The organism is Fibrivirga algicola (genome assembly GCF_011742925.1).
GTDB classification, from domain to species: Bacteria; Bacteroidota; Bacteroidia; order Cytophagales; family Spirosomataceae; genus Fibrella; species Fibrella algicola.
In genome coordinates this window covers 461,373-822,941 of sequence record NZ_WAEL01000002.1, presented here as the reverse complement: position 1 = coordinate 822,941, position 361,569 = coordinate 461,373, and the positions used below count along the sequence as shown (strand labels likewise).

Here is a 361,569-nt window from a genome sequence, read left to right as displayed (position 1 = left end):
AGTAGCCCCAGCATGTTTTATGATATTACTGACCACCCCTTTCACGAAAAAATATAGATCGCGTTGCTGGGCTGTAGGCACCTGGGTCAACACGCTCTCATCGGGCATATTGATCTGGTAGGCGATGCCCGCGGTCTCGAACAAATTGGCTGCGTAGCGGTAGATGCGTGCGCCCAGGTAGGCGCTTTGCTCATCGCGGGGGCTCACGCTCCAAACCACATCGTCCAAGGCATTACTTACCTGTCGCGTCTCTTCAACCAGCTGATTCAGCAGACATGCAGATTTGTGCGGATCAGACAATCCATTTCGGGCCAGGGCCCCCAGCAGACCGATGCTGCTCAGCGAAGAACCAATCTCATCGTGGAGGTCGGCCGCAATCTGATTACGGATGTCATCCATCTGTTTTTTGCTAGAACGGTGGTGTATATACGTCGACGAGATAAGTAGGCCAAACAGGGCGATTACCGACAGTTCGGCCCAACGACCCGTGTGCAGGAGTGACGTCAGCAACGGCTGCTCGGGTAGCCAGTCAACCGAAGGTCTGTGACGTACCCAGTCAGTAGCAGACCCAACAAGCCCTGACAAAGCAGAGGCCAGTTGAGACGCTTTGCTGATGGCCAGCCAATCCGCAGGTAGAGTCAGTTGTAGACTCAAGCCAAGTAGTATGATCAGTTCGATACACAACAATACGTACAGACGCGGTTTGGCCATGTTGAGCGGCCACAAGTCTGTCGAAAGGGCAGTTGGGTTGTACTTCATGAGGCTGTAGAATCAAGACGTTAACTGTAAGCGGTTGAAACGGCCTAATCGCGGGCGGCTACCGTGTCGAAACGGAGTTCGCCGTCGTCACCGATCAAGAGCGTCAATACGCTGCCTTTGCCAATCTCGCCGGATACGATCAGGCGGGAGAGGGGACGGCGTAGGCGGTTACGGATCACGCCCCGCAGTGGCCGGGCTCCGTATTTAGGGGTGTAACCTTCCAGCGCCAGTTTCCGCCGGGCCTCATCATCGATCATAACGGTGATTCCCTGCTTGTCGAGTGTTTTGAGTAACGACGCCAACTGAATGTTGAAAATCTGGACGATCGCCCCTTCCGAAATAGGCTGGAACGGCACGATCTCGGTGAGTCGGCCCAGAAATTCGGGGCGGAAGAAACGGCCCATGATCTCCAGCAGTTCGTTCGAGGCGGCTATTTCGCCTTTCGCGGCTTTTTCCACCACAAAGTCAGAGCCAATGTTGGAGGTGAACAGGATAATCGCGTTGGAGAAATCACCCTCCCGACCAAGCCGGTCATGGAGCAGCCCTTCGTCCAGAATTTGCAGAAAGATGTCGAACACGGACGGGTGCGCTTTCTCGATCTCATCGAAGAGCACCACCGAGAACGGCTGCTGCCGGATCTTAGTCACCAGCAATCCGCCTTCTTCGTAACCAACGTACCCCGGAGGGGCTCCGTAAAGTAGGGCCGCCGAGTGTTCTTCCTTAAACTCCGACATATCGAAGCGGATCAGGGCCCGCTCGTCGTTGAACAGAAAATCGGCCATTGCCTTGGCCAGTTCCGTTTTGCCGGTGCCGGTAGGGCCTGAGAAGAAAAACGAGCCAATTGGCTGACCGGGGCGGCTCAGGCCCGAGCGGTTTTCCAGAATAGCATCGGCAATGATGTTCACGGCATGGTTCTGCCCCACTACGCGCTGCTTCAGGTGCTCGTCCAGCGCCAGCAGTTTGTCGCGCTCTTTCGACTGTATTTTCCCGAGCGGAATGCCCGTCCGGTTCGCTACCACGGCGGCTACTTCGGCCGGTTCAACCTTGTCACGTACCTGCTGCCCCAACACCTCCAGTTTGGTCAATACCATGTCCAGATGGTCGATCAAGGCCTCGGGCAGATCAAAGGCATCCGTCTCTAAGTCGGTTTCCAACTGGCCCAGCAATACCGGGCTCAGGCAATTCTTCACCTGCCTCTCAAACCGGCGAACGTCAGGCATGAGAGTCAATGAATCAGCATCCGTAGCTTTCTCCCGTAACGCAGCCAGCAGTAGCCGGAGACGTTCTATCTCGGGCTGGGTGGTTTCGGCGGCCATTTTCATCGCGGCCATTGTGCGGTCAATCAGGTCAATGGCCGCGTCGGGCAGTCGGCGGCCTTTCAGGTAGCGTTTGGCCAAGCGGACGGTTTCGGCAACGGTGGTATCGCCCACCCCAATCTGGTGGTGTTTCTCAAACAGGGGCAACAGCGTCTGCACCATCCAGGTAGCCGTAAGTTCATCGGGTTCCTCAACGGCCAGCACCTCGAACCGGCGAGCAAAGGCTTCGTCTTTTTCCAGGTACTTGCGGTATTCGTCGTTGGTGGTTGCGCCAATCAGTGTCAGCTCGCCCCGCGCCAGTTCAGGTTTGAGCAGGTTCACCAGCCCCGTAGCGCCACCTTGCGGGTCAAGCAGCATGTGAATCTCGTCGATAAACAGCAGCGCCCGGTCAACCTGCTTCAGGTCGGTCAGAATGCCTTTCATGCGGTCTTCGATCTCGCCCTTGTAGGAAGCGCCCGCAATCAGCGAGCCCATGTCTAACTGAAACAACTGAGCGTTCTTCAGGTGCGGCGGCACGTACCCGGCCACAATCTGCTGGGCCAGCCCCTCGACCAGTGCCGTTTTGCCAACCCCCGGTTCGCCGGTGATGATCACGTTTGGTTTCAGCCGCCGGCCCAGGATCTCGATCATCTGGCGGGTTTCGCGCTCGCGGCCTACAATGGGGTCAAGCTTCCCCTCCCGGGCCGATGCCGTACGGTCGGTACAGAATTTATAAAGTGTTTTGCCCGTTGCCGCCGCGCCCGCCCCATCAGAAGCCGCTTGCCCATTCAAGCTTTTCCCGTTAGTAGCAGAACCACCCGTTTGTCCGTTGATAGCCTGCTGAAAGCCGGTATCCATCAGTGCCTTTTCGAGCAGTTGCTGCTCGGTCAGCGGAAATGATTTAAGTTGGTCACGGTTGAAGGCCACGTCGGGTTTACACATTGCCGTTAGTACCGCCACCGGCGTTAGTTCCGATTCACCCAGTTTCATCCTGACCACGTCCGATACTTCCATCAGCGCCCGCACCTGCTTGTCGCCGGTAGGTTCTTCGGTGCTTCGGGCCGATTTAGGATAGCTCTCCACCCGAATATCGGCCCAATCACGCAGGTATGGCACATCGACTTCCCAAACCGCCAGTTGTGAGGCGAGCCCAACATCATTGTGGAGGAGGCCCTGGAGTAGATGTCCCGGCGAAAACGTCAGGTGCTGGTGCTCCCTGGCAATAGCCTGAGCAATAGCAACCGCCCGGCGAAGTTCTTCGGTGTAGGATAGGGTAATCATGGGGATAGGGTATAAGCGCCGACAGGGCGATGGCTTACTTTTTCATGAAATAGATCTCATCCACCAGCGAGCTTGACTCCCAGGGCTGCTGACGACCATTGCTTTGCCGCATTACTTCTGAACGTACCTGTTTGAACGCCTTTTCGATCGGCATGTTGGGCACTTTCAGGGTTTTGAGCAGGGCTGATGTGTACAGACCGTTACGGCCAACACCGTCGGCTGCCGTTTTACCGGGTGATGTAGCATAGGCGATGATTGTTCCGGCGGGGGCTTTCATTTGGGTTAACCCTCCGTCTCCACCGCCCCGGCTCATGCTTCGTTCAAAGGGGTTGTTTCGGCAGGCATCGAGGACAATGATATTTGTGGTGCGGGCATCTTCCATCTTGCTGACGATCCGGTCGGCTGGTTCGCAGTCAAATTCAATATCACTCGCCGATTGGGGTGAGGCGTCGATCGGCACGAGGTAGTTTTGTCCGTTAAGGGCAATGCCATGGCCGGCGTAAAAGAATAGCCCAACCTGGTAGCCTTTCAGGCGAAAGCCAAAATCTTCAATGGCTTTACGAAGCTTCCGTTTGTCGAGGTCAGTGAATAGCATCACGTCAAATCCCATGTCAGTTAGCGTGGCCGCCATGTCTTTGGCGTCATTAACCGGATTCTCCAGTTTGCTTGTAGTTGGGTAGGCTGAATTGCCAATGACCAGGGCCAGCCGCTTCTCGCTAGCAGCTATTGGCGACTTGGCATACGTAACAACCAGTTGAGCCGTTAGCTCTCCGCCCCCTGTCAGATAGGCAACCAACCGCAACTTGTTTTCGCCTTCAGCCAGCTCGACAGACTGACTAAACGGGTTGGGGCAAACCGGGTCACGTTCAACTCTCAGATCGCGGGTTGTTGGTAGTTGCTTTTCATTCAGAAACAGGACAAAGCGGTCAACGGGTTTGGCCGCCGTTACACAGGCTTTAGCCAGGAAGATCGGCGAACCAACTGTCTTATCTGCCGGTAGGGTGCTGGTCCAGTCAATTCGTGAACCGACACCGGGTGCGTTCGAGGCAGCTACAAATCCGGTGGTGTTCAGGCGGGTAGGCTCGCTTTTGAAGGTTGAGCCAGATGCCATTGGTTGAGCCAAGGCCGAAACAGCTACTAAAGAGCTTCCTATAACCAGTAAAAGAGCGTTCATGTGGAGGGAGAGTTTAGAAACGGCGACTTAAACCAATGCTCATTGATTGGCTGCCCGGAAGCGGGGCGGCAGACTGTAACATCACTAGTGATGTTCTGCCCGGCGCTTTTTTGCGGATGATCGTGTAAACGACATTGGCTACGACCACGGCCGCAGCCGTAGCGGCTACTATCGTGAATGTCGCTTTCTTGGAGTCGATGCTTTTTTTCTGGTTCTGATATTGTAGCAGATCTGCCCCGTCGGAGGCATACGGTTTACTGTTGTACGTATCAACGTCTTTATTAAGACCCAGTGCCAGCACAGTAGCAAATCCTGTAAGGCCCGCCGCCGCCACCCAGCCAATAACGGGTACCGGTGATTTTTTGAGAATTACTTCTCTTGGGCTCTTTTCCTGAGCAACAACTGCCTGACTGGTTCCCTGGCCCGCCCGATCTACCCGTAATAGTACCGTTACACGCTCATCGATGCGGACATTGTCCTGAACCACATCCCAGGCTATCAACTTTTTGGTTCCTGCCTTAATGGCCTTACCTACATCGCCCTTTACGGCTAAGGGACGTAGAAGTTGCCCTGAAGCCGTTTCCAGTTCGAGATAGATGGAATCGCCTGATGAAATCTGTGGTAGGTTATACTCGACGATTACTTTCCGGGCGATAGAGTCTGTCCGTAACCGAACGTTAGTGGCCAGTGTCTGCGCTGTACTGGTCTGACCAGCTAAGACACTGATTATCGCCCAAAAACTGAGTTGGTATAGATTTCGGTTCATAAATAATAGCTTGTTATGTACTTGGCTTCGGAAAAGTGAGGGCGTAGATGAATGGAGGCTCGATCGTCGACAGTGCTTTTGAAGGAGAACTCAATGACCATCCGGCGCGAGTTCGAGGCAAACGCAATAGATAGGTTTTATATGTCGTGGATCGACTCTTGTGAGTCATGCTTGCCCGTTGTCCAAATAGTGATTGGGCAAACGGGCATAAGAAAATGATAGACCAGAGCGTCAGTCTTGCAGATCGTAATACGCCTTGACTGCTTCGTAATTATTATGATCAACGGCCGCTTTTCGCCCATTGACTAGGTTAGCTGCCGGAATAACTAAAACTCTTACTTTAGTAACAGTCTTAAAGTACGCGCCTTTAACACGGTAGATAGCAACATATTGAATAGTGGGAGTTCCTGCATAAATGGTATATGCAAATTCATCTCCAACTGCAGGTATAATGCCAGGTATTTGATATACTAACGTCTTGAACGGGTCATCACCAAACTCCAAATACACCATTACAATGCTTTTATCAACGACCACTTTTGAAATATAGCTTGGCAAACCAAAAAGATAAAACTTACCACCATCGTCGGCAAGTGTAAAGGAAGTAGCATAAGTAACCTGAGTTACACTAGAGGTTCCACTAACGCCAGCCACACCCGAAGCACCAGCTGGCCCCGTTGCACCCGCAGGGCCAGTTGCGCCCGTGGCTCCGGTTGTGCCAACACCAGGAGCGCCGGTGTCGCCTTTAGGGCCTACTTCCCCTTTACAGGCGGCAACTAGTATGGCCATCGTTAGAGCCATACAAATAGAATAGAAAAAAGAGCGGATTGTAGCTGTGGTCATCATGATTGAACTGGGTGTATGTATGGAGTGAATGTGCCCGTTTGGGTACGCCAAAGTTGACCCGCTATTTTCCGTTGTACTATCCTATTGGGGACATATACTGTCGAATTGGGGGCATTTTGTAGGCGCTTCTAAATTGCTTTGGCGTTTGGCCATATTGTTCTTTAAAAACGGCGGTAAAATGGGAGGGTGTATTAAAGCCTACACTATAGGCCGTTTCAGCTATAGTGTATCCTTCATAGATAAGGCTGGCAGCTTTGCTCAGGTAATAGTGGCGCAGCATTTCGGCTGGCGATAGCTGGGTTAGGCGCATCACGTTTCGGTAGAGCGTTTTGCGGTTCACCGCCAGTTTGCTGGCCAGCCAGTCTACGTTGACCATTACCCCCGGTGGCTGCCTGTCTAGCAAGTCATAAACTCGCTGGAGAAGAGGGGGTACGGCTGGCTGCGCATAGCTGGCTGGCGACGTGTTGATTGGCCGGAGCAGATCGCCTGTCTGCTGTTGATGTAAGGTCAGGTGAAAACGTATCATAGGTAGGATACCAAGGGGTTACCGTAGTAGATAGCGCAAAGGTGAGGTGTTGCTTTCCGGCAGGCGTTTGGGTTCAGGACAATCTTGTTGGTTTATCGGCCATTTCGGTTACGAGCCAGTTACCGTGGTGGTATTTACGAATTGGGTGGGCGTTTGACCATACTGCTTTTTAAATACTGTGGTGAAGTGCGAGGCGGTGCTAAACCCTACAGCCTCGGCGGTCTCGATCACGGAATGGCCAGCCTGTAGTAGGTTAATCGCTTGTTGGAGCCGGTACTGCCGAATCAGGATAGTGGGCGTGTAACCGGTGAGGCGAAGCACCTGGCGATAGAGCGTTTTACGATTGATCCCCAGTTGCATAGCCAGCCAATCGACATTGATGCTTGGGTCATCCAGATGCTTATCCAGTAAGCCATAGAGTTGCCGAAGAAAGGGGTGCTGTTTAGGAATAGTAGTAGCGTCAAGGCGGCGAAAAGCAGACCGAGCTAGCTCGGTCTGCTTTTTTGGGTACGTCATTATGGTATGGATTTAGTGCGGAAAGCGGTTATCCAACCGGATATTCAGCGGGGAGCAGAATTACCCGGTTGGATGAGTCAAAAGTCCTCCGGTCCTTACCGATAGCCTGTCTGATTGGGGACATTTTTTGTCCATTTGGGGACATTATTCGTCCAAAACCACAAAAAAGGCCTCGGCACGACTACCGGGGCCTTTTCACGAGAAATGAACTAGTGTCAACTAGGCCTTCTTTGGCTGACCGCCTGTAAATTCGGAAGGGGTTTGCTGATAGAACTCTTTGAAGGCAAAACTGAAATGCGATGGCGTGCTGAACCCTGCTAGATCTGCTGTTTCGGTTACTGTGTGACCTGAACGGAGTAGGTCGGCGGCCTTGCGTAGCCGGTACTGCCGGATCAGGTCGCCGGGCGGAAGCTGGATCAGGGCGTTTACCTTCCGATAGAGCGTCTTGCGCCCCATTGCCAATTGGTCCGCGAGCCACTCGACACTGATCGAGGGGTCATCTAAATGACTATCTAACAGGCTATAAATCCGTAGCAGAAAGGGGTCAGGTAAAACAGTGTCGGGGGCCGCTGGCTGAGGGAGTGCCAATTGTTGCCGGTAATGTTCGCCCAGCTTCTGTTGCCGGGTAACCAGGTTGCGCAGACGGAGGTGTAGCTCATCGATATTGAAGGGCTTGGCCAGGTACTCATCTGCCCCTTGTTGAAGCCCATCGAGGCGGCTTTGCTGAGCTGCCTTAGCTGTCAGAATCACAACGGCGATGTGGTCCGTATCAGGGGCCGTTTTGGTAAGCCTGGTTAGTTCGATACCATCCATACCGGGCATCATCAAGTCGGTCAGCACAATGTCGGGCAGTTCGGCCTGCACGATGGCCCAGCCAGCCGCGCCATCTGCTGCCTGTAAGACCTGATACGTACCTGATAACTCGGCCACCAGAAACTCGCGTAGCTCGTCATTATCCTCCACCACCAACACACGTGGCAGGTCTTGGGCGTTATCTTCCTGGTTTTTCTGCTGAGTCATGGTTGTCGAGTTGGGTGCCAGCCAGTTCAGACTGGACGCGTCCGCTTCAATAGGCTCCAGTCTGGGGACGTTGGCAGTAGCCGTGGCCCGTCTGGCAGGTAGCGTTAGGACGAACGACGTACCTGTACCCAGTTCACTCGAGACCGTGATGGTGCCCTCTAGTAGCTCCACCAATTCCTTTACCAGCGCCAGCCCAATGCCCGTGCCTTCATAGGCGCGGGTGCTTGACGTATCGGCCTGATAGAACCGATCGAATATGTGCCCCAACTTGTCGGGTGCAATGCCGATGCCCGAATCATTGACCTGTACTTGCACGCCCGCCAGGCCGTCGGCCATCCAGACCGACGTACCTGTTACCGTTACGGTTCCGCCTGCCTTCGTAAATTTTAGCGCATTCGACAGCAGGTTCGTCAGGATCTTTTCCCACTTGTCGGCATCGAACACATAGTCGTGCGTGGGTATGCCGGTCGTATCACAGTTCAGCGCAATCGCTTTGTGGGCTGCTGACCGCCCGAATGTGGCTACCAGTTGCTCAACGAAGGTGGGTACGTTGCCTTGTACAAGTGCTACGGCCATGTAGTTACCTTCCAGCTTCGACAGGTCGAGTAACTGGTTGATGAGTCTCGACAGTTGCCCTGCATTGCGTTGTACGGTTAGCAGCGTGGAGCGGTCGAAGCGGCCTTCCTGAAGGAGTTTGTCTACTGGGGCAATGATCAACGAGAGGGGCGTCCGAAACTCGTGGGTAATGTTGGAGAAAAAACGCGTTTTGAGTTCATCTACCGCCCTCAGCTGCTCGGCCTGTTGCCGGTTCAGTAGCAACTCCTGCCGCTGTTTGATTCGGTTGGTGTAGAACCTAATGTAGCCCCAGATAGCCCCGCCTGCCAGCAGTGCGTATAGCACATAGGCCCACCAGGTAGCCCACCAGGGCGGGGCGATAATGACCCGGACTGAGGCCATGTTCGGTGTCCAGAACCCGTTGCTGTTGGCTGCTTTTACCCGGAACGTATACGTGCCCGGTAACAAACTGTTGTAATTGACTGAGTGGCGGTTGCCATTTTCCACCCAGCCCGGATTGACCCCTGTCAACTGATACGCGTACTGGTTCTGCTCAGGATGGTCATAGGCGAGTGCGGCAAAACTAAACGATACCATGTTTTCGTCGTAGTTCAGGCGAATCACACTATCGATGATAGTACGGGGCTTATCCAGCACAGTTAGTCCGTTGATATAGACCGGAAATGGACGCATATCATCCTCTATTCGGTTCGGCTTAAAGCGGACAAGTCCATCCTGACTACCGAAAAAGAGTTGATCCGGTCGCCGGAAAACGGCATTCTGAATGAACTCGTTGCTGGGCAGGCCGTCACTCATTTCGTAATTGTGACTGGCTTTTGTGGCCGGGTCATAGCGGCAGAGTCCCTTATCGGTGCTCAGCCAAAGCCGTCCCGACTCGTCGCCCGTGATACCAAGAATAGTGCTGCCCGGCAGGCCATCCTTCGGCCTGACAACCGAGAAAAGCCCCGTTTCGCGATCCCGTCTGTTAAGCCCCCCCCGATGCGTTCCCACCCAGAGAGTACCGGCTTTGTCTTCGTATATAGACTCCACTTCGTTGGTGCTGAGCTGTCCTTTCTGGCCAGCCATGTGTCGCGTGAACTGACCTGTTTTAGGGTCCAGCCGGCAAAGCCCCATGCGTTTGATCAACACCCATACGGTCCAGTCCTCGCTGGCCAGTAATCCGTTGATATAGTTGTCGGTGAGGCCGTTGGCCGCTCCTGGTTTGTAAGGGTAATAGCTGTATTTATGGGTGTACCGATTGAACGAGGCGATACCACCAATTCCACCAACCCAGAGTTCGGCGGTGGGTACGTTGTCCGTGTATTTGACGGATAGGTACTGGATTGGAAATGGAGCGGGGTAGTTTGTGTACGTATCCTTCCCCTGGTCGTAGTGAAACAGGCCATCATTGGTGCCAAACCAGACGCCGTCTTCTCCGTCGGGCGTAATGGTATTTACGTTGTTTTTGTGTTGGGTTGATGAACCTAGGCGCTCCGGCGGGATCAGGTCGGGTTTGGTTTGGCCAGTTGACTGGCGGTATACCGACTCCATGTTGGTAGTCCAAAGCTGATTTCGCCGATCTACGGCTAATGCCGTTACTCTGTTTTCGGGTCTGTTGGTCTGTCGCTCATTGGGCGTGATCCGGGTGATCGTAAAAGGTTTGGTGTTCGCTGCCTGCCGGTCGATCCCGTTGTCAGTACCAACCCATAGTGTACCCGCCCGGTCGTGAAAAACGGCTTGGGCGTTGCTGCTGGCCAGCCCCTTGGCCAGATCCGGGTTGGTTTGGTAGGTAACCACCCGATCGCTTAGTGGGTCAATGGCATGCAGGCCGTTGGTGGTACCCACCCATACCAGACCTGAAGCATCCTGGTGAATGGTATTGCGCCAGATGTAAGGGTTTAGCTGGCCACCGGGGTTATACGGAGCCAGTTGCCAGGGCTGCTGCCGAAGGTCGAGTTTATAGAGGCTCTTGCCTTCGTTGGAGGTGCCCATCCAGAGCACATCTTTCGCGTCCAGATAGAAGGACAAGAATGAAGGTTGCGGCCTGGCTGGTCCCGGAGCAGGTACCAGTGTAAACCGTCCGGTAGTCAGATCGAAGAGGTATAAGCCCTCGTGAGAAGCAACCCAGAACCGCTGTTGGCGATCGACTAACATGCTTTTAAGGGGCATGTCAGCCATGGGGGCCGGGTAGAGTGTGAACTGATGTTTGTTTGGCTCGTACTTCACCAGGCCCGCAAACGTAGTAATCCAAAGTAGATGCTGACTGTCCTGATAAATCGAGATCTGGTTATTCCAGCGGTTAGCATTGGCAGCCTTAATGAGGTGCGGTGTGACAACTCCCGTGCGACTATCGATCTCATGTAACCCCGCTTCCGTAATGGCCCATATCTGATCACCCTCGCCCTCACACAGGCCGGTTATACTACCATTTTGAAAACCACGGGTAGGCTGTTTTGGATCGGGCTTAAAGACGGTAAACGTGGCGCCGTCATATCGGTTTACGCCTTCATGCGTGCCAAACCACATGTAGCCTTTCCGGTCTTGTATAATAGCTGACACCGAGTTATTAGACAGTCCGTCAGCTACAGCTAAATGCTCGAACTGGTTGGCGATAGGATATTGGTGGGACTTTCTGTCTGGGTTACCTAGTGACGGATAAACGTACGATTGCCCAAAACCTGATGCAGATAGCAACAGGAGAATAATCAGCGAGTACTGGTAGGCCATGAGGCAACTGGTTTAAGGGGGAATAAGCAATTCACCGGCAACCGCTTCTATCGATCAACCTGTCTGGGTATGCGTGCTGCAACAGTTACTGCGCATCTCCACGCCTAAATCAAATGCAGTAAGAGGAGCACACTAACTTTTAGCAATGTAAGAAGCTGTATACACGTTGTAACTCAATGTAGATTAGAAAATATAGTTGTACCAGCCACACATATGTCATATGGGAACAGGTGCTGAAGCAAGCCAAGGCGCTAGGCAACAGCAGGAGAAAGTAAGGCTGGAACAGAAGACGGGGTTAACTAACGGTTTCGTATTTGTGTCAATAAATACGGACAAACAAAAAGCGCTAACCCGTTAAGAGTTAGCGCTTTTTGTTTATTTCACTACTTATGAAAATGTGCTCCCGAAGGGACTTGAATTTGTGCTGATAATCAACTAGTTGTGATTTGCTTTTGGAGTACGGGACGGATATCTCTTCGTCTCATAAGCATGGTAGAAGAGTGCAGTTCAGGATCATTGTGGCGTAGCATGTTTCTCGTAGGCTAACAATGATTTGTTCAACGCGTCACTGTGTAGAAAAATATCGTTGATAGTCGTCAGCTCATGCCGTTGCTCAACTCGATTCTCATCAAAAATCGTAATAGCTTTTTTTGCACCATTGAGGTGTAGTCGACAAATGGGCTTCCGGTTATTGTTGTCCAGAAGAATAGCGAAATACGACTGAGCATCACGATGCACGATCCTGTTGGCGTCGATCGTGTTTCGAAGAATAGCTCTTACGATATAAAAGCCTTCTAATTCTTCCTGCGTCGTAACGATAGTAGGCTCTTTCTTTTCGTCTACAGCCGGGGAGGCCGGTAAGTCAACCGGGGCAGATGCTGGTGTAGCTATCTCCTCCTGGCCCAGCGCCGTTTTCAATCGATCGGTAATCTGATCTGAGAATGTATGCTGAAATGATTTACGAACCAGCGCCGTGAAATACTCCATCATCTTGGCCGTCAATGTTCCACCGTATACCTGACGGGCGAAATGCCGCACCAGCGTGTCTGATGGACTGGTCATCTCCTGCTGAATTAGTGCCTTTAGCTCCCCTGTGTACTTCAGTTCACTGGCCGTTGAGATAATCGTATCGACGTCAAAGTACGACTTGTGAAACTTCTTCAATTCCTCGACCTGATTATCGCGCAAATCAAGCATGTTGATTTCCAGGAATGGTTTTTCGTCCATCTTGTTCGGCTCCTGTAGATCCGTGTAGAAGCGATAAATAACTCCATTTGTCAATACGCCGAACCGGGCTTTGGTTACGTGGAAATAACGCAGCAACTGGTTATCATGGAGCGTCAGTGCCTGCTTCCAGTGCTTGCATTCGATCAGCATACAGGGCTCAGCCGGTTCGCCATTTGCCCCTTCCTTCATTACGGCATAGTCGACCTTTTCGCCTTTCTTGGTCCCGATATCGCTGATAAACTCGGGAACAATTTCAAAAGGGTCGAACACGTCGTAGCCAAGGGTTTGAAGAAAGGGTAGGATGAGGGCTGTTTTGGTAGCTTCTTCCGTTTGGATAGAATCTTTGAGGCGCGCTACCCGCTCGCCAAGTTGTTTGATTTGGTCCTTGAAATCCATATTGGTGAAAAGTTTTAATAACGTTAGTCGTAATAGTTAGTTAACTGGCTCTAGATGAGGCGCTCCTTCGCAGTTCATTATGTATGTCAATCCGTTCATTTTGACGGTTTTCCCACATGGGCAACAGTTTGTCGAGTTTCTTTCTCTCACTTCATGAATAAAGCCATTATTGTCAGTAGCACTATAATATCGAGTACATACATCACAGCCTTCGCTTCCTTTTATTATGTTCAATACGCCATTGGGTTTTGACTTATTTACTGTGCCACCTTTTTTTCTGCCTTCTTTTGGGCCCGTTCTTGGACCTTTAGGCTCCTCTGTCTTTATAGGAGGATCTTTGATAATAACAGGATCTTTAATAACAGGAGGATTAATTAAAAGAGTGAAGTTTGCCTTGGTATCCTCACAAAGTATTGAAAGGATTTTATTCCGCAGGCTTTCAATAGAGCTAAAAACCCTATATTTAGTTTTGTTAACTATATATATGTCCTTCGATTCGTCTGTACTAAAAACCAATATTGAATCTTTACTAGCTTTTGAATTAACGTAGGATTCGATAAGGTCAGTGCTTACGACTGTTTGGGTCGCTTTTGAGAACTCTTTCGGGATTTCCAATTGGTCAAAGTTTTTATTGATTAACTTACCAATGACTTTGGGGTTATTTACATTTTTTGCGCCACCTTTTTCTATCGTTGTTTTAAGGGAAAACTCTTTTTGAAGGTCTAGTCGTAAAATGGTAGGGTCGAGAATATAGGTTCGACTACAATTTTTAGCGTCTGGTATTAGTACAGCACAAAGTTCTCTTAAATCTTCTGTGAGATAGTATGTGCCATCTTTTTCCTCCAAAACAAGAGAATCGACTAAGGCTATTTTTAATGTGCTTCTGTCTACTGGCACTTCTGAGCCATTATCTATTCCACAACTAGAAACAAGGAGAGTAAATAAACCAATTGTAAAATATCCGAGTATTGAAAGTTTCATGTTATTAAACTAGTTTGTTTGTAAAATTTCAATTTGACGACTTAAGCCTCTTCTTGCAATCAGGCCCTGAACATCATATGGCTGTCTTACAATTAGATTTGCTAGTTCGTTATCAGTTAATACCCCATAAGTTTCGAGGTAGAAAAGTCCATCATTCGCCTGGAAAATTTTATTATTACCTGCTGATGTTGATTCGACTTTAAAAGTGTTACCTGTAGAAAATAAAGGCTGAGGTACTTTTCCCGTTGTGTCTTTGTAAGAAACACCCCCAGTTCCTACGTATTTACTGTACTCGGATTGAATTTTGAAGTTAAATCGAGACGTATAAAGGAAATATCCAGTGTATGCTATGTGTAAAATTGAACCTAACAAGTAACATACTAAAACGGCACCAGCAATAGCATCTGGTGTCATATATGCATCGAAAAAGAAGTAGAATTTTAAGATTCCAGATGCTACAATAAGTGCGTAAAGGCTATAAGTGTAGAATGTATAACGATCAATTTTTCGCTTTAAGTCCTCTTTTACTACACCTCTGTCAGCATTGACTAATTCATTTCTATGAAGACATATTTTGTCATGCCATATATGGGAGACAATTGCAAGAAAAATATCAATAAAGATTGCCGCTGCAATGGCTTGCCACAGTACTCCTTCGCCTATTCCATAAACGGTTGGCACTATCTCTAAAATAAGTATAGCAAAAAAACCAACCATTTGTGTTGGATATCCAACTGTTTCAAAAAGACCAGGAAGTGCAACGCCACCAAAAGTGCGCTTACTTTTTTTGGTGTATAGCCAAAAGTTCTTTGTTTCTTTTGAAGGTACAAAGTCTTGATCTGGAGGGAAACTGAATTGTTTAAAGCTTAGCATGAGAAAAAAATTAAGGTGGATTGAGGTTTATTACTAATTAAGTTAATACTTCAGAATAGACTTGGCTTGTGTGCCATTCTTCTCTGTGGTGATTTGTAGAAAATAGATGCCGGCCGGTTGTGTACCTAGTTGAAAAAGTTCTGACTGCATTGTGCTGCCTGCCTGTCGCTTCACCTCTTTTACTACGGAGCCAGCCGCATTGATAATCTTTATGGTAACAGGCTGCTCAGCTTGTGAACTCCAGCTTACCGTTACATCACCTGATGTAGGATTAGGGTAGGCTTTGAGCAGTAGCGATTCCGAGATAGGAAGAACACTTAGCACAGGTCTGACAATGAGCGTATAAGCATTTCCGTTATTGCCAATGCCGCAGGCACTTTGCAGATTGGTAATGGCGTAGCTCCGTGTAGCTAGTGGCTTTACCCAGCCCACATACAACGAGTCGCCTGTTGTGATAAATCGGTTATCCCACCTTGTGAAGGTCCAGGGACCGTCACCTGAAAGACGAACCCGAATAGCTGTGCTATCGCCGGGATATACGTCGCCATCTCCTGACAATCGTGCCGTAGCTCTCGCCGATACCCGTACTTCGACCGTAGTGTGGGGACTCTCACAGTTATTGACGTCGGTCTGGATCACGTAGTAAGTTGCTACATTGACCTGGTCGGTCGCTGGGAGGATACTGGCAAATGCAGGCCCGCTGTGATTGGCGTTCGTATACCAGGTTAACCGACCGGCTGCGTTGGCTGTCAAAAGGGTGCCTGTCTGCCCTGTGCAAAAATTAACAGGGGAGGCCGCAATTGGCCGGTCGGGTGTTTTGTTTACTGTGAAAACAATGCGACCCGCAGGACTGGTACAACTGCCTATTTTCTGCGTAACAAGGTAGGTGAATGAGCCTGGTTGAGCCGTTGAGGGTATTGGAGCGATATCTGTACTACCGCTAACACTGACCTGTTGCCAGGTTAGCCCTGTGTTTGGTGTTGCCGACAGCGCGCCAACTACCGCAGACTGACAGACTGCCAGGTTAGGGGTTACTGTTGGTGCAACTGGCGTGGCGGCGACCGTTACAGATACGGGTTGCCGAAGACTCTCACAATTGTTGTTATCTGTCTGAGAGACATAGAAGGTGAGTACATCGGGGAGTTGTGTAGAGATGGTGGGCGGGGAGGGTGACGCAATACCACCTGTAGCTGCCGTATACCACTTTAGTAACGTACCTGACACAGAAAAGCTACTCGGGGTATCACCAACGCAGTACCGTACTGAATTTGCAGAAGGAGTGGTAGGAGCCGCTAAAACAATAACACTGAGCGCCGTGCGTGCGCTTTCGCAGTTATTAGCCGCCTGACTAACCGAATACGATTGCGAGCCTGATTGTAGCGTACCAGGAATTGGTGCTCCTGCTAGTTTCCCGGACTGGGCATACCAGGTCAGGTTTGTTCCTGTTGCGGTTAAGGAATTGGCTATACTGTATTGGCAGAGGACGGTTGCTGGCTGTACAAGGGGAGCGGCTGGAATAGGATACACAGTTGCCTTAACAGGTGTTCGCGGGCTTTCGCACCCGGTTATGGTCTGCGAGGCATAAACGGTTATGTCTCCGGCCAGTTGCGTGTTTATAGCGGGCGGCTGCGACGTACCTACACCACCGGTCAACGAGTTGTACCAAAGTACATTGGCACTGGCGGCAAATTGTCCTTGCGACCCTTGGCAAAGCGAAACGGTGCTAATGATTGGCGCTTGTGGAGCAGCTCTGGGTATAGAGTTGATTGTAGCTAAAGGGCTTTCGCACCCATTAACTGTTTGACTAACATAATAGGTACTGGCTTGACTGGAAGAAGGAATTGGTGCGGCGGCAAGGGGTTGTGTAATGCCTGCCACATACCACTTTAAACCTATTCCTGAGGCGCTGAGCGGGCTGGTTACTGTTGTGCCAAAGCAGAACGAAAAATCGGTAACCTTGGGCGCCTCAGGCCGACTAATGGTAATTGAACTGGCAACAGAAATAATTGACCCGGTATAATCAAGGTTCGGATTGGTGGGCTTCTGAAGAATAACACGTAGCCTGTAGCCAGTTCCGCCAACAAGTGATGAAGGAAGTGTGGCATTGATTGGGTTCGTAGTACTAATCGAACTAACGATTTGGCCGTTTGCAAAATCCCCATTGGCGTCTGACAACTGCACCTGCGGAATTGCATTTGAGGATAAAGATCCGCTCATTATGTACGAAACAGCTATTGTGTTACCTGGACAGTAACTCCCGGATAAACTACCCGTTGTAATGGTTACAGGTTTGATCGATACTACTGCTGAGCCACTGATTAAATTGCTAACACCACAGGTATTGTCCTGGAAACTTTTTATGAACCGTTTGTCATATATTGTTGGCACAAAAAAGGTAGGAGCAACCAGTACTGTGTTCGAACTGACAGTTGTTATTTGTGAATACCCTGGTGCATAAGCAGCGTTATAATCCGTGTAGATAACGGTCCATGGGGGCGTCCCTGTGAAGCTCAATCGAACGGCCGCCCGCTCGCCGATACCAATCTCAGAGTCATTCGCGATGGTCATGGTGGGAATCTGAGAGATTCCCACTATAGCTGTATTACTCGTAATACCAGTTGGGATGCTAACAATGCGAAACCGATAGCTGCCTCCACTCAGTGAGGTTGGAATTGTAGCTCTGACTGGTGAGGCTATACTTGTGCCCGACAGATCCTGTATGATTGTCCCGTTAGCTTCGACAAGCTGGACCTTGAATGAGCTACCCGTTTGAGACGTACCTGACGTGGAAAAGGGGAAAGCAACCTCCGCCCCAACACAGTAGGTACCTGCGATCGGGTTGGCCGTAATGACCAGGGCATCGTTTCTGATAGTAAATAAGCTACTGGGCGTACCAATTACATTTACTGAGAGCCCGGTTGTTGCCACACGGACCCTATATGATCCTGAAGCTACTGTGCTCGGAATGGTGCCTTTTATTGACCGTACGCCCCCAACGCTCGCATTCTGCTGCTCACGGCCAATGTACTGGTCCTCCCAGTCGAGGAGATCAGTTATAAAATTTCCACTGGCATCAAGAAGCTGCGCCTTAAAGCCGTTCGAAATAACATTCAATGGAAAAATGCCCGATCCTGTACTGTAAGAGATAGTGATTCGAGAGCCTGTGGCAACCGTTGTTGATACGTTCGCGCTGATTGTTGAAATGGTAAGGGGCTTTACGGCAATGCCTATTGCCCCCGTAATTGGACCCGTAAAGTTTTTAATCAGCGAACCGTCGACCAGCATATTACCTGTTGGGCGAATAGTAAAGAAGCCATCACCGGTAACCGTGACCGTTTTATTCTCACCCGGTGAGTCGATCTGAAAAAAGCGGGTACCTACACCTGTAAACTTGGCATAAATAGGGGCATCACCAATTTGCCCACCAGCCTGGAACACATTTCCATCAAAAGCAAGAGTTGGACTGGCGAGTGGGTCGCCACCACTCAATGAAAGGGTCAACTGAGCCTGTGCAGTTGAAACGTGAAGTAATACTAGCAGCAGTAGCCCGAAATGCTTACTGGTTATGGTCATGTTGAGTATGTCTAAAGTCGAACAGGGCTTGATTATTTCTTGGTAGGAATTTTAATTCTACCTGCTTTCAGTAAGCATCGGATACCATTAACAAGTAGCGTGCTTCCCACTACAGTACCACCATATACCCCATAGATTCCTGGCTTTGCATACTCATTAAATGCCATCAGAGGGCTGGGAGTGCTTCCTGACTGTTGTGACAAGGAAGACCACATCGCATATTCCGCGTTTACGGTTGTGAGCCTGTCACTATAGTCGTTGTAGCTGGTCTGTAAGGAAGAGTAACCGGTATAACTGGCCCCCAAGGCAATGACGCCAGTAAGGGTCTGTGCCCAGCCCCACCTTTTCAGCTTACGCTTTCTCTTTACCAATTCTTCTACCGACTCTACACGAATAATTTTATTGAAATCAGTAGACGTACCATCGATTCGCCTGAACGTTAGACGTCGATTATTGTCTCTTAGCATAATACTCACGTTACTCTGGTTCTGGCCACTTTTAGCACTACGCTGATAAAAGCCCATAGGAATAGAAAGAGTCGACGAGTTAATGACATGTAACCATTTACTGTCAAATTTCGTCACTAGTGAATCGGGCCTGTTTTCGCTGCTCAGGTAAAAGGTTTCCTGTCCTTTTATCGATTTTTTAGGCTTCACCTCATCATGAATCATTGGTGCTGTAAGCTCAGATAGATTATCTGTGGGTCGTTGAAATCCTAGCCGCGTTATGAACGTATGAATTTTACCATCTACACTATCTGCTCTGATCTCAGCAACTCGAAGCCCTGATGTGTAAGGTGTCTTAAGCTCGTTATGCTTGCTTTTGAAAAGAGATTTGAAGAATATTTTTATATAAGGGTAGTCTCTGCCTTCATAAACTCTGGATGTGACTTTTTGAGAAAAGTCTATTGATGCGCTATCTGTTTTTGCGTAGTATAATTCCAGGTTTGTCAAATACCTTTCTACGGACATTTCTACCGTACTATCGATTGACGTATGGGTTGGATCAATATCATCCTCAATGACTACTGCATCATTGTAGAAAAGCTGATTCGGGTTGGGCAAAAAGCTATTCTTAATGAGTGACTTTCGTTCTAATTCTGATAATGTAATAGAAGAAGTTAACATATTTAACAATTCTACTAAATCGTTTAGCTTTTCTTTGGCCTGTCGCGTAATCTCATCATCTCTACGCTTATTAGCTGCTGACGGGCTAGTTCTGACTTTAGCGGCATAGATTGGGCCGTCACTTTTTTGTGCTACCGATACACCGATGCTCAGTAGAAAACAAAGTATTGATAGAGTAAAAAGTTGTTTCATAGACAGTTGGAGTAAGTATTTCGTTGTTGTGCTCCATCGCTTCTACCATAGCCGAGGGAATAGCCACCCTTAGTGTAAATATGGTTGAAGGTTAGCTTTCTTTTCTGCGTAACCCTCCCATTTTGAATTACTTGCAGGTCATCAACAAGTAGGTTGTGTAGTAAAGAAGCGCCGCCGAAATCAATAACTGGAAAGCCACGAAGTCGGAGTTGTGTTTTGCCCCAATATTGTGCTGTATCGTAGTCGTAGAGATGGATAGTCTGTTCAGAAGCAGATGTAGTGGTTTCATTTATCAACTGTCCCTGGTTGTCGAACTGATAATTAATAGTGGTACCGTTATTACCTACTTTCTTTGTGATTTTACCATTATTAACCTCTGTAATTATAAACAAGCTGGGTTCTTCATACTTAACTAGTTTAGCATCGCTTGTAAACATGTATCGTCTTAAGAGCAATTGCGTTCCGTTTAATTCTGTGACGGTTTTTACTACATCGTTTTCGTATTGATATTGCTGTACTAAAATCGTTACGCCCGTCACATTATTTCTAATAACAACTTTGTTGATTTTGCCATCAATATAGTCGTATACGTAACCCTTATCGTCCTGCGTCTGTCCTCCGGTAGCTAAAAAATTTGTTGTCTGCTCAATCTGAGTTAGCAGGAAGTGGTCATACGAATAGGTGAAGCTTTTTTTTGTCCTTGTCGCCAGCTTTGCGTTTACCCATTTTCTATAAGAGCTCTCCAGGACGTGGCCAAAATCATTGTAGAGGTATGTGGTTGTATCTCGTATACCCTCATTGATAGTGGTAAGCTGATACAACTGGCAGGTTAATGGAATAGCGGTGACAGGTACCAGGGGGGTCTGATGACAACCAACTAATCCAGAGAGAATGAGAACTGTTAGAATCCGATATAGTATAAGGTAGCGTTTCATCATTGAGCAGGAATTAACGTTAGGGCAACTCGGCGGTTGAGTGCTTTATTCGTTTCGGTATCGTTGGGTACCAACGGGTATTTGCCACCCAATCCATTCTGAATAAGTCGAGAATCCTGTATGCCTTGCCCGTTTAAAAAGGTGGATGTCACTTTAGCCCGATCCTGCGATAGATTCAGATTTAGTCGTTCATCGCCTACGTTGTCGGTATGGCCAGTAATGCGAAGTGTGTACGACGGGTGTTTTTTAAGGTAAGCTGCTACCTGTCTCAGTACCTCCTGCGAATCTACACGCAACTGGTAGCTACCCTGTTGAAAATAGATCATGGGAATAGAGTCGGGTAAGAGCAAGGTTGGCCGGGAAATGGTGCGTGTGGTAATGCTCTGGATTGTACCGGCTGATTTACGGGCAGTGGAAACGGATGTTATGGATTTGATCTCTTCTGTATTCAAGCCCTGCTGAAGCTGAATGAACCGGCGAATCGTAGTTGTCTTTGTCGTAACAAGTAGCTCGTAACGACCCGGAGTTAACGCATAGGCGACGAATTGCCCGACCCGGTCGGGTATTGGGAGTAAAGGAACCTGTTTATTTCCCATTCGAATAGCACACTGGCTCGCATCATCAGCCTTGACAGTCAGAAGAGTAAGCTCACGCTGTAGTTGTATTTCATGGCGGCGGCCTTCGAGCTGATCAACAATCAAGTTGCCAGCATAGGGCTGATACCCGGCAGAGATTACCTCCAGCGCTATGATGTCGTGGTGGTCCAGATTAACCTGGGCAAGCCCGTGGTTGTCCGCGGTTACACATTTTTTCTCACCCGTTTTTGTGAAAAACAGACAGATAGTGGCCATCAACGGCTTTTTCTCCAATGCGTCGACTACAGAAAACGTTGTAGGCTGTTGCGGTGCGACTAACTGTTCAGCGGAAATGGTCTGTTGAACGTAATTGGTCTGCTCTGTTTGGTGGTAGGGCCTGTTACTACCCTGTTTTTCTGTAACCAGCAATGGAATAATAACCGAAACTGACTTTCTGGAATCGGCTTCGGGGCGAAGAAGAGCGAGTGTTTGGGACTGGTAGGCTGTTCGTTCAATGAGGAGGGATACCGTTTCGCAAGGGACAACTGCGGTAAACTTTCCAGCCTCATCAGATATCCCAATTTTTAACCGACCCCATGCTGTCCTGGCAAATATCAGCCCTTTATCCAGTGGCTGATGGGTAGTTTGGTCAATAAGCAGTCCGTTTAGTCGAAGACACGAGGACGTGTCTGCTACTTGAGCTACACCCCAAATTGGAGCTAATAATGCCCAAAGCAAACATATACCGATCGCTTTCATGATTGATTACTGGGCAGATATACCAATGGAGCCAAGGAGCAGATTCCAGCTTGTATTCTCTATGCCATCAATGACTACAGGTAACCGTTCCAGCTTGACACGGACGTTTTTGGAGGTGACGTCACTATAATAAGCATTGCTGCCAGAACCTATAAATGTTTGCTGCCCGGTGATCGTCCCATAGTAGTTGCCATCAGCTGCCTGCGACAATTCTTTAAGAAATTGCACTTCAGTCCACTCGATCTTGGTAGACGTGTAAGGAAGCAACTTTAATCGATTTAGGTATTCTTTAATCGGATATCGCCGGGACCCCGCCCGATTGGATGATGCCACTTCCATGGTAGCGGCGGGCATGAATAGTTTTGATGCCTGGGTAATTGCCTGGTTCCTGGCTTCAAGAGAGATACTTTTGTTCGTGATTATATTCAAGTATTGGGCGAATTCTTCGACTGTCTGAATCGACTTTTTACGGTAATACTGGTATTGAGCTTCGCTAAGGGAGAGGCTTTTGCCAGACGTAACTTTCTCCGCCTGCTGAACGGTATCCTGAGTCGATGGAGAAGTTACGGGTGTAGTGGGTTGGGCAACTGGGGTTGCTTCGATGGCTTTCGGAGCCTTGTTCGTTGGTTGCTGAACGGTTGTTGCTGGCGGAGGAACAGTTGCAGAGGCGCTCTTAAAATAAGCGCTGATATCAGGTAAGAGGGCAGCTACATCTGCAGGTTCTCTTATGAGGTTATGTTTACCTGTACGATAAATGATTGCCACGAGCTCACCTTTAGAAATAGAGGCAGGCTTACCATCTTCTGTTACGTAGTTTACGATAGCGTCGTTTTCATACTGAATGGTCGCCGGCAGTACTTTAAAGGGCACGGCTCTGATGAGGTAATCTTTGTTGCCAGGATGGAGGGGAGCCGATAAAAAAGTCCGTAATTGCTCTTTAGCCTGATCTAGATCAGCACTTAAGCTGCTGATTAGCAAAAAATTACCCGTGTTACTGAAGGCGAACAGGATGTTCTGACGCGAAAGTGATTTTTCATCTTTATTAATGATGAAATACACACGGTCATCAGTCAGGTTAGTTAGCCTGACGTCAGAAATTCGGTTTCCATTTGCTGTATAAATAGCATCCTGAGCCTGTAGCACAGATGAAAAACCGAGAAGTAAAAGCAATAGAGGTAGAAGTTGTTTCATAGATAGACTAGAGTCAGGTTAACGCATTGAGCTTATCAATTGCCTGGTCGCATCGGTGATAAACGTTTCGAGTTCATCCTGATCAAAAGTCTGGTACCCTCTCCTTGCGTTCCTCTGTAGTTCAGCTTGCTCGCTGGGTCTTAGCCAGCCCTTAGCGCTGAAAATACCACCAGCACCTGTCTTTTTATAAAAGCCCCGACATCCGGTAAGGCAAGGGGTGTAGTAAAGTTTGTACGTGCCAACAATTTCATTTGTCTTGACATGTACCAACTTGAATTCAACAGAAGCGCCTTGCTCTGTGCGATATTCATTAATTAATCGCTTTTCGTTATCTGGCTCAACAAAGCAGACGTTTGTGGAGTAGCCAACAGGAAAATCAAGCCGTACTAGTTCTAAAATGAGATCTGTATCGGTCAGGGCGTTTATTTTTGAATAATTCGCATTCTGAGCTCCATCAAGTACCTCATTGAATAGACCTCTATCCCGAACACTGAAGCCTTCTTTAAAAAGCTGTTTCTCGATGGCGTTGTATAAAGAGGTCTCATCATACCATGCGTCGCTGTAGGCTGCTCTGAGTGGCAAGCGGGTGTTGCTGGCTAATCTGACCGGGGGGCTAGCCACCTCTGACCTTGAGCTTACGGTTCCTTGCGTGTTAGTTACTCCTTTGCGGGTATTCGGAACACGAAGTACAATCCGAGGTGATTTGTTCACCAGCATGATCTCTGTTAGCGCATCTGCGGATATCAGTTCAGGGGGCTTCTGGGTAAAATGAATCGTAGCACGTTGGCTACAGCCTAGCTGAATTACAACGGCAATTAATAAACCTAGATGGTACTTGTGTTTCATTCAGCTTTCGTATAAACGAACTAATAAGTTAAGATTGGCCTCTTCCTGATTTGCTAAGCCAATCGAGTTTATATGAAAAGCCAGATAGCCAAATTAGTCTAAAAGTTGTTGAAAGAGGCCATTAGTTTTCATTGAGTGACTAATAAGTACAAACCATTTATCCAGCGGTAGGCTAATCTTGTTGTACTGAAGATTACCTCATCCTTGCAAGCTAAACCGTCTTAAAGTAAGGGAGTAGTCTGTCCAGTCGAGTACTTGAATCGACTATTGTCAAACCGATAGACGAGATAAACCAGGGTCGGCCCGGTGGCGCGGGCATCTTTCAGTAAAAACTTAACGTCCTCCGTTGAGATGGCTTTCATTATTCTTTCTGGTCGGTGTCCCGATTGTATTGGTCAATACCAAATTACAGAAAGAAGCAAGGCAGGGGACGGAATTAGTTTACGGAACTGTATCTTCTTAAATAAAGCCTGATAACAAAAAACGCTAACTCGTTGAAAGTTAGCGTTTGTGTGTTCCGTTGATGCGGAAAATGTGCTCCCGAAGGGATTCGAACCCCTATCGTCGGTACCGGAAACCGAAATTCTATCCATTGAACTACGGAAGCAGATACATGCCCAAGGGCAAGATTAGCCGCTTTGGGAGTGCAAATATAGGGTTTGCGACGGGTTTTGTGCAACTGGAATTTGCAAAAAGGTGTAACACGGGCTTTAGCCCGTATGGGCTGAAGCCCGTGTTACAGTAGTTTCATAGTCTCGTAGTCCCCTACTTTCTGGAGATACAGGAAGTGAATCAGCAGGCCGTTTACATTATTAACCAATTTATGGGCTTCGGGGATGGTTGCCACAACCGACGTAATGCGCTCTAGCTCAGACTCGCTGTCCATCTTCTTCAGGTGAAACCGCATGATCTCGTCCCGCGACATGGTCTTTTCCACAAAATAGTAGTGCATGGCTTCGTCGCTGGTGCCGGTGCTTGGGTACCATAGCCTCGGATTTAGCTTCGTCAGCTCGTCGGGGGTGATGCTAAGGCCAATTTCCTCACCAACCTCACGGGCGGCTGTGTCGGTTGGGTCGTCGTCTACATCGACCATGCCCGCGGGGTGCTCGTAGGTCTGTGAGCCGTCGGAGATTCGACGCTGTCGAACGAGGACCACAAATTTTTCGCTGGTCTTATCATCGATCAGGCACACCAGTACCGAAGCCGCATGGCCTTTCAGAAAACAGATGGGCGGTATCTTGTCACCTTCGGGGGTATCGGCATCAACCATGAGCAGGGCGAAGAGAACTTCACCATTATGACGTCGGCGGATGAAATGATCGCTAATTTTGTGGACCCTCAAGCCGTTGAGTTCGAGCTGCTTTTTCCAGAATTTGAATTTGGGGGCGTCTTGTAGCTGTTCCATACTATTGATTCAACAGACGCCGTTGCCTGCGCCTTTCTATACATTATGCTCTCAAAGATACTCATTGGCCTGTTGGTCGTTCTGGTTGTAGTTGTTCTGGTTGCGCTGCTTATAGGTTATCTTATTTCTGCGCCCCGTTACGCCGGTCCTGTTTCCGACCACTTCAACGGAAAAACGTTTTTTACGCCCGGTGCCGCCCAGCCACAGGGCCTGTCGGGCGTTATCAGGTGGCAGCTCAATCACGAACGGACAGAACCCTGGCCCGTATACCATAACGATCCCGTTGGCAACGTACCTGACGCCCGCGTACTGGCCAATGCAGACACCACACAGCCTTCGCAGGTTCGGGTAACGTATGTGAACCACTCAACAATGTTGCTGCAATTTGATGGGTTGAATGTGCTGACTGACCCGATTTACGAAAAGCGCGTTAGTCCCTTTTCGTTTGTTGGCCCCGCCCGGAATTGTCCGCCCGGTATCCGGTTTGATGACCTGCCCAAAATAGATGTGTTGTTGTTGAGCCATAACCACTGGGATCACCTTGAAATCGGGACGGTAAAAAAGCTGGCCGCCCGCGACCATCCGCGCATTATCTGCCCCCTCGGCGTAAAGGCGTTTCTGAAACAGGAAGGCCTGACCAATGTGACAGAGATGGACTGGCAGCAGGCTATACCAGTAAATGAGCACACTACCGTACACTGCGTGCCGGCGCAACATTTCTCGGGCCGGGGTATGTTCGACCGTGATGCGACGCTCTGGGCCGGGTACGTTATTGACAATAAAGCCGTTGGGAAACTGTATTTTGCGGGCGATTCAGGCTATGGTCCCCATTTTAAGGCCATTGGCAAGCAGTTCGGCCCGCTTCGGCTGGCCTTGATCCCTATCGGTGCTTATAAACCCAATTGGTTCATGTCGCCGGTACACGTTAATCCCGCTGAGGCGGTACTGATTCATCAGGACGTGCTGTCGCAGCAAAGTGTGGCCATTCACTTTGGTACGTTCCCGCTGGCCGACGACGGCGAAGGTGAGCCTGTTACGGATTTGAAAAATGCGCTGAAAGCCCAGCAAGTCGATCCGGCGCGCTTCCGAGCCTTGAAAAATGGGGAAAGCGTAAATTTTTAAGGCTTGTTCCAACGTTCTATAAGAAATTCGGGTACTAGTATATAGTCAACATAGGATGCTAACCTGTAGGCATCACCTCACAACCAATGCGTAAACTTAGTCTGGCGTTCATCGCCGCCGCTCTAGCGATTTCATTCACAGCCTGTAAAGACACGTATGTCGATCCGGTACAGGATAACTTTGTAAAAGATACTACGGCGATCAGCGCCTACGCCAAGGCGCAGGGCCTGGCCGTGATGGACGCCCTATATGGCGTAAAATACGTGATCACCCAGGCTAACCCAACAGGGAAACTACCTGTGCAGGCCGACGAACTGGAATTCAACTACACGATTTCCAAACTCGACGGTACAGTGATTGATGTGGCCGCCCGTGATACGTCGATTTTCTTTCCGTTTGGTCTGAACGCCATGCTGCCTGGTCTGGAAGCGGGCTTCTCGAAAGTGCGTGAAGGAGAAAAAGCTATTTTCCTTATCCCATCCTACGCCGCTTTTGGTACCGAAGAAGCGGTTGGCGGAAAACTGCCAGCCAATACACCTGTTCGCTTTGACGTAACGCTCAAACGGGCACGTTCCGAAGATCAGCAGATCGAGAACTTCATTGAGCGGAACAAGTATACGGTGGCAGAAAAACAAACGACCGGGTTGCGTATCATTAAGACAACGTCAGTGCCAACCGGTGCCGTGTTAATTGACGGTCAGACTGTTTCTGTAAAGTATTCGGGCCGTTTGCTACGCGGTACCAAACCGTTCGACACCGGTGGTACGATCGATGTACCCTTAGGACGTGGTAGTTACGTACCTGGCTTCGAAACGGGTCTGAAATCCATGAAAGTAGGCGAAAAGGGTGTGTTGGTATTCCCATCAACGCTGGGGTACGGTAGCACTATTCGGTACGATGCTGTGGGTAATGTGGCCATTCCACCATACTCGCCATTAGCGTTCGATGTAGAGATCGTTTCGGCTAAATAGAAATCGGACTTGGTAGATGAAAGCCCGTTCAGCATTGCTGGGCGGGCTTTCATCGTTTTAAGACGTTGGGCGTCTTCATTCCTGCACGTAATGCTGTTAGGCCGGGCAATGGGGTTTTCTAACTATTTACCGGGCTATAAGTTGGGTAAACATGTTTTCAACCCGATGGGCACGTACCTGACCTTTCTCTATAAACAGGATGAATGACAGTTCTTTTGAGCAATTCGATGCCTTGATTATTGGCGCTGGGCAAGCCGGCAAGCCGCTCGTGCTGGCGCTAGCTAAAAAAGGCTGGCGCACCGCTATAGTCGAGCGCAGTTACGTGGGTGGTACCTGCATCAACTACGGTTGTACACCAACTAAGACGTTGATTGCTTCGGCGCAAATGGCCTCCGATGCCCGCCGAGCCGTTGATTACGGCATCGAAACCGGTGACGTACAGGTAGTGTTCAAAGCGATTATTGATCGGAAAAATCGCATTGTCGAGCAGTTTCGGGAAGGAATTGAAAAACAGTTTGCCGATACCGAAAACCTAACGTTCATCGGTGGTGAAGCCCGGTTCGTAGGCACGAAACAACTGGCCGTATCTCTGAACGATGGAGGAGAACGCAAACTGACGGCCGAGCATATTTTCATCGACTGCGGCACACACCCAACAAAACCCGACTTGCCGGGCCTGGATACAGTGCCCTGGTTTACCTCTACCACGCTGATGGACGTACCTGAGTTGCCTAAACACCTGCTGATTCTAGGCGGCGGCTATATCGGTGTTGAGTTCAGTCAGCTATTCCGGCGATTTGGAAGTGAGGTGACCATTATCGAACGGGGTAATCAACTGCTATCGCGCGAAGACGAGGACATTGCTGAGGCACTGACGAAAGTGCTGGCGGGCGAAGGTGTTCAGGTGCTGACCAATACAAGCGTTGACAAGGTGAGCAAAGACGCAGATGGCGGTGTGCGCTTATCGTTGGAAACGGTAGATGGCCCCATTCAGCTAACCGGCTCGCATTTACTGGTGGTGACCGGCACAACACCCAATACGGCCACGCTCAATCTGGACGCTACCGGTGTAACGACAAACGAACACGGCTTTATAGAAGTGAACGACCAGTTGGAAACCAGCCAGCCCGGTATTTACGGTTTGGGCGATATCAAAGGTGGTCCCGCCTTTACCCATATTTCGTACGACGATTACCGGGTAATCAACCAGAACTTGCTGGAAGGCGGCAATGCTACAATTAAGGGCAGATCTGTCCCGTATACGATCTTCACCGACCCGCAACTTGGCCGGATTGGGCTGAGCGAACAGGAAGCCCGACAGGAGGGACGGTCGATCAAGATCGCGACGATTCCCATGACCAGCGTAGCCCGCGCAATCGAAACGGAACGTACCCAGGGTCTGATGAAGGTGCTTATCGACGCCGAGAATGATCAGATTATCGGCGCAGCCATTCTGGGCGTGGAAGGCGGCGAGATCATGTCGATGCTCCAGATCGCCATGATGGGTAACCTGCCCTACACACGTCTCCGCGACGCCATCTTCGCACACCCCACGCTGGCCGAATCGCTAAACAACTTGTTCAGCAAGGTGTCGTAGCTAGTTGATGTCTATACAGTGGACTTTTGCTCTAGTCGAAGCGTCTAGAGCAAAAAGTCCATTGTAAATTTCATTATCCCAGTCGGCGCTCGCGCCAGCGGCTTTTAGAGGGCGAAGCGGTATGCTGTGCAGCGGTGGCTTTCGGTTTCTGTGTGTCCAGCAGGTACGCGGCCAATACGGCTGCTAGGTCTGTTTCCTGTGGATCGGCCTCGGTTTTCAACACATCGGGCGTGAAATAATTAGCGACGAAACCGGTGTCGAACTTGCCGGAGCGGAACGCGTCATGCTCCATCACGAATTTACAGAAGGGCAGCGTGGTCTGAACACCCGTAATCTGATACTCGTCGATGGCCCGGATCATCTTCTGAATGGCGGCCTCGCGGTCGTTACCGTAGGTGATCAGCTTGGCAATCATCGGGTCGTAGTAAATAGGAATGTCCATACCCTGCTCAAACCCGTCATCTACACGCACGCCGTTGCCTTGCGGACGAACGTAGGTTTCCAACGTGCCTACATCGGGCAGAAAGTTGTTGGCAGGATCTTCGGCATACACACGTACTTCCACGGCATGGCCCTTGATTTTCAGGTCTTCCTGCTTAATCGTCAGCGCTTTGCCTTCGGCGATGTAGATCATCTGCTCGACCAGGTCAACGCCCGTAATCAGTTCAGAAACGGGGTGTTCGACCTGGAGACGCGTGTTCATCTCGAGGAAGTAGAAGTTCAGGTCGGCATCCACGATGAACTCGACGGTACCAGCTCCGTAGTAGCCACACGCCCGCGCTACATCGACCGCCGCCTGACCCATCGCTTCCCGGATTTCAGGCGTCAGAACAGCCGAGGGGGCTTCTTCCACCACTTTCTGGTGCCGCCGCTGTACCGAACATTCGCGCTCAAAGAGGTGAATGATATTGCCATGCTGATCGCCCAGCACCTGAATCTCAACGTGGCGTGGCGAGGTAACGTACTTCTCGATAAACACCGATCCATCGCCGAACGAGGAAATGGCTTCACTCACGGCACGGTCCATCTGTTCGTCGAAATCGGCGTCTTTTTCCACAACCCGCATGCCTTTTCCGCCGCCGCCTGCGCTGGCTTTGATTAGAATGGGGTAGCCAATCTTGGCGGAAATGACCTTGGCTTCTTCGCGGTCAGTGATAGCGTCAGGTGTGCCGGGCACCATCGGAATGTTGTAACCCGAAACGGCCGCTTTCGCCGCTAGCTTGCTGCCCATCACTTCAATGCTTTCGGGTGAAGGGCCAATGAAAATCAACCCTGCTTCACGTACCTGACGGGCGAAATTGGCGTTTTCAGATAAAAACCCGTAGCCCGGATGAATGGCATCCACGCCCAGTTTGCGACAAACGTCAATAATGGCATCGCCCCGCAGGTACGATTGAGCTGAGGGGGCCGGTCCCACGCACACGGCTTCATCGGCATAGCGCACGTGCAGCGCATTTCGATCCGCTTCCGAGTAAATAGCCACGGTTTTGATACCCATTTCACGGGCAGTACGCATGACACGAAGGGCAATTTCGCCGCGATTGGCAACGAGCAGTTTGTTGATTTTCATGAAGGGTAAAGGTCGTTTTTGGTAGCGTATTGCTTCGCGTTGAGCCTGTCGAAGGCCTTGGAGCGAAAAGCAACCGCCAAAACCATTTAAGGGTCAGCGCCCGGGTTTTCACTGCAACTTTAACCATTAAACGATTACGATTGGCTTCTCTGAGAAGTAACTTTAAGAAAGTAATTTTGCTCCATGTCCATTAACAAACACATACTCTGGCTTTTTCTAGCCGCGGCAACGCCAATGGCCGCGCCAACTGTAGCGCAAACGACTAAACCGCGCTATGCTGATCTGCAACAGGCCTTACGCTCGGGCGGGCAACTGGCGGGCGCGAATGGTCCACGTTCGGTGAACTGGATCGACGGCGGCACGCGCTTCTCGTTCCTCGACCGATCGGGGGCGATCAAGGTATTTTCGCCCGCTGATAAGAGCGAAACGGTGCTCTTCGACGGTAAGACGATGAAATTTCCGGGCACCGAGAAAGCGTTCGATTTCGATTCGTTCCAATGGTCGAAAGACTCGAAGAACCTGTTTTTCCAGACCAACTTCCGGCCTGTGTACCGCCGGTCGGGCATTTCGGATTATTACGTTTACAGCCTTGCCGACAAGGTGCTGAAGCTGGTAGCCAAAGACGCGCAAACCGCCGAACTCTCGCCCGATGGCAAGCAGGTGGGCTACGAACGCGGCGGCAACCTGTTCGTGTTCGATTTTGCCACGCAGAAAGAAACCCAGCTGACTAACGACGCGAAACCGGCGTTCTATAACGGTCGGTTCGGTTGGGCCTACGAAGAAGAGTTCGGCCTGGCACAAGCCTGGGCGTGGTCGCCCGACAGTAAGTTCATCGCTTTCTGGCAGTCTGACGAGCAGAACGTACCCATCTACCGCCTCACGAATTACCAGGGCTTCCGAGAAACCTACGATTCGTTACCCTACCCCCGCGTGGGCGACCGGAACCCGAGCGTTCGGATCGGTGCCATCGAGATTGCCAATGGCAAAACGGCGTTCATAAACGTGGAGGGCCAGCAAGGGTACATTCCCCGTATTTACTGGACGTCGCAGGAAGGGCAACTGGCGCTGGTGCACCTGAACCGGAAGCAGAACGAACTGAACCTGTACATGGCCAACGCCCGCACCGGCGACGCGAAAGTGATCATGACCGAAACCTCGAAAACCTGGGTCGACGTGTTCGATTTCTTTGCGGGCGTAAATCACCTGTTCGAGTTTCCGAAGGGCGTAAACGAGTTCTACTGGGTATCGGAACGCGACGGCTGGGCACATCTGTACCGTTACGATTACACCGGTAAGCTGCTGAATCAGGTCACGAAGGGCAACTTCGAGGTGTCGACGATTCAGCACATTGATACGAAAGGCAAGAAGGTCTACTTCACCTCAACCGAAGCCTCGCCGCTGGAACGGCAGCTTTACGTGATCGATGCGGATGGCAAAAACAAGAAACGCCTGACCACGCCTGCCGGCCGTCACACGGTCAACATGTCGGACAATGGGCAGTATTTCATTGATCGCTACTCGAACGTGCAGACGCCTACGCAGGTTGAACTGCGCGACGTGAAGGGCGCGCTCGTCAAATCGCTGGAAGACAATGCTCGCGTGAAAGACTACGTCAGCATGAACACGTATTCGCCCAAAGAACTAAGCTCGTTTACGACGAAAGACGGTCAGAAAATAGACATTTCGATTATCAAGCCAACCGACTTCCAGCCGACAAAACGCTATCCGGTGGTTGTTGATATCTACGGAGGACCGGGTTCGCAGTCGGTGTATAATGACTGGCAGGCGCAGCCCTGGCATCAATATCTGGCACAGCAAGGCTATGTGGTGGTTGGTGTGAACAACCGGGGCAGCGGCGGCTATGGCAGCGCGTTCGAGAAGATGGTCTACGAAAAGCTGGGCTATTACGAAAGCCTCGATTTCGCCGAAACGGCCCAATACCTCGCCACGCTTCCGTGGGTCGACGGCGCGCGGATGGCCATTCGTGGCCACAGCTACGGCGGCTACATGAGCAGCTACACCATGTTGACCCACCCCGGCGTATTCAAAGTATCGCTGGTCGGCGCACCCGTCACCGACTGGCGCCTGTACGACAGCATCTACACGGAGCGCTATATGGGCCTTGTACCTGAGAACGACGCGGCTTATCAGAAAAGCGCGGTGACGACTTACGCTAAAAATCTGGCCGGTAAGATGTTTATCGCCCACTCAACGATGGACGAAAACGTACACGTGCGCAACACGTTCCAGTTGATGAACGCGCTGGAAGACGCCGGAAAAGATGCCGATCTGCGCATTTATCCCCCCGGTGCGCATGGCGTAGCTTATAGCCAAACCACCTACCAGTTGCTCTACCAGCAATACGTCGATTACCTGAATGAGCATTTGAAAGGTGATAGCGTGTTGCGGTAATTAGAGAAACAGAGCTATAACCTGGAGTTATACAGAGGTGCCATAGAGTTGCAAGGAGATTTCTTCAGCTATAAAGAGAAGACCTCTATGTGGCTCTGTCGTACCTCTGTATAACTCCAGGTTATAGCTCTTTTTTCTTCAAACAAGCGTGTGATTGAGCGGGTTTTAGAGAGAAATCGCTCAATCACCGTTTATGGAAAACACAAAAATCAGCCGCATCGCTACGGCCGCAGTGGTCATTGGCAGCATTGTGGGTACGTATTTCTTTGCTGGGCCACGGAATAAAAAACGACGTACCGATGTGGTGCCCGAGTACCAGGACGAGCTGGAGACGAACCTCATCACCCCGGTAGGTGGTACATTCGCCGCTGTTTGGCCGGTCATTTACACAGGTACGTTAGGTCTGGCCGTACATCAGGCATTACCCTCGCAGGTCAACAATCCACGGTACGAGAAAGCGGCCCCCTGGCTGGTCGCCAACTACCTGCTAAACGGGCTGTTCGGGGTTTTCTTCTCGCGAGGTGAAAAAGAGGCGCGCGTGGCTGCCAACGCCATCACCGTAGCCACACTACCAACTGTACTTGCGCTGCACGAAGCGCTGGGCGTAGGACAAACTGCCGACCTGACCCAACCAGAAAAGACGTTCCACCGAGCCACGGGTATCTATGCGGGCTGGATCACGGTAGCGACGGGTGTAGCAACCACGAATCTGCTTATCGAAGCCGGGTATCGGGTTAGCCGCGAGCGGGCCGTACCATTTGCCGTTGGTTTGCTCGGCGTGCTGGGTGCCATCGGCGTTACAGTGTCGAAGAAGCTCAACGACCCGTATTACCTGTTGCCCTTCGTGGCTGGCTTTACCGGCGTTGCGGCCAAACAGGCTGGCCGTAATGAGGCCATAGCGGCGGTGGCAGGTACGTTGGCGCTGATGAGTGCCGGTGTGTTTGTGCAACGGGTGCAGGCGCAACAGCCTCAACCAGCCCTTTCGGAACCAGAGCAGGCTCAGTTCGAAGCCGCCGAAGAAGCCCGCGAGGAAATGGACCACGAGCCGTATTATATCGATCTGGACTAAAGGGTTTGTGGTTTGTAGTTGCGCTGCAATTTTGTCTTTCTGTATGAATGGAAACTTGTAGGTAGCTTTGCCTCAGCAGCGCAACTACAAACGACAAACCTCAAACGACAAACCCACTTTGCTTTATACTCTCTCCGTTGCCGAGCCGGGCAGTCATTACATCAACGTTACCTGTCGCATCGACGAGGTGACGGGCGATACGCTCGAGTTACAGTTACCTGCCTGGCGACCTGGTCGGTATGAATTGCAGCATTTTGCGAAGAACATCCGGTCGTTTGCCGTTTTTGATCAGGACGATCAGCCGTTGACGTACCGGAAAGTGACGAAAGATCGCTGGCAGGTGCAAACCAAGGGCGCTACGTCGGTACAGGTACGTTATGATTATTTCGGGCTGGTGGCGGGTGATCATAAGCTCGATGCCGGGAGCAGCTATGCCGATTCGTCGCACTTCTGGTACATTAACCCGGTCAATCTCTGCCTGTATGCCGAGGGCCGACTGCACGAAGCCTGTACACTTGCTCTCGATATTCCCGACGGCTGGCAGATTGCCTGTGGTCTTCCTCAACAGAATACTAAAACGTTGATTGCCAGTGATTACTACGCACTGGTCGACAGCCCGTTGATTGCTTCAGGTACGTTGCAGGCCGTTCGCTACACCGTGCAGGACGTGGCCGTGACGGTCTGGGTACAGGGCTGGAATTACCTGATGCCGCCTGCGTTTGATCCAGCTCAGATTACCGCTGATTTTACCCGGTTCACCGAAGCGCAAATCAAGCTCTTTGGTGATTTTCCTGAAGCCGATTACCATTTCTTAACTCTTGTTTTACCCGTGCCGTATTACCACGGCGTTGAGCACCGAAACAGCACCGTACTAGTGCTAGGACCTGAACTGGAAGGCCTGGCTGCCGACGGGGAAACTATCGAAGGGGCGGGCCTGTATACCGATCTGCTGGGCGTGGCGTCGCACGAGTTGTTTCACGCCTGGAACATTTGCCGAATCCGCCCCGCCGAGTTGACGCCCTACGATTTTACCCGCGAAAACTACTTCACCACTTGTTTCGTGGCCGAAGGCATCACCACTTATTACGGCGATCTGATGCTTCGTCGGTCGAGCGTGTTCGATGATGCGGCTTACCTGAAAGAGTTGCTGGTGATCCTGAAACGCCATTTCGAGCAGGCAGGTCGCGCGTCGTTGTCACTGACCGAATCGTCGTGGGATTTGTGGCTCGATGGGTACGTTCGGGGCGTTCCTGATCGGAAAGTTTCGGTTTACCATAAAGGCGCCATCGCCTCGCTGATTCTCGACCTGCACCTGCGCCGGAAATTCGACCACGAACGCTCCCTCGACGATGTGATGCGGCTACTCTGGCAACGCTTCGGCGCTACGGAAAACGGCCAACCCGTACGCGGCTACACCTACGCCGATTACCGCGCCATCGTTGCCGAAGTAGCCGACGAACCCCTCGACTGGTACTTCGACACCTGCATCACCGGCAACGTACCTATCGACGAGCTTTTGAACGATTACCTGTCATTCATCGGTCTACGCATGGGTTACGACGATGCCGGCCTTGTGGTACTGGAATGGATCGGCCGGGCGCAGGAGCGGATGGAGTGGGAGCGGTGGTTTGCCTAGGCGCTGTTCAACGAGCGAAAATTGCTTCGCGTGCGGTCCCTTCGACAAGCTCAGGGTGACAACTCACAACGGAATGTGTATGACGAACTTGAGTAGGATTGTCACCCTGAGCTTGTCGAAGGGACCGCACGCGAAGCAACTTTTGATGGTAAAAAACGCTACATTTTTATGAAAAAACCTTACTTGCTGCAACACTATTATTGTGCACTTGTGCTCATTTGTTTTTTAAACAAAGCCGCTGCCCAAGTGCCGAGTGTCACTAGCAAAGACAGAACCAGTAAAACATTAAACACCATTTTTATTTGTGTGGCCAAACTTGCCAGCGAAACAGCTAAAGGAGTTGGAGTAGGATAATTTGAAAAAGACATGGCAATAAAAATATTCTCTATGTAATCTAAAATTCCGGTAAGTAACGGGATCAAAAAAAGCCACTTTAGCCACTTTTTCTTGTCACGGAAAACTAAGAAAATAAGTGACGAAAATGTTAAAGCGTAAATAAAAGGAAAGAAGATATCGCAAAGCATGAAATTTCTGTAAATGTCCCTGCCTTCGATGCCTAATCCGTTCAGGTCATGGGTAAAATTGTCAACAGTATACCCTTTCGCCTGTAAATCAAAAGGGATAAACGTAGGTGAAATTTCCTGCATAGATGGTGTACTTGTTGGTAAACCAGGAACATTCATTAGAACATTGAACACCATCAATGACCCTATTAAAACAAAAATATAAGGCTTTTTACACGTTATGCTTAGTAGCTTATACAGCGCGTTCATATTATTCCTTTGATTGCAGTTGCTTAAGTAATCCTAATGCATCCCATGAGCCTTTGCCCATGCCGTCTGCAACTATTGCGTTTTTGAAAGTCCAAAACCATGAGCCTTTCCACGATACTTTTTTATTCGTGGGGCTTATACCAAGAAATGCACCTTTATGTGTACCGCTGGCTATCCACCTTGCGGCAACCATATCATTCTCGGCAACTGTGATATCTACTGTGATTTTCAGGTCAGGAAATGCCGTACGAATTTGTTGAGTGAATGCTTTTTCTTCTTTAGCAAATTCAGGCACAAAATATCTGTCGGCATAGGTAGTATCGCCTTTATTAAACAGGTTATTCACAATAGTTAACATCAGTTTTTTATTTGCGGAATCATTTCCTCGTACTCCTTTGGTCTGAGCAAAAGTTGCCATACTGATGATTGACAAAATAGTAACCAAAGAAAAAAATTTGTATTTCGTTGTCCTTAGCATAAGGTAAAGATAGATAGTTACGTCCTTGTGCCGCATTGAGCTCACTACAAACTACTTACCACATGGTAACCACTAAAAAAAGAAATTCGGGAAATCCATATAATTGCCCACTTACGGCAGCGATAGATAAAATTGGTGGTCGCTGGAAGCCAATTATTTTATTCTACTTGTCGAATGGCAGTAAAAGGTTTGGCAAGTTGGCGGCCATTGTGCCTATGATTTCTAAAAAAGTTTTGTCTCAACAATTAAAAGAGTTAGCCGACGACGGACTTATTGTTCGCAAGCAATTTGATGAAGTTCCGTTGAGGGTTGAATATTCGCTAACTGACTTTGGGAAGTCTGTGCTACCAATACTGGATAAGTTTTGCGAATGGGGTAAGCAGTTTGTCGATAGTAATCTGTCGGTGCAGGATGCCGTTTAGTATGTGTCAGAAAATCCCTGTCCCGTATATACATTCAGCATGAATTGCAGGATTACCATAAGCACAAATGAGACCTTAGAGCTGGCATGTACTTACTTATGGTGAGCGATAACGAGTAGGTGTCAGCTTGACTCATAGAAACTGTTTTCTGTCACCCCAGCCCCATATACGATGGCAGAAAGGTTAAACTACTGGTCACACAGGCGTTGTTCATGCGCTGTTCAGGCAGTAGTTTTAGGTTTTCGCCAAACTAAAGTCACCTCATGAACAAAGGAATAGGGCTGCTGACGGCATTGACGCTCTCGGCAGGCGTTGTGCTGGCGCAGAATAAGCCCAAAGCAGAAGACGTACAGACGTTCACGCTCAAGAACGGGATGAAATTTATGGTCCTCGAAGACCATTCGATTCCCAATGCGAATTTTTATTCGTTTTGGAAAGTCGGCTCCCGCAACGAAGTACACGGCATCACGGGCCTGTCGCACTTCTTTGAACACATGATGTTCAACGGGGCCAAGAAATACGGCCCCAAGCAGTTCGACCGGGTCATGGAAGCCAACGGTGGGTCGAACAACGCGTACACGACCGAAAACACAACCGTATATACCGACTGGTTTCAGAGCGGTGCCCTTGAAACGATTTTCGACCTCGAAGCCGACCGGATTCGCGACCTGGCGATTGACCCGAAAATGGTGGAAAGCGAGCGCGGCGTAGTCTTGTCGGAGCGCAGTACCGGGCTGGAAAACAGCAACTATCGTGTCCTGAGCGAACTTGTACAGTCCGTGGCGTTCGTTGAGCACCCGTACATGTTCCCGGTCATCGGTTTTGAGTCGGACATCAAGAAATGGACGCAGGCGGATCTGGAAAAATATTTCAAAACGTATTACTCGCCCAATAATGCCGTGGCGGTGGTGGTTGGCGACGTAACGGCTGCGCAGGTGAAGAAAATGGCCGAGCAATATATCGAGCCGATTCCCGCACAGAAACTACCCGATAGCCTGCGTACGGTTGAGCCTCCGCAGAACGGCGAACGACGGGCCACGACGTACAAAGACATTGCGACACCCAACATTCTGCTGGCGTATCACACCCCCGCTTCCCGCCACCCGGATTATTATGCCATTGATCTGCTCAGCGGCGTGTTGAGTTCGGGCAACTCATCGCGGTTGGTGAAGTCGCTGGTGCTCGACTCAACCATTGCGTCGCGTGTGTTTGCCAACGCTGATATGTCGTTCGATCCAAGCCTGTTTTCTATCTACGCCGTAGCCGCCAGCGGTGTTACTGCCCCGCAACTGGAGCAAGCTGTATTGCGGCAGATCGACAAGGTGATTACTGAAGGAATCACGGATGTGGAATTGCAAAAGCTGAAGAATCAGAAGCTGATGGAATTTTACCGGACTATGGAATCCATCAATGGGAAGGCCAATTCGCTGGGTACGTATGAGTTGTACTTCGGTGATTACAAGAAGCTTTACGAAGCGCCTGCGCTTTATGAAAAGGTGACCAAAGAAGACGTGCAGCGTGTAGCCCGGACGTACCTGACCGAGCGTAACCGCACGGTTGGTTATCTGCTGCCAGAGCCCAAGCCGAACCCGGCGAAAACTAACTAATCATCAACCCATAAATCAAACCCAGCTAGTCTCAGGATGGCACGGGTTTACGATATGAGATACGTATTCACGTTTATTATCGCCCTGGTTGCGACGGGCGCGTCGTTGGCGCAGACATTCAAGGTGCCGCCTTACCAGAAGTTCAAGCTCAAGAATGGGCTGACGGTTTACCTGATGGAACAGCATGAAGTACCGCTGATTAATGTTTCAGCGGTGTTCGATGCGGGTGCCGTGCAGGACAATAGTCGCTACGGACTGGCCAATATGACGGCTCAGGCGCTGTTGTTTGGCAGTTCGAAATACACGAAATCGCAGCTCGAAGAGAAGATCGAGTATGTGGGAGCCAGCGTCGAAACCTTTGCGGGTAAGGAAGTGGCTAAAATGACCGCATCGTTTGCCGTGAAAGATCAGGATCTGCTGTTCGATATTATGCAGGATGTGCTCACTAAGCCGACCTTCGACCAGACTGAGTTCGACAAGTACAAACAGCGTCAACTATTGCAGTTAACCCAGCAGAAAGAAACACCACGCGGTGTGATCGGGTCGTATTTCAACACGTTTGTGTACGGTACGCATCCCTACGCCAATCCGCTGTCGGGAACGCCCACCTCTGTTTCGGCCATTTCGGCGGCTGATGCGCGGCAGTTTTACCAGAAGAACTTTACCACCGACCGGGCGGCCATTGCGATTGTTGGCGATTTTAACACGGCGGCGATGAAAAAGCGCATTACCGATTTGCTTGGTAGCTGGAAAACGGCAGCGGCTACGTCGCCCGTTTTAGCAGAGCCGACGGTTGCGTTTGATAAAAGCCGGGTGCTGCTGGTAAACAAAGACGATGCCCGCGAAACCACGTTTTTGATCGGCGGCAAAGGCATCACCCAGAGTAATCCCGATTTTATACCGGTTACGGTGGTCAACACGATTCTGGGGGGGCGGTTTACATCGTGGCTTAATGATGCCCTACGTGTGAACTCCGGCCTGACCTACGGCGCCAACAGCCGCTTCGGTACGTTCCGGAAAAGCGGCACCTTTGCCATTTCGACCTTCACGAAAAATAGCACCACTACCCAGGCTATCGATATGGCGCTACAGGTGCTTGATAGTCTTCATCGGACGGGCATCGACGAGAAAACGCTGACATCAGCCAAGAACTACGTGAAAGCTGATTTTCCACCGCGTTACGAATCAGCCAGTAGTCTGGCAAATCTGCTGACAGACATGTTCAGCCTGGGCTTCGATGAATCGTTTATTAATAATTTCCAGAAGAACGTCGATGGCCTGACCGTAGCTAAAACCCGGCAGATCATCGACCAGTATTTTCCGAAAGACAAACTACAGTTTGTGCTCGTGGGCAAAGCAGAGGCCATTCGGGATAAGGTGAAGAAATACGGCACTATCACCGAGAAAGAGATCAAGGCAGAAGGATTTTAGGTTTTGGTTGATTAGGTAATTGAGCGATTAGGTAATCGAGTAGTCAGTCACTCGATTACCTAATCACCAGTCTACACTGGCCGCTCCATCTTTCGTGTCTCCGCTGATGGGACACCAAAATTAGGTGAGCCGTCGCGGTGCCAGCGAACACGTTGAAGTCGTGGAGTACGTTCGTTTTCACAACCTTTGCCAGGACCGGGGTTTGCATGGTACAGAAACCAGGTTTGACCGTTTTCGGTCTGGAAAAAGCAGCCATGCCCTGGTCCGTATACGCGGTTCCGAACAGACGTTTTGAAAACCGGTTCCTGGGCTTTCGTCCAGGATGAAGGCTGCATCAAATCGCTGTCGACTCGGGCGGTCAGTAGGCCCAGCGTGTACTCGTCGGTCCAGCAGCCGCTGGCAGAATAGGCAATGAATAAGTGATCATTGTGACGTAGAAAAGCAGGGGCTTCATTGACGAAGACGTGATTGTGCGGACTATCGGGGGCTGGGTCATGATTATGGCGTTCCCAGGGTAAGGTTGGCTCAGACAGCAGGAGCCGTTCACCGATGCACGTCCAGGGGTTTCTCATGCGGCAGAGGTAGATATTTTGCTGCCCATTTTCGTCGGCCTCCCAACCCGACCAGGACAGGTAGAGCTGTCCGTTGAGGTCAATGATAGTGCCGTCGATTCCCCATTTGTTAGCAGATGTGGTCAACTCGCCCTTTATCTGCCATTCCCCGCCCAATGGGTCGCAGTCTTCATTTTCCAGCACCCAAATTCGCTGGTCACCCGCATCCCGATCTTCGCCTGCGCTGAGGTACGCATACCAACACATTTGGCCTGTTCCATCAGCTAAGTAATGCAGTTCGGGCGCCCACATGTTTTTTGAGAAGGGCCCGTCGTCAGGTACGTTCCAGACCACTTTTTGCTCAGCATTGGCCAAATCGGTGATGTCGCGCGTTCTCCAGATGGTCAGATTGGTGCGTGTCGAATGCGTGTAGTAGTAAAATCCGTCATGGCAGGCTGCCCAGGGGTCGGGGCCATACGGCAGCAACGAATTGTTGAATCCTTTTTTTGTAGACATATCGATCAGGCTAAAGGCCGTATTAAAACAACTTGCCTGATCTAGTTAGAGTTGATGAACGGTTAGGCAAGGGGCAACGTACCTGAGCGCGTTCACCTCGAATAACTTCTTTCCGAAACGACCTTGCCTGTTGACTGGTTTATTCGTAAATTGGTGGATTACGCCAACTCGTAGCAACAACGCTGATGAACTTTGAAATAACATCTGAATTTCAACCCACCGGTGACCAGCCTAAAGCCATTGCTGAACTGGTTAAAGGAATCAATAATAATGAACCGGCGCAGGTGTTGCTGGGTGTTACCGGCTCTGGTAAGACCTTTACGATTGCCAACCTGATTGCTGAAACAAACCGGCCTACGCTTGTTCTGAGCCATAACAAAACCCTGGCGGCGCAGCTCTACGGTGAGTTCAAGCAATTCTTTCCGAACAACGCTGTCGAGTATTTCATCTCTTACTACGACTATTACCAGCCTGAGGCGTACATCGCCACCACCGGTACGTATATCGAGAAGGACCTGGCCATCAATGAAGAAATTGATAAGCTACGGCTAGCGGCAACGTCGGCGCTGATGAGCGGTCGGCGCGATGTGATCGTGATCGCGTCGGTGTCGTGTATCTACGGCATGGGTAACCCCGAAGAGTTTAAAAACAGCATCATTCGTATTGCTGCTGGTGAACGGATGAGCCGCAACCAATTGCTACACAAGCTCGTCAGTATTCTTTATAGCCGAACAGAGGGTGATTTTGAGCGGGGTAACTTCCGGGTGAAAGGTGATACGGTCGATCTGTTCGTGTCGTACGCTGACTTTGCCTATCGATTTATTTTCTTCGGTGACGAAATCGAATCCATTCAACGGATCGACCCGGCTTCAGGCAAGAAACTGTCGAACGAGAGATCGGTGACGATCTTTCCGGCAACGCTCTTCGTTACGGGTCGCGAAACGTTGAACGGTGCCATTCACCAAATTCAGGATGATCTGGTATCACAGATCAAATTTTTCGAAAGCGAATACCGCGAGCAGGAAGCTGAACGTATCAAGGAGCGCACCGAGTTTGACCTGGAGATGATGCGCGAACTGGGTTATTGTTCCGGTATTGAGAACTACTCGCGTTACTTCGACAACCGGCAGCCCGGTCAGCGCCCGTTCTGTCTGCTCGATTACTTCCCCGATGATTTCCTGATGGTAGTCGACGAAAGCCACGTGACCATTCCGCAGATCCGCGCTATGTGGGGGGGAGACCGGTCGCGTAAGGTGGCACTGGTCGACTATGGTTTCCGGCTACCCTCGGCGATGGATAACCGCCCGCTGACGTTCCAGGAATTTGAAGACCTGACGCCACAGACCATCTACGTATCGGCTACACCATCTGACTATGAACTGCGTAAGAGCGAAGGTGTGGTGGTGGAACAGCTCATTCGCCCAACGGGTCTGCTCGACCCCGAGATTGAGGTACGTCCAAGCCTGAACCAGATCGATGACTTGCTGGAAGAAGTCGATGCCCGCATTAAGCGGAATGAACGAGTGCTGATTACCACGCTGACCAAGCGCATGGCCGAGGAATTGAGTAAGTACTTGGAGCGGGTGGGCATCAAAACACGCTACATCCACTCGGAAGTAAAAACCCTCGACCGCGTTGAAATCCTGCGTGATTTGCGGCTTGGTAATTTCGATGTGCTGGTCGGCGTAAACCTACTCCGCGAAGGTCTTGACTTGCCCGAAGTATCGCTGGTGGCCATCATGGATGCGGATAAAGAGGGCTTCCTGCGCGATATCCGGTCGTTGATTCAAACCATTGGTCGGGCGGCCCGGAACGTGAACGGACGGGTGCTGATGTACGCCGACCGCATTACGGGTTCGATGGCAAAAGCGATTGATGAGACTAACCGCCGCCGCGCTATTCAACTGGAGTATAACATCGCGAACGGCATTACACCTAAAACGGTGCTTAAATCACGCGAGTCGATTATGGGTCAAACCAAAGTGGCCGATTCGAAGCCAAAGCAGTTCTATGTCGAGCCCGATGAGATTCGTATTGCTGCTGATCCGGTTGTGCAGTACATGGGTAAAAATGACCTTCAGCAATTGGTGAAAGAAACCCAGGCCCGCATGGAACGTGCCGCTAAAGACCTCGACTTTATGGAAGCGGCCCGCCTCCGCGACGAGTTGTTCCAACTCCGCGACAAGTTGAAGGAAGAAAAGGTCTGATAGAACCGTCATTAGGTGATCATTACGCGTTGTTATCATTAATGGTTATCGATTAAGTTCGCAACAGGCGACAGCAACGCGTAATGATCATTTAACGACGGTTTCTATGTTCACCGACGAGTACTTTATGGAAATGGCCCTTGCGCTGGCTGAAGAAGCAGCCGAGGATGGCGAAATTCCCGTAGGAGCACTGGTTGTGTGTCAGAACCGCATTATCGGAAAAGGGCGTAACCAGACTGAGCAACTCAACGATGTAACGGCGCACGCCGAGATGATCGCTATTACGGCTGCCACGCAGGCACTGGGCGGCAAATACCTGACGAATTGCACACTGTATGTTACGCTCGAACCCTGCGTAATGTGTGCAGGCGCTATTTTCTGGGCTCAACTGAGTCGCTTGGTCATTGGGGCCGATGATCCTAAACGGGGGTATTCACGCCTTACACCGTCGCCGCTGCACCCGAAAACACGGGTAGAAACGGGGGTTCTAGCTGATGAGAGCCGGGCGTTAATGGCGAACTTTTTCGGACGGCTAAGAACATAAAGCAAAAGCGCGGTGTTAGACCGGATGAATTAAACCTTAAACACAGATATGGCTTTCGTACTAGATCCGCTGCCTTATTCGAGCGACGCGCTTGAACCAAACATAGACAAGCAGACCATGGAAATCCACCATGGCAAACACCATAACGCCTACGTAACTAACCTGAACAACGCCGTGACAGGCACTGAAATGGAGAACCTGTCGATCGATGAGCTGGTGGCTAATGTAAGCAAGTACCCGGTAGCGGTTCGTAACAACGGTGGTGGCCATTTTAACCACACGTTCTTCTGGAATATTCTGTCGGCCAATGGTGGTGGTCAGCCTTCGGGTGACCTGGCTACGGCGATTGACCAGAAGTTTGGTTCGTTCGATGCCTTCAAAGAAGAATTTACGAAAGCAGCAACAACCCGTTTTGGTTCAGGATGGGCCTGGCTAATCGTTACGGCTGATGGCGAACTGGCTGTTACATCGACGCCAAACCAGGATAACCCACTCATGGACGTCACCGAACAGAAAGGTACCCCCATCATTGGGCTTGATGTTTGGGAACATGCTTACTACCTGAAATACCAGAACCGTCGGCCCGATTATATCGCTGCTTTCTGGAATGTAGTGGATTGGAGTGCCGCTGATGCCCGCTACCAGCAAGCTAAAGCAGCGTAAGTAATTGTTAATTAAGAGTTAAGACATAAGAATTAATTTTAGAGAAAAAAAACTCGCACTTTTTGTGTCTTAACTCTTAATTCCTTCTTACTTTTGCATTCTCAAATTACATGGTGCGCGTAGCTCAGTTGGTTAGAGCGCTGGTTTGTGGTGCCGGAGGTCGTGGGTTCGAGACCCATCGTGCACCCCTCATTTGAAGTCCTGACATACGTGTCAGGACTTTTTTTTTAGCCTGAACAGTCAGTCTTATTTGCTAGTAACTTGCTACCAACAGCATTCAATCTGTATGGCCGATAGTAGTGCACCCCGTTACGATAAACCAATCCGTATTATTTTGATCCTAGCGTATATCGCCGGGTTGATTGGTTTGCAAATTCCGGCTGTTGCTCCCCTTTTCAGGCAGCTCACGCCATTGAATTTGCTGGGTACGTTGGCAGCGCTGTTCTGGTATCACACCGACTGGCGGCCCGGGTTCACGTTTTATATTGGTCTGGCAGTGCTGACAGGCTATCTGGTAGAACTGTTGGGCGTGCGGACCGGGTACGTGTTTGGCGGCCCGTACGCGTATGGCGAAGGACTAGGACCTACCCTCTTTGGCATCCCACCTATCATTGGGGCCAACTGGTTGTTATTAACGTACTGCTTCGGCTCGTTTTTTGATCGCTTCTCCTGGCCAGTTTATCTCAAAACAGCTGTGGCTGCAACGGGTATGGTAGCGCTGGATGTACTGGTTGAACCAGTGGCTATTCGCCTCGATTTCTGGACCTGGTTTGGGCATCCTGTCCCCATCCAAAATTACTTAGGTTGGTGGCTGGTTGCTGCCGTGTTACTAAGCATTTGGTACGGCTTGCCGTTTAAAAAAGAAAATCGGATAGCCCTACTGATTATCAGCCTGCAAGTCCTGTTTTTTGCCGGTCATCAACTCATCTACAAGTTGGTGAACGGTTAAACAATTGGGTGGAATAGAGGGTTATTTACTAGTATTTTCAATTGTGTTATTGCATTTTCCACCGAAAAGTTGCAAAGCGGTAAATAGGTGCTTAGTTTAGACGTTGCGTTTGATTGCGCAGGGTTAAAATGGGTTCATTTGGCTTGCTTTCCCAGCGTCTATTATTAGCACCAACTTTGTAATCTGATCATCCCATGAGTAACTACTCGATTAAAGATTTAGAGCAACTTTCCGGCATAAAAGCCCATACGTTGCGAATCTGGGAGCATCGCTATAATATCATTCAGCCCAAGCGGACAGATACGAACATCCGTACCTACGATGATCAGGATCTGAAACTGGTACTGAATATATCGCTACTGAAAGACCACGGTTATAAGATCTCTGAAATCTCCAAACTCTCGGTTGAAGAGATGTATCAGGAGGTCATCAAGATATCAGACCGGCAACTCAATTACCCTGATCAGATTCATGCACTGACAATCTCGATGATTGATCTCGATGAAGATCGATTTGAAAAGATTATCAGCACCAACATTCTGCAGTTCGGTTTCGAGAACACGATGATTCATATCATCTACCCGTTTCTGAGTCGAATAGGCACGCTGTGGGTGACGGGATCGATCGGTCCGGCACAGGAACACTTCATCACCAATTTAATTCGTCAGAAGCTAATTGTGGCTATCGACGGGCAGGTTAGCAAGCAGCGCCCGAATGGAAAGAAGTATATGTTGTACCTTCCGGAAGGGGAGATGCACGAAATCAGTCTGCTATTCGCTAATTATATCATTCGGGCACGCTACAACAAAGTGGTGTACCTGGGCCAAAGTCTGCCATTCAACGAATTGGTATTTGCCTATAATGTCCATAAGCCGGATTATATCTTCTCAGCGATCACGTCGGTACCATCCAACAGTGAGGCACAAGCCTACGTCAATAAACTTGGCGCTCAGTTTCCGGAATCGCACTTGTTGCTGACCGGTTATCAAATGGTTGGGCAAGATATTCAAATGCCTGAAAATGGTACAATCATCAATAACATCGACGACCTGATTCGGGTAGCGAGCACGTAAAAGGTTGGTTGGACGTTTGATGTCGCGCTGGACGGTAATCAAGCCGCGAAACGTTAAACCTCGAATGTCAGACACAAAAAAGGCCCCTGCTGTTTAGCAGGGGCCTTTTTTGTAATCTGGAAACTTAAACTTTGATTTCTACATCGACACCGCTAGGTAGTTCGAGTTTCATCAGGGCGTCAACCGTTTTAGAGCTAGTCGAGTAAATGTCGACCAACCGCTTGTAGGTGCAAAGCTGGAATTGCTCACGCGCCTTTTTGTTCACGTGGGGTGAACGCAGGACTGTATAAATCTCTTTGTCGGTAGGCAGTGGAATTGGACCACTTACCATGGCGCCCGTCGATTTAACGGCCTTTACAATCTTTTCAGCCGATTTGTCAACCAACATGTGGTCGAACGACTTCAGTTTAATGCGAATCTTCTGATTCATAAAAAGCGGTTCGTTTAGTTAAATAGACCCCGGCCGAAAGAACCATTTACTCCGGGAGGGGAAGTTTTAAAAAGTTTGACGTTTGTCATGCGAGGTTAGTGTTACGCTGCTACCTGGCGGAGCAACATCAAACCTCGAACGACAAACGTCAAGCCTATTTTTCTAGCTTAGGCCGCCTTTCTCTTTCTTCACTACACCATCGGCGATGTTATTCGGCACGATTTCGTAGTGAGAGAAGGTAAGGTTGGCAGTTGCACGACCCGATGACATCGTACGGAGTTCGGTAATGTAACCGAACAGTTCCGACAGAGGCACGTCGGCTTTGATCACCTGCGAACCAGCGCGTGTGTCCATGCCCTTCATGATACCCCGGCGACGGTTCAGGTCACCCGTGATCGGACCAGTGTATTCCTCAGGCGTCAATACTTCAACGGCCATGATTGGTTCGAGGAGTTTCGGACCAGCCTGACGAGCTGATTCACGGAAGCCCATCCGAGCGGCTAATTCAAACGACAGTGAGTCTGAGTCAACGTCGTGGAATGAACCGTGGAACAGCCGAACTTTCATCGAGTCGAGCGGGTAACCAGCCAACGGACCTGTTGACATGGCTTCAGCGAAACCTTTCTGAATAGCAGGAATGAATTCACGAGGAATAACACCACCCACAATGGCGTTGTCGAACTGAAGACCTGGCTTGATCGAACCATCTTCTTCCGGGTCACGTGGCATCAGTTCAAACACGATGTCAGCGAATTTACCGCGACCACCCGTTTGCTTCTTGTATACCTCGCGGTGTTCAACTTTCTTGGTGATCGTCTCTTTATAGGCTACCTGAGGAGCACCCTGGTTCACCTCAACCTTGAACTCACGACGCATCCGGTCGATGATGATTTCCAAGTGAAGTTCACCCATACCACGGATAATGGTCTGGCCAGTCTCTTCGTTTGACTCAACTTTAAGGGTTGGGTCTTCTTCGATCAGTTTACCAATGGCTTTCGAGAAGTTGTCCTGGTCGGCTGTCTTCTTAGGCTCAATGGCGTAACCAATAACGGGATCAGGGAACACCATCGACTCCAGAACGATTGGATTCTTTTCGTCTGACAGGGTATCACCTGTTTTGATGTCCTTAAAACCAACTACGGCACCGATATCACCCGCCTCGAGGCGGTCGATCTGGTTTTGCTTGTTGGCGTGCATCTGGAAGATACGTGAGATACGCTCTTTGTTGCCCGACCGGTTGTTCAGGATGTATGAACCTGACTCCAGCACGCCCGAGTACGAACGGATGAAGCAAAGACGGCCAACGTAAGGGTCAGTCGCAATTTTGAACGCCAGGGCCGAGAATGGCTCAGACGTCGATGGCTTGCGTGACACTTCAACACCTGTGTCAGGGTTAGTACCCGTGATGCTCTCTTTGTCCATTGGTGAAGGCAGCAGAGCCATCACATAGTCGAGCATCGTTTGTACACCCTTGTTTTTGAAGGATGAACCGCAAAGCATCGGCACGATCTTCATGCTGATGGTGGCTTTACGCAGCGCCGCCAGAATTTCGTCTTCTGAGATCGACGTAGGATCTTCGAAGTATTTCTCCATCAGCGAGTCGTCGAATTCGGCAACAGCTTCCAGGAGTTTTTCCCGCCACTCGGTTGCTTCGTCCAGCATATCGGCTGGGATCGGCACCTCACGGAAGGTCATTCCTTTGTCATCTTCGTTCCACTCAATGCCCCGGAAGTTAACCAGGTCAACCACACCACGGAATGTGTCTTCTTCGCCGATCGGCAACTGAAGAGGCACCGCGTAGCTACCCAGCATTTCCTTCACCTGCTTGCACACGTTCAGGAAGTCGGCGCCAGAGCGGTCCATTTTGTTTACGAAGCCAAGACGGGCAACGTTGTAGTTGTTGGCCAGACGCCAGTTCGTTTCCGACTGAGGCTCAACACCATCAACGGCACTGAAAAGGAACACCAGACCATCCAGTACGCGCAGTGACCGGTTTACTTCAACCGTGAAGTCAACGTGGCCAGGCGTGTCAATGATGTTGATGTGGTACTTCTGGTCGCGGTAGGTCCAGTCAACGGTAGTGGCGGCCGAAGTGATCGTGATACCACGCTCCTGCTCCTGCTCCATCCAGTCCATTGTGGCAGCTCCATCGTGAACCTCACCGATCTTGTGACTTACCCCGGCGTAATAGAGAATACGTTCGGTAGTTGTCGTTTTGCCTGCGTCGATGTGGGCAGCGATACCGATGTTTCTCGTCAATAATAAATCGCGAGCCATTAGCTTGTTATACAGAAAGTTATGTAATTCTAAAACGGTGGAAAGAAAACAGCACAGAAAAACTGGCTGGTCTTTCATGAATCAGGTCGCAAAATTACTGACTTCCAGTGGTAAAGTCAAGCTATATGATAAAGGATTGATTGCTACGACAGTAAACCAGCTGTACTGGGCAGTAAAGGCGATTGTTTGTCGCGATAAATAGCCTGATAGCGCATCGGGGTAGTGCCCGTTTGCTGCTTAAACTGCCGGTGGAAATGCGAAATATTGTTGAAACCACATTCGAACCCAACCTGACTGACGCTCAGGTCGGCCTGGGTCAACAGTTTTCGTGCGTGGCTGATACGCAGTTCATTCAGGTACTCAACAAACGATTTACCAGTACGTTTTCGGAAATAGCGGCAAAATGCAGCGGGAGCCATGCCCGCTACAGAAGCAATCTGCTCAATCCGTATTTCTTTCCGGAAATGCTTGAGCACAAATTCCAGCACGCGTTTCATGCGTTCCGTTTCCGCTTCGCTGGCTGTTAGTTGGTAGCTGTCAGAAGCCAGCAGGATAGCTTCCCGGTCGGCAGACAGCTCATTCAGGATGCTGAGCAGTTCAAGTACCTGCGCCATGCCCTGGAGATGGGGTAACTGAATGAGCCGAGGGGCCAGCCGGTTCACGGTGGTGGGGCTGAAGCAGAGGCCATAGCGTGACCGGTGCAGTAATTGCCGGATAGCACCCGACTCGGGCAGCACTGCCAGCAGGTTTTCGTCGAGTGCAGCCGGGAACTGCACTACGATAGCTTCGGCGGGTAGTTCGTCGTATCGATCGTCATCGTTTCGCCAAAAATGAGGCAGATTGGGCCCGATCAATACCAGATCACCTACGTCGAAGTTGGTAACGTGGTCCCCGACAAAACGCTTGCCATTACTCTCCAGTATGTAGGTGAGTTCATACTCGGGGTGGTAATGCCAGAGCGCGCCAAAAGCCGTAAGACGAATATGTTTTACGAGCAACGAGTGTTCCTGGTCGATATTTACCTTTTCGTAAAGCGCTTTCACGGACTGTTACATTTTAACTGCTGGGTGCCTAAATTTCAGTAAAAATAGTCAGGATTTTACACAAATAATGTTTTTCTATTCGTACGGAAACGGGTTGGGCCTATTTTTGACAGGATGAATAAGATTACAGGATTATACGTTCATGTCTGACTATAAAACCCCGTCATTCTGACCATTCTGATAAAACGTAAACTGTACTGATCGCTTCTGTATCCCGCTTTTCAGACTCATGCTGAGACGGGACCATTTTTCGTTTAAAACGCGTTACCCCGCTAACCTATTAGTTGTACCTACACGATATGAGCCGGTTTATTGCCCCATTGGGCCTGTTGCTTTGCCTGTTTACCGCCGTTACGACCACTTTCGGCCAGTTTGGCCAGAATAACATCACTAAGCCTACCACCTTTGCCTACAGCGTCTCCCCTACAAAAGCGAAAGTTGGCGATGTGATTGAGATTCGTATCACGGCCCGGTCGAAGGAAGGCTGGCATATGTATGCGGCCAAAACCAATCCTAAGCTGGAAATGGGACCCCAGGCAACTACGGTAGCTCTGGAGAAAAACAAAACGTTTCAGCCGGTGGGGGAACTGGTATCAGTAGGATACGAAACCAAATTTGATGATGTCTGGGAGGGTGATACGTACATTATGCCTAACCCGGCCATTTTTACCCAAAAAGTAAAGCTGCTGACTGATAAACCGGTCATCAAGGGCACGCTGGAAGGACAGACCTGCTCGACCGTTTGTGTACAGGTGAGCGATGAGTTCGACGTGTCGTCGATGTTGACCGTTGCCGCTGCGGCCCCTGAAAGTTTAACTACCGCTACGGCTACTGCCCCCGCCAGCACTACGGTTGTGTCGGCTACGAACGTACCTGAGACCGACTCAGCTACGGCCAAAGTGAGTACTGCCGATACTATAGCAGCGGCGGCTACGTCGGTTGCGCCAGTGGCTGGTGAGGTCGATCCGCTGGCAACATCGGGTGAGCAGGGCGATTCAACTTCACTATGGGGTTTTGCACTGGCTGCTTTTCTATCGGGGCTGGCGGCTTTGCTGACGCCCTGCGTTTTCCCGATTATCCCGATGACAGTGAGCTTTTTCACGCATCAGAAAGGGGGCTGGTGGAAGGCGTTGCTTTATGGGGCGTCGATTATCGCCATCTATGTGCTGATTGGTACGTTGGTGTCGCGTATCAACGGCCCGGCCTTCGCCAATTTCCTGAGTACACACTGGATTCCGAACCTGCTGTTCTTTGCCGTGTTCTTCATTTTTGGCCTGTCTTTTCTAGGCCTGTTCGAAATAACGCTGCCCAGCTCGATCGTGAACAAAGCCGACGCGGCCTCGGAACGGGGCGGACTGGCCGGTATTTTCTTCATGGCCTTTACACTGGTGCTGGTTTCGTTTTCGTGCACCGGCCCCATCGTGGGTAGCCTGCTGGTAGCCTCGGCGGGGGGCGCGGTGATTAAGCCGATTATCGGCATGGCGGCGTTCTCATCGGCGTTTGCTATTCCGTTTACGCTCTTTGCGCTGTTTCCGCAGTGGCTCCAGAAACTTCCCAAATCAGGCGGCTGGCTGAACTCGGTAAAAGTGGTACTTGGCTTCCTGGAACTGGCGCTAGCCCTGAAATTCCTGAGCATCGCCGATCAGGTGTACCACTGGAATTTGCTCGACCGCGAGGTGTATCTATCGTTTTGGATTGTCATCTTTAGCCTGATTGGTTTCTACCTGCTGGGCAAAATCCGATTGCCGCACGATAGCGACGAAATGATTTCGATTGATAACGCTGCTACGGGCACGATGCGCCTTCCGGTAGCAAATGCCAAAGTTAGCGTGTTCCGTATGCTGCTGGCAATCATCACGTTTACGTTTGTCGTTTACATGGTACCGGGACTATGGGGCGCTCCGCTGAAAGCGCTGGCGGGTTATCTGCCTCCAGAAACAACCCAGGATTTTAACCTCCAGCGGGCGGGTGGTCCTGGTCAGGGCGTACCTGCCAACCAACGCACGGTTCGGCATGGTGAGCTGTTTAAAATGCCGCACGGTATTCCTGGCTTCTTCGATTATAAAGAGGCACTGGCGTACAGCAAGACGGTAAACAGACCCGTATTCATCGACTTCACCGGACACGGTTGTGTAAACTGCCGTGAGATGGAGCAACGCGTCTGGAGCGATCCGGCCATACTGTCCCGGTTGCAGAATGATTATGTAGTGGTGGCCCTGTACGTCGACGACAAAACTGAACTGCCGGAAGGCGAGTGGTACACGTCGAACTACGATCAGAAGACGAAGAAAACGATTGGTGCCCAGAACGGTGATTTGCAGATTACGCGCTACGGAAACAACGCCCAGCCGCACTACTGCCTCGTCGATGGCGAGGGCAAACTGCTGGTGACACCGATCAACTACGACCTGAATATCGAGAAGTTCGGCAAGTTCCTAGACTCGGGTAAGGCGGCTTTTGCCAGCAGGTGAGACTTGCTTTTTACGCGCTTTCTGGCGCCGGTCCCACCAGATCAGGGAGCCGGTGACGGGCAGGCTGGCGGCTACAAGGCCAACCAGAAAGACGAGCACCTTCCCAAACAGGCCCAGGATACGGCCCGTATGCAGTTCGTAGTCTGATTTCCAGAAGCGTTCGCTAAACGATTGCTGCGTGTGTAGTTTCGCATCGAGGCGTTGGGCTGTGGCGGGGTCGAACGTGAACGTGCTCTCTTTCCGCAGGCCCGAGGTGGGGTACGCGATGACAACGCGCAAGGGGTTCAGGCTGTCTTTGGGCAGGTTGATCCGCACGGTTTCAAAAGCGTCGGTCCCCAGCGCGGCCGTCAGAGCCTGATCAGCAATGAAATCGCTGGCGAAAGCACCATAGACGGTGGGTTTCTCCTTCTTTTTCTCTCCGTGTGATGCCATATCGATGCCGGTTGCTACGATCAGCAGCAGAAACGGAATAGCGTAAAAGCCCAATACCGAGTGCAGGTCGTAGGTACGTTTCGCCCGCTTGGCCTGCCACTTCACCGTTAATGAGGCACGCAGTTGCTTCAGCCGGGCGGGGAGCCAGAGCACAAAGCCCGTCAGGAGCATGATCGCAAAAATCCAGGCGTTCCAGTAAATGATTTTCTTCCCTACTTCACCCAGAAGCAGCGTGCGGTGGAGCTTTAAGTTGATCAGCAGCCAGTCGCTTTCCTGATCGTGGTTGGCCAGCAATTGGCCCGAATAGGGGTTTACGGTTAGCAGGTGCTTGTCTTTCGTAAATACCTGCACTGCTTTTTCGGGGTTGCCAAACAGCCGGATCTGATTGACCCGAATGGTTGGGTCGGCGCGGCGAACGGTCTGCAACACCTGACTAACTGGCACGCGTGGCGTCGATTGGGGCGTAACGAACAACTGCTCATGCTGGGTAACATATCTGATCTCTTCTTCGAATGCCCAGACGCAGCCGGTAAGCGCAACGATCACTACGATTGCTCCTGAACCCAGCCCCAGAAGCAAATGAATTTTGTGCAGCAGCGTTTTCATACGAGTTGAGAAAATCAGCGGAGGAATGGGTTAGAATTGTGTTAGTTGACCGTTGGGCTTCGGGCTATAGGCAACGCAGTAACGTACCTACCACCGATAGGTAAGCGTCAGCATGCCACGTCGGCCCGTGCCTTTGATATAGTCGGCGGCGCGGGCGGCCCATTGCGAAATAGCCGGGTAATAATCTGTATTGAGCAGGTTTTCGACGCCCAGACTGATGCCTGCTTTGGCTGTTAGCTGGTACGAGCCGCTGAAGTTGACCAGAGTGTAGTTGGTTACCGGGCCCTGCGCGTAGGCGTAGGTGCCGTTGGCGGCCGGGTTGAAGCGATTGCGATTGCCTGACCAGAGTGCGTTTACGTTCAGACTCAATTGCTTGTTAGGCTGTACCCGAACATAGGCCGTTGTTTTCGGGGCCATGATGCGGTCGCTGCCCAAGTACGTGGCGTAGGAGCCGTCATTGGTGTTGTCTGATTTGCCTTCCAGATAATTGTAGGAGCCGCCCACTGCCAGCCACCGGACAGGCGTTACGTCGAGGGCTACTTCATAACCACGAATACGTTCGGGAGCCCGTACAATCTCGAATACGCCACTCGGCAGTGTGCGGTACGACGCGCCCAATTCCGAACGGCTTTCGTACACGGCCACGTCATAATGTACATACCGGCCAACCTGCCCCGATACCCCCGCTTCGTAATTATCGACGATGATCGGCTTGGTTTCCAACTGCGACACGATCGATCGTTGCGACGTGCGGAGAATTCGACCCAATTCATTGATCGAAAAGGCCTGCGAAAAGCTGACGAAGGGTTGAAATGCCTGCCAGCCTGAGTAACGCAGCCCCACATTGCCGACAAAGGCGTTGTAGTTGAGCGTACCGCCCTGCACGGCAACGCCGCCGTCGTACCGCGTTGTGGTGGCGTTGTAGGTTTTCAGCGTCGTGAAGTCCGATACGACCACGCCGATGTTTTCATAGCGTGCTCCGGCTTTCAGCGTCAGGTTATTCCAGATGTCGAGCTTCAACTGGGCAAAGGGTGCCGCGTTGGTCATGTTCATATCGGGGGTCCAGAAGCGGCCATCCTGTAGCTTTTGCGCCGTCTGGTCGTTTAGCAGATCAACTCCGTAAATCCATTCGCCGGCCAGGGCTGATCCCAGTGTAAAGGGCGTATTCAGGTTCAGGCGAATCCCTTTCTTGTCCGACACCACGTTTGACTGACCCCCATTTTCGAAGAACTGCGCCTCGTAGCCGTAGACTGTCCGAAACCTTTGCAGGTACCCGATCAATTCCAGGCTCGTACCGCCCACGAGCCGATCGTGGGTGTAGCGCAGGGTTGCGTTGTGGTTGTAGGGTGTTCCCTGGGGCGTGCCGGGAATCTCGCCGGCCGAGGGAACGCCGATGGTCGGTGTTTTGCCGTAAACGCCCAGTTTTTCAACATACTGCAGGTCAGAACGTGAGGCGTAATAATTATACATGGCCTCTACCCGCTGCTTGTCTGAAAACGTGTAGCCTACTTTTGCCAGCACGTTTGTAGAGAACATCTCGCCCGAATTGTAGAACGGCGATAAGGGCTGACCGGTCGCATCGCGTTGCAGGCCTGTCCGTTCAAAGGTGCCGTTCAGCACGTAGTCGATGCGATGGGTACGTCCCGAAAACTGCTGACTGAGTCGATACCCCGCCGTTTGTGCCGAATTGCCAATCTGGCTGGTTAGCCCCGCCCAGGTTTGCGCCTGAAAGGGCCGGTTGGCTGTAGCACGCTTGGTGATGTAGTTGATAATACCTCCGTCGGCCCCGTTTCCGTAGATCGACGTAGCGCCTTTGATAACTTCGATCCGCTCGATAGCCGAGGGGTCGATGATTCGAATGTCGCGGCCACCGTTGCGTAAGGGCGTCGATTGCGGCACCCCGTCGATCAGGACGAGTACTTGCCGACCACGTAAGGTTTGGCCCGTGTTGGAGGTACGGCCCGTACTGAGCGCAAGGCCCGGCACCGTGTATTGCAGAATGTTGCTGATGTCGGGGTTGATGGCCGCCTGTTCCTGAATTTGCCGCAGCCCCACAATGGTCATGGCCGAGGGGACTTCCTTCACGTTTTCGGGCTTCCGGCTGGCTGTAACAACCACCTCCTCCAGATAGGCTGCGCTGGTGGACAGATCAACGTTGATCGTTGCCGAATCCCCCGGCTGTAGGGTAACGGGCTGAATCGATTCGGTATAGCCAACGGCGCTGATGCGGAGCCGGTAGGAACCGCCGGGTACGTTGGTGAGCTTGAATTCACCCGATTCGCTGGCCTGTGTGCCCAGCCGAGTTTTAAGGAGCGAGATGGTGGCGTAAGGAACCGTTTTGCCCGAAATCTGCCCCGTTTGGGCGAAGACTGAGGTGCTACAAAAAAGAAGGAAAATGAGATAACGTTGATGCATTGCTACTAACCAGCAGGCAGTTATTGACTGATTGATGGTGCAAAGCTAGAGTCTGTTTAGACTGAGTCCAAACAAATGGTGTGTTTATTTTGAAATTGTCTAAATAATAGATTGGCAAGGAAATTCGTCGTTGTACTAAACCTGACCCACATAAAGCATAAAAGCTCCCCAGCAAACCATACGGCTTACTGGGGAGCTTTTATGGGCAAAAGAACTGCCTTAGCCAGGTAACGTTGAGGGGCTATTCAGCTTTTCGATAGCCAGCAATTGCTTCATGGTTTTCTCCATACCGTCGGTTGAGCCGTCGAGGAAGATGACGTTGCCTTTGCTGTTTTCGGCGAAATGCTTCACGGCTTCTGTCCAGATCGAGAACAGGATCAGCGAGGCGTCGAGGTCTGCTTCACTCATCACCTTGGCCGATTCGGCCATACCCTTGGCTACCTCTTCCCGAAACAGGGCTACACCCTGACCACGAAGTTGCGCCGCCGTTTTCTCCGCCTCGGCCGAGATCTTGATGGCGTTACCTTCTGCTTCGGCCGCTTTAGTTTTGGTAATCAGTAAAGCCTGCCCTTCGTTCTCAGCCGCTGCTTTCAGGTTCGACGAGGCCACTACCTGCGCCATCGACCGCATGATCACCTCATCAAAAGCGATGTCGTTCAGTTGTAGGTCGGTGAGGTGATACCCCCAGCTTTCGAGCAGCGTATCGATCTGGTATTTAACGTGTTCGATGATCTCGGACCGTAACCCCAGAATTTCAGATTGCCGTTTGGTGGCCACAAAGCTACGGATCGAGCCTTCGATGGTGCGGATGAGCGCTTGCATGAATGAGGCTTCGTCGATGAACTTGAACGCTACATTCTTGATCGTTTCTTCGTCCTGATTCAACACCGAATACACCAGCATCGCCTTGAAATTGACGTTGGCCTGATCGGCAGTAATGGCCTGGAACGCCAGCTCGACCGACCGGTTCTGGATCGAGATCCGGCGGTAGATCATTTCAATAAACGGAATCTTGAAATTCAGACCCGGTGTCAGGACCCGGTTGTATTTCCCGAAAACAGTGACGACGGCTACGGTTCCCTGCTGCACAATAACGATAGACAGAAAAGCAATGAACGCGATCAGGAATAATAGAATGGGCGTAAAGAGCATGTCGGTAAGATTGGTCTAGGTGGTGAAAGGCCGAAACTAGCTATTTCGGGTTGACAATCAACAGACAATCCGGATAAACGGACCTGCCACTATAGGGATGCTCACCAGTCTTGACAAACGTACCTGACCAACCTGCTTACCGTACCACGACCAGCCACGCGAAGGCTCGGGCTATAGGGTTTAGCCAATGGCTTCAACCGGTACATTCAAATCCACCACATCAGCCTCAGCGCCCTGCTGACGCATGTATACCACGCCCGCCAGCAGTAACCCCACAAATGCCATAACGGCACCAACCCACTGGGGCGATGCGTAGCCAAGGCCAGCGGCAATGGGTAATCCTCCAAAAAAAGCGCCCAGGGCATTGCCAATATTGAATCCCGCCTGTGTAACCGACGAGGCCAGCATTTCGGAGCCGTTGGCCGCGCGGATCATAAGAATCTGGATGGGAGCGCCCAGCGAGAACGAGATAGCCCCTGTGATGAACGTCATGGCCAGCAACGGTATTTTGAACGGCGACACGTAGTACACTACAATAAGGCTGACCACCATCAGGCCGAGAAACAGCATCGTGGCTTTGATAGGTGAGACCCGGTCGGCAACAAGTCCGGAAAGGAGGTTACCCACGGCCATACCCACACCCGCCAGCACCAGAATCCAGGTAATCTGGCTTGCTTCGAAATGAGCTTCTTCGGTCAACAAGGGGGCAATGTAGCTGAACCACGCAAACAGGCCGCCCGTACCGATGGCCGTAACACCCAGAATAAGCCAGGGCTCGGCATAGGTAAACAGTTTCAGGTCTTTGCGCAGGTTCGACTCGCCCACAACCGGCATGTCGGGCAATAGTTTATAGATGCCCAGAAGCGTAATCAGCCCTACTACGCCAATCAGTATAAACGTAATGCGCCAGCTAATTTCGTGGCCGATATACGTACCCAGCGGCACACCAATGATGTTGGCAACGGTGAGCCCGGCAAACATCATCGAAATTGCCCGCGCCTCTTTGCCTGGTCCGGCTAGTCGGCTCGCCACCACAGCCCCAACGCCAAAAAAAGCACCATGCGGCAGGCCCGACAACAGGCGGGTTACCAGCATGACCTCGTAGGTAGGGGCGAAGGCCGAGAGGATGTTGAACACCGTGAACAGGGCCATCAGCCCCAGCAGGATTTTCTTGGGTGGATAGTTGCCCGCCATAGCCACCAGCAGCGGTGCACCCAGCACAACGCCCAGTGCATAGGCCGAAATCAGGTGACCAGCTACCGGAATAGAGATGTGTAACGTTCGGGCCAGGTCGGGTAAAATTCCCATCATCACAAATTCGGTCATCCCGATGCCAAAACCGCCCATGGTCAACGGCAATAAATTCCTGTTCATACGTATAGAAGCTGCCCGAAAGCAGTACAATTCGAGATAGTTGGATACGCCCCGTAAAGGGTGCTTTCTAGGAAAAATACAAATCGTTGAAATTCGTTTCACCACCTGCGAATGTTCTTATTCCTTAGTCGCTGAATGCAATAGACTACCAGAATCGACATTTTTTTGGGCCCATTGCCGAACTGCCTGACGTAAATGCGTAGTTTCGGCCATACCCCCATCAACTGATCTGTATGAACCGATTCTACTGCCTTTTGCTGAGCTGCCTGCTGGCTGGTACTGTACAGGCCCAGAGCGAACTGACGCTGAAAACACGTACCTACCGCCAGCAGCATGAAAGGCAACTGCTCGACGAATTCATGGGTTTGCTGGCCCTGCCCAACGTCGTGTATGATACGGCAGGCATCCAGAAAACAGCCGATTACCTAGCGGGAATGCTGAAACGTCGGGGCATCGAACCACAGCGGCTTGGGGGGAAAACAAAAGGCGTTCCACCAGCTATTTATGGTGAGGTTATGGTGCCGGGTGCTACCAAAACCGTTGTCTTTTACGCACACTACGACGGGCAGCCCGTAAACCCTAACCAATGGGCCGACGGTCTGAAGCCTTTTGAGCCAACACTATACAGCGCCTCACTCGACGCGGGGGGACAGCCCATTACCCTGCCGAAAACGGGCGAGGCAATCAACCCAAACTGGCGCATCTACGGCCGGAGTACATCTGATGATAAAGCGGGCGTATTTGCTATCCTGGCGGCCTACGAAGCCCTGGTGCAGATGAATGTGAAACCGTCTGTGAACCTCAAATTCTTTTTTGAGGGTGAGGAAGAAGCCGGTTCTACGCACCTGAACGAAATTCTGGAACGCCACAAAGACAAGCTGAAAAGCGACCTCTGGATCATCTGCGACGGCCCGGTACACCAGACTGGCCGCAAGCAGGTGCTGTTCGGTGTTCGGGGCGATATCAACCTGGAGTTGAAAGTGTTCGCTTCGAAACGTCCGTTGCATAGCGGTCACTACGGTAACTGGGCGCCCAACCCCGCCATGATGCTGGCGCGTCTGCTGACCTCCATGAAAGACGAGGACGGGAACGTGCTGATCAAAGGCTTTTACGACGACGTAACGCCGCTGACTGATCTGGAGAAACAGGCGCTGGCCAAAATTCCACCGGTCGATGAGCAGTTAAAAAAGGAGTTGGGCTTTACCGTAGCTGAAGGTGGCGGTAAACCACTGGCCGATCTACTGATGCGCCCGTCATTAAACATCAACGGATTTGCCAGCGCAAATGTGGGTAAACTGGCGGCCAACGTCATTCCGACCTCAGCTACGGCGGCGCTCGACCTCCGGTTGGTATTGGGGAATGATGCCCAGCGGCAGGTACAAAAAGTGATCGATCACGTGGTGGCGGAGGGCTACTACGTAACCCAGCAGGAGAGCATTACCGACGACGAACGGGCCAAATACCCGCGCATTGCTCGAATTGTGGCCAAATCGGGCTACAATGCGCAACGTACCCGGATGGACCTGCCTATCGCTCAAACGGTGGTGAAAGCGGTGCAATCAACAGTAAAGGGCGACATCGTATTACAGCCTAGCCTCGGCGGCAGCCTGCCGCTCTATCTGTTCGACCAAATCCTGAAGACGCCCACGATCACCGTACCGATCGCCAACCATGATAACAACCAACACGCTGAAAACGAAAATCTGCGTCTGCAAAACCTCTGGGACGGTCTGGAAACCTACGTGGCCCTGATGCGGTTGTAAACGGCACTGGTTACGCTTAATTCGTTGTTATTGAGCCTTACTTAGCATAGTATTCGTATTTTTGTACTTTCCTAAGAAAGCAAGCCGAACTAAACAGGGTACGCCTGCTGTCTATTTACGGAAACCAGAACATCGAAATCAACTAAACGACGTCGTTCAATCGATATGCAAACGTCAACTTACGTCCCCTACAAGGTTAAGGACATCGCCCTCGCTGAGTGGGGCCGGAAAGAAATTCGCCTGGCCGAAGCCGAAATGCCGGGCCTGATGGGCCTGCGTGAAGAGTTTGGTCCAAGCCAGCCCCTGAAAGGTGCCCGCATTGCCGGTTGCCTGCACATGACGATCCAGACTGCCGTACTGATCGAGACACTCGTTGCCCTTGGTGCCGACGTGACCTGGTCATCGTGCAACATCTTCTCAACGCAGGATCACGCCGCTGCAGCCATCGCCGCTGCCGGTATTCCCGTGTACGCCTGGAAAGGCATGAACGAAGAAGAATTCAACTGGTGCATCGAGCAAACGCTGTTCTTCGGCGAAGATCGTCAGCCCCTCAACATGATTCTCGACGACGGCGGTGATCTGACGAACATGGTGTTCGACGTGTATCCTGAACTGATCGCGGGTATCAAAGGCCTGTCTGAAGAAACTACTACCGGTGTTCACCGCCTCTATGAGCGCATGAAGAACGGCACGCTCCACCTGCCTGCTATCAACGTAAACGACTCGGTAACGAAGTCGAAGTTCGATAACAAGTACGGCTGCCGCGAGTCGCTGGTCGACGCCATCCGTCGCGCCACTGACCTGATGCTGGCCGGTAAAGTAGCCGTTGTAGCTGGGTACGGTGACGTAGGTAAAGGCTCGGCTGAGTCGCTGCGTGGCGCAGGCTGCCGTGTACTGGTCACTGAAATCGACCCAATCTGCGCCCTGCAGGCGGCCATGGACGGTTATGAAGTGATTCCGATGGATGAGGCCGTAACCCGCGCCAACATCTTCGTGACCGCTACGGGCAACATCGGCATCATCAAGGATCGTCACTTCAGAGCTATGCGCGACAAGTCGGTCGTTTGCAACATCGGCCACTTCGACAACGAGATCGACATGGCGTGGTTGAACGAAAACTACGGCCACACCAAGAGCCAGATCAAGCCACAGGTTGACATGTACGAGATCGACGGCAAAGAGATCATCGTCCTGGCCGAAGGTCGTCTGGTGAACCTGGGCTGCGCCATGGGTCACCCATCGTTCGTGATGTCGTGTTCGTTTGCCAACCAGACGCTGGCGCAACTCGAACTGTGGGAGAACCCCGACAAGTACGAAAACAAAGTATACGTGCTACCTAAGAAACTCGACGAGAAAGTAGCCGCCATGCACCTCGCCCACGTAGGGGCTCGCTTGGAGCCCCTGGCCCAGGATCAGGCTGACTACATCGGCGTACAAGTATCAGGTCCGTTCAAATCGGAACTGTATCGGTACTAGGAATTAAGGATTAAGCATAAAAAAAGCTCTGTCGAGGCACCAATCGGTACTTCAACAGAGCTTTTTTTATGCTTAATCCTTAATCCAACTCAATTACGGTCTTGCCAATGACGTTGCCTTTTTCGGCGTATTGGTAAGCCGCCACGACATCAGTTAGCGAAAAGGTCTTTGTCACATCAATCTGAAGGCCTTTATCGATGGCGGCAAGCAGGTAATTCGCGCTCGTTGCGTTGGGTGTCGACAGCAGCATTTTGTCTTTCTTGCCTGTCACCAGATTCGTAAACGTCGTGGTAATAATATCGACTGGTTGGGGTACTGGATTAATAAACACGGCGTGCTCTTTCATCAGGGGTTTAGCCTCACTGAAAGGCAGTTTAGCCGACAGATCGAAAATAATATCGAACTGACTGGGCAAGTTCCGAACATCCTGTTTCGTGTAATCGATTACCTGGTCGGCACCCCATTTCTGTACATACGGTAGGCCACTGGGACCAGCCACGGCTGTAACCACGGCCCCTGCCTGTTTCGCCAGTTGAATAGCCACCATGCCCATACCGCCAGCGGCACCGTTGAGAAGCACTTCCGAACCGGCTGTGATATGGCCCAACTCGACCAACGCCTTGTAGGCACCGGCACCAACTACCGTAATCGACGCAGCTTGGGCAAAATTGATTGACGACGGTTTGTGCCAGACGGTTTTCGCGGCAACTGCAATGTATTCAGCCAACGCGCCGCCTTTCATGCCGTCGACCGCCCCGAACACGTTGTCGCCTACCGAAAAATCCGTCACTGATTCGCCTACGGCCGTGATCACACCGGCAAAATCGATCCCTGCCCCTTTAGGAAATTTGGTACCTGACATCAGCTTCATGTCGCCCCGACGGATTTTCCAGTCCAGTGGGTTGATTGAAACGGCTTTGACCTTTACCAGTACATCATGCGCACCGGGTGTGGGCATGGGTTTTTCGATGATCTGCAGCACCTCTGTGCCGCCAAAGTGTTGATAGACTACCGCTTTCATTGTATTGTCTGTTAAAATGTTTTAGCGCTATGGCGGTAGCAAAAGTCGGCGGCGGCCGATCACAAAACTTGTATCAGATCACTGTTTTGCTTTAGGGCTCGTGGCGAAACCCCCAGCATTTCGTACATGTATTTGTTGAGTTGGGCCTGGTCATAAAAACCGGTTTCGTAGGCAATCTCAGTCAGATGCCGGGTGCGGTCGGTGAGTGTACGGACAATAGCCTGGCGAAGGCGCGTCCAAAGCAGGTATTTGGAAACGCTGCTGCCGGTTTCCTTTTTAAACAGCGCGGCCATGCGCGACGGGGATAAAAACACCTGGTCGGCCAGCACTTTGGGCGTTAGGGTATTAGTACCGGAATGGGTTTCGATCTGACGAATAATGGTCTGTACACGCTGGTCTATCTGATCGTTTGGCCGAGTGGTCGTCAGGAAATGAGCAATGTCGAGGGGCCACTCTAATGAGTTAGGGTGTAGAAACGGCGCAAAATAGCGGTGCACATCAGCCGGTGTCGGCAGTACAATGATGTCTTGGTCTGGCTCGAACAATGACATCAATTGCAAACTAGCCCGCGAGTAGGGCTCTACATTGATAAGGATCAACGGCGTTTGCTCAAACACGGTACACAGATGGGCTACCTGTGGCTTGATGATGAATCCTGTAATGCTGTTGTGGACGGTGCCATCGATGACGGATGTAAACGGTGCACCAAGTGAAACCGCAATCTGGTAAGCCGCATGCTGGTGAATCTGCACAGTCTGACCACGCACCATCAAGGCTAAAATGAAGGGATTCATAGACAATCGATAGCCGTTTTTAAAAGCCTATTGGTCGCTGCCAAATTAGGCATGACAGTGAAGAATGCGCAATGAACAGCGGCTCCCCCAGAATACCAACAGTTAACTCAGCAAAGCCATTGGGCGTTTTTAGATTCTCAACGTATCGTTCCTGTACCTCCCCGGAGACGTACCCAGTTTGACCAGGAAGAGACGATTCAGCGTACTGATATTATCAAAACCGGCCTGAAGGGCAATCTGGCTGATGGGCCAATCAGTTGATGTCAGCAACTGGCAGACGTGCGTCAGACGTACCTTGTTCACGTAGTCGATAAACGTTAAACCCATGTTTTTTTTGAACCATCGGCAGAAGGCGTTTGGCGAAAAATGACATTTACCGGAAATTTCCTGTAGCGAAATGGGGCGTTGGTAATGCGCATTAATGTAGTCGATGGCCGTGCGGAGGCGAGTCGATGCGTCGGCCAGAGCAGCCTGCCGTTCATAGCCTGGTTGTAAGATAGGAAGCCGCTCCGGTTCGACTCTTAATAGCTCCAGCAGTTCAAGCAACCTAACCAGGGCTAACGTACCTGTAGCCATCACCGCTTCCCGAATTTTCTCAATAACAAGGTCGCTGGGTTTGGGGAAGGCAAGGCCCCGTTTGGCTTCCTGGAATAGGGCCTGTACTGGTCTGCACTCCGCAAACGAGTCGAACAGACCCTTCGGAAATTGAATACAAAATGCCTCGACCAGGGGTGTGGTTTCTTCGCCGTAGCTCACAAATGTGTGTGGCAGACTTTCGCCAATCAGAAAGAGATCGCCTTCGCTATACAATGAAATATCATCACCGATAAACCGCACGCCCTTCCCCTTTGCGAAATACACCAGTTCGAGTTCAGGATGGTAATGCCAGTGTGACTCAAACGCAGGCTGATACAGCCGAAACCCTTTAAACGATGCATTCGGCAGGTTCGTGATACCAAGTTCAAGTTCAGGGCGCATATGGAGTGAACGAGCAAAAGGGTTAACGTGGGAGAATACCTGCTGGTTGTTCCGCAAGCCTGTTGCTTTGCTGAGTACGTTGCTTCGTGAGCTGGGTCAGCTTCGCGAGTCGAACGGCCTACAGCACGAAGTATTTATCCTATGAAAGCAACACGACAACCAGCCAATGTAGCTTATTTCTGCCTGCATATTACCACTTCACGGCCCAAACATAGTCGATACTGGTAATATTCGAATAATTGCAGCATAAATATGTAAAACGGCAGGCGCTAAGTTTTAATCAATTTTGTGGAGCTGTCAGGTACATTACCCGGCAACGTAATTCCTGTCAAACCTGTCGATCCATGAACCTACTCGATACGCCGTACGAACTCAGTCCCGAACAGATTAATTTCTACCAGACCAACCGGTTCATCAAGCTGAAAAACGTATTCGATGCCGAAACGCTGGCTCGTTACAATGATGTCATCAGCGAGCAGGTGGCCAAGATGAACACCGTGACCACTGCACTTGACGAGCGTGACACCTACGGAAAAGCGTTCCTGCAACTCTTCAACCTCTGGCGCGAAAACGACGCCGTAAGAGCATTTGTGTTCAGCAAGCGACTCGCCAAAATCGCTGCCGACCTGATGCAGGTAGACGGCGTGCGGATGTACCACGATCAGGCGCTCTTCAAGGAGGGGGGCGGCGGCATTACACCCTGGCATGCTGATCAATATTACTGGCCGCTTAGTAGCGACAAAACTATTACGGCCTGGATTCCGCTTCAGCCCGTTCCGCTGGAGATGGGTCCACTCGAATTTAGCGCCGGTAGCCACCAGATCGTGGAAGGCCGAGAACTGAGCATCGGCGACGATAGCGAAAAACTCATTGCGGCCAAGCTGCGCGTCACCGATTTCAAGCATGTTATTGAGCCGTTCGACTTGGGCGAAGTGAGTTTCCACTCGGGCTGGGTCTTTCACCGCGCTGGTGCCAACGTAACTGACCAGATGCGCAAAGTAATGACCGTCATTTATATGGATCGTGACATGGTGCTGCAACAGCCCATCAATAAAAACCAGGAAAACGACTGGCATACCTGGTGCCCCGGTGCCCGGATTGGTCAGGTAATCGACACTGCGCTCAACCCAGTGCTGTATTGATTGGCCGACAGTGAGTAATTTTAAGGTTTGCAAACTCCGCCATGACTATATACCGGCTGCTACTAGTCTCTTCTTTAGTACTGATTACTCGTTTTGCCCTTGTTGCTCAGCGGGTTGAACCTGCCTTCTGGTGGGTGGGCATGAAAGACACCCGCCTGCAATTGTTGATTCATGCGCCAGCCATTGCTGAAACACAGCCGAAGTTGGCTTTTACGGGGGTGAAACTGATGAAGGTGACGAAGGTGAAAAGCCCGAACTACCTGTTCATCGACCTGGTGGTTAGCCCAACAGCAAAGCCAGGTACGTTCCCGATCCAGTTTCTGAAAAACGGGCAAGCGGTATTTACGTATCAGTATGAACTGAAGGCGCGCTCAACAGGCTCGGCCCAACGGCAGGGCTACACGCCAGCCGACGTCATGTACCTGATTACGCCCGACCGTTTTGCCAACGGGGATCCAGCCAATGATAACGTACCCGGCATGCCCGACCCAGCCAGCAGAACAGGACGGGATACTCGGCATGGTGGTGATATTCAGGGGATAATCGATAATCTGGATTACATCAACGACATGGGCTTTACGGCTTTGTGGATTAACCCGCTGATCGAAAACAAGATGCCGCAGGCGTCGTACCACGGTTACGCCAGCACCGATTTCTACAAAGTTGATCCGCGCTTTGGGACCAACGAAGATTACCGTACCCTATCGAAAGCGGCGCAGAAAAAGGGCATCAAGCTGGTGATCGACATGATCATGAATCATTGCGGTTCGGGCCACTGGTGGATGGCCGACCTGCCCACCGACGACTGGCTCAACTACCAGGACAAGCCCCAGATAACGAATCATTCCCGCGAGACAAACCAGGACCCTCACGCTTCGGAATACGATAAAAAACTATTTGCCGATGGCTGGTTTGTTCCGTCTATGCCTGATATGAACCAGCGCAATCCCTTGCTGGCTCAATACCTGATTCAGAATACGATTTGGTGGATCGAATACGCTGATCTGCACGGGATCCGTATGGATACGTACCCGTACCCCGACAAAGCGTTCATGGCCGAATGGTCGCGACGGGTGATGCAGGAATACCCGAATTTTTCGATGGTAGGTGAGGAGTGGTCGATGAACCCGGCAATCATCGCATTTTGGCAGAAGGGCAAACAGAACCGAAACGGCTACGTATCATACATGCCGAATATGTTCGATTTTCCGCAGCAAAATGCCCTGGTCAGTGCCCTCAACGAAGATGATAAGGTCTACAACCAGGGGCTGATGAAGCTCTATCAGACCCTGGCGCTCGACTTCCTGTACGAAAATCCAACTAACCTGGTTGTCTTCCCGGATAATCACGACATGAGCCGGTTTTACACCCAGATCAACGAGAAGTTCGACCGATGGAAAATGGGGATGATTCAGCTACTGACCACACGCGGTATTCCGCAGTTTTTCTACGGTACCGAAATTCTGATGACCAATCCAAAGAGCGACCGTCACGACGAAATCAGGGGTGAGATGCCCGGCGGCTGGCCTGATCATACCGCCAGTGCGTTTACTGGTAAAGGTCTGACCGATCGGCAGTTGGAAGCGCAACAGTTTCTAAAGCAGTTACTGCAGTGGCGGCGACGTACGCCCGTTCTGCACACGGGAAAACTCACTCATTTTGCTGCCAGCAACGGCGTCTACGTGTATTTCCGCCACAATGCGTTGCAAAAGATTATGGTCGTTATGAATAAAAATAGCGAGTCGAAGACGCTAAATACAGCCCATTACGCCGAACTGCTGAGCGGCCATAAAACTGCCCGTAACATACAGACCGACCAAACGCAACCGTTAACGCAGCCGCTGGTAATACCCGCCATGAGTGCAGTGATTTTGGACGTAAAGTAACGTTGGGATTAATGTGATGGCTACTTAGGGTTGCATCTGCAACCCCCCGTCTTCCACATACCAATACCTAACTGGACTACCCGCTGGGGTGTCCCAGGTTTTCAGGTTGAACGTACCTGAACCCTGCACCTCTACGATGCGGATGGCTTTGCCTTTGGCGGACCAAGCGAGGCGCTTTCCGGCGACGCATTGTTCAGGTTTGCCGGAACCAGACGGCGTAGCGAAATAAGCCACACTTGAGCCGAAGACCGTCGCTACGCCCGTTGGTTCAATGGCCACCGCCGTCTTTTCGCTGATACCAATGCCCCGCCCGGTGATGTGCCAATCGGTTTGCATACGGGCCAAAAAGGCCACCAGACGTCCCTGGCGGTTGCGTTGGGCGAAGTGTGTATCGGTGATGGTGTTGGCCAGGAACGGCGCATTCACAAAGTTGTTTTTACCCAGCATCAGGTTCGTGTGGTAAGGATCAGAAAGGGCTTCGGCAGAGGCCAGGCTTTCATTGAAAACAGGGTAATAGATAGCGCCGAGGATGGCACAACCTGCGTTGGTGCCGCCTACGGGTACTTTCTTCGTATTGATGAGGTAGTTGATCGCGTCTTCTACCTTCGAGTCTTTCCAGAAGCTGACGTATTTCCCCTGGTCGCCACCGGCAATGAACAAGGCCTCGGCATTTCGGATTGTCTGCACCACACGCTCATCGTTTACCCACGCAGCTGAGTTGAGTAAGATGGTTTCGACTGAGTTTACCGTTTCGCCTAGTGTCGAATACAGGTACGTGTTGTAGCCGTCGGCCCCGCTGGCCCGCAGAACAACCACATCGCCCCCACCCGATTTTCTGAGAAACCAACGCATGGCATCGTCGACATCAGTACTGCCCCCAGCCAGCAGAATACCGGGCGATGTGGTTGTCGTTACATCAGTCATGTCGCCAGTGAACCAGATGGTGGGGCCAGTGGCGGTAGTGGATAGAGGAGTTGGGGTACTCTGGCCGTATGCAACCCGCCCGGACAAGGCAAGCAATAAACAAAACCGGGTTAGTATAAGAAGGTGGCCTGGCGTAGATGACATAAGCAGCTGTGGCGTGTTGTGTAATGAAGTAAGATAGCCACAAAAAAAGCCAGGTACAGCAACGTACCTGGCTTTCAAGATAAACAAGATTACTTAGTCGCGGCTGCGGCCGTTCAGGATGCTCACGTAGTAGAGCAATGTAGCCAGCGAGCTTAGCGCGGCAACGACGTAGGTCATAGCTGCCCACTTCAGGCCGTCTTTCGCCACGCCATACTCGCGTGGCGATACCACGCCGCGGCTTTCAATCCAGGCTAGTGCGCGCTTGCTGGCATCGAACTCGACGGGCAGCGTGATGAAGCTGAACAGAGTTGTCACCGCAAACAGGCCTACCCCAATGGTCAGGGGAATCAGCGTGCTGTTGATCATAAGAATACCGGCCAGCAGAATCCATTGCATATACTGCGATGAGATGCTGACAAAGGGTACGATGGCTGATCGAAACTGCAACGGACCGTAGGCTACTTTGTGCTGTACCGCGTGTCCACATTCGTGTGCCGCTACGGCCGCCGCCATCACACTCCGTCCGTGATAGACATCAGGCGAGAGGTTCACGGTTTTGTCCTGCGGGTTGTAGTGGTCGGTAAGCTGACCGTCTACAGAGAGTACCCGCACGTCAGTTACGCCGTTTTCGTACAGCATTTTCTGCGCTACTTCGGCACCCGTAAGGCCGCTGCTCAGCGCGATCTGCGAATATTCAGTGAATTTGCTCTTGAGACGCCATTGAACAAACAGGCCTACAAGGAACAGGATAATCATTAAGATGTATGCACCAGGCATGGTCTTCAAGTTAGTTTAGTGGATGGTAATCTAGGTCAACTCCTGATTCGATTACCTACAAATAGAACAGAAGGCAGCCGGAAAATGTGCCAATCAGCCAACCACTCATCCAGTCCGGGCGCCGATAATCAACCGTAGGCTTCGACGATTTTCTGGATCAGGGAGCTAGTAGAATAACCCGGAACCAGCGCGATGGTTTCAACGCGGCCGCCGTTGCCCAGCACAAAATCAGCCCCCACGATGGTGGCTACGGTGTAATCGTCACCTTTCACTAACACGTCGGGCCGGAGCGTCTCGATCAACTCCAGTGGGGTAGGTTCGCCAAAAAGCGTAACCAGATCAACAAACTGTAGAGCGGCCATCAGGCGTGCGCGGGCCTGCTCATTCACCACCGGGCGTAGCGGGCCTTTGATGCAGCTAACCGACGCGTCCGTGTTCAGACCGAGCACGAGTTTGTCGCCTAACGCACGGGCTTTCTCAAGGTAATCGATATGACCCAGATGAACGATGTCGAAGCAGCCATTGGTAAACACCACACGTTGTCCCTCAGCATGCCAGGTACGTACCTGTGCCGCCGCGGCATCGCGCGAAACAATTTTTTGAGAAGTCATACCAGGACGTTGAACGGAAATACTACTCGGCACTAACCGGCGACGTACCTACTTCGGCACCTGCTTTTTTAGCCTTGCTCAAGACGATCAGAAACGACAGACCGCCAAACACGATCACAACAGCCCACTGCGAGAGCAGCATCAGTGTAGCCAGCGTTTGGCCATCCTGCTGCGTCAGGCCGTAAATCACCAGTGCCGAACCTACCATGATGTTGAACGCACCCAGGCCGCCCTGCGTGGGCGCAGCCATCCCAATAGTACCCATCATCAGGATCGTCAGCGCCGCCAGCGGGCCGAGGTTGGCTGTTTGGGGCATGGCAAAGAACAGCACGTACATCGACAGGTAGTACATCACCCAGATCAGAAGCGTATGAAACACAAACAGTCCAGGCTGGCGAAGCTTGCGGACGCTCAACAGGCCGTCGATGAGGCCAAGCACAAACGTTTCTACTTTTACAAACAGCGCATTTCGCCGGAGTACCTCCTTGTATTTATTGTACAGAAACCAGGCTACAACGGCCCCGCCAATACCAACGGCCAGCAGCAGGTAAAGCCCTGTGCGACTACCGTTGCCACCTTTACCGGCGAAAAGACCGAAGACCAGATCGCTGAGGCGGCTAAATTCCAGCACGAGCGTGAGGCCAATAACCGCAACGAGCATGATAACGTCGAAAATACGCTCGGCCACAACGGTACCAAAGCTGACGTTGACCGGTACGCCTTCGAGCCGGTTCATGGTGCCGCAGCGCGTTACCTCGCCCATCCGGGGAATGAGCAGGTTGGCGAAATAGCCAGTCATAACCGCCAGCGTTGAATCAAATTGCGATGGACGATGGCCTGTAACAGGTTCGAGCAACAGACTCCAGCGTACGCCCCGGCTCCAATGGGCTATCATGGCAATGACGGCGTATACGCCTACCCAGAACAGATTAGCCTGACCAAGGGCCGCGAACATGGCGTTCAGGTCGATGTCTTTGAAGACAAACCAGAGAAGCCCCCCGGCCACAGCGAGGGAAATGGCGTACGTAAGAATGTTTTTCATAGACTGATGGTTGCGCTTTGTGGTTTGACGTCTTCGGGTACGCTGCTAGGGCACAACTAGTTGATTTAGCAGCGCGACATCAAACCACAAATCTTAAACCACAAACTTAAAGTTTACCCTCTTGCTGCCTGTCCGCCGGTTACTAATCGGTTGTTTTCGTCGGGAAAGACTACCAGCGGCTTATGCGTTTTGGCTTCTTCGTCCGTGAGCATGCAGTATGAAATAATGATGATAATGTCGCCGGGTTGAGCACGGCGGGCGGCGGCTCCGTTCAGGCAAATAATACCCGTACCGCGCTCACCCTTAATGACATAGGTGATGAGTCGTTCGCCATTATTGTTGTTTACAATATGTACCTGCTCGTTTTCCAGCAGGCCCACTGCGTCCATCAGGTCTTCGTCGATGGTAATGCTGCCCACGTAGTTCAACTCAGCCTGAGTGACCTTTACGCGGTGCAACTTTGATTTCATTAAAGTCAGAAACATGGTCTGTTTTTGAAAAGCGTCTTCATAAAGAAGGCGTCCGCAAAGGTAGCGGACGCCTTCTGGTCAGCAAAACAAGCGCATGTTGGGTAACGTTCATGATAGCTTGCTAGGCCCGGACGTAGTCAATAGGGGCAGTATAAAGCACTGGAAGACATCATCAGTGAGAACTCCCAACTACTACTAAAACGGTACCACTACTTTCAAACTCATATTCCGGCCCAGATTGAATACGCCGATACGACCGGTGGCGTTGTTGGGATCGAGGTATTTCAGGCGACTTTGGTGAGCTTGGTAGATGACATCGAACAGATTGGTGGTTGAGAAATAGACCGAAAACAACGTCTGTTTCCGGTTGCCCGTTACGTCGCCACCGGCACCAATGTGCACCAGTGTATAACCTGGTGTGGCCGTTTCGGTATTCGACGCCGCCAGAAAACGGTCCTGTCGCTGCGTAATTTCTACGTCCATGGTCGCGTACAGATTACGGAAGCGGTTGCTGATCCGGTCACGGGTGAGGCGCAGTTGCGTTACCCAGCGTGGGGCCGGCATAAACGGCAAATACTGAGCATCAGCTGTGGTGGCAGATAGGTTACGCCCGAACACCGACGAGTACGTTTGCGTAAGGCTGAACCACCGCGCCGAGGCCGGATTGTAGGTCACCATACCTTCGAGACCCTGTAGGCGGGCGTCTCCCTGCGCGTAGCGGAACACGGGAATATTGCTTTGAAACAGCGAATCGGTACCCGCTCGGTTTAGTACCCGTTCCGAATAGATGTAATTCTGGATGCTGTTCTGGAACAAACTCAGATCGACGTACCAGCTTTTGCTCTCGTAGGTAAGACCCAGATCGCCCTGATACGCCACCTCCGGCACCGCGTCGAGCTTTCCGATCTCGTACCGAAATGTACCTGCGTGAACCCCGTTCGACGATAATTCCGGCACCGTTGGCGCCCGAAATCCGCGCGAGACGTTGGCCCGGACGTTCAGCTTTTCAGTCACCGAATACACGCCGCCAAGGCTCGCCGATATGTTTCGGTACGTTTTGTCAGCCCCGGCAAAACGCTGACTCGTTGGCCCCTGCGAACGTACCTGAAACGCGCCGTTTTCATCAATAAACAATGAGCCAATTGTTAGTAAGCGAACATCAAAACGCGCACCGCCGCTGAGCTTCAGCTTGCCAATGTTCTTCTTTAGAAACACAAACTCGCCGTTATCAAACAGGGTATAATTGGGGTACAATGCCTGGTACCCCTGGTTATCGAGCGACTGCTGCATGCCGTTGCTGCCAACGGTTAGTTCGAGGTTGTTTTTTGTCGGGAAATTGTAGCGAACGTCGTAGTAATTGGTGTACAGAAACAGACCCAGTTGTGCCTGATTGGGGCGAAGCACGTCGGCGAACTCATCGCGACGGTTGCGGGCGTAGCTTAAGTTGACGGTCAGTGAGCCGCCATTTTGGAACTGGAACAGGTTGTTTAACGAGATTTTGGCGTTTACCAGTCGCTGTGAGTTGAACGGCAGGAACTCCCGACTCGTCAGCTCCTCATCAGAAACGGGGCGGTCGGCCACCTGACCACCAGGCAGGATCGACGCAGTGGTGAAGCGGCCCGTTTTAGGATCACGGGTACCGTTGATGATGTTGAACTTCTGCTCAGTTCGGAGGAAATACAGGCGCGAATACCCCCAACGTTTGTTCAAACCAACATACCCACTAAGATCCAGAAGATCGGCGTAGTTAGAGCCGTACACGTTACCATCAGCCCGGTTCTGGTAATTCCCCGCCGATTTGGTCGAGGCCGTTCCCAGCCAGACAAAGCCGTTCTGATTCCCCGCCGCCTGCACCGAGGCACCCAGCAGCCCATGATTGCTCTGGTAACTGGTCAGCACCCGCCCCCGAATTTTACCTTCTTCGACCGGACGTGGCGATAGGGCCGTAACAACCCCACCCAGGCCATCAGAGCCGTACATCAGACTACCCGCACCCCGAATCACTTCGTAGCGGTCAATCGAATATTCGTCGAGCTGGATACTGTGTTCTTCGCCCCACTGGTTGTCTTCCTGCCTGATTCCGTCGTGCATGGTAATTACCCGGTTGAAGCCCAGACCACGAATGATGGGCTTACTCAGGCCCGCGCCCGTTGTCACCTGCGACATCCCCGGCAGCTTCGACACGGCATCGATCAGGTTTGTAGAGCTTTGCTGCATCAGCCGCAGTTGCGACATGGCGGCAATCGGCACCGGACTCTCGCGAATGATCGTTTTGGTTGACGCTCCCGACACGATGACTTCTTCGAGCATCTGTGAAGCATTTTCCATGACGAAATCCTGCGTGGTGGTGGCGTTTACCGTCACGCTTTTGATTAGCGTTTTATGCGAAATGTAGCTGACCTGCACGGTGAACGTACCTGTGGGCAGGTTGGTGAGCCGATAAGCCCCGTCAACATCGGTGGTGGCCCCGAGTCGTAGGTCGGGAAGGTAGATGGCCGCCCCAATGACGGCCTCGCCTGATTCACCGTGCGTAACACGACCGGCCAGGCTGTTTTGGGCAATACAAACAGAAACAGGCAGCCCGAGACAGGCCACCATGAGGAGTAAAATCTTCATAGAGAAACTACGTTGGTTGAAAAATCAGCAAGCGGAAGCTTACCCCAACGGTGGTCCTCGATGTGAAAAACAGGTGAATTCAGCCCAACGTACCTGTGCATGAACGGCGGACGTAGGGGCGGGTAGACAAGGTTGCTCTGGTGCCTGGAACGCGAAAAACGTGGGTTCCGTAAACGGATAGGCCACGTCGGTCATGGCATCGAGCCAGATCAGTTGCTGCTTGCTGTGGTTATTTGGCTGAATCGGGTCTGACCCCGCACCTCCCAGCGCCTTCGGCAGGAACGGATGCGCGTGAACGACAATCGTACCGTCGGGCAGCCGGTGGGCATGCCGGAACACTACGGCATTGGTCAGCATGAAGAGCTGAACCAGCAGTAGGAACCGGGCAACAGTAATACGATACGTAGCGGTTTGGCGCATACCTAATTAAACACCACCTTCGGCTTTTCGTTTTAAGCCTTATGCAACTTCTTCTCGACAAATTAACTCAGCAAACCGCACGAACCCAACTCGGCGGTGGCCAAAAAAAACTGGACGATCAACACAAAAAGGGAAAACTGACCGCACGCGAGCGGATCACGTACTTGATCGACCCTGGCAGCGAATTTCTGGAAATCGGCTTGTTCGCAGGGGATGGCATGTATACCGAACACGGTGGCTGTCCCTCAGGTGGCGTGGTCACGGGCCTTGGGTATGTATCCGGACGACTTTGCGTAATCGTTGCGAATGATGCCACGGTGAAAGCCGGGGCCTGGTTTCCGATTACGGCCAAAAAGAATCTCCGGGCGCAGGAAATAGCCATGGAGAACCGCCTGCCCATTATTTACCTGGTCGACAGCGCTGGTGTATACCTGCCGTTGCAGGATGAAGTCTTTGCCGATAAAGACCATTTCGGCCGGATGTTTCGTAACAACGCACACCTCTCGGCCATGGGCGTGTTGCAGGTTGCGGCCGTAATGGGTAGCTGTGTGGCAGGGGGCGCGTATTTGCCCATCATGTCAGACGAAGCCCTGATTGTGGAAGGAACCGGCTCTATTTTTCTGGCTGGACCGTATCTCGTAAAATCGTCAATTGGCGAAGACGTTGGTGCTGAAACGCTGGGTGGAGCAGCCATGCACACGGAAATTTCGGGTGTAATTGATAATAAATACCCCGACGATCAAAGCTGCCTCGACGCCATAAAACGCATTCTCGATAAAACGGGTAGTCAGCCATTAGCCGGTTTCAGCCGCGCAACGCCAGCACTACCCGCCCTCGACCCCGCGGAAATCTATACGCTGCTGCCACAAGACCGGGTGAAGCCGTACGACATGCAAGCGATCATCGATCGGCTCATCGACAGCTCCGAATTTGACCCATACAAACCTGACTACGGCCAGTCGCTACTCTGTGGTTACGCCCGCATTAACGGTTGGGCAGTAGGCATCGTGGCCAATCAACGAAAGGTGGTAAAGGCAAAAGTTCGCGCCGCTTTGGGAGGAAGTACGCCCGGTGCAGCAGCGACCGAGATGCAGATGGGAGGCGTGATCTACGGCGACGCAGCCGATAAAGCAGCCCGGTTTATTATGAACTGCAACCAGAAGAAGATTCCACTGGTGTTCATGCAGGACGTGACGGGCTTCATGGTGGGCAGTCGTGCCGAGCAGGGGGGCATCATTAAAGACGGTGCCAAACTTGTCAGTGCCATGGCGAACTCCGTAGTGCCCAAGTTCACGATTGTGGTCGGTAACAGCTACGGCGCCGGTAACTACGCCCTCTGTGGACGAGCTTATGACCCCCGCCTGATGATTGCCTGGCCAACAGCGCAGATGGCCGTGATGAGTGGTGCCTCAGCGGCGAAAACGCTGTTGCAGATTCAGGTGGCGTCGTTGAAGGCCAAAGGTGAAACCATTACGCCTGAAGATGAACAGGCACTGCTGCAAAAGATCACTGATCAGTACAACGCCCAACTGTCACCTTATTATGCCGCCGCCCGCCTCTGGGTTGATGCCGTAATTGATCCGTTGGCGACGCGCCGCTACATTTCTACCGGCATTGAAGCTGCTAATCACGCGCCCATTACAAAGGCATTTAACGTGGGGAATATTCAAACGTAGTTTGCTGGTTGTCGTATGATGTTTGACGTTGCCCCGCTAACTAACAAGTTCTTTAGATCGGCAACGCAACGTCAAACATCATACGACAACCAGCAAACTAGAAACTACTTTGCCGCGCACGCTCCCGTGGTGTAGGTGTTGATTCCAACTGCCTGAGCTTCGCAGCTATTGCTATAGGTACGTCCATCGCACCCACAAACGGGATCATACAGGGCAAGGCAAACCACGTTTTGGCGGGCGGTTGGTACACAGCTGGCCGTAGGTTCTACTGCAGATTTGGCGCAACCCATCAGGCAGGCCAGGCTAAGGATGGCAACGATCGATTTCATAACAGGCGTTGAAAAGTGGTACAATAGTGTACCCGTAAGACCCGAATAGCGCTAAAACCGTTGGAAGAGGTTGATTTGTCGTTTACTGTTTGTGGGTACTCCGCTACTCTACAGAAGTGGCTAACTAGCGGAACAACCACAAACATCAAACTAAATTTACCCTTCTTTCCCCTGTACCCAGTCCATGCGTCCGGGGATGTCCTGCTCAATAGCCTTCCTGACTTTCTCCACAATTTCCTCTACACTCTCGCTGGGACCAATAACCAGCGGCGCTTTGAAACGGATTGAAAGCTGTGTGTTACGCTTCTTAAAGCGCAATCCCTTCTTGTCGAATGCTCGCCGAAATCCGTTGATCACAACCGGAATCACAATCGGATCATTGGCCATAATCAGGTGAGCGGTGCCCTTCCGGATTGGGGCGAAAGGCTTTGTCGTTCCTTGCGGAAAACTAACGACCCAGCCGTGTTTGAGTGCCACCTGAATCTTATCTACTGCCGAGGTATCAACACTGCGCTGGACTTCGCGCCCGTCGGCCCGCCATGAGCGTTCGATGGTGAGTGCGCCGCCCAGGGCAAAAATCTTGGCCAAAATGCCTTTCTGCATGGTTTCGCTGGCTGCTACATAATACTGCCGGGCGCGGGGGGCCAACAGGTACATCGGGGGCAAGATGGTGTCTTTAAAGCCCCACTTCACCGCACAGAAGACGTGGAAGAAGGCAATCACATCGGCAAAATACGTCTGGTGATTCGAGAGGAACAGGACGTTGTTAATCGGCAAATTCTCCAGATGTTCCGTGCCTTCTATTTTGATTCGGTTAACCGTTGTGTACCGGAAATACGTAAACCACCCTACCGCTGCTATGATAATACGCCTGAACAACAGCCAGTTGCCAAACGGGTCACACTCGAATAGACCGATGAAATCGAGCCGGTCGAGCGGTTTAGGCAGGTAACTGAAGCGAGTTGGTTTAACGTAACGCATAGGAACAGGGGCAATACACTAATCCCGGAATTGATGACAATGTTTTCAAGGAAAAGTACAATATAAAATCAAGAGAACGCGCAAAGAAACTTGAAATGGCTTTCTGAAAAAATTTTTAGTCAGCCATTAATCCTTCAGGTACGTTGGGCTATCCAAGCTACAAATAACCACAAAACACGCTTCTACTTTCCGACTTACCGTTGAACAGCCTGTCGGAATGCACATAGTTTAACCACCCTATTGATCATGAAAACTCAGTTTGTAAACACTCTCCTTGGCTCTGCCTTCACGGTTGCTTCTCTTTTTGTTAGTTCGTCTGCCGTTGCCCAGGTTCAGGTCGGGTTTCGGGGCGGTGTGAACTGGGCCACAGTTTCAGAACCATCATTGCTGAAGAACTTACCAGTGCAGCCCGAACTGTCTCCCGGCCCTACGGGTGCCATTTTCCTTGATATTCCCCTAAGCAACCGAGTGTCATTCCGACCAGAAGTGGGGTATGTTCAAAAAGGATTTGTTCTCCGGGAAGGAACGAGTCTCGATCTGGGTATCATCGATATTCCTATTGGAGCGCGGGTAGCGTACCAGACCCAATCGATCCAAACGGCTTTTCTGCTGAAAGCAAACTTAACGGATGGCCCTGTTCAGCCTTATGTATTTGGCGGCCCTACTGTTGGCTATGCGGTTAACGGTCGGGTACGTACCCGGGCAACGGCGCTCTTTACCAGCCAGAACATGGATGTCGATCTTGATTTCGGTAACACGCTCAATCCCTGGGATGTCAGCGCGGTGGGTGGTCTAGGAATCTCAGCTGAAACCGGCCCCGGTAAATTCTTCGTCGAAGCCCGCTACGATTACGGCCTGACCCGCCAGTTGAAAGTGCCACTGGTTAACCTGCCTGTTCGCAACCGCAGTGTAGGTGTCTCACTCGGCTACGCATTTACGCTGTAAACGGTCTGAACGCTTTATATTTTGTTGATTACGAATCAATCGATAGACGTATCTGCTGCTAGCGGATACGTCTTTTTTTAGGTCAATAATAAGATGACGGTTATCCGAAGTACGCACCATCAACCGTAAACGTTGACATTGGTCTAATTAACTGCATCTTAAAATGATACCTATTCATGTATACAAATCACAAATACACGTTGAGGTGCACTCAATTCTGTTTATTTTTGTCAGTCCGTAACAGAACAAAACAACATAGTCGGCTTTACCGACTTTGATTTCAGCAAACAGAACATGGCAACACTCGTTAACGACTTTACCTATTCAACCAAGTCAGAGCCTCACCGTATCAGAACGCGGCAAATTATGAAAGCCCATCCGGAGGTGAAGAAACTGATCGGGCAAAAAAATCCTACAACGTTTTGGGTGGCTCTTGGCTGTGTAGCCATGCTTATCACAATGGCGTGGTTCCTGCGTGATCAACCTTGGTGGATGGTCATAGCGGCTGCCTGGTTCATTGGCGCATTTCCGGCCCATACGCTGTTTATCTGCATTCACGAAGCAGCCCACAACTTAATCTTCCGTAAGCCCGCCGCCAACGTCTGGACGGGTATCATGGCCAACCTGCCAACGGTATTTCCAACGGCTATCTCGTTCAAGAATTTTCACATCAAGCACCACGCCTTCCAGGGTGTTCACGAGCTTGATGCCGATCTGCCCGATTGGTACGAAGCAAAGCTGATCAATAATTACGCGATCGGTAAGGCGTTGTGGCTGTTGTTATTCCCAATTTTCCAGGGCATTCGCACCCTGCGTTGCATCGAGCTGGCCGTGATTGACAAGTGGGTCGTCGCCAACGTGGTTGTTCAACTCGTATTTGACGTACTGATCGTTGTTTTCTTTGGCTGGAAAGCGCTGGCATTTATGGTGATGTGCCTGTTTTTCTCGGTTGGCTTGCACCCACTGGGTGCCCGCTGGATCCAGGAGCACTACCTCACCCTCGACCCTGAGCAGGAAACGTACAGCTATTATGGTCAGTTGAATGGTGTGAACCTGAACGTAGGCTACCACAATGAACACCACGATTTTCCGTCAGTACCCTGGAATAAGCTGCCACAGCTAAAGCAATCGGCTCCTGAGTTTTATGATACCCTCAAATACCACACGTCATACGTAAAGTTGCTGTTCATGTTCCTCTTCAGTCAGGAGGTGTCGTTGTATTCGCGGATCGTTCGTAAAGAGCGTGGTCGCGTTACGCTCGACGATCAGTCGAAGCCTGACGTTGAACTGGTTCAGGCGCAGCCTCAGCCTCAGCCAGCTACGGTCTAACGTACCCTGCTTTTAATGAAATGCCCGCTTCTAATCAGTGGCGGGCATTTTTTGTGGCCTTAATTCGCAACGGCGTAAACCCCTAACCCCTAAAGGGGCTAAAGCTCCGCGACTTAGTAGGCAACGCTTTGGCCCCCTTCAGAGGGTTGGGGGTTACGCCGTTGCGAATCAGGGTAAGAGCCGCTACAGATTTGGACAAACCTTGTTTTTGTCCAAAAAATACAAATCAGCCGTTTTTACGCAGAAAGGGCTAAAAACCTTTTGCACAATTGGTTTAGGCCTGTGGTTGTGCCGCTTACCTATTGAATGAACTTTGCGATTACGCGGTTTTATTCCTACTTTTGCGGGCTGAAATAGGTTCTTACTTTTCATATTTATCATATACCAATGATTACGGAAACGGCAGTCAATACGGGTAAGATCACACAGGTGATTGGCCCGGTTGTAGACGTGAGTTTCGAGGCAGAAGGCTCTCGGATTCCGGCTATTCTCGATGCCCTTAAGGTAACGCGGCCCGATGGCCAGGTCGTTATCATGGAGTGCCAGCAGCACCTTGGCGAAGATCGTGTTCGCGCCATTGCGATGGATTCGACCGAAGGTTTGCAGCGCGGCATGGACGTGGTTGACTTAGGTAGCCCCATCACAATGCCCATCGGCGAAGCCATCAAAGGCCGTCTGTTCAACGTCGTAGGCGAGCCTATCGACGGTTTGGGCGCACTGCCTAACGCTCGTCGGTCATCGATTCACCGGGCTGCTCCCCGGTTTGAAGACCTGGCCACGTCGACCGAAGTACTGTATACGGGTATCAAGGTAATTGACCTGCTGGCTCCCTACGTAAAAGGTGGTAAAATTGGTCTCTTCGGTGGTGCCGGTGTAGGTAAAACCGTATTGATCCAGGAACTGATCAACAACATTGCCAAGGCCTACGAAGGTCTGTCGGTGTTTGCTGGTGTAGGTGAGCGTACCCGCGAAGGAAATGACCTGATGCGCGAAATGATCGAAGCCGGTATCATCAAATACGGTGACGCGTTCAAGCACAGCATGGAAGAAGGCGGTTGGGATCTGACTAAAGTTGATTACGAAGAGCTGAAGCAATCGCAGGCTACGTTCGTATTCGGTCAGATGAACGAACCACCCGGAGCCCGTGCCCGTGTGGCCCTGTCTGGTCTGACGATCGCCGAGTATTACCGTGATGGTGAAGGCGAAGGTGAAGGCCGCGACATCCTGTTCTTTATCGATAACATCTTCCGCTTCACGCAAGCTGGTTCAGAAGTATCCGCCCTGCTGGGCCGGATGCCATCAGCCGTAGGTTACCAGCCTACGCTGGCTACTGAAATGGGTGCCATGCAGGAGCGTATCACGTCGACCAAGCGTGGTTCAATCACATCCGTACAGGCCGTATACGTACCTGCCGATGACTTGACTGACCCCGCCCCTGCAACCACGTTTGCTCACCTTGACGCCACGACGGTATTGAGCCGGAAAGTAGCCGAACTTGGTATCTACCCTGCCGTTGACCCGCTCGACTCTACGTCACGGATTCTGTCGGCTGAAGTACTGGGCGAGAAGCACTACGGTACGGCACAGCGTGTGAAAGAGATTCTGCAGCGCTACAAAGAATTGCAGGATATCATCGCCATTCTTGGTCTGGAAGAATTGTCGGAAGAAGATAAGCTGGTCGTAAGCCGGGCCCGCCGGGTTCAGCGCTTCCTGTCGCAGCCGTTCTTCGTGGCCGAGCAGTTCACCGGTCTGAAAGGTGTGTTGGTGCCTATCGAAGAAACCATCAAAGGCTTCAACGAGATCATCGACGGCAAATATGACCATTTGCCCGAGTCGGCGTTCAACCTGGTTGGTAACATCGAAGACGCCGTTGCCAAAGGTGAGCGTCTGATCAAGGAAGCAGGACAATAAACTAATTAAGAGTTAAGAGTTGCTTGGCTAACTCCTTTCGTAAGCGAAGCAACTCTTCGCTCTTAACTCTCATAAGATGCAACTCGATATCATAACCCCAGACCGGAAGGTATTTTCAGGCGAGGCTTCGTCGGTAACATTTCCGGGATCGGAAGGTCAGTTTCAGGTGCTGAACGATCACGCGCCGCTAGTGAGCACACTGGCTCGTGGACCTGTGACCATTGCCACATCGGGCGGGGTGAAAACCTTTACCGTCGATGGTGGAGTGGTAGAAGTATTGCGTAATCGCGTTCTGGTTCTTGCCGAAGCCGTTCTGGCCGCGTAAGCAGTACCGAACGTACTTACATAGAGAGCAGACTCAGCAATGGGTCTGCTTTTTTTGTGGCCAATGATACGTCGCTTCTGTTGCGCTTGCTGAGCGCGTTTCGTTTAAAGAGCAGCGGGTTTTGCCACCCTTGCCTGCCGGATTTTCTCGACGGGTATCGATACAAATCGGTTGAGTAGATACGACGCTGCTATGGTAATAAGGACAATAATCCACCCCTGATTAAGCCAGGGCAGGTGCACCTTATGAATGACCAGAATAATCAGTATATGAGTAATGTAGATTGGAAAGGATAGTTCGCCAATATGACTGTCGGCAGCATATCGGTTCGACAGCATGAAGAGGTAAGGAATCGTGCCGATCAGCAGGGCGAAATAAGCAACCTCTCTAATTGAAAAAGGAAAGGACTCAAATCGGCCAGCGGGAATGAAGGCATATAGGCTGGTTAGGGTAATAACGATAAGGTACAGCCCAAGCTGCCTGTTTTTCTGAACGGGCCTATTACGTAGTTCAACAAACAGCTTATAGGACAGCGTACCGAGCAGGAAGAACATAATCTCATTTGGGAAAAAGCGATACGTCCAGGGGTCATTTGTCAGGCCTAACTGGGTATACAGAAGTAGCCGTATAGCAAGTGACCCGGCAACGAATAGAAGAATCGATTTATAGCCACGGCGCACCAAAAACGGAGCCATCGCGTAAAACATGAGTTCTAATGCTAATGTCCAGGCCTGCGGCACCAGCAGAAACGAGTGCAGAGGCGGCTTGGTACCCCAGAAATTAGCAGTCAGGAAGAAATGTCCGTCTTCAGGGTTAATTCCCATAAACATGATGAGATCCTGCCCAATAATGAAAATGTTGCTTAAGATGAGCGCGACCAAGGAAAAGGGGTTGAACTGTACAGTGGAGTAAACGGCTAATGCAGGATTGTCGTGACTATGAGAGACGATCGAAAACGTAATTGAAAACAGAAAGGTAGCCAGTAAAACAGCCCAGTACAGCGGAAACAAACGGAGAAGTCTGTTACTAATGAACAGCCAGTACGCGTTAGGCTGATGTACGTATTTTTCGTTCAGTATTAATGATATGTAGAAACCCGAAATAATATAGAAGGACTGCACCGCAATCTGGCCGTTCATAAATTTTATACCTAATCCTGAATCGCAATGACCGGCTACTACTGCCAACGCCAGCAAAAAACGTAAGAGTCCCATCAAAAAGAATTAACGGTGTATATGGTCTTGATAACTATGTTATAAACAGGTGTATACAAAGATGCATAGATGCATAGTCTGTTACAACAGTATATCAACAAGAGGGGAGATAATTATACTTATGGTAGAAGATAGCAACGTTGGCGTAGCAGGTGCGCTCGTCCTACAAGTCAGGCGTGCTGGAGCAGAATCGCGTTTTGGCGGAAACTAAACGGTCAGCGAAAGGGCCACCATCTCCTGGCTTTCGCGACGAGTAGGTAGGCGATTGTCCCTAACGCCGTAACGGTCATACCAGAAAGCATGTACGTGGTTCCGGTCGAATAGAAGATATACCCCCAAACGGCAATGACCAGAATAACGGGTAATGGATAAAGCGGCATTCGGAACGGAAAATGGACGGCTGGCTGGCCATCGGCGGTGCGTTTTCGATGAAGTAAAAGTAAACCCACCGCCTGACCAATAAACTGAACAACAACCCGCATAGCCAGGATTGCGGTAATAACGTTAGCCAGTTTGAACAGCAGGCTAAAGATGAATGCTAGGCCGCCTAGGAAAATAAGCGAGATGTACGGGAATTCGCGGGTAGGATGGAGCTTCGCAAACATGCTGAAAAACTGCCCGTCGGCCGCCGCCGCATAGGGGACGCGCGAATAGCCGAGAAGTACGGCAAAGAGCGACGAAAAGGCTACAACCAGCACTAACAGGGTCGCAAACCGTGCTGCCCCACTGCCATACAGAGCTTCGACCATCGTACTGACAATAAACGGACTGTTGGCCGCTTTTTCGAACGGCAACACGCTGGCAACGCTCAGGTTCAGCAATCCATACAATATGGCAATGCCAATCACCGACAGAAACATGCTTAGCGGAATATTTCGCTCTGGTTTCTGAATTTCGCCGCCGAGGTGACAGATGTTGTAATAGCCCAGGTAACAGTAGATTGTCTTCACCGACGCCACACCAATAGAAGCCGCCAGCACGGTGGGCGAAACGGTTTCAGCCGACGTCCAGGCATCGCTGAGCAACGTACCTACCGAACGGGTTCCGTAGTACAAACCACCTACGATGAGCCAGCCCATTGTGCCCAGGACGCACAGCCAGAGTAGTACACTGATGCGGCCAATGCCATCGATGCGGCGGTAGAGCAGCGCAATGACGAGTAAGACCACTGTTCCGGAAACGATCCGTCGCGTGACTTCGTCGAGCGGGTAGAGGTAAGAGGCATATTGAGCAAAACCGATGGCACCCGATGCCACCACAAGCGGGGCCTGAATGAGCGTTTGCCAGACATAAAGAAACGAAAGCAACTTGCCCCATTTCTGGTCTCCGTACGAAATCTTCAGAAACTGGTAGCTGCCCCCAGCCTGTGGAAAGGCCGCTCCTAACTCTGACCAGACCAGCGCGTCGATAATGGAAATCAGCGCCCCCAGCGCCCAGGCCAGCAGGAAATGCGGTCCACCAATGGATTTCATCACTAGTGGCAGCACAACAAATGGCCCGATCCCGACCATGTCGATCATGTTCAGGGCCGTTCCCTGTATTAAACTAAGCCGACGAGGTAATCCTGCGGGGGGCGTTGACTCCGGTACGTTAGAAGGTGTAGACGTGTTCAAATCAAGCAGTTCCTCACTGAAGGTTGTATCCGTCTGTTGAATCCGCACCGGGTGCGTAAAGTTCCACCGGCCGTACGCTGTATAGTCTGTCCTGAACTCCCTAACTGTTCATTTTGCAACACGCTGACGTGAAGAAAGACCAGTAGAGAAAGTTATGAATGGTCATCTGCGTCAAAACTCTACAGGGGTGATGTGTTACTAGAAGGCAGTTTCCAGCAACATATCACCCCTGCGGGGTTTCAAAGTGGAGAAACGGCCATCACTTTTGTTAGCAGCACGTTTACAACCACCTTTCTATCACCGCCCTGTCTCGGTTATTTCGAGTACAACGCTGGTGCGGCGGTCGTTTACGGCGGGGTTTAGGCCCACTGTCATCAGGAAATCGCCGGAATAGCTGATGGTGCTATCGATAGGCGATTTGGTGCCGGGCATCAGGTTTATTTCCTGTACGGTATAGCGTTTGTCGGGTTGCAGGCCACGTAGTCGGATAGGTGGCAGCTCACTTCCCGCTTTAAAACGGTTGCTCATCAGGTACGAAAAGAGTACGGCTTTGTCCTGCTTTTCGCTGACGTATAACATCGAGGATACGTCGTTGGCGTAGGGGGCCTGAAGCCGGTACAAGTCGCCGTGATAGATGGCGGGTTTCAGTCGTTCGTAGTTTTTGAGTGCCTGCTGGCTGAAGGTCAATTCGTCGGGTTTCATATGACCCACTACCAGGTCGTATCCCATTTTGCCCATCATCGCTACGTCGGTGCGGAACTTGATGGGTACGTTGCTCCAGTTGGTGATGTGGTTGCAGGTGGCAATGGCGGGGAAAAACATCGAATAATTGTACTGGATGAAAATCCGCTCGCTGGGGCTGGTGTTATCGCTGGGCCAGAACTCGGTGAAATACTTCAGCGCCCCATAATCGACCCGCGCGCCGCCGCCCGAGCAGAGCATCATCGGTACGGTTGGGTACTTGGCCCGGAGCCGGTCCAGCACGGTATACAGCCCCCGCACGTAATCGACATACAGATGATGCGCCGGATTGACCGATGAGTAGGCATTGTAGATTACCGCATTGCAATCCCACTTAATGTACGCCAGTTTTGGGTTGTTGGTGAACAGCCCGTCTACCACGCCATAAACAAACTCCTGAACAGCCGGATTCGATAAATCGAGCACCTGCTGATTGCGAAAAACAGCATTCTCGCGGTTAGGTAGTTTAATGACCCAGTCAGGATGTTTCGTGTACAGGTCGCTTTTGGGGTTTACCATTTCTGGTTCAATCCAAATACCGAATTTGACGCCGGCTGCTTCGGCTTCTTTCACGAGGTAGCCAATTCCGTGGGGAAGTTTAGCCCTGTTCTCCTGCCAGTCGCCCAGGCCCGCCCGGTCATTGTTGCGTGGGAAAGTATTGCCAAACCAGCCATCGTCGAGCAGAAACAGATCGACGCCAAGCTTCTTGCCATCTTTGAAGAGGTCGACCAGTTTTGGCTCGTCGAAATCGAATTGGGTGGCCTCCCAGTTGTTGAGCAGGGTGAGCCGGTCGCCGTTTCCTTGCGGAATACGGTGATTGCGGGCCCACCGGTGCAGGCTACGGCTAGCCCCGCCGGTGCCTTGCGTCGAGAAGGTGTACACCAGCGCCGGTGTCACAAAGTCGCGGCCGGGTTCGAGGGTGTATTCTGAGGCATAGGGGTTGATACCCGCCAGCACCCGAACGTTGTGATATGGGTCTAGTTCAAACGCGAACTGAAAATTACCCGACCACGCCAACGTACCTGCCAGCACCTCACCCTGCTCTTCCTGCGCGGGCTGGTTCAGCGCAAGCATAAACATAGGGGCCTGCAACATCTGCGCGCGGGTACCCAGTTTACTGTCAAGCACCTTCATGCCGGCCGTTAGCTGCGTTTCTTCGGGACGTACCTCGCTGGCCCAGTTGCCGTGGTAATGCGTCAGGTAGTACTGCTGCGCCGACAGATACAGGTTGGCCGAAGCATACTTCTGCAACCGGACGGCCTTCTTTTCGGTATGCCGAATCGTCGACCAGCTTTCCAGCACGTCTTCGTTCTGATAGGCCCGGAAGTTTAGCGTGACCTCGAATGGATACTGCGGGTCTTTCAGCAGAACTGTAGTCAGCGTCTGCCCCTGGCCGGCGGGTTTTGTTTCGTGCCGCACATACACCAGATCGAGCGAGGGGTTCCCGTCGGCGTGGGTTGCCTGAATGGCTGGTTCGAGCAAATTACGTGAGCCAGCGGGCGTGTAAGCGGCGTTGTAAAACTCCGAGTAGCCTTCGTTCAGGTAGGTGATGCCCCGTAATCGGCTGTATTCGCTGGCCTGCTGTAGCCGTTTGCCATGATGGATAATCACCAAGTGGCCCTCGTTGTCAACGCGTAGCACAAGGGCCGTTCGGTTGGTTTCGATTGGGATTTCGATGATGGCAGCAACTGCCGTCTGGACAGAGATCAGTATGAAGAAAAGGACACTTAGTGTAATCAGGAAGCGCATAAGAAAAAGAGAGCAGTTAGCTAGAGTTGGCGTATGTGTTGAGGTGTGGGAAGCGATCTCCCAAAGATACCCCTTCGTGGCGACGGGGTAGAGGAGAATTGCCTGTTCGGGCTTCACAATGTCAGATCGCCACAGTTTTTCCTACTCAAAGCGGAACCAGCGGCCATGACTACCGTTCTCCGGGCATTAATTGCTTAGATCAGTACACAAAAAACCCGTTGGGCAACACTTGCTCAACGGGTTTCCGGTACTAGCCAGTTTTACAATCTACCAGCCTGGATTTTGTACTAAAGTGGGGGTACGTTGCAGTTCGCTTTGCATGATCGGAAACAAGTAGTGGCGTGGGGCCAGAAACACGCGGTTTTCGAGGTAGAACCGCTGCATCCGGTATTTCTTGCCATTCACCACAATCTTACCATTGGGGTCTTCCACCGGTTTCATGCCATTGGCCATGCGCTGCGTTTTTGGGTAGGGCCAAAATTTTTGCGAACGTTCATCATTGGACGTACCGGCTGCCTGCCAGGCCTGCTCTTTGGCCAGTTCGGGGGCTGCGCTGGGTTCCATGTAAAGCCGCGTGGTCCAGACGCGGTTGTTTTCGTAGAATAATTCGACCCGGCGTTCGCGCTGAATGTATTCGTTCATCAAGGCTTTACTACTGGCAGCCTCGGTCGGAATGGGGGCCATAAACGAGCGGGCACGTACCTGATTGATCAGCGCGGCAATCTCGGCGTTGGGGCCCGTGGTTTCATTCACGCCCTCGGCGTAGATGTAGATAAACTCCGGCAACCGCCAGATTGGTGGGCCGTTGATGGCGAAGCTTTTATCGCGGTTCCATGATTCGCGCAGAATCTTCCGGAGGAAATAGCCTGTTGTAGACGAGTTGGTGGCACCAACCCGGTCAGACCCTTCAGCGGTATTGATGACCTTGCCCTTGAACGTTGAGCCATGATACACAACGTCGCGGTAAAAACGCGGGTCGCGTTTTACGCTCTCGTAGGGGTTGCCATCGTCATAGCCATCACCGGTGGCGCGGGCGTGGTAAACCGGATAGCCAAAGCCGTTTGGCGCGATGTACTCGTACTCGTCAACCTGCTCCTGAATAGGAACCTGCCGCGCACTGCCGCCCCAACTTGGGGGATACATGTCTCCCTGCCAGTTGTTGTCTTTATCTCTGGTGACGAAAAACACGCTTTCCTGCAGATAAGCATCCATGCTGTGGTACAAATCCCAGAGGCGGGCCGGTACTTTCGAGTTGTTATTGTTGGTGCCGGCGTCATCTTTGAAATCGGTGGCGTCATGGCCTGTGTAAAGGCGGTAGCGAGGCTGCGCTCCGTCTACCTTGAAATCGAGTACCGCTTTCGCTGCATCGCGGGCCGCTGCCCAACGCGCCTGACTGTAGGTATACTCACCGGCAAACACGCGCGTATCTCCAGCCAGTTGACCTCCGTTCCAGAGTGGAGTGGCCTCCATCCAGCGGGCTATCGCTTTCATGCCTAGGCAGGCTCCTTTGTCAATCCGGCCAAAATCGGCTCCGCTCCAGGAGGCAGGTACGCGGGCAAATGCCGAATCGCAGTCTTTGGCAATCTTGTTCATTGAGGTATGAAACGACTCTTTTCTGAACCCCAACTCATCACCAGCCTGCACAACCCGGTCGAGGTAAACAATCTCGCCGTGCATGCGGGCGGCCAGGTAATGCAGGTACGCCCGCATAAAATAAACCTCGCCAATTCGGCGCGACAAATCACCTTCCTGAAGTGGATTGTCGGGGGTGTTGTATTTCCGGACGCCCTCCAGAAACACGTTCGTCTGCCTGATTTTGGCATACAGGTCGGCCCAGTACTGGCCGGTGCTGCTGCGGTCGGGGAGGGCAGCAGGACCCCAGTCGCCGGAATTGAATTTATTGGTGATACCGCCTTCTACGTTCGAACCCTCTGCTTCATCGGCCATGGAAGCCGACGAGAAGTGGTTGAAGAATACTAAGGGACGGTTGGCGCTTTTGATCTGCGCATACAGATCGGTTACCAACTGGTTGGTCTTTACATAGCGGGTAAAGGTCTGCTCTGAATCGATCTGATCGTCAGGACGCCTATCCAGAAATTTATCGTCGCACGAAATCAGTAGAAGGCAGAGAGCCACTACAGACAGGGTAGACAGCAGGGTATTGCGTTTCATAGTTTGTGAGCAGTTAAAAAGTTACGTCGATGCCGAAGTTGTACACCTTCTGTACGGGGTACCAGTCGCCGTTGCCCTCCCGGATTTCGGGGTCGAGGTCAGCGTCTTTCAGCTTGTCCCAGGTAAGCATATTCAGGCCCTGTGCGTAAATACGGAAGCTCTGAAGGCCGGCAAAACGGATCAGGTTTTTAGGTAGGTTATATCCTACCTCAATTGTTTTCAGGCGGAGGTACTGCGAATCGTAGAGGAACAGGCTGCTGTTGGGGTTTTTGTTGTTGGTATACTCGCCGAAGTGCAGGGCCGGGTACGTTGCTGTAGCGGCGGTGGCGGGTGTCCAGCGGTTGAGGTGCATGGGCTTCACCTTGCCGTATTTATCCTGCGAGAATAGGGGGAAGTCATATACGGCGGCCCCACTCAACTGAACCGACGCCAGCGTAGCTCCCTGAAATAGCATACTGAAATCGATGCCTTTGAAGCGGAAACCCATCGGAATACCAAACATCAATTCGGGGTTACGGGGGTTGCCAATGGCGGTCCGGTCGCCCAGATCGTTGATGACACCATCGCCGTTGAGATCCCGATACACCACATCGCCGGGAATAAGCCGTCCCCAGGGTTGAAATCCTGCCCCGTTGTTACGGGCGTTCAACTCCGCCGCTTCCGTTGCATCCCGTACGAAGTGATCGACGATATAATCGAAATGCTCGCCAATCCGACGACCCGTCTGTGCCCGTCCGGGAGTGGCGTAGGGGATTTCGTTCTGGAACAGAATTTTGTTGCGGGCAAAGGTCAGGTTGGGCTTCAGGTAATAGCTGAAATCACGGCCTAATTTGCCTGACCAGCCAATTTCCAAGTCTATCCCCCGGTTATCAACGATGCCTGAGTTGATGAGGGGGGCCGCTTTACCCACAATGTTGGGGAAGCCCAGCTTATCGCCACCGGCCAGATCAGTGATGATGTCGTAGCGGTGCTCGTTGAACACATCGACGGTCAGGGTCAAGTTCTTGAATAAGGTAGCGTCGATACCGATGTTGGTTTTGCGGGCTTTCTCCCAGGTCAGGTCCTGATTGGCCAGTGCACCTTCGCGCAGACCGCCACCGGCGCCGGAGCCAAAGTTGTCGGTGCCAAACTGATAATCGCTACCCCCGGAGAAATATTGCAGGTACACAAAACGCCGGTCGCCTGGAATTCGGTCGCTGCCCACCAGCCCGTGCGATGCTCTGATCTTCAGGGAGTTTACCCAGGGCGCATTCGACATGAATGGCTCACGCGAGATTACCCAACCCGCCGACACGGCCGGGAAGAAACCGTACCGCTGCCCTTTGGCGAAGTTCTCCGAGCCGTTGTAAGCCGCATTGAGCTCAAACAGGTACCGGTCGTCGTAGCCATAGGTTACGCGGCTGGTTAGCCCTTCATACGTAAAAGGAACCTGGTTATCGATTTCGCGTTTCGAGCGGTTGCCCAATACCAGTCCGGTTACGCTATGGTTGCCGAAGTTGCGTTGATACTCGAGTTTAACCTGCGTATATGAGCGGGTGTCGCTAGGGTTACGGGTTGCGTTGTTGCCAACTGTCTGGTCAATGTCATACTTGTTGCCCCGCTTGTATTTGCCCGTATAAATGCCCGGCGTGCGGTATACGTCGATGCCATTTTCAGGTTGCAGGGTGGCATAGCCCGGATATTCGCGATAGCCCTCGGCGTAGGTACCTACAATGCGGTTTACCCAAATGCCCTGCGATGCGTCGTAACCAAACAGACCCTCTATTTTCAGGCCAGGCGTGATAAAGTCAAGCTGGTGGCCCAGGATGAACGACCCGTTCAGGTACGTGTTCTTTTCGTTGAGAAAGCCGGTACGGCTCAGTTCGCCCAGAATATTGAACCGGTAAATCTGGTCGCCAAACAGCATTCCAAGTGGGTTGTTAACCACCGATTGCCGGTTGGCTACGTTATCATTGGCGGGCAATACGATCGGTAAATACGAAGGCTGCGTATTGGCCGTTTCGATGATCCGGGCCGCCGTGGTGCCGGGTGCGTTCCGGTCGGTGATGCGGGCACCCAGGTCGAGGCGGGCGTAGAAATTCTTGGTGATATCGATGTCGATATTCGAGCGGAAGTTGTAGCGTTTAAAAACGGCCTGCGTGTTGTAAGCACCCAGATCGGTGTACTTATAGTTGCCATCCTGATTGAAGTAATTGGCCAGTACAAAGTAGCGGGCCTGCGGTGTTCCGCCGCTGATGCTCAGGCTATGATCCTGCTGGGCACCCGGTTTAAACGCGAAATCGAAGTAATCCCAGTTATAGCCCAGTCCATCCGAGTTATCCCCTTTTGCCCGGCGAAAGCTGTCGATGGCCTGATCTGAAAACAGGTTCAAAGTGGATGGATTCACGCCCGGGTTGTTGTTCAGGATGGCTTCGTTGTAAAGCTGCGCATAGTCGGCCGACCCCAGGTACGTTGGGAATTTGATGGGGCTGTTGACGCCATACGACGATTTGAAATTTACCTGGGCTTTGTCCTGGGCTTTGCCGCGTTTGGTTGTGATCAGGATAACGCCGTTGGCACCACGCACACCGAAAGGAGCCGTTGAGGAGGCATCTTTCAGGATCGTAAATGTTTCAATTTCAGAGGGAGCGAGGTAGTCCATGCTCCGTTCCAGCCCGTCGATGATCACAATGGGGGCCTGGTTGCCATACGTACCTGTACCCCGGATCAGGATATTACTGCGGTCGACACCCGGTTCGCCACCGGCAAACTGATTGGCAAACAGACCCGGTAATCGCCCTGCCAGTGCATTGGTGAGGTTCGCGGTGGGGCTTTGCTGAAGGTCGCGGGTTGTAATAGTGGCCAGCGAACCAGTCAGCGTAGCCCGGCGCTGTGTACTAAAACCCACCACTACCACTTCATTCAGGGTCTGGTCGTCGGGGGCCAGATTAATGGTCAGGTTCGACTGGTTGCCAACGGTGATTTCCTGCTTTACGTAACCCAGAAAGCTAAACACCAGAATGCTGCTGGCGCTGGGAGCGTCGATGCGGAACTGGCCGTTGGCGTCGGTGTTTGCGCCCCGGTTCGTGCCTTTCACCACTACGCTTACCCCCGGCAGACCCACGCCTTTTTCGTCGAGCACCCGGCCCGTCACCGGCACATCCGCGGCGGCTGGGGCTGTGGTATTGTCGCTGGTTTGTTTAGGCACGGCCAACGGAAGTGGCTGAGGGCCTGGACGGGAGAAAATAATCTGCCTGCCCGCTACTTCAAACTGAATATTGCGAGGCTTTAGCAGTCGGATCAGAACGTCTTCAAGGCGTTCATTACGGGCAACGAGCGATGTTTTTTCGTCGGCGGGGATCAACTTGGAGTTGAACACAAATTTCACATCGGCTACCTGACTGAGTTCTGTCAGCACGCGTTTCAAAGGTGCGTGTTCGAGGCTGATATTGACGCGCCGTTCCAGAAGTTCCTGAGCCACCCCGGGGGCGGCATACCCGGTGATCGCGAAGAGGAAGAACACAAAAAACTGCGTAACAGTGATTCGTGAATACGTAAAACCGTGTTTCATACGAGGAGAGAAGTTAGGAGAAGAAATAAGGAAAGTCAGTTGCTGGCCAGGCCGATGCTTACCGGCAACCAGTTGATTGAATGATGATTGTACCGTCTACGATTTGGTAGCGGCCTTCGATGCCTTTGCAGATGAGCGTCAGTTTCTGATTCAAATTTTCGTTGCCCAACGAGGCCGTGAGCGCGCAGTCGCGGAGCAGGTTGGCATCGTACTTAATCTGGATACCATACGTTTCTTCGAGTCGCCGAAACACGTCGTTGATGGGCGTTTCATCGAAAACAAAGGCATCGGCGGCCGGTACGTTGTTGACCGGCACCGGGTGGATGGTCAAGGTTTTATGAAGTACATGAGACTTCCGGCTGTATTCGGCTACCTGGTTAGGCGTAAGCGAGAGTACAGTGCGTTTGAGCGGGTTTTCGCTTTCTGCCCGGGCGTATACAGCTACTTTACCGGTGCGTACCGTCACAGTTGACCGGCGATCTTCGGGATAGGCGCTGACGCGGAAACTGGTGCCGAGTACCTGCGTAACAAGCTCATCGGTGAAGACCCGGAATGGCACCTTTTCGTTACGGGTTACACTGAAGAACGCCTGTCCGGTCAACGTCACATCGCGGGTTTTCTGGCCAAAAGCCGCTGTATACCGCAGGGTCGACCTGGCCGACAGGGTAACGATGCTGCCATCGGGGAGGGTGACCGGGAGGGGACCGTCGGCTTCGTTTTGATAAACAGGTTCACCATTGATGGTCTGTAATTCGATCGACGTGGGTCGAATGAGGTTTGTTTTCTGGGTCACGAACCAGCCAACTCCCAGTGCCAGCACAACCGAAGCCGCCGCCACCCAGTAGCGGTACCCCAGCGAGCGGGTGACCTGGAATGGCGGGCTACTTTGCCGACGTACCCGTTCCAGCAGCCGGGCAATGTCGTGATCTATCTGCTGCTGGGGAATCGGTGGGTACGTTGCGTGCAGGTTTAGCACCACCTGCCGGGCCAGCCCAATATTGGCTGCCTGATCGGGATGGGCCTGTACCCAGTCGTGCCAAAAGGCGTTGGTGTCCGACGTAGGCGTATTAACCCAGGTCTGAAAGGCTGGGTCGGATGCGAAGTCTTCGGCGGAGAAAGTAGAATAATCAGGCATAGCAGCAAGGTTCATTCTCCGTTAGGGAAAAAGCCGCTGCTGATACTGGGTATTTATGAAAAAAAGATGAAAAAAAATTGCTTAACCCTGTTTTAAGCCAAAAACAGCGGAAGCAGTACCATCCAGAACTGCTCGGTACTTGTTTGCTGACGCAATAACCGGAAGGCCTCCTGCAACAGATTTGACACCGACTGCTCGGAGATACCCATGATTTGGGCTACTGCCTGCCGATCCAGGTTGTCGAAGAAGCGCAGGTGAATGGCCTCTTTGGCCCGTTGCGGCAACCGGCTAACCAACTGTCGGATCCGGTCGGCATTGCTCGTGTTCATCTCGGCGCTGATGAGCTGATCTTCGGGTGAAAAGGAAGCGGACAATGGCAACGCATCATCGTCAACGCTGAGAAAGCTGAACCGGCTTTGATTCAGGTATTGTTCATGAAGCAACCGGCGCAGGACGGTCATCAGGTAGGTTTTTACCTGGCCCGCGCCAAGCGAACGCAGGGTATCGCGGCGATTCCACAATTCAACAAACACATCCTGCATGCAGTCGCGAATACAGTCCGTGTCGCGCGTAAAACGCGTTCCGTAGCGTAGCAGGGTCGCGTAATGGTTGGCCATTAATTCACCAAGCGCGTCGCTGTCGCCTGCTTGGAAGCGGTGCCACAACATAGATTCGTCATGATCCTGACCTGTCTGCATGAACGGAGAAACGAGAAGTGAATCAAGCAAATATAGCCAACCCGCTGAATCGCCACCAAAAGGGCAGTTAGTTATGCGTTGACGACGCGGATCTGACTGACAGTGGCTTCCAGTTCAATCTCAGAATCCACGTACTAGCTCTATAACTAGAAGTAAGCCTTTATGGCGGCGGGATACTGCGGAATGACTCGTTCCGGGTCCTCGATTTCGGGATGCCAAAGTTTCTCCCATTCAAAACTGTAATAGCCATCGTAGCTACCGGCTTTCAGGGCGTCGATGGCAGCGCGAAGTGGAGCCTCGCCCTGACCGATCTGCACGTATTGATGCTTACCCGCAACGATACGGACATCCTTCACGTGAACATGCCGAATGTAGGGCTTTAGCTTCTGATACACAGCTGCGGGTGCTTCCGACGCATCGGCCCACATATTTACGATATCCCAGATAAGACCCACGTTCGGATGTTTAGCCGCCTGCATGATCTGAACCAGCATGTTGCTGCGAGTCAGCTCGCCATGCGATTCGAGCAGCACTGTTACTGAACTGCCTTTGGCATACGTACCTAGTTCCAGCAACCCGTCGCTGATAAGGCGTAGCGTGTCGTCGCGGTTCTGATCGGTCGGGAGCGAATCGGGGAATACCCGCACAAATGGGCAGTCGAGTTGGTGAGCCAGCTCGATAAACCGGCGGGCATCATCCAGGTTTTTGCGGCGCTTTGCGGCGTCGGCATGATGCAATTGAGCCGATGAGCCCAGGTTACAAATGTGGAGCCCGCGATCGGCAAACTGGGTATGTGTCTCCTTTGCGCGGCTCGCTGTATTGAATGCTGGGCTTTTGGGTAAATCCAATTCACCCTGCAACCCCCGAAACTCAACCGCCTGGTACCCCGACTTCGCTGCCACGTCCAGAATGGTTGCCAAATCCCAGGTCGGACAACCCAGCGTGGAGAACGAAAGCTGTGGTTTTTTAGCGGCAAAAGCGGACAACGTACCCAGCGTTGCCAGTCCGCCAATAAGCGCAGTTTTGATGGCCTCACGGCGTGTTGGTTGGTTCATGGTTGAGGAAAATGAGTTATGATCGGCAGCACAGTACTGGTTCGTTTGCCAAACAGCAGGCCTGGGTAGGTTACCAGCAAGGATAAGCACAGCAGATTACGGATCATATGCGTCTGGCTAATGCCTTTATTAATGACGTTGGGAAGGTAAATTACTACTTTGCCAGATGCAATTTTATTCGTCATGTTACCAGAGCGAATGGTTAACAAGCTCATAATGACTCCAAAGCGATTGTTTCTTGTCGATGGCCTCGGGGCTTTGTTGACTAGTATTTCGTTGCTCGCTGTATTGCGGCCGCTTAAATACCTGTTTGGAATGCCGGAGCAGACGCTGGTGATGCTTTCCATACCGGCAGTATTGTTCGCGATCTATTCAGGCTGCTGTTTTCTGTTTGTTGGCATTGGCTGGAGGTCATTTCTGCGCGTTATTGCGGTGGCCAACCTGCTCTATTGCTGCGTCACTGCCGGCCTGATCGTTACCCACTACGCTCAACTGACTCCGCTGGGCGTTGCGTATTTTGTGGTCGAGATCGTAGTGGTCAGCGTTCTCGCAGTAATTGAATATCGGGCATCCCTAACTTGACGTCATGAACGCCCTTGACAATTTTTATGCAACCCTGCCTGAGGCAACACGAAGCTGTTTGCTGGCGCTTCGCGATCTGATTCTTGCCCAAAGTGAATACCTGACTACGTCCTGGAAATGGAATACTCCTTTTTTTGATTACAAAGGGCGCTACCTCTTCTATCTGTCGGCTACGCATAAAAAGTACAATAAGCCTTACATCGGCGTTGTCAATGGTAACAAACTGGCGCATCCGGCCCTGGAGCAGGGTAACCGTACACAGATTAAAGTTTTGTTCATCGACCCTGAACAGGATTTTCCCATTGAGCAGCTTGTGGAGGTGCTGCAACTAGCTATGGCACAGCGTGACCAGCCTGACAGGTAGATGTCAAGTAGGCGCATACTGCAATTACGTGGCGCAATAACTCATTACCGTCTGTTCGGATATGACGGTTTGTGAACCGGTCGACTGTTAAATTGAAAAAGAGGAATGGAAATCGCCCCTAAAAGTAGCCACCACGTGGTGGGTCTGGCACTGATAGCTATTGGTGTCATGGTTGCCTTCTAGCTACTTGGCTCTGCGATAAAACCAAATCAACGTGTGTCATATCAAGGGCAACGTGCTACTTCAGGTTTGTCCATGCGCTGCAATCCATATTGGAAAGGATAGTGCACCCCTGGAACGTACCCGGAATGCACAAATAGTGCTGTGAGGGTATCTTTAATTGCCTCGAGGCGCTCGTCAGTTTGTTTATTTGTGGGGGTAGCTAAGTGCTATATACTGCTTCTCGTTTGTGGCCCTTCGCTCAGGCGTTCCCGACAGGCTCAGGGCCACAAACGAGAAGCCACGCGAAAGTAGAATAAGCAGTACGTCAGCAACCTACACCGAGAAACAACGCTGCTCTGCCAACTATAAATCCCCCCGTTTCAACTGCCTCACGGCGTAGTTGGCGGCGCGGGCGGTTAGGGCCATGTAGGTAAGCGACGGGTTTTGGGTTGAGGTCGACGCCATGCAGGCACCGTCAGTCACAAACACGTTTTTGCAGGCGTGTAGCTGATTCCACTTATTCAGCAGCGACGTTTTCGGGTCTCGGCCCATGCGTACGCCGCCCATCTCGTGGTTTTCGCTGCCCGGTAGTCGGCCGGTGTCGTGCGTTTTGATGTTTGTGAACCCAGCCTGATCATACATCTCGGATAATTGTTCCCAAAAATCGTGGAGCATTTTTTCGTCGTTATCATCGTACGCCACCGACACTCGCAACAGCGGTACGCCCCAGTGGTCGGTTAAGGTTGGGTCTAGCCGGACGGTGCTGACTTCTTTCGGAATTGTCTCGCCCATCATGCCCGACGATACCTGCCACGGGCCGGGCGTGTAACTGGTCATGCGTTCTTTCAGGTCGGCCCCGAACCCGCTGCGATCGACTTGCGCAGGACGCGACGCATTGAACGTTGACGCATAGCCCCGCAAAAACCGGGACGCCGGACCGCTCGTTTCCTGCTTATGCACGTTTCGGAAACGAGGAATGTAACTGCTGTTTGGCCGACGGCCCCAGGTGGTTGAGTCTGGAAACCCGTCGTACTGAGCAGTAACCCGCCCCCGGTAGCTGTGAAACGCCATGAACTTACCCATTAGCCCATTATCGTTGCCCAGCCCGGCGGGGAAGCGGCTGGAGGTAGAGTTGAGCAGCAGTTTATTGGTGTTTAGGGCCGACGCGTTGAGAAACAGCACACGGGCGTAGTACTCGGTCATCTGCCCGGTATGCGCATCGACCACCCGAACGCCCGTGGCCCGGTTCTTCTTCTCATCGTATATGACCGAATGCACCACCGAATCGGGCCGGAGGGTCAGCTTGCCGGTGTTCATGGCCCACGGAATGGTCGACGAATTGCTGCTGTAGTAGCCACCAAACGGGCAGCCCCGCTCGCATAGAGTTCGGTGCTGGCACTGTGCCCGGCCCTGTTTGGTATGAATCGGGTTCGGCTTTGTCAGGTGCGCCACCCGGCCAATTACAACGGGACGATCGGGGAATTTCTGGCTCATCTGCTGCGTGAAATACGTTTCAACGCAGCTCATCTGGTGGGGCGGCAAAAACTCACCGTCGGGAAGGGTCGCCAGCCCATCTCGGTTTCCCGAAATACCGGCAAACTTCTCTACGTAGCTGTACCACGGTGCCAGATCGGCGTAGCGGATGGGCCAGTCGACGGCGAAACCGTCCCGCGCGGGGCCTGTAAAATCGAAGTCACTCCAGCGCTGGGTTTGCCTCCCCCATAGCAATGAGCGCCCGCCCACCTGATTGCCCTGAATCCAGTCGTAGGGCTTGTCCTGAATGTAGGGGTTCTCGCTGTCTTTGGCGTAAAAGTGCGCGCTTCCTTCATAGAAGGCGTAATTCCGGCTGGCTACCGAATAGGCCTGCTTGGTTTCCAGCGTAACCTGCCCCCGATGCGGAAACTCCCAGGGATTCAGGTTGGCGGTAGGGTAATCGGTGACGTGCATTACGTTTCGCCCCCGTTCGAGAAGCAGCGTGCGCAGTCCGCTTCCGGTTAGTTCCTTGGCGGCCCAGCCACCACTCATGCCCGACCCAACCACAATAGCGTCGAACTGATTAAGATTTGCCATGCACTTTATTGGGTTGTGGGCCATGTACCCGCCTTCAGCCTGGAGTCAGGTACGTGGCGCTGCCACTTGGCGGCGAATGTAGCCTGATAAGACACGGAGTAAGGCATTCTAATTATACCGAACCGACCGGGCCTCAAACAGCCGCTATCGCCTCTGATGGCCCCGTGGCTAACACTTCCTAACCTTTTACCGGACACGCAGCTTATTTAACTAAAAAATGGGTATGAACGAGAACGAATTGGTAGGAAAAGTAGCCCTGATTACGGGCGCCGGGTCGGGCATTGGCAAGGCAGCGGCTGTGTTGATGGCAAAGGCAGGGGCCAATATAGTGGCCATTAGCCGCACCCAGGACGAAGTGGACGAAACCATTCGGGAGGTTGAAAAAGCTGGTAGCCAGGGCTTGGCCCTAACCGCCGACATTTCCAGCGAAGAGGATATGAAGCGGGTGTATGAGCAGCTTGAGAAGCGATTCGGTCGGCTCGATATCATCTTTGCCAACGCCGGTATCAATGGCGTGTGGGCACCCATCGACGAACTAACGCCGGAGGAATGGCGCAAAACGATCGACATCAACCTGACCGGAACCTATATGACGGTGCATTTCGGCGTACCACTACTAAAACGGCAGGGTGGGGCCATCATCATTACAGCCTCCGTCAATGGCACGCGCATATTCACCAACACCGGCTCAACGGCTTATTCGAGTACCAAAGCGGCGCAGGTGGCTTTCACACAACTCATCGCGCTCGAATTGGCAAAGCACAAGATTCGGGTGAACGTAGTTTGCCCTGGTGCGATCGATACGGAGATTGACGACAATACGCAACACCGGAATCTGGAAGCCATTACAGAACCCGCCGAGTTTCCGGAAGGAGAGATCCCACTCACTGATGGTAAGCCAGGTACGTCTGAGCAAGTAGCTGATCTGGTCCTTTTCCTCGCTTCTGATCGGGCCAGCCATATCACTGGTACACCCGTCTGGATCGATGGGGGAGAGTCGCTCCTGCTGGGTTAAACATACTAGTAAGTCTATGGGTTAATTGACTATCGCTTTATAAGACTTAACGATATGAAAAAGCAATGGATAGCCAGTATCGCGCTGGCCGTTTGCCTCGCTACAACTGGCTTTGCCCAAACCCAGTCACGAACGCCAACCAACGGAAACGCAACGCCATCTACGCAGCGGAACACCTCTTCGCGTGAGGGGCTCGACCGAAAGGGAGGCACAGATGTTGGTACGCGGGGCAGTGAAAAAATGAAGGATGGCGTTTCGCGGTCAGGTAATTCGAACCTGTCACCTACATCACCCAGCAATCCGCCACCAGCTGGTGGCGATAAGCCAGGGTCATCGGGTGCAACTGGCGGTGGGACCACCACTTCTGCGGGAACAATGGCCCCCGAAGCAGGAACAGCTTCGGCTCGTACAAAACCAAAAGGAACCGGCACGCGTAATGGTAATACCGGATCGGCCGGAACAAAGCCCGTTCAAACCCAAGGGAGTACATCTGAGGGGACGGCTAGTGCCCCATCGGCTGGTGGTGCACCAGGTACGGGTGTAAAAACGGTACGGTCAGTTCAACCCAAAAGTCGTGCTGCGGTGTTAGAGCAGGATGCTAAACAGAATCAGGCGTCGGCTGCCGGGCAGGCGGGTAGCGCCAGCAAAACGGGCACTAATGGACAGACGTCGCCCGGTGCGCGAAACGTATCGGTAACTGAGCGGGGTCAGAAAGAAGGATCGTATAGTGATGCCGCAAAGCGGAACAAAACGGCTGAGGGCCCTAGCAAAGATCCGCTGAAAACAGGACCTAACGGTCAGCAAACGAAGCCCAAACAGTAGAAACGAGTTTGAGGTTTATTGTTCAGGGGTTAACGTTGCGCTGCTGGCATTGAAACGATGACGATGCGGGGCAATCATAACTGGTAAACGAGCTATGGTACGTCAGAAACAATGTGATGAGCTAACCACACTTGTAGAGATAAAACCGACCCGGACCTACGTGTGTGAGGAGTGTGTAAAAACCGGCGATTCATGGGTACACCTTCGTACCTGCCAGGTTTGCGGGCAAACGCACTGTTGCGATTCATCGCCCAACAAGCACGCAACAAAGCATTTTCTGGCAACCAATCACCCGGTGATATCTTCGGCCGAACCCGGTGAAAATTGGGTTTGGTGCTACATCCATGAGCAACTAAAACTAGTTTGAGGTCTGTCGTTTGATGGTCGCACTACTAAATCACCTTTTGGATGACCAGTAGCGCGACCATCAAACGACAGACCTCAAACTAGTTTTAGCAGGTTGTCAGCCAATAGCCGTATTCTGACTTGGTAGCGCAATGGCTACCTCCCGTAACCCGTATTCTCGCTGTTGGTTGCCATCAGCGGGTACTGGTCAAATATGGAGCGGACAATGCCCTTGAAGTAATTGTTCTTGAAGTTGGCATTTCGCATCATCTTCGAGGCGTAGCCTTTCCAGATCACCTGGTACGTTTCGGCGTCAATGAGTGAGATCATCAGCGTGCCTTCATCTAGGTTGTAGTCAACGCGTTTGTATGTAGCGTCGTCATCTTCGCGAACGACCCAATCTTTGATAACGGGTTGCTGATAGCCGCGAAACCGTAGGTCGCTGCGGAAAATGTTGTATGAAACGAGCAGATTCGGAGTGCGGTTGCTAACCCGGTATCCCCGGGCCTCCATCTGGTGCCGAATGGCATCCTGAATATCGGAGCAGAGCAAGGTTGAGTCAATGAACTCGCACTCCAGGAAGTTGAATGATTTGTAGTCTTTGAAGTGGCCTTCATAGCTGTAATCATGTTCAACAAACAGCTGGTTGCCTCCCGGCGAACAGCATACCATGCTAAAACCGGCCAGAGCCAGCGCAACGAACAAGCCGAAAAATCTGCTCATAATTATACGTGTAAATGTTGTTAGTTCAGATTATTATTAAGTTCAAGTGAAGAAAATGATGTACGCTTTCAACAGCAATCTACCAACTATTGTTTGGCGTTCCAAGCAATAACGTGGTGAATTGATAATTTATTAACCCCGATAGTAATCAAGCGCTTGGCGCATGAATAGTTTACTGACCGGAATATCATAGGTGCATTGCCCCGGTCCATTAATCAGCGCCATACGTACCTGGCCGGCCCGATTTTTTTTGTCCTGAAGCGTATGGGCAATAATCGGCTCCATATCCTCATTGTTAAGCGTGACACGACCATATACGGCAAAAAGATATTCCTCGATTTGCTCTAGCAAGGATTCGTCAATCATACCCAGCTGAAAACTCAGGTACGCCTCCATGACCATGCCCGCAGCAATGGCTTCACCGTGCAACAGGCGACCTTTTGGGCGGTCGAGGAAATGCGTTTCAACGGCGTGCCCCAGCGTGTGCCCGAAGTTTAAAATCTTTCGAAGTCCTTTTTCGGTCGGATCCTCAGCCACTACCCGTTCTTTGATCGCTACCGAATGCGCTACGGTTCGGCTCCAGTCAAGGTCTTCGAGGTCGTAGCGACGAATACGGGCCCACTCGTCGGCATCGGCGATGAGGCAGTGCTTGATCACTTCGGCAAAACCCGACCGCAATTCCCGCTCGGGCAGCGTACCCAGAAATGCTGTGTCGATCAATACCGCGTTGGGTAGCTGGAAAACGCCGATGTGGTTTTTCAACCCCTGAAAATCGATCCCAAGCTTGCCACCTACGCTGGCGTCAACTTGCGAAAGCAAGGTTGTGGGTAATTGAGCAAAGGCGATACCGCGTTTGTACGTAGCCGCGCAAAACCCGCCCATGTCCCCAATGACGCCACCACCCAGGTTGAGCACCAGGCCGTGGCGGTCGAAGCTGGCCTTGGTCAAGGCACCCCAGATGGTTTCGCAGGTAGCCAGGTGCTTATGCCCTTCGCCCGCCGGAATCCGGATCAGGGTATGTTTAGGTAGTAGCGGTTTCACCAGCGGATAACAGTGTTTGGCCGTGTGGTTATCGACGATCACCGCCAGCGATGACGGATTTTGTTGCTCAATGAACTGGGGTAAACTGTCGGAAAGAGGCGCTATTGTTACAGACATGGCTGATATGAATTGGATACTAATTGAGACCGCATCTGTGCCGATGCAGGTACGTTAATTATTGGTAAGAGGTTGCCTGGGTACGTTCCTAGGGCAGACTAATTTGGTTACCTGGCGCGTGCGGCCAGATCGGTAAGCGGAATATCGAGCTGACGCCCAATGGGTTTACCTTCGCGGTAGGCCGCAACGCGCAGCCGATCGGCTCCCTTAGGAAAGACAAACGGCTGTACGTACCGTGGCGACATGGTATCGGGAATGGTATTATCGGTGGTGTAGTACAGGTCGATACCCATTAATTCATGGCTGATCAGGATTTCGAGGATGCCCGTGGCCTGCCGTTGCACGGTGACAAATGGATTCAGGTAACTGCGGCTGTAATTAATTCCCGCCGCATCGAACCGCGTAAAATGGCTCTCAACCCGGCGAATAAAATCGGGCCAGTTGCGCGTGCCTTTCGGCGACCATAATACCTCGGCAATAGCAAACGCGCGGGGCCACACCATATATTCGGCATGGCGCGTGGTGGGTACCGACTCCGTCCAGAGGTTGGCTTGTCCGCCTAGGATCAACTCGGCCCGCACGCTGTCGGGCACCGGTTCAAAGGCGTATGAACTGCTAAGCAGACATAACCCATACGTACTGGGTTCGGCCGACTGGTCACCCTGATACAAATCGACGTAGCAGTTCTGGTAGGGGGTCATAATCACCGGGCGCCCCTGTTTGGCGGCGGCGATACCGCCTTTCATCCCCCGCCAGCTCATTACGGTTGCGTTAGGCGCCAGGCCGCCTTCCAGAATCTCGTCCCAGCCGATCAGCCGTTTGCCTTTGCTCTGCACAATCTTCTCGACCCGCCGGATGAAATAGCTTTGTAGCTCCTCAACGTTCTTCAGGTTGTTGGCCGCCATTAGTGGCTTGCAGGCGGCGCATTGTTCCCAGAACCCTTTGTAAGCTTCGTCGCCACCGACGTGGATATACGGGCCGGGAAACAACTGGGCTATTTCGGTCAACACCTTATCGACAAACAGGTACGTGCTGTCGCTACAGGGGTTCAGGTTGTTATCTTCTAACTTATAGAATTTACCGTTGGGGTAGATCGGTACCACCTTACCGCTACATGTCAGGTTGGGGTAGGCCGCAATAGCCGCCAGCATATGGCCCGGCATGTCGATCTCGGGCACGATCATGATCTGCCGCGCGGCTGCGTACTGCACCACCTCGCGAATCTCGTCCTGTGTGTAGAAACCGCCATAACTTTGCGCTTCGCCCGGAACAGGGTTTTCGCGATTGGTCCAGCGGCCGGTACGGGGGGCACGCCAGGCGCCAACCTGCGTCAGGCGAGGCAGCGACTTAATCTCGACCCGCCAGCCTTGATCATCGGTCAGGTGCCAGTGAAACACATTGTATTTGTACCGCGCCATCAGATCGATGAACCGCTTAACGTATTCTTTCGTAAAAAACGAGCGGCTCACGTCGAGCATCATACCGCGCCAGCCAAACCGGGGTTGGTCGCGAATGGTAACAGCCGGGATGGAATTGCCTTTCGCCGTAGCAGCAGACGTACCTGTAAAACGAAAATCAGGCCGTTCGCGGTCGGCGGGTAGCAGTTGCCGGAGGGTTTGCAGCCCATAAAAAAGGCCTGCCGCTTCGGGTGCCGTAAGCCGGATACCCGTTGCTGAGACTACCAGTTCGTACCCTTCACGGCCGATGTTGGCTACGGGTGCCAGCCGAACGGTGATGTTATTGGTGGGTTTGGCCAGGTCGTTGATCCGGAGACCAGGCAAACTTGTTTGCACCAGTTGGCGAACTTCTGCAACGGGCGTCAATACGGCCAGTTGCGTTTGCGGCGTGATCGTGAACCGGCCAATACCAACCTGAACAGACTGGGGTTGAGGAATAAGGGCGGGAAGCGGAAGCTGAGCAAAAGTGGGTAGAGACAGCGTAAGCAGCCCCCAAAGAATGGCTTTCATGAACGAATGGAATTATCGCCACGAAGGTAGGCAAAGCCAGAGTTTCCTACCGATAAGCAACGTACTGATTCTGTACCGTACCGTCGTCGTATAGATCGACCAGGGCATAGCCGGCGGCCGTGTGCTGATAGGTTCCAAACCACCAGGCACCGCTTACCGCTCCGTTGCAGTAGTAACTAACGCCATTGTAATCAACGCGGTCGGTAAGGTGAATATGGCCGCTCAGGCACGCTTTCACGTTAGGGTGTGTATCAAACAGGTCAACCAATCGCCGTGCGTCGGCATGCATCCAGCGGCCAGGTACGTTCCAGGTTTGGCCTTCGTAGCGTTTTCCATCGAAAAAGACGCAGGCGGCCAGAATTGGGATGTGGGTCACCACGAGCACAGGCACATGGGCGGGTGTTGCGCGCAAATCGGCGGCGAGCCAGTCGTACTGGGCTTCATCAAGGTGAGCGGTGTACCAGCTTCCGTCAGCGTTGGCCTGCACGCTGTCGAGAATGATGAGATGCCAGCCGTTGCGGTCGAGGCTGTAATACGGCCGGGAGAGCGCCAACTCATCCATCGCCCATTTGCGGCCGTCGGCCAGGCCGATGGCAGTTTCTTCGCGGCACCAGATATCATGATTACCCACGCAACTCAAGATGGGTAAGCTGTTGTCCTGTTTCAGGACATCCCTATAGAGTGCCCACTGCCGTTCGACGCTGTTGCGGCTTCGCCCGTGCCCTTCCATGATAGCATCGCCTCCGTTGATGAGCAAGTCTGGAGGTGAGGTCAGATTTTGAGCGTGGTGCAGGCAGCGGGCAAAGCCCTTGGCGGCCCCTACGACCGACTGCATATGTATGTCGGTAAGGTGGGCGATGCGCAGTGAACGGTTGGGCGGGTGAGCTTGTAAAGGAGACGTTCCGGCCGATACGCATTGATCGGTGCAAAGGGAGGTAGCGTGTGCGGCGAGCGTTGGCGTGGCCAAAGTGGCCATACCGGCACTCACCTGCTTAATCAGGTTCCGGCGATTCATAGTCGGTTGTCTTGCCACAAAAGTCGTTTGCCTTTATGACGTACATATTGATCAGCGATTATGAATCTGTTAGGGTTCAACCAGATAAGTCCATTTTCGTAACGGTACCATAACAATTGATCGCGTTGTCACCTTGCAGCGCCGCCGTAAAAACGTGTACTTTAAGCCACTAAAACCTGGATCAACTTTATGCCCCGGCTACTTTATATTCATGGATACGTCGAAAATCCGACCATCTTTGACAAGCTGGCTCCGCTGTTGCCTGCTGAGTCGGTAGTGAAGCTGAATTTACAGGATGATTTTGCCCGTTGGAATCCGGTCGACAGTACCGTTAATGTATCGACGCTGGCTGCTTACCTGGCCCACACATACCAGATTGGGGCTGATGATATTGTTATCGGGCACTCGATGGGGGGCTGGATTGCGGCAAACCTAAAGGCGCAAACCGGCAGTAAAGCGGTGCTCATCTCATCGTATACAGACGTGAAGAAAGTAGTTGCGTTTAGCCGGAACGTCAAGCTGTTGAGGCTACTCGTCTATGCAGGCCTGGTGCAGAGCCGGTGGCTGTCCAACTACGCGTTAAAGCGTTACCCGTTCGACGAGTCACGATTGCTCCACAAAATGCTTGTCGGTAACATGGTAAGTCTGCCCCGGCGCTACATCTACCAGCAGTTACGGGTACTACTGGCCCCACACGCCATTCTGCCGGCAACCCCTGATCTGCGCATTCATACCCGACCTGACAACATTCTGCGCGTACCTACAGAATCTTACATCGAAACGCCCGGTGACCATTTCAATCTGGTATTTCATCCAGAAACGGTAGCCGCTCCCATTTTGGCATGGCTTCAGGACGTAGCACTTGGAACCAGGGAGTAATAAAAACGGTCTACACTCCTGACTTCATCCCGTTTATGCCGCGCACGACCACGTAAAGTAACATGCCAAGTGGACCGAGCATAAAGCAAAACAATAGACAGGGAATCAGCCAGCCGTGAGCAATACTGTGTTGGTGCGCGTCGCGGAGAATCCAGCAGCCGGCTACGAGGTCAAAGGCGAGGTAGTGAATCCAGCCTGCGAGCATCACCTGCTCTCCACCTTGCTGAAACAGGGTCATCACGCCTTTCAGTGTAGCAAACGACATAAAATTGAGTGAACCACCGGTGCTGGTGAAGAGGTAATACCCATACAGCACAGCCAGCAGGGCCGGAACGAGCAACGTGCGGGTGAGCCACCGGGTAACCGACCAGTTAGGGGCCGCCAGCATGAGCAGCCACTGGGGAAATACCAGCGCATTGGCGAGGGAGAAAGCAATTTCATTCGACATAATTCGGGCAGATAGACCTAAAGTAATGCTTCAGTTTAATGGGGTAAAATAAAGTAATCCACAATTAATTACGTTATCCACACTCCGTTGCCCCCAAAGTGTGGATAACTCTTGTCTATTCTCGATTATACGGCCCAATCAGGCGCAACAAAAGGATCGTTTTACAGTTGCGCTGCCACTCGCCGAACCAGCGAGGTATGGCCTGTTTGAAGTACCGTTAGTTCGCAGGTCGGCAGGGCTGCTAACAAGGGGCGTGTATGTGCGCGCGGCAGCACCGTATCAAACTGACCAAGGAACAACTGTACCCGAATAGTATGGGCGGTCATTGTGTTGGCAAACGCAGGTACGTTCGATTGTAGTGTTCGAAAGCCCGTCCAGGCGCGGTAAATCTGGTCGCGCTGTTCGGGCGTCTGCATGGTTGCCTCCACGAATCGAAGTAGGGCGGCATTCAGTAGCTTGAGACGCACCAGTCCGTGACCCAATGCCAACAAAATGGTGGTATGCCGGAGAAAAAAACGGAGAACAGCCCTGCCCGGTTTTGTCGACGTACCTAGCCGGAACCAGGGGTCCTGTGTGATGCCATCCGGGGCCAGTAAAAGTACTTCGTCGATTCGGGCGGCAAAGGCCTGGGCCGTCACCAGCGCAAACCGCCCGCCCATACTGAAGCCGACCACCGAAAAACGATCGATGTTGTGGGTGGCTGTGAATTTCGCGACTAAACTTTGCCAGTACGTGCTGGTTATAATCGAGGGCCAATTGACGAACCGGCTTTGTCCGTGAAAAGGAAGATCAATGCTGTAGATGGTGTGCGTCTGCGCCAGTTTTTCGGCGAACGGCTCGAAGCAGCGGCTGTCCTGACCAATTCCATGAAATGCCAGCCAGACAAGTGGCCCAGAACCATATTTGATAAATGTGAACACATTATGGATGTTGGATGCTAGACACCAACGTCTAATTCCTATGCAAACATTCCCAAACCTCGATGCCCTCACGGCCCATGCCGGTCAGGAGCTGGGCACCACCGACTGGATCACCATTTCGCAGGAGCAGATTCAGCAATTTGCCGAGGCTACCGGCGACCACCAGTGGATTCACCTCGATGCTGACCGGGCCAGCCGTGAATCGCCCTACAAGACAACCATTGCCCACGGTTTTCTGACGCTTTCACTGGCACCGCGCCTGCTGGCCCAGATTTACAAAGTGGAATCGGTGAAAATGGCGATCAATTATGGAGCCAACAAAATTCGGTTTACCAACGCCGTTCCCAGTGGTAGTCAGGTACGTATGAAAGCGTGGCTGCATCACGTTGAGCCACAAAACGCCAACGAAGGGGCCAGCGGTGTGCGGGCCATCATTGAGTGCGTATTTGAGGTGGAAGGGCAAAGTAAACCCGCCTGCATCGCCGAATTGATTATGTTGCTGTTTGACTAAATGGTTTGATGTTTGTCGTTTGATGTTTGTTGTTGCGCTGCTAACCCGCGATCATGTTGGTTAGCAGCGCAACAACAAACATCAAACGACAAACATCAAACCATTTAGGTAAGCTAAACCCCTATGCGTTTACAAAACAAAGTTGCCATCATCACTGGCGGAGCACGCGGCATTGGCCGGTCTGCCGCCGAAATTTTTACCCGCGAAGGGGCCACCGTCATTATTTGGGATATGCTCGACGAAGGCGAAACAACAGCCCAATCCCTTCGTGATCAGGGCCATAAGGCCACCTTTATGCGGGTAAGCGTGACCGACGTACCCGGCGTAGAAGAGGCCGTACGGACGGTGCTCGACCAGCATGGGCAGATCGACATTCTGGTCAACAATGCCGGCATTACCCGTGACCGTACCCTCTTAAAAATGAGTCATTTGGAGTGGCAGCAGGTAATTGACGTTAATTTAACAGGCGTATTCAACTGCACTAAAGCAGTGGTACCACATATGGTCGAGCGCGGTTATGGCCGTATTATCTGTACATCGTCGGTGGTGGGTGTACACGGTAATTTCGGACAAACAAATTACGCGGCTACCAAGGCGGGCGTGGTGGCGATGTGTCGCACGTGGGCCAAAGAACTGGGTTCGAAAGGTATTACAGCCAATGCCGTTGCTCCCGGCTTTATCCGCACCGATATGACCGATGCCATGCCCGAAGAAGCCCGTCAGGCTACCATTAAGCTGATTCCAGCCCGGCGAATGGGCGAACCCGAAGATATCGCCAATGCGTACCTCTATCTTGCCTCCGACGAAGCCTCGTTCGTGAACGGGCAAGTGCTCGGCGTAAACGGCGGGCAGGCGTCGTAAGGTGTTTGACGTTCACCGTTTGAGGTTTGTGGTTGCGTTGCTAATCAACGTGACCGCGGGTTAGCAGCGCAACAGCAAACCTCAAACGGTAAACTAAATATTGTTATGCATGCATACTACTTTCGTTGTATTTTTACTTCATCAATCGATAACACTATATGACTACGGCACCGCATGACCTGCAGGGTCTGAATTTTAACTTATCTGAAGAACATCTGGCTGTTCAGGAAGCGGCCCGTGATTTTGCCCAGACAGAATTGTTGCCGGGCATTGTTGAACGCGACAATGCTCAGCAGTTTCCCACCGAGCAGGTACGTAAGATGGGTGAACTGGGTTTTTTGGGCATGATGGTCTCGCCGGAATATGGCGGCGGCGGTATGGATACCGTTTCCTACGTCCTGGCCATTGAAGAAATCTCGAAAATCGATCCGTCGGCATCCGTGATTATGTCGGTGAATAACTCACTGGTTTGTTACGGCCTGGAAGCGTTCGGTACAGAAGAGCAAAAACAGAAATACCTGATTCCACTAGCGAGTGGGCAGATGATTGGCGCATTTTGCCTGTCTGAACCCGAAGCGGGGTCTGACGCCACCTCGCAAAGCACAACTGCCGAGGACCGTGGCGACCATTACCTCGTCAATGGCACAAAGAACTGGATCACCAACGGCGGCACGTCGGGTGTAGCGCTGGTAATTGCCCAGACTGACCGGGAGAAAAAGCACCGGGGTATCAACTGCCTGATTGTTGAGAAAGGCACACCGGGTTTTGTGGTTGGCAAAAAAGAAGATAAGCTGGGCATCCGGGCGTCAGATACGCACTCGCTGCTTTTTACCGACGTAAAAGTGCCGAAAGAAAACCGAATCGGCGACGACGGCTTTGGCTTTAAATTCGCTATGTCGACCCTGAACGGTGGCCGAATCGGTATTGCTGCTCAGGCACTTGGTATCGCTGCTGGCGCGTATGAACTGGCCCTGAAATACAGCCAGGAGCGGAAAGCATTTGGCAAAGCGATCTTCGAGCACCAGGCTATTCAGTTCAAACTGGCCGAGATGGCTACCCGCATTGAGGCCGCCCGGTTGCTGGTATACAAGGCGGCTCGCCTGAAAGATGAGCATAAAGATTATGTGCAGGCGGCGGCTATGGCCAAGCTGTTTGCGTCTGATATTGCCATGTGGGCCACTACCGAGGCTGTACAGATTCATGGGGGCTATGGCTTCGTGAAAGAGTTTCACGTAGAACGCCTGATGCGCGATGCCAAGATCACCCAGATCTATGAGGGTACCTCAGAAATACAAAAATTAGTGATTGCTCGCGAACTTGTTCGATAGGTGGTTTCTTAAAAAAACTATATTTTTATAGGTACATGGCCCTATTTCCAGTGAATAGGGCCATTTTTTTTTATGGAATGGAAACTTTTGTGGTTGTATTAGTTTTGTACAATTTATTAGTTTTGTGCAATATTGCAGCGCAACACGGCTAATGCAATCCGTTTCCTACTATGGAAGACTACAATAAGATTATCGAATCGCTGGGGGTGAAGTTTATCAAGGCACGGAATATCCGCATCCTGCAGCCTATTGTGATTAAGAATTTCTACGACGTAGAGAATACGTTGTTGATCCTATATAACGGTGAGGTGTCGTACGGTGAAGAGCATCAGAAAGTCGAGATCGGCGATATGCTGTTTATTCCGGGTGGCAAACACGTAACGGTGACGTATGGTGAACCGTCGAACCCAAAGCCGGTTACGAACGAAGAGTTCATGACCCACCGGGAGCATTACTTCGAGGCCAACCGTGACCCAACGCGGATCAGCACCATGCCCAACTCGTTTGGGTACGTGTCGTTCGAGGCCAAGGTCTTCGACTCGGTGAACTTCTTCAACTCGCTCGACGTGCCGCCGTTCATCATTAAGCATGATGAAACGCTGGCGCAGGCCATTCGGCAGATCCTGATCGAGGACATGACCGATGTGGCCGGCAAAGGACGGGTGATCAAGATCAAGACTGAAGAGATCGTGATCGAGGTGATTCGTTACATCCTGAAGCAGCGTCTGTTCGTTGAGCAACTGGTGACCAACAGCACCTACTTTAAAGACCCCCGCCTGATCGACATCTTTGCCTATATAAAAGACAATATCGGCGGCGACCTCTCGAACAAGGTGCTGGCCAACGTAGCCAACGTATCGGAAGATTACGTTGGGCAGTATTTCAAGATGCTGACGGGTATCAATCCGCAGGATTATATTGAATACCAGCGCATGGAAGCCGCTGTAGGGCTGCTGCGGACCAGCAAGAAAAGCATTCGGGCTATTGGGGCCGAGGTTGGTTATAAAGACACGGCTTATTTCTGCCGTCGCTTTAAAATGATGTTTGGTATTCCCGCCGGCAAAATGCGCCGTCGCGAATCACTCATGAACGTCTAGTAAACGAAGAGAATATCCCCCATTAAACTGTACGCGATAAAAAGCCCGGTCCGGATTCGTCTGGCTGGGCTTTTTGTGTGAACAGAAGTACCCAACGACAACCCGGCAGGTATTGGGTACATTTAATAGATGAACGGGCAAGGCAGCTTTGTTGCCTGTATGGTGGTCTTATTGGGCTGATTTGCAACAAAAAGCTTGATTCAAACGTCCTATACAACGTCAGTAATGTTGTATCTTGACACTTATGCAAGCTGAATTAACCCTTACCCGGACACCCCGGCATTTCCTGCCCGACGCGTATGAACTTCACGCTTGGGCCGATGTACAACCGTTCTATGATGACTTACTGAACCGGGTCATTACTGATGCCGATTCCCTGCGGCGCTGGTTCAGTGACCGGAGCGAACTGGAGTCGTACCTGTCCGAAAATTTTGCCTGGCGTTACATCCGCATGACCTGCGATACGGCCAATGCAGAACTGGTTGAGCGGCTGAATTTTTTCATTGAGACCATTCAGCCCATGATGAGCACGCTGGGGAATGACCTTGACAAAAAAGCGCTTAGTAGCGCCTGGCTGGCCGAGATGACCACTACCGCCGAACTGGTGATGGTGCGAAGTATGCAACTGGCCAGTGCCATTTTCCGGGAAGAGAACGTACCCCTGCAAACCGAAATGCAAACCGAAGAGCGGCAGTATGGCGCTATTGTCGGTGCCATGACGGTCATGGTCGAATCGGACGGTATTCGGGAAGAAGTGACGCTACAGAAGGCGTCTGATCTGTTACAATCAACTGACCGGGCTGTGCGTGAAAACGCCTGGTTTTTGATTCAGGATCGCCGCTTCAAAGACCATGAAACGCTAGATGCGCTGTTTGATAAGCTAATTGGACTGCGGCAGCAAATTGCCCAGAATGCTGGCTTTGCCAATTTCCGCGATTACATGTTTGCTGCCCTCGGCCGGTTCGATTACACGCCTGAAGACTGCTTTACCTTCCACGAGTCGGTGGCCGAGGCGGTGGTGCCGTTGCTGAATGAACAAGCTGCCGATCGCCTCGCCAACTTGCAGCGAACCGACGAAACGGTCCATACCCTACGGCCCTGGGATACGAAAGTAGATCCGGATGGGCACCCGCCGCTGGTGCCGTTTGCCACCGCTGCCGACCTGGTCGACAAAACGATTCGTTGCTTTGACCACCTCGACGCCACTGGTGAACTAGGTGGTTACCTGCGCATTATGCGGAAGATGGGACACCTCGACCTCGATTCGCGCAAGGGCAAAGCACCGGGGGGCTACAATTATCCGCTCGAGGAAATAGGCGTTCCATTCATCTTTATGAACGCCACGTCGAGCCTGCGCGATCTGGTAACGATGGTACACGAAGGTGGGCATGCTGTTCATTCTTTTCTGACCCGCGAGCTACCCCTGAAAGCCTACCGTAACCCACCGATGGAGGTAGCCGAACTGGCATCAATGTCGATGGAGCTCATGTCGATGGACCACTGGAACGTGTTTTTCGAGGATCCCGAGGAACTGCGCCGGGCCAAACTGGCGCATCTGGAATCGATCATCGAAACGTTGCCCTGGGTAGCCACCGTCGATCAGTTTCAGCACTGGCTCTACGGCACGCCGCCTGAGTCGGGTTCGATCCACAACCATGCCGAGCGCCGGGCTGCCTGGGTACGTACCTACGACCGCTTTGCCGATGACAGGACCGACTGGAGCGGGCTGGATCACTATAAGGAATACGTGTGGCAAAAGCAGCTGCATCTCTACGAAGTGCCCTTCTATTACATCGAGTATGGCATTGCCCAACTGGGGGCTATCGGGGTATGGCGAAACTACCGGCAAAACGCCGAACAGGGTTTGCAGGGCTACAAAGATGCCCTGAAGCTAGGCTACCAGGCCCCCATTCGGGATATCTATGCCGCCGCCCGCGTACCGTTCGACTTTTCGAAGCAGCATATCGGTGAATTGATGGCTTTTGTACAACAGGAAATCAGCGCCTTAAAAAAGCAGTGACCAACCTCCGTCGGCTAAGCAGTTTGTGATTACCTTTGCCGAACTTTCGATTCACAATCAAGCAGCTATGAAACGCGTCGTTTATATGGGAATGTTCGTGCTGGCCGGTCTTTCGCTGGCTTCGTGCGATTACCAGAAGAATAATACCATCCGTCAGGAAGATTTCCGCAAGAATGATTTCCGTTCGGGCTACAAAGCCGGAGACGCTGAAGTATATGGCACCGGTCCGGATTCGGCCGCGGTACAGTCGACCTACAAATACAAGCCAAATCCAGAGTTGGAACAGCGGACCCAAAAGATTCGTGAGAAGCTATTTGGTGCAGGTACTGTTGGCGAAGGCGCGTAAACAAGTCCCTTTCCTGGATTCTTTGTTAAACGAAGAGGCGATACCCAGCGGCATCGCCTCTTCGTTTGTTAGGGAGTGGTTACTAAGAATATAACTTTTTTGCGTTACTTTGCCGCACTACTAAACCCAAGTAATTAGGATTTTTTAGTTAGTGTAGGCTGATAAACAAGGCTTTTCAGGTATGAATGTTGCATTAGTTACAGGTTCGGCAGGACTCATCGGCAGCGAATCAGTTGCCTTTTTTTCAGATAAGTTTGATCTCGTAGTTGGGATCGACAACAACATGCGTCAGTACTTCTTTGGCGCAGAAGGTTCAACGGAGTGGAACCGTAACCGGCTCAGCGATGCGTACCGCAACTACACGCACCGCCCCGCCGATATCCGTGAAGTATCGCAGCTGGAGCCGATCTTCAAAGAGTTTGGTGCTGACATTAAACTGATCGTTCACGCGGCCGCTCAACCTAGCCACGACTGGGCCGCCCGCGAACCATTCACTGATTTTACGGTCAATGCAAACGGTACGCTGAACCTGCTAGAAATGACCCGGCAGCATGCCCCGGAAGCGGTGTTTATCTTCACCTCGACCAATAAAGTATACGGTGATAACCCGAACTACCTGCCCCTGATTGAAACGGAAACGCGTTGGGAAATCGACGAGAACCATCCGTATTTCAAAGATGGCATCGATGAGTTCATGAGCATCGACCACACCAAGCACTCGCTGTTTGGCGCGTCGAAAGTAGCGGCCGACATCCTGGTGCAGGAATATGGCCGGTATTTTGGCATGAAAACCGCCGTGTTCCGCGGTGGCTGCCTCACCGGGCCAAACCACTCGGGTGCACAGCTGCACGGCTTTCTGAGCTACCTCATGAAGTGCGCCATTACCGGCACGCAATACACCATTTTCGGTTATAAAGGCAAGCAGGTACGTGACAACATTCACAGCTACGACCTGGTAAACATGTTCTGGCATTTCTACCAAAACCCCCGCGCTGGCGAAGTATACAACGCCGGTGGTGGCCGTCACGCCAACTGCTCGATGCTGGAAGCCATTAAGGTGTGCGAGGAAATCTCAGGCAACACCATGAACTATACTTATTCGGACACTAACCGTATCGGTGACCATATCTGGTATATTTCGAATCTCAATAAATTTAAAGAGCATTACCCAGGCTGGAACTGGAGCTACGATCTACATCAGACTTTGGTGCAGATTCACGATAGCATGGTAGCTCGGTTGGGGCAAACGGCCTGATCGAGATCGTGACCGTCGGCACCCACCTGCTGACGGTCACCCCTGACTAACACATGAAACCATCCCCCCAATTAGTAGTCACTGGATGCGCGGGCTTTATCGGCAGTCACCTCACGGATAGACTCCTCGCCAGTGGATACCGGGTCATTGGCATTGATAATTTTGATTCGTTTTACGATCGTTCTGTTAAAGAGCGAAACGTAGCCGGTGCATTGAGCCACCCGAATTTCACCTTTATCGAAGCCGACATTCGGGATTCCGAGTGGTTGAACAAGCTTGATGCCGATGTAGAGGCCGTGATTCATATTGCGGCAAAGGCAGGTGTACGCCCATCTATTGAGCAGCCGCACGAGTACATCAGTACCAACATTGCTGGTACCAACAACCTGCTGGCCTGGATGCAGCAGCGGGGTATAAAAAAGATGGTGTTTGCGTCGTCGTCGTCAGTCTATGGCAACAACGAGAAGATACCGTTCAGCGAAACCGACAGCGTTGAGCAGCCCATATCGCCATATGCGTTCACGAAGCGATCGTGCGAACTGCTGACCCATAATTACCATCACCTCTACGGGATGGGCATTATCAACCTGCGTTTCTTCACGGTATACGGAGAGCGGCAGCGTCCCGACCTGGCCATTCATAAGTTTGTGCGAATGATGGCCGCCGACGAAGCGATTCCGATGTTTGGCAACGGAGATACTTCGCGAGATTACACCTACGTCAGCGACACGGTGGATGGCATAGTGGCGGCGTTGACGTACCTGGACGAGCACCCCTCGACCTATGAAATTATTAACCTGGGTAACCACAGCCCCGTTACGCTGCAAACGCTGGTGACTACCCTGTACCGCCTCATGGACAAGTCGCCTAATATTCAGCGCCTGCCTATGCAACCCGGCGACGTTGATCGTACCTACGCCGATGTGTCACGGGCGGCAGCCCTGTTGGGCTATAAGCCCAAAGTGTCGCTGGAGGAAGGGCTAAGCCGGTTTGTCGACTGGTATAAAGCGACGTACCTATGAGGAAACCACTGTTGCTGAAACCCGCCACTAGCTGGTTCCACTGGATCGTGTTGGCGCTGGTGGTGAAAGGCCTGTTCTTTGGCTGGTTTCTGACCCGGACCTACTACCATGATATCGATGGGTTCTGGGGTCAAAGCAACGGTGACATGATGACGTACATCCAGCCTGTAGAGAGCCTGCTGGCCCATCAGGGATTTAAAACGGATGTGCGTATGCCTGCCTATCCGGCTCTGTATCTGGCGTTTCGGTTGTTGTTTAGTGTACCGGTAGCCTGCAACCTAGTTATTCTATGTCAACTGTTGGTTTCGGCCCTATCAGTTTATGTGCTGGGGTTATGCGCTCAGCGTCTGTTTCAGCACGAACGAGCCTTTTATTGGGGCTACTTTATCTACCTGTTTAGTACGTTTGTCAGTGTATTCGACGCCTATTTCCTGACCGAAAGCCTGGCTGCTTCGGCGTCCGTTTTCCTGCTGTATGCGTTGCTCCGGTTCGAAGAAAAACCCAGCCGTTGGCCAATGCTGCTGGTGGCGGGCTGCTGGATGACCTGGTCTATCTTTCTTAAACCCGCTCATATGCCCCTGTTGGGCATTCCGGTGGCAATCTGGGCACTGCGGTGGTTGCGGGGAAAGCTGTCGGCGAAGCAGTTGCTTCGCTATAGCTTCCTTTTCCTGCTCCCATTTATGCTGGTTGATGGTGCCTGGATGGTGCGAAATTACCGAACCTATAAGGAGGTGATTCCACTCTTGAAAAGTCCATGGTATCCCGAAAGCTTCTGGCCCGCCAATTACTTCGATCTGATGGCCTTTTGTCAGAGCTACGGCGAAGATTTCTCGTTCTGGTTTCCAAATGCCGGCATCCGCTGGATTCAGGGCTGGGGCAATAATAATTTTTTACCACCAGTACGCTGGTACGTGAAGGAAGAGCTTGGGCCGCCGCCCAGCTACGTATATACCGATAAGTTTAATCTGGATTCGATTACGTCGGTCCGGAATTTGTGCTACAGTCTGGGAAATGGTCCCGTGCTGGATTCCCTGCAACGGAGTGCCGTATCAGCGCAGATAAAAGAGAAGATGAATCGCTACACCCGGTCGGTCCGCGAAGACAATCCGCTGGTGTACTATGTGTGGGCGCCGGTCCGTTATACGCTTACTTTTTTACACGGTACGTGGGGGTATACTTTTCTGGATGATATGGTGAAAGCACAATGGCCCCGATTTTTGCTCCGGCTGTATCATTATCTGTTTGTGTTGATTCCGGGATTATTCGGCCTGATTCGTTTATTTAAGACCGGATTTCGACGTGACGAGCGATTACTGTTTATACCGTTGGCGTTTGCCTACTGTATCGCCGTTTATGTAGTGGTGCTCCGGCATCCGGAGACCCGTTATCTGGCTCCTTTTTATCCATTTTTAGTACTCAGTGCTGTTGGCACATTCCTGTCAGTCAGACGTAAAAACCGATCAATACATGGCCTACCTCTCCGTTATAGTGCCGATTTATAATGAATCGAAGAGTATACCCATTCTGTTTGACTCACTTGAGAGTGCCATTAGTCAGTATGATTACGAAATCATTGCGGTTAATGACGGCTCTAAAGATGATTCACTGGAGCAACTACGCGTTGTGTGTGCCCGTAACAAGCGTGTAAAGGCCGTTAACTTCAAGCGTAACTTTGGTCAGACGGCGGCTATCAACGCCGGTATTCAGCATGCGTCGGGCGAGGTGCTTGTGCTGATCGACAGTGACCTGGAAAATGATCCTCACGATATTTCAAAGCTGGTCAACAAGCTCGATGACGGCTACGATGTGGTAAGCGGCTGGCGGCAGAATCGTTGGAAAGGCGAGTTCCTGACGCGCAAACTCCCCTCGATGACGGCCAACAAACTGATCAGTAGCATATCGGGCGTGCCACTGCACGACTATGGCTGTACCCTGAAAGCTTACCGGCGCGACGTAATTAAAGACGTAACCCTCTACGGGCAGATGCACCGCTTTATACCGGTCTACTGTGCCTGGCAGGGTGGTAAAGTGACCGAAATGCCCGTGAACTACCAGCCACGGCAGTTCGGGAAAAGCAACTATGGCATTTTCCGTACATACAAGGTGCTGCTCGACCTGGTGCTGATCAAGTTTCTGGAAAAATACATGCAACGGCCTATTCACTTCTTCGGAGGGGCGGGTATCCTGGCGTTCATTGTAACGTTCGTGGCAACCCTTATGGCGGCTTATTTCAAGCTAACTGGCCAGAAAGACCTTGTTGAAACGCCATTGCCAACTATTGCCTCCATGTTTTTTGTGGTAGGTATTCAGCTGGTGCTCATGGGTGTAATTGCCGAAATCCTGATGCGGACCTATTACGAGTCGCAGAACAAAATGCCGTATACGGTGAAGGAATTAATCAATTTCGACGTACCAGGCAACACGGTCGATGCGCGCGCCGACCGGATGCGAATGAGTTAATTGAACCAATAACATTATGTGTGGATTAGCAGGGTTTACAGGACGCGGCAGCGAAGACGATCTGTTGCGGATGATTCGGCAACTGAAACACAGGGGACCCGACTTTCAGGGTGGCGACCTGAAACCCAGCTCCTCGTTCAATACGCAGGCTATTGGTGGGGTGGGGCTTGGCCACGCCCGTCTCAGTATCATCGATCTCAGTTCGGGGGCCAACCAGCCGTTCTACACCGAAGACCAGCAAATTGGCATGGTCTTCAACGGAGAAATTTACAATTACCTGGAATTGAAAGCCGAATTGCAGGCGCTCAACAAATATTACTTCCGAACCACATCGGATACAGAAGTGCTGCTGTACCTGTATCAGGAGTATGGCGAAAAGCTGTTCGAGAAGATCAACGGGATGTTTGCTTTTGCCATCTACGATTTCCGTACCGGCAAAACAATGCTGGCTCGTGACCGCATGGGCAAGAAGCCGCTGCATTACAGCGTTATCGGCGACACACTCATTTATGGCTCCGAACCGAAAGCGTTGTTGCAGCATCCGCTGGTGAGCAAAACCATCAGCCCCGACGCACTCAACGCCTACCTCACGTTTGAATACGTACCCACGCCCTACAGCATCTATCGCGATATTCAGAAGCTGGAACCGGGCCACTACCTGCTGTTCGAAAACGGCAGGATTACCGCCAATAAACCATTCTGGACAGTACAGTTCAAGCACCAAACCATTTCCTTCGACGAGGCCCTGAGCCAGTTCGACGAGTTGCTGAACGATGCGACGGCCTCCCGGCTGGTGGCCGACGTGCCGCTGGGCGTCTTTCTGAGTGGTGGTCTCGACAGTTCGGCGGTGGCGTATTATGCCCAGAAGAACAGCACGTCCAGGATCAAAACGTTTTCGATCGGCTTTCAGGAGAAATCATACGACGAGACCGATTATGCACGGTCGGTAGCGAAGCATCTGGGTACCGATCATTATGAAAAGGTACTGACTGCCCAGGATTCGCTCGACCTGCTGCCCGGCATTACGGCTCAGCTCGACGAACCCTTCGCCGATGCGTCCATCATTCCTACGTACCTGCTGTCGCAGTTTACCCGCGAACGAGTAACCGTGGCGCTGGGCGGTGATGGGAGCGACGAGTTGCTGGCGGGTTACCCCACCTTCACCTCCGACTATGTGCGGGGCGTGTTTGGCGCCATGCCGCGTCCAATAAAGGCACTGGCCAATCAGGTGGCTGACCTACTACCGGTTAGCGATGCCAACATCAGCCTGGATTTTAAGGTAAAGCAATTTCTGAAAGGCTTTCAGGAAAAGCCGGCCTACACGCATACGCTGTGGCTGGGCAGCTTTTCGCCCGCGCAGAAACGCCAGTTGCTCAGCGCCGACGTGCAGGCGCAGCTAACCGACAAAACGGGACTGGGTTTGATTGATAAGCACCTGGCCGATCTGCCCGCTGGTACCAACGCCTTCGACCAAACGTCGTACATCTACTACATGACGTACCTGCTCGACGATATACTGGTGAAAGTAGACCGGGCCAGTATGTATAATTCGCTGGAAGTTCGGGCGCCGTTTCTCGATTACCGCATTGTCGATTTTGCTAACAGCCTACCCGAATCGTTCAAGCGGAAGGGGCTCACGGGCAAATACATTCTGAAGACACTGATGCGGAACAAGATTCCGGACGACATCATCGATCGGCCTAAAAAAGGCTTTGGCATCCCGCTGTCGCAGTGGCTGCGGAACGAGCTAAAACCCCTGTGCAATGACCTGCTCTCCGACGAATCGTTGAGCCAGCACGGCTTATTCAACACCGCGTACGTTCGGCAATTGCAGCGGGAACATTATTCCGGCAAACAAAATCACCGCAAACTGCTCTGGACGCTTATGGTGTTCCAGCAGTGGTACAGACATTATCATTGACGTATGAATTGGCAGAAAAAAGGAGTTGTATACAAGCCTACGGGCGAGTTTGAATTTAGCCAGACCCACGCGCAGGTGCCGTTCGGGTTTCCGATGGACGACCGCTTGCGGGTCTATTTCTCGACCCGGGATAAAGACATTCAGTCAGCTACTTCGTTTGTCGAACTCGATTCCAACGACCTCTCGAAGGTGCTCTATGTACACGACAAGCCCTGCCTGACCAAAGGCGAGGTAGGTACGTTCGATGAGAGCGGCGCGATGCCGTCGTGGTTTGTGCCCGTCGACGACGAAATCTGGCTGTACTATACCGGCTGGAACAAGAGCGAAACCGCTTCGTACCGGTTGGGTATTGGGCTGGCCGTAAGCCGCGATGGCGGCCTAACGTTCGAGCGGAAGTTTACGGGGCCTATTCTGGACCGGTACATCTTCGACCAGGTGTGGGTGGCGCAGCCCTGCGTCATTCGGGAGCGCCCCGACCTGTGGCGTATGTGGTACCTGTCGTGCACGAAAATCGAAGTGATCGACGGCCACCCGGAGCCTTTCTACGACGTGAAATACGCCGAATCGACCGATGGCATTCACTGGAACCGCACGGGGCAGGTATGCGTAGGTTACGACGCCTTCACCGATGCCATTGGCCGCCCAACGGTGTTCCGCGATGGGAATCTGTACCGCATGTATTTCTCGTACCGCAGCGCCACCAACTACCGCACCGACGTGCGCCGTAGCTACCGGATTGGCTGTGCCGAGTCGACAGATGGTATAAACTGGACGCGGACTGATGACCAGGCTGGTATTGAGCGGTCTGACGAAGGCTGGGACTCGATGATGATGGATTACTGCCACATCTTCTCGCATCAGAACAAGTGGGTGATGCTTTACAACGGAAACGGGTTCGGTGCTTCAGGTTTTGGGTATGCCTTAAATCAGCCTGAACCCTGACTCTCGTCAGTCTGTTCGGATGAGTGAACGCCCTAAGTTTGTGGGTCTCCACTCGCTAACAAACCGGCTTATCATTGGTTTTAAGAGGAGTAGACAACTAACTTGTCTCACAACATCATAATACACTATGCAGGAGGTAGCTAAGTATATCATCAAAGTTAACGCCGAGGTAAAAGACGGCCGGATTGTACCGGAGATCCCCTACGAAGAAGTAATGCGGTTGGTCAACGAACCGAACATCGTCATTATCAAAACGGGGTTTGCTCCCGAAACACTGCGCAAGGTGATTGACGGAACCCGTGCCTGGGCCGCCAAAACGCCCCTGTCTGAAGCGCCCGACACGTTCGACAATAACCAGCATAAGCAGCGGCTGCACATCGCCAAAATTCAACAGGCACCGCAGCTATTTCATGACCATACATTCGATGCCATTCTTGATCTCGACGACGAATTCCGGCAGACGTTACTGACCGTTTTTGATCCTGTTCGTGAGTTCTGGAACAGTATGACGGGCAATAATGAGCAGTATGGCATCCGCAAAGGGCAGCCTTATTTTCACCCCCAGGTAACCCATTACCCGCTGGGTGGTAGCTTCTTTGGCCGGCACTGGCACCCCCTTAACCCACAGAAAGTTGGTATGATTCTGGCCTTGAATCAGTATGGCCAGGATTATCATTCAGGGGGTACCGGGTACGTGATCAACAATCACGTTGTAGAAACGGAAGGGTATCAGGACATGGGCGATATGATCCTGTTCCGCTACGACCTGCCTCACTGGGTTAGCCCATCAAGTTTTGCCGATCGCTTCAGCTGGGATAACCCGGCCGGGCGTTGGGTATCCATTCTGCCATTTTATGACCCCTGGGCCAAACCTGCTGACAACGAAGAGCCGCAGGGCTGGAGTAAGCAAATTGTGCAGGCGAAAGAAGTAGCCGCTTAATGAAAGTAAAAGTTAGCGTACTGATTATCACGTATAATCAGCAGCGATTTATTCGCAAGGCCATTGACAGCGCCCTTGCGCAGCAAACATCGTTTCCCATCGAAATTTTGGTGGGAGACGATTTTTCCAGCGATGGAACGCGGGAAATCATTCAGGACTACGAACGCCTGCACCCGGGTTTGGTCAGGGGGGTACTGCACCCACGCAACATGGGTAAAAATGGTGGTATCAACTTCCTGGAGACATTGAAGCTGGCTCAGGGCGAATACTATGCCCTGATGGATGGTGATGACTACTGGACCAATCCACTGAAGCTTCAGAAGCAGGCCGATTTTCTGGATGCACACCCTGATTACTCAACCGTTTTTCACAACGCGGTTATAACCTACGAAGACGGTACACCCGAGCACCTGTTGAACGGTCCGGATACGAAATCGTCGTTTACAATCGATGACCTGATCGGCGAAAAGGAGATCTGGTTCATGGCTACCTCGAGCACCATGTACCGCAATAGCATCAAGGAATATCCCGCTTGGTTCATGGAATCGGTAAGTGGTGATATTCCCCGGCTGATTCTGAAAGCAAAGCAAGGTAAAATTGGGTATCTGCCCGATGTCATGTCGGTATACCGGAAGAACCACGGTGGCACCAGTTTTACGGATAAATACGATGATGCCAACTTCCTGCGCAACCGGATTGCGATGTACGAAGCCATTGGCCGGGAGCTGGACGGCAAATACGACAACGTGTTGAACCGGAACATTGCCCGGTATTACCGTTGGATGCTTGATAGCCACCAATACCGAGATCATTATTATCCCCGCAACCTGCTAGCTATCAAATACCTGCGTTTGGCTAAGCCTTCCGATGAGGAATGGAAGGAGATTGTACAGGAATACATTATCCCTGCTCCGCTGATGCGACTATACAGTTCATTGGCTATTGGGCTGGGTAAGTTACTTCGGCCCCACTAGGCCGGTCATCGCAGACGAAGCAGACACGTACCCAATAAAAAATCCCCGACCTGTTTAGGCCGGGGATTTTTTATTGGGTTGGGCAAGGGCTCGCTTATTTGCCGCTCGACAGCAGGTTGAAGAACTGGTCGAGTTTTGGCGTCAGAATGATCTCAGTACGACGGTTTACTTTGCGACCTTCTGGGGTAGCGTTGTCGTCTTTAGGCGAATACTCACCACGACCACCAGCTGTCAGGCGGGTTGGCGCAACACCGAATTTGGTTTGCAGCACACGCGATACGGCCGTAGCGCGCAGTACGCTCAGATCCCAGTTGTCGCGCAGAACGCCCGATACAAACGGAACAGCGTCAGTATGACCTTCAACCAGGATGTCGAGTTCGTTGTGATCGTTTACCACTTTGGCCACTTTACCCAGTACTACTTCAGCTTGTGGGTTCACGTCGAACTTGCCTGAGTTGAACAGCAGTTTGTCAGAAATAGAGACGTAAACTACGCCTTTCTTCACTTCAACCTGCACGTCCTGATCGTTGATATCAGACAATGACCGCTTCAGGTTCATCACCAGCGCGAGGTTCAGCGAGTCTTTGCTGCGGATCGAGTTGTTAATGTTATTAACGTACTTGGTTTGTTCGTTCAGCGTTTCCAACGACTTCTTGATGCTTTCAGCACCCTGCTTGCTCACTACTGACAAGTCAGACATGCGATCGAGCAGGTTGTTGTTGGTCTTTTTCATGTAGTCGAGCTGATTTTGCAGATCGGCTAGCTGACTAACTTTATTGGCCAGGTCAGCATCTTTAGTTTTGAGGTTAGCCTGTAAATCAGCCGTACGCTTATCGCAGTTGCTCAGATCGGCCAGTGTCTTTTCGTGGGCCGATTGCAGGTTTGCCAATTCTGCTTTCGTTTTTTTGCTGGCAGCGCATGAAGACAACAGAGTCAAACCGGCGCAGATAATCAATACGTTTTTCATGAAGAATTTAATTATTAAACAGTTATCGGTCAAACGCCGATGATCTCAGGATTAGTACCAGGCACTTCTCTTTTTGTGAAACATTAAAGTGCCTTAATGCTACTTGCGTCAGCCCGCAAAATTACGATTTTTCCAATAAGTGTGGTCGTCTTCATTTTGGATAAATGAGCTAACGACCTGATTCGAGTTTGTTGGCCGTTGCCTGCACTCATTTTTTTTGTACCTTCCTAATCAGTATGCTCGGACTATTCAGACGCAAAAAGAAGGAAGAGGCTCCCGTCTCACAGTTCCCCTTACCAGCCCACATGGCTGACTGGCTCTCCGTTGATGATTATAACCACATTTTACGCCTTACCGTTGAGCAACTTAGCCTGAAAGGCTCAATTGAACTCATTTCCGACGAGGGGACCATTGAGGTTTTATTTGAAGGGCAAAAAGGGGCCACTCGTTTTTACATGGATAACCTGCTGCGGAAGTGTATAGCTGCAGAATCTACGGAATGGGAGGCAATGGTCGCCAGCCACGTAAAAATCCTGCCCATCAATAGCGCCGCGATTACCTATATCTACAAAGATTTCGAGTTTGCCGCTCCTCTGTTGAAAGTGCAGGTAAAGCCAGTTGGTTTTGCCCAGGATATTATCCAGGATTGCGTCTATCGGCAGGACTTCCCCCAAACTCATACCTTTCTGGTGATCGATTTCGACGATGCGCTGCATTACGTCCGTCGTAGCGAGATGGCCGAATGGGAGATGACCGATGCGTACCTGTTTGATGTGGCACTAGATAACGTGGCCCGTGAAAAGCCGGATCTGGCCGGGCATGCTCTGGCCGACGAACTGCCATTATACACCCTGTTCCATAACGATTTTGCGGTGGCCTGTGCCATTGAATTATCGCGGAATGCCGATGAAGCAGTTGGACCCTATGGCGCGGTGGTAAACATTCCGGCCAAAGGATCAGTGTTCATTCACCCGCTCGAAGCTGATACTGTACTCGACTACATTGCTGCTTCGCACGAAATGGTGCAGGGTTTTTATACGGATGAAGTGTACACGGTCAATGCCGAATACTATTGGTATTACCAGGGTCGGTATAGTCTGTTTCCGATGCGTGTAGAAGGCAATCAGGCCTACCTGTCATACCCCGATCGGTTGCGCCAATTGTTGCAAAACGGGTAAGGCCGGCAGCTACTCAGGCGTGGCTTCACGCGCTTAGGTAACCGGCTAAAATAGACTTCCCTGTACCACTTGAGGCTGTAAAACCGGTTCGCGCAGGTTTAGGCCGCAGTGTTCGTTAAGCTGACGTATCCAGTACCGGATAAGCTCTGGTGCCGTATCATTATCACCACCGCCATGCACAAACAGGTAGGCGGTTTGCAATCCTTTATCAAACCAACTTTTCAGGCGTTGAATCCACTCGTCGGTACGTGAATAATCCGTTGGATGCCCTTCGTTGGCAATGAAACGGAGGGTTAGCACAGGGCTACTCAACCCCATGTGCAGCACGTCGCGCCGACCAGCAACATCGGTGATGACGGTATGGCGGTGCAGCCCATGCAGACGCTCGAGCGTATGTCCCCAGATAGCGGCCGTTTTGAACCAGTCGGGATGACGAAACTCAACGGCTACGTCGAGATCGTCGGGTAGATCGCTGAGGTACCGTTCCAGTATTGGCCATTTGTCCGGACCAAATAGGGGTGGCAATTGCAGAAACGACATGCCCAGAAACTCTTCAAGCCCGAAGATAGCGTTGACAAATTCGGCGGTCAGGTTTTCTGCTCCCTGCAACAGCCGTTCGTGACTGATCGCCTGCGGAAACTTCGGGCAATACAAAAAGGGCGTACCCACGTTTCTTCGCTCGGCAACGACACCGGCTGCCTCCGTTTTCCAGCGCTCGATCATGCCCGGCGTTGGAATCTGGTAGTGAGTCAGATTTAGCTCGATGGTGTTGAACTGCCGGACGTAATGGTGCAGAAAATCCTTCTCTTTAGCGGTCGACGGATACACCTTGCCGACGTAGTCTTTATTCGCCCATACTGGCCCGCCGATGAACACGTTAGGCTGTTTGGCAGACGTCACGTCTGTCCAGATCCGGGCGTTAAAGGTATGGCCGGGTGGTAACGCAAGCGTGGCAGTGTCGAGATTGGTTATTTTTCCGAAGTCCATGATGAAGGCGCAACCAGTCAGTGTAGCAAGCTGCTTTGCTGCTATAATCCAAAAAGCAGGCCCTTTGTTTTTTGTTATCTGTGGTCTCGGGAGGTGGTCATCACGCTACGCTATCACCAGCGAGTTATGCCTTGTTTTACCAGAAATGACGGCACGGTATAACGACCAGTTACTGACAGCAAAGCGTTAATGTTTGGCGCGTTCGTAGTGCTCGCGGAGAAGGTCGTCGCCGAAGTCATTGGTCAGATCACGCACGACGGTGTGCACGTGGTTGGCGTTGTTTTGCGTGTTGTCGAACTCGATCAGCAGCATGGGGCCGTGAATGCGGTAGTAGTACCCCACGGTACTTTCAGAAGTTGTGTCGCCCGCCCAGGCAAATCGAAGCTGATCAAGTCCCGCTTTTTCGATACGATCCATCTGCTGTTTGGCCAGCGTTACCCGGTATCGGTTCAGGTACGTCTTCAGCAGGGTGGTAAACTGCTTGCGCTGGCTGGCGGTCATATCGGCATAGGCGAGGCCATCCATCCGTTCAAGTGAAGCACGGCGGCTATTACCGGTCAGGATGTTGCCAAATGCTTTTTTCGCTAGCACAGCCTGCGTGAGTTGTGTGTCGTTAAGGCTATGAAGTAGCGTAAAGGCCTGCTCAGTTTCGTCACGCATAAGCTGTTTACCTTTCTGGGGAACGTCGATCCGGACTGTACCTGGGTTGCTACCCATGAACAGGGGTGTCAACGACAGTACCTTGCCCGTCATTGACGAAAACTGCGCCGATACATGGTGGCCTTCAAAGCGCCATCCCCACGGGTCGGTACTGCCGACCTCGCCGAAAATGGTGACGTAGTATCCCTCCGGATCGCGGTAGTTATCGCCAGCGGGTCGTTTCTCAACGATGCGCAAGACATTCTCAAGATCCGAAATCTGCTGGGCTTTGCTGTAGCCTTCGTCGCTGAGGCCGGTTTTCAGCAGGGCCCAGGCCAATTTTTGCTGGTCGGCATTCATCTGCTTTAGCATCAGTCCTTTGCGGGCGTGCGGCACAAAGTCCCAGTTGACGCGCTCATTATCAGTGAATGGGTACGTTGCCTGTTTCAACTGCTCGGGCGACAGCGTTTTAAGAAACGCCTGCGCGGCATCGGCCATGTCGTCTTTCACCCGTTTGGGGGCTACTACCTGCGCCGAGGCTGGCAGGACAAACAGGCAAATAAAGAGGAGAGAAAGGATCGATTTCATAGAAAACCACGGTTAACCAACTGAGAAGGGCTGGTCGACCGTGGTTCTACTGAATGGCTCAGGTACGCTCGCTGAGTCTCTTGGCAGACTTAAGCAGACGTACCTGGAACGCTGTTAGGTCAGAGCGAGCAGACACGGCTAATTTAGGCCGGACCGGCTCCTTCAAATCACTCTTTCCCGGCCAGATTGAGCATAAAGGCAAATTCCATAGCCACTTCTTTCAGGGCGTTGAACCGGCCCGATGCGCCGCCGTGGCCGGCCTCCATGTTGGTGTGCAGCAACAGAATGTTTGTATCGGTTTTCAGGGTACGCAGCTTGGCTACCCACTTGGCAGGCTCCCAGTACTGCACCTGCGAATCGTGGAGGCCCGTAGTTACCAGCATATTGGGGTACGCCTGTGCTGATACCTGATCGTAGGGTGAATACGACAGCATGTAGTCGTAGTATTCCTTGTTCTTAGGGTTGCCCCATTCTTCGAACTCACCGGTCGTCAGCGGAATACTTTCGTCGAGCATAGTTGTAACCACGTCTACAAACGGAACGGCGGCCACCACACCCCGGTACAGTTCGGGTGCCTGGTTGATCACTGCGCCCATCAGCAGGCCACCGGCGCTCCCACCCAGCGCAAACAGTTTGTCGGGAGCAGCGTACTGGTTGGCGATGAGCCATTTCGAGACGTCGACAAAATCGTTGAAGGTGTTTTGCTTCTTCAGCAGTTTCCCGTCGTCGTACCAGGCGCGGCCCATTTCCTGCCCGCCGCGGATGTGGGCAATGGCGTAGATGAAGCCCCGGTCGAGGAGGCTGAGGCGATTGCTGCTGAAACCCGGTTCGGTGTTGCTGCCGTACGAGCCGTAGGCATATTGCAGCACGGGCGAGGTGCCATCTTTCGGCGTGCCCTTCCGGTACACGATAGACACAGGTACGTTTACGCCGTCGCGAACGGGTACGAAAACGCGCTCAGATACATAGTTGGTCTTGTCGAAGCCACCGAGTACGGACTGCTCTTTCTGTAAGGTCATGTCCTTCGTGTCCATGTCGTAATCGAAGGTCGAAGAGGGCGTGGTCATCGACGAATAGCCAAACCGGAGCACGTTAGTATTAATGTCGGGGTTGTTGCCAATGCCCGCCACGTAGGCTGGATCAGTAAACTGGAGGTATTCATCGGCCTGCGTTTGCTGGTTGATCACCCGCAGTTTGGCGAGGCCGTCTTTGCGTTCGCCCATCACCAGGTGGTTCACAAACACATCCATGTTCTGTAGAAACACATCGTCCCGGTTTGGTATCACCTCGGTCCAGGCGGCGCGGTCGGTGGTCGTGGCAAGGTTGTCGGCTGCTTCCATCAGGCGGTAGTTCTGCGCCTGGTAGTTGGTTCGCACGTAGAACTTATTGCCAATGTGCTGCAGGTCGTACTCATGGCCGCGCTCGCGGGGGTAGAAGACGCTGAACGTACCTGTAGGGTTGTTGGCTTCGAGCAGGCGGTATTCGGTGGTGACGCCGTTATGATCGCTGACGATCGTTACGTATTTCTTCGATTTCATCCGATACAGCCCCATGTAGAACTGGTTATCGGCTTCTTCATACACCAGTACATCGGCGGCGGGATCGGTGCCGAGCTCGTGGCGGTACACCTGGTAGCCCAACAGCGTCTGCACGTCTTTCTTGACGTAAAAAAACGTGTGGTTGTCGGTTGCCCAGGCAAAGTCGCCCGCTTCTACGTTCTCGATCACTTCAGGATAAATCTCGCCGGTTTTCAGGTTTTTCACCCGCAGCGTATACATGCGGCGGCTGACGGTGTCTTCGCAGAAAATGGCCAGCTCATCGTTGTCCGAGATCTCAAAGCCGCCGAGGTTGTAATACGAATGACCTTTGGCTAATTCATTGCAATCGAAGAGCAGTTCCTCGGGAGCGGTCAGTGCACCTTTCTTCCGAACGTAAATTGGGTATTCGCCCCCCTCGACAAAGTTGGTCTGGTAATAGTAATCGCCATCCTTGAACGGGACCGACTGATCCTGTTGCTTGATACGCCCTTTCATTTCGGTAAAGAGCGTTTCTTCGAGGGCTTTCTGTGGCGCCAGAGCAGCCTGTGTATAGGCGTTTTCGGCGTTCAGGTAATCAATGACTTCCTGATCGTCCCGGTCGTTGAGCCAGTAGTAGTTATCTACGCGGGTGTGGCCGTTGGTCGTTAGCTCATGGGGTTTAATCGGGGCCACCGGGGCGGGCTGTGGAGTTTCTGTGTGCGTCATACCATACAGCATCAGTGCTGCGAAAAATGCGGTAGTGTGTTTATACTGAAAAGACGATAAAAGCGGCTATACCGGTTCCCGGCGATGTGGAATCTGACCCTACGAAAAGCGGCTTACGCGTCACTACTCCTAAATCCTCTGAATGGGACTTAGGGGTAATGACGCGTAAGCCGCTTCTTTAATTGTTAGAAAATAGCGAGTTCCCTTACGGTACCACCTTCATAATACCCTGCATCACATAAAAGTGGCCGGGAACGGTGCACTCGTAGGTGTATTCGCCAGGTTTACTGGGGGCGATGAAGTAGATCGTTTCGTTGGTATTGGGTTGCAGCAGGTTGGTATGGTTCAGCACTTTCTCCGTTTGCGGGATGTAGTTCTTCTCCTGTCCTTCCAGGCCCAGCTTCATGGCCAGTTCGCCCACCTGAATGGCCGAGCCGGGGGTTACTACCACGAAGTTATGCAGCATATCGTCTTCGTTGTTGAAGACGACCCGCACTTTGCTGCCCGCTTTCACCTGAAACTGCTCCGGTGCGAATTTCAGGCCGGGCTTTGTGCCCATGTTAATCGTATAATCGGCATCACCGCCCCATGCGGCAGGCATGTCGGTAATGCGCTTAGCTGCTGCGGGTGCTTTCGTTGCCGGTTTAGCACTTGCTTTGGCTGGCATGGCTTTCTTGCCCGTCGTTTTCGCCACGGGGGCAGGGGGCGACGCTGTTGACGCCATCATGCTGTGGTCATGCGCCGGGGTAGGGGCCAGGCTGGCCATGGCTAGTTTGTCGCCGTCGGGAATGTTATTCAGCGTGTAGTAGCCCACGTTATGCAACAGGGTCCGGCCGTTGGCGGCGCGAACACCCGCCGCCGTAATTTCGTGAATGTACCCCAGGCGCAGACTGTCGACAACCAGCCGGGCTTTCAGGCCATCGCTCGAAACCACGATGCCTTTGATGGGGCAACCGCCGCGATTGATCACCGGACTGCCGTAAGTGGCGTGGTATTTATAGTTGAAGCCGGTCACTTTATACGAAGCCGGATCGGCTGCTATCTGGGCATCGACGGGGGCGGTAAACTCGATCTCGAATCCGTCGGGCATGGCGTGGATGGTTTTCATCTCGAACGGAGTTTTACCAGTCCAGACCACACGTTGCAGGCTGAACAGCTCTTTGCCCGTCGACGACCAGCCACGACTGGTCATACCCACAAACATCGACGCATCGTGCCCCCAAACCAGCCGGAAAACGCCCGATGAGAACCCTTCGCGGAACGGGAAAACAACGCCCTGATACTCGCCTTTCACTTTTTCGAGCGCCACACGCGACAGAATGCTTTGTCCCTGATCGCCCACGAACAGCTGACCCGCAAAGGGACCAAAGCCGCCTTTAGTGTTGTCAGGAATCATGCCCGATGTAGAGATACCGAGAATGCCGTGGGGCAACCAAACGGCGGGTGCCTTGAGTGCCGTAAACCGTTTCGATACATCGTAGAGCGGTTCGCCGGTGTTGGGTACGTCCTGTGGTTTGATGGTCAGCGGAGAGTCGGTCAGGCCGGTCCAGCGCAGGCTTTCGGCGTTACCCATAAAGTCGCCGCGCTCGACCTGCGAAATGCGGCCCGAACCGACCCAGTCGCCCTGGTTTTCGCTGTAGAAGAAATCACCGGCTTCGTTCATCACGTACCCGGCAGGCGAGCGCATACCCGCCGCAAAGGGCTTCATCTTGCCGTCGGGCGTGAGTTCGAGCGTCCAACCGCGCCAAGGAACCAGACTTACGCCGTGGCCCAGGCTGTTGCTCCAGCCCACGTTGAGGGTCACCAGCATATTGCCGTTTGGCAAGAATGTGGGGCCATACGAATACTCGTGGTAGTTGCCCGATAATGGCCATGAATATACTTTATCGTAGGAATCGGCCCGACCGTCCTGATCGGTGTCGCGCAGCCGGGTTACTTCGCTGCGCTGGGTTACGTAGATGTCACCGTCTTTGTAGGCCAGTCCCAGCGGCTCGTGCAGGCCCTGCGCGAACCGTTTGTAGGTGGGCCGCGCCGAGCCGCTGATGTACGGGTTCGACACGATCCAGACCTCACCCCGGCGTGTACAAACGGCCAGGTTGCCGTCGGGCAGGGTAGCCATACCGCCCACTTCCAGAATCACATCTTCAGGGACGGGTAAGGAAATGATCTTGTAAAAATCGTCTTCGCGCTCGGGGTCGACTTCCGGTTTCGCCAGCCCTTTGGGGGCGGGGGCAGGTTGCTTACTGCTCGAACTGACCGGCTTGCCGTCTTTCGATTGAATCTGGGCCTGTCCCGGTAGCTGGCTGGCACTGATAAGTGCCGCCGCGATGAGCGTACGCTGGGCCAGGTTGTATAGGTTAAACTGTTTGATTTTCATAAGAGTATACGGTCGTTTGCGCATACCTCAAACTCATTAAAGGTAGCCAAAGCTTCGCGGCAGAGAGTAGCAGCACAGAAGCCCCTTTAAAGGGTTGGGGGTATTTACCAGATAATTGAATACGTAGCGGTACCGGTAGCTCCGGCCGTAGCTTTTACGGGAATGAGCATTTCCTGGGTACGTTGCGGTGTGGTGCGAACAAGGGGTTTCTCGCCTGTTGGCAGTTCAATCAGGTACTGCTTATCGTTGATGGCGTACAAGCCGTTGGCAAGCTGCGTAATGCTGCTGCCCTCGGCTACACGGCACCAGAACTGCCCTTTCTCTTGACCCATACCCACTGTGAACGAATGCGATAACCGCCGGCCTTCGTCCTGCGTAGCAAATGATTCGCGGACACTGGCGGTGCCAATGGCGTACTTGAACACAGGCCGGCCCGCTTTATCGAGGTCGTACCCCTGATTGGTATACGTGGCGTTGGAGTCGGGCCAGGCTGCGTTTTGATTAGCCAGGATCGTAATGGATGGTTTGCCTGCCATGTCAATAACGCTACCCAGCGGCACGGATAACTGCGTTTCGCCGCGGCCGTACCACATAGGCGTTGTTTCGAGGAAGTTGCCCCGCCAGACTTGCAGAAATTCACCTTTGCTCAGATCGACGCTGTAGTTGGCTTCACCCGGCTCACCCACCGAGATCGTGTGGGTACGTTTGGCACCTTTATAGTTTACGAAACCACGCTGCATGACTGGCTCATTTTTGGCTAGTAAAGCAATTTCGCCAACGGGGTCCTGCGCCAGAATAACTGGATTCAGCGTGGTGTACTGCACGCCGGGGCCTTCGAGCGAGAGGGTAATGTCGTTGGTACGGGCATACCACAGACCGAAATTTTTGAAGTATGCCAGCGTAAGTGGGTGGTCACCAGCTTCGAGCGAAACCATGGCCGAAGCCGTGCCGCCGTTTTTGCCCGTGATGGTAAACACCGGTTTGTTAGCAATGGTCAGTTGGCCTGACCCGTTTGGGTTGTTGGGGTCGGTGTCGGCCGGAACCCAGGCCAGATTCAGGTCGATCAGGTATTGGCCCGTGCGGGGAATGTGGATCGTGCCGGTGATGACGCCGCCGAATTTATCGCGGTTGCCGGGGGCCTGGTGAGCGAGCAAGTCGATGGCCATTTCCCGTTTCGGGGTCATGGTTGCCATATCCTCCACCGATTTGAAGCGGCCCTCGTAGGCTTTCAGCGTCATGTTGGTGAGCGTTACCGGTTCGGTACCGTAGGCTTTGTAGCGGATGTTCCGGATAGCCACGGCCCCGTGGTCGCCCTGAATCATCAGCGGGCCGATTGGCTTTTCGTCGGTGAAGGCTGCGGCACGGGTAGGGCCGGTCACTTCTACGTTTTCCTGTACAACAACCCCATTCTGAACAACCTTCAGAAAGCGCGCATTGGCAATTTTCTGCCCGCTGCTATTGAAACGGGGTGCCCGGAAGGTAACCGACAGGTGTTGCCACAAGCCAGGTGCTTTGCTCACGTTCTGCGCTGGTGGGTGGCCTTCGTACCCTTTCCGACCGTCGGGGCGGCTTTCGTCCCAGCGTTCGTAAATGGCTCCGCAGTCGCTTGATTTTGGGCTTTTAACGCCCCAACTGTCAAACAACTGCACTTCATAGCGCCCCTGTAGGTAAATGCCCGAGTTAGCGCCTTTTTCCATCATGAAGTCCAGCTCCAGTTGCACGTCACCATGTTCCATCGTGGTGAACAGGTGTCCGTTGTCCTTCGTCGACAATGCGTTGACGGCAATACCTGTACCGGCTTTGGTACTTCCTTTGCCAGCCGTATTGAGGTCGTAAAAAACGTCACTGACCACCTTCCAGTTGCTGCTCGTTGGCTTAAACGCCGACAAGTTCTGAAGATCGATCTGTTGAAAAGGGATCTCATTTCGCTGCGCCGACGAATCAATCGTCCAGGGCAGAAAAGTTGTTAGAAGTAGAAAAAAACGATACGGCATAGTTACTGATAAACGAAAAATAAACCGGCTAAATTGGCCCATGACGGTTGGCCGGTTCGTGGTGGCTAACTGTGGCAGGTAGCTATACATTATAGCACTGTAAAGCTACTGCAAGAATGCGATTAGGCTGCTTTCTTACTGCTTTACTAAGCTGGTTGCTTATTGCTTTTGGTGCTGTCTGATTCGAGTAGGGTCAACGTTGCTGGAGACGGGTAATTGCAACTGGTAGCTGCCTGTTGGCCAGGCCTGGAGCAGTCAGGAGATTAAAAATAAGGCAAAAATCCTGGCGACTACACAACTAACTGACAGGGTACAGCCAAGCAAAGGAGTGGTAAATGTTTACTAGTCACTATACATATTAGCCTTTTTCTTGTCAGGTCTTCACTAATCAATTTGGGGTTCACCAGACTGATTCGATTAGCCTCGATGCGTGAGTAGCCGATCATACTCGCTAATAATCGTCCTTTTTCGAATAATATGTAGTTTTTGTAGAACATTTTAAAGTTTGATTGTAGGCGATCAATGCAGAGTCATTATGATGACAAAGTGTAGTTAATCGATAGACTATTCTCTTGAGTAGTACATGTAGGAATGGTCCGGCAGGTTTGTTTTGGTTGTGCGGCCTTATGAACACATAGGGAAACAGGATCAGGCTCCGTATATTAGCTTATCAATGAAGCTGTTGCCTATGCCCACACACTCGCTCACCTATCGTTATTTGTTCGCACTATCACTTGTGGCAGGCCTGACTATCTGGGGCCAAGTGCTGGTACAACGCCAACTGAACGATCAGGAGAACGACTCCTGGCTCGTGAATTATGCGGGTCGACAACGCTTTCAGAGCCAAACGATTGTTAAAGACGTGCTGTTGCTGACGACGGAGGCTGCATTGGCCAATCATCATGAAGTAGTTGCCGAGTTAACTCAGGTGTTGGCCAGTTGGGAACATTATCACCGTGAGCTTCGAACGGGTAATCTGGTGGAACTGAACAGGACGCAGGTGAATAGTGACACCATTAACGCGATGTTCAGGAAGATACAGCCGCACTTCGAAACCATCCGGATTGAAACACACTATCTGCTGGAACAGCCAACACTGACAGTCGCCGAGCGACGGCAGTCGGTAGATGCCGTGTTAGCTCACGAGCGGCAGTTTCTTAACCAGATGGACGCAATTGTAAGGCAATATCAGCGGGAGGCGCAACAGAAGATCGAGGTTTTGCGGGGTATAGAGCGAGTATTGATGGTCATTACGCTTCTGATTTTATTGCTCGAAGCGCTTCTGATTTTTCACCCAGTAGTGCAAACGCTACGCATTACATTTACGCAGCTTATCGCGGCTCGTCAGCAGGCTGAACAGGCAACTGAAGCGCTGCTAGAAACAAACATGACCCTTCAACAGACGCAGCAACAGCTTCTGCGCGAATCAGGATTGCGGCACCAGCAGCAACTGAGTGAACAGCGTATTCGGATGGCATCGCTGGTACAGGGACAGGAAGAAGAGCGTCGGCGCCTCTCGCGTGATTTGCACGACGGTATCGGGCAAATGTTGACTGGCCTGAAATTGCTGGCTGAAAACCTGCGCTCGGCCCATTTGCTTCCTGATAATGAACAACGTACCTACGCCAGTTTGAAAGGGCTAGTGGTTAAGATCATTCAGGAAACACGCCATGTGTCGAACAACCTGATGCCGCCCGTTTTGAGCGATTTTGGCCTCGAACCAGCCCTCCGTTACGTGGCTGAGCAATCAGCCCAGCAGTCGGGTTTAACCATCCGTGTACTCTCACAAGGAGCCGATACCCGCCTGCATCCTAGCCTGGAAATCGGTTTGTACCGAATTGCCCAGGAAGCGCTCACCAATGCCATCAAACACGCTGAAGCAAGCTATGTTGATATCGAACTCCGTGTTCGTGAAAACCGCCTGCTGTTGGCTATCAGCGACAATGGTCGTGGAGTAGGGCCTGCTCAGGGCGATGCCGTTGTGAACGGACAGGGGTTGCACAACATGCGTCAGCGCGCTCGCCTGATGAACGGCGTTCTGCGGTTGTTATCGCAACCCAACATGGGTACACGTATTGTCGTGACCGTTCCGCTGGAGACCGAAACGCCTGAACTGACCCAGACTATAAGCGGGAAAGTGAAGGTGTGAGTGGTGCCGTAAAATGGCTACCGGTCTACCTCGCCCATCACCAGATCGAGTGAACCGATAACGGCCACCAAATCGGCCAGCATGCCGCCCCGACTTATTTCAGAAATGACTGACAGGTTATGAAATGAGCACGACCGACAGTGCGAACGCACCGGAATATCAGACCGGCCATCGGTCCGGAAAAAGAACCCAAGTTCACCCTTCGCGCTTTCGCCCCGGAAATAATAGTCTCCTGCTTTGGGCCGGATTTTTTTCGGGACCATCGCCTGCGGATTGTAGTCCGGCGTGCGCTTATGATCGGTGGTTAGCCGGTCAAGGCACTGCTCAATGATGCGAACCGACTCCCAGCACTCGCGAACGCGTACGTAGTTCCGGTCCCAGCAATCGCCTACTGCGCCCGCCTGTCCAGTACCGATCGGAATCTCGAAATCCAGTTCAGGATAAACCGAATACGCATCAACCCGGCGCAGGTCATAGCGCAGGCCCGAGCCACGAAGTACAGGGCCAGTACATCCGTAATCGATCGCCACAGCCAGAGGTAACACGCCTACGTTGCCGGTCCGTTTACGAAATATCTCGTTATCGATTAGCACATCCTGTAATTCAACCAGCTTGGGTTTCAGGTACGTGACAAACTCGCGGCACCGTTCTTCGAAACCAACGGGCAGGTCATAGAACAGGCCGCCGATCCAGATATAGTTGTAGAGCATGCGGGCACCGCTTACCCATTCCAGCAACCGCTGTATGTGTTCCCGGTCGCGCATAAGCCAGAGGAAGGGCGTAAACGCACCAATATCAAGTCCATATGTACCAATTGCCACAAAATGCGAGGCAATGCGGTTCAGTTCGGCCACCAGCACGCGTATGTACTCGGTCCGCTTCGGAATGTCGTTTTCAATACCCAGCATCCGTTCTACAGCCATTGCCCAGATGTGCTCGCCGTTCATCGCCGCCAGGTAATCGAGCCGATCGACAAACGGAATACCCTGATTGAACGGCACGTTCTGCGTGTGGGCCTCGAAGCAGCGGTGCAGGTAGCCGAGGTGCGGTACCACGTCGGTCACGATTTCACCGCTGGTAACAATCTCGAGCCGCAACACACCGTGGGTGCTGGGGTGCTGCGGCCCCATGTTCAGAATCAGTTCACCTTCACCGAGTTGTTCCGGATCATACACGTTCGGCTCCGACGCCTTAAAATGGCCGGGGCTGTATTCGTACTGAATGCGGGATTCAAGTGGTTGTTCTGTGATCATGGCTGTGCAAAAGTAACAGCCATTCGGGGGAAATATGTTCGTCAAAGTCCAGGACTAGGGTAAAGGCCACTACTAACTACGCTCAATCGCTGGGTCACTAAAAACATAGTATGGTCTATAGGGTTAATTGGTTTTAACCTAACTCTGTTACAGAACATGGGAATCACACTAGAACAGGCTGAAGGATTGATCGCAGCTGCCAAAGCCAAATCAACCGAATTGGGCCTGAAAATGAACATTGCCGTTGTTGATGCGGGCGCCAATCTGGTTGCTTTCGCCCGTCAGGATGGTGCGTGGCTGGGCTCGGTCGATATTTCGATCAAGAAAGCAAAAACGGCCCGCTTCTTCGATATGAATACGGGCGACCTGGGACAAGCCTCACAGCCAGGCGGTTCGCTCTTCAACATCGAACACTCGAACGGTGGTCTAATCACGTTCCCCGGTGGTATTCCCATCAAGGGGGCCAACGGTGAGGTGATTGGTGGTATCGGTGTATCGGGCAGCACTGTCGAGAATGACCATATAGTGGCTCAGGCCGGGGTCGACGCACTTCAGTAGTCTTTTCGGTTGCTCCAGTTACTTCGGGTAGCAGGGCAAACCGAATAACCACACCAAGTTGATAATCGATTTTACGTCACAGTACAAAACTGCAGATCAGTATGGCGAGTAACCGTGGTGTCGTGTATACCGGCCCGGGCAACGTAGAAGTACAGAACATCGACTTCCCCGAGCTGGCAAACCCCAAAGGCAAGAAAATTGGCCATGGGGTAATACTTAAAGTGATTTCAACCAATATCTGTGGCAGCGACCAGCACATGGTCCGTGGCCGCACAACGGCTGAGCCGGGGCTGATTCTTGGCCATGAAATAACGGGCGAGGTGATTGAAAAGGGGGCTGACGTTGAGTTTCTCGATATTGGCGACATTGTTTCGGTTCCGTTCAATGTAGCCTGCGGCCGGTGCCGTACCTGTAAGGAGCAACAAACGGGCATCTGTCTGAACGTCAATGATTCTCGCGCTGGCGGTGCCTACGGGTACGTCGACATGGGCGGCTGGATTGGCGGTCAGGCCGAATATGTGATGGTGCCGTACGCTGATTTCAACCTATTGCGTTTCCCAGACAGAGAGCAGGCGATGGCTAAAATCCGTGACCTGACCATGTTGAGCGATATTTTTCCGACGGGTTTCCACGGTGCCGTCAAAGCGGGTGTTGGCCCAGGAACTACGGTCTATATTGCCGGAGCTGGTCCGGTCGGTATGGCAGCAGCGGCCTCGGCGCAATTGCTGGGAGCGGCGGTAGTCATCGTGGGCGACATGAACAAAGCACGTCTGGCTCACGCCCGATCGATTGGCTGCGAAACCGTCGATCTAAACGAAGATGCATCATTGGCCGACCAGATTGCTCAGATTTTGGGCGTTCCCGAAGTTGACTGCGCCGTTGACTGCGTTGGTTTTGAAGCGCGGGGGCATGGTGGACAGGTTCAGAAAGAAGTGCCCGCCGCTGTGCTGAACTCACTGATGGAAATTGCCCGCGCGGGTGGTGCCATTGGTATTCCCGGCCTGTACGTGACGGAAGATCCGGGTGCGGAAGAATCGACAGCCAAGACGGGTAATCTGTCGATCCGGTTCGGACTGGGTTGGGCCAAAAGCCATTCGTTCTTCACGGGACAAACGCCGGTGATTAAATATAATCGCCAACTGATGATGTCGATTTTGTACGATAAAGTGCAGATTGCCAAAGCCGTAAATGTCGAGGTGATTACGCTCGATCAGGCCCCGGAAGGCTATGCTGAATTCGACAGCGGTGTCGCCAAGAAGTTTGTATTAGACCCCCACGGCCTAGTACCAGCTTAGTTTTTCACCCCAACCCGCGACGGTGGAACGTCCTAATCGGAGCATTAGCCCCCTTAGGACTGTCCGCCGTCGCGGGTTGAGGGTAAATCGCCCCGTCGCCAGATGAAGCCGTCGAGCACATAATGAGTTAGTTGAGGCAGGGCCAGCAAGGGAACGATCAGCACTAGCCAGCCGGAATTGGTCAGCGTGGGTAAGTGCTGAAATGGACCGAATACACTGGCATGATCGCGCCAGACGAGCCCATCCCACAGTCCCTCTTCCAGATAAGCCAGCAGTACCAACAAGCCTACGAACAGGAACACGCCCCAAATTTTCGTTTGTAATTGGACCGGCATCGTTCGGCGGTTACTCACCCAGATCAGGGCCATGTACGGAATGCCGTGGGCTACCACGTTGAGCAATGTAAACGTTAGGTCGCCATTGAACCAGACAATGCCCACGTACCACGAAAGCGCTGTGCCAAGCACCAGCCCTTGTTTAGGTACGTTCCACTTTCTATACTGAATAAACTGTCTTACTTCCTGCCCCACATAAGCGAGCATCAGGCCAGCGTAAGCAACGCCCAACACCAGTTTGAGCGTGTTAGCCGTGGGTGTTGGCAGGTTGGGTTGCCAGAAATCACCGTCGACAAACCAATTGAAATTGCGGTCGGGCGTCAAGTGCCACCACAGAATAGGGTAGAGGGTCGCGGCATAGATGGTCAGTGTGTCGAGGCGGGTGGTTCGCGTATGGCGGTTGTACAGTTTCAGAAAGCCGTATTGCTGCCGGATAAAATGGAACACTGCCACATAGGCCAACCCCCGCCAGAACCAGTTGGCCCCAAGGCTATACAGCAACGTACCCAGCATATAACAGAGCACCGGCACCAGCAGAAACGTCATTTTCTGCCGTTGAAACCGTGCCGAATCGGCATAGGTGCGGAACAGCGTACTATACACATGCGCCACATCAATGAGCAACACCAGCCCCACCCAGGCATATACGGGCATGGCGCTGCTTTGGCCGTACTGCTCGGGCAACAACGCCACCACCCCCAGCGCCACAAACGGCGGAGCCAGGATAAACGCACTATCGTAAGCCGGTGATTTGATCCAGGACATGTTCTCTATTCTGTTTTCTTGATGGTGTGGTGGCAGAGCAGAATACATCAAGCTACATCAATCAGCTTACGCACCGTCAACCCCCATCATTTCCTTCGCCGCACGGATACCTTGCGAGAAGGCTTCTTCAAAAATAGAAATACCGCTTAAATCGCTGTGCGCGAAATGAATGCGATTCTGTACGGGTTGTTTGGCTTTTTGCCGGGCTTCACCCCACACGAAACCGGGCGTTGGCGAAATCATGCCGTGTCCCCATACCCAAACGTCGGCCTGCTGAATATGCGTCGATAAGCCAGGATGGGCCGTTTCTAACTCCACTATAGTTTGTTGCAGCCATTCTTCGCGTGTGGTCTGATACGCGCGTCGACGTACCTCCGCCGAATCGGTGCCGGTCAGGGGGCGGTACACGGTGAGTACACGCTGGGGGCTGTCGGTGAGGTGCTGATGATTCGCCGATACGTACCCAACCGATTCGGCACCGTACAACACGTTATCCCAGCAAAGCGACTTGCCAGCAGTCTGGGGCAACCCATCGACGGTCAGGTTCACCACCACCCAGGGCGCATAGTGGAAGCCGGTAGCCGTTCGAGGTGAGTCGATCCCCGTCAGCAGCCGACTCGCCACAAACTGCGGCACTGCCAGCAATACTTTCCGAGCCCGAATCACTGTCTGTTTCCCTGTGGGTACGTTGGTCACCGACACCTTAACACTAGTAGCGTCAGATAGGTCGATTGCGTAGGCGACGGCTTGTAACCGGAGCGGGGCGTTGGCCTGCTGGCGTAACTGATTCATCAGAAATCCGTTGCCTTCAGGCCAGGTCAGCACCGCTGACGTCAACGTTTCCCCATTGGCATCCGCGCCTGTTCCCTTACGCGAGGCGAAATAGTGCAGCCCGGCCCAGGCCGACGTTTGATCGGGCGTACTGCCGTAATCGTCTTTGCAGCTGTAAGCCACATACCACCGCAGGTACGTTGAGCTAAACCCCTGCTGATCGAGCCACTGCGTCATGGTCATCGTATCCAGTTGTCGGTATGCCGGGTCGGCCGAGGAGCGATCGAGAGGAATGGTGAAGGCGTCGCGACCATCGTTTCCTTTGGCATTTTTAAGGTTCTCGATCAGGGTCAGAAAGCGGACAATCTGCTGCTGGTCGGCTTCAGGGATGCCTTCTTTTGGAATCAGCCCATCCTGCCAGCGGCCGTCCAGAAATAACCGTTCTTCAGGGTCGTGGCACAGGTGATAGTCGTTGTATACCGGCGTTCCGTTGGCCATAAAGTCCGTGATCGTCCCGATTTCTCGTAAAAAATCAATCAGCTCGGTATGACCAACGTCGGGAACCGGCAGGTAATGCGCCCCCCAGGGATAAGCGGATACGTCGTTTTTGCCACTACTGGAATTGCCGCCGGGTTGCGCCTCCAGTTCCAGCATCAACGTATGCTTAATGCCTGCCCGCCACAGCCACCGCCGCGCTGACAGGCCCGCGATGCCACCGCCAATAATCACGACATCGTATTCTTCCGGCTCCACGTCAGTTGCCGGTGCCAGCGTTTGCCGAAGCCAGTGCCCTGCCTTTGCATTCGGACCCAGTAACGTTCCAGGTACGTTGTTCCAGTCAATGTTTGCTGCCAACATACCTGACGCATCACCACCAGCCGATGTCGCGCAGCTTTGCAACAGGGGCGGGACTGTGAATACGCCCACGGCGCTGGTTTGAATAAATTGACGTCGGTTCATTGTTGTTGTTTAGTTTACCCTCACCGCAGCGGCGGACCGTCCCCAGCCCCTCTCCCACGTTGGCAGAGGGGAGCCGCTTCGGCGTATCTCTGCTAGTTAGCGAAGTTGCTGTAGAGTAGCTCCCCTCTCCCGTAGGGGGAGAGGGGCCGGGGGTGAGGGTACATCACTGCCCGGCGTCGCCCCAGTCTTCTTCGAAGTACTGCACCAGCGCCTGGTTGTTGAGTTTGTTGAGGTCGGTCGGTACGTCGGCCATGTCGGGTGGGAAATCGCGGAGGCGGCGCAGGCTGTTGGCGTCAAAGAAGCGGAGGTCGGCCGGTACGTTGCGGGTACGTGGCCGGGGCGTATCAGTCAGCGACGCCAGCACAAACCCCCACTCGCCAAACGACGGCACGTAGACGTGATACGGCAATGTCTGAAATCCCTCGGCCTGCATCGTGTGCACTACACACCAGAACGATCGACGGGCTAGAAACGGCGATGTCGATTGCACCACAACGACCCCACCCGGTGCCAGCCGTCGCGCCAATTCGCGGTAAAAAGCGGTGCTGTACAATTTCCCGATCGAGTAGTTCGACGGGTCGGGGAAGTCAACAATCACCACGTCGTAGCGGGCTGTGTCGGCACGCACCCAGCCGTAGGCATCGGCGTTGATGACCTGCACCTTCGGTGATAGCAACGACCGTTTATTGAGGCTGGTCAGCAGCGTGTTTTCCTGGAAAAGTCGCGTCATGCCGGGGTCCAGATCAACCAGCTTTATGTTGGTAAGCTGCGGATAACGAAGCAGTTCGCGCACCGCCAGTCCATCGCCGCCGCCCAGTACCAGTACCCGTGTAGCCATTGGGTTCGCCTGCATAGCCGGATGCACTAGCGCTTCATGGTAGCGGTATTCGTCGGCCGAACTGAACTGGAGATTGCCGTTCAGAAAGAGACGGAGGTCGCGGGCGTTGCGCGTGAGCACAATTCGCTGATAAGGCGTGCTTTTACTGTAGATCACCGAACTCTGATAGGTCGCCGCCTCGGCAAAAGACATGATCCGTTCGGCCCCGGCAAAGCCAGCCAGCAACGCCAGTGCCGCCAAGCCAGCTGCCGACAGAAGACCCCGGCGAAAGGGGCGGGTTTCGGGGAAACGGAGCAGCAACCAAACGGCCACGCCCACATTGAGTAGACCAAAAAGGAGGGAGGTGCGCACCAGCCCGAGCATGGGCACCAGCACCAGCGGGAAGATCAGCGAAGCCAGCAACGCACCGATGTAATCGAAGGTGAACACGCGCGACACCAGATCGCGGAAGGCCACGCGGTGTTCGAGAATCCGCATCAGCAACGGAATTTCGAGGCCCACCAGCACGCCCGTCAGACCCACGAGCGTGTAGAGTACCACCCGAAATGACACGACATATTCGAACAGCACGAATAACAGCGGCGCACTGAACCCACCGACAAGGCCCACCAGAATTTCGATGCGGACAAACCAGCGCAGCAGGTTGCCGTCGAGTCTGTTCGACAGCCACGAACCCACGCCCATTGCGAACAGGTACGTGCCGATGATGGTCGAAAACTGCGTGACGGAATCGCCCAGCAGGTAGCTGGCGAGTGTGCCGGCAATGAGTTCGTAGATGAGTCCGCAGGTGGCAATAACAAAGACCGACAGTAACAACAGCCATTGCCGCGACGATTCCTGCTCCGCTATCGACCCACCCCGTCCGCTGCCCGACTGTGTTGGCTGGTCAACCATGCGACGCCATACCGACGATGAAGGCCACGGCCAGCATAAAGCCAGCAGCCATAATGGCCAGGGCCACGTTTTTTTCCTCGACAATCTTTTTCCAGAGGTGTTCCGGAGCCAGTTTCTCAATGACTACAAACGAGACAACCAGGATCACGATGCCAATCAGCGAGTACACAATTGAGGCAACAATGGCCTTCATGTTCAGGTATTCCATGCGAAAGAGGGGTTATTTATGATAAAAGCCGGTCCGTCCACGATAGCCGCTGCGCCCGCCCGAACCGGAGCCGTATCCGTGTTTTTCAGTTTCGTAGTTATCGTCACCGATGAGGCGGTTGCCTGTAAATTCGGCCCAGGCAAAGAAGCCCAGCAGCGCCAGCACTACGCCAAAGTAGATCGGTGATTTAGTAATAGCGGAGACAATCTTCGGTAACATATGGTCTTTTTTGTGCGGGTTGGGGGGCATCATTCTTCTGCGTCTTGTGGCCCAAAATCACTCTGTTGCCAGCGTAACGTCTCAAAGCCACTCCCGCGAATCAGAATGTAGATTGGGTACAGCGCCAGCAAGCCAATTAGCAGCAGCACGTTACTGATTAGAGAAGTGTTCTGCCCCACTTTCACCGAAAAAGACAGCGGTTGCCCATATTGGGTGTACGGTGTGATCTCCATATGATACTGTCCCGTTGGGATTTTCGACAGCGTAGCCGAACTTTCTGTACCGCCTTCCGTCCAGTTTTCACCGTCAGAATACCCGTGGTAATATTCAACCGCCTCGGTGAAAATATACCGTTGGTTTGTCTGCTCGTTTACCAGCTCGGTAGCAAATTCAACCCAGGTATTATCGACATCAGATCTAAAATCAATGTCGACCGCTGTTGGTCCGTCAATGACGAACGACTGGGTACGTACCATTTTGGGCGTTGGCTGGGTTTGCGCCACTTTAGCTGAGTCGATGGATCGTTGAACTGCTCTGGTAGCTGTTGATTCATAACCAGACTGAAAAAGCGCCGCGCTGGTCAACGTTTCGGTGTGTACCTTCTTCGCTGGTCGAAAAGCGAGATTCACCACATGAATGCCAATCACGGCAACGATCGCCAGCAGTGTCAACTGCCAGATGGCCGGCCACCGTTCCGCAAAGTTGTTGGGCTGAATAGCACCCACGCCGTAGGGGTCGGGCAGGCTGTTGGTGTCAAGCCCGAAAGCTTTAGTAACGTCTTTTTTCGATAGGTACGTTGCTTCATACCAATCATTTCGCCGGTTGTCTTTCTCATTGACCAGCATCTTCGGCGGATTGATGTATTCCTCGATCGTCAGTGATTCATCGTCCAGCATATTCCAGTCGAACTCGCCAACGGCCGTGATCAGTTCAGCCTGATAGCGGGCGTAAAGTCGGTATTCATCATCATTGCCGGAAAACGTTGCTTTGTCGTCGAATGTCGTGATCGTATGTGGGTTGGCAGCGGGACCAATCCACATCCAGTGTCCGTTAAATTCGGCCAGTTGGCGCGTGGTGGCGTCTTTCAGCAGCAGTATGTATTCGCGCCACTGATAGTTGGTGCCTTTTTCCTGCTTCACCATAACCCCCACCAGACGTACCCAAAGTCCGTTCAGGTAACCTTCGGTACCAATGGCAATGTGGATGGTTTCGTTTTGATTAGGACGCGTGTGCGGAATAACCTCCGGCTTGTTGTCATACTCTGCCTTGAACAGCTTCTTGCAGGTCGGGCAACCGTAGAACGAGCTGTTTGGGTCATAATACGTCAGTTCGGTTGAGCAGTTGGGGCAGGTAACCGTGTCGGGCGTGGGCCAGGGCTGAGCATCGATAGGTAGCGAATTGGTCATCGGCTAACGGTCTGAAGCGTGAGTTCCGTACCCGCGAACGCTCGCAGGGTATTGGCATAAAATAGACGCACTTTTTCTGAATTGTCGCGCAGGTAGTTCGATAGGAATACGTCGAAGGTAGCGCGGCCAAACTCAGGCCAGGTGTGAATCGACACATGTGACTCGGTCAGGCAGACGACCGCCGTAAACCCGCCATTCTCGAACGAATGATACGCCTCGCCCACCTTGGTTAATCCCAGCTCTATAATCAACCGGTCGAATACCGTGCGGCATGCCTCCACATCGGTCAGCCGATCAACGGGGGCCTCGAACGTTGCCAGCACATGCAGACCGGGTTGGTACGTGTTCATAGCACAAGTATAGCCGTTTCCGGAATGTGTAGGTAATCGGTTTAGGAGGAATGGCTTAAACGGCTGAACAAGCCCGATTAAAGGTGGTTTATTGTCAATAGATGATTATTCGATGGCGTTGGCTTTCGCCGGCGGAACAGTCTCATCATAACGAACCCTTCCATGAGAACGAACTTTCTTTGTGCTCTTCTGATTGGCCTTGTTGCCTGCAACCGCCCACAGTCTACGGCGCAAACACAAACGGGCAATAAGCCCGATTCAGCTCCTTCGTCAAGTGCTAAATCGTCATTTTATTCCGAGAGAACGCCTGCTTATGACGGCATTGGTCGGGTGTATTTGGGGCGGGAGATTTCGCAGGTGATGGGCCACCTCGGAGCCGAATGGCTCGAGCGCCCCGAACGTCAGCAGGAAGAGCGCACCGATCTGTTGCTGGCCGCCCTTGATCTGAAGCCAACCGACGTAGTGGCCGATATTGGTGCCGGAACTGGTTATTTCAGTTTCCGGCTGGCGCGGGCCGTCCCGCAAGGCAAAGTTCTGGCGGTGGATATTCAGCCTGAGATGATCGAATACCTCAACGAGGGTAAGAAAAAGGAGAACGTACCTAATGTAGAGCCTGTGCTCGGCACTATCACCGATCCTAAGCTACCCGCCAGCAGCGTCGATCTGGCCCTGATGGTTGATGCCTACCATGAATTCTCGAACCCCCGCGAAATGGGCATTGCGCTGATCCGTTCGCTGAAACCTGGTGGTCGAATCGTACTGGTCGAATACCGCGCCGAAGATCCGAACGTACCCATCAAGGAACACCACAAAATGAGCGTCATGCAGGCCAACCGCGAAATGGCTTCCCTCGGCCTGAAACTCATTAAAAACGATAGTCGCCTCCCCCAGCAACACGTGCTGATCTTCGGAAAGAAGTAAGAAGAGTTTCAGGTTTCAAGGGTGCGGGTTACCCCCAACTCCCTAAAGGGGGCTACTGCGCTGCGGCATAACATCGCGGCGGGTTAGCCCCCTTTAGGGAGTTGGGGATAACCCGCGCACAGAGCACTCGAAACATAAAATTTTTTGCCTCCCCTTTCCAACCAATCGATGGTCAGGCTGCACTTTGTCGTGTAGCTTCTAAAACGATGTTTCGCCTGGCCACTCTACCTGACATATCTGAACGCGAATTGGTCGGCCAGTGCCTTGGCGAGCTGGTGGTTGATCGGCGGGCGGCGCAACGGACGTTGTATGATCGGTACAAGCGGGCCATGTATTCAACTGCCTATCGGATCACCAATGACCCCGACCATGCGCACGACGTATTGCAAGACGCCTTTGTTGAGGTCTTTCGTAGCCTGGATAAATTCGCCTTCCGGTCAACGCTGGGAGCCTGGATCAAAACGATTGTGGTGCGGCAGGCCATTCGGAAACAGCAGCTCGAAGGCCGCTTTGAAACCATCGACGAAACCCGGCACGATCAGCCTGCGGCGTTGCCCGACACCATGACGGGCGCGGAACTGGACGCGGCCATCCGGTCATTGCCCAATGGTGCGCGGACGATCTTCCTGCTGGTGGAAGTAGAAGGGTACATGCACCACGAAGTCGCCACGATGCTGGGCGTTTCCGAGGGTACGTCGAAATCGCAGGTTAGCTACGCGAAGAAATTACTTAGACAGCGGCTATCATGAACGATCTCTTATCCCGCCTCCCCGAATACGAGCCCCGGCCCGGTCTTTGGAACCGCATCGAAGCTGATCTGGAATCGGACGAGCGGCTGGCGCAGGTAATCAACGAATTGCCCGATTTTGAACCAGAAACAGATCTGTGGGCACGCATCGACGATGCGCTCTTGGCGGCCGACCAAATTTCGGACGAAACGCCTGTTAGAACGCATCCCGCCGTTGAATCAGCGCCAATTCGGCGACTCGGCCAGCGACTTGGTCAGGTACGTTGGATGGGGATTGGCGTTGCAGCCGCCTGTTTGCTAATGCTAGGTACGTGGGTATTCAGGTACTCGGCGAGTCAGCCTGTTGAACGCATCGAATACACGGTGGAGCAACAAACGGAATGGACGCCTGCCGACGCGGAACCAGCAACCGATAGCCCGGCAGACCAACGGGCCGAGGAGTTCATCAACCGGCAGTGCGAAGAAGCAGCGCTGGCCTGTCAGCGGCCCGAAGTGCGCGAACTGCGGGCACAGCTAGGTGAACTATCTGTTGAACAGCAGCGGCTGGCCGCCGAACGTGAGCGCTTTGGCCATGACCCGACACTGGTACAGGCACAGGTGAAAATTGAAAATCAACGGGCCGACGTAACCAAAGAACTCATAACGCTCCTGCGATCATGAATCGACTCTTTCTCATTTTCCTGCTGTGGCTTCCGCTGCTGGTCCGGGCGCAAACGCCGGTCCAGGTAGTGACGAAGGTGGTCGAAAAAGACCTGCCTTACACCGCCGGACAGCCGATCCGAATCAACGCCCAGAAAGCCGATGTTACCGTTCGGGGCTGGAATCGCCCAACGGTGTCGATCCGGCTTCGGCTGGTAGCTAAACATCCCGACAAGTTCGTAGCCGAGCGCGAAGTGGCCTATCATCAGTATACGCTCCAGGCCAACGGCAATGCGCTGGACCTGTCGAACCGGGTCGTAATTCCGTCGGGGAGTGGCAAAGCACAGAGTCAGTTGAAAGCCATTTACGAAGTAAACGTACCTGAGAAAGCGGTGCTGACCATCGGCAATTCCTTCGGTGATGTTGGGCTACACGGCCTGGCGGGCGACGTAACGCTGAAGTTCGAGTTCGGCAAACTAACGCTCGACGACATGGCCGGGAAACTAGCCATCACCTCCAGCTATGGCGATATAGAAGGGCGCAGCATCGATGCAGTGCTGACGATCAAATCCGAGAAAGCCGACGTAGTACTGCGTGACTTGGGTGGAACGTGCCGCCTCACGAGTCACTACGGTAAACTGCTGGTTCAGCCCAATCCGCAGACGATGAAGGCGTTCTCGCTCGAAGCCGCCCGGGCAGAAGCGACCATCCAAACCCGAAGTATCACCGACTTCCGCTACGACGTGATCACCACTTACGCCGACATCCGCGTGCCCGACGGCGTAGCGAATGACCTTGGCAAGTTTGGCAGCAAGCAGACCTTTACGTACGAGCCGCCTGGCCGGAAAATTGAGCTGGTCATCCGCAGTAGCTACGCCAATGTGCTCATTCAGAGTGATAAGTCCCTCGTCAACCGTTAATTACCACAACCATGTACTCGCGTTTAAATTGCCTCCTGAGTGGATTACTATGTCTGCTCCTGATTACCCCATCGACGGCTCAGGAATGGTCGTTCGGCCCCAAAGCCTACCTCGGTCTGAGCCGCGTGCTGACCGTCGGCGACGAAGCCGTACTGCCTATCGGCTCCATCAGCACCGTAGCCGATGGCGATGCTACGATCAGCGGACTAGGTGTTTTCGCCCGGTATGACCGCCCACGTTGGTACGCTGAACTGGATGCCATTCAGGGGAAAAGCTACGCCGCCAATGTTAGCGTAAATACCCGGTCCGGGTCGGGACCGTCGTATAGCAGTTCCCGCCGGTATGATGCCCGGTTGATCATGGGGTACAAACCGCTGCCCTGGCTTCGGCTCAGCGCGGGGCTGGTTGGTGTGGCCAATAACTGGACTAACCGCGACTACACCGCCGACATTACCCGGTTAGATGCGTTGGCACAAGCGGAGCAAAATCCGTCATCGCGTGAGCGGTTACAATATGAAGCGGACTACTACCGCCTCAACGAAACAGCTGGAAAAGCTTTGAAGAAGAATCTACTCGAAGCGCAGGTCGGCATCGGTGCCGACATAGGTGGCCTGACGCTGGACCTAACCTACAATCCCGGCCTCTCGACTGTAATCGATGGAGCAACGTACCTGGGACGTACCTACGCCATTCAGCAACGGTACGCTTTCTGGTCGCTAGGCGTGGGCTACAAACTGTTCCCCCTAAAAAGCCATTTGCTGGCCCCCCGCAAAAACAAAGCCTACGCCCGCATCCAGCGCGATATTCCCTTTATCCGCAACGAGTTTAGTGTGGGCGTGGGTATACTGCTCGAAGACATAGGTAGTGAGTTCATCTATGAAAATCGGTATACTCGGTATGTGCGACCCCGCCTCGGCTGGACGGTTGGCCTTACCTATATGCGCGGCCTGAGTGGCTTTGAACCCGTGCCTTCTTCGGCATTTCAAACCGGTGGTTTCTCAGCAACCAATACGGTTTCCCTGTTGGCTGGTGTTCGGGTACTCCCCGTCTATAGCCGCCAGCATCGCATTGGATTAACGGTTGGTGCCCAACTGAGTTACGTTGGCGGGGGAGTAAGTAGTGGCGGTAGTTACCGCACCGTAACGGTCAATGGACAAACAATGGTAATCAGACCAGTGAACTTAACGGCCAGTTCGCGCCAGAACGGGTTTGAAGCCGCACCAATGGCCAGCCTCGATTACCAGTTCCTGCCCACCGACCGGCTGGCCATTGGCCCATGGCTACGCGCCACTCCCGATTTTGGTTCATTCGGTTTACAAGCCGGGTATCGGTTTTAAAGAGGGCTGTTCCTTACTCCCCAGGCTGGTGCTTCGGTGCTACACGGCTTTCGCAGTTTCGATTAACATACCACTTTATGAAACCTCTCTTTCTTCTCCTCATTTGCCTGGCAACGTACTCAGCCATTGCGCAATCTTCTTTTCGCTTTGAAGCTGAAACGGGCGTGTCGAGTCTCCGATTACCGGCCCCTTATCGGAAAGGCTGGCAGGTACGTCAGCAGTTGACAGCTTATATTCGGCCCCGCTTAGGCGTTGCGTTGGGTATTGGCTGGGGCAGCTCTGCTAACAATGACCCGTTCAGCGCGCTACAAAACAGGTATGGACAACTCAGCCCAGACGCCATTCTGGATTACTACAACCGTCAGGAACGCATGACCGATCTGTCGGCCGTTTGGTTGCCCATTTTTATGAAGCGGCACCAGCTGAAAGTTCAGGCTGGACTATCGTTGCAACGGCGGCGCGAAGTGAACATCGACAGTATTTTCCGTGAACAGCCGGGACCAGATAATTATTACGATGCGCTGCCAACCTATACCGATCAAAGCCGCATAATGCCGATGCTGGCGGCGGGCTACGATTTTCGACTATCGTCGCGCTGGGCGGTGGGTGTCAATGCCGTGGCGTATCTGCCCGCCAACGAAAAGACCACGACTACGCTGGGTGTACGCACGTCATACCGGTTCAATATCTCCCGCGATTCATTAGGAGTAAGCGCTGGGTTTAGCGAACCGCTGACCTGGGGTGTGCGCGTGGCGGCCAGTCGGGTAGGGGAAAACGGCAGTTCAAGCGCATCATCGCGCAACGTAACCAAATTCGTAGCCGGATTATGGGCCGAGTATCCACTATCGCTCACCTGGGCCATGCGAGGCGAAGTCAATTACGCCCAGCGCGGTTACCGGAACGATGGCTACAAAACCAGTACGCGTAGTGGAAGTACCGTGCAAGTCGATGTAACGTACCTGGAGGTACCGCTCCTGTTCCGCCACGAAGCCGCCGAACGCCTGCATCTGTATGCTGGCCCTTACCTAGCTTTTATGCTGGAAGGAACATCTACATCAGATACTCGTCCCAGCCTCGAAATCGATCCGCGCACCAACAGCGGGCTGATGCTGGGCGCTGATTACCAGTTTAGCAAAAGTCTATCGCTCGACCTCCGTTACCAGCGCGACCTGATTCAACTCTCGACCTCCCCCTACAGCGATACTTTCCACAGTTACCAGCTAGGCGTAAACTGGAGGATTCGGTAGAACTTTCCCTCACCCCCGACCCCTCCCGCAACGGCGGACCGCCCCCTACAGGAGAGGGGAGTTACTCTACAGCAGCTTTGCTAACTGGCAGAGCTACGCCGAAGTGGCTCCCCTCTCCCAACGTGGGAGAGGGGGTGGGGGTGAGGGACCTACGCCAGTTTGCTCTTTCTAAAGCCGTACGTGAAGTAAATGGCTAAGCCAATGACGAGCCAGATGCCGAAGATTTGCCAGTTGCTGGCACCCAGTTCGGTCATCAGGTAGAGGTTCGTTAGTACGCCGATGACGGGCAGTAACGAGAAGTTGTATCGGAAACCCTGAACGGCCAGAACAGCCCAAACGCCCCAGAAAACAATGAGTAAGGGCTTGCTCTCCAGCGTCTGAATCAGATCGCCGGTTGTCAGCGCATACCCCATCACAAGCAGGAGTACCCCGCCAATAAGGTATTTGCCATTGATGTACGGCACTTTGAACTTCGACTGCGCCGTGAGGCCTTTGGCGTCGAGGAACAAAATACCGCCGCAGACCATGATGAACGCGAAGAACGTACCTACGCTGGTGAGATCGACAAAGAATTTAAGGTCCATGAACAGCGACGGAACCGCCACCAGGAAACCTGTAACGATGGTCGCAAACGAAGGGGTCTTGTATTTGGGGTGAATCGTGGCGAAGCGTTTCCACAGCAGGCCGTCGCGGCTCATTGTCATCCAGATTCGGGGTTGACCCAACTGGTACACAAGCAGCGCGCTGGTAATGGCGACCACAGCGCTCACCGAAATAACGCCCGCAACAAAGTCGAGATTGACTTTCTGGAACACATACGCCAGCGGATCGCTCACGCCCAGTTCCTTATAGTTCACCATGCCCGTCAGCACCAGCGTAATCAGCACGTAGAGTACTGTACAGATCGCGAGGCAGTAGAGCATGGCGCGTGGCAGGTCGCGTTGTGGGTTTTTGCATTCTTCAGCCGTGGTCGAAATAGAGTCAAAGCCGATGAAGGCGAAGAACACCGAGGCTACGCCGCTCAACACACCTGCTACGCCGTTCGGCGCAAACGGTGACCAGTTGGCTGGCTTTACGTAGAACGCGCCCACACCAATCACCAGCGCAATCACCGCCAGTTTTAGAACCACCAGAATATTGCTGGCTGCTCGCGATTCTTTAATGCCAATATATACAAGTGCCGTAATTAGGACCGTAATGGTACCGGCAGGTAGGTTGGCAATTACGTGGAAATCGCCCAGCATTGGCGCATCGGTCCAGGCCTGAGCCAGCACGCGGGTATTTTCGGGAAGCGTGTCGAGCGATGTGCCGGCGAGTTTCGTTTGTTCTACCAGTTCGAAGGCGCGATGGGCCGATCCGTAGTCGGTGGCGAAGTATTTGGGAAACGTGATGCCGAAGCCACTGAGCATTGAGGTAAAGTATTCGGACCACGAAATAGCCACGACCATGTTGCTGACGGCATATTCGAGGATGAGCGCCCAGCCAATGACCCAGGCAAAGATTTCGCCGAAAGCCACGTAGGCATAGGTGTAGGCACTGCCGCTGACGGGCACCGTGCTGGCAAATTGTGCGTAGCTAAGCGCCGTGAATACGCAGGCAATGGCTGTAAACACAAAGAGCAGCGACACGGCCGGGCCACCATTGTAACTGGCCAGGCCAATGGTACTAAAAATACCGGCACCAATGATGGCCGCGATGCCAAACGAGGTGAGGTCACGAACCCCCAGCGTTTTTACCATCTTGCTGGATTCGCTCCCGGCGGCATCACTCAAAATCTGGGTTACGGTCTTTTTGCGGAAAATAGAGTCGCTCATAAAAAGTAGTCTGAAGAAGTGCTGAGTGGCGGGTCTGGATAGTCGTTAGTTAGAAGTCTGAAGAAGTGCGGAGTGCCAAGTCTGTATAATCGATTTAGTCAAATGGTAAGGTGACTATCCAGACTCGGTACTCCGCAATTCGCCAGACTCTTTTTACAATTTTGCCTTGATGATTCGTTAAAAATAGGCAGAGTTTGCCCTTTTTTGCCACATGTCTATCCAGATCACCAATCTTTCTAAGCAATATGGCCAGCAACGGGCCGTAGATTCCGTCAGTTTTCAGGTATCGCCCGGCGAAATTGTCGGTTTTCTGGGCCCCAACGGAGCAGGTAAGTCAACGACCATGAAAATTGCGACGGGTTACCTCGCTCCTAGTGAGGGAACGGTGCTGGTTAGCGGCCATGATGTGCAAACCGACCCGATGGCGGTGCGCCGTAGTGTTGGCTACCTGCCCGAGCATAACCCGCTCTACCTGGATCTGTACGTGAAAGAATACCTCCGTTTCGCCGGTGAACTGCACGGCATGAGCGGATCCTCCCTGAAAACCCGAATTGCCGACGTGATTGAGCAGGTGGGACTGACGAATGAACAGGGAAAACGCATTGGGCAACTCTCGAAAGGCTACCGGCAACGCGTGGGGCTGGCGCAGGCATTCCTGCACAACCCGCCCGTACTGATCCTCGATGAGCCTACGACCGGGCTTGATCCCAATCAGCTCGCTGACATTCGGCAGGTGATTAAAACCGTGGGGCGTGATAAAACGGTGCTGTTTTCAACCCACATCATGCAGGAGGTAGAAGCCCTCTGTGACCGGGTTATCATCATCAACAAAGGGAAAATCGTTGCCGATAGCCCGTTGTCGCAACTTCGTGGACAATCGGCGCAACAGGCAACGTACCTGGCCGAGTTTGAAAACGACTTGCCCGATTCAACGGTGCTGGGTACGTTGCCCGGTGTGTTGTCGGTCGCTCAGGTTGGGTCCGGCCAATATCGCCTCACTGCTACCCCCGACACTGATTTGCGGGCCGCTATTTTCCGCCTCGCCGCCGATCAGGGCCTGACGCTCGTCGGCCTCCGCCAGCAGGAAACCTCGCTGGAAGGGGTGTTTAAGGAGTTGACGAAGGGAGTATAACACGGCGTTACGCAGAGACTTGTGCTCAGCGTAGCGAAGAAGAGGCTTTGTATAACTCTGTGGTACCCATGCGTAACTCCGTTGTTATAGCTCCCTTTTTTTATCGCTTTACCTCAGCCAACCGTAATTGAATACTGCGCCGTAAACGTTTCGTTAGCAGGTACATGCTGGATGCCCTGTTTGGTGTCGAACGAGCGGGGTGCCGATGACGTATCGGCCACGCCCAGCCAAGGTTCGATGCACACAAACGGGGCGCCAGGTTTGGCCCACAAACCCAGGAATGGAAAGTCGGCGAAGTCGAGGCCGATGGCGTGTCCATTTTTACGGCTCTTCAAGGTCACTTGACGCGACTTAAGGCTTAACAATACCAGAGCGTCGTTTGCAAACAGGTCGGGCGTCAGGGTCAACTGGCGATTCGTCAGGCCGATGTGACTGGTCTCGCCGGTCAGTAACCCGTCGGCACCAAGCAGGCTCGATTCCAGGGCCTCGTCGTGGTCGAATTCGAGGTAGTAATCCGTATACGTCTCTCCGTCAGCAAAAGGTACGTTGAACGCCGGGTGCGCCCCCACTGACATGAACAGGGGTTCGTCCCCCTCGTTGGCAACCCGGTACGTGATGGCCAGTTCCGGCCCGGTGAGGGTATACGAAATCGTAAATACGAAGTCGTACGGGTACACCGCTTTTGTGGCTTCTGTAGCGCGGAGTTCAAACGATGCCGACGTCGGGCTAGACTCAGTACAAGTAAATTCAGACGTCCGGGCAAAGCCGTGGCGCTTCATTGGGTACGTCTGTCCGTCAACTATGATTTGGTCGTTGGCCTGTCCGCCCACCACCGGAAACAGGTTGGGCGCGTGCCAGGGCCACACGGCGGGGTCGGCTTGCCAGAGATGTTCGGTATCCGTTTGCCGATTAAAAAGCGATGTAAGTTCAGCTCCCTGATCGCGGATACTGACTCGGAGTGACTGATTTTGAAGCGTATGCACCATAGATGACGGGAAAGAGATCGTTTAATTGGTAAGTTAACTGTGTAAAAATTGGTTGGTTTTTATAACATTGCCCCACCGAACCCGTTTAAGGCATAACCCGCTCAAAAACAGCTTTTGAAAAAAAGCACGCGGGCCGTGTTGCACAAGTGATTTTTTTTACTTTTGCACCCTCAAAATTACTGACATTAAATCAGCTAGATTTCTACTATGTACTGGACTCTCGAATTAGCATCCTATCTTGAAGATGCCCCCTGGCCTGCCACCAAAGATGAACTGATTGACTTCTCGATCCGGTCGGGTGCCCCACTGGAAGTGGTCGAAAACCTTCAGGAACTGGAAGACGATGGTCAACCTTACGAAAGCATTGAGGAAATTTGGCCGGACTACCCAACCAAAGATGACTTCTTCTTCAACGAAGACGAATACTGACAACAGACACGCTAGCTCAAGCTATTAGGCGTCTATCAATTCCTTCGGAAAATGGCCACCATCAGCCTACCTGATGGTGGCCATTTTTGTTACTTAGCAGCCTGGACAGGTAAACCTGGCGATTTTGAGAACTATAATGGAAAATAATCGCTCAATTTTTCAAGTAGTAAACTAAAAACCCTCTGCGGTCGTTTACCCTATAACAAACGCAAAAAGCCCCGGCACTGACAAACAGGCCGGGGCTTTTCTGTGGTTAGCGTACCTAGAAAATCAGCAGTGCCGCTACGATTACCATAGCCACGGGTAACCCTATAGCGAACCAGGTTGCTGTCATCCATTTAGGAACGGGCCACCCCAATTCGGCGCGAATACCGGCGTAAAAGCCCATGCCGCATACTATACCACCGAGCAGCCCGCCAATGTGAGCAGCGTTGTCGGCCCCAATGCTCATTCCGATCAGCAGGTTAATGCCAACCACCGAAAGTGTGCTTTTGAGTAACGCTTTACGTACGTCGTCGGTGAAGAGGTTCGTCATGACCAAAGCGAGTAACACGCCTTCAATACCAAAAATAGCCCCCGATGCACCCGCACTAACCGCCACGTCGTGCCACCATAAGCTGCCCAGGCTGCCCGTTAAGCCGGTTGCGATGTAGGCAACCAGAAATCGCCAGCTTCCCAGCAACGGTTCGATCTGCATACCGAGGTAGCGGAGCGACATCATATTGACGGCCAGGTGAATAATGCCAATATGCAAGAAGCAGGCTGTCAGTAGCCGCCACGGTTCACCGGCTCTGGTGAAGGCCGTATAGTTGGCACCCCACTGCACCAAGTCTTCGGCAGATGGATTCATGAAATTAACGCCCGAGATAACCATTATGGCAAACACGGCGATGTTCACCAGCATCAGAATAGGCGTGACCCGGTAATTATGGCGCGGCGTAAACACATCGCGCAAACTACCGGGATGGTAACCGGTAGGCGATTCCTGCAGCGGTTGATTCGGTTCAGTGGGGGTCATATACGAGGTTGGTGTCAATTCTCAGGTGATCGGCTGAGTAGCTAAGGTCAATCAGCGGATCACCTGAGAATTGACACCTGAAACGTGACACTTATTTTTTAGCCATTACACGCCAAACGGTGCCTTTTACAGAGTCGGTAATATAGAGTGAGCCATCGGGACCTTGCGCGAGGCCCATTGGCCGATGCTTGGCTGAGCCGGGGCTGGCCAACTCGAGTTTACCGGCATTCGCGTTTTTGCCCGGCACACCCTGCTCAGGCACACCTGCAAAGTTTTCGGCAAACACCTCGTAGTTACCCGAGGGGCGGCCGTCTTTTCCGAAGGGAATAAAGGCCACGAAATAACCACCCTGCATCAGCGGAGCCCGGTTCCACGACCCGTGGAAGCAAACGAACGCACCATTCTTGTAGCGGGCCGGAAACTGGTTGCCGGTATAGAAGAGCAGGTCGTTGGGAGCCCAGTGCGCTGGAAACGCCATAATTGGCTTCTCTTTACCCGCACACTGATCCTGTTTGGTGCCGTCGCCGCCGTATTCGGGAGCCAGCAGTTTCTTACCCGCGTAGTGGTTGTTGTAGCAATAAGGCCAGCCAAAATCGGCACCTTCTTTCACCATCAAAAATTCTTCAGACGGTAACTCCGCACTAATCGAGTCGGTAAATACGCCGCCCCAGTTATTCAGGTTGTCACGGCCATGTTGCAACGCGTACAGTGTGTTGGTAGTCGTGTTCCAGTCGAGGGCCACGGCGTTGCGAATACCGGTTGCATAGCGCTTGCCGTCCGATTGCCGCTGGTTCAGTTTGTTTGCGTCGAATTGCCAGATACCCGCGTAGTTTTCCAAAATCGGGCAAGGCAGTTGGCCTTTTGAGCCTGGCTGACGGTCTTTTTCCTGACAAGCATTGGAAGGAGCACCGAAATTAACGAACAACCGGCCGTCGGGCGAAATAGCAATCGATTTGCTGGCATGCTGACGTTGTAGGGTCAGGCCCGTTACGATTGACTCGGGAACAGCACCGGCCATTACTTTGCCGTTGGTGAGCTTATACCGATACACCGACGTGTCAGATGAGGCGTAGAGATATCCGTTGGCAACCGCGGCACCAGTACCCGTATTCGTGCCAAACATCACGGTTTCTTCGGCGCGGCCGTCGCCGTTGGTATCACGTAGTTGCACAATGCCTTTGCCGTCTTTCAGGCGTTCCAGCTTCACAAACAACGTACCTGTGGTGGGGTCGATAGCGGCGTGCCGGGCGCGTCCGAGGTTGTCGGCAAAGACAAGGGCGCTGAAGCCTGCCGGCAGTTTAAGGCCTCCGTTATCTTCATCGGGCAAAATTCCCTGCGTGAGGGTTGTTTTCTTGGTCGGCTTGCCGGGCTTGGGCGTGACCCCTGCACAGAGAGTCAGCAGCACGACCGGAAGCAATAAAAGTGTAGTTTTCATCGAAAGGAGATTGTTTGTTTGACGGGTGAATAACCAATTTGGTCGCCGCGAAGTTAGTCAGCTACAGTAAAAACGGTCTGCTGTATACGCACTGAAGTCGAAATCTTGATCCGCTTCAGCCATTCAACCCGGTCAACGCCATGAATTCACAACCAACTGCCAACGAAACGGAGCAGGATCTGCCCGACAGTAACACCCTGGGAGGTACCGAAAGTACTGGGGCGGGCCCTGACGGAGAACAAGCTACTACACCAACGCCCGAAACAACCGGGCTAGGTCACGACGACCTCGACAAAGCCGATGACGTGGCCCGGCGAGTCGATGAGCGTAACCAGGAAAAATAAGGATCACTCTAGTTGTAGGGGAATACAGGAAATCAGCGCGCACTTTTGCTTTCTCTATAGCAACTGGCAGGCTACCAGCAACCTACTGGCTGAGTTGGCCTTAAACCGCCCTGATTGTTACCTATGAAACTACCCCTACTGCTGGGTTGTCTGTGCGCCGGTCTGTTTGGTCTGGCTACCGACACCTGCGCGCAGGCCGATCTGCCCCGCCTGGATCTGGCCACCTTACGTATCCCTGCTAACTGGCAACGCGCTGGCGGAGTGTCTGTAAGTCCCGACAGCCCTGCCCTGAAAAACAGAGTCGGCAGCGAGTCAATGCTGATCAGCTCTGGAAAAGAGCCGGTAACGCTGGCTAGCCCGGTCAGTGATTTCGCCCTTCGTTTCGACATGCTGATGACGCCCGGTGCTGCCGTGCTGTTGCAATTACCCAACGGCGAGGCGATCGATCTGACGACTGCCCGCGACATTACACCACTCCTGAAGTCGGCTGGTCTTTGGCAGTCGATCCGGTTAGATTACCGGGCCAATAGTGGACTGATGGGGCCTGCGCTCGAACGGCTCCTGGTAAATGGAGTAGTTGTGCGCGAAGGTTATAAACTGACTCGTTCTGCCTCCGGGTCTGGGCCTGTACAACTTATGGCCGCTGCTGGTGCGGTGGCTGTCAGAGATGTAGGCTTCCGGGCACTGGAAAACCGCAGCGTAGCCAGTTGGGCCGGACCACTCCGCTACAACCTATACGGCGAAAGCATTGAAACCAGAGAAGAACTGGCTGGGAAAACACCTGTTAAATCAGACACGGTTAGCCAGATTAGCTATAATGTGTCGTATGGTCGTTCGGGGCGTTTTGCCCTGCTGTTCGAAGGCAAACTGAACGTACCTACAGCGGGTGACTACCAGTTCGATCTGGTGATGGGGGGAGTAGCCGGACTATGGGTCGACGGGAAACCAGTGATTCCGATGGTATACGACGAACTGGGTGCGGTAAAAACGCACCTGATGCCTCTGACTGCCGGTGTGCACAACGTTGAAGTAATGTACTCGCGCTCGTGGCCGCGTCCGGGTCTGGGCCTGTTCATCAGTCAAGCTGCTACGCGGCCTCAGGCGTTGCATGCTGCCGGTTCACTACCCGAATTTTCGCCGCCGGGGCAGGTTACGGTTCAGCCCGAGGCAAAGTCTACGCTGGTTCGGTCGTTTATTCAACTACCGGGCGAAAAAAATAAGCGCACAAAAGCCCTGTCGGTGGGCAACGCCAACGGCATGCATTACGCCATTGACCTTAGTCAGATGGCCTTGCTGATGGCCTGGAAAGGCGATTTTGCCGATGTAACCCAGATGTGGTACGAGCGCGGTGAGCCGCAACTGCTGAAGCCAATGGGGACGGTCATTATGCCGTCGCCCCGCCCGGCATTCGCCCTGTTGCCAAATGCCAACACGGCCTGGCCCGACAGTCTAACCGAAGAGACGCTCAACTACGGTGGGCTGGTGCTCGCTAAAGATGGCTCGCCGACGATGGAATACACCATGGGGGGGCTGACTGTTTATGAGCGACTGTTACCCACCGCCAACAAGCTCGACCACTCGTTTACGATAACCGGCAACCCAACCAATGCCGGGCAGGCTCAGTCGCTCTATTGCCGATTGGCCGCCGGAAAAAACATCGAAGAGGTAGCAAAGGGCCTATTCGCCATCAATGACCGAAGCTATTATATCCGGGTTGACCCGAAAACCAGCCTGACGCTCCGGCAACAGGGCCCGCAGCAAGAGCTGATGATGCCCGTTGCGCTCAGGAATGGCGCGGCCACGGTACAATACGCAATCGAATTCTAACGATGGAACACATCTCCTGGGCCGACTTTATGAAGGTCGATATGCGGGTGGGTACGGTCGTGGCGGTGGAGCCTTTTCCGGAAGCCCGCAAACCCGCCTACAAACTCACCATTGATTTCGGGGTTGAGATTGGCGTCAAACGGACTTCGGCTCAGATCACGACGCTCTATCAGCCTGATACGCTTGTAGGCCAACAGGTAATTGCGGTGGTCAACTTCCCGTCAAAACAAATCGGGCCATTCATGAGCGAGTGCCTGGTGATGGGCAGCGTAGCGGCTGATGGAACTGTAACACTTTTAACAACAACGCAGGCCGCCGAAAACGGGCTGCGCATCGGATAATAACTTCCCCCAACCTGCAGGGCGGTTCGCCGCTGAGGCTCGAAAACCTTGTAGGTTTAAACTGTCTTCAACCCGTGAAAAAACAACTGATACAGTCCCTGGTGGCGGTAGTCACGCTGTCACTCTTTCATTCCTTCGCGCTGGCCCAGAAGCCGCCCGGCGAAGACGATTACTATCGTATTGTTACACTCCCCATTCCCGATGGAATACAGCTTGAGGTCGGTGGTATGACCTCGCTGCCCGACGGTAGGCTGGCGGTGAGCACCCGGCGCGGCGATGTGTGGCTGATTGGCAACCCCTACATGCAGGGCAGCCGACAGCCTACGTTCAAGCGATTCGCTACAGGACTACACGAGCCGTTGGGGTTGCTGTACCGCACTGTTGGCCCTCACAAGGGAGAGCTGTTTGCCACGCAGCGCGGCGAAGTAACCCGCCTGATCGACACCGACGGCGACGAGGTAGCCGACGAGTACCGCGCGTTCTACAAATGGCCGCTGTCGGGCAATTACCACCAATACAGCTATGGGCCAATCCCCCTGCCCGATGGCGACATGGTTATTACCCTCAACCTCGACTGGATTGGTAGGGGGGCTAGTCAATCAAAATGGCGCGGCTGGATGCTGAAACTGAACGACAAAGGCGAAATGACTCCCTGGGCTACAGGCCTTCGCTCGCCAGCGGGCTTCACCGCTCTCCGCGATGGCAGCATTTTCTACGCTGAAAATCAGGGCGACTGGGTTGGTTCTGGCCGGGTTACGCATCTCGAAAAAGGCGACTTTGCCGGTAACCCCGCTGGTCTGCGCTGGTCGGGTGAGCCGGGTTCGCCGCTGGCACTGAAACCGGAAGACGTACCCAGCACCGGCAAGCCAATGTTTGAAGTCGCCAAAACCGTGAAGAACCTGAAAGTGCCCGCTGTCTGGTTTCCCCACACGCTAATGGGCATTTCGACCTCCGATATTAAGGAAGACACCACAAACGGAGCGTTCGGACCGTTCTCAGGACAACTGTTCGTAGGCGATCAGGGACACAGCAAAGTGATGCGCATGAGCCTCGAAAAGGTGAATGGCAAGTGGCAGGGCGCTTGTTTTCCCTTCCGTGAAGGGTTGCAATCGGGTATTTTGCGGATGATGTGGGGCCAGGATGGGTCTATGTTCGTGGGTATGACCAGCCGGGGATGGGCCGCCACGGGGAAATCGCCCTTCGGTGTGCAGCGCCTTGTCTGGACGGGTAAAATGCCGTTCGAAATGAAGACGATCCGCTCAAAACCCGATGGCTTCGAGATCGAATTTACCCTGCCCGTCGACCGGAAAACGGGTGAAGATCCAGCCAGTTACAGCCTCAACAGCTTTACCTATAAGTACCACAGCACCTATGGTAGCCCCATCGAAGACGCCCGCCCGGTGCCAATTCGGGGCGTTGTTTTGAGTCAGGATGGCCGCACGGCGCGTATTGTAGCCGACACAACCCTACGTGAGGGCTACATCCACGAAGTAAAAGCCGAAGGTGTGAAGTCGGCCTCAGGTACGTTGTCATTGCTCCATAACACGGGCTATTACACGCTCAATGCCATTGCGCCCGGCGAGGTAGCAAACGTACCTGCTCGCCTGATGGCCTCAGCGAGCGCAAATGCCATGCACGACCACAGCAGCATGATGGCCAGCACATCGGCCAAAGCTGGTATGGCGGCAAAACCCGTTGCTAAAGGCGGCAAAGCTACTCCGGTCAAAGCAGTAGTCTCGGCCAAGCGCGTAGTTGACATGCCCGCCACCTGGACCAATGGCCCCGACCAGACGATCAGCATCGGTACTAAGCCGGGTTTGAAATTCGACACCGAGAAAGTAGATGTGAAGGCAGGTAGCCGAATCAAGTTTGTCTTCAATAATAACGACGATATGCTGCACAATTGCGTGATCGTGAAGCCCGGCACCGCCAACGCCGTAGGCAATCAGGCACTGCGGCTGAACCTGAACGGGGCAAAGATGAACTATGTACCTACCTCGTCCGACGTACTGTTCCACACGAACATCCTGCAACCCGAGTCGGCCGAGAGCATCTACTTCACGGCCCCCACCGAGCCCGGCGACTACCAGTTCGTCTGTACCTTCCCCGGCCACTCATCACTGATGCAGGGTACATTGCGCGTGGTGAAATAGAATCAGTATAAAGCGTGAAAAAGCGAAAAGACAGAAGCTCTTTTCGCTTTTTTTATGCCTTTGCAACTACGTGCATAGGCCGATTGTGCCATTCAGGTACGTTGTGCATCCATACTGATAGACTATGGCCGTAAAATCTCCATTGCTTATGAACCGTATTGTGCTGCTGATCTTGCTGATTTTAAGCTCAACCTGTGTGCGTGCTCAGGAATCTGTTGAAAAAACCGACTCGACCATTACGCGTATTGTTTACCCTGAAAAAGAATTGAAGCTGTGGTATGGGAGTGACGATTTCAGAGTCGATAGGTTTGTGATTCTTCCTAACTATACGCTTCTGTATAACAATGAGTTATCTACATTTCGATTGCTCAGTAATGCAGAGAATTTAGTTAAAGATGAGGAACGCCTCCTGGCTATTAAGTTGATAAAACCATACCGTGTAAATGTTGGGAATGACCAGAAATGGGCACTGGGACCAACGACGACGTGGTTCACGGTACTAACTGACTCAACCGTTATAGCTGGCACCGTGTTGTTTAGTGGGCTGAATGGAGTGCCTGGCTATCTGTTAATTACGATCAAAAATGACAAACTGCTTATTGATCAAAAGCACTTTGATCTGGATTGCAAAACGGATGCTATTGACTCGAATAATATGCAGTTGCTGTCCCAGTATGTGGATTATAAAGGATTGCAACTCTATTCCAGCTTGTTCGTCTTAGCGCCAACACCGAAAAATAAGTTTGTTGTCAAAAAAAGTGTTTACCTGAAAACGGCGCAAAAACCCCTGTATCCCTGTTATGTCAGAGAAGACAACTTGGAGGAACCGGCGGAAAAGAGGCAGCTGATTCCCTTTCAGCTCATCGCTACGAATGACAGATTGCTTATCTACGATCCCGAAGCCGAACGGCTACGTGTAGTCACTACGGATATTGCCAATCCGGTGCTGCTCGACGTAGCAGAGGCCTTACCTGGCAACGTACCCAAGGGCCGCAAATTTGGCCGCGAGTTTATGGTCGACAGGGTAACGAAGCAATTGTACTACAAAACGCTGGCTGATTCGAATGGTAGTGTCGATCAGTTGGTAATGGGCGTCGACTTGAAAGCTGATAAAATCACGTTTGATCCAGTTTTGCGTAGCGGTATGAATGACTATTTCAGCCGGTATGTCAACAACCGGAAACTGTTCTTCTACGACAGCAAAAAAGGCTACATCTACGTGACCAATGCCGACTTGCCCTGATCAACGCACGGCTGGTTCGAGTAGTTGAATCGTGCCGTTGGTGGCGTCAATTTCGGCGTTGAGGCCCACGGGGAGGGTGAATTTGTCGGTGATATGGCCGATCATGGAGCCCGTAAAGGCAGGTACGTTCAGCGGTTCTAGGTACGTTGTCAGAATGTCTTCCAACGTCAGTGAGCCGTAGCTGTTCTCTGAGTCGCACTTGGTGCATTTGCCGAAGACCACCCCGGCTACCTGATCCAGAATGCCAGCCAGTTTAAGTTGCGCCATCATTCGGTCGATGCGGTAGGGGGCTTCCTGCACATCTTCCAGAAAAAGAATGGCACCTTTCCAGTCAGGTACGTAGGGCGTGCCGATGAGGTGGCTCAGTACCGTCAGGTTGCCGCCAATGAGCCGACCGCGCGCTATGCCGGGCCGAATGGTGGTGATTCGGTCGCGGGTAGGAGCCAGCGTTGCACTCTCATCGGCCGGGTTCCGGAACTGCACGGCCTCGCCATCGACAAGTACCCGTTTCAGCCAGTCGGAGGTGAACCGGTTCCAGGTGACTGCGCCAACGGGGCCATGCATGGTGACCAGGCCAGTTTTAGCGGTTATCGCCAGCAGGAGCGCCGTAATATCACTGTAGCCAAGTATAATTTTGGGTGTGCGTCGAATCTGATCGTAATTAATCAGGGGCAAAATACGGGCGCAACCCCAGCCGCCGTGCATGGCCATAACCGCGTGGACAGACGGATCGGCAAAAAAAGCGTTCAAATCGGCGGCCCGATCTGCATCACTACCAGCCAAATACCCGTAACGGTCATAGAAGTGAGCCGATAATTTGGTTTTAAAACCCAGCGCCCGGAGTGATTCGATGGTAATTTGTACTGTTTCGCGGCTGTAGGCGGGTGCGGCCGGGCAGAAAAGCCCGATTGTATCACCAGGTTTAAGCCTGGGCGGTTTACTAACCGGAACAAGTGACGACTGCTGTACGGAAAGGCGGGTTGCAAATGGTGCCAGTAAGGCCGATTTAAGCCAGATACGGCGTGGAATCATCATGGTGATTTTCGCTCTGAAAGCGGGAATTTCATTATTTATACCCGGAACAAATGGGCTTTTGTGCCGGTTTTGATTCATTCAGTAGAAAGCTATTTTCGCCACCTTTGGCACCCTATAGAGCACTTCGCGACAGTACAATACATGAAGCCATACGCCCAGTATACCGCTAATGAGTTGGCGGCCGATGACCTTTTTATCCGCTGGGTGCAACACCCCGAGGATGATGAGGTGGCAGCGTACTGGCAGGGTCTCGAATTGCAGCAGCCTCAGCTACGTGTACGCTTTAGAGATGCCCGCCAATTGGTGCAGGATATGACCCAGGCGCTGACGCTGAATAGCTTGAAGCAGGACGAAATGGCAACCGTCTGGGCGCGTATTCGGGGCTCATTGCAGGATATGGAAGATGTCCGTCCCCTGCGCCCTGAGGTACGTTCGTTTATTGGCTGGTGGTATTTCGCCCGTTCTATTGCTGCCACTGTGGGCATTATTCTGTTGGTGGGCTGGACGGTTTATAAGCAGTACTCGCAGGAGTCGTCGCGGATAATAACTACCACAACACAGTCACGACGTATAGTGCTCCCCGATGGCTCGGTCGTTACGCTGTTGCCTCACAGTCGATTACGGTATACGCCGCGTGGTTTTGCCCGTGAGAGCGCCTCAGAAGGGGCCTCAATCGTTGAATTGACTCGGGCTGTCTGGCTCGAAGGAGCTGCCGATTTTGAGGTAGCGCATACCAGAGCCAGCGGCGTATCCAATTCGTTTCGGGTGCATACCGACAACCTCACGGCCGAAGCCACCGGAACGCGTTTCCACGTGAGCCATGAGCAGGGCGAAACCCGCGTGCTGTTGCACGATGGCGAACTCGATTTGCTGGTGGGCCATCGTCAGGTACGTCACCTCTCGCCCGGCGAATCGGTGCTGGTTGCCGGCGGCGACCTTCATGCCGAATAAGTTGCGGGTTTCGTTGGCATCTTCCTGTGGCAATGACAACGAAACCCGCAACTCATCTACACGAGCTTTCCTTTCAATAGCGCCATTTCGGCGGTTGGCGTAGCGCCTTCGTATAAAATGCGATACACTGCATCCACGATGGGCATACGTACCTGATACGTCGAATTGATCGCGTAAATACTGCGTACGGCGTAGTAGCCTTCGGCAATCATGTTCATCTCGGTCTGGGCCGACTGAATGGTGTAGCCCCGGCCAATGAGCGTACCAAACGTGCGGTTCCGGCTAAAGGGCGAATAAGCCGTTACCAGCAGGTCGCCGAGGTAGGCCGACCGGCTCAAATCACGCTCCATTGGGTACACGGCATCCACAAAGCGGCGAATTTCCTGCATGGCGTTTGAAACAAGCACCGCCTGAAAGTTGTCGCCGTAACCCAGGCCGTGGGTGATGCCGCAGGCCAGCGCGATGATGTTTTTCATAACGGCACTGTACTCGACTCCATACAGATCGTTGAGTGGCGAGGCCTGCACAAAGCGGCAGGTCAGCAGGTCAGACACCCGTTGAGCACACTCGTTGCCGGTCGAGGCGATGGTCAGGTACGACTGTTTTTCCAGCGCTACTTCTTCGGCATGGCAGGGGCCAGCAATGCAGCTGAGGTGATCTTTGGGTACGTTGTAGGTTTCTTCGGCCCAATCTGTCACCAATTGGTTAGTGGCAGGAATCATGCCTTTGATGGCAGAGACCACGTGCTTACCGGCAAAATGAGTGGGCGTCAGGCCAGTCAGAGCTTCAGCGATGAAGGCGGCCGGAACAGCCAGAATCACAAAATCGGCATCGCGAATAGCCTCCCGGATTTTGGTGCATACTTTCACCTTCCGGGGGTTGATCTGCACATCGCTGAGGTAACTTCTGTTATGGTGAAACTGCCGGATATGATCGGCGTCGGTCTTGCTGCGCAGCCACCAGCGGACCGAGTTATTACCTTCCGACAGGATTTTAATTAAAGCGGTGGCCCAACTGCCGCCACCAATCATGGCTATTTTTACGGGTGTCGATGACTTCATAGAACAAATAAACCCGTTTTCGACCCGAATGGCCAAAAATTGGCTAAACAGACTTTGTTTGCCTTATGCTCGTCATCCTCGGACCCACCGCCAGCGGTAAAACGCGCCTAGCCGTACAGATGGCTTATCAGCTCATTGGTGAAGGCCGACCAACTGAGATTATCAGCGCCGATTCGCGGCAGGTATACCGGGGAATGGATATTGGTACGGGTAAAGATCTGGCCGATTACCAGATTGATGGTCAGATTGTTCCGTATCACCTGATCGATATTATCGACGCCGGGCAGGACTATAATGTGTTTCGTTATCAGCTGGATTTCGATCGGGCCCTGCAGGCTATACTAAGCCGCGGGGCGGTACCTATCCTGTGCGGTGGCTCGGGCTTATACATCGAAGCCGCCCTCCGCCCGGACGCTATGCTCCCGGTTCCGCCCAATGAGGCACTCCGGTCTGAACTGGCTCCCCTGTCTGATGCTCAGTTGCTGGAGCGGTTTGCCCAAACGCTGTCGACCTATTCCGACAAGGCCGACACCTCGACCCGGAAACGGCTGATTCGGGCCATCGAAATCGGCACGTACCTGAACGCGCACCCCGATGTTGTACCAGCACCCCGCCCGCCGTTGCCGCCGTACCGGGTTATTGGCCTCGATCCGCCCGTTGCAGTCCGCCGTGATCGTATCAGCCGCCGCCTCCGCGACCGGCTACAGCATGGCCTCATCGACGAGGTAGAGCGGCTGTTAAAGGCCGGAATTGCCCCCGAAAAATTGATCTTCTACGGCCTCGAATACAACTACGTAACGCAGTATGTGTTGGGTGAGCTGCCTTATGGTGAACTGGTTACGCAGCTGGAAACCGCTATCCATCAATTTGCCAAGCGCCAGATGACCTACTTCCGAAAAATGGAACGCGACGGGCTGGTGATTGAGTGGAGGTAAGGGCGGAGGGCTTGGGGCAGGGGGGGCTGACGCACGATTAGTTTGGCGTCAGCAACACGCACTGCCCCAAGCTCTATGCCCCTTGCTATTCTTGCACCCACTCGCGGTGAGGAGCGTCGGGGCCTAAGTGAAAACACCTACGGCAGCGCGCTTCGTAACTGTCTGTTTCTCCGAGTAGTACGCGCTCTTGTGAAGGCACAAGGCGGTACGAATAATGAGCAATATCCCCACAGACCACACATATGGCATGAACTTTGGTAACAAACTCAGCAACAGCCATTAACTGAGGCATGCAACCAAACGGTTTGCCCGAAAAGTCCATGTCGAGGCCAGCTATAATGACCCGTTTCCCATCGTTTGCTAACTGGTTGCAGACGTCTACAACGGCTGAATCGAAGAACTGAGCTTCGTCGATTCCGACCACGTCGCAGGCATGGGCCAGGGGTAGAATAGACGCGGCGTCAGGCACGGGTATGGATGTGATCACCGACGAGTTGTGCGAAACGATGTTCTGGTCGTGGTAACGTGTGTCGAGGCTTGGTTTGAAAATACCTACGTTGAGTTTGGCAATCCGGGCGCGGTTGAGCCGTCGAATCAGCTCTTCTGTCTTGCCTGAAAACATGGAGCCGCAAATCAGTTCTATCCAGCCTACGCGCAAATGAGGCGGTTCGCGTCGACGGGTGGGTTCAATAAACATACTAGTAAAGACGTTGGGATGCTATCAGCACAGTTGGGCGAGGCCCATTTTGAGGGGTTCATTCGGGCCGTAATCCGCAAACGATACGTCGAACGGGACCTGTTGCACAATTTTTTGGGCCTTCAAATCGAGGTTTCTCAAAAGCGGCTGCTTGATTTCAATATATTTACAAAGCAAAGGCTTTTAACAATGTCGAACAAGTTCAATACAAACGCACTCAACGAATACAGTAAGTCGTATGCCCGGCGGGTGGCAGCAGACTTTTACCATGCCAATCCGACAATTTCCGGTAAACAGATTCTGAATCTGACGCCGGTAAATCAGGTTAATCTATTCGTTGTCAGTAGCTTATTCGACAAATGGAAGGCAGAGACGGAGAAGTTTCGCAGTCCCTTTTTTGATTTTAGCAGTCCTGAAGTAGAAGAGGCCCTGCGGTCGTTTATGAACGTGGTATCGCAGCATATCGCTGTTCGCCGCGAACACCTTGAACCGTTGCTGGCCGACGCTACCAAGCGAACGCTAATTGCGCTGTTCGACCCCCGCTACTACTACGACGACCAACTGCGGAATCAGCCCGACTTCACGCTCACGGCCGAAAACCTGCGTCACCTGATTCGATATACGCAGATCAACAAATTTGTTCCGCTGGCGCTGGAGCAGCGACTCAACGGCCGACCCTTTGTGTATGTGAACCAGGCGCTCGGCTACCTGGACGAGATTCTGACGCAGCGCGTGCAGGAACTGGAACGGCCCGAGAAATACGTTGAGATGTTTTCGGAAAAAGTGGCGATGGATCTGTCGATACTGCTGCGTGGTCAGGCACTGGAGAATTATCATTCGCCGTCTGCCCGCTCTTTTTTCGATCTGGACGAAGACGCCCCGCAAGCGAAAGCACTACCCGTACCTCCTCCGGCTGCAGCAAGTGCGCCCCCGGTTAGTATACCGACCCCACCGCCAGCCGAGCCGGTTGCCATTCCAAATTTAGTGGACGAAGAGCCTGCGGGCCCTGAGACCGTTGCGCTTAACGGCACCGGAAACGGCACTTATTTCACAACGTATTCTGACGCGCCAACGGCCCCTAGCAACCAGCCTAGTGTATTATCGACTGAGGTTGAGTCGCCTACTTTTTCGCTGAACACGGGTGCCGATAGTACGCCTGTACCGGGCGTGGCCACCCTGGGCGATTCATTGCAAAAGGTGAGCACTGGCAGTCTAGCCAAGAGTATTTCGCTCAATCAGAAATTCCGGTTTATCAATCAGCTTTTCAATGGTAGTGCCGATGCATACAATGAAGCCATCGCCGAGCTCGATCAGATGACCAATTACGGCCAGGCACTTGACATGATTTCGTACCGCTACGCCAACCAGTTCATGTGGAATATGGAGAGCGACGAGGTGACTGAACTAGTGGAAATTCTGAAAAGGCGATTCTAAGGATAAAGAGCTATAACACAGAGACACGGAGCGCACAGAGTAAGTGAGTAGTAACTCAAAACCTCTGTGTGCTCCGTGTCTCTGTGTTTAATTCCTGCTTATAATAAGTCTTCCAGCGCCTTCCGTAAATCAGGGAATTTGTAGCGGAAGCTGGTTTCGTCGGCGATGCGGCGGTTAAGTACGTTGTTGCCACCCAGTACCGTGATGGCTAGTTCGCCAAACATCAGTTTAATGACAAACGCGGGAATATTGGGCAGAATCTGCGGGCGGCCAAGCACTTTAGCGATCAGGCGCGTCAGGTCGGCATTGGTTACCGGCTGGGGAGCCACGCCGTTGTAAACGCCCGTCCACTGCGTGTTTTTTGTGGCCTCGATAAACAGGTTGCAGATATCGTCGAGGTGAATCCAGGAAATGTACTGCTGGCCGGAGCCAATGGGAGCACCCGCCCCTAGCTTGATGGGCTGCACTAGTTTGGGCAACGCACCGCCCTCCATCGTCAGCACAACGCCCGTCCGAATTCTAACGGTGCGAATGCCTAAGGCCGAAACCGCTTCTACCGATCGTTCCCACGCCCTGGTGACCTGCGCCAGAAAATCGTTTCCGCCCTGGCTGTTCTCGCGAAGGGGACGATCGCCGGTGTCGCCGCCGTAGTACCCAATGGCCGATGAAGACACAAAGCTCTTCACGTGGTGCTGGGTATCTTTCAAGGCGCTGGCGAGCAGGGCCGTCGACTGCGTGCGGCTATCCAGAATTTCGCGTTTGCGGGCATCGGTCCAGCGGCCATCGGCAATACCGGCTCCGGCTAGATGAATGATGTGATCGGCGGTCTGGATGGCGCGAATATCGAGCTGACCTTTCTCAACGTCCCAGAGGTAGGTTTTAACGCCATTTTGTTCCCGGGCCGAGCGGCTCAAGTGGCTAACGCTGTAGCCCTGTTGTTGTAGAAGTTCAGTAAGTCGGCGGCCGATTGTGCCCGTTCCGCCCGTGATTAGAACAGTTTCCATGTGGGATCAATTATCAATGTGCATTGATCGACTGTCAACTGAGTCGATCGAGGAGTGGCTCTTTCCGGACCGCTTCATACCCTATAAACCCGTTAACATGGAAATTGTGCTAAAACACTTGCCTGGTGATTTCGTGTCAACAAGCAACGTACCTGTGCTTCAGTACAAACAGCTCAGTGGTACCATTCGGTTGGCGTATCCAACTGCCGGGCATAGTGGGCCGAAGCGCCTGCGTAGACGTACCTGAGAAGTTTGTTCATGTCGGCTTCAAACTCCATATAGTAATCGGGGTCCAGCTTATTCAGCTTCTTCAGAATGGCATCGGTACGTTTGGCTACATAGATCGCGCACTTTTCTGTTCGGCTGCTGAGGCGTTGCAGTATGCTGGCATGGTTATCCATGAAGCTATTGAGCATATGAATGGTTAGCTCTACCTCGCCATACGTGTCCTTTGTCACTTTCACATGGCGCGTGATATGCCCGCTCACCGTGCGCATGTCCATCATCATCCAGGCGGGTGAATCCTGACTGACAATAGCGATTCGGTCGGTGATGGCGCGAATGAGCTGCCGTCGGTAATCGAGCGTGGTTTTGTGTTCGACCAATTCGTACTCCAGCTTCTCGGTCAGGATCGAGTCTTTGGCAATAAGTCGTAGCAGCAGCTTGTCCTTCTCTTTGTCGGGCAGGTGCGTAATGGCTCGTTTCAGGTCGGGGCTTAGGGCGGTGGGCATGGCTTGTCGATGGTAAGCTGACGCGTCGGGTTACGGTTTACCGTTTGATCAGGCGTGTAAACGTGAGCGAGAGATCGAGCAGGATCATCTTGGCGCGCGCATTTCGTTCGAGGTGATAGGCGCCTTCGTTCAGGTCACCAACCATGCGCTCAATCAGGGCGGGTTTGAGCACTTTACCAAAATTACGCACAAAGTTAAGCTCATCATCGGGTAGGCGCAGGAGCTGTTCAGCCCCTTGTTGCCAGAGAAAGAGGTCGCGGCAAAGGCGCAGGCTGTAGTCGAACAGGTTTTTCTGACGCTCTTTCGGAATCTTGTCGAACTCATCGGCTTGTTTGACCAGCCAGGTCAGATCCTGCCGATAGCAGGCGCGCATCCAGTCGGCAAACCAGGTATGTTGGTTACTACTGGCCAGGTCATCGGCTTTCGATTGTCCTAACTGCATAGCCTGTGCCATGTCGCCGTCGCTCAGGTAAGCAATGCGCCGTGCCTTTGTTTCGTCGAAGTTGAGCGTTTGCCGCAGGTACGTGGCCACTTCGGTATCCGTAAAGTTTCGTATCGGAATGCGCTGGGTACGTGACAAGATAGTGATGAGCAGCTTATCGGGCTGGTTGGTTACGAGCAGAAACAGCGTGCGCTCGGGCGGCTCTTCCAGCACCTTGAGCAGGGCGTTGGCCGCCGTGGCGTTCATTTGCTCGGGCAACCAGATAATCATGAGCTTGTAGGCGCCTTCGTAGGCTTTCAACGAGAGCCGTTGCAGGATATTCCGCGCCTCTTCAGCCGAGATGTTGGCCTGCTTATTGTCGCCACCGGTCGCATCCAGCCAGTCGGTGAGGGTGCGGTAGGGGCTGGCCGTCAAAAACTTACGCCACTCGGGCAGCAGCGACTCACTGCTGTTTTTTCCCTTGATATTGACCACCGGATACACCATGTGCAAGTCGGGGTGGACCAGTTTGGCCGTTTTAATACATGAGGCGCACTGCCCGCAACCGTCTGTCCGGTCGGGTTCGGTCAGGCGGGTTTCGCAGTTGACGTAGGTTGCCAACGCTAGGGCAAGCGCCATGTTGGCGCTGCCGGTTCGCCCGTCGAATAGGAGCGCGTGAGCCAGGTGATTGGTTTGAACGGCCCGCACCAGGGTTTCCTTGGTGTCGTCATGGCCGATGATTTCAGAAAATAGCATTGCTCTGCGAAGATAGCTTGTTTCGGCGTAGACCTGTAGTTGACCTGCTGGCAGAGCGTCTTGCGTCTGCGGGTCTACGCTGAAACAAGCTATCTTTGTTGTTCACAGTAAAATCACTGTTCCCATTGCGCGTTGTTCATTTAAACACGTACCAGACCACTGGCGGTGCCGCCGTAGCTGCCGGTCGGCTCAACCAGGCGTTGAATCAGGTTGGCGTCGACAGTACGTTGCTTGTGCAGGAGGCCACCCGGGCCGAGGCCAATGTCGACGCACTGGCCACTAGCTTTTTAGCCAAAAAGATGGCCTTTGCCCGTTTTGGTGGGGAGCGCCTCGCTTTTTTGCCCTACGAAAAAGATAAGTCGGTTCGTTTCCAGTTTTCGCCTGCCGTAACGGGTGTCGACCTGACTTACAATTCGCTGATCCGACAGGCGGATGTGCTGCATCTGCACTGGGTTAATTTTGGCTTTTTTTCGGTAGAGGGGTTAGCTACTTTACTGCAATTGGAGAAGCCTGTAGTCTGGACGATGCACGATATGTGGCCGTTTACGGGTGGTTGCCATCATAGCGGCACCTGCGAGAATTACCAGCGCGAATGTGGTAACTGTGTCCCTTTTCTAAGGAATCCAGGCCCTAACGATCTGTCGCACCAGGTATGGGAACGGAAGCAGAAAGCGTACGCAATGGCGAATGTAGTGCCGGTTGGTTGCAGCGAATGGCTGGCGAACCGGGCCCGGAAAAGTGGTCTGTTTCGCCCCTTTTCGGTGCTGAACATCCCTAACCCGATCGACACCAATTTATTTCGACCAATCGAAAAGCAACAGGCGCGCGAAGCGTTGGGGCTGCCTACCAACCGACGTTTGATTCTGTTTGCGGCGGCGAAGGTGAGCACGGTAGGGAAGGGGTTCAATTATTTTCAGCAGGCGTTGCACCAGCTACACAGCCAGCTGGAGAATCCCCGCGAAGTGGAATTGCTCATTTTTGGAGCGGGCGACAAAGGTCTACTGCACGAACTGCCGTTTCAGTATCATTTTTTGGGTCCATTGAGCGACATGACGAAGATCAGCCAGGCCTACAATGCTGCTGATATGTTCGTGATTCCGTCGCTGGCCGAGAACCTGCCTAATACCATCATGGAGGCCATGGCCTGCGGCACGCCCGCGGTGGGCTTCGAGGTGGGCGGTATTCCCGAAATGATTCAGCACCGCGAGTCGGGCTATCTGGCGCAGTACAAGTCGGCCGAGGATTTAAGCGCGGGCATGAATTGGCTCTTGAGCCTGTCACCGAACAATTATGCCGCCATTTCGCACGCTGCCCGTCAGCATGTACTCGAACACTACGACGAATCAGTTGTGGCGGGGCAGTACGCGGGTTTGTACGAATCGTTACTGGGCGACGTATAGCAGTAGTACCGAAGCTCTAGTTTCGGTAGAATTTGACAGGACTAGTCTACCGGAGCTGAAGCTTCGACAGTACATATTCCCATGATCTCCATCATCACCATAACCTACAACGCCGACCGGTTTCTGGAGCGAACGATTCAGAGTATTGTGGGGCAGCAACAGGCTATGCTGGGCGTCGACTATGAGTATCTGATCGTTGACGGGGCATCGACAGATGGTACGCTGGATATAGTCCGGCGATATGAAAAATACATTTCACGTTGGCTGTCAGAGCCAGACAAGGGGCTCTATGACGCCATGAATAAGGGGCAACAGATGGCCCTTGGCGAATACGTCTGGTTTATGAACGCGGGCGATGAACTGCATGATTCGCAGGTATTGGCTCGTCTACTGACTCAGGTACGTTCCCCGTCGGCCAACGGCCCTGCCGATGTGTATTACAGCGATGCACTTTTCGTAAACGACGATGGGTCACCCGTTGGTTTACGCTCTCAGGTAACACCGCACACCTTATCGTCGGGTGGCGTTACAGGTACGTTGCGTTGGCAAGATATGGCCCTAGGCATGAAGGTCAGCCATCAGGCATTCGTTGTTCGGAGAACCATTGCACCAACGTACCCAATTACTAACCTCAGTGCCGATCTGGATTGGGAAATTCGTTGTCTGAAAGCGGCCAGGCGTATTGAGCAGCTGCCATTTGTGCTGTGCCGTTACCTCATAGGTGGACTATCAAAGCAAAAGCATCGCCAATCGTTGATCGACCGGTTCAAGGTATTAACCTGGCATTTCGGCCTGTTGCCAACCCTCTGGAATCACATACGGATTGTTGGCCGGGCTATGGGTCGAAAGCTATCGCACTAAAAAAGCCTACAAGCTCTGCGGACAGAACCTGTAGGCTTCTTACTATATAAGGCGGACTGTAATCCGCCTATGTATCGTACGCTTGCGGACTAAAGCCCACGTTACGTGCCCGGTTAGGTCAGAACGCTAACTTTCTCAGCGACAGTCTCTACAGACGTTACCAGGTCAGTTGTCTTTTCGTCTGGTAGAATAAACGTCAGCGGCTTACTGACCTGCTGCGGTAGCAACGCAATGTCGAGCACTTGTCCAACCGTGTCTACGTAATGGAATGTCAGGTCCTTCACGTAAGCCGGGTTGATTTCTTCTACATCTTTGCGGTTTTTCACGCACATAATAATTTGCTTCACGCCCGCCCGGTTGGCCGCCAGGATCTTTTCCTTGATGCCGCCTACGGGCAGTACTTTACCCCGAAGCGTAACCTCACCGGTCATGGCCAGGTAAGGCAGTAGCTTGCGTTGCGTGAAAATCGACGCCATCGAGGTAACCATCGTGATACCCGCAGACGGGCCATCTTTGGGTACGGCACCCGCAGGTACGTGTACGTGCAGATCGTAGTTGCTAAAGATCCGGTAGTCGATTCCGATTTCATCAGCGTGAGCTTTCAGATACGAGAGCGCCGTCATCGCCGACTCTTTCATCACGTCTCCCAGTTGGCCCGAGAGGGTCAGGGCGCCTTTACCGCGACTCAGGCTACTTTCGATCAGCAGGATTTCGCCACCTACCTGTGTCCAGGCAAGGCCGGTAACAATACCCGCAATATCATCGTCAGAATACAGGTCTTTGTCGAAGATTTCGGCACCAAGCAGCTTGGGTACGTCGGCTGGCTTCACCATCTGGTTGTAGCTTTCCTCCATCGCAATCGACTTGGTAGCCTTACGGACCATAGCGCCGATCTTCTGCTCCAGGTTCCGTACACCCGACTCACGGGTGTATCCCTCGATAATGCGCAGGATCGCTTTGTCGTCGAACGCCAGATCTTTGGTTTTCAGACCATGCTCACGGCGTTGCTTCGGAATCAGGTACTTCTTGGCGATCTGTACTTTCTCTTCAACGGTGTAGCCCGTAATGTCAATGATCTCCATCCGGTCACGCAGGGCGGGATGAATGGTATCGAGCGAGTTGGCGGTGGCAATAAAGAGGCATTTCGAGAGGTCGAATTCAACGTCGAGGTAGTTATCCACAAACGTTGAATTTTGCTCAGGGTCGAGTACTTCCAGCAGTGCCGATGACGGGTCACCCCGAAAATCGCTGCTTACCTTATCGATCTCATCCAGGATAAACACTGGGTTCGAAGTGCCGCACTTACGGATATTCTGGATGATCTTACCCGGCATCGCACCGATGTACGTCTTCCGGTGACCGCGAATTTCGGCTTCATCGTGTACACCACCCAACGCCATGCGGCTGTATTTCCGACCCAAGGCTTTGGCAATCGACCGACCCAGCGAAGTTTTACCCACGCCGGGAGGGCCATAAAGGCACAGAATTGGCGCTTTCATGCCTTCGGTAGCACGTTCGCTTTTCAGCTTCAGTACCGCCAGGTATTCGAGTATCCGTTCTTTTACTTTTTCAAGTCCGAAATGATCGCCATCGAGAATCTTTTGTGCCCGCTTCAGGTCGAAATTATCTTTCGAAAATTCGTTCCACGGCAGGTCTACCATCAGTTCGATGTAGTTCATCGTGATGGGGTATTCCGGTGCCATTGGGTTGCTACGCTGCAGTTTGCTCATTTCCTTATCGAAATGGTCTTTCACTGCTTTGGGCCAGTGCTTTTTGCTGGCCTTAATACGCAACTGCTCCAGTTCGCGATCAGGGTTATCCATCCCCAACTCATCCTGAAGCACCTTCATTTGCTGGCGCAGGTAATAGTCGCGCTGCTGCTGATCGAGGTCGAGGGTTGCTTTGCTCTGAATCTCACGTTTCAGTTCCAGCAGTTGCACCTCCTTCAACATGTATTCGAGCAGCAATTGCGCCTGCTGCACACCTTCCAGCTTCTCGAGTAACATCTGCTTATCAGCAACATCTGCATTGATGTTTGATGACAGGAAGTGCAGCAAAAACATGGGGCTTTCGATATTATCGAGCGCAATGCGGGCTTCCTGCGGAATCTCCGGGTTCAACCGCAGAATCTTGTAGGCAGCTTCTTTCAGGGTCTGCAACAATGCTTTCCCTTCCTTCTTGGTTGCGTTGGGAAACGAATCGTCGATCTGCCGCACGGTAGCCGTCATGAACGGGTCTTCCTGCGTTATCTTGTTGATTTCGAACCGTTTTTTACCCTGAATAATAATTGTAATATTGCCATCGGGTAGCGTAATCATCTTGATGATGTAGGCTACGGTACCGATGTTGTAGAGGTCATCGGGCGTCGGTTCGTCTTTCTGCTGGCTATTCTGAGCTACTACACCAATGATCCGGCTACCCTTATATGCTTTTTTTACAAGACGTACTGATTTCTGTCGTCCAACCGTAACGGGAACGACCATACCTGGAAACAACACGGTGTTTCGAACAGGCAGGATGGGTAAGTGTTCAGGCACTTCATACTCCACATCGTCATCGTCGGGCGATCCGAGTGGAATCATTTCTATGCTGTCTAAATCTGTATCTGCCATGAATAGACCGGCAGTTAAATCATTTGGGAAAATCATAGGCGTTTCTGCCAAAGTGGCAGTAGGTAACGTATTGAGTGGTGTAGCGCTAGGTTGAGGAAACAGGAAAAGTTAGTCCGACAAGGAATGTGCCAGTTAAAAACCACTTCATTTATGACCGAAAGTAGCCCGAATGCAATGAAGGTAGCCGATTTTACTTTAAAGCGATACTGCCTGCACCGGTTGATTGTTTCGGAACACCACCGTTTTCTTCTGCTGATTGTACTGAATATTTACCAGGTTTACCTGGTCACTAAACAGGTCCATTAATATATCCTGTTTGATCACTACGTTCTTGAACGTATCAGCCCCGGCGGCGGGCATTTCTATATACACCCAATGGGCATCGGCCTCCTGCTCATAGCCTACATACGAGTAAGCTCTCGTCTTACGCTGGCTATCGGCCATGACAAAGTGCTTACGCACATATTTTTCCAGTAACTGATCGAGCTTGGTAGGGCCGCCAAACTGAACAGGTTTACCACCGTTTTCACGCGTCAAAGCTGTTTCCAGGTCATCCGTAAACATACGAATGCTAATTTCTACGGTTTGAGACTTTGCCTCAAACTGCATTTGCGTTAGACTGGTGTGAAAATCGTGCCGTTGAAACGACATGAGCAAGCCACCGGCCGCTAAAAGAAGGAGGGGTAAAAAAACATAATGTCGGATGGGCTGACCGCCTATCCGACACTGGTTATACACTTGTTTTAACCTGGTTACGCTCATTACTTGAAGAAAATGTCGTTCAGGAAGGCAAAAGCCATCAGGCCCAGCAATAATACCATACCTACCCGCTGCGCGCCTTCAACGAATTTATCAGACGGTTTACGGCCCGAGACCATTTCATAAATGAGCATGGCACCGTGGCCGCCATCGAGGGCCGGAATTGGCAGGGCATTGAAGAAGGCTAACGCCATGGAGAGCAACCCAGCCAGTGACCAGAAGCGCGTCCAATCCCAAACACCGCCAAACATACGGGCAATGCCAACTGGTCCGCTAAGGGCTTTAGATGCCGATACCTCTCCTTTGAAGATTTTGCCAAAGCCCCGGATGTTGTCATAAATAACGCCGAATGCGCGCTCCGTGCCTTTTGATACAGCCTCGCCAAAGGTGTAATCCACGTGGGTTTCTTTCAGGAGCGAATTAGGGAAGAAACCAATGGTGCCTTCCGGTGATACGGTTGGACGAATGGTGACCGACTCATTACCGCGCTGAAGGCCCATGGTGATCGTCTTGCCCTTGTTACCCCGAACGGCTTCCTGCACTTCGTGGAAAAAGGCGGTAGGTTTGCCATTGATGCTGGTAATGCGGTCGCCCACTTTCAGGCCGGCTTTTTCAGCTTCCGATCCTAGTTGTACCTCAGCAATGTCGAACGGAAAAACAGGGGCTACAAACTGACCGGCAGTTTCTTTGCTCGAAAACTTCTCGGCCAGGTTATTGGGTACGTCGATCCGGACGCGTTCCAGGCTGCCGGCCGCGTTTGGCCGCTCAACCGTGTAAAAGCTGTTGGTACCCAGCAATACATCGGGGCTAGTGATGTCGGCGATGTTATCGAATGGCTTACCGTTGATTTCAACGATGCGATCGCCAGTTTTCAGGCCGATCTGTTTTCCGTATTCGAGGGCTACAATACCGAATTTGGCGTCCTGATTGGCGATGTAGGTGCTGCCGAGGCTGTACATCAGCGCCGTGAAGATGACGATACCCGTAATTATGTTGACGATGATACCGCCCATCATAACAACGAGACGCTGCCAGGCCGGTTTTGCCCGGAACTCGTAAGGCTGTGGGGGTAAGTTCATCTGAGCCGTATCGAGCGACTCGTCGATCATACCCGAAATCTTCACAAAGCCGCCCAGCGGAATAGCGCCAAGGCCATACTCTGTTTCGCCTTTACGGAAACTAACTACCTTGGGCGGGAAGCCAATAAAATACTGTTCTACACGCATGCCAAACATACGGGCGGCTACCAGGTGCCCCAACTCATGAAGGCCTACTAAGAGTGAAAGGGCCAGCAACAGCTGACCAACCATGATTACTGTTTCCATCTATACGTATTTAGACGTTAGAGGTTGCCTGCGGAACGGTAGACGTATATAATCCCATTCCTGTGGCTAACCATCATCGTCTTATTCTAAACAAAAGTACCAATCTTTTCGGTCGCAATTCGCCGGGTTTCTTTATCGGTAGCTACGTAATCGTCGTAGGTAGGGTTTGCCACAAACGACGCCTGTTGCATGGCCGCCTCGATTACATCGGAGATTCCGAGGAAACTTACCCGGTCGTTCAGGAAAGCGTCGACGGCTATCTCGTTGGCTGCGTTGATGATACAGGGCATGTTGCCACCTTTTTCGAGGGCATCGAACGCTAACTGTAGATTTCGGAACGTACCCAGATCGGGTTGCTCAAACGTCAGCGACGGGTACTGCGCGAAATTAAAACGAGGAAAATCTGATTTTAGTCGATTGGGATAGCCGAGTGCAAACTGAATGGGCAGTTTCATATCGGGCAGTCCCATTTGCGCCTTAATGCTGCCATCTTCAAACTGAACGAGCGAATGCACGATGCTCTGCGGGTGCACGATCACGTCGATCTGGTTGGGGCGCAGATTGAATAGCCATTTGGCTTCGATCACCTCCAGTCCTTTGTTCATCAGCGTGGCTGAGTCGATGGTGATCTTGGCGCCCATCGTCCAATTGGGGTGCTTCAGGGCCTGCGCGCGGGTTACCGTTTCCAGGTACGTTCGGTCGCGCCCCCGGAAGGGTCCACCCGAGGCCGTCAGGATTATTTTTTCAATGGGATTGTGGAACTCGCCAACCAGGCATTGAAAAATAGCCGAATGCTCTGAATCGACGGGGTAAATGTTTACGCCTCGTTCGGCGGCCATGCGCGTAATGAGCTCACCCGCTACCACCAGCGTTTCTTTATTAGCCAGCGCAATGGGCTTACCGGCTTCGATAGCCTTGATCGTTGGCAGCAGACCCGCATACCCGACCATAGCCGTGAGTACCATATCGACGGTGTCCATCTGCACCACCTCGGCAATGGAAGTCAATCCGGCATATACTTTAATGTCGAGTGGGTCGAGGGCCGCAAAGACGGTATCGTAGCGTGATTCGTCGCAGATGACTACCACGTTGGGACGTACCTGGCGTGCCTGTTCGATGAGCAGGTCGGCGTTATGGTTCGCCGTGAGCACTTCCACCTCGAACTGGTCGGGGTGGGCCAGTATCACCTCAATGGCCTGGGTACCAATAGAGCCCGTAGAGCCCAGAATGGCAATGCGGCGTTTAGGATTCGGATTCGTCATTTAGTCGGTAACGCAAATATTGAATATGACTATAATGAGGGGAATCGAGCGCCACCTTGAGCGCAGCAGGTTCGTAATTAACCTCATCTAGCATGAGTAGGAGAATGGATTTAGGGGGCAGGAGTTTACGCTTGCTGGTATAAAAACCAGTTCATCATCAACACCTCTGTAATCGTGTACTAAAAATTCACGTATGCCGCCCATTTGCCGCCGGGGGATAATTACGTGAGGAGCCTTAAGCGCTTTGTCAATTTTCTTTGTTTCCTCGCCAATAACCAAAAGCAAACTCCAGGTTGCGTTGTAATTAAGTTGATCGTTTGCCCAAGCAAGCCCGTCTGCTTCAGAAAAGCCTTTGGTATAGATTGTTATCTTTTTGATGCGTTCCAGAATAGTACAGATGTAGGTTAGGTTCTTGCTACTGAACATAGACTACATCTTTTTGCATGGCGTACTTTACAAAGGGATTCATCACCTTTTCGTTAACCAGATCGAGCTTGCGACCTAATTTACGCCGTAGGATGCGATACAGTTTTTCGCGCTCAGCCAGTGAGAGGTATCGGTTGTCTTCAACGGCAAACACCAGATCTATATCGCTTGCCGGCGATTGCTCATTACGAGCGAAACTGCCGTATAACCCAATCTGACAAACGGCAAACTCGGCCTGAAGGCGCTGCTTGAGTTCGCTCAGCGTTGTCAGAATAAAAGTCGAGTCGATTTGCTGCGTTGTCATATATGTAGCGGTTGCCCTACTTACTTAACAAAGCTAACGCATTACCTGCAAAAGCCCGTCGGCCAGGGTGCGGTCGTTGCTAAGGCGGGGGACTTTGTTCTGTCCGCCGAGCTTACCCTGACTCTTCATGTACTGCTGAAAGGCCCCGCGTGGAAGTGCCGTTAGCTTCAATGGCTGTAGAATAGACCCGCTGATGAGATCGTCGTAATACACGTTCAGCTTAGCCAGTTGCGTGTCGAGGTCCTTCACAAAACGGCTTGTATCGCGCGGTGGCTGACCAAATTCGATGAGCCATTCGTGATACGGTAGCCCTTCCGATGGACTAACCATGGGCGCTACGGTAAATTCAATAACCTCCGTTTCGGGCTGCTGCTGCATAGCGTATCGTAAGGCTTTTTCTACTTCTTCGCCAATGACGTGCTCGCCAAACGCCGAGATGAAGTGCTTGATGCGACCCGTAACCACAATTCGATGCGGGTTTCGGCTCACGAACTTCACCGTGTCGCCCAGCGAATAGCCCCACAAGCCCGCATTGTTGTTGATGATAACGGCGTAGTTCTTGCCTAACTCCACTTCGTCGATGCTCAGGCGGGGCGGGTTTTCGGCGAAATACTGATCGGCGGGAATGAACTCGAAATAGATGCCGCTGTCGGCCAGCAGCAAAAGCCCTTCGGTATGTTGTGAATCCTGATAAGCGATGAATCCTTCGGAGGCTGGGTACGTCTCGATGCTGTCGATGCGTTTGCCGATGCTCTCGAAGAGTCGGTCGCGGTAGGGAGCAAAGTTCACGCCACCGTACACGAAGACCGAAAAGTTAGGGAACACGTCTTTGATGGCCTTGCCGGTTCGCGCCTGTATACGGTCGAAGTACATCTGCACCCAGGGCGGAATACCCGAGATCAGCGACATGTCTTCGGTCAGCGTTTCGTCGATGATGCGGTCAAGTTTGGTTTCCCAGTCGTCGATCGTGTTCGTCTCGTAGCTCGGCATCTGGTTCGAGCGCAGGTAGGCCGGAATGTGGTGATTCACGATGCCCGATAAACGACCGGTATGAATGCCTGCTTTTTCGTCTAACTCGGGACTGCCCGACAGAAAAATCAGTTTCTTATCCAGGAAAGCGGAGTTGCCGGTCTCTTCAACGTAACAAAGCAAGGCGTCGCGGGCCGAGTTGATGTGGTTGGGCAGCGATTCCCGGGTCAGCGGAATGTATTTCGTGCCAGAGGTTGTGCCCGATGTTTTAGCGAAATAAGCCGGTTTGCCGGGCCACAGAATATCGGGTTCGCCGTGGGTAACGCGCTCAATGTAGGGTTTCAGAGCTTCGTAGTCGCGAATGGGCACGGCCTGCCGGAAATCGGCCTGGGTACGTATGTCGGCGAAGTGATGGTCGCGGCCAAACTGCGTTTTTGCGGCGTGGTCGACCAGTTGCCGAAACCAGCGTTGCTGCGCTTCACCCGGCTGTTCGCGCCACGACTGCTGCCGTTGCCGAACCCAGCGGGCCAGCGGTTTACTGAAAGTTGAGCGAATTCCCATACAAGGGCAAAGGTATGGCTTTCGACCGTTTTGAATAGGTGCGGCATTGCCGATTACAGGGTGATCACCGCTGGATTTCGGTAATCGTAGTGTTCTTGCCTGGCGCAATAGCCGAGCATGTTGCTAAGGAGCTGCGTGTTGCCAAGCTGGATAGCTGGGCGATTGGCGTGGCTGTGACCATAAATCCAGTAGGCCGGTTGCGTATCGAGAATCAGCGAGTCCAGGTTGGTTACGAAGCCCTGTTCCAGCAGGCTACCTGTATGGCGCGGGTGGACGCATTGCAACGAAGGCAGATGATGGGTAACCACTACAGTTGGTTCAATAACGGGTTTGGCCAGTTCGGTACGCAGAAAAGCAAGCGATGGCTGGTGCAAAAAGCGCGTGTACATGGCGGGTTTTAGCCGGTTGCCTCTGTAGTTGATCAGTTGGAAGTCGGCCATGCTAGTGCCAAGCTGGTATTCGTTCTCCTGGTCGATATGGCTCCAGAGTGTCGAGAAGAGAAAGCGTATCCCGCCATAGGTACGTGCCACGTTATTCAGCAGAAATACATTGGCATGCAGCGTCTCCTGAAGAGGTTGGTCTAACAGGCGCGCGTCGAGACTGCGGTAGAACTCGTGATTACCAGGAATATAATAGACCTGCCTGAACTGGTTGGAGAGCGTCTTGAAAAACGCTTTTTCCTGTTTTCGTGATTTGTAGTATGCCAGACTGGTGATGTCGCCCGCCAGAATAAGTACGTCGCCAGCCGGTTCAATTGGGTTTGCCAGCAGATAGGTCGCATTGTCAGGGAATTCAAGGTGCAGATCAGAGACGTACTGGATGGTCATGAGCCTAGAATGACAATAGGCACTGACCTACCCGGCGTGGCATGTGCGCGCCGGGTAGGTCAGTGCCTACACGTGTTACGTTGCTGCCCGAAAGCAGGGTTGTTTATGACCGGCGAAGCTTGGCTTCGATCGTTTGCTGCGTATGGGGCACGGCGCGAAGACGCTCTTTTGGAATGAGCTTACCAGAGTCGATGCAGACGCCGTAGGTGCCGTTCTTGATCCGGACCATAGCTGATTCTAACTGGTTGGTAAACTTCTGCAACCGAGCGGCTAACTGGCTGAGGCTCTCGCGCTCGCTGGTGTCTGCACCATCTTCGAGTGGCTTCGAGTTGCCCGATGTATTATCGGTGCCGCTGTCGTTTCGCTTACTGAGGGCCTCCTTAATGTAATTTAGCTCACTACGGGTCGCCTCGAGTTTCTGCGAGATCAGCTCTTGAAACTCCTTCAAATCTTCTTCCGAATAACGCTTTCTCTCTTCCTGAACCATCGGTTGGTTGTATTAATAAGTTGGGTACCGCCCAGCGGATACCACAACAAAAATACAATGCGCTCAGCGTCTTTTCAATAAAACATACGACCGCTTAAATTTTTTTGGAAAACTTACCCAAATGATTTATTACTGAATAACAAACCATTATTCTGAGAACTGCTCATTTAATAATGGAGTATTCGGTTAAAGCTCGGGCACGTAGAACAATATACGCCATAAGTATTTTAAACGATTCTTAGATAAAATAGGCTTTTATCTTCAATTCGTACTTAATCGTTATGTTTACGGCCGCAGAAAAGAGGTAATAATGTGAGCAGTCGGGCATAAATAATGAACCTACTGGCCCTTGCCTTGTTACTTACTATTCTGTTATCGTGCGTTATAGCACTGAAATCAGCACAGACTAAAAATCAACATAGTAATGGGATATATTGAACCAGCTCCAATTAAAGACAAAGAAAATCCGCTTCAATCCATGATGTCCCGTTTCGACGCGGCAGCCCGGCTGGTGGGCATTAGCGACGAGATGTACGACATCTTAAAGGTACCGGCCCGCCAAGTCATTGTGGGCCTGCCTGTAACAATGGACAACGGTAGCATTCGGGTATTTGAAGGGTATCGCGTCATTCATTCTAACATTCTGGGGCCATCGAAAGGCGGTATTCGCCTTGATCCGGCCGTTCACCTCGATGAGGTACGTGCCCTGGCCGCCTGGATGACCTGGAAGTGCGCCGTGGTCGATATTCCGTATGGCGGTGCTAAAGGTGGTATTGCCTGCAACCCCCGCGAAATGTCGCCGGGCGAAATTGAACGACTTATTCGTGCCTACACGGTACAGATGCTCGACGTGTTTGGTCCTGACCGCGACATTCCGGCGCCTGACATGGGCACTGGTCCGCGCGAAATGGCCTGGATCGTCGATGAATATTCGAAGGCAAAAGGCATGACCATCAATGGGGTGGTAACCGGGAAGCCGTTGGTTTTGGGCGGCTCACTGGGTCGTACTGAAGCAACTGGTCGTGGAGTAACCGTAGCGGCGCTGTCGGCGATGGACAAGTTGCGGATGAATCCCTACCGGGCATCGGCGGCTATTCAGGGCTTCGGCAACGTGGGCTCATTTGCCGCTGAACTGCTACACGAACGAGGTGTAACGGTCAATGCTATCAGCGACATTTCTGGTGGGTATTACAACGACCGAGGTATCGATATTACAGCGGCATTGGCCTACCGGAATGCCAACAAAGGCACGCTGGACGGCTTCACAGGTGCTGAGAAAATCAGCAATGAAGAATTGCTGGCGCTGGCCGTAGACGTGCTGGTTCCGGCCGCCAAAGAAGATGTGATCACCGACGAAAATGCGCACACGATTCAGGCGCGCATGATTGTGGAAGGTGCCAATGGTCCAACCTCCGCGTCGGCCGATGAAATCATCAACAGCAAAGGCATTATGGTGGTACCCGATATCCTGGCCAACGCCGGCGGTGTAACGGTATCGTACTTCGAATGGGTACAAAACAGGATCGGCTACAAATGGACGCTCGACCGGATCAACCGCCGCGCCGACCGGGTGATGAAGGATGCCTTCGACCGTGTGTTTGAGACGTCGCAGAAATACAAAGTCCCAATGCGCCTAGCGGCCTACATGGTGGCCATTGAAAAAGTGGCCAGTACGTACACGTTCCGGGGGGGCTATTAAGCGTATCTCCCTTTCGGCTACGGCATATATTTAAGATACGCCGTAATTGAAAAAGCGTCGGTTTCCTGAGTGGAGGCCGACGCTTTTTTGTGGCTGGGTACGTCGTCATGCAGACTGAAGTCCGTAGGGGTTGTATGGCGATACGGCGCACTAAGCGTCCCTGACTCAAGCCCGCGTTATCGCTCTTTTACCAACTCATTCACGATCTTTTCAGAGTCGAGGCGGATACCGCGCAGGATGCCGGTCAGAGGAAGAGCGAATCCGAGGAAATAAAGCCCCTGCAGGGCCGGTCGGGTATCCCAAAGGCCACGGGGGTACCCGCGTTCGTTCGGAATCTGGCGGCCGAGATCGGGCGAGAGTAGTTCAGAAAGGCCGGTTCGGTAGCCAGTTGCCAGCACGATGGCATCGAATGGTTCTTCACGGCCATCCGTGAAGGTGACGCTGTTGTGGTTCACCTGCGCAATGCCGGGTCGAACAGCAATGGTACCGGCTTTGACCTGATCTATTGTGCCCACGTCGATGACGGGAATCTTACCCAGCACGCGAATCTGATACGACGATGGATACGGTGGCGTAATGAGCCCGTACTTCGACAGGTCGCCGATCGTTAGCTTTTGCGACATCCGGGCGGCAAAATCATAAAACCAGTTTGGTAACTGGCTTAGTTTGATGGCCGATGGCTGAGCGGGGCGGCCAAATGTGTCGCGCTTAACAATGTTTACTGGCCCCCGCACCGAAATGGTAGGTTTGGCACCCTGTTCCTGCAAATCGAGTGCTAGTTCGGCACCGGTGTTTCCCATGCCCACAACCAGTACCTGTTGTCCGGAAAACGTAGCTCCGGTGCGGTAGTAGCGGCTGTGGAGTACCAGACCCCGGAAGCCATCGAGTCCCGGCAGATCGGCTTCAAACGGAATTCGGTTGTAGCCCGTGCAAACAACAACGTTGTTGGCTTCGAAGGTGTGCGTTTTAGTTGTTACCAGCCAGCGTCCTTTCTTTCCGGCTGGTGATGCTTCAATGGCTCTGACGTACTGATTAAACAGCGGCTGAATCTTGAAATGAGCCACGTATTGTTCCAGGTACGTCACCAGTTGGTCGCGCGATACGTAAGTGGGATAATCGGCGGGGTAGGGCAGGTGCGGCAAGGCCGATTCTTCCTTCACCGTATGCAACCGGAGCCGGTCATAATGACCCCGCCAGGCCGCCCCCACATTGTCGGTGGCTTCGAGCAGTATAAATGGTTGTCCCAGTTGAGTCAGCCTGCCGGCAACAGCCAGTCCGGCCGGACCTGCGCCAATGATAATGGTATTGGATACGTGTTGCATAGAACGCAGATTGAACAGCATGAAGGGATTAACACCGATTTCTTACCAGCAGCAGACTTAGAACACCCGTTGACAGGCCTATCATCAACTGTACGTCAAAAATCTATGTTAATCCCTTCACTCTGCTCGATCTATCGGCGGTTTTTTTAATTAATCCGCGTCCAGGTTTGCGTTTTGCCGATCAGCGAGATGCCGACATAGCCGCGAACGTCCAGTGTGTTCTGGTTTTTCAGCGTCATTTTGCAGCTGTACGTTTTGCCATCTTCCGGGTTGTAAATCTTGCCGTCGTCCCAAACATTGTCGCCATCATAGCTGAAGCCCGTCATGATGTTGAGGTTCATCATTGGACGGTTTTTTAGTTTGTCGTCCGGGTTTCTAAAATCGAGTTTAGGCTTCCCTGTGGCCGGGTCATTAGGTTCAATCAGCCAGATGAGTTTGCCAAAGTACTTGTCTCCCTGCTTGTAGATCTGCACCCGGCCTTTTTTGGTGCCGTTCAGCCACGTACCTACTACTGCATCGGGGTTGTCGGATGAGCGGAAGGCGGTAGCCAGGAAAGTAATGAGCAGCAGGGGGATAATGAAGCGTGAGACAGTCATACGTTGTGATAAATGAGGGTGAAATATGATTTAACTTAGTCGGCAAAGATAAGGGATTCGCCAATTCCTTCCTGTTAGAATCATACCGTAGGGTTTCGTTTAACTTGCCTGAATGAAATTAACTATCCGTACACCTGTAACGGCTCCGCTTTCTGTAGTCTGGGCTGGCTTTGACCGTGACCTGTTTAATCGCCTGAGTCCGCCGTTTCCGCCTGTAAAGGTGTTGCGATTCGATGGCTGTATGACGGGCGACGTGGTATCGCTGGAACTGAACTTTATCCTCTTCAAGCAGGTATGGAACAGCGATATCATTGATCAGCAGACAACTGATGACGAAATTTACTTCATCGATCAGGGCACCAAACTCCCATTCTTCCTGAAAGCCTGGCACCATAAACACCGCCTGATCCGGCAGGGTACCGGTACTGTTATTGCCGACGAGATAACGTTTCGAACCCCAAGCCGCCTGCTCGATTATGTTATGTATCCGCTCATGTGGGCCCAATTCGCCTACAGAAAGCCGATTTACAAGCGCGTTTTTAACCACTGAAAAAAGATAACTGGCCTAGGTGTTGTCTGGTAGGACAATTTTATAAATTGAGGACTTATTCCTACGTCAAATGAGCCCTTAACTTACCTGAAGCCAATGCCTTACTCGTCAGCTACTGACTCTATCCATATAGACTAAAGCAGCCAGCGGTTCATGGCCAGGCTCATCAATTGGTGGCTGTGGTGTTTGTTACTCAGTTCCGTTTGTGAATGGCAGCGCGTTAGCCGGAAAGTCGTAGGTAGAAAAATGGTGCATGCCCCCGCAGGTACGTCTATTCTTGGTTACAGAAGGCGGGTATTGTTTGGTAACTCTTGCTTTTCCTGACCGTGGTCGACTCTGTTCTGGTTTTGATTGGCAAAGACCGTTTAGGCAACAGATGACCAAAACCATGGTTGCAAGGGCATAAAAGCTTAACCCTGTTACGTACCCATAAATTGATAAGCCCTCACCGACTGCTCGGTGAGGGCTGTTTTTTTGCCTTTCCTGTAGGAATTGAACCGCTCTGAAGCATTCAGGATATTGGGTACGTTGGGGGCGGTTATATTTGACTTACCGACGCAGCTGCGGCTGTTCACCAACGGGAACGCATATGGCTATTCTGGAAACCCGCCACATTACTAAACAATACGCCCAGCATCGGGCGCTCGACGATGTCAGCCTGATTATTCCGAAGGGCAGTATATTCGGGCTGCTGGGCCCAAACGGAGCCGGCAAAACATCGCTGATCCGTATCATCAACCAGATCACTGGTCCCGACGCGGGCGAGGTTTTCTTTGATGGAAAGCCACTCGGACCTGAGCATATCCGGCGCATTGGATACTTACCCGAAGAGCGAGGCCTGTACAAGAAGATGAAAGTGGGCGAGCAGTTGCTGTACCTGGCTCAGCTGAAAGGAATCAGCGAGAAACAGGCGATGGAAAAGCTCAAGATCTGGTTCGAGAAATTCGAGATCAAGACCTGGTGGAGCAAGAACGTAGAGGACCTGTCGAAAGGCATGCAGCAGAAGGTTCAGTTTGTGGCGACGGTATTGCACCAACCCGATCTGCTCATTCTGGACGAGCCGTTCTCGGGTTTCGATCCCATCAATGCGAACCTCATCCGCGACGAAATTCTGGAGCTGCGGAAGAAAGGTACGACGATCATCTTCTCGACGCACCGTATGGAGACCGTCGAAGAACTATGTGATTATATCGCACTAATTCACCACTCGAAAAAGATCCTTGATGGGCCGAAACTGGCGATTAAAGAGCAATTCAAAACGCATACCTATCGCGTAGAATATCAGGGCGACCTAAGCCAGTTACCCGCTGCCTTTACGGTGAGCGACGCGGGTGTCAGCGAAGATGGTTTCAGTCGGGCCGACATCAAGATTCCGGCCGATGCTGCCGTCAATGACCTCATTCGCCTGCTGATTGACCGGGTATCAGTTCGGATGTTTGGCGAGAATATTCCCAGTATGAACGACATTTTCATTAAAGCCATCGGTACCGCTGCCTTATGAACACTATACTTATCATTATCAAACGCGAGTATCTGGTACGGGTCCGGAAAAAGTCGTTTATCGTCATGACTATCCTGGCCCCGTTGCTGCTAGCCGCTTTTTACGGGGCTATTGGCTGGGCAGCTGTTGGGTCTGTTTCGCTGAAGAAAGTAGCCGTCATCGATCAGAGCGGGCAGTTTGTCGATAAGCTGAAAGGCGACGATGAAACCGCCTATGTATACACAACCGAGTCGCCCGAGGCGGCGAAAAAGCAGTTGGTAGCCAAGAAGTACGACGCGCTGGCTATTATTCCAGAGAACGTAATTGAGCAACCCAAAACAGTGCAGATTTACTCGAATAAGAGTGTGAGTTTAAGTCTGCAAAACAAAATAGAATCATCGATTGCCAAGGAGATCGAAACCATCAAGCTGAGCCGATCGGGTATTACGCAGAAGGTAATTAAAGAGGCAAAGACAAAAGTGTCGGCCCGAACGATCAACCTCAGCGACGAGGGCGAGAAAAGTACCAACTCGATCATCACAACGATTATTGGAGGTATCTGTGGCTTCCTGATCTATATGTCGGTGTTCATTTATGGCACGCAGGTAATGCGCGGTGTTCTGGAAGAGAAAACAAACCGAATCATCGAAGTCATTATTTCGTCGGTGAAGCCATTTCAGCTGATGATGGGTAAAATCGTAGGGATTGGCCTTGTCGGCCTGACTCAATTTACGCTGTGGATCTTGCTGACGATCGGCGTGGTATCGGCGGGCTCAGCCATTTTCGGTGCGAAATATGCCAAAGATGCGGCTAAAGCGCGCTCGATGCAGATGAGCGCTGTGCCGGGGCAGGGCGATGTGCAGCAGAAGATGGAAGGTTCGAAAAACCCGATGACTGAGATAAGTGCTGCTATTAGCACTCTGAACGTACCTCTTATTGCGGGCTGTTTCCTGTTTTACTTCCTAGGTGGTTATCTGCTTTATAGCTCCTTATTTGGCGCTATCGGTGCCGCAGTTGATAGTGAAACGGAGACCCAGCAGTTTATGCTGCCCATCACCATACCAATCATCGCCTCTATTGCGCTTGCCCAGTTTATCATCCGTGACCCCGACGGCCCGTTGTCGTTCTGGATGTCGATGGTGCCGCTGACATCGCCCATTATTATGATGGTTCGGATTCCGTTTGGGGTGCCTGCCTGGGAGATCGCGTTGAGCATGACGCTGCTCGTGGCCGGTTTTATTGGTACTACCTGGCTGGCAGCCCGCATTTACCGCGTTGGTATTCTGATGTATGGTAAGAAGCCAACGTACCGGGAGCTGTCAAAGTGGATTTTTTATAAGGCATAATCTTTTACGTCCGGAAAGTCGTTAGACGAGTAGTCCTGAGCTTGGGGAGTCATTTACACACGACTTTTCAGACTCAGGACTACTTGTCTAATGACTATTTAGCCTTTAAACGAGCAGACCTTTACCCCTATGTGGCAGGAAACAGACAATAAACTTGTGCGGCACTTTACCTTTGCTGACTTCACGGAGGCATTTGCCTTTATGACCCGCGTGGCGCTGATCGCCGAAAAGATGGATCATCATCCGTTCTGGACTAACGTCTATAACAAGGTGACCATCGAACTCACGACCCACGACGCGGGTAATACCGTGACCGAAAAAGACCGCACGCTGGCGGCCGCGATAGATAAAATTTAGTCGATAGCCGGTAGTCAATAGTGCGATGCTAAACCACCATTTCGAAGTTTGGCGGCGCGCCTATCGACTACCGACTCACTACCCATGAAACTCTACCTTGTTCCAACGCCCATTGGTAACCTTGATGATATTACGCTGCGGGCAGTAAAGGTGCTGCAAAGCGTTGATGGCATTCTGGCCGAAGACACCCGCACATCGGGGTTCTTACTGAAACACCTCAGCATTAACAAGCCACTGCACAGCTACCACATCTTCAATGAACATGGTACCATTCAGAAGGTCATCGCGCAGTTGAAGGCGGGGAAAACGCTGGCACTGGTATCGGATGCCGGTACACCGGCTGTATCGGATCCCGGCTTTATGCTGGTACGCGCCTGCATCGAAGCCGACATTCCGGTGGAATGTTTGCCCGGCGCAACGGCGTTTGTGCCTGCCCTGGTTAACTCGGGTTTACCAACCGACCGCTTTACGTTTGAAGGATTTCTGCCACACAAAAAAGGCAAACAAACGCGCATGCAGGCGCTGGCCGACGAAACTCGGACGATGATCTTCTACGAATCGCCACACCGGTTGCTGAAAACGCTGGAGCAACTAGCCGAGGTATTTGGTGCTGACCGCCCCGCCAGCGTATCGCGCGAGTTGACCAAGCTGTTTGAAGAAACCGTGCGGGGTACATTGGCCGAGATTCAGGCGTATTTTGTGGCGAAACCCATCAAAGGCGAAATCGTGTTGTGCGTGGGAGGCAAACCTGAAACGACTGAACCGAAACGGAATAAAAAAGGCGATGACTACTATAAACAACGGGCAACCGACGAGGACGATGAAGCAGATGAAGACGATGAATAGCCTACGCAGGTTCAGGTACGTCCTGACGGCCCTGTTCATTGCTCATTGTTCATTGTTCATTAATGTCTCCGCCCAGCAATTATCGCCGTCAGCCCGCGTGAGCCTGATCACGTACGGCCCCGGCCAGGAAGATATTTCGTCGGTTTTTGGGCATACCGAGATCCGGATCTACGATCCCGCTATTGGCTTTGACCGTAATTACAGCTACGGCGGTTTCGACTACGCAGCCGATTACTTCGTCATCAAGTTTCTGCGGGGTACGTTACCATATCATATTTCGTCGCACACCCTGTTTCAGGCAGTCAACTATTACCAGCAGTATAACCGGAGCATTCGTGAGCAGGTGCTGAACATGTCGGTCCCGCAGGTGCAACGCCTGTATCAGGCGCTGGAAACCAACCTGCTACCGCAAAACCGCGAATACAGCTACCGGTTCTACTACGACAACTGCTCGACGCGCCCCCGCGATATGATCACGACCGCCATGGGCGATAGCCTGATCTGGTCACCGCAGGTGAAGCAGCCCACCAAGTCATACCGCGACTGGATGAACGATTACCTGGGCGCTAAACCCTGGGAGCAATTGGGCATGAATTTGGCCATTGGTCGCCCAGCCGACAAAATAACGTCGGGTTGGGAAGCCATGTATCTGCCCAACAATGTGTTTGATCAGCTCACCAAAGCGCAGGTGCGTTCTCCAAACGGCCAGCTGACGCCATTAGTCGCCCAGACGCAAACGATTTTTGCAGGGCAGCAACTGTTCAAAAGCACCTTGCCTATTGTGGTTTACCCCGACTTTGTATTCCTGGTGCTGCTGGTGCTGGTTGCCTTTCTGACGTGGCGACACTGGAATGCGGGTGGGCGTACTGGCATCTGGCTCGACCGGCTGCTGTTTGGCTTTGCAGGTACCTGGGGCTGGTTCCTGTTCCTGCTCTGGTTTGCCACTGACCACGGCGTCACGACCTGGAACCCCACGCTGCTCTGGCTGATGCCCTTGCATATACCCGGTGTCTTCTGGGCTACCTCGTCCAAACGGCATCCGTTTCAGACTAATACTTATTTCCGCATTACGGCCCTGCTGCTGGTCATTTCGTTTTTTGTGCTGAACGCCCCCGGCTTCGCCGATACGCTCTTCGTGGGTACGTTGCTGGTACGGGCGCTCTTCCGCTCATGGGTCAAAACCGAACGGGTTGCGAGCCGCGAGTTAGTACGCGGCTAATTTGCGTACCTATCAACATATCCTCATGACTTTTCCACAACATTTCCGGGCCGAACTCAATGAAATCGCCCGTGAAGCAGGTACGTTCCTGCTGGCTGAACGCCAGAAATTCAGCCTCGACGCCATTGAATACAAAGGACTGAACGACCTGGTCTCATACGTCGATAAAGAGTGCGAGAAAATGCTGGTGCCGAAGCTGCACGCGCTGCTGCCCGAGGCCGGTTTCATCACCGAAGAAGGTACAACCGATCAGGCCGACAAGACCGGCCTGAACTGGATCATTGACCCCCTCGACGGCACAACGAACTTCATCCACGGATTACCTATTTTTGCCGTTAGCATTGGTCTCGCGCAGGGTAACCGACCCATTGCGGGCGTGGTGTATGACCCAAACCGCGACGAATGTTTCTCAGCTGTGGAGGGGCAGGGGGCTTGGCTCAGCGTAGGCGGTGGTGATGAGCAACCCATGCGCGTGTCGGGCGCACAAAAGCTGGCTGACGGCCTGATTGCGACGGGTTTCCCATACTATCGGTTCGAGCAAATGCAGCCCTACCTGCACATTCTGGAGCAACTCATGCAACGTACCCACGGCCTGCGCCGGATGGGGTCAGCCGCGATTGACCTGGCCTATGTAGCGGCGGGTCGGTTCGAGGCGTTTTTCGAGTACAATCTCAAATCCTGGGATATGGCGGCGGGTATGTGCCTCGTGCGCGAAGCGGGCGGCATCGTCACCGATTTCGAAGGTGGCGATACCACTCTCTTCGGCGGCGACGTCGTAGCCGGTTGCGCCGTTCAACCCGAACTGCTGGGCGTCATCAGCGAGTATTGGCAATCGGCGTAGGAACCGGTGCGGCATTCTTGCGTCTAATCTAGTGTCGCAATTTTTGTATCTGCGCTAATCTAGGGTAAGCAATGTGTACGTGTATTGCCTACACCAGCGCAGGAGATATAAAATCTTGCTGTATCTGCGGACCACTCCTCTCGTCGGGACAACAAAAGCAGAGAAAAAGCAGCAAGGCCTGAATGATTGAACAATTTCATAAAAAAACGGGTGCTGCATTTGAACACGTGGTTCAGATACAGCACCCGTTTTTGCTTGTATTTTGGTTGGTAGTGTTTCGCGTATTGCTGACGTCATATTAGACGCAAGGGTGCCGCACCGGCGGACCGGTCTCTACCTGTAAAACGTTATTTCAGAATCGGCTCCAGAGCTTCGCGGTTGGCATCTAGCCAGTCGTGGATGTCGGAGACGATTTCGCGCATGCCTTTTTCGGGTTTCCAGCCGGTGAGGGCCGTTACCTTCGTGTTGTCGGTGATGTAAAGGCGAATGTCGGCGGCGCGGTTTTCGGCTACTTCACGAATCGGGATAGTTTTGCCCGTCACTTCCTGACAGATCTTGGTCAACTCCTGCAACGAGGCGCTGCTTTCGTTGCCACCGCCCGCGTTCAGAATTTCGCCGTTTACCACGTCGAGGTTGTGGAGTTGGAAGTCGATAAGGCGGTACAGGTCGTCGACGTGTAGCATGTCGCGGGTTTGTTTGCCCGTGCCGCCGTAGCCGATGTAGGCCAGTTGCTGCTCGAAATAGTGCTTGGCAATCCATAGCACCATCACTCCCTGATCGATCTTGCCCATCTGCCACGGACCGGTGATCACGCCGCAACGGTTGATCACGGTTTTCAGGCCGTAAAACTCGTTGTATTCCTGAATGAGCAGTTCCGACGCCAGTTTGGTGGTGCCGTAGAGCGACCGCGCGCCGTCGAGGGGGAAATTCTCAGCAATGCCTTTGCTCGATACACCTGGAATCGGTTGGTCGTCGGTAAGTTCAAAGCGGGTTTCACCCTCCTTAAAATTCAACGTTTCCAGCGCCTTAATCGGGTAGATCCGGCTGGTCGACAGGAAGATAAAGGCGGCTTTGTGCTTCAGCGCATAGTTGAGGCAGTTAACCGTGCCGAACAGGTTGGTATTGATCAGGTAGTCGGGCGTACCGTCGAGGCCAGCTAGTACCGAAGGTTCGGCCGAGGCTTCGATGACGGTATCAACGGCGGGCAGCGCGTCGAAATCTTCTTTGCTCCGAATGTCGCCGTGTACGAACTCAACGCCCGCCTGTTTCAGCCGTGAAATGTTCAGTTCCGATCCCCGGCGTTTCAGGTTATCGAGGCAATAGATGGTGTAGTCGGGGTAATTCTTTTTGAGGGCGATGGCCAATGCTGAGCCAACGAACCCGGCCCCGCCAGTAATGAGAAGTTTCATAGTTAGTTTTTTGCGAAGGCAAAATTACGCCAAACTTCAACGCATACTCTTGTTTTGGTGTCGCTAACTGATTCATTGGAATATGGCCCGTGGCATTGTGCACGGACAGAGCCTGGTCTCATCGCTTTAGGGGATGACTGCCTTTCAGGCTCAGAAGTTAGCCTACTTATCAACTAGTTTCAGCCGTGTGCATTCCTGTCTACCTGCGCATACGACGTTCGACGTACCGCCCCAGTTGGTAGGCTTATACGAGCACCGGTCAGTACACCGGATCGATGCCTTAATCAACAAACACGCGTTGCTCTAAACGTCTTCGACTAAAGGCTGGCGACCGGATCCAGCCAATCGCTTTTCAGGGTGTGTGGTAAGGTTGAGAAATCGCGCTTCCGACAGTAATAGCTCACTTACTTTACCACTACTGTGCAGTTGGTTTTTTAGCAGAAACAGCTGGCTTTCTCAAGAGATAGTCGGCAAAGACGTTGCCGCTCGATTCGCCAATATACTGGTCGACAATAGTTTCAATATCCTTATTATAAACGCTGAAGGTTTTTATATGATCGTACAAAAAATCTCTCTCTTTAATCAACGGACGAATCAGGGCAGGAGCTTCGGCTTCTGAACGTGCAGGTTCCAGTTCATGATAGAGTATATGAGATACATGGCTGGTTGTAAAAAAAACAGATCGGGTAATCTCTAGAAAAGGGGTGACTGCACCGATAGCTAAATAAATTAGAACTACTCGTTTGCCCGTACGGCTTGCCTTCTTATCGAGCAAGAAGTTCATCGTGATAATGCACAACAGAAATAAGTATGAGATAGAGGCACGCATGCCGAAATCGTAGAAACGGCCTAGTTTAATGAGCGGGATGCAGGCTAGAATTGCCAGGCAAAATAAAATTGTGTTGTTTTTGGTATATACGTAGAGAATTAAGGCAAGGAGACCCACCTCCAGGAACAGAAAGAGCGCGTAATGCGCCGGATCAAAGAACACAATAGATTTCATTGAACCAGCTCTGTTCATGGAGAAAAAAAGCGCTGTAACTGAGAGAACTGTCACCGCTCCGGCTGTATTGGGAACGGTTAGGTACGTGGAAATAACAGATCCTAGTCCATCAGCACGAATTCTCTGAACAATCCGGAACAAAACATAGGGTAGAAAGCCCAATGTACCAATAGGGGCCTGAAACAGGGCGAGGCAGATAATTAGAAAAATGTAACTTGAATTTCTATTATTGATAAACAGTAATACGCAAAGCCAAAGTGGTATTGTCTGATTGAAAACCCAATAGAGTAGTGTTGTATTGGATGAAAACTGTGCATACACGTCAAAATAGTTGACCCATCGTTCGAGGTGAGACAACAGATTGAGCTCTACTACTCTACCGCTGGTAAGACTGGCAAACAGCGTTCCAACAATATCAAGACCGCTCCAGACAAGCAACAATAGCACAACCACATAGGAGTATTTAGCCAGATACTGGCAAAGCAGCGTGAATATCAGGATCAATCCTACATAAGTCCAGGCGAGTAAGGCAAGGTTAGCTGCGGTCAATCCGAATAATTTTCCAACAATAGCAGCTGGTAGCCAGTAACCGAAGTAGTAGACAAGTAATAAATTATTCTGGGTAAACTGGCGCTCTGGCGGATAGATCGTGCTTTTATAAGTAACAGGCCAATCTTGCTCTACCAAATCGCGTAATACAGCGTTTCGTATATCGTAGTCGAAGTTTTGATACGCTATATTCCCAACGCCAGAGAAGCACAGCCAAAGCAGCAATATACCAGTGCCAATTAACCAACTTTTTTGCTGGTCAGGGGTAAGCGTGTAGGCGTCGAAGGACTGCCCCTTTATGTTTTTATACCCTAGAAACAGGCAATAAATAAGAAGAGGAAAAACGAATAATGAGTAGATGGGCTTTAGCCAAAATAGAATAAATAGTACAAAGGGGATAAGAAGATAAACAAAAGAAAGAGTGTATATGAATTTAGGTTGTATATAACGGGCTGTATTTTTCATAACTAACGTTGACTACGTATGTAAGTAGGCAGTGTACACGAGTGAACGTTTAACTTATGTACGGAGAAGCCAATGCTCAATAGTAGGTAAGTTACCACTGTTTTTTACCAGAAATGATGAGTAGTACTTAGTTTTTGATTGTTTGTACTGCTAATTTATCGATCGGCCTCGGTAATATGCTCATGAAGTAGTTAGTTATTTATCAGGTTGCCCACTTTCTATTTCAGTATAGTTTACCATCGAAAAGACGGGGTGTCGCTTATTATTTCTATTCTGGTAGCATAGAAGTAGTAAACGACACCCGACAAAATTTACGTAGCATTTCAGCCAGGCACTAATCCGATTTACTCTAAACCAAACGCATCCGAATCAAACAGCCCGAGACATACTGACCAACTATCTTTGGTAGCATACACTGAGAGGTCATACCTACGTTATGTGACGCATCCTGGTTTTTCGCTGCACTTAAAGTTATGCTAATGATGTCGCTGGTAGCAGATGCGCTGTGCTGCGAGATACGCATACCATAGTAAAACGCCCACTTCAGGGCTGCATCAGCCCTGAAGTGGGCATGAAATAAACCGACGTAAACCGATTAAGATGGTATCCGTTTGAGTGATATGTTTTCTACCGGGCGAATTACGAGCGGTACTTTTTCAACCTTCACGGAACTGCTGTCGAGGCCAAACCAGCGGTCTTCGGGCGTAGTAAAGGCTTTAATTGAGAAATAGGCATTCATGATAAGCCGCTCAAACGTGGGCAGGTCGTTCTCGAACGACAGGAATTTCTCCAGCACGACGAACCGGAAATCGCCGATTACGTTCTGCCGGTTCAGCGACTCATAGCGACTCGTAATGTCTACTTCTTTATGCCGCACCATATCTTCGATCACCTTTCGCAGGAAGAGATTGATGCGCTGCTCGACCCGGAAACCCAACCGAAACGTGATCTTATAGGCATCATCGGGGGCAATGGTATTCACCTTGTACTCCATCGTGTAAGGGTCATCGGTGGTATCGACGTGTACAAACCAGTAGATATCGGCCCGTTTGGGACGTTTCTGGAAAATGGAATAAATGATTTTTGATTCGATTTCCGATTGCCGGGCCGCGTTGCTCATAAACACAATGTGCGTGGCGTATTTCGGAATACTAATATCGCGGCTGAGTTCTTTTAGCGATTGTAAATAATGGTCGATCCGAACGTATTCGGTCAGGCGTAATTTGATTTTGAACGCCTGAAGCCAAATAATCATCACAACCGCCATCACGCTGGCAATAAGTACCGACACCCAGCCACCCAACGGAAACTTAATGAGGTTGGCGACCAGGAAGCAACTCTCGAGACCCAGGTAAAACACCAGGAAGAAGATGACCAGCCAGGCGTTGTATTTGCGCGAGTACATGTAGTAGCTGAATAGAATGGTGCTCATCATCATAGTGAGGGTAATGGCAAGACCATAAGCTGCCTCCATCCGTTTCGATTCCTGGAAGTATAACACCACCGCAATACAACCCGCATACAACAGCCAGTTGATGCTGGGTACGTATAGCTGGCCTTTCTGCACGCTTGGGTATCGCAGCCGCACTTTCGGCCAGAAATTAAGTCGGATTGCTTCGCTGATGAGCGTAAATGCGCCACTGAGCATAGCCTGACTAGCAATAATTGCCGCTGCTGTGGCAATACATATGCCGATGATCAGAAACCATTCGGGCATGAGTTCGTAAAACGGGTTGCGATCGCCGAGGGCCTGCCCGGCCAATGACTCTACAAAAGCGCCTTGGCCGAGGTAGTTGAGCAGCAGGCATGATTTTACGTAAATCCAGCTGACCCGTATGTTAGCGCGGCCGCAGTGACCCATGTCAGAATACAACGCCTCGGCCCCGGTTGTCGACAGGAATACCGCACCCAGCAACCAGAAAGCGCCGGGAAACTCATTTAGAAACTGGTAAGCGTAAGTGGGACTTAGTGAGCTAAGAATACTCAGATCGCCGGCAATGTTTACGAGCCCCAAAACACCCAGCATAGTGAACCAGACCAGCATGATAGGCCCAAATGCCGTACCCACTACACCCGTACCGAACGACTGGATCAGGAACAGCAATGATAGGATAGCAATAACGATTGGAATGGTATCAATAGTGGGGTAGAGTATGCGTAGTCCTTCAACCGCCGATGACACCGAGATGGGTGGCGTAATGATACTATCGGCCAGGAGCGAACTACCACCAATTATAGCCGGGATTGTCAACCAGCGGGCATGCCGACGAACCAGGGCATACAAGGCAAAAATGCCTCCTTCTCCCCGGTTGTCGGCACGCAGAATAAGGATGACATATTTGAGAGTAGTTTGAAGGGTAATTGTCCAGAAGATACACGATAAAGCTCCTCTGACCATTTCGGGCTGTACAGGTGCCGATTCGCCAATTATGGCTTTCAAGACGTACAGAGGCGAAGTGCCAATATCGCCGTAAATAATACCCATCGCCACCAGCAAGCCAGCAGCGGTTACGGTATCTAAGTGTTTTTTATCTTCCATAGAAGCGAATAGGCACCAGCACAACCTGCTGGCGGCTGAGGCGCGCGCAAAGATAAGAGGTCAATACACAGAATGTTCTTTTCGCTCAACTTCAACTAGGCAGCAGGATAAGTTGACAGAAAACTAGTCGTAGAATCGTCTATTTTTACACCGACATAGCCCATACTGCTTTGAGTTCTACGCTACCTACGCCACTGCGCATTAATATTGTCATACCAGTTTTCAATGATTGGGAGGCACTTTTGCTGTTACTGCAAAAAATTCGCGAAACAGTGGCCCCTGCTTTGTATGATCGATTTGCGTTTTTGATCGTCGATGACTGTTCGGCTACCGATCTGCCGCGTATGCCTGAACCCGTTGGGCAATCATTGTCTATTCTCCGGTTATACAGGAATGTAGGGCACCAGAAAGCCATTGCGCTGGGTATTTCCTACTTAGCCGACCAGCCTATTCAGTACCCCACCGTGGTGATGGACGGTGATGGTGACGACCTGCCTACTGACATTGCGCGGTTACTGGAAACATCGGAGCAGCAGCCCGGTCGAATTGTCTTCGCCCACCGGTCGAAACGCCACGAAAACTTGCTGTTCAGGGTGTTCTATGCGATCTATAAAAGTATATTCCGCTCCCTGACGGGCAAGGTCATTACGTTTGGTAATTTTAGCCTGGTGCCGCCTCAACTGGTTCGCAAACTGGCTTATGTGTCAGAAATATGGAATAACTATCCCGGCGGTATTATTCGCTCCCGGTTACCATATACGGCTATTCCCATCGAGCGGGGTACTCGGTTGGCGGGTCAGTCTAAGATGAATTTTGTGTCGCTGGTTTTACATGGTCTTAGTGCTGTATCGGTACTGATGGATACAACTGCGGTGCGTATTGCGTTATTCTGCGTGCTAACGGCGGGGGTGTCTATGGTGGGAATTGGCATTGTAACCTATGTCCGGTTCTTTACTCAAACAACCGTTCCAGGCTGGGCAATCTACCTGGTTTTTTCGTTTTTTATTGTCATTCTCCAAGCTTTTCTGATTTCGTTGCTACTGATTTTTATCGTGTTAACATACCGAACGCAGCAACACTTTTTGCCCGCTAAACAGTACCGGGATTTCATCGAACGGGTGGATGCTATTTACACCGTCGATACGCCCGCGCCGATACACTAATCGGCCCTATGCCCACCAACCATGCTCTTTAATTCGCTTCAGTTTCTTTTATTTTTTACAGCCGTAACGCTGACGTATTACAGCCTGCCGAAAGGGAATGGCCGTTGGTCGCTGCTGCTGATTGCCTCCTGCTATTTCTACGCGGTCTTTCAGCCGACTTACATTTTTATTCTTTTCCTGACCATCGTGATTGACTATATCGCGGGCATATGGCTGGAAAAAACCCCGGTTGGGCGGCGGCGTAAGTGGCTGTTGATCATTTCGTTGATTTCTAACGTTGGTATCCTGGCCTTTTTTAAATACCTCGGTTTTTTTACCGAAAACATTGCCTGGCTCTTTGATCAGCTGCACATGCCGGGCGCAGCGAAGCAGGTAACGTACCTGGCCAACCGGGTCTTTGTGAAAGTAATCGAGGTGTTTGGGCAAAGCGGCATTTCGTCGTTTAAAGACAATATGAGCATATTGCCGGTTGGCCTGTCGTTCCATACGTTTCAGGCTATGAGCTACACCATTGAGGTGTACCGGGGCAACCAGAAAGCCGAACGGCATTTTGGCATTTATGCGCTCTACGTTATGTTTTATCCGCAGTTGGTGGCAGGGCCAATTGAACGGCCGCAGAACGTGTTGCACCAGTTTCACGAGCACTTTGCCTACAATTTCGAGAACATCAAAGCTGGCCTGATGCGTATGGCGTTCGGCTTTTTTAAAAAGGTAGTTATTGCCGACAGGCTGGTGATGATGGCCGGGCCGGCCTTTAACGATCCCGATTCACACAATGGCCTGAGTCTGCTGGTCGCCACGTTCTTTTTCACTTTCCAGATTTACTGCGATTTCTCGGGTTACTCCGATATTGCCATTGGTGCAGCGCGGGTGATGGGGTTTAACCTTATGGAGAACTTCAAGGCGCCTTATCTGGCCAATTCCATCACTGAGTTCTGGCGGCGTTGGCACCTGTCACTGTCAACCTGGTTTCGCGATTACCTGTACATTCCACTGGGCGGTAATCGGAAAGGAGAATTTCGGCGAAACCTGAACCAGATGATTGTCTTTCTGGCAAGTGGACTCTGGCATGGGGCCAACTGGACGTACGTGATCTGGGGTGGCCTGCATGGCCTGTATCAGGTAGCCGCTGGTCTGCGTGATAAGTACTGGCCAGGCGGCATGGGGCGTCGGGCTGGGGGATTAACACTAGCGAGCATGCCTCGGGATGCTGGTGGCCGTATCTGGCATATCGGCAATGTCTTGATCACGTTTGTGCTGGTTATGCTGACCTGGGTGTTTTTCCGCGCCACCAGTGTCAGCTCCGCATTTCTGATTCTTAAAAAGATAGGTACGTTATCGGTGTCTGATCCAATTCAAACAACCATGAACGCGACCGAGATGTGGTTTAGTTTGGTCTTGATCGCGTTCCTGCTGATCAAAGAATCAAGGTATCTGACCATCCCAACAGGTAGTACGCCGCGCTTCTTTTTACTTATAGGTCTGATCTCCCTGATGACCTATTTCTTCGGCGTCTTTACGTCGAACCAATTCATCTACTTCCAATTCTAGGGCTCGATTCACCCCCTACCGAGTGAACTAGGCTGGCTATACTGTAGCTGGCCGGCTTCCGCTTGTTTACACATGAGCGGTGAACATATACCTATAAGCACAAGTGAAAATTTATTGCGCTTCTGCTACTGTCCATTGGTCAAATCAGGCCAAAATACAGTGTAGAGGGATTTTATAAGCTAATTAGAAATGATATTTTCTTTATAAAAAGTAGTAATAGCAGGTGGGAGCAGGGAGGTTGCGTTACTTCTGTCGAGTTAATTTGACATAAAAACCAGTATTAATTGTACGCCTTTACGCCTGACACACTGGTTCGTTTGGCTCAGAATAAGCAGGCGGGCCGGGTAACAGTATACTGGCCGATGGGTAAGGTTCCTTCCAAGTTTGACAGCATAATATGACGTACAGACCTATACTTTTCTTCTTCATCGTGATTTTGGGGGTAGCCGCTGTAAGCAGTTGTTCGAAAAAACAATTTGATGACGTGTATGCTCGTCCAGAGGGGCTGGCTCCGCCCATCTACCAGCAACTACAGAGTAAAGGCCGCTTCACCAATATGCTGGCGCTGATTGATAAAAGTGGCTATCAGCGAACACTGAGCAGCGCCGGTTACTGGACGCTCTTTGCACCCAATGATGAGGCATTTAAGGCGTATTATCAGAAAAATAACCTGAGCATAAGTCAAATAGACTCGGCTAAAGCGCGCGAGATCGTGCAGTACATGCTGGTCTACAACGCATTTGCCAAAGATCGCCTCGATGATTACCAGGGCCCTACAGGCTGGATACCTTCCCGGGCATTCCGGCGCCGAACTGCTCAGTATACCGGTTTCTACACCGATGAAACGCTAACCGGTTCGTCGGTAAAAGCGGTGGCGGCCAACCGAAACGGCAACTTCTATGTGAGCGCCGACAACAACAATAAGCACATTACCTATTTCACCGACGATTACTTCGGGCAGCGCGGCTTATCGGCCTACGATTACACTTATTTCTTCCCGGAGGCGACTTATTCGGGGTTCAATGTGATGAATGCCAAGGTATTGGAGAAAGACCTCTTTGCTGAGAATGGCATGATTCACGAAGTAGATAATGTCATCACCGCCCAGCCATCGCTGGACCAATACCTCCGTACGAAACCCGAATACAGCGAGTTCCGGAAACTGTACGAGAAGTACATGGTGAGTTTTGTGCCGAATGCGGAGGCGACTACTCGTTACCAGATTCTGACTGGTAAAAGCGATCAGGTGTTTGTGAAGGCCTATTCGAATATGTTGAGTTTCGCGCCCAACAACGAGAATTACTTCAAAAACGCAGATAATGACGCGCAACAGGAATGCTGGAGTCTGTTTGTGCCCACCAACGACGTGCTGATTCCATATATCAAAAATGTAATTCTGGAAAACTACACCTCGCTCGATGTATTGCCTCCGCAGATTATTGCCGATCTGTTGAACGCCCACATGTGGTCGGCGGCGGTGTGGCCCAGCAAGTTTAACAATACGTTCAACTCGTTTTCGGAAGAGGCTCGCTTTGACCCCGCCGCCAACGTAGTGGACAAAAAAGTGCTGAGCAACGGCCTGTTTTACGGCACAAACAAAGTACAGGCGGCCAACGTGTTCTCGACCGTTTATGCCCGGGCGTACCTCGATCCGAAATACTCGATCATGACCCGGCTACTCAACTCCGATCTTCGGCCAGTACTGCTCAATCCCAAAATCAAGTACACGGTGTTTATGCTGAGCGACGAAGCGCTCAGGGCCGCCGGATATGATTATGACGGATCTAAAAACGAGTGGTACTACACCGCCCCGGGAACAACTACACGCACGGTGGGAGAAGCCAACCGGAACCGCCTGCTGCGAATTGTAGCGAGCAGCGTTGTGGCTACCCCCGCCAGCGAACTGGATAATCTGGCAGGATCGGGCATCATTGACTCGTTTAACGGGGAATTCATCAAGTACGAAAACAACCAGGTGTATTCGTCAGGTACGGTAGCCAAGCCCCTGAAAATTGTAGGCTCGAAGCCATCAGTGAATGGTAAGGTCTACTACACCGACGGTATTCTAACCTTTACGGAACGAAATATCGGTCAAGACATTGAAGCGCTGGGAACGGCCACTACGTCGCCCTACAATCTGTTTTGGCAATACCTGAAAAATTCGCCGGCCTACAACGCAGCAACCGGCGAGATTGTGGGTACCGCCGCAGGTACGTTCTATACGGTACTGGTTCCCGATAATGCGGCCATTCAGGCGGCGGTGAATGCCGGTCTGCTGCCCGGTACAGGCACCGGGGCCGTTAAGACCCCCAACTTCGCCCCCACGTTGCCGGCCCAGATCGACCAGGTGACCAACTTCATCTATTACCACATCTTCAACAAGAAGACGGTGGTGCCCAACGGAAAAGAATCGGGTAATGCCGAGACGCTGCTGAAAAACAACGTGGGCGATGCCGTATTCGTCACGGTACTGAACACCCCAGGAGCAATGCAACTGATCGACAATGTGGGCCGAAAAGCCAACGTGATCGTGCCCAGAAGCAACAACCTCTCGAATCGCACGGTGATTCACCTGATCGACAACTACTTAAAGGCTCAGTAGCCACACGCATAACCGGCTTCCATACTGTTGCACAGTTTACTTTCTTAAACGGATGAACTCATTTCTACAAGTACTAGTCATAGCGGGTATGTTGCTCAATGGCCTGAGCGCGGCGGCGCAGACCCCGGCTACAGCCAACTCGGTGCGCGGTAAAATTAAAGACGCCAAAGACAGTACCGGGCTGGTTGGCGTTACGGTGGCCGAACTCGACAAAGACAACCGGATTGTGAAAGGCGTGACGTCTGATATCGACGGTAACTACGTCATTCGGATGGCCAATGAGAACAACACCCTCGCTTTTTCGAGCATTGGCTACAAAAACGTTCGTATTCCGGTGCGTGGTCGGCGTGTGGTGAATACCTACATGGAATCGTCGGCTAATGAAATGAATGAGGTGGTTGTCAGGGCTGCACAAACCGACAACGGACTACTCTCGGTGTCGGAACGCAACTCAACACTTGCCGTGTCGAAGATTGACGCCAAGGCACTGGAAGAAATGCAGGGTACATCGATCGACCAGATGCTACAGGGCCGGTTATCGGGGGTTGATATCGCGGCTAATTCGGGTGACCCCGGCGCGGGTATGCAAATCCGGATTCGGGGTACGTCGTCAATCAACTCATCGGTCGATCCCCTGATTGTGGTTGATGGAATGCCCTATGAAACGCAGATTCCGTCGGACTTCAACTTCGGTGCAGCCGATGAACTGGGCTACGCACAACTGTTGAACATCGCGCCGTCGGACATTAAGACGATCAGTATCCTGAAAGATGCCGCTGCTACTGCTCTGTGGGGATCGCGGGCGGCAAGTGGGGTAGTGGTGATCACAACGAAGCGTGGGAACGTTGGTAAGCCAGTAATTACGTACACCTTCAAAGGGTCGGTTTCGCAGCAGCCCAATGCCATTCCCATGCTGTCGGGCGATCAGTATTCGTCGCTGATTCCTGAAGAGTATATGAACCGCAACGGGTTGCCCCTGAATACCCAACAAGTAAAAGAATTTCAGTATGACCCGAATGACCCGTACTGGTTCAACAACTACAGCAACAACACTAACTGGATCGACCGGATTACGCAGATCGGTAACTCGCTCGACCATAACCTGGCCATCAGCGGCGGGGGCGAAAAAGCACGTTACTATGCGTCACTGGGTTATTTCTCGCAACAGGGAACAACCATCGGTACGGGCTTAGACCGGATCAATACCCGGATTAACCTCGATTATAACGTATCGAACCGGATTCGCTTCCGGACTGATTTGGCCTTTACGCACTCGAGCAACGACCGTAACTACGTAAACGCTACTGCCACGCAGGATTTGTTGCGGAGCATCGCCTACACGAAGATGCCCAACATGAGCGTGTACGAGTACAATGAGTTTGGGGTACTGACGCCCAACTATTTCTCGCCGCTCAACAACATTCAGGGGCAGTATCCGGCTACGTATAACCCGGTGGCTATGGCCAACAGTGCCAAGAACACCATTACAACTGACCGGATCATCCCGCACTTTCAGTTGCAATACGACCTGAAACCAAACGTCTGGATGCTGGCCGTTGATGTGCAGTTCGATATTAATAATACCAAGAGCCAGACGTTCCTGCCTCAGATTGCCACCGGTCAGCGGTACACTAGTTCGGCGGTGAACCAGGCCTACGATGGGGATGCCGATGTGTTTGGTGTCATTACGAAGTCATCGCTGCTCTACACACCACAGTTCACCAATGCCGATCACCAGTTTTCGAGCTTGTGGGTGTTGAATACGGCTGACAATAAGAGTATTACGCAGCAGGCGTCGATTCCGAACACGCCCTCTGACTTGCTACAAGACGTATCAAATACGGGTCGGCAAACGGCCTCGTCAATCGCCTCGTCGATATATGAAACCCGCACGGTCGGTCTTCTTTGGAACGTTCATTACGGATACAAAGGCAAATACAATTTCGACGTCGGTGTTCGGGGTGACGGTAACTCGCGTTTTGGTCCGGCTTACCGCTACGGCGTATTTCCGTCGATATCGGGTAAGTGGACAATCTCTGATGAGCCCTGGATGCAACGGTTCAACAAATACCTGGACTTTCTGGGGTTACGGGCCAGCTACGGTCAAACGGGTAATGCGCCGCGAAACGACTACACGTTCTTTGGCACTTACACAACCTTGCCGTGGTCTTACCTGGGCTCGCCTGCTATCGTGCCATCCAGCATGGAACTGCAAAACCTACGCTGGGAAACCCTGATTGGTCAGAATTTCGGTCTGAACCTGATCATGCTGAAGCGGCGAATCACACTCGATGCCGAACTGTACAAGAACCGGACAAATAATCTGTTCTTCCGGGGGCTGCAAATTCCGTCGTACACTGGCTTCAACAACGTCGACATGAACGTGGGTACGTTGGATAACCAGGGCTGGGAAATCAACCTCGGCATCACGCCGTACAAGACAAAGAATATTACGATCGACCTCAACATGAACGTCGCCCGTAACATCAACGTCATCCGCGAAATCTCTGATCTCTACCCGCGGGAGGCCGGTAATATCACCGCCAACGGACAGTACAAATCGTATATCCAGGAGAACAACCCATTTGGTTCGTTCTATGGCTTCCGCTACAAAGGTGTTTATAAAGACGAATCAGCAACGGTAGCACGCGGTCGGAATGGTGAACCCATCATCACCCCCGATGGACAGGGCGTCCGGATGCGTTTCAACTACCCCGCCACCGATTATATTTTCCAGCCGGGCGATGCCATGTACGAAGACATCAACCACGACGGCAACATAAACTACCAGGATATCGTCTACCTAGGCAACAGTAACCCCGCCTTTACCGGTGGGTTCGGAGGAAGCATCGGCTGGCGTGATCGACTTAAGCTGACAGCGTTCTTCAACTTCCGGTCCGATTACGACATTGTGAATGGAACCCGCATGTCGACCACGGCCATGTATTCGTATGACAACCAGAGCACCGAGGTGTTGTCGAGATGGCGTCAGCCGGGCGACGTGACCAACGTACCCAGAGCGTTGTTTGGGGCGGGCTACAACTGGCTGGGCTCTAGCCGTTACGTAGAAGATGCCTCGTTCCTGCGGTTCAGAACGGTGACCCTGCGCTACACCTTTGCCAAAAGCGTGCTCGATAAGCTGCGGTTGAAGGCCCTGAGCGGCTACCTGACCGTGGAGAACCTGTATACCTGGAGCAACTATAAGGGCCAAAACCCCGAGGTGAGCCTGCGAGGAAACGACCCCTTCCGGATTGCGATCGACTACTCGATGACGCCGCCTGCCAAAACGGTTACGCTGGGTCTCACCGCTTCATTTTAACACGACATTACGCTGGTAGCCCTCGGGTGATTGGTTGCCTCAAAAAAGAGTGACCATAACCACTCGGATTCGGCGTCGCCTAACCAACGTAATGACAATCAATGGCTTCTGAACATACTGAGTGATGGTAAAGAAATTAATCTATAGCGTATCGGCCCTGTTGCTGCTTCTCCTGCCGACGTCGTGCAATACGTACCTGGATCTGCGCCCGCAGGATGGCATCACCAAAGATGAATTTTGGCGCACAAAAGAGCAGGTGCAGGCTGCCGTTACGGGCTGTTACGCTGGTATGCTCAACGGCCTGCCCGAGACGCTCTTTCTCTGGGGTGAACTACGGGCCGACATGATCACGTCGACGTTTTTGACCCGGCCTGATGAAACGGATATGATCAACGTCAACCTGCTGCCCAGCAACGGTATTGCCAACTGGCGCAGTGTGTACCAGATCATTAACTACTGCAACACCGTTATCCAGTTTGCGCCTACCGTTCTCGAGAGCGACAAGACGTACACGCAGGAAGCATTGAACGTGAATTTGGCGGAGGCCAAAGCCCTTCGGGCGTTACTTTACTTTTACCTGGCCCGCACCTTTGGCGACGTACCCCTGAAGCTGGACGCTACGTTCTCAGATAACCAGATTACGCCCATTCCTAAGAGTACGAAAGACGAGATACTGGCACAGGTGGTCAAAGACCTGACTGAAGCCGAGCCGAATGCACCGCTGACCTATGGCGATGTTGCTTCAAATAAGGGGCGTGTCACTCGCTACATGGTAAATGCTCTTCAGGCTGATGTAGCCCTCTGGATGGAGAAATACGATGAGGCGCTGGCTGCCTGCAACAAGATCACCAGCAGCGCCAAATTTGGTCTGATCCAGGGCAACGCCTTCCATAACCAAGTATTCGTGCAGGGTAATTCAAATGAAGGAATCTTCGAATTACAGTACGATCGACAGCGCATCAATGGCTTCTACGGTATGTTCGTTGCGCCTCGCCGGTTCCAGGCCAGTTCGTATGTGATCGATGATGTATACACGCAGGACTTCCAGGATGATACTAAGAAGGACCTTCGCGGCGATGAATCGGCGGTACGGGCTACGGATGGCACCATCTGGAAGTACGTAAGCCTGAACGGAACCACCCTGCGCGTGATCAACGAATCGTATGCGCACTGGATCGTGTATCGCTATGCCGACGTGTTGCTCATGAAGGCCGAGGCACTGGCTATGCTGAAACGTGGACCGGAAGCCCTCGCCATTGTGCAGCAAATTCGCGACCGGGCGCAGGCGCTGGTAGGTACGCTCAAAACACCCGATCCGGCCGATACAGAGTCGGTGATGGACTACATTCTCGAAGAACGTGCCCGTGAGCTGGCCTTCGAAGGCAAGCGCTGGTACGATGTGCTGCGGCACACTAAACGGAATAATTACAAGCGCCTCGACATCCTGCTCGACATGGTAGCGCGGAGCGTTCCGCCCGACAGACAGCAGTCGGCAATTGCCAAATACAAGGACTACAACAGTCATTACCTGCCCATTTTTCAGTACGAGTTACAGACGAATAAGCTGCTGGTTCAGAATCCCTTCTACAAGTAGTCAGTTGGTTTTGAATAAACAGAACTTTTCCGATCAAGAAAGCCATGAAAAAGTTTAGTAATTCCATACTGCTCACGCTCGTCATCCTGCTGCCGCTGGTGTACCTGATTGGGTGCCGTGAGCAGGACTTCGTGCAGACCACCACGAGCGATGCGAACATGTTTAGCTACCTGAAAACGCGCCCTGAGAGCTTTTCAGAGTTTACGGCGATCCTCGATAAGGCCGGCTATGAAGGCTTTCTCGACGCGTATGGCGCATACACCATGTTTGTGCCAACCAACGCGGGTGTGCAGTCATACATGAAGGCGCTGAACAAGACCGCCGCGACCCTGACAAAGGAAGAAGCGCAGGACATTGCCAAGATTCACATCATTCGGGATACGCTGACTACCAAGTCGTTTAAAGACGGGAAGCTACCCCTCGTGACCATGTATGGGCAGTACCTGTTGGGCGGTGTGTCATTTACCAACGGCACGTCAAACTATAGCCTGAACCGGCAGGCACTGGTGCTGGAAACAAACATCACTACCAGCAACGGTATTCTGCACGTGATCGACAACGTGTTGAAACCAGCCACGCTGACGCTGGCGGCGACGCTGGAAAAAGACCCGGCATACTCGATCTTCACCGAAGCCATTAAACAAACCGGCTATTACGACTCGCTGAACATCGTAAATGCCGACCCCGACAGGCGGTGGACTACCGTTTTGGCCGAATCGAATACCGCCCTGGGCAAAGCTGGCTTTACCTCGTTTGAGGCCCTGAAGAAACGGTATTCGAACACGGGAAACCCCCGCAGCAAAACCGATAGCCTGAACCTGTACGTAGCCTACCACATGCTGCCCGGGGCCAAGTACCTGGCCGATATCATTACGTCGCAGTCGCACGTGACCAAAGTGCCGCTTGAGGTGGTGACCTCGAAGCTGGAAGATCAGGTTGTATTGATCAATGATGATGAGTTCAATGGCGTTCGCGAGCCAGGCGTAGTGCTGGACCGGGCACTGAGCGACAACGCGGCGACCAACGGCGTTATCCACAGTGCCACGGGTCATTTTGTGTCTAAAGTTCGGAAGCCAACGCCTGTATACTGGGATGTGGCTGACTTCCCGGAGATCCGTAAACTGCCCGCCTACTTTGGCAAGCGGAGCTATGATTTCGTGTACGGTTCGGTGAAAGACATCAACTGGGAGCGTTCGAACTTCAACTTATCGTATATCTACACGACCGCCTCCAACTTCTCGGTGTACCGGAATGATTACCTGATGATCCCGTTGGGCGGTCCAAACCGGAGCGTGTGGGTTGACCTGAAAACACCGATGCTGGTGAAGGGTCGTTACAAAGTGTGGGTGTGCTACCGGTTTCAGAAGCAAAGCGGTGGGTCGGTCAACATCTGCCAGGGTAGCGTAGATGGCGAAATGCTCCCCCGTCCAATGGCCTTTACCGACACCGCACCGGCGGGCTCAGAAGGCGAGCTGGAGGCGTTGGGCTGGAAGCTGTATAGCGACCCCGGTACTGACCGGAACCTGCCTGGTCGACTGTTGGGGATCATCGATATAAAAACCACTGACCGCCACATGTTCCGCCTGACCAATATTTCGGGTACACAGAATAACAATAACCTCGACATGGTGCACTTCATCCCGATTGACATGCCCCAGACAAGGCCACGCTTCAACCGGAATGGCACGCTTGTTCCCTAATTCGTTCGGCAACCCGGCTTCATTCATTTTTCTTTCTGCAATGAAAAAACAGTATTCATTCCTGCTGATTGTCCTGCTGGGCATCTGTATAGCGGCCTGTAAGCAATGGGACGATCGGATCACCGTGGCAGATAACGCATTGGCCAGAACCCTGTACAGCGAAATCAACGCACAGCCCGAACTGAGCAAATTCAGCGAATTATTGGTCAAGAGTGGCTACGATAAGCTGATCAGCGCGTCGAAAAATTATACGGTCTGGGCTCCAACCAACAAAGCCTTGGAAACCGTCGACCTGGCCTCGCTGAGTGATACTACGGCGCTAAAGTCGTTTGTGGGCAATCACATTGCGTTACAAACGTACCCCCTGCCCGGTGCCACACAGGAAGTGCGGGTGCAGATGTTGAACGGCAAATACGTAACCTTTACCAATGGCCGCATGGGCGAGTCGACGGTGGTAAACGCCAACAGGTACGTGGCAAATGGGGTATTGCACACACTCGATAAAGCCTCGGCAGTACTGCCAAACCTGATGAGCTTTGTCAACTCATCGAAAGAGACATACGTGCAGAATAAGGTGCTGGGAGCACTTTCATATCTGGTACTTAATCCGGAGAAAGCGATTGTCGACAGCATCAGCGCCACAACAGGTCGGCCTGTGTATCGGCCGGGAACGGGCATCGAGCAGAAAAACAAGTTTACCGACCTGGTGTATAACCTCGCCGATGAGTCAAAGCAGTTTACATACATTTTGCTGACAAACGACGCGTTTGCCACAGAAGTAACCAAGCTGTCGCCCTACTTTAAAACGAGCACCGCCGACAGTACCTACAACCTGGCCAGCTACCAGGTGTTGAAAGACCTGGCGGTAGAAGGCCTGTACACGGTCGATAAGCTGCCCGCCGTACTGAAATCAAAATTTGGCGTCGATGTACCACTCGACAAAACAGCGCTGGTTCGTACTGTCAACCTGAGCAACGGCATCGCCTATGTGTTCAGCAAGGCCGATGTGAAGCCAGCGGTGAAGCTGCAGCCCATTGTTGTACAAGGCGAAAATTACGTGTCGCAGCTGCAAAACGTAGGGTCGACGGTGATCGCCATCCGGGAAAAACTAAGCCCCGTTACCGGTCAGACTTTCCGCGACTTGTCGGTTATTGCCCATGGTGTGAGCGGTTTCTGGGTACGTTATCGGGTGCCCGAAGTGCCCGCTATGAAGTACAAGGTGTACTGGGTTGCCCTGAATGATCAGACCCGAAATTACCGGACCAATACGTTGCCGATCGTGGTGAGCCAGCGACTTGCCATGGGGAGCCTAACGTCTACGACATTCGCCAACATCGCCGTACCGAACGATAACTACTCGGAAGTGCTGCTGGGCGAATACACCACAACGTCGTTTGGCGCGCTTGATATGTACCTCATTGCCAGTGGTACTAATAGCATGGCGCTGGATTACATCAAGCTGGTTCCTGTACTTTAAACTCGTTATGATCTGTCGATCAGGTGCGTATCCCCGACAGCTACTTATTAGATATACCGTCGATGCAACATTTTATACAATCAACTCAGGCAGTTTACCGGGCAGGCCGATTGGTGCTGGGCGTAGCTGGGCTGGTGCTCGTCTCGCTAGTGAGCAACGGCCAGGACGGAGCCGAATACGTAACCGTAGTGGCTGCCAAGGCACCACCGAAACTGAGTGCGCAGATTAGCGGGGTGATTACCGATGCCGCTACCAAAAAGCCACTGACCGGTGCCCGGGTATTCTATAAAAACCTGACAACCTCAATTACCGGCGACGACGGACGGTTTACCTTGGCTGTACCCAGCGCAAATGTGTCGGTAGGCGTCGAAATCGCCGGGTATCAAAGCCGCGAGGTGGCTATCGACGGACGGAAAACACTGAACGTTGCCCTCAACGAAGGCGATCGGCCGTCGCTGTTCAACCCGCTGGTGCTGGCCAATCACGTTGTGCCCGCCAACCGGCTAACCAATGCTGCCGCCACCGCCGATATGTCTGATATCTGGACGCGATACAATGAAACACCCGATTCGTATCTACAGGGAAAAATTGCCGGACTGAACAGCATCCGCGGGTCGGGTATGGGCAATGCGCGGGCAAACCTGTTGTTGCGCGGCTACACGTCACTTTCGGCCACAAACCAGCCGCTGATCATTGTCGATAATATGGTTTACGACAATGGTACCTACGGCAGCTCGCTGACAAACAATTATGCAGAAAACCCGCTTGCCAACATCGACATCCGCGATATCAGCAACATTACAGTCTTGAAAGATGCTGCCGTGACGGCGCAGTACGGGACAAAGGCAGCCAATGGTGTAATCGTGATTACTACCTCGCGGGCCAGGGATCTGGGTACCCGAATTGATCTGGCGATGAACGGAGGGATGAACCTGGCACCAACCTCATTGCCTCTTCTGAATGCATCGGATTACCGGACGTACCTGGGTAATGTGCTGAGTTCAGGTGGTGTATCGACGGAAGCACTTCAGGCGCTGCCGTATTTCAATGATGCGATCAACTCAGGTACGTATTACCAATACCACAACACTACCGACTGGCAGAAGAAACTCTTCACCAACAGCCTGTCGAACAACATGTATCTGAAGGTGACAGGCGGCGACAACATTGCCAAGTACGCCCTGTCGATGAACTACCTGACCAACAATACGGCTTTGGCGCAGTCGAACGTGAGCAAGTACAGCACGCGCTTCAATGCTGATTTGAACCTGAGCAATCGGTTGAAAGGCGTTGCCAACATGAGCTTCTCCTACAATGAAGCGAACGTGAAAGACATGGGCTTTGCGCCTAAAACAAACCCAGTTTTCCTGTCGCTGGTGAAGGCCCCGTTTTTAAGCGACTACGAAATTTCGCCGACTGGGATTGCCTCACCTGACTATGCCGATGAAGACATTTTCAAAGTGGGCAATCCAACGGTTGTCAGCCAATTGATGCAGGCCAGCAACCGGGCCTATCGGTTCGTTGGTGGGCTGGGTCTCCAGTACAATGTGGCACCGGGTCTGGAACTGGGAGCCAACGTGTCGGTGATTTTCGATAAGATCAAAGAGAACCGCTTCGTGCCGCGTCGGGGTATACTGAGCGATACGCTAAGCAACGCGATCGCCCAGAACCAGTTGGGTTCGCAGACGAAGCGACTATTCAATTTTAACACGGAAGCCTACGCGTCGTACGCGAAAACGATCAATTACCGGCACGAATTCTCTACCCGCGTTGGGGTTCGTTTCCTGAACAGCAAGGTAGAACAGGATCGTATTTTGGGTTACAACTCAGCAACCGACGAGCTCATCAGTGCGGGTAACGGCGTTTCCTTACTTAATAACCTGGGTGGTGGTCTCGGCGAATACAACTGGCTGAACACGTACCTGACTATGAACTACGCGTTTGCCGACAAATATTTCCTGACGCTCAGTGCTGCCCTCGACGGTTCATCGCGGTTCGGGAAGCAGGTGGCTACGGAGTCGATCAAGATCGGTGGCATGCCGTTCGCACTGATGCCCGCCGTATCGGCGGCCTGGCAGATTTCATCAGAGCGGTTCATGGCCAATTCACCGTTCGATCTGCTGAAACTGCGGGCGTCGTACGGCCGGGTAGGCAATGACGATATTGGCAACTACGGATCGCGGCAATACTATGTAGGGCAAAACCTACTGGGTATTCAGGGCCTGATTCGAAGCAATATTGCCAATCCGGCTTTGAAGTGGGAGACCGTTACAAAGGCAAATCTTGGCCTGGATATGGCCCTGCTAAACGACCGGGTAAGCCTGAGCCTCGACGTGTTCCGGAACAAAACCACCGATATGCTCATCCTGGAGACGACGCCAACCGTGGCGGGGATCTCAACGATGCTGCGCAATGGAGGTGGCATGACAACCAGTGGAGTAGAGGCTACCCTGAATGTGAAACTGTTGAATCGGCCGAACCTGAAATGGGATTTGGGTATGAACATTGGCCGCGCGGTGTCGGTCATTGACCAGCTTCCCGACGGTAACCTGATCAATACGTTTGGACCGGCCACATACCTGACCAGCACTGGTCAGGCTCCCAACGCCTTCTACGGGTATGTGGCGCAGGGTGTGTTTGCTACCGATGCGCAGGCAACCGCCGCCGGGTTGCAGACACGGCTGAAAGATGGTTCATTGCGGCCCTTCCGGGGTGGTGATGTTCAATTCGTGGATCTGGACAACAACAAGATCATTGACGAAAAAGACCGGCAGATCATTGGAAAACCGACCCCCGATTTCTTCGGCGGCATCAATAACCACATCGGCTTTGGCAATCTGTCGGTAGAGGCGCTGGTCACGTTTGTGTCGGGCAATAGCCTGTACAATTACACCCGCAATGTGCTGGAGTCAGTGTCGGGAACTAACAACCAGTCGCAGGCTACGCTGAATCGCTGGCGCGGCGACGGGCAGGTGACCGACGTACCCAGAGCTACCCTTGGCGACCCGCTGGGCAACGCCCGCTTCTCGAACCGCTGGATTGAAGATGGCTCATACATCCGGCTTCGGAGTGTATCGGTGGCTTACAACTTCCCGATCAACCGGACGCTGCTGAAATACCTGACACTTTACGCCAGCGCCAGTAACCTGCTGACCTTTACCAAGTACCTGGGTTATGACCCGGAGTTTAACGCCACCAACAGCCTGTTTGGCCAGGGGGTCGATAATACACTCGAACCCATTCAGAAGTCTGTTCAGATCGGTGTCAAGTTTGGTCTATAATCTCTTTGCCGCTACTGCTATGAAATTACTAGTTAAGAAAAAGATAGGTATTGCCGGGCTGGTTACGTGCCTGCTTGCCGGGGTGTCGGCCTGTACCAACCTGATTGATGTAGACCCTAAAGATGCGCTTTCGTCTGAGCAGGTTTACCGCAATGTGTTCGATGCCGATGCTGCCGTACTGGGTGTGTACGGTAAATTCATGACCCTGGCCAAGCAGTATGTGGTGTTGAACGAATTAAGGGCCGACTTGATGGACGTAACGGCGGGAGCCGACGAACAACTGCGCCAGATCAATAACCACGACGTGGTGGCGGGTAATGCCTATGCCGACCCACGGCCTTACTACGAAGTGATCCTGAATTGCAACGACATCCTGAAGAACTTCAAGATCATGTTGCAGCAGAACAAGATGCGCGTTGACGAATACAACCAGCGCGCCGCCGACATTACGGCCCTGCGGAGCTGGGTGTACTTGCAGTTGGGAATTCACTTTGGCTCTGTTCCGTACGTAACCGAGGCCTACGAGAATGTGACCGACCTGGCTGCTGTGTCTTCGGTACCTAAAATGGAACTGACCGCGCTGATAAAGGAACTGATCACCACGATGGAGGCTATTCCGTCGGTGTATCGCGAGCCATACACGTCGAATACATCGATCGTTGCCGCCCCGGTTGACGGCTACCCGCTGAACAAGTTTTTCATCAACAAGCACGTTTTGCTGGGTGATCTGTATCTCTGGGATAATCAGTATCTGAAAGCCGCCCAGACCTACAAACTGGTGATGGAAACGGCGGCCCGGACAGGCGTTGATCCCAACTCAGAAGCGTTCTACGCCACCTATAAGATCCATTATGCCGGCACCAACAACAACGATTTCTCGGTCGGTTATCTGGACGGTGTGAGCAGTATAAACCGATTGGCCGATGCCAATACCCTTGGTTGGCGGTCGATGTTTGCCCGTCGAAGCACCGAAAACTGGTTCAACTATGAGTGGATCTGGTTTATGCCGTTCGACAAGAACTTCAAACCAGAGAACCCCTTTGTTGATCTGTTTTCGAACATCAACGGTCGGTATCAGTTGGCTCCGGCGCAGCAGGCCATTGATTTGTGGAACAGCCAGAAACAGACCAACAACTTCCCCTTCGATGCCCGCGGTCGCCTGACCTATAAAACGGTAGCCGGTAGCCCGGTGATCATGAAGTACCTCTACAACTACCTCGATCCAAACACGGGCTTGCCGATCGGGGCTACGTTGCAGGAGAAAAACGGCAACTGGTTTCTGTACCGGGCCGCCACGCTGCACCTGCGTTTTGCTGAAGCTGCCAACCGGAATGGTCGCCGCAAACTGGCGTATGCGCTGCTGAACAACGGTATCTCAACCACCTTCGATTCAGATCCCGTTGGCCGCGACGAAACATTCCAACAGTCGACCTTCGATGTGGCGCCCTATGATTTCTTCGCCCGGAACGGTGACGTACCCCTATTCCGTGATCCGTGGTATCGTAACAACGGTATCCGGGGCCGGGCCAACCTGCAGAACGTACCTGTTGTAGGTGATAGCACCGTATCGATCGAGAATTCGCTGATCGAAGAGTCGGCCCTGGAGCTGGCTTACGAAGGGCAGCGCTGGCCCGATCTGGTTCGGGTGGCCCTGCGCCGCAACGACCCTGCTTTCCTGGCCGACAAGGTGTATCAGAAGCTGAGAAAAGCAAATAACCCTAACGCCGAGGCCGTGCGTACAAAGCTGATGGACAAGAACAACTGGTTCCTGCCCTTTAAAATGAAGTAACGTTTTTGTTTCGCGCTATAGGTTGCTTTCGCCAGGCCCTTCGAAACCTACGATTATAAATGAAAATCAGGACGATTGCCTCGATCACGCTGCTTCTGGCAGGAATAGCAGCCCAGGCGCAGATCGGCACGCGCTTCCCTTCGGAGCGTAAGGTCATAAAAGACCCTATTACCGGTACGCCGCTGACGTTTCTGACCAGTAAACCTACTGGTGATTCGAAGATTTACCAGACACACCGGCAATGGACCGCCGACGGGAAATGGCTCATCTACCGCTCGAACCGGGTGAAGAACGAAGCAATTGCAGTCAATGAAAAGACGGGCGAGCAGGTGCAGGTGACTGAAGGCGGTTATGTTGGCATGCTCAACATCGCCGCCAAGTCGATGAAGCTGTACTTTATGCGCAATCCCGTCCGGAACCCGGAACGGAGAGGAGAGCCCGGTCAGAACGCGTCATTGCAAATTGTTGAGGTTGACCTCGCCAAATTATTTTCTGACAGTGAAGCGGGCAAACTACAGCCCGAAACGGCCTATCAGCGTGTATGCGGCACTACCCCTCCCGAGTTAGGTGCCGGTGGCGATATGGCGCTCGATGCTGATGAAGAATGGGTGTATTTCCGGGTTGGCAAGACCGAAGCCACGAAGCACCTGGCCGCCAATACCAAAATTGAAGGTTCGTTTGGCCCCCGAAAAATGGGTGCTGGTCCGGCGGGGTTGGCGGGCATGAACGTAAAAACGGGCGAAGTGAAATACATCGTCTCGGTTCCGTTTCAGGTGGGCCATATTCAGACGAACCCATTTGTGCCGGGCGAGATCGTATTCTGCTGGGAAACCGGTGGCAAATCGCCCCAACGTACCTGGACCGTCCGCGCTAACGGCACCGGATTGCGCCCGCTCTACCCCGAATCAGACTACGAATGGGTAACCCACGAAGCCGTTATCAGCCGCGATGAGGTAGCGATTGCGATCATGGGCCACCGGAAAGTAGCCATGACCACGGCGGCATTAGTTAGTCAGACCGACAAAGCCGCTACTACTCCCGACGTGCAAAACCCCGGTCAGGAAGCCGATTGGGGCCCATCGGGAACGCGCGAGAAACCAACCGGGCTGGGTATTGTGAACCTACGCACCCGGGAGATGACCATTGCCGGTCAAACACCCAGCGGCAGTGGCCTCTGGCACGTACACGGTTCGTCAGACGGACGCTGGGCCGTGGGTGACGACTTCGCCCGCAATATCTACCTGATCGACCGCCACACCCGTGAAATGATCTTACTGTCGGCAGGCCATAAAACCACCGCCGCCGACCACCCGCACCCCACCTTCAGTCCCGACGGTACCCGCATCCAGATTCAGTCAGCCATGCTCTCCGACGACAACAAGTCGATGAACATCTGCATCATCCCCGTGCCCACTGCTTGGTTGAAGCGGACGTATAAAGATTAATTGCGTTGATCAGCAGGGTTAGGTCACGCATTGCTGCTTCGCGCTGTAGGTCTTTCGCCAGGCTTGGCGCGAAGCAGCACAATGAAAGGCAACCCAACGCGTCAGCACAACCCCAATTACCCCAACATGAAAAACCTGTTACTTGCTTTTTGCTTATCGATTACCGCTGCCTGGAGCCAATCGACACCAAAAGAGCCCTACCTGTTTTCATATTTTAAAGACAATGGACAGGACGGGCTTCACCTGGCCTACAGCCTCGACGGCTACAGTTGGAAAGCCCTGAACAACGACAAGTCGCTGCTGACGCCCGTAATTGGCAACGCCAAACTGATGCGCGATCCCTGCATTATTCAGGGACCCGACAAAACCTACCACATGGTCTGGACGGTAAGCTGGAACGATAAAGGCATTGGGTACGCCAGTTCGAAAGACCTCATCAATTGGTCGGAGCAGCAGTTCGTGCCGGTGATGGCGCATGAGCCAACGGCGTTGAACTGCTGGGCACCCGAAATCAATTACGACCCGGCCACCAAATCATACATGATTTATTGGGCTACCACGATTCCCGGTCGGTTCCCGCAGTCGGAAGGGTCGGGCGATGAGAAGTACAACCACCGCATGTACTGCGTGACTACGAAGGATTTTAAGACGTTCAGCAATACCAAACTGCTGTACGACAAGGGCTTTAACGTGATCGACGCAACAATCATTCGGGATAAGAAAGAGAACGTGATGTTCCTGAAAGACGAGACAAAAACCCCGCCTCAGAAGAACATCCGTATTGCCCGAAGCAACACGCTCACGGGTGGCTACTCAGCGCCAACTGCTCCCATTACCGGCGATTACTGGGCAGAGGGTCCCACCGTCGCTAAAATCGATAACGTCTGGGTGGTTTATTTCGACAAATACACCAAACACACGATGGGTGCCGTGCAATCGACCGACCTGGTGAACTGGACCGATATTTCTGATAAGATCAGTTTCCCGCAAGGCACCCGCCACGGCACCGCCTTCCGTGTGCCGATGGATGTTTTAACTAAGTTGCTGGAATTGAAGTAAATGCGTGCTGGTTTGGGCCCAGCGTAAGCAATACGCAGAGTAGTCTACTACAATGCGAAGCAACACAGCCCCCCGCCCCATGACAAACCATATTCCCCGTATTCTCTTTGGGTTGTTCGCGCTGGTACAACCGGCTTATTCGCAGGAACTGTACCCGGTTAAACTGTCGGCTAACCTGTGGCACAACCAGCAGCGTGAACTGCGGTACCGACCGGAGGGAACGGATTTTGTCATTACCAACGGCAATCGCTTGTTCACCCGCGCTATATACGGCACCAATACGGCGTTCCGAATCGAAGCGGGCGACCGACCGGAATTTGCCTTGTACATGCCCGGCATGGGCGGCACGTTGAAACTGGGGCTAGCGGCAGATGGGCAGAGCAAGTGGCTCACCGACGCGCGAACAATCACCGCCCGTTATCGGCCTGGTGCCATGCTGTACACGATCACTGATCCGTTGCTGGGTGGCGGGCAGTGCGAACTGACGATACAGGCGTTGGCCAATGGCGAAGGGTTTGTGCTGAAAACACGCTTTCAGAACGTACCCGGATCGGTGGAGTTAATCTGGGCGTTTGGCGGGGCAACCGGCAAGAAATTTTCGCGCGATGGCGACATGGGGCCCGACCCGGAATCGAGCTTTTACCTCAAGCCCGAGAACTGTAAAGACAACAGCTATGCCATTAGCTCAGGTACGTTCTCGCTGACCTACGGCACCGGCCAGACAGTGGGCCCCGATGGTCGTTATTTCGTGGAAGATGCCAAGCAACCGGCTAAACCCGCCAAAGAGCAACGCCTGTTGGGTACGTTCCCGCCCGCATCGATCCTGAAAGTTGGCGATGCCACGAAGCTGACATCGCCGCTGGCGTTGGAACAGTCGTCGCCCGAAAAGGCGCCCGTGTTGGTTGGTAAGCTGACCGTCACGCCGGATACCGACACGTACCTAACCATCTATAATCCTGCCACGAAAGCAGCTATCAACTACGCCGACGTACCCGGTGTGTTTCGGGAGGCCGAAGCGAAGCGGGCGCAACTGGCTAGGCGCGTCGTGGTGAATACGCCTGATCCGTACATCAACACCATCGGCGGGGCGTTGGCCATTGCGTCTGACGCTATCTGGGAATCGCCGTCCTACATGCACGGTGCCATTGGCTGGCGTATGCGGCTGAACGGCTGGCGCGGCCCCTACACCGCCGACCCGCTCGGCTGGCACGATCGCGCCCGAACCCATTTGTCGGCCTACGCGGAGTCGCAAGTGACGAGTCCAGTGGCGGGGCCAATTGTAGCTGATACCACAATGCACCTGTCGCGAAGCACCGAGAAACTGGGTACCGGGATGTTTTCGAGTGGCTACATCAGCCGTGACCCGAACGGGAAGAACCCACGGGCGCACCATTACGACATGAACCTGGTCTACATCGACGCACTGCTCCGCCATTACCAGTGGACCGGTGATCTGGCGTTTGTACGCGAAACCTGGCCCGTGCTGAAACGGCACCTTGCCTGGGAAACCCGGAATTTCGATCCCGATGGCGATGGCCTGTACGATGCTTATGCCGCCATTTGGGCCAGCGATGCGCTGCAATACAGTGGGGGAGGGGTGACGCACACGTCTGCCTACAACTGTCTGGCGTATAAGAAAGCGGCCGAAATTGCCTTGCTGCTGGGTGAAGACCCGCTTCCGTACCGGCGCGAATCGGACAAGATCAGAAAGGCGATGAACGCGCTGTTGTGGTTGCCTGCGAAGGGAACGTACGGCGAGTATAAAGACCTGCTTGGCAACCGACTCGTACACCCCGCCGCTGCCATCTGGACCATCTACCACAGCCTCGACTCCGACGTACCCGACGCCTTTCAGGCCTGGCAAAGCGTGCGTTACATCGACACCGAGATTCCGCACATTCCCGTTCGGGCCGCTGGCCTCGACGACGGTAATTACTATACGATTTCGACCACCAACTGGATGCCCTACACTTGGTCGCTGAACAACGTGGCGCTGGGCGAATCGATGCACGCGGCACTGGCCAACTGGCAGGCGGGCCGGACTGATGAAGCGTTTACCCTCTTCAAGAGTGAAGTACTGGCGTCGATGTACATGGGTGGAAGCCCCGGCAATATCGTTCAGATTTCGCACTACGACGCCACCCGTGGCGAGGCCTACCGCGATTTTGCCGACCCGATCGGCATGTTCTCGCGGGCCTTGGTCGAAGGGCTGTTTGGTATCGTGCCCGATGCTTTGAACAAGACGCTGACGATTCGCCCTGGCCTGCCCGCCGCCTGGAACTATGCCTCGATCAGCCTACCCGACCTGAGCTTCGATTTCAAGCGGGAAAACCGGACGGATACGTACCTGCTGCGGCCTAATTTCCCGACGAAACTCAACCTGAAACTCCAGGTCATTGCGCAGGGGCAGGTGAAGCGAATCACCATCAACGGCCAACCGGTTGCCTGGACCAACGTGTCGGCGTCGGTTGGAAAGCCGGTGATTGAGATCGCTGCGCCATCGGCCGCCGAGTACCGGATCGAACTGATCTGGGACGGAGCCAAACCCGTACTACCCGCGCCGGGGCGGATATACGCAATGGGCAGCACGCTATCCGCTCGCTTCGCTGGAGCGCAAGGTAGCGGAGTAAGGGTAGTCACAACGAAAGACCCGCAACAGGCACTGAGCGACATCAAAAGCACGGCACAGGGCATCGCGGCGAAGATCAAGGCTGCACCGGGTACGTACACGGCTTTTCTACAGGTTCAGCAGGGTGCGTTGACCTGGTGGATGCCGCTCTGCTTCCGGGTCGACAAACCAGTGACGGTAGTGCCCAACGAAGCCGAGGTCAGTAGCCCGACGTTTCGCTTGCAGAACAACACCGGCGCGGTTACTCAGGCAGCTGTAACGGTCAACGGTTTCAAGACAACACTAAACGTACCTGCCAACAGTCCATCAGACGCCATTACCGTTCCCCAAAGCGACCTGCTGCCTGGCACCAACAGCGTATCGATCCGACTTCCCAACGGTACTACCGTAACCGAACGCCTGATTGACTGGACGGCCAAAACGGATAAAAAGCTGGAAAACATCGACCTGTCGCACTACCATAACGACCGGGTGACGCAGATTTTCCGGAACAAATACCTCTCGCCTCGTCCGCAAGTGACCACGCTGCAACTGCCCTGGCAGGGGACCGGCGACTGGCCACATCCGCTCGAAATGCACGAAATAGACGATAGTGGATTACGGAAACTGGCGGGCGCAGAAAACCGAATCGTACTGCCGCAGGGGATTCCGTTCAGCACGCCCGGCAGCGCTGGCACGAAGAATATTCTGTTCACCTCGCAGTGGGACAATTACCCTCGTCAGCAAACGATTCCGCTCAGCGGAAAATCGTCGCACGCCTGGCTGCTGATGGCGGGTTCGACCAACCCCATGCAAAGCCAGTTCACCAACGGCGCGGTGGTGGTCACCTACACGGACGGCAGCACAGACAGCCTGACCTTGCGCAACCCCGAAACGTGGTGGCCGATCGAAAAAGAGTATTACACCGATGGTTTCGCTTTCTCCCTAAAACAGCCCCGCCCGATCCGCGTCCACCTGAAAACGGGTGCGATCGTTTCCGGCGAGGAATCGAAACAGAAATTCAATGGCCGATCAATAGCCGGTGGTGCCGCCACGGTGCTTGATCTGCCGCTAAATCCATCGAAAATGCTAAAAAGCCTTACGCTGAAAACTATTGCTAACGATGTCGTGATCGGCCTGATGAGCCTAACGCTGGCCAGAGAATAATCCAATAGCAGGAGACCGCAGGATGCTGTACTTCGCATTGATTTTGATCTTTCGGAGTGAATCGGCGGGTCGTCCGGCTACTGTAGAGACGCAAGATTTTGCTGCACTGACGGACCGGTCTCTACACGGGCGTCAGCAACACACCCACGTATTCCAATTACCCCAACCATGAAACAAACCTTCCTCTTCATAACCGCTCTCGCCTTAGCCAGCGTAACCGTAAATGCCCAGAACGCGCCCAAAGCCAACGATTCAACCACGCCGCTCCACCTGCTAAAACCCGATTACCCGGTTCCGTATGGTCAGCCCAAGGTAGAAGACGTAACGAAGGTGCTCGACCGGGTGTACACGTACCTGGACACCACCACGCCCGCCGAATTGGTGGACAAAGCAACTGGGAAAGCGATCACTGATCTGGGTACGTTCAACCCAAACGCGATCATCAAGCCCGGCGATTACCGGCTAACCAGCTACGAATGGGGCGTTACCTACGCCGGTATGCTGCTGGCCAGTGAAGCCACCGGTGACCCGCGCTACGCCGAATACACGAACAAACGACTGGCGTTTCTGGTCGGTATAACGCCGTATTTCAATAATCAGGTAGCCACAGATCCGACCGCCAACACACCGCTCCGGCCCATGCTGGCCCCCCACGCCCTTGATGATGCCGGGGCTATGGCGGCGGCGATGATCAAGTCGGCCCGGACGGGGAAAGTCAAAACTGATTTCCGGCCGCAGATTGATACGTACCTGAATTACATCATTAAGAAAGAGCACCGTCTGGCTGATGGTACGCTGGCTCGCAACCGACCGCAGCCCAACACGCTCTGGCTCGACGATCTGTTCATGAGCGTACCCGCGCTGGCGCAGATGGGTAAGCTGACGGGTGAGAAAAAGTATTACGACGAGGCCGTAAAGCAGGTGCTGCAATTCTCGAAGCGGATGTTCAACAAGGAGAAGGGCCTGTATATGCACGGCTGGGTCGAGGGCATGAGCGTTCACCCCGAGTTTCACTGGGCACGCGCCAACGGCTGGGGCCTGATGACCAACGTTGAACTGCTCGACGTGCTGCCCGAAAACCATCCCGGTCGCCCGGCGTTGCTTGAATTGCTGCGCGCTCACGTTCGCGGATTGGCCGCCTGCCAGTCGGGATCAGGTTTCTGGCACCAACTGCTCGATCGGAGTGATTCGTACCTGGAAACATCAGCCACGGCCATCTACACCTACTCCATCGCCCGTGCTATCAACCGCGGCTGGATCGATCCACTGGCGTATGCGCCCATGACCTTGCTTGGCTGGAACGCCGTATCGACCAAAGTAACCAACGGCGGTCAGGTGGAAGGAACCTGCGTCGGTACCGGTATGGGCTTCGATCCGGCATTTTACTACCATCGCCCCATCAACATCTACGCCGCCCACAGCTACGGCCCGGTACTGCTGGCCGGTGCCGAAGTGATTAACCTGCTCAAGAAAAAGACATTCGAAATCAACGACAGCTCGCTGCAACTAACGGAGAAGCGGTAAGAAGTGATTGTATTCTTTGTCATCCCGACGACAGGAGGGATCTTCGAGCACAGGCGTTATCACTAGCTACATAAGATCCCTCCTGTCGTCGGGATGACAAAAAGCATACATACGTCGTCGTCATTCGCCACAGGTGTGTAGCCCCCCAACCCATGAAGAAACGATTCATAACCACCTGCCTGTATTGCCTGACAATGGCGGCGGCACTGGCCCAAACTCCAGCCAGCTACAAGTTTGATTTCGGGTCGGGGAAAGTGGCCAAGGGCTACACCGCCGTGTTACCTACTACGCAATACTCGAAGGAACTGGGCTACGGTTTTACGAAGGAAGCGCAGCTCACCACTGTTGATCGGGGTGGTCGGAATGCGCTAACGAGTGATTACTGTACCAGTGATAAGCCGTTTTATTTCACCGTCGACATACCTGAAGGCAACTACGACGTGACCGTTACGCTGGGCGATGAGTCCGGGGAATCGGCTACGATGGTGCGGGCTGAGTCTCGGCGGTTGATGACCGGGCAGATCGTGACGAAAGCGGGGCAGTTCGAGGTCCGTACGTTTACCGTTAACGTTAGAACGCCGAAAATCAACGACCAGCAGAATGTTCGGTTAAAACCACGCGAACGGGGCTACCTAAACTGGGATAATCAACTGACGCTGGAATTCAACGGCCCAAGTCCAAAAGTGTGTGCCGTGGAGATCCGCCGAAATGACAAGGCCACGAACGTTTTTCTGGCGGGCAACTCCACCGTTGTCGATCAGGATCGTGAGCCCTGGGCCGCCTGGGGACAGATGATTCCACGCTTCTTCAAGTCGGGGAAAATTGCCATTGCCAACCATGCCGAGTCGGGCGAGGCGCTGAAAAGCTTCGTCAGCGAGAAACGGCTGGAGAAGATCGTGAGCCTGATGAAACCCGGCGACTACCTGTTCATCGAGTTTGCGCATAACGACCAGAAGCAGGGCAGCGCGCACGTCGAGCCGTTCACGACCTACAAAGAGCAGTTGACACTCTATATCAGCGAAGCCCGTAAAAAAGGAGGTATTCCGGTGCTAGTTACCTCGATGCACCGCCGCAGCTTCGACTCCACCGGCCACATCACCAACACGCTAGGCGATTACCCCGAAGCCATGCGGCAGACCGCCCGCGAAGAAAACGTGGCCCTGATCGATCTGAACGCGATGAGCAAAACATTGTACGAAAGCTGGGGCCCCGAAACCTCGCTGAAAGCCTTCGTGCATTACCCCGCCAACTCGTTCCCTGGTCAGACAGAAGCGCTGAAAGACAACACCCATTTCAGCACCTACGGCGCTTACGAAATCGCCCGTTGCATTGCCGAAGGGATCAAGACGAACGTACCTGAACTGGCTAAATCGCTGCTGACCGATCTAGGTACGTTCAACCCCGCCCAGCCTGACCCGCTGGCCACCTGGAACTGGCCACTGAGCCCGATGATCACCGCTGTTAAACCGGATGGGAATTGAGGGTGATTTCCTGTAATGCCGAAGCTCCAGCTTCGGTAGTGACTGACAGGCTTAGACTACTGAAGCTGGAGCTTCGGCATTACAATATGAAAAAATACCTCCTCCTTTTCCTACTAATAACCATCTGTATCGCGGCCGTTCGGTTTCAACCGGTGGCGAAAAAACCTAACGTCATCTTCATTCTGGCTGATGATATGGGATATGGCGATCTTGGCTGTTTTGGGCAGAAAATGATTCAGACGCCTAACATCGACCAGTTGGCAAAAGACGGGATGCGCTTTACGCAGGCATATGCAGGTACATCCGTTTGCTCGCCGTCGCGGAGTTCGCTGATGACGGGGCAGCATACCGGGCATACGTACATTCGGGGTAATTATGGTCCGAATCGGAGCCGCGTGTCGTATCCCGACAGCATTTTTACCATGGCTGAATTGTTCAAGGCGCAGGGCTACGCCACGGGCATTTTCGGGAAATGGGGGCTGGGCACCAAAGGCTCAACCGGCACGCCCAACAAGCAGGGATTCGATGAATTTGCCGGCTACCTCGACCAGAACCACGCCCACGATTATTACACTGACCACCTTGACCTGAACGAATCCGTGGTGCAACTGCCCGCAAATAGCGGGGGTAAAAAAGGTATCTATACTGCCGACTGGTGCTTCGATAAGCTGAAATCCTTTGTGCAGGGCCACACCGAACAACCGTTCTTTATCTTCTTCGCTACCACGCTGCCGCACGATAAATACCAGCTCGCCGTGAAGCCGCAGTACGCCAACAAAGACTGGCCCGAAGGGGAGAAAATCTACGCGTCCATGGTGACGCACCTCGATCAGCAGGTAGGCGAGTTGCGCAAACTGCTTAAACAGCTGAAGCTGGATGATAATACGCTGATCGTTTTCACTAGCGACAACGGCCCTGCTACGCTAGCTAGCAGCACTGATAGTCCGGCGTTTGACGCGGCCTTTTTCAACAGTTCGGGTGGGCTGCGTGGCATCAAGCGCGAGATGTACGAAGGTGGCTTGCGTGAGCCGATGATCGTCAGTTGGCCGAACCATATCAAGGCGGGCACAACCAACACGTACCCGGTCGCTTTCTGGGATTTCATGCCCACGTTTGCGGCTCTGACCGGCTACAAAAAGCCAATAACGACCGATGGCCTGTCTATACTTCCGATGCTGACCGGCGGCAAGATGGCGACCCAACCCGGCCGGCCACTGTATTGGGAGTTTCACCTCGAAGACAGCAAGGTAGGCGATATGAAGCAGGCTGTGCGCTGGAACAACTGGAAAGCCGTTCGCAACAGCGTCAGCCAACCCGTCGAGCTGTATGACCTGAGCCGCGATGAGCAGGAAAAGACCAACCGGGCCGCTTCGGAGCCAAAACTGGTACAGCAACTGACCACCCTGATGCAGCAGGCGCACCGTGAATCGAGCTACTGGCCGGTACCGGGCATACAAACTACACAACGATGAAAAACTTGAGAAAACACGTACTCATAATCGCCTGCCTGTTGCTGATCGGCGGGCCGAGTAACGCTCAGCGGCTGATGGAAAACCTGAGCCGGGGCGTAGTGGCCATTAATCAGGGCGGCGGAAAGGTATACGTTGGCTGGCGGTTGCTGGGTACCGAACCCGCTGACATTGCGTTCAATCTGTACCGGACCACGGGCAGCGGCAAGGCAGTGAAATTGAACAGCCAGCCGATTACCCAAAGCACCAACTTCGTCGATCAGGGCGTTGACCTGAGTCAGACGGTCAAGTACGTGGTGAAAGCAGTATTAAAGGGCAAGGAACAGCCCGCCGGTGAACCGTTTACGCTTGTCGCCAACATACCTGCGCAGCCATACCTGACCATTCCGCTGCAAACGCTCGTTGGCTACACGCCCAACGATGCGTCGGCGGCGGATCTGGATGGCGACGGTAACTACGACCTCGTGCTGCACCAAACCGGAAGGGGTCGTGACAACGGCTCGGCGGGGATGAGCGACGCGCCCATTCTGGAGGGTTACAAGCTGGATGGTACGTTGCTCTGGCGCATCAACCTCGGTAAGAATATCCGCGAAGGAGCGCATTACACGCAGTTCATGGTCTACGATCTCGACGGCGACGGTCGGGCCGAGGTAGCCTGCAAAACCGCCGACGGTACCATCGATGGACAAGGCAAGGTAATTGGCGATTCAACGAAACACTGGGTACGTGCCGATGGTAAAATTCTGGATGGTCCCGAGTATTTCACCATTTTCGACGGAAAAACGGGCGCGGCGCTGGCCACTACCGATTACATTCCCTCGCGCTACCCGACTGATGGCTGGGGCGGCATTGGTGGCAACGGCGGCACCGACAACAACGGCAACCGCGTCGACCGGTTTCTGGCCTGCGTGGCGTATCTCGATGGCAAACTACCGAGCGTAGTCATGTGTCGGGGGTATTATGGCCGCACTGTACTAGCCGCCTGGGACTGGCGCGGGGGCAAACTGACGTCTCGCTGGGTGTTCGATTCAAAAGACAAACCCGGCTTTTCGGGCATGGGCAACCACAACCTGACCGTTACGGACGTCGATGCGGATGGGAAAGACGAGATCGTGTACGGCTCCATGGTAGTCGATGATACGGGGCAGGGTCTGTTCACGACCAAGCTCCGCCACGGCGATGCGCTCCACGTCACTGACCTCGATCCGTCGCGGCCGGGTCTGGAAGCCTGGGGGATTCATGAGAATGAAGAAAAAGTAGAAGGCTACGAAAACGGCTACGGCGCAGCCCTCTACGATGCCCGAAGCGGCGCGATTATCTGGGGTATGTTCCCCGGTAAAGACGTCGGGCGCGGCGTGGCGGCTGATATTGACGCGGAAAATCCCGGCGGCGAAATGTGGTGGTCAGGCAGCGATGGGTTGTACGATGTGAAGGGCAAACGCATTGGCAGCAGTCCACCGTCGACGAATTTCCTGTGCTGGTGGGATGGCGACCTGACCCGTGAATTGCTCGACGGCAATCATATCGATAAATACCAGAACGGTGCCCCGGCCACCCGGCTGCTCACCGCCACCGATTGTTCCTCGAATAACGGGTCTAAATCGACGCCTACGCTCAGCGCTGACCTCTTTGGCGACTGGCGCGAAGAGGTCATCTTCCGAACCAACGACAACAAGAGCCTACGCATCTACACCACGACCATCCCGACGGAACACCGTCTGTACACGCTCATGCATGACCCGCAATACCGCCTAAGCATCGCCTGGCAAAACGTTGGCTACAATCAGCCGCCCCACACCAGTTTCCACATCGGCGCAGGCATGAAAACGCCGCCGAGACCGAACATTGTAGCGACGTTGAGATGAGTTGCTTTTTTGCGCTAGGCCCTTCTACAGGCTCAGGGTGACATCAATCTCAGGTACGTTGATGACGATCTTGAGTGGGATTGTCACCCTGAGCCTGTAGAAGGGCCTAGCGTAAGCAACCTTTTAATAAACCAACCCCCGACATACCCAATCAAATCAATCAAAAATCAACATGAAAACATACCTAAAACTGACCCTATTTGCCCTTGTCGCTTTCGCTGGGATCGCGGCGATGCAGGCACCGCGCCCAACGCTGTATATCATTGGTGACTCTACCGTTCGGAATGGCTCCGGAAAAGGGTCAGATGGCCTTTGGGGATGGGGTAGCCTGATTCCCGCGCACTTCGATACGACGCGCATCCACATTGAAAACCACGCCATTGGCGGGCGCAGCAGCCGCACGTTCCTGACCGAAGGTCGGTGGGACAAGATCATGGACCGGCTGGCTCCCGGCGATTTTGTCATCATGCAGTTTGGGCATAACGATGGTGGCGCCATCAACGACAGCACCCGCGCCCGTGGGTCGATCAAAGGCATGGGCGACGAAACGCAGGAAATTGACAACATGATGACCAAAAAGCACGAAGTCGTGCATTCGTTTGGCTGGTACATGAAGAAATACATCGCCGATACGAAGGCAAAAGGCGCTACGCCGATCGTGTGTTCGCTGGTGCCACGCAACGTCTGGAAAGGAGGAAAAGTGGAACGCGGATCGAGCAGCTACGGAAAATGGGCCGCTGAGTCAGCTACGGTGGGTGGCGCATTTTTCATCGATCTGAATGAGATTATCGCGAAGAAATACGAAGCCGGTTACGATGAAGCCAAACTGAAAGCCGACTTCTTCCCCGGTGATCATACGCACACCAATTACAACGGTGCCAAATACAACGCCGCCGCCGTGGTGGAAGGCCTTCAGCAATTGAAAGACTGTAAGCTAAACCAGTATGTGGTGAAGTTGTAGTTGAGGCTTGCGCTGAGTAAGACGCTTTATTGCTCTAGGCCCTGCGCCTGTCGGGGATCGCGGCGGCGAACCGGCCTGGTCGAAGGGCCTGGCGTCAGCAATACACGACAACGCGAAGCCAGCATACCGCGTGAGTAACACACTCATCTTTTCCGCGAAGAGCAGGAGAGTTCAGGAGGCATGTGTCAACTGGATCGACCTATTTTACCAGCTTGCCAGCCCGTTGTTAGCGACACATGACAGTGACTAACGCGGATCAGCTGACTTTGCCTTCCTAAAACGCCTTTAACCTGCGAATCCAATGACGCCTACTCAAACCTTCCGACATGTCAGCTACCTCTGGGACGATGCAAAAGTGGCTGAATTAGCCGCCAGTGAATCGAATCAACGCGAGGTAGACCTGTTCATCTACCGGTCAAATCTGCTTGGTGCCGACCTGCGTCTGACGAATTATGCCGGTGGCAACACGTCAGTGAAGCTGATGGAAACCAACCCGCTGACCGGCGATCCGGTGGAGGTAATGTGGGTAAAAGGGTCAGGCGGTGACATCGGGACGCTCACCAGAAAAGGCTGCGCCAACCTGTACGTCGATCGGCTGCATGCCATCAAAAAGCGGTATCGGGGACTGGCGTTTGAAGACGAAATGGTGGCCTTGTTCACGCATTGCCTCTTCGACCCGACCTGCGCGGCTCCGTCTATCGATACACCGTTGCACGGGTTATTGCCATTCAAACATATCGACCACCTGCACCCTGATGCGCTGATTGCCATTGCCGCCAGCCGCGATGGTGAAGCGATCATGCGCGAGATCTGGGGTGATACCATGGCCTGGCTTCCGTGGCAGCGTCCGGGCTTCGATCTGGGCCTGAAACTGGAAGAAACGGTGAAACAAAATCCGAATTTGCGGGGCGTCATTCTCGGCGGACATGGCCTGTTTACCTGGGGTGATACCTCGTATGAATCGTACATGAACACGCTTGAAGTCATTGAGCAGGCGTCTGATTACCTCGAACAGCATTACGGTACAAAACGAGCTGTATTTGGCGGCCCGGCCCGCGAGTCAGAGGACGCTCAGGTACGTTACCAGAAAGCGGCCGATCTGATGCCTACCCTGCGCGGACTGGCATCGGGACAGCGGCAGATGATCGGGCATTTCACAGACGATGCCCGCGTGCTTGAATTCGTTAATTCACACGATCTGCCGCGGCTGGCTCAGTTGGGTACGTCCTGCCCCGACCACTTCCTGCGGACAAAAATTCGTCCGTTAGTACTCGACACTGAGCGACTGGCTGCCGATGAACCGACGTACCTGGCTAACGCCTTCGCCGATTATCGGGCCGACTACGCCGCCTACTACGAGCGTAACAAACACCCAAACAGCCCCGCCATCCGCGATGCCAATCCGGTGGTTATTCTGTATCCGGGCGTAGGTATGTTCACCTTTGCCAAAGACAAGCAAACGGCGCGGGTAGCGGCTGAGTTTTATATCAACGCCATCAACGTGATGCGCGGCGCCGAGGCTGTGTCCGACTACGTGGGCCTGCCCGAGCAAGAGGCGTTCGATATTGAATACTGGCTGCTCGAAGAAGCCAAACTTCAGCGGATGCCCAAGCCCAAAGCGTTATCGGGCAAAATTGCGCTCGTCACGGGCAGTGGGGGTGGCATTGGTAAAGCCATCGCCAAAAAAATGGCGGCTGAAGGAGCCTGCGTCATCCTGAACGACATTGACCAGGACCGGCTCGATGCCTCGAAAGCGGAGTTTGTGAAAGCGTTTGGGGCCGATGTGGTAGCAACTACGACGCTTAACGTCACCAACGCTGCGAGCGTCAGTGACGCGTATAAAGCGGCCTGTTTGGCCTTTGGGGGTGTCGATATCGTAGTCAATAATGCGGGGATCAGCATTTCGCGGTCTATCGCCGAGCATACTATCGAAGAGTGGGACCTGCTGTACGATATTCTGGTGAAAGGGCAGTTTATGGTCACCCAGGCAGCCGTAGCCATCATGCGGAAACAGAAACTGGGCGGTGATATCATCAACATCGTGTCGAAAAATGCGCTGGTAGCCGGACCCAACAACGCGGGTTACGGCTCGGCTAAAGCGGCACAACTGCACCTGAGCCGCCTCAACGCGGCCGAACTGGGCGGCGATCATATCCGGGTCAATACGGTGAATCCCGACGCCGTAATTTCCGACTCCAACATCTGGGCGGGCGGCTGGGCCGAAGGTCGGGCTAAAGCGTATGGTATTACGGTGGCCGAACTGCCTACTTATTACGCCAAACGCACCCTGCTGAACGAGATCATTCTGCCCGACGATATCGCCAACGCCTGTTTCGCCTTTGTGGGCGGCCTGCTCGCCAAGTCGACCGGTAACGTGCTGAATGTGGATGGCGGCGTAGCGATGGCCTTTGTGCGTTGATTTCCAGACAATCCGGTCATGAACTCGACAGTATCAATTAGCCTGCTCACCAGTACATTGGCGCTAGTGGGCCACTGCGTTCAGGCGCAGCCCCGACTGGAAACCGGCTCGCAAAAGCCGATGCCTACGGAATGGATCGACAAGGACACAGGGCATAAGGTCGTCCGGCTGTCGCGGCAGGAGGGGGCCAATGAAAGTTTCTACTTTCACAACAACCCCTTCGTAAAGCAGCGGACCAATGAGGGCGACAAAATGGTGTTTTACAATACTACGCCCAAAGGCAGGCAGTTGAACGCCCTTAACCTGAAAACGTTACAGACCGAACCGCTTAGCAGTCCGGTTGGTCGGGCCAGCGGTGAACTGGTGGCTCCGAAAGGGCGCGAGGTGTTCTACCAGCGTCAGGACAGCGTTTTTGCCACGCATATCGACACGAAGAAAACGCGGCTGATCTTCGTCTTTCCGGCCGACTTCAAAGCGACCATCTCTACGCTCAACGCCGACGAGACCATGCTGGCCGGGTCGCGTGGGGGAGAGGCCGCCCGTGAAATCCTGCGGCAGTATCCTGAGAAGAAAGATTTCTTTCCCCGCATTTTTGCCGCCAAAGTGCCGCACGAACTGTTCACGATCAATGTCAGGACAGGTACGTTAAAAACGATTCATCAGGAAAATACCTGGCTGGGTCACGTGCAGTTTTCGCCAACGAACCCCGACCTGCTAATGTTCTGCCATGAAGGGCCGTGGCATCTGGTCGACCGCATCTGGCACATCAGCCTCAGCACCGGGGCGGTGAAAGTCATGCACAAGCGAACCGTAGACGGCGAAATTGCGGGCCATGAGTTCTTCAGCCGCGATGGCAAAACGATCTGGTTCGACCTGCAAAAACCACGGAGTACCACTTTCTACCTGGCGGGTGCCGACGTGGTGACGGGTGCGGAAAAACTGTACGAAATGACCCGCGACGAGTGGTCGATTCACTTCAACATCTCGCCCGACCAAACGCTCTTCGCCGGTGACGGTGGCGATCCGGGTCAGGTGGCGAAAGCGAAAGACGGCATGTGGATCTACCTGTTCCGGCCCGAAGGCGACCGGTTCAAGTCGGAGCGACTGGTCAATATGAAGCAGCACGGCTATAAACTGGAACCGAACGTACACTTCTCGCCCGATGGGAAATGGATCATCTTCCGGGCCAACTTTGAGGGTAAAAACGAGGTCTACGCCGTTGAAATCGCCAAAACGAACTCGTAATATGACGTTCCGAAATCAACCGGGCTCGTGGGTCATCCTGCTTTTGTTCTGGAGCATCGCCCTGCGCGTTATGGCTGCTCCACCTACTAGTCCGCGGGTGAAATACAATGCCAACGCCAACTGGAAAGTCTTTGTTGGTGATCCCGCCGGGGCGGAAGCCAGTGCGTTCGACGATGCATCCTGGAAAACCGTGACCCTGCCCTGGGCCTGGAATGAGGACGAAGCCTTCCGAAAGGACATTCACGATCTGTCGACGGGTATTGCCTGGTATCGCAAACACGTTAGTCTGCCTGCTACCGACGCGGGTAAGACTGTCTTTCTGGAGTTTGAGGGCGTTCGGCAGGGCGGTGAAGTGTATGTAAACGGCCAGTTTGTGGGGCGGCACGAAAACGGCGCGATGGCCTTCGGCTTCAACATAACGAAGCTGCTGAAGCCCGCACCCCAGCAAAACGTGGTGGCCGTTCGTACCGATAATGCTTGGGATTATCGGGAGAAGGCAACGAACCAGACCTATCAGTGGAATAACAAAAACTTCAACGCCAACTACGGAGGCATTTCCAAAAACGTGTATCTGCACGTCACAGAGCCGATTTACCAGACGTTACCCCTGTTCTCGACGCTGGGTACAACGGGCGTATACATTGCCGCACAGGAATTTGACATTCCCGGCAAAAAAGCGACCATTACTGCCGAATCGCAGGTGAAGAACGAATCGGTAGCGGCGCAGACGTTCACCTATGAAGTAACCGTAGAGGAACTGAACGGGAAACTGGTGAAGACATTCACTGGTGAAAAAATGACCCTGCAACCGGGCGAAACGAACGTGGTACGGGCCAGCAGCCGCCTTGATGGCCTTCATTTCTGGAGCTGGGGATTTGGCTATCTGTACAATGTGTACACCACGCTCCGGGTAAATGGCAAGGCCACCGACGTGGTGCATACCCGCACGGGCTTCCGCAAGACGGAGTTTGGAAATGGCATGGTGAAGCTCAACGACCGAGTGATCCAGTTCAAAGGCTACGCCCAGCGCACAAGCAACGAATGGCCCGCCGTAGGCATGTCGTTGCCGGCCTGGCTGAGCGACTACAGCAACCGGCTGATGACCGAAAGCAACGCCAATCTGGTGCGCTGGATGCACATTACCCCCTGGAAGCAGGACGTGGAATCGTGCGACCGGGTTGGGCTGATGCAGGCGATGCCCGCCGGCGATGCAGAAAGCGACGTGACTGGTCGGCGATGGGAGCAGCGTAAAGAACTCATGCGCGATGCCATCGTTTACAACCGCAACAACCCCAGTATCATCTTCTACGAATCGGGTAACGAGTCGATTCGTGAGGAGCATATGCAGGAAATGCTGGCCTTGCGCAGGCAGTATGACCCAAACGGTGGTCGGGCAATCGGCTCCCGCGAGATGCTGGATAGCCACGTGGCCGAGTATGGCGGCGAGATGTTGTACATCAATAAGAGCGCGAAACACCCGATGTGGGCGATGGAGTATTCCCGCGATGAAGGGTTGCGTAAATACTGGGACGAGTTTTCGCCTCCTTACCACAAAGACGGCGATGGTCCGCTCTACAACAAGGCCGACGCCAGCGTGTATAACCGCAATCAGGATACGCACGCCCGTGAAGACGTGATCCGCTGGTTCGATTACTGGCAGGAGCGGCCAGGAACCGGTAAGCGCGTAAACTCTGGCGGCGTGAACATCATTTTCTCCGATTCAAATACGCATTTCCGGGGCGCAGAGAACTACCGGCGTAGTGGTGAAGTAGATGCACTACGGGTGACCAAAGACGGGTTTTATGCCCATCAGGTCATGTGGGACGGTTGGGTAGACACCGAGAGGTCACGCACGCACCTGATGGGCCACTGGAATTACAAAGCAGGGGTTACCAAGCCTGTTTTTGTGGTGTCGAACGGCGATAAGGTCGAGCTATTTGTCAATGGAAAATCGCTGGGGTTTGGCCGGCAGAGCCACCGGTTCCTCTTCACGTTTGATGCGGTAAGCTGGCAATCAGGCACGATCCGCGCTGTCAGTTACGATGCTGCTGGAAAACAGGTAAGCGAGTCGATGCACAAAACAGCCGGAGAGCCGGTTGCCCTTAAACTAACCGCGATTACCCATCCGGGTGGCATACAAGCAACCGGAGCCGACCTGGTTTTGGTGCAGGTAGAGGTCGTTGACGCAGCCGGGAACCGTTGCCCAACGGCGCTCAATATGATCGACTTCTCGCTCAACGGCCCGGCAGAGTGGCGGGGTGGCCTGGCTCAGGGGCCAGATAACTACATTCTGGCTCGCAGTCTGCCGGTAGAAGGTGGCGTGAACCGGATTCTGATCCGACCCACCACGCAGGCGGGTGTTATAACGGTAAACGCGCTGTCGGCTGGCCTGAAAGCTGCCTCGCTGACGCTGACATCGAAACCTGTGCCGGTACAAAACGGGCTGACTTGGCTGCTGCCCGGCTCTGATTTGCCCGTTAACGTAAGCCGTGGCCCAACCCCCGTCGGCCCTTCGTTTATTGCCTCACGAACGACCGTGGCTATTGTGAAAGCAACGGCCGGTGCCAACCAGGATAAAGCCGCTATGACCTACGACGACAACGAATTGTCGGACTGGAAGAGCGATGGTAAACTGGCCTCGGCCTGGATCGAATACGAACTGGAGCGTCCGGCCGCCGTCAGCGAACTGGCTGTGAAGTTCACCAACTGGCGTTCCAGTAAACTGCCGATTCGTATTTCGGTGGACGGTCAGGAAGCCTACCGCGACACGACACAGGGTAATCTGGGCTATTACACGATGACGTTCCCGGCCCGCACTGGTAAGGTGGTACGCCTTGAACTGATTGGGGCGAGCACCAGTCGGGATGCGTTCGGGATCGTGGAGATTACCGGCCAAAAAGACCCGGCCGCTGGTCAGAACGAGCGAACCGCCACGTTGGGGATCGTTGAAGCCGAGATCTACGAAAAGCCCGTGCCGGCCAGATCAGCTCAGCGGACCTCAGGAGTAGGTACTCGTATGAAGTAGTATTTATCGCTTTACAGATTATCGAATACAAATGAAAAATACCCTCTCGTTTGCCAGCCGGGCACTTCTTGTCGGATGGCTCGTAGCAACAACCCTAACGGTCGACGCGCAGAAACTACCCGCTAAAAAGGAAATTCTCCAGAAAATGACGCTGGCCAATGACTACTTCATGGCGAAGTGGCCCGATACCGGTAAAGAAATCGTAACCAATAAAACCCGCCCCAGCAACATCTGGACACGGGCCGTGTATTACGAAGGGCTGATGGCGCTGTATGAAACCGATAAGCAAAAGCGCTATTACGACTACGCTGTTGACTGGGGCGTGGCGCACAAGTGGGGTATGCGGAGCGGCATCAAAACCCGCAACGCCGATGACCAGTGCTGCGGCCAGACCTACATCGACCTCTACCTGATCGATAAGCAGCCGCAACGGATTCACGACATCAAAGCGTCGATCGACAGCATGGTGGCCAGCCCGAAAGTGGATGACTGGAACTGGATCGATGCGCTGCAAATGGCCATGCCGGTGTTTGCCAAGCTGGGTGTGATCTACAAGAATCCGGCTTACTACGAGAAAATGTACCAGATCTACATGTACTCGAAAACGAAGCACGGTGGTAATGGCCTTTACAACCCGAAAGATGGTTTGTGGTGGCGCGACAAGGATTTTGTGCCCCCTTACAAAGAGCCCAACGGTGAAGACTGCTACTGGTCGCGGGGCAATGGCTGGGTTGTAGCGGCGCTGGTGAAAGTGCTCGACATTATGCCGAAAGATGCGCCCCACCGCGCCGAGTACCAGCAAATGTACCTGGACATGATGAAGGCGCTGGCACCATTACAACGCCCGGACGGCTACTGGAACGTTAGTTTGCACGATCCAACCAATTACGGGGGTAAAGAAATGACCGGCACTGCTCTATTTGTGTACGGCATGGCCTGGGGCATGCGCAACGGTCTACTCGATAAGAAGGTGTACGCGCCTATCGTAGCTAAAGGCTGGAACGCCATGGCAACCGAAAGCGTAGATACCGATGGCCGCTTAGGCTGGGTGCAGGGAACGGGTAAAGAGCCAAAAGAAGGTCAGCCGGTAACGTTTACGAGTAAACCCGATTTTGAAGATTATGGCCTAGGCTGCTTCCTGCTCGCCGGTGCCGAAGTGTATAAACTGAAGTAGAGTAAGGTGTTGGCTGCTGTGCAGCGCTGTCGCGTTGTTCGCTCCGCGCTTTAGTGTTGCTGATGTGCCTTATTTTCGCCAGTCCTGAGCCTGTCGGAGGGCTAGGTGTTAGTCCACTAGCATGCAAAGCCTTACGGCGCGAAGCAACTCTACCCGGCAAAGCCAATACTGCCTAACTATTCCTGACCGAAATGAAAAAATACACAGTTCCTGGCCTTCTTTTAACGGCGTTACTGACGGCTGGACAGACTGCTTACAGTCAGCCGAAATGGCCGACCATCACGCAGCAAGCCAAACCTTGGACGCGCTGGTGGTGGATGGGCAGTGCCGTGAATGATGCCGACCTGACACGCCTGATGGAGAAATACCAGAAAGCGGGCCTAGGTGGGGTTGAAATCACCCCGATCTACGGCGTGAAAGGCGAAGAGAAGCAGTTTATCAGTTTTCTGTCGCCGAAATGGATGGATCGTCTCACGCACACGCTGACTGAGGCGCAGCGGCTGGGTATGGGCGTCGATCTGGCGCAGGCGTCGGGCTGGCCATTTGGTGGTCCGTGGGTGACGCCGGAAGATGCCTGCAAATACGTGGCCTATAACAGCTACACCGTAAAGGGCGGCGAGTCGTTGAAGGAGCCTGTGAGCTACATGCAGAAGCCGTTGATGCGTGTAGTGGGTGAACCGATCGACATCAAAAAGCTAATTGACCCGATCGCGAAAAACCCGGATCTGCAGTTGCACGCTTTCGATCAGGTACGTTTCGAGAAGCCGCTGCCGCTGCAAAGCCTGATGGCCTATCCTGACAAGGGCGAGCCTGTTGAGCTGACCAACCGCGTTGATAAGTCAGGTACGTTAAACTGGGTGGCTCCGGAAGGAAAGTGGACGCTGTTCGCCGTTTTTGAAGGCTGGCACGGCAAGCAGGTCGAGCGGGCTGGTCCCGGCGGCGAGGGCGACGTGATTGACCATTTTTCGAAAACCGCTACTGACCATTACCTGCAGCGGTTCGATCAGGCGTTTAAAGGCTACAACCTGAAATCGCTGCGGGCGTTCTTCAACGATTCATACGAAGTAGATGACGCCTCGGGCGAGGGCAACTGGACGCCAAACATGTTTGCTGAATTCAGCAAGCGGCGCGGCTACGACCTGAAGGCACATCTGCCCGCCCTGTTTGGCAAAGACACCGACGAAACGAACAAGCGCGTGCTGAGTGATTACCGCGAAACCATTTCGGAGTTGCTGCTCGAAAACTATACCAAAACCTGGAGCACCTGGGCGAAGGGCAAAGGCAAGCTGATTCGGAATCAGGCGCACGGTTCGCCCGCCAACATCCTTGATCTGTACGCAATCACTGATATTCCTGAGATTGAAGGAACGGAACTGCTCCGAATCAAATTTGCCTCGTCGGCGGCGCACGTGATGGGCAAACAACTGGCTTCGTCGGAGTCGGCGACCTGGGATAACGAACATTTTCTGTCGAAGCTGAGCGACATCAAAAAAGACATGGATCGCTTCCTGCTGGGCGGCGTGAACCACACGTTTTACCACGGCACCAACTACTCGCCCCAAAGCGCTGCCTGGCCGGGCTGGCTGTTCTACGCGGCCGTGCACTTCAACCCCAACAACAGCTTCTGGACTGACTTTAGCCAGTTGAACACCTACGTAGCGCGTTGTCAGTCGTTTTTGCAGGCTGGCAAACCCGACAACGACGTGCTGGTATACCTGCCAATCTACGACGCCTACACCCGTCCCGGCAAAGTACTCCTGCAACATTTCGACGGGATCGACCACGGGTTCAAAGGGCTGCCGGTAGAGGAACAGACCGAATCGATGCTGGAGAAAGGATACGCGTTCGACTTCATCTCCGATAAGCAACTGCTCGGCGTAACCACGACAGGCGGCAAGCTGCAAACCGGAGGCGTTGCCTACAAAACAATTTTAGTGCCTGAAGCGAAGTACATGCCGCTGGGTACGTTCCAGCAGTTGGTGAAACTGGCAACGAGTGGCGCAACGGTCATTTTTGCGGGTGGTATGCCCGAAGATGTGAACGGTATGGGTAACCTGGAGGCGCGGCGGGCTACGTTCAAAAACCTGCTGGCCAGCCTGAAATTTGCCAATCAGAAAGGCGTTGAACGCGCTGCTGTTGGCAAAGGCGCAATCCTGACCGGCAAGAAAGCCGATCAGCTTTTGTCGGCTGCTGGCGTTAACCGCGAACTGATGATCGATAAAGGATTGCAGTGTATTCGTCGGGCTACCAAAACCGGGCATTACTACTTCATTGCCAACTGGGGCGAAAAAGCCATCGATGGCTGGGTGCCGTTGCAGGCAACGGCGAAATCGGCGGCGTTGTACAACCCGATGACAGGTAAAACCGGCATGGCCTCGTTCCGGAAGGTTGGTGATGCCGTGGCAGGTAGCAGCGAAGTGTACCTGCAACTGGCCCCCGGCGAGTCGTGCATGCTGGACCTGACCCAAACCGCCGTGAGTGGCCCTACCTACGCCTACCGGAAAGCAACCGGCCCCGCCCAGCCGATCACCGGCAACTGGACCATCAACTTTGTGAAAGGAGGGCCCGAACTGCCCAAACCAGTGCAAACAACGGATCTCGGCTCGTGGACGAAGCTGGAAGGTGATGCCGTAAAAAAATTCTCGGGCACCGCTACTTATTCGATCACGTTTTCGATGCCAGCAGGCATGGCGAATGACTACCTGCTCGATCTGGGCGGTGTGGCCGAAAGTGCGCAGGTGCAGTTGAACGGGATAAACCTGGGTACGTTGCTCGGTCCGGTGTATCAGGTAACTGTGCCGAAACAGGCGATGAAAGCGACCAATACGCTGGTTGTAACTGTCTCGAACAGCATGGCGAACCGCATTATCGACATGGACAAGAACCGCCTGGTCTGGAAGAAATTCTACAACATCAACATGTCGGCTCGTCTGAAAGAGAACCGGGGAGCCGACGGCAACTTCACCGCAGAAAACTGGGACCTGAAATCATCGGGTTTACTAGGCCCGGTGACGATTACGCCGGTTGGTGAGGTGTCGGTAAAGTAGTAACTGGTTCAATTGATATGCTAGGTAGGTTGCTTACGCGTAACCCTTCGACTAGGCGTCCCCGACAGGCAAAAACAAAACCACAGGAATGGAAGAAATAGCTTTTACTATGCAATTGAAGCCCGGCGTTGTGGCGGAGTACAAACGCCGGCATGATGAAATTTGGCCGGAACTGTCGGCCGCTTTGACGGAAGCCGGCATCCGGGATTACTCGATCTACCTTGATCCGGCGTCGGGTACGTTGTTCGCCGTGCAGAAGCGCTTACCGGGCCATACGGCCGATGCCCTGCCCGAACTGCCCGTCATGAAACGCTGGTGGGCCTACATGGCCGATCTGATGGACACCAACCCGGATAACTCGCCCGTTGCCAACCCATTGGAGCCGATCTTTCACGCCGACTAGACGACAAGCTAAGCAGGTAGGTACGGGAAGGTTGAGCAGTTTGGAAAATTAAATTTGTAGGGCGTTTAATCCCATTTATTGATCTGCTCATTCCTTTATGTCGACCGAAAACCTTAGCCGTAGAAATTTCATTCAGCAGTCAGCCGTAGCCACGGCAGGCCTGATTTCCGCCAGTAGCCTGGCAGCCATAGCCGCGTCAATTGATCCTAAATCGGCGGTTAAACGCCGGGTCGCCATGGTTGGTACCGGTCACCGGGGCACCAGCATGTGGGGCGTGCCGGTCGCTAAGGAGTTTGGCGATGTGATTGAGTTCGTCGGGCTCTGCGACAAGAACCCCGGTCGGGCCGAAACAGCGCGCAAGATGCTGAACGTAACCTGCCCGCTTTATACCGATTTCGACAAGATGATGAAAGAGGCGAAACCCGACCTGCTCATCGTGACAACGGTCGACGCTACGCACGATCAGTTCATCATCAAAGGCATGGAAATGGGCGCGGACATCATCACCGAAAAACCGATGACGACCGACGAAAGCAAGTGCAACGCCATTCTGGAAGCCGAGCGCAAAACAGGCAAAAAGGTTACCGTGACGTTCAACTATCGCTATTCGCCGCACCGGCAGAAGTTGTACGAAATTCTCCGCGCCGGCACCATCGGTAAGGTAACGTCGGTTGATTTTCACTGGTACCTCGATGTAAAGCACGGCGCCGATTATTTCCGTCGCTGGCACCGCTTGCGCGAAAACAGCGGCTCGCTTTGGGTACATAAAGCCAGTCACCATTTCGACCTGCTGAACTGGTGGCTCGAATCGGAACCGCAGACGGTCTACGCCCAGGCATCGCTCGATAACTACGGCAAAAACGGTCCGTTCCGGTCGACGAACTGTCGGCCCTGTACGTTCAAAGACAAGTGCTCGTTCTATTACGACATGACCAAAGACAAGCGTCTGATGGCCCTGTACGCCGATAACGAGAAATTCGATGGTTACCTGCGCGACGGCTGCGTCTACAAGGAAGACATCAACATCTTTGACAAGATGGCGGCCACGATCCACTACGCCAACGGTGTAAACGTGGCTTATTCGCTGACAACTTATTCACCCTACGAAGGCTACCGCATTGCGTTCAACGGTACTAAAGGCCGCGTGGAAGCCTGGATCAAAGAAACTGGTGCGATGACGCTGGAGCCGTATGATGAGATTATGATCTCCCATAACTTCGGCAAGATCGAGACGATCCGCGTGCCACAGGCTGAGGGGCATGGCGGCGGTGATGCCCGTCTCCGCGACAAGATTTTCCGGAACCCACAAGCCGTCGATACCTTCCGGCAGTCGGCGGGTAGCCGCGATGGTGCTATGGCCATTCTGGTCGGTATTGCCGCCCGCAAAAGCGTCGATTCCGGCAAACCCATCAACATCGCTGACCTGACCGAGTTGAAACCGCTGGCGGTAAAGGCGTAGGTACGTTGCTAACGTGCGTTTATCCCTTGCGCTTTAAAGGAAGAGTGCCTACTAGCGCACGTTAGCTTCGCATGAGCAATAGTGTAGCGCCAGCAGGTATTCTTTAGGGCGGGGGGCTACTTCTGCTACCACTTTCCGACTCTTTTCACAACTTTCTTCCAAATGCTCAACTCGTTACGAACGCTTTTTCTGATCAGCTGTACCTTGCTTTCGTTCAGCAGTATAGCTGCTCTGTCGCCTATTTCGCTCAGAGGTCAATGGCGATTTCGAACGGATCCGACTGATGTTGGGGTGACCGAAAAATGGTTCGGTACTGCGCTGCCGGAAACCATCAAACTGCCGGGTTCAATGCTTGAAAACGACAAGGGCGACAAGGTGACGCTGAAGACGCAGTGGACGGGTAGCATCTACGATAGCTCATGGTATTTCAACCCGCGTATGGCCCGGTACCGTCAGGCGGATAACCTGAAATTTCCGTTCTGGCTGACACCGGATAAGTATTATGTGGGTGCGGCCTGGTATCAGAAAGACGTCACGATTCCGAAAGCCTGGGCGGGACAACACGTTACGCTGGTGCTCGAGCGGGCGCATACCGAAACCCGCGTCTGGGTAGATGATCGGGAGATTGGCCTGCAAAATAGCATGGTCGTAGCGCACGAATACGACCTCAGCAGTGCTTTGACGCCTGGCAAACATACCATTACCATCCGCATTGATAACCGCATCAAGGAGATCAACGTCGGTAAAGATTCGCATAGCCTGACCGACCATACGCAGGGCAACTGGAACGGCATCGTCGGCAAGCTCGAACTCCGCGCCGAAGCCCCCGTCTGGTTCGACGATGTGCAGGTCTATCCCGATCTGGCTAACAAACGGGCGCGGGTGAAATTGACTATTCATCAGTTGCAGAAGCAGCCGCTGTCGGGAACGATCACGCTGGCGGCGGTAAGTTTCAACACGCCGGTGAAGCAATCCGTGAAGCCAATAATGGTGCCGCTAAAGCTGGATGGCACCGAAAAAGTAGTGGAAGTCGATTTGCCGATGGGGGCAGACTTCCTGACCTGGGATGAGTTCGATCCGGCCCTGTATCGGCTGACGGCCAGCATCAAAACCTCTACTGGTCTGCAAAGCGACCGGCAGGTGTCGTTCGGTATGCGTGAGTTTGGCATCGACGGAACCCGGTTCACCGTCAACGGTCGGCCAACGTTTTTGCGCGGGACGGTGGAGAACTGCCAGTTTCCGCTGACGGGCTATGCGCCGATGGACGTGGCGGCCTGGGTACGTGTCTACAAAATCGCGAAGAAATACGGGTTGAATCACATGCGGTTCCACTCGTACTGTCCACCCGAAGCGGCGTTTGAAGCGGCCGATCTGGTTGGTTTCTACCTGCAACCCGAAGGGCCAAGCTGGGCCAATCACGGTTCGTCGCTCGGCGATGGGCACCCCATCGACAAGTTCATTTACGACGAAACCGACCGGATGGGCAAGGCGTATGGCAACTACGCGTCATACTGCATGCTGGCCTACGGCAACGAGCCACGCGGCGGCAAGCAGGCGCAGTATCTGGCCAAATTCATCAACTACTGGAAGGCGAAAGACCCGCGTCGGAAATACACCGGCGCATCAGTGGCGATGAGCTGGCCGCTGGTGCCCGAAAACGAGTACATGATCAAGTCGGGACCGCGTGGATTACCCTGGAATCAGCTTCCCGAAAGCATGGGCGACTACCGCAGTAAAATCGCTGATTTCAAGGTGCCGTATGTGACGCACGAACTGGGGCAGTGGTGCGTATTCCCGAACTTTAACGAGATCAAAAAATACACGGGTGTGTACAAGGCGAAGAACTTCGAACTCTTCCAGGAAGACCTCGCCGACCGCGGCATGGCCGATCTGGGCGACGATTTCCTGATGGCGACGGGTAAATTGCAGGTGTTGAGTTACAAGACCGAGATGGAAATGGCACTCCGCACGCCGGGTTCTGCTGGTTTTCAGATGCTGTCGTTGAACGATTATTCGGGTCAGGGCACCGCCCTGGTTGGTTTGCTCGATCCGTTCTGGGACGAGAAAGGCTACCTGACCGCTCCGGAGTTTACCCGGTTCTGCGCCCCAACTGTGCTGTTGGCTCGTTTGCCGAAGTTCGTCTATCAGGCGAACGAAGCCCTGCAGGCTGATCTGGAACTGTTCCACTTCGGCAAAGCGCCATTGACGAAAGCGCGCATCAACTGGACGCTGACGGATGCCAAACAGGCCGTAGTGGCCAGCGGTCATTTCGATCAGGCAGCCATTCCCATTGGCAGCAACAACGCGATCGGTAAAATCACGGTGCCGTTGACCGGGCAGACAAAGGCGCAGAAATTAACGCTGACCGCGTCGCTCGCAGGTACGTCGACTACCAATGACTGGGAGATTTGGGTGTATCCGACTACCGTGGCGGAGGCAAAACCCGACGCTATTTACTTCTGTACCGAACTGGATGCCAAAGCCGAGGAAACGCTGAAAAACGGCGGAAAGGTCTTCTTACAGGCGGCTGGTAAAATCGAGAAAGGCAAAGAAGTGGTGCAGCAACTGGCCCCCGTTTTCTGGAATACCTCGTGGTTCAAGATGCGTCCGCCCCACACGCTCGGCTTCCTGGTCGACCCGAAGCATCCCGCCTTCGCCGATTTTCCGACCGAGTACCACAGTAATCTGCAATGGTGGGAAATTGTGAACAAGGCGCAGGTGATGAATCTGGAAGAGTTTCCGCTCTCGTTCCGGCCGCTGGTGCAACCGATCGACACCTGGTTTCTGAACCGTCGCCTGGGCATGATTCTCGAAACGCGTGTCGGTACTGGTAAGCTCATGCTGTGCAGCGCCGACCTGACCAGTAGCCCCGAAAAACGCCCCGTAGCCCGTCAGCTGCTACACAGCCTGACCAACTACATGCAGTCGTCCCGTTTTGATCCGAAAGAATCCGTCGAGCTATCAGTGGTGAAAAAGCTGTTCACAACGCCTTCGCAGGATACGTTCAAGGCCTATACGAAAGACGCACCGGATGAGTTGAAAACGAAAGCACAGTTGAAGTATTGATTGGCGCAGGTACGTGAAAGCAGCACATATGCGAAAGACACTCACCAGGGTAACGACTAGATCATATCATGACGCTTAAAACGCTTTCCCTACTGCTCCTAAGTTGCCTGCTCCCCACGGTAGCCACACTCGCCCAACGCCAGATGGAGCGACTGAACCGAGGCGTGGTAGCTGTTCGGACGAGCGCCGAGGAGGTATACGTGGGTTGGCGGCTGTTTGGGACTGATCCGGCTGACATCGCATTCAACGTGTATCGGGGCAAAACAAGGGTCAACGTATCGCCTATTACCGGTGCCACTAACCTGATCGACAGAACAAGCGCGTCAGGTACGTATACCGTGCGGGCAGTGGTGAACGGCAAGGAGCAGGCTGCTTCGGAAGTGGCGACTGTGTGGGCGAAAAACTACCTGTCGATCCCGATCCAGGCGCCAGCCAGCGGGGCCACGACTGCCGGACAAGCCTACAGCTACGTCGCCAATGATTGCAGTGTGGGTGACCTGGATGGCAACGGCGACTACGAGATTGTGGTGAAGTGGGACCCGTCGAACGCGCAGGACAATTCACGGCCGGGCGTTACCGGAAACGTGTATCTCGATGTCTACAAACTGAACGGTACCCGCCTATGGCGCATCGACCTGGGCCGGAATATCCGGGCGGGAGCGCACTACACGCAGTTTATGGTCTACGATCTGGACAGCGACGGCAAAGCCGAAATCGCCTGCCGAACCGCCGATGGGACTATTGACGGTAAAGGAAAGGTGATCGGGGACGCCAGCGCCGATCATCGGAACGAAAAAGGATTTGTTTTGAAAGGCCCTGAGTTTCTAACCATCTTCAACGGGCAAACGGGCGCAGCCATGGCCAGTACAACGTTCCTGCCTCAGCGCGACCCCGTGGGCGGCGACAACCCCACCGACGAGCAGATGCGGACTACCTGGGGTGACGCCAACGGCAACCGCATTGACCGGTTCATTTCAACTGTGGCGTACCTCGACGGTCAACGCCCCAGTCTTGTTATGGGTCGCGGCTATTACACCCGACTCGTACGCGTAGCCTGGGACTGGCGCAACGGCAAATTGACTCAACGCTGGCTCTTCGACAGTGATTCGTCGCCCGAAAACCGGGCTTATCGGAGTCAGGGTAACCATCAGCTGACCACCGGCGATGTCGATGGTGACGGAAAAGACGAAGTGATCAATGGCTCCAGCGTGATTGACGATGACGGCAAAGGGCTGTATGCTAACGGGCTCGGTCACGGCGATGCATTGCACATGAGCGATATGGACCCCGATCGGCCCGGTCAGGAGGTTTGGCAGTGCCACGAGTCGCCGCGATCGTATGGTGATTATGGCCTTGAGTTTCGTGATGCGAAAACAGGGCAACCACTCTGGGGCGTACCGGGCACTGGCGATATTGGTCGAAGCCTCGCCGCCGATATCGATCCGACGCATAAAGGCTACGAATGCTGGGGAGCTACGGGCGGGCTGTACGACTGCAAAGGCCAGCAGATTGGTACAAAAAAACCGCCCGTCAACTTTGCGATATGGTGGGATGGCGACCTGTCGCGCGAATTGCTCGATGGCCCCCGCGTGAGCAAATGGGACCCGGCAACGAACATGAATAACCGCCTGTTTTCAGCTGCCGACATGGCAGACGGCGTATCGAACAACAGCACCAAAGCGAACCCCGGCGTAACCGCTGACCTGCTCGGCGACTGGCGCGAAGAGATCGTGTACCGCAACAGCACCAGCACAGAACTGCTGCTGTTCACTACAACAGATTTGACAACGACTCGTCTGTTTACGCTCATGCACGATGCGCAATACCGGGTGGCCGTTGCCCACCAGAATTCAGCTTATAACCAACCTCCACACCCCAGTTTTTACCTGGGCACCGATATGGTTATGCCACCGCCCCCCAACATCGTAACGAAAGCGAAATGAGACTAGGTTGCTTCGCATTCAAGTGGGCTGACGCCTATCGATGGACCTACTTCGCGAAGCAAGACAACGCAAAGCCACGAATCACCACCCCAATACAAATCGAGTCCAACTAAGTAAACGCGGCGATACGCAACCCTTTACATTCACAAACTCGATTTCACTTAACTGGATGATACGACTATCACTTTTTGCTTTTCTCCTCATTACGTCGACTGCCTTGTTTGGGCAAAAAACGCAGACACTCTGGTACAAACAACCCGCCCGAAACTGGAACGAGGCCCTGCCAGTTGGTAACGGCCGACTAGGCGTGATGGTGTTTGGGAAGGTAAACGAAGAGTTGCTGCAACTCAACGAAGAAACCCTCTGGTCGGGTGGACCGGTGAACAACAATCCGAATCCGGGTGTCGCCAAATTTCTGCCCGAAGTTCGCGAAGCCCTGTTCCGTGAAGACTACGCCCAGGCCGCCAAACTGACGCAAAAACTTCAGGGACTGTACTCCGATGCTTACCAGCCGCTGGGCGATCTGGTGCTGAAGCAACCGCTGACCGGCACCGCCACGAACTACTACCGTGATCTGGATATTACAAACGCTACGGCCACTACCCGCTTTACAGTCGATGGGGTGACGTACACCCGTGAAATCTTCGTGTCGGCGCCCGATCAGGTGATCGTTGTCCGGTTGACATCGAGCAAAAAGGGAGCACTAAATTTTACGGCCGCTACCCGTAGTCCGCACCCGATCGCGAAAACGGTGCCGGGCCGTGACGAACTGGTGATGCGGGGTAAAGCACCGGCTCACGCTGATCCAAACTACGTCAATTACAACAAGCAAGCCGTGATTTATACCGACAGCGCCGGTTGTAAGGGGATGCGCTTTGATTGGCGGGTGAAAGTGAAATCGACCGATGGACAGGCGTCGACAGACACGGCGGGTATTCGCATTCTGAACGCAACCGAAGCCGTATTGTACGTAACCGCTGCCACCAGCTTCAACGGCTTCGATAAATGCCCCGACAGCGACGGACGCGACGAAAAGAAACTGGCCGAGACGTACCTGAGCAAAGCAATGGCTAAACCAGCAGCCGTGATTCGTCGCGACCACATCGCCGACTACCAGAAGCTGGCCAACCGCATGAGCCTGACCCTCAATGGCGACGCCGCTCCGGTAGACCTTCCGATGGATGAACGCCTGAAACGATACACCGACGGCGCTGCCGATCCGGCATTGGAGAGTCTTTATTTTGCCTTTGGCCGGTATCTGCTTATTTCCAGCTCACGACCCAAAAAGGAAGGCGAACCCGGCGTTCCGGCCAACCTGCAGGGTATCTGGAATCCGATGGTTCGGCCACCGTGGAGCAGCAATTTCACGACCAATATCAACGCGGAGATGAACTACTGGCCCGCTGAGATGGCCAACCTGTCGGCCCTGCATACGCCTCTGCTCGACTGGATTGGCAACATGGCCGCAACCGGTCGTGAAACCACGAAAAATTTCTACAACATGGGCGGATGGACGGTCCACCACAACTCCGATATCTGGGGGCTCTCGAACCCCGTTGGCGATAAAGGAAAAGGCAGTCCGTCATGGGCCAACTGGGCCATGGGCGGCGCATGGCTGAGTCAGCATCTGTGGGATCATTACGCGTATACCGGCGACCGAACGTACCTGAAAGACTACGCTTACCCGCTCATGAAAGGCGCGGCCCAATTCTGTCTCGACTGGCTGGTCGATGACCAAAAAGGTCACTTGGTAACCGCCCCGTCGACCTCGCCCGAAAACGTGTTCATCACGGAGAAAGGCCAGAAAAATTCTGTTTCAGTGGCCACTACGATGGATATGGCCCTGATCTGGGACGTGTTCAGTAACACCATTCAAGCATCGGAGCAGTTGAACGTCGACGCTGCGTTTCGGCAGAAGTTACTCGATGCGAAGAAGAAGCTGTTTCCGCTGCAAATTGGTAAGAGGGGTAACCTGCAGGAATGGTACAAAGACTGGGACGACGAGGACCCACAGCACCGGCACGTATCGCACCTCTACGCCCTGCACCCCGGCCGTGAAGTATCGCCGCTGACTACGCCCGCTCTGGCCAATGCCGCTCGCAGAACGCTCGAAATTCGGGGCGACGATGGAACAGGCTGGAGCAAGTCGTGGAAGATCAATTTCTGGGCCCGGCTGCACGACGGCAATCACGCCTATAAACTCCTGCGCGAACTGATGAAGCTGACGGGCATGGAGGGCACCAACTACAACAAAGGCGGCGGAACGTACCCCAACCTGCTTTGTGCCCACCCGCCGTTTCAGATCGACGGTAATTTTGGCGGCACCTCAGGCATCGGCGAAATGCTGCTACAAAGCCATGATGGTTTACTGAACCTGCTACCCGCCCGCCCCGATGCCTGGTCGTCGGGTGAAGTAAAAGGCCTGAAAGCGCGCGGTGGCTACGAACTGGATATGACCTGGAAAGCCGGTAAACTGACACGCGTTGTTGTGCGCTCAACCCTCGGCGGCAATTGCCGGTTGCGGGTGCCAGGTACGTTGGTCGCAGCCGGATTGAAGTCCGCTACCGGTAGCAACCCGAATCCATTCTACGCCCTACCCGAAAGCAAGTACCGTACCCAAACGCCGGAGACTATTACCAACGGCGTTGCGGTATATGATCTGGCAACCGTAGCAGGGAAGTCGTATGTGCTGCTGGGGAAATAACGTTTTGCTCACGCGGTAGCTGACTGTACTTCGGACTTCAATCCGCACACCTATTACAGAGCAAGGATTGCTATATTTTATTAAAAACGCGGTCATCTCCGGACTAAAGTCCAGGTTACGCACGAAACCAATTTCAAACCAACCTCCAACAATGAAAACCCTCCTGTTAGTTGCTGCTACCCTGACCCTATATGCCTTATCTGGCACAGCCGCTTTTGCTCAGAAGAATGAAAAAGGCGTTGCCGAAGCCGTTGAAAAGCTACGCAAAGCCATGATCGACCCCACTGAGGCGAACCTGAACGAACTCGTTTCCGATAAGCTGACTTACGGCCACTCGGGTGGAAAAATCGAAGACAAAGCCGAGTTTATCCGGGCGTTGGTCAGCAATGAATCCGATTTCAAAACCATTGATCTGACTGAGCAGAAGATCGAAATCATTGATAACACGGCGCTGGTTCGGCACGTGCTTACGGCCGTAACGGCAAACAAAGGCGTACCCGCCACTGCGCATATCGGTATCCTGCTAGTGTGGGTCTATCAGAAAGGCGCCTGGAAAATGGTCGCCCGGCAAGCGGTTAAGGTGTAGTATCGTTATTTACTAGATAGACTGCCTCACCCTAGCCTGTCGAAGGCGGTCCGACGTTTCGGCCTACAGCGCGAAGCAACGCTTCCCAATTTCCCCAACATGATCAACCTTCTGCTTTTTCTCTCCTTCCTGCTCCCCACCGCCGCCGCTGAAACATCCGCGCCCCCAGCCTGGGTGAAACTGGTTGGCGCGCGCACGGCCCCATCGAAAAAAACGGTGTTTTCGACCACTACCTATGGCGCCGTTGCGGATGGGAAAACGCTCGCAACAAAGGCCATTCAGCAGACGATCGATGCCTGCGCGGCAAAGGGGGGCGGTGTGGTGACGTTCAAACCGGGGCAGTATCTCACGGGCTCGTTGTTTCTCAAACAAGGCGTTACCCTGCACCTCGACAAAGGCGTTGAATTGCTTGGTAGCCAATCGCTGTCCGATTATCCGGAGATCGATACGCGGGTGGCAGGCATTGAAATGCGCTGGCCGGCGGCACTGATCAACATCATCGATCAGAAAAACGTAGCGATCACGGGTCAGGGTATTGTCAACGCGCAGGGGAAACCGTTTTGGGATAGCTACTGGGCCTTGCGTAAAGACTACGAAGCAAAGGGCTTGCGCTGGATCGTGGATTATGACGCCAAACGCCCCCGCACGCTGCTCGTTTCTGGCTCATCAGATGTGACACTCAAAAGCATCACGCTGCAACAGGCTGGTTTCTGGACAGTCCATATTCTCTATTCCGATCACATTACGGCCGATGGGCTGATAATTCGTAACAACATCGGCGGGCATGGACCCAGCACCGATGGTATCGATATCGACTCGTCGACCTACATTCTGGTGCAGCACTGCGACATCGATTGCAACGACGATAATTTCTGCCTCAAAGCCGGTCGCGACTGGGATGGGCTACGCGTGAATCGACCAACGGAATACGTGCTCATTCAAAACTGCGTATCTGGTGCCGGTGGCGGGCTAATCACCTTTGGCAGCGAAACATCAGGCGGTATCAACCACGTGATGGCCCGCAACCTGACCGCCAAAGGCACTGGCGTAGGTATTCGCCTCAAGTCGGCCATGACGCGGGGCGGCACTGTGTCGGACATCTACATGGAAAACATTACGATGGAAGACGTTGGTGTGCCGGTGGAGGTAACCATGAACTGGAACCCCAGCTACAGCTACTCGACCCTGCCCGCTGGCTACACCGAAGCGACTTTGCCACCCCACTGGAAGGCGATGCTGGCCAAAGTGGAACCGGCCGAACGAGGCATTCCGCATTTTAAAGACGTGCATATTTCCGGGTTGAAAGTTACTGGCGCTAAGCGCGGCATCATGGCGGCGGGCCTCGCTAATTCATTGCTCGAAAACTTCACGTTCACCGACGTAATCATTGCCGCTAATTCTGCTGGTCAGATCGACTACGCTAAAGGCTGGACGGTAAAAAACCTTCAGATCACCGCTAAAGACAGCAAGCCTGTCGTCGTGAAAAATAGCGACGGCTTGAGGTTGTAGGAACGTTGGATGCTTTATGAAAAACGAGGTACGTTGCCGCTAGGGATATGGGGCAACGTACCTCGTTTTTATTTGTATTGCTTCGCGCTGTAGGCTAGGCAGCGCGAAGCAATAGCGAAAGCAAGATAGAACAACTACGCGTCCTGAAGCCGTAGTTGCAGGTCTTCGGCAATCAGTTCCCTATTGATCCACGCGGCGGCCTTGGAACCATTGGCGATTGCGATCGCTACCTGTCGAAAAGGGTTTGTGATGTCGCCAGCGGCGAACAGGCCGGGTACGTTGGTTTCGCCAAACTCGCTCGCCTGAATCAAGTTGTTTTTGGTCATGGCGCAGCCTAGTTGATCGGCGATGTCGGTATGGTGCTGGAAGGGGACACGGGCAAAAATGGCTGTCGGGTGCGCCCGCGTTCCGTCGGTGAAGCGTAAGGCCGTGAGCTGACCCGACTCGTGTTCAAGAGCGTCGACGGGCGTTTCTATAATTGGAATATGAAGTTGCTCCAGCGTTTGCCGTTGGGTATCGTCCAAGGTTGATGGGCCGTTGGTATACAGGGTAAGCTGGTCGGTCCAGTGCTGAATAAGCGTAGCCAGTTCGTAGCCCATCTCGCCATTCGCCAGTATGCCCAGTGGCTGACTATGCACTTCGTAGCCATGACAATACGGGCAGTGCAGCACCGATATGCCCCAGCAGTCGGCAAAGCCCGCTAGATCGGGCATGATGTCGGCTACGCCTGTTGATAACAGGAGCTTTCGGGCTGAAAAGGAAGCACCGCTCGTTGTTGTCACCGTGAACCCGTGGTCTGCCTGTGCGGCCGAAACGACTGTATCAGCTAGAAACTGGACGGTTGGATATTTCCCTGCCTGGTCGCGGGCGATAGCCGACATGGTGGCTGGCGTTTCACCGTCGCGGGTCAGAAAACCGTGCGAATGGGGCGTTTGTCGGTTGCAGGGCTTACCTGCGTCGATTACCAGTACCCGGCGTAGGGAGCGGCCAAGTAACATGGCAGCACTTAGTCCGGCATTGCTGCCGCCAATAATCAGTACATCGTATGCTTGTTCGTTGGCCATATTGTCTCCGTGTAAAATAAGTATCATGCAACAGTGTTGCAAAGAGAATACTATTATTGCTGTTCTCCAAGCAAAAGCCGTTATTTATTGCAACAGTGTTGCAATAAATAACGGCTTTTGCTTGGCTAGCTACTTTTTTTTGGGGACGTTTCTGCTCCTGTACGCCTCGTACCTACGGCATCTTTGCCAGATTTTCCCAGCGCACTACCCATTTGCCATTCTTCGGGAAACCGGGCGACAACGTACCTGGACCGTTATCCCAACCGGCGCACATCATGGCTACGGCCGTAAGCAGACCCCCATTGCCGGGCAGGTAAATGCGGAGGTTATCGCGCTGGTAGTTGTGGCCGTTGTGCAGGAAGGTATTTTTCGTCACCGGCATCAGCAGGGCGTCGATGGCTTTGTCGGGTTTGCCGAGGCGGGCGGCGGTCATGGCTACGAGCGGATAATCCCAGCCCCAGGTGCTTTCCCAATTCCAGACGGTCATAATCTTGTCGAAGGTACGGTCCATGGTGGGTACGTCGAGTGAGGGCGTTTTTGGCATGTATCCATAAGCCCCCAACACTGCCGGGTGATCGGTCATGAACTCTGGATTAGTGTATGAATCGGAGGCACTTTCGGCGGCCAGATACAGACCATCCTGCGCGGGAAACGGCGACAGACCGGCCAGTACCTTATCCCATTCCGGGTTGCGGGGCATGCCCAGGCGTTCGCGCCATTGCTGCGCGGTAGTCAGGCCCCACCACCAGTAAGCCAGTTCGAAGGGTGGGTTATAGGTGCTGGCATATTTGAAGCGCTCCTGCGCCGGAATCATGCCTTTGCCCAGGATGTACTTGCCTTTCTTCGGATCGAGCCAGGCGTAGGACGCCATGAAGTCGGCAGTAGCGAAGACGAGGTCTTTGTAGGTGTTCAGCGTCTTCTGGTCGAGGTGGTTGCGGTAGCTGAGTTCGGCGAAATAGATAAAGTGCGGCTGCTGCCAGATCAGGAACGGGCCGATCGGGGAGGGGCTTTCGTTGCCGACCTCATCGACCATTTTCTGCCAGCGAACGCCCTTAAAGCCCTGCCGTTGTGCCAGATCAGCGGCGCCGGGTCGGGCTATGGTATACCAGCCCAGGCTTTTTTCGAGCAGCGCGGGACGGTTCCAGAGCGGAAAATGGGCCGCGTGCCACCAGTGCATTTCCAGGTGCGGCTTGCCGTACCAGCTGTTGTAGGTCAGGCCGGTTTCCTGCGGCGGAATAGTGCCCGAACACTGAATCTTGGTCAGATACTGCGACAGTACAATTCGACGCTCCAACTCTTTCGCCCGTGGATCGGTGCTGCCCGATAAGTCGACAGCCCCACCCGTAGTCCAGAATGAGTACCAGTGGGTCTGGTTAGCCTGCTGCGTCGTGGCAAAAGTAGGTTGGGCTGTTTTTGCTGGTGATGCGCTTGACGTAAACCGGCATGTGAAGGCGAGCGTCGTGGCCGATTTGTCAGGGGTTAGTGTAAACTCGTGGGCCTTTACTTCGCGAACGGTTGCTTTTCCCGTCCAGGCAAGGGCGGCGGTGTAGCGGGTAGTGTCGAGCTGGCGCTCCAGCACCACGACGTTGGCAGTTGTTGGCCGCAGGCGGGTGATGTGGCGGGTGGGCTTATTGAAATCAGGAATACCCTCCCAGTCAGTAGCCCCGTAGGGGAAGCGCAGCGTGACCAGCAACCGACCCGTCGACACCAGCGGGGAACGTACCTGAACGGCTACCATATCCTGCGCGGGGTGGCAGATGGTTACCACATCAACGGGCTGATTGTCTACCTCAAAATGGCTATGAATTTCGCCTTTCCACATATCCAGCGTCTGCCGGATGTTCCGCAGATCGGCCATCTTCGCGGTTGAGCCATCCGCTTTCCTCAGGTCGAAGCCAATCATGCCGAGGTGCAGCCGGTGCGGGTTTTCGCGAAAATAATTCGATACGGCTTCCTGCCTGCCCGCCCCTTTGATTGAAAACGTGTACGGCACTTTCCGACCATGCTGATCGATGGAATTATACACTTCACTCAGCTTATAATTGGCCGGATTGGGTACGGCATGCCAGCCCCATTGCGACTGTGTACCCAGCGGCACGGCGTCTTTGTAATAATCAGGGAAGGTTTGCAGGCCCGTCGCATCGACCGTAAACGCAAATTCGCCGTTACCAACCGACACGGATCCCAGCGTATCGAACCGGGTGTTGATCACGGCGTGGCGGGCAACCAACGCTTTACGATCAATTTTGGGAGATGAGCCCGTATGCGCAGTGGCGAGGCCAGCGGTTACCAGCAAAAAAATAAGTGAGGAGAGAAAACGCATGAATTGCAGCGGAAGTAGTAATCTGAACTAGAATTCGTTCGGGGTGGATTAACTCACAAAAAGAAGTCCATCAGATAGCTAATGGACTTCTCGAGTTTATGAGAATAAAAGCTTACTAAAAAAGAGGGGTGTACCCAACTACAACGACCCGCGCCGGATCATGTAGAATGGATTTTTAACCTTTATGTGCTTGTTGTCGAGTAGCAACGAGGCTGTGGTGTAGCCCATCGCTTCGAAGTTGGTGCTTACTACGGTGATGTCCAGCAGTTCTTTCAGGGTAGTATCATTGAAGGAGATCATCCCGATTTCGCGCCCTAGCTGAAAATTGGTTTGCCGCACTTTTTTGACCAGTTCAGACAGGTCGGTTTCTTCAACAACCACGTAGGCGGTGCCGGCCTGCAGGTGCTCATTTACAGCGTTTTCCTTAATGGCAAAGTCCTTGTTGGCATTGATGCAGAACGACCGGAACCCGCGCGCAATTTCGACCGGGTAATTGCCATCGCTTGGCAGCACCAGCACCATCCGGTTGTATTTAGTCAGCAGATCCTGGGCTGTTTCCAGCGCCTCGCGAATGTCTTTATCGAAGTTCTGGTGAACGCTCAGGAAGTTACCGGGCAGTTCAGGTACGTCCTTGTCGAGCAAGACCAGCTGGTTGGCCGGAATCGACCCAAGCACGTCCATGTAATTGGCTTTGTCGAGATCCTGCGTGAAGTGCGGCATGATCACGTAGTAGTTGTACTTACCGAGGCTTTGCTCGATAATCTCCTGAAAATGCTGAGCGCTGTAGTGGTGAATCTGCAGATCAACGTTGGCCCGGTCGCCGAGGGCTTTCAGAAAGGCGTAGTAAATGATCTTCTTATAGGAACTGAGCTTATTGAACACCAAAAGGATCTTGAGCTTGAGCGCATCGTTGGCCTGAACGTAATATCCCTTGCCCTGCACCGACGTAATGTAGCCGCGCTCGCGCAGTTCGCGGTACGCTTTCTCCACGGTGTCGCGGGCGAGGTAATACTCGATGCTTAACTCGCTGATCGATGGCAACTGCTCACCCTTGCGTAACACCCCCCGCCCAATGTCAGTGATAATCGACTGAACAATCTGCTTGTACTTGGGCGTCTTGTCTTTCGGGTTAAACTGCAATCGGTAAATGGGAACAGACGTACTGGGGTATACATCGATGAAGTCATACGATTGACGACGCTGACGAGTTTCGATGGCTTGTCGTTGTACCATAACAGATAGAGTAAATTTCGTTCGGGCAAGGGTAAGAAGATAGAATCGAGGCGGAATGATAGTAATAGACTACGTTAATTTTCTCCGATTCTTAGACAGAAACAAGAAAATATCTGATTTTATCTATGCAATCGTTGCCGGGAACGTTGCCAGTGAGGCTAATGCAGGCCGCTTATCGTCCAGGAAAACACGCAGAGGAAAAAAAGCGACGAATAGGTATTGCCGCCATTATGGTATTTTTGCAAGCCCGATGGTGGGTGCTTCTATGCTCGAAACTAGTTTTAACGCCGCTTCGCGTCACGTTGGTCTCTTCATCGACACGGTGCTGTCGTTACTGAAAGTACTGATCAAATCCCGCTTTTCGGTAGCCTTCCCCGCTCCCCAGAAATCGGCCTGCTCTATTCTTGGTAATGGCCCATCACTTCGGCAATCGCTTGATACTGACCTGGCGTTCATTCGGGAAACGGAGGTGATCTGCGTGAACAACTTCGCGTCATCGCCCGAGTATGCGCAGTTGCAGCCGATGAACTACGCCTTGCTCGACCCGGCGTTTTTCCTGTACAGCGAACAAAACAACAGCCGGAAAGACGTTGAAAAAACGATTCGCTGCCTGATCAACCTCACCGTATGGCCCATGACCCTGTTTGTGCCCCAATCGGCGCGGGGTAGCTACCTGATCGGCCAGCTGCATCGGAAGCATCCAAACGTCAGCGTTGTCTTTTTCAACTACACTGTTGTGCGAGGGTACGACTGGTTTCGCTTTTTCATTTTTCGAAAGGGTTGGGGCATGCCGCAATCGCAGAATATTCTGGCGGCGTCGCTGTATCTGGCCATCACCCGGCGTTTCAAGGAAGTGTACCTGTTTGGGGCCGATCATTCCTGGCATGAAGAAATCCGGATGTCAGAAAGCAATGAACTGTTGATGAAGCAGGAGCACTTCTATGATAAACCCGGCACGGTAGCTTACATTCCGGTTTACGACGTAGTGAAGAAAGAAACCTCGCGGATGTCAGCGCAATTTGCGTCGCTGTCAAAAGCATTTTATAGTTACGAAGTCCTGCGCGACTATGCTGCCTCGCTGAACGTTCAGGTCCTGAACGCAAGCGCCAAAAGCTACGTCGATGCGTTCAGAAGAGTCAACATTCAATAATCCGCGTACCATTTCCGTGTACCCATCTCATATGCTTGATCTATCAAATAAATCCATCCTTATCACCGGTGGTACCGGCTCATTTGGCAAGAAGTTCGTGGAAATGGTGCTGAAGCGCCATCCCAACATTAAACGGCTGGTGGTGTACTCGCGCGACGAACTGAAGCAGTTCGAAATGAGCCAGACGTTTCCGACCAGTACCTACAAAGCCATGCGCTATTTTATCGGCGACGTGCGCGATGGTGAACGGCTGAAGCGGGCTTGCGAAGGTATCGACATTATCATTCACGCTGCTGCGCTGAAGCAGGTACCCGCCGCTGAATACAATCCGATGGAATGCATCAAGACCAATGTCTTCGGTGCCGAGAACGTGATCAACGCGGCCCTCGACAACGGCGTACAACGTGTAGTGGCCCTTTCGACGGATAAAGCCGCCGCGCCGATCAACCTGTACGGCGCGACTAAACTCTGCTCGGATAAACTCTTCGTGGCTGCCAACAACATGAAAGGTGCGCGTGACCTGACCTTCTCGGTGGTTCGTTACGGCAACGTGATCGGCTCGCGGGGGTCGGTGGTACCGTTCTTCCTGGAGAAGCGGAAAGAAGGCGTATTGCCCATCACGCATAACGACATGACACGTTTCAACATCTCGCTCGAAGATGGTGTGGAGATGGTGCTGTATGCGCTGGAACATGCCTGGGGCGGTGAAATCTACGTACCCAAGATTCCGTCGTACCGGATTACCGACGTGGCCACGGCCATTGGTCCCAACTGCGAGCAGGTGCTGGTGGGGGTACGTCCCGGTGAGAAACTGCACGAAGAGATGATCACCGAAACAGATTCGCTCAATACAGTTGAAACCGAACGGTACTATGTGATTACACCTTCGACCCCCACCTGGGAGGTTGATGACTACCTGAAGGCGTTCAACGGTAACCGCGTTTCCGAAGGCTTCAAGTACAATTCGGGCACCAACACCGATTGGCTAACCGTTGATCAGTTGCGCGACCAAATCCGCGAACACGTAGACCCGACGTTCAGCGTGTAGGGGGATGAACAATGCAGTATTTTGGTGGTTAGCCACTTACATCGTTCTGCGTTGTTCATTCTAACTGTCACGTTATGCCTGTCATTAGCAACCAATTAGCTGCTTGTCGGATCCTGAGTGTACTGTTATTGAGTTGGCTGCCAGTGACTGGACAAGCGCAGGACTCGACCTTGTTTAAAGCTGAAACCAGGTTTGGTACCCTGACCGATCGCTGGGATCTGGACCCCGCCAATCAGCAAAAGGCATTCGTTATAACGCCGTATAGACCCGTTTACATCACGGCTGGCCGCTGGACAAACCAACCCAACGAACAACCGATGAGTGAAACGCCGGGTTACTCGCAGATTTACCGGTCAGATTATGGCAACTACGAGGCTAAGTTTCAGCTGAGCCTAAAGGTGAAGGTGTTGCAACGCATCTTCGGGCGGGGTACGTTGTGGGTAGCCTACACTCAGAAATCGCACTGGCAGTTGTACAATATTCTCTTTTCGCGACCTTTCCGCGAAACGAATTATGAGCCGGAAGTAATTCTGAATTTCCCGACCAACTTTACCTTGTTTGGTCTGCGAACACGGATGATCGGTTTGGGCTTTAATCACCAGTCCAATGGTCGCTCACTTCCGCTTTCGCGAAGCTGGAACCGGGTGTTTGCTCAGGTTGGTCTGGAACGTGGCCGTTGGGCGGTACTGGTGCGTCCCTGGTATCGGCTTCCCGATGCCGACGACGAAAATCCAGCCATTGCCAACTACGTGGGTCGGGGTGATGCCGTCATTATGTATCGGACGGGCCAACACCTATTTTCGCTGATCGGAAGCCATTCGTTGCGGATAGGTAAGCTGAATCGTGGGCAGGTGCAGTTCGACTGGACATTTCCCATTGCCGGAAACCTGCGGGGTGACCTGCAGATTTTGCACGGTTACGGTGAAACGCTGGTTGACTATAACTACCGGCAAACTACCATTGGCATTGCTGTTCCGCTGGTTGAATGGCTATGACCGTTTTACATACGTTATAATGAACAATCCCATTCCATACGGTCGGCAACACATTACCGACGAAGATATTGCGGCGGTGGCCGAGGTGCTGCGCGGGCCGATGCTCACGCAGGGACCGGCCATTGGCGCGTTTGAAAAAGCGTTCGCTGAGTACATTAGTGCCCCCTATGCCGTAGCCGTGTCGAATGGAACGGCCGCCCTGCACCTGTGTTGCATGGCCCTGGGCGTTACCGAAGGAACACGGGTTATTACTACACCGATTACCTTCTCGGCGTCGGCCAATTGCGTTCGCTATTGTGGCGGCGAGGTCTATTTCGCCGACATCGACCCCGAAACCGTATTGCTGGATATAAACGCCGTGCGTGCGCTGGTAGAATCGAAGCCAAAGGGGTTTTTCTCGGGCATCATTCCCGTCGATTTTGGCGGTTACCCTGTCGATATGGCCGCATTCCGGGCCCTGGCCGATGAGCATGGCTTGTGGTTGCTCGAAGACAGCTGCCATTCACCAGGTGGTTCATTCGTCGATGACGACGGAGTAACCCATCGGTGTGGCGACTCGTCGCTGGCTGATCTGGCTATTTTCAGCTTCCATCCCGTAAAGCACATTGCCTGTGGGGAAGGTGGTATGATCACGGCTGGTACCGAAGCGCTGTATAACCACCTCATGCGGTTACGTACCCACGGCATCACCAATAGACCCGGCGACTTTACACCGCCCTACGCGGGCGAACCCGAGCGCGGCGGCTGGTATATGCAGTTGCAGGAACTGGGTTACAATTACCGCCTCACTGATATGCAGGCGGCATTGGGGCTGAGTCAGCTAAACCGCGCTGATCAGATGCTGATCCGCCGCCGCGCCATTGCGGCGCGCTACGATGCTGCCTTTGCCGACACGAACGTACAGACTATTGTTCCGCCCGAAAACGTAGGCCACGCCTACCACTTGTACGTGGTGCAGGTCGACGACCGGAAGGGGTTGTACGATCATCTTCGGGCCAACAACATTTTTGCGCAGGTACACTACATTCCGGTGCATACCATGCCGTATTACCAGCAGCAAAGCAATCAGGGGAACACGAATGCGCCCGGTGACCATCCGCTGGCCGAACGCTACTACAGCCGTTGCCTGAGCCTACCTATGTACCCTACGCTTACCGACGAGGAGCAGCAATACGTAATTGACCAGGTGCTGGCGTTTGTGGGTCAATGAAACGGGGATTGCTTTGGCTGGCTGCTTCCGTTCCGGTGCTGTATTACGTTGGCATAGTGATCTGGTACGCCTACGATTTCCCGTATATGGACGATTATCCCGTCGTGGTCGATTTCCTGAATCGGCTTCCTGCGGCGGGTACCTTTGGCGATAAAGTGGCGTTGCTGCTGGAACAGAACAATTTCCATCGGCTGGTGCTGGCCAAACTCATTGCCTGGACCAACATCGCCCTGACGGGATCGGTCGATTTTCGGGTAATGCAATACGTAGGGTTACTCGCTTTGCTGGGTACGTCGTGGTTATTGCATCGTAGTTATGCCGTATCTTGGAGATACGGCATAACTACGAGTAGTTTTTTCTGGTACTTCCTCCCCGGCCTTTTCCTGCTCTTTCAATTTCAGGGGTGGAATGTTGCGTTCTGGAGTATCGTGGCGGCATCGAACGTAACGGCACCGGCACTGGCGTTGCTGGCTTTTTACCTGGTCAACCGCGGCCGCGAAGGGTGGGCGATTGGGGCGGCCGTAGTGGCGCTGTTTACCAACGGAAACGGTATTCTAGTGTTGCCCCTGGTGATGATGACCCTGCTTTGGCAGCAGCGTTGGCGCTGGGCACTGGGTACGTTGCTGGTTACCATTCCGGCGTTACTGTTCTATTTCCACGATTACCACAACCCGTCGGGGCCGTCGCTGGGGCAACTGCTAAGCCCGGCTAAACTTACGCACCTTCTGGCGTTGGACACGGCTTTTCTCGGGGCCATCGTCTACCATCCGGCCGTTGCCTGGTTACCAGTTCTGTTGGGTAGCGCAACGATTGGTTGGGTAACGTACCTGCTCTGGATTCGCTATGACCGAATCAACCCAACGCTGTTCTGGCTGCTTGTCTTTCTGCACCTGACCGGGTTGATGCTAGCCGTAAACCGTATTCAGAACGACACCAGTATTGTCTTTGCCTCGCGATACCGCAACGTTACGGCCCTGCACCTGGCGGCAACGTACCTGACAGTGCTCGATGTACTGATGCGACGCGATTTTCGCTGGCGAAACCGAAGCCTGACGAACTGGTTTGCCGGCCTTGTTCTGGTGGGTACGGTAGGTCTCTGGGCGGCATCGAACTGGACGTACCTGAGTAAGATCGAGCGTTTTCGGGAGCTAAAACTAACGGATAATCTGCTCTGGCAACGCTACGGCCAAATTCGCGCTTCTGCCCCACAGTACCAGCCCGCCTCCCGGTTGACCGAACTGGCAAGCCGCCGCATGTTCCGACCCGAAACCATAGCGCTGACCGAACTGGCAAGTCGATCTGTGTCGGTTTTGCCAGCCACGACACCCGGCGATTCGCTGACGTACGGAATCGACCTATGGCGGCGTGACGACCAGTTTCTGGTTGTCAGCGGCTGGGCAAAAGTGGCGGGCCGTAAAGCCAACTTCAACGACACGTTTGTGGGTGTAAAAACGGCAAACGGCTGGCACTACTACACCACGCTCTTCCACCAGCGGCTCGACAAGGAAGATTCGGCCAACGATAAAGACACTGGTTTCACCGCCATCATTCCCGACGCCCAGCCCACCGATTCACTTGCGATCGTTGTCCGATCCGGCAAATACGCTGCAAGTGAAAAGATGGTCCGTTGATCAAATGAATTCGCGCAGCTTGTCCGACAGGAATACGGATTAGTTGGATTAAAAGAGATTTTCGCGGATGATTGATTAAAACAGACGGGCTTCGCTGCCGTTAAAAACCGGTGTAGATCGGTTCAGTCCGTCCAATCCGCATTTCGATTAAAATTTGTGTACCATTGATCATGAAGACACTCTGCATTATTCCGGCGCGTGGTGGGAGCAAGCGTATTCCGCGGAAAAACATCCGGCCGTTTCTAGGGCTGCCCATCATCGCCTATTCCATCCGGGCGGCGCAGGAGTCGGGCTTGTTCGATGAGGTCATGGTCTCGACAGATGATGCCGAGATTGCTGAGATAGCCCGGCAATATGGAGCCTCGGTGCCCTTTGCGCGCTCGGCCGACACCGCCAATGACCACGCGACTACCGCCGCTGTTTTGGCCGAGGTGCTGGCTGGCTACGCTCAACAGGGTACGCACTTCGACCGAGCCTGTTGCCTGTACGCCACCGCACCATTTGCCACAGCCGATACGCTTCGTGAGGCGTTTGCGAAGCTGGAGACAGGTGGGTTCGATACCGTTTTTCCGGTAGTCCGCTTCAGCTTTCCCATTCAGCGGGCGGTTGTGTTTCAGGATGACCGGCTCGTCTGGCGCGAACCTGACCATGCTCTCACCCGCTCGCAGGACCTGGCGCCCGCCTTCCATGATGCCGGTCAATTCTATTGCTTCGTCGTTTCCCGCTTTCTCGATAGTGGTCGGCTGCTTACCGACAACACGAGTGCCATCGAACTAACGGAACTGGAAGCGCAGGATATTGACAGTCCGGCCGATTGGCAACTTGCCGAGCTGAAAGTCGATCTTTTACGCCAAAATCAAGTCGGTAAGACTGATTGACCGGTTTATCATTAGCCGGAAAGAAGGGTGGCAGGGCGGCGTTCGTGTTGTAGTTTTGTTGTTTCCGACTACAGTTTCCTGCCTTCCTTATGAAACGAATTCTTTTCCGCGCCGACGGTACCAGTCAGACTGGTATGGGCCATATCATGCGCAGCCTTGCGCTCGCTGAGATGCTAAGCCCGGTCGATGGGAGCGACGAGTCAGGTTTCGATCGTCGTTTTGCCATTCAGCAGCCGTCAGACGCGGTACTGAAGACCGTTGCCAAGCTTGGCATCCCGGTCATCGCCCTGAAAACAAATGACCTCGACGAATTTCTCCGGCACGTATCCGCCGACGATGTGGTGGTCCTCGATGGCTACGCCTACGATGAAGCCTTCCAGCGCGCGGTTCGGAAACAGGCGCATAAACTTGTGTTCATCGATGATCTGATGCAGGGAAAGCAGGTGGCTGATGTCGTGATTAACCATGCCGGTGATGTAACGCTCGCCGATTACGAAACGGAATCGTATACGAAACTGCTGCTTGGTGCGCCTTACGCGCTGGTCAACCCGGCTTTCCGGCAAAAACCGCAGCCTAAAGACGGCGAAAACAAAGCGTTTGTCAATATGGGCGGGGCCGATCCGCATAATGTGAGTCGTGAGGTAGTTGAACTGCTGCTGACCCAAAACGCCGAACTGCGCGTGACAGTCGTATTGGGCTCAGCGAATCCCCACCTGGACACGTTTGCCGACCTGCCCAAAGATCGACTCAGTATCCAGCAAAACCTGTCGCCCAAACAGATGGCGCGCGCTATTGGCGGCAGTGGTCTGAGTATCGTTGCGGCCAGTACCATCGCCTACGAAGTGGCCACCGTGAGCCGCCCGATGATTATAATTCAGACGGCCGATAACCAGAGCCGCCTCGTTTCGTTTATGCGCGACCGGCACCTGGTACTAGGGGCCCTCTCACTGCCCATCGCCCCCGACAAGTTTGAGATTGCCGTTGGCAAAGCCCGTCTTACGCCCACGGTATTCAAGCAGCGCCTCGTGTTCGATGGGAAAGCCACCGAGCGGTACAAGCAGCTTTTCACGCAGCTATGCGCCACCGAGTAGCTACCGCCGCCGACGTTCGCCTCTATTTCGACTGGGCTAACGACCCCGCTACGCGCCAGCAATCATTCAACTCCGGACCGATTCGGTGGGAGAACCACGAAGCCTGGTTTGCCCGAAAACTAGCCGATGCCAATGCGCTGTTGCTCGTTTTCGACACAGACGAAAATGTGTCGGTTGGACAGGTACGTTTCGAGCGGCAGCCCGATGGTGAAGTGATTATCGGCGTGTCGGTCGACCATGCGTTTCGGGGTCGGGGTCTGGCGTGGCAACTGATTGCCGATGGGTGTCAGGTGTGTCAGGCCAGTTGGGGCAACGTACCTATTTCAGCCTACATCAAGCCCGACAATCAGCCATCTATCCGTGCCTTCGAACGGGCTGGCTTCACGGACTCGCACGAAAGCCGTAAATTTGGCGTTGAATCAGTCTGTTTAACGTTCAGATAACGCATGTTTCAACCCATTCAGGTTGCCAATTATACCATCTCTCCACAGCACCGGCCCTTTGTGATTGCCGAAATGTCGGGGAACCATAACCAGTCGCTCGACCGGGCACTGGAACTTGTCGACGCGGCAGCGGCAGCGGGGGCGCACGCGCTGAAACTTCAGACCTATACCCCCGACACGATCACGTTCAACGGGCAGTCGGATGAGTTTTTTATCCGCGATAATCAGTCGCTCTGGGCCGATAAGAATCTGTACAAACTCTACCAGGATGCCTACACGCCCTGGGAGTGGCATGGACCAATTTTCGAGCGGGCCAACCAGCACGGCATGGTGGCCTTTAGTTCACCGTTCGATACCACGGCCGTTGATTTTCTGGAGTCGCTGAACGTACCCATCTACAAAATTGCGTCGTTCGAGAATACCGACCATATCCTGCTGAAAAAAGTAGCCAGCACGGGCAAGCCAGTCATTATGAGTACGGGGGTTGCTACGGTCGCCGACATTGCCGAGTCGGTGAAGGTTCTGCGTGATCATGGCTGTACGGAGCTGATCCTGCTCAAATGCACCAGCACGTACCCGGCCACGCCCGAAAGCACGAACCTGCGCACAATTCCGCACATGAGCCAGCTGTTCAACGTACCCGTGGGCCTGTCTGACCACACTATGGGCATCGGTGCGTCGGTAGCAGCAACGGCGCTGGGCGCGGTGGTCATTGAAAAGCACTTCACGCTGCGCCGGGCCGATGGCGGTGTCGATTCAGCGTTTTCGCTGGAACCGGAAGAGCTGCAAAGCCTGGTTGTGGAGACAGAGCGGGCGTTTCTGGCAATGGGCCAGATCAGCTACATTCCAACGCCGAAAGAACAGAAAAGTCTTCAGTTCAAGCGGTCGCTCTACGTGGTACGCGACATGGTGGCGGGCGAAGCCTTCACGCCGGACAATGTGCGCAGTATCCGCCCCGCCAATGGCCTGCATACCCGTCACTACGATGACATATTGACCAAAACCGCTACGCAACCCATCACCGCCGGCACCGCGCTCTCCTGGGAGTTGATTGGCTGATGGAACGCGGATCTTTAGGTGTAAGCGAATGCTGACTAAAGAAATAGAGGTCCGCTTACATCCAAGGCTGAGCAAGTACCCATCAAGTCCACGTAAATCGTTTTAAATCCGTCTAATCCGCATACTATCAGACGAGCTAAAACATGTTATCACTTTGACGAGTTGACGGATAAGCACAACACCAGTACCGACCTATATACGACAGTGGCCAAAAAGAAACCGACCCCCGCAAACCCCGACGAGCAGGAAAAGCCACGGGTGCATAAAGAACTCGAAGGATTCAATATTGAGATCAACTCGTTTGGCGAGATTGTTACGAGCTTCGAGATCGACAAGATCAACCAGTTCTTGAACCGGACGGTCGACGATAAAAAGCTGCGTCACCGCGACGATCTGAAAACTCTCAAAGGCGAAGCTCCTGACGACGATACTACCGATGAAGACGAGGACGAAAAACTCTTCGACGACACCGACGACATATTGCCTGACCCCGAGAAGTAAGGCATAGTTTAAGTGCGTTACACCGATTTGCTAGCTGATGAACTGCATTGTTTTACTCTGTAGGCCCCGAGCCTATCGGGTGGGTATCGTGGCGGCGAACCGGCCTGGTTGAATGGCCTACAGTGTGAAGCAGCTTACTACGCATTAATTCGCCTACGCTAATTCCCATAAAGCCGGTTAGTCAACGGGTAAAAATCAGCATCTTACAGCTTGGTTCAGGTACGTTCCTCTACCTAACCTGGCTTCATGCAACGAAGAACATTTATTAAATCTACCGGGCTGATTGGCAGCACATTCACGCTGGTAGGTACGTCGGCGTTGGCAGCTCCAGAGTTGTTCAATGACCCGGCAGCGGGAGCGGCCCCGTACTGGCTCGATGGGCCGATGCGCTGGGCGCAATTGGCTTTCGTGGAACGCGACCCTGGTCATTACGACCCTGACTTCTGGCTCAACTACTTCAAGCGCATTCACGCCGATGGGGCGCTGCTCAGCGCCGGGGGCGTAGTGGCGTTTTACCCGACTACCATTCCGCTCCATCACCGAAGCGATTTTCTTGGCAACTCCGATACGCTGGGCTATCTGGTCGAGGGCTGTAAAAAGCAGGGCATGAAGATCATGCTCCGTACCGACCCCCATGCCGCCCGGCAGGATGTGTACGACGCCCATCCCGACTGGATTGCCGTAACAGCCGATGGGCAAAAGCGCCGGCATTGGGCTAATCCGGCGTTATGGGTAACCTGCGCGCTGGGGCCTTACAACGCCGAGTTTATGACCCAGGTAAACGCCGAAATCATGGACCGTTTCCAGCCAGAGGGTATTTTCTCGAACCGCTGGGCGGGCCACGACATCTGTTACTGCGAGCACTGCACCCAAAATTTCAAGACGGCTACAGGCTTGGCGCTTCCTCAGAAAATGGATCGGCTCGACCCTACGTATCGCAAATGGACCGACTGGCGCATGAAGAAGCTGCGCGCTGTTTGGGCGTTGTGGGACTCGGAGATTCGCAAGAAACGGCCTGCCTCGCGCTTTATCCCGAACGGCTTCCCTGATAAAATAGTGACGGGCCGCGAGGCCGATCTGTTTTTCGCCGACCAGCAGGCCCGGCGTGGATTAATGGCTCCCTGGGCTAATGGAAAAGGCGCTAAAGAACTGCGGTCGACGCTCGGGATGAAGCCGCTGATCGGCATCTTCAGTGTGGGTATTGAAGAAGAGTTTCGCTGGAAAGACTCCGTGCAGAGCGAGGCTGAGATCCGGATCTGGGTGGCAGAAGGGACCGCCAACGGCATGCGGCCCTGCTTCGTGAAATTCGGCGGCGATATATACGACAAACGCTGGATGGAGGCCGTAGCTGGTTTATATGAAGGCTACTACAGAAACGAAACGTACCTGCGTAATACAGCGTCAATGGCGCGCGTGGGCGTGATGTATTCCGAACAGACCGACCGTAACTATGGCGGTAAGCCCTGGCAGCAAAAAAGCGGCGACCATCTGGACGGTATCTACCACACGCTGGTAGAAAGCCGTATTCCGTTCGATATGGTCAATGACCGGCTACTAACGCCCAATGACCTCAATCGGTTTAAACTCCTGATTTTACCCAACATAGCCGCCCTGTCTGATGCTCAGTGTACCCAGATTCAGGCTTTTGTTGATGGTGGGGGAAGCATAATAGCGACTTTCGAAACATCGCTGTACGACGAAGAAGGTAACCCGCGCTCCGACTTTGGCCTGGCTAAGCTGTTTGGCGTTTCTTACGCCGGCAAAGTAGAAGGTCCCATGCGGAACAGCTACCTGCACCTGCGCCACGATAACCAAAACAGCCAGATGAAGCAGATTCTAAATGGACTAACCGGTACGCCGCGTATCATCAATGCCATCTATAAAGTGAATGTAACGCCAGTGGCTACGTTCCCTAATCCGGTTACACTTATTCCAACATACCCGGATCTGCCGATGGAGGATGTGTATCCGCGTGTGTTCGAAACCGACACGCGGGAGCTATACCTGCGGCAGGTTGGCAAAGGTCGGGTCGCTTACCTTCCCGGCGATCTGGACCGGTCTTTCTGGCAATTGATGACCACCGACCACGGCCAATTGCTCCGTAATGTCATTCAATGGGCACTCGACGAAGAGCCGATCGTTGCCGTAACGGGGCCGGGTGTAATCGACGTTACCGTGTGGCGGCAGGCCAAATCAATGACAGTGCATCTGGTCAATCTCACCAACCCGATGATGATGAAAGGCCCTTTTCGGGAGCTGATCCCTGTTGCCGCACAGGTAACGATTCCGGTTCCGGCTGGCGCCAAAGTGACAGGTGTCAAGCTACTGATGAGTGGACAGAAACTGTCTTTCGCGCTGAAAAATGGCAAATTATCCGTGAGCGTACCAAAGGTTTTAGACCACGAAATCGTCGCGCTGGATTTAGCGTGATTATAACGGCGGTGCCAGCGCCTGGTGCTCCTCATAGTAGTGTGTTGCTGCTGTCAAAGGGCTCAGTGTCAGTAATACAGCGTGAAGCAGCGGTAAACTAAAAACTCCCTATCCAAATCATGCTCTGGAAACAAGTTATTGACCCGTTCAACAACCTTGCGGTGTCGGTGCTGGTAGCGCTGGTGCCGATCCTATTTATTTTCTGGGCACTGATTATCCGGAAGATGAAAGGGTATCAGGCCAGCCTGATCGCAATGGGCATCGCCATGCTGATTGCCATAACGGTCTATGGCATGCCAATACAACTGGCGTTGCTTTCAGCGGTGCACGGCGCGTTGTATGGCCTGTTTCCCATTTGCTGGCTCGTGATTATGGCCGTCCTCCTGTTCAACATCACGGTGAAAAGCGGTCAGTTCGAGATCATCAAACACGTGATGGCCTCCATCACGGCCGACCGGCGGTTGCAGGCGCTGCTTATCGCTTTCTCGTTTGGTTCGTTTCTGGAAGGAACGGCTGGTTTTGGGGCACCCGTTGCCATTACGGCGGCCATGCTGGTTGGGCTGGGTTTCAACCCGCTTTATGCTTCGGGAATTTGCCTCATTGCCAACACGGCTCCGGTGGCGTTTGGCTCTATTGGTATCCCCATCACGGTGGCCTCGCAGGTGTCGGGCATTGCCGAAATGCCTATTTCGCAGATGGTTGGCCGTACCTTGCCGATCCTGTCGGTGATGCTGCCGTTTTACCTGGTCAGCATTATTGCGGGCGTTCGAAAAGCGTGGGAGGTTGGCCCGGCCGTGCTGGTGTCGGGGTTGTCATTCGCGCTGCTCCAATACGCGTCGTCGAATTTTCTGGGGCCCGCCCTGCCCGACGTCATTGCTGGCCTAGGGTCAATCGTCTGCCTGATGGTGCTGCTGCGCTTCTGGAAACCGAAAGTCATCTGGCGGTTTGCCAATGAACCCGCCGCTACGTTTAATGCCGACATGCGCTATACCACCGGGCAGATTATTCGGGCGTGGTCACCGTTTATCGTGCTCACGATCATCATCATTACCTGGGGGCTGCAGCCGATCAAAGACGTACTGAATTCGGTCGGGATGGTGCAGTTTGAGTTTCCCGGATTACACAACGCCATCATCGGCGGTGAAGGAAAGCCACTGGCCAAAATATTTAAAGTGAACTACCTCTCCGCTGCCGGAACGGCCATATTGCTGGCGGCACTCATTGCCATTCCGCTGGTTGGGCTGACCTATCGCGAAGGGGTAAAGGTATTTGGTGAAACGTTAAACCAGCTAAAATTCCCGATCCTGACCGTCGCGGCGGTATTGGGGTTTGCCTACATCGTCAACGATTCGGGCATTACGCTCACACTGGCGGCGGTGCTGGCCAGTACCGGTTTCCTGTTTCCCTTTTTCGCGCCGGTGCTGGGTTGGCTGGGCGTTTTTATCACCGGTTCCGACACGTCGGCCAATGCCTTATTCAGCAAACTACAATACGCCACCGCGCAGTCGATTGGCGTTGACCCGGTGGTGACGGTGGCGGCGAACGTGTCGGGTGGCGTTGTGGGGAAGATGATCTCGCCGCAGTCGATTGCCGTGGCGGCCGCCGCCGGAAATCTGGTGGGGCAGGAGTCGCAGTTGTTCCGGTTCACGGTGAAGCACAGCTTTATCATGCTGGTTATTATCTGTTTCATCACACTAGCGCAGGCGTATGTGATCAAGTGGGTTATTCCGGTGTATGCTACAGTCAGCACAACCGCCGTCGCTACTGTGCCTGATCTGGCCAGGGGCTATACGTACCTGATCGTGCTGGCTATTCTGCTCGCTGTACTGGCAGCGGCTGTATTGGCGAAGCAACGAGTGCGGACCCAAACACACTGACTGGCTTTTGCGTTATTAGCTGGCCGCGATTAGCAACGTACCCAGCAACAAACGGCTGAACACCATGTATATCCAATCGGTTATCGACACGCATGAGCAGTCAATTGGTGAATTTGCGGCCCTGAAAGCGCAACGAAACGGAAATGCCATCATCAATTCGGTGAGTAAGCTGTGTACCTGGCCGCTGCATACCGATCGGTTTTCCCTGAAGTTTGCCTTCAATGGCGTCGAATACTACTGCGTAAATAAAAACAAGATTCCGGTCAGGGGAGATCAGTTTCTGGTTGTCAACGCCAGTCAATCCTATTCGAGTTTTATCAAGTCCGATGACTGGGTCAACTCATTCACGATTTACGTTGACCCTTTTTTCTTCAATCAGGTCGTGGCCGCTTACACGACCTCCGATCAGGTATTACTGGATAACCTCAATCATATGCCGGACCAGTCTGTCTGGTTTTTTGACCAGGTGTATCAGGCGCAGGCCTCGTTCAGTAAGGTAGTTAAGTCATTCAAAACAAAGCTGGAAGTCGCGCCGCTCACGCAGGCCGAACAGGAAGAACACCTGCATCAACTACTGGCACTGCTGCTAAGGGCTTATCAGGCAAAGCTTACGCGCCATGTTCGGGCACTGTCTTGTGTGAAGATGGCGACTCGGCTTGAATTGTACCGGCGTTTACATCTCGCTAAAGAATACATCGACGATCAGGCCGCCACGACGATTCAGCTAGACGATATCGCTCAAACGGCGATGCTATCGAAAAACCATTTGTTGCGCCATTTCAAAGCGCTTTTCGGCTATTCACCACATCAGTATCTGGTCAATCGCCGGATGGAGCGGGCGCGGGACAGTTTGCGTTTTACCGAGCGACCCGTTCATGAAATCGCTCTGGAACAGGGCTTCGATGACCATAGCGCCTTCGGACGACGCTTTAAATCAGCATTCGCACTGACGCCATCGGCGTACCGGCGGCAATTCTCAAATAAGTGATTTCGGCATAGCCTCATAGCCACAGGGCTTTCTACTTTCGGGCATTCGTTCGTATCGAAACCGCCCGAAAGTCAACTCGCCAACCTATGAAAGCAACAGCCACCACTAATCGCGTCTTGATCCTCCTTGCCTTCGCGGCGATTTATCTGATTTGGGGGTCTACGTACCTGGCTATTTCCTGGGCCGTGAAAACGATGCCGCCTTTTCTGATGATGGGTGCCCGGTTTACGATGGCCGGCCTGCTCATCTTTGGGTTTGGCCTGGTGCGTAGTCGGCAGTTCCCTTCACGCCAGCAATGGCTTTGGGCTGGGCTGGCGGGTGTGCTAATGATTCTGGTCGATTACGGGGCTATTAGCTGGGCCGAGCAATACGTGCCGTCGGGCATCACGTCTGTCGTTTTCGCGACAACACTAATCTGGCTGGTTCTTTTTGATCATCAGCAACGGGCTCAATTGCTGCACAACCGATCGTTGAGCAGCGGTATTTTGGCGGGGCTGATCGGGGTAGGCCTGATATCCTGGGGTAGTTATCAGACGCACACAGGAACAGCTAACGCCCAATCGACCTACATTTTCGGTATGGTGGCGTTGATGATCGCATCGGTAAGCTGGGCGGTGGGTACCCTGCTGTACCGGGATCGCAACACAGACGTTAGTGTGCCTATCCGCATGGGTATGCAAATGCTGATCGGCGGCAGTTTGCTGATTGCTGTCAGTGGCCTTGTTGGCGAGTGGAATGGTTTTTCGCCTCAGCAGGTCTCCACGTCGTCGTGGCTATCGTTGCTGTACCTGGTTACGTTCGGAACGCTGGTAGCCCATACTGCTTACCTGTGGCTGTTGCAGGTAGAGTCGCCCGCGCTGGTTGGCACCTACGCTTATGTGAACCCCGTAATTGCCCTGATTCTGGGCTGGTGGTTAGGAAACGAACCGCTGACAATCATCATTGGTACCGCTACCCTGCTTATTCTGGCGGCGGTACTGTTGATCAAACGAGCCGGCGATGCTTAGGACGCCGGGATGATCGACTCGATTGTCGCTAACTCATCTGCGCTAAACGTCAGGTTATCCAGTGATTTCAGCGAATCGGTGAGCTGTTCGGGGCGGCTGGCACCAACCAGGACCGACGTGATGCGCGGATCTTTCAGCAACCAGGCAATCGCCATCTGCGCCAGGGTCTGACCGCGTTGCTGCGCCAGACCAGTCAATTGACGGATCACATTGAGCGTTTCGGGCGTTAGTTGCTGTTCCTTTAACGAGCCGTTTTTAGTCGCGCGCGAATTGGCGGGCACACCGCTGAGGTACTTGTCTGTCAGTAACCCCTGTGCCAGGGGAGAGAACGGAATACAACCGACGCCTTCCTGCTCAAGCACATCGAGCAGGCCGTTCTCGACCCAGCGATCGAGCATCGAGTAGCGGGGCTGGTGAATCAGGCAGGGCGTACCCAGTTGCTTCAGAATGGCAATGGCTTTAATGGCTTCGGCCGGTTTGTAGTTCGATACACCAACATACAAGGCCTTTCCCTGCCGAACGATATGGTCGAGGGCGGTCATGGTTTCTTCCAGCGGCGTATCGGGGTCTGGCCGGTGATGGTAGAATAGGTCCACGTAGTCGAGCCGCATCCGCTTCAGACTTTGGTCGAGGCTCGAAATCAGGTATTTGCGGGAGCCGAAATTGCCGTATGGCCCGGCCCACATGTCATACCCGGCTTTCGAGGAAATGACCAGTTCGTCACGGTATCCCTGAAAATCCTGATGCAGAATGGTACCGAAATTGGCCTCGGCTGAGCCCGGCGGTGGACCGTAGTTATTGGCCAGATCGAAGTGGGTAATGCCCCGGTCGAACGCCAGCCGGATCATCTGACGGCTGTTTTCAAGTGTATCGACATGGCCGAAATTCTGCCACAGCCCCAGCGATATGGCAGGTAGCATCAGGCCACTACGCCCACAACGGCGGTACGGCATCGACTGGTAACGGGTTGATTCAGGAAGGTAAGGCGTAGGGGCGATAGAACAACGTACCTAGAAGAACAGCAGCTTCTTCCGGCGATACACGTGATGCAGGTCCGTTTCAAACAGGGTGTACGGATCCTGGTAAAACTGCATGAAGTCGGCCACGCTGGCCTGGCCGGGGTAGGGGGCGTAGTAATGCGTTTGGCTACGGGTATCGTTGCGCCATACGAGTACATAGGCCAGCTTCATTTTCTCGGCTTTCAGGGCTTTCAGCAATGTATTCGTCCACCAGGTTGTGTCGGGAATCGACTCCAGACCGGTTTCAGTGAAGGCCGCCAGCTTACCGGCTTTTTCGGCGTAGTCAGACACGATTTTGAGCTTGGCAATACCCGCGGCAACGTTGTACTTCCCGTCGCGGCCAAAATCGGCGTAATTGTCAACGCCCACCATATCAACCCACTCATCGCCGGGGTACCGGTCGAGGTATTGCGCTTCGGTGCGGAACAGGCAGTCAGGCGAGAACGTGTAGATGAAGTTGTGGACCTGTAGGCTATCGCGCAGGTACGTCACCGTGAAGCGCCAGAGCGACGTAAAGTCTTCCTTCGAGCAGTGTGGTTTGCCCCACCAGAACCAGCCCCCATCGAACTCGTGGTAGGGTCGGAAGAGCATTGGAACCAGCTTACCGTCGGCACCTCTGGTTGTATTGGCCAGATCGGCTACCGTCTTCAGAATGTCTTTGTACTGCTGATGGTGCGACCCACCCGGAATGAGGTTGGCCACTGCCGGAGCGGAGACCGAATCTTTCCAGTAGAAGCCCGTTTTTGGCGTTATGGGATTCGAGAAGTGCCAGGCAACAGTGGTCACGCCACCCCGGTCATAGGTAGCGGCGATGTCTTTCCGCAGCGTGGCTTTTGTGCGCTCAATCGCTTCCGCCGGCCGACCTGATAAGCCGCTGAAGTCAACGCCAATCACCGCCGGGTGCGATCCGCTTACCGATTTTACGTCCGAGCGGTTAGCGTCGCCTGTCCAACCGTGGCCGTATTCGGTAGCGTGCTGATGCCCGAACAGGATGTGCTTCCGCGCCAGCTTTCCAAGATTGGAATAGAGGGCCTTCGTTTCCTTCGTTGCGTTTCGGTCAATGAGTTTCGGCTTCGGCGCTGCCTGACAAAAGGTGACTATGAACAGGCTAAGCAGTAGAGAGAGTTGAGTAAGGAAGTGGGTACGCATTGATTAATGAATAGGAAGTTTTCTGTACGTTTTAATTGCTTCCGCGTTTTTACCCCAACCCTTCAGGGTGGTCCGCCGTTGCGGGTTGGGGGTAAAAACGCGGAAGCAACCGACTACCGCCCTGACACCGACGATGAATTGTCTTTTTTAAACAGGATCCAGTCGACGAGGAGCATGTTTTTGTCTTTGACTTCGTCGTTACGGAAGACAAGGTAAACATCCTGCAAGCCGCTGGTAGGAGCAATCTGGGCCGTCACGGTTTGCCAGGCGGGGCCTTTTACGCCTGTTGGCGCGTTAGCGGCCGATACCGTAGCCGTGCCGAGTAGCTTGCCCGTTGGTGATTGAGTACGTACCTCGATCCGGCCACCGCGTGATGAAACGGCTGCCGCGTTGATGTCCAGCGCACCAATCGTGGTCAGATCGACTCCCTTGAAGGAAATGAACGAACCGTCTTTGATGTCGCCCACCCAACTTTTGTTGCTGCCGTCTTCGTGCTTGCGATCAACGCCCGTACCCAGTTCATAGGCTTCTGCCTGTACGCGTGGGTTGCGCAGGATCATCAGTTTACGGCCCGTCAGCGGACCAGTAACCGGGTTGCCTTTATCCGTATAACTGGCCGAAATAACATAGCTGCCCGTTTCGCTGCCGGTGTGCTGCGTCAGTGGGTACGTTCCTTTCAGGGGCAGACTCTTGGGAGCCAAGTCGCTTAGCGACAGAATGTAACGAACCATTTCGCCGGTTTCGGCTTCGGTATGCTGCGGGTGCGCCGACATCACGTTTTTGCCCCAGTTGCCGTTGCCACCCGTGATGATCTTCTTCGCCAGCATATCTACCGATGATTCGCCCGCCGGGTGGTACCGCTTCGATACGTCCATCAGCGATGGTCCGATCGATTTGGTATTCATGGCGTGGCAGGCTTTACAGTCGCTGTTGTTGAGCAGTTCCTTGCCGCGCAGGTTCTTCACCGAGCCGCCATTCTGATTGGATGTCAGCAGGGCCAGGTCTTTCCCTTCGGCCAGGTAATCGACCGCGAATTTTACCTGCTTCGGCGTGATGCCTTTGGCCAGCGTACCGTCTTCTTTGTCCTTTACCGATACCGTGTAGGCCAGCGGTGTTTTGTCGAAATAAAAGCTGCGGTTGCCTTTCAGTGCCACATCGACCTGCGGCGTTTCGTTACCTACTTTGATGGTCAGCTCCGTGGTCGCTTTTTGCCCTTCGGCATCGGTGACGGTCAGTTTCGGGTGGTACACGCCGGGTTTGGCGTAAGTAAATACGGGGGCTACGGCCGTCGATTTCTGACCGTGTCCCGACTCCCACAGGTACGTTATCTTGTCGCCCCGGTCATAATCGAACGACTCTTTCGCCGACAGTGTGGCTGTTAAAGGAGCCGCGCCAACGGTTTTCGATACGTCCACTTTCGCCACCGGGCGGCGGTTGCCTTCGGTGTATTCAATCCGAATCAGCTGCGAATCGGGGTTACGGGCAAAGTAATTCATGCCGTAGGCCAGTACGTACATGGCGCCATCTTTACCGAATTTCATGTCGATGGGCTTCGACACAAACGACGTAGGCAGGAATGATTCAATCTGCCGCAGATCGCCATTATCTGCGTAGGTCAGCACCTTGATCCAGTTGCGGGCCCATTCGTAAATGAACTGCTTGTTGTTGTAATAGCCCGGCAATTTCACCGCCGACTTATATTCGTTTGCATAGTAAAACGGCCCCGCCATTGCTGACCGTGAACCGGTGCCCAGCATCGGAAACTCGTTCGATTTGTCGTACGGGTACCAGATCATGGCTTTCTGCGCGGGGGGCAGGTTCTTCGTGCCGGTGTTGTTCGGTGAATCGTTTACGGGCTGGTCGGGGTTGTAGAGCGCACCGATCTTGTTGGAGGCGAAGTCGAATTTGGCGTACGGTTTGTTGTCGCCTACGAAATAAGGCCAGCCATAGTTACCCGGTTTCCGCGCCTGATTCCACTCATCCTGACTTTTTGGACCGCGCTCATTCGCCACACCACCATCAGGCCCAACGTCGCCCCAATACAGGAAACCACGCTTGTCAACCCAGATGCGGTAGGGGTTCCGGGCGCCCATCACGTAAATCTCGGGCTTGCCTTTCGATCCGTCTTTCGGGAACAAGTTGCCCTCCGGAATGGTATACGATCCATCCGCTTCGACATGAACACGCAGGATTTTACCGCGTAAATCATTGGCGTTGCCCGACGATTTCTGCGAGTCGAAGGGAGCGCGGCCCGGCCGTTCGTCGAGCGGCGAGAAACCGTCTGATTCTTTCGAGCTGGTGTTGTCGCCAGTCGACAGGTAGAGGTGTCCGTCTGGCCCGAAATAGACGTTCCCTGCTGAGTGGCAGCAGGTTTCGCGCTGAACGGGCACCTGCATCACCACTTTCTCCGAACTCATGTTCAGGCTGTCACCAGTAAAGACAAACCGCGACAGGTTCTGCACGGGCTTCGAGCCAACCGGCGAATAATAGAGATAGACGTAATGGTTCTGGTCGAATTTGGGGTCCAGTTCCATACCCAGCAGGCCGTCTTCATAATTGCCGGTAAGGTGAACGGGCAATTTATTGATCGTTTTTGTGGCTTTGGCGGCCGGGTCATACAGCTTAATCATCCCTTTCCGCTCCACAAACAGCACCCGGCCATCCGACAGTACTTCCATCTCGATCGGCTCATCCATGAATGACTCAAGAATAGTCGATGTGAAGCGGTTTTCTTCCGGTACGCGGTTCGAGTGCGCCTCACGGTAGTTTAGGGCTTTGCCTTCCTGCAGGAAATTGACGCCCTCCATCAGCGACTTCGCCAAGCTTTCATCGGCAAAGCCATTAGCGCCGGTTGCCATGTAGAACACCCGGCCGCCATCGAAGGGCTTACCAATAGAAAACGGAGCCTTCGCTGGCTGAATCTGATTGGCCGCCAGCATATCCTGATACCAGGCCCACTGGTATTTCGTAAACCCCGGTGTATTGATAAAGCCCAATCCGCCGCCCGCCTGCACAAACCGCTCCACGTCGGACTGCTGGTTGGTGAAGAGCACATCCTGCGACGTGTTCAGGAAGATCAAGGCCCGGTAATTCTTCAGCGAGTCTTCGACAATAAAGCGATCGCTGGTAGTCGTGTCAACGTCGAGGCCGGCTTTTTCGGCGAGGGTCATCAACGTGCCTGCTGCTGCGGCCGCTGACTGCTGGTTGTCGACGTTCTTCGCGAATATCAGCACCTTATCGGTCTTTTTGCTGGTCCAGCTCATCAGCAGCACCAGTAGTAACGCGCTGAACGCCGAGGTAATCAGAGGACGAAATGAGAGTGTAGGCTTAGTCATAAGTTGACAAGAAATTGATTGTATTAGTGTTGGCTACCCCACCCCCCGGCCCCTCCCCTGAAAACAGGGGAGGGAAGTAGCATTACAGTAGCTTCGCTCGCGAGCAGAGCATTGTTCCCCTCCTTGTTTTCAGGGGAGGGGCTAGGGGTGGGGTGAAAATCATTCAAACTTAGCTTGCGCCGTAACGCCGGGCCAGGTGTCTGTTCGGAACGAATTGGCGGGTAGGCCGTCGGCACTGAACAGGTTGGCATCGTCGGGCGAATCGGCCCAGGCGTAGCGGACCGCTACCGGTTTCGACACGTTAGGATGCGATAGAATAACGGTATTGCCGTGTATTTCGGCCGTGGCAAAGTGAAAAACCTTGTCGTCGCCCGCTACTTCAAAGCCTTTCAGGTAGCCGTATTTATCTTTCGCGACCAGACCGCCGCCCGTGTGTTTGAAGGAAACGATAGCCTTGCCGCCTTCAAATTTAACCCCTTCGTAGAGGGGCGAGCTGTAGTTGACGTCCTGACCGTAATCGAATTTCAGCGCATTCAGGGCCAGCCGGTGACCCACATCCTGTTTATTGGTCGGGTGAATATCTTTCGGATTGCCGATATCGGTGATCACGGCCATGCCGGTTTTGGGCAGGCTTAGCGTCATGGTCTGCGCCTCGCGGAGTTCGGCCCAGCCGCTCCCCTGATTACTGCTGTTGTTGGCACCGTAGTTGGCCAGCTGCACAAAGTAGAACGACATCTCCTGACCGAATTTTTTCCGCCAGTCGGTGATCAGTAGCGGAAATGATTGCCGATATTGATACGACCGGCCCGCATTAGATTCGCCCTGGTACCAAAGCACGCCGCGCATGGCCATCGGTTCCAGCGGGGCAATCATGGCGTTGTAAATGCTCATGCCCACGTTGTTCATAAAGCGTTTGTATTCGTGCTTGCCGGCGAATGAAGGCATCAGCCGCCACTCGCCGCCGAGGCTGATCCGTTGGAGTGGGTCTTCTACATACAGGTCGGCGGCCGATCCTTTCAGGCCCACGCCGTACCAGTTCGGATTGACCATGTTGCCCAGCTTTATCACCACTTTGTTCTCGCCGGCTTTCCAAGTACCCGCCGGCACGGAGATTTTCCGCACGCCCTGAACAGTGCCATCGGCTACCAGCTTCCCATTAATGTACACCTGGGTTGGGCTGTCGTTTTCGGCGAGCGCAAGGGTTGTTTGTTCGGTAGCCATCTCGTCGGGGAGCGTCACGATTTTGGCCATGTAGCCCTGCCCCATGAAACCGCGCATATCTTTCCATTCCCATTGGCCAATAGCGTCAGACTTGCGCCAGCCCGCAAAACCGTAGCTGGGGTCGATGTACCTGGCTTCGTCGGTGGCGGTCAGGTTGGCGGGCACCTGCAGGTTCTTGCGCAGTTTCACGTCGATGAGGCTGTCGGCGGCCTGCCAGGTAGTGGGCATGGTTTGGGCATAGCCACGCAGTTCATCGTTACTCAGCATACTTTCTTTGCTGATCCAGCCTTCCACCTGCGATCCGCCCCACGACGAGTGTACCAGGCCGATGGGTATGTTGTTCAGCTTCTGGGTCAGTTCTCGGGCGAAGAAGAAGCCAATAGCCGTGAAGTCACCCACGGTTTCGGCTGAAGCCAGTTGCCAGGGGCCTGCTTTCAGGTCCTGCTGCGGTGTCAGGGCTAGTTCATGATCGACCCGCAAGTGACGAATCTGCGGGAAATTGGCGTTCTTTTTCTCTTTCGCGAAGTGATCGGTCTGCTTCACGGTCCACTCCATATTCGACTGACCCGAGCAGAGCCACACCTCGCCAACCAGCACGTCGCTGGCACTGGCAGACCCCGATTTGGCCGTTGCCGCCAGTGTATGTGGTCCGCCCGCTTCGAGCGGTGAAAATCGCACCAGCCATTTACCATTGGCATCGGCTTTGGCTTGCTGGGTTTGTCCGGCCAGCGTCACCTTTACGGCTTCGCGCGGTTTGGCCCAGCCCCATACCGGAATCGGTTTTTGCCGTTGCAGCACCACATGGTCGGTAAACAACCGCGCCATACGTACCTGACCGAAACTGGTTAAGCTGAGTAGGAAGAGGATAAAGAAGGAAAAACGGGTTTTCATTTTTTTGGGGATGATTCTTTTTTGTGCGGGTAAAGCCGAGGCTAAATCAAAAGACTATTTCTTCGCCGAATTACCAGCCAACTTCCCCTGCAACGCTTCCAGCGCGTTGGCCAGGTATACCAGTGGTGCATTCCAGTTGATGGCGATTTCGTTGGAGGCATACGAGCAGTCATTGTCCAGAAACACCTCGTCGGCGATGGTGGTCGTGTAGCCTTCACATTTATCCTGACGGGCAGCGTTGGCGTTAGTACCGCCCGACAACAGGCCCGGAACCGGAGCCTCAATGCCATCGGCCACGGAGGGGCGATGGTGCGGGTGCATTGGTGTTTTATGCCCGTAACCCGTCACGAACGAATACCCCACGGCGTTGCGACCCAGCAGGTAATCCATGTTGGCCAGCGCGGCATTCAGGTACGTTCCGTCATTCGTAAGCCGGTACGCCTGAATCAGGGCGATGCCCTGATTGGCTGCTACAGCACTGCTGCCCCAGATGTAATCACTGGTGGCTTTACCCATCGGTGTCTGGAACGCGTGCTTGTCTACATCCTGCCGGAGCTGGTCGGCGAGTTGGGTGATGTGGCTTTTTAGTTTTGGTAGATCCTGCTTGCCGCGAGGCGTCAGTTGGTCGCTGAAACGGGCCAGTGAGTAGTAGGCCAGCGTACGTACCTGCGGCCACGACGGAAGGGGCGTTTTATCGTCGGGGAATAGGTTGACAGCCATGTAATAGGCGTCGTCTTTCGTAGTCAGGTACAACTCGGCGGCGGCCCAGACCCATTCATCGGCGGCGTCGCGATCGCCGTAGGTGCCGGTAACCACGTCGGGCTCGAATTCCTTGTTCATCGCATCCTGATTATACAGCGCGTTTGGGTGCTGTTTGGCCCAGCCCCAGGCTTTTACGGCCATGGCGGTACACGAATCGGCCAGGCCGGGTAGCTCGCGGTTATACGCCTTGAAAATTCGGGCCGACTGCGCCATTACGGCGGCAAAATCAAGGGCAGCAGTTACGCTTTTCTGTACCACGTACCGTTCGGTGGGCTTCACCTGATCGGGCATTTCCATGCCGTCGAATTTGGCGTTGGTGAGTTTGTGGTATACGCCGCCATCGGCCGGGTCCTGCATGGTCATCATCCAGCGCAGATTCCAAAGCGACTCGTCGAGCAGGTCGGGGAGTTTGTTTTTGCTTTCGGGAATGTTGACGGCCAGCGTTTTGCAGTAATCGGGAAAGTCTTCGTAAAGCGACAGCAACGTACCCATCGAAATTCCCGAGTTCACAATGTACTTGTTGTAATCGCCCGCATCGTACCAGCCCCAGGGCGACGAAATCGCTGTGCCAGCCGGACGGGTAGCCGACGCCGCCGATGGGTGAATCAGCACCCGCGTGTCGGGATGCCCGGCCGGCCGATGCCATTGTCCGGCGTATTTCTCCGGCAACTCGGTTGATACGCGCTGGTAGTAAAAGCCTTTCAGGGCCCCGACCGCCACGTCGTGGTGAACCGCTGGCTTGATCGTGAACGGGTAGGAGCGGCCCAGTCCAGGTACGTTAACCACGAACGTACCTGTGTTGCGGAAAGCCGAAAAGTCAGCCGTACGCGCCAGTTTGCCGGAGATGGCATTCTTGCGGGATTCGCTCAACGTACCTGAGTAAACCACTTTTTTACCGTCGGCCGTCGTCACCTGAAATGCGGTAGCTGCGGTGCCCCTCTGCTCATCGACAAGAATAGCTACTTTGGGGGCGTTCGGGTAAAACCCAATCTGGTTCAGCCGAATGCGGTCAGACGCCCCGGTGGCTGTCACTGGCTGCGCGTTGATTTGACTGGCAACCAATAGACAGCCGATCAGAAGCCGGGCACCTAGGCAGGAGATAGATTTAGTCATTAGGCAGGTTTTAGCGATGTTTTGATACGTCAACGGTGGTAATCTGGCTAACGGCAGCTCGTCCACTTTCCAGTCGGAAAATGCCGGTCAACCAGCTTGGGCCATTATACCTGTGAGTAAGGGAGCGGCTCCAGAAAAACCCGAACAATCTGCGAGACGGTATTGGCGTATTCTGCGGCGGCCGACATGCGTTTCCAGTCGGGGTTGTTGCCAAATTCTTTCCAGTTGGCGTCGCGTTCGGCTATGTCTTTAAACGTCAGCATGTAGGTCAGGCAGGGCATGTTGCCACCCGCGATCACTTCGCCGAAAAATACGGGGTTGAGCTTCGTTTTGTAGAAGACGGGCAACTCATCTACGTTGAACATCTTCACTTTTCGCCGAACGGCATCTTCTGAATAGCCTTCGTAGGTGCGTAGCTCGAATAAGCGGCTCTCCTGTTTCGGAATAACGATCGCCGGTAAGGCATCAAACGCATTCATGATCGTAGTCGAATACCGGACGTAGGGGGCTTTCTCGGGGGGTAAGGCGTCGTACCTGGCACGTACCTGCGCATACGCCGAATCGGTAGATAAACGGGTAGCTGAACTGCCGTAGGCCTCCCACGAAGCATGCGGGATCAGCACGTAGGTTTTAGCTGGTTCGGGCTTACCCATTTCCCCAAACACGCCGACGTTTTTTACGCCAAGCCGGTTCAGGGCCGGAATCAGGCCTTCTTTCAAATAGCTTTCCAGATTGGCCTGCGAGAGGTTGAACCGGAATTCGTAGACCCTTAATTCGAGTACTTGCTTTTGCGGCGCGGCCGGCGCAGTAGCGGCCTGAACCTGACCCGTGGTCAGCGTTGCGGAAGCGGCCAGTGAAGCCGCTACAAATTGTCTTCTTTTCATTGATTGTAGCTATACGGCATAACCAGTCTGGGTACGCTGCCAATGAGGCGGACTTGCCTCTGTAGACTAGCAAAAGACCGTCATAACCGCCTGTATACTCAACCTATAACCACAGGTAACCGTAGCTGGTACGCCAGTCTGCATAGCCATCGTCGACGTGGCTGCACCAGGAAGCCAGACGAGCGAAAGCAGGCTATTCATGAACTACTGGTTAAGCGAATCATAACAGCCGGTATGCTTTGTAACTAGCTGATATGTAGAATTATTAATAGCAAAAATAGGATTGGATTAGGGTTGCGTTCATAGCGTAAACCCTATTTTGGTAAAATTCAGGGTAAACCCTAAGCTTCCTGTCAGGCATCGTGTACCGGGCGGGCGTCGATGCGCTGCCTGCTGAGCCTGTGTGGCCCGAACACAGCCTTACAGCTCTAGGGTGTGAAGATCGTGGTAGAGAACTCAATGGTGTAAAGTCCAGAAGAACACTAGGCAAATGGCAGTAAAAAAATTGGCCCCTTGCCAACTAACTGCTATTATTACGGGGAATCAACCACAATAACGACTGTGAAAAATTTCGGACTTTTATTGGCCTGCGCCGTACTGCCGCTGGCTGGCTTTGCACAAAGCGGATCATACACGTTAACGGGCAAAGTGGGTCCGTCTGCCTCAACGGCCAAAGCGTACCTGAGAACAGTATCGGCAGGCGCTGTCAAAGTGGATTCGGCCGATATTAAAGGCGGTGCTTTCTCATTTACAGGGGCCATTGCCGACCCAACCAAAGCCATGCTCCTGATCGACCAGCGGGGCGTGGGTATGCGTAAACTGAGTAGCGCGCAGAGCGTTTCGTTCTACCTGGAGCCGGGTACGATTTCAATCGTTAGCCCCGATTCGGCGTTACATGCCGTTGTGAGCGGCACGAAGCTGAATGCCGATAATGAAAAGCTGAAAGCCGCGGCTAAACCATCGGCCGACAAGATGGCGGCGCTGATGCAGGAATACCAGAAAGCCACCGACGAACAGCGCAAATCGGCGGAATTCAACAATTCGATCGAGAAACGGTACAACGAGATTGAGAACGAGCAGAAGAAAGTCTGGTCGCAGTTTATCAAGTCGACTCCTAAAAGTCTGGTTAGCCTCGACGCCATAAAATCGGTGGGTGGCAGCGTACCTGATTATGCCGATGTAGCCCCCTTGTTTGCCAGCCTGTCCGACGAGGTGAAAGCCACGAAAGCAGGCGTAGAATATGCTGCTATGCTGACCAAACTGAAGGCTACGGCCATTGGCGAAATAGCCCCCGCGTTTACGCAGGCCGACACGCTGGGTAACCCTGTGTCGCTGAGTGATTTCAAAGGCAAATACGTGCTGGTCGATTTCTGGGCCAGTTGGTGCGGTCCCTGCCGTCAGGAAAACCCGAACGTGGTAAAGAACTTTCAGCAGTATAAAGACAAGAACTTCACGGTGCTGGGTGTGTCGCTCGACCGGCCCAACGCGAAGGAATCCTGGCTGAAAGCCATTCATAAAGACGGCCTTGCCTGGACACAGGTATCGGACCTGAAATTCTGGGATAACGATGTCGCCAAGCTTTACGGGGTCCGCGCCATTCCACAGAACTTCCTGATCGGTCCCGACGGCAAGATCCTGGCCAAGAATGTTCGCGGTGAAGAACTGGGCAAAAAGCTCGGCGAACTGCTACAAGCTAAACCGTAACGTCAGGTACAGGTATGTTCTGGTTAGACTGCTAGAGAACGACCTTGGTAAGGTGACCTGGAGGAGCCTTGCCAAGGTCGTTTTGCGTGTTGGTGCGTGGTGAAAAGACGTAAGTTTGGCCGGGACTACGACTTTTATGTCAATACCATGCCTTTCTGTCCCCTTAAGCACACACATAACAGCGTAGCTACCGACGCTGCGCTGTTGTACCCCGATGGGTCGGCGGCTGGTCGGGTTTAAAAGACAAGATTTTAGGAAAGCAGCCATCTGTTAGAAAGCCGCGCTGGTTTGTATAGACACCCCCTACAACCTACTCCCGCAGTATTTGCAGAAGGTGGCGTCGGCGTCGTGGCCGTATTGGCTACAGTTGGGGCAGGCTTGTGAGGTGACCTGTTTAAACTTCATGGCTGCCTGCGAAATCTCGGCGGTGACAATGCCGGTCGGCACCGCAATGATGCCGTAACCCATGATCATCACCAGCGACGCCAGGGCTTTACCCAGCGGCGTTTGGGGCGACAGGTCGCCGTAGCCAACGGTAGTTAGGGTGACAATGGCCCAGTAAATACTGGTTGGAATGCTGGTGAAGCCGTGTTCTTCGCCTTCCACGATGTACATCATGGAGCCGATGATGACCACCAGCAACAGAACCGTTAGGATAAACACGCTGATTTTCCGTCGGCTGGCCTGTAACGCTCCCATTAGCGTGCTGGCCTCCGACAGGTATTCCGACAATTTCAGAATTCTGAAAACGCGGAGTAATCGTAGAATCCGGATGGTGAAGAGGTATTGCGTGCCGGGCAGAAGCAGGCTCAGGTACGTTGGCAGGAGCGCCAGAATGTCGACGAACCCAAAGAAACTGGTAATATAACGAAGTGGCTTTTTGACGCTTACTAACCGCAACAGGTACTCGATACTAAACAGGATCGTGAAGAACCATTCTATCCGGGTTAGCACGTCGCCATAAGCGGTTCGAATGCTCGGCACGCTTTCCAGCATCACGGTGGTAACGCTGAGCAGAATGCTGGCAATCAGACCAATATCGAAGGCTTTTCCGGCGGCAGTATCGGCTTCGAAAATGACTTCGTGTAAACGGGCGCGCCAGCCAGCTCGTGGTTTTTCAGGCGTAGAAGGAGACATACATCGTACTGATTGGCTGAAGCTGATGGCTTGCTACTGGTACTAGTAACTTGAAATACCAGACCTAAGGTTTAACCAATCGGCCACCGGTCTATTCGTCAACTACCAACGCGAGGTGATTTCCCCGTACGGCGATGCGCGATAGCTTCTTACGGGGGAGGTCAGCGGGCAGAGTCAGGACTTGCCACTGCTTTGTTTTTGGCGAAAAGGCCCACAGTTCAGTACCCCGGCTTTCGAGCAACGTACCGCTGGCAAGCCAGGCGTTGTAATGCTCGGATGTTGCCTCGCTCGTGGCAACGTCGCTTACCTGATTCCGGACAGGATCATACGACCGAATGAGCCACGTGTCGCCCACCTGCTGCACGAAGCTAAACGCCTGCTTTCCCGGAATGCGGTGCAATGAACGGCCGATCTGGCCAGCTATAACCGTATCACGCCCGGTTTTCCGGTTCAGATAATGCATTGTATTGGGCGTGCCCAGTACGAACACCATCGCCTCGTCGGCGTTGAGCCACGCCTGATAGCCGATCTTACCCGTCTTCTTCGACTCAAGAATCAGCTCGGTCTGCTTCGGATCGGCCAGCAGGTACCTGACCAGGTCCTGATCGCCGTTGGCTTTGCGTTGCACAATGCACGACAGGTACGTCTGGTCGGGTAACACCGTAGGCGAATACTCTGAGTCGGGTGTGAGTGTGACCGGCGTCCGTATAGCCTTCTGCAGGTCATACGACCAGATGTCGGTCTGGTCGCCGGGCATCATGGCGGTGTAGTACAACAGCGGCTTAGTGGGGTGGAAAAACGGTTGATTGTCGTACCCCGGCTTGTTCGATACGTTGCGCGGATTGGCTAGCGTGATTTTTCCGCCCTTCTCCGACAGGTCAAGCAGATATACCTCCGTTCCGTTTTGGGCGTGTAAGGCCGTAAGAGAAAGCCAGAGTAACAGCAGGGCGAAGCAGGTTAATTTCATGGGTGAGATGATGTAATTGCTTAAAGTAACGAGATTTATACGTGATTCTTAACGGTGTGTGTGTTGCGTGCTTCAGGTACGTTGTCGCCTGCCCATAGCGCGTGACAACGGGGGGTGTATCAGTTAGTTGAAGGGGCATGCGTCAGCCATACACACGTGCCAGTTAGCATAACACCATACGCGCCATCACGCCAACCAAAAAAAAGCCGCACTGGAGTAACCGGCGCGGCTTTTTTTTAGTTGACAAGTACTTAGCTTACTTGATCTCGGCTTTGGCGCGTTGGGCGGGTTTCAGGTACGTCTTTGTCCGGTTGTCCTGGATGATGCCTTTCCAGTTCAGGCCGAAACCGAAATCGTAGCTGTGGCCTTCCGAATCCTTGTAGCTCGTCATGTCGCGGGGTACGTCTTCGGCCTGCGTTTCTACCGTCTTCATGTCGGCGGGCATTTGCATCGGTAACAGGCCCGATGGCTCGGCGACACCCGTCAGAATATCCATCAGGGCCTGATCCTGCACGCTGAAATGGGCCAGAATCGCGCTCGACTGCTTGTCGAATTCGCTAAAAATGGTGGGGTTACTCATCTGAACAGCCACGATCACCGGCTTGCCTTTCATCTTGGCGTAGGTCTCAGTCACCATTGTCAGGTCGCTGCTGTTGATGGTCTTGTTCGTTTTGCCGCTATACGTCCGGTTGGTGAATTTCTCCAATGGGTCGCCGCCTCCGAAGCTGGGGTCGCGGGTTCCCTGCGCCGTGTAGTCGCCGTATTGCAGGCTGATGGGTACGTACCCATTGCCGCCCGCTTTGGCATCGGCACTGCTGTAGCCACCGCCCGAATCAGGACTGCGGATAAATGCCAACGCGTAGTCAGCCTCGTCGGGGTTGTCGGTCACGGTGAAATACTTTTTCACGATAGCCAAGTTGACCGGGTATTCGAGCTTTTCGGGCGTGTTCATGCCCAGGAAGTTCCGCCCGGCCGGCGTGAAGCGTTTAGGAATATAGACCGTCTTGCCCTTCGTGAGCGGCAATGCCTTCGCCTTGTTCTTCAGCATCACCACCGACTTCAGCTGCGCCTGATATCCCGCATCCATAAATGCCGGTTTGCCAACGACACTGGCCGTTGTTTCGACGCTCAGGTACGGGTTCTCGAACAGCCCCACGCGGAAAATATTGGTCAGTAACCGCACCGCCGACTGTTCTATCCGGGTACGCATGGCTTTTTCGCCCAGGTCTTTCACGCCCATTTTGTAGGCGGCAATGACAGGCGCGGCGTCGTTGTTACCACCAAACTGATCGGCACCGGCCATCAGGATTTTATAGTGCCGTTCGGCTACCGATAATTTCTCGACACCCCACGACTTACCCGTCAGGAATACATCGACGGCCGTTTCGTCGGCGGTGATGTTCCAGTCGGTGCAGACCACGCCGTTGTAGTCGTATTTGGTGCGCAGCAGGTCGGTAATGATGTACTTGTTGTAGCTATTGCCCACGTTCTCGCCGTTCTTTTTGTCCTGCCCCAGCGAAATGGTGTAGTACGGCATTACGGCCGAGGCCATGCTCGTTTTGCCCGCCAGCTTGAACGCGCCTTCGGTAAAGGGCAGAAAGTGCGTGGCGAAGTTGTTACCGGGATAAACTGCGTATTTACCGTAGCCGTAGTGGGCATCGCGTCCGGCTTCGCCCGAGCCGCCGCCCGGCCAGTGCTTCACCATCGCGTTGACGCTCGTGTAGCCCCAGCCATCTTTGATTTCGTTGCTGCCCGTCGACGTCTGGAACCCGTCGATATAGGCGCGGGCGAGGTCGGTGGTCAGCTTCGGGTCTTCGCCAAAGGTGCCGCTGAACCGATACCAGCGCGGGTCGGTGGCCAGATCGATCTGTGGCGACAGGGCCGTGGCGATGCCCAACGCACGGTATTCGGCGGCGGCAATCTGCCCAAACTGACGAACAATGGCCGGGTCGAATGTGGCGGCCAGACCAAGTGAGCCGGGCCACATGGAGATGGCCCCGCCCGCCCCGGCGTTATATTCAGCATCGGCGCGGGTGCCATGCCGGGGGTCAGAACTGTTGTTGGCCGGAATTCCCAGCCCAAGTCCTTCCACCAGTGCCTGCGCGTTATTGTTCCAACCCGCCGCCACCGCCGGACTTTGCACCGACGTGATGAGCACGTGCCGCACGTTGTCTTTGGTCAGAAACTCCTTTTGCTGATCGGAGAGGTCGGTGGGGGTAGCTCCGCTTTCGGCGAACACTTTTCCACCATACGTACCCGCAAATGGCCCCGCCGGTGCCGACGGTATGGGCTGGTGTTTACTGTATAGCATCAGCCCCGCAATTTGCTCGACGGTCATTTTGGCGGCCAGGTCTTTCGCCCGAATGGCAACCGGTAGCCGCCAGTCTTCGTAAGCGTCGAGTTTGCCGTTTTTGTTCAGGTCTTTAAACGCCAGCCCCTTGTCGATAATCAGCTTCACGCCGGAGGTAGTAGAATACCCCAGCGTTTGCCCGCCTTTGTTGGTGACGGTACTAATATTGCCCAATTTGCTTTCGGACCAGTTCTGTGCCCTGCTAGCTGTTGTGGTCAGGGCGAGTAGTAGCGTAGTAAAAAGAAATCGATTCATCATGGTTTAGGTACGTATCATAGAGTTGTGCAGACAAAATAACCCTTAAAATGATCTACCCACATCTACATTATTGACTACCAGCTAAAAATGGCCACCTTTATCGCTAAACAACGCTCAACGGTTCGACTTACGAATCGCTCCAATTGGCTTTTCCGCTTAAAAACAGCATTTTGCAGACAACCCGGTTTTTTGTCCAGTCCACTAAGAGACCATGCCGTCTGCCAATTGACGCGTGGTTTTATACCACGCCAGGGCGCAGTAGCGTAACCTTGGTGGAAAAACTCTTGTCACTATGAAGCAATTACTTCGAAGCCTTGTCTTCCTCTGTAGTGCCGTGCCTGCTGTGGCCCAATGGCAACCACAGTCGGTTAATACTGATGCCAGTTTCCGCTCCGTGAGCGTGGCTGGCCCTAATGTGGTCTGGATCGGTGGGACTAAAGGCACCTTCGTCCGCACCGCCGATGGCGGGCAAACGTGGCAAACCGGCACCGTTCCGGATGCGCAGGCCTGTGACTTTCGGGATGTAAAAGCCGTTGATGCCCAAACTGCCTACCTCATGAGTGCCGGACTGGCCGAAAAGGGGCAGGCCCGTATCTACAAAACCACCAACGGCGGCCAATCCTGGACGTTGCTCTTTCAGACCCAGCAACCGGGTGTATTTCTTGACGGTATCGACTTCTGGGACAAGCAGCACGGCATTGTTTTCGGCGACCCCATCAACGGTAAGTGGTTCGTGCTGACAACCGACGATGGTGGGCAGACCTGGCAACCGGTACCGCCCGAGCAACTGCCGTCCATGCAGCCGAATGAAGCAGCTTTCGCCGCCAGCGGCACCAGCCTTGTGGTGCAGGGTAAGCAAAACGTCTGGATAGCCTCGGGCGGCGCTACAAATGGGCGCGTGTTCCGTTCCAATGACCGGGGCCGGACGTGGACGGTGGCCGCTACGCCCTTACCCGCCGGCGAAGCTACGGGCCTGTTTGGCATGCAGTTCTTCAATGAAAAAGTCGGCATGGTGGTTGGTGGCAACTATAAACAGGAAAACCTGCCCGGCGTAAATGCCGCTATTACCCGCGACGGTGGGCAAACCTGGCAAGTTGTCAGCGCAACGAATCCGCCCGGCCTGAAAGAAGCCGTTTCGCTACTTCCCGGCGACTACCTGCTAACGGTTGGTCCCTCCGGCACCAGTTTATCCGCCGATCAGGGAGAAACGTGGACCAAGCTCGATACCGAAGGTTTTCATTCGCTCGCCTGCGCCAAAAACACCTGCTACGCCGTGGGCGCAAAGGGAAAGGTTGGCAAGCGCGTTTTCAAGTTTAAATAGTGGTAGTGAACTAGAAGATTACGTACCCGGCCTATCCATCCCGCACATACGCAGATTTCTTTTTCGTAAGCACCACCCTGTCAGTTTTGATCGATAGGCCCAGTCAGTAAATTAAGTACCTATTTTATTATACTTTCTTTTTATTTGGGTAACAGAGCAACAAGAAAAACACATGTTATGCTAATGAATCAATTACTGCACGCTGACATAAACTTTCAGCCTATGGCTAAATCGGCTAACCTGTATCGATAAGCTAGCTATTCTAGCGGTCAACTCCAACAGAACGTTACTAGGTAGGTTTGCCGCAGCTTTTGACGAACAGTACTTTAGAGCATTGGACGCTCAGCAAAACGAAAGCGTAGGCACGGCATTCTGCTTCATCGAACAAGCCTTAAACATAGCATCGACACCTATAATTATACGGTTAAGATACTAGTATAATCAGGAGTTATGCTAAAAGTATAACCTGTACCATTAGTTGTGGTAGCGCATGCTCATCGAGCAAGAAAATGGTCTTTTCAAAGCAAATAGAAAGTGTTATTTACCTCAAAATTTTCTCACGTTTATAGCTAAACTAATTTCTTTTCAAACATGCACACCAATCTACGTTTCGTCAATTTATTGCCAAGCCTTTGCTTAGTCCTGATTACTTGCCTAATGATCGCTTGCGATCATAGAGATCCGGAGCCAGAATTATATACGGCTGTGCCTGATATCAATTTCGAGAAAGAGTTGATTAAACTTAAAATTGATGACGTACAAGATGGACGAGTTTTAACGGCCAACGCGGCGAAACAGACAGGCGGTCTCTACTTTTACTCGCTCGGCATAAACAACTTGGCTGGTATTGAGGCCTTTACCAATCTAACCGTTTTAATATGTACTGGTAATAACAAGATTCCATCTTTGGACTTAAGCAAAAATACTGCCTTGACTCAGTTAGATGTTACTCGTAGCGGAATAAGTAATTTGAATGTTACTGCTAATACGTCGTTAACTACCCTTAATGCTGGCAATAATGATCTCTCTGAAATAGATTTAAGAAAGAACACTCGTCTGAAATACGTAGACCTGCACTTTAATAAATTAACTGCGTTAGACTTAAGTAAGAATACTGACTTGGTTAAAGCCCTGATTTATACTAACGAGATAGGATCATTAGACTTGAAAATGAACAAAGTATTACAATATCTGGATCTTACTGCAAATAAACTTACATCGCTCGACGTAAGCCAAAACACAGAACTGACTAGTTTATCATGTGCGCTCAACGCAATATCAAAACTGGATTTGAGCAACAATACGGAGCTAAGACAACTGCGTTGCCAATACAATAACCTTTCGGAATTAAACTTAAAAAAGCTCACTAAACTAACCGAAGTCGATTGCCGATCTAAGACACCTATTTCTGTGTGTGTAGATAACCTGAGTCAGGTAAGCATTTACTGGGTTCCAGACCCAATGATAACGTATGTAGTTTGTCCCTGATCGTTGATTCGTTTGGCGGCTTATTTAATTTCGTCTTAAGGAAGCAGGTCAATTCTAAAGATTTACCATCAGCCATTACGAATGTTGGGCATAATAGCTTGAGAAGTATTAGCCCATTTAAGAGAACCTGTCAGGTACGTTACTACATCAAAAAGACGCGCCAGTTGATACTGAGCGCGTCTTTTTGATGTAGTAACGTACCTAACTTACTTCTTCTGCTTGAGGCGTTCGTCGAGCATTTTGATGAAGTAGCCGCCTACGACGGAGCGGGCCTGGAAGCCGACTTGCTTGGCGTTGGTGGTTTCGTGCCAGTCGCCGAGAGGGACGCGTGATGGGGTTTCGTTGGCGTATTTCCAGACGGGCTCCACCAGCGCTTTAAAATCGCGGTCGGAGTCGGCCATGGTGGCGGTCCAGATGATCCAGTCCGATTTGGTGTAGGTCTTGCGGCTGTCGAGGGGGAGGCCGTAGGGCTTTTGCTGCTTCAGGTAGAAATCAATTTCCTGCTTCACCACTTCCTTCGGAAAGACGTCGAGGCCCAGCAGTTTATCCCACACGATGTTGTATTTCTGGCTCCAGCTGCCGGGTGTTTTATCAAAGGTCAGGGCGTAATGCGGTCCATCGCCCGATTTGGCCATGTCCATCCAACTGCGGGCCATATCGCGGGCCAGGGTCAGGTGTTCGTCGGCAACTTTCTGGTCGCCGAGTTGCTGGGCCATCTGTCCGTAGGCGGCAATGCCCATAATGGCCTTAGCCGACAGGTTGGCGTTGCGGGCCAGGTGACCGGCAAAGTCATCAGTGCAGAGCTGATTACCGGGGTCGAATCCGTCGCGTTTCAGGAATCCCACCCACTTGGTCAGCGTGGGCCAGTGCTCGCGGGCGAAGTTGGGGTTGCCGTCCATCTTCACCGATGCGGCTGTCAGAATGATCATATTACCAGCTTCTTCCACGGGCATATCCTCCCCGTAGGTCTGTCCGTTGGCGAGTGGGTACGTGCCGATGTCGTGCGCCGGAAAGTCTTTCTTCCACCGGCCCGACTCGCTGTAATCGAAGATGAACCGGAGCAAGCCCTTAGCCAACTCATTGTTATACAGCAGGAACATGGGCGCCGATGGGTACGTTACGTCGACGGTACCGATGGACCCGTTAGAGAAATTCTCTTTCGACAGAAAGAACACTTCGCCTTTTGGGCCCGCCACAATCTTATGGGCGGCGATGGCTTGCCGGTAGGCTAGCTGGCACAGATCGGCGTATTCCTTACCACCGGCTTTGCGGGCTTCGTCGTAGAGTTGCTTGTCGAAATCGGCGCTTTTCTGCCGAATCCGGTTGTAGTCGGTTTCGGCGAGTTGCAGCGTTCTTTCCATCGTCATGTTGGGGTCGCGGTGCCACCAGCCGCGTAGGTTCTTGCCGAAATACTGCACCGAGTACAGGTCGTCGTAACCCAGCAGCAGGTGTTTGGCTACGCCTTCTTTTGCTACGTTGCCGAGGTTCAGTACCGTGGCGAGCGTAACATTGCCCGCTACATCGGCCACTGGTTTGGTGTTGGCCGCTAGTACGCCTTTACTGGCAAATGCCTGTTTCAGCGCTGCTGCGGAACCAGCCACAACCCGGTTGCCCACGCCCTGTGGAACGGCCAGGTAGGCATAGCCCCAGTCGATACGGACATTATCGCCTTTGCGGGCCAGTACCGGTTGTGCTTTGGTACCTACCGAAGCGTAGCTCAGGCCAGCGCCCTGCCCCGCTTTCGTCACCACATCCTGCCCTACGGTGTTGGTTGCGACTGTGGCCGCTTCCCCGAAATAGACCTGCACCGCATGTGATTTACCATCTGTCGATTGCGCGTTGAACGTGACATAGCTTACGGGGCGGGCAGCTATTTCCAGCTCATCGAGCAGAAGCGGCGACAGGAAATTGACGCGCAGATCGACCGGGCCCGCCGTGAAGGTGTACTCGGTCTGGGTGGCGGTTACGTTGACGTTCGTCTGAATGGCTTGCGATACCGTTGGTAGGGCGGCGAGGCTCACCAGTCCCATATCGATGAAGGCCGCACCTACCGGGCTCACACAATGCGTAGCCAGTACGTTACGCCCTTTGCGCAGGGCCTGCTGTCCTTCGGGAGATAATGCCAGGTAGATATGTTCGCCTGCACAGCAGGGTTTACTCACCAGCAGCACGCCATTTAGGTACACTTCTACGTCGTCATCATGGCTGAGGGCCAGCAGCATCTGCGACGGGTCGATTTTGCCATCGTAGGTGAATTCGCGACGGATATAAATGCCGCTTTTGTCGCTGCGGCTGCTGAGCCAGGGTGTCCGTGAGTCGGGTGTATCGCCGAATGGACCGGGGCCTGTTTTCCAGCCCTGTGCGTTGTAATCGAGTTTCTGCCAACCTTCGCCGGGATCGGTCAGCGTGAATTGGGCGGTGTAGGGTTTCGCTTCGCCAGTGGGGAGTAGCGCCGTGTATAGGGTTGGCGAACCGCCCAGAAACTGATAGGTCTGCCCATCAACCCGCACAATGCCTTCGAGCGATTGTGGCTTACCGGTCCAGTGGCGGGTGGGGCTGTCGGTGAGGCGGTCGGTGGTACTCCAGATGCTGAAATACGGGTCGTGGGTAATGAGTGGGTAAGCGGGTGGACGAAGGGTTTGCGCTATCGCCGTAGTGAGCGACAAGGCAGCGGCAAGCAGAAGTAAATTGAGTGATCTTTTTCTCATAAGGAGTGCAGGTTAAAGGCTGACCGCGGCGGAAACCGCACCAACAGCCAGCTGTTTCAAAGCAAAGCAAGGTTGGTGGGTAATTATCCTATCTATACTCCTAAGATTGATTCACTGGGACGTTGTAACCGGTCTACCCACCCCCTTTAGGGCGGGGGTAGACCGGTTGACGTACATTACTTGCCCGAAATGGGTGGTGTCGCTACTGGTCCTGAATTACTGATAAAAGCTACTTTCTTACTGTCGGGCGACCAGGATGGCGTGTTGATCGTGCCCTGTCCGCCATACAGATAGGCAATTGTTTTGGGCTTGGTCTTAACTGGGTTGCCGTTTTCGAGGGGCAGATGGCGCAGGTAAACGCGCTTGTAGAACGGGTGATCGTCGGGTTTTACGTCCTGACCAAACGAGAGGAACACCATCTGCTTGCCATCCGGTGAGATATGCGGAAACCAGTTGTTAAACTCGTCGTTGGTAATCTGCTCCTGCTCGCTGCCGTCGGTCTTCATGCGCCAAAGCTGCATCAGGCCGCTGCGGGTCGAGTTGAAATAAATGTACTTTCCATCGGGCGAATACTCGGGGCCGTCGTCGAGACCTTTCGCGGTGGTCAGCTGCACCTCAGGGCCGCCATTGGCCGGCACTTTATAGATATTGTAGTCTCCATCGCGTTGAGCGGTAAAGACCAGCCACTGTCCATCGGGCGACCAGCCGTGTAGGTACGAATGACCAGTGGGCGTGATTCGTTTGGGTGTCCCACCGCTGATAGGTACTGTATAAATGATCGACTTGGGGCCGTCGGGCGTGGGCGTGTTGCTGTTACTGAGGCCCAGCATCTTGCCATCGAACGAGATCACGTGGTCGTTGTTGTTATTGGTCACCTCGCCGGTATTGAGCAGGGTCGGCGTTTTCTTCTTCAGGTCGAAGCGGTAGATTTTTCCGTCGCCGTTGTAGATCAACGCCTTATTGTCGAGCGTCCAGTTCGGGGCCTGAATCGATACGGGCGAGTGATACAGTTTTTCGCGGTGACCGGTAGCTACATCGAGTACTTCAAGGTCGCTGCCGAGGTACTCTCTGTACGGAACCAGGGTAGCGGGGGCAGGTACGTACATGCGGACATCCTGAAAAACGCCTTGCTCTACCACGTCTTTATTGTGCGAGCCGATGAACAGCCCTACGTACACTTCATCGCCCAGGTCTAGATCGGTTACTTCTTCGGTCACGAACGTATCGCCGAATTTGGCCACCGACATGATGTATTTATTACCCTGCCGCTCGAGCTGAATTACATCGGCACCGGTCATCTTAGAGCGCATCTCTTCAGTCTTGGCTCCTTTCGTGCGCCGGAATTGCAGCGAGGTCAGCCCGTCGCCATGTTCGGCCGCGTTAATGTGCGCTGAGTTACTATCCAGGCTGCTTCGAACCATCCAGCCCACTTTCCGGTGCGGGTCAACGCCTTTGCCTACGAGCGAAGCGCGGGTAGTCAAGATGAAATCGCCTTTCATTCGTTTCCACATGAAGTGAAACTCGTCGTGGTCGAACCAGATGTTGTAGCCCGCCCCCGACATGTTGTACTCGTTCGTTTTCGAATTGAAGGAGGCTGAGCCTTTCTTGGTTACGTTGCCAATGTCGGTATGACCGTCGAACAGGCCCAGTTTTTGCGCCTGGGTAGGTGTTTCAACCGCTGCTATCAAGCTTGCCAGCAGGGCTATCTTTAACAAGTTCATTTGGTTTAGGGAATAAGAATGGATGTAGGACTGAAATTTGATTGATGGGTTACTGGTGTGCTATAGGGCTAGGTAGGTTGTTGCTGTTAGGCAACAGCAAACCACAAACGCCGTTTTAGTACGTCACAATCCTCAAAGTCTTTGTACCAACCTGACTACTGACACGTAAAAAATAGATACCGGGTTGCGAGCCTATAGTTAGCTGGTGTCGGGTTACGGCGGAGGCAGGGACAACCAGTTCATCGATGAATTGACGACCAAGCGCATCGGTCAGGCGGAGCGTGAGCGGTACGGATTTTGCGCCCTTGATCTCTAGATTGACTTGGTTGCCCCGAACCGGATTGCCCAGAATAGCCAGTTGAAACGGCGGTTCAGTGGCGGTTAGAACCGGTGCGGCCAATCGCCAGTCGGGTAGTTCGTCGCGGGTAATGACGTCAGCATCGAGGAAGGTTGCTTTGAGCTGGTCTACGGGCTGCTTTTTGATGTAGTCGGTGCCGGTCCAGACAGCGAACCACGACCACCAGGTGCCAAAGCCGCGTATTTTGTCGGCGCTGGGCAGATTGCCCGTTTCCGATAAGGTCACGAGCTTCTTTCCGTTCAGGGGCGTCAGGGCGCTGCGCCAGTTGCCGCTCATGTTCGAACTGGCATCAGCATATATGTCCAGACCAACTACATCGACGTACTGATCGCCGGGGTACCACTCGGCATTGAAGGTGTCGGTGGCGGTGTAGACCCAGATCAAGTTGTGCAGGTTATGGACGTTGGTAAGGCGATCGTACAGGATGGTCCAAAGCTCTTTAAACGGACCCGCGCCTTTGGCTCCCCACCAGAACCAGCCGCCGGGGGCTTCGTGCAGCGGTCGCCAGAGTACAGGTACGTTGGCGGCCTGAAATTTCTTGAGTTGAACAGCAATGGCGTCTATGTCGCTTAGGAGCAGTTTGTATTTCGCACCGTTTTTGTCGGCCAGTACAGCGGCCAGATCGAACGTGGTGGCATCGGTGTAAAAGCCGCGCCACCAAAGTTTGTCGGGTGCCAGGTTGATCAGATCGGTGGGGGCGTTCCAATGCCACATCAGGCTGATGATGCCCCGGCCGTCGCCTTTCTTCGCCCAGTCGATGATGGCTTCGCTGGTTCGGATGGGCTTCACGCCATTCTGCACGCGGGTAGGGGAGTAGTCGATCAGGTCAAATGCTCCGATGGCGGGTTCTTTGCCTGTTTTCTCCAGAATGTATTCTACATCGTCCTGCTGCGCCGAAATCACCTTGCTGCCATACTGGTCGACGAGGTACGAGAATAGCCCTTTCGTAGCGGCGGTGGCCTGCGGATCGACTAGCGTTTTGGGTGGTTTGGCGGGTTGCACGGCAGTAGCGGGTGTAAGCAGTAAGTAATCTACGTCGAAATAGCCCCAGCCCCGAAAAATGGTGATGGTGTTCTGGCCCTCTTTCAGCATGAACGTACCCAGACTGGCCGTGCGAAAACCCGCCGACGTACCTGGTAGTGTGCCATTGCTTTTTTCGTCATTTAACTGAAAGTCGATGCCTTTATTACCAAAGGGAGAGGCGTAGCCAATGTCCAGATCGTACAGCCCCGCTTTTGCCGTGAAGATCATCACGATCTTGTCGGTGTCTGCATCGAGGCCGGTAACGTACCCTGCCCCGGAATAGCCCGCCGTTGCCGTGGCGGTGCTTACGCCTGTCAACACGCCGGTTTCTGCCTCAACTCGAATTGGGTCGGCGGCGAAGCTGGGGATAGTCAGCGTAAGGAAGAAAATTAGGATTAGCACCCGCTGAAGTGTATCAGATAAAGTATACTGCATACAGGGAAAGATTTTTCAGAAACGTTGATTGATAGTAGTACGGGTACGTTGACTGGCGAAAAAGCAATAGCACAACGAAAAGCGATGCACTACTTCGCGAAGTCACAGTTGAGAGGAAAAGATAAACCACCACTTAGACAAAGAGCACCGAAAATGCTCCGGTGCTCTTTGCTGTTTCATCAAGAATTGGTGGTAACGAACCTTGGTCAGTTACTTCACCAGCATGATGTTATCGAAGTAGAACGTTTCGTCCTGCTTGTCCGGGCCTTTGATGCGGAAGCCAAGCTGTTGCATGGTCTTGCCGGGTGCCCAGAAATCCATGTCCGATAGCTTGATCTTGAAGTAGTTCCAAACTCCGGCTTTTACGTTCACCTGGTTAGCGTCGACGTAGTTACCGAAACCGGCTTTGCTGGCATCAGTCGTTATGTACAGCGCATAGTCAGCTGATCCGCCTTTAATCCAGCCCGTCAGGTACGTATATGAGGCATCATAAGCTACGCCCGACCAGTTGGCGAAGGCAATCAGATGCCAGTTGCCTTTCTGGAATGTTTTTGCTGCAGAAGCGGTGCCAAAAACAGCTTCTTTAGTTGATTTTGCCCCGGCGTCACCCCACGAATTATCTTGGTAGCCAGTTCCATACGCATCAGTGAAAATCGGGAAAGCTTTGTCAATATTGGTAAACTCCTGCTTGGTGCGAATCCGACCAGTGCTGTTTGTGATAGCCAGCGTTCCCCGGTTGAGTGACGAAGCGGGCATAGTGATGACCAGCTCTTTCTTTGATTTTGATACAATCGTAGCAGCATCTGAAATGCCCTTCAGCGAATCAGCAACGGCAACCGACGTAACGTCGTCAAGGTTATTACCCGTGATGGTCACCTGAGTTCCCTTTGTGAAGTCGTACATCGAAACCGCCGTTACGGTCGGGAATGCGAGCACTTTAAAGGGCACGGTCAGCGTTTGGCCAGCGCTGTTGGTGAGCATGATGTTTTGCTTACCGCCCGCTGCCTCGGTTGGCACCCGGAACATGATCGCGCCATCGGTATTCAGCGTTGACTGAAAGCCCGCAGGTACGTTCTGTTTTTCGAACATGATCGTCCGAATGTCGCCCAAGCCGGTGCCGGTCAGGGTCACCAGTGTACCACCTGCTGCTGAGTCGGGCATCACTTTGGTAGCGACAGGGTTGCCGGGTCCAATCTGGGGGCTACCGTCGGTATCTTTCTGGCAGGAGCTGATGGCCAACCCGGTTGCCAGGGTCAGTGCCGATAAGCTTACTACGCTATATAAGGTGTTGAATTTCATGTGTTTGATGTTTTGTGGTTCTTGGTTGATTGAGTAAAATCAGCTACTTACTTAATTGCCTCATTTACCCAATCACTAATTACCTCACTTACTTGTAATACGGAACGGGGTCTTTGCCTAGCTCAGGGTCTTGTACGATTTCGCCAGCGGGGATAGGCAGAAACATCTTGTCTTCAGAGAAGTTGGTAATGAAGTTCGAATACGCCTTCGTACCCCGATCCTGCTTGTCGATGATTGCTTTTGCAGCGGCATATCCCTGACGCTGAATGTCGTACCAGTAATCGCCTTCAAACGCGAACTCAACCCGGCGCTCATGCAGAATGTCCTTGTTTGTGATCGCCGACTTTGCAGGCAGACCAGCGCGGCTACGCACTTTATTCAGAGCATCCAGCGCTTTCGCATCCGACGTTGACCCTTGGCTACCCAGCACCGCTTCAGCGTAGATCAGCAAAATGTCGGCGTAACGCAGCAGCACTACGTTGTTGCCTGAGTTCTGACCCAATACCGGATCGCCACCAAACGTTTTGCCCGGACCAGCGAAGTACTTCACGATATTAGCACGGGTTGGAGCCAGGCTACCACCGTCGTTCACGGGTTGCAGGGTGTCATATTTGAAACCGTTGGCCATAAACGCGTTGTAAGCGGGGGCATTGGCACGCTGTGGCTTCCAGTTTGGGTTCGTCCAGCCTTGTTCCATTACAGACCATTTCCGGCGCAGATCACCAAACTCGTACTCTTTCAGCATATCCACCGAGGGTACGTACATCTCCCAAGCATCGGCTTCGGCCGTGCGTAGTGCACCAGCGCCCCGGTCCGGGTTTTTGATGTTGCCCGTACCCCAGGGGTCCTGTGCAAACTGGTGCTGAATTGAGAAGAGTGACTCAGCGTTGTTGTTCATGCTCGACTTGGTGAACATGCCCTGATAGTCGCTCACCAGCATGTACTTGCCTGAGTTGATCACTTCCTCGGCCTTGGCTTTGGCGTTGGCGTAGTCTTTCTGATACAGGTACAGTTTGGCCATCATGCCCTTCGCCACATACTTGGTTAACCGGCCAGGTACGTCCGACTCGGGTAGTCCTTTCTCGGCCATCTGCATTTCTTCCAGCGCAAACCGGAGTACGTCTTTCTGCAGGTAACGGGGAATGTTGAAGTTGCCCGACAGCGCGGTTGCACCCGGATCGGTAATGATCGGCGCGGCACCCCAGGTACGGGCGATGAAGAAGTACAGCATGCCCCGGATGTAGTGAGCCTCAGCGATGGCAGGGTCCAGATACGACGCATTACCACCGGCAGCTTTCTTCTCTTCAAACGTCTTGATCATCACGTTGGCATAGCCAATGATCTTGTAAAAAGCACCCCACGACGCACCAATGCGCTCCGATGCCGATGATACCGAGAAGTTCAGGTACTCGACGTCGGTGTAGGTGAACATGTTACCAGCCATCACATCGCCGATCGCGTCCTGCGCGCGGCTTTCGTAGTTGCGCCAGGGTAAACCGCTATATAACGTACTGGTGGCGGCCCGTACCTCTTCGGCGTTGTTGTAGTAGTTACCGGTTGTGGTACCCGACAACGAAGGCCGTTCAATGAATGTCTCTTTGCAACTGGTCAGGAACAAAGCCGGAGCCAGCATAGCTGCATATATGAGTTTACGTTTCATGTTTTTTTGAGTGTTACCTCACCCCCAGCCCCTGTCCTTAAATAAGGGAGGGGCCGGGGGTGTGGTATTTTCTAGAATTGCAGGTTTGCGCCGATCGTGAACGTGCGTGGGTTCGGGTAGTGGCCGGTGTCGACGTTCATCAGCTTGATGCTGTTGTTGAATGCGCCGATTTCAGGATCGTAGCCCGAGTATTTCGTGAATGTCTTCAGGTTCTGCACGGTACCGTAGATACGCAGGTTCTGAATTTTAACCCGGCTCAACAGCGCCTTAGGCAGACGATAGCCGATCGAGATGTTCTGAATCCGCATATACGATGCATCTTCAACATATCGGTCTGACATAGCCGTATTGTTCTTGTTGGTGTTCGTAAAGCGAGGCAGTGATCCGTTCGGGTTCTCGGCCGTGTAGCGGTCATTGACCGTGTTCATTTGGTTGGTATAAGCATTGCTCATGCCTTCCAACTGCCAGCGCAGGAAGTTAAATGCCTTGGCCCCCTGGCTACCTTGCAGGAACACCGAAAAGTCGAAATCACCGTAGTTGAGCGTGTTGGTGAAACCGTAGGTGAACTTAGGCAGCGGGCTACCGATAAACGTGTAGTCGCTGGCGTCGATCTTCTTGTCGCCGTTCTGATCTTTGAAGCGGATATCACCCAGCCACGTCTCTGTCTGGTTTACTTTGTAGCCAAACTGCGGCAGGCTGGCGTCGAGGTCAGCTTGGGTGCGGAACAGACCGTCTGTTTGCAGACCCCAGAACGAACCAACGGGGCGGCCCGGCGTGGTGTGCGTGATCAGGTAATTGTTGTAGTACACTTTACCATCCAGCGCTGAAGCAGCCGAAGCGGCTTTGTCATAGGTATTGTTGAACTGAGTGAACACGAGGTTCGTCTTCCAGCTGAAATTACCCTTCTTGATGTTGGTCGTTGTAATGCCAATATCCACCCCCGTGTTGGTCATCTGACCGGCGTTACCCAATGGCGCTTTCAGATCGTCCCACTGGTCACCTACACCGATCAGGTTCGGACCCGTCAGGAAGATGATCATATCGGATGTTACTTTCTTGTATACGTCGATTGTTGCGTCGATGCGGCCGCCGAGGAAGCCCAGGTCAACACCTACGTTGGCCGTTTTTACCGATTCCCACTTCAGGTTCGGGTTCGGAATACCGTTGATCATGTTCGACGAACCGAAACCAACTGGTCCCGAGAAGAACGTGACGGCACCCACATAGGCTGGGTTTGGTGCACCACCGGGGAAGTTCTGGTTACCCACAACCCCATAACCAACGCGCAGCTTGGTGTAGCTCAGGACATTGGACACTGATCCTTTCATGAACTGCTCGTTCGACACGGTCCAGCCTGCTGATACACCAGGGAAAACACCCCAGCGGTTGTTCGGACCAAAGTTCGACGAGCCGTCTGTCCGAATACTGGCCGACAGCGAGTATTTGTCATCGAAGGTATAGTTGGCGCGGGCGAAGAACGATTCCATAGCCCACTGCCCTTTACCACCGTTCAGGCCCCATGTGGTCTGGTCGGCGCTACCGGTGCTGAGGTCAAAAATGTTGGCCTGTAGATCCACTTTGGTACCCGAAATGCTCTGGTAGTACGAGTTCTGCGCCTGGTGACCCAACGTAGCCTGAATACCGTGCTTACCTTGATACAGATTGTAGTTCAGGTAGTTGGTCAGCGACCAGTAGTAGCTGTCAGACCGGCCGTCGATCAGTTTACTCCGGAACGACGTGCTCCCCACGTTACCGGCTTTCTGATAAGCAATGTTGTTGTCCTGGCCTAGTGAGTACGACAGGTCATTGCGTAGGGTCAGCCCTTTGGCCAGTTGCAATTCGGCATACAGGCTGCCGAAAATGTTGTTGGTCGTCTTAGTATTGCCCCGGAACTGGCTGTTACCAACCAGGTTAGAGCCGTAGTACTGTACGCCACCAACTGTTTGGCCCCCGCCCCAGGTACCGTCGATGTTTTTGATCGGCGTCAATGGGCTGGTTGATGCACCCCACCAGATCGTGCCTTCGGCGGCATCGGCCAATGATACGTTCTGGATGCTGCGCGATACGTTGGCACTGATACCTACTTTAGCCCAGCTTTTCAATTGTGTATCGAGGCTAAAGCGCGACGAGTAGCGCTTAAAATCTGACCCAAGCAGGATACCCGTGTTGTCGAAGTAGTTCAACGAGAGGTAATACGTCGTTTTATTCTGACCGCCCGAGAAGCTCAACTGATGGTTGTTGATCTTACCGTGCTGGAACATTGCTTCCTGCCAGTCGGTACCGGTACCAAGCAGATCAGGGTTCTTGAACTCGTCAGAAACGGGGTTACCAATGATGGGCAGCACCTGGTTCTGGTATCTGGCAAACGAGCGTAGATCCATCAGATCGAGACGACGGGCTACCTGCGATACACCTGTGTACATCTCGTAGTTGATCTTGCCTTCGCCTTGCTTGCCTTTCTTGGTTGTTACCAGAATAACGCCGTTTGCTGCCTGCGATCCGTAGATAGCCTGCGCTGACGCATCTTTCAACACGTCGATCGACTCGATGTCGTTCGGGTTCAGCATAGCCATGACCGAGTTGCCGGTTTGACCATCGCCACCACCCAAACCAGCGTAGCCGGTGTTCGATGAGGTGTTACCACCCACGAACGGCACGCCATCGATCACGAACAGCGGGTCATTGCTGTTGATTGACGTAACGCCCCGTACTTTTACCGATACGCCACCACCCGGCTGACCACCATTGCTGGTTACGGTTACCCCGGCGGCTTTACCCTGTAATAACTGGTCGATACCGGCGGCAGGAATGTCTTTCAGATCAGCCGCTTTCACCGTGGTGATCGACGATGTCACATCTGACCGCTTCTGCGTGCCGTAACCGATAACAACCACTTCGTCGAGCGCTTGACCGGTGTTTTGCAACGTAATGTTGAGTGTGGTGCGGCTGCCTACTTCCACCTCCTGCGTAGTCATCCCGATGAACGAGATAACGAGCGTTTTGGCACCCGTCGGCATGTTAATCGAGAAGGCACCGTTGGCATCTGTAGTGGTACCGAGTTGCGTTCCTTTCACCGATACGGTTGCGCCCGGAAGACCATTTCCCTTTTCATCAGACACCGTGCCTTTAATAAGCCCCTTTGTGTCTGACAGGTCGGTGACCTCCCGTTTAGCGCTTTTTATTGATGCCAGCACAATCGATTTTTTGTCGATGGCTGGTCGTACGGTCGTTCGCTCCTGAGCACTGACGGTTAGCCAGCTGCTCAACAGTACGGCCCCTGAAAGCACATGTTTAAGCATATGAGTATAATTGGTTGTACTAATTAATGGATGTATGATTGAGTAAATAGAAGGCAAGAGCAAAGGGGTGTCAAAGACTAGACCACAGGCTGTCGGGTATTTTATACGGACATGAGTGCAGTAGGCTTGACCAGTTTGGTCATTGGAAGCGAGATCATGACGGAGGTGCCCCGCTCGGCGGTACTCTGCCACATGACCTGCCCACCGAGGTAAGCAATTCGGGATTTTATGTTGGCAATGCCATTCCCCTGCGATGAATCATCAGAAAAATCTCCGCCCTGCCCGTCATCATCGACACTGACCAGCAACGATTCGTCATTGGCCATGATCTGAATCGTAATTGTGTGGGCTTGTGCGTGTTTGAGGGCGTTGTTCAGCAGTTCCTGCACTACGCGGTAGAGCATCACCGACGCTTCATCGACGAGATCGGGGATGTCGCCGTAGTGTTCCAGGGTCAGCTTCGTTTCATTGACCAGGTTAAGTTTTTGAATAAGGTCTTCAAGTGCGGGAATCAGGCCAAATGTAGACAGCGCATAAGGCCGCAGGTTATTGGAAATCAATCGGGTTTCGGTGCAGGCTTCATCCAGAAACTGGTTGAGCGGGTCTTTTACTGAAATTGGTAATTGCTCCTGATGCGCCTCAACAAACAGTTTAATTCGCGACAGTTGAATGCCCAATCCATCGTGCAGATCGCGGGCAATACGGCTACGCTCGCCCTCCTGACCTTCAATCATTGCCTGAAGCGATTTCAGTTCGAGCTGCCGAATCTGTTGCTGTGCAATAACCGACTGTTGATGGGCAATTAATTTTTGCTGCCGACGCAGAAAAACGAGTGCCACAACCCCTAAAATGCTGATGAGTAAAATGGAAATCAGCGTTGAATTAATAATTCGCTGGTGCCGGCTTTGCTCTTCAGCCAATTGTTTCTCCACAGCCAGTGTTTTTATCTGGCTATCCAGTTCCTGTAACCGGATACTTTTAGTTTGTTGTGAATAATAAAACTGATTGGTAAAGTCGAGTGTTTTTAGTGAGTACTGATACGCATTTTTGTAATCTTTAATGTACGAGTAGCTGTCTGCCGTGTGTTTCGATAATTCACGCAGGGTAGAGATGTTTTTTTCGGCATTGGCAATGGCAAAACTCTTCTGATAATAGTCGATTGCTTTACCATGCTGATTTTTGAACTGCTCAACAATGCCGAGGTAAAAGTAATTGAGTGAAGTTAGCCAATTGATGTTCAGCTGTTTAGACATAACCAGACTCCGGCTGGCAAAGTAACTGGCCGAGTCAGGCCGCTTGAGGCGCAGGTACGTATCAGCCAGCAAATTCAACGCGTATGTCTGGAAATAAGGCTGTTTATAAGTAACGCACATGGCTTCGGTCGCGCGCAATTCGGTAATTAGTGTCTTGGAAATTGGCTCCTTCTTTTCGTCAATATTGGCAATGCCAATCCGGCACTCAATCACTTTGGGCTGGTTCTTGGTTCGTTCGAAATAATCACGGGCCCGACGCAGGTATTGCTCTGCATAAGACTGCATGAAATAATCCTGCGTGTAGTAATTGCCAATACTAATATGCACGTTGTAGTAACCCAATGAATCACCAGCCAGGTTGTAGTATTTCATGCTGTTGAAATACGCCTCCATAGTGTATTTATTGTACCCGTATTGCTGGTGATACAGATTACCTAGCTGGTCATACAACTTTGCTACTGACTCGTACTCTTTTTCACCTTGTACGCGCTTTATTTCCCTTTTAACGCGGTCAATTGTCAGGCTATCAGCTTTCGCGCAGGCTTGTTGACACAAACCGCTACAGCCAAGAACCAAAACTAAAAGCGCGAATAATTTCATTTATTGAAGCCTAATGATTGGTCATTAATCAAGGCATTGCATTTCCATAGCGGTCTTGATAAGCAAAGCCGTATTGGGAACGCCAAATTTCATAAGTAAGCTACTGCGATGAAACTCAACCGCTTTGGCGCTGACAAATAACTGGTTGGCCATTTGTTGCGTTGTCAGCCCATGCGAGATCAGGGTCAAAACTTCCGATTCGCGGGGTGTTAGGTTCGGTTTCAAACCTGTACCAGCTGTCGATTTCCTGACGCGGGGATCGTCGTTCAGCAAAATGTGCATGATCGACTCATTGAAATACTGTTTTTCACTGTGCACGGTACGAATGGCCTGAAGCAATTCGCTTTTTGTCGTATTTTTCAGCAAATAGCCTTTGGCCCCTTTTTTCACCATCCGCTTGATCAGGCTGGCGTCGTCGTGCATAGTCAGCGCAATCACTCTGGTCTGTGGGTACGTCCGGGTAATCTGCTCACACAACCCCAATCCGTCATCGATCAACGGGAACGAAATGTCGAGCAGTACAACATCAATGTCCGTATGTTTCAGCGATTCCAGTACGGCGGCAACCGTATAGCATCGTTGTGTTACTTCAATTTCAGAGGAGCCCGAGATCAGTGATTCAATGCCTTCGACAAAGACATTATGATCATCTGCGATTAAGACCCGTATCATGTAAGCGTGAGAGTTTCGTAGTAAAAAAGAAAAGTCTGGCTGGCCGTGCGTTCACTCAAATTGGCCTGCCGTTCATTGAGCAGTGGCGAAAAAAGCAGGTCAAAAAGCTACTTTGCAGGTAGTGGCCGCCTAAACACCACAAATAGAACTTTGTTTAGCAAAATTAGGACTTAAAAAGCGGCATATAGAATAGTGAAAACCCAACTGAATCAAAATTTAGGGTATACCCTATGTAACTCGTGGCTTATTGTGAACGCATTTTGGTAGCTTAAGAACGTACGGTTACGTGTTTTTTTTGCTTGATTCGCCGCTTTAGAATCAAAGAGGGGTTAAAGGAGTACGTTTCTGGATAAGAAATGAAGAAGCGTACACTCCAGGTAGTTACCGGGCTGGCAGCTTGTTAAGCTTGTTGTTCAATAGCGACTGTATACCTGGCTATTTCGGCTGTTTTTGCGATGAGCCGCGAACGATCAATTCAGAGCGGAGGATGATCGTGTTTGTTGCCTGAATATCCATTAGTCCATTCAGGTGGTTGATCAGACTCTTGGCCGCAACCTCGCCCATTTCACGACCTGGGTAGTGAATAGTCGTCAGGGCAGGTTCGATGACCTGAGAGACAGGATCATCATTGAAGCCAACAATGGCAATGTCGTCCGGAATTGATAAACCCGCCTGCTTTAGGGTTGTCATGCAACTGACCGCACACAGGTCATTGGTAATGAACAGGCCATCCGGGCGCTCCTGCATTTTACAAATCTGTTTGGCCACCTGTACGCCTACCTCCTGACTAAGATCGGTTACCAGTACCAGACGTTCATCGAATGGGAGATTGTAGTCCTCCAGAGCCTGTCGATAACCTTTGAGCCGGTCGGCATACACATTACGTTTCAGATTGCCAGTTACGTGCATAATGCGCTGACGGCCCAGCTTCAGGAGATGCACAGTTGCCTCATAACCAGCTTTGGCGTTATCGATAACAATACTGGTAGACTGGTCGGTGGCAATAACCCGATCAAAAAATAGTAACGGTATCCCCTTATTGATGAATGAGCTAAAATGCTCGATGTCTTCTGTGTCGTAAGCTACTGATACAAGGAGACCATCGACCCGGCTGTTGAACATAGTCTGTGCATTAGCCTTCTCTTTAGTTACCGATTCGAGCGACTGGGTAATAATCAGGTTATACCCTGCCTCATTCGCTACTTTTTCCATGCCTGCCAATACGCAGGAAACAAAATTGCTATTTAATCGGGGCACAATCACACCAATGGTATTCGTGCGTTGGCGCCGTAGGTTACTGGCAAATGTATTGGACCGATACCCCATCTCACGGGCCATCGACGTGATAATATCTTTGGTATTGATTTTAATCGCTGGGTGATCGTTGAGCGCCCGGCTAACTGTGGCAGGGGAGTAGTTTAACCGCTTGGCGATATCGTAAATCGTGACTTCTTTTTCCATTACATACGGTGTTACGCTTTCCGTTCTGTACAAATTACAAAATCAATCCGTATCTGCGCCTGATAAGCTCAGTTTTATGAAATCGCTTGCATGTTATGAATATGGTAAAACCGAATTGCCAGATACAATGTGTGAACGGTAATGGACAAATGTATACAATGTCAGTTTGCTTCGGCTGAACAGCCACACTTTATAACGCGCATTTAACTGGCAGTCATTGCTACGAACACTGATTCCCAGGCCAATCGCGCAGGTAACGCAATAAAGTAGTCATATATTTACGCAATCGGTTGCTATTTTAATTTAAATAAAAATTTTTGCACTTTAATTATAATTGGAGTGCTTTAATTACTGTCTATGTGACTATTGATTCCCAACGCTGATACTACAATCGGATGCACACCCCCTACTTACTACTAGAAAATCGAGTTGTTTATTTGCAATTAAATCACTGACTGTCAATAAACTATTTTGTGCTTCGTTGATCAGTAACTACAAAAATAGAAATATAGCCCCCAGCAATTGTGAAGGAGCCTACCTCTTAACCAACCGATCAACCATTGCAAGCATCTGGGTGCATCAAGTAACACACAGGGTCTCAGCTTCGCAAACAATGCCCCGTCGTAGACTAGGCAGCTAGGTAATATGCTAAAGGTGAGGAATATAGCTAATTTATCACGAGCTGATAAACTCCTTGTTTTGTCTGGTAAATAGGTCAATAGATAACTAGAGAACCTAGGTATAGGTTAATTTGGTTTACACAGTTTGTGCAATCGGTTGAAAAGCGGGTAGAAAGCCCTTTTAAACTGCCTTCTAAGGTGGCTGGATCAGCCTGTTCCGGAAATAATGGGGTATAAGAGTCCTGAATTGACATTATATCGATACAATTAATTCATCTGTTTGTTATGTTCTTCTTTTTCAGATGCTTACTCAGCGTTATAGGCCTGTCTATTCTGCTGCCAGCGGTCGCTATTGATCCTCGCTCATACGTCTCTAGTCAGAAAGGGAAAGGAAACTTTGCGCTGGTCAGTAATGGAAAAGCTACGCCACTCGTTGCAGCTGAAACCGATTTTCCGGGTGTGATGCGGGCAGTAAAAAACCTTCAGGCTGACATTCAGAAAGTGACTAGTGCTATGCCGGTGGTACGCACAGAGACGGCCGGTTCCGGTAAGGAAATCGTGCTGGTAGGTACGTTGGGAAAAAGCCCGCTGATTGACCAGCTGGTAAAGACTCAAAAGCTGAACGTAGCTGACCTGACTGGTAAGTGGGAAACGTTTACGACGCAGACCATCGAGAAACCGTTTCCGGGCGTTGATCGGGCGCTGGTAATTGTAGGGAGTGACAAACGTGGCACTATCTACGGCGTGTATGACCTGTCGGCGCAAATCGGTGTGTCGCCCTGGAACTGGTGGGCCGACGTACCGGTTCAGACGCAGTCGGCCCTATACGTGCTGCCGGGTCAACATACGCAGGGAACGCCAGCCGTAAAGTACCGCGGCATTTTTATCAACGACGAAGCACCCGCACTGTCGGGCTGGTCGAAAGCCAAATTCGGCGGGTTTAACCACAAGTTCTACGAACACGTCTTCGAGCTGATTCTCCGGATGAAGGGTAACTACCTGTGGCCTGCCATGTGGGGTAATGCTTTCTATGATGACGACCCGATGAACCCCAAACTGGCCGATGAGTACGGCGTTGTGATTGGCACCAGCCACCACGAGCCCCTGATGCGGGCGCATGACGAATGGCGGCGGTACGGCAAGGGCCAGTGGAACTACAAGACAAACGACTCGACGTTGCGGGCTTTTTGGCGCGGTAGCGTGCAGCGGATGGGGACCAACGAAAGCATTCTGAGTGTAGGCATGCGGGGCGACGGCGATGAGCCTATGAGCCGCGAAACCGCCACCACACTGCTCGAAACCATCGTGGCCGATCAGCGGAAAATTATTCAGGATGTGACAGGTAAAGATGCTGCCAAAACGCCGCAATTGTGGGCACTCTACAAAGAAGTGCAGGACTATTATGACAAAGGCATGCGTGTGCCCGACGATGTAACGCTACTCCTCTGCGACGATAACTGGGGCAACATCCGGAAATTACCAGCCGTTGGTACGCCTAAACGCGCCGGTGGTTATGGTATTTACTACCACTACGATTATGTGGGCGGTCCTCGTAATTACAAGTGGCTGAACACTAACCCGATTGCGCACACCTGGGAGCAGATGCACTTAGCCTACGAACATGGCGTCGACCGCATCTGGATTGTAAACGTGGGCGACATCAAACCCATGGAGTTCCCCATCGAGTTTTTCCTCGACTATGCCTGGAACCCCAACAAGTGGCCCGCCGATAAGCTCGATACATACACCCGGTTGTGGGCCGAGAAGCAATTTGGCCCGAAACATGCCGCCGCCATTGCCGACATGCTGGCCAAATACACGAAGTACAACGCCCGTCGTAAACCTGAACTGCTGTCGCCCGACACCTATAGCCTGACCAACTACCGCGAAGCAGAGACCGTGGTGGCCGAGTATAATAAGCTGCTGGCCGAAGCGGAACAGATCGGAAAACAACTACCCGTTGCCTATCAGGATGCGTACTTCCAACTGGTGCTGCACCCGATAAAGGCCTGCGCTACGGTAAACGAACTCTACGTGACGACCGGGCAGAATCAGTGGTACGCCAAACAAGGGCGCGCGGCCACCAACGACCTGGCGGCCCGGGTAAAGCAGCTCTTTGAAAAAGACGCGCAGATCAGCCGTTTCTACAACGATACGCTCGCCGGTGGCAAATGGAGCCACATGATGGACCAGACTCACATTGGCTACACCTACTGGCAACAGCCCGACAAGAATAAAATGCCGGACGTAAAAACGTTGGACGTACCTGCCACTGCCGACATGGGCCTGGCCATCGAAGGGTCGCAGGCATGGTGGCCGGCGGAGGCAGGCGACGCGGTATTGCCGGCGTTTGACCCCTTTACGCGGCCAACTTATTATATCGATGTCTTCAATCGGGGGCAGGCTCCGTTCACGTACAAGGCAGAGGCGGGCGCCCCCTGGCTAAATATCACTTCGCCAACCGGCACCGTAACCAACCAGACCCGACTTCTGGTAAGCATCGACTGGAAGCAGGTACCTACCGGAACGCAGCGCACCCCCATTACAATCAGCGGACCCGACGGAAAGCGCATAGTCGTACAGGCGGTCGTGACCAACCCGGCGTCACCTAAACCAGATGCGGTAATCGGCTTTGTTGAAACCAATGGGTATATCTCTATCGAAGCCGAGCATGCCAGTCGGAAAGTAGAAACGACTTCGGTAAAATGGCAGCTCATTCCCGACATTGGCCGCACGGCGTCGGGCATGACGGTGTCGCCCGTTACGGCCCCCAGCATCGAGGTACTGTCAGGTACGTCGCCCCACCTCGAATATGCCGTGAACCTGGCTGACAGCGGCACCGTACAGGTACAAACGTACCTGTCGCCATCGCTCAATTTTAACGATAACAAAGGCCTCCGTTTTGCCATCTCGTTCGACGATGAAGCGCCTCAGGTAATCAACATCCACGCGAAAGAGACCAACCGGATCTGGGAACAATCGGTGGCCAATAACATACGGCTTGTACCCTCGCAGCATAAACTGACTAGGGCAGGAGCACATATATTGAAGGTTTGGATGGTGGACCCCGCCGTGGTGGTGCAGAAACTGGTCATTAGCCGGGGAGCAGTAAAACCAAGCTACCTTGGCCCCCCCGAAAGTTATTACCGTCCCGGAAGCCCAGTCGAACAGCCCAGAGAATCGACTGGCCGATGATGCGGTTGATCCCTAACCTCCATTGCCCACTCCCTGTTCCAAACTAACCATGAAGCGATTACTTGCCAGTAGCCTGCTGTTGACCCTGCCTTTCAGCCTGCTCGCTCAATTTGGGCCACGAACGCCTGAACAGGATAGCCTGATAGCACGTCAGCAGCGCAAAACGCAGGCTGATCACCAGGCGATGCTGGCGCAACTCAACATTACACAACTGCGGCCGGGGCCATCGGGCAATCCGAAAGCACCCAACGCCGCCAACGCTGACGAGAGTAAGGCGAGCCCCTACACATCGCTGCCTGATCCGCTGGTGCTGAAAAATGGCAAAAAAGTAACATCGGCGAAGGACTGGTGGCAGAAACGCCGTCCCGAAATTGTGGAGGATTTTGACCGTGAGGTCTACGGTCGTAGGCCCGCCAACGTACCTGGTGTGCGCTGGGAAGTAGTCAGCACGAAAGATACCGTCAACGGGGGCTACCCAATCAAGTTGAAGAAACTGGTGGGCCGGGTCGATAATTCGATGTACCCAGCTATCAAGGTAAACATTGATCTGACGCTGGCTACCCCCGCCAACGCAACGGGGCCGGTACCGGTTATGATGGAGTTCGGGTTCCAGTTTCCGGCCGGGCCGCGTCCGGCTGGTTTTCGGATGCCGCAACCGCCCGCCGGTACCACTCCACCGCCACCCAACTGGGAACAGCAACTGCTGAAAAAGGGCTGGGGCTATGCTATACTGGTACCCACCAGTTTTCAGGCCGACAATGGAGCCGGCCTCACCGAAGGTATTATTGGCCTGATGAATAAAGGCGAGCGTAGAAAGCCCGACGATTGGGGCACACTGCGAGCCTGGGCGTGGGGAGCCAGCCGCGCCATTGACTATTTCGAAACAGACAAAGCCGTCGACGCAAAGCAGGTCGGCATCGAAGGACTGTCGCGTTACGGTAAGGCAGCGGTAGTGGCGATGGCCTACGAGCCCCGTTTCGTCATTGGCTTCATTGGCTCGTCGGGCGAAGGCGGCGTAAAAATCCACCGTCGGGTATATGGCGAGCAGGTCGAGAACTTGGCCAGTTCAGCCGAATACCACTGGATGGCCGGTAACTTCATCAAGTATGCTGGTCCGCTTACGCCCAATGATCTACCCGTTGATTCGCATGAACTCGTTGCCCTTTGCGCACCCCGCCCGATGTTTATCAGCTCAGGCTCGCCCGACGTAGAAGGCCGGTGGCTCGACGCGAAAGGTATGTTTCTGGGTGGGGTATATGCGGGTCCGGTCTATGAACTGCTTGGCAAAAAAGGCCTTGGCACAACGGAATATCCCGCTCAGGAAGTAGCCGTGGCTAGTGGCGAAATTGCGTACAGACAACATAGCGGCGGGCACACCACCGGTCCCAACTGGCCCGCTTTTTTGGAATACGCCGACCGGTACATGAAAGTGAAGTAGCTAGTTGCTTGCATTTTCCCCAACCTGAAACGCAAGCAATCACATCACCAATCAAACCAAGTACACACGACGAATGAAGAAATACCACTGGCTTTTTGCGCTTTTACTATTGACTGCCACGTTCGGCTACGGACAGGTACTGCCAACAGGCGACGATGGCTACCGGCTTTGGCTGAAATACGACCTCATCACCAACGTACCCAGGCGACAGGCTTACGCCCAGTCGGCGCAGTTTATTGTGCTGTCGGGTGACTCGCCTATCCTGAAATCGGCTGCCGACGAGCTACAGATGGGGCTGAAAGGCTTGCTGGGTAAATCGGTGCCGGTACTCAGCAGTGTGGGCGGACGAAAGGGCGGCATTGTGCTGTCGGTTACGCCGGGGGCGCAGGCATTGAACAAGGAAGGCTACCAGATCACGGCGTCGGGTGGTAACATCACAATCGCCGGGAAGTCAGACGCGGGCGTGCTCTACGGCGCGTTTGCTCTGCTTCGGCACCTACAAACAGGTCAGCCGATCGAGCGTGTGGCCCTGACGAGCAACCCGAAGGTGCAGTATCGGATGCTGAACCACTGGGACAATGTAGACGGCAGCGTTGAACGTGGTTATGCGGGGCAATCGCTCTGGAAATGGTATGAACTACCCGAGCGCATCGATCCACGTTACCGCGATTATGCCCGCGCTAATGCGTCGCTCGGTATCAACGGTATGACCGTCAATAACGTTAACGCCAGTGCCCGGTTCATGTCGGCCGAATACATTCAGAAAGTGGCTGCGCTGGCGTCGGTGTTTCGGCCCTACGGCATCCGTGTGTACATATCGGTCTACTGGGCGGCTCCCAGAACAATTGGTGGCCTGAAATCAGCTGACCCGCTCGACCCGCAGGTACGTGCCTGGTGGGCCGCGAAAGTAAAGGAGCTGTATCAGGCTATTCCAGATTTTGGCGGGCTGCTCGTTAAAGCTAACTCGGAAGGGGAGCCCGGCCCGCAGGACTATGGACGTACCCACGCCGACGGTGCCAACATGCTGGCCGAGGCCATGAAACCCTACGATGGTGTGGTAATCTGGCGCGCTTTCGTGTATAAAGCCGACCCCAACGGCGACCGCTTCAAAGCCGCCCACGAAGAGTTTACGCCCCTCGACGGCACCTTTGCGCCCAACGTGATTGTGCAGGTAAAAAACGGCCCGATCGACTTCCAGCCGCGGGAGCCGTTCTCACCACTGTTTGGCAGTATGCCCAAAACACCGCTGGGCATGGAGTTCCAGATTACGCAGGAGTACCTCGGCTTTGCCACCCACCTGGTCTACGAAGCACCGCTGTTCAAAGAATGCCTGGACGCCGATACCTACGCAACCGGTAAGGGTGCCACCGTGGCGAAAGTCGTTGACGGAAGCGTACACGGCTACGCAAAAACGCTGATGGCGGGCGTGTCTAACGTAGGTTCAGTGCGTAACTGGACAGGCCATCCGATCGCGCAGGCCAACTGGTACGCCTTCGGACGACTGGCCTGGGACCATACCCTGTCGTCGGAAGCCATCGCCAATGAATGGGTGAACATGACTCTGACTCAGGAACCACAGGCGACAAAACGCATCACGAACCTGATGTTGAAATCGCGCGATATTTACGTCGACTACAACACACCCCTGGGTCTGTCGCGCCCCTGGACCGGCGTTCACTTCGCGCCCGAACCCTGGCAAAACCGCAGCCAGCGCCCCGACTGGACGGCCGTTTATTACCACAAGGCCGATTCGCTGGGTCTCGGTTTTAATCGTACCACCACCGGAAGCAACGCTCTGGCGCAATACCGGCCCGAGGTTCGTCGGCAGTGGGAAAACCCCGAAACCTGCCCGCTACCGTATCTGTTGTGGTTTCACCACGTAGCCTGGAATAAGCAATTGAGTTCGGGTCGCACGCTCTGGAGTGAACTGTGCACCCGCTTCTACACCGGAGCCGATTCGGTACGCTGGATGCAGCAGGAATGGGCGCAGGTGAAGCCCGCCGTTGACCCCGAAGTATATGCCGACGTGGCAGCCCGGCTCGCAACCCAGCAACGCGAAGCCATCTGGTGGCGCGACGCCTGGGTATTGTACCTTCAGTCGTTTGCCAAACAACCCGTTCCGGCACCCTTCAAACAGCCCGATCGCACGCTGGACGAGGTAAAGCAGTCAGTTAACCTATATTTATTACGCTAATGAAACAAGTTGACACAGTGCAGGATAATGGCTTCCCTGCCGCTCAGCACGACTTTTCTACCATATTTTCACTGGAAGGCAAACTGGCATTGATTACCGGCGGCGGCAGCGGAATTGGTTTCGATATTGCCCGCTGCATGGTGCTGGCCGGTGCCGACGTGGTCATTACCGGCCGCCGCGAGCAACCCCTACGCGATGCCGTTGACACATTAGGCGAGAAGGGCCACTACATGGTGAACGATGTGACCGACCGCGACTCGCTGGAAGACCTGGTCGCAACCATCGAAGCCACGCACGGTTCCATCGATATTCTGATCAACAATGCCGGTATAAACATGAAGAAGCCGGCGCTGGACGTTACCAATGACGACTTCGACCGGATTGTGCATACTAACCTGAACTCGGTGTTTGCGCTGACACGTACCTGCGCCAAAGGGATGCTTGAGCGCGGCAGCGGGTCTATCATTATGATCTCGTCAATGGCAGCTTACTACGGCATCGATCGGGTGGTGGCCTACGCGGCGTCTAAGTCGGGGGTAGAGGGCATGGTGAAAGTGCTGGCATCGGAATTTTCAGGAAAAGGCGTTCGGGTGAATGCTATTGCGCCCGGTTTCATCGAAACAGCCATGAGCAAAACCGCGATGGGCGGCGACCCCGACCGGTTTGCCCGCGCCATGCGGCGTACCCCGATGGGTAAATTCGGTCAGCCTGAAGACATTGGCTGGGCCGCCGTTTTCCTTGCTTCTGAAGCTGCCCGCTACGTTACCGGCGTCTCACTTCCCGTAGATGGTGGTAATTCGATTGGATTCTGAACAGCCTTGAACAGCATTAAGTGGTCATTTATTGTCACTAAATGGTCATTACGCTACGCTGTAATTAGTGGTCGTTTAACGTTTTATCAATACACATTCACAACAAATGACCACCTGATGGCCGCACAGCTAGTACGCCGCGTGGCCATCAGGTGGGAGGTAAAACGACATGTATTCATGCGTACTATTAAAAGAATTCATCAGGCTGAGTTTCGGCCTATCGCTGACCTAATCACCTATTCGCCGCTACCTTCGCGGCAGTTGCAGCAGATCGATCCGTTTCTGTTTCTGAACCACCACGGTTACCAGACCTACAAGCCCCACAATAACGGCTTGCCGTTTGGGCCGCACCCGCACCGGGGCATGGAAACTGTTACCTTCATTGTTGAGGGCGACATCATGCACAAAGACTCGCAGGGCTACAAGAGTGTAATCAGCGCGGGTGGCGTGCAGTGGATGACTGCTGGCCGCGGTTTGATCCACGCCGAGGTGTCGTCCGACGAGTTTAAACGGGAGGGAGGGCCACTGGAAATTCTCCAGTTATGGGTCAACTTACCTGCCCGGCTGAAAATGACCGCGCCTGCGTATACGGGCTTGCAGAAAGAGGAGATTCCCGTGATTGCCGTAAACGATGACGTGGCTATCAACCTCGTGTCGGGTACGTGGACCGAGCAGACCGGCGCGTTTGCTACCCTGTCCGATGTGTTTTTGAGCACCGTAGCCATCAAAGCGGGCGGTAGCGTATCGTTGCCCGTTGCCCCTGAGCGCAACATCCTGTTTTACCTCATCCGGGGCGGGTTGACCGTCAATGGGCAAACCGTGAAACACCGGGAACTGGCCGAGTTCAATCACGACGGCGACACGCTCGACGTGACAGCCGATGCCGATACCCTGTTACTGTTTGGTCATGCCGTACCCTTCAACGAACCAGTAGTAGCCCGTGGCCCATTCGTGATGAATACCGACGAACAAATTATGGAAGCGTACCAGGACTATCAACGCGGTAAATTCGGCGTCTGGAGTGAATAAGAAGTAAGGAAATATAGGTTAAACACAGCGATACATGCCGCTGTGTTTAACCTGACTCCCACCTTTAATCAAGCAAAACAAAACCCTTATGCAACGTACCCAATCAGTACTCGTACTGTCAGCTCTGCTGGGCTGCACCTTAACTACATTTGGCCAGTCGGCTGGTAAGAAGCCCATTTCGCAGCCATTAGTCTCGCATATCTACACGGCTGACCCATCGGCCCACGTATTCAACGGCAAGATTTATATATACCCATCGCACGACATCGACGCCGCTATTAAAGAAGATGACGAAGGGGGGCACTTCGCCATGAAGGATTACCACATCCTGTCGATGGATAAAATCGGTGGAAAAGTAACCGACAACGGTGTGGCGCTGGACATTAAAGATATTCCCTGGGCGGGGCGGCAGCTTTGGGCTCCCGACGCGACCTACAAAAACGGAACCTACTACCTGTACTTCCCCGTGAAAGACAAGCAGGATATTTTCCGCATTGGCGTCGCTACGAGTAAGAAGCCAACCGGACCTTTCAAGCCGGAGCCCGCACCGATCAAAGGCAGCTACAGCATCGACCCCACTGTTTTTCAAGATACAGACGGAAAGGCGTACCTGTACTTTGGTGGCATCTGGGGCGGCCAGCTTCAGCGTTGGAGTGGCAACAAATACGACGCGAAAGGGGCACTCAAAAAGCCCGCTGAATTGGCCTACCAGCCCCGCGTAGCTCGGTTAACTGCCGATATGAAGGAGTTTGCCGAACCCGTGAAAGAGATTCAACTGCTTGACGAGAAAGGAAAGCCGTTCTACGAAAAAGACAACGATAAGCGCTTTTTCGAGGCTGCCTGGATACACAAATACAACGGAAAGTATTACTTCTCGTACTCGACCGGCGACACGCATAATATCTGCTACGCCATCGGTGATAACCCATACGGTCCGTTTACTTACAAAGGCATTGTGCTGAAGCCGGTACAGGGCTGGACCAACCACCACTCTATTGTGCAGATCGGCCCGAAGTGGTACATGTTCTACCACGACGTGCAACTGTCGGGTAAAACGCACCTCCGCAACGTGAAAGTGACTGAGCTGAGCTACAACCCCGACGGTACCATCAAAACCATCGAGGCGTACAAATAGATGTTGGATAGTGGCGCTGTCCTGCTTCGCGAACTAGGCCCTTAGACAGGCCCGCGAAGCAGGACAGCATCAGCAATAAATCCCTACCCCTTGCCTTATGAAGAACAAAACGACGTTTCGCTGGCTGGCTTTGCTGCTCGCCGGCTCCATTGGTGTAGCGCCTGCGCAGTCGCAGAAGGGGTTGAAAGACTACTACGCCCGGTATTTTCCGATTGGTGTGGCCGTGAATCCGCGCATGATTCAGCCCGGCCCGGATGCGGAGCTAATCAAGGCGCAGTTCAATAGCCTGACGCCCGAAAACGCCATGAAAATGGGGCCGATCCACCCGGAAGAAAAGCGGTACTTCTGGAAAGATGCCGACGCCATCGTTGACTTTGCCCAGCAAAACAACATGAAAGTACGGGGCCATACGCTTTGCTGGCATAACCAGACGCCGCGTTGGTTCTTCACTGACTCGACTGGCAAGCAGGTGACCCGCGAAGTGCTGCTGGCCCGCATGAAACAGCATATCAACGACGTAATGGGTCGCTACAAAGGCAAGATTTACGCCTGGGATGTCGTGAACGAGGCTGTACCCGATACGGGCAGTTCCATCTACCGAAAATCGAAATTCTACGAGATCGTTGGCGAGGATTACATCGCAAAAGCCTTTGAATACGCCCACGCGGCCGATCCGTCGGCCCAGTTATTCTATAACGATTATAATACTGAGAGCGCCTCGAAACGGGACAAGATCTACCAGTTGCTGAAGAAGCTGAAAGACAAAGGTGTGCCCATCAACGGTGTTGGCCTGCAGGGCCACTGGTCGATCTACGAACCCACGATGCAGGAGATGGAGGAGTCGATTATGCGCTTTGCCAGCCTGGGGCTAAAAGTCCAGATCACTGAACTGGATATATCGGTGTACCCGAAAGAACACGAACGTCGTGAACGTCGGGACACCGACAAAAGTGAGTTCACCGCGGTCATGAATGATAAGCAGGCGTCTCAGTATAAAATGCTGTTCGATGTGTTCCGTAAGCACAAAGACAAGCTTACTGGTGTCACGTTTTGGAACCTCTCCGACAAATACTCATGGCTCGACTCGTTCCCCGTACCTAACCGAAAAGATTTCCCACTGCTGTTCGATCAAAATTACCAGCCCAAAAAGGCGTTTGCCGAGGTTATTAAGTTTTAAAGAAGTAGCGTCAGCGTGCGTATGTCGCTTGGGTAGTCAACAAACTAATGACCGTTGCAAGCGTTTTTAAGTAAGCGTGTTGTATTGTGTGTTGCTTTCGCGTTCCCGACGTTTCGGCCACGCGAAAGCAACACACAATACCTAAGAAATGCACGACGACCAACCGAATGGGAAACACAATACTGGTAGCAGGCGCAACGGGCGATCTGGGGGGACGCATTATTAAGGCGTTGCGGGCCAAAGGTGCTGACGTGCGGGCTGTTGTTCGGGCAAGCAGCGATCCGGCCAACGTGAAGGCGCTGGAAGCGCAGGGCGTAACCGTAGTTAACCTGGACATGAACAACGTATCCGCCCTGACAACCGCCTGTCAGGGCGTTTCCTGCGTGGTATCGGCCTTGTCTGGCTTCCGGGAGACCATCATCGGTACACAGCGTGTTCTACTCGATGCAGCCGTAGCGGCGGGTGTGCCCCGATTTATTCCCTCTGACTATTCGCTGGATTTTACTCGCTTTTCTGACGGGGAAAACCGGAATCTCGACCTTCGCCGCGAGTTTCACACGTACCTGGACAAAGCGCCCATTGCCGCCACAACAATATTCAATGGAGCATTTGCAGAGTTGATAACCGGTGCTATGCCGCTTGTTCTGTTCAAACCGAAACTGGTGCTGTACTGGGGTGATACTGACCACCGCATGGGCTTCACCACGATGGACAACACGGCTGAGTTCACCGCTAACGCAGCCCTTGACCCAACTACCCCTCGTTATCTTTACATCGCTGGTGATCAACTTAGCCCCCGGCAGATCAAAGACGTGGTGAGTGGCATATCGGGTGAGCAGTACCGGCTTTTTTGGGCAGGTAGCCCATTGGTGCTGAGCGGCCTGATCAAGGTTGCCAAAACGGTGGCACCCGGCGAGGGCGAGCTGTATCCCGCCTGGCAGGGCATGCAGTACATGCGCAACATGATCGACAAACGCGCCCGCCTCGACGGCCTCGACAACAATCGCTACCCGTCCATTCATTGGACAACGATCAAGGATGTGCTGACGGCGCATCTGAAAAGTTTGTAGACAGCGTTTTTGCCAAGTTCTATAGTGATATACAGGTTGTGGAAAATGTATGACACGTGCAAAATGAATACCCTTACTGGTGTTATTGGTCATCCTGACGTCGTGCCAGCGGGCGAACGAAAAAGGGCGTGAGGTGCTTGTTGTCTGCCTCGAAAAGGCGAAGAAGAAAGCAAGCCGTGCCATGCAATCGGGAGCCGAGGCGATAGCAGGAAACCTGACTACGACCCGAAAGTTTAGTTTTCAGGCTTGTTTTGGGAAACAGGACCGCCTTTCCGTGCAGGAGTTGGATGGCCTTCTAGTTGACATAACTCCCGGCTTTTACCAACGCTTTCTAACCTATAAGGCAGATCAGACCCAGATTCTGGCGTTTATTGGCACGTTACCAACAGAGCGACTCGATTACTCAAGTAAGGCCTGCGTTAGAACTGATTCGTCCGAAATGAATAAACGGCTGGCATATGTTGAAGCCAAGTTTCCAGACGTGAAAAAGCAGCTAGCCTTCTTCTATACGATCAGGTAATGCAGTATACTGGCTTATTACCACTGTAATAGGTTCCCTTTCGTTTATCATCTGGCATTTGATAAAGCGACAGGAACGGTCTATCACTTTTCAGAAGAGTATTGGGGTTGACCAGGTTTGGCGAAATGTGTCGTCGTCAGGCTTTATAGCGTACTAGTTAAGATGGATACGATGTTGCAAACCGAACGGCTGTTAATTCGAAAGCTGACCACAGCCGATGCCGCGTTTGTGCTCGAACTCGTGAATAGCCCCGGCTGGCTGGCGTACATTGGCGATCGGCAGATACGAACAGTCTCGCAGGCCGAAACGTACCTGCTAAACGGACCTCTAGCAAGCTACGAGGCCAACGGTTTTGGCTTGTACCTGGTTGAACGGAAAGCCGGCAAAACCCCGATTGGCATGTGTGGCCTCATCAGGCGAACGTACCTGGACTATCCCGACATTGGCTTTGCCTTTTTGCCTGCTTTCATGGGCAACGGATACGCTGTAGAGGCGGCTACGGCGATAATGCATGATGCCAGCGAAACGCTGAAACTGCCCGTTATCTGTGCCCTTGTTATGCCTTCCAACGGTCCGTCGATCAGCTTGCTGGGAAAGCTGGGCATGACTTACAGAAAGCCCTTTATATCGCCCGACACAAACGACGAGCTGATGCTGTTCAGTAGCTAACGTACCTGACAGGTGAAAGCCTATTGTCGACCCCTCATCTGAAATGGGCAACCGCCTCAGCCGCCGCTACGGATTTTATTTTGTCCGTTTATCAAGATTTTAGTGGGCTTTGTGGCAAAGGCGGGTAGTTTTCGAGCACATAACCAATCCAGAGATAAACCATGACCTCACACGAGATCGACTACAAGATCATTGGCGAAGATATTCAGGTAGTTGAGATAGAACTCGACCCCAATGAGACCGTCATTGCCGAGGCGGGCAGCATGCTCTTTATGGAAGAGGGCATCGTTTTCGAAACCAAAATGGGAGACGGCTCGCAGCCCGATCAGGGCTTCCTGGGTAAACTGCTACAGGCAGGTACGCGCCTTGTTACGGGAGAATCGCTGTTCATGACTCATTTCACCAACCGGGGGGGCGGGAAACGGAAGGTGGCATTTGCGGCACCTTATCCTGGTACGGTCATGCCGATTAACCTGGGCAACATTTATCAAAACACCCTGATTGTACAAAAAGACGGGTTTCTGTGCGCAGCGTTGGGTACGCGGCTGGGTATTCACTTTAACCAGCGGTTTGGCACAGGCCTGTTTGGTGGCGAAGGCTTCATTCTGGCCAAAATTCAGGGAGACGGGCTAGCCTTTGTGCATGCCGGCGGTGTGGTAATCGAAAAGCAATTGAACAACGAGGTGTTGCGGGTCGATACGGGTTGTGTGGTTGCATTCGAGCCACAAATCAACTTTAGTATCGAACGGGCGGGTGGTTTGCGTAGTATGGTATTTGGCGGCGAAGGTCTGTTTCTGGCTACGTTGCGTGGTACCGGCCGCGTCTGGATTCAGTCGATGCCGATCTCGAAACTGGTGCAGCGACTATCGCCTGGTGGCGGACAAGCCAACAAAGAAAGCGGTTCGGTACTGGGGCAACTGGGCAACCTGTTTGAATAACGACCCGGGTCAAACCTGAACTTTCGACCCGGCAGCTCCGTTTTTAAGAGCATATCGATGAATTGTGATGGAAGTTATTTGCACGAATGATAAGTTTCCGGCCCCGGTGCTGGCCTTCTACGCTGAGTTTGGCGTGAAAACCCCACAGCGTGATACGCTGTACACCATCCGGCAAGTGAAACAGCACACAACTGGCGAAACCGGCGTTTTGCTGGCTGAAATTCAGAACCCCGACGTACCTGTGAAACATCCGGTACTTGGAGAGGTCTGGTTTGAACCAACCTTCAACGTTAATCGCTTTGCTACCCTCATGGGGCAGCCCATCCGCGAAGAGGAGCTTGCCGACGTTAACGCATAGCCCGCCGGTACTGGTTGGGACGTTAACTGATAAACTGTATCAGAAACGAATACGCAAAAAAGCCGGATCGACGATCCGGCTTTTTTGTGCCTCCCTGTGTGCCTATAGGCTACAATCCTGGCTTGATAACCGCCTGGTTAGGCGTATAGGGGTAGCTAACTTTGTGGTTGTACGCTTCTGCTTAGCGAGTTTTAAAATGAAAATGGTACATTCGGGCTATTAATTGGCAAACAAAATCTTGAAATAAGCTTGTTTGCTAGTTTACATACAGGGCAACCGGCCATCTCGCTCGCCTGTTCTGTTGTGATTGAGCCATCAAGACAAAATACAGGAAGCTAAGTAGGTTTACCTGTATTGATGATAGTCCTCAGAGGACTGCCTCGCTTTGGTGAATTTTACTCATGAACGTCCGGTTTAGCTACCGGTGATCTTGTGTCCGGTTGTTCCAACCTGTATGTTAGTCTGTCCTGCACTACTTCAAACTATATGTAAGGACATATGCCTATAGGATTGAGCGAACTTTTTTGGCCTGATATATGATACTGTAAGGAAATACCATCTGAAATTTTGACTAAAATAGAGTTGGTTACTAACTTGGCAGATTGTAACCGAGTACGAATTTAGCCTTCTTTCTCACCTAACCGCGATGAACGGGCATTACACCGTAACTAAATGATCTCAAAAAAAGCAAAGTATGCCATCAAGGCATTGAAGGTTCTAACCGAAGAGTTTGGTAAAGGTCCGGTCCTGATCTCCTACATCTCGGCTCGTGAAAACATTCCTAAGAAATTTTTAGAGGCAATTCTTCTCGAATTACGCAACCACGGAATTCTGCAGAGCCAAAAAGGAAAAGGCGGTGGTTACCTCCTTCGTATCGATCCCGCTCGGGTCAATCTGGCTCAGGTGCTACGTGTTATCGATGGTCCCATTGCGCCAACTCCTTGTGTTTCACATAATTTCTACGTGAAATGCGATGATTGCGAAGATGAAGTGACCTGCGCCCTGAAGCCAATCATGGAGCGTGTACGTGACGCGAATCTGGGTGTTTACGAAAACACAACTCTATTGACGTTCCAAAACCTGGAGTCGTTGGCTACTAAGGAAATCGCCATTGGTGCTGCTCCTGCCAGCGTGCCCGACGCCGGCCTGATGTCGGCCTAGCGAATCAGGCGTATGGGAAATTGATACCTATTTTTTTGCTACTAACGGCCCCGGCAGACTCTGTCGGGGCCGTTGTGTTATAAGCCAGTGCTAAGCCATGAAAAGTTGGTCACTGGTAAAAAATAATTTAATCTATAGGTTTATAGAAAAAGCAGTGCGCCTGCATGATTATTGTGAGGGGGTTGGGTAGCATCTTACAAATAACCCGATTCAGCTATGACAACTTATTTTACGCTTGTGTCTGTCCGAAACAAAGTGGCAGTTGGTCTATTTTTTGCCTTTTTAAGTATCAGTATAATTGCTGATGCCAAAACATATACCTGCTCATGCGCCTATCAGGACGGCGGCAGCACTGTTTCCTTTGATTATGTTGCTGTTGGCTCGGGCTGTTGTACAGGTGCTACTAACACAGGCTCAGCTTTTTACTCCAGAACAACAGGCAATACTACAACTGAAGCCGGTTACATAGAACCATCTTTTGCCCAATCTATGTGCTGTGGCTATTGAGCGCGCAGGTTGATGCCTTTACTCAATGAGCGACAGTCTACTGCTCGCTTTTCGTTTCCCAGACCAATCACAGTATACGTATGAAACAGGTTATGTTAATGGCGCTTCCACTCGCTTTCATGGTGGCGTGTACCCAAGACGTGAAGTCATCGGAGCAGATGACTTTGCAAGCACAGAAAGAAAGAGCAATGATCGAGAGAGGCGTTCAATCGTTGCGTATTGCCAGTTTCTATATTGCCGATCCGCAGGATGCATCAACGAATGAAGCAACTGTGCCAACGGAAACTATGGCTGTTTTCGCTAAAAAAAGTAGGCTGTATCAAGGTGGTGCCCTCGTCAAACAGTCCGCTTCATTAGCGAGCCAGCAGTATAAATCGTTTATACAAGCCAACGCTGCCAATCCCCACGTGCGGCAGTTCCGTCGCGAAACCGCCGAGAAATTCCTGACGGAAAACCAGGCACTATCAGCCACCGATAAAGCCTACTTTACCAATGAACTGATCATAAACCGGTCGTCAAACCTGGCCCTGATTAGCTCATCGCTCTTGAGCCTTCGGGGCAACATCAGCGCGGCCGAACACGCGATCATGCGGCTGGAAGCCCAGAGACTGATGGATCAGTATGAGACACATTACAAACGGGAATTAGCCAACACGAAAGAACGGCCTGAGCAAACCTACCGGCAGCGGGCCATGAAAGCACTCGACAGCCGGTTTGCCGAACTGGTGCTGACTATGGTCGACGAAAACCGGCGGCTTATTCAAAATAACGTTAACTGATCGTTCGATCAGGAATCAACGGAATGCAAAATGGCTTCGCAAAACCGATCTGCGAAGCCATTTTGCATTCCGTTGATCCTCAATCATTAAGCGTGTCATGTGTTTATCAGAGACGTTTTCAGAAAACTACTATATAGCTTAAAAAATATTTCTAATAATACTTGACACACACGTTTTTTTTGCAAATAGTGATGTTTTCAACCGATAAACTTATGTGTCTCTTGTTAACAAAACTATTTAGAGAACCATTTGCCAAACGGAACATTGCTCTCTTCATCGTTTTCGTACTATATGCTGTTACACAATTAGCATTTGCTCGGGAGTACGTATGTGAATGTACATTTTAGTCAGTGGTGTTCGGTACGATGTATGATATGTGGCTACAGCGGGTAGTAGTGTAGGCTGTTGTACTGGTTCAGTAAGCGCGGCACTCGTTACGAAAAAACAGAATGGTACAGTCATAGAGAAAGGATACGTAAAGGGAGATCTAGGTCAGTCATTCTGCTGTAGGGATCAAATGCCGACTCCTGAATAACTGTGTGTTCTGCTTTTAGAACAAAAAATTCAAACACATAATACAACTTATTAAGGTTAGGGCATTCATTACAGATTACTCATTTCACCATTAATTAAAACTGACATGAAACTTTATATTGCTCTACTACCAATTGCTCTACTGGGAGCTTGCAAAACTGATACGGATGTTCGGTAGGATACGGCTACTTCGCTCAGCCGTGAACAGGCTAAGATTGAGGCACAGCTAAAGTCAGCGCGGTTGACCCGCTTTTTTATTGCCGACTCTACAGACTTGGCGACGCTTGAGCTCAATGCTACCGATGAAGGGACCCGCAAACTAAAACAGCTAAGCGGTTTATATCAGGATGGTACGTTGAAAGGTGCAAGGACAGCGTCATTTACAAAGCTGTATGCCGCGTTTGTAGCTGAACAGAGCCGCAATGCCAACATTCGTCAGTTCAGGCGTGAAACAGCCGAGAAAATAATGGCGCAAAGTGCTGACATGAGCCTAACCGATAAAGCCTACTATACCAACGAGTTAATCACCTACCGGTCAGACGATGTAAAGCTGATTGGGAAATCGATTACAGCATTGAAAGACAAACTGCCGGCCGAAAGCCATGCGCAAATGGTCGCAAAAGCGCAGCAATTATTTGATCAGTATGAAGCGCATTTTCAAAAGGAGCGTATCGAATACAGCAGAAAGCAGGGGGAAACCTATCAGGAACGGGCTATTTATGCGCTCAATAGGGTGTGGGCTGAACAAGGCATGGCGGTGGTTCGTGAAAGTCGGCAATTGCTATAGCCAATTAATGGTCAAGTTCGTTGTTACAAGAAATGCCCCGGCTAAAAGTGCCGGGGCATTTCTTGTAACAACGAACTTGACCATTAATCCACGATGCCCACCGGCTGATGCTCGGCGCGGAGCAGGTCATTCACGGTCTTAACCGGATTGAAGGTGATCAGTGGCACTTCTACAAACAGCGTGTTCCAGTTGGCCATTGCGCCGTTCCAGAGGCCGGGGAGTTCCTGCGCTTTCAGGTCTTTGCCGTCTTTCGATTTGGCCGTAATAAAGCCCGTCAGCGGGTCACGGAAATCGGGCAGGTTGTATTTCTGGCCCTGCCGGTTTTTCAGGCTGCACACCAGGTCAACGGGGTTAAAGTGTGTGGCCTGCTCAAACAGAGTTTTCTGCTGGGCATCGTCCATATCGATTTGGGCCGATTCCACCACTTGCAGTGACACCGAACCATCAGCGTTTTGTGCCCAAAACGGACCGCCACCCGGTTCGCCTACGTTTTTTACCATGCCACAGGCCCGGATTGGCCGGTCGAGCTTCTGGCGATAATAGGCCAATTTCTCATCGGCGCTCAGGCTGGCGAAATTGGCGGGCGGTGTCACGCAGAGAGTCGTCTGCAAAAAGGCATCGGCTTCGGCCAGGTAGCCATCGCTTACCGATTCTGATTCAAGCAACTCCTGTAGCCGGAACAATTGCTTCTGCGCGTCGAGTAAGACGGTGGCCAGTACCTTTTTATAGGTCACGGTCGTTTCTTTCAGCTCGTCGGGCACTACGTTGTCGATGTTCTTGATAAACACCAGATCAGCGTCGATGTCGTTCAGGTTCTCGATCAGCGCCCCGTGCCCTGCCGGGCGGAATAGCAACGACCCGTCAGCATTGCGGAAAGGGGTATTGTCGGGGTTAACCGAAATGGTATCCGTTGCTTTCTTCTGTTCCGAAAAGGTTACGTCAAACTCCACGCCCAGCCACGATTCGTAGTCGGCCAGTTCGTGTTTGATCAGCTCTTCGAAGCGGCTCCGGTGTTCGGGCGACACCGTGAAATGAAGCTGTACCCGTCCATCGCTGTTGGCGTAAGCGGCCCCTTCAACCAGGTGTTCTTCAACCGGGGTACGTGGTCCGTCGGCGTAGTTATGAAATTTCAGCAGACCTTTAGGCAGGCTGCCGTAGTCGAGCCCTTTATCAGTAAGCAGGTACGTCAGCACTGTTTTCTGATCGGCAGTATCGAGGTCAAGCCCATCCTGGCTCATGGCCGCCTTCAGGTCCTCATAGAACGCGAAGTCGGATAATTGAGCAAAGAAGCCTTCGGTCGCTTTATCGGTCTTACCCTCCAGGGCGGCAAACAGCGATTTAAACATACGGGTGGCGGCTCCCGATGCAGGTACAAACTTTATAAGGGCCAACTCGGGTGCCTGTTCATCGAACTGCCGGGTGTAGCGGGTCAGTTGCTCATCGGGTACGCGAATAATGCCATCGCCGACGGTAGCCGCCCGAATTACATGCAGAAAAGGGAATCCATCGATAAAATGCCGGATTTGCTGGTCGACCGTTTGGGTAGTCGTGCCCTGGGCGGTAATCTGGTCGAGATCGGTTGAGGTAAACATGCGGAACTAAGAGTTTTAGGCGGGCAAATTGCCCTTTTCGCTCAAGTATCGCAAGGGGACGTGCCGAAAACTTAGCAAACTGTCACCGTTGAATCAGTACCTTACGTACCCGGGTTGGCTGCCCCTCGGCCTGTAATTGAACCAGCAGCAGTCCACTGGCCAGATCCTGAGTCGATACAACGGTCAGGTCGCCCTGACGAGCCACATCCTGCACCACCCGGCCCTGCGTAGTTACTAGCTTAATCCGGGCTTGTGCACCCGCCCCCGGCCATTGAACATACAGCCGCTCGGCAGTTGGGTTGGGGTACACGTTAACAACAACGTCGGGTTCGGTAGCGGTAATTACATAGGCGATAGTGGCCGATGCCGCCGATGAGCAGCCATTAACGGTATTAATAACATAGTAGCTGCCGGCTGCCTGTGGGGTAAAACGCGGATTGGTCGCGTTGCTGATAGGCCTGTTCTGGGCGTCGTACCACTGGTACGTTCCTGTTCCCATGCCTACTAGCTCATCACCTTCCTGCTTAGCTGTTGGCGCGGCGGGCGCAGCGGTAACTGTCAGGCTGCCCAACTCGCTTACAGACGTACCCAACACCGTTCGTACCCGATAAACGCCTGCGGCCAGTGTAGCCGGAATGGGTATACTGAGGCTGGAGAGGGTAGTATCGGTTACTGCCGACTGGCTCAGGGGCACGGTAAGCGTAAGTACTGGCTGGGTAAAATTACCCGCCACATTGGCGACTTGAACAACGGGCTGCTGACCAACATATCCTTTATAGCGGGTTCTCAGCGCGGCGCTGCTACCCTGGCAAATGGCCGTAGCGGGAGCAGTTAGCTGAGTCACCACCGACCGCATCAATAGCAGGAAACGGGCCGGACTGGTAGTTGTGCCAGCATAGGTGTTGGTGCCAATGGTAACCGTTCCGTTTGTGAGGCCCGACAATAGCAACGATCCGTCGGCGTAGGCCTGCACAATTTCCACGCTTGTGTTGTCGGGCTGTCCGCTGGTCAACGAAATGCTGCCAATCCGGGTCGTATTTCGTCGGGTAAAAGTGGTCGCATACTCGGTCAACACCAGTTCGTAGCCAGTGGGTGTTGCTGTTTCCGGGCGTGTGGCCAACGTATAGAACGTACCCGACGAGTTCACTGCCCTGGCGAAACTTAGGGCAATGGCATTAGCCCTGGCGGTGTTCACTTCGCTAAACACCGTTTTGCGGGTAGAGTCAGCCTTGACGAGTCCGTAGCCATAGAAACCAGCAAATGTGCCGCTGCCGTACGAATGAGTCGTGGTAAAGTACGTATTCTTCTCGTCGAACCCGGTCCAGTCCAGAAAAGCGTCTGTTCTCAGATTTGACCCAACGGAGTACGGATATAGATCATTCACAGCGAAACGACCAACATCGAAGGTAACCGGCTCGCTTCCAAATCCTTTCTGAGGGTCTACACTTAAAAAGCTGAGGTTCCTGAATGTTAAGTTGTTCCCCGTGCGGCTCGATAAAGCCAGCACCGTTTGCTGGTTTGGTAGCGGTAACGGTTTTACGCTAAATTGTGCGGTAGGGTTGTTTAACGACCAGGGATTTACCGGTGCGTTGAGGTTGCCAGCAGCATCGAACTGGGTAAACGTAAACGAGGGTCCGTAAGGCAACGACCAGATTGCCATACCGCTGCCATTAGTTTTAATGTAGAGTTGGTAGTTGTAGCCGCGCTGACCCTGTTGGTAAAGAAAACGCCGGGTCAATGCACCAGTCGTATCATATACGCTTATCGAATCGACAGCCATCAGGTAAAGGTTACCCGTCTGGTCGGCTTTGGCGTCGTATAGGGTAGCCGAACTCATTTTTTTCTCCCAGCCAACCTTGCCCTGGCCGTCGTAGTATCGGAATGTATTGTCGGGCAGTTGGACCCAGCTCTGTTTGCGGGCGTTGGTAATGACTTTCTGCGTGGTGACGGGCAGGTTGGCTGACCAGCCAACCTGATCGGTCGATAGCGTTTGGAAGAGTGGGTCGGGGCCAACGGCTACCAGAAACTGGGTAGGTGCGGCCTGGGTACCTGTAAATGTGACATTTCCCACGGTCATTGTGCCACTGGTAATGCCCGCGAGGACAAGTGTACCAGCCGACGTACGGGTTAGCACTGTCAGGCGGTTCGTTTCCTGACTGGGAGAGCTGCTGCCCGTGGTGCGCACCGTGCCAACGTTCAGGCTGTTGATCAGCAAAAAACGCTTATTGTCCCGGAATGGTGTAGTCTCGTCAATAGTCTGATACTCGTTGATAATCAGATCGCTGCTAAAACCAGAAGCCACCGAATTACTTACTGTCTGCGTAGTAATCAGGTTTCCGCGCGTGCTCATGTACCGGCTAGCCGCCACGCTGATTGCTCGGCTATCGGTTGTGCCGTATTCGAGTACCCGTCTGTTAAACTGATAGTCGGCAGATGGGTTAGTGGTGACACGCTGGCCGTATAAGACATAGCCAGCCTGTGCAGAATCTACCTGTGTGCCTGCCTTTAGGTAGTTAGCTTTGAACCCAATATAGGCCGTCTGTCCATCAGAAAAGAAGGGCAGGCTGCTTTGTCGGATAGCTGGAAGCGAAGAAGAGGATGAATTATTCAGCGCATAGCGTGGGCCGTCTATCAGGGTTTCATCGACGGCCTTAATCGCTGGCTGAGGGGCTGTTTTCACGTTGAATAAGCTGGGCTTCACGTTGACCGTATCCGCCTGAAAGCCCACCAGTACATCGTTGCCATTATACACTACGGGCCGGATAGGGCGAATCAGCCTCGGGTTGGTCGTCGTAGCTGCAATGAGCCTGGTTAGTCTACCATCTGCCTGAGCAACGTAGCAGGTAAGCTGGCGAACACCAGCGGTATTGACCCCCGTTACCACGCTGCTCCCTAGTGCATTCAGGGTTACGGTCAGGTATCCCGCCTGCCCAGGTACGTTTGAGAGGCTATCGAGTACGTTTCGCCAGGCTAACGTCTGGTTAGCATCGTATTTTTCCAACACGGGCTGACCGTTGGCTGGCAGACCAACCAGCACCACCTGCCCCTGTGCATCGACAGCGAAATCGGTCACGCTTAGCGCTGATACGGTCTTGGTCCAACTGACTTTCCCCTGCAGATCAATAACCTGAAATGTATTAGGAGCGCTTAGGACCCAGGTGTTGCCCGCAGCATCAACAACCGTTTTTATGGTGCTGGTAGAGAGGGGGGCCGACCAGCGCAGGCGGGCGGGGTTCAGTGTTTCCTGAGCATGGGCAGTGCTTAGCTGCATAAACAGGATACCTAGTGTACATAGGCACGTAAAAAGGTGTTTCATAGCGTGAGTCTAGTTGGTCTGCCAAACTACTTGTAATTAACGCTTTACACCAGTGCTGTAACTAAAAATTACTGTAAGGTTTATTACTAAATGACCAAGCCTACCCGCCTCATGCTGATCTGTTTATAACAGGCTGGCCACTACGTTGATGCTGAGGGCCACGATAAGCGTATTGAAGCCGAAGGAAAGCAGGCTGTGGGTAAGAATGAGTCGCCTGAACGGGGCCGTAGTTGGGCCTACGTCGGCCACCTGGCTGGTCATGCCGATACCGAAAGCCACGTAGGCAAAATCGGCGTAACCGGGCTGTTTCGTATCCGGGAAGTTCAGGCCGCCGGCGGGATTATGCTGGTAATACAGATGCGCGTACCGTAGCGTAAATAGTGTATGCAGCAACGTCCAGGAACTGATGACCGTAAGCACCGACAACGCTACGTACCCTTGCAAATGAACCGGGTGCAGAGTCTTCACCGAATTGAGCAGGAAGATCACGGCGAAGAGGCTGGCCACGGCGGCGAAGATGGCAAAGGAAAGAATCAGAATTCGGCTGGAATCCTGAATGCGGTAGGTTTGCCGGGTTTCGTGAGGCAGCAGGTACGTCATGGATACCCAGGCCAGCACGTTGGTCGTAAGGGCGTAACTTACGTACATCAGCAGTACCTGAATGGGCCAGATAACCAGCTGGCTACTGATGAGGTAGGTAATCAGGGAAATGCCCAAACCAATGGCGAGCCGGTGGTGAGCATCTAAACGAGCAATCTGCTTAAGCATACTGTAGGGGGCTACTCTATCGTTGAGTAGCTTTGCTGGAAATGTAGTGAGCCGGTTCCACTAAAGGTAAAGGCCGAGTCGAAATAATAGCTTATGAAACGTTTTTGCCTGGTTATAGGGCTGTTGGCTCTCTTGACGGCCTGCGAACAGGACCCCAACGTGGTGTATAAAGAAAATGCCGACATCGAGAACGGGAAATGGTACGTGAAAAACGCGCCTTCGTTCCGATTCACTATTACCGACGCCAGCATTCCCTACGATCTCTACTATACGCTGCGTAATAACCTGACGTACCCCTACTATAACCTCTATTTGACACGCTACCTCACCGATGAGCAGGGGCGCGAAATCGAATCGCGTCTGGATGAGTTAATCCTGATGGATCCTAAAACGGGTGAACCTCGTGGTAAGGGGCTCGGCGATTTGTACGATAATAAGGTGCTGATGAAACGCGCTTACCGGTTTGCCAAACCAGGTACGTACGTGATGCGAATAAAGCAGTATATGCGGCAAGACCCGCTCCCGGATGTGGTGAGCGTAGGTATCAGTGTGGAGAAAAGCGAAAAATGAGTTACTGAATTTAGTTTATAAACTGCATGTCGGCCATTGGAGCTTTCCACGGGCTGGCATCAGGCGTTGTATTATCCTGACCTACGTATGAACGATCTAATACCTCTCTTTCCCCTGAGCCTGGTGGTATACCCTGGCGAAGACCTGAACCTTCATATTTTCGAGCCGCGTTATCGTCAGTTGGTAAGCGAATGCATCGACGAAGAAAAGACGTTTGGCATTCCTGCCTTCATTGATAATAAGCTGCCCGGCTACGGTACTGAGGTACACGTGACCACCCTGCACAAACGCTACGAGGATGGCCGGATGGACGTTAAAACAAAGGGCCTGCGCATTTTTAAACTGGTCGATTTTGTCAATCCAATTCCCGACAAACTTTACGCGGGGGGACGTGTTCAACTGCTTGAGCCGGAGGACGCAACCAGTGCGGGTACGTACCTAACCCCGCTGCTCGAACGCCTTGGGCGGTTGTATGATCTGCTCCAGATTGAAACCGACTACGACCCGACAAAATCCCCTTTATTTTCGTACCGCATTGCCCACAAAGTCGGCTTGTCGATTGAACAGGAATACGACGTGTTGACGATGGATACTGAAGCGGAGCGGCAGCAGTTCCTGATTCGCCACCTCGACAAGGTCATTCCCGTTGTAGCCGACATGGAGCGTACCAAAGATCGCATCAAAATGAACGGTCACTTCAAGAACCTGGATCCGCTTACGTTTTAGAGTCTGGTCGTAACGCGGCCCTAAGTCCGTACTACCAATGCGTCAGCAAAGGCGGATTGAAGGCCGCGTTACAGCCATCCACTTGACTTACCCTTTCTCCTCGGTCTTACCCACTTTCTTCACCCGTTTGGGCAGTTGCTCGGTTAGTTCCTGGAGGTTTTTGATCGGCGGTCGGGGCTTCTCAGCTTCGCCGATCAGGAAACCGTAGGGCGTCAGTCCCTCAACTGCGTCGAAAATAACTTTGAGAATGGCTGTCAGGGGTAACGCCAGAATCAGGCCGGGCAATCCCCAAAGCGACTCCCACAGCAGCAGTGCCACAATGGCGGCCAGTGGGTTGATGCTCACCTTCGATCCCACGATGTAGGGGGTAACAAAATTGCCCTCCAGCGCCTGCACGAACAGGAATACGCCAATGACGCCCAGTGCTTTTAGTGGGTTGTCCTGCGTAACGAGGGTATAAGCCGCCGGTAAGAGTGACCCCAGTGAGATGCCGAAATACGGAATCAGAACAAGGCTAGCCCCAAAGAAACCGAAGAAGACAGCATAGTCGACGCCGAGGATCATCAGGCCTACGGTCATCAACGTACCTGTCACCAGAATAACCAGCAGTAATCCGGCCAGATAGTCTTTTACCACATCGTAGATCTTGGCCAGAATGGTATCTACTTTAGTACGGCGTGTTTGGCCGAACACTTTGTAGAAGAACGACCGGAAAAAGTCGCGGTAGAGCAGGAAAAAGAAAATAAACAGCAGCACAATCAGCACGTCGGTAAGCGTACTGGTGGTGGCTAGCAGGGTGGTTGTTAGAATGGTACCGCCCGTTTCGAGCGCCGTATTCAGGTATTTCCGGGCTTCGGTTACCTGACGTTTGCGATCGATGTTGAAATGCTCATCGGCGTAGACTTGCAGGTTGCTGAACAGTTTATTTCCCTTCTCAATCAATTGGGGAAGCACCTCGGCAAAACTGCTGATCTGGGTGGTGACTGCGTACAGAATCCCCACGATAACGGCTAGCGTTAGCACGAGGCAGATCAGAATGGCTAAAATTCGGGGTACGCCCCAGCGCTCGAGCCGGGAGCAGAGCGGGAATAGCAGAACAGAAAACAAAATAGCAAATACCAGCGGCACCAGGAGTTCCCGCAACTCATGAAGGCCATACACCAGAATCAGGAGCGACGTCAGGGTGGCGGCCAGGCGAACGGGGTAGGATTGCTGAACTTCGGTAGCGCGATTCATCATAGTATCAGTAACTAGTAAACAGAGAGCATAAAGGATGATCAAATAGTCGCAAACAAGTGGCAACGCGTCGGATAAGTCGGTAGCTTAGCGAAGCTATTGATTAGCGCTTTATGAGAATTGAACATGCTCCCCTGGCTCCTTAACGTATTAATCGGTATAAAGGTCGGATTTTGTTCGTGTACGCCCGAAGTTCGGCGCCTTGGCGTATCACGTGTGCGTTCAGACTATCGTGTTGAGCAACTGGCCAATCGCCTGCCACCTGTCGTCAACGAGAGTTCCGGACTAGCCCGCCGAACGCCCAGCACGGTCTGGACGCACAATGATGGAGGCGGCCGGCCAACGCTCTACGCTGTATCGCTGGAAGGTAGTTCGTCGGGTACGTTGCTGGATTCGCTGGCGTTGCCTACGCTCCAGAATGTAGATTGGGAGGACATCGCTCAGCAGGATTCGTCTGCGCGGGGGGCGGCTCGCCTCTTTGTGGCTGACCTCGGCAATAACTTCAATACCCGGCGCGACCTGGCGATCCATATCGTTGACCCCGACCGGGTAAAACTGCCGGAAACGATCCGGCTTCGGTATGCAGACCAGACCGATTTCCCGCCCTGGAAACGTAATTTCGACTGTGAGGCGGTCTTCTACCGAAGCGATAGTTTATTCCTGCTGTCGAAGAACCGGTCGGGGCATTCGGTGCGCCTGTACGGGGTCCCGGCCCGGGCAGGCAACTACGTGCTGGCACCTCTGGATTCGGTGTTCGTCAAGTCGATGGTGACGGGTGCGGCCACGAGCCCGGACGGAAAAACGCTGGCCGTGCTGACCTATGGTAAGGTGTTGTTCTTCAACCTTGCCGAACAGGCTGCCACGCGCCTGAACCGGCCGATAGGCTGCCTGCGTTTGCCGCGTGGCCAGGCTGAAGGGATTGCTTTTCTGACTGATACCGAATTGGTTATCTCTAATGAGCGCGGGCGGGTGTACCGGCTGCTGCGTCGCTGAAAAACGAGTCCTTTAGCAGCTGATGATACGTTATCTTTATGTTAACAGTTTAATTGGGCGCATAACTTGCTGACAATGCCCGCTAACTTTCCGGCCAACGCATTTTGTTGCTACACACATGAGTACAGAAAAAGCCCATCGCATACTGGTTGTTGACGATGATCCGGACATTGTTGAGTTGCTGGATTATAACCTCCAGAAAGAAGGCTACGAGGTACGTACTGCCCCTGATGGCCGTAAAGCCGTTGAGATAGCCCGGACGTTTCAGCCTGAACTGGTTCTGCTCGACATTATGATGCCCCACCTTGACGGGATCGAGGCTGGTCGGCAACTGCGCGCCCTGCCCGATCTGCGGCAGACCTACATTCTTTACCTTACCGCCCGCTCGGAAGAATATTCGGAGGTGGCCGCTTTCGACGTGGGGGCCGACGATTACATCACCAAACCCATAAAGCCCCGCGCTCTGATGAGCCGCATTAACGCGCTCTTTCGCCGCGAGGCTCAGAAAGCTGAAACCGGTGATTTGATCCAGATTGCCGACCTGAGTATAAACCGGAAAAACTATTCGGTGAACCGGGGCGACCAGACCATCATTCTGCCAAAGAAAGAGTTTGAACTCTTCTTCCACCTGGCTCAAACGCCCAACAAGGTTTTTAGCCGCGAAGAATTGCTGCAAAAGATCTGGGGTGCCGATATTTACGTGCTCGAACGTACCGTTGACGTCCACATTCGCAAGCTCCGCGAAAAGATCGGCGAAGGCTATATCCGCACGCTAAAAGGCGTTGGGTATATGTTCGAGGTAGCTTAAAAGGAAAGCGGGAAAGGAGGCAGGAGAAAAGGGAGGCTTCGCTAGTTTACGATTGCCACTAAACAGCGCCCCTTTTCTCCTGCCTCCTTTCCCGCTTTCCTCCTCTCTTCCCATGTCCCTTTCTCCCCGATTTATTGCGCTCATTCTGGCCTTGCTTATCGCCGGGCTGACCATGGCCTTTCTGGCGTTTGTACCCGGTACCAACAGCAATATGCTGTTTGTGGTGGGTACGTCGTCATTTCTGCTGTCGTTCTTTCTGGTACTTTACACCATCGATATTCTGGTGTATCGGGAGATTACCAAGCTCTATGATGCCATTCGGAAGCTGAAAGTGCGCGACTTCTCTATATCGCGTAAGTCCATCCTCAAAACAGGTAATCCGTTTAAGAAGCTCAACGACGAAATCTTCGTTTACGTAGCCCGGAAGCAGAAAGAGATCGACGAGCTGAAGAAGATGGAACAGTTTCGCCGTGAGTTCCTGGCTGATGTCTCACACGAGCTAAAAACGCCCATTTTTGCGGCGCAAGGCTTCATTCATACGCTGATTGACGGAGCGGTGGATGATGAGTTTGTGCGCGACAAATTCCTGGCTAAAGCCGCCCGCTCGCTCGATGGCCTTGATCTACTGGTGCAGGATCTGGTGGCGTTATCGCAGTTGGAAACGGGCGAGCTAAAAATGCATTTCGACCGGGTTGATATTCGGCAGGTCGTTGAGAATATTTTCGAGCAACTGGAGAGCCTTGCCAATGCCCGGCAGACAGTACTGAAAATCAAGGCAGTACATCCCGGTTCGGTTTGGGTCAAGGCCGACCGGCAGCGGATTACACAGGTGATGACCAACCTAATCCAGAATGCGGTGAAGTACGGCAACGAACAGGGAAAGGTAGTGGTGAGTTTGGAAGAAGACGGCAAAAAGCACATCCAGATCGCGGTGAAAGATGATGGCCCCGGCATTCCGCCCGAACACCTCAACCGTATTTTCGAGCGGTTCTACCGGGTCGAGAAAAGTCGCTCGAAAGAGCAGGGGGGCACTGGTCTTGGCCTCGCCATTGTGAAGCACATTCTAAATGCGCACAAAACAAAAATCACCGTTACCAGCCGCCTGGAGAAAGGCACCGAATTCCGATTCAAGCTGGATAAGGAATTGTAGGGGTAGCCGAAACAGCGGGTTGCCCCTACGGTTTATGGTTATCTTTGCAGTATGAAACTGAATTTCTCAGACCTCATCCTGTTTGAGGACGACGATTATATAGTCATCAACAAGCCGCCGTATGTAGCGGCGCTGGATGAACGTACCCCCGACCGATCGGGTCAGAGCATCCTGCGCATGGCCAAAGCTTACAGCGACGATGCGCAACTGGCCCACCGGCTCGATAAGGAAACCTCGGGCGCGCTGGCGATTGCCAAACACCCGGAGGCGTATCGGCACCTGGCCATGCAGTTTGAGCACCGTGAGGTGACCAAGCGCTACCATGCCGTTACCAATGGCGTGCACAACCTGGAAGGCATCTCGGTATTCCTGCCCATTGCCCCCAGCCGGGATGGTACCTACGTGAAGATCGACCGCGAGAAGGGCAAAGTAGCCGAAACGATATTTAATACCCTGCGCGCTTACCGGAACACAACGCTGGTAGAGTGCATGCCCATTACGGGGCGGATGCACCAGATTCGGGTTCACCTGCAATGCCTCAAAGCGCCCATCGTCAGCGATGCGACGTATGGCGGTAAACCCGTGTATCTCTCGCAGATCAAGCGCGATTTTAACCTGAAAATGGACACGGATGAGCAGCCGCTTATTCAACGCGTGGCCCTGCATGCCCATTCGTTAACCTTCACCCAACTCAACGGCGAGGAACTGACCGTTGAGGCACCCTATCCCAAGGATTTTGGCGCGCTGGTGAAGCAACTGGAAAAGAATCTTTAGACTAATACCCCAAAATCATGTTCATTCACTCTGTGTATTTCTGGCTGGCCAGCCCTGAATCCGATACTGACCGCGCCGCCCTGAAAGTTGGTCTGGAAACCCTGCGTGGTGTCGAGGCCGTTCACGATGCGTCGATCGGTACCCCTGCCCCAACGCGCCGCCCCGTCATCGATCACACGTATGATTTCGCCCTCCTGCTGACGTTCACTGACGAAGCGGCCCACGATGTGTATCAGACGCACCCCATTCACCTGGCCTTCGTAGATAATTGCAAGCACCTCTGGTCACGGGTTCAGATTTACGACGTAGCAACGAACTAAAAAAGGTTTGACGTTTGCTGTTTGTGGTTTGACGTTGCGCTGCTGACTCACCGTCTCGTTAATTGGTAGCGTAAGGCCAAACCACAAACGTCAAACTAAAAAATATGACCGCACACGACATTGTATCCGCGTATTACAGTGCTTTCAACGCGAAAGACTGGACGAAAATGCTATCGTTGTTGAGCGACGATGTCCGTCACGATAGCAACCAGGGCGACACCCGCGTTGGAAAGGACGCTTTCACGACCTTCCTCCAGCACATGGACGATTGCTACGACGAAACCCTGACCGATATGGTGATCATGACCGAGCCAACCGGCACACGCGTCGCCTGTGAGTTTGTAGTGAACGGAACCTACAAAAAAACGGACGGCGATCTGCCCGAAGCAACAGGGCAAACCTATGTGTTGCCTGCCGGCTCCTTTCTCGAAGTAGCTAACGGCCAGATTACCCGGGTGACCACCTACTATAACCTGCCCCTCTGGGAGTCGCTGGTACTCGGATAGTACGCTGGTAGTACGCGGATTTTCGGAGGCAACTGGATTTGAGCTACTTGAGTCGAATGATCCGTTTAAAGCTAATCCGCGCAAGTCGGTTTACGTCCTTAAAGTCCGCGTACTATAAATCTTATGACCTGCAAGCACTACATCGGCTCCGAAATTCGGGAGGCATTCGACGGGTTGGCGCAGTTGCGAATTGCGGTTTTCCGTGAGTTTCCATACCTCTACGAAGGCTCGATCGAGTACGAAAAGACGTACCTGAATACCTACGCCGAGTCGGAACGGGCCATGCTGTTTGCCGTCTATGATAGCGACCGGATGGTGGGCGGCACCACCTGCCTTCCGCTGCTCGATGAGACCGCTGAGGTACAGCGGCCATTCAGTCGGGAAGGCTACGACCTGAGTACGATCTTCTATTTCGGCGAAAGCCTGTTGCTCCCCGCCTACCGGGGACGTGGGCTGGGTCATCGGTTCTTCGATGAACGCGAAGCACACGTTCGCACATTTGGAACGTACCTAACCACGACTTTCTGCGCCGTACAACGCCCGGCCGATCACCCCCTTCGCCCCGCCGACTATCGCCCACTCGATGCTTTCTGGCAGCAGCGCGGTTACCAACTCAACCCAGCGTTGCAAACTACATTCAGCTGGCCCGATCTGGGAGAGGTTACTGATTCGGGAAAAGTGATGCAGTTCTATACGCGAGCTCTACCTCGCCAAGACGTCAGTCCGCTTCAGTCCATCACCTCAACGGCAAATTGCTGAAAACCAGGATAGGAGGTAAGGTCATTTCCGTTCAAAAATCACATACCCGTTTTCTTCCTTCACAACCCGTAAATTGGGATTAGCCCGATAGCCGTCGGCGCTGGTGATTTTGGTGATTAGGTACGTGGGCTTGTCAACGGGGCCGTCGATCAGGTACGTCTCCTGCTTGGTACGTGGGTTCACGGGAGGCTGTTTGCGGAAATAAAACAGCTGGGCGTAACTCTTATAGCCAATCGGTTCAGCGTACACAGGCTGCCCCTGTTTCGACTCGTAGAAGCGAATAACTGTGCCCTGTACGTATTCCTCGATCTTCGGAACCACAATGCTCAGATATAGCCATAAACAAACGGCAGTCGACAGAAATAAGGCCCAAACCGAGCCGGGAAGGCCAGTGCCGGGTACTAACCGCCGCCGCTGAATTACCCCTGACAACCGGACAATAGCCGCCAGCAATACCGCCAGGTACGTTGCGCCGATGATCCACTCCCAACCGCCCCAGCTAACGTTAGCCTGTAAGTTGGCAACGGCAAACGGGTCTTTGATGTAGGGGATAAGCGTCGTTTTAAATTGCCCCACTACCGGCAACAGCGTCAGCAGCAGGCCAAGCAGACCACCAATGAATAGCAGCCCAACCGTTAGCCAGCGTGGCCAGGTGGCGCGGCCAGTCAGCAGGTCGTGCAGATGGCGGGCGGCGAGGTACGATACCGGAAACCAGGCCATGCTTGAATAGTGCACAATCTTGGTTTTTACGATCGAAAACAGGATCATAACCACCCAGAATAGCGCTACCATCCACAACCGGAAGTCGCGCGGGTCACGGTCGGCGACCAGGTACCGAATGGCGAAGATGGAAAGCGGGAAACAGCCGACCAGTACCACTACAAAATGGTAGTAAAAAGGCTGGCCATGCCCGGCGTCGGGGGTGCTGAATAGCCGAATCTGGTAGGTAATGAACTCTTCCAGAAACCAGGGGCCGTTGCGGATAACCTCCAGGCCAAACCAGAGCGACGCAATGCCAAGTGCCACAACTATGGCCAGCAAGGCGTGTGGTAACCGCAAAACCGGCCGAAAGCGATTAACCGCCCAGACAATGACGAACGTAAGTCCGGCCAGAAGCGCACCCACGGGCCCCTTGGTAAGTATGGCAAGACCGACGAACACACCCGCTATAGCCACCGACGACAGGGCACCTGCTTTTCCGTACCGTTGAACGGCTTCATATACGTAGCAGACACCCAGGAAGATAAACAGATTGAAGGTGGGGTCGATGATGCCGGTTTTGAAGTACAAATGGGGGGTTAAGGCGCCTAGGTAACCCAGCGCCCAGAGCAGGCCAAACTGAGGGCCATGCAGGCGTTTACCGACAAAGAAGAAGGTGAGCAGGGTAATAATGCCAATCAGCGCGTTGGGCAACCGGGCGGCGTATTCACCTACGCCCAGCCCATTCATAGCCGTGGCTTGGAGCCAGAAAAAGAGCGGCGGCTTTTCCCAGAATGGCTCGAAATTGATCTGCACACGAGCAAAATTTCCCGTCACCAGCATTTCCCGCGCCGACTCGGCAAAATTGATTTCATCCCAGTCGAACAGGTGAACACGGCCCAGAAACGGCAGAAAAAAAAAGGCACCCAGGGCCAGAATAAGAAACGGGTAATAGCGCGGAGCTGGCATAGGAGGTGCCCTCACCCCCAGCCCCTCTCCGGCATTTCAGGAGAGGGGAGCCGCTTCGTAGTAGCTCCGCTAATTAGCGAAGCTGCTGTAGAGTAACTCCCCTCTCCCAACGTGGGAGAGGGGCCGGGGGTGAGAGTCTTTACGATTCGTTCAGTACAAAAATATCCTTCGTGTTGCGTCCGAGACCGTCGTAGTCGAGGCCGTAACCAACAACGAACTGGTTCTCAATTTCGAAACCGACGTAGGCCAGATCGACCTTCGTTTTCAGGGCGGCGGGTTTGAACAGGAGCGTGGCAATGGCAATCGAGGCGGGGCCTTTTTCGGCCAGTTGCTGACAAACGTGGGCAATCGTCATGCCTGTGTCTACGATGTCTTCAACCACAATCAGGTCGCGGCCAGTGATGGCTTCGGTCAGACCCAGAATCTCCTTGATGTTGCCCGTCGAGGTTGTCTGCTCATACGAGGCGACGCGGATGAACGTAATTTCACAGTCGATGGTCAGGTTCTTGAGCAGGTCGGCAGTGAACAGCACGGCGCCGTTCAATACACCTACGATCAATGGACAACGACCGGCATAATCGCGATTGATTTGATCGGCTAGCTCAGAAATACGTTCCTGAAGTGTGTCACGGCCAATAAACGGCACGAACGTTTTGTCGAGTACAGTCAGCATCGCTCAAAGGTACGGCAGAAAATGGACGCGTGTTAAACGGATATGCCCGCATAAACGTTGTATTGACGCAACCGCCCTGCGCATTAACCTGCTGTGGTTCTGCTTAAGAATTTGATCACTATGTTGTTACGCATTCATATACTCTTCGTTTCACTTTTGCTGCTGGCGGCCCCGCTGGCTCATGCACAACTGTATTCATCGGCCGACTTCGATAAGAAGTACGATGGCCTGTTGCATCACCCCGGCGTACAGATCGAGTCGGCCGAGGCGATCAATAACATGTACAATTACAAGTTTGCGCTGGCCGATAAGGAATTTCGCTGGTTGCGGCTTCGGTACCCCAGCCACCCAATGCCCTATTTCTTGATGGGAATGGCCGAGTGGTGGAAGATTGTGCCTAACACGGATGTAGAAGACTACGATGATCGCTGTCTGGCGCTGATGGATACTACCGTAACGCTGGCCGAAGAGCTGTATGATAAGAGCGAAAACAAAACCGAACCGGCCTTTTTTCTGGCGGCGGCTTACTCGTTCAAGGCCCGTATTTATTCTGAGCGAAAGAAGTGGACAAAGGCAACGTTTGCCGGGAAAAATGCGCTGAAATATTTCGAGCAGTGTAAAGGCAAAGGTGATCTGAGCCCCGAACTGATGTTTGGCGACGGGCTGTATAACTATTATGCCAAGTGGATTCCCGAAAATTATTCGTTGCTGAAGCCGATTCTGATGTTTTTCCCGAAAGGCAACAAGGAGCAGGGAATCAAGGAACTGGAGAAAACGGCCAATAACGCCTTCTACACCCGGGTAGAGGCCCGGTACTTTTTGCTGCAGATTTACAGCATGGAGAATCAGTACGACAAGGCGTATGATATGTCGAAGTTCATGACTGAGCAGTACCCCGACAATCCGTTTTTTGAGCGCTATTTTGCCCGGTCGGCTTTTGTAAAGGGTAAGCTGAACGAAGCTGAAAGCGCCTCAAAAAGCATTCTGACGAAAATTGCGTCGGGTAAAGATGGGTATGAGGGGGTGAGCGGCCGAACAGCGGCGTACATTCTGGCCTACATCAACCAGAATTATTACCGCAACACAGCTGAGGCCAAGAAGTACTACCAACAGTCGATCGATTATGCGCTGGCTACCAATTCGAAAAACGCGGGCTATTACTGGTCGTCGCTGCTGGGGCTGGGTCGGATTGCCGATGCCGAGAAAAACTACGATCAGGCTCGCACCTACTACACAGAAGTGATGGACAATGCCGATAAAAAGTCGGCGCAATACCTGGAAGCCAAGAAAGCGGTAAAAGCAGGTAAAGAGTCGCGCCGGGAAGAACGCCGGAAGCGCCGGGAGTAGTAGCTTCGCGTTTGTATGAAGAATCTCCGCATCAATGGCCGGGTTTGGCTCGAAACGACGTCTGAGGGCGAAACGGAACGTTTTCTGGGCATCGGTCGGATGGAACTGTTGAGCCATATTCAGCAGACGGGCTCCATCAACAAGGCCGCCAAAGCCATGGGAATGTCGTACAAACGGGCGTGGGATCTGGTACATTCCATGAACAGGCTGGCCGATGTGCCGCTTGTGGCTACACAAACTGGCGGCGAAAAAGGGGGCGGCGCCGTGGTGACTGCCGAAGGAGAAAAATACCTTGTTCAATACCAGGCGCTCCAGGTACGTTTCCAGCAATTTCTGACCAACGAACTGGCTATGTTTTCTGGCGGGTAGGTACGTTTCAGCACGCCGGTTCAACGTAGGCAGCAGGTGGGTATGTTGCCCGCGTTCACCGGCAAAAGTAGACTGTTGACCGCAATTGCTGCTTCGAAGCGGGGCTACGCTGTACCTTCCGGTTTTAATCGAATGCGCATGAGCCGGCCTTTTTACCTTATTCTGATTCACGTACTGAGCTGCCTGGCTTTTCTGGCGCTGCCCTACGTATTTGCGCAGGACGGTATCGCCAAATTAGCTGAGTTACCTGTCAACCCGCACGAGCAACGGAATCTGGCCTCGTACCTGCTGACGATTGCCTTTTTTTACACAAGTTTTTATTGGCTCATTCCGCGCTTCTTCGAGAAGAAACAGTACTTTCTCTATGGAGCCTGTGTGCTGGTCTGTTTCCTGATCGTGCAGGGAACGCTGCTGCTGATCAACCAGCAAGCCGGGCCGCCGCCTTTCAAGCACGTACCTGAGCCGGGCGCTACTACCCCCCGTGGACTGGAAACGCCGTTTCAGGATCGGGGAGCGATGGCCCCGCCGCCCATGCCACCAAACGGAGCTTTTCAGCGGGGTGGGCCACCCCAAAGCAGTTTGCCCGCCGAAATCAGTCAAACTTTCTTTCTCTTCGTAGCGGGGCTGTTGCTGTCACTGGCGATTTGGATCAACAACCGTTGGCGCGAAACCGAGCGGCAACGCCTAAGTACTGAGCTGTCGTACTTGAAGGCGCAGATCAACCCGCATTTTCTGTTCAATACGCTCAACAGTATTTACTCGCTGGCTATCGAACGGTCGTCGGCCACGGCTGATGCGATCGTGCAGTTGTCGTCGTTTCTTCGGTACGTGATCGCCGAAGGGCGGCAGGATAGCGTATCGCTGACCCATGAACTGGCCTACATCGGGCATTATATAGCCTTGCAGCGACTACGCCTCGACGATACCGTTCCCGTTCAGTACGCCACGAAGGGCAACAGCCACGGCTTGCAGATTGCGCCCCTCTTACTCATCTCTTTTATTGAAAATGCGTTTAAGTATGGGGCCAGCCCGCAGGAAAAATCGCAGATCGATATTCGGATCGACGTGACCGGCAACCAACTTCAGCTATACGTGTTTAATCAGAAAGTACATGTAGCGGATGCCCCAGTGGCGGGCAGCGGCATTGGCCTGACAAATACCAGAACCCGGCTGCAACTGCTGTATCCCGGTCGCCACGATCTGTTGATTCTGGACGAACCGACTAGCTTTACCGTGACCCTCAATCTGATCCTATCATGATCCGTGCCATTGCCCTCGACGACGAACCGCCTGCCCTGCGGGTGCTGACCCATTTCTGCCAGCAGGTTGAGTTCATCGAGTTGAAGCAGACATTTACCCGCACTGATGAGGCCCAGCAATACATTATGGAATCGGGCGTGGACTTGTTGTTCCTGGATATCAATATGCCATTTATATCCGGGACCGACTTCTACCGGGCCATCAGTGAGTCAGACCGGCAGCCGCCAATGGTCATTTTCACGACCGCCTACGCTGAGTATGCGGTTGAGGGATTTACGCTCAATGCCGTCGATTACTTGCTTAAGCCATTTACATTCGAGCGGTTTCTGCAGGCGGTGACCAAAGCAAATGAGTATGCCAGTTGGCAACAGCGAAGCAAACCGGCTGACGATCACCTTTACATCCGGGCCGACTATACGATTTACAAGGTGTCCTTTGCTGATATCCTGTTCATTGAGGGGTTAGACGATTACCTGAAAGTGCACCTTGCCTCGACAAACCGGCCCATTGTGGCCCGAATGACCATGAAAGCAATTGCTGAAAAGCTACCCGATGCGCAGTTTATTCGCGTACACCGCTCCTATATCGTGCCTTTTGCCCGTATTGACGGCCTTCGGAATAAAACGATTCTGTTGACTGAACGCGAAATACCGATCGGTGCCAGCTATGAAGCTGCGTTGTTAAGTCGGTTTCGGACTTAGCCGGTTAACCGACACATCATGCCTGTTGACCGATAAATGGTTGCCGATTGCAACGAAAAACCGCTCGCTGACGATAAAGAAAGTACGGGCAAGCCGCATACATGCTGTGCCTTAGCACGTAGTACGAAGTTAACGCAGGCAGGTGTCGTTTCTTCATGTTGCACTTAACAGGCAGGCCAACTGGGCTTCCTCAAACTATGCTGAAAGGGCTTATTCGTCTGGTATATCGCAAAGTCATCGACGCTTCCTCGCAGAGGCCGTGGGATAAGGTCGTGTTTGACGAGACGTACCAGGAATTTTTCATGCAGGCTCAATTATACAACCCTGACAACACGCACCAGACATTTCAGGCGTTACTTGACAACGTACCCAGGGCCGACCAACTGCACTACCTGACCAGCCGGGTAGCAATGGGCTACCTGAAGCAGTTGAATCAGCAAATGCCCGATGTAGTCAATGCGTTGGGGTTGACCTGTTTACCATTTACCGAGTTCAAATTTGAGATTTTGGCCTCTCATGTGACGCAGAAAGAAGCGCATCGGATCGCCATTTCTTTTTTTAGCGACCCACTCACCTGGATTGACACGATTGATGGGCGTTTGCTACTTGCCTACAGCGATCAGCGTGAGGCACTGCAGGCGGGGCAAGTCGTCAACACAGAGTTGATCGCCCTGCAACCGAACCTGAGCCTATGGTCGTATCAACCTCAAGCAGTCAACTCCGCCATATGATGGACACGCAAGTGCAAGCCCACATCTTCCTGGCCGATCAGCGAGGCCGTGCCGAAACAGAGCTGTTTCGAAGTTACCATACGTTCAATTTCGGGGCTTATTCAGCCGAAGGACGGGCACCTTTTGGCGCTTTATGCCTATTGAATGATGACCTTCTGCGGCCGGGTGCCAGCCTGACGATGCAGGTAGAGCAGCCAATGCAAGTGGTCCTGATGCCCATCGTCGGCGGGTTAGAATATGCCGTTGAGGGTGTCACCCACTTTCTGGAGCCGGGTCAGGCAGGTACGTTGTCGCTGCCGGCGGGGATGGACTATACGGTTACCAATCCGTATCCGAACGAACTGATCAACTGCCTGCAACTCTGGTTTACAATGCCTGGAAGTGGCGCTTCTCCGACGATCATCCAGAGCGACTTCGACCTGAGTTTACCCAATACGTTGCAGCCGTTTTTGACTATTATCCCGACGGAGCAGGCGGTGCCGACTGGTTTTATCGGCCGGTTTGCCGGGCGTGAAGAGGGGACGTACCCAATCGTGCCCCTGGTATCCGGGGAGACCAGACGCGTTTTTGTCTTCGTGTTACAGGGGGTGTTCGAAGTGGCCAACCGGCTGCTTCACGAAAAAGACGGTCTTGCCCTAACTTATCAACAGGCCGATGAGGTTGAATTTGAAGCACTCTCCAACGACGCGCTGCTGCTGCTGTTAACATGTTGAAGGGGATGCGCCGGTACAATGGCCAATCATGCAGCTGGCTCACCAAAAATAAGTGTAACTCAGCCGGGCGAAGAAGGGCGTGCCGGGGGTAAAATGAATTTCGTTGACCGGGGTAGCTTCACCTTTCAGGCGGCTCTCGGTGGCAAACTGGGTTTCTTTCCAGCGTACGTTGAACAGGTTCTGCACCGACAGGCTTAGCATGTAGCTTTTCTTTCCGTAGTTAAGCTGTAGGTCATTCACAAAATAACCTTTCGCCACAATAGAATTGTCTTCGTTGGCTGGCCGATCGGCCATATAGCGATACCGAAGTGACCCGCTTAGTCCGGTATGGGTCTGCATAGACAGGCCACCGGTCGAGGTGAAAACGGGCGTAAGCGGCAGGTAATTCTGATTTGCTTCGGCGTCGACGGCGCGGGGGCGGGCAGTGTTCAAATCCAGATCAGCGTACAGATGGGTTGTTAGCTGGTAGCGCGCCGACAGGTCGATGCCCATGCGCCGCGAGCGACCGCCAGGTTCAACAACGCCCTCATCGCCAACATACACAAATTCCTGATTGAGAAACAAATACCAGGCCGCCGCGTTGATGAGTAGTTTTGGGAAAGGCTTCATCACCACGCCTAGATCGGTGCCATAGGCAGCCGGCAAAATGTCACGTCCCTGTTGGGCTACCACCACGCGCACGTCGTTCGAGTGGAACCCGCGCCCAGTATTCAGGTACACTTGCCACAGTGGGCTAGCGGTATAATATAGGTTCAGCTTTGGCGACAGTATACCCTGCGTTGCCTGCCGGGTGATCGGAGTTGCCGTGAGTCGGTCGGTGTATTGGCTGCGAAAGAAATCGTACCGTATGCCCGCGTTGACAGTGAAGCGTTTCGACAGTTGAATCAGTTCATCGGCATATAGCGCGGCGTTGAGTTCGTTTATGGCGCCATACTGAATGCGGTTGAGTGTTTCAATACGGTTAACAGTATGCGACAACTCGGTTGCGCCATCGCGGCCGTTCGTAAAATCGTGCCGGTACTGAGCCCCCAGCGTAGTTGTCCACTCACTCTTGCCCAGCGTGGTCTGAGTCGCGAAACTGCCCGTATAGCCAACCAGATTGCGCCGTTCTTTTTGCCTGATCTGATCGCCGTTGATGGTGTCTTCACGGAAAAAAGTAAAATTGGAATACAGTTCGAAGTTGTACTTGCTGTAGAACAGTTGCTGCCTGATGATGTGGTTGCGCGGTGTAACGGTCACCAACTGCACGGTTGCGTTAGTGCGGCTGGTTTCGCCACCTTCGCTAGGGTCAACCGAGCCGAAAAAGCCGGTGAGCCCGGTTTCAACGGCGCGGTCAGGAATTTGTCCCGAATGATTCCATTTGCTCCAGAACGTTGACCCCGTGATCGTAAGCTGGGTATTGGGGGCCAGGTGGCCGTGGTACTTGCCCGTCAGGTTGAACCGGTTGAAGCGTTGCGGATTGTCGAAATACGAATCCGTGTAAGAATATTCTGACGCGATATAGGCCGACTGATTGTTCGCTTTAGCCTGCTTGCCCAGCAAGTCTATCCCAGCTACCGCACGATAGGTGCCGTACTGGCCTGCTTCGAGTTTGGCAAAGGAACGGTCGAGAACGGTACGCGTGCGGAAATCGACCCAGCCCGCCGTTGCCAGATTCCCCTTGTCGGTTTGGTAGGGTCCTTTTTTAAAATCGACGCCCTCGACCAACTCTGGTATCACAAAATGCAGGTCGGCGTAACCCTGTCCGTGTGCGTGTGAGACCATGTTAACAGGCATGCCATCAACGGTGAGCTTAATGTCGGTGCCATGATCGAGATCGAAGCCACGGAGAAAAATCTGTTCAGCCTTACCGCCGCCCGCATGTTGGCCAATAAACAAGCCCGGTACGAGCCGTAAAATTTCCTGCGAGTTTGTAATGGGGCGGAGTTTGATGTCCAAACTGCTGATCAATTGCTGGTCGTGCGCCCGGCCAGCCGAAACCGTTACTTCGCCAAGCTGAACGGAAGCGGCCAGCAACTGGGTCTGAAGGGTCGCGACGCGGTCATCCTGCACGGTGGTGGTTACCACCTGAGCGGCATAGCCAAGGTGCGACAATTCGATCCGATAGGGGGCTGCCGGAAGCCCCGTAAAGCGGTACTGCCCCAACTCATTGGTCACTGCACCCCGGCCCATGCCCCAGAGTTGAACGGTTACGCCCCGCAGCGGGAGTCCGGTTGCCTGATCGGTGACCGTACCGACAATGCTGCCCTGGTGGGCCATGGCCAGGAAGCTGGAGAACAACCACGCAAAGAGCAGGTAATAACGCATGTGGCAAACGAAGAGTACGACAATGAGCGGCAAAGAACGCAACGGGGGCGTTCAGATGTAAGAACGAACTGTCAGGAAAGTGGCGCCCGCTGTCGCATCCGTCCGTGTACAATGCTGATCAGGGTAACGATAATCAACACGATCAAGAGCCAGTGGGCATGACCCGTTATGCGATCAACTAGCCCGGCGATTCGATTTTCCTGACCAAGAATGCGCTCCGACAGCCAGGCCAGCGCGGCAATGCCCGCAAATAGTGCTCCGGCTACCCGGATGAACCCGTAGGCCAGTGTACGGCTTAAAAGAATCAACCAGGGAATGGTTAGCCCGATTACCACCAGTTGCATCAGCTCGATGCCGAGGTTGAACCCAAGGATGCTTAGCGCCATTCGGCCGGGCGACAATGTCAGGTTAGCGAGCGTGCTGGCAAACGCAAGCCCATGAATGAGACCAAAGCCCGCCGCTACCCACACCTCGCGCCCAGCAAACAGGGGCCTCCAGGCGTGAATGGCAGACACCAGAATAGAGAACGCAATCAGAATCTCGACCGGTTGGGGGGGCAGTTGCCACCAGCCAGCCGCCCCAATAAGAAGCGTAATGGAATGCCCAACGGTAAACGCTGTCACGATCCGGAGCAATTGAAGCAGGCTATAGCGGGGGCCTCCGTAGCGTCCCCAGCGTTTGCCGCTTACCAGCAAAGGGGCGGGTAGGAGCAGGGCCAGTAGGAACAAGAGATGATCGGTGCCGGCAGCAATGTGATCGATGCCCAGACCGACCATGCTCTTGAAGCCGCGCCATACTGTTCCGGGTGCCTGATTGATCGCCAACGGAGGAATGGTGTTGCTGGGTACGTCGAGCTGAACGACACCGATCTGGGCGGGATCCTGATCAAAACGGCCCGTTTCCCAGTCTTGCCGAATGGATACCAGTGTCTTGTGCGTCACCAACTGATGCACAATGACGTCGTAATGAAGCGTAAATCGGCGGGGACTTTCGCCAACGGGGGGGCGCAGTAATACTTGTGCCGTCAACTCGGTATACGAGGCCATACCCGGCATGGTTCCAGCCACCGATTGAACGCTCAAGTCGCCTACCTCGACCGTCCAGGTATGTCCCGTTGGCCCTGTTGGGCGAATGTGGGCCTGAATATAGCGGCGCAATTCGGGACCAAAGCGGGCTATCAGCGTTCCGGGTTGTTGCGCAAGCGCGTGGCCGAACGCCAGTTCTAACTCGCTCAACGGAAGTTGTACTTCACCCGCCACCCGATCTGCCTGAATATCGAGCAGGACTACTGAGTTGGGCATGGGGTGGGCCGTAAGCCAGACAGGCAGGCAGGTAATAAGCCAAAATAATAAATACATACTGAGCCGCCCAGACAGGCGGCTCAGAGAAGAAAGGCGAATTGTCATGAATGAGTCACGATTTGACTACAGTCCATTGTAGTCACGTGTATGATCCCGATAAATGGTATGGTAATGAATTTCGTTCCGATAAACGACGCCTGTTTGGCAAACAAATTCAATCCATACGCTCGGACCGTCGATACGAGCATAGTCGGCGTTGGTGGTCAGCGTAGCGTTGCCCGCGTACGAGATGTACGTTGCGTCGAGTTCTTTTTCGTAAATGGCCAGCAGTGAAGCGCCTGTAGCGTCATCTACATCCTGCGCCCAGGGCTTGATGGCCGCCAGTACCAGCGCTTTTTGAGTAGCTGTGAGTGTGCTAACCGCCAGCCCCAGTTTGGTCGCCGGAAACTGACCGTCTTTGCCGGGGCCAAGCAGCACGTCACTAAAGGTAGTGCTGAGCTTGGCTGTCGCCAGTTGAGCAGCCGACAACGAGGCCAGCATAGCAGCCATAGCCGTATGTTCCTGGCTCAGTGGGGCGTAGGTGGTGCTGCCCGATGTCCATGTTTTCGGCTCAATTCCCTGATGCGAGGGTGTGGCACTGGCTACGGCTCCGGCATTATAGGTGATGTTCTGAGCGTAGTGATGGCCGCCAAACTGAAGCATCCAGGTACCGGTTGCGCTGGGCGTACCCAAAAATGCGATAATGTATTTCCCCGATGAATAGCCGCTGCCCGCCGTTTGCCCGAGTACATCGTCGGCTGCATTGATCTGTAAAAACTCATCGTAGCCTTCGTTGGCCGTTGTGCCGGCAGCGGCAGCAATAACCGCCTTGGCCGCGGCCAGTTGGGTAGCTGTGAGGGTACTGAATTCCAGTCCATTTCGGATGGATACGCCGCCGGGCAGGTTTGACCACCTGATGGCGTTGGCCTTAGTCAGCGAAAGTTGTACGGTCGCTTTCTGGGCGGTGGTCAGCGTGGCGAGAAAGGCATCGGCCGCGCAGGCTACCTTAGCTGCTCTGGTAGTAGCGGTGCTGCAATCGGTCGTGGTAGTCGTGCTACCCGGTGCCGATACAGGCAGGGATAGCGAACAAGTCTGCCCGCCAAAGGTCAGCGCGAAAACCGCCGCCCCGCTGCCCGACGGGGTACCGCTGATGTTGTATATGAGGTTGCCTGCGCCCGTTGCCAGTGTGCCCGCCTGTAGGGTAGCCGTCAACCCCGTAATGCCCGTTGACGCAATGGCCGTGCCGGCGGCGTAGGCAACTGCGTTTCCACCCGAATAGGGTATGGTAGCCGTGCCGGTGTAGGCGGTGCCGCTGACGGCTGATGCCGAAAACGTTGTGGCGCCGCAGGTAATTCCGGTTACGGTTTCGGTTGTTATGGGCGTGGTAGTACCGCTGTCGTTCTTACAACTCTCCAGCGAGAGGATACTCGTCAGGCAAAGGAGTATAGAGAGAGTGAACAGGCTATTCTGGTTGTTCATGCGCATGAATTTCGTTGCTTTCTTACACAATACGATAATAGGTAGTCGATCGTTGTGACCAACTGGTAATTAATGATAAATAAGGGTGCGTTGGAGTGAATCACCGGAAGCTTCATCCCGAACATAATTGGGTTAATGGCTTAGCGAACAAGCAGCAGGCGGCCCTGAAAGTGGCCGGTGCCTTCGTTAAGAAAATCGACATGTACTTTGTAGACATACTCCCCTGATTCACAATCGACGCCCCGGTAGCGGCCATCCCAGCCCGACAGTGGGTCTCCGGCGGCGACGTTCTGACAGTGATAGATAACCTCGCCCCACCGATTATAGATGATTAGTTCGTTGATCTGCCGAATGCAGGCGTTAGGCGGAATAAAGAACGTATCGTTCAGGCCATCTTTGTTGGGCGTGAATATGTTGGGGGCGTACAGAATACACGACCCGACGTTCAGCACCACACTTGCCGTGCGTACGCAGCCCAGTGTGGTATTTTCGGCCAATAAGGTGTACTGTGTGGTAGCGGTGGGCGATGCAAGGGTGGTGGCGCAGGTTGGGCAGGACAGCCCCGCCGGTGGTAGCCAGCTAAAGGTAGTGCCACCGCTGCCGCCGCTTACCTGCGCCTGGAGCTGCCCGGTTCCGCCAGGTCGGATGAGGCCCGGTGAAACGACTGATAGCCGAAACGGATTAACAATGACATGGGTCGTGATCAGGCTGTCGCATAATGGATCAGGCTGTTCACCGCGGCTCAGGTACGTACCGGCAGTGCGATAAACAGCAGCGCCTATCCGAATGCTGTCGCCTTCACATAAGGTAATGGTCTGGGTACGTCGGGCCAGTGGTCGTACGGTGAGCGTTGTCTGCACCAGGCTGTCGCACTGTTGCGCTCCCCGTTTGATGGCCGTCAGGTACGTTCCTGCTGTCTGGTAAATAGAGTCGCCGACCCGGTATATGTCGCCTTCGCAAATGGTGGCGGTGTGCAGCGTTGGTTGCACAGGCTGGCCTACCCGCACCGTGTAGTCGAGCGTTAGCTGGCAACTGCTGTTGAGGCTTGAATAGGGTGTCACCGTGACCTTATAAACCGCTCCCTGTACCGGCTTAACGGCGATACTGGCTGTAGTTTCGCCCGTACTCCAGGCATACGTGGCAAACCCTTCCGGCGCCTTGAGGGTCATGGTCTGGTCGATGCCGGGGCAGAAAAGCGCCTGTGTAATCTCCGTTTTCAGGCATTGCGCGTCGAAATAGGCATATCCGAAATGCCGCCGCTCGGTACAGCCGTGGGCTGTTACCTCTACCGTTACCGTTTGCCCCATGTAGGCGCGCAGGTCAATAGCGCCGGTGGTCCAGTTTCGGTAGCGAATGTCGCCCTGAGCCTTAA

The 361,569-nt window shown here is 53.0% G+C and carries 279 protein-coding genes and 2 tRNA genes (1 of these 281 cut by a window edge); 152 read left to right on the top strand and 129 right to left on the bottom strand.

What is annotated here, in order from left to right:
• The 20 genes from F7231_RS08565 to F7231_RS08470 form a co-directional block, all read right to left on the bottom strand.
• The coding region (locus tag F7231_RS08565; RefSeq protein WP_166691587.1) for a sensor histidine kinase at positions 1-759 on the bottom strand (759 nt) is incomplete at its 3' end.
• A gap of 44 nt (positions 760-803) precedes the next feature.
• Positions 804-3,335: an ATP-dependent Clp protease ATP-binding subunit gene (locus F7231_RS08560; protein WP_166691586.1), complete on the bottom strand. Its 2,532-nt coding sequence runs from the start codon at positions 3,333-3,335 to the stop codon at positions 804-806.
• 34 nt (positions 3,336-3,369) lie between these two features.
• Complete coding sequence (locus tag F7231_RS08555) at positions 3,370-4,509, bottom strand: caspase family protein (RefSeq protein ID WP_166691585.1); 1,140 nt, start codon at positions 4,507-4,509, stop codon at positions 3,370-3,372.
• Positions 4,510-4,522: 13 nt separating this feature from the next.
• On the bottom strand, positions 4,523-5,275 hold the full coding sequence (locus F7231_RS08550; RefSeq protein ID WP_166691584.1) for a hypothetical protein: 753 nt from the start codon (positions 5,273-5,275) through the stop codon (positions 4,523-4,525).
• Between the two features lie 231 nt (positions 5,276-5,506).
• Positions 5,507-6,121 (bottom strand): hypothetical protein, encoded by a 615-nt coding sequence (locus tag F7231_RS27605; protein WP_208295553.1) that lies wholly within the window; start codon positions 6,119-6,121, stop codon positions 5,507-5,509.
• Positions 6,122-6,197: 76 nt separating this feature from the next.
• Positions 6,198-6,647: a helix-turn-helix domain-containing protein gene (locus tag F7231_RS08540; protein WP_166691583.1), complete on the bottom strand. Its 450-nt coding sequence runs from the start codon at positions 6,645-6,647 to the stop codon at positions 6,198-6,200.
• Between the two features lie 108 nt (positions 6,648-6,755).
• Positions 6,756-7,163 carry a helix-turn-helix transcriptional regulator gene (locus F7231_RS08535; RefSeq protein WP_166691582.1) on the bottom strand — a complete coding sequence of 136 codons (408 nt, stop codon included), beginning with the start codon at positions 7,161-7,163 and terminating at the stop codon, positions 6,756-6,758.
• A 219-nt stretch (positions 7,164-7,382) separates the two neighbouring features.
• Positions 7,383-11,465: a hybrid sensor histidine kinase/response regulator transcription factor gene (locus F7231_RS08530; RefSeq protein ID WP_166691581.1), complete on the bottom strand. Its 4,083-nt coding sequence runs from the start codon at positions 11,463-11,465 to the stop codon at positions 7,383-7,385.
• A gap of 513 nt (positions 11,466-11,978) precedes the next feature.
• Complete coding sequence (locus tag F7231_RS08525; RefSeq protein WP_166691580.1) at positions 11,979-13,088, bottom strand: type I restriction enzyme HsdR N-terminal domain-containing protein; 1,110 nt, start codon at positions 13,086-13,088, stop codon at positions 11,979-11,981.
• Positions 13,089-13,124: 36 nt separating this feature from the next.
• Positions 13,125-14,069, bottom strand: a complete 945-nt coding sequence (locus F7231_RS08520) for a hypothetical protein (protein ID WP_166691579.1) — start codon at positions 14,067-14,069, stop codon at positions 13,125-13,127.
• Positions 14,070-14,078: 9 nt separating this feature from the next.
• Positions 14,079-14,942 carry a hypothetical protein gene (locus tag F7231_RS08515; RefSeq protein ID WP_166691578.1) on the bottom strand — a complete coding sequence of 288 codons (864 nt, stop codon included), beginning with the start codon at positions 14,940-14,942 and terminating at the stop codon, positions 14,079-14,081.
• A gap of 42 nt (positions 14,943-14,984) precedes the next feature.
• Positions 14,985-18,515 carry an Ig-like domain-containing protein gene (locus F7231_RS08510; protein WP_166691577.1) on the bottom strand — a complete coding sequence of 1,177 codons (3,531 nt, stop codon included), beginning with the start codon at positions 18,513-18,515 and terminating at the stop codon, positions 14,985-14,987.
• 32 nt (positions 18,516-18,547) lie between these two features.
• A complete protein-coding gene (locus F7231_RS08505) occupies positions 18,548-19,834 on the bottom strand; it encodes a hypothetical protein (RefSeq protein ID WP_166691576.1) in 1,287 nt (428 codons plus the stop codon).
• Complete coding sequence (locus F7231_RS08500; protein ID WP_166691575.1) at positions 19,831-20,772, bottom strand: hypothetical protein; 942 nt, start codon at positions 20,770-20,772, stop codon at positions 19,831-19,833. Before F7231_RS08500 ends, F7231_RS08505 begins: the two co-directional genes overlap by 4 nt.
• Positions 20,769-21,773 (bottom strand): OmpA family protein, encoded by a 1,005-nt coding sequence (locus F7231_RS08495; protein ID WP_166691574.1) that lies wholly within the window; start codon positions 21,771-21,773, stop codon positions 20,769-20,771. The genes F7231_RS08500 and F7231_RS08495 overlap by 4 nt, the downstream gene beginning before the upstream one ends.
• Before the next feature lie 336 nt (positions 21,774-22,109).
• Complete coding sequence (locus F7231_RS08490) at positions 22,110-23,294, bottom strand: hypothetical protein (protein ID WP_166691573.1); 1,185 nt, start codon at positions 23,292-23,294, stop codon at positions 22,110-22,112.
• An 18-nt stretch (positions 23,295-23,312) separates the two neighbouring features.
• Positions 23,313-24,140, bottom strand: coding sequence for a hypothetical protein (locus F7231_RS08485; RefSeq protein WP_166691572.1), 828 nt, complete (start codon positions 24,138-24,140; stop codon positions 23,313-23,315).
• Between the two features lie 221 nt (positions 24,141-24,361).
• Positions 24,362-24,502 carry a hypothetical protein gene (locus F7231_RS08480; RefSeq protein ID WP_166691197.1) on the bottom strand — a complete coding sequence of 47 codons (141 nt, stop codon included), beginning with the start codon at positions 24,500-24,502 and terminating at the stop codon, positions 24,362-24,364.
• A 173-nt stretch (positions 24,503-24,675) separates the two neighbouring features.
• Positions 24,676-24,747, bottom strand: a tRNA-Arg gene (locus tag F7231_RS08475).
• 129 nt (positions 24,748-24,876) lie between these two features.
• On the bottom strand, positions 24,877-25,545 hold the full coding sequence (locus tag F7231_RS08470) for an NUDIX hydrolase (RefSeq protein ID WP_166691571.1): 669 nt from the start codon (positions 25,543-25,545) through the stop codon (positions 24,877-24,879).
• 45 nt (positions 25,546-25,590) lie between these two features.
• On the opposite strand from F7231_RS08470, the gene F7231_RS08465 reads away from it, so the two are divergent.
• From F7231_RS08465 to F7231_RS08455, 3 genes are all read left to right on the top strand, one after another.
• Entirely contained in the window at positions 25,591-26,667 is a 1,077-nt protein-coding gene (locus tag F7231_RS08465; RefSeq protein ID WP_166691570.1) for an MBL fold metallo-hydrolase, read from the top strand.
• An 86-nt stretch (positions 26,668-26,753) separates the two neighbouring features.
• Positions 26,754-27,638, top strand: a complete 885-nt coding sequence (locus tag F7231_RS08460; RefSeq protein ID WP_166691569.1) for an FKBP-type peptidyl-prolyl cis-trans isomerase — start codon at positions 26,754-26,756, stop codon at positions 27,636-27,638.
• Positions 27,639-27,837: 199 nt separating this feature from the next.
• The gene (locus F7231_RS08455; RefSeq protein ID WP_166691568.1) at positions 27,838-29,235 is read left to right on the top strand and encodes a mercuric reductase; all 1,398 of its coding nucleotides are present in this window, start codon (positions 27,838-27,840) and stop codon (positions 29,233-29,235) included.
• 73 nt (positions 29,236-29,308) lie between these two features.
• Here F7231_RS08455 and accC read toward each other — a convergent pair whose 3' ends face one another.
• Positions 29,309-30,805, bottom strand: coding sequence for an acetyl-CoA carboxylase biotin carboxylase subunit (gene accC, locus F7231_RS08450; RefSeq protein ID WP_085411951.1), 1,497 nt, complete (start codon positions 30,803-30,805; stop codon positions 29,309-29,311).
• A gap of 183 nt (positions 30,806-30,988) precedes the next feature.
• Between accC and F7231_RS08445 the strand changes: the two genes are divergently transcribed.
• From F7231_RS08445 to F7231_RS08435, 3 genes are all read left to right on the top strand, one after another.
• The gene (locus F7231_RS08445; RefSeq protein ID WP_166691567.1) at positions 30,989-33,217 is read left to right on the top strand and encodes a S9 family peptidase; all 2,229 of its coding nucleotides are present in this window, start codon (positions 30,989-30,991) and stop codon (positions 33,215-33,217) included.
• Between the two features lie 193 nt (positions 33,218-33,410).
• Positions 33,411-34,286 (top strand): TspO-related membrane protein, encoded by an 876-nt coding sequence (locus F7231_RS08440; RefSeq protein WP_166691566.1) that lies wholly within the window; start codon positions 33,411-33,413, stop codon positions 34,284-34,286.
• A 118-nt stretch (positions 34,287-34,404) separates the two neighbouring features.
• Positions 34,405-35,922 carry a M61 family metallopeptidase gene (locus tag F7231_RS08435; protein WP_166691565.1) on the top strand — a complete coding sequence of 506 codons (1,518 nt, stop codon included), beginning with the start codon at positions 34,405-34,407 and terminating at the stop codon, positions 35,920-35,922.
• A gap of 197 nt (positions 35,923-36,119) precedes the next feature.
• Here the strand turns inward: F7231_RS08435 and F7231_RS08430 are convergent, their stop codons facing one another.
• Both F7231_RS08430 and F7231_RS08425 read right to left on the bottom strand, forming a co-directional pair.
• Positions 36,120-36,695: a hypothetical protein gene (locus F7231_RS08430; protein ID WP_166691564.1), complete on the bottom strand. Its 576-nt coding sequence runs from the start codon at positions 36,693-36,695 to the stop codon at positions 36,120-36,122.
• A 1-nt stretch (position 36,696) separates the two neighbouring features.
• Complete coding sequence (locus F7231_RS08425; protein WP_166691563.1) at positions 36,697-37,113, bottom strand: ester cyclase; 417 nt, start codon at positions 37,111-37,113, stop codon at positions 36,697-36,699.
• 122 nt (positions 37,114-37,235) lie between these two features.
• Between F7231_RS08425 and F7231_RS08420 the strand changes: the two genes are divergently transcribed.
• From F7231_RS08420 to F7231_RS08410, 3 genes are all read left to right on the top strand, one after another.
• Positions 37,236-37,595 carry a winged helix-turn-helix transcriptional regulator gene (locus F7231_RS08420; RefSeq protein ID WP_166691562.1) on the top strand — a complete coding sequence of 120 codons (360 nt, stop codon included), beginning with the start codon at positions 37,236-37,238 and terminating at the stop codon, positions 37,593-37,595.
• A gap of 263 nt (positions 37,596-37,858) precedes the next feature.
• Positions 37,859-39,202: a M16 family metallopeptidase gene (locus F7231_RS08415; RefSeq protein WP_166691561.1), complete on the top strand. Its 1,344-nt coding sequence runs from the start codon at positions 37,859-37,861 to the stop codon at positions 39,200-39,202.
• 54 nt (positions 39,203-39,256) lie between these two features.
• On the top strand, positions 39,257-40,633 hold the full coding sequence (locus tag F7231_RS08410) for a M16 family metallopeptidase (protein WP_085415063.1): 1,377 nt from the start codon (positions 39,257-39,259) through the stop codon (positions 40,631-40,633).
• Between the two features lie 71 nt (positions 40,634-40,704).
• Here F7231_RS08410 and F7231_RS08405 read toward each other — a convergent pair whose 3' ends face one another.
• Complete coding sequence (locus F7231_RS08405) at positions 40,705-41,700, bottom strand: glycoside hydrolase family 43 protein (RefSeq protein ID WP_166691560.1); 996 nt, start codon at positions 41,698-41,700, stop codon at positions 40,705-40,707.
• A 185-nt stretch (positions 41,701-41,885) separates the two neighbouring features.
• Here F7231_RS08405 and uvrB point away from each other — a divergent pair, with 185 nt between their 5' ends.
• The 6 genes from uvrB to F7231_RS08375 all read left to right on the top strand — a co-directional run bounded on the left by uvrB (position 41,886) and on the right by F7231_RS08375 (position 47,136).
• Positions 41,886-43,907, top strand: a complete 2,022-nt coding sequence (gene uvrB, locus F7231_RS08400) for an excinuclease ABC subunit UvrB (protein WP_085411956.1) — start codon at positions 41,886-41,888, stop codon at positions 43,905-43,907.
• Positions 43,908-44,013: 106 nt separating this feature from the next.
• Positions 44,014-44,451, top strand: a complete 438-nt coding sequence (locus F7231_RS08395; protein ID WP_166691559.1) for a nucleoside deaminase — start codon at positions 44,014-44,016, stop codon at positions 44,449-44,451.
• A 48-nt stretch (positions 44,452-44,499) separates the two neighbouring features.
• A complete protein-coding gene (locus F7231_RS08390) occupies positions 44,500-45,114 on the top strand; it encodes a superoxide dismutase (RefSeq protein ID WP_085411958.1) in 615 nt (204 codons plus the stop codon).
• A gap of 113 nt (positions 45,115-45,227) precedes the next feature.
• Positions 45,228-45,301, top strand: a tRNA-His gene (locus F7231_RS08385).
• Positions 45,302-45,400: 99 nt separating this feature from the next.
• Positions 45,401-46,063, top strand: coding sequence for a carotenoid biosynthesis protein (locus F7231_RS08380; protein ID WP_085411959.1), 663 nt, complete (start codon positions 45,401-45,403; stop codon positions 46,061-46,063).
• A gap of 194 nt (positions 46,064-46,257) precedes the next feature.
• A complete protein-coding gene (locus tag F7231_RS08375; protein ID WP_085411960.1) occupies positions 46,258-47,136 on the top strand; it encodes a MerR family transcriptional regulator in 879 nt (292 codons plus the stop codon).
• Between the two features lie 124 nt (positions 47,137-47,260).
• Here the strand turns inward: F7231_RS08375 and rpsJ are convergent, their stop codons facing one another.
• The 3 genes from rpsJ to F7231_RS08360 all read right to left on the bottom strand — a co-directional run bounded on the left by rpsJ (position 47,261) and on the right by F7231_RS08360 (position 50,886).
• Entirely contained in the window at positions 47,261-47,566 is a 306-nt protein-coding gene (gene rpsJ / locus F7231_RS08370) for a 30S ribosomal protein S10 (RefSeq protein WP_085411961.1), read from the bottom strand.
• Positions 47,567-47,728: 162 nt separating this feature from the next.
• The gene (gene fusA, locus F7231_RS08365; protein ID WP_085411962.1) at positions 47,729-49,843 is read right to left on the bottom strand and encodes an elongation factor G; all 2,115 of its coding nucleotides are present in this window, start codon (positions 49,841-49,843) and stop codon (positions 47,729-47,731) included.
• A gap of 143 nt (positions 49,844-49,986) precedes the next feature.
• Positions 49,987-50,886: an AraC family transcriptional regulator gene (locus F7231_RS08360; RefSeq protein WP_085411963.1), complete on the bottom strand. Its 900-nt coding sequence runs from the start codon at positions 50,884-50,886 to the stop codon at positions 49,987-49,989.
• 299 nt (positions 50,887-51,185) lie between these two features.
• On the opposite strand from F7231_RS08360, the gene F7231_RS08355 reads away from it, so the two are divergent.
• Positions 51,186-53,357: a protein-disulfide reductase DsbD family protein gene (locus F7231_RS08355; RefSeq protein ID WP_166691558.1), complete on the top strand. Its 2,172-nt coding sequence runs from the start codon at positions 51,186-51,188 to the stop codon at positions 53,355-53,357.
• Here the strand turns inward: F7231_RS08355 and F7231_RS08350 are convergent.
• The 4 genes from F7231_RS08350 to F7231_RS08335 all read right to left on the bottom strand — a co-directional run bounded on the left by F7231_RS08350 (position 53,322) and on the right by F7231_RS08335 (position 59,336).
• Positions 53,322-54,395 (bottom strand): PepSY-associated TM helix domain-containing protein, encoded by a 1,074-nt coding sequence (locus tag F7231_RS08350; protein WP_166691557.1) that lies wholly within the window; start codon positions 54,393-54,395, stop codon positions 53,322-53,324. The genes F7231_RS08355 and F7231_RS08350 overlap by 36 nt on opposite strands.
• Before the next feature lie 87 nt (positions 54,396-54,482).
• Positions 54,483-56,810 (bottom strand): TonB-dependent receptor, encoded by a 2,328-nt coding sequence (locus F7231_RS08345; RefSeq protein WP_166691556.1) that lies wholly within the window; start codon positions 56,808-56,810, stop codon positions 54,483-54,485.
• 219 nt (positions 56,811-57,029) lie between these two features.
• Positions 57,030-57,962 (bottom strand): SPFH domain-containing protein, encoded by a 933-nt coding sequence (locus F7231_RS08340; RefSeq protein ID WP_085411967.1) that lies wholly within the window; start codon positions 57,960-57,962, stop codon positions 57,030-57,032.
• A 180-nt stretch (positions 57,963-58,142) separates the two neighbouring features.
• Positions 58,143-59,336 carry an MFS transporter gene (locus F7231_RS08335; RefSeq protein ID WP_166691555.1) on the bottom strand — a complete coding sequence of 398 codons (1,194 nt, stop codon included), beginning with the start codon at positions 59,334-59,336 and terminating at the stop codon, positions 58,143-58,145.
• A 233-nt stretch (positions 59,337-59,569) separates the two neighbouring features.
• Between F7231_RS08335 and F7231_RS08330 the strand changes: the two genes are divergently transcribed.
• Together F7231_RS08330 and ahcY are read left to right on the top strand one after the other, a co-directional pair.
• Positions 59,570-61,099, top strand: a complete 1,530-nt coding sequence (locus tag F7231_RS08330) for a M20/M25/M40 family metallo-hydrolase (RefSeq protein ID WP_166691554.1) — start codon at positions 59,570-59,572, stop codon at positions 61,097-61,099.
• A 165-nt stretch (positions 61,100-61,264) separates the two neighbouring features.
• Positions 61,265-62,575, top strand: coding sequence for an adenosylhomocysteinase (gene ahcY, locus F7231_RS08325; RefSeq protein WP_085411970.1), 1,311 nt, complete (start codon positions 61,265-61,267; stop codon positions 62,573-62,575).
• Positions 62,576-62,654: 79 nt separating this feature from the next.
• Here the strand turns inward: ahcY and F7231_RS08320 are convergent, their stop codons facing one another.
• The 3 genes from F7231_RS08320 to F7231_RS08310 form a co-directional block, all read right to left on the bottom strand.
• Positions 62,655-63,596, bottom strand: coding sequence for an NAD(P)-dependent alcohol dehydrogenase (locus F7231_RS08320; protein WP_166691553.1), 942 nt, complete (start codon positions 63,594-63,596; stop codon positions 62,655-62,657).
• Positions 63,597-63,655: 59 nt separating this feature from the next.
• Entirely contained in the window at positions 63,656-64,390 is a 735-nt protein-coding gene (locus F7231_RS08315; protein ID WP_208295552.1) for a helix-turn-helix domain-containing protein, read from the bottom strand.
• A gap of 129 nt (positions 64,391-64,519) precedes the next feature.
• Positions 64,520-65,368: a helix-turn-helix domain-containing protein gene (locus F7231_RS08310; RefSeq protein WP_166691551.1), complete on the bottom strand. Its 849-nt coding sequence runs from the start codon at positions 65,366-65,368 to the stop codon at positions 64,520-64,522.
• Positions 65,369-65,712: 344 nt separating this feature from the next.
• Between F7231_RS08310 and F7231_RS08305 the strand changes: the two genes are divergently transcribed.
• Together F7231_RS08305 and F7231_RS08300 are read left to right on the top strand one after the other, a co-directional pair.
• A complete protein-coding gene (locus tag F7231_RS08305) occupies positions 65,713-66,510 on the top strand; it encodes a phytanoyl-CoA dioxygenase family protein (RefSeq protein ID WP_085411974.1) in 798 nt (265 codons plus the stop codon).
• 41 nt (positions 66,511-66,551) lie between these two features.
• Positions 66,552-68,396, top strand: coding sequence for a glycoside hydrolase family 13 protein (locus tag F7231_RS08300; RefSeq protein WP_166691550.1), 1,845 nt, complete (start codon positions 66,552-66,554; stop codon positions 68,394-68,396).
• 24 nt (positions 68,397-68,420) lie between these two features.
• On the opposite strand, the gene F7231_RS08295 is transcribed toward F7231_RS08300, so the two are convergent.
• The 7 genes from F7231_RS08295 to F7231_RS08265 all read right to left on the bottom strand — a co-directional run bounded on the left by F7231_RS08295 (position 68,421) and on the right by F7231_RS08265 (position 75,400).
• Positions 68,421-69,464 carry a cyanophycinase gene (locus tag F7231_RS08295; protein WP_166691549.1) on the bottom strand — a complete coding sequence of 348 codons (1,044 nt, stop codon included), beginning with the start codon at positions 69,462-69,464 and terminating at the stop codon, positions 68,421-68,423.
• Between the two features lie 93 nt (positions 69,465-69,557).
• Positions 69,558-70,220, bottom strand: coding sequence for a zinc metallopeptidase (locus F7231_RS08290; protein ID WP_085411977.1), 663 nt, complete (start codon positions 70,218-70,220; stop codon positions 69,558-69,560).
• 149 nt (positions 70,221-70,369) lie between these two features.
• Positions 70,370-70,852 (bottom strand): D-glycero-beta-D-manno-heptose 1-phosphate adenylyltransferase, encoded by a 483-nt coding sequence (rfaE2, locus tag F7231_RS08285; protein WP_085411978.1) that lies wholly within the window; start codon positions 70,850-70,852, stop codon positions 70,370-70,372.
• A gap of 22 nt (positions 70,853-70,874) precedes the next feature.
• The gene (locus F7231_RS08280) at positions 70,875-71,894 is read right to left on the bottom strand and encodes a lysylphosphatidylglycerol synthase transmembrane domain-containing protein (RefSeq protein ID WP_166691548.1); all 1,020 of its coding nucleotides are present in this window, start codon (positions 71,892-71,894) and stop codon (positions 70,875-70,877) included.
• A 113-nt stretch (positions 71,895-72,007) separates the two neighbouring features.
• Positions 72,008-72,379 carry an aspartate 1-decarboxylase gene (gene panD / locus F7231_RS08275; RefSeq protein WP_085411980.1) on the bottom strand — a complete coding sequence of 124 codons (372 nt, stop codon included), beginning with the start codon at positions 72,377-72,379 and terminating at the stop codon, positions 72,008-72,010.
• A gap of 180 nt (positions 72,380-72,559) precedes the next feature.
• Complete coding sequence (locus F7231_RS08270; RefSeq protein WP_208295551.1) at positions 72,560-74,980, bottom strand: TonB-dependent receptor; 2,421 nt, start codon at positions 74,978-74,980, stop codon at positions 72,560-72,562.
• Between the two features lie 39 nt (positions 74,981-75,019).
• Positions 75,020-75,400, bottom strand: coding sequence for a DUF8478 family putative metalloprotein (locus F7231_RS08265; RefSeq protein WP_166691547.1), 381 nt, complete (start codon positions 75,398-75,400; stop codon positions 75,020-75,022).
• Between the two features lie 41 nt (positions 75,401-75,441).
• Between F7231_RS08265 and F7231_RS08260 the strand changes: the two genes are divergently transcribed.
• Positions 75,442-77,076 carry an acyl-CoA carboxylase subunit beta gene (locus F7231_RS08260; RefSeq protein ID WP_166691546.1) on the top strand — a complete coding sequence of 545 codons (1,635 nt, stop codon included), beginning with the start codon at positions 75,442-75,444 and terminating at the stop codon, positions 77,074-77,076.
• A 104-nt stretch (positions 77,077-77,180) separates the two neighbouring features.
• On the opposite strand, the gene F7231_RS08255 is transcribed toward F7231_RS08260, so the two are convergent.
• Together F7231_RS08255 and F7231_RS08250 are read right to left on the bottom strand one after the other, a co-directional pair.
• On the bottom strand, positions 77,181-77,405 hold the full coding sequence (locus tag F7231_RS08255) for a Kazal-type serine protease inhibitor family protein (RefSeq protein WP_166691545.1): 225 nt from the start codon (positions 77,403-77,405) through the stop codon (positions 77,181-77,183).
• A 156-nt stretch (positions 77,406-77,561) separates the two neighbouring features.
• The gene (locus tag F7231_RS08250; RefSeq protein WP_166691544.1) at positions 77,562-78,386 is read right to left on the bottom strand and encodes a lysophospholipid acyltransferase family protein; all 825 of its coding nucleotides are present in this window, start codon (positions 78,384-78,386) and stop codon (positions 77,562-77,564) included.
• A gap of 246 nt (positions 78,387-78,632) precedes the next feature.
• On the opposite strand from F7231_RS08250, the gene F7231_RS08245 reads away from it, so the two are divergent.
• From F7231_RS08245 to atpC, 4 genes are all read left to right on the top strand, one after another.
• The gene (locus tag F7231_RS08245; RefSeq protein WP_166691543.1) at positions 78,633-79,331 is read left to right on the top strand and encodes a porin family protein; all 699 of its coding nucleotides are present in this window, start codon (positions 78,633-78,635) and stop codon (positions 79,329-79,331) included.
• Positions 79,332-79,625: 294 nt separating this feature from the next.
• Positions 79,626-80,660: a fatty acid desaturase gene (locus F7231_RS08240; RefSeq protein ID WP_166691542.1), complete on the top strand. Its 1,035-nt coding sequence runs from the start codon at positions 79,626-79,628 to the stop codon at positions 80,658-80,660.
• Between the two features lie 387 nt (positions 80,661-81,047).
• On the top strand, positions 81,048-82,571 hold the full coding sequence (gene atpD / locus F7231_RS08235) for a F0F1 ATP synthase subunit beta (RefSeq protein WP_085411988.1): 1,524 nt from the start codon (positions 81,048-81,050) through the stop codon (positions 82,569-82,571).
• A 76-nt stretch (positions 82,572-82,647) separates the two neighbouring features.
• Positions 82,648-82,896 carry an ATP synthase F1 subunit epsilon gene (gene atpC / locus F7231_RS08230; protein WP_085411989.1) on the top strand — a complete coding sequence of 83 codons (249 nt, stop codon included), beginning with the start codon at positions 82,648-82,650 and terminating at the stop codon, positions 82,894-82,896.
• Between the two features lie 104 nt (positions 82,897-83,000).
• Here the strand turns inward: atpC and F7231_RS08225 are convergent, their stop codons facing one another.
• From F7231_RS08225 to F7231_RS08185, 9 genes are all read right to left on the bottom strand, one after another.
• Complete coding sequence (locus F7231_RS08225) at positions 83,001-84,110, bottom strand: acyltransferase family protein (protein WP_166691541.1); 1,110 nt, start codon at positions 84,108-84,110, stop codon at positions 83,001-83,003.
• 215 nt (positions 84,111-84,325) lie between these two features.
• Positions 84,326-85,771 carry an APC family permease gene (locus F7231_RS08220; RefSeq protein WP_310589293.1) on the bottom strand — a complete coding sequence of 482 codons (1,446 nt, stop codon included), beginning with the start codon at positions 85,769-85,771 and terminating at the stop codon, positions 84,326-84,328.
• A 249-nt stretch (positions 85,772-86,020) separates the two neighbouring features.
• A complete protein-coding gene (locus F7231_RS08215; RefSeq protein WP_166691540.1) occupies positions 86,021-88,213 on the bottom strand; it encodes an alpha-galactosidase in 2,193 nt (730 codons plus the stop codon).
• Between the two features lie 267 nt (positions 88,214-88,480).
• Complete coding sequence (locus F7231_RS08210; RefSeq protein WP_166691539.1) at positions 88,481-90,385, bottom strand: RagB/SusD family nutrient uptake outer membrane protein; 1,905 nt, start codon at positions 90,383-90,385, stop codon at positions 88,481-88,483.
• Between the two features lie 13 nt (positions 90,386-90,398).
• Positions 90,399-93,935, bottom strand: coding sequence for a TonB-dependent receptor (locus F7231_RS08205; RefSeq protein WP_166691538.1), 3,537 nt, complete (start codon positions 93,933-93,935; stop codon positions 90,399-90,401).
• A 58-nt stretch (positions 93,936-93,993) separates the two neighbouring features.
• Positions 93,994-95,085 carry a FecR family protein gene (locus tag F7231_RS08200; protein ID WP_166691537.1) on the bottom strand — a complete coding sequence of 364 codons (1,092 nt, stop codon included), beginning with the start codon at positions 95,083-95,085 and terminating at the stop codon, positions 93,994-93,996.
• A 77-nt stretch (positions 95,086-95,162) separates the two neighbouring features.
• Positions 95,163-95,768, bottom strand: a complete 606-nt coding sequence (locus F7231_RS08195; RefSeq protein ID WP_166691536.1) for an RNA polymerase sigma factor — start codon at positions 95,766-95,768, stop codon at positions 95,163-95,165.
• A gap of 146 nt (positions 95,769-95,914) precedes the next feature.
• Entirely contained in the window at positions 95,915-96,823 is a 909-nt protein-coding gene (locus F7231_RS08190; RefSeq protein WP_166691535.1) for a sugar phosphate isomerase/epimerase family protein, read from the bottom strand.
• A complete protein-coding gene (locus F7231_RS08185; protein WP_157510578.1) occupies positions 96,820-97,008 on the bottom strand; it encodes a hypothetical protein in 189 nt (62 codons plus the stop codon). Before F7231_RS08185 ends, F7231_RS08190 begins: the two co-directional genes overlap by 4 nt.
• A gap of 31 nt (positions 97,009-97,039) precedes the next feature.
• Between F7231_RS08185 and F7231_RS08180 the strand changes: the two genes are divergently transcribed.
• Both F7231_RS08180 and F7231_RS08175 read left to right on the top strand, forming a co-directional pair.
• The gene (locus F7231_RS08180; RefSeq protein WP_166691534.1) at positions 97,040-97,405 is read left to right on the top strand and encodes a hypothetical protein; all 366 of its coding nucleotides are present in this window, start codon (positions 97,040-97,042) and stop codon (positions 97,403-97,405) included.
• Positions 97,406-97,409: 4 nt separating this feature from the next.
• On the top strand, positions 97,410-97,769 hold the full coding sequence (locus F7231_RS08175; protein WP_085411999.1) for a DUF1801 domain-containing protein: 360 nt from the start codon (positions 97,410-97,412) through the stop codon (positions 97,767-97,769).
• 525 nt (positions 97,770-98,294) lie between these two features.
• On the opposite strand, the gene F7231_RS08170 is transcribed toward F7231_RS08175, so the two are convergent.
• Positions 98,295-100,001, bottom strand: a complete 1,707-nt coding sequence (locus tag F7231_RS08170) for a GMC oxidoreductase (protein ID WP_166691533.1) — start codon at positions 99,999-100,001, stop codon at positions 98,295-98,297.
• A 223-nt stretch (positions 100,002-100,224) separates the two neighbouring features.
• On the opposite strand from F7231_RS08170, the gene F7231_RS08165 reads away from it, so the two are divergent.
• From F7231_RS08165 to F7231_RS08155, 3 genes are all read left to right on the top strand, one after another.
• Positions 100,225-101,016, top strand: coding sequence for an SDR family oxidoreductase (locus F7231_RS08165; protein ID WP_229365066.1), 792 nt, complete (start codon positions 100,225-100,227; stop codon positions 101,014-101,016).
• A 54-nt stretch (positions 101,017-101,070) separates the two neighbouring features.
• Complete coding sequence (locus F7231_RS08160; RefSeq protein ID WP_085412002.1) at positions 101,071-101,838, top strand: hypothetical protein; 768 nt, start codon at positions 101,071-101,073, stop codon at positions 101,836-101,838.
• A gap of 94 nt (positions 101,839-101,932) precedes the next feature.
• Positions 101,933-102,205 (top strand): UBP-type zinc finger domain-containing protein, encoded by a 273-nt coding sequence (locus tag F7231_RS08155; protein ID WP_085412003.1) that lies wholly within the window; start codon positions 101,933-101,935, stop codon positions 102,203-102,205.
• Positions 102,206-102,339: 134 nt separating this feature from the next.
• Here F7231_RS08155 and F7231_RS08150 read toward each other — a convergent pair whose 3' ends face one another.
• The 4 genes from F7231_RS08150 to F7231_RS08135 form a co-directional block, all read right to left on the bottom strand.
• Positions 102,340-102,855: a DUF4136 domain-containing protein gene (locus tag F7231_RS08150; protein ID WP_157510754.1), complete on the bottom strand. Its 516-nt coding sequence runs from the start codon at positions 102,853-102,855 to the stop codon at positions 102,340-102,342.
• A gap of 183 nt (positions 102,856-103,038) precedes the next feature.
• Positions 103,039-104,064: a 3-dehydroquinate synthase gene (gene aroB / locus F7231_RS08145; RefSeq protein ID WP_166691532.1), complete on the bottom strand. Its 1,026-nt coding sequence runs from the start codon at positions 104,062-104,064 to the stop codon at positions 103,039-103,041.
• 107 nt (positions 104,065-104,171) lie between these two features.
• Complete coding sequence (locus tag F7231_RS08140; RefSeq protein WP_166691531.1) at positions 104,172-106,031, bottom strand: beta-N-acetylhexosaminidase; 1,860 nt, start codon at positions 106,029-106,031, stop codon at positions 104,172-104,174.
• Between the two features lie 46 nt (positions 106,032-106,077).
• Positions 106,078-107,046, bottom strand: a complete 969-nt coding sequence (locus tag F7231_RS08135; RefSeq protein ID WP_166691530.1) for a metallophosphoesterase family protein — start codon at positions 107,044-107,046, stop codon at positions 106,078-106,080.
• A gap of 189 nt (positions 107,047-107,235) precedes the next feature.
• Here F7231_RS08135 and F7231_RS08130 point away from each other — a divergent pair, with 189 nt between their 5' ends.
• Complete coding sequence (locus F7231_RS08130; RefSeq protein ID WP_085412008.1) at positions 107,236-107,925, top strand: alpha/beta fold hydrolase; 690 nt, start codon at positions 107,236-107,238, stop codon at positions 107,923-107,925.
• Positions 107,926-107,935: 10 nt separating this feature from the next.
• On the opposite strand, the gene F7231_RS08125 is transcribed toward F7231_RS08130, so the two are convergent.
• Entirely contained in the window at positions 107,936-108,373 is a 438-nt protein-coding gene (locus F7231_RS08125; protein ID WP_166691529.1) for an ABA4-like family protein, read from the bottom strand.
• Between the two features lie 161 nt (positions 108,374-108,534).
• Positions 108,535-109,293 carry an alpha/beta fold hydrolase gene (locus tag F7231_RS08120; RefSeq protein WP_166691528.1) on the bottom strand — a complete coding sequence of 253 codons (759 nt, stop codon included), beginning with the start codon at positions 109,291-109,293 and terminating at the stop codon, positions 108,535-108,537.
• Between the two features lie 40 nt (positions 109,294-109,333).
• Between F7231_RS08120 and F7231_RS08115 the strand changes: the two genes are divergently transcribed.
• The 14 genes from F7231_RS08115 to F7231_RS08050 all read left to right on the top strand — a co-directional run bounded on the left by F7231_RS08115 (position 109,334) and on the right by F7231_RS08050 (position 124,970).
• Positions 109,334-109,804: a MaoC family dehydratase gene (locus F7231_RS08115; protein ID WP_085412011.1), complete on the top strand. Its 471-nt coding sequence runs from the start codon at positions 109,334-109,336 to the stop codon at positions 109,802-109,804.
• 123 nt (positions 109,805-109,927) lie between these two features.
• Positions 109,928-110,665, top strand: a complete 738-nt coding sequence (fabG, locus tag F7231_RS08110; RefSeq protein WP_085412012.1) for a 3-oxoacyl-[acyl-carrier-protein] reductase — start codon at positions 109,928-109,930, stop codon at positions 110,663-110,665.
• Positions 110,666-110,853: 188 nt separating this feature from the next.
• Positions 110,854-111,993 (top strand): acyl-CoA dehydrogenase, encoded by a 1,140-nt coding sequence (locus F7231_RS08105; RefSeq protein WP_198172221.1) that lies wholly within the window; start codon positions 110,854-110,856, stop codon positions 111,991-111,993.
• Between the two features lie 170 nt (positions 111,994-112,163).
• The gene (locus F7231_RS08100; RefSeq protein WP_085412014.1) at positions 112,164-113,090 is read left to right on the top strand and encodes an AraC family transcriptional regulator; all 927 of its coding nucleotides are present in this window, start codon (positions 112,164-112,166) and stop codon (positions 113,088-113,090) included.
• A gap of 244 nt (positions 113,091-113,334) precedes the next feature.
• Positions 113,335-115,110, top strand: coding sequence for a M3 family oligoendopeptidase (locus F7231_RS08095; RefSeq protein ID WP_166691527.1), 1,776 nt, complete (start codon positions 113,335-113,337; stop codon positions 115,108-115,110).
• Between the two features lie 67 nt (positions 115,111-115,177).
• Positions 115,178-115,456 carry a hypothetical protein gene (locus F7231_RS08090; protein ID WP_166691526.1) on the top strand — a complete coding sequence of 93 codons (279 nt, stop codon included), beginning with the start codon at positions 115,178-115,180 and terminating at the stop codon, positions 115,454-115,456.
• A 181-nt stretch (positions 115,457-115,637) separates the two neighbouring features.
• Complete coding sequence (locus tag F7231_RS08085) at positions 115,638-116,711, top strand: NAD-dependent epimerase/dehydratase family protein (RefSeq protein ID WP_166691525.1); 1,074 nt, start codon at positions 115,638-115,640, stop codon at positions 116,709-116,711.
• 53 nt (positions 116,712-116,764) lie between these two features.
• Entirely contained in the window at positions 116,765-117,733 is a 969-nt protein-coding gene (locus tag F7231_RS08080; RefSeq protein WP_166691524.1) for a GDP-mannose 4,6-dehydratase, read from the top strand.
• Entirely contained in the window at positions 117,730-119,235 is a 1,506-nt protein-coding gene (locus F7231_RS08075; RefSeq protein WP_166691523.1) for a glycosyltransferase family protein, read from the top strand. Before F7231_RS08080 ends, F7231_RS08075 begins: the two co-directional genes overlap by 4 nt.
• On the top strand, positions 119,201-120,193 hold the full coding sequence (locus F7231_RS08070) for a glycosyltransferase family 2 protein (protein ID WP_085412019.1): 993 nt from the start codon (positions 119,201-119,203) through the stop codon (positions 120,191-120,193). The genes F7231_RS08075 and F7231_RS08070 overlap by 35 nt, the downstream gene beginning before the upstream one ends.
• Before the next feature lie 16 nt (positions 120,194-120,209).
• Positions 120,210-122,114, top strand: coding sequence for an asparagine synthase (glutamine-hydrolyzing) (gene asnB, locus F7231_RS08065; RefSeq protein WP_085412020.1), 1,905 nt, complete (start codon positions 120,210-120,212; stop codon positions 122,112-122,114).
• Positions 122,115-122,117: 3 nt separating this feature from the next.
• Complete coding sequence (locus F7231_RS08060) at positions 122,118-123,056, top strand: glycoside hydrolase family protein (RefSeq protein WP_166691522.1); 939 nt, start codon at positions 122,118-122,120, stop codon at positions 123,054-123,056.
• A 127-nt stretch (positions 123,057-123,183) separates the two neighbouring features.
• A complete protein-coding gene (locus F7231_RS08055; protein WP_085412022.1) occupies positions 123,184-123,996 on the top strand; it encodes a hypothetical protein in 813 nt (270 codons plus the stop codon).
• Positions 123,996-124,970, top strand: a complete 975-nt coding sequence (locus tag F7231_RS08050; protein ID WP_166691521.1) for a glycosyltransferase family 2 protein — start codon at positions 123,996-123,998, stop codon at positions 124,968-124,970. The genes F7231_RS08055 and F7231_RS08050 overlap by 1 nt, the downstream gene beginning before the upstream one ends.
• A gap of 94 nt (positions 124,971-125,064) precedes the next feature.
• On the opposite strand, the gene F7231_RS08045 is transcribed toward F7231_RS08050, so the two are convergent.
• Positions 125,065-125,937: an OmpA/MotB family protein gene (locus F7231_RS08045; protein ID WP_085412024.1), complete on the bottom strand. Its 873-nt coding sequence runs from the start codon at positions 125,935-125,937 to the stop codon at positions 125,065-125,067.
• A gap of 236 nt (positions 125,938-126,173) precedes the next feature.
• Here F7231_RS08045 and F7231_RS08040 point away from each other — a divergent pair, with 236 nt between their 5' ends.
• On the top strand, positions 126,174-127,115 hold the full coding sequence (locus tag F7231_RS08040) for a DUF1444 domain-containing protein (protein ID WP_166691520.1): 942 nt from the start codon (positions 126,174-126,176) through the stop codon (positions 127,113-127,115).
• Positions 127,116-127,160: 45 nt separating this feature from the next.
• On the opposite strand, the gene F7231_RS08035 is transcribed toward F7231_RS08040, so the two are convergent.
• From F7231_RS08035 to F7231_RS08015, 5 genes are all read right to left on the bottom strand, one after another.
• Positions 127,161-128,102 (bottom strand): DUF72 domain-containing protein, encoded by a 942-nt coding sequence (locus tag F7231_RS08035; protein WP_166691519.1) that lies wholly within the window; start codon positions 128,100-128,102, stop codon positions 127,161-127,163.
• 186 nt (positions 128,103-128,288) lie between these two features.
• Complete coding sequence (locus tag F7231_RS08030) at positions 128,289-129,329, bottom strand: DUF3500 domain-containing protein (protein ID WP_166691518.1); 1,041 nt, start codon at positions 129,327-129,329, stop codon at positions 128,289-128,291.
• Between the two features lie 167 nt (positions 129,330-129,496).
• A complete protein-coding gene (locus F7231_RS08025; RefSeq protein ID WP_166691517.1) occupies positions 129,497-131,572 on the bottom strand; it encodes a S9 family peptidase in 2,076 nt (691 codons plus the stop codon).
• A 205-nt stretch (positions 131,573-131,777) separates the two neighbouring features.
• Positions 131,778-133,949, bottom strand: coding sequence for a plastocyanin/azurin family copper-binding protein (locus tag F7231_RS08020; protein WP_166691516.1), 2,172 nt, complete (start codon positions 133,947-133,949; stop codon positions 131,778-131,780).
• A gap of 104 nt (positions 133,950-134,053) precedes the next feature.
• Entirely contained in the window at positions 134,054-135,943 is a 1,890-nt protein-coding gene (locus F7231_RS08015; protein ID WP_166691515.1) for a 3-keto-disaccharide hydrolase, read from the bottom strand.
• A gap of 688 nt (positions 135,944-136,631) precedes the next feature.
• On the opposite strand from F7231_RS08015, the gene F7231_RS08010 reads away from it, so the two are divergent.
• On the top strand, positions 136,632-138,092 hold the full coding sequence (locus F7231_RS08010; RefSeq protein WP_166691514.1) for an ATP-binding protein: 1,461 nt from the start codon (positions 136,632-136,634) through the stop codon (positions 138,090-138,092).
• Between the two features lie 17 nt (positions 138,093-138,109).
• Here the strand turns inward: F7231_RS08010 and F7231_RS08005 are convergent, their stop codons facing one another.
• On the bottom strand, positions 138,110-139,345 hold the full coding sequence (locus F7231_RS08005) for an NADH-quinone oxidoreductase subunit D (RefSeq protein WP_166691513.1): 1,236 nt from the start codon (positions 139,343-139,345) through the stop codon (positions 138,110-138,112).
• Positions 139,346-139,501: 156 nt separating this feature from the next.
• Between F7231_RS08005 and F7231_RS08000 the strand changes: the two genes are divergently transcribed.
• Both F7231_RS08000 and fdhA read left to right on the top strand, forming a co-directional pair.
• Positions 139,502-139,903 (top strand): GlcG/HbpS family heme-binding protein, encoded by a 402-nt coding sequence (locus tag F7231_RS08000; RefSeq protein WP_166691512.1) that lies wholly within the window; start codon positions 139,502-139,504, stop codon positions 139,901-139,903.
• A 101-nt stretch (positions 139,904-140,004) separates the two neighbouring features.
• Positions 140,005-141,198, top strand: a complete 1,194-nt coding sequence (fdhA, locus tag F7231_RS07995) for a formaldehyde dehydrogenase, glutathione-independent (protein WP_085412033.1) — start codon at positions 140,005-140,007, stop codon at positions 141,196-141,198.
• Between the two features lie 53 nt (positions 141,199-141,251).
• Here the strand turns inward: fdhA and F7231_RS07990 are convergent, their stop codons facing one another.
• From F7231_RS07990 to F7231_RS07960, 7 genes are all read right to left on the bottom strand, one after another.
• Positions 141,252-142,298 (bottom strand): hypothetical protein, encoded by a 1,047-nt coding sequence (locus tag F7231_RS07990; protein ID WP_166691511.1) that lies wholly within the window; start codon positions 142,296-142,298, stop codon positions 141,252-141,254.
• Positions 142,299-142,364: 66 nt separating this feature from the next.
• The gene (locus F7231_RS07985) at positions 142,365-144,029 is read right to left on the bottom strand and encodes an NAD(P)-binding protein (RefSeq protein WP_166691510.1); all 1,665 of its coding nucleotides are present in this window, start codon (positions 144,027-144,029) and stop codon (positions 142,365-142,367) included.
• 163 nt (positions 144,030-144,192) lie between these two features.
• The gene (locus F7231_RS07980; RefSeq protein WP_166691509.1) at positions 144,193-145,761 is read right to left on the bottom strand and encodes a polyamine aminopropyltransferase; all 1,569 of its coding nucleotides are present in this window, start codon (positions 145,759-145,761) and stop codon (positions 144,193-144,195) included.
• Positions 145,754-145,969 (bottom strand): DUF350 domain-containing protein, encoded by a 216-nt coding sequence (locus F7231_RS07975; protein WP_085412037.1) that lies wholly within the window; start codon positions 145,967-145,969, stop codon positions 145,754-145,756. The genes F7231_RS07980 and F7231_RS07975 overlap by 8 nt, the downstream gene beginning before the upstream one ends.
• Before the next feature lie 12 nt (positions 145,970-145,981).
• On the bottom strand, positions 145,982-146,188 hold the full coding sequence (locus F7231_RS07970) for a hypothetical protein (protein WP_157510581.1): 207 nt from the start codon (positions 146,186-146,188) through the stop codon (positions 145,982-145,984).
• 29 nt (positions 146,189-146,217) lie between these two features.
• Complete coding sequence (locus tag F7231_RS07965; RefSeq protein WP_166691508.1) at positions 146,218-147,594, bottom strand: DUF4178 domain-containing protein; 1,377 nt, start codon at positions 147,592-147,594, stop codon at positions 146,218-146,220.
• Positions 147,591-147,944 carry an S-adenosylmethionine decarboxylase family protein gene (locus tag F7231_RS07960; protein ID WP_085412040.1) on the bottom strand — a complete coding sequence of 118 codons (354 nt, stop codon included), beginning with the start codon at positions 147,942-147,944 and terminating at the stop codon, positions 147,591-147,593. Before F7231_RS07960 ends, F7231_RS07965 begins: the two co-directional genes overlap by 4 nt.
• Positions 147,945-148,106: 162 nt before the next feature.
• On the opposite strand from F7231_RS07960, the gene F7231_RS07955 reads away from it, so the two are divergent.
• From F7231_RS07955 to F7231_RS07930, 6 genes are all read left to right on the top strand, one after another.
• The gene (locus F7231_RS07955; protein ID WP_085412041.1) at positions 148,107-148,865 is read left to right on the top strand and encodes a class I SAM-dependent methyltransferase; all 759 of its coding nucleotides are present in this window, start codon (positions 148,107-148,109) and stop codon (positions 148,863-148,865) included.
• A 206-nt stretch (positions 148,866-149,071) separates the two neighbouring features.
• Positions 149,072-149,614, top strand: a complete 543-nt coding sequence (locus F7231_RS07950; RefSeq protein WP_085412042.1) for an RNA polymerase sigma factor — start codon at positions 149,072-149,074, stop codon at positions 149,612-149,614.
• A complete protein-coding gene (locus F7231_RS07945; protein WP_085412043.1) occupies positions 149,611-150,273 on the top strand; it encodes a hypothetical protein in 663 nt (220 codons plus the stop codon). Before F7231_RS07950 ends, F7231_RS07945 begins: the two co-directional genes overlap by 4 nt.
• A complete protein-coding gene (locus tag F7231_RS07940; protein WP_085412044.1) occupies positions 150,270-151,172 on the top strand; it encodes a DUF4097 family beta strand repeat-containing protein in 903 nt (300 codons plus the stop codon). The genes F7231_RS07945 and F7231_RS07940 overlap by 4 nt, the downstream gene beginning before the upstream one ends.
• Before the next feature lie 11 nt (positions 151,173-151,183).
• Entirely contained in the window at positions 151,184-152,509 is a 1,326-nt protein-coding gene (locus F7231_RS07935; RefSeq protein ID WP_085412045.1) for a hypothetical protein, read from the top strand.
• Between the two features lie 77 nt (positions 152,510-152,586).
• A complete protein-coding gene (locus F7231_RS07930; protein ID WP_166691507.1) occupies positions 152,587-153,756 on the top strand; it encodes a porin family protein in 1,170 nt (389 codons plus the stop codon).
• Between the two features lie 149 nt (positions 153,757-153,905).
• On the opposite strand, the gene F7231_RS07925 is transcribed toward F7231_RS07930, so the two are convergent.
• On the bottom strand, positions 153,906-155,570 hold the full coding sequence (locus F7231_RS07925; protein WP_085412048.1) for an amino acid permease: 1,665 nt from the start codon (positions 155,568-155,570) through the stop codon (positions 153,906-153,908).
• Positions 155,571-155,781: 211 nt separating this feature from the next.
• On the opposite strand from F7231_RS07925, the gene gldA reads away from it, so the two are divergent.
• Positions 155,782-156,702 (top strand): gliding motility-associated ABC transporter ATP-binding subunit GldA, encoded by a 921-nt coding sequence (gene gldA / locus F7231_RS07920; RefSeq protein WP_166691506.1) that lies wholly within the window; start codon positions 155,782-155,784, stop codon positions 156,700-156,702.
• Positions 156,703-156,815: 113 nt separating this feature from the next.
• Here the strand turns inward: gldA and F7231_RS07915 are convergent, their stop codons facing one another.
• Positions 156,816-157,688 (bottom strand): aldose 1-epimerase family protein, encoded by an 873-nt coding sequence (locus tag F7231_RS07915; RefSeq protein ID WP_166691505.1) that lies wholly within the window; start codon positions 157,686-157,688, stop codon positions 156,816-156,818.
• A gap of 207 nt (positions 157,689-157,895) precedes the next feature.
• Here F7231_RS07915 and F7231_RS07910 point away from each other — a divergent pair, with 207 nt between their 5' ends.
• Positions 157,896-158,117: a DUF2795 domain-containing protein gene (locus F7231_RS07910; RefSeq protein ID WP_015329640.1), complete on the top strand. Its 222-nt coding sequence runs from the start codon at positions 157,896-157,898 to the stop codon at positions 158,115-158,117.
• Between the two features lie 262 nt (positions 158,118-158,379).
• Here the strand turns inward: F7231_RS07910 and F7231_RS07905 are convergent, their stop codons facing one another.
• Positions 158,380-159,135 carry a rhomboid family intramembrane serine protease gene (locus F7231_RS07905; protein WP_166691504.1) on the bottom strand — a complete coding sequence of 252 codons (756 nt, stop codon included), beginning with the start codon at positions 159,133-159,135 and terminating at the stop codon, positions 158,380-158,382.
• A 91-nt stretch (positions 159,136-159,226) separates the two neighbouring features.
• Entirely contained in the window at positions 159,227-160,570 is a 1,344-nt protein-coding gene (locus F7231_RS07900) for a PQQ-dependent sugar dehydrogenase (RefSeq protein ID WP_085412052.1), read from the bottom strand.
• 140 nt (positions 160,571-160,710) lie between these two features.
• Between F7231_RS07900 and F7231_RS07895 the strand changes: the two genes are divergently transcribed.
• The 5 genes from F7231_RS07895 to F7231_RS07875 all read left to right on the top strand — a co-directional run bounded on the left by F7231_RS07895 (position 160,711) and on the right by F7231_RS07875 (position 166,478).
• Positions 160,711-160,914, top strand: a complete 204-nt coding sequence (locus F7231_RS07895; protein ID WP_166691503.1) for a hypothetical protein — start codon at positions 160,711-160,713, stop codon at positions 160,912-160,914.
• Between the two features lie 123 nt (positions 160,915-161,037).
• Positions 161,038-162,741 carry a PA14 domain-containing protein gene (locus F7231_RS07890; protein ID WP_229369716.1) on the top strand — a complete coding sequence of 568 codons (1,704 nt, stop codon included), beginning with the start codon at positions 161,038-161,040 and terminating at the stop codon, positions 162,739-162,741.
• A gap of 2 nt (positions 162,742-162,743) precedes the next feature.
• Positions 162,744-163,082 carry a tRNA-binding protein gene (locus F7231_RS07885; RefSeq protein WP_166691502.1) on the top strand — a complete coding sequence of 113 codons (339 nt, stop codon included), beginning with the start codon at positions 162,744-162,746 and terminating at the stop codon, positions 163,080-163,082.
• 74 nt (positions 163,083-163,156) lie between these two features.
• Positions 163,157-165,235 carry a plastocyanin/azurin family copper-binding protein gene (locus tag F7231_RS07880; RefSeq protein ID WP_166691501.1) on the top strand — a complete coding sequence of 693 codons (2,079 nt, stop codon included), beginning with the start codon at positions 163,157-163,159 and terminating at the stop codon, positions 165,233-165,235.
• A gap of 148 nt (positions 165,236-165,383) precedes the next feature.
• Entirely contained in the window at positions 165,384-166,478 is a 1,095-nt protein-coding gene (locus F7231_RS07875; protein WP_166691500.1) for a hypothetical protein, read from the top strand.
• Here the strand turns inward: F7231_RS07875 and F7231_RS07870 are convergent, their stop codons facing one another.
• On the bottom strand, positions 166,479-167,513 hold the full coding sequence (locus tag F7231_RS07870; RefSeq protein ID WP_374757373.1) for a S66 peptidase family protein: 1,035 nt from the start codon (positions 167,511-167,513) through the stop codon (positions 166,479-166,481).
• A gap of 141 nt (positions 167,514-167,654) precedes the next feature.
• Here F7231_RS07870 and F7231_RS07865 point away from each other — a divergent pair, with 141 nt between their 5' ends.
• Positions 167,655-168,464, top strand: a complete 810-nt coding sequence (locus tag F7231_RS07865) for a FecR family protein (protein WP_085412057.1) — start codon at positions 167,655-167,657, stop codon at positions 168,462-168,464.
• A gap of 56 nt (positions 168,465-168,520) precedes the next feature.
• Here F7231_RS07865 and F7231_RS07860 read toward each other — a convergent pair whose 3' ends face one another.
• Positions 168,521-169,525: an NAD(P)H-dependent glycerol-3-phosphate dehydrogenase gene (locus F7231_RS07860; RefSeq protein ID WP_166691499.1), complete on the bottom strand. Its 1,005-nt coding sequence runs from the start codon at positions 169,523-169,525 to the stop codon at positions 168,521-168,523.
• Between the two features lie 65 nt (positions 169,526-169,590).
• Between F7231_RS07860 and miaA the strand changes: the two genes are divergently transcribed.
• Positions 169,591-170,460: a tRNA (adenosine(37)-N6)-dimethylallyltransferase MiaA gene (gene miaA / locus F7231_RS07855; protein WP_166691498.1), complete on the top strand. Its 870-nt coding sequence runs from the start codon at positions 169,591-169,593 to the stop codon at positions 170,458-170,460.
• Between the two features lie 85 nt (positions 170,461-170,545).
• Here miaA and F7231_RS07850 read toward each other — a convergent pair whose 3' ends face one another.
• Positions 170,546-171,157: a thymidine kinase gene (locus tag F7231_RS07850; RefSeq protein ID WP_085412060.1), complete on the bottom strand. Its 612-nt coding sequence runs from the start codon at positions 171,155-171,157 to the stop codon at positions 170,546-170,548.
• A gap of 189 nt (positions 171,158-171,346) precedes the next feature.
• On the opposite strand from F7231_RS07850, the gene F7231_RS07845 reads away from it, so the two are divergent.
• Positions 171,347-172,591 (top strand): DUF8457 domain-containing protein, encoded by a 1,245-nt coding sequence (locus F7231_RS07845; RefSeq protein ID WP_166691497.1) that lies wholly within the window; start codon positions 171,347-171,349, stop codon positions 172,589-172,591.
• A gap of 98 nt (positions 172,592-172,689) precedes the next feature.
• Here the strand turns inward: F7231_RS07845 and F7231_RS07840 are convergent, their stop codons facing one another.
• From F7231_RS07840 to F7231_RS07830, 3 genes are all read right to left on the bottom strand, one after another.
• On the bottom strand, positions 172,690-173,595 hold the full coding sequence (locus F7231_RS07840; protein ID WP_166691496.1) for a TIGR01777 family oxidoreductase: 906 nt from the start codon (positions 173,593-173,595) through the stop codon (positions 172,690-172,692).
• Positions 173,596-173,768: 173 nt separating this feature from the next.
• Positions 173,769-174,326: a hypothetical protein gene (locus tag F7231_RS07835; RefSeq protein WP_166691495.1), complete on the bottom strand. Its 558-nt coding sequence runs from the start codon at positions 174,324-174,326 to the stop codon at positions 173,769-173,771.
• A 37-nt stretch (positions 174,327-174,363) separates the two neighbouring features.
• A complete protein-coding gene (locus F7231_RS07830) occupies positions 174,364-175,503 on the bottom strand; it encodes a DNA polymerase III subunit (RefSeq protein WP_166691494.1) in 1,140 nt (379 codons plus the stop codon).
• A 125-nt stretch (positions 175,504-175,628) separates the two neighbouring features.
• Here F7231_RS07830 and F7231_RS07825 point away from each other — a divergent pair, with 125 nt between their 5' ends.
• Together F7231_RS07825 and F7231_RS07820 are read left to right on the top strand one after the other, a co-directional pair.
• Entirely contained in the window at positions 175,629-176,903 is a 1,275-nt protein-coding gene (locus tag F7231_RS07825) for a glycosyltransferase family 4 protein (RefSeq protein ID WP_166691493.1), read from the top strand.
• Between the two features lie 81 nt (positions 176,904-176,984).
• On the top strand, positions 176,985-177,764 hold the full coding sequence (locus F7231_RS07820; RefSeq protein ID WP_166691492.1) for a glycosyltransferase family 2 protein: 780 nt from the start codon (positions 176,985-176,987) through the stop codon (positions 177,762-177,764).
• A 113-nt stretch (positions 177,765-177,877) separates the two neighbouring features.
• Here the strand turns inward: F7231_RS07820 and lon are convergent, their stop codons facing one another.
• The 9 genes from lon to F7231_RS07775 form a co-directional block, all read right to left on the bottom strand.
• Complete coding sequence (gene lon / locus F7231_RS07815; RefSeq protein WP_374757372.1) at positions 177,878-180,376, bottom strand: endopeptidase La; 2,499 nt, start codon at positions 180,374-180,376, stop codon at positions 177,878-177,880.
• Between the two features lie 195 nt (positions 180,377-180,571).
• Positions 180,572-181,027, bottom strand: coding sequence for a DUF6702 family protein (locus tag F7231_RS07810; RefSeq protein ID WP_166691490.1), 456 nt, complete (start codon positions 181,025-181,027; stop codon positions 180,572-180,574).
• Positions 181,028-181,137: 110 nt separating this feature from the next.
• Positions 181,138-182,460, bottom strand: coding sequence for an RIP metalloprotease RseP (gene rseP, locus F7231_RS07805; protein ID WP_166691489.1), 1,323 nt, complete (start codon positions 182,458-182,460; stop codon positions 181,138-181,140).
• An 86-nt stretch (positions 182,461-182,546) separates the two neighbouring features.
• The gene (locus tag F7231_RS07800) at positions 182,547-183,722 is read right to left on the bottom strand and encodes a 1-deoxy-D-xylulose-5-phosphate reductoisomerase (protein ID WP_085412068.1); all 1,176 of its coding nucleotides are present in this window, start codon (positions 183,720-183,722) and stop codon (positions 182,547-182,549) included.
• An 87-nt stretch (positions 183,723-183,809) separates the two neighbouring features.
• Positions 183,810-184,148 carry a HepT-like ribonuclease domain-containing protein gene (locus F7231_RS07795; RefSeq protein WP_085412069.1) on the bottom strand — a complete coding sequence of 113 codons (339 nt, stop codon included), beginning with the start codon at positions 184,146-184,148 and terminating at the stop codon, positions 183,810-183,812.
• A complete protein-coding gene (locus F7231_RS07790; RefSeq protein WP_166691488.1) occupies positions 184,138-184,452 on the bottom strand; it encodes a nucleotidyltransferase family protein in 315 nt (104 codons plus the stop codon). Before F7231_RS07790 ends, F7231_RS07795 begins: the two co-directional genes overlap by 11 nt.
• A 33-nt stretch (positions 184,453-184,485) precedes the next feature.
• Positions 184,486-185,982, bottom strand: coding sequence for a GH3 auxin-responsive promoter family protein (locus F7231_RS07785; protein WP_166691487.1), 1,497 nt, complete (start codon positions 185,980-185,982; stop codon positions 184,486-184,488).
• Between the two features lie 53 nt (positions 185,983-186,035).
• Complete coding sequence (locus F7231_RS07780) at positions 186,036-186,809, bottom strand: metallophosphoesterase (RefSeq protein WP_166691486.1); 774 nt, start codon at positions 186,807-186,809, stop codon at positions 186,036-186,038.
• Positions 186,810-186,912: 103 nt separating this feature from the next.
• Positions 186,913-187,296, bottom strand: coding sequence for a TraR/DksA family transcriptional regulator (locus F7231_RS07775; protein WP_085412073.1), 384 nt, complete (start codon positions 187,294-187,296; stop codon positions 186,913-186,915).
• A gap of 424 nt (positions 187,297-187,720) precedes the next feature.
• Here F7231_RS07775 and F7231_RS07770 point away from each other — a divergent pair, with 424 nt between their 5' ends.
• Positions 187,721-188,995: a Glu/Leu/Phe/Val family dehydrogenase gene (locus F7231_RS07770; protein WP_198172200.1), complete on the top strand. Its 1,275-nt coding sequence runs from the start codon at positions 187,721-187,723 to the stop codon at positions 188,993-188,995.
• Between the two features lie 176 nt (positions 188,996-189,171).
• Here the strand turns inward: F7231_RS07770 and F7231_RS07765 are convergent, their stop codons facing one another.
• The gene (locus tag F7231_RS07765) at positions 189,172-190,317 is read right to left on the bottom strand and encodes a flavin-containing monooxygenase (RefSeq protein WP_166691485.1); all 1,146 of its coding nucleotides are present in this window, start codon (positions 190,315-190,317) and stop codon (positions 189,172-189,174) included.
• Positions 190,318-190,463: 146 nt separating this feature from the next.
• The gene (locus F7231_RS07760; RefSeq protein WP_166691484.1) at positions 190,464-190,913 is read right to left on the bottom strand and encodes a DUF2147 domain-containing protein; all 450 of its coding nucleotides are present in this window, start codon (positions 190,911-190,913) and stop codon (positions 190,464-190,466) included.
• A gap of 112 nt (positions 190,914-191,025) precedes the next feature.
• On the opposite strand from F7231_RS07760, the gene F7231_RS07755 reads away from it, so the two are divergent.
• The 7 genes from F7231_RS07755 (at position 191,026) to F7231_RS07725 (ending at position 197,552) form a co-directional block, all read left to right on the top strand.
• A complete protein-coding gene (locus F7231_RS07755; RefSeq protein WP_166691483.1) occupies positions 191,026-191,463 on the top strand; it encodes an SRPBCC family protein in 438 nt (145 codons plus the stop codon).
• 589 nt (positions 191,464-192,052) lie between these two features.
• Positions 192,053-192,964, top strand: coding sequence for an ABC transporter ATP-binding protein (locus F7231_RS07750; RefSeq protein WP_085412077.1), 912 nt, complete (start codon positions 192,053-192,055; stop codon positions 192,962-192,964).
• Entirely contained in the window at positions 192,961-194,289 is a 1,329-nt protein-coding gene (locus tag F7231_RS07745; RefSeq protein ID WP_166691482.1) for an ABC transporter permease, read from the top strand. The genes F7231_RS07750 and F7231_RS07745 overlap by 4 nt, the downstream gene beginning before the upstream one ends.
• A gap of 129 nt (positions 194,290-194,418) precedes the next feature.
• Positions 194,419-194,646 carry a 4a-hydroxytetrahydrobiopterin dehydratase gene (locus F7231_RS07740; protein WP_166691481.1) on the top strand — a complete coding sequence of 76 codons (228 nt, stop codon included), beginning with the start codon at positions 194,419-194,421 and terminating at the stop codon, positions 194,644-194,646.
• Between the two features lie 84 nt (positions 194,647-194,730).
• A complete protein-coding gene (gene rsmI / locus F7231_RS07735) occupies positions 194,731-195,492 on the top strand; it encodes a 16S rRNA (cytidine(1402)-2'-O)-methyltransferase (RefSeq protein WP_166691480.1) in 762 nt (253 codons plus the stop codon).
• The gene (locus F7231_RS07730; RefSeq protein WP_229369714.1) at positions 195,467-196,711 is read left to right on the top strand and encodes a lipoprotein N-acyltransferase Lnb domain-containing protein; all 1,245 of its coding nucleotides are present in this window, start codon (positions 195,467-195,469) and stop codon (positions 196,709-196,711) included. The genes rsmI and F7231_RS07730 overlap by 26 nt, the downstream gene beginning before the upstream one ends.
• 25 nt (positions 196,712-196,736) lie before the next feature.
• Complete coding sequence (locus F7231_RS07725; RefSeq protein ID WP_166691479.1) at positions 196,737-197,552, top strand: inositol monophosphatase family protein; 816 nt, start codon at positions 196,737-196,739, stop codon at positions 197,550-197,552.
• Between the two features lie 347 nt (positions 197,553-197,899).
• Here the strand turns inward: F7231_RS07725 and F7231_RS07720 are convergent, their stop codons facing one another.
• The 3 genes from F7231_RS07720 to F7231_RS07710 form a co-directional block, all read right to left on the bottom strand.
• Complete coding sequence (locus F7231_RS07720) at positions 197,900-198,961, bottom strand: NAD-dependent epimerase/dehydratase family protein (RefSeq protein WP_166691478.1); 1,062 nt, start codon at positions 198,959-198,961, stop codon at positions 197,900-197,902.
• Between the two features lie 415 nt (positions 198,962-199,376).
• Positions 199,377-200,978 carry a hypothetical protein gene (locus tag F7231_RS07715; RefSeq protein ID WP_166691477.1) on the bottom strand — a complete coding sequence of 534 codons (1,602 nt, stop codon included), beginning with the start codon at positions 200,976-200,978 and terminating at the stop codon, positions 199,377-199,379.
• A 595-nt stretch (positions 200,979-201,573) separates the two neighbouring features.
• Entirely contained in the window at positions 201,574-203,517 is a 1,944-nt protein-coding gene (locus F7231_RS07710) for a KUP/HAK/KT family potassium transporter (protein ID WP_085412085.1), read from the bottom strand.
• Between the two features lie 170 nt (positions 203,518-203,687).
• Here F7231_RS07710 and F7231_RS07705 point away from each other — a divergent pair, with 170 nt between their 5' ends.
• The 29 genes from F7231_RS07705 (at position 203,688) to F7231_RS07565 (ending at position 258,152) form a co-directional block, all read left to right on the top strand.
• Positions 203,688-204,680, top strand: coding sequence for a glycosyltransferase (locus tag F7231_RS07705; protein WP_085412086.1), 993 nt, complete (start codon positions 203,688-203,690; stop codon positions 204,678-204,680).
• A gap of 21 nt (positions 204,681-204,701) precedes the next feature.
• On the top strand, positions 204,702-206,231 hold the full coding sequence (locus tag F7231_RS07700) for an MBOAT family O-acyltransferase (RefSeq protein WP_166691476.1): 1,530 nt from the start codon (positions 204,702-204,704) through the stop codon (positions 206,229-206,231).
• Positions 206,232-206,715: 484 nt separating this feature from the next.
• Positions 206,716-208,833, top strand: coding sequence for a fasciclin domain-containing protein (locus F7231_RS07695; RefSeq protein WP_166691475.1), 2,118 nt, complete (start codon positions 206,716-206,718; stop codon positions 208,831-208,833).
• 52 nt (positions 208,834-208,885) lie between these two features.
• Positions 208,886-212,152 (top strand): SusC/RagA family TonB-linked outer membrane protein, encoded by a 3,267-nt coding sequence (locus tag F7231_RS07690; protein WP_166691474.1) that lies wholly within the window; start codon positions 208,886-208,888, stop codon positions 212,150-212,152.
• Positions 212,153-212,276: 124 nt separating this feature from the next.
• Positions 212,277-213,746: a RagB/SusD family nutrient uptake outer membrane protein gene (locus tag F7231_RS07685; protein ID WP_166691473.1), complete on the top strand. Its 1,470-nt coding sequence runs from the start codon at positions 212,277-212,279 to the stop codon at positions 213,744-213,746.
• Between the two features lie 44 nt (positions 213,747-213,790).
• Complete coding sequence (locus F7231_RS07680; RefSeq protein ID WP_166691472.1) at positions 213,791-215,446, top strand: fasciclin domain-containing protein; 1,656 nt, start codon at positions 213,791-213,793, stop codon at positions 215,444-215,446.
• A 40-nt stretch (positions 215,447-215,486) separates the two neighbouring features.
• Positions 215,487-216,923: a fasciclin domain-containing protein gene (locus tag F7231_RS07675; RefSeq protein WP_166691471.1), complete on the top strand. Its 1,437-nt coding sequence runs from the start codon at positions 215,487-215,489 to the stop codon at positions 216,921-216,923.
• A 62-nt stretch (positions 216,924-216,985) separates the two neighbouring features.
• Positions 216,986-220,204: a SusC/RagA family TonB-linked outer membrane protein gene (locus F7231_RS07670; RefSeq protein ID WP_166691470.1), complete on the top strand. Its 3,219-nt coding sequence runs from the start codon at positions 216,986-216,988 to the stop codon at positions 220,202-220,204.
• Positions 220,205-220,223: 19 nt separating this feature from the next.
• On the top strand, positions 220,224-221,993 hold the full coding sequence (locus F7231_RS07665) for a RagB/SusD family nutrient uptake outer membrane protein (RefSeq protein ID WP_085412094.1): 1,770 nt from the start codon (positions 220,224-220,226) through the stop codon (positions 221,991-221,993).
• A gap of 59 nt (positions 221,994-222,052) precedes the next feature.
• On the top strand, positions 222,053-223,438 hold the full coding sequence (locus tag F7231_RS07660) for a TolB-like translocation protein (protein WP_085412095.1): 1,386 nt from the start codon (positions 222,053-222,055) through the stop codon (positions 223,436-223,438).
• Between the two features lie 126 nt (positions 223,439-223,564).
• Positions 223,565-224,497, top strand: coding sequence for a glycoside hydrolase family 43 protein (locus F7231_RS07655; protein WP_085415072.1), 933 nt, complete (start codon positions 223,565-223,567; stop codon positions 224,495-224,497).
• Between the two features lie 79 nt (positions 224,498-224,576).
• Entirely contained in the window at positions 224,577-228,272 is a 3,696-nt protein-coding gene (locus tag F7231_RS07650) for a DUF4450 domain-containing protein (protein ID WP_166691469.1), read from the top strand.
• A gap of 168 nt (positions 228,273-228,440) precedes the next feature.
• Positions 228,441-229,796, top strand: coding sequence for a glycoside hydrolase family 88/105 protein (locus F7231_RS07645; protein WP_085412097.1), 1,356 nt, complete (start codon positions 228,441-228,443; stop codon positions 229,794-229,796).
• Positions 229,797-229,948: 152 nt separating this feature from the next.
• On the top strand, positions 229,949-231,277 hold the full coding sequence (locus tag F7231_RS07640) for a rhamnogalacturonan acetylesterase (protein WP_166691468.1): 1,329 nt from the start codon (positions 229,949-229,951) through the stop codon (positions 231,275-231,277).
• 86 nt (positions 231,278-231,363) lie between these two features.
• Positions 231,364-232,749, top strand: a complete 1,386-nt coding sequence (locus F7231_RS07635) for an arylsulfatase (RefSeq protein WP_166691467.1) — start codon at positions 231,364-231,366, stop codon at positions 232,747-232,749.
• Positions 232,746-234,611, top strand: coding sequence for a rhamnogalacturonan lyase (locus F7231_RS07630; RefSeq protein ID WP_166691466.1), 1,866 nt, complete (start codon positions 232,746-232,748; stop codon positions 234,609-234,611). Before F7231_RS07635 ends, F7231_RS07630 begins: the two co-directional genes overlap by 4 nt.
• 172 nt (positions 234,612-234,783) lie before the next feature.
• Positions 234,784-235,572, top strand: coding sequence for a rhamnogalacturonan acetylesterase (locus tag F7231_RS07625; RefSeq protein WP_166691465.1), 789 nt, complete (start codon positions 234,784-234,786; stop codon positions 235,570-235,572).
• Positions 235,573-235,873: 301 nt separating this feature from the next.
• Positions 235,874-237,991, top strand: a complete 2,118-nt coding sequence (locus tag F7231_RS07620; protein WP_166691464.1) for a bifunctional aldolase/short-chain dehydrogenase — start codon at positions 235,874-235,876, stop codon at positions 237,989-237,991.
• An 18-nt stretch (positions 237,992-238,009) separates the two neighbouring features.
• Complete coding sequence (locus F7231_RS07615) at positions 238,010-239,236, top strand: oligogalacturonate lyase family protein (RefSeq protein WP_166691463.1); 1,227 nt, start codon at positions 238,010-238,012, stop codon at positions 239,234-239,236.
• Between the two features lies 1 nt (position 239,237).
• Entirely contained in the window at positions 239,238-242,261 is a 3,024-nt protein-coding gene (locus tag F7231_RS07610; RefSeq protein ID WP_229369713.1) for a glycoside hydrolase family 2 protein, read from the top strand.
• Between the two features lie 31 nt (positions 242,262-242,292).
• Entirely contained in the window at positions 242,293-243,435 is a 1,143-nt protein-coding gene (locus tag F7231_RS07605; protein WP_166691462.1) for a glycoside hydrolase family 88/105 protein, read from the top strand.
• A gap of 191 nt (positions 243,436-243,626) precedes the next feature.
• Positions 243,627-246,482, top strand: coding sequence for a glycosyl hydrolase (locus tag F7231_RS07600; RefSeq protein ID WP_166691461.1), 2,856 nt, complete (start codon positions 243,627-243,629; stop codon positions 246,480-246,482).
• 88 nt (positions 246,483-246,570) lie between these two features.
• Entirely contained in the window at positions 246,571-246,885 is a 315-nt protein-coding gene (rhaM, locus tag F7231_RS07595; RefSeq protein ID WP_085412105.1) for an L-rhamnose mutarotase, read from the top strand.
• Between the two features lie 97 nt (positions 246,886-246,982).
• Positions 246,983-248,344, top strand: coding sequence for a Gfo/Idh/MocA family protein (locus F7231_RS07590; RefSeq protein WP_085412106.1), 1,362 nt, complete (start codon positions 246,983-246,985; stop codon positions 248,342-248,344).
• Between the two features lie 162 nt (positions 248,345-248,506).
• Positions 248,507-251,410, top strand: a complete 2,904-nt coding sequence (locus tag F7231_RS07585; protein ID WP_166691460.1) for an exo-beta-1,4-galactosidase — start codon at positions 248,507-248,509, stop codon at positions 251,408-251,410.
• Between the two features lie 68 nt (positions 251,411-251,478).
• Positions 251,479-253,353 (top strand): rhamnogalacturonan lyase, encoded by a 1,875-nt coding sequence (locus tag F7231_RS07580; RefSeq protein ID WP_166691459.1) that lies wholly within the window; start codon positions 251,479-251,481, stop codon positions 253,351-253,353.
• A 169-nt stretch (positions 253,354-253,522) separates the two neighbouring features.
• Positions 253,523-256,057, top strand: a complete 2,535-nt coding sequence (locus F7231_RS07575) for a glycoside hydrolase family 95 protein (RefSeq protein ID WP_166691458.1) — start codon at positions 253,523-253,525, stop codon at positions 256,055-256,057.
• Positions 256,058-256,208: 151 nt separating this feature from the next.
• Entirely contained in the window at positions 256,209-256,643 is a 435-nt protein-coding gene (locus F7231_RS07570) for a nuclear transport factor 2 family protein (RefSeq protein WP_166691457.1), read from the top strand.
• Between the two features lie 99 nt (positions 256,644-256,742).
• On the top strand, positions 256,743-258,152 hold the full coding sequence (locus F7231_RS07565) for a glycoside hydrolase family 28 protein (protein ID WP_166691456.1): 1,410 nt from the start codon (positions 256,743-256,745) through the stop codon (positions 258,150-258,152).
• Between the two features lie 134 nt (positions 258,153-258,286).
• Here F7231_RS07565 and F7231_RS07560 read toward each other — a convergent pair whose 3' ends face one another.
• The 3 genes from F7231_RS07560 to F7231_RS07550 all read right to left on the bottom strand — a co-directional run bounded on the left by F7231_RS07560 (position 258,287) and on the right by F7231_RS07550 (position 262,772).
• Entirely contained in the window at positions 258,287-259,243 is a 957-nt protein-coding gene (locus F7231_RS07560) for an NAD(P)/FAD-dependent oxidoreductase (protein WP_229369710.1), read from the bottom strand.
• 145 nt (positions 259,244-259,388) lie between these two features.
• Positions 259,389-261,539, bottom strand: coding sequence for a hypothetical protein (locus F7231_RS07555; RefSeq protein ID WP_166691455.1), 2,151 nt, complete (start codon positions 261,537-261,539; stop codon positions 259,389-259,391).
• A 138-nt stretch (positions 261,540-261,677) separates the two neighbouring features.
• Entirely contained in the window at positions 261,678-262,772 is a 1,095-nt protein-coding gene (locus F7231_RS07550; protein WP_085412114.1) for a GntR family transcriptional regulator, read from the bottom strand.
• Positions 262,773-263,037: 265 nt separating this feature from the next.
• Between F7231_RS07550 and F7231_RS07545 the strand changes: the two genes are divergently transcribed.
• From F7231_RS07545 to F7231_RS07480, 14 genes are all read left to right on the top strand, one after another.
• Complete coding sequence (locus F7231_RS07545; RefSeq protein ID WP_085415075.1) at positions 263,038-263,922, top strand: hypothetical protein; 885 nt, start codon at positions 263,038-263,040, stop codon at positions 263,920-263,922.
• Between the two features lie 31 nt (positions 263,923-263,953).
• Positions 263,954-264,970, top strand: coding sequence for a UDP-N-acetylglucosamine 4,6-dehydratase (inverting) (pseB, locus tag F7231_RS07540; RefSeq protein WP_166691454.1), 1,017 nt, complete (start codon positions 263,954-263,956; stop codon positions 264,968-264,970).
• A 74-nt stretch (positions 264,971-265,044) separates the two neighbouring features.
• The gene (locus tag F7231_RS07535) at positions 265,045-265,965 is read left to right on the top strand and encodes a phospholipase A (RefSeq protein ID WP_166691453.1); all 921 of its coding nucleotides are present in this window, start codon (positions 265,045-265,047) and stop codon (positions 265,963-265,965) included.
• Positions 265,966-265,984: 19 nt separating this feature from the next.
• Entirely contained in the window at positions 265,985-267,175 is a 1,191-nt protein-coding gene (pseC, locus tag F7231_RS07530; protein WP_166691452.1) for a UDP-4-amino-4,6-dideoxy-N-acetyl-beta-L-altrosamine transaminase, read from the top strand.
• Positions 267,172-268,806, top strand: coding sequence for a hypothetical protein (locus F7231_RS07525; protein WP_166691451.1), 1,635 nt, complete (start codon positions 267,172-267,174; stop codon positions 268,804-268,806). Before pseC ends, F7231_RS07525 begins: the two co-directional genes overlap by 4 nt.
• Positions 268,807-268,976: 170 nt before the next feature.
• The gene (gene pseF / locus F7231_RS07520) at positions 268,977-269,684 is read left to right on the top strand and encodes a pseudaminic acid cytidylyltransferase (protein ID WP_166691450.1); all 708 of its coding nucleotides are present in this window, start codon (positions 268,977-268,979) and stop codon (positions 269,682-269,684) included.
• 89 nt (positions 269,685-269,773) lie between these two features.
• On the top strand, positions 269,774-270,775 hold the full coding sequence (gene pseG, locus F7231_RS07515; RefSeq protein WP_166691449.1) for a UDP-2,4-diacetamido-2,4,6-trideoxy-beta-L-altropyranose hydrolase: 1,002 nt from the start codon (positions 269,774-269,776) through the stop codon (positions 270,773-270,775).
• Positions 270,760-271,218, top strand: coding sequence for a GNAT family N-acetyltransferase (locus F7231_RS07510; RefSeq protein ID WP_166691448.1), 459 nt, complete (start codon positions 270,760-270,762; stop codon positions 271,216-271,218). Before pseG ends, F7231_RS07510 begins: the two co-directional genes overlap by 16 nt.
• A 3-nt stretch (positions 271,219-271,221) precedes the next feature.
• Positions 271,222-272,277 (top strand): pseudaminic acid synthase, encoded by a 1,056-nt coding sequence (gene pseI, locus F7231_RS07505; protein WP_166691447.1) that lies wholly within the window; start codon positions 271,222-271,224, stop codon positions 272,275-272,277.
• A gap of 204 nt (positions 272,278-272,481) precedes the next feature.
• Positions 272,482-272,778: a hypothetical protein gene (locus tag F7231_RS07500; protein WP_085415076.1), complete on the top strand. Its 297-nt coding sequence runs from the start codon at positions 272,482-272,484 to the stop codon at positions 272,776-272,778.
• 246 nt (positions 272,779-273,024) lie between these two features.
• Positions 273,025-275,208: an alpha-amylase family protein gene (locus F7231_RS07495; RefSeq protein ID WP_166691446.1), complete on the top strand. Its 2,184-nt coding sequence runs from the start codon at positions 273,025-273,027 to the stop codon at positions 275,206-275,208.
• 119 nt (positions 275,209-275,327) lie between these two features.
• Entirely contained in the window at positions 275,328-277,085 is a 1,758-nt protein-coding gene (locus F7231_RS07490) for an L-lactate permease (RefSeq protein WP_208295549.1), read from the top strand.
• Positions 277,086-277,149: 64 nt separating this feature from the next.
• On the top strand, positions 277,150-278,073 hold the full coding sequence (locus F7231_RS07485; RefSeq protein WP_166691445.1) for a helix-turn-helix domain-containing protein: 924 nt from the start codon (positions 277,150-277,152) through the stop codon (positions 278,071-278,073).
• Positions 278,074-278,159: 86 nt separating this feature from the next.
• Positions 278,160-279,080: an EamA family transporter gene (locus F7231_RS07480; RefSeq protein WP_166691444.1), complete on the top strand. Its 921-nt coding sequence runs from the start codon at positions 278,160-278,162 to the stop codon at positions 279,078-279,080.
• On the opposite strand, the gene mgrA is transcribed toward F7231_RS07480, so the two are convergent.
• The 7 genes from mgrA to F7231_RS27600 form a co-directional block, all read right to left on the bottom strand.
• A complete protein-coding gene (gene mgrA / locus F7231_RS07475; RefSeq protein ID WP_310589294.1) occupies positions 279,077-280,078 on the bottom strand; it encodes an L-glyceraldehyde 3-phosphate reductase in 1,002 nt (333 codons plus the stop codon). The genes F7231_RS07480 and mgrA overlap by 4 nt on opposite strands.
• A gap of 12 nt (positions 280,079-280,090) precedes the next feature.
• Positions 280,091-281,248: a glycoside hydrolase family 26 protein gene (locus tag F7231_RS07470; protein WP_166691442.1), complete on the bottom strand. Its 1,158-nt coding sequence runs from the start codon at positions 281,246-281,248 to the stop codon at positions 280,091-280,093.
• 113 nt (positions 281,249-281,361) lie between these two features.
• Positions 281,362-284,583, bottom strand: a complete 3,222-nt coding sequence (locus F7231_RS07465) for a PQQ-dependent sugar dehydrogenase (RefSeq protein ID WP_166691441.1) — start codon at positions 284,581-284,583, stop codon at positions 281,362-281,364.
• A 159-nt stretch (positions 284,584-284,742) separates the two neighbouring features.
• Positions 284,743-286,695 (bottom strand): sialate O-acetylesterase, encoded by a 1,953-nt coding sequence (locus F7231_RS07460; protein WP_229369708.1) that lies wholly within the window; start codon positions 286,693-286,695, stop codon positions 284,743-284,745.
• A gap of 54 nt (positions 286,696-286,749) precedes the next feature.
• On the bottom strand, positions 286,750-288,570 hold the full coding sequence (locus F7231_RS07455; protein WP_166691440.1) for a glycoside hydrolase family 9 protein: 1,821 nt from the start codon (positions 288,568-288,570) through the stop codon (positions 286,750-286,752).
• A gap of 104 nt (positions 288,571-288,674) precedes the next feature.
• A complete protein-coding gene (locus tag F7231_RS07450; RefSeq protein WP_166691439.1) occupies positions 288,675-289,454 on the bottom strand; it encodes an NIPSNAP family protein in 780 nt (259 codons plus the stop codon).
• A gap of 66 nt (positions 289,455-289,520) precedes the next feature.
• Positions 289,521-289,655 (bottom strand): hypothetical protein, encoded by a 135-nt coding sequence (locus tag F7231_RS27600; RefSeq protein WP_262889645.1) that lies wholly within the window; start codon positions 289,653-289,655, stop codon positions 289,521-289,523.
• Positions 289,656-290,015: 360 nt separating this feature from the next.
• Between F7231_RS27600 and F7231_RS07445 the strand changes: the two genes are divergently transcribed.
• Positions 290,016-291,158: a redoxin domain-containing protein gene (locus F7231_RS07445; RefSeq protein WP_310589290.1), complete on the top strand. Its 1,143-nt coding sequence runs from the start codon at positions 290,016-290,018 to the stop codon at positions 291,156-291,158.
• 303 nt (positions 291,159-291,461) lie between these two features.
• On the opposite strand, the gene F7231_RS07440 is transcribed toward F7231_RS07445, so the two are convergent.
• The 3 genes from F7231_RS07440 to F7231_RS07430 form a co-directional block, all read right to left on the bottom strand.
• Positions 291,462-292,295, bottom strand: coding sequence for an ion transporter (locus tag F7231_RS07440; protein ID WP_085412133.1), 834 nt, complete (start codon positions 292,293-292,295; stop codon positions 291,462-291,464).
• A 91-nt stretch (positions 292,296-292,386) separates the two neighbouring features.
• Complete coding sequence (locus F7231_RS07435; protein ID WP_166691437.1) at positions 292,387-293,262, bottom strand: TolB family protein; 876 nt, start codon at positions 293,260-293,262, stop codon at positions 292,387-292,389.
• A 256-nt stretch (positions 293,263-293,518) separates the two neighbouring features.
• Complete coding sequence (locus F7231_RS07430) at positions 293,519-295,870, bottom strand: glycoside hydrolase family 3 protein (RefSeq protein ID WP_166691436.1); 2,352 nt, start codon at positions 295,868-295,870, stop codon at positions 293,519-293,521.
• A 292-nt stretch (positions 295,871-296,162) separates the two neighbouring features.
• On the opposite strand from F7231_RS07430, the gene F7231_RS07425 reads away from it, so the two are divergent.
• Both F7231_RS07425 and F7231_RS07420 read left to right on the top strand, forming a co-directional pair.
• Positions 296,163-297,191, top strand: coding sequence for a WD40/YVTN/BNR-like repeat-containing protein (locus F7231_RS07425; RefSeq protein WP_166691435.1), 1,029 nt, complete (start codon positions 296,163-296,165; stop codon positions 297,189-297,191).
• Between the two features lie 591 nt (positions 297,192-297,782).
• Positions 297,783-298,679 (top strand): leucine-rich repeat domain-containing protein, encoded by an 897-nt coding sequence (locus tag F7231_RS07420; protein WP_166691434.1) that lies wholly within the window; start codon positions 297,783-297,785, stop codon positions 298,677-298,679.
• A 206-nt stretch (positions 298,680-298,885) separates the two neighbouring features.
• Here F7231_RS07420 and F7231_RS07415 read toward each other — a convergent pair whose 3' ends face one another.
• From F7231_RS07415 to F7231_RS07375, 9 genes are all read right to left on the bottom strand, one after another.
• On the bottom strand, positions 298,886-301,387 hold the full coding sequence (locus F7231_RS07415) for a glutaminase family protein (protein WP_166691433.1): 2,502 nt from the start codon (positions 301,385-301,387) through the stop codon (positions 298,886-298,888).
• Positions 301,388-301,563: 176 nt separating this feature from the next.
• Positions 301,564-303,108, bottom strand: a complete 1,545-nt coding sequence (locus F7231_RS07410) for a TolB family protein (RefSeq protein ID WP_166691432.1) — start codon at positions 303,106-303,108, stop codon at positions 301,564-301,566.
• 115 nt (positions 303,109-303,223) lie between these two features.
• Positions 303,224-304,924: a glycosyl hydrolase gene (locus tag F7231_RS07405; RefSeq protein ID WP_166691431.1), complete on the bottom strand. Its 1,701-nt coding sequence runs from the start codon at positions 304,922-304,924 to the stop codon at positions 303,224-303,226.
• A gap of 210 nt (positions 304,925-305,134) precedes the next feature.
• On the bottom strand, positions 305,135-306,223 hold the full coding sequence (locus F7231_RS07400; RefSeq protein WP_085412140.1) for an IPT/TIG domain-containing protein: 1,089 nt from the start codon (positions 306,221-306,223) through the stop codon (positions 305,135-305,137).
• Between the two features lie 88 nt (positions 306,224-306,311).
• Positions 306,312-307,883, bottom strand: a complete 1,572-nt coding sequence (locus F7231_RS07395) for a RagB/SusD family nutrient uptake outer membrane protein (RefSeq protein WP_085412141.1) — start codon at positions 307,881-307,883, stop codon at positions 306,312-306,314.
• Positions 307,884-307,954: 71 nt separating this feature from the next.
• Positions 307,955-311,182, bottom strand: a complete 3,228-nt coding sequence (locus F7231_RS07390; RefSeq protein ID WP_085412142.1) for a SusC/RagA family TonB-linked outer membrane protein — start codon at positions 311,180-311,182, stop codon at positions 307,955-307,957.
• A gap of 101 nt (positions 311,183-311,283) precedes the next feature.
• Positions 311,284-312,807, bottom strand: a complete 1,524-nt coding sequence (locus tag F7231_RS07385) for an ATP-binding protein (RefSeq protein WP_229369705.1) — start codon at positions 312,805-312,807, stop codon at positions 311,284-311,286.
• A gap of 252 nt (positions 312,808-313,059) precedes the next feature.
• Positions 313,060-313,707 carry a response regulator transcription factor gene (locus F7231_RS07380; RefSeq protein ID WP_085412144.1) on the bottom strand — a complete coding sequence of 216 codons (648 nt, stop codon included), beginning with the start codon at positions 313,705-313,707 and terminating at the stop codon, positions 313,060-313,062.
• A 435-nt stretch (positions 313,708-314,142) separates the two neighbouring features.
• Positions 314,143-315,168, bottom strand: a complete 1,026-nt coding sequence (locus F7231_RS07375) for a LacI family DNA-binding transcriptional regulator (RefSeq protein WP_085412145.1) — start codon at positions 315,166-315,168, stop codon at positions 314,143-314,145.
• Positions 315,169-316,073: 905 nt separating this feature from the next.
• Between F7231_RS07375 and F7231_RS07370 the strand changes: the two genes are divergently transcribed.
• The 16 genes from F7231_RS07370 to F7231_RS07295 all read left to right on the top strand — a co-directional run bounded on the left by F7231_RS07370 (position 316,074) and on the right by F7231_RS07295 (position 334,091).
• Positions 316,074-318,983 carry a glycosyl hydrolase 115 family protein gene (locus F7231_RS07370; protein WP_166691429.1) on the top strand — a complete coding sequence of 970 codons (2,910 nt, stop codon included), beginning with the start codon at positions 316,074-316,076 and terminating at the stop codon, positions 318,981-318,983.
• Positions 318,984-319,032: 49 nt separating this feature from the next.
• On the top strand, positions 319,033-320,421 hold the full coding sequence (locus tag F7231_RS07365; RefSeq protein ID WP_166691428.1) for a glucuronyl esterase domain-containing protein: 1,389 nt from the start codon (positions 319,033-319,035) through the stop codon (positions 320,419-320,421).
• Positions 320,422-320,494: 73 nt separating this feature from the next.
• Positions 320,495-322,615, top strand: a complete 2,121-nt coding sequence (locus F7231_RS07360; RefSeq protein ID WP_166691427.1) for an alpha-glucuronidase family glycosyl hydrolase — start codon at positions 320,495-320,497, stop codon at positions 322,613-322,615.
• Positions 322,615-323,427: an SDR family NAD(P)-dependent oxidoreductase gene (locus F7231_RS07355; RefSeq protein WP_085412149.1), complete on the top strand. Its 813-nt coding sequence runs from the start codon at positions 322,615-322,617 to the stop codon at positions 323,425-323,427. The genes F7231_RS07360 and F7231_RS07355 overlap by 1 nt, the downstream gene beginning before the upstream one ends.
• Before the next feature lie 177 nt (positions 323,428-323,604).
• Positions 323,605-324,456, top strand: a complete 852-nt coding sequence (locus tag F7231_RS07350) for a pirin family protein (RefSeq protein WP_166691426.1) — start codon at positions 323,605-323,607, stop codon at positions 324,454-324,456.
• 88 nt (positions 324,457-324,544) lie between these two features.
• A complete protein-coding gene (locus F7231_RS07345) occupies positions 324,545-325,591 on the top strand; it encodes a glycoside hydrolase family 43 protein (RefSeq protein ID WP_166691425.1) in 1,047 nt (348 codons plus the stop codon).
• A 97-nt stretch (positions 325,592-325,688) separates the two neighbouring features.
• A complete protein-coding gene (locus F7231_RS07340; RefSeq protein WP_166691424.1) occupies positions 325,689-326,768 on the top strand; it encodes an endo-1,4-beta-xylanase in 1,080 nt (359 codons plus the stop codon).
• A gap of 167 nt (positions 326,769-326,935) precedes the next feature.
• Entirely contained in the window at positions 326,936-327,838 is a 903-nt protein-coding gene (locus F7231_RS07335; RefSeq protein ID WP_166691423.1) for an NmrA family NAD(P)-binding protein, read from the top strand.
• An 85-nt stretch (positions 327,839-327,923) separates the two neighbouring features.
• Positions 327,924-328,358 (top strand): hypothetical protein, encoded by a 435-nt coding sequence (locus F7231_RS07330; protein ID WP_166691422.1) that lies wholly within the window; start codon positions 327,924-327,926, stop codon positions 328,356-328,358.
• A 162-nt stretch (positions 328,359-328,520) separates the two neighbouring features.
• Positions 328,521-329,027, top strand: coding sequence for a GNAT family N-acetyltransferase (locus tag F7231_RS07325; protein ID WP_229369703.1), 507 nt, complete (start codon positions 328,521-328,523; stop codon positions 329,025-329,027).
• Positions 329,028-329,188: 161 nt separating this feature from the next.
• A complete protein-coding gene (locus F7231_RS07320) occupies positions 329,189-329,965 on the top strand; it encodes a TIGR00266 family protein (protein ID WP_166691421.1) in 777 nt (258 codons plus the stop codon).
• Between the two features lie 67 nt (positions 329,966-330,032).
• Positions 330,033-330,323 carry a hypothetical protein gene (locus F7231_RS07315; protein ID WP_166691420.1) on the top strand — a complete coding sequence of 97 codons (291 nt, stop codon included), beginning with the start codon at positions 330,033-330,035 and terminating at the stop codon, positions 330,321-330,323.
• Between the two features lie 672 nt (positions 330,324-330,995).
• Complete coding sequence (locus tag F7231_RS07310) at positions 330,996-331,484, top strand: RrF2 family transcriptional regulator (protein WP_085412157.1); 489 nt, start codon at positions 330,996-330,998, stop codon at positions 331,482-331,484.
• A 216-nt stretch (positions 331,485-331,700) separates the two neighbouring features.
• Positions 331,701-331,991 (top strand): hypothetical protein, encoded by a 291-nt coding sequence (locus tag F7231_RS07305; protein WP_157510588.1) that lies wholly within the window; start codon positions 331,701-331,703, stop codon positions 331,989-331,991.
• 80 nt (positions 331,992-332,071) lie between these two features.
• Complete coding sequence (locus tag F7231_RS07300; RefSeq protein WP_166691419.1) at positions 332,072-332,770, top strand: hypothetical protein; 699 nt, start codon at positions 332,072-332,074, stop codon at positions 332,768-332,770.
• 808 nt (positions 332,771-333,578) lie between these two features.
• Positions 333,579-334,091 (top strand): hypothetical protein, encoded by a 513-nt coding sequence (locus tag F7231_RS07295; protein WP_166691418.1) that lies wholly within the window; start codon positions 333,579-333,581, stop codon positions 334,089-334,091.
• 83 nt (positions 334,092-334,174) lie between these two features.
• Here F7231_RS07295 and F7231_RS07290 read toward each other — a convergent pair whose 3' ends face one another.
• From F7231_RS07290 to F7231_RS07280, 3 genes are all read right to left on the bottom strand, one after another.
• Positions 334,175-335,683 (bottom strand): DUF4301 family protein, encoded by a 1,509-nt coding sequence (locus F7231_RS07290; protein ID WP_166691417.1) that lies wholly within the window; start codon positions 335,681-335,683, stop codon positions 334,175-334,177.
• 82 nt (positions 335,684-335,765) lie between these two features.
• Positions 335,766-338,999 carry a T9SS type A sorting domain-containing protein gene (locus F7231_RS07285; RefSeq protein WP_166691416.1) on the bottom strand — a complete coding sequence of 1,078 codons (3,234 nt, stop codon included), beginning with the start codon at positions 338,997-338,999 and terminating at the stop codon, positions 335,766-335,768.
• 123 nt (positions 339,000-339,122) lie between these two features.
• Entirely contained in the window at positions 339,123-339,767 is a 645-nt protein-coding gene (locus tag F7231_RS07280) for a DUF1345 domain-containing protein (RefSeq protein WP_085412161.1), read from the bottom strand.
• Positions 339,768-339,860: 93 nt separating this feature from the next.
• Between F7231_RS07280 and F7231_RS07275 the strand changes: the two genes are divergently transcribed.
• Together F7231_RS07275 and F7231_RS07270 are read left to right on the top strand one after the other, a co-directional pair.
• Positions 339,861-340,337, top strand: coding sequence for a gliding motility lipoprotein GldH (locus tag F7231_RS07275; RefSeq protein ID WP_166691415.1), 477 nt, complete (start codon positions 339,861-339,863; stop codon positions 340,335-340,337).
• A gap of 87 nt (positions 340,338-340,424) precedes the next feature.
• Positions 340,425-341,063: an LON peptidase substrate-binding domain-containing protein gene (locus tag F7231_RS07270; protein ID WP_166691414.1), complete on the top strand. Its 639-nt coding sequence runs from the start codon at positions 340,425-340,427 to the stop codon at positions 341,061-341,063.
• Between the two features lie 87 nt (positions 341,064-341,150).
• Here the strand turns inward: F7231_RS07270 and F7231_RS07265 are convergent, their stop codons facing one another.
• The gene (locus F7231_RS07265) at positions 341,151-342,302 is read right to left on the bottom strand and encodes an AI-2E family transporter (protein ID WP_085412163.1); all 1,152 of its coding nucleotides are present in this window, start codon (positions 342,300-342,302) and stop codon (positions 341,151-341,153) included.
• Between the two features lie 213 nt (positions 342,303-342,515).
• Between F7231_RS07265 and F7231_RS07260 the strand changes: the two genes are divergently transcribed.
• The 7 genes from F7231_RS07260 to F7231_RS07230 all read left to right on the top strand — a co-directional run bounded on the left by F7231_RS07260 (position 342,516) and on the right by F7231_RS07230 (position 347,609).
• Positions 342,516-343,292 carry a YjiK family protein gene (locus tag F7231_RS07260; RefSeq protein ID WP_166691413.1) on the top strand — a complete coding sequence of 259 codons (777 nt, stop codon included), beginning with the start codon at positions 342,516-342,518 and terminating at the stop codon, positions 343,290-343,292.
• A gap of 118 nt (positions 343,293-343,410) precedes the next feature.
• Positions 343,411-344,100 carry a response regulator transcription factor gene (locus F7231_RS07255; RefSeq protein ID WP_085412165.1) on the top strand — a complete coding sequence of 230 codons (690 nt, stop codon included), beginning with the start codon at positions 343,411-343,413 and terminating at the stop codon, positions 344,098-344,100.
• Between the two features lie 112 nt (positions 344,101-344,212).
• Complete coding sequence (locus tag F7231_RS07250; RefSeq protein WP_166691412.1) at positions 344,213-345,250, top strand: sensor histidine kinase; 1,038 nt, start codon at positions 344,213-344,215, stop codon at positions 345,248-345,250.
• Positions 345,251-345,301: 51 nt separating this feature from the next.
• A complete protein-coding gene (locus F7231_RS07245; RefSeq protein WP_085412167.1) occupies positions 345,302-346,024 on the top strand; it encodes an RluA family pseudouridine synthase in 723 nt (240 codons plus the stop codon).
• A gap of 17 nt (positions 346,025-346,041) precedes the next feature.
• Positions 346,042-346,344, top strand: coding sequence for a Dabb family protein (locus F7231_RS07240; protein ID WP_085412168.1), 303 nt, complete (start codon positions 346,042-346,044; stop codon positions 346,342-346,344).
• Positions 346,345-346,448: 104 nt separating this feature from the next.
• A complete protein-coding gene (locus F7231_RS07235; RefSeq protein WP_085412169.1) occupies positions 346,449-346,850 on the top strand; it encodes a ketosteroid isomerase-related protein in 402 nt (133 codons plus the stop codon).
• A gap of 123 nt (positions 346,851-346,973) precedes the next feature.
• Complete coding sequence (locus F7231_RS07230) at positions 346,974-347,609, top strand: GNAT family N-acetyltransferase (RefSeq protein ID WP_166691411.1); 636 nt, start codon at positions 346,974-346,976, stop codon at positions 347,607-347,609.
• A gap of 21 nt (positions 347,610-347,630) precedes the next feature.
• Here the strand turns inward: F7231_RS07230 and F7231_RS07225 are convergent, their stop codons facing one another.
• Both F7231_RS07225 and hpt read right to left on the bottom strand, forming a co-directional pair.
• Entirely contained in the window at positions 347,631-349,277 is a 1,647-nt protein-coding gene (locus tag F7231_RS07225; RefSeq protein ID WP_166691410.1) for an ArnT family glycosyltransferase, read from the bottom strand.
• 139 nt (positions 349,278-349,416) lie between these two features.
• Positions 349,417-349,950, bottom strand: coding sequence for a hypoxanthine phosphoribosyltransferase (gene hpt / locus F7231_RS07220; RefSeq protein ID WP_085412172.1), 534 nt, complete (start codon positions 349,948-349,950; stop codon positions 349,417-349,419).
• Between the two features lie 120 nt (positions 349,951-350,070).
• Between hpt and F7231_RS07215 the strand changes: the two genes are divergently transcribed.
• From F7231_RS07215 to F7231_RS07190, 6 genes are all read left to right on the top strand, one after another.
• Positions 350,071-351,297, top strand: a complete 1,227-nt coding sequence (locus F7231_RS07215) for a tetratricopeptide repeat protein (protein WP_166691409.1) — start codon at positions 350,071-350,073, stop codon at positions 351,295-351,297.
• 15 nt (positions 351,298-351,312) lie between these two features.
• Positions 351,313-351,666, top strand: coding sequence for a winged helix-turn-helix domain-containing protein (locus tag F7231_RS07210; protein ID WP_166691408.1), 354 nt, complete (start codon positions 351,313-351,315; stop codon positions 351,664-351,666).
• A 138-nt stretch (positions 351,667-351,804) separates the two neighbouring features.
• Positions 351,805-352,926, top strand: a complete 1,122-nt coding sequence (locus F7231_RS07205) for a sensor histidine kinase (RefSeq protein ID WP_166691407.1) — start codon at positions 351,805-351,807, stop codon at positions 352,924-352,926.
• Positions 352,923-353,627, top strand: a complete 705-nt coding sequence (locus F7231_RS07200; RefSeq protein ID WP_166691406.1) for a LytR/AlgR family response regulator transcription factor — start codon at positions 352,923-352,925, stop codon at positions 353,625-353,627. Before F7231_RS07205 ends, F7231_RS07200 begins: the two co-directional genes overlap by 4 nt.
• Before the next feature lie 197 nt (positions 353,628-353,824).
• Entirely contained in the window at positions 353,825-354,358 is a 534-nt protein-coding gene (locus F7231_RS07195; RefSeq protein ID WP_229365072.1) for a hypothetical protein, read from the top strand.
• A complete protein-coding gene (locus F7231_RS07190; protein WP_229369700.1) occupies positions 354,355-355,071 on the top strand; it encodes a pirin family protein in 717 nt (238 codons plus the stop codon). Before F7231_RS07195 ends, F7231_RS07190 begins: the two co-directional genes overlap by 4 nt.
• 39 nt (positions 355,072-355,110) lie before the next feature.
• Here F7231_RS07190 and F7231_RS07185 read toward each other — a convergent pair whose 3' ends face one another.
• The 4 genes from F7231_RS07185 to F7231_RS07170 all read right to left on the bottom strand — a co-directional run.
• On the bottom strand, positions 355,111-357,378 hold the full coding sequence (locus tag F7231_RS07185; RefSeq protein ID WP_166691405.1) for a TonB-dependent receptor: 2,268 nt from the start codon (positions 357,376-357,378) through the stop codon (positions 355,111-355,113).
• A 71-nt stretch (positions 357,379-357,449) separates the two neighbouring features.
• A complete protein-coding gene (locus tag F7231_RS07180; RefSeq protein ID WP_229369698.1) occupies positions 357,450-358,784 on the bottom strand; it encodes a HupE/UreJ family protein in 1,335 nt (444 codons plus the stop codon).
• 18 nt (positions 358,785-358,802) lie between these two features.
• Positions 358,803-360,197, bottom strand: coding sequence for a DUF3500 domain-containing protein (locus F7231_RS07175; RefSeq protein ID WP_166691404.1), 1,395 nt, complete (start codon positions 360,195-360,197; stop codon positions 358,803-358,805).
• Between the two features lie 140 nt (positions 360,198-360,337).
• On the bottom strand, positions 360,338-361,569 hold the 3' portion of the coding sequence (locus tag F7231_RS07170) for a T9SS type B sorting domain-containing protein (protein WP_166691403.1). 511 nt of this gene lie beyond the right edge of the window; the window shows 1,232 of its 1,743 coding nt (coding positions 512-1,743); the start codon falls outside the window, past its right edge; its stop codon occupies positions 360,338-360,340.

Excerpts from the sequence above, each read along its gene's own strand:
- F7231_RS08015 (WP_166691515.1), bottom strand. The coding sequence starts at position 135,943 with ATGCCGTATCGTTTTTTTCTACTTCTAACAACTTTTCTGCCCTGGACG.
- F7231_RS07725 (WP_166691479.1), top strand. The coding sequence starts at position 196,737 with ATGACTTTTCCACAACATTTCCGGGCCGAACTCAATGAAATCGCCCGT.
- F7231_RS07355 (WP_085412149.1), top strand. The coding sequence starts at position 322,615 with ATGAAACAAGTTGACACAGTGCAGGATAATGGCTTCCCTGCCGCTCAG.
- pseG (WP_166691449.1), top strand. The coding sequence starts at position 269,774 with ATGAAACGAATTCTTTTCCGCGCCGACGGTACCAGTCAGACTGGTATG.
- fdhA (WP_085412033.1), top strand. The coding sequence starts at position 140,005 with ATGGCGAGTAACCGTGGTGTCGTGTATACCGGCCCGGGCAACGTAGAA.
- F7231_RS07250 (WP_166691412.1), top strand. The coding sequence starts at position 344,213 with ATGTCCCTTTCTCCCCGATTTATTGCGCTCATTCTGGCCTTGCTTATC.
- F7231_RS08405 (WP_166691560.1), bottom strand. The coding sequence starts at position 41,700 with ATGTCTACAAAAAAAGGATTCAACAATTCGTTGCTGCCGTATGGCCCC.
- F7231_RS08375 (WP_085411960.1), top strand. The coding sequence starts at position 46,258 with ATGAGTAACTACTCGATTAAAGATTTAGAGCAACTTTCCGGCATAAAA.
- rfaE2 (WP_085411978.1), bottom strand. The coding sequence starts at position 70,852 with ATGACTTCTCAAAAAATTGTTTCGCGCGATGCCGCGGCGGCACAGGTA.
- F7231_RS07690 (WP_166691474.1), top strand. The coding sequence starts at position 208,886 with ATGAACTCATTTCTACAAGTACTAGTCATAGCGGGTATGTTGCTCAAT.
- F7231_RS07945 (WP_085412043.1), top strand. The coding sequence starts at position 149,611 with ATGAACGATCTCTTATCCCGCCTCCCCGAATACGAGCCCCGGCCCGGT.
- rsmI (WP_166691480.1), top strand. The coding sequence starts at position 194,731 with ATGAAACTCTACCTTGTTCCAACGCCCATTGGTAACCTTGATGATATT.
- F7231_RS08130 (WP_085412008.1), top strand. The coding sequence starts at position 107,236 with ATGCCCCGGCTACTTTATATTCATGGATACGTCGAAAATCCGACCATC.
- F7231_RS07635 (WP_166691467.1), top strand. The coding sequence starts at position 231,364 with ATGAAAAAATACCTCCTCCTTTTCCTACTAATAACCATCTGTATCGCG.
- F7231_RS08205 (WP_166691538.1), bottom strand. The coding sequence starts at position 93,935 with ATGAAACACGGTTTTACGTATTCACGAATCACTGTTACGCAGTTTTTT.
- F7231_RS07955 (WP_085412041.1), top strand. The coding sequence starts at position 148,107 with ATGAGAACGAACTTTCTTTGTGCTCTTCTGATTGGCCTTGTTGCCTGC.
- F7231_RS07335 (WP_166691423.1), top strand. The coding sequence starts at position 326,936 with ATGGGAAACACAATACTGGTAGCAGGCGCAACGGGCGATCTGGGGGGA.
- F7231_RS07405 (WP_166691431.1), bottom strand. The coding sequence starts at position 304,924 with ATGCAGTATACTTTATCTGATACACTTCAGCGGGTGCTAATCCTAATT.
- F7231_RS08530 (WP_166691581.1), bottom strand. The coding sequence starts at position 11,465 with ATGGCCTACCAGTACTCGCTGATTATTCTCCTGTTGCTATCTGCATCA.
- F7231_RS07795 (WP_085412069.1), bottom strand. The coding sequence starts at position 184,148 with ATGTTCAGTAGCAAGAACCTAACCTACATCTGTACTATTCTGGAACGC.
- miaA (WP_166691498.1), top strand. The coding sequence starts at position 169,591 with ATGCTCGTCATCCTCGGACCCACCGCCAGCGGTAAAACGCGCCTAGCC.
- fabG (WP_085412012.1), top strand. The coding sequence starts at position 109,928 with ATGCGTTTACAAAACAAAGTTGCCATCATCACTGGCGGAGCACGCGGC.
- F7231_RS08430 (WP_166691564.1), bottom strand. The coding sequence starts at position 36,695 with ATGAACGCGCTGTATAAGCTACTAAGCATAACGTGTAAAAAGCCTTAT.
- F7231_RS07305 (WP_157510588.1), top strand. The coding sequence starts at position 331,701 with ATGACAACTTATTTTACGCTTGTGTCTGTCCGAAACAAAGTGGCAGTT.
- F7231_RS08465 (WP_166691570.1), top strand. The coding sequence starts at position 25,591 with ATGCTCTCAAAGATACTCATTGGCCTGTTGGTCGTTCTGGTTGTAGTT.
- F7231_RS07670 (WP_166691470.1), top strand. The coding sequence starts at position 216,986 with ATGCAACATTTTATACAATCAACTCAGGCAGTTTACCGGGCAGGCCGA.
- F7231_RS08090 (WP_166691526.1), top strand. The coding sequence starts at position 115,178 with ATGAAACGCGTCGTTTATATGGGAATGTTCGTGCTGGCCGGTCTTTCG.
- F7231_RS07490 (WP_208295549.1), top strand. The coding sequence starts at position 275,328 with ATGCTCTGGAAACAAGTTATTGACCCGTTCAACAACCTTGCGGTGTCG.
- F7231_RS08050 (WP_166691521.1), top strand. The coding sequence starts at position 123,996 with ATGAAAGTAAAAGTTAGCGTACTGATTATCACGTATAATCAGCAGCGA.
- F7231_RS08125 (WP_166691529.1), bottom strand. The coding sequence starts at position 108,373 with ATGTCGAATGAAATTGCTTTCTCCCTCGCCAATGCGCTGGTATTTCCC.
- F7231_RS07700 (WP_166691476.1), top strand. The coding sequence starts at position 204,702 with ATGCTCTTTAATTCGCTTCAGTTTCTTTTATTTTTTACAGCCGTAACG.
- F7231_RS08300 (WP_166691550.1), top strand. The coding sequence starts at position 66,552 with ATGACTATATACCGGCTGCTACTAGTCTCTTCTTTAGTACTGATTACT.
- F7231_RS07345 (WP_166691425.1), top strand. The coding sequence starts at position 324,545 with ATGCAACGTACCCAATCAGTACTCGTACTGTCAGCTCTGCTGGGCTGC.
- F7231_RS07400 (WP_085412140.1), bottom strand. The coding sequence starts at position 306,223 with ATGAAATTCAACACCTTATATAGCGTAGTAAGCTTATCGGCACTGACC.
- F7231_RS08115 (WP_085412011.1), top strand. The coding sequence starts at position 109,334 with ATGCAAACATTCCCAAACCTCGATGCCCTCACGGCCCATGCCGGTCAG.
- ahcY (WP_085411970.1), top strand. The coding sequence starts at position 61,265 with ATGCAAACGTCAACTTACGTCCCCTACAAGGTTAAGGACATCGCCCTC.
- F7231_RS07750 (WP_085412077.1), top strand. The coding sequence starts at position 192,053 with ATGGCTATTCTGGAAACCCGCCACATTACTAAACAATACGCCCAGCAT.
- F7231_RS08525 (WP_166691580.1), bottom strand. The coding sequence starts at position 13,088 with ATGGATTTCAAGGACCAAATCAAACAACTTGGCGAGCGGGTAGCGCGC.
- F7231_RS07830 (WP_166691494.1), bottom strand. The coding sequence starts at position 175,503 with ATGCTATTTTCTGAAATCATCGGCCATGACGACACCAAGGAAACCCTG.
- F7231_RS07290 (WP_166691417.1), bottom strand. The coding sequence starts at position 335,683 with ATGTTTACCTCAACCGATCTCGACCAGATTACCGCCCAGGGCACGACT.
- F7231_RS08000 (WP_166691512.1), top strand. The coding sequence starts at position 139,502 with ATGGGAATCACACTAGAACAGGCTGAAGGATTGATCGCAGCTGCCAAA.
- asnB (WP_085412020.1), top strand. The coding sequence starts at position 120,210 with ATGTGTGGATTAGCAGGGTTTACAGGACGCGGCAGCGAAGACGATCTG.
- pseC (WP_166691452.1), top strand. The coding sequence starts at position 265,985 with ATGAACAATCCCATTCCATACGGTCGGCAACACATTACCGACGAAGAT.
- F7231_RS07710 (WP_085412085.1), bottom strand. The coding sequence starts at position 203,517 with ATGGAAGATAAAAAACACTTAGATACCGTAACCGCTGCTGGCTTGCTG.
- F7231_RS07730 (WP_229369714.1), top strand. The coding sequence starts at position 195,467 with ATGAAGCAGATGAAGACGATGAATAGCCTACGCAGGTTCAGGTACGTC.
- F7231_RS08520 (WP_166691579.1), bottom strand. The coding sequence starts at position 14,069 with ATGAAACTTTCAATACTCGGATATTTTACAATTGGTTTATTTACTCTC.
- F7231_RS08255 (WP_166691545.1), bottom strand. The coding sequence starts at position 77,405 with ATGAAATCGATCGTTGCCATCCTTAGCCTGGCCTGCCTGATGGGTTGC.
- F7231_RS07850 (WP_085412060.1), bottom strand. The coding sequence starts at position 171,157 with ATGTTTATTGAACCCACCCGTCGACGCGAACCGCCTCATTTGCGCGTA.
- F7231_RS08265 (WP_166691547.1), bottom strand. The coding sequence starts at position 75,400 with ATGCGCCAAACCGCTACGTATCGTATTACTGTTGCCCGGTTCCTACTG.
- pseB (WP_166691454.1), top strand. The coding sequence starts at position 263,954 with ATGCTTGATCTATCAAATAAATCCATCCTTATCACCGGTGGTACCGGC.
- accC (WP_085411951.1), bottom strand. The coding sequence starts at position 30,805 with ATGAAAATCAACAAACTGCTCGTTGCCAATCGCGGCGAAATTGCCCTT.
- F7231_RS07845 (WP_166691497.1), top strand. The coding sequence starts at position 171,347 with ATGTCGAACAAGTTCAATACAAACGCACTCAACGAATACAGTAAGTCG.
- F7231_RS08505 (WP_166691576.1), bottom strand. The coding sequence starts at position 19,834 with ATGAAACAACTTTTTACTCTATCAATACTTTGTTTTCTACTGAGCATC.
- F7231_RS07265 (WP_085412163.1), bottom strand. The coding sequence starts at position 342,302 with ATGATGAATCGCGCTACCGAAGTTCAGCAATCCTACCCCGTTCGCCTG.
- F7231_RS08290 (WP_085411977.1), bottom strand. The coding sequence starts at position 70,220 with ATGATTATCCTGTTCCTTGTAGGCCTGTTTGTTCAATGGCGTCTCAAG.
- F7231_RS07380 (WP_085412144.1), bottom strand. The coding sequence starts at position 313,707 with ATGATACGGGTCTTAATCGCAGATGATCATAATGTCTTTGTCGAAGGC.
- F7231_RS07885 (WP_166691502.1), top strand. The coding sequence starts at position 162,744 with ATGGAACACATCTCCTGGGCCGACTTTATGAAGGTCGATATGCGGGTG.
- F7231_RS08445 (WP_166691567.1), top strand. The coding sequence starts at position 30,989 with ATGTCCATTAACAAACACATACTCTGGCTTTTTCTAGCCGCGGCAACG.
- F7231_RS07675 (WP_166691471.1), top strand. The coding sequence starts at position 215,487 with ATGAAAAAACAGTATTCATTCCTGCTGATTGTCCTGCTGGGCATCTGT.
- hpt (WP_085412172.1), bottom strand. The coding sequence starts at position 349,950 with ATGCTGACTGTACTCGACAAAACGTTCGTGCCGTTTATTGGCCGTGAC.
- aroB (WP_166691532.1), bottom strand. The coding sequence starts at position 104,064 with ATGTCTGTAACAATAGCGCCTCTTTCCGACAGTTTACCCCAGTTCATT.
- F7231_RS08025 (WP_166691517.1), bottom strand. The coding sequence starts at position 131,572 with ATGACGCACACAGAAACTCCACAGCCCGCCCCGGTGGCCCCGATTAAA.
- F7231_RS07970 (WP_157510581.1), bottom strand. The coding sequence starts at position 146,188 with ATGTTACCGAAGATTGTCTCCGCTATTACTAAATCACCGATCTACTTT.
- F7231_RS07485 (WP_166691445.1), top strand. The coding sequence starts at position 277,150 with ATGTATATCCAATCGGTTATCGACACGCATGAGCAGTCAATTGGTGAA.
- F7231_RS07935 (WP_085412045.1), top strand. The coding sequence starts at position 151,184 with ATGTACTCGCGTTTAAATTGCCTCCTGAGTGGATTACTATGTCTGCTC.
- F7231_RS08355 (WP_166691558.1), top strand. The coding sequence starts at position 51,186 with ATGAGCCGGTTTATTGCCCCATTGGGCCTGTTGCTTTGCCTGTTTACC.
- F7231_RS07895 (WP_166691503.1), top strand. The coding sequence starts at position 160,711 with ATGAATTCACAACCAACTGCCAACGAAACGGAGCAGGATCTGCCCGAC.
- F7231_RS08510 (WP_166691577.1), bottom strand. The coding sequence starts at position 18,515 with ATGACCATAACCAGTAAGCATTTCGGGCTACTGCTGCTAGTATTACTT.
- F7231_RS07375 (WP_085412145.1), bottom strand. The coding sequence starts at position 315,168 with ATGGAAAAAGAAGTCACGATTTACGATATCGCCAAGCGGTTAAACTAC.
- F7231_RS07715 (WP_166691477.1), bottom strand. The coding sequence starts at position 200,978 with ATGAAAAATACAGCCCGTTATATACAACCTAAATTCATATACACTCTT.
- F7231_RS07430 (WP_166691436.1), bottom strand. The coding sequence starts at position 295,870 with ATGATGAATCGATTTCTTTTTACTACGCTACTACTCGCCCTGACCACA.
- F7231_RS07785 (WP_166691487.1), bottom strand. The coding sequence starts at position 185,982 with ATGGGAATTCGCTCAACTTTCAGTAAACCGCTGGCCCGCTGGGTTCGG.
- F7231_RS07940 (WP_085412044.1), top strand. The coding sequence starts at position 150,270 with ATGAATCGACTCTTTCTCATTTTCCTGCTGTGGCTTCCGCTGCTGGTC.
- F7231_RS08165 (WP_229365066.1), top strand. The coding sequence starts at position 100,225 with ATGAACGAGAACGAATTGGTAGGAAAAGTAGCCCTGATTACGGGCGCC.
- F7231_RS07285 (WP_166691416.1), bottom strand. The coding sequence starts at position 338,999 with ATGAAACACCTTTTTACGTGCCTATGTACACTAGGTATCCTGTTTATG.
- F7231_RS08350 (WP_166691557.1), bottom strand. The coding sequence starts at position 54,395 with ATGAAAACGCTGCTGCACAAAATTCATTTGCTTCTGGGGCTGGGTTCA.
- atpC (WP_085411989.1), top strand. The coding sequence starts at position 82,648 with ATGCAACTCGATATCATAACCCCAGACCGGAAGGTATTTTCAGGCGAG.
- F7231_RS08210 (WP_166691539.1), bottom strand. The coding sequence starts at position 90,385 with ATGAAACGCAATACCCTGCTGTCTACCCTGTCTGTAGTGGCTCTCTGC.
- F7231_RS08480 (WP_166691197.1), bottom strand. The coding sequence starts at position 24,502 with ATGAAAGCCATCTCAACGGAGGACGTTAAGTTTTTACTGAAAGATGCC.
- F7231_RS07780 (WP_166691486.1), bottom strand. The coding sequence starts at position 186,809 with ATGACCATCCAGTACGTCTCTGATCTGCACCTTGAATTCCCTGACAAT.
- F7231_RS08305 (WP_085411974.1), top strand. The coding sequence starts at position 65,713 with ATGAACCTACTCGATACGCCGTACGAACTCAGTCCCGAACAGATTAAT.
- F7231_RS07195 (WP_229365072.1), top strand. The coding sequence starts at position 353,825 with ATGCTGAAAGGGCTTATTCGTCTGGTATATCGCAAAGTCATCGACGCT.
- F7231_RS07545 (WP_085415075.1), top strand. The coding sequence starts at position 263,038 with ATGCTCGAAACTAGTTTTAACGCCGCTTCGCGTCACGTTGGTCTCTTC.
- F7231_RS08060 (WP_166691522.1), top strand. The coding sequence starts at position 122,118 with ATGAATTGGCAGAAAAAAGGAGTTGTATACAAGCCTACGGGCGAGTTT.
- F7231_RS07215 (WP_166691409.1), top strand. The coding sequence starts at position 350,071 with ATGTTGTTACGCATTCATATACTCTTCGTTTCACTTTTGCTGCTGGCG.
- F7231_RS08160 (WP_085412002.1), top strand. The coding sequence starts at position 101,071 with ATGAAAAAGCAATGGATAGCCAGTATCGCGCTGGCCGTTTGCCTCGCT.
- F7231_RS07610 (WP_229369713.1), top strand. The coding sequence starts at position 239,238 with ATGACGTTCCGAAATCAACCGGGCTCGTGGGTCATCCTGCTTTTGTTC.
- F7231_RS07200 (WP_166691406.1), top strand. The coding sequence starts at position 352,923 with ATGATCCGTGCCATTGCCCTCGACGACGAACCGCCTGCCCTGCGGGTG.
- F7231_RS07390 (WP_085412142.1), bottom strand. The coding sequence starts at position 311,182 with ATGCTTAAACATGTGCTTTCAGGGGCCGTACTGTTGAGCAGCTGGCTA.
- F7231_RS07565 (WP_166691456.1), top strand. The coding sequence starts at position 256,743 with ATGATCAACCTTCTGCTTTTTCTCTCCTTCCTGCTCCCCACCGCCGCC.
- pseF (WP_166691450.1), top strand. The coding sequence starts at position 268,977 with ATGAAGACACTCTGCATTATTCCGGCGCGTGGTGGGAGCAAGCGTATT.
- F7231_RS07680 (WP_166691472.1), top strand. The coding sequence starts at position 213,791 with ATGAAAAAGTTTAGTAATTCCATACTGCTCACGCTCGTCATCCTGCTG.
- F7231_RS07235 (WP_085412169.1), top strand. The coding sequence starts at position 346,449 with ATGACCGCACACGACATTGTATCCGCGTATTACAGTGCTTTCAACGCG.
- F7231_RS08240 (WP_166691542.1), top strand. The coding sequence starts at position 79,626 with ATGGCAACACTCGTTAACGACTTTACCTATTCAACCAAGTCAGAGCCT.
- F7231_RS07930 (WP_166691507.1), top strand. The coding sequence starts at position 152,587 with ATGAAACCTCTCTTTCTTCTCCTCATTTGCCTGGCAACGTACTCAGCC.
- F7231_RS07910 (WP_015329640.1), top strand. The coding sequence starts at position 157,896 with ATGTACTGGACTCTCGAATTAGCATCCTATCTTGAAGATGCCCCCTGG.
- F7231_RS07630 (WP_166691466.1), top strand. The coding sequence starts at position 232,746 with ATGAAAAACTTGAGAAAACACGTACTCATAATCGCCTGCCTGTTGCTG.
- F7231_RS07455 (WP_166691440.1), bottom strand. The coding sequence starts at position 288,570 with ATGACTAAATCTATCTCCTGCCTAGGTGCCCGGCTTCTGATCGGCTGT.
- F7231_RS07340 (WP_166691424.1), top strand. The coding sequence starts at position 325,689 with ATGAAGAACAAAACGACGTTTCGCTGGCTGGCTTTGCTGCTCGCCGGC.
- F7231_RS07685 (WP_166691473.1), top strand. The coding sequence starts at position 212,277 with ATGGTAAAGAAATTAATCTATAGCGTATCGGCCCTGTTGCTGCTTCTC.
- F7231_RS07580 (WP_166691459.1), top strand. The coding sequence starts at position 251,479 with ATGACGCTTAAAACGCTTTCCCTACTGCTCCTAAGTTGCCTGCTCCCC.
- F7231_RS07775 (WP_085412073.1), bottom strand. The coding sequence starts at position 187,296 with ATGGTTCAGGAAGAGAGAAAGCGTTATTCGGAAGAAGATTTGAAGGAG.
- F7231_RS07270 (WP_166691414.1), top strand. The coding sequence starts at position 340,425 with ATGAACGATCTAATACCTCTCTTTCCCCTGAGCCTGGTGGTATACCCT.
- F7231_RS07495 (WP_166691446.1), top strand. The coding sequence starts at position 273,025 with ATGCAACGAAGAACATTTATTAAATCTACCGGGCTGATTGGCAGCACA.
- F7231_RS07385 (WP_229369705.1), bottom strand. The coding sequence starts at position 312,807 with ATGAAATACTACAACCTGGCTGGTGATTCATTGGGTTACTACAACGTG.
- F7231_RS07410 (WP_166691432.1), bottom strand. The coding sequence starts at position 303,108 with ATGAACTTGTTAAAGATAGCCCTGCTGGCAAGCTTGATAGCAGCGGTT.
- F7231_RS08270 (WP_208295551.1), bottom strand. The coding sequence starts at position 74,980 with ATGAAGATTTTACTCCTCATGGTGGCCTGTCTCGGGCTGCCTGTTTCT.
- F7231_RS08175 (WP_085411999.1), top strand. The coding sequence starts at position 97,410 with ATGAACGCCCTTGACAATTTTTATGCAACCCTGCCTGAGGCAACACGA.
- F7231_RS07865 (WP_085412057.1), top strand. The coding sequence starts at position 167,655 with ATGAAGCCATACGCCCAGTATACCGCTAATGAGTTGGCGGCCGATGAC.
- F7231_RS08075 (WP_166691523.1), top strand. The coding sequence starts at position 117,730 with ATGAGGAAACCACTGTTGCTGAAACCCGCCACTAGCTGGTTCCACTGG.
- F7231_RS07915 (WP_166691505.1), bottom strand. The coding sequence starts at position 157,688 with ATGGTGCATACGCTTCAAAATCAGTCACTCCGAGTCAGTATCCGCGAT.
- F7231_RS07245 (WP_085412167.1), top strand. The coding sequence starts at position 345,302 with ATGAAACTGAATTTCTCAGACCTCATCCTGTTTGAGGACGACGATTAT.
- F7231_RS08195 (WP_166691536.1), bottom strand. The coding sequence starts at position 95,768 with ATGCAGACAGGTCAGGATCATGACGAATCTATGTTGTGGCACCGCTTC.
- panD (WP_085411980.1), bottom strand. The coding sequence starts at position 72,379 with ATGTTTCTGACTTTAATGAAATCAAAGTTGCACCGCGTAAAGGTCACT.
- F7231_RS07905 (WP_166691504.1), bottom strand. The coding sequence starts at position 159,135 with ATGACCCCCACTGAACCGAATCAACCGCTGCAGGAATCGCCTACCGGT.
- F7231_RS07765 (WP_166691485.1), bottom strand. The coding sequence starts at position 190,317 with ATGCAACACGTATCCAATACCATTATCATTGGCGCAGGTCCGGCCGGA.
- F7231_RS08425 (WP_166691563.1), bottom strand. The coding sequence starts at position 37,113 with ATGGCAACTTTTGCTCAGACCAAAGGAGTACGAGGAAATGATTCCGCA.
- F7231_RS07790 (WP_166691488.1), bottom strand. The coding sequence starts at position 184,452 with ATGACAACGCAGCAAATCGACTCGACTTTTATTCTGACAACGCTGAGC.
- F7231_RS08315 (WP_208295552.1), bottom strand. The coding sequence starts at position 64,390 with ATGAATCCCTTCATTTTAGCCTTGATGGTGCGTGGTCAGACTGTGCAG.
- F7231_RS07425 (WP_166691435.1), top strand. The coding sequence starts at position 296,163 with ATGAAGCAATTACTTCGAAGCCTTGTCTTCCTCTGTAGTGCCGTGCCT.
- F7231_RS07745 (WP_166691482.1), top strand. The coding sequence starts at position 192,961 with ATGAACACTATACTTATCATTATCAAACGCGAGTATCTGGTACGGGTC.
- F7231_RS07890 (WP_229369716.1), top strand. The coding sequence starts at position 161,038 with ATGAAACTACCCCTACTGCTGGGTTGTCTGTGCGCCGGTCTGTTTGGT.
- F7231_RS07325 (WP_229369703.1), top strand. The coding sequence starts at position 328,521 with ATGGATACGATGTTGCAAACCGAACGGCTGTTAATTCGAAAGCTGACC.
- F7231_RS07435 (WP_166691437.1), bottom strand. The coding sequence starts at position 293,262 with ATGAAATTAACCTGCTTCGCCCTGCTGTTACTCTGGCTTTCTCTTACG.
- F7231_RS07230 (WP_166691411.1), top strand. The coding sequence starts at position 346,974 with ATGACCTGCAAGCACTACATCGGCTCCGAAATTCGGGAGGCATTCGAC.
- F7231_RS08150 (WP_157510754.1), bottom strand. The coding sequence starts at position 102,855 with ATGGTATGCTGTTCGCCGGGAGGCAACCAGCTGTTTGTTGAACATGAT.
- F7231_RS08540 (WP_166691583.1), bottom strand. The coding sequence starts at position 6,647 with ATGATACGTTTTCACCTGACCTTACATCAACAGCAGACAGGCGATCTG.
- F7231_RS08260 (WP_166691546.1), top strand. The coding sequence starts at position 75,442 with ATGCAACTTCTTCTCGACAAATTAACTCAGCAAACCGCACGAACCCAA.
- F7231_RS07605 (WP_166691462.1), top strand. The coding sequence starts at position 242,293 with ATGAAAAATACCCTCTCGTTTGCCAGCCGGGCACTTCTTGTCGGATGG.
- F7231_RS08550 (WP_166691584.1), bottom strand. The coding sequence starts at position 5,275 with ATGAACCGAAATCTATACCAACTCAGTTTTTGGGCGATAATCAGTGTC.
- F7231_RS08180 (WP_166691534.1), top strand. The coding sequence starts at position 97,040 with ATGACTCCAAAGCGATTGTTTCTTGTCGATGGCCTCGGGGCTTTGTTG.
- F7231_RS08335 (WP_166691555.1), bottom strand. The coding sequence starts at position 59,336 with ATGAACAGGAATTTATTGCCGTTGACCATGGGCGGTTTTGGCATCGGG.
- F7231_RS08415 (WP_166691561.1), top strand. The coding sequence starts at position 37,859 with ATGAACAAAGGAATAGGGCTGCTGACGGCATTGACGCTCTCGGCAGGC.
- F7231_RS08320 (WP_166691553.1), bottom strand. The coding sequence starts at position 63,596 with ATGAAAGCGGTAGTCTATCAACACTTTGGCGGCACAGAGGTGCTGCAG.
- F7231_RS07205 (WP_166691407.1), top strand. The coding sequence starts at position 351,805 with ATGAGCCGGCCTTTTTACCTTATTCTGATTCACGTACTGAGCTGCCTG.
- F7231_RS07190 (WP_229369700.1), top strand. The coding sequence starts at position 354,355 with ATGATGGACACGCAAGTGCAAGCCCACATCTTCCTGGCCGATCAGCGA.
- F7231_RS08295 (WP_166691549.1), bottom strand. The coding sequence starts at position 69,464 with ATGTCATCTACGCCAGGCCACCTTCTTATACTAACCCGGTTTTGTTTA.
- F7231_RS07460 (WP_229369708.1), bottom strand. The coding sequence starts at position 286,695 with ATGAAAACCCGTTTTTCCTTCTTTATCCTCTTCCTACTCAGCTTAACC.
- F7231_RS08155 (WP_085412003.1), top strand. The coding sequence starts at position 101,933 with ATGGTACGTCAGAAACAATGTGATGAGCTAACCACACTTGTAGAGATA.
- F7231_RS07860 (WP_166691499.1), bottom strand. The coding sequence starts at position 169,525 with ATGAAGTCATCGACACCCGTAAAAATAGCCATGATTGGTGGCGGCAGT.
- F7231_RS07800 (WP_085412068.1), bottom strand. The coding sequence starts at position 183,722 with ATGACGAATCCGAATCCTAAACGCCGCATTGCCATTCTGGGCTCTACG.
- F7231_RS07480 (WP_166691444.1), top strand. The coding sequence starts at position 278,160 with ATGAAAGCAACAGCCACCACTAATCGCGTCTTGATCCTCCTTGCCTTC.
- F7231_RS08005 (WP_166691513.1), bottom strand. The coding sequence starts at position 139,345 with ATGATCACAGAACAACCACTTGAATCCCGCATTCAGTACGAATACAGC.
- F7231_RS07810 (WP_166691490.1), bottom strand. The coding sequence starts at position 181,027 with ATGTCGTTTCAACGGCACGATTTTCACACCAGTCTAACGCAAATGCAG.
- F7231_RS07665 (WP_085412094.1), top strand. The coding sequence starts at position 220,224 with ATGAAATTACTAGTTAAGAAAAAGATAGGTATTGCCGGGCTGGTTACG.
- F7231_RS07415 (WP_166691433.1), bottom strand. The coding sequence starts at position 301,387 with ATGAGAAAAAGATCACTCAATTTACTTCTGCTTGCCGCTGCCTTGTCG.
- F7231_RS07900 (WP_085412052.1), bottom strand. The coding sequence starts at position 160,570 with ATGAAAACTACACTTTTATTGCTTCCGGTCGTGCTGCTGACTCTCTGT.
- F7231_RS08170 (WP_166691533.1), bottom strand. The coding sequence starts at position 100,001 with ATGGCAAATCTTAATCAGTTCGACGCTATTGTGGTTGGGTCGGGCATG.
- F7231_RS07310 (WP_085412157.1), top strand. The coding sequence starts at position 330,996 with ATGATCTCAAAAAAAGCAAAGTATGCCATCAAGGCATTGAAGGTTCTA.
- F7231_RS07320 (WP_166691421.1), top strand. The coding sequence starts at position 329,189 with ATGACCTCACACGAGATCGACTACAAGATCATTGGCGAAGATATTCAG.
- F7231_RS07555 (WP_166691455.1), bottom strand. The coding sequence starts at position 261,539 with ATGCGTTTTCTCTCCTCACTTATTTTTTTGCTGGTAACCGCTGGCCTC.
- F7231_RS07950 (WP_085412042.1), top strand. The coding sequence starts at position 149,072 with ATGTTTCGCCTGGCCACTCTACCTGACATATCTGAACGCGAATTGGTC.
- F7231_RS07275 (WP_166691415.1), top strand. The coding sequence starts at position 339,861 with ATGAAACGTTTTTGCCTGGTTATAGGGCTGTTGGCTCTCTTGACGGCC.
- F7231_RS07870 (WP_374757373.1), bottom strand. The coding sequence starts at position 167,513 with ATGATGATTCCACGCCGTATCTGGCTTAAATCGGCCTTACTGGCACCA.
- F7231_RS07570 (WP_166691457.1), top strand. The coding sequence starts at position 256,209 with ATGAAAACCCTCCTGTTAGTTGCTGCTACCCTGACCCTATATGCCTTA.
- F7231_RS08080 (WP_166691524.1), top strand. The coding sequence starts at position 116,765 with ATGAAACCATCCCCCCAATTAGTAGTCACTGGATGCGCGGGCTTTATC.
- F7231_RS08215 (WP_166691540.1), bottom strand. The coding sequence starts at position 88,213 with ATGCGCTTCCTGATTACACTAAGTGTCCTTTTCTTCATACTGATCTCT.
- F7231_RS07965 (WP_166691508.1), bottom strand. The coding sequence starts at position 147,594 with ATGACCAATTCGCTACCTATCGATGCTCAGCCCTGGCCCACGCCCGAC.
- F7231_RS08250 (WP_166691544.1), bottom strand. The coding sequence starts at position 78,386 with ATGCGTTACGTTAAACCAACTCGCTTCAGTTACCTGCCTAAACCGCTC.
- F7231_RS07875 (WP_166691500.1), top strand. The coding sequence starts at position 165,384 with ATGAACCGTATTGTGCTGCTGATCTTGCTGATTTTAAGCTCAACCTGT.
- F7231_RS07175 (WP_166691404.1), bottom strand. The coding sequence starts at position 360,197 with ATGAACAACCAGAATAGCCTGTTCACTCTCTCTATACTCCTTTGCCTG.
- F7231_RS08085 (WP_166691525.1), top strand. The coding sequence starts at position 115,638 with ATGAATGTTGCATTAGTTACAGGTTCGGCAGGACTCATCGGCAGCGAA.
- F7231_RS07925 (WP_085412048.1), bottom strand. The coding sequence starts at position 155,570 with ATGAGCGACTCTATTTTCCGCAAAAAGACCGTAACCCAGATTTTGAGT.
- F7231_RS07620 (WP_166691464.1), top strand. The coding sequence starts at position 235,874 with ATGACGCCTACTCAAACCTTCCGACATGTCAGCTACCTCTGGGACGAT.
- F7231_RS08055 (WP_085412022.1), top strand. The coding sequence starts at position 123,184 with ATGCAGGAGGTAGCTAAGTATATCATCAAAGTTAACGCCGAGGTAAAA.
- F7231_RS07470 (WP_166691442.1), bottom strand. The coding sequence starts at position 281,248 with ATGCGTACCCACTTCCTTACTCAACTCTCTCTACTGCTTAGCCTGTTC.
- F7231_RS08410 (WP_085415063.1), top strand. The coding sequence starts at position 39,257 with ATGAGATACGTATTCACGTTTATTATCGCCCTGGTTGCGACGGGCGCG.
- F7231_RS07420 (WP_166691434.1), top strand. The coding sequence starts at position 297,783 with ATGCACACCAATCTACGTTTCGTCAATTTATTGCCAAGCCTTTGCTTA.
- F7231_RS07615 (WP_166691463.1), top strand. The coding sequence starts at position 238,010 with ATGAACTCGACAGTATCAATTAGCCTGCTCACCAGTACATTGGCGCTA.
- F7231_RS07525 (WP_166691451.1), top strand. The coding sequence starts at position 267,172 with ATGAAACGGGGATTGCTTTGGCTGGCTGCTTCCGTTCCGGTGCTGTAT.
- F7231_RS07560 (WP_229369710.1), bottom strand. The coding sequence starts at position 259,243 with ATGATACTTATTTTACACGGAGACAATATGGCCAACGAACAAGCATAC.
- F7231_RS07585 (WP_166691460.1), top strand. The coding sequence starts at position 248,507 with ATGCTCAACTCGTTACGAACGCTTTTTCTGATCAGCTGTACCTTGCTT.
- F7231_RS08040 (WP_166691520.1), top strand. The coding sequence starts at position 126,174 with ATGCTCGGACTATTCAGACGCAAAAAGAAGGAAGAGGCTCCCGTCTCA.
- F7231_RS07990 (WP_166691511.1), bottom strand. The coding sequence starts at position 142,298 with ATGTCCTGGATCAAATCACCGGCTTACGATAGTGCGTTTATCCTGGCT.
- fusA (WP_085411962.1), bottom strand. The coding sequence starts at position 49,843 with ATGGCTCGCGATTTATTATTGACGAGAAACATCGGTATCGCTGCCCAC.
- F7231_RS08190 (WP_166691535.1), bottom strand. The coding sequence starts at position 96,823 with ATGAACCAACCAACACGCCGTGAGGCCATCAAAACTGCGCTTATTGGC.
- F7231_RS08035 (WP_166691519.1), bottom strand. The coding sequence starts at position 128,102 with ATGGACTTCGGAAAAATAACCAATCTCGACACTGCCACGCTTGCGTTA.
- F7231_RS07985 (WP_166691510.1), bottom strand. The coding sequence starts at position 144,029 with ATGAACCGACGTCAATTTATTCAAACCAGCGCCGTGGGCGTATTCACA.
- F7231_RS08390 (WP_085411958.1), top strand. The coding sequence starts at position 44,500 with ATGGCTTTCGTACTAGATCCGCTGCCTTATTCGAGCGACGCGCTTGAA.
- uvrB (WP_085411956.1), top strand. The coding sequence starts at position 41,886 with ATGAACTTTGAAATAACATCTGAATTTCAACCCACCGGTGACCAGCCT.
- F7231_RS08030 (WP_166691518.1), bottom strand. The coding sequence starts at position 129,329 with ATGAAATCGATCCTTTCTCTCCTCTTTATTTGCCTGTTTGTCCTGCCA.
- F7231_RS07720 (WP_166691478.1), bottom strand. The coding sequence starts at position 198,961 with ATGAAACTTCTCATTACTGGCGGGGCCGGGTTCGTTGGCTCAGCATTG.
- F7231_RS07180 (WP_229369698.1), bottom strand. The coding sequence starts at position 358,784 with ATGACAATTCGCCTTTCTTCTCTGAGCCGCCTGTCTGGGCGGCTCAGT.
- F7231_RS08135 (WP_166691530.1), bottom strand. The coding sequence starts at position 107,046 with ATGAATCGCCGGAACCTGATTAAGCAGGTGAGTGCCGGTATGGCCACT.
- F7231_RS07450 (WP_166691439.1), bottom strand. The coding sequence starts at position 289,454 with ATGAAAAGAAGACAATTTGTAGCGGCTTCACTGGCCGCTTCCGCAACG.
- F7231_RS07440 (WP_085412133.1), bottom strand. The coding sequence starts at position 292,295 with ATGTCTCCTTCTACGCCTGAAAAACCACGAGCTGGCTGGCGCGCCCGT.
- F7231_RS08555 (WP_166691585.1), bottom strand. The coding sequence starts at position 4,509 with ATGAACGCTCTTTTACTGGTTATAGGAAGCTCTTTAGTAGCTGTTTCG.
- F7231_RS07660 (WP_085412095.1), top strand. The coding sequence starts at position 222,053 with ATGAAAATCAGGACGATTGCCTCGATCACGCTGCTTCTGGCAGGAATA.
- atpD (WP_085411988.1), top strand. The coding sequence starts at position 81,048 with ATGATTACGGAAACGGCAGTCAATACGGGTAAGATCACACAGGTGATT.
- F7231_RS07645 (WP_085412097.1), top strand. The coding sequence starts at position 228,441 with ATGAAACAAACCTTCCTCTTCATAACCGCTCTCGCCTTAGCCAGCGTA.
- F7231_RS07465 (WP_166691441.1), bottom strand. The coding sequence starts at position 284,583 with ATGACTAAGCCTACACTCTCATTTCGTCCTCTGATTACCTCGGCGTTC.
- F7231_RS07395 (WP_085412141.1), bottom strand. The coding sequence starts at position 307,883 with ATGAAACGTAAACTCATATATGCAGCTATGCTGGCTCCGGCTTTGTTC.
- F7231_RS07225 (WP_166691410.1), bottom strand. The coding sequence starts at position 349,277 with ATGCCAGCTCCGCGCTATTACCCGTTTCTTATTCTGGCCCTGGGTGCC.
- F7231_RS07210 (WP_166691408.1), top strand. The coding sequence starts at position 351,313 with ATGAAGAATCTCCGCATCAATGGCCGGGTTTGGCTCGAAACGACGTCT.
- F7231_RS08535 (WP_166691582.1), bottom strand. The coding sequence starts at position 7,163 with ATGACGTACCCAAAAAAGCAGACCGAGCTAGCTCGGTCTGCTTTTCGC.
- F7231_RS07510 (WP_166691448.1), top strand. The coding sequence starts at position 270,760 with ATGCGCCACCGAGTAGCTACCGCCGCCGACGTTCGCCTCTATTTCGAC.
- F7231_RS08500 (WP_166691575.1), bottom strand. The coding sequence starts at position 20,772 with ATGATGAAACGCTACCTTATACTATATCGGATTCTAACAGTTCTCATT.
- rseP (WP_166691489.1), bottom strand. The coding sequence starts at position 182,460 with ATGGAAACAGTAATCATGGTTGGTCAGCTGTTGCTGGCCCTTTCACTC.
- F7231_RS07770 (WP_198172200.1), top strand. The coding sequence starts at position 187,721 with ATGGGATATATTGAACCAGCTCCAATTAAAGACAAAGAAAATCCGCTT.
- F7231_RS08185 (WP_157510578.1), bottom strand. The coding sequence starts at position 97,008 with ATGACGAATAAAATTGCATCTGGCAAAGTAGTAATTTACCTTCCCAAC.
- F7231_RS08020 (WP_166691516.1), bottom strand. The coding sequence starts at position 133,949 with ATGAAAATCAAACAGTTTAACCTATACAACCTGGCCCAGCGTACGCTC.
- F7231_RS07255 (WP_085412165.1), top strand. The coding sequence starts at position 343,411 with ATGAGTACAGAAAAAGCCCATCGCATACTGGTTGTTGACGATGATCCG.
- gldA (WP_166691506.1), top strand. The coding sequence starts at position 155,782 with ATGTCTATCCAGATCACCAATCTTTCTAAGCAATATGGCCAGCAACGG.
- rpsJ (WP_085411961.1), bottom strand. The coding sequence starts at position 47,566 with ATGAATCAGAAGATTCGCATTAAACTGAAGTCGTTCGACCACATGTTG.
- F7231_RS08485 (WP_166691572.1), bottom strand. The coding sequence starts at position 24,140 with ATGAAACACAAGTACCATCTAGGTTTATTAATTGCCGTTGTAATTCAG.
- F7231_RS08455 (WP_166691568.1), top strand. The coding sequence starts at position 27,838 with ATGAATGACAGTTCTTTTGAGCAATTCGATGCCTTGATTATTGGCGCT.
- F7231_RS07280 (WP_085412161.1), bottom strand. The coding sequence starts at position 339,767 with ATGCTTAAGCAGATTGCTCGTTTAGATGCTCACCACCGGCTCGCCATT.
- F7231_RS27600 (WP_262889645.1), bottom strand. The coding sequence starts at position 289,655 with ATGAATAGCCTGCTTTCGCTCGTCTGGCTTCCTGGTGCAGCCACGTCG.
- F7231_RS07550 (WP_085412114.1), bottom strand. The coding sequence starts at position 262,772 with ATGGTACAACGACAAGCCATCGAAACTCGTCAGCGTCGTCAATCGTAT.
- F7231_RS08010 (WP_166691514.1), top strand. The coding sequence starts at position 136,632 with ATGCCCACACACTCGCTCACCTATCGTTATTTGTTCGCACTATCACTT.
- F7231_RS08070 (WP_085412019.1), top strand. The coding sequence starts at position 119,201 with ATGGCCTACCTCTCCGTTATAGTGCCGATTTATAATGAATCGAAGAGT.
- F7231_RS07650 (WP_166691469.1), top strand. The coding sequence starts at position 224,577 with ATGACAAACCATATTCCCCGTATTCTCTTTGGGTTGTTCGCGCTGGTA.
- pseI (WP_166691447.1), top strand. The coding sequence starts at position 271,222 with ATGTTTCAACCCATTCAGGTTGCCAATTATACCATCTCTCCACAGCAC.
- F7231_RS07350 (WP_166691426.1), top strand. The coding sequence starts at position 323,605 with ATGCGTACTATTAAAAGAATTCATCAGGCTGAGTTTCGGCCTATCGCT.
- F7231_RS07590 (WP_085412106.1), top strand. The coding sequence starts at position 246,983 with ATGTCGACCGAAAACCTTAGCCGTAGAAATTTCATTCAGCAGTCAGCC.
- F7231_RS07365 (WP_166691428.1), top strand. The coding sequence starts at position 319,033 with ATGAAGCGATTACTTGCCAGTAGCCTGCTGTTGACCCTGCCTTTCAGC.
- F7231_RS07625 (WP_166691465.1), top strand. The coding sequence starts at position 234,784 with ATGAAAACATACCTAAAACTGACCCTATTTGCCCTTGTCGCTTTCGCT.
- F7231_RS08140 (WP_166691531.1), bottom strand. The coding sequence starts at position 106,031 with ATGAAAGCCATTCTTTGGGGGCTGCTTACGCTGTCTCTACCCACTTTT.
- F7231_RS07300 (WP_166691419.1), top strand. The coding sequence starts at position 332,072 with ATGAAACAGGTTATGTTAATGGCGCTTCCACTCGCTTTCATGGTGGCG.
- F7231_RS07820 (WP_166691492.1), top strand. The coding sequence starts at position 176,985 with ATGATCTCCATCATCACCATAACCTACAACGCCGACCGGTTTCTGGAG.
- F7231_RS07600 (WP_166691461.1), top strand. The coding sequence starts at position 243,627 with ATGAAAAAATACACAGTTCCTGGCCTTCTTTTAACGGCGTTACTGACG.
- F7231_RS08560 (WP_166691586.1), bottom strand. The coding sequence starts at position 3,335 with ATGATTACCCTATCCTACACCGAAGAACTTCGCCGGGCGGTTGCTATT.
- F7231_RS07960 (WP_085412040.1), bottom strand. The coding sequence starts at position 147,944 with ATGAACACGTACCAACCCGGTCTGCATGTGCTGGCAACGTTCGAGGCC.
- F7231_RS08200 (WP_166691537.1), bottom strand. The coding sequence starts at position 95,085 with ATGAACCTTGCTGCTATGCCTGATTATTCTACTTTCTCCGCCGAAGAC.
- F7231_RS07185 (WP_166691405.1), bottom strand. The coding sequence starts at position 357,378 with ATGCGTTATTACCTGCTCTTTGCGTGGTTGTTCTCCAGCTTCCTGGCC.
- F7231_RS07755 (WP_166691483.1), top strand. The coding sequence starts at position 191,026 with ATGAAATTAACTATCCGTACACCTGTAACGGCTCCGCTTTCTGTAGTC.
- F7231_RS07315 (WP_166691420.1), top strand. The coding sequence starts at position 330,033 with ATGGAAGTTATTTGCACGAATGATAAGTTTCCGGCCCCGGTGCTGGCC.
- F7231_RS07640 (WP_166691468.1), top strand. The coding sequence starts at position 229,949 with ATGAAGAAACGATTCATAACCACCTGCCTGTATTGCCTGACAATGGCG.
- F7231_RS08045 (WP_085412024.1), bottom strand. The coding sequence starts at position 125,937 with ATGAAAAACGTATTGATTATCTGCGCCGGTTTGACTCTGTTGTCTTCA.
- F7231_RS07575 (WP_166691458.1), top strand. The coding sequence starts at position 253,523 with ATGATACGACTATCACTTTTTGCTTTTCTCCTCATTACGTCGACTGCC.
- F7231_RS08380 (WP_085411959.1), top strand. The coding sequence starts at position 45,401 with ATGGCCGATAGTAGTGCACCCCGTTACGATAAACCAATCCGTATTATT.
- F7231_RS08310 (WP_166691551.1), bottom strand. The coding sequence starts at position 65,368 with ATGCGCCCTGAACTTGAACTTGGTATCACGAACCTGCCGAATGCATCG.
- F7231_RS08100 (WP_085412014.1), top strand. The coding sequence starts at position 112,164 with ATGGAAGACTACAATAAGATTATCGAATCGCTGGGGGTGAAGTTTATC.
- F7231_RS08395 (WP_166691559.1), top strand. The coding sequence starts at position 44,014 with ATGTTCACCGACGAGTACTTTATGGAAATGGCCCTTGCGCTGGCTGAA.
- F7231_RS07370 (WP_166691429.1), top strand. The coding sequence starts at position 316,074 with ATGTTCTTCTTTTTCAGATGCTTACTCAGCGTTATAGGCCTGTCTATT.
- rhaM (WP_085412105.1), top strand. The coding sequence starts at position 246,571 with ATGGAAGAAATAGCTTTTACTATGCAATTGAAGCCCGGCGTTGTGGCG.
- F7231_RS07975 (WP_085412037.1), bottom strand. The coding sequence starts at position 145,969 with ATGGAATACCTGAACATGAAGGCCATTGTTGCCTCAATTGTGTACTCG.
- F7231_RS08470 (WP_166691571.1), bottom strand. The coding sequence starts at position 25,545 with ATGGAACAGCTACAAGACGCCCCCAAATTCAAATTCTGGAAAAAGCAG.
- F7231_RS07535 (WP_166691453.1), top strand. The coding sequence starts at position 265,045 with ATGCCTGTCATTAGCAACCAATTAGCTGCTTGTCGGATCCTGAGTGTA.
- lon (WP_374757372.1), bottom strand. The coding sequence starts at position 180,376 with ATGGCAGATACAGATTTAGACAGCATAGAAATGATTCCACTCGGATCG.
- F7231_RS07760 (WP_166691484.1), bottom strand. The coding sequence starts at position 190,913 with ATGACTGTCTCACGCTTCATTATCCCCCTGCTGCTCATTACTTTCCTG.
- F7231_RS07980 (WP_166691509.1), bottom strand. The coding sequence starts at position 145,761 with ATGGTTGACCAGCCAACACAGTCGGGCAGCGGACGGGGTGGGTCGATA.
- F7231_RS08225 (WP_166691541.1), bottom strand. The coding sequence starts at position 84,110 with ATGGGACTCTTACGTTTTTTGCTGGCGTTGGCAGTAGTAGCCGGTCAT.
- F7231_RS08095 (WP_166691527.1), top strand. The coding sequence starts at position 113,335 with ATGCAAGCTGAATTAACCCTTACCCGGACACCCCGGCATTTCCTGCCC.
- F7231_RS07240 (WP_085412168.1), top strand. The coding sequence starts at position 346,042 with ATGTTCATTCACTCTGTGTATTTCTGGCTGGCCAGCCCTGAATCCGAT.
- F7231_RS08245 (WP_166691543.1), top strand. The coding sequence starts at position 78,633 with ATGAAAACTCAGTTTGTAAACACTCTCCTTGGCTCTGCCTTCACGGTT.
- F7231_RS08440 (WP_166691566.1), top strand. The coding sequence starts at position 33,411 with ATGGAAAACACAAAAATCAGCCGCATCGCTACGGCCGCAGTGGTCATT.
- F7231_RS07740 (WP_166691481.1), top strand. The coding sequence starts at position 194,419 with ATGTGGCAGGAAACAGACAATAAACTTGTGCGGCACTTTACCTTTGCT.
- F7231_RS08340 (WP_085411967.1), bottom strand. The coding sequence starts at position 57,962 with ATGCTCTTTACGCCCATTCTATTATTCCTGATCGCGTTCATTGCTTTT.
- F7231_RS07840 (WP_166691496.1), bottom strand. The coding sequence starts at position 173,595 with ATGGAAACTGTTCTAATCACGGGCGGAACGGGCACAATCGGCCGCCGA.
- F7231_RS07655 (WP_085415072.1), top strand. The coding sequence starts at position 223,565 with ATGAAAAACCTGTTACTTGCTTTTTGCTTATCGATTACCGCTGCCTGG.
- F7231_RS07835 (WP_166691495.1), bottom strand. The coding sequence starts at position 174,326 with ATGCCCACCGCCCTAAGCCCCGACCTGAAACGAGCCATTACGCACCTG.
- F7231_RS08330 (WP_166691554.1), top strand. The coding sequence starts at position 59,570 with ATGAACCGATTCTACTGCCTTTTGCTGAGCTGCCTGCTGGCTGGTACT.
- F7231_RS27605 (WP_208295553.1), bottom strand. The coding sequence starts at position 6,121 with ATGATGACCACAGCTACAATCCGCTCTTTTTTCTATTCTATTTGTATG.
- F7231_RS07360 (WP_166691427.1), top strand. The coding sequence starts at position 320,495 with ATGAAGAAATACCACTGGCTTTTTGCGCTTTTACTATTGACTGCCACG.
- F7231_RS08280 (WP_166691548.1), bottom strand. The coding sequence starts at position 71,894 with ATGAAAAACATTCTTACGTACGCCATTTCCCTCGCTGTGGCCGGGGGG.
- F7231_RS08345 (WP_166691556.1), bottom strand. The coding sequence starts at position 56,810 with ATGCATCAACGTTATCTCATTTTCCTTCTTTTTTGTAGCACCTCAGTC.
- F7231_RS08515 (WP_166691578.1), bottom strand. The coding sequence starts at position 14,942 with ATGCTAAGCTTTAAACAATTCAGTTTCCCTCCAGATCAAGACTTTGTA.
- F7231_RS08420 (WP_166691562.1), top strand. The coding sequence starts at position 37,236 with ATGGTAACCACTAAAAAAAGAAATTCGGGAAATCCATATAATTGCCCA.
- F7231_RS08460 (WP_166691569.1), top strand. The coding sequence starts at position 26,754 with ATGCGTAAACTTAGTCTGGCGTTCATCGCCGCCGCTCTAGCGATTTCA.
- F7231_RS08490 (WP_166691573.1), bottom strand. The coding sequence starts at position 23,294 with ATGAAACAACTTCTACCTCTATTGCTTTTACTTCTCGGTTTTTCATCT.